At 62.3% G+C, this 459,526-nt stretch carries 408 protein-coding genes, 14 tRNA genes, 3 rRNA genes, 1 other RNA gene and 3 pseudogenes (1 of these 429 running past the window's edge); 156 read left to right on the forward strand and 273 right to left on the reverse strand.

Annotated features, from left to right (window positions below; all coding sequences use genetic code 11):
- A protein-coding gene (locus LDZ28_RS07105) for a DUF2939 domain-containing protein (protein WP_244825243.1) crosses the window boundary here: on the forward strand, positions 1–297 show its 3' portion. It extends 321 nt beyond the left edge of the window; the window shows 297 of its 618 coding nt (coding positions 322–618); its start codon lies off the left edge, out of view; the stop codon is at positions 295–297.
- 159 nt (positions 298–456) lie between these two features.
- Here the strand turns inward: LDZ28_RS07105 and LDZ28_RS07110 are convergent, their stop codons facing one another.
- Positions 457–966 carry a universal stress protein gene (locus LDZ28_RS07110; protein WP_244828039.1) on the reverse strand — a complete coding sequence of 170 codons (510 nt, stop codon included), beginning with the start codon at positions 964–966 and terminating at the stop codon, positions 457–459.
- A gap of 304 nt (positions 967–1,270) precedes the next feature.
- On the opposite strand from LDZ28_RS07110, the gene nodI reads away from it, so the two are divergent.
- Both nodI and LDZ28_RS07120 read left to right on the forward strand, forming a co-directional pair.
- A complete protein-coding gene (gene nodI, locus LDZ28_RS07115) occupies positions 1,271–2,221 on the forward strand; it encodes a nodulation factor ABC transporter ATP-binding protein NodI (RefSeq protein WP_244825245.1) in 951 nt (316 codons plus the stop codon).
- Positions 2,222–2,306: 85 nt separating this feature from the next.
- Positions 2,307–3,083, forward strand: coding sequence for an ABC transporter permease (locus LDZ28_RS07120; protein WP_244828040.1), 777 nt, complete (start codon positions 2,307–2,309; stop codon positions 3,081–3,083).
- A gap of 45 nt (positions 3,084–3,128) precedes the next feature.
- On the opposite strand, the gene gnd is transcribed toward LDZ28_RS07120, so the two are convergent.
- The 3 genes from gnd to LDZ28_RS07135 all read right to left on the reverse strand — a co-directional run bounded on the left by gnd (position 3,129) and on the right by LDZ28_RS07135 (position 7,639).
- Positions 3,129–4,193 (reverse strand): phosphogluconate dehydrogenase (NAD(+)-dependent, decarboxylating), encoded by a 1,065-nt coding sequence (gnd, locus tag LDZ28_RS07125; protein ID WP_244828041.1) that lies wholly within the window; start codon positions 4,191–4,193, stop codon positions 3,129–3,131.
- A complete protein-coding gene (tkt, locus tag LDZ28_RS07130; protein WP_244825247.1) occupies positions 4,115–6,211 on the reverse strand; it encodes a transketolase in 2,097 nt (698 codons plus the stop codon). Before tkt ends, gnd begins: the two co-directional genes overlap by 79 nt.
- A gap of 375 nt (positions 6,212–6,586) precedes the next feature.
- Positions 6,587–7,639: an NADP(H)-dependent aldo-keto reductase gene (locus tag LDZ28_RS07135; RefSeq protein ID WP_244825249.1), complete on the reverse strand. Its 1,053-nt coding sequence runs from the start codon at positions 7,637–7,639 to the stop codon at positions 6,587–6,589.
- 203 nt (positions 7,640–7,842) lie between these two features.
- On the opposite strand from LDZ28_RS07135, the gene LDZ28_RS07140 reads away from it, so the two are divergent.
- From LDZ28_RS07140 to LDZ28_RS07160, 5 genes are all read left to right on the forward strand, one after another.
- A complete protein-coding gene (locus LDZ28_RS07140) occupies positions 7,843–9,279 on the forward strand; it encodes an MFS transporter (protein WP_244825251.1) in 1,437 nt (478 codons plus the stop codon).
- 125 nt (positions 9,280–9,404) lie between these two features.
- Positions 9,405–9,602 (forward strand): hypothetical protein, encoded by a 198-nt coding sequence (locus LDZ28_RS07145; protein WP_244825252.1) that lies wholly within the window; start codon positions 9,405–9,407, stop codon positions 9,600–9,602.
- Between the two features lie 201 nt (positions 9,603–9,803).
- Positions 9,804–10,190: a hypothetical protein gene (locus tag LDZ28_RS07150; RefSeq protein ID WP_244825254.1), complete on the forward strand. Its 387-nt coding sequence runs from the start codon at positions 9,804–9,806 to the stop codon at positions 10,188–10,190.
- 4 nt (positions 10,191–10,194) lie between these two features.
- A complete protein-coding gene (locus tag LDZ28_RS07155; RefSeq protein ID WP_244825256.1) occupies positions 10,195–10,530 on the forward strand; it encodes a hypothetical protein in 336 nt (111 codons plus the stop codon).
- Between the two features lie 70 nt (positions 10,531–10,600).
- Complete coding sequence (locus LDZ28_RS07160; RefSeq protein WP_244825258.1) at positions 10,601–11,074, forward strand: lytic transglycosylase domain-containing protein; 474 nt, start codon at positions 10,601–10,603, stop codon at positions 11,072–11,074.
- A gap of 34 nt (positions 11,075–11,108) precedes the next feature.
- On the opposite strand, the gene LDZ28_RS07165 is transcribed toward LDZ28_RS07160, so the two are convergent.
- The 5 genes from LDZ28_RS07165 to LDZ28_RS07185 form a co-directional block, all read right to left on the reverse strand.
- Positions 11,109–11,468 carry a hypothetical protein gene (locus LDZ28_RS07165; RefSeq protein WP_244825260.1) on the reverse strand — a complete coding sequence of 120 codons (360 nt, stop codon included), beginning with the start codon at positions 11,466–11,468 and terminating at the stop codon, positions 11,109–11,111.
- 132 nt (positions 11,469–11,600) lie between these two features.
- Positions 11,601–12,338, reverse strand: coding sequence for an SDR family oxidoreductase (locus tag LDZ28_RS07170; RefSeq protein WP_244825261.1), 738 nt, complete (start codon positions 12,336–12,338; stop codon positions 11,601–11,603).
- A 150-nt stretch (positions 12,339–12,488) separates the two neighbouring features.
- A complete protein-coding gene (locus LDZ28_RS07175) occupies positions 12,489–12,692 on the reverse strand; it encodes a hypothetical protein (protein ID WP_244825263.1) in 204 nt (67 codons plus the stop codon).
- 53 nt (positions 12,693–12,745) lie between these two features.
- A complete protein-coding gene (locus tag LDZ28_RS07180; protein ID WP_244825264.1) occupies positions 12,746–13,138 on the reverse strand; it encodes a DUF5594 family protein in 393 nt (130 codons plus the stop codon).
- Between the two features lie 40 nt (positions 13,139–13,178).
- Positions 13,179–13,481, reverse strand: coding sequence for a hypothetical protein (locus LDZ28_RS07185; protein ID WP_244825265.1), 303 nt, complete (start codon positions 13,479–13,481; stop codon positions 13,179–13,181).
- Between the two features lie 183 nt (positions 13,482–13,664).
- On the opposite strand from LDZ28_RS07185, the gene dusA reads away from it, so the two are divergent.
- The 4 genes from dusA to LDZ28_RS07205 all read left to right on the forward strand — a co-directional run bounded on the left by dusA (position 13,665) and on the right by LDZ28_RS07205 (position 15,786).
- Positions 13,665–14,669 carry a tRNA dihydrouridine(20/20a) synthase DusA gene (dusA, locus tag LDZ28_RS07190; RefSeq protein WP_244825266.1) on the forward strand — a complete coding sequence of 335 codons (1,005 nt, stop codon included), beginning with the start codon at positions 13,665–13,667 and terminating at the stop codon, positions 14,667–14,669.
- Positions 14,670–14,786: 117 nt separating this feature from the next.
- A tRNA-His gene (locus tag LDZ28_RS07195) sits at positions 14,787–14,862 on the forward strand.
- Between the two features lie 144 nt (positions 14,863–15,006).
- The gene (locus LDZ28_RS07200; RefSeq protein ID WP_244825267.1) at positions 15,007–15,246 is read left to right on the forward strand and encodes a hypothetical protein; all 240 of its coding nucleotides are present in this window, start codon (positions 15,007–15,009) and stop codon (positions 15,244–15,246) included.
- A 114-nt stretch (positions 15,247–15,360) separates the two neighbouring features.
- On the forward strand, positions 15,361–15,786 hold the full coding sequence (locus LDZ28_RS07205; RefSeq protein ID WP_244825268.1) for a hypothetical protein: 426 nt from the start codon (positions 15,361–15,363) through the stop codon (positions 15,784–15,786).
- A gap of 23 nt (positions 15,787–15,809) precedes the next feature.
- Here the strand turns inward: LDZ28_RS07205 and LDZ28_RS07210 are convergent, their stop codons facing one another.
- From LDZ28_RS07210 to LDZ28_RS07235, 6 genes are all read right to left on the reverse strand, one after another.
- Positions 15,810–16,922 carry an enoyl-CoA hydratase/isomerase family protein gene (locus LDZ28_RS07210; protein ID WP_244825269.1) on the reverse strand — a complete coding sequence of 371 codons (1,113 nt, stop codon included), beginning with the start codon at positions 16,920–16,922 and terminating at the stop codon, positions 15,810–15,812.
- Between the two features lie 91 nt (positions 16,923–17,013).
- Entirely contained in the window at positions 17,014–17,658 is a 645-nt protein-coding gene (locus tag LDZ28_RS07215; RefSeq protein WP_244825270.1) for a TetR/AcrR family transcriptional regulator, read from the reverse strand.
- Positions 17,659–17,737: 79 nt separating this feature from the next.
- Positions 17,738–17,920 (reverse strand): hypothetical protein, encoded by a 183-nt coding sequence (locus LDZ28_RS07220; RefSeq protein ID WP_244825271.1) that lies wholly within the window; start codon positions 17,918–17,920, stop codon positions 17,738–17,740.
- Positions 17,921–18,094: 174 nt separating this feature from the next.
- Complete coding sequence (locus tag LDZ28_RS07225) at positions 18,095–18,379, reverse strand: DUF1488 domain-containing protein (protein WP_244825272.1); 285 nt, start codon at positions 18,377–18,379, stop codon at positions 18,095–18,097.
- A 175-nt stretch (positions 18,380–18,554) separates the two neighbouring features.
- Positions 18,555–18,908: a hypothetical protein gene (locus tag LDZ28_RS07230; RefSeq protein WP_244825273.1), complete on the reverse strand. Its 354-nt coding sequence runs from the start codon at positions 18,906–18,908 to the stop codon at positions 18,555–18,557.
- Positions 18,908–19,198, reverse strand: coding sequence for a hypothetical protein (locus LDZ28_RS07235; protein ID WP_244825274.1), 291 nt, complete (start codon positions 19,196–19,198; stop codon positions 18,908–18,910). The genes LDZ28_RS07230 and LDZ28_RS07235 overlap by 1 nt, the downstream gene beginning before the upstream one ends.
- Before the next feature lie 272 nt (positions 19,199–19,470).
- Between LDZ28_RS07235 and LDZ28_RS07240 the strand changes: the two genes are divergently transcribed.
- Positions 19,471–19,821 carry a hypothetical protein gene (locus LDZ28_RS07240; protein ID WP_244825275.1) on the forward strand — a complete coding sequence of 117 codons (351 nt, stop codon included), beginning with the start codon at positions 19,471–19,473 and terminating at the stop codon, positions 19,819–19,821.
- 15 nt (positions 19,822–19,836) lie between these two features.
- Here the strand turns inward: LDZ28_RS07240 and LDZ28_RS07245 are convergent, their stop codons facing one another.
- The 3 genes from LDZ28_RS07245 to LDZ28_RS07255 form a co-directional block, all read right to left on the reverse strand.
- Positions 19,837–20,175, reverse strand: a complete 339-nt coding sequence (locus LDZ28_RS07245) for a multidrug efflux SMR transporter (protein WP_244825276.1) — start codon at positions 20,173–20,175, stop codon at positions 19,837–19,839.
- Positions 20,176–20,220: 45 nt separating this feature from the next.
- Positions 20,221–20,718: a heme-degrading domain-containing protein gene (locus LDZ28_RS07250; protein WP_244825277.1), complete on the reverse strand. Its 498-nt coding sequence runs from the start codon at positions 20,716–20,718 to the stop codon at positions 20,221–20,223.
- A 215-nt stretch (positions 20,719–20,933) separates the two neighbouring features.
- Positions 20,934–21,010 (reverse strand) — tRNA-Met (locus tag LDZ28_RS07255).
- A 201-nt stretch (positions 21,011–21,211) separates the two neighbouring features.
- Here LDZ28_RS07255 and LDZ28_RS07260 point away from each other — a divergent pair.
- The 3 genes from LDZ28_RS07260 (at position 21,212) to LDZ28_RS07270 (ending at position 22,475) form a co-directional block, all read left to right on the forward strand.
- A complete protein-coding gene (locus LDZ28_RS07260; RefSeq protein WP_244825278.1) occupies positions 21,212–21,583 on the forward strand; it encodes a DUF2946 domain-containing protein in 372 nt (123 codons plus the stop codon).
- A gap of 81 nt (positions 21,584–21,664) precedes the next feature.
- Positions 21,665–22,027, forward strand: a complete 363-nt coding sequence (gene copC / locus LDZ28_RS07265) for a copper homeostasis periplasmic binding protein CopC (protein ID WP_244825279.1) — start codon at positions 21,665–21,667, stop codon at positions 22,025–22,027.
- 7 nt (positions 22,028–22,034) lie between these two features.
- A complete protein-coding gene (locus LDZ28_RS07270; protein ID WP_244825280.1) occupies positions 22,035–22,475 on the forward strand; it encodes a copper chaperone PCu(A)C in 441 nt (146 codons plus the stop codon).
- 73 nt (positions 22,476–22,548) lie between these two features.
- Here LDZ28_RS07270 and LDZ28_RS07275 read toward each other — a convergent pair whose 3' ends face one another.
- Positions 22,549–25,101 carry a penicillin-binding protein 1A gene (locus tag LDZ28_RS07275; RefSeq protein WP_244825281.1) on the reverse strand — a complete coding sequence of 851 codons (2,553 nt, stop codon included), beginning with the start codon at positions 25,099–25,101 and terminating at the stop codon, positions 22,549–22,551.
- A 553-nt stretch (positions 25,102–25,654) separates the two neighbouring features.
- On the opposite strand from LDZ28_RS07275, the gene LDZ28_RS32835 reads away from it, so the two are divergent.
- The 3 genes from LDZ28_RS32835 (at position 25,655) to LDZ28_RS07290 (ending at position 28,301) form a co-directional block, all read left to right on the forward strand.
- Positions 25,655–26,044, forward strand: coding sequence for a hypothetical protein (locus LDZ28_RS32835; RefSeq protein WP_250509063.1), 390 nt, complete (start codon positions 25,655–25,657; stop codon positions 26,042–26,044).
- A gap of 207 nt (positions 26,045–26,251) precedes the next feature.
- Positions 26,252–26,932 carry a PspA/IM30 family protein gene (locus LDZ28_RS07285; RefSeq protein ID WP_244825282.1) on the forward strand — a complete coding sequence of 227 codons (681 nt, stop codon included), beginning with the start codon at positions 26,252–26,254 and terminating at the stop codon, positions 26,930–26,932.
- A 139-nt stretch (positions 26,933–27,071) separates the two neighbouring features.
- Complete coding sequence (locus tag LDZ28_RS07290; RefSeq protein ID WP_244825283.1) at positions 27,072–28,301, forward strand: lipopolysaccharide assembly protein LapB; 1,230 nt, start codon at positions 27,072–27,074, stop codon at positions 28,299–28,301.
- 506 nt (positions 28,302–28,807) lie between these two features.
- Here the strand turns inward: LDZ28_RS07290 and glgX are convergent.
- The gene (gene glgX / locus LDZ28_RS07295) at positions 28,808–31,018 is read right to left on the reverse strand and encodes a glycogen debranching protein GlgX (RefSeq protein WP_244825284.1); all 2,211 of its coding nucleotides are present in this window, start codon (positions 31,016–31,018) and stop codon (positions 28,808–28,810) included.
- 221 nt (positions 31,019–31,239) lie between these two features.
- Here glgX and LDZ28_RS07300 point away from each other — a divergent pair, with 221 nt between their 5' ends.
- The 4 genes from LDZ28_RS07300 (at position 31,240) to LDZ28_RS07315 (ending at position 34,438) form a co-directional block, all read left to right on the forward strand.
- The gene (locus LDZ28_RS07300; protein ID WP_244825285.1) at positions 31,240–32,628 is read left to right on the forward strand and encodes a DUF2252 domain-containing protein; all 1,389 of its coding nucleotides are present in this window, start codon (positions 31,240–31,242) and stop codon (positions 32,626–32,628) included.
- Between the two features lie 172 nt (positions 32,629–32,800).
- The gene (mscL, locus tag LDZ28_RS07305) at positions 32,801–33,244 is read left to right on the forward strand and encodes a large conductance mechanosensitive channel protein MscL (RefSeq protein ID WP_244825286.1); all 444 of its coding nucleotides are present in this window, start codon (positions 32,801–32,803) and stop codon (positions 33,242–33,244) included.
- 318 nt (positions 33,245–33,562) lie between these two features.
- Complete coding sequence (locus tag LDZ28_RS07310) at positions 33,563–34,054, forward strand: hypothetical protein (protein WP_244825287.1); 492 nt, start codon at positions 33,563–33,565, stop codon at positions 34,052–34,054.
- 174 nt (positions 34,055–34,228) lie between these two features.
- Positions 34,229–34,438 (forward strand): dodecin, encoded by a 210-nt coding sequence (locus LDZ28_RS07315; protein ID WP_244825288.1) that lies wholly within the window; start codon positions 34,229–34,231, stop codon positions 34,436–34,438.
- A gap of 73 nt (positions 34,439–34,511) precedes the next feature.
- On the opposite strand, the gene LDZ28_RS07320 is transcribed toward LDZ28_RS07315, so the two are convergent.
- The 4 genes from LDZ28_RS07320 to LDZ28_RS07335 all read right to left on the reverse strand — a co-directional run bounded on the left by LDZ28_RS07320 (position 34,512) and on the right by LDZ28_RS07335 (position 39,377).
- On the reverse strand, positions 34,512–35,597 hold the full coding sequence (locus tag LDZ28_RS07320) for a BMP family ABC transporter substrate-binding protein (RefSeq protein WP_244825289.1): 1,086 nt from the start codon (positions 35,595–35,597) through the stop codon (positions 34,512–34,514).
- Between the two features lie 156 nt (positions 35,598–35,753).
- Positions 35,754–36,683, reverse strand: coding sequence for an ABC transporter permease (locus LDZ28_RS07325; protein WP_244825290.1), 930 nt, complete (start codon positions 36,681–36,683; stop codon positions 35,754–35,756).
- A gap of 13 nt (positions 36,684–36,696) precedes the next feature.
- On the reverse strand, positions 36,697–37,803 hold the full coding sequence (locus LDZ28_RS07330; RefSeq protein ID WP_244825291.1) for an ABC transporter permease: 1,107 nt from the start codon (positions 37,801–37,803) through the stop codon (positions 36,697–36,699).
- Positions 37,804–37,805: 2 nt separating this feature from the next.
- Positions 37,806–39,377: an ABC transporter ATP-binding protein gene (locus LDZ28_RS07335; RefSeq protein WP_244825292.1), complete on the reverse strand. Its 1,572-nt coding sequence runs from the start codon at positions 39,375–39,377 to the stop codon at positions 37,806–37,808.
- A gap of 280 nt (positions 39,378–39,657) precedes the next feature.
- On the opposite strand from LDZ28_RS07335, the gene LDZ28_RS07340 reads away from it, so the two are divergent.
- Positions 39,658–40,590 carry a LysR substrate-binding domain-containing protein gene (locus tag LDZ28_RS07340; RefSeq protein ID WP_244825293.1) on the forward strand — a complete coding sequence of 311 codons (933 nt, stop codon included), beginning with the start codon at positions 39,658–39,660 and terminating at the stop codon, positions 40,588–40,590.
- A gap of 80 nt (positions 40,591–40,670) precedes the next feature.
- Here the strand turns inward: LDZ28_RS07340 and LDZ28_RS07345 are convergent, their stop codons facing one another.
- Entirely contained in the window at positions 40,671–42,038 is a 1,368-nt protein-coding gene (locus LDZ28_RS07345) for an 8-oxoguanine deaminase (RefSeq protein ID WP_244825294.1), read from the reverse strand.
- Positions 42,039–42,524: 486 nt separating this feature from the next.
- On the opposite strand from LDZ28_RS07345, the gene uraH reads away from it, so the two are divergent.
- The 3 genes from uraH (at position 42,525) to LDZ28_RS07360 (ending at position 45,236) form a co-directional block, all read left to right on the forward strand.
- On the forward strand, positions 42,525–42,878 hold the full coding sequence (uraH, locus tag LDZ28_RS07350) for a hydroxyisourate hydrolase (protein WP_244825295.1): 354 nt from the start codon (positions 42,525–42,527) through the stop codon (positions 42,876–42,878).
- A 119-nt stretch (positions 42,879–42,997) separates the two neighbouring features.
- The gene (locus tag LDZ28_RS07355; protein ID WP_244825296.1) at positions 42,998–44,191 is read left to right on the forward strand and encodes a urate hydroxylase PuuD; all 1,194 of its coding nucleotides are present in this window, start codon (positions 42,998–43,000) and stop codon (positions 44,189–44,191) included.
- 283 nt (positions 44,192–44,474) lie between these two features.
- Entirely contained in the window at positions 44,475–45,236 is a 762-nt protein-coding gene (locus tag LDZ28_RS07360) for an SDR family oxidoreductase (protein ID WP_244825297.1), read from the forward strand.
- Between the two features lie 90 nt (positions 45,237–45,326).
- On the opposite strand, the gene ltaE is transcribed toward LDZ28_RS07360, so the two are convergent.
- From ltaE to LDZ28_RS07500, 28 genes are all read right to left on the reverse strand, one after another.
- Positions 45,327–46,334: a low-specificity L-threonine aldolase gene (gene ltaE / locus LDZ28_RS07365; protein ID WP_244825298.1), complete on the reverse strand. Its 1,008-nt coding sequence runs from the start codon at positions 46,332–46,334 to the stop codon at positions 45,327–45,329.
- A gap of 126 nt (positions 46,335–46,460) precedes the next feature.
- Positions 46,461–46,961, reverse strand: a complete 501-nt coding sequence (locus LDZ28_RS07370; RefSeq protein WP_244828042.1) for an ureidoglycolate lyase — start codon at positions 46,959–46,961, stop codon at positions 46,461–46,463.
- A complete protein-coding gene (gene alc, locus LDZ28_RS07375) occupies positions 46,961–47,971 on the reverse strand; it encodes an allantoicase (protein WP_244825299.1) in 1,011 nt (336 codons plus the stop codon). Before alc ends, LDZ28_RS07370 begins: the two co-directional genes overlap by 1 nt.
- Positions 47,972–48,005: 34 nt before the next feature.
- Complete coding sequence (gene uraD / locus LDZ28_RS07380; protein WP_244825300.1) at positions 48,006–48,527, reverse strand: 2-oxo-4-hydroxy-4-carboxy-5-ureidoimidazoline decarboxylase; 522 nt, start codon at positions 48,525–48,527, stop codon at positions 48,006–48,008.
- Positions 48,524–49,471: an allantoinase PuuE gene (gene puuE / locus LDZ28_RS07385; RefSeq protein WP_244825301.1), complete on the reverse strand. Its 948-nt coding sequence runs from the start codon at positions 49,469–49,471 to the stop codon at positions 48,524–48,526. Before puuE ends, uraD begins: the two co-directional genes overlap by 4 nt.
- A 146-nt stretch (positions 49,472–49,617) precedes the next feature.
- Positions 49,618–50,352, reverse strand: a complete 735-nt coding sequence (locus LDZ28_RS07390) for an aspartate/glutamate racemase family protein (RefSeq protein WP_244825302.1) — start codon at positions 50,350–50,352, stop codon at positions 49,618–49,620.
- A gap of 457 nt (positions 50,353–50,809) precedes the next feature.
- Positions 50,810–52,306, reverse strand: coding sequence for an NCS1 family nucleobase:cation symporter-1 (locus LDZ28_RS07395; protein WP_244825303.1), 1,497 nt, complete (start codon positions 52,304–52,306; stop codon positions 50,810–50,812).
- Positions 52,307–52,598: 292 nt separating this feature from the next.
- The gene (locus LDZ28_RS07400) at positions 52,599–53,360 is read right to left on the reverse strand and encodes a GntR family transcriptional regulator (RefSeq protein WP_244825304.1); all 762 of its coding nucleotides are present in this window, start codon (positions 53,358–53,360) and stop codon (positions 52,599–52,601) included.
- Between the two features lie 294 nt (positions 53,361–53,654).
- The gene (gene ldcA, locus LDZ28_RS07405) at positions 53,655–54,578 is read right to left on the reverse strand and encodes a muramoyltetrapeptide carboxypeptidase (protein ID WP_370652018.1); all 924 of its coding nucleotides are present in this window, start codon (positions 54,576–54,578) and stop codon (positions 53,655–53,657) included.
- Positions 54,579–54,583: 5 nt separating this feature from the next.
- Complete coding sequence (gene tadA / locus LDZ28_RS07410) at positions 54,584–55,189, reverse strand: tRNA adenosine(34) deaminase TadA (protein ID WP_370652134.1); 606 nt, start codon at positions 55,187–55,189, stop codon at positions 54,584–54,586.
- Positions 55,186–55,572, reverse strand: a complete 387-nt coding sequence (locus LDZ28_RS07415; RefSeq protein ID WP_244825306.1) for a DnaJ family domain-containing protein — start codon at positions 55,570–55,572, stop codon at positions 55,186–55,188. The genes tadA and LDZ28_RS07415 overlap by 4 nt, the downstream gene beginning before the upstream one ends.
- Before the next feature lie 207 nt (positions 55,573–55,779).
- On the reverse strand, positions 55,780–56,538 hold the full coding sequence (locus LDZ28_RS07420) for an ABC transporter ATP-binding protein (RefSeq protein ID WP_244825307.1): 759 nt from the start codon (positions 56,536–56,538) through the stop codon (positions 55,780–55,782).
- Positions 56,535–57,401, reverse strand: coding sequence for an ABC transporter ATP-binding protein (locus tag LDZ28_RS07425; RefSeq protein ID WP_370652019.1), 867 nt, complete (start codon positions 57,399–57,401; stop codon positions 56,535–56,537). The genes LDZ28_RS07420 and LDZ28_RS07425 overlap by 4 nt, the downstream gene beginning before the upstream one ends.
- A gap of 1 nt (position 57,402) precedes the next feature.
- Positions 57,403–58,314, reverse strand: coding sequence for a nickel transporter permease (nikC, locus tag LDZ28_RS07430; RefSeq protein ID WP_244828044.1), 912 nt, complete (start codon positions 58,312–58,314; stop codon positions 57,403–57,405).
- Positions 58,315–58,359: 45 nt separating this feature from the next.
- On the reverse strand, positions 58,360–59,430 hold the full coding sequence (locus tag LDZ28_RS07435) for an ABC transporter permease (RefSeq protein ID WP_244825309.1): 1,071 nt from the start codon (positions 59,428–59,430) through the stop codon (positions 58,360–58,362).
- A gap of 19 nt (positions 59,431–59,449) precedes the next feature.
- On the reverse strand, positions 59,450–61,051 hold the full coding sequence (locus LDZ28_RS07440) for an ABC transporter substrate-binding protein (RefSeq protein ID WP_244825310.1): 1,602 nt from the start codon (positions 61,049–61,051) through the stop codon (positions 59,450–59,452).
- A gap of 29 nt (positions 61,052–61,080) precedes the next feature.
- Positions 61,081–61,644 (reverse strand): D-alanyl-D-alanine dipeptidase, encoded by a 564-nt coding sequence (gene ddpX, locus LDZ28_RS07445; RefSeq protein ID WP_244825311.1) that lies wholly within the window; start codon positions 61,642–61,644, stop codon positions 61,081–61,083.
- A 145-nt stretch (positions 61,645–61,789) separates the two neighbouring features.
- A complete protein-coding gene (locus LDZ28_RS07450) occupies positions 61,790–62,983 on the reverse strand; it encodes a cystathionine beta-lyase (protein ID WP_244825312.1) in 1,194 nt (397 codons plus the stop codon).
- Between the two features lie 121 nt (positions 62,984–63,104).
- Entirely contained in the window at positions 63,105–63,740 is a 636-nt protein-coding gene (locus LDZ28_RS07455; protein ID WP_370652020.1) for a hypothetical protein, read from the reverse strand.
- Positions 63,741–63,769: 29 nt separating this feature from the next.
- A complete protein-coding gene (bktB, locus tag LDZ28_RS07460; RefSeq protein WP_244825313.1) occupies positions 63,770–64,954 on the reverse strand; it encodes a beta-ketothiolase BktB in 1,185 nt (394 codons plus the stop codon).
- A gap of 30 nt (positions 64,955–64,984) precedes the next feature.
- Positions 64,985–65,899 (reverse strand): sugar kinase, encoded by a 915-nt coding sequence (locus LDZ28_RS07465; RefSeq protein ID WP_244825314.1) that lies wholly within the window; start codon positions 65,897–65,899, stop codon positions 64,985–64,987.
- Positions 65,900–65,914: 15 nt separating this feature from the next.
- Positions 65,915–67,303, reverse strand: a complete 1,389-nt coding sequence (rimO, locus tag LDZ28_RS07470) for a 30S ribosomal protein S12 methylthiotransferase RimO (RefSeq protein WP_370652021.1) — start codon at positions 67,301–67,303, stop codon at positions 65,915–65,917.
- Between the two features lie 355 nt (positions 67,304–67,658).
- Positions 67,659–68,234, reverse strand: coding sequence for a polyhydroxyalkanoate synthesis repressor PhaR (gene phaR / locus LDZ28_RS07475; RefSeq protein ID WP_244825315.1), 576 nt, complete (start codon positions 68,232–68,234; stop codon positions 67,659–67,661).
- A gap of 170 nt (positions 68,235–68,404) precedes the next feature.
- Positions 68,405–69,145, reverse strand: a complete 741-nt coding sequence (locus LDZ28_RS07480; RefSeq protein ID WP_244825316.1) for a 3-ketoacyl-ACP reductase — start codon at positions 69,143–69,145, stop codon at positions 68,405–68,407.
- An 82-nt stretch (positions 69,146–69,227) separates the two neighbouring features.
- Positions 69,228–70,409 carry an acetyl-CoA C-acetyltransferase gene (locus LDZ28_RS07485; RefSeq protein WP_244825317.1) on the reverse strand — a complete coding sequence of 394 codons (1,182 nt, stop codon included), beginning with the start codon at positions 70,407–70,409 and terminating at the stop codon, positions 69,228–69,230.
- Between the two features lie 55 nt (positions 70,410–70,464).
- Positions 70,465–72,543 carry a class I poly(R)-hydroxyalkanoic acid synthase gene (phaC, locus tag LDZ28_RS07490; RefSeq protein WP_244825318.1) on the reverse strand — a complete coding sequence of 693 codons (2,079 nt, stop codon included), beginning with the start codon at positions 72,541–72,543 and terminating at the stop codon, positions 70,465–70,467.
- A gap of 319 nt (positions 72,544–72,862) precedes the next feature.
- Positions 72,863–73,696 carry a peptidoglycan editing factor PgeF gene (pgeF, locus tag LDZ28_RS07495; RefSeq protein ID WP_244825319.1) on the reverse strand — a complete coding sequence of 278 codons (834 nt, stop codon included), beginning with the start codon at positions 73,694–73,696 and terminating at the stop codon, positions 72,863–72,865.
- On the reverse strand, positions 73,693–74,925 hold the full coding sequence (locus LDZ28_RS07500; protein WP_244825320.1) for an RluA family pseudouridine synthase: 1,233 nt from the start codon (positions 74,923–74,925) through the stop codon (positions 73,693–73,695). The genes pgeF and LDZ28_RS07500 overlap by 4 nt, the downstream gene beginning before the upstream one ends.
- 292 nt (positions 74,926–75,217) lie before the next feature.
- Here LDZ28_RS07500 and LDZ28_RS07505 point away from each other — a divergent pair, with 292 nt between their 5' ends.
- A complete protein-coding gene (locus LDZ28_RS07505) occupies positions 75,218–76,021 on the forward strand; it encodes an outer membrane protein assembly factor BamD (RefSeq protein ID WP_244828049.1) in 804 nt (267 codons plus the stop codon).
- Positions 76,022–76,117: 96 nt separating this feature from the next.
- Here LDZ28_RS07505 and LDZ28_RS07510 read toward each other — a convergent pair whose 3' ends face one another.
- The 3 genes from LDZ28_RS07510 to LDZ28_RS07520 form a co-directional block, all read right to left on the reverse strand.
- Positions 76,118–78,346 (reverse strand): ATP-dependent DNA helicase, encoded by a 2,229-nt coding sequence (locus LDZ28_RS07510; RefSeq protein ID WP_244825321.1) that lies wholly within the window; start codon positions 78,344–78,346, stop codon positions 76,118–76,120.
- Positions 78,347–78,429: 83 nt separating this feature from the next.
- Positions 78,430–78,651, reverse strand: a complete 222-nt coding sequence (locus tag LDZ28_RS07515) for a DUF465 domain-containing protein (RefSeq protein WP_244825322.1) — start codon at positions 78,649–78,651, stop codon at positions 78,430–78,432.
- A gap of 44 nt (positions 78,652–78,695) precedes the next feature.
- Positions 78,696–79,556, reverse strand: a complete 861-nt coding sequence (locus tag LDZ28_RS07520; protein WP_244825323.1) for a colicin transporter — start codon at positions 79,554–79,556, stop codon at positions 78,696–78,698.
- Between the two features lie 265 nt (positions 79,557–79,821).
- Here LDZ28_RS07520 and LDZ28_RS07525 point away from each other — a divergent pair, with 265 nt between their 5' ends.
- Positions 79,822–82,170 (forward strand): Tex family protein, encoded by a 2,349-nt coding sequence (locus tag LDZ28_RS07525; protein WP_244825324.1) that lies wholly within the window; start codon positions 79,822–79,824, stop codon positions 82,168–82,170.
- A 71-nt stretch (positions 82,171–82,241) separates the two neighbouring features.
- On the opposite strand, the gene LDZ28_RS07530 is transcribed toward LDZ28_RS07525, so the two are convergent.
- The 17 genes from LDZ28_RS07530 to ndk form a co-directional block, all read right to left on the reverse strand.
- Complete coding sequence (locus tag LDZ28_RS07530; RefSeq protein WP_244825325.1) at positions 82,242–84,134, reverse strand: potassium transporter Kup; 1,893 nt, start codon at positions 84,132–84,134, stop codon at positions 82,242–82,244.
- Positions 84,135–84,413: 279 nt separating this feature from the next.
- A complete protein-coding gene (locus tag LDZ28_RS07535) occupies positions 84,414–84,974 on the reverse strand; it encodes a phosphoribosyltransferase (RefSeq protein ID WP_244825326.1) in 561 nt (186 codons plus the stop codon).
- A gap of 104 nt (positions 84,975–85,078) precedes the next feature.
- Complete coding sequence (locus LDZ28_RS07540) at positions 85,079–86,425, reverse strand: adenylosuccinate synthase (protein ID WP_244825327.1); 1,347 nt, start codon at positions 86,423–86,425, stop codon at positions 85,079–85,081.
- Positions 86,426–86,555: 130 nt separating this feature from the next.
- On the reverse strand, positions 86,556–87,707 hold the full coding sequence (locus LDZ28_RS07545; RefSeq protein WP_244825328.1) for an ATP phosphoribosyltransferase regulatory subunit: 1,152 nt from the start codon (positions 87,705–87,707) through the stop codon (positions 86,556–86,558).
- A gap of 97 nt (positions 87,708–87,804) precedes the next feature.
- Positions 87,805–87,990 (reverse strand): DUF2065 domain-containing protein, encoded by a 186-nt coding sequence (locus tag LDZ28_RS07550; protein ID WP_244825329.1) that lies wholly within the window; start codon positions 87,988–87,990, stop codon positions 87,805–87,807.
- Between the two features lie 54 nt (positions 87,991–88,044).
- Positions 88,045–88,950 (reverse strand): protease modulator HflC, encoded by a 906-nt coding sequence (hflC, locus tag LDZ28_RS07555; RefSeq protein WP_244825330.1) that lies wholly within the window; start codon positions 88,948–88,950, stop codon positions 88,045–88,047.
- 13 nt (positions 88,951–88,963) lie between these two features.
- Entirely contained in the window at positions 88,964–90,373 is a 1,410-nt protein-coding gene (hflK, locus tag LDZ28_RS07560) for an FtsH protease activity modulator HflK (RefSeq protein ID WP_244825331.1), read from the reverse strand.
- Between the two features lie 83 nt (positions 90,374–90,456).
- Positions 90,457–91,722 carry a GTPase HflX gene (hflX, locus tag LDZ28_RS07565; protein ID WP_244825332.1) on the reverse strand — a complete coding sequence of 422 codons (1,266 nt, stop codon included), beginning with the start codon at positions 91,720–91,722 and terminating at the stop codon, positions 90,457–90,459.
- A gap of 83 nt (positions 91,723–91,805) precedes the next feature.
- A complete protein-coding gene (hfq, locus tag LDZ28_RS07570; RefSeq protein WP_006999489.1) occupies positions 91,806–92,042 on the reverse strand; it encodes an RNA chaperone Hfq in 237 nt (78 codons plus the stop codon).
- A 149-nt stretch (positions 92,043–92,191) separates the two neighbouring features.
- Positions 92,192–93,532: a ribosome biogenesis GTPase Der gene (gene der / locus LDZ28_RS07575; RefSeq protein ID WP_244825333.1), complete on the reverse strand. Its 1,341-nt coding sequence runs from the start codon at positions 93,530–93,532 to the stop codon at positions 92,192–92,194.
- A 410-nt stretch (positions 93,533–93,942) separates the two neighbouring features.
- Positions 93,943–95,088, reverse strand: a complete 1,146-nt coding sequence (bamB, locus tag LDZ28_RS07580; protein ID WP_244825334.1) for an outer membrane protein assembly factor BamB — start codon at positions 95,086–95,088, stop codon at positions 93,943–93,945.
- Between the two features lie 128 nt (positions 95,089–95,216).
- Complete coding sequence (locus LDZ28_RS07585; protein ID WP_244825335.1) at positions 95,217–95,846, reverse strand: tetratricopeptide repeat protein; 630 nt, start codon at positions 95,844–95,846, stop codon at positions 95,217–95,219.
- Between the two features lie 111 nt (positions 95,847–95,957).
- Positions 95,958–97,298, reverse strand: a complete 1,341-nt coding sequence (hisS, locus tag LDZ28_RS07590; RefSeq protein WP_244825336.1) for a histidine--tRNA ligase — start codon at positions 97,296–97,298, stop codon at positions 95,958–95,960.
- A gap of 6 nt (positions 97,299–97,304) precedes the next feature.
- Entirely contained in the window at positions 97,305–98,633 is a 1,329-nt protein-coding gene (gene ispG / locus LDZ28_RS07595) for a flavodoxin-dependent (E)-4-hydroxy-3-methylbut-2-enyl-diphosphate synthase (RefSeq protein WP_244825337.1), read from the reverse strand.
- A gap of 150 nt (positions 98,634–98,783) precedes the next feature.
- Positions 98,784–99,872, reverse strand: coding sequence for a helix-turn-helix domain-containing protein (locus LDZ28_RS07600; RefSeq protein ID WP_244825338.1), 1,089 nt, complete (start codon positions 99,870–99,872; stop codon positions 98,784–98,786).
- A 188-nt stretch (positions 99,873–100,060) separates the two neighbouring features.
- Positions 100,061–101,203 (reverse strand): 23S rRNA (adenine(2503)-C(2))-methyltransferase RlmN, encoded by a 1,143-nt coding sequence (gene rlmN, locus LDZ28_RS07605; protein WP_244825339.1) that lies wholly within the window; start codon positions 101,201–101,203, stop codon positions 100,061–100,063.
- Positions 101,204–101,366: 163 nt separating this feature from the next.
- Positions 101,367–101,792, reverse strand: a complete 426-nt coding sequence (ndk, locus tag LDZ28_RS07610) for a nucleoside-diphosphate kinase (RefSeq protein WP_244825340.1) — start codon at positions 101,790–101,792, stop codon at positions 101,367–101,369.
- Positions 101,793–102,148: 356 nt separating this feature from the next.
- On the opposite strand from ndk, the gene LDZ28_RS07615 reads away from it, so the two are divergent.
- The gene (locus LDZ28_RS07615; protein ID WP_244825341.1) at positions 102,149–102,847 is read left to right on the forward strand and encodes a Bax inhibitor-1/YccA family protein; all 699 of its coding nucleotides are present in this window, start codon (positions 102,149–102,151) and stop codon (positions 102,845–102,847) included.
- 71 nt (positions 102,848–102,918) lie between these two features.
- Here the strand turns inward: LDZ28_RS07615 and rlmD are convergent, their stop codons facing one another.
- The 6 genes from rlmD to surE (LDZ28_RS07645) all read right to left on the reverse strand — a co-directional run bounded on the left by rlmD (position 102,919) and on the right by surE (LDZ28_RS07645) (position 109,133).
- Positions 102,919–104,337, reverse strand: coding sequence for a 23S rRNA (uracil(1939)-C(5))-methyltransferase RlmD (rlmD, locus tag LDZ28_RS07620; protein ID WP_244825342.1), 1,419 nt, complete (start codon positions 104,335–104,337; stop codon positions 102,919–102,921).
- A gap of 65 nt (positions 104,338–104,402) precedes the next feature.
- A complete protein-coding gene (locus LDZ28_RS07625) occupies positions 104,403–105,179 on the reverse strand; it encodes a 3'-5' exonuclease (RefSeq protein ID WP_244825343.1) in 777 nt (258 codons plus the stop codon).
- A 45-nt stretch (positions 105,180–105,224) separates the two neighbouring features.
- Entirely contained in the window at positions 105,225–106,322 is a 1,098-nt protein-coding gene (gene rpoS / locus LDZ28_RS07630; RefSeq protein WP_244825344.1) for an RNA polymerase sigma factor RpoS, read from the reverse strand.
- Positions 106,323–106,333: 11 nt separating this feature from the next.
- Positions 106,334–107,275 (reverse strand): peptidoglycan DD-metalloendopeptidase family protein, encoded by a 942-nt coding sequence (locus LDZ28_RS07635; RefSeq protein ID WP_244825345.1) that lies wholly within the window; start codon positions 107,273–107,275, stop codon positions 106,334–106,336.
- A gap of 5 nt (positions 107,276–107,280) precedes the next feature.
- Positions 107,281–108,378 carry a protein-L-isoaspartate(D-aspartate) O-methyltransferase gene (locus tag LDZ28_RS07640; RefSeq protein ID WP_244825346.1) on the reverse strand — a complete coding sequence of 366 codons (1,098 nt, stop codon included), beginning with the start codon at positions 108,376–108,378 and terminating at the stop codon, positions 107,281–107,283.
- A complete protein-coding gene (gene surE / locus LDZ28_RS07645) occupies positions 108,375–109,133 on the reverse strand; it encodes a 5'/3'-nucleotidase SurE (protein ID WP_244825347.1) in 759 nt (252 codons plus the stop codon). The genes LDZ28_RS07640 and surE (LDZ28_RS07645) overlap by 4 nt, the downstream gene beginning before the upstream one ends.
- Before the next feature lie 103 nt (positions 109,134–109,236).
- On the opposite strand from surE (LDZ28_RS07645), the gene LDZ28_RS07650 reads away from it, so the two are divergent.
- The gene (locus LDZ28_RS07650) at positions 109,237–110,211 is read left to right on the forward strand and encodes an NADPH:quinone oxidoreductase family protein (RefSeq protein WP_244825348.1); all 975 of its coding nucleotides are present in this window, start codon (positions 109,237–109,239) and stop codon (positions 110,209–110,211) included.
- 130 nt (positions 110,212–110,341) lie between these two features.
- Here the strand turns inward: LDZ28_RS07650 and LDZ28_RS07655 are convergent, their stop codons facing one another.
- The 6 genes from LDZ28_RS07655 to ffs form a co-directional block, all read right to left on the reverse strand.
- Positions 110,342–111,547 (reverse strand): CaiB/BaiF CoA-transferase family protein, encoded by a 1,206-nt coding sequence (locus tag LDZ28_RS07655; RefSeq protein WP_244825349.1) that lies wholly within the window; start codon positions 111,545–111,547, stop codon positions 110,342–110,344.
- Between the two features lie 21 nt (positions 111,548–111,568).
- Entirely contained in the window at positions 111,569–111,793 is a 225-nt protein-coding gene (locus LDZ28_RS07660) for a DUF1653 domain-containing protein (protein ID WP_045450705.1), read from the reverse strand.
- A 22-nt stretch (positions 111,794–111,815) separates the two neighbouring features.
- A complete protein-coding gene (gene recR, locus LDZ28_RS07665) occupies positions 111,816–112,412 on the reverse strand; it encodes a recombination mediator RecR (protein ID WP_244825350.1) in 597 nt (198 codons plus the stop codon).
- Between the two features lie 59 nt (positions 112,413–112,471).
- A complete protein-coding gene (locus tag LDZ28_RS07670; RefSeq protein WP_244825351.1) occupies positions 112,472–112,798 on the reverse strand; it encodes a YbaB/EbfC family nucleoid-associated protein in 327 nt (108 codons plus the stop codon).
- A 118-nt stretch (positions 112,799–112,916) separates the two neighbouring features.
- Positions 112,917–116,054 carry a DNA polymerase III subunit gamma/tau gene (dnaX, locus tag LDZ28_RS07675; RefSeq protein WP_244825352.1) on the reverse strand — a complete coding sequence of 1,046 codons (3,138 nt, stop codon included), beginning with the start codon at positions 116,052–116,054 and terminating at the stop codon, positions 112,917–112,919.
- A gap of 185 nt (positions 116,055–116,239) precedes the next feature.
- Positions 116,240–116,338: signal recognition particle sRNA small type (ffs, locus tag LDZ28_RS07680), an RNA gene on the reverse strand.
- Between the two features lie 346 nt (positions 116,339–116,684).
- Between ffs and trxA the strand changes: the two genes are divergently transcribed.
- The 10 genes from trxA to LDZ28_RS07730 all read left to right on the forward strand — a co-directional run bounded on the left by trxA (position 116,685) and on the right by LDZ28_RS07730 (position 133,171).
- Entirely contained in the window at positions 116,685–117,011 is a 327-nt protein-coding gene (gene trxA, locus LDZ28_RS07685) for a thioredoxin TrxA (RefSeq protein ID WP_008349330.1), read from the forward strand.
- A 240-nt stretch (positions 117,012–117,251) separates the two neighbouring features.
- Positions 117,252–118,517, forward strand: coding sequence for a transcription termination factor Rho (gene rho / locus LDZ28_RS07690; RefSeq protein WP_244825353.1), 1,266 nt, complete (start codon positions 117,252–117,254; stop codon positions 118,515–118,517).
- A gap of 211 nt (positions 118,518–118,728) precedes the next feature.
- Positions 118,729–119,553 carry a zinc-dependent peptidase gene (locus LDZ28_RS07695; RefSeq protein ID WP_244825354.1) on the forward strand — a complete coding sequence of 275 codons (825 nt, stop codon included), beginning with the start codon at positions 118,729–118,731 and terminating at the stop codon, positions 119,551–119,553.
- Positions 119,554–119,687: 134 nt separating this feature from the next.
- Positions 119,688–119,942, forward strand: coding sequence for a type B 50S ribosomal protein L31 (locus LDZ28_RS07700; RefSeq protein ID WP_016345518.1), 255 nt, complete (start codon positions 119,688–119,690; stop codon positions 119,940–119,942).
- A gap of 256 nt (positions 119,943–120,198) precedes the next feature.
- A complete protein-coding gene (locus tag LDZ28_RS07705) occupies positions 120,199–121,962 on the forward strand; it encodes a glycosyltransferase family 39 protein (protein ID WP_244825355.1) in 1,764 nt (587 codons plus the stop codon).
- A gap of 39 nt (positions 121,963–122,001) precedes the next feature.
- Positions 122,002–123,360, forward strand: coding sequence for an MATE family efflux transporter (locus tag LDZ28_RS07710; protein WP_244828051.1), 1,359 nt, complete (start codon positions 122,002–122,004; stop codon positions 123,358–123,360).
- A 95-nt stretch (positions 123,361–123,455) separates the two neighbouring features.
- Complete coding sequence (locus tag LDZ28_RS07715; RefSeq protein ID WP_244825356.1) at positions 123,456–129,485, forward strand: Ig-like domain-containing alpha-2-macroglobulin family protein; 6,030 nt, start codon at positions 123,456–123,458, stop codon at positions 129,483–129,485.
- Between the two features lie 4 nt (positions 129,486–129,489).
- Entirely contained in the window at positions 129,490–131,712 is a 2,223-nt protein-coding gene (pbpC, locus tag LDZ28_RS07720; RefSeq protein WP_244825357.1) for a penicillin-binding protein 1C, read from the forward strand.
- Between the two features lie 228 nt (positions 131,713–131,940).
- Positions 131,941–132,549: a helix-hairpin-helix domain-containing protein gene (locus LDZ28_RS07725; RefSeq protein ID WP_244825358.1), complete on the forward strand. Its 609-nt coding sequence runs from the start codon at positions 131,941–131,943 to the stop codon at positions 132,547–132,549.
- A 163-nt stretch (positions 132,550–132,712) separates the two neighbouring features.
- On the forward strand, positions 132,713–133,171 hold the full coding sequence (locus LDZ28_RS07730; protein WP_244825359.1) for a YidB family protein: 459 nt from the start codon (positions 132,713–132,715) through the stop codon (positions 133,169–133,171).
- A 178-nt stretch (positions 133,172–133,349) separates the two neighbouring features.
- Here the strand turns inward: LDZ28_RS07730 and clpB are convergent, their stop codons facing one another.
- Positions 133,350–135,947, reverse strand: coding sequence for an ATP-dependent chaperone ClpB (gene clpB / locus LDZ28_RS07735; RefSeq protein ID WP_244825360.1), 2,598 nt, complete (start codon positions 135,945–135,947; stop codon positions 133,350–133,352).
- Positions 135,948–136,135: 188 nt separating this feature from the next.
- Complete coding sequence (locus tag LDZ28_RS07740) at positions 136,136–136,621, reverse strand: Rrf2 family transcriptional regulator (protein ID WP_244825361.1); 486 nt, start codon at positions 136,619–136,621, stop codon at positions 136,136–136,138.
- A gap of 312 nt (positions 136,622–136,933) precedes the next feature.
- Between LDZ28_RS07740 and LDZ28_RS07745 the strand changes: the two genes are divergently transcribed.
- Positions 136,934–137,476: a group III truncated hemoglobin gene (locus tag LDZ28_RS07745; protein ID WP_244825362.1), complete on the forward strand. Its 543-nt coding sequence runs from the start codon at positions 136,934–136,936 to the stop codon at positions 137,474–137,476.
- Between the two features lie 177 nt (positions 137,477–137,653).
- Here the strand turns inward: LDZ28_RS07745 and moaE are convergent, their stop codons facing one another.
- The 3 genes from moaE to glp are packed head-to-tail and all read right to left on the reverse strand — an operon-like array spanning position 137,654 to position 139,651.
- Positions 137,654–138,118: a molybdopterin synthase catalytic subunit MoaE gene (moaE, locus tag LDZ28_RS07750; RefSeq protein ID WP_244825363.1), complete on the reverse strand. Its 465-nt coding sequence runs from the start codon at positions 138,116–138,118 to the stop codon at positions 137,654–137,656.
- A 1-nt stretch (position 138,119) separates the two neighbouring features.
- A complete protein-coding gene (gene moaD, locus LDZ28_RS07755; RefSeq protein ID WP_244825364.1) occupies positions 138,120–138,377 on the reverse strand; it encodes a molybdopterin converting factor subunit 1 in 258 nt (85 codons plus the stop codon).
- An 11-nt stretch (positions 138,378–138,388) separates the two neighbouring features.
- Positions 138,389–139,651 (reverse strand): gephyrin-like molybdotransferase Glp, encoded by a 1,263-nt coding sequence (gene glp, locus LDZ28_RS07760; protein WP_244825365.1) that lies wholly within the window; start codon positions 139,649–139,651, stop codon positions 138,389–138,391.
- Between the two features lie 430 nt (positions 139,652–140,081).
- On the opposite strand from glp, the gene LDZ28_RS07765 reads away from it, so the two are divergent.
- From LDZ28_RS07765 to LDZ28_RS07790, 6 genes are all read left to right on the forward strand, one after another.
- On the forward strand, positions 140,082–140,627 hold the full coding sequence (locus tag LDZ28_RS07765) for an NUDIX hydrolase (RefSeq protein WP_244825366.1): 546 nt from the start codon (positions 140,082–140,084) through the stop codon (positions 140,625–140,627).
- Between the two features lie 27 nt (positions 140,628–140,654).
- Positions 140,655–141,386: a leucyl/phenylalanyl-tRNA--protein transferase gene (aat, locus tag LDZ28_RS07770; protein WP_244825367.1), complete on the forward strand. Its 732-nt coding sequence runs from the start codon at positions 140,655–140,657 to the stop codon at positions 141,384–141,386.
- Between the two features lie 102 nt (positions 141,387–141,488).
- Positions 141,489–142,307: an arginyltransferase gene (locus LDZ28_RS07775; protein WP_244825368.1), complete on the forward strand. Its 819-nt coding sequence runs from the start codon at positions 141,489–141,491 to the stop codon at positions 142,305–142,307.
- A 188-nt stretch (positions 142,308–142,495) separates the two neighbouring features.
- A complete protein-coding gene (locus LDZ28_RS07780; protein WP_244825369.1) occupies positions 142,496–143,518 on the forward strand; it encodes a quinone-dependent dihydroorotate dehydrogenase in 1,023 nt (340 codons plus the stop codon).
- Between the two features lie 111 nt (positions 143,519–143,629).
- Entirely contained in the window at positions 143,630–144,421 is a 792-nt protein-coding gene (locus LDZ28_RS07785; RefSeq protein WP_244825370.1) for a transporter substrate-binding domain-containing protein, read from the forward strand.
- Between the two features lie 161 nt (positions 144,422–144,582).
- On the forward strand, positions 144,583–145,242 hold the full coding sequence (locus LDZ28_RS07790; protein ID WP_244825371.1) for an amino acid ABC transporter permease: 660 nt from the start codon (positions 144,583–144,585) through the stop codon (positions 145,240–145,242).
- A 19-nt stretch (positions 145,243–145,261) separates the two neighbouring features.
- Here LDZ28_RS07790 and LDZ28_RS07795 read toward each other — a convergent pair whose 3' ends face one another.
- The 4 genes from LDZ28_RS07795 to LDZ28_RS07810 form a co-directional block, all read right to left on the reverse strand.
- A complete protein-coding gene (locus tag LDZ28_RS07795) occupies positions 145,262–146,275 on the reverse strand; it encodes a Gfo/Idh/MocA family protein (RefSeq protein WP_244825372.1) in 1,014 nt (337 codons plus the stop codon).
- Positions 146,276–146,387: 112 nt separating this feature from the next.
- Positions 146,388–147,146 (reverse strand): FadR/GntR family transcriptional regulator, encoded by a 759-nt coding sequence (locus LDZ28_RS07800; protein WP_244825373.1) that lies wholly within the window; start codon positions 147,144–147,146, stop codon positions 146,388–146,390.
- A 492-nt stretch (positions 147,147–147,638) separates the two neighbouring features.
- Entirely contained in the window at positions 147,639–148,790 is a 1,152-nt protein-coding gene (locus tag LDZ28_RS07805) for a glycosyltransferase family 4 protein (RefSeq protein ID WP_244825374.1), read from the reverse strand.
- A gap of 123 nt (positions 148,791–148,913) precedes the next feature.
- On the reverse strand, positions 148,914–149,438 hold the full coding sequence (locus LDZ28_RS07810) for a GNAT family N-acetyltransferase (protein ID WP_244825375.1): 525 nt from the start codon (positions 149,436–149,438) through the stop codon (positions 148,914–148,916).
- A 422-nt stretch (positions 149,439–149,860) separates the two neighbouring features.
- On the opposite strand from LDZ28_RS07810, the gene LDZ28_RS07815 reads away from it, so the two are divergent.
- From LDZ28_RS07815 to LDZ28_RS07825, 3 genes are all read left to right on the forward strand, one after another.
- On the forward strand, positions 149,861–150,901 hold the full coding sequence (locus tag LDZ28_RS07815) for a DUF1839 family protein (protein ID WP_244825376.1): 1,041 nt from the start codon (positions 149,861–149,863) through the stop codon (positions 150,899–150,901).
- A 975-nt stretch (positions 150,902–151,876) separates the two neighbouring features.
- Positions 151,877–152,623, forward strand: a complete 747-nt coding sequence (locus tag LDZ28_RS07820) for a Crp/Fnr family transcriptional regulator (RefSeq protein WP_244825377.1) — start codon at positions 151,877–151,879, stop codon at positions 152,621–152,623.
- Between the two features lie 29 nt (positions 152,624–152,652).
- Positions 152,653–154,053 carry an undecaprenyl-phosphate glucose phosphotransferase gene (locus LDZ28_RS07825; RefSeq protein ID WP_244828053.1) on the forward strand — a complete coding sequence of 467 codons (1,401 nt, stop codon included), beginning with the start codon at positions 152,653–152,655 and terminating at the stop codon, positions 154,051–154,053.
- Positions 154,054–154,127: 74 nt separating this feature from the next.
- On the opposite strand, the gene rpiA is transcribed toward LDZ28_RS07825, so the two are convergent.
- The 5 genes from rpiA to rnr all read right to left on the reverse strand — a co-directional run bounded on the left by rpiA (position 154,128) and on the right by rnr (position 159,411).
- On the reverse strand, positions 154,128–154,820 hold the full coding sequence (gene rpiA / locus LDZ28_RS07830) for a ribose-5-phosphate isomerase RpiA (RefSeq protein WP_244825378.1): 693 nt from the start codon (positions 154,818–154,820) through the stop codon (positions 154,128–154,130).
- Positions 154,821–154,876: 56 nt separating this feature from the next.
- Positions 154,877–155,272 carry a SirB2 family protein gene (locus tag LDZ28_RS07835; RefSeq protein ID WP_244825379.1) on the reverse strand — a complete coding sequence of 132 codons (396 nt, stop codon included), beginning with the start codon at positions 155,270–155,272 and terminating at the stop codon, positions 154,877–154,879.
- A gap of 1 nt (position 155,273) precedes the next feature.
- Complete coding sequence (locus LDZ28_RS07840) at positions 155,274–156,098, reverse strand: N-acetylmuramoyl-L-alanine amidase (RefSeq protein WP_244828055.1); 825 nt, start codon at positions 156,096–156,098, stop codon at positions 155,274–155,276.
- Positions 156,099–156,105: 7 nt separating this feature from the next.
- The gene (gene rlmB, locus LDZ28_RS07845; protein ID WP_244825380.1) at positions 156,106–156,849 is read right to left on the reverse strand and encodes a 23S rRNA (guanosine(2251)-2'-O)-methyltransferase RlmB; all 744 of its coding nucleotides are present in this window, start codon (positions 156,847–156,849) and stop codon (positions 156,106–156,108) included.
- 99 nt (positions 156,850–156,948) lie between these two features.
- A complete protein-coding gene (gene rnr, locus LDZ28_RS07850; protein ID WP_244825381.1) occupies positions 156,949–159,411 on the reverse strand; it encodes a ribonuclease R in 2,463 nt (820 codons plus the stop codon).
- Between the two features lie 255 nt (positions 159,412–159,666).
- On the opposite strand from rnr, the gene LDZ28_RS07855 reads away from it, so the two are divergent.
- The 12 genes from LDZ28_RS07855 to LDZ28_RS07910 all read left to right on the forward strand — a co-directional run bounded on the left by LDZ28_RS07855 (position 159,667) and on the right by LDZ28_RS07910 (position 172,495).
- Positions 159,667–159,753: transfer RNA gene (locus LDZ28_RS07855), tRNA-Leu, on the forward strand.
- A gap of 137 nt (positions 159,754–159,890) precedes the next feature.
- Positions 159,891–159,977, forward strand: a tRNA-Leu gene (locus LDZ28_RS07860).
- 310 nt (positions 159,978–160,287) lie between these two features.
- Complete coding sequence (locus tag LDZ28_RS07865; protein ID WP_244825382.1) at positions 160,288–161,508, forward strand: MFS transporter; 1,221 nt, start codon at positions 160,288–160,290, stop codon at positions 161,506–161,508.
- Positions 161,509–161,609: 101 nt separating this feature from the next.
- The gene (locus LDZ28_RS07870; RefSeq protein WP_244825383.1) at positions 161,610–164,114 is read left to right on the forward strand and encodes an acyl-CoA dehydrogenase; all 2,505 of its coding nucleotides are present in this window, start codon (positions 161,610–161,612) and stop codon (positions 164,112–164,114) included.
- A 41-nt stretch (positions 164,115–164,155) separates the two neighbouring features.
- A complete protein-coding gene (locus LDZ28_RS07875) occupies positions 164,156–165,583 on the forward strand; it encodes a 3-oxoacyl-ACP reductase (RefSeq protein WP_244825384.1) in 1,428 nt (475 codons plus the stop codon).
- Between the two features lie 3 nt (positions 165,584–165,586).
- The gene (locus tag LDZ28_RS07880; RefSeq protein ID WP_244825385.1) at positions 165,587–166,483 is read left to right on the forward strand and encodes a MaoC/PaaZ C-terminal domain-containing protein; all 897 of its coding nucleotides are present in this window, start codon (positions 165,587–165,589) and stop codon (positions 166,481–166,483) included.
- Positions 166,480–167,787: an acetyl-CoA C-acetyltransferase gene (locus tag LDZ28_RS07885; protein WP_244825386.1), complete on the forward strand. Its 1,308-nt coding sequence runs from the start codon at positions 166,480–166,482 to the stop codon at positions 167,785–167,787. The genes LDZ28_RS07880 and LDZ28_RS07885 overlap by 4 nt, the downstream gene beginning before the upstream one ends.
- 133 nt (positions 167,788–167,920) lie before the next feature.
- Complete coding sequence (locus tag LDZ28_RS07890; RefSeq protein ID WP_244825387.1) at positions 167,921–169,666, forward strand: AMP-binding protein; 1,746 nt, start codon at positions 167,921–167,923, stop codon at positions 169,664–169,666.
- Between the two features lie 25 nt (positions 169,667–169,691).
- A complete protein-coding gene (locus LDZ28_RS07895; RefSeq protein WP_244825388.1) occupies positions 169,692–170,600 on the forward strand; it encodes a DUF1571 domain-containing protein in 909 nt (302 codons plus the stop codon).
- Between the two features lie 191 nt (positions 170,601–170,791).
- The gene (locus tag LDZ28_RS07900) at positions 170,792–171,037 is read left to right on the forward strand and encodes a hypothetical protein (protein WP_244825389.1); all 246 of its coding nucleotides are present in this window, start codon (positions 170,792–170,794) and stop codon (positions 171,035–171,037) included.
- 108 nt (positions 171,038–171,145) lie between these two features.
- Positions 171,146–171,934, forward strand: coding sequence for a 5'/3'-nucleotidase SurE (surE, locus tag LDZ28_RS07905; RefSeq protein WP_244825390.1), 789 nt, complete (start codon positions 171,146–171,148; stop codon positions 171,932–171,934).
- A gap of 111 nt (positions 171,935–172,045) precedes the next feature.
- The gene (locus tag LDZ28_RS07910; RefSeq protein ID WP_244825391.1) at positions 172,046–172,495 is read left to right on the forward strand and encodes a DUF2147 domain-containing protein; all 450 of its coding nucleotides are present in this window, start codon (positions 172,046–172,048) and stop codon (positions 172,493–172,495) included.
- A 101-nt stretch (positions 172,496–172,596) separates the two neighbouring features.
- Here the strand turns inward: LDZ28_RS07910 and LDZ28_RS07915 are convergent, their stop codons facing one another.
- The 6 genes from LDZ28_RS07915 to typA form a co-directional block, all read right to left on the reverse strand.
- Complete coding sequence (locus LDZ28_RS07915) at positions 172,597–172,968, reverse strand: transposase (protein ID WP_244825392.1); 372 nt, start codon at positions 172,966–172,968, stop codon at positions 172,597–172,599.
- A gap of 137 nt (positions 172,969–173,105) precedes the next feature.
- On the reverse strand, positions 173,106–174,203 hold the full coding sequence (zapE, locus tag LDZ28_RS07920) for a cell division protein ZapE (RefSeq protein ID WP_244825393.1): 1,098 nt from the start codon (positions 174,201–174,203) through the stop codon (positions 173,106–173,108).
- A gap of 124 nt (positions 174,204–174,327) precedes the next feature.
- On the reverse strand, positions 174,328–175,758 hold the full coding sequence (lpdA, locus tag LDZ28_RS07925; RefSeq protein WP_244825394.1) for a dihydrolipoyl dehydrogenase: 1,431 nt from the start codon (positions 175,756–175,758) through the stop codon (positions 174,328–174,330).
- Between the two features lie 93 nt (positions 175,759–175,851).
- A complete protein-coding gene (gene odhB / locus LDZ28_RS07930; RefSeq protein WP_244825395.1) occupies positions 175,852–177,177 on the reverse strand; it encodes a 2-oxoglutarate dehydrogenase complex dihydrolipoyllysine-residue succinyltransferase in 1,326 nt (441 codons plus the stop codon).
- Positions 177,178–177,307: 130 nt separating this feature from the next.
- Entirely contained in the window at positions 177,308–180,169 is a 2,862-nt protein-coding gene (locus tag LDZ28_RS07935; protein WP_244825396.1) for a 2-oxoglutarate dehydrogenase E1 component, read from the reverse strand.
- A 342-nt stretch (positions 180,170–180,511) separates the two neighbouring features.
- Complete coding sequence (gene typA, locus LDZ28_RS07940) at positions 180,512–182,338, reverse strand: translational GTPase TypA (protein WP_244825397.1); 1,827 nt, start codon at positions 182,336–182,338, stop codon at positions 180,512–180,514.
- A gap of 535 nt (positions 182,339–182,873) precedes the next feature.
- Between typA and LDZ28_RS07945 the strand changes: the two genes are divergently transcribed.
- From LDZ28_RS07945 to LDZ28_RS07960, 4 genes are all read left to right on the forward strand, one after another.
- Positions 182,874–183,389, forward strand: coding sequence for a MarR family winged helix-turn-helix transcriptional regulator (locus LDZ28_RS07945; protein WP_244825398.1), 516 nt, complete (start codon positions 182,874–182,876; stop codon positions 183,387–183,389).
- A gap of 75 nt (positions 183,390–183,464) precedes the next feature.
- Complete coding sequence (locus tag LDZ28_RS07950) at positions 183,465–184,994, forward strand: efflux transporter outer membrane subunit (RefSeq protein ID WP_244825399.1); 1,530 nt, start codon at positions 183,465–183,467, stop codon at positions 184,992–184,994.
- A gap of 64 nt (positions 184,995–185,058) precedes the next feature.
- The gene (locus LDZ28_RS07955; protein WP_244825400.1) at positions 185,059–186,321 is read left to right on the forward strand and encodes an HlyD family efflux transporter periplasmic adaptor subunit; all 1,263 of its coding nucleotides are present in this window, start codon (positions 185,059–185,061) and stop codon (positions 186,319–186,321) included.
- Positions 186,322–186,340: 19 nt separating this feature from the next.
- Positions 186,341–187,900 (forward strand): DHA2 family efflux MFS transporter permease subunit, encoded by a 1,560-nt coding sequence (locus LDZ28_RS07960; RefSeq protein ID WP_244825401.1) that lies wholly within the window; start codon positions 186,341–186,343, stop codon positions 187,898–187,900.
- 98 nt (positions 187,901–187,998) lie between these two features.
- On the opposite strand, the gene truB is transcribed toward LDZ28_RS07960, so the two are convergent.
- The 5 genes from truB to rimP all read right to left on the reverse strand — a co-directional run bounded on the left by truB (position 187,999) and on the right by rimP (position 194,443).
- Positions 187,999–188,940, reverse strand: a complete 942-nt coding sequence (gene truB / locus LDZ28_RS07965; RefSeq protein WP_244825402.1) for a tRNA pseudouridine(55) synthase TruB — start codon at positions 188,938–188,940, stop codon at positions 187,999–188,001.
- Positions 188,941–188,943: 3 nt separating this feature from the next.
- Positions 188,944–189,321, reverse strand: coding sequence for a 30S ribosome-binding factor RbfA (gene rbfA, locus LDZ28_RS07970; protein ID WP_244825403.1), 378 nt, complete (start codon positions 189,319–189,321; stop codon positions 188,944–188,946).
- A 107-nt stretch (positions 189,322–189,428) separates the two neighbouring features.
- Positions 189,429–192,419: a translation initiation factor IF-2 gene (gene infB / locus LDZ28_RS07975; protein ID WP_244825404.1), complete on the reverse strand. Its 2,991-nt coding sequence runs from the start codon at positions 192,417–192,419 to the stop codon at positions 189,429–189,431.
- 93 nt (positions 192,420–192,512) lie between these two features.
- A complete protein-coding gene (nusA, locus tag LDZ28_RS07980) occupies positions 192,513–193,988 on the reverse strand; it encodes a transcription termination factor NusA (protein WP_244825405.1) in 1,476 nt (491 codons plus the stop codon).
- Positions 193,985–194,443, reverse strand: coding sequence for a ribosome maturation factor RimP (gene rimP, locus LDZ28_RS07985; RefSeq protein WP_244828058.1), 459 nt, complete (start codon positions 194,441–194,443; stop codon positions 193,985–193,987). The genes nusA and rimP overlap by 4 nt, the downstream gene beginning before the upstream one ends.
- A 48-nt stretch (positions 194,444–194,491) precedes the next feature.
- Here rimP and LDZ28_RS07990 point away from each other — a divergent pair, with 48 nt between their 5' ends.
- Entirely contained in the window at positions 194,492–194,782 is a 291-nt protein-coding gene (locus tag LDZ28_RS07990; RefSeq protein WP_244825406.1) for a hypothetical protein, read from the forward strand.
- 17 nt (positions 194,783–194,799) lie between these two features.
- Here LDZ28_RS07990 and LDZ28_RS07995 read toward each other — a convergent pair whose 3' ends face one another.
- From LDZ28_RS07995 to LDZ28_RS08010, 4 genes are all read right to left on the reverse strand, one after another.
- Complete coding sequence (locus LDZ28_RS07995) at positions 194,800–196,701, reverse strand: pseudouridine synthase (protein ID WP_244825407.1); 1,902 nt, start codon at positions 196,699–196,701, stop codon at positions 194,800–194,802.
- A 129-nt stretch (positions 196,702–196,830) separates the two neighbouring features.
- The gene (scpB, locus tag LDZ28_RS08000) at positions 196,831–197,814 is read right to left on the reverse strand and encodes an SMC-Scp complex subunit ScpB (RefSeq protein ID WP_244825408.1); all 984 of its coding nucleotides are present in this window, start codon (positions 197,812–197,814) and stop codon (positions 196,831–196,833) included.
- Positions 197,815–198,186: 372 nt separating this feature from the next.
- Positions 198,187–199,425: a pyridoxal phosphate-dependent aminotransferase gene (locus LDZ28_RS08005; protein WP_244825409.1), complete on the reverse strand. Its 1,239-nt coding sequence runs from the start codon at positions 199,423–199,425 to the stop codon at positions 198,187–198,189.
- Between the two features lie 66 nt (positions 199,426–199,491).
- Positions 199,492–200,394 carry a LysR family transcriptional regulator gene (locus LDZ28_RS08010; protein ID WP_244828060.1) on the reverse strand — a complete coding sequence of 301 codons (903 nt, stop codon included), beginning with the start codon at positions 200,392–200,394 and terminating at the stop codon, positions 199,492–199,494.
- Between the two features lie 423 nt (positions 200,395–200,817).
- Here LDZ28_RS08010 and LDZ28_RS08015 point away from each other — a divergent pair, with 423 nt between their 5' ends.
- Entirely contained in the window at positions 200,818–201,219 is a 402-nt protein-coding gene (locus tag LDZ28_RS08015; protein WP_050454634.1) for a transposase, read from the forward strand.
- Between the two features lie 306 nt (positions 201,220–201,525).
- Complete coding sequence (locus tag LDZ28_RS08020; protein ID WP_244825410.1) at positions 201,526–201,780, forward strand: hypothetical protein; 255 nt, start codon at positions 201,526–201,528, stop codon at positions 201,778–201,780.
- Between the two features lie 183 nt (positions 201,781–201,963).
- Here the strand turns inward: LDZ28_RS08020 and LDZ28_RS08025 are convergent, their stop codons facing one another.
- A complete protein-coding gene (locus LDZ28_RS08025) occupies positions 201,964–202,275 on the reverse strand; it encodes a hypothetical protein (protein ID WP_244825411.1) in 312 nt (103 codons plus the stop codon).
- A gap of 408 nt (positions 202,276–202,683) precedes the next feature.
- Between LDZ28_RS08025 and LDZ28_RS08030 the strand changes: the two genes are divergently transcribed.
- Together LDZ28_RS08030 and LDZ28_RS08035 are read left to right on the forward strand one after the other, a co-directional pair.
- On the forward strand, positions 202,684–203,271 hold the full coding sequence (locus LDZ28_RS08030; protein WP_244825412.1) for a YdcF family protein: 588 nt from the start codon (positions 202,684–202,686) through the stop codon (positions 203,269–203,271).
- A gap of 295 nt (positions 203,272–203,566) precedes the next feature.
- Positions 203,567–203,815 carry a hypothetical protein gene (locus tag LDZ28_RS08035; RefSeq protein WP_244825413.1) on the forward strand — a complete coding sequence of 83 codons (249 nt, stop codon included), beginning with the start codon at positions 203,567–203,569 and terminating at the stop codon, positions 203,813–203,815.
- A 72-nt stretch (positions 203,816–203,887) separates the two neighbouring features.
- Here the strand turns inward: LDZ28_RS08035 and LDZ28_RS08040 are convergent, their stop codons facing one another.
- Positions 203,888–204,292 (reverse strand): gamma-glutamylcyclotransferase, encoded by a 405-nt coding sequence (locus LDZ28_RS08040; RefSeq protein WP_244825414.1) that lies wholly within the window; start codon positions 204,290–204,292, stop codon positions 203,888–203,890.
- A gap of 103 nt (positions 204,293–204,395) precedes the next feature.
- Here LDZ28_RS08040 and LDZ28_RS08045 point away from each other — a divergent pair, with 103 nt between their 5' ends.
- Positions 204,396–205,238 (forward strand): helix-turn-helix domain-containing protein, encoded by an 843-nt coding sequence (locus LDZ28_RS08045; RefSeq protein ID WP_244825415.1) that lies wholly within the window; start codon positions 204,396–204,398, stop codon positions 205,236–205,238.
- On the opposite strand, the gene LDZ28_RS08050 is transcribed toward LDZ28_RS08045, so the two are convergent.
- The 7 genes from LDZ28_RS08050 to gltX all read right to left on the reverse strand — a co-directional run bounded on the left by LDZ28_RS08050 (position 205,235) and on the right by gltX (position 208,161).
- A complete protein-coding gene (locus tag LDZ28_RS08050) occupies positions 205,235–205,717 on the reverse strand; it encodes a GNAT family N-acetyltransferase (protein WP_244825416.1) in 483 nt (160 codons plus the stop codon). The genes LDZ28_RS08045 and LDZ28_RS08050 overlap by 4 nt on opposite strands.
- Positions 205,718–205,866: 149 nt before the next feature.
- Positions 205,867–205,943, reverse strand: a tRNA-Asp gene (locus LDZ28_RS08055).
- Positions 205,944–205,989: 46 nt separating this feature from the next.
- A tRNA-Glu gene (locus LDZ28_RS08060) sits at positions 205,990–206,065 on the reverse strand.
- Between the two features lie 86 nt (positions 206,066–206,151).
- Positions 206,152–206,228, reverse strand: a tRNA-Asp gene (locus LDZ28_RS08065).
- 47 nt (positions 206,229–206,275) lie between these two features.
- Positions 206,276–206,351: transfer RNA gene (locus tag LDZ28_RS08070), tRNA-Glu, on the reverse strand.
- Between the two features lie 176 nt (positions 206,352–206,527).
- Positions 206,528–206,603: transfer RNA gene (locus LDZ28_RS08075), tRNA-Ala, on the reverse strand.
- A gap of 148 nt (positions 206,604–206,751) precedes the next feature.
- Positions 206,752–208,161 carry a glutamate--tRNA ligase gene (gene gltX / locus LDZ28_RS08080; protein WP_244825417.1) on the reverse strand — a complete coding sequence of 470 codons (1,410 nt, stop codon included), beginning with the start codon at positions 208,159–208,161 and terminating at the stop codon, positions 206,752–206,754.
- Positions 208,162–208,432: 271 nt separating this feature from the next.
- Between gltX and LDZ28_RS08085 the strand changes: the two are divergent.
- Positions 208,433–209,390, forward strand: a pseudogene (locus LDZ28_RS08085) (patatin-like phospholipase family protein).
- 247 nt (positions 209,391–209,637) lie between these two features.
- Here the strand turns inward: LDZ28_RS08085 and LDZ28_RS08090 are convergent.
- The 14 genes and pseudogenes from LDZ28_RS08090 to LDZ28_RS08155 all read right to left on the reverse strand — a co-directional run bounded on the left by LDZ28_RS08090 (position 209,638) and on the right by LDZ28_RS08155 (position 222,351).
- Positions 209,638–210,894, reverse strand: a complete 1,257-nt coding sequence (locus LDZ28_RS08090) for a cytochrome c (RefSeq protein WP_244825418.1) — start codon at positions 210,892–210,894, stop codon at positions 209,638–209,640.
- On the reverse strand, positions 210,891–211,511 hold the full coding sequence (locus tag LDZ28_RS08095; protein WP_370652135.1) for a (2Fe-2S)-binding protein: 621 nt from the start codon (positions 211,509–211,511) through the stop codon (positions 210,891–210,893). The genes LDZ28_RS08090 and LDZ28_RS08095 overlap by 4 nt, the downstream gene beginning before the upstream one ends.
- Positions 211,460–213,562 (reverse strand): annotated as a pseudogene (locus LDZ28_RS08100) (xanthine dehydrogenase family protein molybdopterin-binding subunit); the annotation flags it as partial. The gene LDZ28_RS08095 and the pseudogene LDZ28_RS08100, both read right to left, overlap by 52 nt.
- An 81-nt stretch (positions 213,563–213,643) precedes the next feature.
- Positions 213,644–213,841 carry a Fe-S cluster assembly protein IscX gene (gene iscX / locus LDZ28_RS08105; protein WP_244825420.1) on the reverse strand — a complete coding sequence of 66 codons (198 nt, stop codon included), beginning with the start codon at positions 213,839–213,841 and terminating at the stop codon, positions 213,644–213,646.
- 13 nt (positions 213,842–213,854) lie between these two features.
- A complete protein-coding gene (fdx, locus tag LDZ28_RS08110) occupies positions 213,855–214,196 on the reverse strand; it encodes an ISC system 2Fe-2S type ferredoxin (RefSeq protein WP_244825421.1) in 342 nt (113 codons plus the stop codon).
- A gap of 32 nt (positions 214,197–214,228) precedes the next feature.
- Positions 214,229–216,094, reverse strand: a complete 1,866-nt coding sequence (gene hscA, locus LDZ28_RS08115) for a Fe-S protein assembly chaperone HscA (RefSeq protein ID WP_244825422.1) — start codon at positions 216,092–216,094, stop codon at positions 214,229–214,231.
- A 45-nt stretch (positions 216,095–216,139) separates the two neighbouring features.
- On the reverse strand, positions 216,140–216,670 hold the full coding sequence (hscB, locus tag LDZ28_RS08120) for a Fe-S protein assembly co-chaperone HscB (RefSeq protein WP_244825423.1): 531 nt from the start codon (positions 216,668–216,670) through the stop codon (positions 216,140–216,142).
- 114 nt (positions 216,671–216,784) lie between these two features.
- Positions 216,785–217,108: an iron-sulfur cluster assembly protein IscA gene (iscA, locus tag LDZ28_RS08125; protein WP_244825424.1), complete on the reverse strand. Its 324-nt coding sequence runs from the start codon at positions 217,106–217,108 to the stop codon at positions 216,785–216,787.
- 106 nt (positions 217,109–217,214) lie between these two features.
- On the reverse strand, positions 217,215–217,643 hold the full coding sequence (gene iscU / locus LDZ28_RS08130) for a Fe-S cluster assembly scaffold IscU (RefSeq protein WP_244825425.1): 429 nt from the start codon (positions 217,641–217,643) through the stop codon (positions 217,215–217,217).
- A gap of 93 nt (positions 217,644–217,736) precedes the next feature.
- Positions 217,737–218,960, reverse strand: a complete 1,224-nt coding sequence (locus LDZ28_RS08135; protein ID WP_244825426.1) for an IscS subfamily cysteine desulfurase — start codon at positions 218,958–218,960, stop codon at positions 217,737–217,739.
- A gap of 78 nt (positions 218,961–219,038) precedes the next feature.
- The gene (gene iscR, locus LDZ28_RS08140; RefSeq protein WP_244825427.1) at positions 219,039–219,566 is read right to left on the reverse strand and encodes a Fe-S cluster assembly transcriptional regulator IscR; all 528 of its coding nucleotides are present in this window, start codon (positions 219,564–219,566) and stop codon (positions 219,039–219,041) included.
- 139 nt (positions 219,567–219,705) lie between these two features.
- Positions 219,706–220,188 (reverse strand): low molecular weight protein-tyrosine-phosphatase, encoded by a 483-nt coding sequence (locus LDZ28_RS08145; RefSeq protein ID WP_244825428.1) that lies wholly within the window; start codon positions 220,186–220,188, stop codon positions 219,706–219,708.
- Between the two features lie 125 nt (positions 220,189–220,313).
- A complete protein-coding gene (locus tag LDZ28_RS08150) occupies positions 220,314–221,519 on the reverse strand; it encodes a patatin-like phospholipase family protein (protein ID WP_244825429.1) in 1,206 nt (401 codons plus the stop codon).
- Between the two features lie 37 nt (positions 221,520–221,556).
- Positions 221,557–222,351: a 3-hydroxybutyrate dehydrogenase gene (locus LDZ28_RS08155; RefSeq protein ID WP_244825430.1), complete on the reverse strand. Its 795-nt coding sequence runs from the start codon at positions 222,349–222,351 to the stop codon at positions 221,557–221,559.
- 279 nt (positions 222,352–222,630) lie between these two features.
- Here LDZ28_RS08155 and LDZ28_RS08160 point away from each other — a divergent pair, with 279 nt between their 5' ends.
- Positions 222,631–223,476, forward strand: a complete 846-nt coding sequence (locus tag LDZ28_RS08160; protein ID WP_244825431.1) for a 23S rRNA (adenine(2030)-N(6))-methyltransferase RlmJ — start codon at positions 222,631–222,633, stop codon at positions 223,474–223,476.
- Positions 223,477–223,487: 11 nt separating this feature from the next.
- Here LDZ28_RS08160 and LDZ28_RS08165 read toward each other — a convergent pair whose 3' ends face one another.
- Positions 223,488–223,859, reverse strand: coding sequence for a hypothetical protein (locus LDZ28_RS08165; protein ID WP_244825432.1), 372 nt, complete (start codon positions 223,857–223,859; stop codon positions 223,488–223,490).
- 100 nt (positions 223,860–223,959) lie between these two features.
- Here LDZ28_RS08165 and LDZ28_RS08170 point away from each other — a divergent pair, with 100 nt between their 5' ends.
- Positions 223,960–224,358 (forward strand): DUF305 domain-containing protein, encoded by a 399-nt coding sequence (locus LDZ28_RS08170; RefSeq protein ID WP_244825433.1) that lies wholly within the window; start codon positions 223,960–223,962, stop codon positions 224,356–224,358.
- A gap of 89 nt (positions 224,359–224,447) precedes the next feature.
- Here the strand turns inward: LDZ28_RS08170 and LDZ28_RS08175 are convergent, their stop codons facing one another.
- Both LDZ28_RS08175 and cueR read right to left on the reverse strand, forming a co-directional pair.
- A complete protein-coding gene (locus LDZ28_RS08175) occupies positions 224,448–224,594 on the reverse strand; it encodes a DUF3563 family protein (protein WP_244825434.1) in 147 nt (48 codons plus the stop codon).
- Positions 224,595–224,767: 173 nt separating this feature from the next.
- Positions 224,768–225,205, reverse strand: a complete 438-nt coding sequence (cueR, locus tag LDZ28_RS08180) for a Cu(I)-responsive transcriptional regulator (protein WP_244825435.1) — start codon at positions 225,203–225,205, stop codon at positions 224,768–224,770.
- A 101-nt stretch (positions 225,206–225,306) separates the two neighbouring features.
- Between cueR and LDZ28_RS08185 the strand changes: the two genes are divergently transcribed.
- Positions 225,307–225,513 carry a heavy-metal-associated domain-containing protein gene (locus tag LDZ28_RS08185; RefSeq protein WP_244825436.1) on the forward strand — a complete coding sequence of 69 codons (207 nt, stop codon included), beginning with the start codon at positions 225,307–225,309 and terminating at the stop codon, positions 225,511–225,513.
- Positions 225,510–226,445, forward strand: coding sequence for an SDR family oxidoreductase (locus LDZ28_RS08190; protein WP_244825438.1), 936 nt, complete (start codon positions 225,510–225,512; stop codon positions 226,443–226,445). Before LDZ28_RS08185 ends, LDZ28_RS08190 begins: the two co-directional genes overlap by 4 nt.
- On the opposite strand, the gene LDZ28_RS08195 is transcribed toward LDZ28_RS08190, so the two are convergent.
- The 8 genes from LDZ28_RS08195 to LDZ28_RS08230 form a co-directional block, all read right to left on the reverse strand.
- A complete protein-coding gene (locus LDZ28_RS08195; protein WP_244825440.1) occupies positions 226,439–229,912 on the reverse strand; it encodes an error-prone DNA polymerase in 3,474 nt (1,157 codons plus the stop codon). The two genes, LDZ28_RS08190 and LDZ28_RS08195, sit on opposite strands and share 7 nt — an antisense overlap.
- 7 nt (positions 229,913–229,919) lie before the next feature.
- Positions 229,920–231,572, reverse strand: coding sequence for a DNA polymerase Y family protein (locus tag LDZ28_RS08200; RefSeq protein WP_244825442.1), 1,653 nt, complete (start codon positions 231,570–231,572; stop codon positions 229,920–229,922).
- Positions 231,457–232,320, reverse strand: coding sequence for a translesion DNA synthesis-associated protein ImuA (gene imuA, locus LDZ28_RS08205; RefSeq protein WP_244825443.1), 864 nt, complete (start codon positions 232,318–232,320; stop codon positions 231,457–231,459). Before imuA ends, LDZ28_RS08200 begins: the two co-directional genes overlap by 116 nt.
- Before the next feature lie 283 nt (positions 232,321–232,603).
- Positions 232,604–232,717, reverse strand: a 5S ribosomal RNA gene (gene rrf / locus LDZ28_RS08210).
- A 117-nt stretch (positions 232,718–232,834) separates the two neighbouring features.
- A 23S ribosomal RNA gene (locus LDZ28_RS08215) occupies positions 232,835–235,715 on the reverse strand.
- Between the two features lie 304 nt (positions 235,716–236,019).
- Positions 236,020–236,095: transfer RNA gene (locus LDZ28_RS08220), tRNA-Ala, on the reverse strand.
- A 56-nt stretch (positions 236,096–236,151) separates the two neighbouring features.
- A tRNA-Ile gene (locus tag LDZ28_RS08225) sits at positions 236,152–236,228 on the reverse strand.
- A gap of 64 nt (positions 236,229–236,292) precedes the next feature.
- Positions 236,293–237,825: ribosomal RNA gene (locus LDZ28_RS08230) — 16S ribosomal RNA — on the reverse strand.
- The 16S, 23S and 5S rRNA genes sit together here with 2 tRNA genes alongside, the layout of an rRNA operon.
- Before the next feature lie 646 nt (positions 237,826–238,471).
- Between LDZ28_RS08230 and LDZ28_RS08235 the strand changes: the two genes are divergently transcribed.
- The 4 genes from LDZ28_RS08235 (at position 238,472) to LDZ28_RS08250 (ending at position 242,131) form a co-directional block, all read left to right on the forward strand.
- A complete protein-coding gene (locus LDZ28_RS08235) occupies positions 238,472–239,686 on the forward strand; it encodes a DUF2863 family protein (RefSeq protein WP_244825444.1) in 1,215 nt (404 codons plus the stop codon).
- A gap of 194 nt (positions 239,687–239,880) precedes the next feature.
- Positions 239,881–240,693: a response regulator transcription factor gene (locus tag LDZ28_RS08240; protein ID WP_244825445.1), complete on the forward strand. Its 813-nt coding sequence runs from the start codon at positions 239,881–239,883 to the stop codon at positions 240,691–240,693.
- Positions 240,694–240,761: 68 nt separating this feature from the next.
- The gene (locus LDZ28_RS08245) at positions 240,762–241,436 is read left to right on the forward strand and encodes an energy-coupling factor ABC transporter permease (RefSeq protein WP_244825446.1); all 675 of its coding nucleotides are present in this window, start codon (positions 240,762–240,764) and stop codon (positions 241,434–241,436) included.
- A gap of 116 nt (positions 241,437–241,552) precedes the next feature.
- Positions 241,553–242,131 (forward strand): BspC domain-containing protein, encoded by a 579-nt coding sequence (locus tag LDZ28_RS08250; RefSeq protein ID WP_244825447.1) that lies wholly within the window; start codon positions 241,553–241,555, stop codon positions 242,129–242,131.
- Between the two features lie 90 nt (positions 242,132–242,221).
- On the opposite strand, the gene LDZ28_RS08255 is transcribed toward LDZ28_RS08250, so the two are convergent.
- A complete protein-coding gene (locus LDZ28_RS08255) occupies positions 242,222–243,382 on the reverse strand; it encodes a M14-type cytosolic carboxypeptidase (RefSeq protein WP_244825448.1) in 1,161 nt (386 codons plus the stop codon).
- Positions 243,383–243,406: 24 nt separating this feature from the next.
- Complete coding sequence (gene yaaA, locus LDZ28_RS08260) at positions 243,407–244,186, reverse strand: peroxide stress protein YaaA (protein ID WP_244825449.1); 780 nt, start codon at positions 244,184–244,186, stop codon at positions 243,407–243,409.
- Positions 244,187–244,242: 56 nt separating this feature from the next.
- On the opposite strand from yaaA, the gene LDZ28_RS08265 reads away from it, so the two are divergent.
- From LDZ28_RS08265 to LDZ28_RS08295, 7 genes are read left to right on the forward strand one after another with little or no spacing between them, the layout of a single operon-like run.
- Positions 244,243–244,773: a putative toxin-antitoxin system toxin component, PIN family gene (locus tag LDZ28_RS08265; RefSeq protein ID WP_244825451.1), complete on the forward strand. Its 531-nt coding sequence runs from the start codon at positions 244,243–244,245 to the stop codon at positions 244,771–244,773.
- Positions 244,774–244,808: 35 nt separating this feature from the next.
- Positions 244,809–245,990, forward strand: a complete 1,182-nt coding sequence (locus tag LDZ28_RS08270) for a pyridoxal phosphate-dependent aminotransferase (RefSeq protein WP_244825453.1) — start codon at positions 244,809–244,811, stop codon at positions 245,988–245,990.
- 44 nt (positions 245,991–246,034) lie between these two features.
- Positions 246,035–247,567 carry a 3-hydroxyacyl-CoA dehydrogenase gene (locus tag LDZ28_RS08275; RefSeq protein ID WP_244825454.1) on the forward strand — a complete coding sequence of 511 codons (1,533 nt, stop codon included), beginning with the start codon at positions 246,035–246,037 and terminating at the stop codon, positions 247,565–247,567.
- Complete coding sequence (locus LDZ28_RS08280; RefSeq protein WP_244825456.1) at positions 247,564–248,352, forward strand: oxepin-CoA hydrolase, alternative type; 789 nt, start codon at positions 247,564–247,566, stop codon at positions 248,350–248,352. The genes LDZ28_RS08275 and LDZ28_RS08280 overlap by 4 nt, the downstream gene beginning before the upstream one ends.
- Position 248,353: 1 nt before the next feature.
- Positions 248,354–249,079 (forward strand): histidine phosphatase family protein, encoded by a 726-nt coding sequence (locus tag LDZ28_RS08285; RefSeq protein ID WP_244825458.1) that lies wholly within the window; start codon positions 248,354–248,356, stop codon positions 249,077–249,079.
- 42 nt (positions 249,080–249,121) lie between these two features.
- Positions 249,122–250,204, forward strand: a complete 1,083-nt coding sequence (locus tag LDZ28_RS08290; RefSeq protein ID WP_244825460.1) for a phosphotransferase — start codon at positions 249,122–249,124, stop codon at positions 250,202–250,204.
- Between the two features lie 23 nt (positions 250,205–250,227).
- Positions 250,228–251,454, forward strand: coding sequence for an acyl-CoA dehydrogenase family protein (locus LDZ28_RS08295; protein WP_244825462.1), 1,227 nt, complete (start codon positions 250,228–250,230; stop codon positions 251,452–251,454).
- A gap of 27 nt (positions 251,455–251,481) precedes the next feature.
- Here LDZ28_RS08295 and LDZ28_RS08300 read toward each other — a convergent pair whose 3' ends face one another.
- The 27 genes from LDZ28_RS08300 to LDZ28_RS08430 all read right to left on the reverse strand — a co-directional run bounded on the left by LDZ28_RS08300 (position 251,482) and on the right by LDZ28_RS08430 (position 278,385).
- Positions 251,482–251,943, reverse strand: a complete 462-nt coding sequence (locus tag LDZ28_RS08300) for a MaoC family dehydratase (protein ID WP_244825464.1) — start codon at positions 251,941–251,943, stop codon at positions 251,482–251,484.
- Positions 251,944–253,059 (reverse strand): acyl-CoA dehydrogenase family protein, encoded by a 1,116-nt coding sequence (locus LDZ28_RS08305; protein WP_244825466.1) that lies wholly within the window; start codon positions 253,057–253,059, stop codon positions 251,944–251,946. It lies immediately after the preceding gene.
- A gap of 9 nt (positions 253,060–253,068) precedes the next feature.
- On the reverse strand, positions 253,069–254,265 hold the full coding sequence (locus LDZ28_RS08310) for an acyl-CoA dehydrogenase family protein (RefSeq protein WP_244825467.1): 1,197 nt from the start codon (positions 254,263–254,265) through the stop codon (positions 253,069–253,071).
- Positions 254,266–254,309: 44 nt separating this feature from the next.
- The gene (locus tag LDZ28_RS08315; protein WP_244825468.1) at positions 254,310–254,750 is read right to left on the reverse strand and encodes a DUF1178 family protein; all 441 of its coding nucleotides are present in this window, start codon (positions 254,748–254,750) and stop codon (positions 254,310–254,312) included.
- Between the two features lie 238 nt (positions 254,751–254,988).
- Positions 254,989–255,597 (reverse strand): NUDIX domain-containing protein, encoded by a 609-nt coding sequence (locus LDZ28_RS08320; RefSeq protein WP_244825469.1) that lies wholly within the window; start codon positions 255,595–255,597, stop codon positions 254,989–254,991.
- A gap of 48 nt (positions 255,598–255,645) precedes the next feature.
- The gene (locus LDZ28_RS08325; protein WP_244825470.1) at positions 255,646–255,963 is read right to left on the reverse strand and encodes a DUF2818 family protein; all 318 of its coding nucleotides are present in this window, start codon (positions 255,961–255,963) and stop codon (positions 255,646–255,648) included.
- Entirely contained in the window at positions 255,963–257,435 is a 1,473-nt protein-coding gene (gene nuoN, locus LDZ28_RS08330) for an NADH-quinone oxidoreductase subunit NuoN (RefSeq protein ID WP_244825471.1), read from the reverse strand. Before nuoN ends, LDZ28_RS08325 begins: the two co-directional genes overlap by 1 nt.
- 25 nt (positions 257,436–257,460) lie before the next feature.
- Entirely contained in the window at positions 257,461–258,951 is a 1,491-nt protein-coding gene (locus tag LDZ28_RS08335) for an NADH-quinone oxidoreductase subunit M (RefSeq protein WP_244825472.1), read from the reverse strand.
- Between the two features lie 13 nt (positions 258,952–258,964).
- Positions 258,965–261,052, reverse strand: coding sequence for an NADH-quinone oxidoreductase subunit L (nuoL, locus tag LDZ28_RS08340; protein WP_244825474.1), 2,088 nt, complete (start codon positions 261,050–261,052; stop codon positions 258,965–258,967).
- A gap of 17 nt (positions 261,053–261,069) precedes the next feature.
- The gene (nuoK, locus tag LDZ28_RS08345) at positions 261,070–261,375 is read right to left on the reverse strand and encodes an NADH-quinone oxidoreductase subunit NuoK (RefSeq protein WP_031360677.1); all 306 of its coding nucleotides are present in this window, start codon (positions 261,373–261,375) and stop codon (positions 261,070–261,072) included.
- 20 nt (positions 261,376–261,395) lie between these two features.
- On the reverse strand, positions 261,396–262,073 hold the full coding sequence (locus LDZ28_RS08350; protein ID WP_244825476.1) for an NADH-quinone oxidoreductase subunit J: 678 nt from the start codon (positions 262,071–262,073) through the stop codon (positions 261,396–261,398).
- Positions 262,074–262,306: 233 nt separating this feature from the next.
- Positions 262,307–262,795: an NADH-quinone oxidoreductase subunit NuoI gene (gene nuoI, locus LDZ28_RS08355; RefSeq protein WP_244825478.1), complete on the reverse strand. Its 489-nt coding sequence runs from the start codon at positions 262,793–262,795 to the stop codon at positions 262,307–262,309.
- A gap of 33 nt (positions 262,796–262,828) precedes the next feature.
- Positions 262,829–263,893 (reverse strand): NADH-quinone oxidoreductase subunit NuoH, encoded by a 1,065-nt coding sequence (gene nuoH, locus LDZ28_RS08360; protein ID WP_244825480.1) that lies wholly within the window; start codon positions 263,891–263,893, stop codon positions 262,829–262,831.
- Positions 263,894–266,230, reverse strand: coding sequence for an NADH-quinone oxidoreductase subunit NuoG (gene nuoG, locus LDZ28_RS08365; RefSeq protein WP_244825481.1), 2,337 nt, complete (start codon positions 266,228–266,230; stop codon positions 263,894–263,896).
- Between the two features lie 49 nt (positions 266,231–266,279).
- On the reverse strand, positions 266,280–267,602 hold the full coding sequence (gene nuoF, locus LDZ28_RS08370) for an NADH-quinone oxidoreductase subunit NuoF (protein ID WP_244825483.1): 1,323 nt from the start codon (positions 267,600–267,602) through the stop codon (positions 266,280–266,282).
- Positions 267,599–268,084 (reverse strand): NADH-quinone oxidoreductase subunit NuoE, encoded by a 486-nt coding sequence (gene nuoE, locus LDZ28_RS08375; protein WP_244825485.1) that lies wholly within the window; start codon positions 268,082–268,084, stop codon positions 267,599–267,601. Before nuoE ends, nuoF begins: the two co-directional genes overlap by 4 nt.
- A gap of 144 nt (positions 268,085–268,228) precedes the next feature.
- Positions 268,229–269,482, reverse strand: a complete 1,254-nt coding sequence (locus LDZ28_RS08380) for an NADH-quinone oxidoreductase subunit D (RefSeq protein WP_244825486.1) — start codon at positions 269,480–269,482, stop codon at positions 268,229–268,231.
- A 9-nt stretch (positions 269,483–269,491) separates the two neighbouring features.
- Positions 269,492–270,091, reverse strand: coding sequence for an NADH-quinone oxidoreductase subunit C (locus tag LDZ28_RS08385; protein WP_244825489.1), 600 nt, complete (start codon positions 270,089–270,091; stop codon positions 269,492–269,494).
- Positions 270,092–270,111: 20 nt separating this feature from the next.
- Positions 270,112–270,591 carry an NADH-quinone oxidoreductase subunit B family protein gene (locus LDZ28_RS08390; protein ID WP_006052903.1) on the reverse strand — a complete coding sequence of 160 codons (480 nt, stop codon included), beginning with the start codon at positions 270,589–270,591 and terminating at the stop codon, positions 270,112–270,114.
- 61 nt (positions 270,592–270,652) lie between these two features.
- Entirely contained in the window at positions 270,653–271,012 is a 360-nt protein-coding gene (locus LDZ28_RS08395; protein ID WP_244825491.1) for an NADH-quinone oxidoreductase subunit A, read from the reverse strand.
- A 209-nt stretch (positions 271,013–271,221) separates the two neighbouring features.
- Positions 271,222–271,306 (reverse strand) — tRNA-Leu (locus tag LDZ28_RS08400).
- Between the two features lie 160 nt (positions 271,307–271,466).
- Entirely contained in the window at positions 271,467–271,862 is a 396-nt protein-coding gene (gene secG, locus LDZ28_RS08405; RefSeq protein WP_244825493.1) for a preprotein translocase subunit SecG, read from the reverse strand.
- 81 nt (positions 271,863–271,943) lie between these two features.
- A complete protein-coding gene (gene tpiA / locus LDZ28_RS08410; protein WP_244825494.1) occupies positions 271,944–272,717 on the reverse strand; it encodes a triose-phosphate isomerase in 774 nt (257 codons plus the stop codon).
- A gap of 253 nt (positions 272,718–272,970) precedes the next feature.
- On the reverse strand, positions 272,971–273,987 hold the full coding sequence (locus LDZ28_RS08415; protein WP_244825496.1) for an NAD(P)H-quinone oxidoreductase: 1,017 nt from the start codon (positions 273,985–273,987) through the stop codon (positions 272,971–272,973).
- A 194-nt stretch (positions 273,988–274,181) separates the two neighbouring features.
- Positions 274,182–276,320, reverse strand: a complete 2,139-nt coding sequence (pnp, locus tag LDZ28_RS08420) for a polyribonucleotide nucleotidyltransferase (RefSeq protein WP_244825498.1) — start codon at positions 276,318–276,320, stop codon at positions 274,182–274,184.
- A 388-nt stretch (positions 276,321–276,708) separates the two neighbouring features.
- A complete protein-coding gene (gene rpsO, locus LDZ28_RS08425) occupies positions 276,709–276,978 on the reverse strand; it encodes a 30S ribosomal protein S15 (protein ID WP_244825500.1) in 270 nt (89 codons plus the stop codon).
- A gap of 174 nt (positions 276,979–277,152) precedes the next feature.
- On the reverse strand, positions 277,153–278,385 hold the full coding sequence (locus LDZ28_RS08430; RefSeq protein WP_244828062.1) for a branched-chain amino acid ABC transporter substrate-binding protein: 1,233 nt from the start codon (positions 278,383–278,385) through the stop codon (positions 277,153–277,155).
- 328 nt (positions 278,386–278,713) lie between these two features.
- Between LDZ28_RS08430 and LDZ28_RS08435 the strand changes: the two genes are divergently transcribed.
- Positions 278,714–279,229 (forward strand): hypothetical protein, encoded by a 516-nt coding sequence (locus tag LDZ28_RS08435; RefSeq protein WP_244825501.1) that lies wholly within the window; start codon positions 278,714–278,716, stop codon positions 279,227–279,229.
- Between the two features lie 67 nt (positions 279,230–279,296).
- On the opposite strand, the gene LDZ28_RS08440 is transcribed toward LDZ28_RS08435, so the two are convergent.
- The 6 genes from LDZ28_RS08440 to LDZ28_RS08465 form a co-directional block, all read right to left on the reverse strand.
- Positions 279,297–280,841 carry a 2-isopropylmalate synthase gene (locus LDZ28_RS08440; protein WP_244825503.1) on the reverse strand — a complete coding sequence of 515 codons (1,545 nt, stop codon included), beginning with the start codon at positions 280,839–280,841 and terminating at the stop codon, positions 279,297–279,299.
- Positions 280,842–281,227: 386 nt separating this feature from the next.
- Entirely contained in the window at positions 281,228–281,902 is a 675-nt protein-coding gene (locus tag LDZ28_RS08445) for a C40 family peptidase (RefSeq protein ID WP_244828064.1), read from the reverse strand.
- A gap of 147 nt (positions 281,903–282,049) precedes the next feature.
- On the reverse strand, positions 282,050–283,648 hold the full coding sequence (locus tag LDZ28_RS08450) for an ABC transporter ATP-binding protein (protein ID WP_244825505.1): 1,599 nt from the start codon (positions 283,646–283,648) through the stop codon (positions 282,050–282,052).
- A gap of 8 nt (positions 283,649–283,656) precedes the next feature.
- Entirely contained in the window at positions 283,657–284,769 is a 1,113-nt protein-coding gene (locus tag LDZ28_RS08455) for an ABC transporter permease (protein ID WP_244825507.1), read from the reverse strand.
- Positions 284,769–285,806, reverse strand: a complete 1,038-nt coding sequence (locus tag LDZ28_RS08460; protein ID WP_244825509.1) for a microcin C ABC transporter permease YejB — start codon at positions 285,804–285,806, stop codon at positions 284,769–284,771. The genes LDZ28_RS08455 and LDZ28_RS08460 overlap by 1 nt, the downstream gene beginning before the upstream one ends.
- Before the next feature lie 14 nt (positions 285,807–285,820).
- Positions 285,821–287,644 carry an extracellular solute-binding protein gene (locus LDZ28_RS08465; protein WP_244828065.1) on the reverse strand — a complete coding sequence of 608 codons (1,824 nt, stop codon included), beginning with the start codon at positions 287,642–287,644 and terminating at the stop codon, positions 285,821–285,823.
- Between the two features lie 236 nt (positions 287,645–287,880).
- On the opposite strand from LDZ28_RS08465, the gene fabI reads away from it, so the two are divergent.
- Positions 287,881–288,672 (forward strand): enoyl-ACP reductase FabI, encoded by a 792-nt coding sequence (gene fabI / locus LDZ28_RS08470; RefSeq protein ID WP_244825511.1) that lies wholly within the window; start codon positions 287,881–287,883, stop codon positions 288,670–288,672.
- A gap of 244 nt (positions 288,673–288,916) precedes the next feature.
- On the opposite strand, the gene LDZ28_RS08475 is transcribed toward fabI, so the two are convergent.
- From LDZ28_RS08475 to LDZ28_RS08485, 3 genes are all read right to left on the reverse strand, one after another.
- Positions 288,917–289,312 (reverse strand): hypothetical protein, encoded by a 396-nt coding sequence (locus LDZ28_RS08475; protein ID WP_244825513.1) that lies wholly within the window; start codon positions 289,310–289,312, stop codon positions 288,917–288,919.
- Between the two features lie 200 nt (positions 289,313–289,512).
- Positions 289,513–289,863: a hypothetical protein gene (locus tag LDZ28_RS08480; RefSeq protein ID WP_370652022.1), complete on the reverse strand. Its 351-nt coding sequence runs from the start codon at positions 289,861–289,863 to the stop codon at positions 289,513–289,515.
- 200 nt (positions 289,864–290,063) lie between these two features.
- Positions 290,064–291,380 (reverse strand): MFS transporter, encoded by a 1,317-nt coding sequence (locus tag LDZ28_RS08485; protein WP_244825515.1) that lies wholly within the window; start codon positions 291,378–291,380, stop codon positions 290,064–290,066.
- 156 nt (positions 291,381–291,536) lie between these two features.
- Here LDZ28_RS08485 and LDZ28_RS08490 point away from each other — a divergent pair, with 156 nt between their 5' ends.
- The 9 genes from LDZ28_RS08490 to LDZ28_RS08530 all read left to right on the forward strand — a co-directional run bounded on the left by LDZ28_RS08490 (position 291,537) and on the right by LDZ28_RS08530 (position 299,818).
- Positions 291,537–292,331, forward strand: coding sequence for a GntR family transcriptional regulator (locus LDZ28_RS08490; RefSeq protein ID WP_244825517.1), 795 nt, complete (start codon positions 291,537–291,539; stop codon positions 292,329–292,331).
- A complete protein-coding gene (mdcA, locus tag LDZ28_RS08495; RefSeq protein ID WP_244825518.1) occupies positions 292,328–294,022 on the forward strand; it encodes a malonate decarboxylase subunit alpha in 1,695 nt (564 codons plus the stop codon). The genes LDZ28_RS08490 and mdcA overlap by 4 nt, the downstream gene beginning before the upstream one ends.
- Before the next feature lie 200 nt (positions 294,023–294,222).
- A complete protein-coding gene (locus tag LDZ28_RS08500; protein WP_244828067.1) occupies positions 294,223–295,098 on the forward strand; it encodes a triphosphoribosyl-dephospho-CoA synthase in 876 nt (291 codons plus the stop codon).
- A gap of 31 nt (positions 295,099–295,129) precedes the next feature.
- Positions 295,130–295,429, forward strand: coding sequence for a malonate decarboxylase subunit delta (locus tag LDZ28_RS08505; RefSeq protein ID WP_244828068.1), 300 nt, complete (start codon positions 295,130–295,132; stop codon positions 295,427–295,429).
- Complete coding sequence (locus LDZ28_RS08510) at positions 295,426–296,271, forward strand: biotin-independent malonate decarboxylase subunit beta (protein ID WP_244825520.1); 846 nt, start codon at positions 295,426–295,428, stop codon at positions 296,269–296,271. Before LDZ28_RS08505 ends, LDZ28_RS08510 begins: the two co-directional genes overlap by 4 nt.
- Positions 296,268–297,089, forward strand: coding sequence for a biotin-independent malonate decarboxylase subunit gamma (mdcE, locus tag LDZ28_RS08515; RefSeq protein ID WP_244825522.1), 822 nt, complete (start codon positions 296,268–296,270; stop codon positions 297,087–297,089). Before LDZ28_RS08510 ends, mdcE begins: the two co-directional genes overlap by 4 nt.
- Before the next feature lie 200 nt (positions 297,090–297,289).
- Positions 297,290–297,967 (forward strand): malonate decarboxylase holo-ACP synthase, encoded by a 678-nt coding sequence (locus LDZ28_RS08520; RefSeq protein WP_244825523.1) that lies wholly within the window; start codon positions 297,290–297,292, stop codon positions 297,965–297,967.
- Positions 297,964–298,899 carry a malonate decarboxylase subunit epsilon gene (gene mdcH / locus LDZ28_RS08525; RefSeq protein WP_244825524.1) on the forward strand — a complete coding sequence of 312 codons (936 nt, stop codon included), beginning with the start codon at positions 297,964–297,966 and terminating at the stop codon, positions 298,897–298,899. Before LDZ28_RS08520 ends, mdcH begins: the two co-directional genes overlap by 4 nt.
- Before the next feature lie 160 nt (positions 298,900–299,059).
- A complete protein-coding gene (locus LDZ28_RS08530; protein WP_244825525.1) occupies positions 299,060–299,818 on the forward strand; it encodes a M48 family metallopeptidase in 759 nt (252 codons plus the stop codon).
- A 63-nt stretch (positions 299,819–299,881) separates the two neighbouring features.
- Here the strand turns inward: LDZ28_RS08530 and LDZ28_RS08535 are convergent, their stop codons facing one another.
- Positions 299,882–300,382, reverse strand: a complete 501-nt coding sequence (locus LDZ28_RS08535; RefSeq protein ID WP_244825526.1) for a porin family protein — start codon at positions 300,380–300,382, stop codon at positions 299,882–299,884.
- A 1,005-nt stretch (positions 300,383–301,387) separates the two neighbouring features.
- Between LDZ28_RS08535 and LDZ28_RS08540 the strand changes: the two genes are divergently transcribed.
- The gene (locus tag LDZ28_RS08540; RefSeq protein WP_244825527.1) at positions 301,388–302,590 is read left to right on the forward strand and encodes a glycosyltransferase family 4 protein; all 1,203 of its coding nucleotides are present in this window, start codon (positions 301,388–301,390) and stop codon (positions 302,588–302,590) included.
- Between the two features lie 6 nt (positions 302,591–302,596).
- Here the strand turns inward: LDZ28_RS08540 and LDZ28_RS08545 are convergent, their stop codons facing one another.
- The 18 genes from LDZ28_RS08545 to cysS form a co-directional block, all read right to left on the reverse strand.
- Positions 302,597–303,670: an EpsG family protein gene (locus LDZ28_RS08545; protein ID WP_244825528.1), complete on the reverse strand. Its 1,074-nt coding sequence runs from the start codon at positions 303,668–303,670 to the stop codon at positions 302,597–302,599.
- Between the two features lie 78 nt (positions 303,671–303,748).
- Positions 303,749–304,438, reverse strand: coding sequence for a right-handed parallel beta-helix repeat-containing protein (locus LDZ28_RS08550; protein WP_244825529.1), 690 nt, complete (start codon positions 304,436–304,438; stop codon positions 303,749–303,751).
- A 338-nt stretch (positions 304,439–304,776) separates the two neighbouring features.
- On the reverse strand, positions 304,777–305,916 hold the full coding sequence (locus tag LDZ28_RS08555; protein WP_244825530.1) for a glycosyltransferase family 4 protein: 1,140 nt from the start codon (positions 305,914–305,916) through the stop codon (positions 304,777–304,779).
- A 3-nt stretch (positions 305,917–305,919) separates the two neighbouring features.
- Positions 305,920–306,819, reverse strand: a complete 900-nt coding sequence (locus LDZ28_RS08560; RefSeq protein WP_244825531.1) for a glycosyltransferase family A protein — start codon at positions 306,817–306,819, stop codon at positions 305,920–305,922.
- An 81-nt stretch (positions 306,820–306,900) separates the two neighbouring features.
- Complete coding sequence (gene murJ, locus LDZ28_RS08565) at positions 306,901–308,271, reverse strand: murein biosynthesis integral membrane protein MurJ (protein ID WP_244825532.1); 1,371 nt, start codon at positions 308,269–308,271, stop codon at positions 306,901–306,903.
- Positions 308,268–309,443 carry a glycosyltransferase gene (locus tag LDZ28_RS08570; protein ID WP_244825533.1) on the reverse strand — a complete coding sequence of 392 codons (1,176 nt, stop codon included), beginning with the start codon at positions 309,441–309,443 and terminating at the stop codon, positions 308,268–308,270. Before LDZ28_RS08570 ends, murJ begins: the two co-directional genes overlap by 4 nt.
- Positions 309,440–310,516, reverse strand: coding sequence for an SDR family oxidoreductase (locus tag LDZ28_RS08575; protein ID WP_244825535.1), 1,077 nt, complete (start codon positions 310,514–310,516; stop codon positions 309,440–309,442). The genes LDZ28_RS08570 and LDZ28_RS08575 overlap by 4 nt, the downstream gene beginning before the upstream one ends.
- 11 nt (positions 310,517–310,527) lie before the next feature.
- Positions 310,528–311,796, reverse strand: a complete 1,269-nt coding sequence (gene tviB / locus LDZ28_RS08580; RefSeq protein ID WP_244825536.1) for a Vi polysaccharide biosynthesis UDP-N-acetylglucosamine C-6 dehydrogenase TviB — start codon at positions 311,794–311,796, stop codon at positions 310,528–310,530.
- 90 nt (positions 311,797–311,886) lie between these two features.
- The gene (locus LDZ28_RS08585; protein ID WP_244825538.1) at positions 311,887–314,124 is read right to left on the reverse strand and encodes a polysaccharide biosynthesis tyrosine autokinase; all 2,238 of its coding nucleotides are present in this window, start codon (positions 314,122–314,124) and stop codon (positions 311,887–311,889) included.
- Positions 314,121–314,567: a low molecular weight protein-tyrosine-phosphatase gene (locus LDZ28_RS08590; protein WP_244825540.1), complete on the reverse strand. Its 447-nt coding sequence runs from the start codon at positions 314,565–314,567 to the stop codon at positions 314,121–314,123. Before LDZ28_RS08590 ends, LDZ28_RS08585 begins: the two co-directional genes overlap by 4 nt.
- A 49-nt stretch (positions 314,568–314,616) precedes the next feature.
- Positions 314,617–315,723 carry a polysaccharide biosynthesis/export family protein gene (locus LDZ28_RS08595; protein WP_244825542.1) on the reverse strand — a complete coding sequence of 369 codons (1,107 nt, stop codon included), beginning with the start codon at positions 315,721–315,723 and terminating at the stop codon, positions 314,617–314,619.
- A gap of 162 nt (positions 315,724–315,885) precedes the next feature.
- Complete coding sequence (locus tag LDZ28_RS08600; protein ID WP_244828069.1) at positions 315,886–317,016, reverse strand: glycosyltransferase; 1,131 nt, start codon at positions 317,014–317,016, stop codon at positions 315,886–315,888.
- A gap of 979 nt (positions 317,017–317,995) precedes the next feature.
- Positions 317,996–318,088: transfer RNA gene (locus LDZ28_RS08605), tRNA-Ser, on the reverse strand.
- 198 nt (positions 318,089–318,286) lie between these two features.
- A complete protein-coding gene (locus LDZ28_RS08610) occupies positions 318,287–319,537 on the reverse strand; it encodes an aspartate kinase (RefSeq protein WP_244825543.1) in 1,251 nt (416 codons plus the stop codon).
- A gap of 446 nt (positions 319,538–319,983) precedes the next feature.
- Positions 319,984–321,408 carry a tRNA lysidine(34) synthetase TilS gene (gene tilS / locus LDZ28_RS08615; RefSeq protein WP_244825545.1) on the reverse strand — a complete coding sequence of 475 codons (1,425 nt, stop codon included), beginning with the start codon at positions 321,406–321,408 and terminating at the stop codon, positions 319,984–319,986.
- Between the two features lie 12 nt (positions 321,409–321,420).
- The gene (locus LDZ28_RS08620; protein ID WP_244825547.1) at positions 321,421–322,392 is read right to left on the reverse strand and encodes an acetyl-CoA carboxylase carboxyltransferase subunit alpha; all 972 of its coding nucleotides are present in this window, start codon (positions 322,390–322,392) and stop codon (positions 321,421–321,423) included.
- 118 nt (positions 322,393–322,510) lie between these two features.
- On the reverse strand, positions 322,511–323,575 hold the full coding sequence (locus LDZ28_RS08625) for a DNA-3-methyladenine glycosylase (protein WP_244825549.1): 1,065 nt from the start codon (positions 323,573–323,575) through the stop codon (positions 322,511–322,513).
- 47 nt (positions 323,576–323,622) lie between these two features.
- On the reverse strand, positions 323,623–325,020 hold the full coding sequence (gene cysS, locus LDZ28_RS08630) for a cysteine--tRNA ligase (protein WP_244825551.1): 1,398 nt from the start codon (positions 325,018–325,020) through the stop codon (positions 323,623–323,625).
- A gap of 595 nt (positions 325,021–325,615) precedes the next feature.
- Here cysS and LDZ28_RS08635 point away from each other — a divergent pair.
- The 4 genes from LDZ28_RS08635 (at position 325,616) to LDZ28_RS08650 (ending at position 328,474) form a co-directional block, all read left to right on the forward strand.
- Entirely contained in the window at positions 325,616–326,365 is a 750-nt protein-coding gene (locus tag LDZ28_RS08635) for a M48 family metallopeptidase (protein WP_250465167.1), read from the forward strand.
- Positions 326,366–326,501: 136 nt separating this feature from the next.
- The gene (locus LDZ28_RS08640) at positions 326,502–327,089 is read left to right on the forward strand and encodes a peptidylprolyl isomerase (protein WP_244825554.1); all 588 of its coding nucleotides are present in this window, start codon (positions 326,502–326,504) and stop codon (positions 327,087–327,089) included.
- Positions 327,090–327,161: 72 nt separating this feature from the next.
- Positions 327,162–327,653: a peptidylprolyl isomerase gene (locus LDZ28_RS08645; protein WP_244825556.1), complete on the forward strand. Its 492-nt coding sequence runs from the start codon at positions 327,162–327,164 to the stop codon at positions 327,651–327,653.
- Positions 327,654–327,664: 11 nt separating this feature from the next.
- Positions 327,665–328,474: a UDP-2,3-diacylglucosamine diphosphatase gene (locus tag LDZ28_RS08650; protein ID WP_244825558.1), complete on the forward strand. Its 810-nt coding sequence runs from the start codon at positions 327,665–327,667 to the stop codon at positions 328,472–328,474.
- Between the two features lie 100 nt (positions 328,475–328,574).
- Here the strand turns inward: LDZ28_RS08650 and cysE are convergent, their stop codons facing one another.
- Both cysE and LDZ28_RS08660 read right to left on the reverse strand, forming a co-directional pair.
- On the reverse strand, positions 328,575–329,360 hold the full coding sequence (cysE, locus tag LDZ28_RS08655) for a serine O-acetyltransferase (RefSeq protein WP_244825559.1): 786 nt from the start codon (positions 329,358–329,360) through the stop codon (positions 328,575–328,577).
- A 142-nt stretch (positions 329,361–329,502) separates the two neighbouring features.
- Positions 329,503–330,279, reverse strand: a complete 777-nt coding sequence (locus LDZ28_RS08660; protein ID WP_370652023.1) for an RNA methyltransferase — start codon at positions 330,277–330,279, stop codon at positions 329,503–329,505.
- Positions 330,280–330,597: 318 nt separating this feature from the next.
- On the opposite strand from LDZ28_RS08660, the gene LDZ28_RS08665 reads away from it, so the two are divergent.
- From LDZ28_RS08665 to LDZ28_RS08685, 5 genes are all read left to right on the forward strand, one after another.
- Positions 330,598–331,401 (forward strand): inositol monophosphatase family protein, encoded by an 804-nt coding sequence (locus LDZ28_RS08665; protein WP_244825561.1) that lies wholly within the window; start codon positions 330,598–330,600, stop codon positions 331,399–331,401.
- 226 nt (positions 331,402–331,627) lie between these two features.
- The gene (gene lplT, locus LDZ28_RS08670; RefSeq protein WP_244825563.1) at positions 331,628–332,926 is read left to right on the forward strand and encodes a lysophospholipid transporter LplT; all 1,299 of its coding nucleotides are present in this window, start codon (positions 331,628–331,630) and stop codon (positions 332,924–332,926) included.
- 177 nt (positions 332,927–333,103) lie between these two features.
- Positions 333,104–333,472, forward strand: a complete 369-nt coding sequence (locus LDZ28_RS08675; protein WP_244825565.1) for a YqjD family protein — start codon at positions 333,104–333,106, stop codon at positions 333,470–333,472.
- A 213-nt stretch (positions 333,473–333,685) separates the two neighbouring features.
- On the forward strand, positions 333,686–336,388 hold the full coding sequence (gene mutS / locus LDZ28_RS08680) for a DNA mismatch repair protein MutS (protein WP_244825566.1): 2,703 nt from the start codon (positions 333,686–333,688) through the stop codon (positions 336,386–336,388).
- Entirely contained in the window at positions 336,375–337,709 is a 1,335-nt protein-coding gene (locus LDZ28_RS08685) for a hypothetical protein (protein ID WP_244825569.1), read from the forward strand. The genes mutS and LDZ28_RS08685 overlap by 14 nt, the downstream gene beginning before the upstream one ends.
- A gap of 48 nt (positions 337,710–337,757) precedes the next feature.
- Here LDZ28_RS08685 and LDZ28_RS08690 read toward each other — a convergent pair whose 3' ends face one another.
- Positions 337,758–338,303 carry a peptidylprolyl isomerase gene (locus tag LDZ28_RS08690; RefSeq protein ID WP_244825571.1) on the reverse strand — a complete coding sequence of 182 codons (546 nt, stop codon included), beginning with the start codon at positions 338,301–338,303 and terminating at the stop codon, positions 337,758–337,760.
- Positions 338,304–338,336: 33 nt separating this feature from the next.
- On the opposite strand from LDZ28_RS08690, the gene LDZ28_RS08695 reads away from it, so the two are divergent.
- Together LDZ28_RS08695 and LDZ28_RS08700 are read left to right on the forward strand one after the other, a co-directional pair.
- Entirely contained in the window at positions 338,337–339,584 is a 1,248-nt protein-coding gene (locus tag LDZ28_RS08695) for a cupin domain-containing protein (protein ID WP_244825573.1), read from the forward strand.
- A 269-nt stretch (positions 339,585–339,853) separates the two neighbouring features.
- Entirely contained in the window at positions 339,854–340,108 is a 255-nt protein-coding gene (locus LDZ28_RS08700; protein ID WP_244825575.1) for a hypothetical protein, read from the forward strand.
- 112 nt (positions 340,109–340,220) lie between these two features.
- Here the strand turns inward: LDZ28_RS08700 and LDZ28_RS08705 are convergent, their stop codons facing one another.
- From LDZ28_RS08705 to LDZ28_RS08750, 10 genes are all read right to left on the reverse strand, one after another.
- Positions 340,221–340,994 (reverse strand): MBL fold metallo-hydrolase, encoded by a 774-nt coding sequence (locus LDZ28_RS08705; protein WP_244825577.1) that lies wholly within the window; start codon positions 340,992–340,994, stop codon positions 340,221–340,223.
- 27 nt (positions 340,995–341,021) lie between these two features.
- Positions 341,022–342,164 (reverse strand): outer membrane protein assembly factor BamC, encoded by a 1,143-nt coding sequence (gene bamC / locus LDZ28_RS08710; RefSeq protein WP_244825578.1) that lies wholly within the window; start codon positions 342,162–342,164, stop codon positions 341,022–341,024.
- Between the two features lie 172 nt (positions 342,165–342,336).
- On the reverse strand, positions 342,337–343,242 hold the full coding sequence (gene dapA, locus LDZ28_RS08715) for a 4-hydroxy-tetrahydrodipicolinate synthase (protein WP_244825579.1): 906 nt from the start codon (positions 343,240–343,242) through the stop codon (positions 342,337–342,339).
- Between the two features lie 63 nt (positions 343,243–343,305).
- Positions 343,306–343,902 carry a bifunctional 2-polyprenyl-6-hydroxyphenol methylase/3-demethylubiquinol 3-O-methyltransferase UbiG gene (locus LDZ28_RS08720; protein WP_244825580.1) on the reverse strand — a complete coding sequence of 199 codons (597 nt, stop codon included), beginning with the start codon at positions 343,900–343,902 and terminating at the stop codon, positions 343,306–343,308.
- Positions 343,902–345,104, reverse strand: coding sequence for a tryptophan--tRNA ligase (locus LDZ28_RS08725; protein ID WP_244825581.1), 1,203 nt, complete (start codon positions 345,102–345,104; stop codon positions 343,902–343,904). The genes LDZ28_RS08720 and LDZ28_RS08725 overlap by 1 nt, the downstream gene beginning before the upstream one ends.
- 4 nt (positions 345,105–345,108) lie before the next feature.
- Positions 345,109–345,774 carry a site-2 protease family protein gene (locus LDZ28_RS08730; protein WP_244825582.1) on the reverse strand — a complete coding sequence of 222 codons (666 nt, stop codon included), beginning with the start codon at positions 345,772–345,774 and terminating at the stop codon, positions 345,109–345,111.
- Positions 345,775–345,879: 105 nt separating this feature from the next.
- Positions 345,880–346,509 (reverse strand): L-threonylcarbamoyladenylate synthase, encoded by a 630-nt coding sequence (locus LDZ28_RS08735; protein WP_244825584.1) that lies wholly within the window; start codon positions 346,507–346,509, stop codon positions 345,880–345,882.
- Positions 346,510–346,616: 107 nt separating this feature from the next.
- Positions 346,617–347,459 (reverse strand): 3',5'-nucleoside bisphosphate phosphatase, encoded by an 843-nt coding sequence (locus LDZ28_RS08740; protein WP_244825586.1) that lies wholly within the window; start codon positions 347,457–347,459, stop codon positions 346,617–346,619.
- Positions 347,460–347,535: 76 nt separating this feature from the next.
- Positions 347,536–348,420, reverse strand: coding sequence for an alpha/beta fold hydrolase (locus tag LDZ28_RS08745; RefSeq protein WP_244825588.1), 885 nt, complete (start codon positions 348,418–348,420; stop codon positions 347,536–347,538).
- Between the two features lie 35 nt (positions 348,421–348,455).
- The gene (locus LDZ28_RS08750) at positions 348,456–349,301 is read right to left on the reverse strand and encodes a ferritin-like domain-containing protein (protein ID WP_244825590.1); all 846 of its coding nucleotides are present in this window, start codon (positions 349,299–349,301) and stop codon (positions 348,456–348,458) included.
- Between the two features lie 244 nt (positions 349,302–349,545).
- Here LDZ28_RS08750 and LDZ28_RS08755 point away from each other — a divergent pair, with 244 nt between their 5' ends.
- The 3 genes from LDZ28_RS08755 (at position 349,546) to LDZ28_RS08765 (ending at position 351,582) form a co-directional block, all read left to right on the forward strand.
- Positions 349,546–350,070, forward strand: a complete 525-nt coding sequence (locus tag LDZ28_RS08755) for a gamma carbonic anhydrase family protein (protein WP_244825592.1) — start codon at positions 349,546–349,548, stop codon at positions 350,068–350,070.
- A gap of 57 nt (positions 350,071–350,127) precedes the next feature.
- On the forward strand, positions 350,128–351,081 hold the full coding sequence (gene hslO, locus LDZ28_RS08760; protein WP_244825594.1) for an Hsp33 family molecular chaperone HslO: 954 nt from the start codon (positions 350,128–350,130) through the stop codon (positions 351,079–351,081).
- A 144-nt stretch (positions 351,082–351,225) separates the two neighbouring features.
- Positions 351,226–351,582, forward strand: a complete 357-nt coding sequence (locus LDZ28_RS08765; RefSeq protein ID WP_244825596.1) for a hypothetical protein — start codon at positions 351,226–351,228, stop codon at positions 351,580–351,582.
- Between the two features lie 97 nt (positions 351,583–351,679).
- Here LDZ28_RS08765 and ftsB read toward each other — a convergent pair whose 3' ends face one another.
- The 8 genes from ftsB to LDZ28_RS08805 form a co-directional block, all read right to left on the reverse strand.
- Entirely contained in the window at positions 351,680–352,144 is a 465-nt protein-coding gene (ftsB, locus tag LDZ28_RS08770) for a cell division protein FtsB (RefSeq protein ID WP_244825598.1), read from the reverse strand.
- Between the two features lie 108 nt (positions 352,145–352,252).
- Positions 352,253–353,536 carry a phosphopyruvate hydratase gene (gene eno / locus LDZ28_RS08775; protein ID WP_244825600.1) on the reverse strand — a complete coding sequence of 428 codons (1,284 nt, stop codon included), beginning with the start codon at positions 353,534–353,536 and terminating at the stop codon, positions 352,253–352,255.
- A gap of 367 nt (positions 353,537–353,903) precedes the next feature.
- On the reverse strand, positions 353,904–354,758 hold the full coding sequence (gene kdsA / locus LDZ28_RS08780) for a 3-deoxy-8-phosphooctulonate synthase (protein WP_244825602.1): 855 nt from the start codon (positions 354,756–354,758) through the stop codon (positions 353,904–353,906).
- Entirely contained in the window at positions 354,755–356,449 is a 1,695-nt protein-coding gene (locus LDZ28_RS08785) for a CTP synthase (protein ID WP_244825604.1), read from the reverse strand. The genes kdsA and LDZ28_RS08785 overlap by 4 nt, the downstream gene beginning before the upstream one ends.
- Before the next feature lie 219 nt (positions 356,450–356,668).
- Positions 356,669–359,308, reverse strand: coding sequence for a ComEC/Rec2 family competence protein (locus LDZ28_RS08790; protein ID WP_244825606.1), 2,640 nt, complete (start codon positions 359,306–359,308; stop codon positions 356,669–356,671).
- Between the two features lie 86 nt (positions 359,309–359,394).
- Entirely contained in the window at positions 359,395–360,183 is a 789-nt protein-coding gene (locus tag LDZ28_RS08795; protein ID WP_244825607.1) for a TatD family hydrolase, read from the reverse strand.
- A gap of 23 nt (positions 360,184–360,206) precedes the next feature.
- Complete coding sequence (gene lolD, locus LDZ28_RS08800) at positions 360,207–360,917, reverse strand: lipoprotein-releasing ABC transporter ATP-binding protein LolD (RefSeq protein ID WP_244825608.1); 711 nt, start codon at positions 360,915–360,917, stop codon at positions 360,207–360,209.
- Positions 360,910–362,163, reverse strand: a complete 1,254-nt coding sequence (locus tag LDZ28_RS08805) for a lipoprotein-releasing ABC transporter permease subunit (RefSeq protein ID WP_244825609.1) — start codon at positions 362,161–362,163, stop codon at positions 360,910–360,912. The genes lolD and LDZ28_RS08805 overlap by 8 nt, the downstream gene beginning before the upstream one ends.
- Before the next feature lie 248 nt (positions 362,164–362,411).
- Between LDZ28_RS08805 and LDZ28_RS08810 the strand changes: the two genes are divergently transcribed.
- From LDZ28_RS08810 to lysS, 4 genes are all read left to right on the forward strand, one after another.
- A complete protein-coding gene (locus LDZ28_RS08810) occupies positions 362,412–363,500 on the forward strand; it encodes a regulator (protein ID WP_244825610.1) in 1,089 nt (362 codons plus the stop codon).
- Between the two features lie 12 nt (positions 363,501–363,512).
- Positions 363,513–365,216 carry a single-stranded-DNA-specific exonuclease RecJ gene (gene recJ, locus LDZ28_RS08815; RefSeq protein WP_244825611.1) on the forward strand — a complete coding sequence of 568 codons (1,704 nt, stop codon included), beginning with the start codon at positions 363,513–363,515 and terminating at the stop codon, positions 365,214–365,216.
- 85 nt (positions 365,217–365,301) lie between these two features.
- A protein-coding gene (prfB, locus tag LDZ28_RS08820) for a peptide chain release factor 2 (protein WP_244825612.1) occupies positions 365,302–366,406 on the forward strand; the annotation gives its coding sequence in 2 pieces (ribosomal slippage) (positions 365,302–365,382 and positions 365,384–366,406; 1,104 coding nt in all).
- An 89-nt stretch (positions 366,407–366,495) separates the two neighbouring features.
- Positions 366,496–368,022: a lysine--tRNA ligase gene (lysS, locus tag LDZ28_RS08825; RefSeq protein WP_244825614.1), complete on the forward strand. Its 1,527-nt coding sequence runs from the start codon at positions 366,496–366,498 to the stop codon at positions 368,020–368,022.
- Between the two features lie 52 nt (positions 368,023–368,074).
- Here lysS and LDZ28_RS08830 read toward each other — a convergent pair whose 3' ends face one another.
- From LDZ28_RS08830 to LDZ28_RS08840, 3 genes are all read right to left on the reverse strand, one after another.
- Positions 368,075–369,667 carry an aspartate:alanine exchanger family transporter gene (locus LDZ28_RS08830; protein ID WP_244825616.1) on the reverse strand — a complete coding sequence of 531 codons (1,593 nt, stop codon included), beginning with the start codon at positions 369,665–369,667 and terminating at the stop codon, positions 368,075–368,077.
- A 67-nt stretch (positions 369,668–369,734) separates the two neighbouring features.
- Complete coding sequence (locus LDZ28_RS08835) at positions 369,735–370,913, reverse strand: acetate/propionate family kinase (protein WP_244825618.1); 1,179 nt, start codon at positions 370,911–370,913, stop codon at positions 369,735–369,737.
- Between the two features lie 8 nt (positions 370,914–370,921).
- Positions 370,922–371,860: a phosphate acetyltransferase gene (locus LDZ28_RS08840; protein WP_244825620.1), complete on the reverse strand. Its 939-nt coding sequence runs from the start codon at positions 371,858–371,860 to the stop codon at positions 370,922–370,924.
- A 795-nt stretch (positions 371,861–372,655) separates the two neighbouring features.
- On the opposite strand from LDZ28_RS08840, the gene LDZ28_RS08845 reads away from it, so the two are divergent.
- The gene (locus LDZ28_RS08845) at positions 372,656–373,405 is read left to right on the forward strand and encodes a glycine zipper 2TM domain-containing protein (protein WP_244825622.1); all 750 of its coding nucleotides are present in this window, start codon (positions 372,656–372,658) and stop codon (positions 373,403–373,405) included.
- A 146-nt stretch (positions 373,406–373,551) separates the two neighbouring features.
- On the opposite strand, the gene pssA is transcribed toward LDZ28_RS08845, so the two are convergent.
- From pssA to LDZ28_RS08870, 5 genes are all read right to left on the reverse strand, one after another.
- On the reverse strand, positions 373,552–374,418 hold the full coding sequence (gene pssA, locus LDZ28_RS08850) for a CDP-diacylglycerol--serine O-phosphatidyltransferase (RefSeq protein ID WP_244825623.1): 867 nt from the start codon (positions 374,416–374,418) through the stop codon (positions 373,552–373,554).
- Positions 374,419–374,432: 14 nt separating this feature from the next.
- Positions 374,433–375,077, reverse strand: coding sequence for a phosphatidylserine decarboxylase (locus LDZ28_RS08855; protein ID WP_244825625.1), 645 nt, complete (start codon positions 375,075–375,077; stop codon positions 374,433–374,435).
- Positions 375,078–375,290: 213 nt separating this feature from the next.
- The gene (ilvC, locus tag LDZ28_RS08860; protein ID WP_244825627.1) at positions 375,291–376,307 is read right to left on the reverse strand and encodes a ketol-acid reductoisomerase; all 1,017 of its coding nucleotides are present in this window, start codon (positions 376,305–376,307) and stop codon (positions 375,291–375,293) included.
- Between the two features lie 61 nt (positions 376,308–376,368).
- The gene (ilvN, locus tag LDZ28_RS08865) at positions 376,369–376,860 is read right to left on the reverse strand and encodes an acetolactate synthase small subunit (protein ID WP_035939651.1); all 492 of its coding nucleotides are present in this window, start codon (positions 376,858–376,860) and stop codon (positions 376,369–376,371) included.
- Positions 376,861–376,967: 107 nt separating this feature from the next.
- Complete coding sequence (locus tag LDZ28_RS08870) at positions 376,968–378,731, reverse strand: acetolactate synthase 3 catalytic subunit (protein ID WP_244825629.1); 1,764 nt, start codon at positions 378,729–378,731, stop codon at positions 376,968–376,970.
- Between the two features lie 388 nt (positions 378,732–379,119).
- Here LDZ28_RS08870 and LDZ28_RS08875 point away from each other — a divergent pair, with 388 nt between their 5' ends.
- The 10 genes from LDZ28_RS08875 to LDZ28_RS08920 all read left to right on the forward strand — a co-directional run bounded on the left by LDZ28_RS08875 (position 379,120) and on the right by LDZ28_RS08920 (position 386,324).
- Positions 379,120–379,683: an RNA polymerase sigma factor gene (locus LDZ28_RS08875; RefSeq protein WP_244825631.1), complete on the forward strand. Its 564-nt coding sequence runs from the start codon at positions 379,120–379,122 to the stop codon at positions 379,681–379,683.
- Positions 379,680–380,138, forward strand: coding sequence for a DUF3619 family protein (locus tag LDZ28_RS08880; protein ID WP_244825633.1), 459 nt, complete (start codon positions 379,680–379,682; stop codon positions 380,136–380,138). Before LDZ28_RS08875 ends, LDZ28_RS08880 begins: the two co-directional genes overlap by 4 nt.
- Before the next feature lie 52 nt (positions 380,139–380,190).
- On the forward strand, positions 380,191–380,958 hold the full coding sequence (locus tag LDZ28_RS08885) for a DUF3106 domain-containing protein (protein ID WP_244825634.1): 768 nt from the start codon (positions 380,191–380,193) through the stop codon (positions 380,956–380,958).
- Entirely contained in the window at positions 380,955–381,479 is a 525-nt protein-coding gene (locus tag LDZ28_RS08890; RefSeq protein ID WP_244825635.1) for an RDD family protein, read from the forward strand. Before LDZ28_RS08885 ends, LDZ28_RS08890 begins: the two co-directional genes overlap by 4 nt.
- Before the next feature lie 79 nt (positions 381,480–381,558).
- A complete protein-coding gene (locus LDZ28_RS08895; RefSeq protein ID WP_244825636.1) occupies positions 381,559–382,485 on the forward strand; it encodes a UDP-2,3-diacylglucosamine diphosphatase in 927 nt (308 codons plus the stop codon).
- 28 nt (positions 382,486–382,513) lie between these two features.
- Complete coding sequence (locus LDZ28_RS08900; RefSeq protein WP_244825637.1) at positions 382,514–383,545, forward strand: glycosyltransferase family 1 protein; 1,032 nt, start codon at positions 382,514–382,516, stop codon at positions 383,543–383,545.
- Positions 383,542–384,084, forward strand: coding sequence for a diacylglycerol kinase (locus LDZ28_RS08905; RefSeq protein ID WP_244825638.1), 543 nt, complete (start codon positions 383,542–383,544; stop codon positions 384,082–384,084). Before LDZ28_RS08900 ends, LDZ28_RS08905 begins: the two co-directional genes overlap by 4 nt.
- 146 nt (positions 384,085–384,230) lie before the next feature.
- Positions 384,231–384,971 (forward strand): TetR/AcrR family transcriptional regulator, encoded by a 741-nt coding sequence (locus tag LDZ28_RS08910; protein ID WP_244825640.1) that lies wholly within the window; start codon positions 384,231–384,233, stop codon positions 384,969–384,971.
- Positions 384,971–385,555, forward strand: coding sequence for a TIGR00730 family Rossman fold protein (locus LDZ28_RS08915; RefSeq protein WP_244825642.1), 585 nt, complete (start codon positions 384,971–384,973; stop codon positions 385,553–385,555). The genes LDZ28_RS08910 and LDZ28_RS08915 overlap by 1 nt, the downstream gene beginning before the upstream one ends.
- Before the next feature lie 22 nt (positions 385,556–385,577).
- Positions 385,578–386,324, forward strand: a complete 747-nt coding sequence (locus LDZ28_RS08920) for an SDR family oxidoreductase (RefSeq protein WP_244825644.1) — start codon at positions 385,578–385,580, stop codon at positions 386,322–386,324.
- 421 nt (positions 386,325–386,745) lie between these two features.
- On the opposite strand, the gene LDZ28_RS08925 is transcribed toward LDZ28_RS08920, so the two are convergent.
- The 6 genes from LDZ28_RS08925 to sugE form a co-directional block, all read right to left on the reverse strand.
- Complete coding sequence (locus tag LDZ28_RS08925; RefSeq protein WP_244825645.1) at positions 386,746–387,345, reverse strand: DUF924 family protein; 600 nt, start codon at positions 387,343–387,345, stop codon at positions 386,746–386,748.
- Positions 387,342–388,073 carry an alanyl-tRNA editing protein gene (locus tag LDZ28_RS08930; RefSeq protein WP_244825647.1) on the reverse strand — a complete coding sequence of 244 codons (732 nt, stop codon included), beginning with the start codon at positions 388,071–388,073 and terminating at the stop codon, positions 387,342–387,344. The genes LDZ28_RS08925 and LDZ28_RS08930 overlap by 4 nt, the downstream gene beginning before the upstream one ends.
- A gap of 96 nt (positions 388,074–388,169) precedes the next feature.
- Positions 388,170–388,592: a group II truncated hemoglobin gene (locus LDZ28_RS08935; protein WP_244825648.1), complete on the reverse strand. Its 423-nt coding sequence runs from the start codon at positions 388,590–388,592 to the stop codon at positions 388,170–388,172.
- 21 nt (positions 388,593–388,613) lie between these two features.
- Entirely contained in the window at positions 388,614–391,103 is a 2,490-nt protein-coding gene (locus tag LDZ28_RS08940) for an ABC transporter permease (protein WP_244828072.1), read from the reverse strand.
- Positions 391,104–391,213: 110 nt separating this feature from the next.
- Positions 391,214–391,852 carry a DUF4126 domain-containing protein gene (locus LDZ28_RS08945; RefSeq protein ID WP_244825650.1) on the reverse strand — a complete coding sequence of 213 codons (639 nt, stop codon included), beginning with the start codon at positions 391,850–391,852 and terminating at the stop codon, positions 391,214–391,216.
- A gap of 324 nt (positions 391,853–392,176) precedes the next feature.
- Positions 392,177–392,497 (reverse strand): quaternary ammonium compound efflux SMR transporter SugE, encoded by a 321-nt coding sequence (gene sugE, locus LDZ28_RS08950; RefSeq protein WP_244825652.1) that lies wholly within the window; start codon positions 392,495–392,497, stop codon positions 392,177–392,179.
- A gap of 222 nt (positions 392,498–392,719) precedes the next feature.
- Between sugE and LDZ28_RS08955 the strand changes: the two are divergent.
- Together LDZ28_RS08955 and cydB are read left to right on the forward strand one after the other, a co-directional pair.
- A pseudogene (locus LDZ28_RS08955) lies at positions 392,720–394,180 on the forward strand (cytochrome ubiquinol oxidase subunit I).
- Between the two features lie 20 nt (positions 394,181–394,200).
- Entirely contained in the window at positions 394,201–395,208 is a 1,008-nt protein-coding gene (gene cydB, locus LDZ28_RS08960) for a cytochrome d ubiquinol oxidase subunit II (RefSeq protein ID WP_244825654.1), read from the forward strand.
- A 14-nt stretch (positions 395,209–395,222) separates the two neighbouring features.
- Here the strand turns inward: cydB and LDZ28_RS08965 are convergent, their stop codons facing one another.
- Genes LDZ28_RS08965 through LDZ28_RS08975 form a run of 3 tightly spaced genes read right to left on the reverse strand, consistent with a single transcriptional unit; the run spans position 395,223 to position 397,655 of the window.
- Positions 395,223–395,687, reverse strand: coding sequence for a hypothetical protein (locus LDZ28_RS08965; protein ID WP_244825655.1), 465 nt, complete (start codon positions 395,685–395,687; stop codon positions 395,223–395,225).
- 47 nt (positions 395,688–395,734) lie between these two features.
- Positions 395,735–396,307 (reverse strand): peroxiredoxin, encoded by a 573-nt coding sequence (locus tag LDZ28_RS08970; protein ID WP_244825656.1) that lies wholly within the window; start codon positions 396,305–396,307, stop codon positions 395,735–395,737.
- A 52-nt stretch (positions 396,308–396,359) separates the two neighbouring features.
- Positions 396,360–397,655: an EAL and HDOD domain-containing protein gene (locus LDZ28_RS08975; protein ID WP_244825657.1), complete on the reverse strand. Its 1,296-nt coding sequence runs from the start codon at positions 397,653–397,655 to the stop codon at positions 396,360–396,362.
- Positions 397,656–398,097: 442 nt separating this feature from the next.
- Between LDZ28_RS08975 and LDZ28_RS08980 the strand changes: the two genes are divergently transcribed.
- Positions 398,098–400,041 carry a bifunctional diguanylate cyclase/phosphodiesterase gene (locus LDZ28_RS08980; RefSeq protein WP_305038153.1) on the forward strand — a complete coding sequence of 648 codons (1,944 nt, stop codon included), beginning with the start codon at positions 398,098–398,100 and terminating at the stop codon, positions 400,039–400,041.
- A gap of 103 nt (positions 400,042–400,144) precedes the next feature.
- Positions 400,145–401,614, forward strand: coding sequence for an HDOD domain-containing protein (locus LDZ28_RS08985; RefSeq protein WP_244825658.1), 1,470 nt, complete (start codon positions 400,145–400,147; stop codon positions 401,612–401,614).
- Positions 401,615–401,624: 10 nt separating this feature from the next.
- On the opposite strand, the gene LDZ28_RS08990 is transcribed toward LDZ28_RS08985, so the two are convergent.
- Together LDZ28_RS08990 and LDZ28_RS08995 are read right to left on the reverse strand one after the other, a co-directional pair.
- Positions 401,625–402,068, reverse strand: coding sequence for a hypothetical protein (locus tag LDZ28_RS08990; RefSeq protein ID WP_244825659.1), 444 nt, complete (start codon positions 402,066–402,068; stop codon positions 401,625–401,627).
- A gap of 277 nt (positions 402,069–402,345) precedes the next feature.
- On the reverse strand, positions 402,346–404,010 hold the full coding sequence (locus LDZ28_RS08995) for a methyl-accepting chemotaxis protein (protein ID WP_244825660.1): 1,665 nt from the start codon (positions 404,008–404,010) through the stop codon (positions 402,346–402,348).
- Between the two features lie 288 nt (positions 404,011–404,298).
- Between LDZ28_RS08995 and LDZ28_RS09000 the strand changes: the two genes are divergently transcribed.
- Complete coding sequence (locus tag LDZ28_RS09000) at positions 404,299–405,570, forward strand: MFS transporter (RefSeq protein ID WP_244825662.1); 1,272 nt, start codon at positions 404,299–404,301, stop codon at positions 405,568–405,570.
- Positions 405,571–405,715: 145 nt separating this feature from the next.
- Here the strand turns inward: LDZ28_RS09000 and LDZ28_RS09005 are convergent, their stop codons facing one another.
- The 5 genes from LDZ28_RS09005 to LDZ28_RS09025 form a co-directional block, all read right to left on the reverse strand.
- Positions 405,716–407,608, reverse strand: coding sequence for a propionate--CoA ligase (locus tag LDZ28_RS09005; protein WP_244825664.1), 1,893 nt, complete (start codon positions 407,606–407,608; stop codon positions 405,716–405,718).
- 208 nt (positions 407,609–407,816) lie between these two features.
- Positions 407,817–408,308 carry a hypothetical protein gene (locus tag LDZ28_RS09010; RefSeq protein WP_244825666.1) on the reverse strand — a complete coding sequence of 164 codons (492 nt, stop codon included), beginning with the start codon at positions 408,306–408,308 and terminating at the stop codon, positions 407,817–407,819.
- Positions 408,305–408,592: a hypothetical protein gene (locus LDZ28_RS09015; RefSeq protein WP_244825668.1), complete on the reverse strand. Its 288-nt coding sequence runs from the start codon at positions 408,590–408,592 to the stop codon at positions 408,305–408,307. Before LDZ28_RS09015 ends, LDZ28_RS09010 begins: the two co-directional genes overlap by 4 nt.
- Positions 408,593–408,845: 253 nt before the next feature.
- Positions 408,846–409,598 (reverse strand): 5'-methylthioadenosine/adenosylhomocysteine nucleosidase, encoded by a 753-nt coding sequence (locus tag LDZ28_RS09020; RefSeq protein WP_244825669.1) that lies wholly within the window; start codon positions 409,596–409,598, stop codon positions 408,846–408,848.
- The gene (locus LDZ28_RS09025) at positions 409,595–411,958 is read right to left on the reverse strand and encodes a UvrD-helicase domain-containing protein (RefSeq protein WP_244825671.1); all 2,364 of its coding nucleotides are present in this window, start codon (positions 411,956–411,958) and stop codon (positions 409,595–409,597) included. The genes LDZ28_RS09020 and LDZ28_RS09025 overlap by 4 nt, the downstream gene beginning before the upstream one ends.
- A gap of 198 nt (positions 411,959–412,156) precedes the next feature.
- Between LDZ28_RS09025 and LDZ28_RS09030 the strand changes: the two genes are divergently transcribed.
- The gene (locus LDZ28_RS09030; protein WP_244825673.1) at positions 412,157–415,024 is read left to right on the forward strand and encodes a valine--tRNA ligase; all 2,868 of its coding nucleotides are present in this window, start codon (positions 412,157–412,159) and stop codon (positions 415,022–415,024) included.
- A 100-nt stretch (positions 415,025–415,124) separates the two neighbouring features.
- Positions 415,125–416,006, forward strand: coding sequence for a UTP--glucose-1-phosphate uridylyltransferase GalU (gene galU / locus LDZ28_RS09035; RefSeq protein WP_244825674.1), 882 nt, complete (start codon positions 415,125–415,127; stop codon positions 416,004–416,006).
- Positions 416,007–416,083: 77 nt separating this feature from the next.
- On the opposite strand, the gene LDZ28_RS09040 is transcribed toward galU, so the two are convergent.
- The 4 genes from LDZ28_RS09040 to LDZ28_RS09055 form a co-directional block, all read right to left on the reverse strand.
- On the reverse strand, positions 416,084–416,311 hold the full coding sequence (locus LDZ28_RS09040; protein ID WP_062601442.1) for a sulfurtransferase TusA family protein: 228 nt from the start codon (positions 416,309–416,311) through the stop codon (positions 416,084–416,086).
- 66 nt (positions 416,312–416,377) lie between these two features.
- A complete protein-coding gene (locus tag LDZ28_RS09045; RefSeq protein WP_244825675.1) occupies positions 416,378–417,394 on the reverse strand; it encodes a Gfo/Idh/MocA family oxidoreductase in 1,017 nt (338 codons plus the stop codon).
- Positions 417,391–418,395 carry an inositol 2-dehydrogenase gene (gene iolG, locus LDZ28_RS09050; protein WP_244825676.1) on the reverse strand — a complete coding sequence of 335 codons (1,005 nt, stop codon included), beginning with the start codon at positions 418,393–418,395 and terminating at the stop codon, positions 417,391–417,393. Before iolG ends, LDZ28_RS09045 begins: the two co-directional genes overlap by 4 nt.
- Positions 418,385–419,266: a MurR/RpiR family transcriptional regulator gene (locus LDZ28_RS09055; RefSeq protein ID WP_244825677.1), complete on the reverse strand. Its 882-nt coding sequence runs from the start codon at positions 419,264–419,266 to the stop codon at positions 418,385–418,387. The genes iolG and LDZ28_RS09055 overlap by 11 nt, the downstream gene beginning before the upstream one ends.
- Positions 419,267–419,495: 229 nt before the next feature.
- Between LDZ28_RS09055 and LDZ28_RS09060 the strand changes: the two genes are divergently transcribed.
- From LDZ28_RS09060 to iolB, 7 genes are all read left to right on the forward strand, one after another.
- A complete protein-coding gene (locus LDZ28_RS09060; protein WP_244825678.1) occupies positions 419,496–420,548 on the forward strand; it encodes a sugar ABC transporter substrate-binding protein in 1,053 nt (350 codons plus the stop codon).
- A 125-nt stretch (positions 420,549–420,673) separates the two neighbouring features.
- Positions 420,674–421,840, forward strand: coding sequence for an ABC transporter permease (locus tag LDZ28_RS09065; protein WP_244825679.1), 1,167 nt, complete (start codon positions 420,674–420,676; stop codon positions 421,838–421,840).
- Between the two features lie 10 nt (positions 421,841–421,850).
- Positions 421,851–422,639, forward strand: coding sequence for an ATP-binding cassette domain-containing protein (locus LDZ28_RS09070; protein WP_244825680.1), 789 nt, complete (start codon positions 421,851–421,853; stop codon positions 422,637–422,639).
- Positions 422,640–422,658: 19 nt separating this feature from the next.
- On the forward strand, positions 422,659–424,647 hold the full coding sequence (iolC, locus tag LDZ28_RS09075) for a 5-dehydro-2-deoxygluconokinase (protein WP_244825681.1): 1,989 nt from the start codon (positions 422,659–422,661) through the stop codon (positions 424,645–424,647).
- Positions 424,644–426,512, forward strand: coding sequence for a 3D-(3,5/4)-trihydroxycyclohexane-1,2-dione acylhydrolase (decyclizing) (iolD, locus tag LDZ28_RS09080; RefSeq protein ID WP_244825682.1), 1,869 nt, complete (start codon positions 424,644–424,646; stop codon positions 426,510–426,512). The genes iolC and iolD overlap by 4 nt, the downstream gene beginning before the upstream one ends.
- Positions 426,513–426,522: 10 nt before the next feature.
- The gene (iolE, locus tag LDZ28_RS09085; protein ID WP_244825683.1) at positions 426,523–427,425 is read left to right on the forward strand and encodes a myo-inosose-2 dehydratase; all 903 of its coding nucleotides are present in this window, start codon (positions 426,523–426,525) and stop codon (positions 427,423–427,425) included.
- Positions 427,422–428,228, forward strand: coding sequence for a 5-deoxy-glucuronate isomerase (gene iolB, locus LDZ28_RS09090; protein WP_244825684.1), 807 nt, complete (start codon positions 427,422–427,424; stop codon positions 428,226–428,228). The genes iolE and iolB overlap by 4 nt, the downstream gene beginning before the upstream one ends.
- A 1-nt stretch (position 428,229) precedes the next feature.
- Here the strand turns inward: iolB and LDZ28_RS09095 are convergent, their stop codons facing one another.
- The 8 genes from LDZ28_RS09095 to alaS all read right to left on the reverse strand — a co-directional run bounded on the left by LDZ28_RS09095 (position 428,230) and on the right by alaS (position 436,690).
- Entirely contained in the window at positions 428,230–428,928 is a 699-nt protein-coding gene (locus tag LDZ28_RS09095) for an ABC transporter ATP-binding protein (RefSeq protein WP_244825686.1), read from the reverse strand.
- A complete protein-coding gene (locus tag LDZ28_RS09100; RefSeq protein ID WP_244825688.1) occupies positions 428,925–429,662 on the reverse strand; it encodes an ABC transporter ATP-binding protein in 738 nt (245 codons plus the stop codon). Before LDZ28_RS09100 ends, LDZ28_RS09095 begins: the two co-directional genes overlap by 4 nt.
- 76 nt (positions 429,663–429,738) lie before the next feature.
- The gene (locus tag LDZ28_RS09105) at positions 429,739–430,866 is read right to left on the reverse strand and encodes a branched-chain amino acid ABC transporter permease (RefSeq protein ID WP_244825690.1); all 1,128 of its coding nucleotides are present in this window, start codon (positions 430,864–430,866) and stop codon (positions 429,739–429,741) included.
- Entirely contained in the window at positions 430,859–431,740 is an 882-nt protein-coding gene (locus LDZ28_RS09110; RefSeq protein WP_244828076.1) for a branched-chain amino acid ABC transporter permease, read from the reverse strand. Before LDZ28_RS09110 ends, LDZ28_RS09105 begins: the two co-directional genes overlap by 8 nt.
- 70 nt (positions 431,741–431,810) lie before the next feature.
- Positions 431,811–432,248: a thioesterase family protein gene (locus tag LDZ28_RS09115; RefSeq protein ID WP_244825692.1), complete on the reverse strand. Its 438-nt coding sequence runs from the start codon at positions 432,246–432,248 to the stop codon at positions 431,811–431,813.
- A 17-nt stretch (positions 432,249–432,265) separates the two neighbouring features.
- Entirely contained in the window at positions 432,266–433,303 is a 1,038-nt protein-coding gene (locus LDZ28_RS09120; RefSeq protein WP_244828077.1) for a low specificity L-threonine aldolase, read from the reverse strand.
- A gap of 401 nt (positions 433,304–433,704) precedes the next feature.
- On the reverse strand, positions 433,705–433,941 hold the full coding sequence (locus tag LDZ28_RS09125; protein ID WP_244825693.1) for a hypothetical protein: 237 nt from the start codon (positions 433,939–433,941) through the stop codon (positions 433,705–433,707).
- A gap of 124 nt (positions 433,942–434,065) precedes the next feature.
- Positions 434,066–436,690: an alanine--tRNA ligase gene (gene alaS, locus LDZ28_RS09130; protein WP_244825695.1), complete on the reverse strand. Its 2,625-nt coding sequence runs from the start codon at positions 436,688–436,690 to the stop codon at positions 434,066–434,068.
- A gap of 251 nt (positions 436,691–436,941) precedes the next feature.
- Between alaS and LDZ28_RS09135 the strand changes: the two genes are divergently transcribed.
- Positions 436,942–438,162: a CaiB/BaiF CoA-transferase family protein gene (locus LDZ28_RS09135; RefSeq protein WP_244825696.1), complete on the forward strand. Its 1,221-nt coding sequence runs from the start codon at positions 436,942–436,944 to the stop codon at positions 438,160–438,162.
- A gap of 16 nt (positions 438,163–438,178) precedes the next feature.
- On the opposite strand, the gene LDZ28_RS09140 is transcribed toward LDZ28_RS09135, so the two are convergent.
- Entirely contained in the window at positions 438,179–438,379 is a 201-nt protein-coding gene (locus LDZ28_RS09140) for an ornithine carbamoyltransferase (RefSeq protein WP_244825697.1), read from the reverse strand.
- Positions 438,380–438,752: 373 nt separating this feature from the next.
- Between LDZ28_RS09140 and LDZ28_RS09145 the strand changes: the two genes are divergently transcribed.
- Together LDZ28_RS09145 and LDZ28_RS09150 are read left to right on the forward strand one after the other, a co-directional pair.
- Positions 438,753–440,462 carry a glutamine--tRNA ligase/YqeY domain fusion protein gene (locus tag LDZ28_RS09145; protein ID WP_244825698.1) on the forward strand — a complete coding sequence of 570 codons (1,710 nt, stop codon included), beginning with the start codon at positions 438,753–438,755 and terminating at the stop codon, positions 440,460–440,462.
- A 123-nt stretch (positions 440,463–440,585) separates the two neighbouring features.
- Entirely contained in the window at positions 440,586–441,569 is a 984-nt protein-coding gene (locus LDZ28_RS09150; protein ID WP_244825699.1) for a transporter substrate-binding domain-containing protein, read from the forward strand.
- 2 nt (positions 441,570–441,571) lie between these two features.
- On the opposite strand, the gene LDZ28_RS09155 is transcribed toward LDZ28_RS09150, so the two are convergent.
- The 3 genes from LDZ28_RS09155 to LDZ28_RS09165 form a co-directional block, all read right to left on the reverse strand.
- The gene (locus LDZ28_RS09155; RefSeq protein WP_244825700.1) at positions 441,572–442,021 is read right to left on the reverse strand and encodes an NUDIX hydrolase; all 450 of its coding nucleotides are present in this window, start codon (positions 442,019–442,021) and stop codon (positions 441,572–441,574) included.
- 36 nt (positions 442,022–442,057) lie between these two features.
- Positions 442,058–442,456 carry an RT0821/Lpp0805 family surface protein gene (locus tag LDZ28_RS09160; protein WP_244825701.1) on the reverse strand — a complete coding sequence of 133 codons (399 nt, stop codon included), beginning with the start codon at positions 442,454–442,456 and terminating at the stop codon, positions 442,058–442,060.
- A 153-nt stretch (positions 442,457–442,609) separates the two neighbouring features.
- Positions 442,610–443,953 (reverse strand): cytochrome-c peroxidase, encoded by a 1,344-nt coding sequence (locus LDZ28_RS09165; RefSeq protein WP_244825702.1) that lies wholly within the window; start codon positions 443,951–443,953, stop codon positions 442,610–442,612.
- Between the two features lie 243 nt (positions 443,954–444,196).
- On the opposite strand from LDZ28_RS09165, the gene LDZ28_RS09170 reads away from it, so the two are divergent.
- Positions 444,197–445,759 carry an acid phosphatase gene (locus LDZ28_RS09170; RefSeq protein ID WP_244825704.1) on the forward strand — a complete coding sequence of 521 codons (1,563 nt, stop codon included), beginning with the start codon at positions 444,197–444,199 and terminating at the stop codon, positions 445,757–445,759.
- 47 nt (positions 445,760–445,806) lie between these two features.
- Here the strand turns inward: LDZ28_RS09170 and LDZ28_RS09175 are convergent, their stop codons facing one another.
- Positions 445,807–446,493, reverse strand: coding sequence for a GntR family transcriptional regulator (locus tag LDZ28_RS09175; protein WP_244825706.1), 687 nt, complete (start codon positions 446,491–446,493; stop codon positions 445,807–445,809).
- Positions 446,494–446,623: 130 nt separating this feature from the next.
- Here LDZ28_RS09175 and LDZ28_RS09180 point away from each other — a divergent pair, with 130 nt between their 5' ends.
- Together LDZ28_RS09180 and LDZ28_RS09185 are read left to right on the forward strand one after the other, a co-directional pair.
- Positions 446,624–447,814 (forward strand): amidohydrolase family protein, encoded by a 1,191-nt coding sequence (locus LDZ28_RS09180; RefSeq protein WP_244825707.1) that lies wholly within the window; start codon positions 446,624–446,626, stop codon positions 447,812–447,814.
- Positions 447,811–449,115 (forward strand): cyanate transporter, encoded by a 1,305-nt coding sequence (locus LDZ28_RS09185; protein WP_244825709.1) that lies wholly within the window; start codon positions 447,811–447,813, stop codon positions 449,113–449,115. The genes LDZ28_RS09180 and LDZ28_RS09185 overlap by 4 nt, the downstream gene beginning before the upstream one ends.
- Here LDZ28_RS09185 and LDZ28_RS09190 read toward each other — a convergent pair.
- Positions 449,015–449,470 (reverse strand): hypothetical protein, encoded by a 456-nt coding sequence (locus LDZ28_RS09190; protein ID WP_244825711.1) that lies wholly within the window; start codon positions 449,468–449,470, stop codon positions 449,015–449,017. The two genes, LDZ28_RS09185 and LDZ28_RS09190, sit on opposite strands and share 101 nt — an antisense overlap.
- Before the next feature lie 368 nt (positions 449,471–449,838).
- On the opposite strand from LDZ28_RS09190, the gene LDZ28_RS09195 reads away from it, so the two are divergent.
- Both LDZ28_RS09195 and LDZ28_RS09200 read left to right on the forward strand, forming a co-directional pair.
- Positions 449,839–450,261, forward strand: a complete 423-nt coding sequence (locus LDZ28_RS09195; RefSeq protein ID WP_244828079.1) for a CopG family transcriptional regulator — start codon at positions 449,839–449,841, stop codon at positions 450,259–450,261.
- A 38-nt stretch (positions 450,262–450,299) separates the two neighbouring features.
- Positions 450,300–451,343: a PHB depolymerase family esterase gene (locus LDZ28_RS09200; RefSeq protein ID WP_244828081.1), complete on the forward strand. Its 1,044-nt coding sequence runs from the start codon at positions 450,300–450,302 to the stop codon at positions 451,341–451,343.
- 128 nt (positions 451,344–451,471) lie between these two features.
- On the opposite strand, the gene rpoD is transcribed toward LDZ28_RS09200, so the two are convergent.
- The 3 genes from rpoD to LDZ28_RS09215 all read right to left on the reverse strand — a co-directional run bounded on the left by rpoD (position 451,472) and on the right by LDZ28_RS09215 (position 454,180).
- A complete protein-coding gene (gene rpoD, locus LDZ28_RS09205; protein WP_244825713.1) occupies positions 451,472–453,460 on the reverse strand; it encodes an RNA polymerase sigma factor RpoD in 1,989 nt (662 codons plus the stop codon).
- A gap of 103 nt (positions 453,461–453,563) precedes the next feature.
- Positions 453,564–453,779: a hypothetical protein gene (locus tag LDZ28_RS09210; RefSeq protein WP_244825715.1), complete on the reverse strand. Its 216-nt coding sequence runs from the start codon at positions 453,777–453,779 to the stop codon at positions 453,564–453,566.
- A 119-nt stretch (positions 453,780–453,898) separates the two neighbouring features.
- The gene (locus LDZ28_RS09215; protein WP_244825717.1) at positions 453,899–454,180 is read right to left on the reverse strand and encodes a hypothetical protein; all 282 of its coding nucleotides are present in this window, start codon (positions 454,178–454,180) and stop codon (positions 453,899–453,901) included.
- A 347-nt stretch (positions 454,181–454,527) separates the two neighbouring features.
- Between LDZ28_RS09215 and LDZ28_RS09220 the strand changes: the two genes are divergently transcribed.
- Together LDZ28_RS09220 and LDZ28_RS09225 are read left to right on the forward strand one after the other, a co-directional pair.
- Complete coding sequence (locus LDZ28_RS09220; RefSeq protein ID WP_244825719.1) at positions 454,528–454,779, forward strand: hypothetical protein; 252 nt, start codon at positions 454,528–454,530, stop codon at positions 454,777–454,779.
- Positions 454,780–455,050: 271 nt separating this feature from the next.
- Positions 455,051–456,073 carry a serine protease gene (locus LDZ28_RS09225; RefSeq protein ID WP_244825721.1) on the forward strand — a complete coding sequence of 341 codons (1,023 nt, stop codon included), beginning with the start codon at positions 455,051–455,053 and terminating at the stop codon, positions 456,071–456,073.
- 154 nt (positions 456,074–456,227) lie between these two features.
- Here the strand turns inward: LDZ28_RS09225 and LDZ28_RS09230 are convergent.
- A tRNA-Arg gene (locus LDZ28_RS09230) sits at positions 456,228–456,304 on the reverse strand.
- A 109-nt stretch (positions 456,305–456,413) separates the two neighbouring features.
- Entirely contained in the window at positions 456,414–457,244 is an 831-nt protein-coding gene (locus LDZ28_RS09235) for an undecaprenyl-diphosphate phosphatase (RefSeq protein ID WP_244825722.1), read from the reverse strand.
- A gap of 565 nt (positions 457,245–457,809) precedes the next feature.
- On the opposite strand from LDZ28_RS09235, the gene LDZ28_RS09240 reads away from it, so the two are divergent.
- Together LDZ28_RS09240 and LDZ28_RS09245 are read left to right on the forward strand one after the other, a co-directional pair.
- The gene (locus LDZ28_RS09240; RefSeq protein WP_244825724.1) at positions 457,810–458,712 is read left to right on the forward strand and encodes an aldose epimerase; all 903 of its coding nucleotides are present in this window, start codon (positions 457,810–457,812) and stop codon (positions 458,710–458,712) included.
- A 113-nt stretch (positions 458,713–458,825) separates the two neighbouring features.
- Positions 458,826–459,512: a peptidoglycan DD-metalloendopeptidase family protein gene (locus tag LDZ28_RS09245; RefSeq protein WP_244825726.1), complete on the forward strand. Its 687-nt coding sequence runs from the start codon at positions 458,826–458,828 to the stop codon at positions 459,510–459,512.
- Positions 459,513–459,526 lie beyond the last annotated feature (14 nt).

The following is a 459,526-nucleotide window of genomic DNA, read 5'->3' on the forward strand; positions in this document are numbered from 1 at the left end:
GCGATTTTGAATGGCATTCCGCCGCGGGGAGATCCAGGCGAGCATCCACCCGCCGTCGTGCCACCGGTTCGAGACGGTCAGGTGGCGGCGAGTTCACCGCCTTCGGAAGCGGCATCGAGCATGGTTGCGACTCAAGAACCGCCGCGACAACCACCGCAGACCACGGCCGGATATCGCAGCTTCGATACGTTCGTGGTGACCTACCAGCACGGTGCCGGCGATGCGCGGTACTCCGCGATCTTTCATCGGTACGGGTTGATAACGTGGAAGCTGATCGCGGTTGATTTGAACGGGTGAGTTCGTTGTTGGACAACCATTAAAGTGCCGGTAAGCGCTTCATGGCATTTTTTGCGGCGTTAAGCGTGCGCGGCCGTCACGCAAGGAGACGGCAGCTGGCGCTGATAGCGCAAAAGAGCACTGGCCGACGCAGGCCAGCCTCATCGCGCACACCTATCCTCAAACACTTACTTCGGCCCGGTTCGGCTTCGCCGCATAAGCCGCCTCATCTTCCGCTTCGGCCGACTCACCTGACTGACAAACCGCAACCAATATGCTGCATGACACGCGATCGAGCAGCGGTGTGTTGCCCGCGCCCATCCACCAGCGCGCGAGACCGCTGCGGCATCGATGGCCGACCACGACCAGATCGACCTTAAGACTTTCCGCCAGCGTGGCGATTTCATCGATCGGATGCCCGAATGCGAAATGGCCCTGCGCCTGCAAGCCGCGTTCGCGCAGCCACTCCACGCCTTCTTGCAGGATATCGCGTGCGGCATCCTCGAACCGTCCGCATGCCATGTCGGTCAGAAGACCGGCGCTTTGCGCAATGCTCGAACGCATATCCACCACCGCCAGCACGTGCGTCTCCGCGTTCAAGGCAAGCGCGAGATTTGCGCCCTGACGCAACGCCTTGCGGCCCTCTCTGGAGCCGTCGTAGCACAACAGGATTTTTCGATAGCCTGACATCATGATCTCCCTGCCGCGTAGCCGATGGTGTCGGCAAATCGAGTGCGGCGCATCTTCATCATGGTAGGTCGCCTCATGCGTGGCAACGATGGAAAACGCTTACACGGCAACAAGCGCTAGCGCACACCGTGCCAGAGGCGTGCGAGCCTTGCCGGACAAGCTTGCGGCGCCATTTGCCAAAACAACAGGAAGAAGCGATGCACGCTTCGATCACAGGAACGATGCATGCGCTTGCATGCAAAGCGCCGCGCTGGTGCATTGGATTACACTAGCCGGCTGAGTTTTCTCCTCGCAGGACCGCCGCATGACCGACATAAATCACCGAACTGGCGCGAACTCGAACGCGGCGCCAGCGATCGAATTCAGCGAAGTCAGAAAACATTACGGCGAGCGAAGTGTCGTCGATGGCTTGTCGTTCGACGTTCAGCCTGGCGAGTGCTTCGGCCTGCTCGGCCCGAACGGCGCGGGCAAGACGACGACGCTCAAGATGCTGCTCGGCATTTCATCGCCCGACAGCGGCACGATCCGTCTCGTCGGCGAACCCGTGCCAGCGCGCGCACGCTTCGCGCGGCAACGCGTGGGCGTCGTGCCGCAATTCGACAACCTCGATCCCGACTTCACCGTGCGCGAAAACCTGCTCGTCTTCGGCCGCTATTTCGGCTTGGCCGGTGCGCGCATGGAAGCCATCGTGCCTTCGTTGCTCGAATTCGCGCGCCTCGAAAGCAAGGCCCAAGCGCGCGTCGGCGAACTGTCGGGCGGCATGCGGCGGCGGTTGACGCTGGCGCGCGCCCTCGTCAACGATCCCGACGTGCTCGTGATGGACGAACCCACCACCGGTCTCGATCCGCAAGCGCGCCATCTGATCTGGGAACGCCTGCGCTCGTTGCTTTCGCGCGGTAAAACCATTCTGCTCACGACGCACTTCATGGAAGAGGCCGAACGCCTGTGCGACCGGCTTTGCGTGATCGAGGAAGGCCGCAAGCTCGCGGAAGGAAGGCCGCGCGAGTTGATCGAATCGGTGATCGGTTCGGACGTCATCGAAATCTACGGACCCGATCCGCAGGCGCTGGCCGCCGAACTGGAACCGTTGGCCGCGCGCACGGAGATCAGCGGCGAAACGCTTTTCTGCTATGTCGACGACCCGCAGCCCGTGCATGCGCGCGTGAAGGGCCGGACGGACGTGCGCTATCTGCATCGTCCGGCGAATCTCGAAGATGTTTTTCTGCGCCTGACCGGGCGCGAGATGGTGGACTAATCAAGCGATGGACACTTTCGATCGATCAGGCGCAAGCATCGAGAAAACACGCGTGCGAGCCAAACACGCCGATACGCTCTCGCCCATGAGCAACGCGCTTCCCGCCAACGCGAGCAACTGGATGTCGGTATGGCGGCGCAATTATCTGGTGTGGAAGAAGCTCGCCATTGCATCGATGATCGGCAATCTCGCCGATCCGATGATCTATCTCTTCGGGCTAGGCCTCGGTCTCGGCTTGATGGTCGGACATGTCGACGGCGTGTCGTATATCGCGTTTCTGGCGGCGGGCACGGTGGCGTCGAGCGTGATGATGTCCGCGAGTTTCGAGGCCATGTATTCCGGTTTCTCGCGCATGCACGTGCAGCGTACGTGGGAAGCGATCATGCATACGCCGCTGACGCTCGGCGATATCGTTCTCGGCGAAGTGATCTGGTCCGCGAGCAAATCGGTCTTGTCGGGCGTGGCAATCATGCTGGTGGCGGGCGCGCTCGGCTATGCGAGTTTTCCGTCGATGCTGCTCGCGCTGCCCATCATCGTGCTCACGGGACTCGCATTCGCGAGCACGGCGATGATCGTCACAGCCATTGCGCCGAGCTACGACTTCTTCATGTTCTATCAGACGCTCGCGCTCACGCCAATGCTCTTGCTCTCCGGCGTGTTTTTTCCGGTCGCGCAATTGCCTGCTTTTGCGCAGCATGTGACGCAGGCGCTGCCGCTTTATCACGCGGTCGAGTTGATCCGCGCCGCCATGCTCGGCCGGCCCGTGCACGGACTCGCGTTGCATCTCGCGGTACTCGCGGCGTATTCGGTCGTGCCGTTCTCCCTGTGCGCGTGGCTGTTTCGCCGCCGCATGATGAAATAAAGGGCGATGAATCATCGCCCTTTATTCCGACAAACGACCACGGATTTACTTCACGCCGAACTCTTTGTGGCCGCCGAAGCCGAAGCGCATTGCCGATAGCATGCGCTCGGGGAAGGCTTCGGCATCGCGCGACCGGAAGCGCGTATAAAGCGCCGCTGACAACACTTGCGCCGGCACCGCTTCCTCGATGGCCGCTTCGATCGTCCAGCGCCCTTCGCCGCTATCGGCCACTTCGGTCGAGTAGCGTTCGAGCGAACCATCGCCCGCAAGCGCGCCCGCGGTCAGATCGAGCAGCCACGACGACACCACGCTGCCACGCCGCCAGACTTCCGCGACATCGGCCAGATCGAGCGTGTAGCGCTCGTTTTCCGGCAACTCGGTCGATTCCTTGTGCTTCAAAATATGGAAGCCCTCGGCATACGCCTGCATCAATCCGTACTCGATGCCGTTGTGCACCATCTTCACGAAATGTCCCGAACCAACCGGTCCGCAATGCATGTAGCCGTTCTCGACACGCGCATCGCGTCCGTCGCGGCCGGGCGTCAAGGGAATGTCGCCGCGTCCCGGCGCAAGCGTCGCGAGAATCGGATCGATACGGTTCACCACCGCGTCATCGCCGCCGATCATCATGCAGTAGCCGCGCTCCAAGCCCCAGATGCCGCCTGACGTGCCGACATCGACGTAATGCAGGCCCTGCGCTTTTAGCTCGGCGGCGCGGCGGATATCGTCCTTGTAGAAGCTGTTGCCGCCGTCGATGATCACGTCGTCCGGGCTCAGAATCTGCCGGAGATCGTTAAGCGTGTCCTCCGTGATCTTGCCGGCGGGCAGCATGAGCCAGACGACGCGCGGCGTGGCAAGTTTTGCGACCAGATCGCCGAGATCCTTCGCGCCGGTCGCGCCTTCGCTCGCGAGTGCGTCGGTTGCTTGCGGACTGTGGTCGTAGACGACGCATTGATGCCCGTCGCGCATCAGGCGGCGTCCGATGTTGCCGCCCATGCGCCCCAGTCCCACGATGCCAATCTGCATGTCCGTTACTCCTTGCCGTTGTGTTTGACGCGTTCGATCTGCTTTTTCGCTTCTTCGTAGACGCGTTCCGGCGTGAAGCCGAATTTGGCCTGAAGCGCCTTCAACGGTGCGGACGCACCGAACGTATGCATGGCGAGCACGGTGCCGAGCCGGCCGACGTAGCGGTCCCAGCCGAGCGTGCCGGCCTGTTCGACCGCAACGCGAGCATTCACCGCATTCGGCAACACCGATTCCTTGTAGGCTTCGTCCTGTTTCTCGAAGAGGTCCCACGAAGGCATCGATACGACGCGCGCCGCGATGCCTTCGGCCTTCAGCTTCTCGTAGACGCCCACGCACAGCGCGACTTCGCTGCCGGTGGCAAGCAACAGCACTTCGGGCGTCTTGCCGCCTTCGGTGTCGGCAAGCACGTAAGCGCCGCGCCGCACGCCTTCAGCCGACGCGTATTTCTTGCGATCGAAGGTCGGCAGCGGTTGACGCGTCAGCACGATGCACGACGGCTCCTTGTGATACGACAGCGCGACGCGCCATGCTTCGCCGACTTCGTTGGCATCGGCGGGACGCAGCGTGGTGAGGCCCGGCACGCCGCGCAACGAAGCGAGTTGCTCGATCGGCTGGTGCGTCGGTCCGTCCTCGCCCACGCCGATGGAATCGTGCGTGAACACGTAGACCACCGGCAGTTCCATGATCGCGGAGAGGCGGATCGGCGGCTTCATGTAGTCGCTGAAAATCAGGAACGTCGACGCATACGGCCGCATGTTGGACAGCGCGAGTCCATTGGCAACCGAGCCCATGCCGTGCTCGCGAATGCCGAAGTGCAGATTGCGGCCGTCGTAGCTCGTTGCCTCGAAACTGCCCGCGCCGTCGAACTTCAGATTCGTTTTCGTCGATGGCGACAAGTCCGCCGCGCCGCCGATCAGCCAGGGAATGGACTGCGCGATGGCGTTCAGCACCTTGCCCGACGACTCGCGCGTGGCGATTCCCTTTTCGTCCGGCTCGAAGGTCGGAATGCTCTTTTCCCAGCCTTCCGGCAGCTTCGCTTCGAGCATCAGCGTGAGTTGCTTCGCGAGGTCCGGATAGTCCTTGCCGTAGGAATCGAACTGCTTCTTCCAGGCTTCGTGCGCCGCCTTGCCACGCGCACCCATGCCATCGGCGAAATGTTGCACTACGCCGTCGGGCACGAGGAACTGCGCGTCTTCCGGCCAGCCGTACGCGCGCTTCGCAGCCTTGATCTCATCGGCGCCGAGCGGTTCGCCGTGCGCGGCCGCCGTGTCCTGCTTGTTCGGCGCGCCCCAGCCGATGATGCTCTTCACCACGATCAGGGTCGGCTTGTCGGTGGTCGCCTTCGCCTTGTTGATGGCCGCTTCGAGCGCGGCGGCGTCGTTGGCGTCGTCGACGTGCAGCGTGTTCCAGTTGTAGCCGTGAAAGCGCGCTTCGACGTCGTCGCTATACGCAAGGTCGGTGTGTCCTTCGATCGTGATGCGGTTGCTGTCGTAGATCCAGATGAGATTCGACAGCTTTAGGTGCCCCGCGATCGATGCCGCTTCGTGCGAGATTCCTTCCATCATGTCGCCGTCGCCGCAAAGCGCGTAGACACGGTAATCGAAGAGCGGCGAATCGCTTTTGTTGAAGTGCGCTTCTTTCCAGCGCGCGGCCATCGCCATGCCGACGCTGTTGCCGAGACCCTGACCGAGCGGACCTGTCGTGGTTTCGACACCGGTCGTCATGCGGTATTCCGGGTGGCCCGGCGTCTTGCTGTCGAGCTGACGAAAATTCTTGATATCGTCGATCGAGATGGCCGGCTTGCCGGTTGGCTTGCCGAACTCGTCGACTTCCTTCACGCCGGACAGATGCAGCAGCGAATAGAGCAGCATCGACGCGTGCCCGACCGACAGCACGAAGCGGTCGCGATTCGGCCAGAGCGGCGCGTCGGGATCGTAGCGAAGATGGTTTTGCCACAGATGGAACGCGACTGGCGCGAGCGCCATCGGCGTGCCGGGGTGACCCGAATTGGCTTTTTGCACGGCGTCCATCGACAGCGTGCGGATGGTATTGATCGTGAGCGTGTCAAGATCGGCGGAAGACTTCGGCGTTGCTTGAGACATGAGCGACGACTCCTTTGCTAAGGGCGCGCTGTGGCTGAGGGCGCCGCAGCGGGCAACCAGGACCATCGAGCAAGTGTAGTGCCTTACAGCCGGCACTGCATCGCAAGTGACACGTGGGGCGCGCCGTCGCCCTTATCTGGCGGTGATTCCGGGGCGCGGACAAGCGGCGGCGTTACGGCAGGATACGGACGCAATGCATCCTTGAAGCTTTGCAAAAGTAAGGCAAGGGCTAAGTAAGCGAAGCGCGCATCGCCGATATTGCGTGCGCGCGAACGGTCAATCGTGACACATCCGCGCGCAGGCCATCAGGTTTCGCGCCAAGGCCTTGTTCGCAAACGGTTTAAGGCGCGGCAAAGGCGTGACTGGAAGGACGATTCAAGGCGCCGGGTTCGGCTGACGTTCATGAAGCGCTTCGATCTCGGCGATGATTTCCTCGGAAAGTTCGACGTTCACGCTGTCGATGTTTTCCTTCAGCTGTGCCATCGACGTCGCACCGATAAGCGTGCTCGTCGTGAACGGACGGCTGTTGACGAACGCTAGCGACAACTGCGCGGGCGTCAAACCGTGGCGCTTCGCCAGTTCGACATAGGAAGTGATGGCAGCGATTGCCTGCGGCTTGCTGTAGCGCTGAAAGCGCTCGAATAGCGTGATGCGCGCGCCGGCCGGGCGCGCACCGCCTTCGTATTTGCCCGAGAGCCAGCCGAAGGCCATCGGCGAATAAGCAAGCAGGCCCACGCCTTCCTTGTGCGTGAATTCGGAGAGCCCGAGTTCGTACACGCGGTTCACGAGACTGTACGGATTCTGAATGCTGACGACGCGCGGCAAGCCCGCCTTTTCCGACGCGCGCAAGAATTGCGCGACGCCCCACGGCGTTTCGTTGGACAGCCCGATATGACGAATCTTGCCGGCCTTGACGAGTTCGCCGAGCGCGGCGAGCGTTTCCTCGATCGGCACCGTGTATTCATCGTCGATATACGGATAGTTCGGGCGGCCGAAGGTCATCGTGCTGCGGTCGGGCCAATGCAGCTGATACAAATCGATGTAATCCGTTTGCAGGCCCGCGAGGCTGCTGTCGACGGCTTCGACGATATTCTTGCGGTCGAACTGGTTGCCCGCGCCGCGGATGTGCCGCGGATTGTGCGGCTGGCGCGCGGGCCCGGCGATCTTGGTGGCAAGCACGATATCGGCGCGCTTGCCGCCGTTCCTCGCGAGCCACGTACCGATGTACTCCTCAGTGCGGCCTTGCGTTTCAGGGCGCGGCGGGACCGGATACATTTCGGCGGCATCGATCAGATTCACGCCTTGAGCGAGCGCGTAGTCGATCTGTTCATGCGCCTCGCTCTCGGTGTTCTGCTCGCCCCAGGTCATGGTGCCAAGCCCGATCAGACTCACGTCGACACCCGAATCTCCCAGCTTCCGATACTTCATTGCGTTCCCTCTTGTTGCCATTGTGTTGGCGTTGCGTTGGCGTCCTGTCGGCCTTTCGTCGGCGATGCAGTCGAACGGCGGGCCGCAACCGCAAAAATTACCATAGCCGTGCGAGATCTGCTGTCGTGGCTAAAATAGCGGGCCGCGTCACGGCTTTGCAGCGCATCCGAACCTACCCATTTTGCACAAGGAAGTCTCAGCCGATGCTCTCTCCCGCTGCTCAAACTGACAACGAACGCGCGCAGCGAGGCTCATCGCTCATCATCACGCTGGTCGCGGCCACGTTTTTCATGGAGAACCTCGACGGCACGATCATCGCGACCGCGCTGCCGCAGATGGCGCATTCGTTCAACGTGCATCCGGCCGAGATGAGTCTCGGCATCACCGCGTATCTGCTGACGCTCGCGGTGTTCATCCCGATTTCCGGCTGGGCCGCCGACCGCTTCGGTTTGCGCACGGTGTTCGGCAGCGCGATCGCCGTTTTCACGGCCGCTTCCGTGCTGTGCGCAACGACTTCGACCCTGCCCGCGTTCGCAGCGGCGCGCGTCTTGCAGGGCATCGGCGGCGCGATGATGGTGCCGGTCGGGCGCCTGGCCGTGCTGCGCGCCACGCCGAAGAACGACCTCATGCGCGCCATCGCCATCATCACCTGGCCGGGGCTCGTCGCGCCGGTGATCGGACCGCCGCTCGGCGGCTTCATCACCACGTATTCGTCGTGGCGCTGGATCTTCTATCTCAATGTGCCGCTCGGCATCATCGGTTTCTTGCTCACGTTGCGCTTCATCGACAACGTGCGCGCGGATGCGAAGCGCCGCTTCGACCTCGTCGGCTTCGCGCTGTGCGGAATCGCCTGCACGACGCTGCTCTATGCGATGGAGCTGATCGGCCGCAACGAGACGTCGTGGCGCTACGCCGGCGTGCTCGTGATCGTCGGCGTGGTGGCGAGCGTCGCGTCGTGGTGGCATTTGCGGCGCGCGGCGCATCCGGTCGTCGATCTGTCGGCGCTCAAGGTAAGGACCTTTGCCGTGGCGATGGGCGGCGGGTCGCTGTTTCGCATCGCCATCAGCGCGGCGCCGTTTTTACTACCGCTGATGTTTCAGGTCGGCTTCGGGCTGAACGCCTTCGAATCCGGCCTGCTCACGCTCGCGGTGTTCGCGGGCAATCTTTCGATGAAGCTCATCACCACGCCCGTGATGCGGCGCTTCGGCTTCCGGCCAGTGCTGATCGTCAACGGCGTGATCGCCGCGCTTTCGCTTGCCGTGATGAGCTTGCTCACGGCATCGACGCCGACGTTCGTGATCGTCGCCTTGCTGTTCGCGAGCGGCTTGTCGCGCTCCTTGCAGTTCACGGCGCTCAATACGCTGAGTTTCGCGGATGTGCCGAAATCGCAGATGAGCGCGGCATCGGCGTTATCGAGCACGCTCTTTCAGATGACAATGGGCGTGGGCGTCGCGGTCGGCGCCATTGCCCTGCGCTTTGCCGAATGGCTGCATGGGCACGACGCGCAGTCCATCGCGACGGAAGATTTCAGCGTGGCATTTTTGATCGTCGGGCTGGTGGGATTGATCGGCGTGGTGGATCTGTTCAGCCTCAAGCGCGATGCGGGAGCGCTCGTGTCGGGGCATAAGGGGAAGGTTTGACGGATTCGTCCTGTGTTGGGATTCGGAGCGACGCCGTCGAGATCAAGGCTGCGTTTTTTGCGGTGATCTCCTGAGCGACCTTTGCCTGGCCTCAAGTTTCGCTCCGACGCGCCGTAATCCGCGTTATGAACACGCACAGTCTCGACTCCATCGCCGCTCTCAGCGAAGCCGTAGCCGTCATCCGTCACGCGCGCGGGCTGAAGAATCCGAACGACCTGCCCACCGGCACGCCTGAATGGAAAGCCGCGAGCGATGCCTTCGCCGACGACTTCGTGCGCGCACTCGACGGCGAACCGAGCGTGCGCGCCTGGTGGTGTTTCTGATCTTCCGATCGTCGATGCAAGCCGGCGCGTTGGACGCTGTTTCCCGCGCGAATCCGGCAATTCCTACGAGCCTCTTTTCCGAAATCCCGGCTTCCCGAGTCAAGTCTTCCTAAATCGCTCAACGTTTGCGCCTGGCTATCAAGACCACCGGCCCCTACGCCGAAAACTTGCATATCACCATGATCCTTTCGGGAGCCGCCTGTGAAGTGGGCCGTTTCTTTTCTATCTATCGTCGTTGTCAGTTCCTTGACCGGCTGCGCGCCGCTGCCGGCCGCCAATCCGGTCGCGCAGACCGATAAGCCGCCGGTCGCCACGGGCATTATCAGTTTCGAGATTCCCGCCGATGCCCTCGGCGCCCGCGATGCGCAGCTCAGCGCAATCCTCACCAAAGCCGGCTCGCTTGCAGCCGCGCAGAAGCAGCCGACCACCATTCTCGTCACCGCGCTCGCGCAGGATTTGCCCTATATCAATCAGGCGATCTGGAAAGGCGTGCCGGCGAAACGCACCGTCCGGCTGAGCCTCGAGAACCGCACCGCCGGCGCGCGCGAGCCGTACAGCGTGTCGATCAAACCAACGCAAGGAGGCTGACATCATGCGACGCACTCTCTTGGTCATCGGCGGCTTGCTGGTTTTTGCGACCGCATCCGCCGGTCCGCTCGATGTCAGCGCGCCCGGCGTGCAAACCTTGGCCGCGCTCATGCCCGGCTCGCCACGCGTGTATCCGCCGCTGCCGACGCTCGCCATGCTGCCGCCTTCGACCGGCGACGACGAACTTCCCGCCAAGCCATCCGCGAAAAAAAGCAGGAAGGCGCGCCCGGTCGCGGATTGCCGATGCGACGGTCCCGAACCGCGTCTCGTGGTATCGGGCGAATCGCGCAGTTATATGAAACACATCGAACAGCGGCTGGACGCCGCGTTGATCCGCTGAACGCCAGCAGGGGCGGACAACAAACGCCTATCGACCGCTTCGTATAAGACCAACACGGGAGCCACGATTCATGTTTCCACCAGCGATAGCCGCCACGCGGCTTGCCCTCGCCGCCTGCGCGGCGCTCGGATTGTCGCTTGCATCCGGCGCTGTGCACGCCGATGACTGTTTCGAATTGGCGGGCGCGTATCAGGGCGTCAATCCGCTCGTGCTGCGCGCGGTTGCCTGGCGCGAGTCGAAAGGTGACGCCAGCGCGATCAACCGCAACGCCAACGGTTCCATCGATGTCGGCCAGTTGCAGATCAATTCGATTCATTTTCCCGACCTGGCGCGCCAGGGCATTCCGCACCGCGCGCTCGCCGATCCGTGCGTGAACGTGTTCGTCGCGGCGTGGCTGCTCAAGCAAAAGATGGTCAAGTACGGCAACACGTGGCGCGCGATTGGCGCTTATCACTCGGAATCGCCGAAACATCGCGATGCCTATGCACGAAGCATCCAGAGCATTCTCGTGAGCTGGGGCGAATTGCAGCCGGCGATGCCCTGAGGCTTCGGCATCGACGATTCAGCGCCTTAGCGCCTTAGCGTTTGAGCCAGTCGAGCCAGCCAAGCGCGATCGCCGCGTTGACGATCACACCAGCCGTGGCCGCGATTGCCGCGATCATCGTCCAAAAGGCCGAACGGCGCGATGCCTGCGCGGATTCGCGGGCGAGTTGCGCGGCGTCGTTGGCCGAATTGACGGATGCGAACATCGCGCGAAACTGCTCGTCCTGATGCGCGACCTCCTTGCCGTGCAACCACGCGCGTTTGGATGCGGCTTCGGGGTCGCTCGTGGCGGCTTCGTCGAGATCGGCGCGGACGGACGCTTCGCCCGCGGCGTCGTAGCGGCGAAAGCGTGCTTCGCGGGTGCTGCCGTGGTCTTCTTCGGGTGGATGGCTCATGTGACGCTGATTTTGATCGTGGCTTCGAGAACAGTCGATTCTGCCAGCAGTCCGAGGCGCGTCGTGTCCCGGTTCGCAGGCAGCACGACATGACCGCGCAACCACGCGCGGCCGTCGATCACCGCACCGGCTTCAAAGCTGACTCATCCCGCCATCGATCACTAGTTCAGAGCCCACGATGAACCCCGCCTCCGCCGACGCCAGCAGCAGCACCGTCGCCGCCACTTCGCTCGACTTGCCGAAGCGCCCGAGCGGAATCTGGCTTTGCAGTTGCGCGGCGGCTTCATCGGCGAGGCCGAGCTTGTCGTGCAAAGGCGTCGCGATGGGACCGGGGCTCACCACGTTCACACGCACGCCGCGCGGCAGCAATTCCGCCGAGAGCGTCTTCGCAAGCGAGATGAGCGCTGCCTTGCTCGCGGCATAGATCGACGAAGCGGGCATGCCGATATGCGCGTTGATTGAACCGTTCAGCACGATGGATGCGCCTTCGTTCAGTAGCGGCACGAGCGCCTGAATCTGAAAATACGGACCCTTCACGTTGATCGCGAAGGTTTCGTCCCACGCTTTCTCGTCGATATCGACGAACGGAGCGAACGTGGCGACGCCTGCATTGACGAACACGGCGTCGAGCCTGATGTGCGCGTCGCCGAGATGCCGCGCGAGTTCCTGCGCGGCGGCGATGGTGCCCGTGACGTTGCGTATGGCGACGGCGTTAGCGCCGAGCGTCTCGCGCGCCTTGGCGAGAGAGACTTCATCGCGACCCGTGATGACGACGCGCGCGCCTTCCGCGGCGAATGCCTGCGCCGCCGCCAGACCAATGCCGCTGTTGCCGCCCGTAACCAGAACTGTCTTGCCTTCGAAGCGATTCATGACGTTCTCCTTTGAACGTTGATCAGTGTGAAGGCAGTATGGCGGGCTTTGCGAGCAATGCCGTACGGGTAAATCGAGGAAAATGTGCGGAATTGTCGAACGAGTTTAGCGGCGCACGGCTGCGAACCGTGCGTATTGCCAATCCTAGCCTCAGCGATCGTTGCTCATGCCTTTTAGCTGATCGTTGCCGGCGTCGCGCGCGGCATCGGCGGTAGCGAAATTTTCTTCCGATACGAGCGCGCGTCTCACTTCGCGCGCTTCGAAATCGACTAGCACGAGTACCCAGACGAATCCGCCCGCTTGCTCGGCCGTCTGCACGAACGCGCGGACGTTGCCTTCTTTTGACGATGTCATCCTGACCTCCTCCTTGGTGGAACCACGACACGCGCGGTGACGACGAACGTCGCTTAGGCTTCAAAATCCAGACCGCCAAGCAGCACGGAAGTCTCGGCCTGCGAGCGCGTGACCATATCGACATCGCGTGCGCCTTGCCAGGCCGCGAACTTGATGTCGAGTGCGTCCAGATAGCGCATAAAGCGCGCCTCCCCGTGCGGATGCATGAGACGCTCGATCTCCTCGTCGTCCCACGTGAGAAAGATGTTGAGCGGCAACGGATAACCACGCGCGCGCTCGTCGTCCGCATGCGGTGGGGTTTGAGCGCCGAGGTGCAATTTGGCAGGCTGGTGCGGATATTCGCCGGGAACGATATCGACGCGCACGCCGTGAAGCAGCGCCGCCACTCGCTCGGCGATACGCGGCATGAATTCGCTTTCGAAGCGAAGCGCCTGCTCCAGGTTCAACGCCCTTTCTCCGTGTGCTTTCAATGCGTGCGGCGCGCCGTCAGACTGGCGGCAAATCCTCGAGCGATTTTTCGATCTGCCCGTCTTGCACGCGCGCCTCGATGCCGATATGGCCGTTCGCGTAGGGCAGCGAGCTGACTTTCGGACCGAGAAACGTGCGACCGCCGAGGGTAAAGAGCGTGCGGACTTCCTTGCCGCTCTTGATGGCGTCCACGACCTCCTGCACTTCCACGATGGTGGTGGGCGCGGCCCAGTCGTTGGTCGCGGAATCGAAGCTGCCCCAGCGCACGTTGGTCACGCGATCGTTGACCCAGCGCACGCCGTCTATCGCCAAGGTAGTCATGGCTGCCTCCGTTGCCGTGTTCGGAATGGTGGTTTGATGATGCTAGCACGGGGGAGGTGTGGGGGTTGGCTGGTTCGAGTGTCTGTCGAGACGTGCCTTTCGACAGAGCGCTTCGCCGCACTGCGGTAAAATCACACCTTCGCCTTAAACCGATGCAGACCGCGCCACGGTCAGTCGCTCCACATGTCCGCCGTTCAAAAAATCAGCCCCCGCCGCGTGTCCGTCGCTCCGATGATGGACTGGACCGACAGGCATTGCCGCTCGTTGCATCGGCTCGTGTCGCGGCACGCTTACCTCTACACAGAGATGGTGACCACGGGCGCCCTGCTTTACGGCGATGTCGCGCGTCACCTTGCGTTCACGCCCGCCGAAGCGCCGGTTGCGTTGCAGCTCGGAGGCAGCGAGCCGGCCGATCTGGCAAAGAGCGCGAAGCTCGGCGAGCAGTGGGGCTATGACGAAATCAATCTGAATTGCGGCTGCCCGTCCGAGCGCGTGCAGCGCGGCGCGTTCGGTGCATGTCTGATGAAAGAGCCGCAACTGGTGGCGGACGGCGTGAAAGCCATGCGCGATGCCGTGTCGATTCCCGTGACGGTCAAGCACCGTATCGGCGTCGATTCCGTCGAGGACTACGCGTTCGTGCGCGATTTTGTCGGCACCGTCGCCGATGCGGGTTGCGAAGTGTTCATCGTACATGCGCGCAACGCGATCCTGAAAGGCCTGAGCCCGAAGGAGAACCGCGAGATTCCGCCGCTCAAATACGAATATGCGTATCAACTGAAGCGGGATTTTCCGCATCTGGAGATTTCGATCAACGGCGGCATCAAGACGCTCGACGAGGTCGAGGAACATCTGAAACACGTCGATGGCGTCATGTTGGGCCGTGAGGCTTATCACAACCCGTATGTGCTCGCGGGCGTCGATACACGCTTTTATGGCGCGACGACGGCGATTCCTTCACGCAAGGAAATCGAAGCCGGACTCATTGGCTATGCACGCGACGAACTTGCGCGCGGCACGTATCTCGGCGCGGTGACGCGTCACGCGCTTGGGCTGTATCGCGGCACTGCCGGTGCGCGTGGATGGCGGCGCGTGCTTTCCGATAGCCGGCGGCTGGCAACCGGCGATCTTGCGATTTTCGACGAAGCGCGTGCTCATTTGCGCGAAGGTGTGGAAGCTATCGAATCTTGAAGCCGTCTCGCGAACGAAGATGCGTGAAAGGGCTAGGCAAGCGCAATTTTAGTTCGTATAATCTCGCTTCTTGATTGCTGAGCAACTTCCAGCAAGATGGAATCAGGTAGTTCAGTGGTGGCTGTAGCTCAGTTGGTAGAGTCCAGGATTGTGATTCCTGTCGTCGTGGGTTCGAGTCCCATCAGCCACCCCACGGAATTAGAGCAAAAAGCCCGGTCAATTGACCGGGCTTTTTGCTTTTCCGAAAGACGAAATCTTCCGCGAATTTTCAGCCGACGCGCCTGTCTCATCAAAAACCGCGGCGCTCCCGCCGCGGCTTCGCTCGTGGAGACTCGACATGAAAAAAACGACCCTCGCGCTTCTCCTCATCTGCTCGGCCGTAGTGGCGCAAGCCCAAACCGCGCGCCCCGACGATAATGCCTCGATGGTCAAGCCGCCGAGCGCACCCGGCTCGCCTTCCGCCGAGACCACGCGCCCGAACAATCCCGACAACATGCCGGTGAAGCGCCCCAACCCGCCGCCCAACAGCGACCGCATGCTGCATCACAGTCCGGCGAGCGACGCCATCGCAAAGTAAGCGCGTCCGCGTCGTATCTGCTTAGGCATCGCTTCGACACCGGCTCGCGCGCCCCTATAATGGCGCGTCACGACAACCAACGAGAGCCGCGGTTCGCCGCAAGCGGTCCTGCCAATGCATAAAGTCATTCTGCCGTTCGTTTCTGGTTTCCTTGCCGCACTCTTCTTTCGGGAATCGACGCTCGCGCTGCTGCATGCAGCAGGTCTCATCGATCAAGCCGGCTTTTCCATCACCCCTTTTCTGCCGCTCGGCATTCCAACTTTCATCGCGAATGCGTTATGGAGCGCGGTGTTCGGCGTGCTGCTCTCGTGGCTCTTGCGCGTCGCGCCGGAGAACCGCGCGCCGTGGATTGGCTCGCTCGTATTCGGCGGGATCGTGCTGACCGCGGTCGGCGCATTCGTGATCGATCCCGCGCGCGGCATCTGGCCAAGCGGCAACATGCTGCCGCGACTCGCGCCCAACTTCATCGCCAACGCAATCTGGGGCTGGGGCGCGCTCGTCTTCATGCGCGCTTTCTCGGCCGGCAACGAGTCGCGTTGATCGCGCGTTCTCGCTAAGAACGCTCAGTCCTTGAGCAAACGCAGCGGATGCGTCGCCGGCGTCCAGGCACTCTCGAACATACGTTCGACATCCTTGACGCCCACCTCCTCCGCCCGCGCGATCTTCCAGCTCGGCTGATTGTCCTTGTCGACGATACGCGCGCGAATGCCCTCGATCACATCGCCGCGTTCGAACGTGGTGCGCGTGAGATCGAGGTCGCGGCGCAAGGTCTCCGCCATCGACGAATACCGCGCGCGATCCACCTGCTGCAGCGAGACATCCACCGACAAAGGCGAACGTTCGCGCAGTTCCGCCGCCACGCGCTCGGCCCACTCGCGCGCGGCGCCATCCGTCTCACGCGCGAGCGATGCGAGAATCGCCGCTCCATTGCCCGTGGCGAAATGCTTGTCGATGAGCGTGCGTCCCTCGGCAAGCGCGCTGCGGTCTAGCGTCGGGCTCACCTTGTATTTGGTCGTCTCGTTTTCGACAAAGCGAACAATCGCCACGCCATCGAGAAAGCGCTGATGCCGTAGCGATTCGATCAAGCCCGGCAACGCGCCATCGTCGAGATAAGCGTCGGCCATGCGCGCATAGAGCGCGTCTGCCGCGCCCATGCTCGCGCCCGTCGCGGCCAGATAACGCCCGATCGCGCCAGGCGCGCGCGCGAGAAACCAGCTCACGCCGACATCGGGAAAGAGTCCAATACGCGTCTCGGGCATCGCCATCTTGGTCGACTGCGTGACGATTCGCAGCCCGCCCGTATGATGCGCGCCTTGCGAGATACCCATGCCGCCGCCCATCACGACGCCGTTCATCACCGCGATATACGGCTTCGGGAAGGTGAAGATCGCGTGGTTGAGCTTGTACTCGTCGGTGAAAAACGCGTCGATCGAATCGCGGTCGCCCGCCTGCGCCGACTCGTAAAGAAAGCGGATATCGCCGCCCGCGCAAAACGCCCGCACGTGCGGGCTATACACCACGACGGTGCGGATTGCCTGGTCGTGACGCCAGGCGCGCAAGGCCTCGCTGATCGCGCGCAACATGGGCGCGGACAGCGCATTCAGAGCCTTCGGGCGATCGAGTGCAATGAAGCCGATGCCGTTGGCGGAGTCGATACGGATATCTTCGGTGGTCATCGTGTTGGAGTGTCGGGTCGGTTCGTTCTGTCAGTCAGTTTGGCAGGCCAGATGCCAGCCAGTACTCAACCTGCGGTCAACCTGTTGTTCACTACGCGAGCCACGCGTCGAGCGATAACTCGAGTATCTTGTCCGCAGCCATTGCCCGCGATACGCCGCACAGCGCCAGCGCGACGATGCCATGCAAAGTCGCCCACAACGCCTGAGCGCAATCGGCCGGCAGTGTCTCCGGCGGCAGGCGCTTGAGCCGCCCCGCGGCGCGTAGTTCGACGAAGGCATCGGTCATCGACGAAAGCGCAGCCATGCCGTCATCGGTGCCGTTGGTTCCATCGCCGCGGCGGTCCGCGTCCATGAACATCAGCCGATACGTCTCGGGCTCGGCCAGGCCAAATTCGACATAGACGCGCGCCATTGCTCTAAGACGCGCGGCGGGATCGGCAATGCTCGCTTGCGGCGCAAATGCCGCGCGCAATGTCGCATGTCCTTCTACGCACAAAGCGTGCGCGATGTCCGCGCGGCTCCGAAAATGCAAGTACAAAGCGGCAGGCGAATAGTCGATGGCCTGCGCGAGCCGGCGCATCGAAAGTGCTGCAAAGCCTTCACGCTTCACGATAGCTCGCGATACGTCGAGTATGCGCCCGCGCAAGGCATCCCGCTGCTCTTGCCGCAGCTCACGCGCCTTGCCCGGTGGTGTCGATATGTGTCGCGGCAGATCCATGCGGGATATTGTCGACATCGCCTGTCGGCTAGTCAAACCCGAATTTGCATGACGCGAATGGTCACCGCGGAAGCGGCGCGGCTAGCCAGCAAAACGATCAGACGATCATCTTGCCGCTGTCGCTATCGCGAGGCGCGGCTCGATAAAGCGGCTCGTCGGATTCGCCCAGCAGCACGGAGGCGAAGACGATGCATAGACCCAGAAAAACGACACCGACGGCTGCCCAGATGAGCCATAGTGCGTTCGACTCGATAAGCGAGTGGAAAAAGGAGAGAAACATGACGACCCCGCGCGACTTTTTATAATGGTTGCTCGTTGTGGCTTGCACGATGAAGCGCAGATCCAGAGCAAATGTCGTGCCGCACGAATCGCCATGCGTGCGGCCTGTAGCGAGATAGTACCCGCAAAGCGGAGATACGCAGTCGAATTAACGGAACGCTAGCGTGCGCCGCTTTCAGGCGAGCACGCGTCCTGGCGGAAAATGACCGCTCTTGAGAAGCACGGGCATGCCATTCGTGACTTCCAGATGCTCGCGCGCCACGGCTTCGATGCGCGCACGGCCTGCATCGAAAGCGCTGATCCAGCCGCGGCTGTCGTAAGTCTCGGCGCCGAAATGATCCTCCAGCGCTTCCACCGATATGGCGCACGGTACGCGTCGTCCGTCGACGAGCGCGGCGAATTCGATGGTGAGGTTGGAGTCGCAATAACCGGGCGCGTCCGGAAGGAAACGGATGTCCATGATGTTCTCGTGGCTCAGGCGCGGTTGCTGTCCGAAGAAACCGGCCCCGGAGTGTTACAGCACCGACGCAAAGTCGTTCAGGCATTCCCTGCAGGATTGGTTTCGAGCAAAGGACCGAGGCGCTTATGGTAACTGCGTCGATGCGGCGCGGTCCAGCGGCGCGCAGTGTAGAGCGTCAGGCTGCGAGCACGTCCTCGTTCACATCGACGACGAGCAGCGAGCTCGCCAGCGGATCGGCGTAATTGAAATCGAGCAGGCGGCTCATGTCGCGCACCCGCTCGCATACGCGCTCACGCGCCTCCTCCGACAGATGCGGATAGTCGCGCAGTACCTGCGGCTCGAAACGATAATGCACGCCCCAAGCGATGTTGCCCGGATGATTCGCCACCCCGCTCGTGCGCCAGCTCACGAACAACGCGGGCGTGGCTTCGAGGCCGATCTCCGCGATGTCCGCGCCGCTCGGAAAAAGGTCGATCAGGCAGTTGGCGATGTCATAAAGCACCGCGTGCCGGAGATGAACGGGGCGCATCACGTCATCGGTTTCAACAAGCGGTCGATATACTCGCGCCCCGCCTGTTCGACGTGCGCAAGCGCGGCATCCTCGGTGGCGAAGCGCCGTTCCGGGCCGAGATCGACGAGCGCCTCGAAGCGATGCACATCGTCCGGACCACCACGCGCCAGGCTCACCGAGCCGACATAGATCGGCTTGAGCGCCTGTCCGGCGTTGTCTTCGTTGCGATCGCCATCGTGCGCCTGCACGAGCCGGGCGGACGCGCTGATGTAATACCCTCGGTAAGGACCGGTCACTCTTTCGGCCATCGTGTTGACCTCCTTTTTATGTTGGCGACGAATCACACGTCATGCGGCAATTACAACCGGCGTTTGCATCTATCAGGCGCGCGATCCGGAAAATAGTTCACGCGAAACTGTCTTTACCGCTTAACGCCGTTCGTTCGATGATTCGCAAGCCTCGCGCCCGGTTCGAGCCATCGTGCTTTTTCACGGCGCGTGTAGCGTATGGGACAATGCGTATCCCAAAAAGCCGCTGAAAAAAAGTACCGCGGCGAAGTCATTGCAATCACGAGGAAAAGATGAAGGAATTCGATCGGCGCTCACGCCGGCTCATCGCGCGCGCGGCGGCGCCTGGCATCGCCTTGATCGCGGTTTTTGCCATCGCCGGAACGAGCGGATGTGCTTCGTCCAACGATGCATCGCTCATCAATCTTCCCGATGGCCAGACGGGCTACGCAGTGAACTGCAGCGGCGCCGATGCCGGATCGAGCTGGGCGAGCTGCTATGTGCTCGCGGGCAAGGCATGCGGCGCGACGGGTTACGACATCGTGTCGAAGGACAACGAGGAAGGCGGTCCGAGCGGCGGCGGCTTGAGCAACGTCGTGACGGCAAACGTCAAGAATCGCTCGATGATCGTACGCTGCAAGTAGCGGTGCCGCGCCGCGTCAATGCGCGCTCATCTTCGAAAATACGTTCAGCACGATGACGCCCGCGACGATCAGCCCCATGCCCAACATGGCGGGAATATCGGGCGTCTGCTTGAAGAAGAACGTGGCGACGAGGGTAATCAACACGATGCCCGCGCCCGACCACACGGCATAGACGAGGCCGACCGGCAAGGTCCGCAAGGTCAGCGACAGCAGATAAAACGACAACCCATAGCCGATCACGACGATGGTCGCGGGTAACGCGCGCGTGAAGCCATCGGAGGCGCGTAGCGCGGAGGTCGCGACGACTTCCGCGACGATCGCAATCGCAAGCAACACATAAGCGGTGGAACGCATCGGCTGGTTCGGTCTCCGTTGAGTCTTTGGAATGCGTGACGACGCTCAGACGCGGCCGAGCGACAATGCGGCGAAGTCATGGCCGAGCACCGCGCATAGCGCTTCGACCACCATCTGATGATCTTCGCGCTGAGGCAGCCCCGACACCGTCACGGAGCCGATCACGCCGACATTCGCGACGCGCAGCGGAAAGCCGCCGCCGTGCGCCGAGTAATCGGCGGCATTGAGGCCGTACTTGTCGGCGAGCGTGGTGCCCGCCTGTTGCAGCGAGAGACCGAGCCCGTACGAACTGCGGCGAAAGTGTTCGACAGTCTTCGCCTTGCGTTCTGCCCAGCGCGCGTTGTCGGGCGTGGCGCCATCGAGCGAAGCGAAGAACATGCGCTGACCGAACGTACGCACATCGATGACCACGACCGCGCCGCGCGCCATCGCCATCTCGCGCAGTTGCGTGCCGGTTTGCCAGGCTTCATCGGCATGAAACTGCGGGAACACAAGCGCGCGTTCCTGATGCGCGATGATCTGCAGATCGTGAGGAATATCCATGATGGCGTGTGTCCTTTGAAAAGGTTCGATGTGCGTTAGCGCTCACGAGCTTTAGGGGATTTTGACACGAGGGATACGCAGGCGTTGCGCCGCGTCTGGTCATGAAGTGGAGGTATTGCGACTTGCCTTACTTCCAGTACTGCGCCCATACATGTATGCAACTGCGTGCTGGAAAAGCAAAAGCCCGGCTTTAACCGGGCTTTTGCTTGAATGCTTGGTTGCGGGGGTAGGATTTGAACCTACGACCTTCGGGTTATGAGCCCGACGAGCTGCCAGACTGCTCCACCCCGCGTCCGTCGAAGAAAAGATTATAAGTCATCACTTACTCAAGCGCAATGGTCTTCATGCGTTCTTCTACGTAAGCTCATCTCACGCGGGCAGCAAAACTTCATTGGTTTAGTCGAAAGGCCATCGCGGGGCGCATGGCATAATCGATCGGTCATCGAGCATTGAAAAAAGATTCGGGCACGGCATGCATTACTTGCGTCGCGGCATGATCAGAAAGTTAAGCGGGTTCGCTGCGCTATGCGCGATCCTGCTGCTTTCGTTCGCGCCGCTCGTATCGCAAACGCTGGCTGGCAAGCGCGTCGAAGCGCTTTTCTCGTCCATATGCGCGTCGAGTTCGAATGGCATCGCGCATACGGTCGATACCGCATCGCACGCGAACCATGACGCTCTTTCGCATCTGCAAGCGTGCGGATATTGCGACCTGCTTGCGCATGCGCCTACGCCGCCATCGATGCCGCACGGCTTCGCGGCATCGACTTTGGCCGACGATACTTTCGTCGCCAAGCAAAACAGCACCGCGCCGCATCGCATGCCGCCAGGCGTGGCGCTGCCTCGCGCGCCGCCTGTTCTCGCCTGATACGCGTCCCCCTCTTCCGACATGCCATACCTCGCGTTTGCACGCTTCGCGCGGCAAGCGTGAAAATCACAAGGATGCATCATGAGTACCCTTTCCGCCTTGCGCGGCGCGCTGGCTTGCGCATTCTTCGCATCGGCGTCGTTTGCGTTCGCGCACGCGCTGCCGAAGCTGCAACAGCCTGGCCCTGGCGCGACCGTCAACGCGCCGCACGAAGTATCGATCGACTTCGGCGAAGCGCTCGAACCGACCTTCAGCAAACTGACCGTGACCAATGGTCAGGGCAAGCAGGTCAACACCGAAAAGTCCGTCGTCGATACGAAAGACAAAAAGCACATGAGCGTCGCACTCCACGACTTGCAGCCGGGCGTCTACAAAGTGCAATGGACAGCTGTCGCCGCCGATGGTCATCGCACGCAGGGCAACTATAACTTCACGGTCAAGTGAGAAAGCAATGAAGAAAATCGCTGTATTGTTCGGCGCGCTGACGTGCGCATCTTTCGCGACGCTGACCCATGCCGCGCCGCTCGAAGCGCGCGATTGCTGGGTTCGCGCAATGCCGCCTAACCTGCCATCGTCGGGCTACTTCACGCTGGCCAACAATGGCGACAAAGCCGTCACGCTCACGGGCGTCGATACCCCCGCGTTCGGCATGGCGATGATGCACAAGTCGGATACCAAAAGCGGCACCGCGACGATGGCCCCCGTCGATTCCGTCGATGTCCCCGCGCATGGCACGCTACAGTTCGCACCGAAGGGTTATCACGTGATGCTCGAACAGCCGGGCAAGCCACTCAAGATCGGCTCGACGATTCCGCTCACGTTCAGCTTCGCGGACAAGAGCACGCTCGATGTGAGTTGCGCGGTGAAGTCCGCGGCGACGGTCGGGAACTGAAGCACCGTCACCAATAGAAAACGCGCCGGGTTCGTTCAGAACCACGGCGCGTTTTTTTATCCTGCCTTACCCATCACGGCTTATTGAACATATCCATGATCTGCTTGCGCTCATCGGTGGTGACTTGCGGCGCGGGCGGCGCCTGCATGCCCGCCGGGCCGACGCCGCCCGTGGTGTTGGTATCGCCCGCGGTCGGATTGACGTTGTCCATGCCGATGCTCGCAACGAAGCCCGCACCCGGCGTGCGATCGGCATAGAACAGTTCGCCGTCCACGGTGGTCACGCCGTCGGGCCGCTGCATCTGTTCCTGCGGGATGCCGCGCAGCGCGCGTCCCATGAAGTCGACCCAGATCGGCAACGCAAGCTGCGCGCCGAACTCGCGGCTGCCCAGCGTCTTCGGCTGGTCATAGCCCATCCACGCCACCGCGACGAGCTGATGCTGATAGCCCGCGAACCAGCCGTCCTTGGCGTCGTTGGTCGTACCCGTCTTGCCTTGCAGGTCGCTGCGCTTGAGCACGTTGGTGCCCGAACCCGTGCCCGCCGTCGCCACCGTATGCAACAGGCTATTCATGACGTAAGCGTTGCGCGGTTCGAGCGTTTGCGGCGCGTTCTTGCTGGCCGTGAGCGGATCGGCGCGCGAAATGACGCTGCCGCGCGCATCGGCGACTTCGCCGATCAGATACGGGTTGATGCGATAGCCGCCATTCGCGAACACCGAGTACGCGCCGCTCAACTGCAACGGCGTGACGAGTCCCGCGCCCAGCGCGAGCGGCAGATACGGCGGCGTCTTGTCCTTGTCGAAGCCGAACTTCTGCGTGACGAAGTCCTGCGCGTAGCTCGTGCCGATATACGACAGGATACGAATCGACACCAGGTTCTTCGACTTCTGCAAGCCGGTGCGCATGGACATCGGGCCGTCGGGTTGATCGTCGTCCTTCGGTTCCCAGGCGTCGCCACCGGGCGATGCGGGCGGAAAGTACAGCGGCGCGTCGTTGATGATGGTCGCCGGTCCCAAGCCCTTGTCGAGCGCGGCCGAATAGATGAACGGCTTGAAGCTCGAACCCGGCTGACGCCACGCTTGCGTCACGTGGTTGAACTTGTTCTTGTTGAAGTCGAAGCCGCCGACGAGCGCGCGGATTGCGCCGTCCTGCGGCACCATCGAAACGAGCGCGCCTTCCACTTGCGGCAATTGCGTGATCTGCCACGTGTCCTTCGCGTCCTTCGCCAGCCGGATGATCGAACCCGGCTTGATGGCAAGCGCCTTCGATGCATTGTTGCGCAGCGCGGCCGCGACGAAACGCAGGCCCTCGCCGGAAATGGTGGCCGTATCGCCGCCGACGAATTGCGCGACCACTTGCTTCGCGTTCGCCACGGTCACCACGGCAGCGACGAGTTCGCCGTTGTCCGGATGATCGACGAGCGCATCCTCGATGGCTTCGGCGCGATCGTCCGCGTTGCCAGGCAGAGCGATGCTGCCTTCCGGCCCACGATAACCGTGACGCCGCTCGTAGTCCATGATGCCCTTGCGCACGGCGCGATAGGCCGCGTCCTGATCGGCGGAATCGATGGTCGTCGTGACCGTCAGGCCGCGCGTGTACGCTTCTTCCTTGTACTGCGCGTACATCATCTGCCGCACCATTTCCGCGACGTACTCCGCATGCACACCGTATTCGGTGCCACCCGACTTCGTGCGAAGTTCTTCGGCGACCGCCTGATCGTATTGCTCGCGCGAGATGAAGTGCAGATCGAACATGCGCTTCAGAATGTACTGCTGACGCACCTTCGCGCGCTTCGGATTGACCACCGGGTTATAGGCCGACGGCGCCTTCGGCAAACCGGCGAGCATGGCGGCTTCGGCAAGCGTGATGTCCTTCAGGTCCTTGCCGAAATACACGCGCGCCGCGGCGGAAAAACCATAGGCGCGTTCGCCGAGATAGATCTGATTCATATACAACTCGAGAATCTGGTCTTTCGTCAACGCGCGCTCGATTTTGTAGGCGAGCAGCATCTCGTAGATCTTGCGCGTATAGGTTTTTTCGCTCGACAGAAAGAAGTTGCGCGCGACCTGCATGGTGATCGTACTTGCGCCTTGCGACGCGCCGCCGTGCGTGATGTCGCTTACGCCAGCACGCAGAATGCCGATGAAATCGACGCCACCGTGATCGTAGAAGCGGTAATCCTCGATGGCGAGCACCGCCTTCTTCATCTGGTCGGGAATGTCCTGAAAACGCACGAGGCTGCGGCGCTCTTCGCCGAATTCGCCGATCAGCACGTGATCCGACGTGTAGACCCTGAGCGGCACTTTCGGGCGATAGTCGATCAGCGCATCGAGCGAAGGCAGGTTCGGCTCCATCACGACGAGCGCATAGCCGACGATCAGCCCGCCCACCACCACGCCGATAGCCGCGAGCCCCGCGAACCACAGCGCGACGCGCGCGAGCGGCGAGCGTCGGGAATCGCGCCCGTCGCGGCCGTTCTTTCCATTGCGACCGCCATTGCCGCCATCGCGTCCGTTGCCGCCGTTGCGTCCATTGCCGCCGCCGGCATCGTTGGATGAGTCGTTCCAGCGAGGTTCGCGATTCAGTCGCGATGAATTCGTAGAGTCGGGTCGTTTGATGATAGGCATGACTGGGATCGTTCCGCGCGCTTCGAAGCGCGCGCTCTGTGGCGCCTTGGGTATGTCAGCGCCTGAGCACTTTCAGAAAGACGGGACCAAGCGAATGGGCAGGCCGGCTTCGACCGTGTGGGACGGGTAACCGTGAATAACAGCGCATTTTAAAGAATTCGCAGGCGACACTACAAAACCCGTCGCGATTTTTTGTAAGTAATTGCCGATGTGGCGCCCGAAACCCGGTCTTCGGCGGAAAGGGTCGGGGTTGCACCGGGGTTATCCCCCGAAAGTGTTGAGAGCCTTGTGGACAACCGTATGAGAAAATAGCCAAGTGGTTGATCGCAGAGCAGTTTTGCGAAATGCCCGAGGATCGTCGCCATGCGGTCGCGGCCGCACGCGCGAGCCCGCGAAACCGATATGATTGGTTTTAAGCCACTCAGGTTTCAAGTGGCGCCAGAAGTTGCGGTAAAGAAGTCGTGCCGTTTGATGATAGGGAACGCGGTTCAAGCGCCCACTCGTGCGTACGCGCTTACGCGCTTACAACCGCCCTACTGTTTGCGAGCTGCTCATGACGACCAAGCCTACCGAACGCATCGTTGTTTTCGTGACCCCGGCGCAGAAACTCGCCATCAGCAACACGGCGGATCAGCTCGGCATCAGCGTGAGCGAGCTGATGCGGCGTGCAGTGCTCAACTTCAACGCGACGAGCGAGCAGATCAAGGCAGCGGGTATCGTAGATCGCCTGCGCGCGCCCAAGGCGCCCGATCCACTGACCGTGGCCTTGCGCAGCGTCGCCGCCAAGGCCGCGGCCCGCGAGGCGCGGGAAGCAGCGGCAAGCGCCACCAAGCGCGCGGCCGCGAAGCCTGCGCACCTTCCTGTGCCCGACGAATCCGCAAGTCCCGACGAACCTCTGGACGACGATGCCTCTCTAACCGACGACGGCCGCGCGGACAACTGAAGCACGCGCTGTATTCCGCTTCGTTCGTTTGCACGACGTTACACTCCTTCACCTTGCTTAAGCCCCGATTAAGGCGCGGCATGCTCTAATAAGCGGGGTAAACCCGGTCGTCATCGGCTGGTCAACGACGCTTGCAATCCTGCGCCATGCGCCTCACATTCGAGCCGCGCGGGCTTGCATGCCGCGGTCTTCATCAAGGAGAAATACATGTCGCTTCTGGATTCCATCACGCGCACGGTCAAAGGTCTGCTCAACGACGCAGCCGACACCATGCAGGACCCATCGCGCGATGCGCGGCAGATCGTGCGCGAGCTCGACGACAGCATCGCCAAGGCTGAGAACTCGCTGATCGAAATCGAGGCGCAGGTCGCCACGCAGCAGAGCAAACGCGACGTCGCGGCCGAGAAAGCGAAGAAGTACGAAGACGGCGCGAAGCGCGCGCTGCAAACCGGCGATGAAAGCCTCGCGCGCGAAGCCCTCGCCGCGCAAGCCAACGCCGAAACGGAACGCGATGCCCTCGCCGGCGAATTGCAGACACTCGTGCCTTCCGTGGAGCATTTGAAGCAGCAGATCAACGACATGCGTCAACGTCGCAACGACTTGAACGCGCGCTCGAACATTCTGCAGGCCAAGCAGCAGATCGCGACCGCGAAAGACACGGCCGCGACCGCGCTGGGCGGCATCGGCGGAAAGAATCTGTCCGAAGACTTCCAGAAGCTCGAAGACAAGGTGCAGTTGGCCAACGCGCGCTCGGACGCGCGTCTGAATTCGGCGGATCAGAAGTCGGGCAAGGCGCTCGATGACAAACTCGCGGCGCTCAATCGCGGTCCGTCCGTGGAAGACCGTCTCGAAGCGCTGAAGAAGCAGTTGAATACGCCGGCGCAGTAATATGTTCGTCAGTGCGCGGCGCGGCCCTGGCGGCTCGCGCGCGCGTCGGACGAATCAGCGGGTATCGCGCTTGCATGCATCCGCTTTCCCGATTGCAGCTCAGAAAGGAGACGGGTGCTTATCGCGCCCGGCCTGCAACATGAAAAAGACTCTGTCGGCTCTTGCGCTCTCGCTATCCCTGGCCCTTTGCCTGTCGGTTGCGTCTCCGCTCGCCTTCGCCGTGCCAACCGCGCAGCAAGTCGAGCAGTCGATGACGCAAGGCAACTGGCAAAAGGCCGATTCGCAGTTGAGCGAAGTGCTCGACGCGCATCCGAAGAATGCTCATGCGCATTATCTCTATGCGCAGGTGCTCGATCGCGAAGGCCGCTATAGCGACGCGCTTTTGCATCTTCAACAGGCGCAGTCCATCGATCCCGCGCTTGGCTTCACGACGCCCGCGCGCTTCAACGAAACGCAGGCGCGCATTCAGGCCGATGCGAATCGCGCCAGCATCAGCCCAAACGCCGGTAACGAGACGCGCAGTTCGACCGGCGCGGTCGCGACCAATCCGTTCAATCAGGGCGCACAGGTCGCGCCGCAGAAACATGGACCGTCGATCGGCATGTGGATCGGCTTGATCGTGCTGATCGGTGCGATTGCGCTCGTGCTGCGCTGGGGAATGAAGCGCGCCCGCGTCCGTGACGATGGCCGCGCCGACGACGATCGTCGCACGCAACTCAAGCGCGCGACCGAACTGCTGAACGAAGTGCGTTCGCTCAAGCTCGACGTCCGGCTTTCCACGACGCCTGGGCATGAGGCATTGCTAAAGGAAGTGGAAGGCGCCGAGACGCAATTGCGTGAGATGGTCGAGGCGTTGTCGGATGCCAAAAACCCCGTGCCGCCGTATGCGATTCAGGATTTGGAAAATCAGGTGGCGAGTTTGAAGGCGCGCGCCGAAGGCCGCCCGGACCCGAACGCTGCCCAGGCCGCGGCGCAGGGGCAGTCGGCGTATGCGCAAGAAGCGGAGCGCTTCGGGCGCGGTCAGCAGCAGCCTTACGGGCCGCAGGGGCCTTATCCTCAACAGGGTCCGTATCCGCAGCAAGGGCAACAGCCGCCGGTCGTCATTCAGCAAGGCGGCGGTGCATTCGGCGGCGGCATGGGCGGTTTGTTGACTGGCGTTCTGCTTGGCGAAGCGCTGTCGAACGGACGAGAACGCGTGATCGAGCGTGACGTGCCGGTTGAACGTCGCAACGACAACGGCGGCGGCCTGGACTTCGGTAACGGCGGCGGCGGTGGCGGACTCGACTTCGGCAACGGCTCGAACGATTGGAGCGATGGCGGTGGCGGCGTAGACCTCGGCAGCACGGATGATAGCTGGCGCGATACGTGATTCGCGCGGTTTGAAACTGGCGTTATGAGCCCCGCTTCGTGCGGGGTTTTTTTTGGGGCGCTCGCTTGGCTTTTCGGCCGGAACGTTCAGCATGTGGAGCGTGCGCTAAAGCTCGATATTTCGAGCATTAGCAGCTATGGAGACCGACCCAGTCCGGCACATCGACGAGTGTTGCTGCCATAAGCCCGCGCAAAAGCTCAATACATCAGGGACGCGAAAGGCTCACCCCCCGCCACCCAAAAACCGCAACAACGCCCACAAGAACTTGAAGAACCCAACCACGAATTCCCAAATGCGTTCGAGCTGATCCCACGTTGCAACGCGCACCAACACTTGCAGCATCATGCGCCAGGCGCCGCGCGAAGTCTTTCATGCAACTGCACAGGGAAAAAGAAGCGAAATGGCATGGTTAAAAAAAGAGGCGGCTCGCCGCCGCCTCGTCGTCATCGAGGGAACTGCATGATAACCGCTTGCGTCCGGTCACTACGCAAGGGTCATCTCATTCCTCACGCGGCCGGTTTGTCTTCCGGCGCATCGGGCGGCACGTCATCCGTCAGCGCTTCTTCCAGTCGCTTGAAGATTCGCCGCGTCGCGCCGCGCGCATGCAAGGCCAACAGCAGCAGCGAACGCCCTGTCACCTGATACACGTTGCCCGAGTCGAAATCTTCCAGTTCCTCGCGAATCGGCGCGTTCGTATCGATGAGGCAACTCCACTGATCCGAGCCCGGGATATCAGGCAGCTTGAAATCCACGACATCGTGATATGAATTGACGATCAGCAGCAACGTCGCATCGGATGCCGGCTTGCGAATGCCCGTCGCCTGCGCGCGACCGTCGAGCACCATGCCGAAGCAGCGCATGTTCGGGTCGCCCCATTGCTCGTCCGACAGTTCCTGGCCGTCCGGACTAAGCCACTTAACGTCCGCGACTTCGAGATCCTGGCGATACTCGCCCGTCAGGAAGCGCTGACGCCGCAGCACGGGCAGCGTATGACGCAAGGTCGTCAATTTGCGGACAAACTCGGTAAGCGCGCGACCTTCGTCGTCGATATCCCAGTTCACCCAGCTGATATCGTCGTCCTGACAATACGCGTTGTTGTTACCCTCTTGCGTGCGGCCGAATTCGTCGCCGGCCAGGATCATCGGCGTGCCTTGCGAGAACAGGAGCGTCGCGAGCAAATTGCGCTTCTGGCGCTCGCGCAGCGCGCGAATCTCGGGATCGTCGGTCGGACCTTCCACGCCGCAGTTCCACGACTTGTTGTCCGAATGGCCGTCCTTGTTGTCTTCGCCGTTCGCGTCGTTATGCGTGTCGTTATAGGAGACGAGATCGTTGAGCGTAAAGCCGTCGTGCGCCGTGATGAAGTTCACGCTCGCCCACGGACGGCGTCCGCGCTTGTTGAACTTGTCGCCCGACGCGGTCATGCGCGTGGCGAGTTCTGGCGCTTCGCCTTCGTCGCCCTTCCAGAAACCGCGCACGGTATCGCGATAACGATCGTTCCATTCCGCCCAGCCCGGCGGGAAACCGCCGACCTGATAGCCGCCCGGACCGCAATCCCACGGCTCCGCAATCAGCTTCACGGTCGCGAGGATAGGGTCCTGACGGCAGCTGTCGAGGAACCCGCCGCCTTCGTCGAATCCATAGGTCTCGCGTCCGAGAATGGTGGCGAGGTCGAAGCGGAAGCCATCGACGTTCATTTCCGTCACCCAGTAACGCAGGCTGTCGGTGACCATCTGCAAGACGCGCGGATGCGAAAGATTGAGCGTGTTGCCCGTGCCCGTATCGTTGATGTAGTAACGCGGCTCGTCCGGCATCAGCCGATAGTACGACGCGTTGTCGATACCCCGGAACGACAGCGTCGGCCCGCGTTCGTTGCCTTCGGCGGTGTGGTTGTAAACCACGTCGAGGATCACTTCGAGGCCGGCTTCGTGCAGGCGGTCGACCATCTCCTTGAACTCCGCGATCGCACCCGAACCGCGCGCAAAGAAGCGCGGATCGGCAGCGAAAAAGCCGATGGTGTTGTAGCCCCAGTAGTTCGTGAGTCCCTTGTCGAGCAGGTAGCTGTCGTTGACGAACGCCTGAATCGGCATCAGTTCAACGGACGTTACGCCCAGACTCTTGATGTAATCGACGATTTCCTTCTGGCCGAGCCCTTCGAATGTGCCGCGCATATGCTCGGGAATCGCCGGATGGCGCTTCGTGAAGCCGCGCACGTGGGTCTCGTAAAAGATCGTGTGTTCCCAAGGCACGCGGCCACGTGTCGGATGCGTCCACGAGAACGTCTGATCGACGACCTGGCACTTCTGCATGAAAGGCGCGCTGTCGCGTTCGTCGAAGGTGAGATCGTCGCCTTCCGCGTTGAGCGTGTAGCCGAACACGGCGGGGTCCCACTTTAGTTCGCCAACGTGCGCCTTGGCATACGGGTCGAGCAGCAGCTTGTTCGGATTGAAGCGATGTCCCGCTTCGGGCTCGTACGGTCCGTGCACGCGATAACCATAGACCGCGCCAGGCGCCAGGTCGTTGATGTAGACATGCCAGACTTCGTCGGTATATTCGGGTAATTCGATGCGATGCGTCTCCTGCTCGCCCTTTTCGTCGAAGAGGCACAGCTCGACTTTGGTGGCGTGGGCGGAAAACAGCGCGAAGTTGACGCCTTTTCCGTCCCAGGTCGCGCCGAGCGGAAAGGGAGAGCCCTCGGCAATGCGGAGTTCGTTCGGCATGAGATGATGAGTTCGAATAGAGTGACGCGTAAAGCGTCGGGATGATGTGTCGCGTTGGGCGATTCCAGCGGACATGAGTGAGCACATCGCGTGCCCACGCGCACGCAGGCTCCTCCGGCGTGATGCTTGCTTTAGCGCAAGATTAGATCGACACGCCGACCGAGTGAGTGGGCGTGCCTTGTAAAAACTATCGGCGCGTAAGCGTCTGAAGGAGAATTCGCTTGCCCACGCGCCCGAACTCCTTGGCATCGACATCATCCGATACGCTTGGCACGGCCGAGGAAAGCCGCGCCAAGGGCCGCGCGCTGCGCGACGCCGTGCCGTTCGAAGCCCACGCGGGCTGGCAGCCCGAAGCCAACCGGCCGAACCCCGTCGAGCGCGTGCTCGCCGTCAACGCCGGCCGTCAGGAGCGGCTCATCCCGCTGCGCATGGCGCGCATGGCCGAGTCGCCGTTCGCGTTCCTGCGTGGGTCGGCCACGGTGATGGCCTGGGATCTGGCGAAGTCGCCTTCGATCGGGCACAACGTGATCATCGACGGCGACGCGCACATCAATAACTTCGGACTCTTTCGCACGCCGCGTCAGGACGTGGTGTTCGACCTCAACGATTTCGACGAAACGCTCGTCGGTCCGTGGGAGTGGGACCTGAAGCGCCTCACCGCGAGCATCAACGTGGCGGCGCGCGAAAATGGCGTCGATGCGAGCGGTCGCGAGCGCGCGGTGCGTTCGGCATGCGCGGCGTATCGCACGTCCATGGCTTCGCTCTGGCAGGTGAGCCCCTACGATCTCTGGCAAATGCGTTCATACGCGAGCGCCCTCCACATCGACGCGCCGACCAGGCTCGATGCCAGCGAAAAGGAAACCATCACGAAAACGGTCGAGCGCGCGATGAAACGTTCGCACGCGACCATGCTCGCCAAGGTTGCCGAACCCGCTGGCAAAAGCTGGCGCTTCAAGGTCGATCCGCCGATTCTCACGCGCCTCGACGCCGCTGAGAAGAATCATGTGGTCGATGGCCTGAAGCCGTATTTACAAACCATCGCGGGCGAATGGCGCATCATGCTGGAACGCTACGAAGTCGCCGATGTGGCGCATCGCGTGGTGGGCGTCGGCAGTGTCGGCACACGCGCCTATCTCGTGCTCATGCTCGGCCGGGCGCTCGGCGACCCGCTGTTCATCCAGGTGAAGGAAGGCATCGTGCCGGCCGCCGCACCCTTCGTCGCGCCGCTCGACGAGACGCAGCAGCATCAGGGGCGTCGCGTCGTGCAAGGGCAAAGGCTCATGCAGAGTTCGTCGGATGCGCTGCTTGGCTGGACGACCATCGCCGGGCGCGATTTCTACGTACGCCAGATGAAGCAGATTCGCGGCTCCATTCCGGTCGACTGGCTGCATGGCGCGACCTTCGATTTCTACGCGTGGTGTCTCGGCCTTCTGCTCGCTCGCGCGCACGCCCGCACGGGCGACGCCGCGCTGATCACGGGCTATTGCGGCACCTCCGACAAGTTCGACGCCGCCTATGCAAGCTGGGCCGAACGCTACGGCGCACAGACCGTCGCGGATCACGCGGCATTCTGCGCGGCTATCAGCGTGGGTCACGTGAGCACGACCTGAAAGGCATGTCCCGCGCGCCGCGCGCACGTTCATCGAGCGAATTGACTATCATGCTCGTGTCTGCAGACGAAGCGCGCGCCTTATGGCGTTTCGTCTGCGGATCAATGGCATAGCCCTTGCTGCCGCTTTTAGCTCGCAAAAAACGTCTCACACCAACCGGAGGAAGCCGCGCATGAGCATGATCGACGAATTCAAGAACTTCGCCCTCAAAGGCAACGTGATGGACCTCGCCGTTGGTGTGATCATCGGCGGCGCTTTCTCGACGATAGTCAACTCCGTCGTGAAGGATCTGATCATGCCGGTGGTCGGTCTGGCCACGGGCGGGCTCGACTTCTCGAACCTTTTCATACGTCTGGGGCAGATACCGCCCAGCTATAAAGGCAATCCCGATTCGTATAAAGACTTGCAGACCGCGGGTGTCGCGGTGTTCGGCTACGGTTCGTTCATTACCGTGCTGATCAACTTCATCATCCTTGCGTTCATCATCTTTCTGATGGTCAAGTTCATCAACAATTTGCGCAAGCCCACCGAAGCGCCGCCGCCGCCCGCCGCCACGCCCGAAGACGTGTTGCTGCTGCGCGAGATCCGCGACGAGCTGAAACGGCCGCGCGTCTGATTCGATCACGGCCGCAAGCCCGGTTCGTCGAGCGCGTGAGCGCATTGCATCCGGGCGCACCCACCCGTCAATTGGTGCGCCCCCCCGCTTTTTTCTTTCTTTAGGCTGTTCGACAGGGCAGCAGCGGGACTATTATTGAGATAGATGCTCAGAGGGATGCCAGCGGGCCGCCAAACGGTCATCGGCATGATTCGTGCGCCACGGGTGTGCACCGGTAGCAGAACCCGGCGTGCATTCAAGTTTGCGAATCACCGTGACCGGATCACATCGATGCGCTATAAAAGATCGACGTGCGGCACGCAAGACGGGAGTGGCCGCATGAGGACGCTGCGTTTCTTGCAAATCTTTTTCAGGCGAGTTTTTATGTCCTTCCCGAAAAAGCGTAAACGTGTGAAAGCTGATGGCGACGAGTCTTTCCTCGCCGTGGTGCGGCATTTCAAGCCGTTCGGTCAGCTCGATACGAAAATTGCACGCGCTCGCGCGCAGGACGAGCCTGTGCTCTACGCGCATGTGCTGCCAGGGCTCGATGTCCTGCTATGCAGCGTGCGCGGCGCTCAACCGCCCTATCCCGCCATCGACGAACTGCACAGGCGCTGCGTGGAGTCGATCACGAATGCGCTCGAACAGCCGCTCGACGGTCTGGAGAACGGCGGCTATTGGTACGAAGCGAACGGCTTCGGGTTCCTCGTGTTTGCGAGCCGCGCTCGCACGCAGATCTTGAGCGAATTCGGCGCGACCGTTTCGGCGCGCAGGCGGCGCGGCGCGCGTCGCCAGGATGCGGGCGACGCCGCATCGCGTCCGCTGCGCTGATTCCCCGCCGAATTCCTTCGATGTTTTCCCCCGCGCCTCGCTCTTTCGCGAGGCGCGCGTCTTTCATGCGTCGGCTGTGTGTTGGCGCACGCCTTGCTGCATCGACACCGCGAGTATTTCGCATTGCACCCGTTCGCCCCGAGCGATCGCCATGCTTTTCACAAGGAGAACATCATGACGGAACACGTCTACAAGCAGATCGAACTCACCGGCTCGTCGCAGGAATCGAGCGATGACGCCGTGCGCGTCGCACTGTCGAAGGCATCGAAGACGCTGCGCAACATTCACTGGTTCGAAGTGACGGAAACGCGCGGACATGTCGAAGACGGCAAGATCCAGCACTGGCAGGTAACGATCAAGGTCGGCTTGCGTATCGAAGATTGATTGCTTCAATTAAAAACCGCGCGTCGTGGCAGCACGACGCGCGGTTTTTCGTTTCGCAGCCTGCTCGCGAGGCTTACTTCGGCAGCGAGCCGTCCACGCCTTCCACGTACCAGTTGATACGCTGCATTTCCGGGTCGGTCAGCGTCTTGCCGGCCGGCACCTTTTCCGCGCCCGACTGATCCTTGATCGGACCCGTGAACACATCCCACTTGCCCGAGTGCAGATCGTCACGCTTCGCCGACACGGCTTGCATGGCCTTCGGCGGAATCGCGCTGCTGTTCAGGTCCTCGAGGTCCACGGCCTTCTGCGGCATACCGAGCCACACCGGGTCGTTCTTCCACTTGCCATCGAGCACTTGCTGAATGACCGCGTTGTAGTACACGCCCCAGTGCGCGACCACCGAACCCAAATGCGCGTTCGGGCCGAACTTCTTCATGTTCGAATCCCAGCCGAAGGCGAACACGTGCTTCTCGTTCGCGGTGTTGAGCGTGGCGTTCGAGTCGGTGTTCTGCAAGAGCACGTCCGCGCCCTGACCGATCAGCGTTTCGGCAGCCTGCTTTTCCTTGCCCGGATCGAACCAGCTGTTGATCCAGATGACCTTCGTGTGGACCTTCGGATTCACCGAACGCGCGCCCATCGTGAACGCGTTGATGTTGCGGACCACTTCGGGAATTGGCACCGATGCCACGAAGCCCAACGTATTGCTCTTCGTCACATAACCGGCGGCGACGCCTGCCAAGTACGCGCCTTGATACATCCGCACGTCATATGTGCCGAAGTTTTTGGCCTTCTTGAAGCCCGTGGCCGTGAGGAAAATCGTGTCCGGGAAATCCTTCGCCACCTTCAACTGGAAGTCCTGATAGCCGAAGCTCGTGCCGAAGATGACCTTGTTGCCCTTGTTCGCCAGATCGCGGAACACGCGCTCCGAGTCGGCGGATTCCGGCACGTTTTCCACGCGCGTGATCTTGATCTTGTCGCCGAACTTCGCTTCGGCTTCCTTGCTGCCCGCGTCGTGCGCGAAGGTCCAGCCTGCATCGCCCGGATTGCCGAGATAGACGAACGCGACGCCCGGTGCATCCGCCGCTTGCGCGCTCGCCGTCGCGAGCGTGGCGGACAAAGCGACGGTTGCCGCGATTGCCTTCAGCCATGGTTTATTCATTGTGTTTCTCCTGGTCGATGTTGTTTGATGAGCCACGAAATGGAAAACGACGTGCGCCAGTTTCGTCGGAAAAAAATCGCAACGGAACCGTCTGACGGCGCGCGTGCTGCCTCCCTGCAACAGCGGAGAACCGCGCGCGCGTTGACAAATCCACGTTCAGCTTGCCGCGAAGAACGGCTTGCCAAGCGATGCGGGCGCGTTCAGCTTGATGGTGTTCGGATTGCGCGAGATCAGCACCAGCACGACGATGGTCGCGATATACGGCAGCATCGCGAGAAACTGCGTCGGCACCGGCACGCCGATGGCCTGCGCGTAAAACTGCAAGGCCATCACGGCGCCGAACAAGAGCGCGCCGATCAAAAGACGCCCTGGCCGCCACGTGGCGAACACGACGAGCGCGAGCGCAATCCAGCCGCGTCCGGACGTGAGCTGCTCCTGCCAGACGTGCAAATAGACGATGGAGTAATAGCCGCCCGCGATACCGGCCATCGCGCCGCCGAAGAGCGTCGCGCCGTAGCGCACGCCGACCACGGGAAAGCCCACCGAGTGCGCGACCGAAGGCGATTCGCCGACCGAGCGCAGCACGAGCCCCGCACGCGTCTTGTAGAGAAACCAGCCGATCACGCCGAACATGATGAACGCAAGATAGCCGAGCGGCGTAAGCGAGAAGATAGCCGGGCCGAGCACGGGAATGCTGGCAAGACCCGGAATCGGCATCACGTCGATGCTCGCGCGCACTGCCGCCGACGTGTACGGCTTGCCTACGTAGGCCGAAAAGCCGATGCCGAAGATCGTCAGCGAAAGGCCGGTGGCGACTTGATTCGCAAGCATGGTGATGGTGAGAAAGCCGAACAGAAGCGCCATCGCGATGCCCGCGAAAATCGACGCGACGATGCCGAGCCACGGATTACCCGTGATCGATGTCACCGCGTAGCCGGTGACGGCGCCCATCAGCATCATTCCCTCGACGCCGAGATTGAGCACGCCGGACTTTTCCGCGACGAGTTCGCCCGCGCCCGCGAACATCAGCGGAATGGCCGCGACGACCGCGCTCGAGGCGAGATTGCTGGCTTGATTGATATCCATGTCGTAGGTCTCGTCAGGAAGCGTGATGCGCGATCGCGCGGCGCCGGATGCGGTAATTGACGAACAGGTCGCAACCGAGGAGGCAAAAGAGCAGCAAGCCCTGGAAGACGCCCGCAAGCGCCTGCGGCAGTTGCAGCGAGGTCTGCACCGCTTCGCCGCCGAGGTAGAGCAGCGCCATCAGGAGACTTGCGAGCACGATGCCCACCGGATGCAGCCGTCCCACGAACACGACGATGATCGCCGTGAAGCCGTATCCCGGCGACCAGCCCGCCTGCAATTGCCCGATAGGCCCGGCCACTTCGCCCATGCCCGCGAGCCCGGCGAGGCCGCCCGAGAGCAGGAGCGAGGTCCAGATGGTCTTCTTGTCCGAGAAACCGGCGTAGCGCGCGGCGAGCGGCGCAAGACCGCCCACGTTCATGCGAAAGCCCGCGAAACTCTTGCGCATGAAAACCCACACGAGCGGCACCGCGATGGCCGTGAGAAACACCGACGCGTTGATACGCGTGCCCTTGAGCCACGTCCAGTGCCAGTCGCCGTAGAGACGCGGGAAGAGCGCGTCGTCGCCGAACATCGCCGAGATGGGGAAGTTCATGCCTTCGGGGTCGCGCCACGGGCCGCTCACGAGATAGATCAGCAACTGCGTGGCGACGTAGGTGAGCATGAGGCTCGTCAGAATCTCGTTGGTGTTGAAGCGGCTCTTGAGCAGCGCGGGAATCGCCGCCCAGAGCATGCCGCCCACGACGCCGCCGAGCATCATCAAGGGCAGCGTCCACCAGCCGGAGGTATCGCCGACATGGATGGCGATGCCGCCCGCGACGATGCCGCCGAGAAGCATCTGCCCTTCCGCGCCGATATTCCACACGTTCGCGCGATAACCGACCGCAAGCCCGAGCCCGATCAGGCACAAGGGCGACGCCTTCAGCACGAGCTCCGACCAGCCGTTCACGTTCGAGAGCGGTTCGACGAAGAACGCGTGCATCGCGCGCAGCGGGTCCTGCCCGACGAGACTGAAAATCAGGAAGCCGATGACGAGCGTCGCCACCGCGGCGACCACGGGCACGGCGAGCTGCATGGCGCGCGACGGTGTCGGGCGCGCTTCGAGTCGATAAGGGAAGATCATCTTTACTTGCTCAATGAGTCGAGTTCGGCTGCGGGCGCGCGCTTTCCGTCGAAGAGTCCGGCCATGAACAGGCCGACTTCCTCCGCGTTGGTTTCGCGCGTCTTGCGCACCGGCGACAGTTTGCCGCGCGCGATCACGGCGAGCCGGTCGCAGATGTCGAACAGTTCTTCCAGTTCCTCGGAGATCACCAGAATGGCGACGCCGCGCGCCGCGAGATCGAGCAACTGCTGGCGGATGAAGCCCGCCGCGCCGACATCGACGCCCCAGGTCGGCTGGGCGACGACGAGCACCTTCGGCTCCTGAAGAATCTCGCGGCCGACGATGAACTTCTGCAAATTGCCGCCCGACAGACTTTGCGCGAACGCGCCGCTGCCGCCGCAACGCACGTCGAAGGCCTTGATGCAGCGATCGGCAAAGCTCTTGACCGCGCGCGAGTTGACCCAGCCGCCGCGCACCATGCTCTGCCGATGCGCGGTGAGCAAGCCATTCTCGGCAAGCGACATGGCCGGAACCGCGCCGCGCCCGAGCCGCTCTTCCGGCACGAACGCAAAGCCCAGACGCCGCCGCGCGCCCGCGGACAGCCGCGCGGCTGGTGTGCCGCAGATCGTCACGGCGTCCGTTGCGACATGGGAATCGCGAATCTCGCCCGAGAGCGACGCGAGCAATTCCGCCTGACCGTTCCCCGACACGCCCGCGATCCCGAAAATCTCGCCCGCCTGCACGGCAAAGGAGACGTTTTCGAGCGACGTGCCGAACGGATCGGGACTCGCCACCGAAAGGTTCTTCACCGCGAGCCGGACATCGCCCGGCGTGTGTTGGCGACGCTGATAATCCGGCAGCGAATGGCCGACCATCAATTGCGCGAGCGAGGCATCCGTTTCGTTGCGCGGATCGACATTGCCGGTCACGCGGCCGCCGCGCATCACGGTGGCGTTCTCGCAGAGCGCGCGGATTTCGTCGAGCTTGTGACTGATGTAGAGAATGCTGCACCCTTCCGCCGCGAGTCGTCGCAACACGGTGAAGAGCTTCTTGACCGCTTGCGGCGTCAGCACCGAAGTCGGCTCGTCCATGATGAGCAAGCGCGGGTTCTGCAGAAGACAGCGCACGATCTCCACGCGCTGACGTTCGCCGACGGTGAGACTGTGAACGTGACGTTGCGGATCGACATCGAGCCCGTAGTCCGCCGACACATCGCGAATACGCTTGGACAGCGCTTTCATGTCGAACTTGTCGTCGAGCGCGAGCGCGATGTTCTCGCCAACGGTCAGCGTCTCGAACAGCGAGAAGTGCTGGAACACCATGCCGATGCCGAGCTTGCGCGCCGCCGCCGGACTGCCGATTTCGACGACTTCGCCCTGCCAGCGAATCTCGCCTTCATCCGGACGCACCGCGCCATAGATGATTTTCATCAGCGTGGACTTGCCCGCGCCGTTCTCGCCGAGCACCGCGTGAATCTCGCCTGGCTTCACGATGAGGTTCACGCCGTCGTTGGCCTTGACGGACGGGTACTGCTTGCTGATGCCGGATAGCGCCAGGCGCGGTGGCGTATCCGTAGGGGTAATGGCGTTGCCCATGAGTTCACGGAATGCGCCCGGCCACCGGCAGGCCGAGCTGGAAGAAAAGGACCGCAGACGGGTCTTGTGACACAAAGGTGTCGCATCAAACCATACCGCGGGCAGAATTTACAGAATTCGCGACACGAAGTCGATCTCTCAAAATTCGATGCAATGCGCCGCTCTCCCAGTCTTTGCGGGTAAGCCACACCTTGACGTAATCTCTCCGTCATATTAAAAATGATATGCAACACCCTACGAACGATCAGCCAGAACATATACTGGCTATAGCGGAGATAACATGAGTCAGCAGCGCGAGGCGATCGATACATACTTATTGCGCGTCTTGCACACTTTGCTGATGGAACGCAGCGTCACCCGTGCGGCCGTCAAGCTCAATCAGTCGCAACCTGCCATCAGCGCGGCGCTCCGGCGTCTGCGCGACATCACCGGAGATCCGCTGCTCGTGCGCGGCAAGTCCGGGATGGTGCCCACCGAATACGGTCTACGCTTGCTCGAACCCACGCAGAATGCCTTGCGCGAGATCGAGCGAATCAAGGTGCAGCAGCATAATTTCGACCCTTCCACGTCGGTGCGGTGTTATCGCATCGGCTGTCCCGACTATCTGAACGTTCTGTTCGTGCCGACGGTTGTCGAGCGCTTTCGGCAGGCCGCGCCCAATGCAACGCTCGAATTCCATTCGCTCGGACCCGCGTTCGATTACGAACTCGCGCTGGAAGATGGCAAGCTCGATATCGTCGTCGGCAACTGGCCCGAACCGCCGGAGCAATTGCATCTGTCGAATCTGTTCGTCGACAAGATCGTGTGTCTCGTCAGCAATCAACATCCGTTCGCCAAGCGCGGCGGTCTCACGCTCGATCAATATCTCAACGCGCCGCATCTTGCGCCCACGCCTTATTCGGTCGGGCAGCGCGGGGCGATCGACGTGCATCTGGCGCGCGAGCGGCTCAAGCGTCATGTCGTGGTCACGCTGCCTTACTTCAATCTCGCGCCTTACGTGCTGATCAAGTCGGATCTCGTCTTCACGACTACCCGCCTCTTCGCCGATCATTACGCGAGGTTCCTGCCGCTTGCCGTCGTGCCGGCGCCGCTCGACTTTCCGCCCATGCAGTACTACCAGTTGTGGCACGAGCGCTGTCATTACTCCGATGAGGTTCGGTGGCTACGCGGTCTCGTCGCGGAAGCAACGCGCTCGCTTATCGATCAGCCTTGAAAACGGTTCTTGCGGCGTTCTTGCGGCTCGGAAGGCGCCATCCCGGCGCGTTCCGAACCGCCTTCCCGCGTCTCTAACGCCTATCCGTGGCTCGCCAGTTCACCCGCGAGCCGGTTATGCCGCTCTACCACGGCGCCCAGATCCAGCGTCGTCAGGCGCCCTTCCTTCACTACGATTTTCCCGTCGATCACGCTCGTCGATACCTGCGACGGCGCGCAGAACACGAGCGCCGCCACCGGATCGTGCAGCGCGCCCGCGAACGCCGGCTGCGACAGGTCGAACGATACGAAATCGGCCGCCATGCCCGGCGCCAGCGCGCCGATGTCGTCGCGATTGAGCACCTTCGCGCCGCCGAGCGTGGCGATTTCCAGCGCTTCGCGCGCGGTCATCGCGTCAGGGCCGAAGCCGACGCGTTGCAGCAGCAACGCCTGCCGCACTTCGCCGACCATCTGCGCGCCATCGTTCGATGCCGAGCCATCCACGCCCAAACCCACGGGCACGCCCGCGTCACGCATCGCGCGAATCGGCGCAATGCCCGACGCGAGACGCATGTTCGAGCACGGACAGTGCGCGACGCCCGTTCCCGTGCGCGCAAAGAGCTCGATGCCCGGCTTGTCGAGCTGAACGCAGTGCGCATGCCATACGTCGTGACCGACCCAGCCCAGGTCTTCCGCGTATTCGGCGGGCGTCATGCCGAACTTCTCGCGGCTGTACGCCACGTCGTTCACGTTCTCCGCGAGATGCGTGTGCAACGACACGCCGTATTCGCGCGCGAGCAGCGCCGAATCGCGCATCAACTCGCGGCTCACCGAAAACGGCGAGCAAGGCGCTACGACCACCCGCAGCATCGCGTAGCGGCCTTCATCGTGATACGTCTCGATCAGGCGCTGCGAGTCCTTCAGAATGGCATCTTCCTTTTCGACGACCGAATCCGGCGGCAAACCGCCGTCTTTCTGACCGACGCTCATGCTGCCGCGCGCCGCATGAAAACGCATGCCGATTTCGCGCGCCGCCTCGATGCTGTCGTCGAGCCGGCTGCCATTCGGATAGATATACAGATGATCGCTCGATGTGGTGCAACCCGAGAGCATGAGTTCGGCCATCGCGGTCTGCGTCGACACGCCGATCATCTCGGGCGTGAGATGCGCCCAGATCTTGTACAGATTCGTGAGCCAGCCGAACAGCTCGGCGTTCTGCGCGGCGGGAATGGCGCGCGTCAGGCTCTGATACATGTGGTGATGCGTATTGACGAGGCCGGGAATCACGAGATGACCGCGCATGTCGAGCACGTCGTCGGCGGTTTGCGGCAATTCGCTCGTCGGGCCAACCGCGACGATGCGATTGCCTTCGATATACAAACCGCCATCGGCGATCTCGCGGCGCGTCTCGTCCATCGTGACGAGCATTCGCGCGTTCTTCACCAGCAGACTGCGGGTTTTCGCTTGCATCTGTTTGCCTCCGAAGTTGGAATCGAAAAAGTAACTGGACCGTGTGTAAAGCCCCGGTTACCCAGCTTCGACGCCGTCTTCGGGACGCGGCATGATAAGCGCGCATCGCCACTTTCCGCAGCCAAAAATATCGCGGCAATGGCACAGCCGGCATAGTCGTCTTCAGGCCCGCAATATATTCGCGAATTTTGGCGCGGTTAGCATCGCCCGATAGCCGTGTGGAAGCGCGGCGCGGGCGTCTCGTGAAGAAGAACCAAGCTTACGCGCCGCTGTCATGCGCCGGGCATTATCTTTCCTATCGGGGCCGCACAGCGCGTCTCAAATTTCTACAATGCTGATCACGGCGCGCATCTGAAACGCCGACGGGTATGTAGCCACTGACGTGGAGCCTCGATCCGCCGCCGCCGCACCTCGGACTGGGTCCACGGTGCGGGTTTTTCGGATCGATGCGCGAGCCGGTCATCGCACAACTCAAGGAACATGCGAATGGGCAAGCTCACTACCCACGTCCTCGACACCGCGCACGGACGTCCCGGCGCGAACATCAAAGTCGAGCTCTTCGCGCTCACGAACGACACGCGGCGCGCCATCAAAACCACCCTCACCAACGACGACGGCCGCTGCGACGCCCCGCTGCTCGAAGGCGCCGAACTCGTCACGGGCGAATACGAACTCGTCTTTCATGCAGGCGATTACTTCGCCGCGTTCGGCGTCACGGTGCCCGAACCGCGCTTCGTCGATCGCGTGGTGCTGCGCTTCGGTATCGCGGATGCAGACTCGCACTATCACGTGCCGCTGCTCGTCTCGCCGTGGGCCTACAGCACGTATCGCGGCAGCTGAGCGTGAAGCCGAGCCCCAAGCAAGCGTTCAACAGAACACAACGGAACACACCAGCACATCGCGTTCGTCCCCAGACACGCTGACGATGTGCGCATAACGATTCGGTAGTGGAGGAGTAAATGGAAGGCTTTGTCACCGACTGGCTCAATCTGGCGTTGCGTTGTCTGCACGTCATCGTCGCGATCGCGTGGATCGGCGAGTCGTTTTACTTCGTGGCGCTCGACAACAGTCTCAAACCGCCGCAAGACCCCAACGCCCGCCGACGCGGCGTGTTCGGCGACTTCTGGCACGTGCACGGCGGCGGTTTCTACCACATGCAGAAGTACTCGGTCGCGCCGCAAGACATGCCGGAGAATCTGCATTGGTCGTTCTGGCCGTCCTACACCACGTGGATGTCCGGCTTCGGCTTGTTCTTCGTCTTGTACCTGCTTTCGCCGAGCACGTATCTCATCGACAAGAACGTGCTCGACATGGGACCGGTCGTGGCAGTCTCGGCCGCGCTCGGTTTCTTGATGGCCGGTTGGATCGTCTATGACACGCTGTGCCGCGTCTTCGGCAACAACGATCGGCTGCTCGGTATCTGCGTCGGCATCTATGTGCTGGTTGCCGCGTTCGTCGCGTGTCACGTGTTCGCGGGGCGCGCCGCGTATCTGATCACGGGTGCGATGCTCGCGACGATCATGTCGGCGAACGTGTTCTTCGTCATCATTCCGGGCCAGCGCAAGATGGTCGCCGCGATGCTCAAGGGCGAAACGCCCAACGCCATTTACGGCAAGCGCGGCAAGCAGCGCTCGGTGCACAACACGTATTTCACGTTGCCCGTGGTGTTCGCGATGCTGTCGAATCACTACGCGATGACCTACACGCACAAGTTCAACTGGGTTCTGCTCGTGCTCATCATGCTGGCGGGCGCGTTGATCCGTCAGTTCTTCGTGATGCGTCACCGTGGTCAGGTGCTCTGGTACATGCCGGTCGCGGGTCTCGTGCTGGTGCTCGGCGCGTTCGCGTGGACCATGCCTTCGCCGACGATTCCCGTGGCGCAAGCCGCAGGCGCACCGACGCTCAAGGTCGCCGATATCCAGCCGATCATCCAGCAGCGTTGCGCGACGTGCCACTCCGCGCATCCAACCATGATGGGCAGCGCGCCCGCCGGCGTCCTGCTCGATACATCGGCGGAGATCAAGCAGAACGCGCAGCGCGTGCATCAGCAGGCGGTCACGCTAAAGGCGATGCCGCTTGGCAACGTCACGCAGATGACGGACGCGGAACGGCAGAAGATCGCTGCGTGGTTCGACGGAGGCGCGGTGCAGTAACGCTATCGCCCCGCTCTTCGTTGTCGAGAAATAGCCCGATCGATTCGCTTCGATTGGGCTATTTGTTTTGATGACGACTTGCCGCGGGCGCTTAAACATATCCACTCCCCTCGCGCGACCCAAGAGATGCCTTTCGTCGAAAGAGTTTTTCTAACTCGGACCGGCATTTAATCTGCTTTGCCATAGCTTCGGCGCGTGGTTAATCTTGCGTCTGTTTTCGCGGTCGCGATCGTGCCGCAATCGTCTTTGGTCCGCGTCCACCACCACTTTGAAGGTTCGCTAAATGGCTGACATCACCCAGGCGCCTGTGATTTTGATTACGGGTGGAAGCCGTGGCGTAGGCGCGGCGACTGCGCGTCTCGCTGCCGCGCAAGGCTACGACGTGGCGATCAGCTTCGTGTCGAACGAATCCGCCGCGCTCGCGGTCGCGGCCGATGTCGAAGCGCTTGGCCGCGGAGCGTTGGCCGTGCGCGCCGATAGCGCGGACCCCGAGCAGGTCGCTCGGCTCTTTGCGGCGATCGACCGCGAGTTCGGCCGCATCGATGTGCTGGTCAACAACGCCGCAATGCTCGCGCGCCAGTCGCGCCTGGAAGATCTGGACTTCGAGCGGATGCAGCGCATCTTCGCGGTCAACTCCATCGGCCCTATTCTCTGCGCGCAGCAGGCGGTGAAGCGCATGTCCTACCGGCACAATGGACGCGGCGGCGTGGTGATCAACATCTCGTCGGCTTCGGCCCGGCTCGGCAGCCCGAATGAGTACGTCGACTATGCGGCGTCGAAGGGCGCCATCGAAACCTTCACGACCGGTTTTGCCAAGGAAGTCGCGCGCGATGGCATACGCGTCAACTGCATTCGCCCTGGGCACATTTACACGGACATGCATGCCAGCGGTGGCGAACCAGGACGAGTGGACCGCGTGAAAGACTCGATTCCGATGGGACGCGGCGGTCAGCCCGATGAGGTCGCGCGGGCGATTCTATGGCTGGCAAGCGCCGAGGCTTCGTTCATCACCGGCACGTTTCTCGATGTCACCGGCGGCAAGTGAGCGGTGCTCTTCGTCGCATGCGTGTCGCTCGTCTCACGCGCACCGCGCGGCCGGCGCCTGACCCACTTGCCCCGCCGCGCGATCTCACGCTCAATGCGCAGCGAAGTAATCCTTCACCGCGCCGATGAACGTGTCGATGTCCTCGCGCGACACATCCCGATGCGTCACGAAGCGCGACGCATAGAGCATCTGCGTAAGGATGCCGCGTTCCTTGAGATACGCCTCCAGCGGCGCGCAATGCGCCTCCGGGATGCGTGCGAACACCATGTTCGTGGCATGCGACTGAATGCCGATGCCATCGATCTGCTTCAACCCTTCAGCGAGACGTGCGGCGTTATCGTGATCTTCGGCGAGCGCTTCGACATGATGATCGAGCGCATAAAGACATGCCGCCGCGATCACGCCCGCCTGCCGCATGCCGCCGCCCAGCACCTTGCGCCAGCGATGCGCCACTTCGATCAACGCACGGCTTCCCACCAGCACGGAGCCGACCGGCGCGCCAAGTCCCTTCGAGCAGCAGATGGACACGGAATCGAACGGTGCCGCAAGTTCGCCCACCGGCTTGCCCGATGCCACCGCTGCATTGAAGACGCGCGCGCCATCGAGATGCGTGGCGAGTCCGCGTTCGCGCACGAGCCGGGTCGCGGCCAGCACGTATTCCGCCGGCAGCACTTTCCCGCCGATGGTGTTTTCGAGCGCAAAGAGACGCGAGCGAGCGAAGTGATCGTCGATGGGTTTGATCGCGGCGGTGATCTTTTCGAGCGGCAACGAACCATCGGGCGCGTTCTCGATAGGCTGCGGCTGAATGCTGCCGAGCACGGCCGCGCCACCGCCTTCGTACTTATACGTGTGCGCCATCTGGCCGACGATGTATTCGTCGCCGCGCGCGCAATGCGCCATCAGCGCGGCGAGGTTGCTTTGCGTGCCGCTGGGAAAGAACAGACCCGCTTCCTTGCCGGTGCGCTCGGCGAGCGTGGCCTGAAGCTTGAGGACGGTGGGATCGTCGCCCCAGACGTCGTCGCCGGTTTCGGCGGCGGCCATGGCGGCGAGCATCGGCTGGCTCGGACGGGTGACGGTGTCGCTACGTAGATCGATCATGCGTGGTTCTCGCTTTTCGTGCGTGTCGGTGTCGGGGCGTATATCTTAGTCCCGCCGGGCGCCGCGCGAAAAAAAAGACCGGTCAAGGGCACCGGTCTTCTTGCTCCGACTGAACGCACGAATGCGTTACCGCATGGCCTCAGCGGTCAGCCAGAGCGATTCCTTCAGGTCCTGCTCGTTGAGATTGCGCCCTTCCCCGCCGCGATCGACGACGATGAAATCGCTGACCTTGTCGAGCGCGAGCAGCGGATGATGCCAGACGCCCTTCGCATAGTTCACGCCTTGCCAGCCCTTCGTGACGAACGCGCGAATCTTCGATTCGTCCAGTTCGCCCGCCGGCGCGACCACGACGAGATACGTGCGGTCGTCGAGCGGCAGGAATGCCTGGCTGCCCAGCGGATGCCGCTCCATCATCTTCACTTCGAAAGGCAGCGTGCGCGGCTGCCCGCGAAACAGATTGACGAGCGTGTGGCCGCCTTCATCCGTCACATCGACGCGGCACAGATCGTGAAACCGGATCGTCGTGCCGAGGTTGATCGGAATCTCTTTCGCGCCATCGAGTTCGATGACATCGCCGAAAGGCTCGAACGCAGCGCGCGTCAACGGTTCGATAGCGAGCTTCTTCATCATGCAAGCGTTCCGAAAAGACGCAGACGCGATACGCCGCCGTCCGGGAAAATATTGAAGCGCACGTGCGTCACGGGGCCGAGCGCCGCGAGCTCCGATTCGAAGAAATGCTGCTTGTCCATCGCAAGCTTTTGCTCGCCGAGAAGGACCGGCCAGAACATCGCTTGCGTGACGAGCGAGCTGTCCGTGCCGCCCTTTACGTTGGCTGCCTGCAGCGAGCAGCGATCCGGAAAATTGCCCTTGAAGTGCGCGGTATCCACTTCGACTTTCTTGATGATGCCAGGCTGCGCCAGCGCGACGATACACCAGTCGTTGCCAGGTTCGCGACGGCGGCGCGTTTCCCAGCCGTCGCCCATGTTGACGCCGCGGCCGGGCATCAGCAGCGTGGAAGCGAGCCCGAAATGCTGGTTGTTCGTGCCGACGAGATACGCGCCGTTTTCCATCGCGGCCAGATCGAACAACTGATTGCGATCCGCGTTGCGCCAGTCGAGTTGCGGCTGACCGTAAACACGCAATCGCGCGATGCCGCCATCCGGATAGACATTCACGCGCAAATGCGTGAACGGCTGCTCGACGGCCACATCCAGATAGTGATGGCTATTGCCCTGCAAGGTCGTCGACGGCACGATTTCGGTCCATTGGGTCGACTGATTCGGCGCACCGTCCGTGACATGCGCGCCTTCAATCGATGCCGCCGGCGGGAAGTTGCCCGTGAAGTGGCTCGTATCCAGATCGATGCCCTTGATCACGCCCGGACGCGCGAGCTTGACCACGCACCAGTCGTAGCCGGTCGTGCGCTTGCGGCGCGTTTCCCAGCCGTCCATCCACTTGCCGTGATCGTCGAACTTGCCGGGGATGAACACGGCGGGCTCGGGGTTCAGCATGCGTTCTTTCGGCGCGAAGAAATCGTCGCTCGCCTCCAGTGCCTGCGCGCCCAGACGCGGGTCCGCGAGATTCACATAACGGCGCGTGAATTCGGGCGCGTTGGGATCGAGTGTCGGAATTGCCATTGTCTTCGTCCTTGTCTTTACGGTGAAATGCGGATCAGTGCTGGATCAGGTCGTCGAGCCTGAAACGCGCGATCCGGTAAATCTGATCGAGACTCGCGCGAAGCTCCTCGGCGCGCTCGTGCTGCACACGCTTTTCGAAGTTCGCGATGATGCCGTGGCGGTCGTAACCCCTCACGGCGAGAATGAACGGAAAGCCGAACTTCTGACCGTACTGCTGGTTCAGCGACTGCAGGCGGTCGAACTCGTCCTGCGTGCAGAGATCGAGGCCCGCGCCGCTTTGCTCGCGCGTGGATTCTGCCGTCAGTTCGCCGCGCACCGCCGCCTTGCCCGCGAGTTCCGGGTGAGCGTTGATGAGCGCGAGCTGCTTCTCCTCACCCGCCGTTTCGACGGCTTGCGACATGGTCGCGTGCAGGCTGTCGATGTCAGCGAACGGGCGCTTTGCCGCCGCGATTTCCGCGACCCACGGCGAATGTTCGAAGATGCCTGCGAGCACCGTCACGAAAGTGTCGGCGGGCATGGAGTTGAGTTGGTCGAGTGTGTATTGCATCGCCTTCATGCCGCCGTCCCGTTTGCTTGTTGATGAGGATGATGCTCGCGCCAGTGCTTCGCGATATCGACCCGCCGCGAGACCCACACGCGGTCGTGTTTCTCGATGTGATCGAGAAACTTCTGCAGGCCGCGGAAGCGCCCCGGGCGTCCGAGCAGCCGGCAGTGCATGCCGATGGAAAGCATCTTCGGCGCTTCGTCGCCCTCTTCGTACAGAACGTCGAAGGCATCGCGCAGATACGTGAAAAAGTGTTCGCCCGTATTGAAGCCTTGCGGCGTGGCGAAGCGCATGTCGTTGGTGTCGAGCGTGTACGGCACGATCAGATGCGGCTTCTTCTCGCCGCCCGTGACTTCGACTTCGGTCCAGAACGGGAGGTCGTCGCCGTAATAGTCCGAGTCGTAGAGAAAGCCGCCGTATTCCGCCACCAGCCGATGCGTGTTCGGGCTATCGCGGCCCGTGTACCAGCCGAGCGGACGCACGCCGGTGACACGTTCGATGGCTTCCATGCCGAGGCGCATGTGCTCGGCTTCGCGCTCGGGCGACATGTCCTGATAGTGAATCCAGCGATAGCCGTGGCAGGCGATCTCATGCCCCAGTTCGACGAAAGCCCTGGAAAGCTCCGGATGCCGCTCCATGGCCATGCCGACGCCGAAGATGGTGAGCGGCAACCCGCGCTTTTCGAATTCGCGCAAAATGCGCCACACGCCTGCGCGCGAGCCGTATTCGTAGATCGACTCCATGCTCATGTGACGCGACGGATAAGCTGCCGCGCCCACGATTTCCGACAGAAACTGCTCCGAGCCCGGATCGCCATGCAACACGCAGTTTTCGCCGCCTTCCTCGTAATTGAGCACGAACTGCACGGCGACGCGCGCGCGCCCCGGCCAGTTCGCCTGCACGGGATGGCGGCCGTAGCCGATCAGGTCGCGGGGGTAGTTCGGATCGTGTGACATGGCGAGGGATAGTGTCGATGGGCAAAAAATGCGTCGAATCAACGATTCTGCGGTGTTTCAGTGTAACGAAAAGCCCCGGACGCGCCCATACAGCGGCGCAGATAATCCGGGTCACGGCAGGTGTATGTAGATCGGCGTTTTTGCCATCAGCGCGGGCTGAAATCCGACAACACACCGTCGTAGCGCTTGGCGAGCGGGCGGGCGAAGTCGCCGCGTTTGGCCGTATGGAGCTTGAGCGCGACGAGCGCTTCCGCCCATTTCACGGCCGCCGTCACGCCTTCCACGACCGGTGCACCGATCGCATCCTCGACTTCGCGGCAGAACTCGGCCATGCCCGCGCAGCCGAGAACGATGGCGTCCGAGCCGTCTTCGTCGAGTGCGCGCCGGCATTCTTCGATGATCGTCTGGCGCGCGGCCGAACCGGGCTCGTCGAGTTCGAGCACGGCGACATCGGTGGAGCGCACGTTCTTGCAGAAGCGTGTCATGCCGTATCGCTCCGCAAGATGCCAGGCCATGCCGCAGGTGCGCTGCAACGTCGTCACGACCGAGAAGCCCGGTGCGATCACGCTCGCGGCATGCATGGCGGCTTCCGCGATACCGATCACCGGGCCGTGCGCAAGTTCGCGTGCTGCATACAGCGCGGGGTCGCCGAAGCAGGCGATCACGTAGCCGTCGATACCCTGCCGCTCACCCGCTTCCACTTCGGCGAGAAGTCCGAGCGAGGCGACGGCTTCGTCGTAATAGCCTTCGATGGAAGGCGGGCCCATTGTCGGACTGACCGCGATGATCTCCGTGCCGGGCGCGGCGACTTCGCGGGCGCAGCGGCCCATGGCGTCGGTCATGCGCTGGGTGGTGTTGGGGTTGATCAGTTTGATGCGCATTGCGGTTCTCCTTGCTACTTCTGGCTTGCTGCGGTTCTAAGGCTTTTGCATCTTGCATCTTGCATCTTGCATCTTGCATGCCTTCGGATGGGATGCGGTCTTTTGCATGCCATCCGAAGGCGTATGGTCTTTTGCATGCTTCGATTGCTTCGATTGCTTCGCTCGCGGTTTCGACGCTTTGCATCTCGCGTTTCGCATGCCTTCCGTTAGGGTGCGGTATTTGCATGCCGCCCGCTGGCATCCGGCATTGGTCCTTTAGATGCAGTCGGCCGGCGTACAGTCCTTTGCATGCTTCGCTTGCTGCGCTCGCGGTTCTGAGGCTCTGCGTCTTGCGTCCTGCAGGCCTTCGGATGGCATACGGTCTTTTGCATGCCACCTGCTGGCATCTTGTCTTTTGCATGCAGCCGGCCGACATACACCATTTGCATGCCGGCCGCCCGCCATCGCAACACGCCCCTTAAACCCGCTTCCGATCTGCCAACACGTAATAAAACACCGCCGCCAATCCCGCGCCGATAAACCACGAAAAGTTCGCGGAGCTTTCCAGCGACGGCAGCATCACACAAAGAATCGCGATCACCGCAGCGGGCAACAACGCCATCACCGCGCGGCGATTCACGCCCTTCGTGTACCAGTATCGACCGCTCTCTGAAGTCGTGTAGAGGTCATCGACCACGAGTTTGCCGCGCTTCATCAAATAGAAATCCACGATCAGGACGCCATATAGCGGCCCGATGAAGCTGCCGAGAATATCCAGCGTGTAATGAATCACGGCCGGATTGTTGAACAGGTTCCAGGGCGTGATAAAAATCGATGCCGTCGCGGCCATCATCCCGCCTGCGCGCCAGCTAATCAGACGCGGCGCCACGTTCGAAAAGTCGAACGCCGGCGACACGAAGTTCGCCACGATATTGATGCCGATGGTCGCAATCGTGAACGTCAGCGCGCCGAGAATCACAGCCGTCGGATGATCGATACGGCCGACCGTTTCCACCGGATCGGTGATCAATTGTCCGAACACCGGCAGCGTCGCGGCAGTCGTGACGACGGTCACGAGCGAGAACGCCAGGAAGTTGACCGGCAAGCCCCAGAAATTGCCGCGTTTCACGCTGCGAAAGCTCTTGCAATAGCGCGAGAAGTCGCCGAAGTTCAGCATCGGACCGGAGAAGTAGGAGACCACCAGGGAGATCGCGGTGATCATCACCGGCACCACTTCCATGCCGTGATACTTCACGCCGCCCAGATTCAGCCCGATGTTCTGAATGCCCGCACGCCACACCATGTAGCCCGCAAGAATAAACATCACGACATACACAGCTGGGCCGGCGAAGTCGATGAACTTCTTGATCATCTCCATGCCGCGCCAGAACACGATAGCCTGCAGCACCCACAGCAACATGAAGCCCGCCCAGCCGAGCGCGGACAGCCCGACGAAGCCATACCGATGCACATCCGCGTAAGGCATGAGCGAGGGCACGAATTTCAGCACGACGATAACCAGCGCGCTCGATGCCAGATAAGTTTGGATGCCGTACCACGCCACCGCGATCAGCCCGCGAATGACCGCCGGAATATTCGCGCCGAGCACGCCGAAGGTCGCGCGGCACGCAACCGGATACGGCACGCCCGCGACCTGACTCGGCTTCGCGATGAGATTGCACAACACGTTGACGAGCCCGATGCCGATCAACAACGACACGAGCACTTGCCAGCTCGTGAGGCCGAGCGCGAACAGACTGCCCGCGAAAACATAACCGCCGACGCTATGCACGTCCGACATCCAGAACGCGAAGATGTTGTACGCGCCCCAGGTCTGATTTTTTAGCGGAGCGAGGTCTTCGTTATAGAGCCGGTCGCTATAACCGGCAGGCATACCAGAATGGTCGCCGTCTCCTTGAAACTCGCTTTCGTACGGCGGCAGAGCTGAGCTGCCGGATGCACTGAACTGGCCCATGACGTCTCCTTCGATAGGCTGCTTGCGTGATGAAAAAAGGCAAATGCTCGTGCGTGACTGAGATCAGTCGGATACCTTCGCCGGCCTTCGGATTTCACTCGGGCTCTGACGCGGTACTCTTGGGATTTGCTGGTTCGCCGGGAGCGTGATGACAAAAACGCGCGGGCACTTGCCTTCGCGCCTGCCGCCACGGCGATTTTCATTGCGCGCTCTTCTATTTCACGAGCGGTCATTCAGTGCAGCATGACGCGCGTTGGATGGCGCGCGCATTGCAGACTTAAGGCGTTGCTTGCTACCGGTCGACCGGGTCGACAGCGTCGAGAATCGACGCGCTTTCGGCCGGCCGCGCAAAGACTTCTTTCAGATCGACCGCGCCGCGCGCTGGCCGCTCCAACATTTTCAATTCGACATCGCGCAGATGCTGCGCCATCAGATTCGCGGCTTTCGCGGCATCGCCGGCGTCGAGCGCGGCGAGAATCGCTTCGTGATCTTCGAACGAGCAAGAACTTCTGCCGAGCGATTCATACAGCGCCGAGATTAGCGTCGAGCGTGCAACGAGTCCGGACAGACATTCGCACAGCACGGTGTTGCCGGTGAGTGCGGCAAGCTCCGTGTGAAACTCGCCAGAAAGGCGAATCCATTGCGAAAAGTCCCGGCTCTCGAACGCACGCCGCTCCCGCCCGATATTCATGCTGATCGACTTGAGCCGACGCATGCCGTGCCCCTTGCCGATGCGCTCCACCACCGCCAGTTCGATGATGCGTCGCATCTCGAACACCTCATGCACTTCCTGCAGCGACGGACTCGCGACGAAGGCGCCGCGGTTCGGCTCCAGATCGACCAGTCGCTCGTTCGCCAGTTGCGCGAGCGCCTGACGTACCGTGCCGCGTTTCACTTCGAACACTTCGCATAACTGCGCTTCGGTCAGCTTGGCCCCAGGCGCAAGCCGATGCTCGAGGATCGCGGCGCGAATGTTCTCGGCGATCGACTCGGCATTCGCTCCGCCATTCAAATTCGAAGCGATCGATGCTGCACTTGGTTTGGGTTCGGACATGATGTGCTCGCTTGCATGTTGACCATCTTAGAATCGACATAAAGATTGTCAACAATTTGTTGTAAAAAGCCGCGATGAATCGGGCGTACAGGGACGACCCATTGTTCGCACAGCCTTTTCCCACGGGCCTGAGCGAGGATTCATCGACGTTTTGTCAGCATTGTTTGCACTTTTTTGTCGACAATTGAGCACGGGAAGTGAGCGGATATCAATTCGTGTGAAAAGATAGAAAAGACAGTTAGTTGCGATGTGCGTATAAAAGAAAGGCGCTATGACAAGCGCCCTCGTTCCCCATCAAACCAGATGCGGATAATCGGACATCGTCAACTTGAACCCGCGCTCGTTCGATACGAGATGCGCCGACGCGCCGAACGGCAACGTAAGCAGGTTATCGACGTGTCCGAACTGCAAGCCGGTGACGACGGGGATTCCCGTTACTGCCCTCACCTGATCGATCATCGCGTCGAGTGAATAGCCGTTGTCGTATTCGGACAGGCGTCCGCCCGAGAACTCGCCCATCACGATAGCCTGCTGCCGCCCAAGCACGCCCGACTGATGCAGCTGATAAATCATCCGTTCAATGCGAAACGGATGCTCGTTCACATCCTCGATGAACAGAATGCCGCCCTCGACCGGCGGCAGATACGGCGTGCCGACCAGCGACGCAAGTATGGCCAGATTGCCGCCCCACAACATGCCGCTCACATCGACGGATTGATGCTGCGGTTCATGACTCGTCACGGTCAGCGTGGGATGCGAGATCGCCTGCCAGAAGTGCGTCATCGTGAAGATGCTCAGATGCTCCGCGCCGAAGTCGCCCGCGAACATGGGGCCGCCGAAGGTCTTGACGCCCGCTTGCGCAAAAAGCGCGCATTGGATGGCCGTGAAATCGCTATGGCCGACGAGCGCGACAGGTTGATCGCGCAGCCTGTCGCGCAAGCCGTCGTAATCGAGACCATGAAGAATGCGCGACGCGCCATAGCCGCCGCGCACGGCGAGCACCACGTCCGGCAAACGACGCGACGGATTGGCGAGCCGGTTCAAATCGGCCGCGCGCTCGCTGTCGGTGCCGCCAAAACGCTGGAAACGGCGCCGCGTGGTATCGACGTTTTCAAGCTTGTGCCCTTGAGCTTTCAACCTGCCGATGCCGCGCTCGACAGCCGCCGGATCGTTCGGATAGCCCGAAGGCGCGATCAGATCGATGGTGCGTGATTTCACGTTTGTCAGTTCGTTTTGTTGGTGGAAACGGCGAACTCGCCGCCCTGCCCGGCTTCGCGCGCGTGCCGCAAATCGCGTTCTTCGCGCGCCAGACGCCTTCGTTCCGCAAAGAAGTTCTTGAGCGACCGGCCGCATTCGTCCGCAAGCACGCCGCCTGTCACGCTGGTGTGATGATTGAGCCGCTCGTTGGCGAACACGTCGACCACGCTGCCGCATGCGCCCGTTTTGGGATCGGCCGCACCGAACACCACGCGTGCGATCCGAGCATGCATGATAGCGCCCGCGCACATGAGGCACGGCTCGAGCGTGACATAAAGCTCGCAGCCCGGCAGCCGATAGTTTTCGAGCGATTGCGCCGCCGCGCGCAAAGCGGCCATTTCGGCGTGCGCGGACGGGTCGTGTCCGCCAATGGGATGATTGAAGCCCGTCGCGATGACTTCATCGCCACGAACGATGACCGCGCCCACGGGCACTTCGCCCGCGCGGCGCGCTTCATCGGCGGCTTGTTGCGCGAGCGCCATGAAGCGGCGATCGCGTTCGTCGGAGGAATCGACGGATGCGGTGGAAAAGGAAGCGTCGGAAAGGTCGGGAAGATCGGGCGACAAGATCAGCCCATCTCGCTGCGGCCCTGAGCGCGCTCGGACAGCCGCTCGGCAATGCGTCGCCTGTATTCATGCGGCACGCAACCGCCGCCGCGCAAGGATTCGAGCGCCATGTCGAGCGCGAGCATCTTCACCTGAATACGGCAGCGCGCGGCCGGGTCGGTCACGCGGTCCAGCTCGTCCTGAAGCCCGCGCAATGCGCGCAGTTGTTCGACGGCTGGCGGGACAAAACCCGCGTTCTTGAGAATACGATTGGCGACGCGCACTTCCTCCGGCACGAGGAGATCGTCGTCCAAGGCGAGGGGCGCGCCTGCGCCGGGAAGATCGTTGAATTCGCCGCGCGAGGCGGCTTCGTTGATCCGCTGTTCGACCAAAGCATCTAGCAATTTCATCGGGGGATTCGACCGGCTCTCACTGGTTGGCGGGCGCGGTCTGTCGCGATTTCCGTGGGTTAGCCTGAAGTCGGATGGCAGCCGGAAATACCACGCTTGAAGCGCTGTTCGGCAGATCCCGACAATCCAATTCCTATTCTAACAGCGGCTGGCACGCTGTTTTCATCGCGCGGCCAGAGCGCGATCGGGCTGCATTGTATACCGGCTTTATGCGTGATTTTCGCCACATTCGATGGCGTCGTTTCGACGAATGTGCTTGCGCGTATAGCCTTCGGTCGCCCGCATGAGGCTGCGCGTGTATTCGTGCTTCACGTCGCGCGCGCGGACGGCTTCCACATCGAGTTGCTCGACGATCTCGCCATTTTTCATGACCGCGACGCGCTGACACAGAAATCCGACCACGGCGAGGTTGTGACTCACGAGCATCATCGTGAGCTTGCGCTCCGTGTGCAAGCGACGCAGCAAGTTGAGGATTTCGGCTTGCACGGAGACATCCAGCGCGGACGTCGGTTCATCGAGCAAGAGCATGCGCGGACCCACGATCAACGCGCGCGCAATCGACACGCGCTGCCGCTGCCCGCCCGACAATTGATGCGGATACCGAAATCTGAACGCCGGTCCGAGCCCGACCTCGGCGAGCGCGGCCAAAATGCGCGCGTCTTCATCGCCGATACCGTTGATCGCGAGCGGCTCGCGCAAGGTCTTGTCGACCGTGAAGCGCGGATGCAGCGCCGCGTACGGGTCCTGAAACACCATCTGCGGAAGGCTATCGCTGACTCGCAGGCTTCCGCTCGACAGTGGCACGAGGCCGGCGAGTGCGCGCAGCAAGGTCGACTTTCCGCTGCCCGATTCGCCGACGAGCCCGAACACCTCGCCCTCCTCCACGCGAAAAGTCACGTCGCGCACGGCATCGACGTGACCGGTCTTCGTGCGGAAACGAATGCTCGCGCGGTCGATATCGATCATCGTGCGCTGTCTCCTTCGAACGATTCCGTGAGCCACGCCGGATCGCGCCGCAAGGTCGGCAACTCGGCGGGTGGATCGACGAGCGGCGGATTGGCGGCCAGCAACCCGCGCGTGTACGGATGCTTTGCGTGCGCGAGATCCGCCGCCGCGCATGTCTCGACGATCCGCCCGCCGTACATCACTGCCACGCGGTCGCAAAACGACATCACGAGCGGCAGGTCGTGGCTGATAAAGACGAGTCCCGTGTCATGACGCTCGATCATCTCGTCGAGCACGGCAAGCACTTGCATGGAGACGAGCACGTCGAGCGCGCTGGTGGGTTCGTCGGCGATCAAGAGGCGCGGGCCGGCGAAGACCATCATCGCGATCATCACGCGCTGGCCCATGCCGCCCGACAGCTCTTGCGGATACGCATCCGCCACGCGCTCCGGATCGCGGATATGCACCGCCGACAACGCCTCGACGATACGCGCGCGCATGGCCTTGCGGCCGAGGCGTTCGCCTTGCCGCGCGAAGGTTTCGCGCATTTGTTGCGCGACGGTCATGACCGGGTTCAACGAGAATTTCGGGTCTTGCAGAATCATGCTCATCTGCGTGCCGCATAAACGCCGGCGCTCGTTCGGCTTCATCGCGAGCAAGTCCTGGCCGTCGAAACGCAGGGCTTTCGCGGACCACTTCGCCCCTTGCGGCAAGAGACCGAGCAGCGCGCGGCCGGTAAGCGACTTGCCCGAACCGGATTCCCCGACGATACCCAACCGTTCGCCGCGCTCGACCGACAACGAGACGCCGCGCACGGCGGGCATTGGCACGCCGTCGTGGCTGGCGAAAGAAATATCGAGTCCATCGATCTCGCACAAGGACATGTCAGCCTCCGTGACGCGGATCGAAGACATCGCGCAAACCGTCGCCGAGCAGATTGAACGCCAGGCTCACGGCGAGAATGGCGAGGCCGGGAATAGTTGCGACCCACCACGCATCGAGCAGCACATTGCGGCCAGAGGCAACCATGTAACCCCATTCGGGACTCGGCGGCTGCGCGCCCAGTCCCAGAAATCCGAGCCCCGCGACGGCGAGGATGATGCCCGCCATGTCGAGCGTCGCGCGCACGATCACCGACGACGAACACAGCGGCACGATATAGCGCAACAGAATGCGCGCGGGCGACGCGCCCTGCAGACGCGCCGCGTGGATGAAGTCGGCCTGCGCGAGCCGCAGCGATTCGGCACGCGCGAGCCGCGCATACGGCGGCCACGCCGTGATCGAAATGGCGATGACCGCGTTGAGCACGCCCGGCCCGAGCGCGGCCGCGAACGCGAGCGCGAGCACGATCTTCGGAAACGCGAGCGCGACATCGGTAATGCGCATGAGCACGGTATCGACGAAACCGCCGCAATAACCCGCCACCGTGCCCATGAGCAAACCCACGGGCACGACGAGCACCACGACCAGCATGGCGATACTCAACGTGAGCCGCGAGCCGTGCACGAGCCTCGACAGGATGTCGCGGCCGAGCTGATCGGTGCCGAACCAGTGTGCTGCGTTGGGCGGCGTAAGGCGTTCGGCGAGCACTTGCTGCAACGGGTCGCGCGTAACGACGAGCGGCCCGAAGATCGCCACCACGACGAGCAGCACGAGTATCGCGAGACCGAACATGCTGAGCGGATTCGCCGAGAACGCGCGCCAGCGCCGGTATGCGCGCCCGAGCGCCGCCTGACGCGGCGACGCGGGCGTGTCGGTGAGCAACCACGCGCGCCAGTGCACCCGCGCGGGATTCATCGGCGTGCGCTCGACGGGCGAATGCATCGACAAGCGTCCTCCATGTCAGCGTGCGCGCGGATCGAACACGCGGTAAAGCGCGTCGGTCAGCAAGTTAAGCGCAATGAACGTCGCGCCGATCACGAGCGTGCTGCCGAGCACCGCGTTCATGTCCGCGTTCAAAAGCGCGCCCGTCAGATACGAGCCGATGCCCGGCCACGCGAACACGATTTCTGTCAGCACCGAGCCTTCGAGCAGATAGCTGTACGCCAACGCGATCACCGTCAGCAACGGCACCGCGATATTGCCGAACGCGTGCCGCCAGATCACGCGCCGCTCGGACAAGCCCTTCGCGCGCGCGGTCGTCACGTATTCCTGGCTCAGTTGTTCGAGCATGAACGAGCGCGTCATGCGGCTCAGATAAGCGATGGAATAAAACGCCAGCACGCCCGCCGGCAACGCGATATGCGAGAACGCGTTCCTAAAAACGTCCCACTCGCCCGCGAGGAGCGAATCGATCAGCAGACTGCCGGTGCGCGTATCGACCATGCCGTCGTACATCGGGTCGATGCGGCCCGGACCCGAAACCCAATGAAGGCGCGCATAGAACAGCAACAGACCCATCAGCGCGAGCCAGAATACGGGCACGGAACTGCCCGCGAGCCCGATGAAGCGCGCGATGTGGTCGACCATGCGGTTGTGCTTCACGGCCGCAATCACGCCGAGCGGCACGCCGATGCAAACGCCGATGAAAGTCGAGAGCGTCGCCAGTTCGAGCGTCGCGGGAAACACGCGTTTGATGTCGTCGATGACGGGATTCGCCGTCAAGAGCGACACGCCCAGATTGCCGTGCAGGACATCGCGCGCGTAGATCATGAACTGCTCGATGAGCGGCTTGTCGAGCCCGAGCTGCAAATGCGCCGCCGCATACGCCGCCGCCGATGCGCGGTCGCCGAGAATGGCAAGCACGGGATCGATGGGAATCTTGCGGCCGATGAAGAACGTGATCGCAAGCAGCCCGGTGAATGTTACCGCGAGCATGATGATCCAGCGCACGAGTGCAAGCACGAAGCGCACGCCCCTTCGCCGGCCGCTCGCGGCGCGCATTCGGTCGAAAAACGTGGGCGTGACGGACATTCGCAGGCTGCTTCGCTGGTTATTGCTTTTTGATGTCTTTGTAAGAGACGAGATCGTTGATCGGCCCAACTTCCAGCCCGCTCACGCCCGGCCGCGCCGCCACCTGCGACACCTTCTGGAACATGATGACGAAGGGCGACTTCGCGAGCACTTCGCGCTGCATGGTCTCGTAGCTCTGCGCGCGCTTTTTCGTATCGCTTTCGGCGAGCGCGGCGTTCGTTTCCTTCGTCAGTTGCGCAATGTCCCAGGCGTTGCGCCACGCAAGCATTTTGTAGCTCGACGCATCCGAGTTGTCCGGATTCCACACGAAGCCTTGCGCGTTGCTATGCGGATCGATATAGTCCGCCGACCATTCGCCGATATAGATGTCATGCGCGCGCGCCCGGTAGCGCCCGAGCGTCTGCTTGTTGTCGCTCGGCATGAGTTGAACCTTGATGTTGGCAAGCGCGAGGTTCGCCTGCACCGCCTGCGCAATCTCGCTGTATGGATAGTCGTTGCGCACGTCCATCTTCACGGTGAAGCCGCTCGCAAGACCGGCCTTGGCCAGCAACGCCTTGGCCTTCGCGACATCCTGGTGATACGGATTGTCATTGAGCGCGCCCAGGAATCCCTCGGGCAGGAAGGTTTCGTGCACCTTGTACGTCGTGCGGATGACGTTCTTCTGAATGCCCTGATAGTCGATCAGCCACTTCATCGCCTCCCAGACTTCGGGCTTCGCCAAATTCGGATTCTTGTTGTTGAGGCCGAGATACATGAGCGTTGCCTGCGGCACGGCGTTCACCTTGATCTTGCCGGCCTTGGCAAGCGTGTCGAGGTCGTCGGGGCTCAGATCGCGTGCCACGTCGATGTCGCCGTTCTCGATCATCAGACGCTGGCTCGCCGCTTCGGTCACATGGCGCAGCACGATGCGCTTCATGGCAAGCGGCGCGCGATACCCGTCGAAACGTTGCAATACGATGCTGTCGTTGGCCGTCCACTTCACGAGCTTGTAAGCGCCCGAACCGGCCTCGTTCGTCTTGAGCCATTCGTTGCCGTAGTCGCTGCCCTTCTGATGCGATTCGAGCAGCTTGCGATCCACCACCGACGCCGGCCACGAGCCGAGCACGTTCAACACGAAAGTCGGCGCGTAGCGTTGATCGGTGGTTATGGCGACGGTCGTATCGTCGATCTTCTTCACGTTCTGCAGCGCGTTGGCCTTCGTGAGCCCGATGCCCGCAAGCACGGCGGCCGCACCCTTGTCCAGCAACGCGGTGCGCTGGATGGACCAGGCGACGTCGTCGGCGGAAAGCGGATTTCCTGAGTGGAACTTGAGGCCGGGGCGAATCTTGAACGTGAACGTCAGACCGTCCTGACTGACCGACCACGACTGCGCGACGTCACCGTTGAACTTCGACGGGTCTTTCAGATCGACGCGCACCAGCCGGTCGTACGTGTTCGCGACGTATTCCTCGGGCACGAGTTCGTAGATTTCGCCGGGATCGAGCGAGGTGAACTCGTCGAGCAGCGTTGCCATGACGAACATGTCCTTCGGCGTGGCCGCCTGCGCGAGTGTCAGTGTTCCCGCGCCCGCCAAAACCAGAGCCGTTGCCAGTGCCGCCGCGACTGCCTTGCGCAAGACCATGTGCTTTTCCGTTCGAAGTGAGGTTGGGTTCACATCAGCCGCAACGGGCCGCTTTCTTCGTTGTCGATCAGAGCAAGTTCGCGCGAGCCCGGCAATTCGTAATGCCACCACTCGCTGGGAATATGCGCGAAGCCCGCGCCGTGCATCACGCCGAGCAGCAGCGTGCGGTTGTGCTGTACGTGCCTCGGCAAACCCGCGTGAAAGTGCGCGGACTCGGGGACCATTGCGTCGAAGCCCGTGCCCATGTCGAGCTCGCCGCCGTTTTCATCGACGAGCGTGAGGTCTACTGCCGTGCCGCGGCTGTGATTCGAGCCGCGCTTGAGATCGGCGATGAAGGTCGGGTCGGGCAGAAAGTCCCAGAGCACCTGCTGCGCTTGCGGCGGCCGATAGGCGTCGAAAATCTTGAGCGTCATGCCGAAGCTTTGCGCGATGGCGACCGCGCGGCGCAAGGCCGCCTCGGCGGGTTCGAGCAGCAGACAATGCTGCGCTTTGTAGATGGGTTTGCCGGTGAGATTGCGATCGGTCGCGTAGACGAGATCGATCTCCACCTGATGCGTCCGTGGCGTGATGTGCAGCAAGGAGAATCGAGTCATGTTTCTGGATGCGGGAGCTGCGGTCCGTTTCATTCCGATAGACGAACCTTAACCCGATAGAAAAATCCGCGAAACTGTTTGTTTGGGTGGTTTTGTTTCGGCCGACGGGTTGGGTCAGGCGAGCAAGCGCCACCGGGCGAGCATTTCACCCCAACGCCTTCTCCAACGCCCTTTCCACGTCCGCCCTCAAATCGCTCTCGCTCTCCAGCCCGATATAAAGCCGCACCAGCACGCCCTCATGCGGCCACTTCGACGCCGTGCGCATCGACCGGATGTCGTAGGGCATCGCGAGGCTGTGCGCCCCGCCCCAGCTCCAGCCGATGGAAAAAAGCTCGAGCGCCTCGACGAACGCATCGACTTGCGCCGCGCCATGGCGCGCGTCGAACACGAACGAAAACAAGCCGCCCGCGCCGCCCGAAAAGTCCCGCTTAAAGAACTCGTGGCCAGGACAATCGTCCAGCGCCGGATGCAGCACCGCCGCGACTTCCGGGCGCGTCTTCAGCCATTTTGCCAAAGCAAGCGCGGAACGGTCATGGGCCTCGTAGCGCAGTTGCATCGTCGGCAAGCTGCGCAACACGAGCGATGCGTCGTCGGACGACACACCCACGCCCAGCCGCATGCGCGCGCGCTTGAGCTTCTTATGCAGCTCGAAATCGCGAGCGATGGTCGCGCCCATCAGAATGTCGCTGCCGCCCGACTGATATTTCGTCAGCGCCTGCACCGAGATATCGACGCCATGTTCGAACGGCTTGAACGCGAGCCCCGCCGAATACGTGTTGTCGATCGCCGTCACGATGCCGCGCGCGCGCGCCACGGCAACCATGGCCGGCACGTCCTGAACTTCCATCGTCACCGAGCCGGGCGCTTCGAGCCAGATGAGCTTCGTGTTGTCACGGATGTCATCGGCAATGCCCGCGCCCTTCATCGGATCGTAGTAGGTCACCTCGACGCCGAAGTCGCTCGCGAGCCAATCTGCGTGATCGCGATTCGGTCCATACACGTTGTCCGGCACGAGCACGTGATCGCCCGACTTCACCAACGCGAAGTACACGTTCGAAATGGCCGCGAGCCCGGACGGTTGCAACAGTGCGTGCTCGCCGCCTTCGATCGTCGCAAGCCGCTGCGCAAGCGCGACCGTCGTAGGCGTGCCGTGCAGCCCGTAGCGCCATTTCGAATCGTCGCTCCAGACGAGTTCGCGCATGGTGGCGAGGTCCGGAAACACCACGGTCGAGGCGCGCGTAACCGGCACTGAAAAAGACTCGAAGCCCGGCGTGATGCGGTCATCTGGCTGGACGATGCGGGTTTGCAGGTCGCGTTCGGAGTTGCTTGAATCGGTCATGTCGAAGCAGAGTTGAGTGGTTGATGCGCGGGAGTGTCGCCAACGCTCGGCCGAGGAATATAAGTGGGAAGGTTCGCGATGGGCGTCGTGTCGAGCACTGACGCCCGCTTCGAAACGACCATCACTCACCGATGATCACGTTACTCGTCCCGCCCACCGCATTACGCGGCGGCGCAGGTTCGAGCGAAGGCGCGGGCGGCGCACTGCGCGTGAGCGGCGCACCCTGTACAGCGGGCAGCGTCGCTCCCGCCACCGCTGGACGAAGATCGAATGGCCTGGAATTGGAATCGTCCGGGTCCATGCGCTCGCCCGACACGCTGCCATCCGCCGCGAACTTTCCCACCCAGTTGCCAGTGATATGCGTGCCGTCGTTCGATTCCTCGATCTCCAGCGTATCGCCATCGCGATCGCCAGCAACGAGGATCACCGACGGGCTGCCCTCGAACCGATACTCGCCATGCACGCCCGAGGGATCGTCGGTCTTTGCGCCGAGCCTCATTTCGATTTGCCGGTCGCCGAGTGTGCCGACATAACGCGGAAAGCGCGCGTATTCCGGGTTCGGCGTGAGCGGCTTTTGCGGCGGCAAGGCAAGCGTTTCGATAGCCTGCTGCGCGCCATGCGACTCGCCCTTCGCGCTAGCAGGCGCATTCGCCGCGGCCGTCGACGCATCCGGCGGCATTGGCGAATTACAGCCGGCAAACGCGAATGCGGCGCCTGCGATCGTCGCCCAGTGCAAGCGCTTCATTGTTTCGATCATCCTTCGTTCCTTGACCCAAGCCCCGAGCGTCAGATGCGCTCGAAAATCGCCGCGATACCCTGACCGCCGCCGATGCACATCGTCACGAGCGCATACCGCCCGCCAATGCGCTGCAACTCGTACAGCGCCTTCACGGTGATGAGCGCGCCCGTCGCGCCGATCGGATGCCCAAGCGAAATGCCCGAACCGTTCGGATTGACCTTCGCCGGATCGAGCTTCAGTTCCTGCGTGACCGCGCAGGCTTGCGCGGCGAAGGCTTCGTTCGCTTCGATCACGTCGAGATCGGCGACGCTCAGTCCCGCGCGCTCCAGCGCCTTTTGCGTGGCGGGAACGGGGCCAATGCCCATGATTTTCGGATCGACGCCCGCATGCGCGTAAGCGACGAGGCGCGCGAGCGGCTTCACGCCGCGCTTCTCGGCGACGCCGCGCTCCATCAGCACGACAGCCGCGGCCGCGTCGTTGATGCCCGATGCATTGCCCGCCGTGACCGTGCCGTTTTCCTTCGCGAACACGGGACGCAGCTTCGAAAAATCTTCGGCCGTCGCGTTCATGCGCACGTGCTCGTCGCGATCGAAAACGGCGTCGCCCTTCTTCGATGCCAGCGTGATCGGCAGAATCTGTTCCTTGAAGTAACCGGCTTCGATAGCTCGCGCCGCGCGCCGGTGCGATTCGAGCGCGAGCGCGTCCTGCGCCTCGCGCGTGATGCCGTACTTGTTCGCGACGTTCTCGGCCGTCACGCCCATGTGGATCTTGTCGAACGGGTCGTTCAACGCGCCGAGCATCATGTCGACGACGCGTGCATCGCCCATGCGCTGGCCGAAGCGCGCGGCGGGCATGACGTAAGGCGCGCGGCTCATGCTTTCCGCGCCACCGCCGATGGCGATCTCGGCGTCGCCCAGCAAGATGGATTGCGACGCGGACACGATGGCCTGCAAGCCCGAGCCGCACAGACGGTTTACCGTGAGCGCGGGCGCGTGTTGCGTCACGCCGCCGTCGAGCGCGGCCACGCGAGCGAGATACATGTCACGCGGCTCGGTCTGGATCACGTTGCCGAACACGACATGGCCGACCTCGTCGCCCTGCACGTTTGCACGCGACAACACTTCGCGCACCACGCGCGCGCCGAGATCGGTCGGCGTGAAATCCTTGAGCGCGCCGCCGAAGTCGCCGATTGCCGTGCGTACACCGCTTACCACCACTACTTCTCGCGTCATGTTCTTGTCTCCTGAGTTTGCGTGGGTCTTTTACTCCGCGAGCGCGGACTCCACTGTCTTTCTGGTCGGAATGGGGGCTACCGCGCCGAAGCCTTGCGTCGATAACGCCGCCGCCACGTTGGCATAACGCGCCGCCATAAAAGGATCGTCACCCGCGACGATACGCGCGATGAACGCGCCGCCGAAGCAATCTCCGGCGCCGGTGGCATCGACCGCGTTCACGACGCGGCCCGGCACCACGCGCCGCTCATTGGGTGTCGCGATATACGCGCCTTCACGGCCGAGCTTGAGCGCGACGACTTTCGAGCCGAGCGCGAGCAGGAAGTCGACGATGGCGTCCTTGTCTTCATGGCCCGTGATGACGGTCACGTCGTCCCAGCTCGGCAGGCAGATGTCCGTCATGCGCAGCGCTTCGAGCATCACCGCGCGGGCGCGCGCAAGCGGCCACAGCTTCAGGCGCAGGTTCGTGTCGAAACTCACCTTTGCGCCGTGCGAGCGCGCGTGATCCATGGCGGTAAAAGCGGCATCGCACGCGGATACGCCGATTGCGAGACTGATTCCCGACAGATGCACGACCTTCGCCGCCGCAATCGCGTCGAGCGGCAGATGCGCGCTCGCATAACGGCTCGCCGCCGAACCCGCGCGCAAGTAATCGAAGCGATGCCCGCTCTCGCCGTGCGACACGAAATAAACGCCCGTGGGCGCGGTATCGTCGATACGCACCGTCGATGTATCGACATTCTCCGTGCGCCAGAGATCGAGCAGCAGTTGCCCGAACTGGTCGTTGCCGACGGCGGACACGAAGCCCGTCGACGCGCCTTGCCGCGACGCCGCGATCAGAAAGTTCGAGACATCGCCGCCGAAGCCTTGCAGATAGTTCGGCTGATTTCGCGTCGACTGGTTGAACTCGATCATCGCCTCGCCGAGCGCGAGCACCGAAGGCATGGAATGCGCCATGACTTATACCTCGCCCCAGAGATCGTGGCCGTCCGCGCCGGTGATCTTGACGGAGACGAAGTCGCCGGCCTTGTAGCGCTTCGACGCCTTCGTCGCGGGCGCGATATACACCACGCCGTCGATTTCCGGCGCATCCGCCGCCGTGCGGCCAACGCCGCCGTCCGTGCTCACTTCATCGACGAGCACGCGCAGCGTCTTGCCGACTTTCTTTTTCATGCGCGCGGCCGACAGTTCCTCGGCCAGTTCCATGAAGCGCGCGCGGCGTTCCTCGCGGACTTCGTCGGGCAGCGCGCCATCGAGTTCGTTGGCCGTTGCGCCTTCGACCGGCGAATACGCGAAGCAGCCGACGCGGTCGAGATCCGCCTCGCGGATAAAGTCGAGCAGCGTTTGAAACTGCTCCTCGGTTTCGCCCGGAAAGCCCGCGATAAAGGTGCTGCGGATGGTCAGATCGGGACAAATCTCGCGCCACGTCTTCACGCGTTCGAGCACTTTCTCGGCATTGGCCGGGCGCTTCATGCGCTTCAGGACTTCGGGATGCGCATGCTGGAACGGCACATCGAGATACGGCAGAACGTGGCCGCGCAGCGGGCCTTCGGCCATCATCGGGATGACTTCGTCGACGCTCGGATACGGATACACATAATGCAGACGCACCCACGCGCCGTATTGCGACGCGAGCTCACCGAGCGCGCCGACGAGTTCGGTCATGCGCGTCTTGATAGGCTTGCCGTCCCAGAAGCCGGTGCGGTATTTGACATCGACACCGTACGCGCTCGTGTCCTGCGAGATGACGAGCAGTTCCTTCACGCCGGACTTGAACAGATTTTCGGCTTCGAGCATGACTTCGGCGATGGGGCGCGAAACGAGATCGCCGCGCATCGAAGGAATGATGCAGAACGTGCAGCGATGATTGCAGCCTTCGGAAATCTTGAGATACGCGTAATGACGCGGCGTGAGCTTGATGCCCGCGGGCGGCACGAGATCGGTGAACGGATCGTGCGGCTTGGGCAGATACGAGTGCACGGCGTTCATCACTTCGTTGGTCGCGTGCGGACCGGTGACGGCGAGCACTTTCGGATGCACTTCTTCGATGAGCCCCGTGCCGCTCGCGCTCTTTTTCGCGCCCAGGCAGCCCGTCACGATGACCTTGCCGTTCTCGGCGAGCGCTTCGCCGATGGCGTCGAGGCTTTCCTGCACGGCTTCGTCGATGAAGCCGCAGGTGTTGACCACGACGAGGTCGGCGCCGTCATAGGTGCCGGAGATTTCGTAACCTTCGGCGCGCAATTGGGTCATGATCTGCTCGGAATCGACAAGGGCTTTCGGGCAGCCGAGACTGACCATGCCGATGCGCGGCGCGGGCGTGCTAGTGCTTGATTTCAAAGAAGTATTCACGGGGACATCCGGAGAAAGACGCGCGCGGGCGACAGCGCGTGCCTCGGTCGAGGCGAATCTCGTATTTTAACCGGTTGTGGGGTGGGGGATCACTGACGGCCGGCCGCATACATCTTCACAGACGATTTCTCCCACGCGCGTATTAACTGGACGGGCGAGATTCCTGCCTGCGTCGAGAAGGGCGATTTCCTCAAGCGCGCGTTGCGCTGTCCGGTCAATGACGCACGATGGCGCCAGCACGCAGTCAACCGCGGCGGCTTCATGGCATTCAGCGAAGTCTCGACGGATTTTCAAGCGCATCCGCCGCTCGGCGCGGCGGTGGCTGAGTCGGCCCGTGCGCTCGGGCCATGAGCGCCTATTTCTTCTCGGTCGTCGGCGGCACGACAGGCGTCGGAAACGGAAACGTGTTGAACATCGTTTTCGCCTGGGTCTGCATCTGCTCCTGCATCTGCACGAACATGTTCTTCGACTGCTCGATGTAGCTCGTCATCATGCCCTGCATCATCGGCGCCTGCATGTTCATGAATTGCGACCAGACTTCCGGATTGAGCGCGTTGCCGTCGTAGATGCCCTTGCTCTGTTCGGACAGCTTCTGCTGGATGTCGATGAACGCCTGGATATTCTTCTCCAGATACGTGCCCATCATGCCCTGCATGGCATGGCCGTAGAAGCGGATGATCTGCGAGAGCATCACCGATGAAAACATCGGCAAGCCGCCGCTCTCTTCCTCGAGAATGATCTGCAGGAGAATGCTGCGCGTGAGGTCGTCGCTCGACTTCGCGTCCAGCACTTTGAATTCTTCCTGATCGAGCACGAGCTGCTTCACATCCGACAACGTGATGTAGGTGCTCGTTTCCGTGTCGTAGAGCCGCCGGTTAGGATATTTTTTGATGAGTCGTTCGGCGGATTTCTTTGTAGTAGTGGTGGTCATTTAACGCCTTTAAACGCAGGACTTTACTGCGGTGCCAGCCGCCACGGCTTGCATTGTCGCAATAAAGCGTTGCCGCCAGTTCGCCGCGTCGTTGATCTATCCGGCAAGCAGCAGCGTCCCTCTTCACGCCTTCACGCCTTCGCGCCTTCCGTGAGGGACGCCGCCACCCGTCAGCCCATGTGCAAGCCGCCGTTCAGCGAGAAGTCCGCGCCGGTGGAGAATCCCGATTCATCGGAAGCGAGCCACGCGACGATGGAGCCGATTTCATCCGGCGTGCCGAGCCGGCGCACGGGAATGGTCGCCACGATCTTCTCCAGCACTTCGGGGCGAATAGACTTCACCATCTCCGTGCCGATATAACCCGGCGACACCGTGTTGACCGTCACGCCCTTGGTCGCCACTTCCTGCGCCAGCGCCATCGTGAATCCGTGAATACCGGCCTTCGCGGTGGAGTAGTTCGTCTGGCCGAACTGCCCTTTCTGACCGTTCACCGACGAAATATTGATGATGCGCCCGAAGCCGCGCTCGACCATGCCGTCGATCACCTGCTTCGTCACGTTGAAAAGACTCGTCAGGTTGGTGTCGATGACCGCGGTCCAGTCTTCATGCGTCATCTTCCGGAACACGACATCGCGCGTGATGCCCGCGTTGTTCACCAGCACGTCGACTTCGCCGACTTCCGCCTTGACCTTGTCGAACGCGTTCTTGGAAGACTCCCAGTCGCCCACATTGCCTTCCGACGCGATGAAATCGAAGCCGAGCGTCTTCTGGTCTTCCAGCCATTTCACCCGGCGCGGCGAGTTCGGGCCGCAGCCCGCGACGACCGTGAAGCCATCCTTATGGAGGCGCTGGCAAATGCTCGTGCCAATTCCGCCCATCCCGCCGGTTACATACGCTACGCGCTTTGTCATTCCTCACTCCATTTTCGTTATGCGGAACGGCGTTCGAACGACGCCTTCCGCTTGGCCCTTCCCATGCCTTCGGGTGTTGCGCTCAGTCACGCTCGAGCGCAAGCGCCACGCCCATGCCGCCGCCGATACACAGCGACGCCAGACCCTTCTTCGCGTCGCGCTTCTGCATTTCGTGCAAGAGCGTCACGAGAATGCGGCAGCCCGATGCACCGATCGGATGGCCAATGGCGATCGCGCCGCCGTTCACGTTGATCTTCGACTGATCCCAGCCCATTTGCTTATGCACGGCAAGCGCCTGCGCGGCGAAGGCTTCGTTGATCTCCATCAGGTCGAGGTCGTTCACCGACCAGCCCGCGCGCTCGAGACAACGCTTCGATGCAGGCACGGGACCCATGCCCATGACCTTGGGATCGACGCCCGCATTCGCATAAGCCTTGATGCGCGCAAGCGGCGTGAGACCGAGCGCCTCGGCCTTCTTCGCCGACATCACGACGACCGCGGCCGCGCCGTCGTTGATGCCCGATGCGTTCGCCGCCGTCACCGTGCCTTCCTTCGAAAAAGCGGGCTTGAGCGTGGAAAGCGCTTCGGCCGTCACGCCGTGGCGCACGAATTCGTCGGTGGCAAACCGCAGCGGCTCGCCCTTGCGCTGCGGAATGGACACCGGCACGATCTCGTCGTCGAAGCGCCCTTCCTTCTGCGCCTTCTCGGCCTTGTTCTGCGACAGCGCCGCGAACTTGTCCTGGTCTTCGCGCGAGATGCCGTATTCCTTCGCGACGTTCTCGGCGGTCGTACCCATGTGGTAGTTGTTATAGACGTCCCACAGGCCATCGACGATCATGGAGTCGATCAGCTTGGCGTCGCCCATGCGAAAGCCGTCGCGCGAGCCCGGCAGCACGTGCGGCGCCGCGCTCATGTTTTCCTGACCGCCGGCGATGACGATATCCGCATCGCCCGCGATGATCGCGTTGGCCGCGAGCATCACGGCCTTCAAACCCGAGCCGCAGACCTTGTTGATCGTCATGCCCGGAACCATGTCGGGCAACCCTGCCTTGATGAGCGACTGGCGCGCCGGATTCTGTCCCGAACCCGCGGTCAGCACCTGACCCAGAATGACTTCGCTCACCTGATCCGGCTTCAGCCCCGCACGCTCCAGCACCGCGCGAATCACCGTTGCCCCCAGTTCCGGCGCCGCGATCTTCGCGAGCGAACCACCGAACTTGCCGACCCCTGTACGCGCGGCCGATACGATCACTACGTCAGTCATTTCAGTTTCCTTTGGCATCAAATGAATTCGGTTATGCGTGCGACTTCGCGCCGTGTCAGAAGTCGCGTTCCAGCACGTAGCGTCCGGGCGCGGGCTCGATCACCGGATAAGTCTTCGAGCCTTGCGACGCGCCCGCCTTCACTTCCTCGCCCGCGTTTTGCGCGAGCCATGCGGACCACGTCGGCCACCAGCTTCCCGGATGTTCCGTGGCTGCCTCGAACCACGCGTCGGCGGTTTCGGGCAGGCGCTCCTCATGGCTGTCGAGCATCCAGAAACTGCGCTTGTTCTTCGACGGCGGATTGATCACGCCCGCGATGTGCCCCGACGCGCCGAGCACGAACTTTTGCGGGCCCGTGAGAATGGGCGCGGATGCATACGCGGACTTCCACGGCACGATATGGTCTTCGCGCGAACCGTAGATGAAAGTGGGTAACGAGAGCGTCGACAGATCGATCGCCTCGCCGCACACCGTCAGCGCGCCCGGTTCGCGCAGCTTGTTCTCCAGATACGTGTTGCGCAAATACCAGACGCACATCGGACCGGGCAAGTTGGTCGAGTCGCTGTTCCAGAACAGCAGGTCGAAGGCTTGCGGCGTGCGTCCCTTGAGATAGTTGTCGACGACGTAATTCCACACGAGATCGTTCGGCCGCAGATACGAGAACGTATTGGCGAATTCGATCCCGCGCATGAGCCCGGCGGGCGCGCCGTTCTTGCCGCCGATCGACTGCTCGCGCATCTGCACGTGTGCTTCGTCGACGAAGACGTCGAGCACGCCGGTGTCGGAAAAATCGAGCATCGAGGTGAGCAGGGTCATCGACGCGGCCGGCTCTTCGCCGCGCGCCTTCGCTACCGCGAGCGCCGTCGCCAGAATGGTTCCGCCGATGCAAAAGCCGAGCGTGTTGATCTGCTCCTCGCCCGTGATGTCCTTGATGACGCCGATGGTTTCGAGCACGCCCTGTTCGACGTAATCGTCCCATTCCTTCGCGGCGAGCGATTGATCCGCATTGCGCCACGACAGGATAAAGACTTGCTGCCCTTGTTCGAGCGCATAACGCACGAGCGAGCTTTCAGGCTGAAGATCGAGGATATAAAACTTGTTGATGCAAGGTGGCACGATCAGCAAAGGCCGCGCATAAACCTTCGGCGTGAGCGGCTTGTACTGGATCAGTTGCACGAGTTCGTTCTCGTACACGACCGAGCCTTCCGTCGAACCGATGTTTTTGCCAACCGCGAAGCGCGACTCGTCCGACTGCGAGATCTTGCCGCGCTGCAAGTCGTTGAGCAGATTGAGCATGCCCTGGCGCAAGCTCTCGCCCTTGCTTTCGATGAGCGTCTTCTGCGCTTCGGGATTGAGCGCGAGATAGTTGCTCGGCGAAGCCGCAGCCGCCCATTGCTGCACCGTGAAGCGGATGCGTTCGCGCGTCTTGGGATCGCTCTGCACGGCGTCCGCGAGTTCTTGCAGATAACGCGCGTTCAGCAAATACCACGCGGCCGTGAAGGCATATGCCGGCGTGTTCTGCCACGTGGTGTCGGTGAAGCGGCGGTCCTTGAGCGATGCAGGGTCGATGCTCTGCTCGCCCGCCTGCTTGAGCAAAGCGGCGGCATCGCGCGAATAATTGCTTTGCAGTTGTTGCAGACGCTCGGGCGCGATGGCTGCCGTCGGAATCTTCGGCAACGTAGGCAAGCCCTGCATCGACGCGCCGAAGCCCGGCATGCTGCTCGCGAGCTTGGCGAATTCGGCCAGGCCGTTCATCTTCGCGAAGTCGGGCATTTGCGGCATGACGGTTGGAACCGCGCCGAATGCATTCGGAAATGCACCGGGCAAACCCGCACCGGACAAACCCGGAAACGCGCCCAAGCCGGGAAACGAACCAAACGAACCGAACGCTCCGAGCGGCGGCGCGCTCGCGCTATTCGCAGCGGCTCTGTCATTCGTCTGCGCGTTGGTTTGCGCGTTGGTCTGGGGATTGAATTTCGCCCATTGCGCGGGATCGGCGACCGAGCGCCACGCGTTGAGCCATTGATCGAACGCTTGCTGTACGCCTGTCGGATCAGCGGGAACTTCAGCCGTCGAACTGCTGGCAGTACGGGAGCGGGCGGAGGACGCAGAGGAGGAACTAGATTTGGAAGCCATACCCGCTTTTGACCTGTAAGTCTCGCAAGACTGATTGCTGATGCAGGCATCGCCGGGCTTGTCTCAACCAGCGCGCAAGTGTCGATGCGCACTATGCGCGCCACAAGAGTCACCTAGCTACGCCGTGCCCGATTGAATGAATTCCGGGAACATTCTTGCTCTTAGGACTCAGGCATGTCAATGCTTCACCTGATTTTGCCGCAGTGCGATATTTTTTTAATTATCGTTTTCCCCATGCGAGATATCGCATTCGCATGGGCTTACGCAAGTTCCTGCGACTTAAAGCTGGCAGTTGTCGCTGAATGCAGATGACGAGCAGTTAATCGCCAAGCCAGATCATGGCGGCCATGCGCCCTGTCACGCGATCGCGACGATACGAATAGAAGCGCTCTCGCTCGCTCACCGTGCAGTGCGTACCGCCATGAACGCGCTTCGCTTCCACGCCGATATCGGCTAAACGCAAGCGCGCAAGCGTATGGATATCGGCGAAGTATTTGCCTTGTGCGCCGGTCGGCTTGAACGCTGCCGCGGTGAGGTCGCGTTGGTCCGCATTCGCGATCGACACGAAGGCATCGAGCACGTCCTCGCCCACTTCGAATGCAGCGGGACCAATGGCCGGACCGAGGTAAGCATTGAGGCGCGATGTCGGCACGCCCGCGAGTTGCGCCACCCGCGCGCCCGTCTTCTCGACGATACCGCCCGCAAGACCTCGCCAGCCCGCATGGGCGGCGCCAACCGCGCGGCCTTCATCGTCGCAGAAGAGGACCGGCAAACAGTCCGCCGTCATCACCACGCAGACGACGCCCGGCCGGTCGGTCACGCTCGCATCGGCGCGCGTCGGACCGGCTGCGCGGCGCTCGATGACCGCGTGCGCATCTTCAACCGTCGTGCCGTGAATCTGTTCGAGCCACGCGGCTTGTCCGATGCCCGTCAACGCCAGCGCGCGACGGCGATTTTCAGCGACGGCATCCGGCGCATCGCCGCTCGACAAACCAAGATTGAGACCGCCCGCGCCCGGCGTGCCGCCATCGAAAGGCGCCGCGCTCACGCCGCCCGCGCGAGTCGTCACGAACGCACGCACGCGCGGCGAGACGCGCCATTGCGGCCACACGCAATCATCCGCGCTCAATGTGACGTCAGTGCGATGGGTCATGCTTCGTCGTCCTCGGCATCGGCATCGTGTTCGCCTTCTTCGTCGTCGTATTCGTCGTCCCAGTCTTCGCCGTCGTCCATTTCATAGACTTGCGGGAAGTCGTCGTCTTCGTCGAGTTCGACTTCGTCGTCGCGCCCGAAGCCGAGTTCCGTGGCGAGCCTGGCGAGATCCTCGGGCACGTCCGCGCGCCAGTGCACTTGCTTGCCCGTTGCCGGATGAACCAGACCGAGCCGCCACGCGTGCAGCGCCTGACGCGCGAAGCCGTCGGGCAGCGGCGTCACCGAACGCCGGCCGCGTATGTGACCGTAGACCGGATCGCCCAGAAGCGGATGGCCGCTCGCCGCGCAGTGCACGCGAATCTGGTGCGTGCGGCCGGTTTCGAGATCGCAATGGATCGCGCTCACGGGCTGCCCGTTCCACTGCGTCCGGTCGATGGTGCGAAAGTGCGTGCGCGCCGGTTTCCCCGATGCGCCTTGAACCACGGCCATGCGCGTCCTGTCGCGCGAATCGCGGCCGATGGGCGCGTCGATGGTGCCGTCGTCCGGCATCCTGCCCCACACGAACGCGACATAGCGGCGCTTCACCGTGCGCGCCTGCAACTGCCGCACGAGGTCGGTCTGGGCTTCGAGCGTGCGCGCGACGACCATCAGCCCCGAGGTCTCCTTGTCCAGCCGATGTACGATGCCCGCGCGCGGCAGCCCCGCCGCCGCATCGCCATAACGATGTAGGAGACCGTTGAGCAAGGTGCCGCTCCAGTTCCCCGCGGCGGGATGCACGACCATGCCGGCGGGCTTGTTGATGACGACGAGCGTTTCGTCTTCGTACACGATGTGAAGCGGCACCGGCTCGGGCGTGAACGCGAGTTGCTCGGGCAACAGGTCGGGCACGAGCGCGATGGTCGCGCCAAGCGGCACGGGCTGGCGCACCTTGGCGCTGGCGCCATCGACGAGCACGCGCCCTTCCTCGATCCAGCCTTGCAGACGGCTGCGCGAAAACTCGGGGAAGATCTTGGCCAGCACCTTGTCGAGCCGCTCGCCTGCGAGTTCGTCCGGCACGCGCGCCTCGCGCGGCGCTTCCTCGTTGCGATGCCGCGCTTCCTTGCCGCGATGCGGCGTGCCGGCATCGGGCGCATGCGCGTCCGAATCGGTAGAAGCTGCGTCGTCGGGCTTGGCGCTTCGGCTATAATCTTTGAGTTGGTCTTTGGTACGGCGTGTACTTGAGCGGGTCATTTGAACGGGATATCGGGTTGTACCCGGTGAGTCAGTCTTCATCTCGGGCTGCAGTTCGGGACATTGCGCAAGACGTTCTTTACAGCGCGCGACACTGCCGGGCAAACTTCAATGCAGGCAATGCAAGGAAGCCGCGCCAGACCGTTGCGGACCGGGAAACCGGGCGGAATTCGAGGGATTTCCAAACGGAAAATCCCGAGCGAAAACCGCACCGGACACACAGCTAGACATAGCGAGATTCAGCCAGGAACAGCAAGCACTAATGCGAGCCTTCAACACCATTCATCAATCGATGCAGCAATCGATCAAGTATCTGGCGCTGGGCGCGAGCGTCGCCATTGTCACGGCCTGCCACGGCTTGCCGGAGAAGACCGACGAAACGGCTACGTGGAACAACAACAAATTATATACGGAGGCCCAGGACGCGCTTTCAGGCCGCGACTGGGGCAAGTGCTCCAAGTATTTCGAAGCGCTCGAAGGCCGCGATCCGTTCGGTCACTTCGCGCAGCAGGCGCAGATCAACGTGGCTTACTGCAACTGGAAAGACGGCGAGACCGCATCGGCGGATCAGGCGATCGACCGGTTCATCAAGCTGCACCCGGATCATCCGGACATCTCGTATGCCTACTACCTGAAAGGCATGATTCACTTCAACGACGACCTCGGACTCTTCGGCCGCTTCTCCGGCCAGGACATGAGCGAGCGCGACCCGAAGTCGCTGCGCGAGTCGTATGACGCGTTCAAGGTCGTGGTCGATAAATATCCGCAAAGCAAGTATGCGCCCGACGCCGCGCAACGCATGCGCTATATCGTGAACGCGCTCGCTTCGCACGAAGTCCACGCGGCGGATTACTACTATCGTCGCGGCGCGTATGTCGCGTCCATCAACCGGGCGCAGCTCGCCATTCGCGAATACAAGAACGCGCCGGCCACCGAAGAAGCGCTGCATCTCATGATGCTCTCATACGAGAAGCTCGATCAGCCGCAACTCGCCGACGACACCAAGCGCGTGCTTGCCGCCACGTTCCCCGACAGCCCGTATGTCACGGGCAAGCGTCGCGCGAGCGCGGAAAAGGCGTGGTATCAGATCTGGTAAGCAGAACGCGAGATCGTTCGGCTGGTCAGGCAAAAATGGGCGCTTCGGCGCCCATTTTGTTTGTCGATCAACCGCTCTCGCACCCTGCTGCAAGTCTTATTCGGCAAGCTCCGCCGACGCGTCCGCCGCTTCGCTGAAAAACGCCCGCGCGACTTCCAGTTCACGCGTGCGCTTGAACGGCGGCAGGCTTTGCCAGATGCGTCGGCCGTATGGTTTATCGACGAGCCGCGTGTCACAGATCATGAGCACGCCGCGATCCGTCTCCGCGCGAATCAGCCGCCCCGCGCCCTGCTTGAGCGTGATGACGGCCTGCGGCAACTGATGCACGGCGAACGGGCTCAAGCCTTTCTTCGTGAGCGCGTCGAGGCGCGCGGCAAGCACGGGATCGTCGGGCGGCGCGAACGGTAGTTTGTCGATGACCACGAGCGAAAGCGCATCGCCACGCACGTCGACACCTTCCCAGAAGCTCTGGCTGCCGACGAGAATCGCATTGCCATACGCGCGGAAGCGGTCGAGCAACTCGGTACGGCTCGCGTCGCCCTGCACGAGCAACGGATTGTCCCAGCCGCGCCGCTCGATCACGTCGCGCAGACGCTGGGAGATGCGATCGACCGCGCGCAGCGTCGTGCACAGCATGAACACGCCGCCACCCGATGCCTCGATTACCGGCAACGCGGCGTCGAAGACGGCGTCGGTGAACTGCGGCGAGGACGGCTGCGGCAGATTGCGCGGCACGTACAAAAGGCCCTGCGACGGGTAATCGAAGGGACTCGGCAAGGTCATCGAACGGCGCGCGTTCAAACCCATTTGCGCCGCGTAATGCGTGAAATCGCCACGCACCGAAAGCGTCGCGGAGGTGAAGATCCAGGCACGCGGCACGCCCGCGCGCTGCTTCGCGAAGATCGGCGCGACCGACAGCGGCGTCTCGTGCAGTTGCACCGTGTGCGAGAACACTTCGATCCAGCGCACCATCTCGTTGGGCTCGTCGCGCGCGGCTTCGGCGGCGGTATCCGCGTCTTCGACCACTGCACGTTCGAGCGCGGTCGGCGGCTTGGTCCAGCCCGACAAAAGCCCTTGCAATTCGCGCGCGCGCCGCACCAGCGCCTGCAGCGACTCCGCGCGCTCGCCGTGTGCGCCGAGCGCGGCCGTGAGTGCATCGAGATGGGTTTGTAGCGTGTCGAGCGCTTCGAAAAGCGGATGTCCATCGGCGAGCTGGCCGAGCGAGAGGCGAATGGAATCTTCCCGGAATGCGAGCCGCAGGTCGCGCGCCGCGCGTTCGAGCGCCGCGCCGAGCTTGGTCCAGTCGGCGGCGTCGCGAGCGTGGGACAAACCTTCGGCCACCGCATCGCGGGCGAGTTCGAGCAGTTGCGTGGTCGAAAGCGTCTCGCCGAAAAAGAGCGTCGCCGTCTCGGGCAACTGATGCGCCTCGTCGAAGATGATGGTGTTCGCCATCGGCAAGAGTTCGGCCATGCCGGTGTCGCGCAGCATTACATCGGCGAAGAACAGGTGATGGTTCACCACCACGATGTCCGCCTGTTGCGCTTCGCGGCGCGCCTGCATCACGAAGCAATCCTTGTAATGCGGGCAATCTTGTCCGAGGCAATTGTCGCGCGTGGACGTGACCATCGGCCAGACGGGCGAGTTCTCGGGGACACTCGCAAGTTCGGCCTTGTCGCCCGTGCGCGTGATCTTGGCGAAGCGCACGATCTCCTGAAGATGCGACGTGTCCTGACGCGTCGGCAGCCGCCCGTTGTCGGCGGTGCGTTCGAGATAGTAGTGGCAAAGATAGTTGGCGCGGCCCTTCAGCATCGCGACGGTGACCGGCACGGCGAGCGCGTCGCGCACGGTCGGGATATCGCGCTGAAAGAGCTGATCCTGCAAGTGTTTGGTCCCGGTCGAAACGATGACCTTGCCGCCCCACAACATGGCCGGAACGAGATAAGCGTAGGTCTTGCCCGTGCCCGTTCCCGCCTCGACGATCAGCGTGTTCTCGCCGCCGTCGACGGCGCTCGTCGCAGTGGCGATACCCACGTCGTCGGCGGATGCCTCGTCTATCGCATGCGGCTTGTCCGATGGCCCGAGCTTGCGCGCCGGGCGGCGCTGCAATTCGAACATCGCGGGTTCGGGCATGGCGCGGCCGGACGCTTCCATCGCGGCGGCGACGGAGCGCGCCATGTCGATCTGCGACGCGCGCGGCCGATAGCCGTCGATCGCGCGCGCGAGAAGGCCTTCGGCGGAGAAGATGGCGTCGAGTTCCGTGCGGCGCTTGTCCGTGAGTTCGAGCGCAGCGCTTGCGCTGTCGCGGGGTTGTGCGGGTAAGTTCAAGGCGGGGCTAGATCCTGCGGTTGCGGTCACGGCGCATGGCGGCGCTTTGCTGCCTCAAGCGCCTCGACCCGCGTCGATGCGCTTCAATGCGCGTCGCCGTCGAGCTGCAGTTGCAGCAGAAGTATGGTGTCTTTCACCTTGAGCTTGCGCTTTTTCAAGCGCCTGAGCTCGAGGTCGTCGATACCGCCCATCTTGTCGATGAGCGTGGACAAGCCGTGATGCTCTTCCTGCAATTGCGTGATGCGATCGCGGAGCACGGTGGCATCCACGGCGGGTTGTCGGGGTGCGTTCAAGCGCTGCTGCATGCTCGCCTCCTTTCATCCTCATCGCCCGGGCGGTGCCTTGGGCGTCACTTACCTGGTTGCTGCTGTTGTTGCTGTTGCTGCTGTTGCGCCTGCTGGGCTTGCTGTGCCTTTTCCTGCTGCTTGCGCGCGGCTTCTTTCTGACGCGCCTCGACTTCCGCGCGATGCTGCGCGGCATCGCGTTGTTTCTGTTCGTAACGGTCCGCCTTCTGCTCGCGGTCCTGCGCGTCCTGCACGCCGCGTGCGCGCGCTTCCTCGAGTTGCCGCTGATAGTCCGCCTGCTTGCGGTCGTACGCGGCCTGATTGGCCGCGCGCTGCGGCGCCTCGGCCTGACGTTGCGCGGCGGACAGCGCGTTCTGACGCTGCTTTTCCTCGTAGGACTGCTGGCTCGACTTTTCGCTGGCGGCGCGTTGCGGCGCTTCCGCATCGTATTGTGCCTGCTTGAGCGCGGTCTGTTCGTCGCGCTGCTTCGTGCGCTCGGCGCGTTGTTCGTCGTCGAGAGCGAGCTGCTGCTGGCGAATCTGCTTGCGCTCTTCACGCATGGCCGTGCGCGCGTTGTCGAGACAGTGGTTCACGAAGAACTTGCCGTAGCAGTCGTGTTCCTTGACGCCGTATGCGTAGTCGTTCTGCGCGGTGCGTTTGTCGAGCGCCTTTTGCCGGCGCGCGTTGTCGGCCTTGAGCGCGTCTTCGGCGCTCGGTTCGGCACTGACCATGGCGGATGAGGCATCGCCGAGCGGCGTGGCGCGCACCGACGTGGTGGGGTCGATGCCCTTGGGCGTCTGCGCAATGGCATTCGGCGCGAGAACGAGCGTGCACAGAAACGCGCACGCGGCGCAGATGGACGCGAGCGGGGAAAGGCGAAGTTTGGGCAAATGAATGGACGGCAACGTGATAAAGACCCGATGCATTAAGCGATGCAACGACAGACGCAATGCAGCCTGCGCGATGCCGAAATTCTATCACCGTGAACCGGAGCCCTTCTCCATTTATGGCAAAATCCCCCGCTCAAGCAACCCGGCCGCAACCGGCAGCACGCCCGCTTTGCGAGGCGCAAGAAGTAGTCAGCGCGCACCAAGCGGGACACAGGGCGTAAAGCGCGCAACGCGTCGCACGAGATGCGCGCCCTGCGTCTTGCCATTGCACAAGGCCAGCAGAGAGCAGACAGCGCAGACCATGACGCAAACCGTAGCACTCAAGATCGTACAGCGCATTGCCACCGAGCTTACCGTGCAGCCGCGCCAGGTGGCCGCCGCCGTGCAGCTTCTGGATGAAGGCTCGACTGTCCCGTTCATCGCCCGGTATCGCAAGGAAGTGACCGGCAATCTCGACGACACGCAACTGCGCACGCTCGAAGAACGCCTCCTGTATTTGCGCGAACTCGAAGACCGGCGCGCCACGATTCTTTCTAGCATCGACGAGCAAGGCAAGCTCACCGACGAACTGCGTACATCGATCGAAGGCGCGGACAGCAAGCAGGTGCTGGAAGACCTGTATCTGCCGTATAAGCCGAAGCGCCGCACGCGCGCGCAGATTGCTCGCGAAGCCGGCCTGGAACCGCTTGCACAGGCGCTCCTCGCCGACCCGACGCTCGATCCGCAGAGCGAAGCCGCGAAGTTCGTCGATACCGAAAAAGGCGTCGCCGATACCAAGGCCGCGCTCGACGGCGCACGCGATATCCTGTCCGAGCAGTTCGGCGAAACGGCCGAGATTCTCGGTAAGCTGCGCGAGCACCTGTTCAACCAGGGGCTTGTCATGTCGACCGTGGTCGAGGGCAAGCAAGGCGAGGAAGGCGAAAAATTCCGCGACTACTACGACTACAGCGAAACCATCCGCACGGTGCCATCGCATCGCGCGCTCGCGCTGTTCCGTGGCCGTAACGCGGGCGTCCTGAGCGTGAAACTCGGGCTCGGCGAGGAACTCGACGCACAAACGCCGCATCCGGGCGAAGTGATGATCGCGCAGCACGTGGGCATCGCCAATCGCGGCCGCGCGGGCGACAAATGGCTCGCCGACGTGTGCCGCTGGTGCTGGCGCGTCAAGGTGCAGCCGCATATCGAAAACGAACTGCTCACCAAGTTGCGCGAGGAAGCCGAGCACGAAGCCATTCGCGTGTTCGCGCGCAATCTGAAGGACTTGCTGCTCGCCGCGCCCGCCGGCCCGAAAGCCGTGATTGGCCTCGATCCGGGTCTGCGCACCGGCGTGAAAGTCGCCGTCGTCGATCGCACGGGCAAGGTGCTGGCCACCGACACCATCTATCCGCACGAGCCGCGCCGCGATTGGGACGGTTCGCTCGCGAAGCTCGCGCGCATTGCCAAGGCGACGCAGGCAGAGCTCATTTCCATCGGCAATGGCACGGCATCGCGCGAAACCGACAAGCTCGCGAGCGAGCTCATCGCGAAGCATCCCGAACTCAAGCTGCAGAAGATCGTCGTGTCCGAAGCGGGCGCGTCGGTGTATTCGGCTTCCGAACTCGCGGCGAAGGAATTTCCGGACCTCGATGTTTCACTGCGCGGCGCGGTTTCCATCGCGCGCCGTCTGCAGGACCCGCTCGCGGAACTCGTCAAGATCGACCCGAAAGCGATCGGCGTCGGCCAGTACCAGCACGACGTGAATCAGCGCGAACTCGCACGCTCGCTCGATGCGGTCGTCGAAGATTGCGTGAACGCCGTCGGCGTCGATGCCAACACGGCTTCGGTCGCGCTGCTTGCGCGCGTATCCGGTTTGAACGCGACGCTTGCACGCAATATCGTCGATTATCGCGATGCCAACGGGCCGTTTGCGTCGCGCGAGAACTTGAAGAAGGTGCCGCGTCTCGGCGACAAGACGTTCGAGCAAGCCGCGGGTTTTCTGCGCATCAACAACGGCGAGAATCCGCTGGATCGCTCGTCGGTGCACCCGGAAGCGTATCCGGTCGTCGAGCGCATTCTCGCGAAAATAAAAAAGCATGTCGGCGATGTGCTCGGCAAGCGTGAAGCGCTCACCGGCCTCTCGCCCACCGAATTCGTCGATGACCGCTTCGGTCTGCCGACCGTGCGCGACATCCTCGCCGAATTGGAAAAGCCGGGCCGCGATCCGCGTCCGGAGTTCAAGACGGCGACGTTCCGCGAAGGCATCGAGAAGATCGCGGATCTCGAACCCGGCATGGTGCTCGAAGGCGTGGTGACGAACGTCGCGGCGTTCGGCGCGTTTGTCGATATCGGCGTGCATCAGGACGGACTCGTGCACGTTTCCGCGCTGTCGACGAAGTTCATCAAGGACCCGCATGAAGTCGTGAAGGCAGGCCAGGTCGTCAAGGTGAAGGTGCTCGAAACGGATGTGAAGCGGCAGCGCATCTCGCTGACCATGCGTCTCGACGATGACTTCGCGCCGGCAGCGGCAGGCAGCGGCGCGCCTTCGCAACCGCGTGCAGGCCAGCAGGACCGGCGCGCGGGCGGCGGGCGCGATGCGCGTTCGAACAATCAGCGCCGCGAGCCGGAACCGGGTGGCGCAATGGCCGCTGCTTTCGCCAAGCTCAAACGCTGACAGCCGGCACGCTTCAAACAAAAACCCACGCTTTGCGGCGTGGGTTTTTTGTTTCCGGGAGCAAGCGCTCGTCAGATTTCGATCTTCGTGCCCAGCTCCACGACGCGATTGGCCGGAATGCTGAAGAAGTCCGTCGGCTTCGCGGCGTTCTGATGCATCCACGCGAACACGCGCTCGCGCCACACCGACATGCCCGGCAACTCGGTCGGCACCACGGTTTCACGCGCCATGAAGAACGACGTGTCCATGAGTTCGAACGTCATTGCGTGCGTGCGCGTGATCTGTTCGAGCACGGCTTTCACGTCCGGCGTTTCATTGAAGCCATACGCGGCCTTCACGAGAAAGAGCCCGCCGCCAACGTCCTTCACTTCCATGCGATGCGCGCCATCCACGTACGGAATATCGCGCGTGATGAAGTTCAGGAAAATGGTGCGCTCGTGCAGCACCTTGTTGTGCTTCAGGTTGTGCAGAAGACTCACGGGCACGAGCGAATCGCTGCCTGTCAGGTAGATCGCCGTACCCGACACGCGATGCGGCGGATGCGCGAGCAGCCCTTGCAGGAACGGCATGAGCGGAATACCGTCGGCGGCCGTGCGATCCTTCACGATCATGCGGCCTTTGTACCAGGTCATCAGCAGGAAGAAGAGTATTCCGCCGATGCACAGCGGCAGCCAGCCGCCCTGTCCGATCTTCAACAGACTCGCGCCGAAGAAGCCGATGTCGATCGTGAGCAGCACCGCGATCAACGCGCCGACGAGCCAGCGGTTCCAGCCCCAGAGATTGACCATCACCACCGAGAGCAGGATGGTCGTGACGAGCATGGTCGCGGTCACGGCCAGTCCATAAGCCGCCGCCAGATTCTCCGAACTCTTGAAGCCCACCACGATGCACAGAATGATGAAGAGCAGCATCCAGTTGACGAGCGGAATATAGATCTGCCCGATCGCCAGTTCCGACGTATGCAGGATCTTCATGCGCGGCACGTAACCGAGCTGAATAGCCTGACTCGTCAGCGAATACGCGCCCGAAATCACTGCCTGCGATGCAATCACCGTGGCGACGGTGGAAAGGATCACGAGCGGGAGCAAGGCCCAGTCTGGCGCCAGCAAGAAGAACGGACTCTCGATGGCCGACGGCGTATGCATGAGCAACGCGCCCTGCCCGAAGTAATTCAGCAGAAGCGACGGCATGACGAGCGCGTACCAGCCGCAGCGAATGGGCTTCGCGCCGAAGTGGCCCATATCGGCATAGAGCGCTTCCGCGCCGGTCAGCACCAGCACGACGGAGCCGAGCACGATATACGCCTGCAACACGTGCGAGGCCATGAAGGAGATTGCATAGTACGGGTTGAGTGCGACCAGCACGCCCGGTGCGAGCACGATGTGATAAGCGCCCAGCACGGCGAGCGTGATGAACCACACCAGCATGATCGGGCCGAACAGCTTGCCGACCACTGCCGTGCCATGGCGCTGAATCCAGAACAGCAGGACCAGGATGACCATGGTGATCGGCAGCACGTAAGGCGACAGCTTCGGTGCGGCGAGTTCCAGCCCTTCCACCGCCGAGATGACCGACATGGCGGGCGTGATGACCGCATCGCCATAGAACATGCAGGCGCCGAAGATGCCTAGCATCAGCAGCACGCCCGACATGCGGCCCGGCTCCTTCACGCTGCGCAGCGCGAGCGTCATCATGGCGAACACGCCGCCTTCGCCGTTATTGTCGGCGCGCATGACGAAGAGCACGTACTTGACCGCGACCACCATGACGATGGCCCAGAAGAGCAAGGAGATGACGCCGAGAATGGACGCCTCGGAAAGCGCGATGCCGTGCGACGGGCTGAAGGCTTCCTTCAGGGAATAGAGCGGACTCGTACCGATGTCGCCAAAGACGACGCCAATGGCGGCGAGCGCAAGAGATGGCAAAGGCTGTTTATGCTCTTGCGCGTGAGTCATGTTAGTCATAAAAGCGAGATGTCCGTCCAGGGCGGAAAGAAACGAACGCCATTCTATCTAACGTCGCGTGCAAAAACGCTGCCTCTCGTATTGCCCGATTGCCCGGCAACACGCGTGTGTGAGTTTAGCATCGCGTTTCGTGCGCGTCGGCTGAACGATTCAGGGCGCTTGGCTGCATCTGTGAAATTAGGTGACCCAAAGCAAAAACGCCGTTGCGCCCGGCATGAAGCGGTACGAACGGCGTCTTGCCCGTTATCGGGCAGCAAGAACGAGGCGACGAAGTGGTGCTCACTCGCGGCTGTTCTGCAGGCCCCGCTTGATCCAGGCGCCGAGATTGTGCGGCCGTACCGTGTCCCACTCCTCGAACGGTTGATGAATCCACGGATTGGTTTCGAGAAACTGCACGTGGTAGTCGGGCGTAACCTTCGAGCACGCCTTGTACCAGAGCACGGCCGAGCGCACCGCCGTAATGGCCGGATAGCGCTCCTTCAGATGCTCCTGCACGCGCGCGAGCGTAACGCCTGAGTCGACCAGATCGTCCACCAGCAAGACGTTGCCGGACAACTCGCCGCGCGTCATGGTGATGTACTGCGCGATGTCGAGATCGCCCTGCTCCGTGCCCGCGGCTTCGCGATACGAACTCGTTGCGAGAATGGCGAGCGGCAAGTCGTAAATGCGCGAAAGTTGGTCGCCGACGCGCAGCCCGCCGCGCGCCAGACACAGGATCTTGTCGAACTTCCAGCCTGAGTCGTGTACTTTGAGCGCGAGGACTTCGATCAACCGGTGATATTCATCCCAGTTGACCCAGAGATTTTTGTCGTCGTTGCGCGGGTCCGTCATCGCGATCATGGTAAGACTCTTTCAAATACGTACTACGGGTTATATATGAAATGTGGCCGCAAGGTAGCGGCCACATTCTTTACAGCGTCCGGCTCAGGTTGAAACGCTCGCGCTCAGACCTTGAACGGATGACGCAACAGGATGGTTTCATCGCGGTCCGGTCCGGTCGACACCATGTCGATGGGCACGCCGGCAACTTCCTGCACGCGCACGAGATAAGCACGCGCGTTCTCGGGCAGACTGTCCCATTGCGTGATGCCGATGGTGCTTTCCTTCCAGCCGCCGAAGGTCTCGTAGACCGGTTCGCAACGCGCCACTTCCGAGGCGCCGCGCGGCAGGATATCGACCTCTTTGCCGTCGAGTTTATAGCCTACGCACAGCTTCACTTCCTCGAGACCGTCGAGCACGTCGAGCTTGGTGATGCACAGCCCCGAAATACCGTTGATCTGAATGGAGCGGCGCAGCGCGGCGGCGTCGAGCCAGCCCGTGCGGCGCGGACGACCCGTGACCGAGCCGAATTCCTTGCCGACGGTCGCCAGGTTCAAGCCCACCTGGTCCTGACGTTGCGCGTTGTCGGCATCGTACAGTTCGCTCGGAAACGGGCCCGAACCGACGCGCGTGCAATACGCCTTGGTGATGCCGAGAATGTAGTTGAGCCGTTGCGGACCGATACCCGCGCCCGAAGTCGCCGCACCCGCGACGCAGTTGCTCGACGTGACGAACGGGTAAGTGCCGTGATCGACATCGAGCAGCGTGCCTTGCGCACCTTCGAACAACAGATTGCGGCCAGCGTGGTTTTCGTCGTACAGACGGCGCGAGACGTCCGTAACCATGGGTTCGAGACGCGGCGCGTAACCGAGCATGGTGTCGAGCGTTTGCTGGTAGTCCACTTCGGCCGCGCCCAGATACTTGCTCAGCACGAAGTTGTGGAAGTCCAGCACTTCGCGCAGACGTTCGGAAAACACCGGCACGTCGAAGAGGTCCTGCACGCGCAGCCCGCGACGGCCGACCTTGTCTTCGTATGCCGGACCGATACCACGCCCCGTGGTGCCGATCTTGCCCGCGCCGCGACGCGCTTCGCGCGCCTGATCGATCGCGACGTGATACGGAAGAATGAGCGTGGCGGCTTCGGAAATGAACAAGCGTTTCTGAACGTCGATGCCCGCGGCTTCGAGCTCGTCGATTTCCTTGAACAAAGCTTCCGGAGACAACACGACGCCATTGCCGACATAGCAGGCCGTGCCCGCGCGCATGATGCCCGAAGGGATGAGGCGCAGAATGGTTTTCTTGCCGCCGATGATGAGCGTGTGGCCGGCGTTATGACCGCCCTGGAAGCGCACGACGCCCTGGGCGTGGTCCGTCAGCCAGTCGACGATCTTGCCCTTGCCCTCATCACCCCACTGGGTGCCCACCACGACGACGTTGCGCCCCGGGTTCACATTCACTGCACTGGCAGACATGTTGATTCGTTAGCTGGTTAAAAACGTATTTTACCTATGTTCGCCACAGGTTCCGAATTTTTCGGGATACGTCGGGGTTAGGAAATCGGCATCCATTTGTATGACGCGCGGCTCACTTCATGCGCCGCGCTTAGGCGCGCGCTTCGACGATCCATTGGCCGTCGCGCTCGATAAGTACGCGGTCGAAGGCGAATTCGTCGAGATCGTGTTCGTGACCCGGCAGCGCCTGAATGACCACTTCGCCGGCATCGCGCAATGCGGCGACGGCGGCACGCAGCGTGTCTTCGTGCTTCCACGGTGCGAGGATCGCGCTGCCGCGGGCATCGACGGGAGAAATACGCGCGACTTCACGCAGGTCCAGCGAAAAGCCCGTTGCCGGGCGCGCACGTCCGTAGGCGAGCCCGACATCGTCGTAGCGGCCGCCATGCGCAACCGCGTTGGGCACGCCGTCGACATAGGCGGAGAACATCACGCCGCTGTGATACGCGTAGCCGCGCAAATCGGCGAGATCGATCATGAGTTCGGCCCCGTCGACCTGGCTTGCGAGAAACGCGAGATCGTCGAGCGCACGCGCGATGACCGGCAGATTCGGCAGACGGCCGCGCGCGGTTTCGAGCACCGAGGCGTCGCCGTAGAGCGTAGGCAGCGCGCGCAACGCTTCGCGCGGCACCTGGCCGAGATGCGCCGTGAGTTCGTTGATAAGCGGCACATCCTTGCTCGCGAGCGCCTCATAGAGCGCTTCGCCAAGCGATGCAGCCGCCGGTTCCAGTTCCAGCAACGCGGCGAGCACGCCCGCGTGGCACAGATCCAGACGCACTTTCGTGAGACCCGCGAGATGCAGCGAATCGAGCATCAGTTGCTGGATTTCGAGGTCCGCTTCGAGCCCCGCGTGGCCGTAGATTTCCGCGCCGATCTGAATCTGCTCGCGCGTCGCGTGCAGGCCGCGCGGACGCGTGTGCAGCACGTTGCCCGCATAGCACAGACGCGTCACGCCATGCCGGTTCAGGAGATGCGCGTCGATGCGCGAGACCTGCGGCGTGATGTCCGCGCGCAAGCCGAGCGTGCGCCCGGACATCTGATCGACGAGTTTGAAGGTGCGCAGGTTCAGATCGCTGCCGCCGCTCGTCAGAAGCGATTCGAGATATTCGAGCATCGGCGGCATCACGAGCTCGTAACCGTATGAACGGAAACGATCGAGCAGACGGCGTCGCAACTCTTCGATCTTGCGGGCTTCCGACGGCAAGACGTCGGCGATATTCTCGGGAAGTAACCAGGTGGACATCGATACGTTTCCTACGGGGCGCGCGGCGCGGCGTGACGCGGCGCGCTTTGACGAACGGATTTAAACAAGATAGGCCAATTGGCGCATCACGGTGTGCTCACGTTGCGATGAGCAGCAGGATGAGCCCGAGCACCATCGCGATCAGTCCGCCAATGCGGATGTGATGCGTCGGGCGCTCCGCGATGCGGCGAAAGGTATCGCGCCACGCGGTCGGAAAAACGAAGGGAAACATTCCTTCGATGATCAGCATCAACGCAAGTGCGAGCAGTAACGTCTCGGCCATGTTCCAAGGGAGAAAGGCGAAAGCGCGAACGGATCGCGCTTTCGCGGGGCACGATCAGCGCTTGGCCGTGGCAGCCGCGGAAGAAACATCCGCGCTGCCGCCGTTCGGGCCGCGCATGAAGCGGAAGAAATCGCTGCTCGGGTCGACCACCATCACGTCGCCCGGCTTGAAGGTCTTCTTATACGCTTCGAGGCTCTGATAGAACTGGTAGAACTGCGGATCGCGTCCGTAGGCGTCCGCCGCTATGGCTGCCGCCTTGCTGTCTCCTTCGCCCTTGATGGACTGTGCCTGACTGTATGCATCGGCGAGAATCGCCTGTTGTTCGCGCTGGGCGTCCGCCTTGATCTTGTCGGCGTCCGCCGTGCCCTTCGCGCGCTCGATGGCGGCGGCCTGCTGACGCGCCGCGATCATGCGTTTGTAGACGGAGTCGGCTACCACGGACGGAAAGTCGATACGCGTCATCTGTAAATCCACGAGCTGCACGCCGAAGGCCGCCGCCGCGTCTTCCACCGACTTCTGCGCTTCGCTTGCGAGCGTTTGCTGGCTGCCGAGCGCGTCCGTGAGCGAACGCTTCGCGAACGCACTGGCGAGCGACGTGCGCGCGAGCCCGACGATGCGCTCCTGCGCGGTCTGCGTGTTCTTCTCGTTGCTCTCGAACAGTTTGAGCGGATCGGCCACGCGATACTTGATGACGGTATTCACCAGCACGTCGTTCTTGTCCGACGTGGCGAAGCGGTCCGCGCCCGCTTCGTCGATGGTGAGCGTGCGGGTATCGACGAGCGTGAGCGTCTGGAACGGCGCGGGCAGCTTGAAATGCAGGCCCGGGCCGTCGAGTTTCGGTTCGCCGTCACCGTGGGAAGCCACGACGGCAGCATGCCGTTCGTCGACCGTGAAGATCATCGATGAACCGATGAACAGCACGATCACGACAGCGACCACAAGCGCAATGATTCGATTCATGTTCTCGCGCTCCTTATTGCAGGTCGTCTTGACGATTGCGCGAGCGGAAAGCATCGCGGGAGCGCAACGGGTCGCTTGCACTGCTTGCGGCACTGGCCGCGCTGGCCGCACTGGCTGCAGTCGTCGCGCTGGCCGCGCCGTTGGCCGGCGCGCTCAACACGGCCGGCGACGACGCCACGCCCGGCGCACGCGCCTGTGCGCCATCGCCAGCGGGCGCGCTTGCGGCTGCGGCGGCACTGGCGGCATCGGCTTCTTTCACCTGCTGACGATTCGCCTCGACGAGCTTGTCCAGCGGCAGATACACCACGTTATTGCCTGCCTTGCTGTCCACGAAGACCTTCGTGGTACGCGAATAGATTTGCTGCATCGTGTCCAGGTACATGCGTTGACGAACGACCGCGGGCGCTTTCGAGTATTGCTCGTAGACCTGCTTGAAGCGCTCGGCGTCGCCCTGTGCTTCGGTTACCTGGCGATTGCCGTAGGCCGTGGCTTCGTCGACGAGACGCGCCGCGTCGGCTTTCGCACGCGGCAGCAGCTGATCGGCATAGGCTTGCGCGGTGTCGCGAGCGCGCTCGTTGTCCTGACGCACGCGCGAAGCTTCCTCGAATGCCGCCTGCACTTGCGTCGGCACCTGCACGCTTTGCACGGTCACGCCCGTCACCTGCAAACCGGTGCGGTAGAGATCGAGCGAGCGCTGGATAGATTCAGTTAGACGCGCGCGCAACGCCTCGCGATCCTTGTAGAGCATGTCGTCCGTGCTGATGGACCCGGCGATCTCGCGGACTGCCGCCTGCGACGCCTGCGTGACGCTCTGGTCGGGATCGAGATTGCGGAACAGGAAGTCGGTCGGCGACTTGATCTGATATTGCACGGCGAAGCGCACGTCGACGATATCGGCGTCGTTCGTCAGAACCGAGGCATCGCGCACGTTGCCTTGCGCGAGCGCGGTGCCGCGACCCACTTCGACCGAGCGGACCTGCGAGATGTCGACGATATCGTGCGACTGAAACGGATACGGCAGGCGCCAGTGAATGCCTTGCGCCACCGTTTGCCGATATTTGCCGAACTGCGATACCACGCCGACGTGACCGTCCTGTACGACGAACACGCCGCTGCCGAGATAGATGGCGATCAGCACGCCAATGACGATGCCAAGCCCGATGCGCGTGCCGCGGCCGTTCTCGCGCGGTGCGCCGCCGTTGGGCTTGCGTCCGAACAGACCGGCGATGCGACGGTTGAAGTCGCGCCACATCTCGTCGAGATCGGGCGGGCCTTCGTCCTTGCCGTTCGGGCGCTTGCCGTCTTGCGGACGCTTCGAGTCGTTCTTCACGCCGTTGCCTTCGCCCCGCCCCCAGCGCGGATCGTTGATCGAAAAGGCGGCATGCATGCGCTGCCTGTTAGTCCGCTCGTTGTAGTCGTTCACTCGGTGATTCACCATTAGACAGCCGGGGGTAGACATCCAGACAGATAAGCCCGGGCGATGCAATCCGGAGTTCCGCGAGCCGATCAGTGACCGTGCTCGGAAACCTTGTGGTCACGTTGTTCGGTCAGCCGGTGGTCTTCCGGCTGCGCGTTCGTGTCGTGTGTTTCGTTTGACCCGGACAGCGGGGATTGCGTTGCATCGGACTCGAGTTGCGGCGCTTCGATTTCAGCGAGCACGCTCGGTAAGGCCTCTTCGCTTTCGTCCGTTTCCGCAGCAGCGATTTCGGCGATGGCAGCGCGCAGCGCATCGAGCCCCTGGCCCGAGCGTGCACTCAAAAAGACGCGCGAAATATTACCATACTCGTCCCTTTCAACCGCTTCGCCACGGGCCGCCAGCTCAGGCACCGCGTCGATCTTGTTGAAGACGAGAACCTGCCGGATGGAATCCGCGCCGATGCCGCGCAATACCTCGTTCACCTGATCGATCTGATCGAGGCGCACGGCGCTCGATGCATCGACCACATGCAGCAGCAAGTCTGCGTGGATGGTTTCCTCGAGCGTGGCGCGAAAGGCCGCGACGAGCTGGTGAGGCAATTCGCGGATGAACCCGACCGTGTCCGATACCACCACGTGCCCCGCTTCCTCGCCGAGATAGACGCGACGCGAGGTTGTGTCGAGCGTGGCGAAAAGCTGGTCGGCGGCGTACGCCTGCGCCTTCGTGAGCGCATTGAACAGCGTGGACTTGCCGGCGTTGGTATAGCCGACGAGGGAGACCGACATCGTGCGATTACGCGTGCGCTGACGACGCTGCGTACCATGCTGACGGCGCAACTTCTCGAGCCGGGTCTTGAGCGCCTTGATACGCTCACCGATCAGCCGGCGGTCCGTTTCGAGCTGCGTTTCGCCCGGACCGCGCAGGCCAATACCGCCCTTTTGCCGTTCCAGGTGAGTCCACGCGCGAATGAGCCGTGTCGACAGATACTGCAGCTGTGCGAGTTCGACCTGCAATTTGCCTTCGTGGCTGCGGGCGCGCTGCGCAAAGATGTCGAGGATGAGGCTCGTGCGGTCCACCACGCGGCGGTCGAGCGCGAGTTCGAGATTGCGCTGCTGCGCGGGCGCGAGTGCGTGATTGAAGATGACGAGTTCGACGTCGTTCGCTTCGCAAGAAAGGCGCAGTTCTTCAACCTTGCCGCTGCCAATGAACATCTTGGCGTCCGGAGCCGAACGGCGGCCGGTTAGCGTGACGGCGGGATGGGCGCCTGCACTTTGTGCGAGCAGGCTGAGTTCTTCCAGACTGGCTTCGAAATCGATCTTGCCGAAGTCGATGCCGACGAGCGCTGCATTGATCAAATTGATATTTTTCGGTTTTTGAAGCGACCGGCGAATTGTTTGATGTTCGCTTTTTTTTAAAACAGCGCCGGTCGCGACGAGGTTTAGGACGATTCAGCGTCCGGGTGGAAATTCACCGGACGGGCCGGCACGACGGTGGAAATGGCGTGCTTGTAGACCATCTGTGTGACCGTATTTCGGAGCAACACGACATACTGGTCGAACGATTCGATGTTTCCTTGAAGCTTGATGCCGTTGACCAAATAGATCGACACCGGCACGTGCTCTTTACGCAGCGCGTTCAAAAACGGGTCTTGTAACAATTGCCCTTTGTTGCTCATAGCAAACTCCGTGTTTTTTTGCAGGTTGGATGTATTGTCGGCGAAGAAAAAGAGATCCGCCGACAATCGCTACACTATAGCTGATTTTCGTTTCCGCACCAGCCTGGCCAAATGGCCGACCGGCCTGAAACGCTTGACTCACGCGGCTTTCAGCCTTTGTCCGCGTATGGGTTATGGCTCGACCGGAACTCTATGCGCAGTGGCGTCCCGACCAATCCGAAAGTTTCTCGGAAGCGCCCTTCCAGATAGCGTTTATAAGTCTCGGTAATGGCGTCGAGCGCATTGCCGTGCACCACGATGATCGGCGGATTTTGTCCACCCTGGTGTGCATAACGCAGCTTCGGACGAACCGGACCGCGACGGCGCGGCTGCTGAAACTCCACCGCGTCGATGAGCGCGCGCGTGAGCTTCGGTGTCGGCAACTTGGCCATGGCGGCGGCGTAGGCTTCATCGACAGACTTCATCAATGGGCTGATGCCGCTCTTCTCCAGCGCCGAGACGTAGTGAAATTTAGCAAAGTCCAAAAACTTGAGCTTGCGGGTGAGATCCGCCTTCGTGCGTTCGCGCACATGCGAATCCAGACCGTCCCACTTGTTCACGCCGACCACGAGCGCGCGGCCCTGTTCGACCACGAAGCCCGCGATGTGCGCGTCCTGATCCGAGATGTCTTGCTGGGCGTCGAGCAAAAGGATCACGACGTTGGCATCGGAAATTGACTGCAAGGTCTTCACCACCGAAAACTTCTCGATGGCCTCGAACACCTTGCCGCGACGACGCAAGCCCGCCGTGTCGATAAGCGTGTATTTGCGGCCTTGTCGCTCGAAATCAATATAGATCGAATCGCGCGTGGTGCCGGGCATGTCGAACGCGATCACGCGCTCCTCGCCGAGCAATGCGTTCACGAGCGTCGACTTGCCAACGTTCGGACGTCCGACGATGGCAATCTTCACGCCGTGCTGCGCCTTCTCTTCTTCGCTCTCCTCGGGCTGACCGGCATATGCGATGTCGAGCGCGTCGTTGATCATCTCGGTAACGCCGTCGCCGTGCGCAGCCGAGATCGCGCGCGGATCGCCGAGACCGAGTTCGTAGAAGTCGGACGCGACGGCCGAATACTTCATGCCCTCGGCCTTGTTCACGACGAGAAAAAGCGGTCGGCCGGTCTTGCGCAGATAGTCGGCAATCGCCTTGTCTTGCGGCGCGAGCCCGTTGCGTCCATCGACGATGAACACGACGATGTCTGCCTCTTCCACCGCCTGACGTGTCTGCCGGGCCATTGCGTGCAGGATGCCGTCTTTCGCGACCGGCTCGAAGCCGCCCGTATCCACGACGAGATACGGCCGCTCGCCGCCCACGCGGCCTTCGCCGTAATGGCGGTCGCGGGTGAGGCCGGGCAGATCGGCGACGAGTGCATCGCGCGAACGCGTCAGCCGGTTGAATAAGGTGGATTTCCCCACATTGGGGCGCCCGACGAGGGCAATCACGGGTTTCATCAGATGTTGTTCAAGGTTGAACGCAAGACGGCACACGAGGCGTGCGAACGAGACCTCTCGTTCCGCTCATGCCGCGCCACGGCTGCGCTTGTCGAAAATTAGCATGGATTCGGCTTGCGGCACGCGCGACGCGTCACGGCGTCAGTGTGTCAAGCCTGCGGCGCTGGGACGCCGCTGCGCCTCGTCAGAGGCAGTTTTGGCGCGCCGCCTTCGCGCGACGCGCTTTGATTCTTGCAGCCCACCGCGCGTTTTGCGTTCCGCTGGCAGGCTCCCGGGAGTGCGCGCGATTGCCGCGCCTCCTGCTTTCTCTTGCGGCCCGGTTCTGGCCGGACCTGCCGCGCGATCGGCTTCGAGCGCGCAATACCGCTCAATACCGCTCAATACCGCTCAATCAGACGATCACGCGCGTGTTAGTTGCTGGGACGGAAGCCGTAGATGCCGCCGTCGTGCGTCAGGACCACGAGCGTGTTGCCGGCGAGCACGGGCGGCGCGGTGATCGCGCTGCCGTCGGTCTTGGCGCGGCCGACGAGTTCGCCGTTATCCGCGCTCAGGAAGTGGACGTAACCTTCGAAGTCGCCAACAACGACCGCGCGACCGAGAATATACGGCACGCTGACCTGGCGGTTCTTCAGCTTGTCCGTCTTCCAGAGCTGCGAGCCGTCCGAGGTGCGGAATGCATTTACGACCGACCAGTCGTCGCCTGCTGCGACCAAGTCCGAATCCTGCGCAAGACCGCTGTCGGACGAGAAGCTCTTTTCCCAGTCCGGACGGCCGGAATTTGCATTGAAGCAGCCGATGCGGCCCTGGAACGTCACCGCGCAGCTCTGCGCGCCGACGAGTCCCGGCGCGCCGGTTACGTCGTTGATGCGCTCGACTTCGGTCACGCCCTTCGGATATGAAACCGGCGTTTGCCAGAAGGCATCGCCCGTTTGCAGGTTGATTGCCGCGAACGTGCCGCCCGGGAACCCAGCAAGCACGGCCTGATTGCCGGCGAAGGTCATGCCCGCCGCGACGCGCAGATTCAGCGGCACCGCGCGCAATTGGAAGACCCACTTTTGTTCGCCGGTCTGCGCGTTGAAGGCCACGACCTTGCCGTCGATGGTACGCACGATCACGAGGTCGTTGCCGACGAGCGGCGGAGAGATCAGTTCGCCCGGCGCGACCGCCGTCCACAACTGCTTGCCGTCCGGTCCGAGCACGTAGACCGAGCCCTTCAGACCGCCGACCGCCGTCAGATTGCCGTCGCTGCCGACGCCCGCCGACAGATCGTCCTTGAGCTTGATGCGCCAGACATCCTGACCCGTTTTCGCGTCGATCTTCACGACCGAGCCGTTCTCGCCCGCGGCAAAAATTGCGTCGCCCACGGCAACCGGCGCGAACAGATAGCGGCCTGCCTTGCCGACGCTCGCCTTCCACGCCTGGGAGACGTTGAGCACCGGCTTGAACTCGACGAGCGGTGTCGGCACGCGGCGTTCATCCTTGGTGGATGAGCAAGCCGCGAGCAAGGCGGTCATCGCGCAGGCAAACGGCACGGCGTAGCGTTTCAAAAAAGTCATCGGTGGACGCAACATGAATTATCGGATTCGGTTGATCGGCGCCCGGCCGCGCCTTCGCCTTCAAGGCGTTGCGCGGCCGGGCGGCCTGATTGTTATATGGCTCGGTCGATTGCGGCGGCGCGCGCTCTTCAGCCGCCGAGCGCGTCGAGCTTGAACTGGACCAGTTGCCGCGCGGAGGTATCGTTCGCGGGCAGCGCACCGAGCGCCAGCTTGTAGGATGCGCGGGCGTCGTCGCGCTTGCCTTGCGCCGCAAGCAGATCGCCGCGACGGTCCGCGATCACACCCTTGTAGGCGTCGAGCGGCGCATCCGCGAGCAGCTTCAGACCCGCGTCGTAATTTTTCTCGTCGAGCAGCACCAGCGCGAGACGCAACTTCGCGACTTGCTTGTACTCGTCGTCCTTCGCGTGATCGATGGCCCATTGCAGTTGCGCTTTCGTGCCGGCGGTATCGCCCGCCGTGTAAAGCGACTTGGCCGCGGTGAGCGCGCTCATCTGAGCGTAGGCCGTGCTGCCGAACTTGTCTTCCATGTCCGTCGCAATACGGCTCACCATTTTCTGATCATTGCCGGTAACGGCCTGCTGAAGCTGGTCGTACAGCACGGAAGCCTCGGCCGCCTGATGACGCTGCCAGTAATTCCAGCCGTTGTATCCGGCTGCGATTAAAAGCGCCACGAGGATGATCCACGTCGTGGAATTACCCCACTTGGCCCACCAGGCTTTCAAACTTTCCAGTGATTCTTCTTCGTCGTGATAGCTCATCGTCCAGCTATTCCTTCCTGCGTTTCATTGCACTTCGAGTGCCGTGCGCGATGCCGGACAGTTCACTCATCCAGCGCGATGCCCACGGCCATTGCCCGCGTGTCGGGCCGCCTAGTCTTCGGCGGATGCCACCATCGCATTGATTAGGTATTCGGTCAAGTCTTCCGCCGGAACGTTGACCTGCTCGTTCTTTTGCGCGTCCGACGTTTCGGCGCCCGTGCGGCGCAGCGGCTTTACGCCGATCGTGCCCTGCGCGAGTTCGTCTTCGCCCAGCACGACGGCAAAAGCCGCGCCGCTCGCATCGGCTTTCTTCATCTGTGACTTGAAGCTGGCAGGCGCGCCGTCCGGGCTGCAATGCAGGATCACGTCGAGGCCCGTGTCGCGCAGACGCTCTGCCACGATGAACGCCTGCTCGGCGGCAGCTTCTCCCTGATGCACTACGTAGACGTCCGTACCTTCCGCTTCCGGCACGAGATTCTCTTCCTTCAGCAACTCGAGGATACGCTCGACGCCCATCGCCCAGCCGCACGCGGCCGTGGGCTTGCCGCCAAGTTGCTCGATGAGCGGGTCGTACCGGCCGCCGCCCGCCACCGTGCCTTGCGCGCCGAGCTTGTCGGTCACCCACTCGAACACGGTGAGGTTGTAATAGTCGAGACCGCGCACGAGACGCGGATTGATCTTGAACGGAATGTTGTTGGCCTTCAGCAGCCTTTGCACGCCCTCGAAATGCTTGCGCGATTCTTCGCCCAGGAAGTCGGTGAGCTTCGGCGCGTTCTGCGCGATTTCCTGCAGCGCGGGATTCTTCGTGTCGAGCACGCGCAGCGGGTTGGTGTAGAGACGGCGTTTGGCTTCTTCGTCGAGCGCGTCGACGTGCTGCTCCAGATACGCGATCAGTTCCTTGCGGTGCGCCGCGCGCTCGTCAGGCTGGCCGAGTGAATTCAGTTCCAGGCGAATGCCGGTCAACCCAAGGTCGTCCCACAGGCGCTGACACATCATGATGATTTCGGCGTCCGTGTCCGGTCCCGCGAAACCGAGTGCTTCCACGCCGACCTGATGGAACTGGCGATACCGCCCGCGCTGCGGACGTTCGTGACGGAACATCGGGCCGATGTACCACAGGCGCTTCGGGCCGTCGTACAGCAAGTTGTGTTCGATGCTCGCGCGCACCACCGCCGCCGTGTTTTCGGGCCGCATGGTGAGATGTTCGCCGTTGAGCGAATCGGTGAAGCTGTACATCTCTTTTTCGACGATATCCGTCACTTCGCCGATCCCGCGCGTGAACAACTGCGTATGCTCGATGATCGGCGTGCGAATGTTCTGATAGCCGTATGCGCGCAGCATCGACTTCACCGTGGATTCGAAGAAGTCCCACAACGCGGCATCCTGCGGGAGGATGTCGTTCATGCCCTTGACGCCGGTCAGCTTGCCGAGCCGTTTCTTCTGTTCAGTCATCTGTCTTTAAAGTGTTGCCGCGGACGTTTCTTCGCGCTTGCCGGTTTCTTGCCCGTAGGTGCGCTCGACGTAGTCGCTGACGATTTGCTGGAATTCCTCCGCGATACGCTCGCCACGCAAGGTCTTCACCTTCACGCCGTCGATAAACACGGGCGCGGCGGGATTTTCGCCCGAGCCCGGCAAACTAATGCCGATGTTCGCGTGTTTCGATTCGCCCGGCCCGTTGACGATGCAGCCCATCACCGCGACGTGCATCTTCTCGACGCCGGGAAACTGGTCGCGCCACACGGGCATGGAGTTGCGCAAATAGCTTTGGATCTGCGACGCGAGTTCCTGGAACAGCGTGCTGGTCGTGCGCCCGCAGCCGGGACATGCAATGACCATTGGCGTAAAGGAACGCAGGCCCATGGTCTGGAGGATTTCCTGGCCAACGACCACTTCGCCCGTGCGCGCGCCGCCTGGCTCGGGCGTCAGCGAAATACGGATGGTGTCGCCGATGCCTTCCTGCAGCAGCAACGACAGCGCCGCCGTCGAAGCGACGATACCCTTCGAGCCCATGCCCGCCTCGGTCAGGCCGAGATGCAGCGCGAAGCTGCAACGTTTAGCGAGTTCGCGATAAACGGCGACCAGATCCTGCACGCCGCTCACCTTGCACGACAGGATGATCTTGTCGCGACCGAGGCCGAGTTCGACCGCGCGTTCCGCCGAGCCGACCGCCGACTGGATCAGCGCTTCATACATCACGCTTTGCAGTTCCCACGGCGCCGAGCGCGCGGCGTTTTCGTCCATCATGCGCGCGAGCAGGTCCTGGTCGAGACTGCCCCAGTTCACGCCGATGCGCACCGGTTTGTCGTACTTGATCGCGGCTTCGATCATCTGCGCGAATTGCGTGTCGCGCTTTGCGCCCTGTCCGACGTTGCCGGGATTGATGCGGTACTTCGACAGCGCTTCGGCGCATGCCGGATGATCGCGCAACAGCAGATGCCCGTTGTAATGGAAGTCGCCGACGAGCGGCACGGACACGCCCATGCGGTCGAGCTGATCGCGGATGTGCGGAACTTCCGCCGCCGCTTCCGGCGTATTCACCGTGATGCGCACGAGTTCGGAACCCGCCTGCGCCAGTTCCTTGATCTGGATGGCGGTTCCGATGGCGTCGGCGGTGTCGGTGTTGGTCATCGACTGCACGCGCACCGGTGAGTCGCCGCCGATGGTGACGAGCTGACCGCCCCAGCGCACGTCCACCGCATGCGATGCACGACGCTTCGACGAGCCGCCGAACACCGGTTCGGTCGAACAGATCTTGCTGCTAATCAGGGATTGAGCTTCGGATTGCATCGAAAAACCCTTTGGCCACCAGGCGCCGCGTGCAAGCGGCGCGACGGTGCGAATATGGAACCTTGAACGGGCATCACGGCAAAAGCCGGAATGCCCATGACTTGCACGCGCGCTGAACCTCCGACTCCGACACCGCTACGCGCCGCCCGTTCAGGGCAGCGTGAAGCGCGCGACGTTGCCGCGTGCGGAAACGTATTTCTTGGCGTCGACCGGCTGATCGTCAAACGAGATGGAATCGACGCTCTTCGCGTTGCCGACGGTCACCTTGAACGGCGCTTCGCCCTGCACGCGTTGCGTGCTTCCCGCGTGGACGAGACCGGAGAAAACCTCCTTGCCGTCCTTGCCGCGCACGCTGAACCAGCTATCTTCCTTCACTTTCAATTCGACTGCGCTCGCGCCCGTGCCGGCGACGACCGGCGCGGATGCGGCGGCGCCAGCGGCCGGCGCCTGCTTGGCTGCGGCCGACGCGCTTGCGCCCTGCAACGCCGCAATGGTCGACGACGAGGCCGGCAACGCGTTCGTGCCGAGCGGACGTGGCATCGGCTGTTCGCCGGGCGCGGCGGCCACTTCGGGCAGCGAGGCGGCTTCGCCGGTGTTCGCCGCGGCGGCTTCATCAGGCGTGGAAACGACGGATGCGGACACCGTGTCGCCCGGCGCGGCCGTGCCAGCGCCCGTGCTCGACTTGAGGCGCGCGAGCCACGCCGACGAATCGCCGCCGGTATGCCACATCACGAGCGCGGCCAGCACCACGACGACCGCCGCGATGCCCCAGAGCCACGAGCGTTTCTTGCCCGACGAACCACCGAGTGGCACCGACACGCGCTGTCGCGGCAGACCCGCACCCGCCGAAGCCGGCACCTTCAGATTTTGCCCGACCGCCGCGCCCTCGCGACGAAACGCCTGCGTGAAAGGCGCGGGATCGGTACCAAGAACCTTGGCGTAGCTACGCACGATACCCGCTGCGAACGTGCGATCGGGCAATTGACTGATGTCGCCCGCTTCCAGCGCGAGCAGCTTGTTCGGCGAGACCTTGAGACGCGCTGAAATGTCGTCGATCGACCATGACTTCGCGTGACGAAGCTGCGCGAGCCGCGCGCCGACGGCGGCAATCGAATCCAGAGGCCCCGTCTGGCTCGCGTTCGATGCCGCCCCGCCAGTGCCCGCCTGACTGTCATGCTCATTGACAGGAAGACCCCCGGTATGACTGCCAAAAGGCGTCGGGTGCTGCGGCTCACTCATCCCAATTTCCTCGCATCGATTCTTTTATATTGCGCGGCTAAGCCGGCGGATTGCATCAAAACGTGAACGATACAGCCCCGGCAATGTTGCAGACCGCTTTATAACAAAATGTTCGGCTTTGCGCGCCGGCCTGGCGCGACTTCCGTCTTTTCGGACTTTGTTTTTCTTCGCTGTACGGCGGCAATGCGTCAGACCGCGCGCACCTCGATCACCTTGCCTGGCGCGCGACCCATGCGTTCCACGAGGCGCGTGCGATCCTTCACCTCGCCCGCAAGCTGCCCGCAGGCTGCGTCGATGTCGTCGCCGCGCGTCTTGCGCACGGTGGTGACGATGCCCGCGTCCATCAAAACCTGCGCGAAGCGCTTGATCTGCTCGTTCTTCGAGCGAGTCAGACCTGATTCCGGGAACGGATTGAACGGAATGAGGTTGAATTTGCACGGCACGTCGCGCGTGACGGCCAGCAGTTCGCGCGCATGGGCTTCGGTGTCGTTGACGCCGTCGAGCATGCAGTATTCGAACGTGATGAAATCGCGCGGCGCTACCTTCAGATAGCGCTGGCACGCGGCCATCAATTCACGCAGCGGATACTTCTTGTTGAGCGGCACCAGCATGTCGCGCAGCGGGTCGTTCGGCGCGTGTAGCGACACGGCGAGCGCCACTGGCAGATCCGCGGCGAGGCGGTCCATCATGGGCACGACGCCGGAAGTGGATAGCGTCACGCGACGGCGCGACAGGCCATAGGCGTTGTCGTCGAGCATCAGACGCATGGCGGGCACGACGGCGTCGTAATTCAGCATGGGCTCGCCCATGCCCATCATCACGACATTGGTGATGACGCGCTCGCCCTTTCCCGGGCCGCCGACTTCGCGCCCGAGCGACTTGCGCAGCGCGAATTCGGCCATGCGCATCTGCCCGATGATCTCGCCAGTGGTCAGATTGCGGGAGAATCCCTGCTTGCCTGTGGAACAAAACCGGCAGTTCACCGCGCAGCCGGCCTGCGAGGACACGCACAACGTGCCGCGCGTTTCCTCGGGAATGAACACGGTTTCGACAGCGTTACCGTTGCCTACGTCGATCAGCCACTTGCGCGTGCCGTCGGTGGAAACGTGATCGCGAGAGATTTCGGGCATCGCCAAACTGGCGCGACCCTTGAGTTTTTCGCGCAGCGATTTCGCGAGGTCCGTCATGCCGTCGAAGTCGTCGACGCCATATTGGTGGATCCAGCGCTGCAATTGCTTGGCGCGAAACGGCTTCTCGCCCAGGCTGCCGCAATAAGCGACGAGCCCGGCGGCGTCGAGATCGAGAAGATTGACGGTGCTGCTGTTCGTCATGTCGAGTCCTGCCATTTCAGATTGCGAAGCTCGGGAGCTTTTGCCCGAGACCGTTCGCGCCAATTCCTGCATGTTCCAGCTTTTCAAGCGATGCCGGCGCGACAGCCGCATGATCCGGCGCACTGCCTCGAGGCGCGGACCGACGCGGCAACCAACGCGCGACTTAACGCGAGTAGACGTTCACTTGCGGGAAGAAGAACGCGATTTCTTGCGCTGCCGTTTCCGGAGCGTCGGAACCGTGCACTGCATTTGCATCGATGCTGTCCGCGAAATCAGCGCGGATCGTGCCCTTGTCTGCCTTCTTCGGATCGGTCGCGCCCATCAGGTCGCGGTTCTTGATGATCGCGCCTTCGCCTTCCAGCACTTGAATCTGCACCGGACCGGAGATCATGAATTCCACGAGGTCCTTGAAGAACGGGCGTGCAGCGTGCACTGCGTAGAACTTTTCCGCGTCCGCGCGCGACAGATGCACCATGCGCGAAGCAATGATCTTGAGTCCAGCACTCTCGAAACGGCTGTAGATTTGGCCGATAACATTCTTTGCCACTGCGTCCGGCTTGATAATCGACAGGGTGCGCTCGATTGCCATGAAAAACTCCAAAAAATTAACGGTTTACGGATTAAAAGGAATCGACAATTGTAGCATGAAGCAGGGTATGATTGCGATTGAAACCTTACGGCGCCGTAAGGGTCGAACCGTCATACGCCAGCGTGCCTTGAGCGTGTATCGCGCCGAGAAACGTCGGCGCCATTGATTTCGGACCGTGCGGCAGTCATATTGGAGTCGAGCCGCGCTTTGCAAGCGCCTCGCGACATCAGGCACTGCACGAAACCGGAATGGCGCGGGCAACGGCCTCATAATCGCTTAAGTATTCCTACCGTATCATTCGTGTATGACGGATGTAGCGCGGGGCGACGACAGACAATTTGAAGCAAGGAGAAACCATGAACGAATCACCCTACAGTTTTGGACGCAACGGCAGCGTCACTTCGGTCGAGGTGCGCAACCGCGTGCTACGCAACACTTACTGGCTGCTGGCGCTTTCCATGGTGCCGACGGTGCTCGGCGCGTGGGTCGGCGTCGCGACGGGCTTTTCCCTCTTCGCGGCCACCAGCCCGGCAATGAGCTTCATTGCGTTCATGGCGATTGCGTTTGGCTTCATGTTCGCCATCGAGAAAACGAAGAACAGCAGCATGGGCGTGATCGTCCTGCTCGGCTTCACGTTCTTCATGGGCCTGATGCTCTCGCGTCTTTTGAGCTTCATCCTCGGTTTCTCGAACGGGCCGCAGCTCATCATGATGGCCTTTGGCGGCACGGGCGTGATTTTCGCGGCCATGGCGACCATCGCCACGGTCAGCAAGCGTGACTTCTCGGGCCTCGGCAAGTGGCTGTTCATGGGCGTGATGGTCATTCTGCTGGCTGCAGTCGCGAACATTTTCCTGCAACTGCCGGCGCTCATGCTGACGATCTCCGTGCTCGCCATCGTCATCTTCTCGGCTTACATGCTGTTCGACGTGCAGCGCGTCGTGAATGGCGGCGAGACGAACTACATCAGCGCGACGCTCGCCATCTACCTCGATCTATACAACGTCTTCACGAACTTGCTGGCACTGCTCGGCATCTTCGGCGGCAACCGGAACTGATCGAACCGGTGCTTCAAACGAAAAACCGGCCTTCGGGCCGGTTTTTTTGCGCCTTCTTAAATAAAAGCGCTTCAGTCGCGTTCGAACAATGCAATGGATTCGACGTGCGACGTATGCGGGAACATGTTGACGACGCCCGCTCCCTTCATCCGATACCCCGCCTCGTGGACGAGCAGGCCGGCGTCGCGCGCGAGCGTCGCCGGGTTGCACGACACATAAACGATGCGCTTCGGCAGCGAACCCTCGCCGCTTTGAGCGATGTCCGCAAGCGCCTTCGCCACTGCGAGCGCGCCCTCGCGCGGCGGATCGATCAGATATTTGTCGAAGTGCCCGAGCGCGCGCAGATCGTCGGCAGTCACTTCGAACAAATTGCGGCAGGCAAACGACGTATGGCCGTCCACGCCATTGGCCTGCGCGTTTTCCAGCGCGCGCGTGGTCAACGCTTCGCTTCCTTCGATACCCACCACTTCGCGCGACACGCGCGCAAGCGGCAGCGTAAAGTTGCCGATGCCGCAAAACAGATCGAGCACGCGATCGTTCGGTTCCGGCGCGAGCAGGCTCAACGCGCGCGCCACGAGCACGCGGTTGATCTGATGGTTCACCTGCGTGAAATCAGTCGGCTTGAATGGCATGCGGATGTGAAACTCCGGCAGCGTATAAGCCAGTTCGCTCTCGAGCGGATAAAACGGATAAACCGTGTCGGGACCTTTCGGCTGCAGCCAGAATTGCACGCCGGCGTGTTCGTCGGCAAAGGCGCGCAAAAGCGCTTCGTCGGCGTCGTTGAGCGGTTCGAGAATGCGCAACACCAGCGCCGTCACGTCCGCGCCAACCGCAAGCTCGATCTGCGGCATGCGGTCACGAATCGACAAACCGGCTACCAGATGCCGCAGTGGCACGAGCATGGCGGAAACGTGCGGCGGCAGCACCTCGCAGCTCGTCATGTCGGCGACATAGCTGCTCTTGCGTTCATGAAAGCCGACGAGCACGCCGCCCTTCTTCTCTACGTGCCGCACCGTCAGGCGCGCGCGATAGCGATAACCCCACGACGGTCCGTGAATCGGCCGGAACATGGTTTCCGCGCGCAGTTTCGACAAATGCTGAAGATTGTCCTCGAGCACGCGCTGCTTCACGGCAATCTGCGCGCGCACGTCGAGATGCTGCATGGAACAACCGCCGCACGTGCCGAAGAACTGACACTTCGGCTTCGTGCGGATGACCGCTTCGCGCAACACGTTCACCACTTGCGCCTGCTCGAAACTCGGCTTCTTGCGATAGCTCGAATAGCTCACTCGTTCGCCGGGCAGCGCGCCTTCGACGAAGATCACCTTGCCCGGCTCGCCGTTCTCGTTGACCGTGCGGCCGACGCCGCGCGCGTCCATGTCGAGTGACTCGATTTCGATTTCGGGCGCGACGAATGACGGATCGGGCGTAACGGTTTTGGCCGGCGCGGCGCGGCGGCGATGCGAATTTTTTCGAGCGGCTTCAGACACCTGCGTACTTCCTGACTGACGTGTTGGCAAAGGCGAGATTGTAGACGAACGTCACGGCCTCGCACTCACCGGCCGAATGCGGCGAGATACTCGGCCCAATGCGGCGACGCTTCCAGCGCGAGCGCGTTCTTCACGAAGTTGATCTCGTCCGCGTACTCGTCGGGCGTGAGTCCGCCACGCATCATCTGAAAGCGGCAATACATGAGGTAAGTGTTGACGACATCCGTTTCGCAATAGTTGCGGATCTCGTCGATCTGACCATCGCAATAGGCGTCCCACACCTTGCCGCCGTCCATGCCCAGCTTGCCTGGGAAGCCGCACAGTTTGGCGAGTGCATCGAGCGGCGCGTTGGCGCGCGCCTGATACATCGCGAGCACGTCCATCAGGTCGAGATGCCGCATGTGATAGCGGCTGATGTAGTTGTTGAACCTGAACTCGCGATCGTCCTGGCCCAAGTCCCAGTAACGCGGCGCCGCGATGCCATGCACGAGCGCACGATAATGGAGCACGGGCAGATCGAAACCGCCGCCGTTCCACGAAACGAGTTGCGGCGTGTATTTCTCGATCACGCGATAAAACGACTGGATCAGCGATGCCTCGCCATCCGTCTTCGTGCCGAGCGAGCGCACGCGAAAACCGCTGTCGTCGCGAAAGACGCAGGAGATCGCGGCAATGCGTTGCAGATGATGCGGCAAGAAGTCGTTGCCTACGCGCTCGCGGCGCGCGGCGAACGCGCGTTCGGCGACTTCGCGCGCGGACAGATCGTCGGGTAAGTCTTCGAGACGGCGAATGCCGTCGACATCGGGAATGGTCTCGATGTCGAATACGAGAATCGGTGTCATTGAATTCTGGAAACGCGGCGCTCTTTCGAACGCCGCTTTGGAGCGTTAAAGCACGGCGTCCTTGCGCACGCCGTTCGAGGCGAAGAAGCGTTTGAGCCGCACGAGCGCCTCTTGCTGGATTTGCCGTACGCGTTCGCGCGTGAGGCCCATTTCATCGGCCAGTTCTTCGAGCGTGGCGGGTTCGATATGGTTCAGCCCGAAACGCCGTTCGATCACATGCCGATGTTTGTCCGACAGACGCGAAAGCCAGAGCCGCGTGAGCGTTTCCAGTTCGCGGTGCTGAACTTCGGCATCCGGCGACTGGCTTTGATCGTCCGAAAGGAGATCGAGCAGGCTGCTGCCAGGGTCGAGGTCGAGCGGGGCATCGAGCGAAGCCGTGTGTTCGTTGAGCGCGAGGATATCGGTGACTTCCTCCGGCGTCTTGCCGGTGAGATACGCAATATCCTCGATGCTCGCGTCGCGGCGCTCGGGTGCGACGGGATCGGTGGAATTCGCCGAGTTCTTTTCCAGATGACGCTTCGCGCGCAACACTTGATTCAGTTCGCGAATCACATGCACCGGAAGGCGCACCGTGCGCGCCTGATTCATGATTGCGCGCTCGATGCTCTGGCGAATCCACCACGTGGCATAGGTCGAAAAACGAAAGCCGCGCGTGGGATCGAATTTCTCGATTGCGTGCATGAGACCGAGGTTGCCTTCCTCGATCAGATCGAGCAACGGCACGCCGCGATTGAGATAACCCTTAGCGATACTCACCACCAGCCGCAAATTGCGCTCGATCATGACCTGGCGCGCCTCGAACTCGCCCGCCTTGGCAAGACGCGAATAACGCTGCTCTTCCTCGACGGTGAGCAGCGGCTTCACGCTGATGCGATTGAGGTAATGCTGAATGGTGTCGGCCGTCAGTTCGGCCTGCAAAAGAGAGCGAAAGTCGTCGGGTTCGGGCGCGGAATCGTTTGCGCCTTCTCCCGACTCGTCGCCACCCTTTTTACGGTTTTCGCCTTCTTCGTCGGAATCGATATCGACGTCGATGTTTTCGGCATCGTCGTCTCGGGTCGAAGCACCGTCTTCCACCGACACTTGCAACGGTCGGCTGATGGTCTCAGTCTCGGCTTGCGGCTCGCGGCGCTTCGTTTTTTGCATGATGGCTCGCTTTATTGCGGCGGCAAATACTTCAGTGGGTCAACAGGTTTTCCCTGCCGGCGAACTTCGAAATGCAACATCACACGGTCTGAATCGCTGTTACCCATTTCGGCGATTTTTTGACCTTTGGTCACCGCGTCTCCTTCTTTTACCATCAAAGCGCGGTTGTGTGCGTACGCAGTGAGAAAAGTCGCGTCGTGCTTGATGATGATGAGATTCCCGTAGCCGCGCAAGCCATTTCCGGAGTAGACGACCCTGCCATCCGCCGATGCATTGACTGCATCTCCCGGTGCACCGCCAATGTTCAAACCTTTGTTCTTCGCGTCGTCGAATGTGCCGAGAATCGGACCACGCGCCGGCCAGATGAAAGCCGGTTGAGCCGTTGCCGCGCTGTCCACGCCCGGCGCCGGCGTGGTGCCCGCGAGCGCACCCGATGCAGCGCCCGGCGCCGCGCCCATGCCCGACGACGGACCGTAGTACGGCGGCTGCGTCGTTGCACCCGACTGCGGCGTGCCATAGACCCCCGCGCCGCCGTTAAGCGGTTGCGTAGCCACCGCGCCACCCGCGATCGGTGCGGTCGACACGCCCGGCGTCGCCGCTGCCAGATTCGCACCCGGAGGCGCCACGCGCACCAGTTGACCGACTTCGATCTGGTTCGGGTTCGTCAGGTTATTCCACGTTGCGATGTCGTGATAATTCTGACCGTTTTCCAATGCGATCCGATATAGGGTGTCGCCCGGTTTCACGCGAATATAGCCAGGCGGCGGCGGCTGGTTGGCAAGCGCGGCGGCATCCGTGGCGATAGGCGCGCCCGTTCTGTCGACCACCGGCGCTGAATCCATCCGCGACGCACAGGCCGCCAGCATGGACAGCGCAAGGACGCACACACCGCGCTGCGCCGCCGTTAGGCGAACGTCCGCACGCGTTTCTCGCAAAGCACGCAAGATACTCATCGGTTTCAAATCACTCCGGATTTTAAAGGTACAAAAAAAACGCGATCGAGCTGCGACTCCCGCCATTGCGTGGCCGACACGCGCGTGACGAGCGTGAGCACCTGCGACTGCGCGGCCTGCGAGCCCACCGGCGCGACGAGCCTGCCGCCTATCGCCAGTTGTTCGAGCAAGGCCTGCGGCACGTCGAGTCCCGCGCACGCGATCACGATGGCATCGAACGGCGCCGCGGCAGCCAGTCCGAGCCGCCCGTCGCCGTAATGCAGCCGGATGTTCGGCACACGCAGCGGCCGAAGATTGAGCTTGGCGCGTTCGGACAACGGCCGCACGCGCTCGATCGAATAAACCTCGGTCGCGACCTGCGACAGCACCGCTGCCTGATAGCCGCAACCGGTGCCGATTTCCAGCACCTTGTCCAACGTGCGCCCGGCCGCGACCAGTTCGATCATGCGCGCGACGACCGACGGCTTCGAGATGGTCTGATGGTGACCGATCGGCAGCGCGGCATCTTCGTAAGCCTGCGCGGCGAGGCCGGGGTCGACGAACATATGGCGCGGCACGACCGACATGGCGTTCAGCACGCGCGGGTCGGTCACGCCGTTCGTGCGCAGGCGTTCGACCATGCGCTCACGCACCCGTTCCGAGGTGAGCGTCTGTGTGCTGGCGAATGCCACGTTGGGCGCGCCCTTTTTCGTGGCCGTCGATGCCGCGTTCAGATCGCGTCCGGCGGGACGCTGCGCGGTGCGCAATGCACTCGTTCGGGGATGCGGCGCCTGGGCCGGACTGCGATTCGCGCCCGGAACCGGTTTCGCGGTTCCACTTGCCAGTTTGGTAGCGGCCTTGGCGACGGAATTGACGACAGGCTGGGCTACCGAGCGCACCGGAAAAACCGTGGTCGCGGACTTGGCGGATGCCGCCGCACTCGCCGGATTCTTGAGCGCTGAAGCCGCGCCGCGCACACTGCCCGGCTTCGCGGCAGCGGCTTTCGTGGTCGATACCGCCACTGACTTGGCGCGCGCGTCCTGCGTGCGGCCGGCCGGCTTGCGCGGCTCGCGCACGAGGTCCGCGAGCGCCAGCGGGAAGCGCTTGGCGCGCTCGTCGCTCATGAGCGACGGCTCCCGGCTTGCGCCCATTCGCGGGTCTCGGCCATGAGTTTCGTGTGAGTCAGGTCGAGCTGCAGCGGCGTGATCGAAACGAAGCCGTTCGCGACTGCGTGAAAGTCGGTGCCTTCGCTGGCGTCGAGCGCGTCGCCCGACGGGCCGATCCAGTAGATCGGGTTGCCGCGCGGGTCGGTTTGGCGAATCACCGGCTGCGACGGATGCCGCTTGCCCAGACGCGTGACCTTCCACTCGCGCAGTTGGTCGTACGGCAGGCTCGGAATATTGACGTTCAGAAGCGGATGACCCGGCATGGGGTGATCCAGAAAATGCGCGACGATTTCGGCGGCCACGCGCGCCGCATCTTCGAGATGCAGCCAGTCACGCCCGACGAGCGAAAACGCGATCGCCGGAATGCCGAACATGAAGCCTTCGGTGGCGGCCGCGACCGTGCCGGAATAGAGCGTGTCCTCGCCGACATTCTGGCCGTTGTTGATCCCTGACACGACGAGATCGGGCCGCGCTTCGAGCATGCCGGTGAGCGCGATATGCACCGAGTCGGTTGGCGTGCCGTTCACGAAGTTGAAACCGTTAGCCGACTGATGCACGCTCAATGGCCGCGACAACGTGAGCGAGTTGGACGAGCCGCTGCAGTTCTGCTCCGGCGCCATCACCGTTACTTCGCCGAGCGGCTGCAAGGCGTCGTGCAGCACGTTGATGCCGCGCGCCAGGTAGCCGTCGTCGTTGCTGAGTAGGATTCGCATCCGGCGATTGTAACCGAGGAAACATGACGCGCCCACGCTTTGCGGGGTCGCGCACAGACAGCCGTCTGCCCTACACTTGGCGCCAGCCCATCAAGGAGGACACATGCGCGCCGTTCGATGCAACCAACACGGATTACCCGATACGCTCACCGTCGAAACGCTGCCGGATTTGCATCCCGAAGCCGGGGAAATCGTCATCGATGTGAAGGCCGCGAGCGTGAATTTTCCCGATGTACTGATCATCCAGAACAAGTACCAGTTCAAACCGCCGCTGCCATTTACGCCGGGTGCGGAACTCGCGGGAATCGTGCGTGAGGTGGGTGCGGGCGTAACGCGCGTGAAACCTGGCATGCGCGTCGCGGCTTACACCGCGCAAGGGGCATTCGCGCAACAGGCGCGTGCTCGGGAAACGGATTGCGTCGTGCTGCCCGACGACGTCGACCTCGCGCTCGCCGCAGCCTTCACGCTTGCCTACGGCACGTCCTATCACGCGCTCGTGGATCGCGGCGCGCTCAAGTCGGGCGAGACGCTCCTCGTGCTCGGCGCGGCGGGCGGCGTCGGCGTCGCGGCCATTCAGATCGGCAAGATTCTCGGCGCGCGCGTGATCGCGGCGGCATCGAGCGCGGAAAAGCTCGCGTTCTGTCGCGAGCAAGGCGCGGATGAAATCATCGACTATCGAAACGAAGACTTGCGCGAGCGCGTCAAGGCGCTCACCCATGGCCAAGGTCCCGATGTCATATTCGATCCGGTGGGCGGCGCCTATGCCGAACCGGCGTTTCGCAGCATCGGCTGGCGCGGGCGTTATCTCGTGGTCGGCTTCGCCAACGGCGAGATCCCGAAGCTGCCTCTCAACCTCGCGTTGTTGAAGGGCGCGAGCATCGTCGGCGTGTTCTGGGGCGATCACATGCGCCGCGAACACGCGATCGCCGATACCGAATTTGCCACCATGGTCGACTGGATCAAGGCCGGCAAGTTGCTGCCGGTGGTGACCAAACGCTATCCGCTCGATGCAACCGCGCAAGCCCTCGATGACATGATGAACCGGCGCGTGACGGGGAAGATCGTGATCGAGCCTTGAGGCGCTTCGAAGGTTGGTCGTGGGCCACGGTGCATGCGCGACGCCCTGCCCCATGCGCAAGCCGGCACCGGTGTCGCGGCCATCTTCGGGCCGCCGCGAGAGTTCGCGTTTTTTACGCGTAACGACTTCCTCAGATCACGTTCGCCGCACGCAACCGCGCGATGTCGTCCTCGGCATACCCAAGCGACCGAAGCACTTCATCCGTATGTTCGCCGAGTTGCGGCCCGAGCCAGCGCGTCTCGCCAGGCGTCTCGGACAGCTTCGGCGTCACGTTCGGCAGCGTGATCTCACGGCCGTCCTGCCACGGAAAACGCTGCAGCATTTGACGCGCGATGTACTGCGGATCGGTGAACATGTCGGCCACGCTGTAGATACGGCCGGCGGGCACATCGGCGGCGTTGAGGACGGCGAGCGCCTCGTCGATACTGCGCGTCGACAACCACGCGGCGATGGCATCGTCGATTTCCTGCGTGCGCGGCACGCGGCCATCGTTCGAAGCGAGCGCGGGATCGTCGGCGAGATCGGCGCGGTCGATTGCCGTCATCAACCGCTTGAAAATGGGATCGCTATTGCCGCCAATGACGATGCTGCCGTCGCGGCACGGATAGGTATTCGACGGCACGATGCCCGGCAGCGACGCGCCGGTGCGCTCGCGCACCATGCCATAGACGCCGTACTCGGGCACCACGCTTTCCATCATGTTGAAGACGGCTTCGTAGAGCGCGACATCGACCACCTGCCCTTTGCCGCCATTCACCTGTCGATGATGCAGCGCCATCAGCGCGCCGATCACGCCGTGCAGCGCGGCAATGGAGTCGCCAATGGAAATGCCGATGCGCGGCGGCGGTAACTCGGGATAGCCCGTGATATGACGCAAGCCGCCCATCGATTCGGCGATCGCGCCAAAGCCCGGTCTGTCGCGATACGGCCCGGTCTGGCCGTATCCCGAGAGCCGCACCATCACGAGACCGGGGTTTTCGGCAGAAAGCACCTCATAGCCGAGCCCAAGTTTTTCGAGCAAGCCCGGCCGAAAATTTTCGACGACGATATCCGCTTCTTTCGCCAGCCGCCGCACGATCTCCTTGCCCTCTTCGGCCTTCAGATTGATCGTCACGGACTTCTTGTTGCGCGCCTGTACCGCCCACCAGAGCGACGTTCCGCCCACTTCGGGATACAGCTTGCGCCACTTGCGCAGCGGATCGCCGCCCTTCGGATCTTCGATCTTGATGACATCCGCGCCGAATTCGCCCATGAAGCGCGCCGCGAACGGTCCCGCGATGAGCGTGCCGAGTTCCAGCACCTTGACGCCGGCAAGCGGGCCCGTCGATGCGGTCATGTCGTTCGTCTCCGCCAATTTTTAAAGTGGGATGTCGAGTGGCTTGAAGCGCGGCGTGCCGTCGGCGAGCGTCTCGTTGAACATCGCGGCGGGCCGGACCCATAAACCGCGATCATGCGGCCAGAGATGCTCGTAGACGATCATGGCTTCCTCGGTTTCCGAGTGCCGCGCGACGCCGATCACGCGATACAGCCCGCCCTTGTAATGACGATGCGTCGCGAGCGCGAGTGCTTCGGTTTCTGTCATCGATGCAGTCCTTGATCTTTTCTCACACCGAGCGGCGGTCGAGCATCGCGCGGGCGATGGTGCCGGCATCGACGTATTCGAGTTCGCCGCCCACCGGTACGCCGCGCGCGAGCCGCGTGACCTTCAGCCCTTTAGACTTGAGCGTCTGTGCCAGATAGTGCGCGGTCGCCTCACCTTCATTCGTGAAGTTGGTGGCAAGCACCACTTCATTCACGGTGCCGTCGAGCGCGCGGTTGATGAGCCGCTCGAAGTGGATTTCCTTCGGCCCGATGCCGTCGAGCGGACTCAGCCGGCCCATCAACACGAAGTAGAGCCCGCGATACGTGAGCGTCTGCTCCAGCATGATCTGATCGGCCGGCGTCTCGACGACGCATAGGAGCGCGGAATCGCGTTCTTCGTCGCTGCATACTTCGCAGATGTCGGCTTCTGTGAAGGTATTGCACTTCTCGCAGTGCTTCAGATGCCCGGTCGCGAACAACAGCGCGTTGCCGAGTTTGTCGGCGCCCGCGCGGTCGTGCTGCATCAGGTGATACGCCATGCGCTGCGCCGACTTCGGGCCGACGCCGGGCAGCGCACGCAGCGCTTCGACGAGCGCCGACAAGGCGGATGGTTGTTTCATGTGTCCTCATGGGCGGGCCGAAAGCGCGGCAAACGCCGCGTGCGCCTTCGGCCACGCGCTTAAAACGGCAGCTTGAAGCCGGGCGGCATGGGCATGCCGGCCGTCATGCCGCCCATCTTTTCCTGCGTGGTGGCTTCGGCCTTGCGCACGGCGTCGTTGAACGCGGCGGCAACCAGGTCTTCGAGCATGTCCTTGTCGTCGGCGAGCAGGCTCGGGTCGATCTGCACGCGGCGCACGTCGTTCTTGCAGGTCATCGTCACCTTGACGAGACCGGCGCCGGACTGGCCCTCGACCTCGATCAGCGCGAGCTGATCCTGCATCTTCTTCATGTTTTCCTGCATTTGCTGAGCTTGCTTCATCAGCCCGGCGAGTTGGTTCTTCATCATGATTCGGCTCCTTGAAACGGATAGTGCGTATGACGGGCAGACGCTCAGGCGAAAATGCCCGTGCGCCCGGTTGATTCGTTCGCGGCGCGGCTTCTGACGGCGCGCCTCGCGGGATGGCTTATCTTACAGAAGACGCGCCCGAAGGATTCGCGCCCGTTGCGGCAACCGGCTTGATCGATCCCTGCACGATGCTCGCGCCGAAATCGCGAATGAGCGATTGCACGAACGGGTCTTGCCTGATTTCCTGCTCGGCTTGCTGCTGGCGTTTCGCGCGTTCGGCGGCGTCGAGCGCGGCGGCGGTGCGGCGTGCGGGCGCAACCGACACATTGACCTCGAGCGCGCGGCCGAGTTTCTCCGTGAGCGCGGTCTTGAGCTTGGCGACTTGCGCGGCGTCCGCGTATTGCGGCACGGGAACGACGAGCGTGAGCGAACTGGCGTCGCAGGCGGTCAGTTCGCTGTTGAACGCGAGCTGGTATGCGATGCCCTTGAGCGGCAGATCGACCGCGAGCGTCGCCCATTCTCCCGCGATGCCGATAGGGTCGAGCGGCACGGCGGGCGGCAGCGGCGTGGCGTCGATCTTCGGCGCGGGCTTCGCTGCGGGCGCGGGTTCGTTGCCGAAGCGCATGTCGTCCGGTGCGCTATCGAACGCGGGCATGTAGCCGTCGTCGGGAGCGGCGGAGAAGTATTCATCCTCCGATCCGGGCGGCGGGTAGTCGTCGGGCGGCATGTCTTCCCAAGGAGGGATGACCTTGGGGCTTGCTTTCGCGTTGGCGTCATTGCCGGCGCGAGCGGTATTGTCGACGCTGGCGTTCGTGTTGGTGTTGGCGCTACCGTTGCCCTTGCTGTCGACGCGAACGTTGCCGCCCACGCCGGCGCTGCGCCCGCGAACGCCATTGTCGAAGCCGACGTTGCTCCCGCCAATGGCTACAGCACCCGCGTTGTCTGCCGCGGGCGTCGCCTGTACGTCAGAGCCCGCGCTGGCGCGCGGCGCGGCGCGGCGCGGCGTCGGCACGGGAACCGAGGGCTTCGGCACGGCAAGTTTCGTTGCAGCAGGAGCGCCCGCTGGCGCGGCCGCCGCGCCTCTTCCACCACGATCCGATGAAAGTCGCATGCCCGCACTACGCAATACTTCGAGCGCGTCCCTCGCGCCACCTGCGGCGCTGCGCGGCGCGACTGATCCGGCAGACGGCGACACGGTTTCGGACGCGCCATTATTAGAAGCCTCGTCTACAGCTTGCCGAGCCGCGGCAGAAAGCGGCGCCGATGCGACTGGCACTTCGTCAAACACAACGTCTCGTGCATTCCCGACAGCAGACGGCGTATTGGCCTGAACGATCTCTCCTGTGCCTTGAGCGAGCGGCGATTCGGCGGCCTCAGCTACAGAAGGCGAATCGGCAGAGTCGGCCTTCCGCACATCTGAAGATGCGGCGCTCGGCGTGGCCGAATCGAAGTCTTTCCGCGCCACTGGTGCATCGCTTGAAGATGCGATGGTGTTCAGAGGCGCGGCCGAATCGGCAGCGGCCGCGGCATCCCGCGCGCCTAAAGGCGTGGCGCTATCTGCAACAGGAGCGGGATTGGCAGCGGCCGTCTGCGCGCCTGAAGATGCGGCGCTGTCCGACACTAAAGCTGAATGACCGACGTCCGCTCTCGATGCGCTTGACAAGCCAGCCGTGTTTGCAAGCGCAGTCGAATCGCCAGAGGTCGCGTTCTTCGCGCCCGAAGGAGCGGCACTTCCTCCAGCGTCCGGCAAGTCCGCGGAACCGGCGTAAGCCGCACGCGATGCCGCATCCGCCATCGCCGATTCTCGTGCATCGGACGCTCCGACTGGCTTCGCGACTGATTCAGCCGATTCGACGCTGCGTTTCGCTTCAGCGCCCGCAAGCTCGTCGGATGCGTCACGTGGCCCGACCTTCGCCGAGCTCGCAGACCGTGCGCCGTGCTTATCCAATGTCGAAACAGCCGCTTCACCCCACTCAGCCAACTTCTCAAAAGAACGGTCGCTAATCTGGTGCCGCGCGCCCGCTCGATCCGCCAAAACTCCATCGCGAGCCACCGGTGCCGGCGCCACGGCCCGCTCCGCCATAGCTCCCGCGAGCGCCGCATTGCGCGCGCCCTTCACGCTTTGCGGCGCGCTCACCACGAGCCCGCCACCGCCACCTCCGCCCGGCCCGCCAGCGGGTTCGAACGCGAGCATGCGCAGAAGCGTCATGGTGAAGCCCGCGTATTCATCCGGCGCGAGGCCCAGCTCGCTGCGCCCGACGGTCGCGATCTGATAGAACAACTGAACCTGTTCGGCCGACAAGCCCTCGGCGAATCGACGAATATCTCCCGCCTCCGGCCACTCGTCCAGCACCGATGCCGGCGCGAACTGCGCCCACGCAATCCGATGCAGCAAGCTCGCCAGATCCTGCAACGCGGTCGAGAACGATAGACTGCGCAAAGCCATTTCATCGGCGATGGCGAGCACGCCAGCGCCATCGCTTGCGGCGAGGGCATCGAGCAGGCGGATCAGATAGCTTTGATCCAGCGCGCCGAGCATGCCGCGCACGGCTTCCTCGGTCACCTGATTGGCTGAATAGGCGATAGCCTGATCGGTCAGCGAAAGCGCGTCGCGCATGCTGCCGTCCGCCGCGCGCGACAACAACCGCAGCGCCTGCACTTCGAACGCAATGCTCTCTTGCTGGAGGATGTTCTCCAGATGCGACACGATATGTCCCGCGGGCATCTGCTTCAGATTGAACTGGAGGCAGCGCGACAGCACGGTGACCGGAATCTTCTGCGGATCGGTCGTGGCGAGAATGAACTTCACATGGGGAGGCGGCTCTTCCAACGTCTTCAACATGGCGTTGAACGCGTGGTTCGTGAGCATGTGCACTTCGTCGATCATGTAGACCTTGAAGCGCGCGTCGACCGGTGCATAGACCGCGCGCTCGAGCAGCGCCGCCATTTCGTCGACACCGCGATTGCTCGCCGCATCCATTTCGACGTAATCGACGAAACGGCCTTCGTCGATTTCCCGGCAAGCGCGGCACACGCCGCACGGCTTCGAGGTCACGCCGGTTTCACAGTTGAGCGCTTTTGCAAAGATGCGCGAAAGCGTGGTCTTGCCGACGCCGCGCGTACCCGTGAAAAGATACGCGTGATGCAGGCGGCCACCGTCGAGCGCGTGCGTGAGCGCACGAACGACGTGCTCCTGGCCGACGAGCGACTCGAACGATTTCGGCCGCCATTTGCGTGCGAGAACTTGATAGGTCATGCGCGAAATTGTATCAGCAACGACTAGCGGCAAACGCCGCCGAAAGCGGCTGTCCGGCGCATCCGGAGCACGCGTGAAGATGCGGATTCAAGTCGCGTAGATGCGAGCGAATCGACTAAAAACTAGAGGAGAGTGAAGCAGAAAACCGCGGAGATTGAAGCCGGAAAAACGCAAATAAAGCGGAAGGTGACGAGCCCGACCCTCGGCACTGGTGGAAAGCGGCTGTGGCTGCTTCGTTCCCGACCTGACCAGGTTGACCGCGCCACCATGCGAGGAGGCCCGTCACGTCGAATCATATCACGCCGATAGCCGCGCCCGATAGACCTCGCGAGCACGTCGCCGACTGCATGCGGCTCCGCTTGCATTTGCCCGAATGCGCCTCCAATTGAGCGATGAAGGGCTGCGCGACGGCGCCTATCGGCATCGGCGACAGATAGCAAATTAAGCTAAGATGAGCGTTGAATCACGTGCGGCGCATGCTTCATCGTCCATGCGGCTAGTCCGCAAGGCTCGTCAGACGTGGTAAGCCGGCTTCGTCTCGCCCAAGCGGCGACGAAAATCTTTTACTGTTTTGGTGTATCGTGGCGAGCATTCAAACGCGGGCCTCGAATCAATAGAGGTATTCAGACAATGAGCGAATCAATCAAGCACATCAGCGACGCATCTTTCGAACAAGACGTCGTCAAGTCGGACAAACCTGTTCTGCTCGATTTCTGGGCCGAGTGGTGCGGTCCGTGCAAGATGATTGCCCCGATCCTCGATGAAGTCGCAAAGGATTACGGCGATCGCTTGCAAATCGCGAAGATCAACGTCGACGAGCATCAATCGACTCCGGTGAAGTTCGGCGTGCGCGGTATTCCCACGCTGATCCTGTTCAAGAACGGCGCAGTGGCCGCGCAGAAGGTCGGCGCGCTGTCGAAGTCGCAGTTGACCGCGTTCCTGGACAGCAACCTGTAATAGCTCGACCGGTTCGGAGCCAGCATCGTCGGCCTTTGAACCGCGCTTGAACCACGGCGCCGATGTTGTCCACCGACAACATCGGCGCCAAAGCCCCGCCCCCGGCCAACCTAAGGCCCGCGTCGCGTGTGCTATGCTAGAATTACAAGAGTTCAAGAAGTACTAAGTCCTAGAGCGGTTCCGCTCACCTCTTCTCCCAAATCTTTCTGTCGTACCTCTTCTCCCTGGCGGGAAATCCGTATGCATTTATCCGAGCTCAAGTCTCAGCACGTGTCTGCACTGATCGAGATGGCCAATGGCCTCGAGATCGAAAATGCGAACCGCCTGCGCAAGCAGGAACTCATGTTCGCCATACTTAAAAAGCGCGCCAAGGGTGGCGACACGATTTTCGGCGACGGCACGCTCGAAGTGCTGCCCGACGGCTTCGGCTTCTTGCGTTCACCCGAGACTTCGTATCTCGCGAGTACGGACGACATCTATATCAGCCCGTCGCAGATTCGCCGCTTCAATCTGCACACCGGCGACACCATCGAAGGCGAAGTGCGCACGCCGAAAGACGGCGAGCGCTATTTCGCGCTGGTGAAGGTCGACAAAGTCAACGGGCAGCCGCCCGAGGCCTCGAAACATAAGATCATGTTCGAGAACCTCACGCCGCTGCATCCGAATAAGCCGTTGCCGCTCGAGCGCGAAATGCGCGGCGAGGAAAACGTCACCGGCCGGATCATCGACATGATCTCGCCTATCGGCAAGGGCCAGCGCGGTCTGCTCGTGGCGTCGCCGAAGTCGGGCAAGACGGTGATGCTTCAGCACATCGCGCATGCCATCAAGTCGAACCACCCGGATATCGTGCTGTTCGTGCTGCTCATCGACGAGCGTCCGGAAGAAGTCACGGAAATGCAGCGTTCGGTCAAGGGCGAAGTGATCGCTTCCACCTTCGACGAACCTGCCGCGCGCCACGTCCAAGTCGCGGAAATGGTGATCGAAAAGGCCAAGCGCCTGGTCGAAATGAAGCACGATGTCGTGATTCTGCTCGACTCCATCACGCGTCTCGCGCGCGCCTACAACACGGTCGTGCCGGCCTCGGGCAAGGTGCTGACGGGCGGTGTCGACGCCAACGCGCTGCAGCGTCCGAAGCGCTTCTTCGGCGCCGCGCGCAATATCGAGGAAGGCGGGTCGCTCACGATCATCGGCACCGCGCTGATCGAAACCGGCAGCCGCATGGACGACGTGATCTACGAAGAGTTCAAGGGCACCGGCAACATGGAAGTGCACCTGGAACGGCGTCTCGCGGAAAAGCGCGTGTATCCGTCGATCAATCTGAACAAGTCGGGCACGCGCCGCGAGGAACTGCTGATCAAGCCGGACCTGCTGCAAAAGGTTTGGGTGCTGCGCAAGTTCATTCACGACATGGACGAAGTCGAAGCCATGGAATTCCTGCTCGACAAGATCCGTCAGACGAAGAGCAATTCCGAGTTCTTCGACTTGATGCGGCGTGGTGGCAGCTGATTTGCCATTCGCTTCTGCGTCGAGAAAAAACCGCCCGCCTTCGGTCAGGCGGTTTTTTTATGTCGTCACTGTCGGCTGATGTCGATTCGCGTTTGCCGGCCACTCTATCCGCGTGGCGACAGCTCCAGCCGATCCCGCAAGCAGCGCATTCTGCCCACGATCGTCCCCCATCCGTACAATCCGGTCTATCGCGCTTCCAACGCCTCAATCGATGACCAATCCCTTCACCCGCTGGTTCGGCGCGCAACGCCGCGAGCGCACGCTGCGCAAATACGCGATCGACGAAAGCCTGTGGCGGCGCACCCTCGATGCCTATCCGTGCTTCGGCCACCTGAATCCGGCCGACCTCGAACGTCTGCGCGAGACCGCGAGTCTCTTCATCGCGCAAAAGGAATTTTCGACCGCGCACGATCTCGAACTGACCGACGCCATGATCGTCTCCATCGCCGCGCAAGCCTGTCTGCCCGTCCTCAACCTCAGTCTCGACCTTTATCGCGGCTGGGTCGGCGTGATTGTCTATCCGGGCGAGTTCGTCATCAAAAAGACGGTGGAAGATCAGGACGGCGTCGTGCACGAAGTGGAACACGATGCCAGCGGCGAAGCATGGGAAGGCGGCCCGGTCGTGCTCTCGTGGGAAGATGCCCAGATGGCCGATGGCGCCGACGCCTACAACGTGGTGATCCACGAATTCGCCCACAAGATCGACATGGTGAACGGCGAGGCCGATGGTCATCCGCCGCTCTATCGACGCTGGCACGCGCCGCTCGACTCGACCGCATGGGCCGATGTCTTCGATAACGCCTATGACCAATTCTGCGCCCGCGTCGACGCGGTGCCGCAGCGCCGTTTCGGCCGCTTCGAGCGCGAATCGCTGATCGATCCCTACGCGACGGATCATCCATCCGAGTTTTTCGCGGTCTGCAGCGAGGCGCTGTTCGTTACGCCGAAACCCTTCGAAGCGGAGTATCCCGAGATGTATCGCCTGCTTGCGCGCTATTACCGGCAGGACCCGGCGGGCGTCGGCGCCCTCTTCTAAAGCTTTCCAAAAAGATGTCAAGGGTCTGATTTTCTGGCATAATCGCCGTTTTTCGACCCTAGGCAAGTGACTCGCACGAGCGCCTTGAACTCAAGACGCAACGGGTTGGCTACCGCCAGATACCAGGAAAGACCATGAAAGAAGGCATTCACCCGAATTATCGCGAAGTGCTGTTCGTCGACATGTCGAACGACTTCCGTTTCGTGACCCGCTCGACCATCCAGACGCGCGAAACCGCCGAATTCAACGGCAAGTCGTACCCGCTCGCGAAGATCGAAGTGTCGTCGGAATCGCATCCGTTCTACACCGGTCAGCAAAAGATCATGGACACGGCAGGCCGCGTCGAGAAGTTCAACAACAAGTTCGCTCGCTTCTCCACCAAGAAGTAAGACGGACCACCGCTTCAGCAAAAAGGGCAGCTCTGGCTGCCCTTTTTTGTCTCTGCCGTTTCCATGATGCTGCACGGCAAAACGGTAAGGGTTGTTGCACGGCGTTACCGCGAGCCCGTCGACACCGACGCACTCCGAGGCGCGCGTCTACAATGCCGGATGCTCTGGCCCCCGCCGCGCTTGGACGCATCTGGCAACCTACCCGCACGCACCAACGCACGGCGCACTGCCCGTTTCTCTCGATAAGCCCTCACGCATGCGATCTGTCGTTCGTCTGACCGCCTCCGCCACCAGCGCCCTGCCGCGCTGGCTGCTGCTCGCCATCTGTATCGTCTACGCGTCGTTCGGGCTGTTCGGCCGCGACCCGTGGAAGAACGAGGACGCGGCGGGCTTCGGCGTGATGTGGACGATGGCCAACGGCGACGCGCGCGACTGGCTGCTGCCCAATCTCGTCGGCAAGGCGCTCACGGGCGACGGCCCGCTGATGTACTGGCTCGGGGCATCGTCGATCCGGATCCTGAGTCCGTGGGTCGATGCCAGCAACGCCTCGCGCGTGGTCACGGGCCTGCTCTTCACCATCGCGTGCGCGTTCGTCTGGTACACGGCCTATCTGCTTGGCCGGCGCGACGAAGCCCAGCCATTCAAATACGCGTTCGGCGGCGAACCCGAGCCGCGCGACTACGGCCGCACGCTCGCCGACGGCGCCTTGCTGATTCTCCTTGCCTGCTTCGGGCTCGCCGAGCGCGGTCACGAAACCACGCCGCAGCTCGCGCAGTTCGCCGGCACCGCGATGCTCATCTACGGCCTCGTTCGCAGCATCGACAAGCCGATTCACGGTGCGCTCGTGTGGGGCGCGGCAATCGGCGTGGTCGGCTTGTCGAGCTCGCCCGTGCTGGTGTTCGCGCTTTTGCTATGCACGCTTGCAATGACCATCATCGTGCGTCAGGTGCGCGCCGCGCCGCTGCTGATCTACGGCCTGCCCGTCGCCGTCGTGCTGATCGCCGTGTGGGTGCTGCCGACGCTGCATTTCTTCCCCGACGACGGCGAATGGTGGCTGCGTCAATGGTGGCGCAACAGCTTCGACACGTTCTCCGGGCCGCCGTCGCTCGTGTTCGGCTACGCGATGAAGAACCTGCCGCTCTTCACCTGGCCCGCCTGGCCGCTTGCAATCTGGGCCTTCGTGAGCTGGGGCGGCATGCGCCGCTCGCCGCACGTCGCCGTGCCCTTATCCGTGATCGGACCGCTGCTCGTGCTCGTCGTGCTGCAGGCGCGCGAAACCAATCGCCTCTTCTTGCTGCTGCTGCCGCCGCTGTCCGTGCTCGCGACTTTCGCGCTGCCGACCTTGAAACGCGGCGCGATCAACGCGATCGACTGGTTCGCCATGCTCAGTTTCACGATCATCGGCACGCTCGTCTGGCTCGTGTGGACGGCCGGCATGTTCGGCTTTCCCGCGCCCATGGCCCGCAATCTCGCGCGCCTCGCGCCCGGTTTTCATCCCGAATTCAAGCTCATTTCGTTCGTCTGCGCGGTCGCGGTGACGGCGTGCTGGTTCCTGCTCGCGCGTTGGCGGCTTGCACGCCATCCGAAGGTGCTGTGGCGCAGCGTCGTGCTATCGAGCGCGGGCACCACGCTGATGTGGGTCTTGCTCATGACTTTATGGCTGCCGGTCGTCAACTACAGCCGGACGTATCGCGATGTCGCCGAGCAGATCGCCGATCATCTTCCGCCCGACTACAACTGCATCTCGCCCGCGCGTCTCGGCGACGCGCAGATCGCCACCTTCGCGTACTTCGGCGGTATGCACTTCGCGTTCGACGAAGATTGCGACGTGGTGCTGCGTCAGGATCGCGCGGATTACGGCGATCCGCCGTCCATCTCGGCGTTCGAATGGAAGCTCGTCTGGGAAGGCCGGCGCGTGGCCGACCGCGACGAGCGCTTCCGCCTCTACGTGCGCATTGCGCGCCCCACGCCGCCGGTCAAGAAGCCGCTGCGTCCGAAAAGCCTGCGCCGGGTGCAATAACGCATGGGCGCCGCCGTGTCTTCCAAAGCCGCCACGGGCATGCTGAGCGATGTCCGCAAGATCGGCGCGCTTGCCTGGCCCGTGCTGATCGGCCAGCTTGCGGTGATCGCGTTCGGCGTGATCGATACCGCGATGGTCGGCCGCTTCTCCGCCACCGATCTCGCGGCGCTCGGGCTCGGTTCGTCCGTCTATATCTCGGTGTATATCGGCTTGACGGGCATTCTCGTCGCGCTCCAGCCGATTGCCGGGCAACTCTTCGGCGCGGGCCGCGAGGCGGAAATCGGCGAGGAAACGCGGCAGGCGCTGTGGCTCGCTTCGGTACTCATGGTGATCGGCTTCGTGCTGCTCTACTTTCCCGAACCGCTGCTGAGTCTCGCGAAAGCGCCGCCCGCGCTGCATGACCGCACGGTGGACTACTTGCGCATTCTCTCGTTCGGGCTGCCCGCGAGTCTCGTGTTTCGCGTGTATAGCTCGCTGGCGAACGCGGTCGGCAAACCGCGGCTCGTGATGTTTCTGCAAGTCGGCGGGCTCGTGCTCAAGTTTCCGCTCAATACCTGGTTCATCTTCGGCGGTTTCGGCGTGCCTGCGCTCGGCGGTCCCGGCTGCGCGCTTGCGAGCACGCTCATCAACTGGGCGCTCGCCATCGTCGGAATCACGGTGCTGCTGCGCGTGGAATTCTTCCGGCCGTTCGGCATCTTCGCGCGCTTTTGCTGGCCCGTGTGGAAGCGGCAGATGGCGCTGCTGCGTCTCGGCATTCCGATGGGGCTTTCGTATCTCATCGAAGTGACGTCGTACACGTTCATGGCGCTCTTCATCTCGCGCTTCGGCACGACCACGCTCGCGGGACATCAGATCGCGGGCAACCTCGGCGCGGTGCTCTACATGACGCCGCTTGCCATCGGGATCGCGTCGTCGACGCTGGTGTCGCAGGCGCTCGGCGCAAAGCGTCTGGACGACGCGGCCTCGATCTCGCGGCACGGCATCGGCATGGCATGCGTGCTGGCGCTGGTGTACGGCGTGATCCTGCTTGCCGCGCGGCCGCAGATCATCGCCGCCTACACGCCTGACGCCCACGTGATCGCCGCCGCGATGCCGCTCGTCTTCATCATCTTCTTCTATCACCTCTGCGACGCGCTGCAGATCACCACGGCGTTCATCCTGCGGGCCTACAAGGTCACGCTCGTGCCGACCGTCATCTACGCGATCGCGCTGTGGGGCATCGGCCTCGGCGGCGGCTATCTGCTCGGCTTCGATGTCGGCGGCATGGTGCCCGAGTGGCTGCAAGGCGCGCGCGGATTCTGGATAGCCAATACGGTGAGTCTCGGCGTGGCGGGCATCGGCCTCTTTCTGTACTGGCGGCGCGTGAGTACGCGGCATCGCAACTTAGCGACGCGCTGAGAATCGTCGAAATGCGTCAACGCAACCGATTCGTCGCAAGAATGGCGTAGGGCTCCAGTAGAATCGCGCGGACAAGAATTACTCGGAACGAGTGGATGAGCCGCGTCATGAAAAAACAAAAATGGATTCTGGCCGCAACCACCCTCATCGCCGCATTCGGCATGAGCGTCGCGATGTATCGGGCCGATGCCGCGCGCGTCGTGACCGTGTCGCCACAAGGCAAGGTCGCGCAAGTGCGTCAGGTCGTCGTGAAGTTCGACGAAGCCATGATCGCGTTCGGCAGTCCGAGCGCCGCCGCGCCCGGCAAGCTCGCCTGTAGCGGCGCGCCCGCCGCAGCCACCGCCGGCGGCGCGCGCTGGATCGACGAAAAAACCTGGGCCTACGATTTCAACGCGGACTTGCCGCCAGGAGTGCGCTGCGGCATCGACCTCAACAGCGGCCTGAAATCGAGCGCGGGCAACGCGCTGTCCGGTCCCAGCCACTTCGCGTTTCAGACGGGCGGGCCATTCGTTACGCGCCTCGAGCCGAGTTACGGCGATATCGAGGAAGACCAGACCTTCGTGCTGCGGTTGAACGGCCCGGCCACGCAAGCGTCGGTGCTCGATCACGTCTGGTGCGAATCGAGCGCACTAGGCAACCGCATTCCCGTAAGGACGTCCGACGACGCCACGCGCGGCGCGCTTCTCAAACACTTCGGACTCGCTAAGGAAAGCGACCGCGTGCTCACGCTCGCATGCGGGCAAACGTTGCCGTCCGGCTCGAAAATGCAGCTCGTCTACGGCGCGGGCGTCACCGGGCCGAGCGGCATGCCCAACGATGTCGAGAAGCGCTTCGACTACAAGGTGCGCGATCCGTTTTCCGCGAGCTTCACGTGCGAACGGGAGAACGCGAACGCGCCCTGCACGCCGCTGCGCCCGCTCAGGCTCATGTTCACCGCGCCGATCAGCCGCGCCGACGCCCAGAAGTTCGCGTTGCGTGGTCCCAAAGGCACGGTCGCGCCGCACTTCGATGAAGACAGCAAGGACGCGGAAGTCGAAGCAGTAGAATTCGCCGCGCCGCTGCCGGAGCGCACCGATCTCACCATCGAGGCGCCCGCCAATCTCAAGGACGTGAGCGGCCGCACGCTCGCCAACGCCGACTTCTTCCCGCTCAAGACCGCGACCGCGCCCATGCCGCCGCTCGCGAAGTTCTCGTCGGGCACGTTCGGCATCATCGAGCGCTTTGCAGAGCCGGACATGCCCGCCATGTTGCCGGTCACGCTGCGCCATGTGGAAGCCGACCTGCACGTGCAAGGGCTCGACTCGGGCACCTCGCAGATCACCAAGCTCAGACTCGACGCCGACACCGACATCCGCCAATGGATGCGCAACGTCGATTTGTTCGACGGCATCGGCATGTCGCGCTCGTCGATCGAAGCGCGCATGCCCTCGCTTTTGAAGAACGGTATCGCGCCCGTCATCGTGCCGGAATCGGACGGCACCGTGAGCCGCGATCCGACCATCGACATTCGCTCGCTTTCGCTCTTGAGAAAGCGCGCGGGCGTCGAAACGCTCACGCTGCCCGCCGCCGATCCCAAGGCGCTGCGTCCCTTCGAAGTCGTCGGCATTCCGCTCGCGAAGCCGGGCTTTTATGTCGTCGAACTGGCGTCGCCGGCGCTCGGCGCGTCGTTGATGGGTCGGAACAAGTCGATGTTCGTGCGCACGTCGGTGCTCGTCACGAACCTCGGCGTGCACTTCAAGCAAGGGCGCGAGAACAGTCTCGTCTGGGTGACGACGCTCGACAAGGGCAAGCCCGTCGCCAATGCGGATGTACGCGTGACCGACTGCAACGGCGATCAAGTGGCCACCGGCAAGACCGATGCGCAAGGGCTCGCGACCATCGGCAAACCGCTCGCGGCCATCCGCGAATGCAACGAGAACAGCTTGTCGTACGGCGGCTTCTTCGTCTCGGCGCGCGTTACCGATCCGGTCACCGGACCCGACATGGCCTTCGTGACCTCGGACTGGAATCGCGGCATCGAATCGTGGCGCTTCAACGTGCCGACCGACATGAGCACGAGCCGCACGGTACGTGCGCACACCATTTTCGATCGCACTTTGCTGCGCGCAGGCGAAACCGTGTCGATGAAGCACCTGATGCGCGTCGAAACGCTCAAGGGTTTCGGCTTCCCGCCGAAGTATCCGACGCGCGTGACGATTCGTCATATCGGCAGCGGACAGACGTGGCACATGCCGCTCGCGTGGAGCGCCGATCACAGCGCCGACTCGAGCTTTGCCATTCCCGCCGCGGCCAAACTCGGCGAATACAGCGTGACGCTCGATAACGGCGCGGCCAGCGACACCAACGACGCGAGCGACGACGGCGGCGAAGGCAGCAATGTCACGCAGTCGTACGAGACAGGCAGCTTCCGCGTCGAGGAATTCCGTCTGCCGGTGTTCAAGGGCACGGTCTCGGCGGGCGACAGCAAATCGGCCGGTCTGATCGCCGCGCAAGAAGCGCCGGTCGATGTCCACCTCGAATATGTGCAAGGCGGCCCGGCATCGAACCAGCGGGTGCAAGTGTCGGCGCTCGTGCGCGACACGTCGCCGCCCTTCGCTTCAGACTACGATGCATTCAGCTTCTCGCCGTATCGCAAACCCGCGGACGATGGCGCGAGCGCGCCCGCCGAGGACGAGGACAGCGAGCAGCAGACGGAGACCACGACGAAACTCGTCGCCGACAAGCTGCGCGTGACGCTCGATCGCAATGGCGACGGCAAGCTGATCGTGAAGCCGTTGCCCGCCGTCGATTCACCCAAGCGTCTCGCGCTCGAAGCGAGCTTCGCCGACCCGAACGGCGAGATCCAGACCATCAGCGGCAGCGCCACGCTCTGGCCCGCCGCGGTCGCCGTGGGCGTGAAGGCGGCGCATTGGGCGTCGGTCGGCGGTTCGGTGCCGGTGCAAGCGCTTGCGCTCGATCTGCAGGGCAAGCCGCGCGCGGGCGTATCGGTTGAAATCAAGGGCATGGCGCGCGTGATGTCGAGTTCGCGCAAGCGCATGGTCGGCGGCTTCTACGCCTACGACAACCATTCCGAAACGAACGACCTGGGCACGCTTTGCAGCGGCAAGAGCGACGATCACGGCATCGTCTCGTGCGATGCCAAGCTCAAGACCGCCGGCAATATCGATCTGATCGCCGTCGCGAAAGACGGCGATGGCCGCACGGCCAACGCGAGCACGTCGGTCTGGGTCACGCGCGAAGACGAACTCTGGTTCGGCGGCGAGAACACGGACCGTATCGACGTGCTTCCGGAAAAGAACAGCTACGAGCCCGGCGAGACCGCGCGCTTCCAGGTGCGCATGCCCTTCCGCTCGGCCACTGCGCTCGTCGCGGTGGAGCGTGAAGGCATCATCGAAACCCATGTGGTCGAACTGAACGGCAAGGACCCGACCGTCGAACTGAAGGTCGAGCAAGCGTGGGGGCCGAACGTCTACGTGTCGGTGCTCGCGTTGCGCGGACGTATCCATGAAGTGCCGTGGTATTCGTTCTTCACGTGGGGCTGGAAAGCGCCGGTCGAATGGGCGCACGCGTTCTGGTACGAAGGCCGTCAGTATCAGGCGCCGACGCCGCTCGTCGATCTCTCGAAGCCCGCGTTTCGTTACGGGCTGGCATCGATCAAGGTGGGCACGGCATCGCACAAACTGGCGGTGAGCGTCACGCCGGACGCGAAGTCGTACACGGTGCGCGCCAAGGCGCATGTGAAGGTCAAGGTCGCGTTGCCTGACGGCAAGCCCGCGCCCGCAGGCACGCAGATCGCGGTCGCGGCCGTCGATGAAGCCCTGCTCGAACTCATGCCCAACCAAAGCTGGAACGTGCTCGACGCGATGTTGCAGCAGCGCGCCTACGGCGTGGAAACATCGACCGCGCAGATGGAGATCATCGGGCGGCGGCACTTCGGGCGCAAGGCGGTGCCAGCGGGCGGCGGCGGCGGACATAGCGCCACGCGCGAACTCTTCGATACGCTCCTGCTGTGGAATCCGCGCGTTACGCTCGATGCAAACGGAGAAGCATCCGTCGATGTGCCCTTGAACGACGCGCTCACGCGCTTTCGCATCGTCGCCATCGCGGCGGTGGGCGCGGGACGCTTCGGCACGGGCAGCGCATCGATCCAAAGCACGCAGGACTTGCAACTCATCTCCGGGTTGCCGCCGCTCGTTCGTGTGGGCGACGCATTCCATGCGCAGTTCACGCTGCGCAACACGACGCAGCGCACCATGCGCGTCGTCGTCACGCCGCACGCCGGTTCGCTCGCGCTCGACGCACGCACGGTGGAACTCGCGCCGGAATCATCGCGGGAAGTTGCTTGGGACGTGACCACGCCCGACGTGCTCGGCATGAACGCATCGGCGAGTCTCGCCTGGGACGTGAGCGCGGTGGAGCAAGGCAGCGCTTCGGCCACGAAGCCCGCGAGCGATGCCGTCAAGCTCCAGCAGCGCGTCGTCGCGGCCATTCCGGTCACGACGCAGCAAGCGACCATCGCGCAGGTGGACGGCACGTTCAGCGTGCCCGTCGCGCCGCCCGCCGATGCCAGCACGTCGAGCAACGGCGCCGTGCGCGGCGGTATCGCGGTGTCCTTGCAGCCGAAGCTCGCGGACGGCTTGCCCGGCGTGCGACGCTGGTTCGAACGCTATCCGTATAACTGCCTCGAACAGCAGACTTCGCGCGCGCTCGGCCTCATGGACGCAGCGCAATGGCAAGCCGTGCTCACGCGCATGCCGTCGTATCTGGATCGCGACGGTCTCGCGAACTACTTCCCGCCCTACGACGACGAACGTCCGACCGGCAGCCCGACGCTCAGCGCGTACTTGCTCGCGGTATCGGACGAAGCGTCGAAGCTCGACCGCCGTTTTGCAATGCCCGCGGAATTGCGCGATCAGCTCGCCGCCGGTCTCGCGAATTTCGTCGACGGCAAGCTCGAACGCAAGTTCTGGGCGCCGCGCAACGACCTCGACTTCGAAAAGCTCGCCGCCATCGAAGCGCTTTCGCGCTACGGTCTCGCGCAGCCGCGCATGCTCGGTTCGATCACCGTCGCGCCGGATCAATGGCCGACCTCGGCCGTGCTCGACTACTACGCGATACTTTCGCGCGTGGACGGTATAGCCGATCGTGAAGCGAAACGCGCGCAGGCCGAACAGATCATCCGTGCGCGGCTCACGTATCAGGGCACGCGTCTCACGTTCTCGACCGAACGCGACGACGATCTCTGGTGGCTCATGACTGGCAGCGAAACCAACGCCGCGCGCACCGCACTCATCTTCGCAAACGCGCCCGCGTGGAAGGACGAGATGCCGCGACTCGTGGCCGGCCTCCTCGCGCTGCAGAAAAACGGCGCATGGCAGACCACGACCGCCAATCTTTGGGGCTCGCTCGCGGTGGGACGCTTCTCGCAAATTTTCGAAAGCACGCCGGTCACGGGACGCACGAACATTGCGCTGGGCGCGGCGACGCAGAGCGTGGACTGGAGCGCTGCCGCGCCTGCATCGGCGTCGTCGTCGGCGACCCCGATCACTAAGAGTGTCAACACGCGCAGCAGCTTGCTGCCGTGGTCAACCGGCTCGCTCACGTTGACGCAAGACGGCACGGGCAAACCTTGGGCAACCATCGAAAGCCTTGCGGCCGTCGCGTTGAAGGCGCCGTTCGCGGCGGGCTATCGCATCGTGAAGACGGTGACGCCGGTCGATCCCGCCGTGAAGGGCGTGCTCTCGCGCGGCGACATCGTGCGCGTGCATCTCGACATCGACGCGCAAAGCGACATGACCTGGGTCGTCGTCAACGATCCGATTCCCGCTGGCGCGACCATTCTCGGCTCCGGTCTCGGACGCGACTCGGAAGCGGCGACTTCCGGCGAGAAGCCGGATCGCGGTTCGTGGCCTGCCTTCGTGGAACGCGGTTTCGAAGGGTATCGCGCGTATTACGACTATCTGCCGAAGGGCAAGCTGCAAGTCGAATACACGATGCGGCTGAATAACGCCGGTTCGTTCGGCCTGCCGCCGACGCGTGTGGAAGCGCTCTACGCGCCGTCATCGTTCGGCGCATTGCCCAACGCGACGGTCGTCGTGAAGCCGCTCGCCGCCAGCGCGAAGTGACGCCGTGAAGCGCGCCCTGTGCTTTCTGATCGGCTGCGTCGTGGCAACGGCGGCGTGCGCGGCGCCGAGCTTCGACGAGGTGCGCGCGAACTGGCGCAGTTCCGACTGGGTGCTGTTGTCGCGCGATGGCGAACCGCTGCAACGCACGCGTGTCGATACGCACGCGCGGCGCGGCGACTGGGTTGCGCTTGCGGATGTCTCGCCCGCGTTGCGTGAGGCCATCGTGGTTTCGGAAGACAAGCGCTTCTACGACCACGCGGGCGTCGACTGGCGCGGCGCGGCGGCGGCGGCATGGGCGAATCTTTGGAACACCCGCACGCGTGGTGCATCGACGGTGACGATGCAGCTCACCGGACTCATCGACGACGATAACGGCAAGCCGAACGGCCGCCGCAATATCGGCGAAAAGGCGCAGCAGACAGTAGGCGCGCTATGGCTCGAACGGAGCTGGCGCAAGGATCAGATTCTCGAGGCGTATCTGAATCTCGTGCCGTTTCGCGGCGAGATCGTGGGTTTGTCGGCGTTGTCGCAGACGCTTTTCAACAAGGCGCCGTCCGGGCTCGATGAACGCGAGGCCGCACTCGCCGCCGCGCTCGTGCGCGCGCCGAATGCGCGTTATGACAAGGTCGCGTCGCGCGCCTGCGTCATCTTGCGCGACATGCAGGCTTTGCATACGAGCGACAAGACGCACGCGAACGACCCGTGCGTCAACCTGGACAGCTATGTGCAACTGACGCTCACACGCACCGCGTCGGCGCCGGGCTTCGCACAAGGCGACGACGCGCTCGCGCCGCATTTCGCGCGGCGCGTTGCAAGCGAAACGCATCCCAAGGCGGGCGATCGCGTGCGCTCGACGCTCGATGCGCATGTGCAGCGCTTCGCGCGCGACACGCTCGCGCGCACGCTTGCCGAACTCAACGCGCGGGCTCATCCGCGCAATGTGCACGACGCGGCGGCGGTGGTGATCGACAACGCATCCGGCGATGTGCTCGCTTGGGTCGGTTCGGCGGGCGGCTTGTCGAACGCGCCCGAAGTCGATGCGGTGCTCGCCGCGCGGCAGGCCGGCTCGACGCTCAAGCCGTTTTTGTATGCGCAGGCCATCGACGAAAAACGCCTGACCGCGGCCACGCTGCTCGACGACGCGCCGCTCGATCTCGCCACCGGCGGCGGCCTCTATATTCCACAAAACTACGATCACGACTTCAAGGGCTGGGTGAGCGTGCGTACGGCGCTCGGGTCGTCGCTCAACGTACCGGCAGTGCGCGCGCTCGTGCTCGTCACGCCGCATCGCTTTGCAAAGACGCTGGTCGCGCTCGGTCTGCCGCTCACGCAAGCGGGCGATTATTACGGCTTCAGCCTCGCGCTCGGCAGCGCGGATGTCACGCTGGCCACGCTTACCAATGCATATCGCGCGCTGGCCAACGGCGGTGTCGCGCGGCCGTCGTTCGATCTCGCGAGCCACGCTGCCGCGCCTGCGGGAAAGCGCGTGTTCAGCCCGGAGGCGAGTTTCATCGTCACGGACATGCTCGCCGACAACAACGCGCGCACGCGCACCTTCGGTTTCGACAGCGTGCTCGCCACGCGCACTTTCAGCGCGGTCAAGACCGGCACCAGCAAGGACATGCGCGATAACTGGGCCGTCGGTTTCACTTCGCGATACACCGTCGGCGTGTGGGTCGGCAATGCCGATGGCGCGCCTATGTGGGACGTCTCCGGCGTCACCGGCGCGGCGCCCGCGTGGAATGCGCTAGTCGGCTATCTGCATCGGCGAGCCGCCAGCCACGCGCCAACCGCGCCGTCGGGCGTGATCGAAACGCAGGTCGCGTATCAGAACGATATCGAACCGAAGCGCGGGGAATGGTTCGTGCGCGGCACGCAGATGAGCGCTATCGGCATCACGGCGAACGCGGCGGGCTCAAGCGGAGCGAGCGGCAAAGGGGACAGCCAGGCGGCGCGCATCGGAGCGCCGACCAATGGCACCATCTTCGCGCTCGATCCCGACATTCCGCCCGCGCGCCAGCGCGTGTGGTTCGAACGCTCGGGCAATGGCGCGCTCGCCTGGCGTCTCGACGGCAAGCCGTTCGGCCGCGATGCGCGCGTCGCCTGGCTGCCATGGCCGGGACATCACGTCCTCGAACTCGTCAATGCGCGCGGCAACGCGGTCGATTCAATCGCCTTCGAAGTGCGCGGCGCGTTTCTCAAGACTGCTCAAAGGCCGTCGCGGTAAGGCCGAAGCTTGCCTTGCAGCATGCAAAATATTGATGCGTCATCCAATCTGCATTGCGCGACGTTAAAGATTGTGCGCTCGTGTGGTGCGCGCGGCGGGGTCGTGCACAATGCGAGCCGTCATCGTTCGGGACTTGTTTTTGCCCTATGCTTAACGGCAAAGTCGTTATTCTGTCGTAAGCCCGGACGCATCGATTCATCATTCTTTTCCATTGCCTGGAGTGCCGTCATGCTGAAAAAGCTGCTGATGCTGTGCTTTGCGTTGATGCTGTCCGTCGGAACCGCGTTTGCCGCGGTCGATGTCAATACGGCCGATCAAGCCGCGCTCGATTCCGTGAAGGGCTTGGGTCCGGTGAAGTCGAAAGCGATCGTCGACGAGCGCGCGAAGAACGGCCCGTTCAAGGACGCCGACGATCTCGCGACGCGCGTGAAGGGTCTTGGAACGAAGTCCGTGGCCAAGCTCGAGGAGAACGGCCTGACCATCGGCGGATCGTCGCAGCCGCCCACGGGCAAGACCACGAAGCCCGCCGTGAGCAGCACGCAAGGCGCCGCGCCGTCCAACTCGACGGTCAAATCATCGACAGCCGCCACGGCGGCAACCTCGCCCGCGGCCACCACCGCGCAAACGCCAGCCGCCACGCCGCAAGCGCCGGCTACCGCCACACCTGCTTCGGCTACGAAAAAGAGTTCGCGCAAGTCCAAGGCCGCAAGCGCGGCGGCGGCTGCAAGCGCGGCGCCGGCAGCGACGACGACACCCGCCGCGGCAAGCGATGCGAAGCCTTCGAAGCGCAAGAGCAAGAAAGACAAGGCCGCGAGCGCCGCGGCTGCCAGTCAATAAAAGTTAGAAAAGATCGAGGCGAGCAGGCGACGGCCAACCGCATCATGCCGTCGCCCTTCAACCTCAAGTAGTTCGTCTCAAAGCTCGCGTTTCGCTCTTTTCGCACGATGCAAGCGCGTCACGCGAGCCACCCCACCCCGCAACTTCTCGTAGTGAGACTGCCATGAGCCTAATCGATATCCTCGCCTCCACCCTCGGCAACTCGTCGCAACAAGGCGGCCAACCCGGTCAATCCGGCCAGGCTGCGCTGATCACGGCGGCGCTCGAATTCGTCAACAACCAGCCGGGCGGTATCGCGGGGCTGATCCAGCGCTTTCATCAGGCGGGCGCGGGCGACATCGTGTCGTCATGGATCGGCACGGGCGAAAACAAGCCCATCAGCCCGGACACGCTGAACAACGCGCTCGGCTCGGACAACGTCGGTGCGCTCGCGCAGAAAGCCGGCGTGTCGAGCGATCAGTTGTCGGGCATGCTCGCGGCGGTGCTTCCGCATATCGTCGACCGCGCGACGCCGAACGGCGAAGTGCCCGCCAATGGCCAGATGGATCTGTCGAGTGTGCTCGGATCGCTAGGCGGCCTGGCGGGTCTCTTCGGCAAGAACGAAGCGCCGAAACAAGGCTGAGTCTGATTCATCGCGTTTGTGTTGGACCCCGCAAGCGGTCGCCTTGCGGGGTTTTTGTTTTGCGGGCCGCGGCGTTGGCGTCATCGATCGTTCCCGCTGCCGCCAAACAAAAAGGGCGATGGATCACCCATCGCCCTTTAGAAATCGCCGCCGAAAAACAAGCAGCGATCAACCGCCTTTAGTGCACTACGCGGTCGAACACGAACTTCCCGTCCTTGATATCGACCGGAATGACGTCCTTGGGTCCGAACCTGCCAGCCAGAATCAGCTTGGCGACCGGATTCTCGATCTCCTGCTGAATCGCGCGCTTCAACGGCCGCGCGCCGAACACCGGGTCGTAGCCGACCTTGCCGATCTGTTCGAGCGCCGCATCCGACACGTCGAACTGCATGTCAAGCTTGGCCAGGCGGTCGTGCAGACGCTGCAACTGAATCTTCGCGATCGATTCGATATTCGCGCGATCCAGCGAGTGGAACACCACCACGTCGTCGATCCGGTTCAGGAATTCCGGCCGGAAATGCAGCTTCACCTCTTCCCAGACGGCGTCCTTCACCGCTTCGTGCGGTTCGCCGACCATGCTCTGGATGACATGCGAACCGAGGTTCGACGTCATCACGATCACCGTGTTCTTGAAGTCGACGGTGCGGCCTTGTCCATCGGTCATGCGGCCATCGTCGAGCACTTGCAGGAGCACATTGAAGACGTCCGGATGCGCCTTCTCGATTTCATCGAGCAGGATCACGCTATACGGCTTTCTACGCACGGCTTCGGTGAGATAGCCACCTTCTTCATAGCCGACGTATCCTGGCGGCGCACCGATCAGACGCGCGACGCTGTGCTTCTCCATGAACTCGCTCATGTCGATACGAATGAGATGATCCTCCGAATCGAACAGGAACGCGGCCAGCGCCTTGCACAGTTCCGTCTTGCCGACGCCCGTCGGCCCCAGGAACAGGAACGAGCCATACGGACGGTTCGGATCGGACAGACCCGCGCGCGAACGGCGGATCGCGTCGGCCACCGCGCCGATGGCTTCGTCCTGACCGACCACACGCTCGTGCAGCTTGCCCTCGATCTGCAACAGCTTCTCGCGCTCGCCCTGCATCATGCGCGACACCGGAATGCCCGTGGAACGCGACACCACTTCCGCGATTTCCTCGGCGCCCACTTGCGTGCGCAAAAGACGCGGACGCGTCGGGTTGTTCTGCTCCTGCGACTCGGCCTGCGTCACTTGCTTGAGACGCGCTTCGAGTTCGGGCAGCTTGCCGTATTGCAGTTCGGCCACTTTCTCGAGCTTGCCTTCGCGCTGCAAACGCGCGATGTCCGCACGCGCCTTTTCGATCTCTTCCTTGAGCTGCGCGCTGCCCTGCACGGCGGCCTTTTCGGCGGTCCAGATTTCTTCGAGATCCGAATATTCGCGATTGAGCCGGTCGATTTCTTCCTCGATGAGTTGCAGACGCTTTTGCGATGCCTCGTCCTTCTCCTTCTTCACGGCCTCGCGTTCGATCTTCAACTGGATGAGACGGCGGTCGAGCTTGTCCATCTCTTCGGGCTTCGAATCGATTTCCATCTTGATGCGCGACGCCGCTTCGTCGATCAGATCGATCGCCTTGTCCGGCAGAAAACGGTCCGTGATATAGCGATGCGACAACTCCGCCGCCGCGACGATAGCCGGGTCCGTGATCTCCACGCCGTGATGCAACTCGTACTTTTCCTGCAAGCCGCGCAGGATCGCGATGGTCGCTTCCACCGAAGGTTCGTCGACCAGCACTTTCTGGAAACGCCGCTCGAGCGCCGCGTCCTTCTCGATGTATTTGCGATATTCGTCGAGCGTGGTCGCGCCGATGCAATGCAATTCGCCGCGCGAAAGCGCCGGCTTGAGCATGTTGCCCGCGTCCATTGCGCCTTCGGCCTTGCCCGCGCCGACCATCGTATGAATCTCGTCGATGAAGACGATGGTCATGCCTTCGTCCTTGGCGATATCGCTCAGCACGGCCTTCAGCCGCTCCTCGAACTCGCCGCGATACTTCGCGCCCGCGAGCAGCGCCGCCATGTCGAGCGACAGCACGCGCTTGCCCTTGAGCGTTTCGGGCACCTCGCCGTTGACGATACGCTGCGCCAGTCCTTCGACGATAGCCGTCTTGCCGACGCCCGGTTCGCCGATCAGCACCGGATTGTTCTTGGTGCGGCGTTGCAGAATCTGGATCGAGCGGCGAATTTCGTCATCGCGGCCGATCACCGGATCGAGCTTGCCTGCGCGGGCGCGCTCGGTCAGGTCGACGGTGTACTTCTTAAGCGCCTCGCGCTGACTTTCGGCGTCCTGGCTATCGACCTGCGCGCCGCCGCGAACCGCGTTGATCGCGGCTTCGAGCGCCTTGCGCGTAAGACCATGCTGGCGGGCCACGCGGCCCACTTCGCCTTTGTCGTCCGCGACCGCGAGCAGATACATTTCGCTCGCGATGTAGGTGTCGTTGAGTTTCTGTGCTTCTTTATCGGCGTTGTTGAGCAGGCCCGCGAGATCGCGGCTGATCTGCACGTTGCCGTCCGTGCCCTGCACTTGCGGCAAACGATTCATCGCGTCGTTGAGCGCGTTTTGCAGTGCCTGAACCTGCACGCCCGCGTGCGACATGAGCGAGCGCGCGGAACCGTCCTGCTGCGCGATCAGCGCGGCAAGCAAGTGAACCGGCTCGATGTACTGATTGTCGTGACCGACCGCCAGACTTTGCGCGTCTGACAGCGCTTCCTGAAATTTGGTGGTGAGTTTGTCGATTCTCATTATTGAAAGCTCCAATTCGAATACGACCAAAATGAGGCGCTTTTGGCCGGTTTCAAGCCTTGTTTAGCCGCTTGCGCGCACTTTTTCGCCTGATTTCGAGAAAGCCCGCGCGAGCGTCGGCGCATGAGAATGACCTGTCCGTCCGGTTTTCGTTCACCGTCCGGCCGCGTGCAAGACTGAACCGCGCGTCAGGCAGACGAGCTTTGCATGCGCTCGACCGATACCGGAATCACGCTCACGATGCCAAGCAACTGCGAGAGCTCATCCGCCGGACGCGCGAGTCCGCCGACCGTATGCTTGTCGAGTTCCGCAAGGAAGGCATCGCGCGCCGTCGCGAATACGCCGCGCAACAAGCAGGCCGACTGAATCACGCATTGCCGGTGTGCCTTGTCGCGCGAAAAACAACCGACAATGTCGAAGTCGCTTTCCATTGTGCGCACGATCTCGCCGATCGTCAGGTAAGGCGTGCGCTCGCCAAGTCGCAGTCCGCCATGACGCCCTCGCACCGTTTCCACCCAGCCGAGTTCGCCCAATTGCTGGACTATTTTCATCAGATGATTTCTTGAGATGCCATAGGCCTCGGATATCTCGCCGATGGTCGAAAGGCGGGACGGGCGCACGGCAAGGTAAAGCAGGACGCGCAGGGTGTAGTCGGTGTAGTCGGTCAGTCGCATGATGTCACGATGATTTTGTGCGCGGAACACGCGCATCGAGAACAACGGAGCCAGAGGCACGCGGGCAAACGAAGAGCAGACGGCGAAAGCGGCGCGACGCGGGATGCGCGGAAAAACACCGCGAGTGCGCAAGCGACAACGACCTCCGCGCACACACAAGGTCTAAGATCCTGACGCGGCCTGCCACGAAAAATTGAACGACCGGTCGGATTATCGCTGTTCAAGACGCGACATTTTGCGACAAAACAGCGCCTATCGTCAGCATAATGTGCTGACGCTTGCGTGTAAGCATCCGCATAACATTTATTTGCCATGACCCTTCACGAATCATCTGCCCGCCCGGCTCGCTTTGCGGAACCGGACGAAGCCAACATCCGGACGCTCGTGGAGACGTTTTATCGCCGTGTCGATGACGATCCCCTGCTCGGCCCGATCTTTTCGCGCGAACTGACGGGCCGCTGGGACGAGCATCTCGCCAAAATGACGACCTTCTGGTCGAGCCTCGTGTTGGGAACGAAGCAGTATCGCGGGAATGTGCAGGAGGCGCATCGGCCGCTCGAAGGTATCGCGCCCGAGCATTTCGCACGCTGGCTTACGCTCTTTCTCGACACCGTGGACGCGCGTTACGAGCCGGCCGCCGCCGTGCAGTTCATGGAACCAGCACTGCGGATCGCGCACAGTTTGCAATTGAGCAAGTTCGGCTGGGATTACAAGATTCCCGACGCGCAGCAGGAACTTCTCGCGGCGCTCAAACGGCAGCGCACCGGCGGCCGGGAAGAGCCGCGTTTCGCGGAGCGGCCTCCGGGGGAGGCGTTTCCAGCGAGGTTCGTGGGACGTTCGGCGGATACGAAGTGACGCTCGCGGCTTTCTTCCTCGCCGATCACGCTTGTCTTGCCGCCCAAGGTTTTTGGCTTTTACCCGTTTGCGAGCGCTCTTAGCGCGGTTTCGCGCGCCGCTTTCGTCTCGCCAAACACGCGGTAAGCGGTGGACTTATCCGCGATCGTCGCCTTTTCCTATGGCGATCGCCGCGCTTTAGCTTTTCGGCTTTTGCCAGCGAGCCAGCGCCGTATCATCCGATTCGCGCGCATCGACCCAGCGCTCGCCCGCGTCGGTTTTTTCCTTCTTCCAGAACGGCGCCTGCGTTTTCAAGTAGTCCATGACGAAGGCGCACGATTCGAACGCCTCGCCGCGATGCATCGCCGTGGTTGCGACCAGCACGATCTGATCGAGCGGCTTCAGTTTTCCCACGCGATGCACGATCAGCACGTCCGACCCAGGCCAGCGCGCACGCGCCGACTCGGCAATCTCGTGCAGCGATTTCTCCGTCATGCCGGGATAGTGCTCGAGCTCCATCGTCTCGACCGCGCTGCCTTCGTTCAAGTCGCGCACCGTGCCGACGAAGCACGCCACCGCGCCCACTTTCGGATTGCCCGCTCGCAGCGCGGCGACTTCCGCGCCGAGATCGAAATCCGCCTCCTGTACGCGCACGATCGTCATGTCAACCGCCCGTGACCGGCGGGAAAAACGCCACTTCGCAGCCATCCGTGATGCGCTGCGACGGGTCCGTCATGACGTGATTGCAGGCCATGCGCAACGCACGGCCTTCGGCGAGCGTTTCGGCCCACGCGCCGCCGCGCATGCGCAGCCAGGCGCGTACATCGCCGACATTCACGACGGTGTCCGGCACGCTGACCGTCTCGTTCGCGACACCCAGCGCTTCGCGCACGCTCGCAAAAAATCTCAGTTCGATATGCATTTGATGGCCTTCTACCGCATCAACTCTGAAAAGGGAATGAAGCGCACCGTCTCGCCCGCGCGGATGGCGTGATCCGGCGGATTGTCGATGAGGCCGTCGCCCCACACGGTCGAAGTCAGCACGGCGCTGCTTTGATTGGGAAAGAGATCGAGGCCGCCCGCGTCGTTCACGCGCGCGCGCAGGAACTCGTTGCGGCGGTCGCCCTTCTTTTGGCTGAAGTCGGCACGCATCGAGTAGACGCGCGGCGCGACGTCGCTCGCGCCTGCCAGCCGCAGCAGGAACGGCCGCACGAACAGCAAGAAGGTGCAAAAGCTCGACACCGGATTTCCCGGCAGGCCGATGAAATATGCTTCGCCGAGCGCGGCATCCGAACGTCGCACGTTGCCGAACGCGAGCGGCTTGCCGGGCTTCATCGCGATCTGCCACATGGCGATGCGTCCTTCGGCTTCCACCGCCGGTTTCACGTGATCTTCCTCGCCGACCGATACCCCGCCGCACGTCAGAATCAGATCGTGTTCCCCGGCCGCGCGGCGCAGGGTTTCGCGCGTTGCGTCGAGACGATCCGGCACGATCCCGAGGTCGGTCACGTCGCAACCGAGTTTCGCAAGCAGCGAGCGCAGCACGAAGCGATTCGAGTTGTAGATGGCGCCGGGCGCGAGCGGCTCGCCGGGCATGCGCAGTTCGTCGCCGGTGAAGAAGATGGCGACGCGCACGCGCCGCACGACATCGAGCGCGCCGCAACCGACCGATGCCGCGAGACCCAACGCTTGCGGCGTGAGGCGCGTGCCCGCAGGCAGGATCACCGAACCGCCGCGGATGTCCGCGCCTTGTTGCGTGATCCATTCGCCGGCTGCGGGCGCGTGCGCGAACGCGATGCTGCCGTCGTCCGCCGCACGCGCCATTTCCTGCATGACGACGGTATCGGCGCCCGGAGGCACCGTCGCGCCGGTGAAGATGCGCGCGGCCGTGCCTGCCGTGAGCGGCGCGGCGGCGTGGCCGGCCGGAATGCGTTGCGACACCGGCAGCGCGCGCGGCGCGGCCTCGCTCGCGCCGGCGAGATCGGCGGCGCGGACGGCGTAACCGTCCATCGAGCTGGTGTGCATTGGCGGAACGTCTAGCGGCGACGTGACATCGGCGGCGAGAACGCGGCCGAGCGACGCCGCGGCATCGAGCGTATCGATGCGCTCGGTGCCATCGACCCGATGCGCGGCGTCGAGGAGAAGGCCGAGCGCTTGCGCGGTCGCGAGCATCGGGGGACGAGGAGAAGTGGACATGGAGTTCGTACGGAGCGATGCGCCCGTCAATCGTGAATGGGGAGTAGCTGGCAACGTCAGCCAACCATTGTAGCGAGATGGGCGGTGAGGCGAAGCGCTCTGGCGTTCGCGGTCGTTCGTGTCGTTCGTGTCGTTCGTGTCGTTCGCGGTCGTTCGTGTCGTTCGTGTCGTTCGTGTCGTTCGTGTCGTTCGTGTCGTTCGTGTCGTTCGTGTCGTTCGTGTCGTTCGTGTCGTTCGTGTCGTTCGCTTCGTTCGCTTCGTTCGCTTCGTTCGCTTCGTTCGCTTCGTTCGCTTCGTTCACTTCGTTCGCGTCGCCTGCGCGCGCTCCGCCCGACCAACCGATCGCGCCCCCGCTTTCCGCCTCACCCGCCCTTCATGACGACCCCCGAGCCGGTGATACACTCGCACCACACTTCCCACGTCCATTTCCATGAAATTCTGTTCCGTCTGCGGCCACGAGGTCGCCCTTTCGGTCCCGCCTGGCGACAACCGCGAGCGCTTCGTTTGCGGCAGTTGCGGCACCGTTCACTACCAGAATCCGCGCAACGTCGTCGGCACGGTGCCGGTGTGGGACGACAAGGTGCTCTTGTGCCGCCGGGCAATCGAGCCGCGCTACGGCTACTGGACCTTGCCGGCAGGCTTCATGGAAATGGACGAGACCACGAGCGAAGGCGCATCGCGCGAAACACTCGAGGAAGCAGGCGCGCGCGTCGAGATTCAAAGTCTTTTCACGCTGCTCAACGTGCCGCACGTGCATCAGGTGCATCTGTTCTATCTCGCGCGTCTGCTCGATATCGAAATCGACGCCGGCGAGGAAAGTCTCGAAGTGCGTCTTTTCGAGGAAAGCGAGATTCCGTGGGACGAAATCGCCTTTCCGACCGTCGGCCAGACGCTGCGTTTCTTCTTCGCCGACCGCGCCGCGGGCAACTTCACGCTGCACACGGGCGACATCTTCCGCACGCTGCGCGAAGGCTGAGCGCCTCGCGCATCGACTGCTTCGACCATGGTTCCCTGGCTCGCCGACGACGATCCGTTCCCGCCCGTCGAGCGCGCGCTCGGCGCATCGAGCGGCGCGCCGGGTCTGCTCGCCGCGAGCGCGGAGCTTTTGCCCGCGCGTCTCGTCGATGCCTACCGGCGCGGCATCTTTCCGTGGTATTCGGACGGTCAGCCCGTGCTGTGGTGGAGTCCCGATCCACGCATGGTGCTGATTCCGGACGAGTTCAAAGTCTCCGATTCGCTGCGCAAGACGCTCAAACGCGTGTCGCGCGAGCCGCTCTGGGAAGTGCGCGTGGACGACGATTTCGCCGCCGTGATGCACGCGTGCGCCGACACGCCGCGCGACGGTCAGCGCGGCACGTGGATCACTTCCGAAATCGTTGAGGCGTACTCGACGCTGCATCGCGCGGGCAAGGCGCACAGCGTCGAAACGTGGTTCGACGGGCGGCGCGTCGGCGGGCTTTATGGCGTGTCGTTCGGCAAGATGTTCTTCGGCGAATCGATGTTCGCGCACAAGACCGATGCCTCGAAAATCGCCCTCGCCGCGCTCGTCGCGCACTTGCGCCGCCATAAAATTGGGATGATAGACTGTCAGCAGAATACGGCGCATCTGGCGTCGCTGGGCGGCCGCGAGATCGGCCGCCGCGCGTTCGTCACGCATCTGCGTCACGCGGTCGAAGATGCGCCGATTCCCTGGCGTTTCGATAAATCGGTTCTCGCGGAACTGATCGAGCGCTAGACGACGCAAGGACACCGGAACGGAACCAGGCACCGGACAGGCATCAACCAGGCAACCAGAAACCAGCAACGACGAGACGCCCGCGATACGAGAGCCGCCAACGTGACACATCCGAACGAGCTGCCGCTGTCACCGCTTTCCGCGCTGCAATTCTATGCAACAGCGCCCTATCCTTGCAGTTATCTGGAAGGACGCGTGGCACGCTCGCAAGTCGCGACGCCCAGCCATCTCATCAATTCCGACGTCTACACCGAACTCGTCAAAGCCGGCTTCCGGCGTTCGGGCGTGTTCACGTATCGCCCGTATTGCGACGGTTGCCGTGCCTGCGTGCCGGTGCGCGTGCCGGTGGCGCGCTTCGCCCCGAACCGCACGCAACGGCGCGTCTGGAAGCAGCACGGCAATCTCGTCGCGAGCGTCGCGCCGCTGCATTACGACGAAGAGCACTACGCGCTTTATATGCGCTATCAATCGGCGCGGCACGCGGGTGGCGGCATGGATCGCGACAGCCGCGACCAGTACGAACAGTTTTTGCTGCAAAGCAGGATCAACTCGAGGCTCGTCGAATTCCGCGAGCCGGGCAACGCGGACACGCCCGGCGCATTGCGCATGATCAGCATGATCGACATTCTCGGCGACGGGCTTTCGTCCGTGTACACGTTCTTCGAGCCGGGCCTGCCGCACACGAGCTTCGGCACGTTCAACATCCTCTGGCAGATCGAGCAGGCGAAGAGCCTCGACTTGCCGCACGTGTATCTCGGCTACTGGATTCGCGAAAGCGAAAAGATGGCGTACAAGGCCAACTTCCGGCCGCTGGAAGGGCTGATCGATGGCCGCTGGTCACCGCTCGATCCCGCAACGACGCTTTCCGCCGGGACCTTGCCGATGCCGGGCCGCATCCACAACGTGAGTCAGCCGAAGTAGCAAGCGCCTCGCGCGCGGCAACCTTGCGCTTGACGTTCGGAAAGCCCCATCGGCAGGAAACAACCGCTTCCCCGAATCGCCGCACCTCGCCGACAAAAACTCGCGCCGCAACCATCCACTCCGGCGCCCTCTGCAAAGCCGCTAAAATAGCGGGTCTCAAAAAACTCGCCGTCGCAGGCGTTCACTTCGTGTTCAGCTCCCTTTACCCGCTCGCGCGCTCGCATCTGTTCAAGATGGACGCGGAAGACGCTCATCACCTCACCCTGCGCATGCTGGGCGCGGCCGGCCGCACCGGACTCGCCGGCATGCTTGCCAAACGCGGCCCCGACTCGCCGCGCAACGTGATGGGCCTCGCGTTCCGCAATCCCGTCGGTCTCGCGGCGGGACTGGACAAGGACGGCGCGTGCATCGACGGACTGGCGGCGCTCGGCTTCGGCTTCATCGAAGTGGGCACGGTCACGCCGCGCGCGCAGCCGGGCAACCCGCGGCCGCGCATTTTCCGGCTGCCGGAAGCGGGCGCGCTGATCAACCGCATGGGCTTCAACAACGGCGGCGTCGAACAGTTCGTCGCCAACGTGCAGGCGGCGCGCTATCGCGGCATCCTGGGGCTCAATATCGGCAAGAACGCCGATACCCCGATAGAACGCGCCGCCGATGACTATCTGTACTGCCTCGAACGCGTCTATCCGTTCGCGAGCTACGTGACGATCAATATCTCGTCGCCGAACACGAAGAATCTGCGGCAGCTACAGGGCGCGGGCGAACTGGATTCGCTGCTCGGCGCGCTCAAGGACAAGCAGCAGCGTCTGTCCGATCTTCACGGCAAGCTCGTGCCGCTCGCGCTCAAGATCGCGCCCGATCTCGACGACGAGCAGATCAAGTCGATCGCCGGAACCGTCCTCACGCACGGTATCGACGGCGTGATCGCCACCAACACCACGCTCTCGCGCACCGCCGTCAGCGGCATGCGGCACGGCGAGGAAACCGGAGGCCTGTCGGGCCGCCCCGTCTTCGATGCGTCCAACGTGGTGATCCGCAAGCTGCGCGCCGAACTGGGCGCGGATGTGCCGATCATCGGCGTGGGCGGAATTTTCTCGGGCGAGGACGCGCGCGCGAAGCTCGCGGCGGGAGCATCGCTCGTGCAGATTTATACGGGGCTGATCTACAAGGGACCGGCGCTCGTGCGCGAGTGCGTCGAAGCCCTCGCGTAGGAATATGGAAATAAGCAAACGATCTTACGCATCGCTTGCCTTTTATCTATGATGCCGCACCTGCAAAGCACGGCTCGCCGTCGCGATGCCATTCAAGAGGAATAAAACACGATGAAACTGTCCACGCTCAAGAAAGTGCTCGTCGCCGGTCTGATCGGCGCGTCCCTGTCGGCTGCGGCGCATGCCGAAGACCTGCTCGATTCCGTCAAGCAACGCGGCACGCTGCGCGTCGGTCTGGAGGGCACCTTCCCCCCGTTCAACTCGAAGTCGCCGCAAGGCGAGCTGGTCGGTTACGACGTGGATATCGCCAAGGCGGTTGCCGCCAAGCTCGGCGTGAAGCCCGAGTTCGTGACGACGGAGTGGAGCGGCATCATCGCGGGTCTGCAGGCTGGCAAGTTCGACGTGATCGTGAATCAAGTCGGTATCACCGATGCGCGCAAGGCCACGCTCGACTTCTCGCCCGCCTACACGTACTCGAACGCGCAGCTGATCCAGCGCGCGGATGACAAGCGCGAATTCAAGACGCTCGACGAACTGAAGGGCAAGAAGCTCGGCGTCGGTCTCGGCACGAACTACATGGACATGGCGAAGTCGGTGCCGGGTATCGATGTGAAGACGTATCCGGGCGCGCCCGAATATTTGCGCGATCTGGCAGCCGGCCGTCTGGACGCCGCGCTCAACGACCGTCTGATGCTCGCCTATCTGCTGAAGAACTCGCAACTGCCGCTGCGCACGGGCGCGAATCTCGACAAGGGCAGCCCGTCCGGCATTCCGTTCAAGAAGGGCAACCCGAAGTTCGCCAAGGCGATCGACGACGCCATGACCCAGCTCGAACAGGACGGCACGTTCACGAAGATCTCGCAGAAGTGGTTCGGTATCGACGTGACCAAGCCCGCGAAGTAAGCCTCGTTCCCGCGCGCCGAAAGGCGTTGCGGACGTTACGAGCGTAACGCGCGGCTCGAGGGCGGCATCGTCTGACGGTGTCGCCCTTGTCTTTTTCGCGCGCGGTTTATGATGTGCGCTTTGCGCGGCAACCTGCCCGCTCTCCTTCCTGCTTCCCGTTCATGTCCACGACCTCCCTGCTCGTTCAATCGGCCCCGGTGCTGGCGCAAGGCGCGCTACTGACGATCAAGTTCGCGCTCTATTCGATGTTCTTCGGACTCATCGCGGGCGTCGTCCTGGCGTTGATGGGCATAAGCCGCAGCCGCGCGCTCGTCGCCATCGGCCGCTGCTATGTGAGCGTGATGCGCGGCACGCCGCTGCTCGTGCAGATCTTCGTGATCTACTACGGCCTGCCGAGCCTCGGCATTTCGCTCGACCCGACGCCCGCGGGCGTGATCGCGCTGTCGGCGAACGTCGCGGCGTATCTTTCGGAAAGCATGCGCGGCGCGATTCTCGGCATCCCCAACGGGCAATGGCTCGCCGCCTACAGTCTCGGTTTGTCGCGCGCGCAGACGCTGCGTTACGTGGTCGGGCCGCAAGCCTTGCGCATTGCGGTGCCGAGTTTGTCGAACAGTCTCATCAGCCTGATCAAGGATACGTCGCTCGTCTCGGTCATCACCGTGACGGAGTTGCTGCGCAGCGCGCAGGAAGTGATCGCGGCGACGTATCAGCCGTTGCCGCTTTATCTCGCGGCGGCGTTCGTCTATTGGGTGCTCTGCAGCGTGCTGGAATTCGTGCAGCGCAGGTTCGAAAGACGCCTCGCGCTGCCGGGCCGGCATTGAGCTGCACGGGCGGCGAACGCTAATCTGCCTCGAACGGGAAGCGCACGTTCAGATCGCGCCGCGCGGCATCGATGATGGCGATCATGCGCATCGACATGGCGTGCGGCATGATCGGGCTTTCGGTGGCGCCCGCGCGCAGCAGCTCGCAGAAGTGCGCGGTCTCGTAGTTCAGGCCGCCGCCGCTGAAAGGCTCGTCGAGTTCGACGCGGCGTCCGTCCGTATAAACGATGCTCGCGCGCGCCGGGTTCCACCAGTTCTCGTGGATCGTCACCGTGCCTTGAGTGCCGCCGATGAGTGCATCGCCACGACCTTGCAGATCGAGCCCGCAGAATATCTGCGCGATGCCGCGCTCGTGGCGCACGTTGAGGCTCGCGAAGACATCCACGCCCGTTTCGCCCACGCGGCCGATCGTCTGCACGTCGAGCGCCTCGCCGAGCCAGTCGACCGCCAGAAACGCTTCGTAGACGCCGATATCGAGCAACGCGCCGCCGCCCGCTTCGAGTGAGAACGACGGATGATCGAGCGGCACGCCGGCTATCGAACAGCCCGCGCGCACGAGTCCGATCTCGCCGATGGGATCGCGCGCAAGATGCTCGCGCAAGCGGCGATAAAGCGGATAGAACGGCGGCTTCATCGCTTCCATGAAAAGCAGCTTGGACGCGCGCGCGGCGTCGATCATGATCTGCAAGGTGCGCGCGTTCACGGCGGCCGGTTTCTCGCAGAGCACGGCCTTGCCCGCTGCGAAGGCACGCAGCGCGTATTCGGGATGACTGTCCTGCATGGTCGCGATATAGACCGCGTCGATCTCGCCGAACATGGCGTCGAGGTCGTCGAAGGCGCGCGCGCCATGCGGTGCCGCCAGCGCGCGAGCGGGTTCGGCGCGTCGTGACCAGACGCCCGCGAGTGCCGCGCCATCGACATGCCCCAGGCTTTCGGCAAAGCGCCGTGCAATGCGTCCCGCACCCACGATGCCCCAGCGGATCGCGTTCGTCTTTCCCGTGTTCGTCGTCGTGTTCGTTTCGGTATTGCTCAAAGCCGGTCTCCCGCGAGATGTTCATCGTGGGAGGCATTGTGCCTCAAGGAACCGCGCGGCCAAATGCAAAAAGCCGGGACAGGTCCCGGCTTTTCACGCGATACGGACGCCGTTACGCGCCTGCCGGAGCATTCACGCTCGGCGGCTGCGCCGGATACTGCGGGCTCGAGCGCTCGAGCGAGAACGCGCGGCCCACTTCTTCCGCCGCGAGGTCGACGAGTGCGCGCGTCGCGCGCTCGGCTGCATCGGTATCTTTCGATTCGATGGCTTCGACCACGAGCCGCTGCGCCGCAAGCGTCGCTTCGCGCACCGACTCGATGCCGTCGACGATCGGATTCACCGTCACGAGCGCACCGCGCACGATCGCCGTCATCTGGCGAAAGAACTGATTGCCGCTCGCCGCCACGATACGCGTATGCAGCACTTCGTCGGCGGCCTGATATTCCGGCTCGCCAACCTGCAATTGCGAAAGCGCGTCGAAGGCATCGCGAATGCCGGCGATCTCGTCAGGCGTCGCGCGGGCTGCTGCCAGCGCGGCGGCACGGGGCTCGATCAGCATGCGGAATTCGATTACATCGCGCAGAAACGTCTGATCGGGCTTCGCGCGAAAACGCCAGCTCACGACATCTTCGTCGATCAGGCGCCAGTCGCTCATCGGCCGGATGCGCGTGCCGGTTTTCGGCCGCACGTCCAGCATATGCCGCGCGAGCAGCATGGAGAGCGCTTCACGCATGACGGTCCGACTTACGTCGAACTCCTTCGAGAGGATGTCCTGCGGCGGCAATATCGCCCCATATTTCTGCTCGACGATCCCTGAGACGAGTCCGTCCATGACCTTCGCCACCAGCGATCGCTCTTTGTTTTCATCCATCTCGCTTCTCCCCTTTGTCGCCTGTCCGTAGCCATGTGTGTTCGTCGTGAACACGCTGTTTGCTCAGAGGCGCCGAGGCACGGCGACAACCGACTGGTCCGGTCGTCGTGCCTGATACGTTGCGTCTTCGTTGCACCGAAAACCAGTTGGGAATTTCCTGACAGGGTATTCCCTCTGACGGGGTGCAATCGCCACGTCGCCGCCCTTCTTGCTGCATGCCCTGAGTGCTGCACTCGCGCCGCGCGCGCGCCAGCATTCGTCAGGGAAACTGAAGAATGGCGACGTCGCAGCGCGGCGCGAGCGTTTTTTTGCGGTCCGTCCGAAATGCGAACCGGTCATGCAAGCATTTGAGCAAGCATCTCGTATGCGTTCTGTGCGACCGCGAACGCTCGCCCGATTCGATACCCCTTTTGTATGACACTCGCGCGCTTTATGCGGTACGTATGCGCGTTTTCGTCGTGCACCACTTAGTTCATTCGTCGGTCTATTCGCTCATACGGCGCCATCGCGCGCGCGCGTGCGACGCGGGCCGACCGGCATCGCACGCGGCCGTTGCGAAGCGCGTTCCGCGAGCGTTTCCTGATAGATCGTCAGGTATTCGTTGCTTACGCGCTCGACTGAAAGCTGATGCAGATTCTGTCGCGCGCGCGCCGACAGTTGGCCGCGCGCCTGCGAGTCGAGCAGCAGCCAGCGCAGTTTCGCCGCCGCCTCGGCCGAATTGCCATCGGGCACGAGCACGCCCGCCGCGCCGCCATCGAGTAATTCGGGGATACCGCCGATACGCGTGGCAACGATCGCGCACCCTGCCTCGCGCGCCTCGGCGATCACGAGCGGACTCGGGTCCTGAAGCGACAGCAACGCGAAGACATCGGCTTCGGCGAGATACGGACGCGGGTCCGCAACAAAGCCGGTGAAATGCACCGTCGCGCCCAGATCCAGCTCGGCGGCGAGCGTTTCCATTGCGCCGCGATCGGGCCCGTCGCCCACCAGGTACAGATGCGGCTCCGGTATGAATTCCCGGTCGTGCATCGATTGCTCGCGCAACAGCGCGAATGCATGCAGCAAATCGGTAATACCCTTTCTTCGATACATCCCCGCCACGCAAACCACGTTCGGATGCTTCAAACGCAGGGGTTTCGGCGCGGGACGGCACACGAGCCGCGGCGCGCCTATCGCACCATTGCGCACGACCGAAAGCCGCTCGGCCCCGATACCGCGCGCGACGAGATCCTTCGCGACCGCATCGCTCACGGCGACCATGCGATCGCCCGAGCGCACCAGCGACGCGCTCTTCTGCAATTCATGGTGCACGGTCGTGACGAGCGCGAAGCGGCGGCGCATGCTGCCAAAGCGCGAGATCAATGCGCCCGTCATCATGTGCGCGTGCACGATATCGGGATCGAATCGGTCGATAAGGCGATTGAAGCCCGCGATCATCGACGGGACGCGCCAAGGCTGGCGCGACTGTTGCAACGGAATATGCGTGATGCCGTGACGTCGCAAAAGCGGCTCGAATCCGCCGCCGGATGACGCCACGATTACCTCCTGCCCCATGCGCGCCTGCATGCAGGCGAGATCCACCATCATGTTGACGGTGCCGTTGCCAATCGTCTGTGCGTGGTTGGCTAGATGGACTATTCGCATGTGGGTTCGGCACGCGCGACCTTGGTCGGCCCGCGTGTCCTGGATTGCCTTTCGTTTTTACAGCGTGGAATTCGTTGGATCGCGCGCGCCGCCTTTACGGCCAAGCAGCGCGCGCAAAGCTGCTTACAGCAACTCGTAGGTATTGGCGTGCAGTTGCGCCTTGCTGGCGCTCGCCGTTTCGCGCGCCGTCTGACGGCTCTTTCGCGTCAGACCGATGTACGGCATGCCGTGTTCGAGGAACGGACCTTCGGTCTTGCGAAAGCCGAACGCTTCGTAAAAGCCGCGCAGACTCACAGGCGCCGTGAGGCGCACGCCGCGTCCGGGCCAACGTTCCGCGGTCACTTCGAGCACGCGTTCGATGAGCGCATGCGCCGTGCCGTCGCCGCGACGCAGCGGGCTCGTCAAGATCTTGTCGACGACGACTTCCGGGTCTTCGGCGTCGCCTTCGTGAATGCGCGCATAGGCGAGCACGGGCATCGAACGAGTCATGTCTTCGGCTGCGAAGACATGCACGCCGCTTTCATCGCGGCCATCGGGATCGAGGTGCACATGCGACTGTTCGACGACGAACACCGCACTGCGTGCGCGCAGAATCAGATAAAGCTCTCGCGCAGTGAGCTGTTCGAAATCAAGGGCTTTCCAGTTCATCGTTTTATTCTCCATGCTCGGGCCGGATAAAACCGGCGTGGCGACCATCACACGTTACGTCCCGGTGAGCCAACATTCCGTGCGGCGGCGCACCGACGATAGCCCTTGCAGCCCCGTCAAATAAGGCCAACCGCACGCAAGGCGTCTCGGGGAAAAAGACGCCTTCGAACCTAAAACCGCATACACGGGCCGCGATGCACCGTTCGCCGCCCATAAGTGCATGCAACCGTGCACCCGGCGCGATTTCGTGCATTCGCATGCACCGATAGCGCTCGCTTCATGCGGCACCTTCATGGGAAAATCGAGATGCTTACCGCCGTCGACCGCGACTCGGGCGCGCAAAAAAACGAAAGCAAAAATGACTGCATGCCCGACCGCACGGGCGGTATCGGACGCCGTCCTTACTGCTCAGAGGTCAACGCATGAACGCGTTCCACACCGGCGGTGTGACGGGTTCCGACGCAGGCCGTTCGCGCGTCGTGCAACTCGACCCCTTGCGCCTGCGCGCGCGGCGGCATCACGCGCATGCGTTGCATCGTGGCGAGCGCATCTGGCGCGACGGCGCGGGACCCGTCGATCTCTGGATCGAGCTTCTGCATGGCAATGGTCTCGAACCGCGCGCGGCACTCGCGTATAGCGTCGCGCAAGACTTCGAGGACGACCAGTTCACGCTCGGCCGCATGACACCGGAAGACATCGAAAAGCTTTACGGCCTGCAAGTGCAGGAGCTTTCGATCTTCCATTCGCTCGAAGAACGCGCGCTCGTGCAGACGCGCCGCGCAAACACCGTGCTGATCGAAACGGATGCGTTCTTCTTGCCCGACACGCGGTCGGCTTCTTACCATCGCGAGCATGCGAAGACGACTATCGGCATCGATGTGATCGATCCCAATGCGCGGCGTCTCGGCTACTTTCATCACACGGGCTACCATCTGCTCGATGGCGATGACTACAACGGCGTGCTGGGCTTGCCCGCCAGCGACGCAAGCACGTTGGCCGCGACACTTTTCCCGCATGTCGAGTTCGTCAAGCGTGTACGTGAACCGCTTACCGGAACGGCCCTGGCGGAAGCATCGGCCGATCTGTTGTGCGCGCATTTGCTGCGACGTCCTTTGCACAATCCGATCACGCGCTGGCGTGCTGCCTTTCCCGAACATGTCGATGCCATGCTCGCGCGCGGTGACGCTTACACGCAGCTCTACTTCGCAAACGTAATGCGACAGCTCGGCGCGAACTTCGAACTGCTTGCGCACTACCTGCAATGGATGCGCGAGCAAGGCTTCGACATACCCGTGCAAACGCATACCAGCGCCCGCAAGATCGCAAGCGAGACCATGGTCATGCAATGCCGTCTCGCTCGCTCGCTTTCACGACACCATCACGAGCTTTGCGAAGCCTCTTTCGATGTTCTCGAAGATGCGTATTCGCGCGTAGTGCCGCCTCTCGCCGCTATAGTCTGTTGAACATTTCATAGCATGATTCATGAGATGCGCCCTTTGCGGCGCCCTCATTTCGAGCCTTATTTCAAGGGGTTTTCTGCTTGCTCCAATCTCTCGGCGACATGGCACGCCAAGTGTGTTAGTCAAATCTCACGCTGCTTTGCGCTGTGTTCAACGCTTCACGCGACACACAAGCGCTCGAAGTTGTCCTCGATGAAACATTTCTGAATTCTTCCCTCCGCGTAATTCGGCGTTGTCGCAAAGCACCAAACCATCAATTGTCACGCAAACGTTTTACGCTGAATCATCGTGATGAGGTTCGTTGAAGCATGCTGTGCAAGCCTCGTATGGGCCGATGTAAGCCATCACGGCCGACATGAAGATCGTTCACCGTGATGCTTATCGCGTGAGGTTTCCATATCGCGCAAGAGCCGCAACGTTTTGCCCTTGAACGCGAATCACGACCATGCACGGCTTGCATGGCGCAAAGACATACGCAGCAAGGCTTTGCGGATAAGCAAGCGAATCATCCACGAATGCACGTTCGCTTGCCCACGAAGCCGATGGAACACGGATGAATCAATTTTCAAACTCCCTACGAAAGAAGGAAGGTTTGCAACCTGATGTCTCCCCAAGAGCCCTGTCGCGCGGTAATGCGATATGACCAATCCTTCATTCGGGGGGATCGCAACAATGCTACGTATTGGGTCGCATACGTATTCCTAAGACCAGCAATGTTCAAAACTGAAACAAAAATGCTTCGCTGCACTGCATCACAAACGGCGGATTTGCACTGAGGCCCCGCCCACATTGACGCTCGCCGCATTGGCACAGTCCTCGCTAAAAGAGTGTCGCCACCCGATCGACGCAATCAACCAAATCAACTCATGCGCGACACAGGAGCTACGGGGCTGATGTGAAGGACGGAATGTGTTGGATAACGTTCACATCAGTAAATAAAAGAGTGAAGCGCACTGCGCGAGCTACGAGAGAACAACCATGCTGACCCTCCAGTCCGACCTGCACGGCAACCATTTGCTTGGCGCGCTTCCGGCGCACGAATGGCAAGCACTGACTCCGCATCTCGAGCTCGTTCAACTGCGCACCGAACAACTGCTGTGCGATTCCGGCCAGCGCATTCATCACGTCTATTTCCCGACGACGGCCATCATCTCGTTGCTGCATACCATGGAAGATGGCGGTTCCGTCGAAATCGCGGCGGTCGGCCGCGAAGGCATGACGGGCGTGCCGGTGCTCACGGGCGGCGAAACCATGCCGACGCGCGTGCAAGTGCAGTGCCCCGGCTTCGCGTATCGCATGAGCGCGCAAGCGCTGCGCGACCAGTTCGCGCGTTCCGACTTCCTGCGCCGCCTGATGCTTCTCTATATGCAAGCGCTGCTCACGCAAGTCGCGCAGACGGCCGCATGCAACCGCCATCATTCGCTCAATAAGCAACTTTGCCGCTGGCTTCTGATCGAAATCGATCGTACGGCGTCCAACGAACTACAAGTGACGCAACAATTAATTGCCGATATGCTGGGCGTACGCCGTGAAGGCGTGACCGAAGCAGCCGGCAAGCTGCACGATGCGGGCCTCATCCATCACAGCCGCGGCTGTATCAAGGTGGTGGACCGCGAAGGGCTCGAAGCCCGCGCCTGCGAGTGCTACGGCCTCGTGAAGCGTGAATTCGACCGCCTGCTGCCGCGCATGCGCGTGCAGGAAAACGTCTCCGTTCCCAGCGCCTGATAATGCAGATGCAAACTAAAAATCGCGATATGTTCGCCCGCTCGGCACGTTGTCTCGACGTGTTCCTGATCATCGCAGGCGGGGTGATTGCGCACTTCATGCGCTTCTCCTCGCTCGATTTCAGCGATGTCGAAAAGTTGCTGATCGCGTTCAATTGCGTGCTCGCCCTCTTGCTGTTTCCGGCGTTCGGCGTGTACGAAGCCTGGCGCGGCAAGCCGTTGCCGGTGATGCTCGCACGCGTGACGCTCGCCTGGGTCGCGGTGGCGGCGGCGGCGCTTTTGCTGGCGTTCACGCTGCATCGGATGGATCTGGTCTCGCGTCTGTGGTTCGCTTATTCCACGCTGATTTCCGGCGCGTTGATCGTCGTCGCGAAGTGCGCGGTCTATCTGAGCCTTAGAGCCATGCGTGGCCGCGGCTTCAACCAGCGCACCGTGGCTATCGTCGGCGCGCAGGGTTTCGCGCGCACCTTGCTCGCGCACCTCAGCAGCACGCCCGAACAGGGTTTTACGCCGGTCTGCCTGCTCGATACGACCGGCGACGAGGAATTGCACGCGAGCGGCGTAGGCAGCACGCTGGGCGCTTCCATGCGCATGCCGGTGCTCAACGACTTCGACGAACTCGTCGAGAAAGTGCGCCGCGAAGAGATCAACGAAGTGTGGCTCGCGCTGCCGCTTTCGCAAGAGCACACCATCTACCGCTTCGTTCACGCGCTGCGCCATGACTTCGTGAATCTGCGTTTGATTCCAGACACCCGCAGCATCTCGCTCTTCAATCATTCGATGACGGATGTCGCCGGGCTCGCCACCATCAACCTGACGACCTCGCCGGTCAGCACGCTGCAAATGTGGCCGAAGATGCTGTTCGACCGCCTGTTCGCGGCCGCCGCACTCTTGGCGCTGTCGCCGCTCATGATCGGCATATCGATCGCGGTGAAGGCTACCTCGAAGGGACCGGTTTTCTTCACGCAGAACCGCAAGGGCGCTGACGGACGGCCGTTCCGCATCTACAAGTTCCGTTCGATGGCCGTGCACAAGGAAACGAGCGGCCATGTGACCCAGGCAACGCGCAACGACCCGCGTGTGACGAAGATCGGTGCATTCCTGCGCCGCACGAGTCTGGACGAGCTGCCGCAGTTCCTGAACGTACTGTTCGGACATATGTCGGTGGTGGGCCCGCGCCCGCACGCGCTCGAACACGACGACTTGTACAAGGATCTCGTCTACGGTTATATGTTCCGTTACCGCATCAAGCCGGGCATTACGGGTTGGGCGCAGGTGAACGGCTATCGTGGCGCGACCGAAAAAGTCGAGAAGATGCAGAGCCGCGTGAAGTTCGACCTGTTCTATATCCACAACTGGTCGTTCTGGTTCGACATCAAGATCGTCGCGATGACCATGTTCAAGGGCTTTATCGGACGTAACGCGTTCTGATTTTGCCTTTGGATAAATATGGCCCGGACATTCCGGGCCATTTTTGTTTGAGCGCGCCGGCTTGGAGCGGTTTTTTATGCCGCGTAGTCGATACGTTCGACGCCCTTCTCCGTGCCCAGCAAACACACATTCGCGCCGCGCGCCGCGAACAGTCCGACGGTCACGACGCCCGGCCACGCGTTGATCCGCGCTTCGAGCGCGCGCGGGTCGGTGATGGAAAGCCCTTTCACGTCGATGATCTCGTTGCCGTTGTCCGTGATGAAGGGTGAACCGTCCAGCGTCACGCGCACGATCGGCACGCCCCCGAGCGTCACGAGCTTGCGGCCGATAGCCGTGCGCGCCATCGGCACGACTTCGACGGGCAGCGCGAACTTGCCCATCACGTCGACGCGCTTGCTTGCATCGGCGATGCACACGAACACGTCCGACACCGACGCGACGATTTTCTCGCGGGTGAGCGCGCCGCCGCCGCCCTTGATCATCGCGCCGCTGCCGTCGATTTCATCGGCGCCGTCCACGTACACGGGCAAGCTTTCGATTTCGTTGAGATCGAACACCTTGAAGCCATGCGCTTCGAGGCGCGCCGTGGTCGCGAGCGAACTCGATACCGCGCCGCGATAACGCGCTTTCGACTTTGCGAGCGCATCGATGAAGCAATTGGCGGTCGACCCCGTGCCAACGCCGATGATGCAGCCTTCGGGCGCCTGCGCGTCGACATAATCGGCGGCGGCCTGGCCGACCAGTTGCTTGAGTTCGTCCTGAGTCATGATGGTGTTGCTGCTTTCGAGGTGAGAATTCGAGTCCAAGGGAGCATCTTGCTCCGCTAAGCGAACGCGTGCAGGAAACCGAGCGGATCGTGCGTGCGCGCCACCGAAGCGATGAACGCGAAGACGACGATGGCGAGCACGCCGAAGATTGCCCGCGAGGTTTTGGTGCGGCCGCGTTTGAGCGCAAACGTCCCGAGCACGATATAGACGACGAGGCCCGCGATCTTCGCTGCGAGCCATGCGGCATTCGCGTCGAAGCCGATGATGACGACGAGCGCGATGGCCGAGACGAGCAGCACGGTATCGACGATATGCGGGACGATTTTTACCGCGCGCTTTTGCAAGAGACGCGAATCCGCGAGCATCCAGATCCAGCGCAGCAAGAAACCGGCGATGCTCAGTCCCGCGCAGGTCATATGGAGCGCGCGAAGCGGCAGAAAGTAGTCGCTCATGTCAGGGCAAATATTTGTCGATGAGCGCGGACGCGATAGCGTCGCTTTCGGCATCCGCGTCGCCCGCGTAGTCCGACGGGCGAAAGTGCATCTGGAACGCGCCGAAGACGCGGCGCGTTTTTTCGTCGAGGACACCGTCGGTGGCGACATCGTAGCCGTAACGTTTGAGCTTTTCCTGAAGCGCGCGGACATCCGTGGGCGCCTTCGGCGCACGGCCGGCGAGATGCGCGGCGACCGTGGCATCGTCGGGCCATGCGCCGATGCCCGCCTGGTAAAGCGTGTGCCACGGAAAAAGCGGACCGGGATCGATCTTGCGTTGCGGTGCGATATCGCTATGGCCGACGACGCGCGTCGGCGGAATGCGATAGCGCGTGACGATATCGCGCGACAGTTCGATGAGCGCGTCGATCTGCGCGCGCGGATAAGGTTGCCATCCGCGGCCGGACGGCGTGTCAATGGGCCCGAGATTCACGTTCTCGATCCCGATGGACGAAGCGTTGAGTTCCGTCGCGCCTTGCCAGTAACTCAGCCCGGCGTGCCACGCGCGCTGGTCTTCCGGCACGAGTTGATAGACGACCGGCTCGCCTCGTTCGATACGCGGGGCATCGGGGACGACGTAATGCACGCTCACTTGATCGCCGGTCAGGACCGAGAGAGACTTCGCTTCGTCGATCTCGGTGTAGTGCATGACGAGAAAGCGCACGCGGGAGTCGGCGCCTTTTGCGTGGTACTGAGTGTCGGCGAGGTAGGTGCCGCGGTCGATCATGGTGGTGGTGCAGGCGGTGAGCGCACAGGCGCAGATCAGGGCGGTCAGGCGGGACAACATTGGCACGCTACTTCTTCACACTTCTCTGCCGCACGGCCTCGAATAAACAAACCCCGCTCGCCACGGACACATTGAGACTTTCCACGGCGCCGGCCATCGGGATATTCATGATCTCGTCGCACGTCTCGCGCGTGAGACGGCGCATGCCTTCGCCTTCCGCGCCCACCACAATAGCCACCGGGCCGTCCAGCTTCGTTTCAAAGAGACTCGCTGACGCTTCGCCCGCCGTGCCGATCACCCACACGCCCGCATCCTTCAATTCGCGCAGCGCGCGCGCCAGATTCGTCACGGTGATGTACGGCACGCTGTCCGCCGCGCCGCTCGCCACCTTCGCCGCCGTTGCGTTCAGCCCGGCGGAACGGTCGCGCGGCGCGATCACGGCATGCGCGCCCGCCGCATCGGCGACACGCAGACACGCGCCGAGATTATGCGGATCGGTGACGCCATCGAGCACCAGCAGAAGCGGCGTGCCGGTCACGCCATCGAGCAATTCGGCCAGATTCTGCGCGAGCGGCAAGTCTTGCCCGCGCGCCACCACGCCCTGATGCTGAATGGTGCCCGCGAGCCCGAACAAGCGCGATTCCTCGGCTGCGATCAGGCGAACGCCCGCTTCCTTCGCGGTCCGCAGAAAATCCTGCATGCGCCGGTCCTTGCGCGAAGGGTCGTACAAGACCTCTTCGATCGACGATGCATCCGCACGCAAACGCGCGGTCACTGCGTGAAAACCGTATAGAACCTTGAGACGTGACATGACTGATCCAAACCTTCGTGAAATCCATAAAAGCATGACGCGGTCCGAAGCTCGTGGCGTCGGACCGCGCGATTGCCAGCTAGCGCCCTGAAGCGCGTCTTATCGTTTCTTGCGCGCCGGCCTGCCCTGCGCCGATGACTTCGACGCCACGCCACGCTTTCTGGCCGCGCCACCGCGCGTGGCCGACGCCACCGCCGCGCCCTTTTTCGTGCCGCCACGCGTACGCGTGCCGGTGACGTCGTCGTCGAAAGCGCGGATGCGCGGACCGCCCGCATCGCCGCCCGATGCATGCTCGGCGCCCGCATTCGCGGACGGACGCGGCGCCGGCGGCTTCACCGGCGTGTCGCGCACGAGACGGAAGTCGATCTTGCGCGCATCGAGATCGACGCGGCCCACCTGCACGCGCACACGATCCGACATGCGATACCGGATACCCGTGCGTTCGCCGCGCAGTTCGTTCTTGATCTCGTCGTACTGGAAGTAATCCGAGCCCAGTTCGGTGATATGCACGAGCCCTTCGATGAACAGCGAATCGAGTTGCACGAAGATGCCGAACGACGTCACGCCGTTCACCATGCCGCCGTATTCCTCGCCGAGCTTGTCGCGCATGAAATAGCACTTGAGCCAGGCTTCGACATCGCGAGAGGCTTCATCGGCGCGACGTTCGTTCGACGAACAATGCAGCCCGAGTTCTTCCCAAATCGCGACGTTGTTGCGCGAACGGCCGCGCGACTGATCGTCGTTCTTCTGCATCTCGCGCGCGGCTTTCGTGAGGCCGGTGCTAAGCGATGTGTCGTGACCCACTTCGGGCAGATACTTCTTGCCCTGCAAAATGGCGTAAATGGCGCGATGCGTGAGCAAGTCGGGATAGCGGCGAATCGGGCTCGTGAAGTGCGCGTACGCTTCGTAAGCCAACCCGAAGTGACCGATGTTGTCCGGGCTATACACCGCTTGCTGCATGGAGCGCAGCACCATCGACTGGAGCATCTGCGCGTCGGGCCGGTCGCGAATCTGAGCGATCAGCGCAGCGTAATCGCTTGCGTGAGGCTTCGCGCCGCCCGTGAGCGTGAGACCGACGCCACGCAGGAACGTGCGCAGGTTTTCGAGCTTCTCCTCGGTGGGTCCCGCATGCACGCGGTAGAGGCCCGGATGCTTGTTGCGCTTCAAAAAGTCCGCCGCGCAGACGTTGGCCGCCAGCATGCATTCCTCGATCAGCCGATGCGCGTCGTTACGATGACGCGGCACGATCTGCTCGATCTTGCCCTGCGAGTTGACGACGATATACGTCTCGGTGGTGTCGAAATCAATTGCGCCGCGCTTCTGACGCGCGGCGTGCAGCGCCTTGTAGACGCCGTAGAGATCCTGCAATTGCGGCAGGATCTCGGCGCGGCGCGCGGCTTCCGGTCCCTTGGTGTTCGTGAGCACCGCGGCGACTTCGGTGTAGGTGAGACGCGCGGCCGAATGCATCACGCCAGGATAAAACTGATATGCCTTGATTTCGCCGCGCGCGGTGATGACCATGTCGCACACGAGCACGCAACGGTCGACGTCCGGGTTCAGCGAACACAAGCCGTTCGAGAGCTTTTCCGGCAGCATCGGGATCACGCGACGCGGAAAATACACCGACGTGCTGCGGTCGAGCGCGTCGACATCGAGTGCTTCGTTCGGGCGCACGTAATGCGACACGTCCGCAATCGCCACGAGCAGCCGGAAGCCCGAACCGCGGCCCACGGAGATGGGCTCGCAATACACGGCATCGTCGAAGTCGCGGGCGTCTTCGCCGTCGATCGTGACGAGCGGCACATCGCGCAAGTCCACGCGATGGCGTATGTCCACCGGACGCACTTCGTCGGGCAGCTTCGCGGCGGCGGCAAGCGCGGCATCGCTGAATTCGTGCGGCACACCGTACTTGCGCACGGCGATCTCGATCTCCATGCCGGGATCGTCGATATCGCCGATCACCTCGGCCACGCGGCCGAGCGGCTGCGAATGACGGCTCGGGAAATCGGTGAGATCGACGGACACCACTTGCCCGACCTTCGCCTTCTTCGGGTTCTGCGTGATGAGAATGTCGTGACCGATGCGCTTGTCTTCCGGCACGAGAATCAACGCGCCATTCTCGTTGATGAGCCTACCGATGATGCGCTTGTTCGCGCGGTCCGTGACCTCGACGATATGCCCTTCCGGCCGGCCGCGCCGGTCGAAGCCGACGATGCGCGCAAGCACGCGGTCATTGTGCATGACCTTCTGCATTTCGCCGTTGGGAAGGAAGAGATCGTCCTGGCCGTCGTCGCGGATCAGGAAGCCGAAGCCATCGCGATGACCTTGCACGCGGCCTGCAACGAAGTTCGAAGGATGCGTGAGCTGGTAGTGACCGCGCTTGTCGAGGCGGATTTGCCCGTCGCGTTCCATGGCCGCCAGTCGCTTGAAAAATCCTTCGCGCTCCTGGCGCTTGATCGACAATGCCTCGGCGATGTCGTTCGCGGCATGCGGAGTCTCGCTCGTGCGCAGCACGCCGAGAATCTCTTCGCGGCTGGGAATCGGATACGGATATTTGCTCAAGGGCTTGATCGTCTTTCTTCTCGTTTAGATGGACTTTCGCGGAACTTTGCAGCCTTCAATGGCGGGCATCGTTGCGAGTCATTCTAACACCCGTATTCGGGCCCTCATGAGGCTCGCAGGCGCTTGAGCATGCCGCGGCGAGGATCACGCTCGCGCTGCGAATCGTCGAATGGAAATGCTTGACAGACGCAATCCGGTCGATATAATGGCGTTCTTTGCTGCTCACGAAGCACAAAACGCAGTACACGCACCCTTGCCCAGGTGGCGGAATTGGTAGACGCACTAGGTTCAGGTCCTAGCGGTGGCAACACCGTGGAGGTTCGAGTCCTCTCTTGGGCACCAAGATGTTTAAAAAAGCCACCTTCGGGTGGCTTTTTCTTTTTATGCGGAAGTCCTGCTTCCGGCGGCGCCCCATAAAAGCGCAGTTGGTTGACACGGCGACCGTTACCGCTAGAATAGCGGGCTCGCTGTACCCCTTGGCCCAGGTGGCGGAATTGGTAGACGCACTAGGTTCAGGTCCTAGCGGTGGCAACACCGTGGAGGTTCGAGTCCTCTCCTGGGCACCAAGGTCTCTTTCAGCGTTTTTGCAAACAACCCCACGAATCAACGCGTGGGGTTTTTTGTTTCTGCGCCTTTTCTTTTCAAATCCTATTCAACTTTCTTACGTCGTCTATTCGATCTTCTGTTGAATCGAATCGATTCGAATCATTCGCGCTTACGATCACGATTTAATCGCGCTTATTCGTGCCACGCACTTTCTTGACCTCCTGCAGCTAATTAAACACGGGCGTACACTCAGCGTGCCTGCGGCCCTGCCTGTCCGGCCTCGCCGCTCGCCAGGCAAGCCAATCAATTAATCGAACGGAGACCACGGCAATGAGTTGGACGCGCGAACAACGAAACGTAACGATTGCGGCTTACCTGGGCTGGACACTCGACGCATTCGACTTCTTTCTGATGGTCTTCATATTGAAGGACATCGCCGCCGAATTTAATACCGGCATTCCCAAGGTGGCCTTTGCCATTACGCTTACGCTGGCGGCACGTCCGCTTGGCGCGTTGATCTTCGGGCGGCTTGCGGACAAATTCGGCCGCCGTCCGACATTGATGATCAACATCGCGATTTATTCGCTGCTCGAATTGCTCTCGGGTTTATCGCCGAATCTCACGACTTTGCTGATCTTGCGCTTTCTCTTCGGCGTCGCGATGGGTGGCGAATGGGGCGTCGGCTCCGCGCTAACGATGGAAACCGTGCCGCCTTCCTCGCGCGGCTTCGTCTCGGGCTTGCTGCAGGCGGGATATCCGAGCGGCTACTTGCTCGCGTCGATCGTATTCGGCGTGCTTTATCAGTTCGTCGGCTGGCGCGGGATGTTCTTTGTCGGCGTCGCGCCCGCGCTGCTCGTGCTCTATGTGCGCGCGCACGTGCCGGAATCGCCCGCGTGGCGCGCGCTCGAAAAGCGCAAGCGGCCGGGTCTGCTCGCCACGCTCAAGCAGAACTGGAAGCTCTCGCTTTACGCGATCGTCCTGATGACCGCGTTCAACTTTTTCTCGCATGGCACGCAGGATCTGTATCCGACCTTCCTGCGCGAACAGCATCATTTCGACCCGCACACGGTTTCGCTGATTACCATCGTGCTCAATATCGGCGCGATTGTCGGCGGACTCTTTTTCGGGTCGCTTTCCGAGAAGATCGGACGGCGCGTGGCGATTTTTATCGCCGCGCTGATCGCGTTGCCGGTTCTGTATTTATGGGCGTTCTCGACAGGCCCGGTGATGCTCGCTATCGGCGCGTTCCTCATGCAGATTTCCGTGCAGGGCGCGTGGGGCGTGATTCCAGTGCATCTGAACGAGATTTCGCCGGATGAGATTCGCGCGACGTTTCCGGGGCTCGTTTATCAGCTCGGCAACCTGCTGGCGGCCGTCAATGCGACGATGCAGGCATCGATTGCCGAGGCCCACGGCAAGGACTACGGCACGGCAATGGCGATCGTTGCGGGAACCGTCGCTGTCGTGATCGCCGCGTTGATCTTCTTCAGCCGCGAGCGTAGGGGTATCGATATGACGCGCTCGGCGGAGGAAGTGGCGGCGCAAACTTAAGCGAGCCATCGGGCGCCACAAGCTATTTTAGAGGGCGATGCCGACGCATTCGGCACGCCCCGTGCTGCTCCTCCGAACCACCGCCGCTTCGGAGACCCGTGATGCTCGCCCTCTTCGTCATCGCTTTCCTCCTTGTCGCTGGCGCGTTGACCTTCGTGCAAGCGCCTGCCGTCGCCTGGCTCGCGGCGCTCACGATCTGGGTCGCGGCGGGCGCATTCACCGGCATCGTCGGGCCGATAGTCACCGCGCTGCTGGCCATCGTCTTCGTGCTTCCGGCGCTTCTCCTCTCCATCAAGCCGTTGCGCCGCGTGCTCATCAGCCGGCGGGTGCTGGGCGTATTTCAAAAGATCCTGCCGCAGATGTCGGCCACCGAACGCGACGCCATCGAAGCGGGCACGGTCTGGTGGGACGCCGAACTCTTTTCCGGCCGCCCGCACTGGGACTCGCTCCTCGCTCACGGCGCGCCAAGACTCACGCCGGAAGAACAAAGCTTCGTCGACAACGAATGCACCCATCTCTGTGACATCGCCAACGACTGGGACACCACGACGATCTGGCAGGATCTGTCGCCGCAAGCCTGGGCCTTTATCAAGGAGAAGGGCTTTCTCGGCATGATCATTCCGAAGCAGTACGGCGGAAAGGCGTTCTCCGCTTACGCGCACTCGCAAGTCATCATGAAGCTGTCGACGCATTCGTCGGCGGCGGCGGTCTCGGTGATGGTGCCCAACTCGCTCGGACCCGCCGAATTGCTGCTGCATTACGGCACCGAGGAACAGAAGAACTACTACTTGCCACGCCTCGCGCGCGGCGATGAAATCCCCTGCTTCGCGCTGACGAGTCCGTATGCCGGCTCCGACGCCGCTGCGATTCCCGATGTCGGCGTCGTCTGCCGCGCGATGCACGAAGGCCGCGAGACGCTTGGCTTTCGCGTCACCTGGAACAAGCGCTACATCACGCTCGGACCGATCGCCACCGTGCTCGGACTTGCCTTTCGCGCGCTCGATCCCGACCGTCTGCTCGGCGGCAACGAAGCGCCCGGCATCACCTGCGCGCTCATTCCGACGACGCATCCCGGCGTGCATATCGGCAGACGTCACTGGCCGCTCAACGCCGTGTTCCAGAACGGCCCAAACTGGGGAACAGACGTTTTCATCCCGATGGAATGGGTTATCGGCGGACGCGAACAGGTCGGACGCGGCTGGCGCATGCTGATGGAATGTCTCGCGGCGGGCCGCGCAATATCGCTGCCGTCGTCGAATGTCGGCATGGCCAAACTCGCCGTGCGCGGCACCGGCGCCTATGCCGCCGCGCGCCGCCAGTTCCGGACGTCGATCGGACGCTTCGAGGGCATTCAGGAAGCGCTCGGCCGCATGGGCGGCAATCTGTACGTGATGGATGCGGCGCGCCGCCTGTCGGCACAGGCCGTCGATCTCGGCGAAAAGCCCTCGGTGATTTCGGCGATCGCCAAATATCACATCACCGAGCGCGCGCGCAAAGTGATCAACGACGGCATGGACGTGGTCGCGGGCAAGGGCATCTGCATGGGGCCGTCGAATTTTCTCGCGCGCGCGTATCAGCAGATGCCGATCTCGATCACCGTCGAAGGCGCGAACATTTTGACGCGCTGCCTGATCATCTTCGGACAGGGCGCGATTCGCTGTCATCCGTATGTGCTCAAGGAGATGGCGGCCACGCGCGAGCCCGACGCAAAACGCGCACTCACCGACTTCGACGCGGCCTTCTTCGGTCATGCGAGCTTTCTCGCGTCCAACGCGATCCGCAGCCTCGTCTACGCGCTCGGCGGCGGCATGTCGATCCGCAAACCCGCACAGGCCGACGCGCGCCTCGTCCCGTACTATCGCGCCGCGACACGCCTGTCGAGCGCGTTCGCCCTCTTCGCCGATATCTCGATGCTCGCGCTCGGCGGCGAGCTCAAGCGTCGCGAGCGCCTGTCCGCGCGCCTGGGCGACATCCTCGCGCAGCTTTATCTGATCTCCGCGACGCTCAAGCGCTTCGAGGACGACGGCCGCCCGCAAAGCGACCTGCCGCTCGTGCGCTGGGGCGTGGAGGACGCGCTGTATCAGGCGCGGCTCGCCTTCGACGGCTTGCTCGCCAACTATCCGAACCGTGCCGCCGCGGCCTTCTTGCGCGTCTTCGCTTTCCCGTTCGGCCTGCCGCACACGCCCAGCACGGACGCGCTCGGCAACGACGTCGCGCTCCTGATGCAGACGCCCGGCGATGCGCGCAGCCGCCTTGTCGAAGGCTCGCACGTGTCCGCGCTCAAGGACGATCCGATCGCGGTCGGCGAGAAATTGCTCGCGCTCACGCCCGCCGTCGTCGCACTCGAAGCGCGCCTGCGCGACGCCGTGAAATCCGGCAAGACCGCTCCTTTGCCGCAAAGCCCGGACGAGATCGAAGCGTGGGCGCGGCAGGCGACCGCGCTCGGATTGATCGATACGAGCGAGGCGGCTCTGCTCGAAGAATGGGCATCGCTCGCGCGCGAAGCCGTGAAAGTCGATGATTTTTCCGCAGACTTCGGTATCCTCGAAGCATTGCAAAAGCGCAGCGCCGAGATCGAGCAACAAATGCCCGAAACGATCGCCTGATTTCGAAGCACACCACGCTGCCGACGACCGCTCGCCAATCGATGAAAGACCGCTACCTCGACTTCGTCAATTCGCCCTTCGGCACGAGCATCGCCCGCTCGCTCGGGCTGCCGCGCCCCGAAGCGTTGCGCCGCCTGCGCGCAGGCGAAGCCGAGTTCGGCGGTATGGCGGCCATCGGCGCGGGACCGTCGCCGGCACTGTTCGACGACCTCCTCGCGGTGTTGTCCGGCATCGGCATGACGGGCATCGCGCATGACAGCGCGTCCGGATGGCTCGCCGTGGCAAGCCGTCAAGGCGCGATGAGCGGGCGTTTCGAGTCGCGCGCCACCGATTCCAGCCCCGCCAACCGCGTCCAAGCGCTGATCTTCGATGCCACCGGCATTGTCGAAAGCAGCGAGCTGCATGCGCTCTACGCCTTCTTCCACGACGCGCTGCGCTCGCTTGCCAGAAGCGGCCGAATCGTCGTGCTCGGCCGCCCGCCCGGCGCTTTGAGCGATCCGCGTGCGGCGACCGCGCAGCGCGCGCTCGAAGGTCTCACGCGCTCGCTCGGCAAGGAAGCGCGCAACGGCAGCACGGCGAATCTGCTGCGCGTGAGTCCGCAGGCTTCCATCGAAGGCGCGCTGCGCTTCTTTTTGTCGCCGCGTTCGGCGTATGTGTCGGGGCAAGCCGTGCATCTCGAAGGCGCGGCGCCCTCGCCCGCGAACTGGGCCGCGTCGCTCGCCGGAAAGCGCGCGCTCGTGACGGGCGCGGCGCGCGGCATCGGCGCATCGATTGCGGCGGTGCTCGCGGCGCACGGCGCCATCGTCACCGGGCTCGACGTGGCCGCCGCGCGCGACGCGCTCGATCAGACCATGCTCGGCATAGAAGACGCGTCACCTTCTAACGGCGCGCATACCGCGTTCTATGCCGATATCGCATCGCCCGAAGCGCCCGCCGAACTCGCGGCCGCGCTTGCGGCGTCGGGCGGCATCGATATCGTCGTGCATAACGCGGGCATCACGCGCGACAAGACCATCGCGCGCATGAGCGCAGAGATGTGGGACAGCGTGATCGACATCAATCTGCTCGCGCAGGAACGCATGGACGAAGCCCTGCTCGCGCAGAACGTGATCGGCGCGGGCGGGCGCATCGTCGCGGTGTCGTCGATCAGCGGCATTGCGGGCAATCGCGGCCAGACCAATTACGCCACCTCGAAAGCCGGCGTGATCGGGCGCGTGCAGAGCATGGCGCCGATACTGCGTGCACGCGGCATCACCATCAACGCGGTGGCGCCGGGCTTCATCGAAACGCAAATGACCGCGCGCATGCCATTCGGCGTGCGCGAGGCCGGACGAAGGCTCAACTCGATGGGCCAGGGCGGCTTGCCGGTCGATGTCGCCGAAACCGTGGCATGGCTCGCGAGTCCCGGCAGCGCGGGCGTGACCGGCCAGGTGGTGCGCGTCTGCGGCCAGAGCCTCGTCGGAGCCTGACGGATGCACGTCTCCACGATGCCCCGCCCGCGCACCGTCGTCGTCGATACGCTGCCGTCGCCCGCAAAGCTCTATGGCCGCCTGCTGCCGGGCCTGTTCCGGCGCGGCCACGCAACCGATCTGCCCGCGCTGCGCCTGATTCGCCCCGACGTGCGGCTCGACCCCGAACATATCGGCCGCTATGCGCGCGTATGCGGCTTCATCCCCGAGCACGGCGTACCGCTCACGTTCCCGCATGTGCTCGCGTTTCCGCTACATCTGATGATGCTTACCGATCCGTCGTTTCCCTGGTCGGCGCTCGGCGTCGTGCATCTGTCGAACAGCGTGCATCTGCGCCGGCCGCTGCTCGCGGGTCAGGGCTTGCGGATCGAAGTGGAATGCGGACCGCTCGTGCCGCATCCGAAAGGCCAGGCGTTCACGCTGCATACGCGCATCTACCGGCGCGGCGAGGCCGTGTGGGATGGCGACAGCGTCTATCTGAAACGCGGCGTGAAGACCGAAGCCACCGCGCCCGTCGCCGATGCCATCGAGACCAGTACGCCGCTCCTCGTACGCGAAGCGCGCTGGCAGCTTCCCGCGCAACTGGGCCGCGACTACGCGAAGGCTTCCGGCGACTTCAATCCCATTCACCTGCATGCGCTGAGCGCGAAGGCGTTCGGCTTTCAGCGCGCCATCGCGCACGGCATGTGGACGCTTGCGCGCACGCTCGCGGCGCTGCATCCGGTGAAGACGCTCGCATCCGGTCACGCGCACGGCGACTTCAAGCTGCCGCTCTTTCTTCCGGGCGACGCGACGCTGTGGAGCGCGGCGCCCTCGTCCACCGCACGCGCCTTCGAAGTGCGCGATCTCGCCGGCGACCGGCCGCATTTGCGCGGCGAGTTCGAATGGGAGCTGCCATGAGCACGTCTTCGAACCTCGGGCGCAGAGTCGCGATCATCGGCAGCAACCGGATTCCGTTCGCGCGTTCGAATACGGCTTACGCGACGGCATCGAATCAGGACATGCTGGCCTTCGCGCTGCAAGGCCTCGTCGATCGCTACGATCTGCACGGCCTGCGTCTCGGCGAGATCGCGGCGGGCGCGGTCGTCAAGCATTCGCGCGATTTCAATCTCACGCGCGAAGCCGCGCTCTCGACCACGCTGGCGAAGGAAACGCCCGCCTACGATGTTCAGCAGGCCTGCGCCACCGGCCTCGAAACGGTGATTCTGGTCGCCAACAAGATTGCGCTCGGACAGATCGACGTGGGTATTGCAGGCGGCGTGGATACGGCGTCGGACGCGCCCATCGGCGTGAACGAGCGCATGCGCAAGATTCTGCTCGAAGCCAATCGCAGCCGGACGGCGGGCCAGCGCGTGGGCGCGCTCGCGAAGCTGCGGCCCGGCATGTTCTTCAGGCCGACGCTGCCGCGTAACGCCGAGCCGCGCACCGGTCTTTCGATGGGCGAGCATTGCGAACTGATGGCCAAGCGCTGGAAGGTTTCGCGCGAAGCGCAGGACGCGCTCGCGCGGGAAAGTCATCTCAAGCTCGCGGCGGCGTACGAGCGCGGCTTCTTCAACGACCTGATGACGCCGTACAAAGGCCAGACGCGCGACAACACGCTGCGGCCCGAGGTTTCGCTCGATCAGCTCGCGCAACTGAAGCCTGTCTTCGATCGCGATGCGGGCACGCTCACCGCCGGCAACTCGACGCCGCTCACCGATGGCGCGTCGGCCGTGCTGCTCGCATCGGAACAATGGGCCGCCGAACGCGGCTTGCCGGTGCAGGCGTACTTGAGTTTGTCGGCATCGGCGGCAGTCGATTTCTTCGACAAGCGCGAAGGTCTCTTGATGGCGCCCGTCCACGCCGTCCCGCCGCTGCTTTCGCGCGCCGGCCTCGCCTTGCAGGACTTCGACTTTTACGAGATTCACGAAGCCTTCGCCGCGCAGGTGCTATGCACGCTCGCCGCATGGGAAGACCAAGAGTATTGCGAAACCGTGCTCGGACTCGGGCAGGCGCCAGGCGGCATCGACCGCGCGCGTCTGAACGTGAACGGCAGTTCGCTCGCGACCGGGCATCCGTTCGCGGCGACGGGCGGGCGCATCGTCGGCACGCTCGCGAAGATGTTGAGCCATGCGCCCGCTCGCGGCGATGGCCGTCCCACGCGCGGGCTGATCTCGATTTGCGCGGCGGGCGGACAAGGCATCGTCGCGATACTGGAACGCTGAAGCCGCGAGACGCTCGCGGCCCTCAACGCACGTAGCCGACGCAACGCGAGCACGAAGCACGAAGCACACAGCAGAACACAAAGCAGCATGACAAACATAAGGCGCATACAACCCGCGCCAACGGAGACAAACCATGAGTCCGGCACCGGCATCGCCGCGCGGGGCTGTCGAGCCGCATTGCACGGATGGCATTTGGCATGCCTCGTATCCGGCGGGCGTGCCGCGCGATATCGATCCGTCGCGTTACCGTTCGCTCACGCATTTCTTCGATCAAGCCGTCGAGCGCTTTCGCGATCGCGTCGCTTACGTGAGCCTCGGCTCCGAACTCACGTTCGGCGCGCTGCGCGATAAGGCGCTGGCGTTCGCTTCGTATTTGCAAGAACTCGGCGTCAAACCCGGCGATCGCGTCGCGCTCATGATGCCCAATTCGCTGCCCTATCCCGTGACGCTCTTCGGCGCGCTTGCGGCGGGCGCGATCGTCGTCAACGTGAATCCGCTCTATACGGCGCGCGAACTCGCGTATCAGTTGAAGGATTGCGGCGCGCAGACCATCGTCGTCGCGGAGCCTTTCGCGAAAACATTGCAGGACGCGCAGCACGGCACACGCATCCGCCATGTGATCGTGAGCACGCTCGGCGACTTGCTCGGCGACGGCCTCAACCTCAAGGGTCAGGCAATCGACTTTTTTCTGCGTCACGTCAAGAAGAGCGTGCCCGCGTACTCGCTACCCGAGGCGGTCGGCTTGCGGCAGGCACTCGCGCGCGGCGCCAGGCGCAAGTTCGAACCGGTGCGCATCGGGCACGGCGATATCGCCTTCATCCAATATACCGGCGGGACCACGGGCGTGGCGAAGGGCGCGATGCTCACGCACCGCAATGTCATCGCCAACGTGATGCAGGCGCTTGCGTGGGCGCGCGCGAGGCTCGTCGATGGCGCCGAAACGGTGGTCACGCCGCTGCCGCTCTATCACATCTATTCGCTGACGATGAATGCGCTCGTGTTCCTCGGCATCGGCGCGCGCAATGTGCTGATCGCCAATCCACGCGATCTCAGCACGTTCATGCGCGCGCTGCGCCGTGAGAACTTCACCGCGATCAGCGCGCTCAACACGCTCTACAACGCGCTGCTCGACAACGACGAATTCCGCGCGCGCGACTTCTCCGCGCTCAAGCTTGCGATGTCGGGCGGCATGGCCACGCAACGCGGCGTCGCCGAACGCTTCGCGAAGCTCACGGGCCTGTCGATCACCGAGGGTTACGGGCTCACAGAATGCTCGCCGCTCGTGTGCGCGAGTCCCATCGGTGTCGAAGACAACATGGCTTTCGATGGCAGCATCGGCCTGCCCGTGCCTTCCACGCTCGTGCGCATGCGCCGCGAAGACGGCGTATGGGCCGACATCGGCGAACGCGGCGAGCTTTGCGTGTGGGGCCCGCAAGTGATGAAAGGCTACTGGAATCGGCCTATCGAGACCGCGCGGATTATCGGCGCGGACGGCTGGCTCGCCACCGGCGACATCGGCGTAATGGACGCGCGCGGGTTCGTTCGTATCGTCGATCGCAAGAAGGACATGATGATCGTGTCCGGGTTCAACGTGTATCCGAACGAGGTCGAGGACGTGCTCGCGGCGCATCCGAAAGTGCATTCGACAGCGGCTATCGGCGTGCCCGACGCGGTGACGGGCGAACGCGTGAAGGTGTTCGTCGTGCGGCGCGACGCCACGCTCACCGTGGAAGAAGTCCTCGCCTTCGCCCGTTTACATCTGACCGGCTACAAGATGCCGGCGTTCGTGGAGTTTCGGGATTCTCTGCCGCTTTCGACCATCGGCAAGGTTTTGCGACGCGAATTACGCGATGCTGAACGCGCGAAGCTTAAGGAGTAGCATCACTGGTCCAATCGGAGAACTCATGCCGCCAGTGCCGCCAGTGCCGTCAGTGCAATTGCGCCGCATCACGAACTGGCGGCTCGCCTATGCGAGCCTGTGTTTTCTGCTGCTCGCGATGTTCGCGCTGTTCGAATCGCACGCGTACGCACAGGTTGGCGCGGACCGCGTCGCCACGCTCGATGCCGATCAGCAGGTTGCGTGGCTGACCAGCGCGGCGGCGAGCGGCGAGCTTGCGGCGCTCGACGACGAGCAACTCGTCGCACTCTTCCAGTCGCTCGATCCTCACACGCTGCCGCGTTACTTGAGCGCGGGCACGCACCGCTTTGCATCGTGCGAATTCACCATGTGGCGGCGCGAACGCGTGAAGGGAAAATGGCCGAAGCGCGCCGATCACATGCTCGTGCGCGTGACGCGCGAACCGCTGCGCATCTACGCCAAATGGTTGCCCGACGGCGCGCATGCGGGCCAGGAGATCATCTACGACGATTCGACGCGTCCTCGTGAGCTATACGGGCATCTGGGCGGGCTGTTCGGCGTGGTGCCCATGTGGACGAAGATCGACGGCGCCTTTGCGCGCGCGCAGTCGAATCATTCGATCCGCGAACTCAGCATCGACGCCATTACGCAGCGTTTCATCGACGAAGGCCGCCGCTTCATCGAAGCGGGCATCACGCGGCCGGCCAGCGTCGATGTGCGGACCATCGACGGTGTGCGCGTCGTCGCCCTCACCTACGATACGCCGAGCGGCCAGCCCGACTTCTACGCCAAGCGCGAAGTGCTCGGTCTCGATCTGACGCGTCCGCTTTTGCGCAGCATCGAATCGTTCGATAACGACGGCGAGCAGTTCGAAAGCATCGTGCTCGAACGCATCGATCCCAAGCCCTTCGACGACCTGACGTTCGACCCGAAAAATCCCGACTATCGCTTCTGATGGCGGCGCTCTGAAGTGCTCGCTGACTTGACGACACACGCTGTAACGAGCGCGATTTCCCGGCATCGGTTAATTTTAAGTTTCGCCTAAGAATCGGCTTCTAACCTTGCCGGACTTCATCGACATCAACGTCGGCTGCCGGATGTCACCGGCGCCCAGAATCGTCATGTAACAACCAAGGAGTTCGGTCCATGAACCTCCGTTTAGCTTCCGCTTCGGCGCCCGTGCGGGCCATCAAACGGCTGCTCAGCCATCACGAAATCGCCACGCTGCTTTTGCTTTTGCACGCGCCGATCGACGCCATGGCCGCGACGCCGGATGTCGCTTCGTTGCAGGAATATGGCTACGTCGAAATCGTGTCTCCCGAAGCGGGCGCACCGAAAGTCCGGCTGACCGAAGACGGCAATGCCGTATTGCGCGGGTTGGGCGTTCGCTAAAGACGCGCGCTTGGCACGCGCTTGGCACGCGCTTGACACTCATTCGGCGTCGCGATCTCTGTAATAATCGGTTGATCTCATTCACAACCGACCAAGGAGTGATTCGCGATGTCCGCTACTGAACCCATCGTTCAACGTGTGCTGCTGACCAACGACGACGGCATCGACGCCCCCGGCCTTGCCGTGCTCGAAGCCGTCGCCCGCGAAATCGCGCACGAAGTCTGGGTGATCGCACCCGAGCACGATCAGAGCGGCACGTCGCACTCCATCAGTCTTCATTCGCCGTTGCGCGTGTCGCGTCAGGGCGAACGGCGCTTCGGCGTGCAAGGCACACCCGGCGACTGCGTCGTGATGGCCGCGCGCCATCTCATGAAAGACGCGCCGCCCGATCTCGTGCTTTCCGGCATCAATCGCGGTGCAAATCTTGGCGTCGAGACCATGTTTTCCGGCACGGTCGGCGCAGCCATGACAGGCTTGCTGCTCGGCTTGCCGTCCATCGCGTTGAGCCAGACATTTTCAGATCGCGACAACGTGCGCTGGGACACGGCGAGCGCGCTCGCGCCCGGCGTGATCCGTCAGTTGCTCGCCATCTCACACGACGCGCCGACGTGTCTCAACATCAATTTCCCCGATTGCGATGCAGAAGCCGCCGGTCCGCTTACCGTGACGCGGCAAGGCGTCGGGCTCGTGGAAGGTATCGACGTCATCGCGGAAGTCGACCTCCGCGGTCTCGATTACTACTGGCTACGCTTTCAACGCGGCGCACGTGAGAATGCGCCCGACAGCGAGACGGCGAACGTGGCGGCCCGACGCATTGCGGTGACGCCGCTCAATTTCGATCGCACCGACGCCCGCACCTTCGCCACGCTCGAAGCCGGCTTGCGCGGCGCACGGTAGCGCGTTGTTGGCTAGAACGTTTCCTCTCAGACGCAGATACGGCTTTCTCGTATGCTGACGCGACCCGCCGTACCAGCGCGCGGGATGACGATTAGAAAAAGGAGACACCCTATGAAGCGTGCGATCAGCCGCGCATGCGCCGCTGCGCTCTTCGCGTTGTCGGCGGCAAGCGCATTTGCGCAAGCGCCTACGCCCGTTGGCACATGGCAGACTATCGACGATGCCACGGGCAAGCCGAAGGCGATCATTCAGATCGTCGACGACGGCAGCGGCCAGTTGTCGGGACGCGTGGTGCGCGGCATCGGCGAATTCGATCATCCGGAGCGGCGCTGCACGGCCTGCACCGACGAGCGGCGCGATCAACTGGTGAAAGGCATGACCATCATCACCGGTCTCAGGCAGAACGGCGACACCTGGGAAGACGGGCAGATTCTCGACCCTGAAAACGGCAAGCTCTACAAGTGCAAGATGAAGCTCGAGGACGGCGGACAGAAACTCGTGGTGCGCGGGTATATCGGCGTGTCGCTCCTGGGGCGCTCGCAGACATGGTTGCGTCAGTGATCTCGCTCAAATGAAAAAACCGGCCAAGGCCGGTTTTCGTTTTGCATCCTCTTTGCAGACGCTTTGCAGACGCTTTGCAGACGCTTCGCACGTGGCCGATGTCACGCAGCGCGGCGTTCCGCTTCGACGCTTTCTTCCATGAGCGATGGAAGCTCCGCCGGAACGCGCATGCGAGAAGTCATCAACGCGTAAAGGGACTCGCCCGCCGGGCCGAACAACTGCGTCATCACGCGCAGCAGCACGCCCGATTCGTGCCACGCCTTGAAGCGCCGGTGACACGTCTGATACGACGGGTATTTGCGCGGCATGGTGGACCACGACGCGCCGCTATACATGACCCAGAGCACGCCATTTAGCACGGCGCGGGTGTTGGCGAGCGGCCGACCGCGCAATTCGGAACGCGGCCTCAGCTCGGGGAGCAATGGCGCCACCATTTGCCATTCTTCGTCGGACATGTCGCGGTAGGGCTTCACGTTAATTTCTCCAATTTGCTGTACCCGGCAACGATACCGAGCGCACCAAAGCGGGGAAATAAGAGTCCTCCTAATCTTGAAAAAGCCCGACAAGCCTTACGCCAATTGGCTGAACGGCTATTTTTGGTTTCTCGGTATTAGGTCAGTGAGATATCCGATAGACGGCGCGGCGACTCCAGATATTCCTTCGACTGCATTTCCACGATGCGCGATACCGTGCGCGCGAATTCATTGGCCATCGGTCCTTCCACGTACAGGTCTTCGGCGGGCACCGCCGCCGACATCAGCAGCTTGACCTTGTGGTCGTAGAACACGTCGATGAGCCACGTAAAGCGACGCGCTTCCGATGCCATGCGCGGTGACATCTGCGGCACGTCCGACAGAATCACGGCGTGAAAGCGGCTCGCGAGTTCGAGGTAATCGTTCTGCGAACGCGGTCCGCCGCACAAGGTCGCGAAATCGAACCAGACGACGCCGTCCGCGCGACGCAGGGCCTTGAGCTCGCGCTTCTCGATATGCAGCAGCGGACTTTCGTCCGGCACGGCGGCGAGCTTCGCGAAGTCGTCGCGCAAGGCTTTATCCGCGGCTGCGCCGAGCGGCGTGTGATAGGCCTGTACGGTCGAAAGCGTCAGTCTGCGATAGTCGGTGCCGGCATCGACATTCAGGACGTCGAGATGCTTCTTGATGAGCTCGATAGCCGGCAGCAGCCTGTCGCGATGCAGGCCTTCCGGGTACAACGTGTCCGGCTCGTAATTGGACGTCATCACGAACTGCACGCCGTTGGTGAAGAGGCGATCGAGCAGGCGATAAAGAATCATCGCGTCGGCGATATCGGAGACGTGGAACTCGTCGAAGCAGATCAGCCGGTAACGCTTCGCGATGCGCCGCGCGAGTTCGTCGAGCGGATCGGCCTGGCCCTTGAGGTCTTCCAGTTCGCGATGCACCTCGCGCATGAACTCGTGAAAATGCAAACGCGTCTTGCGCTGCACCGGCACGACCGCATAGAAGCTGTCCATCAGAAAGCTCTTGCCGCGCCCGACGCCGCCCCAAAGGTACACGCCGCGCGGCAGCTCCGGATGCACGAGAAACTTCATGATTGCGTTCGAGCGGCGCGACTTATAGGAGATCCATTCGTCGTAACAGCGCTGCAGCCGCGCGACCGCCGCGAGCTGCGCCTCGTCCGATCGATAGCCCCGCGTGCGCAGCTCGTTTTCGTAGTATTCGGTGACGTTCATGATGCGGCTTGTAGCGCTGATGCCGTTGAATGTGACGAAGGCGAACGGTTTGATCCGCTCGCCTTCGTTGCGATGCCGGCCGAGCCGGGCCGAGTCCGGCCGGGTCCTTCCAGACCCGGGGAACTTACATGTTCAGCGCGCGTTTATCGACTGCGAGCGCCGCTTCGCGCATGACTTCGGAAAGCGACGGATGCGGATGGCAAATGCGGCCGATGTCTTCGGCGGCCGCCTTGAACTCCATCGCCACCACGGCTTCCGCGATCAGGTCCGACGCGTCGGCCGCGATGATATGCACGCCGAGAATCTCGTCGGTCTTCGCGTCCGCGATCATCTTGACGAAGCCATCCGCACGGCCGATACCCAATGCGCGGCCATTGGCCATCATCGGGAACTGGCCGGACTTGAACTCGCGCCCTTCCGCCTTGAGCTGCTGCTCGGTCTTGCCGACCCACGCGATTTCCGGTTCCGTGTAGATGACCCACGGAATGCAGTTGTAGTCGATATGCGGCTTCTGACCGTCGATGATCTCCGCCACCGCCACGCCTTCGTCTTCCGCCTTGTGCGCGAGCATCGGGCCGCGCACCACGTCGCCGATTGCGTACACGTTCGGCACGGCGGTCGCGCAGTGTTCGTCCACGTCGATGAAACCGCGCTCGTTGGCCTTCAGGCCGATTGCTTCCAGACCGAGATTGTCCGTGTTCGGCACGCGGCCGATGGACACGATCAGGCGGTCCGCTTCCAGCGTCTTTGCATTACCCGTGCTGTCCGTGTACGCGATGGAAACGCCGCTCTCCGTGGTCTTCACTTCGCCGATCTTCACGCCGAGGTGAATGTCGAGGCCCTGCTTCTTGAATTGCTTCGCGGCTTCACGCGCGAGCGCTTCGTCCGCTGCGCCGAGGAACTGCGGCAGCGCTTCGAGCACGGTCACGTCCGCGCCGAGACGGCGCCACACCGAACCCAGTTCCAGACCGATCACGCCCGCACCGATCACGGCGAGCTTCTTCGGCACGGCGTCGAAGGACAACGCGCCTTCGTTGTCGGCGACGATCTTGTTGTCGACCGGAATATTCGGCAGATGACGCGCCTTCGAACCCGTGGCGATGATCACGTTCTTCGCCGTGACCGTTTCCGTTTCGCCTTCGCCCGACACTTCGATCTGCACGCCGGCCTCGGTCTTGCCGGCGAACTTGCCGTGACCCTTGAGCCACGTGATCTTGTTCTTGCGGAACAGGAACTCGATGCCCTTCGTCATCTTCTCGACGATGCCGTCCTTGCGCGCGAGCATCTTCGAGACATCGAGCTTCACGTCCGACACGCTGATGCCGTGATCGCCCAGATGCTTCGCCGTGTTCTCGAACTCTTCCGACGACGCGAGCAGCGCCTTCGACGGAATGCAGCCCACGTTCAGACACGTACCGCCGAGCTTGAGCGTGCCCGCCGGATTCTTCCACTTCTCGATACACGCAACCGACTTGCCGAGCTGCGCTGCGCGAATGGCCGCGATATAGCCACCGGGGCCCGCGCCGATCACGACGACATCAAATTCCTTGGACATGACTTTCCCTTGATATGACTCCGCTCATGCGGAGACGCCCTTCACGGTGCGCGCGAGCCTATCGCGCGCACCAGGGCAACATGCGTTCTACGCTTACAGGTCGAGCAGCAGACGAGCCGGATCTTCCAGCGCGTCCTTCATGGCGACGAGCGACAGCACGGCCTCGCGGCCGTCGATGATGCGGTGATCGTAAGACAGCGCCAGATAGTTCATCGGGCGGATCACGATCTGGCCGTTTTCCACCACGGCGCGTTCCTTCGTGGCGTGCACGCCGAGAATCGCGGACTGCGGCGGGTTGATGATAGGCGTCGACAGCATGGAGCCGAACACGCCGCCATTCGAGATGGAGAACGTGCCGCCCGTCATTTCGTCGATGGACAGCTTGCCGTCCTTCGCCTTCTGACCGAATTCGGCGATCTTCTTTTCGATGTCGGCGAGGCTCATCTGATCTGCATTACGCAGAATGGGCACGACGAGACCACGCGGCGAACCGACCGCGATACCGATGTCGAAGTAACCGTGATAGACGATATCGTTACCGTCGATCGACGCGTTTACGAGCGGGAACTTCTTCAGGGCGTGCACGGCGGCCTTCACGAAGAACGACATGAAGCCGAGCTTCACGCCATGTTCCTTTTCGAAGCGGTCCTTGTACTTGTTGCGCAGATCCATGACCGGCGCCATGTTGACTTCGTTGAACGTCGTCAGGATGGCGTTGGTCTGCTGCGATTCGAGCAGACGCTCGGCGATACGCGCACGCAGACGCGACATCGGCACGCGTTGTTCCGGGCGATCCTTGAGCCACTGATCCGCCGATGCGGGCGCCTTCACGTCCGGCAGCGACGGCTTCGCGGCGCGTGCGGCAGCCGGAGCCGGTGCGGTGGCGGGTGCCGGAGCAGCAGCCTTGGCGGGCGCGGCAGCGGAGGATGCCGAAGCGCTGAGTGCATCGCCCTTCGTGATGCGGCCGTCGCGGCCGGAGCCTGCAACCTGGTCCGCGGATACGCCCTTCTCGGCCAGAATCTTCGTGGCCGAAGGCGATGCGGCACCGCCCGTGGCTTGCGCCGAACCTTGCGCGGCCGCCGGAGCAGCAGCCGATGCGGCGGCAGGCTCGGCTTCGGGCGCCGGTTTCACTTCCGCGTCGCCAGCGGCGGCGGCCGCCGGTGCTTCACCGGCCTTGGCTTCGGTGTCGATCTTCGCGATAATTTCATCGGCGGCGACGATATCGCCGTCATGCTTGATGACTTGCGCCAGCACGCCGGCGGACGGTGCGGGCACTTCGAGCACGACCTTGTCGGTCTCGATTTCGATGAGGATTTCGTCCTGGGCGACAGCCTCGCCCGGCTTCTTCTTCCACTGCAGCATGGTCGCTTCTGAAACCGACTCCGAAAGCTGGGGAACCTTGACTTCTACGATAGCCATTTCTGTTTTGTCCTGATACGTGTCTGTATGAATGCGAGCGACGCGATGCACGGCGACCTGACGCCGCATTCGATGCGCGTTTCGCGTACGGGACCGGCGAGCCTTGCCCGCGCGGTCCCGTCAAGCCGTGTTACTTCGCGATCACCTGCGCGCCCTTGAGGCGGCCGAACGCGCCTTCCACGAGCGCCTTCTGTTGCTCGTAGTGCTTCGCGTAATAACCGACCGCGGGCGAAGCCGAAGCCGGACGGCCGCTATATGCGAGCTTCATGCCGTCCTTCATGCCTTCACGCAGATGGTGCTCGATGTAGAACCAGGCGCCCTGGTTCTGCGGCTCGTCCTGCACCCAGACCACTTCGGTCGCGTTCTCGTATTTCTTGAGTTCCGCGTCGAACTGCTTGTGCGCGAACGGATAGAGCTGCTCGATACGCACGATGGCGACGTCGTTGCTCTTCGCTTCGCGGCGATGCGCGACGATGTCGTAATACACGCGGCCCGAGCAGACGACCACGCGCTTGACCTTCTTCGCGTCGATGGCTTCGTCCACTTCGCCGATGACCGGCTGGAACGAACCCTTCGCCAGTTCCGACAGGTCCGACACGGCTTCCTTGTGACGCAGAAGCGACTTCGGCGTGGCGATGATCAGCGGCTTTCTGAACAAGCGGATCATCTGGCGGCGCAACAGATGGAAGATTTGCGCCGGCGTGGTGGGCTGCACCACTTGCATGTTGTGATCCGCGCACAACTGCAGGAAACGTTCGATACGTGCCGACGAGTGCTCCGGACCTTGACCTTCGTAGCCGTGCGGCAGCAGCATGGTGAGACCCGAGACGCGGCCCCATTTCACTTCGCCCGACGAGATGAACTGGTCGATCACGACCTGCGCGCCGTTCACGAAGTCGCCGAACTGCGCTTCCCACGCGACGAACGTGTTCGGCTCGGCGGTCGAATAACCGTATTCGAAACCGAGCACGGCTTCTTCGGACAACACGGAGTCGATCACCGAGAACTTGGCCTGACCTTCGGCGATGTTCTGCAGCGGAATGTACGTGCCGTCGTTCCAGCGTTCGCGGTTCTGATCGTGCAGCACCGCGTGACGGTGCGTGAACGTGCCGCGGCCCGAGTCCTGACCCGTCAGACGCACCGCATAACCCGAAGCGACCAGCGACGCGAACGCGAGATGCTCGCCCATGCCCCAGTCGAGCTTGGCTTCGCCACGGCCCATGGCGCGGCGATCGTTGATCACGCGCTCGACGAGCGGATGCACCTTGAAGTTTTCCGGGATCGTGGTGATGCGCTCGGCCAGCCGCTTGAGTTCGGCGAGCGGCACGGCGGTGTCGGCCGCGTCGGTCCACTTGCGATTCAGGAACGGCACCCAGTCGACCGCGTACTTGCTCTTATAGTTCGAGAGCACCGGGTCGATGGTGTGGTGACCTTCGTCCATTGCCGTACGGTACGCCTTGACGTATTCGTCCGCGACTTCGGGCGTGATGACGCCTTGCTGCACGAGCTTTTCGGCATACAGCGCGCGCGTGCCCGGATGCTTGGCAATGGTCTTGTACATCAGCGGCTGCGTGACCGCCGGCGTGTCCTGCTCGTTGTGGCCGAGCTTGCGGAAGCAGACGATATCGACGACCACGTCCTTATGGAACTTCGTGCGGAAGTCGATGGCGAGCTGCGTGGCGAGCACCACGGCTTCGGGATCGTCGCCGTTCACGTGCAGCACCGGCGCTTCGATCATCTTGACGACGTCCGAGCAGTACAGCGTCGAGCGCGAGTCGCGCGGGTCCGAGGTCGTGAAACCGATCTGATTGTTGATGACGATATGCAGCGTGCCGTGCGTGCCGTAGCCGCGCGTCTGCGCGAGATTCAGCGTTTCCATCACGACGCCCTGGCCCGCGAAAGCGGCGTCGCCGTGAATCTGCACCGGCAGCACTTGCAGGCCTTCTTCGTCGCCACGGCGATCCATCCGCGCCTTCGCCGACCCTTCGACCACCGGGTTCACGATTTCCAGATGCGACGGGTTGAACGCGAGCGACAGGTGAACCGGGCCGCCATCGGTCGAGACGTCCGACGAGAAACCCTTGTGATACTTGACGTCGCCAGCCGGCAGGTCATCGACGTGCTTGCCTTCGAATTCGGCGAAGAGGTCGGCGGGCATCTTGCCGAGCGTATTGACCAGCACGTTCAGACGCCCGCGGTGCGCCATGCCGATGACGATTTCCTGCACGCCGTTCGCGCCTGCGTGACGGACGACTTCGTCCATCGACGCGATGAAGCTCTCGCCGCCTTCCAGCGAGAAGCGCTTCTGACCGACGTACTTGGTGTGCAGGAAACGCTCGAGGCCTTCGGCGGCCGTCAGGCGATTCAGGATGTGCTTCTTCTTGTCGTTCGAGAAGTTGGGCGTCGAACGCGTCGACTCGAGCTTCTCTTTCCACCAGCGCTTTTGTTCAGGGTCGCTGATGTACATGTATTCGGCGCCGATCTTGCCGCAATACGTGTCACGCAATGCCTTGACGATCTCGCGCAGGCTCGCGCGCTCGAAACCGAAATACAGGTTCGTGGCGCTGAACGTCTGGTCCATGTCGGCTTCGGTGAAGTCGTAGAACGCAGGTTCGAGTTCAGGAATATGCGGACGCTCGCGGCGCTTGAGCGGATCGAGGTCGGCCAGTTGCGAGCCGAGGAAGCGATATGCGCCGATCAGTGACTGGACGTAGACCTGCTTGCGCGCGGTGGCGAGATCTTCGCCGCCGCCTTCACGAGGAACGAAGGCGTTGGACTTCGCGCGCTGCGCAAAGGATTCGACGATAGGGCCGTGAGCCACGTCGCTCTGAGCCGTGCCGTCGGATGCTGGCACGTTCTGAAGCGCGTCGAAATAGGTGCGCCAGGTCTCGGGGACCGACGCCGGGTTGTCTAGATATTGCTCGTACAGTTCTTCTACGTACGGAGCGTTACCGCCGAACAAATAGGAGTTCGACTGGAATTGCTTCATCATTTTACGCTCACCTTTCTTCGAGTTTCTCGAGGAAGTGCGGGTTAAGAAACCTTCCGCGCCACGGCCTGACCGTTTAGCGGATTGCGCGAATCAAGTCTGCTTGGAAGGACCTAAAAAGCGACAGCTAATCCGATTAGCATAGCACAGAACCAATCGTCATATGACAGGTGGTCGCACCTTGGAGCCTCGGCTTCGCCCTTCTGTAACGCAGATGTGCGGGCATTCGCGCGATAAGCAAGCGATGTTATTGCGCGCGCGTCGGCAGCGCTTTCGGAAGCTTTAGCGATGAGATAAAAAAAGCCGCCGGAAGGCGGCTTTGTCACATGCATGCGAACGAACGCATTAGTCGGTTGCGCCTTCACGGCTCGCGCGACGACGCTCGTGTTCCTTCAGATGACGCTTGCGCAGGCGGATGGACTGCGGCGTCACCTCGACGAGTTCGTCGTCGTCGATGAACTCGACCGCGTATTCCAGCGACAGCTGAACCGGCGGCACGAGACGCACGGCTTCGTCCGTACCCGATGCGCGCACGTTGGTAAGCTGCTTACCCTTGATCGGGTTCACGACCAGGTCGTTGTCGCGGCTATGGATACCGATGATCATGCCTTCGTACAGCGCGTCGCCCGGCGTCACGAACATGCGGCCGCGATCCTGCAGCTTCCACAGTGCATAGGCGACAGCGGCGCCATCGTCTTGCGAGATCAGCACGCCGTTGCGACGTTCGCCGACCGAACCTTCCTTCACCGGCGAGTACGAGTCGAACGTATGGCTCATCAGACCCGTGCCGCGCGTAAGCGTCAGGAATTCGCTCTGGAAACCGATCAGACCGCGCGCCGAAATCTTGTATTCGAGACGCGTACGGCCACGGCCGTCGGACGTCATGTCGAGCATTTCGCCCTTGCGACGGCCGAGTTCTTCCATCACGCCACCCTGATGCTGGTCTTCGATATCGACCGTCAGGTTTTCATACGGCTCGTGCTTCACGCCGTCGATTTCCTGCAGCACCACGCGCGGACGCGACACGGCGAGTTCGTAACCTTCACGGCGCATGTTCTCGACCAGAATGGTCAGATGCAGTTCGCCGCGACCCGACACTTCGAACGTGGTTTCGTCGCCCGTGTCTTTCACGCGCAGCGCCACGTTGTGGTTCAGTTCCTTCGTGAGACGGTCGCGAATCTGGCGGCTCGTCACGAACTTGCCTTCCTTGCCCGCGAGCGGCGACGAGTTCACGAGGAAGTTCATCGTGAGCGTGGGTTCGTCGACGGTGATCATGGGCAGCGCTTCGGGATTTTCCGGCGCGCAGATGGTCACGCCGATACCGATTTCCTCGATACCGTTGATCAGCACGATGTCGCCTGCTTGCGCTTCTTCGACCTGCACGCGCTCGAGGCCGTGGAACGACAGCACCTGATTGATCTTGCGATTGATGATCGCGCCGTCCGGACCCGAACGCACGGCCACTTGCATGCCCGGGCGAATACGGCCGCGCGCCACGCGACCCACGCCGATACGGCCGACATACGAGTTGTAGTCGAGCGAAGTGATCTGCAGTTGCAGGGGACCATCTGGGTCCGACGGGCGCACCGGCACGTGTTCCAGAATGGCTTCGAAGAGCGGACGCATGGTGCCTTCGCGCACTTCGGGGTCGAGACCGGCATAGCCGTTCAGGCCCGACGCGTAGACGATCGGGAAGTCGAGTTGCTCTTCGGTCGCGCCCAGCTTGTCGAACAGATCGAACGTCTGGTTAATTACCCAGTCGATACGCGCGCCCGGACGGTCCACCTTGTTGATGACGACGATGGGCTTAAGCCCGAGCGCGAGCGCCTTCTTGGTCACGAAGCGCGTTTGCGGCATCGGGCCTTCGACGGCGTCGACGAGCAACAGCACGGAATCGACCATGGAGAGCACACGCTCCACTTCACCGCCGAAGTCGGCGTGTCCCGGCGTGTCGACGATATTGATGTGCGTGCCTTCGTATTCGACCGCGCAATTCTTCGCCAGGATCGTGATGCCACGTTCTTTTTCGATGTCGTTCGAGTCCATGACCCGTTCCGCGACCTGTTGGTTTTCCCGGAACGTGCCCGATTGACGGAGCAACTGGTCGACGAGCGTGGTCTTGCCGTGGTCGACGTGGGCGATGATTGCGATATTGCGTAGGGCGCGAGTCATAGAAGGTATCTTGGTTATGCGCCGTCGAAGCAGGCCTGAGTCCATCCAGAACATTCTGGATAAGGAGGCGTCGTGGCTCGGCAGGCCGTCTTTGACGCAATGCTGTTCCGACTGAGCTTGTCCGGCAGCGCGCAAGTTCCTTGTGCGCTGCATTCCGTCCGGCTTATGTCTTTCGGACGTAGTTCTTGTACTTCGCGGGTACTTCGTCTTGTACTTCGCGGGTACTTGGCTCGTTACTTCGCTTGTTACTTCGGACGGCTCGTCAGTCGGCGCAGTTGCATGTGAATCACGGTCCCGGCGCGGTGAGAACCGTAAATTATAGCACGCACGGAAGTCACTTTCTGACAATAGGCCGCGACCCGTAATTGCGATGTTGCGCCGCCGCCGCGTCAGCTATGTGAAAAACGCTCTCGGCTTAGTGCGGCGGGCCGCCCCGGCCGATTATTAAGCGTTCCTGGAAAAGATTCTTGCAGCGACATGTTGCCCTACCTATAATACTGCCTAGTCAATTATTGCGACCGCACAAGAATTTACAATGAGTGAGGCTCCGAAACCCGCTGGCATCGGCGATTACGTCCTGAGCGAAAGCGTGGGCTACCTCATCAGCCGGGTGCGCTCGACCATGTGGAACATGGTGACGCAGCACACCTCCTCCGAGCTCGGCATTACCGGAACGCAGGCGAGCATTATGTTCATGCTGGCGGTGGGCAAATGCGCGACGGCGGCGGATATTGCACGTGAGTACGGTATCGACGCAAGCGCGGTCACGCGTCTGATCGACCGGCTGGAGAAGCGCGGCCTGCTGTCGCGCGTGCGCAGCGAGGCGGACCGGCGCGTGGTTCGACTTGCGCTCACCGAAGACGGCCGCGTGATGGCCGAACAAGTGCCCGCCATCTTCACGAGCGTCCTGGACAATCTTCTTGCAGGCTTCACGCCCGAAGAAGTCGGCTTTCTCAAGAGCATGCTGCGACGCGTACTGGCAAACTCGTGCGACTCCGCCGCAGCCCTCGCGTTGAGCGCAAACGACAAGCCCGCGACGTCATTGCGATGACAAGCAAATCCGCCGCTGCGGCGCAAAAAAATGATTGCAACGTCCATCTTTAATTCTCATCTCAAGAGACGAGCGATGAAACACCTATCCTTGCCGGCGCTCCGAGGCATCGGGCTGCCGGGAAGCGCGAAGACCGCGTTGGCGGCCGCCGCTGCCGCGCTGGCAATCGCCGGATGCGCGAACTATTCGGGCATTTCGAGCGACAAGACGATCGCCACACCCGACAATTACAGCGCCACGCAAAGCGTGCCGGGACAAGGCGGCCAGTGGCCGTCGCTCGACTGGGCAAAGCAGTTCGGCGACCCGCAATTGCCGCAACTCATCGACGAAGCGCTCGCGGACAATCCGAGCATTGCGCAGGCGCAATCGCGAATTGCAAAGGCATCGTCGTATATCGAAACCTCGCGTTCGGCGCTGTCGCCTAAGGTCAACGGTTCGTATTCGTGGACTCGCGAGCTCTACTCCGCCAACGCGCTGTTTCCGCCGCCCTACGGTGGAACGTGGTTCAGCGAGAACAACGTGCTTGCCAGCGCGTCTTGGGATCTCGACCTCTGGGGCAAGAATCGCGCGCGTCTGAATCAAGCGGTCTCGCTGGAAAAGGCGGCCGAGGCCGACATGCAGCAGGCGCGCGTCACGCTCGCGGCGTCGGTGGCGCGCACGTATAACCAGCTTGCGTTGCTTTACGCACTGCGCGATGTCACCCAGCGCGAGATTTCGAATCGCGAGAACGTGGGCCGCATCACCAACGGACGCGTGACCGCCGGTCTCGATACCAACGTGGAACGCCGCACCGCCGAAGGCAACACCGCGACGAGCCAGACCAACCTCAGCGAACTCGACGGCCAAATCGAGTCGGTGCGCTATCAGCTCGCGGCGCTGTTGGGCAAGGGTCCGGATCGCGGCCTGCAGATCGCCAATCCGGTGATCAATTCGAACGTCACCGTCGCGCTGCCCGACAACGTGCCCGCCGACCTCGTCGCGCGCCGTCCGGACATCGTCGCGGCACGCTGGCAGGTCGAGTCGGCGACGCACAACATCAAGGAAGCGAAGGCCGAGTTCTTCCCGGACATCAACCTCGCCGCGGGCTTCGGTTTCGACGCGTTCGGCTGGGGCCGCTTCCTCACTTCGAGCAGCCGTCAGGTCCAGGCCGGTCCGGCCATCCATCTGCCGATCTTCGATGCCGGCGCACTGCGCGCCCAGTTGAAGGGCCGTTATGCCGACTTCGAAGGCGACGTCGCCAACTACAATCAGACGCTCATCAACGCGATGAACGACGTGGCGACCAATATCTCGGCCATCCGCTCGCTCGACCGTCAGATGGGCGACGCCCAAAGCGCGCTCGCGGCGGCGTCGAACGCCTACGAGCTCGCGGTGATCCGCTACAAGGCCGGGCTGTCGCCGCAACTGCAAGTGCTGACGGCCGACCAGAACCGCCTCGCCAACGAGCAGACCGTGACCAATCTGCGCTTGAGGCGCAGCGACCTGCAGATCGCGCTGATCAAATCGCTCGGCGGCGGATTCGACGCGACCGATTCGAATCTCGCGATCGACGGCAGCGGACAGCCCAAGGGCACGCAACAGACGGCAAGCCAACCGGCGCAGTAGAACTGAGCCGCGCCCAAGTACAAGAACACGCATCAAGATAAATACGAAACATTCGGAGCCTTCAATGAGCGACCCTCAACAAAACGCCGCCGCAGCCGCCGCCGCTCCCGCGCCCAAGCAGCGCAACGGCAAACGCCGCGTGCTCATGACGCTGATCGTGCTCGTCGTCATCATCGCCGCCGTGGCTTACGGCCTGTACTACTTCCTCGTCGCGCGCTTTCACGAGTCCACCGACGACGCCTACGTGAACGGCAACGTCGTGCAAATCACGCCGCAAGTGGTCGGCACGGTCATTTCGGTGAATGCGGACGATACCCAGACGGTGAAGGTCGGCGACCCGCTCGTCGCGCTCGATCCCGCCGACTCGAAGGTCGCGCTCGATCAGGCGGAAGCGAATCTCGCGCAGACCGTGCGTCAGGTACGCACCTTCTTCGTCAACAACAACCAGTACGAAGCGCAGATCGCGCTGCGTCGCTCCGACCTCTCGCGTGCCCAGGACGATTTGCGCCGCCGCATGACGGTCGCGCAAACGGGCGCGGTATCGCTGGAAGAAATCTCGCACGCTCGCGACGCCGTGCGCGGCGCGCAGGCGGCGCTCGATTCGGCCCAGCAGGAACTCGCGTCGAACCGTTCGCTGACCTCGAACACGACGATCGCGGATCACCCGAACGTGCTCGCCGCCGCCGCCAAGGTGCGCGACGCGTACATCAACTACGCGCGCAACACGCTGCCCGCGCCGGTGACGGGTTATGTCGCGAAGCGTTCGGTGCAGGTCGGCCAACGCGTGGCGCCGGGCAATCCGCTGATGGCCATCGTGCCGCTCAACGGCGTGTGGGTCGATGCCAACTTCAAGGAAGTGCAGCTCAAGCACATGCGCATTGGCCAGCCGGTCGATCTGACGGCCGACCTGTACGGTTCGAGCGTGGTCTATCACGGCAAGGTCGTCGGCTTCTCGGCCGGCACGGGTTCGGCCTTCTCGCTTTTGCCCGCCCAGAACGCGACCGGTAACTGGATCAAGGTGGTGCAACGGCTGCCGGTGCGTATCGCGCTCGATCCGAAGGAACTGGAGCAGCATCCGTTGCGTATCGGCCTGTCGATGGATGTCGACGTGACCATCAAGGATGAACAAGGCGGCCAGCTCGGCCAGGCGCCGAACACGGTTTATCAGACCAACGTGTTCGACAAGTACGGCGATCAGGCCGATCAGGAAATCGCGCGCATCATCCAGCAGAACGCGGGCAATGGTCCGCAGGCTTCGTCGGGCGCTTCGTCCTCGCGCGGCAACGGCGCGGCGGCGAAGTCCGCCTCGGCCGCCAAGCTGATGTAAGCGGACACGGACCTCATCGATGTCTCAAGCCAACGTCGTTCATCCGCCGCTGACGGGCGGGAAGCTCGTCATCGGGACGATCGCCGTGTCGCTCGCCGTGTTCATGAACGTGCTCGACACGTCGATCGCGAACGTCTCGATTCCGTCGATCTCGGGCGATCTCGGTGTCTCGTCCGATCAGGGCACGTGGGTCATCACGTCGTTCGCGGTCGCCAACGCCATCTCAGTGCCGCTCACCGGCTGGCTCACGCAGCGCATCGGGCAAGTGAAGCTGTTTCTCGGCTCGATCATTCTCTTCGTGATCGCTTCATGGCTGTGCGGACTCGCGCCGACGCTGCCCTTCCTGCTCGCCGCGCGCGTGCTGCAAGGCGCGGTCGCCGGCCCGATGATCCCGCTGTCGCAAACGCTCCTGCTCGCGAGCTACCCGCGCGAGAAAGCGCCCATCGCGTTATCCATGTGGTCGATGACCACGCTCATTGCGCCTGTCGCCGGGCCGATTCTCGGCGGCTGGATCTCGGACAACATCTCATGGCCGTGGATCTTCTACGTGAACATTCCGGTCGGCTTCATTGCGGCCATCGCGACGTTCATGATTTTCCGCGACCGCGATTCGGCCATCCGTAAAGCGCCCATCGATTCGGTCGGGCTCGGCTTGCTCGTAGTCTGGGTCGGCTCGCTGCAGATCATGCTCGACAAGGGAAAGGATCTCGACTGGTTCAATTCGACGACCATCGTCGTGCTCGCGCTGGTCGCGGTGATCGCGTTCGCGTTCTTCATCGTGTGGGAGCTGACGGCGGAGCATCCGGTCGTCGATCTGTCGTTGTTCGCGCTGCGCAACTTCTCGGGCGGGACCATCGCGCTCTCGGTCGGCTATGGGCTCTACTTTGGCAATCTCGTGTTGTTGCCGCTATGGCTGCAAACGGTGATCGGCTACACGGCCACCGACGCCGGGCTCGTGATGGCGCCCGTCGGATTGTTCGCGGTACTGCTCTCGCCGATCACGGGCAAATTCCTGCCGCGCACCGATCCGCGCCGGATTGCAACCGCCGCGTTCCTCGTGTTCGCGCTGTGCTTCTGGATGCGTTCGCGCTACACCACGGGCGTCGATACCTGGTCGCTCACGCTGCCCACGCTGATTCAGGGTATCGCGATGGCGGGCTTCTTCATTCCGCTGGTGTCGATCACGCTGTCGGGTTTGCCGGGGCATCGCATTCCGGCGGCGTCGGGCTTGTCGAACTTCGTGCGGATCATGTGCGGCGGTATCGGCACGTCGATTTTTTCGACGGCCTGGGAGCATCGGTCGATCGTTCATCACGTGCAACTGGTGGAGCAGGCGAATTCGTTCAATCCGAACTTCACCAATTCGATGCAGCAGATGGGCGCAATCGGCTATTCGCACGATCAGACTTACGGTCTATTCAACAGCATGGCGACGCAGCAGGCCGCGCAGCTCGGCGTGAACGACATGTTCTATATCTCGGCGGGGATTTTCGTCGCGCTGATCGCATTGATCTGGATCACGAAGCCCGAACGCTCCGGCGGCGGAGATTCAGCGGCGGCGGCATCGGCGGCGCATTGATCGTTGCGGTTCGTTCAGCGTGGACGTAAAAAAGCCCAGACTTCTCGTCTGGGCTTTTTTTCGTTGCGCAGGTTGCAAGTCTGGCGTCGCTGACTCGCTCAGCCCGCCGTGACGATCAACCGTTCCGGCGCAAGCACGCCCTCGCCCGCTTTCGCCACGCCAAGCAGCCGTCCGCCTTCTTGCGTGTACACGCGCACGCGGCCCGCTTCGAGCATGTCCGTCGATACATCCGACAGCTTGAGGCGCTGGCCATGCAAAAAACGCCGGGTGGCATCGTCGTCCAGACGCACTTCCGGGAACGTCGACAGCAGCGCATCCACCGGCTGAAGCCACGCATCGCGCGCGGTTTCATCAATGTTCGCCAATGCATCGAGCGTCACCGCATGGTCGAGCGTCAACGCGCCCACGCCCGTCCGCCGCAACGCCGTCAGATGCGCGCCGCATCCCAACGTCTCACCGATATCCTCAGCCAGGGTGCGTACATACGTGCCCTTGCTGCAGGTCACGCGAAACGTGACGAGCGGCAACGCACACGCGATCATCTCTAACGCGTGGATGGTGACGTTGCGCCCTTCGCGCTCCACGGTCTGTCCCGCGCGCGCGTATTCGTAGAGCGGCTTGCCGTCACGTTTCAGCGCGGAATACATCGGTGGAATTTGCACGATCTCGCCGAGAAAGCGCGTCATGGCATCTCGCACAGCCGCTTCGTCGCACGTCACCGCGCGCTCGTCGATGGCTTCGCCTTCCGCGTCGCCCGTCGTCGTGCGCATACCGAGGCGCATCGTCGCTTCGTAGGTCTTGTCGGCTTCGAGCAAATCCTGCGAAAACTTGGTTGCTTCACCGAAACAAAGCGGCAGCAAACCCGTCGCGAGGGGATCGAGCGTACCCGTGTGTCCCGCCTTCTTCGCGAGAAAAAGCCGCTTCGCCTTGATGAGCGCGTCGTTGCTAGACAGACCGAGCGGCTTGTCCAGCAGCAACACGCCATCTAGCGCGCGCCGGGCAATCTTCGGGCGCGGCGAGTCCTTCGTTGCACCGCTCATCGCTCAGGCGCCTTCTTCGTCGTCTTTGGCGCGCGAGGCGTTCGCTTCGTCGATCAGACGCGACATCTCCACGGCCTTCTCGATCGTCTGGTCGTAGTGAAAGTGCAGCGTCGGCACCGTATGAATGTGCAGGCGCTTGAACAATTGGTTATGCAGATGCCCGGCCGCGTGGTTCAACGCTTCCTCGGTTTCCTTCGGGTCGCCGGTGAGCGTCGTGAAATAGACCTTCGCGTGCGCGTAATCGGGCGTGAGTTCGACGCTCTGCATCGTCACCATGCCGATGCGCGGATCTTTCACCTCGCGCATCAGCTCGGAGAGATCGCGCTGAATCTGATCGGCGATCTGCACGTTGCGATTCGGGGAAGTACGTTTTTTAGCCATGATGTTTTCCGTATATTCATCGCGCGCCGCACAAAAGAAAAAGGGCGGAGCGAGCCGCGCGGCCCGCTCCGCCCTCTCGCCTTGGCGGCTCGCTGCAAGTTACCGCTTTACAGCGTACGAGCCACTTCGGTCACTTCGAACACTTCCAGCTGGTCGCCTTCGACGATGTCGTTGAAGTTCTTCATCGAGATACCGCACTCGAAGCCCTGACGCACTTCCTTGACGTCGTCCTTGAAACGCTTGAGCGAGTCGAGTTCGCCGGTGTGGATCACGACGTTGTTGCGAATCACGCGCACCGAAGAGGAACGCTTGACCACGCCGTCCGTGACCATACAACCTGCGATAAGGCCGATCTTCGGCACGCGGATGACCTGGCGCACCTCGACCATACCCGTAACCGTTTCGCGCTTCTCCGGCGAGAGCATGCCGGACATTGCCGCCTTCACTTCATCCACAGCGTCATAGATGATGTTGTAGTAGCGAATGTCGATGCCGTTGGATTCCGCCAGCTTGCGGGCTTGCGCATCCGCACGCGTGTTGAAGCCGATGATGACCGCCTTCGAAGCCGTCGCCAGATTGACGTCCGACTCGCTGATCGCGCCGACCGCGCTGTGCACGATCTGCACGCGTACTTCGTTGGTCGAAAGCTTTTGCAGCGATTGCACCAGCGCTTCCTGCGAACCCTGCACGTCGGCCTTGACGATGAGCGGCAGATTCTGCACTTCGCCTTCGCCCATTTGCTCCAGCATGTTCTCGAGCTTCGCGGCCTGTTGCTTGGCGAGCTTGACGTCGCGGAACTTGCCTTGACGGAACAGCGCGATTTCGCGCGCCTTGCGCTCGTCCGGCAGCACGATGACTTCTTCGCCCGCAGCCGGCACTTCCGACAGACCTTGGATTTCCACCGGGATCGACGGACCCGCCGTCTTGGTCGGCTTGCCGGTTTCGTCCAGCATGGCGCGAACGCGACCGTATGCGCTGCCCGCCAGAACCACGTCGCCGCGATTCAACGTGCCCGACTGCACCAGGATGGTTGCGACCGGACCCTTGCCCTTGTCGAGCTTGGCTTCGATCACGAGACCCTTGGCCGGTGCGTCGATCGGTGCCTTCAGCTCCAACACTTCGGCCTGCAACGACACGTTTTCCAGAAGGTCGTCGATACCCTTGCCGGTTTTCGCCGACACTTCGATGAACGGGGAATCGCCGCCGTACTCTTCCGGCACCACGCCTTCCGCGACGAGTTCCTGCTTCACGCGGTCGGAATTGGCTTCCGGCTTGTCGATCTTGTTGATCGCCACGACGATAGGCACGCCACCCGCCTTCGCGTGGGCGATGGCTTCCTTCGTTTGCGGCATCACGCCGTCGTCGGCCGCGACCACCAAAATGACGATGTCGGTTGCCTTCGCACCGCGCGCACGCATGGCCGTGAAGGCCTCGTGACCCGGCGTGTCGAGGAAGGTGATGACGCCACGCGGCGTTTCGACGTGATATGCGCCGATATGCTGCGTGATGCCGCCCGCTTCGCCCGCCGCCACCTTGGCGCGACGGATGTAGTCCAGGAGCGAGGTCTTGCCGTGGTCGACGTGACCCATGACGGTGACGACCGGCGGACGCGGCAGACGCTCTGCCGTTTCTTCCGTGGTTTCGCCTTCGACCAGCAGCGCTTCCGGATCGTCCAGCTTCGCCGCGACCGCGCGATGGCCCAGTTCCTCGACGATGATCATCGCCGTTTCCTGATCCAGCACCTGATTGATCGTGACCATCTGGCCGAGCTTCATCATGATCTTGATGACTTCGGACGCCTTCACCGCCATCTTGTGCGCGAGATCGGCCACCGAGATGGTTTCCGGCACGTGCACTTCACGGATGATCGGCTCGGTCGGCGCCTGGAACGTGGTCTGTTCCTGATGCTTGCCGCGACCTTTCGGGCCACCGCGCCAGCCGCGATCGACGCCGCCGCTCGTGTCGCCGCGCGTCTTGATGCCACGGCGCTTGGACGCGTCGTCCTGCCAGCCGCCCTTGCCGCCGGCCTTCTTCTTGTCGCCCGCGGGTGCGGTCGTGGCGGGTGCCGCCGTGCCGCCCGCTGCCGGCTTCTTCGCCACGGCAGGACGTGCCGCCGTCGCGCCTTCCGGACGCGCCGGCTTGTGCAGCGTGCCCTTCGCTTCCGCAGCCTTGGCTGCTTCGGCCGGCTTGGCGACCACGGGCGCCGGCTCCGGCGCCTTTACCTGCGCCTTGCGCGGCGTGTTCATCATCTCGCGGATGGCGCGTGCTTCGGCTTCCGCTGCCGCGCGACGTTTCGCGATCTGTTCCTGTTCGACACGCGTTTTTTCAGCAGCGGCGCGCGCGGCGTCCTCCGCCTTCTTGGCGGCTTCGCGTTGCGCGGCGCGCTCGCTGGCAGCCTTCTCTTCCGCTGCCTTTTCGGCGGCTTCGCGTTGCGCGGTGTCGTCGACCTTCGGCTCGGGCTTCACTTCAGCCTTTGCATCGACCGTTGGCGGCGTGCGCGCTTCCTGACGCGCAGCCGATGCCGCGCGCGAGATTTCCGCTGCCTGCGCGGCAGCAGCCGCACGGCGCGCCGCTTCGTCTTCCTGACGACGACGCTCGGCTTCAGCCGCTTCCTCACGCTGACGACGCTCGCTTTCCTCGCGTTCGAGCTGAGCCTGACGCTCCTTCAGCTCGCGCTCTTCGCGCTCGAGCTGCTCGGCGGCGCGACGCGCTTCTTCCTCGCGGCGCTGCAATTCGGCTTCGTCGACTTCTTCCTCGACCGGAGCGGGCGCCTCGGCGGCTTGTTCCACGCCGGCCTCGTCGCGCTTCATGAATACACGCTTCTTGCGCACCTCGACCTGAATGGTGCGAGCTTTACCCGTTGCGTCAGATTGCTTGATCTCCGACGTATGCCGGCGGGTCAAAGTGATCTTGCGCTTGTCGGCGTCGGCGGAACCGTGCGACTTGCGCAAATGATCGAGCAGACGCGCCTTGTCCGTCTCGGACAGGTCGTCGTTCGCGCTTGCTTTCTGGACGCCAGCCGCCTGCAACTGCTCGAGCAGGACGCCCGCAGGCATTTTGAGTTCCGCGGCAAATTGGGCTACGTTGTTACTCGCCATTCATTCCTCTTGATGCAAGGACATATCCTTGCGGTTAGATCGGGGTCACGCGGCCAAACCGGCCGCCAAATATCAGTGCGCCATGGTCATTTCTCACTGGAACCAGTGTTCACGTGCTTTCATGATCAACGCCTTAGCGGCATCCTCTTCCACACCGGTCATTTCGACCAGTTCATCCACAGCCAGCTCCGCGAGTTCGTCGCGGGTCTGGATCTGGTGTTCAGCGAGCTTCGCGAGAAGCTCGTTGTCCATTCCTTCGAGACTCTTCAGATCGAGCGCGACGCCTTCGACCTTCTCTTCGTTGGCGATCGCCATGGTCAGCAACGCGTCGCGCGAACGGTTACGCAGTTCGTGCACCGTGTCTTCGTCGAAGGCTTCGATCTCGAGCATTTCGTTGAGCGGCACGTACGCGATCTCTTCGAGGCTCGTAAAGCCTTCGTCGATCAGGATGTCGGCGACTTCCTCGTCCACATCCAGACGCGCCATGAACAGATCGCGCAACTTGCCACGTTCTTCGTTCTGCTTCAGCGCCGATTCGTCCGGCGTCATGATGTTGATCTGCCAGCCGGTGAGCTCGCTGGCGAGTCGAACGTTCTGGCCGCTTCGGCCGATGGCAACCGCGAGTTCGTTTTCGTCTACGACGACGTCCATCGAATGCTTTTCTTCATCCACGACAATCGACTGGACGGCTGCCGGCGCGAGAGCGCCGATCACGAACTGGGCGGGGTCTTCCGACCATAGCACGATGTCCACGTTCTCGCCACCAAGCTCGTTGCGTACGGCCTGCACGCGCGAACCGCGGATGCCGACGCAAGTGCCGATCGGGTCGATACGCTTGTCATAGGCGATCACCCCGATTTTCGCACGCACGCCAGGATCGCGCGCGGCCGCCTTGATCTCCAGCAGGCCTTGCTCGATTTCCGGCACTTCCAGCTCGAACAGTTTCATCAGAAACTCGGGCGCGGTGCGCGAAAGCTCGATTTGCGGGCCGCGCGCCGTGCGGTCGACCTTGGCGATGTACGCGCGCACACGGTCGCCCACCCGCAGGTTTTCCTTCGGAATCAACTGGTCGCGGCGCAGCAGCGCTTCCACGCGACCGGATTCGACGATGAAATTACCCTTGTCCAGACGCTTGACCGAGCCGGTCATGATCTTTTCGCCGCGCTCGAGGAAGTCGTTCAAGATTTGCTCGCGCTCGGCATCGCGCACTTTCTGCAGGATGACTTGCTTCGCTGCCTGGGCGCCGATACGGCCGAATTCGATGGACGGAATCGGTTCTTCGATGAAGTCGTCCACCTGCGCGTCGGGCTGTTGCTCCTTCGCTTCGAACAGCAGAATTTCCTGATCCGGCTCTTGCAGGCCGGCCTCGTCCGGCACCACGCGCCAGCGGCGGAAGGTTTCGTGCTCGCCGCTTTCACGGTCGATCGCCACGCGAATGTCGACGTCTTCCTCGAACAGCTTTTTCGTTGCCGATGCAAGCGCAGCCTCCAGGGCTGCATACACCACGTCCTTGTTGACGTTCTTTTCGCGCGCCAGCGCATCCGCCAGCATCAAAACTTCGCGACTCATTGTTTGCGGCTCCTAAAGTCAACTTTGGGGACGAGACGTGCTTTGTCGAGGTCCGCGAGCGTGAAATCGAGCATCGCGGCGCCGTCCTTCCCTTCCAATTCCAAACCGATCGTGTCGCCGTCGGGGGCATGCAAAATGCCACGGTACGACTTGCGCCCGTCCAACGGCTTTTTCAATGTGATGACGACTTCGCTCCCCGCGAAGCGTTCGAAATCCGCCAGCTTCTTGAGCGGACGGTCGAGACCCGGCGACGAGACTTCGAGCCGGTCGTAATCGATATTCTCGACTTCGAGCACATACTGGAGCTGGCGTGTGACTTTCTCGCAGTCCTCGATGGCGATACCGCCCGGATGGTCGATATATATACGCAGCATGCCGCCTCCCGAACGCTCGAGATCGACAAGCTCGTAGCCTAAGCCCGAGACCGTGGTTTCAATCAGTTCCGTCAGTTGCACAGTCACTCCAAGGTGTTCGCGCGCTCCACGCCGACAACACCTGCGGGCATGCGCCATAAGCGGGCGCGCACCCTTCTTCCCCGAGATGCCGAACCGAAAAGCCAAAAAAAAATGGGCGCAACGCCCATCTTCTTCAACCGAGATCGCACTCAGGGCAGAGAGAAAAACTACGTGCCCAGCGACTTCATGATTTTAGCCATTTTTCGGGATAAACGCAAACGTAGACGGCCCGTTCAGGCTCGTTTCGTGCCGGAAGACAGACTTTTTGGCTTGCATTTGCAAAAAACGGTCGACGCCATGAAGAAGCCTGTCGACCGTTACTTGCGAATCCCGCAATGACGCGGATTCGACGACGGCTAGCGCCCGCGCGTCCGATTTCGCGGACCGCCGCGCGCCGGACCGCCTGGCTTGCCTTGTCCCGCGTTTTGCTGGCCGCCCGGACGATTGCCGCGCGGACCGTTGCCATTCGCGGCTCGCTTGGCCGGACCCGCCGCGCCCGGCGCACCACTTTGAGGACGCGCGCCGCGAGGACCGCCACGGCCGCCCGGTGCGCGATTGCCGTTAGCCTCGCCGCCGCCCGCGCGGTTGCCATTCGGCTCGGCGCCGTTGCGTCGGCCTGTGCCATTGCCGCTCCGGTTGCCCGGGCCGCCGCCGAAACCAGCACCCGCGCCGCCCATGCCGAAGCCGCCCGACATGCCGCCTGCCGCGCCGCGCCGACCGCCGCCGTTGCGTCCCGGCGTTTGCGACTGCGCGATGCGCGCATGCGACATCAGCACCGGCTCACGCGTGATGATGCCCATCGACGTCTGCATCGGATCGGGCTGCACGCGCGGTGCGGAACTACGGCCACCCTTTTCTTCGGTCGGCAGCTTGAGACCCACCGCCGCGAGCAGGCTGCGCACCTGGTTATCTTCGAGCTCTTCCCAGCGGCCACGCTTGAGACCGCGCGGCAACGCGATCGGACCGTGACGCGTGCGGATCAGGCGGCTGACCATCAAGCCCGCGGCTTCGAACATGCGGCGCACTTCGCGATTGCGGCCTTCAGCCAGCGCGACGTGATACCAGTGATTCGTGCCTTCGCCGCCACCATCTTGAATGCGCAGGAAGTTCGCGGGACCGTCGTCGAGTTCGACGCCCTTCAAAAGCTTCTGCTTCATCCCTTCCGACAACTGGCCGACCACGCGCACCGCGTACTCGCGCTCGACGCTATAGCGCGGATGCATGAAGCGGTTCGCCAGATCGCCCGAGGTCGTGAGCAGCAGCAAGCCTTCGGTATTGAAGTCGAGGCGGCCGACCGCGAGCCACTTGGCGGTTTTCATCGACGGCAGCTTGTCGAACACGGACGCTCGGCCTTCCGAGTCGGCGTGACTGACGATTTCGCCTGTCGGCTTGTGATAGAGCAAGACGCGCGGCGGTTTGCTCGCCAGCTTGCGCTTGAGCGGCTTGCCGTTGATACGCACCTGATCGGTCGGCATGATGCGCTGGCCGATATGCGCCGGCTCGCCGTTCACCGATACACGGCCCGCGATGATCAATTCTTCCATGTCGCGCCGCGAACCCATGCCGGCATCTGCAAGAACCTTGTGCAGCTTGGGCGCGTCGTCGTCCGGTTCGAGCACGCGCTTTTGCTGGGGCGCGTTGCGGCCACGGCGGAGCATCGGCGCGCGCACGCCGCTTACGCCGTTGTCGGCATCGAAGGCGGGGGACGTGACGTAGGCGAAAACGTCGTCGACATTGGCGGCTGCGGCGCGTTCGCCCGTTGCCGGTGCGGCTTCGGCACGCTTGCCGCGCGCTTGCTGCGGATTCTTGCGCCGGCCGCCTTCGCGCGGCGCGGCTTGAGGCGCGGCATCGGCGGCGACGGGCGCCTCGATTGCATCGACCGGTTCGCTTGCACCGGCTTCCGCCAATTCACGGCGCGGATTCCTGCGGCCGCCCTTTGCCGCGTTGGCGCGCGGCGCGCGGTTGCCCGCTTCCGTGCGCGGCTTTGCGACCGGTTCCGCGACGACGCCATCCGGCGCTGCCTCGGTCGCGGTGTCGGGTGAACCCGGCGCGCCTTCGGCGCCCTTGGTCTTGGCGACAGCGCGGCGCCGCGCGATCAGACTGCGTGGCCCGCGGCGCAGGCCGCGGCGCGGACGATCGTCGCCTTCGCCATTCTCGTCGCTGCGCGTGCGTTCGCCGGCGTCGGCCGGTTCATGGGCGTCCGCGGCGTGCACGGGGCGCGCGGAATCAGGCGAATCGCTGTCGTGGGAATGTGTCAAAACAACCTCAAATGTCGAATCGCGCGTCTCGTGAGGCGCGTCAAAAATTTCCGCTGATCGGTTCGGCCGGTCGTCTCGAAATGATCATTTTGGCGAGCCGAAGCGGATCAGGGGCCATGCAAAATTGCGTCAGGCGCGGCGCGCCGTAGGTTCTTCGGAGTCGTCGTCATCCGAAGCGAAGTCGTTCAATGCGCGCGTGTCCCGTTCATGGCCGTCTTGCGCGCCATCGGGCGGAGCGGGAACGGCTGAATCGTCGACTTCGTGCGCTTGCGTGCCGTCGGGATGCGCGTGCAGTTCAGGCGCGGCTCTCAGTGGCTGCGCGTGAATTGCGGCGTCCGGACCGGCATCGCGGGAGTCACTCGCGTCGGCGCTTTCGGGTGTTGCTTCAGGCTGTGCCGCGGTTACGTCCGCGGGCTGCACCCGCTCGGTGAGCGCGATGACGGACTCGGACACTTCATTCGGGTTGACTGGCGCACTTGCGGGATGTTCCCCGGCGGCAGTCGATTCATCCGCAATGCTGGCTGTGGGCGGTGTATCGCCGGCAACGCGATCCGGAAAGTCGATCGAATGCTGCGACAACAACGACGCTTCCAGTTGCGCCGACGGATTATCCAGCGCGGGCAATTCATCGAGCGCGGTCAGCCCGAGGTCATCCAGAAACTGCTTCGTCGTGGCGTAGAGCGCCGGACGTCCGGGCACGTCGCGATGGCCGATCACTTCGATCCAGCTCCGATCCTCAAGCTGCTTTACCACTTGCGTGTTGACGGTCACGCCGCGAATCTCTTCGATATCGCCACGCGTTACTGGCTGCCGGTAAGCAATGATCGCAAGCGTTTCAAGCACGGCGCGCGAATACTTCGGCGGCTTTTCCGGATGCAAGCGGTCGAGATAAGTCCGCATCGCCGGCTTGCTTTGAAAGCGCCAGCCCGTTGCGAGCGCGACCAATTCGACGCCGCGGCCCGACCAGTCGGCCTGAAGGCCTTCGAGCAGCGTGCGAAGGGTATCCGCCGATACGTCGTCGGCGAACAGCTTACGCAATTCACTCAGTCGCAGCGGTTCCTGCGCGCAAATCAATGCAGTCTCGAGGACGATCTTCGCCTCTTGAGTATTCATGCAGCTTGGGTCAACCCTAAATGGTCAATGAGTGGTCAATGAACGGCCAATGATTCGATTCAAACCGGACTTGCGTAGGTTCGAACGCCACCGAAACGGTGCGGACGATAAAGCTGGACGCTGAGTTTCAAGACGCGCTCGCCCGATTTTGGTCGGTCATATTGACTGGGAGCACGCACCGGGGAGAGGCGATATCGGGCGTTCGATCGAGCGAAGCGCCGGGCCATCCAGCCGGACGAGGTGGCGCTTTCCTGGATGAAAGCGCGTGACTGAGCGCCATATTACGCAAAAAGAACCGGTGCGTAAAGATGAATACGGGCGAACACGCAATCGGCGCGCTCCTTACTTCGCGCGCCGCCGAGATCCTCGACCTTAGACGCGCGTCGAAAGAAAGACGCGCAAACGCTCGACGCCCTTGTCGAGCCGCGCGGGATCGCACGCGTAGCACCAGCGCACGAAGCCTTCGCCCTCTTCACCGAACGCGCTGCCGGGCGCAAGCCCGAGACCGGCGTCGCGCACCAGCGACTTGCAAAGCTCGAGACTGCGCGACGCGCCGGGCAGCGAGAAGAACAGGTACATCGCACCGTCCGGCGCGCGCACGTCGACGCCGTCGATGGTCTGCAGCGCCTTGACCAGATGATCGCGGCTCGCGTGCAGGTCCGCGACGAGCGATTGCGTGAAACGCTCGCCCTCCTCGACTGCGACGATGCCCGCCTGCTGCACGAACGACGGCGCACACGACGTGTTGTATTCCACGAGCTTGCCGAGGTCGTCCATGAGACGCTCCGGCGCGACGATCCAGCCGAGCCGCCAGCCCGTCATGAGCCAGGCCTTCGAAAACGAATTCACGGCGATCACGCGTTCATCGCGCGATGCGAGGTCGAGGAACGACGGCGCAACCTTGCCGTTTCCGCCGTAATACAGGCGCTCGTAGACTTCATCCGCGACGATCCAGATGCCGTGGCGGCGGCAATGCTCGAGAACGGTGCGCTGCTGATCGCGCGTCATCGTCCAGCCGGTCGGGTTGTTCGGCGAGTTGATCATCAGCATGCGCGTCGACGGCGTGAGCGCGGCGAGCAGCCGGTCGAGATCGAGCGTCCAGCCGTTTTCGCCGTAACCGAGCGAAACCGTTTCGACGCTCGCGCCGAGAATCTTCGGAATCTCGACGAGATTCGGCCACAACGGCGTCACCGCGACCACGCGATCGCCCGCGCCGACGACGAGTTGCGCCGCCAGCATCAGCGCGTTCACGCCGGCGCTCGTCACCGCGACGTGCGCGGCCGACGTATCGCCATGCAAGGCCGTGACGTAGCGCGCGAGCGCCTCGCGCAAAGACGCGACGCCCAGATTATGCGTGTAGAACGTTGCGCCATCGGCGAGTGCGCGACTCGCGGCATCGCGAATGAACGGCGGCGTCACGCGATCCGATTCGCCGAACCAGAACGGCAGCACGTCCGGCACGCCGAAACCGGCATTCGCCACTTCGCGAATTTGCGACGGACGCAACGCCCGCACGGCATCGCGTGCGTTGGGCGCATGAGGCGCACCGCTTTCGCGCGCGCCCGTCAATTCGCTCAGTTCTGCGCTCACCGCGCCTTCCGATTCACTCATTGCACGCCTCGTCGAATAAAGAACGCAGTCTAACGCTCCCGGCACATTTTCGAGACAAACGGCCCGTCAGGTCAGTTGCTCGGCGCGCGGAGGCAGCGCGGCGATCAGCGACCAGACCGACTCCGCCGCCGGAGACAGCGAGCGGTCGCGCCTTCGTACGAGTTCCACGGTGCGCTCGGCGCGCGGTTCCAGCGGCAGCGCGATCAGCGAGGAATCCGCAGGCAAAGGCAGCGCGAGCCAGGGCAACACGCTCACGCCGACACCCGCCTCGACCAGTCCGAACACCGTCGCTGGATGGCCGAGCTCCTGCACCACCTGCGCCTGAACGCCGTGCCGCTGCATGACGGCATCGATGATTGGCCGGCTTCCCGAAGCCTGATCGAGCATCACGAGCCGCTCTCCCGCGAGCGCTTCCCATGGCGCCCCAGACTCGTGCGCGAGCGGGTGATCGCGGCGTGCGACGAGACAAAACGAATCGGTCATCACGGGCTGGCCGTGAAGGGCGTCGTCGGCCAAAGGCCCGATCACGACGCCGAAATCCGCTTCGCCCGACTTGACCTGGCGGAGCACGTCGGATTGGACATCGTCTCGCAGAATCAATGTGACGAGCGGAAATTCTCGCAGACACGACGCAATCACGCGCGGCATCAGCCGGCACGCGACTGTCGGGCTCGCCGCGACGATCACCCGGCCGCGCTTTTGTTGCCCCAATTCGCGCACTTCGTGGAGCGCGGAGTCGAGGTCGGCAATCAGGCGGGACACCGTGCCGACGAGATTGACGCCGACATCCGTCAACTGCACTTCGCGCGTCGTCCGGTCGATGAGCTTCAGCCCGATTTCCCCTTCCAGCTCGCGCACGCATCGGCTGACCGCCGACTGCGTCAGGCCGATTTCATCGCCCGCGCGGCTGAAACTACGCAACCGCGACACCTCGATAAAGACGCGCAACTGGCGCAGCGTCACGTTCAGCGATCCGTTCATTCCCGACGTTCATCAATAAGCCCGTTTCATACAGATTATAGCGGCGGCAACCACGACAATTCCTCCGAACGTACGTTTCGCTGCGGTGCAGCATAATTGCGAAAACGCACGCTGGATGGGCTCTCTGCACAGGATTGGTGATTGTCCCGATTTCTTATCCGGCTCGTTTCGGGTCTGATACGGGCCATGCTGGCGTTGCGTCAGCCTACTGCCATGCGGGTTTCCCGGATTTTGCGACGCGCATGGCACGGTTCTCGCATTTCATTGCGCACAGAGGTCGGGCGACGTGGCATTCAGAAACAATCGTCTGCCGCACCGTTCCGACTCTCTCCTGGTAATTCGTTCATCGGATTCCGACCAGAGTGCGCGGCGCGGGGCAGCGCACCGGGGTTAGCTTCGCTGAGGTGAGATATGGTGCTGTTCGACGATTTGAGAGATAACGAGTGGGCGCTGGTTGAGGCTTTGTTCTGTTCCGAGCCGGCGCGTAGTGAGCGGCGCGGCCGTCCGCGCGTCGAAGCGCGTTCGGTGGTCAACGCCGTGCTGTGGGTGCTCTCGACGGGTGAAGGCTGGTCGAAGCTGCCCGGGCGTTATCCTTCGCCCCCTACTTGCCGCCGCCGTTTCGACGAATGGCAGGCGGACGGCACGCTTGCCGAAATCGTGAAGCGTTTGTCGAGCAATGGCCGCGAGGTCTCGCTGCGCGGACGCATTGGTTCGAGCGCGGCCAAGCCGCCCGCGCCGCCGAGCCGCGATCGCCTGCGCGGTGCATTCTGGACCAACCCGGAATCGTGGCGCGCCCCGGCCAAGATGGCCTGATCTATCTGTTCCGCTCGAAGCAGGCTGATTCCATACATTCCTGTTTCGGCTCAGTTTCGCTTCATTCCCTGCACGCGGGCGTTCGGCCCGCGAGGCATCACCTTCCGCCGATGTTCGCCGCGCACGCCCTTCTTTGCGTGCCGGCCCTTCTCGCAGGTCATTGTATGGCTCGCCAAAAAAACTGGCGAGGCTCAGCTCAAACGGCGGAGAAACAACTCTTTACCATTGCTTACAGCGTGTTGGCTGCGCAAAGCATAGTTTGGTGAGTGGACTAACAGGCCCTGTTCGGGTTTGAGGGGACTCGCCATGAAGGTATCGATACTGCTCGCTTGCGGTGCGCTCGGCGCGCTGACGAGCGCGGCGGCATCTGGGCAAGCGCGGCCGCCGCCGGGGTCGGATTTGCATCTGAACACGAGAGCGGCCATGAGCGCGCCGCAGGATATCGCCCGGACGCGCGATGCGACGCCGCCCGCTCCGCGTGGCGATCTGCGCGGCGATATCGCGAGCAATGTGCGCGCGCGTCCCGATTCCGAAAGGGAGAGCCAGGGACGGCATCATTGACGGATGCGCGTTTGCGTAACAAAGTGCTGGACCATTCCCGTGCGAAACGGGATTTTTTTCGTCCGCGCCGGTGTGAAGCCACGGGAAAGACCGGACGCCCGAGAAGAAGCCCGGCGGACAAGACTGACGACGACGCTCCCTCGGCCTGTCAGCCGATCAGTCTCAGCTCCAAGCACGCGCCGTTTAGGCTCTCGCCTCGACTACGACTTCCTGGCCGCCGAACGAATAAGGTTCGCTGCGTCTCAAGTCCCAGTCGATCGAACGTTCGTCGCGGCAAAGCCGGTTGAATTCGTTTTTCCCGCGCTCGGTCACGACAGCGATATCCACGGGTGCATGAAAACCCGGCGCTGGCGCAACGGTGCGCTGTCTCGTGAGTTCGAGCAGCCCGAGTGCGCGCAGAAGGTCGAAACCTTTGGGACGTTTTGCCCAGGGAACCTGACGATACTGCGCTCGGCGAAGTGCTTCGAGTACGGCTTCGTTAGAATACGTGGTCATCTCGTTCTGTCTTCCTGTGCAGCCATGACGACGCTCGTGACGGTCGCAAGACGGTCCGCGACGTCGACTAAACGCGGCGCGCCGAATTTCGCGTTGCCAAGCATGATCAGCTTGCTGGCGAATGTTTGGCCGCCGCTTGCGTTAGGTGCTGCTTTCTATTACAAGCCCCCGTTGAGAGCGCGCTAATCACGCGCTTTACTGCGACACCCGCCGATGCGTTCCCGAAGTCCGCGATGACGGAACGAATTGTCCTCAAACCAATACGTTACCCCAATCAAATTGGTTCTATTTACTTTATTGCTGCTTTTTTTTGCATTATTTGCGCTTTGGCGACGCCGCCGCGTCCAGATTGCCGTTCTCACCGTCATTTTGGCGTGGGCGTGCGGTAGCGGATGGTTCGCCGGGCCTTTGCTCAATCTGGCGCAACAGGGCTTTGATCAGACGATCACGCCGGACTTCGCACCCAAGACCGACATCGTTCTGATGGGCGGCGGAACGGACAGGGAAGGCACGGGGCTCATCCCGAAAGCCGACTCGATCCCGCGCATTGCGGCGGCGGCGAAGTTGTACCGGGAGTGCCGTGCGTCCGGTGCGTCGTGTCGATTGATCCTGAGCGGCGGCGACCCGCAAAACCACGGTCAGGCCGAAGCGGACAATTACGCGCCTTACGTGCTTGCGCAGGGCGTCGCGCCGGGCGATCTCATCCGCGAAAATCAAAGCCTCAACACTTATCAGAACGCGCGTAATGTCGCCGCCATTCTGGGTGATGCACGTGACAGCGATTTGATCGTCATTACGTCGGCGTATCACATGCGCCGCTCGCTGGCCGCGTTCGATGCATTCGGTTATCGTCCGCAGGCCTACGTTTCAGATGTGCGACACAACTCCGTCACACTTCTGCCGCGCTTACGGAGCTTCGAGAACAGCGAGCTTGCGGCGCACGAACTCGTGGGCATGGCGCGCTTCGAGGTGTATCGCTGGCTGCGTCTTTATTGAAGGCGCTGGCCGAATGCGTGAATCGATTGCGCGAGGTTTAGTCAGGACTAGCTAGCAACGAGCCGCGCCTGTAAGATCGCGCACCGGCTTTTCGAGGGCCGGCCAGGAATCGTGGTTCGACACGTCGTTGCCCGAATCGGGGTCTACGATAAGTACGGTCCGAAGCGCATTGCCGAAGACGTTCGGGTAGCGAAGCACCTCGGTGCGATGCGGGACTGGATTTTGCTCCGAACTATGCGGCAATACCCGAATCGGACAGGCGATTCCCGGATTCAACTGTCACCAGGAGGTTAAAATGAAGAAAGTGTCCGTGGCTGTTCTGTTGTCGTTGAGCGCGATTGCATCGGTGGCCTATGCTCAAAGCGAGCAAGGCGTGACGATGAGCACCGATCCCGCGAAGATCGCGGACGTCGAATCGCGCGCACAAGCTCTGCAATCGTCGCAGCAAGACAGTATGCAAGGCATGCATTCGCAGCCCGTGCATAAGTCGGGTAGTCATCACAAGAAGTCGCACGGCAAGTCGACGACCGGTTCGAGCCAGTAAGTTCGCTTCCGGCCGCACGGCTAGTTCTGTCGCGCTGCGCTCTGGTGCGTGAGCACCTCGGGCGCAGCGTAATCAGCGAACAAGCCAATCGCCGCTTGATATCTTCGGTAGTCCTGCAACTGATTGCGCCGAGACGGGGTACATCAGGCAATCGATGCGCGTTCTCGTGCCATCCAATTCCACTTCGACGTGCATCCGGTGCGAGCGAAACAGTCCTTCCACACCGGGATACACCTCTTCGATTTCATCGAGCACAGGCACAAGCGATTCTTCGATTCGATAGATATCGCCACGAATCGGCGCACCGGTATCGCCATCGAGCACTAGTCCGGGATAAGCGCCGAAATCGAAAAGATGACCGCGCACGTGCGCCGCGCCCAGATACTCCGGTGTCGCCAGATCATGGCGCTCTGCCGCGCGATTGATATCATTGGCTTCGCCCGCGCGCAGGGTGCCGTACACAAAGACGTATTGCATCGGAGAATGCCGCTCCATTCGTGGCGTTGAACGATCCGCGCATTATGCCCCGCGAAAATGCGCTGCCGGCGGGCCGTCCAAGCTTCCGCCCGAAAGGCGATCCATGACTACGTTCGTCGACACGAATCCAGCCAGCGAGAATGTCGAGCACCTCGACATTCCGGTCGAACATTCGCCGACCCGCGATCATCCGATCCGCGTGCGCTCGCGGCCCGTGCCGTATGGCGTGCGGATCGCGCTGCATACACATCCGTGGGCGCAGGTGGCGTACACGTCACGCGGCGTGCTGCGCGTGGCAACCGCCGATTCGACGTGGATGGTGCCGCCTTCCCGCGCGATCTGGGTGCCGCCGAACGTAACGCATGAAGTCGTGATCGTCGAGGACGCGTATCTACGCACCCTTTACGTCGATGCCAGCGTCGTGCCGCCCGGCCTCGGCGCGTGCCGCGTGGTGGAAGTGTCGCCGCTGCTGCGCGAGGTGATCGCCGCACTCGACGAAGACGCGATTTCCCGTCAGCGTGAGCGGCTGCTCGGCACGCTCGCGCTCGATGAAATCATCCGTTCGCAGCCACTTCCGCTTTCCGTGCCGATGCCCAATGACAAGCGCCTGCGCGCGCTCTGCGACGCCGTGCTGAGCGACCCGTCGCATTCGGATCTGGAACGATGGTCGTCGGAAGCCGGGGCGAGCACGCGCACCATCGCGCGGCTCTTCAGGCGCGAGCTCGGCGTGAGCTTTTCGCAATGGCGCCAGCAGGCCGTGCTCGCACGCGCCATTCCGCTTCTGAGCCAGGGACGACCGCTAGCGCAAGTCGCACGGGAATTGGGTTATCAAAGTCAGAGCGCTTTTTCGGCGATGTTTCGCCGCGCTTTCGGGCAAAGTCCTCGCGCGTTTTTTTCGCGTGATGCGGGAACGGGCCACGACGAACGCCCGATGGACGACGCCTAAACGCGGCGCACCATGTGCCGGATCGAACCGAGCAAGGCGAGTCGCGGTCCCGCCGGACGATAGCCCAGACGCACGTAGAGGCGCGCGGCGGGGTTGTCGACGAATACGCGCAACTGGCACTCGGCGAGCCCTCGCGCACGCGCCCAGCGATGCGCCGTGTTCAGCAGGAAGGTGCCCGCGCCGCGCCCGCGAAAGCCCTGCGCGATCTGCACGTCACGAATATGCAGCGAGTCGTCTTCCTCGGTCACGCGCATGACGCCAATAGGCACGCCGTCCGCCTGCAGGATGAAGTTCTCTGACTCGCGCCAGCTCGACAGAAAGAGGTCGCCCCGCCACACGAGATTGTGACGACGATAGTAGCCGACCATGTTGTCGTGCGTGAGCGCTTCGGCGAAAGCGAAATCCGCCATCGACGCCTGGCGCAACTGGAACAGAGAGAGGTCTTCGGTCGGGTCGAGCATCGCACGCGGGACGGGCACGAGGAGGTGCCCTAAACACTATGACAGTGCGCGCCTGCTGGCAATCGACAAATGGATGTTTGCGCAGGATTCGGTGCGCGGGACCTGACGCAAGCGAAAAAACGAGCCCAAAAAAAATCCAGCCCGAAGGCTGGATTTTCTCAACTAGCTGGCGGAGCGGACGGGACTCGAACCCGCGACCCCCGGCGTGACAGGCCGGTATTCTAACCAACTGAACTACCGCTCCAACTCGTTCACCGATTGCAGCGCTTTTACAGCAGCCGCCGATGTTCTGGCGTCCCCTAGGGGATTCGAACCCCTGTACTCACCGTGAAAGGGTGATGTCCTAGGCCTCTAGACGAAGGGGACTTCAACCTACTAAAACTAAACTATCGACACAGCGCAGCGAAAAAAAATCCGGCTTATCAGCCGGAGTCTTCCTGCTTGCAATGCGTTGGCGGAGCGGACGGGACTCGAACCCGCGACCCCCGGCGTGACAGGCCGGTATTCTAACCAACTGAACTACCGCTCCAGCGCTTACTTCCAGGCAGCGCTTCTTACTAGCAGCCGCCGATGTGCTGGCGTCCCCTAGGGGATTCGAACCCCTGTACTCACCGTGAAAGGGTGATGTCCTAGGCCTCTAGACGAAGGGGACAGAAACTTGTGTATCTGTCTTTGTCACTTAATCATTCGCTCTGGGCTTAACAACTTGCCGCAAGCAGCGAAGACCGAAATTCTATACAACCTGATGTTACTTGTGAAGTATTTTTTGCGACTTCCGAAACGCTGGAAACCATACAAACAATACCACCTGCCCTGCAAAACCATTCTTGGTGGAGGTAAGCGGGATCGAACCGCTGACCTCTTGCATGCCATGCAAGCGCTCTCCCAGCTGAGCTATACCCCCTTGCAGAACAGAAACGAGATTCTATAGGCCATTTTTGAAGTTGTAAATACCCTTTGACGCTCGTAGCGAAATTTTTTACCTCTCTTCATGCATTTGCGCGCAATGCATGCATCGCTGGCATTCATCGCGCGCGGCTTTGCGTCTTCAGTCAGCTTGCGGCCAGTTCCAGCCGACGCAAAACGGCTTCGCGGCCGAAGAGCGCGAGTACGGCGTCGAGGGACGGCGTGTGCGTCGTGCCTGCAACCAGCAAGCGAACCGGCATCGCGAGTTGTGGCATCTTGAGCTTGTGCGCGGCAAGCGTAGCCTTCACGGCCGCGGCGATCGCTTCCTTGCTCCACTCCGCTTCGGCGAGCGCCGCGCGCAAATCGGCGATGGCCGGCCGCACTGCATCGGTGACGTGCTGCTTGCGCGCTTCGGGATCGATCGTGGGCTCGCGATAGAACATCACGGCGTTATCGGCGATTTCCTTCACCGTCGATGCGCGGTCCTTCAAAAGCCCGATCGCCAGTTCCAGCGGCGCGCCGTTCTCGATCGCGCTCGCTTCGATACCCGCCTCGCGCAAGAACGGCCGCGTGAGTTCCGCGAGGCGACCGTTGTCCGCTTCCTTGATGTAATGCGCGTTGAGCCAGTTGAGCTTGTCGTGGTCGTATTGCGCCGGCGACTTGCCCAGATGCTCGAGGTCGAACCATTCGACGAACTGTTCGCGCGAGAAGATTTCCGCATCGCCATGCGACCAGCCGAGGCGTGCGAGATAGTTCACGACCGCCTCGGGCAGATACCCGTTGTCGCGATAACCGGTCACGGCCATGGCGCCGTGACGCTTGCTCATCTTCTCGCCCTGCTCGTTCAGCACCGTCGGCAAATGCGCGTAAACCGGCACTTCACCGCCGAGCGCGCGCAGGATGTTGATCTGACGCGGCGTGTTGTTCACGTGATCGTCGCCGCGAATGACGTGCGTGATCTGCATGTCGAGGTCGTCGACGACCACGCAGAAGTTGTAGGTCGGCGTATCGTCGGGACGCGCGATGACGAGATCGTCGAGCTCTTCGTTCGAGATCTCGACCGTGCCCTTCACGGCGTCGTCCCACGCGACCACGCCCGTCAGCGGATTGCGAAAGCGCACCACCGGTTCCACGCCTTCGGGAACCGGCGGCAACTCCTTGCCCGGCTCGGGACGCCACGTGCCGTCGTAACGCGGCTTTTCGCCCGCAGCGCGCTGACGCTCGCGCAGGGCATCGAGCTCCTCGGTCGACATATAGCAGTGATACGCAAGCCCCTTCTCCAGCATCTGCGCGACCACTTCGCGATAACGCTCCATGCGCTGCATCTGATAGAACGGACCTTCGTCGAAATCGAGGCCGAGCCAGGCCATGCCTTCGAGAATCGCGTCAACCGAGGCTTCGGTGGAGCGCTCGACGTCGGTGTCCTCGATGCGCAGCACGAAGGTGCCCTTCATCTTGCGCGCGAACGCCCAGGGATAGAGCGCGGAGCGGATGTTGCCGAGATGGATGAAACCGGTCGGGCTCGGTGCGAAGCGGGTACGGACTTGGGTGGTCATTGCGGTTTTACTCGATGGATGGCGTCTGTCTCGCTCGAAGCCGATGCGCGCTCTACGCGCCTCAAAGCAGACGAGAAGTGTCCAATGACGGCTGATTCGGAAGCGTTCGTGCGGCTGGATCACGCGGCCGGCGCTTCGTCAAAGTGAACCGGAATTATACTCGCGGCCTGCTTTGTGCCGGTCCGTGCGCCTTTGTTTTATGATGTCCGCGCCTTTTTGCCGATACCGGCCAAGGCACGTTCAAAGCAGCAAGGCGCGCCCGGAGTTCAACTTGAAGCCATCGTCATCCCGTCTTTCGCTTTCGCGTCGCGCATTTTCGCTCGCGGCGCTGTCATCCGTCGTGACCGCGTGCACGACCGCCACGGGCGGCAACGCCACGTCGACCACGACCACGAGCACGCCGCCGCCCAAAACGGATACCCAGCGGCAAGCGCCCGTTCGTATCGGGCTTGCACTCGGTGGCGGCGCGGCGCGCGGCTTCGCGCATATCGGCGTGATCAAGGCGCTCGAAGCGCGCAACGTGCCGGTCGATCTCGTGGCGGGCACGAGCGCGGGCTCGGTCATCGCGGCACTGTATGCGTCGGGCATGAACGGCATCGCCATCAACAAGCTCGCGCTCACCATGGACGAAGCCTCGATCAGCGACTGGGCCATGCCCTTTCGCACGCGCGGCATCTTGCAAGGCGTGGCGCTGCAGAACTACCTCAACAAGACGCTCGACAATCGTCCGATCGAGAAGATGGCGAAGCCGCTTGGCATCGTCGCGACCGACCTTCGGAATGGTCAGCCGATCCTCTTTCAGCGCGGCAACACGGGCATCGCGGTGCGCGCGTCGTGCAGCGTGCAGCGTGCCGTCGATCTTCGAGCCGGTGAAGATCGGCGACCACGAATATGTCGATGGCGGGCTGGTGAGTCCCGTACCCGCCGCATTCGCGCACAAGATGGGCGCGGACTTCGTGATCGCCGTGGATATTTCGGCGCGTCCCGAAAGCGGCCTCACGCAAAGCTCGTTCGACGTGCTCATGCAGACCTTCACGATCATGGGACAGACCATCAAGGCTTATGAACTCGACAAGTACGCGGACGCGGTCATCCGGCCGAATCTCAATGCCATGAGCAGCAGCGACTTCAGCCAGCGCAACGCATCGATTTTGGCGGGCGAGGAAGCGGTCGCGAAGATGTGGCCAGCGTTGCAGCGGCAGCTCGTCGAACGCGGCGTGCGCGTTTGAGAAGTATTCTGCCTGGGTAATGCAGCGCGGAGCATGAGCGCGCCGGCGCTCGGATACCACGGCGATTCCTGTGCTCGGGTGCACGGCGAGCGGTTTGAAACCCAACGCGAAGAATCGATCGAGCGACGCACTGTCGCCCAACGATGTCACGGCGACTTGGGTGCTCGAATGCGCGGCAAACCCCAAGCAAAAGAGGCCACGCTCGCCGAGCCGTGGCCTCTTTCGTTCGCGCTACGGAAAACCGCGACTACCTCAGCGACTTCACCTTGTCTGCCGTGATCTCGGCAGGCTGTCCGCCCCACGTTGCGCGAAGATAATTCGCCAGTTCGGCGATCTGCTCGTCGCTATACGTGCCCGCGAATCCAGGCATGTCCTGCATGGCCTCGCCGTGCGGGAACGGCTGCGCCTTTATGCCATCGAGCATCGACACGATCAGGTTGCGCGGATCGGCCAGACGCAAGGTCGAGTTGCCGTCCATCGCTACCGTGACGTGCGGCTTGCCCTCGCCCTCGTGCCCGTGACAACCCGCGCAAGAATCCAGATAGAGCGAGCGTCCCGCAGCGAGCCGCGTGGCGTCACCCGACTGAATGGCGGCGAGCGGCGCGGCTGCCTGCGGCTTGTCGCCGAGCAGATACGTGGCGAGTGCGCGCAGATCGTTGGAATCCAGATGTTGCGTGCTCAGATAGATCACCGGATGCATCTCGCCATACGCCGAGCCTTGCCGCGCGACGCCCGTCGCGAAGAAAGTCTGCAGATCGGCGGCATTCCAGCCACGCGCGGCAAGCGCTTGCGGCGTGATGTCGGGCGCGCCGACACGGCCGAGGGCTTCGCCTTGCAGCGTCTTCGCATCCTGCAACTGGCCGAAGGCACCACGCGGCGTGTGGCACTCGGCGCAATGGCCGAGCGCGTTGGCCAGATAGCGCCCGCGCGTCCAGTCCGCAGATTGTCCCTGCGACGCATCCGGCAAGGTGTCGTTCAAGAACAGCATGTCCCAGAAACGCACGGCGAAGCGCACGTTGTAGGGAAACGAGAGGACCGGCTTGACACTCGGCACGGCTGCCGGCTTCTGCGCCATCAGATACGCGTAAAGGGCGTCACTGTCCTCGCGCGTGATCTGTCGATACGACGTATAAGGCATCGCCGGATACAGCTTGCCATTCGGCGACTTGCCTTCATGCAGCACGGCGTAGAAGTCGTCGGCGCTATAAGAGCCGATGCCGTACTTCGTATCGGGCGTGATGTTGGTGCCGTAGAACGTGCCGAACTGCGATTGCAGCTTCACGCCGCCCGCGAACGGCGCGCCGCCGTTCGCCGTGTGGCATGCGGCGCAATCCGCCGCATGCGCGAGATAGCGTCCACGCGCGATCTGCTCGGGCGAGCTCGTGATGTGAACGGGCGCGTCCCGACGGTCGCCGCACGCGCTCAACGCGAAAGCGGCAAGCGCGAGTGGAATCAGCCGCACGACGCAACGCGACACGAAGCGAGTCACATTCAGTCTCGTCATGCTGCGTCCTTCACCAGGCCGGGCGTCGTGAGCACCAGTTCCTTCACGGCTTCGTAGTAGCGCACGTAACCTGTGCAACGGCAGATGTGGCTGTCGAGCGCCGACATGATGGTCGCTTCGATCTGATCCTTCGCGATGGGATTGCGCTTCAGGTTGTCGAGCAGGACCATCGTCGCGTTGACGAAACCCGGCGTGCAATAGCCGCACTGGAAGCTGAAATGTTCCAGGAACTTCTGCTGCACGGGCGCCAGTTCGACGACTTCGCCCTGCTCGTTGCGCTTCGCGTGTCCCTCGACGGTCCGCACGTTCTTGCCGTCGAAGAAATGCGCGCCGTTGATGCACGAACGCACTTCCTCGCTCGTGCCATCGGCCCGGTCGACGATCACGACGCACGCGTGGCAGATGCCCTGCCCGCAGCCGAGACGCGAGCCGGTCAGGCCGAGATACTCGTGCAGGAAATCGATCATCGGCAAGCCGGATGGCACCTGCATCGGGCCGACCTTATTGCCGTTGATCGTCATGGAGAGCGAGCGCGATTCGACGCCCGCGGCGGATGGGATGGCCGTCATGCGAGCACCTCCTGAATGTTTTGCGGGCTCACCGGCAGATCGGTGAATCGATGTCCGATCGCATGCGCGATCGCGTTGACGATGGCTCCAACCACCGGAATCATCACCACTTCGGCGATGCCTTTAGGCGGATCGGTTTCGGAAAGCGGCGGCAACACTTCGCTGGTTTGCTTCCAGACTGCGACATCGCTTGCGAGCGGCAAGTGATAGCGGTTGAAGTTCCACGTGCCGTTGCCGGGACCGTCTTCGTAAAGCGGCAGATACTCGTGCAGCGCGTGACCGATGCCCATCGCGAGGCCGCCTTGCAACTGCCCGGAGACGAGTTGCGGCGCGATCTGATTGCCGCATTCCATGATCGAATGATGCGAGAGCAGTTCGACCTTGCCGCTGGCCGAGTCGATAGCAAGTTCGACGAGCGTGCCGACCGCGCTGTAATACGTGACCGCGGCGTTGTTGCGCTGCACGGGCGGGATGAACACGCGTTTGCGATCGAGCACGGTATAGCCGTTGGCCGTGGCCTTGCCGCGTTGCTTGCCGTTGGCGGCATCGGCGCTGCCGAAGCGCACCGAGAGTCCGTCGAGCGGTACTTGATCGACGGTGCCCGCGATATCGAACTGCGCCTCGCTCCACTGCCAGCGATTGAAGGTATGCACCGCAGCGCCCGTGACGAGCCCGAGTTCATGCGCCTTCTTCGCGAGCACGTCGAAGGCAAGCGGCTCCATGCCGTCGGCCGCCAGCTTGCCGTCGACCCAGCGCGCATCTTCCACACGCACGACGTACGAGGTCGCCTGACCGCCGCCGATACCCTGCCCCCAGAGCGCGAGCGCGGCGGGCCAGATGCCGTGACGAAACACGACGCGCGCCGCTTCATGCGTGGCGTGCGTGAAGTAGAAGGCGGAATTCGTCGCGCTGGCCGGCGACATATACGCGGGCGACCAGCGCGGATTCGCGCTCAACCGATCCTGCTCGGCTTGCGACATGATGTACGGATCGCCGCTCGTCACGACCGGCAGATCCGTCCAGTCGATGATCGCCATATGCACATCGACGGCGGGCTTGCCGAGCCACTTCGCGACCGCGAGGGCCTGCGAGGTCGACGTGCCGGTGCCGATCTCCGCGCCCGAGTGACTCAACGCGATGCGCCCGTCAGCCGTGAACTCCACTTTCGCGAAGGCGCTTTCCGCGCCCGTACCAAAGTCCTTCTGCGTACACGCGAAGCCGATGCCATAGCGCATTCCCGGATGCGCCGCCTCGAAATCGCTCTTGCGCCGCATGCGTTCGGCCCACAGCGGCAGTTCCTTCGCGCGACGCAACACTTCCTCGGCGCGCAACGCGCCGGCGGGAATGGCGCCTTGCGTGTTCTTCATGCCGGTGCGGAACACGTTCTTCAGGCGAAAATCGATCGGGTCGATATCGAGCTTCTGCGCGATCTCGTCGATCATCATCTCGGTCGCGGCCATGCTTTGCAGCGTGCCGTAACCGCGCGCCGAACCGGCATCGACCGCGTGCGAGGCAATCGCGATCGCGGTCAGATCGCTCTGCGGAATGTAGTAGATCGACTGCGCCGCGGTCGCGCCGACCATCGCGACCGATGGCGAGAAGTTGCAGCGTCCGCCGCCGTTCGCTTCGAAGTCGCCCTTGAAGGCTTGAATGAGGCCGGTGTTCTTGTCGATCGCCATGCGATAGCGCATGTCGAACGCGTGACGCTTGAGCGAGCTCTGGAACTGTTCGAAGCGATCGAAAGCCAGGCGCACGGGACGGCCCTCGCCATACATGGCCGCGACGAGACCGTAGAACGGCACGTTGAAGTGATCCTTCGAACCGTAGCCCACCGTGTAGCACGGATGCAGGAACAGGTTCTTCACCGGAAAATGCGACTTGGCCGCCATCTCCACGGCACTTTCCGCGACTTCGTGCGGACCTTGCGTCGGGACGACCATGTGCAGCGACTGAGTCGCCGCGTCGTACCAGCAATTCGCGTTGTCGGGTTCGAGCGCGGCCGTATCGACCGATTGCGTCTTGTATTCGCGATCCACGACGAGCCAGTCCGCCGGCGGATGATCGAGCTGGTCGGCAATACTTTGCGCGTGGAACATGCCAATATGGTGAAATGCCGCGCGCCCAAAATAAAACGGCGACCTCTTTCGAGAGTCGCCGTCTTTTAGACGATACCAACGCGATCAATAATCCGCGTCTTCGATCCACGCAGCCTGAATGGCTTCGAGAATCTTTTCATTGGAGCTCTGCGGATCGTCGTCGAAACCAACCAGCTCCGTCACCCAGCGATGCAAGTCCGTGAAACGCACATACTGGGGATCGATATCCTGATGCGCATCGGTCAAGGCCATTGCGATCTCTTGAGTATCTGTCCACTTCATGAGCGAGCCTCCGTCAGTGATTTTCTTTGGCGTGGTTAATGGTGTAGCGCGGGATCTCGACCACCAGATCCTCGTCGGCCGGCACCATTGCCTGACATGATAACCGCGATGTCGGTTCGAGGCCCCACGCCTTGTCGAGGAGATCGTCCTCGTCTTCCTCCGACGGTTCGAGCGCGTTGAAGCCCTCGCGGATGATGACGTGGCAGGTCGTGCACGCGCACGACTTCTCGCAGGCGTGCTCGATCTCGATACCGTGTTCCAGCAGATTGTCGCAGATGCTCTTGCCGATATCGGCGTCGATGACCGCGCCGTCCGGGCAAAGCTCCACGTGAGGAAGCACAACGATTTGAGGCATGGACTTAAGTTTTCCGTGAATTTCCGAATGGATCAGACATCGTCGAGCTTGCGGCCGGCGAGTGCGCGGCGAATGCTCTTGTTCATGCGGCGCGCGGCGAATTCGTCGGTTGCAACGGAAAGCGCCTTGGTCGCGTCTTCGATACGTTGCGCCGAATCGCCCTTCGCGATGGTCGCGAGTTCTTCCGCCAGCGTTTCGATCTGCGCGCGTTCGCTCTCGTCGAGCAACTCGGCGTCTGCCGCGAGCGCCGCGTACGTGGCTTCGACCAGCCGTTCTGCATCGACCTGTGCCTCGCGCAGCGCGCGGGCCTGCATGTCGGTCTCGGCGGTCTTGAAACTTTCCTCGAGCATGCGCGCGACGTCGTCATCGGCGAGACCGTAGGACGGCTTCACCACCACCGACGCTTCCACGCCCGAAATCTGCTCGCGCGCGAAAACGGACAGCAAGCCGTCGGCATCGACCTGATACGTCACGCGAATGCGCGCGGCGCCCGCCGCCATCGGCGGAATGCCGCGCAATTCGAAACGCGCGAGCGAGCGGCAGTCGGACACGAGTTCGCGTTCGCCCTGGACCACGTGGATCGCCATTGCCGTCTGGCCGTCCTTGAACGTGGTGAAGTCTTGCGCGCGCGCGGTCGGGATCGTCGAGTTGCGCGGAATGATCTTTTCGGTGAGACCGCCCATGGTTTCGACGCCGAGCGACAGCGGAATCACGTCGAGCAAGAGCCAGTCGTCGCCTTCGCCGCGACGGTTGCCGGCGAGCAGATCGGCCTGAATCGCGGCGCCGAGCGCCACGACCTGATCCGGGTCGAGATTGACGAGCGGCGGCTGGCCGAAATACGTCTGCACCGCGCGGCGGATCACCGGCATGCGCGTCGCGCCGCCGACCAGCACCACGCCCTTGATCTCGGCGGGCGCGACCTTGGCATCGCGCAGCGCCTTTCTCGTGGGTCCGAGCGTACGCGCGACGAGCGCTTCGGTGAGCGTGTCGAACTGCGCTTCGGTCACGGCGACATCGATCACGCGGCCGTCCGAAAGCGTGGCCTGGACGCGCGTTTCATCGGCCGACGAAAGCGCTTCCTTCGCGACTCGCACATGGTCCAGCAAGAGCCGCACGTCTTCGGGCGAAGTGACTTCGACGCCCGCCTGCGCAATCACATGCCGATACAGCACGTGGTCGAAATCGTCGCCGCCGAGCGCGGAATCGCCGCCGGCCGCGAGTACTTCGAAGACACCCTTGGTGAGCTTGAGAATGGACAGATCGAAGGTACCGCCGCCGAGATCGTAGACCGCGTACAGACCTTCCGATGCGTTGTCGAGACCATAAGCGATGGCGGCCGCGGTCGGTTCGTTCAGCAGTCGAAGCACGTTGAGGCCGGCGAGCTTGGCGGCGTCCTTGGTGGCCTGGCGCTGGGCTTCATCGAAATAGGCGGGCACGGTAATGACCGCGCCGACCAGATCTTCGCCGAGCGAATCTTCCGCGCGATAACGCAGCGTGGCGAGAATCTCCGCCGACACCTCGACCGGGCTCTTCACGCCGTCGATCGTACGAATCTGCACCATGCCGGGCGCGTCGATGAAATCGTACGGCGCGTTCTCCGCGCCCTCCACCTCACTCTTGCCTCGACCCATGAAGCGCTTGACGGACACGATCGTATTGCGCGGATCGATGGCCGCTTCTTCCTTCGCGACGCGGCCGATGCGCCGTCCGCCCTTCTCCAGATAGCGCACCACCGACGGCAGCAGCACATGGCCGTCCTCGTCGGGAAGCGCTTCGGGCACGCTGTTGCGCACGGCCGCCACGAGCGAGTTCGTCGTGCCGAGATCGATACCGACCGCCACGCGCCGCTGATGCGGTGCGGGCGCCATGCCGGGTTCTGAGATTTGCAGTAAAGCCATCGTTGATCTTATGGGGTTGTGTGCGGCGCCTGAGGCTCTTGTACGTCAGGCGGTTTCGAGCCGCTCGATCTGCGTGCCGATTTCATGCGCCACGCGCTCGATGAACATCAGTTGCCGCACCGCCTCGCTTGCCGCCTGATCCGACTTGCTGTCGATCAGCGCTTCGAGCTTGGTGAAGCGCACGCGTTCTTCATCGCGCAATTCGTCGAGCAAGGATTCGAGCGCGCCGATATTCTTCGCGCCGGCCGCATCCTCGATATTCTCGCGCCATTCCATTTGCTGCATGAGGAACGCGGGTTCCATCGCCGTATTGTTTTCCGCGCCGACGTCGATACCGCGCAGCGACAGCATGTAGCGCGCGCGCTTCAACGGATCGCGCAGCGTTTGGTAAGCCTCGTTGGCGCGCGTCGCCCATTGCATCGCGATACGGCGTTGCGCGTCGCCCGCCGAGGCGAAGCGGTCCGGATGCACTTGCGCCTGCACGGTGCGATACGCGTCGTCGAGCGCTTGGTGATCGACCGCGAAGACCGGCGGCAGGTCGAAGAGATCGAAGTGACTGTCGTTGAGCGATGCCATTGAGGATTACCGGTTACTCGGAAGATGTCTCGAAGGATGCAGCAAAGTCGAAGCGCGAATGAAAAAGGCGGCACGCGCCGCCTCTTTTGCCGATACCGCCGGCGTCATGCCCGGTTATACGCGGAACGACTCGCCGCAGCCGCACTCGTCCTTCGCGTTCGGGTTGTTGAAGCGAAAGCCTTCGTTCAGCCCTTCACGCGCGAAATCCAGTTCGGTGCCGTCGAGATAGGCGAGGCTTTTCGGATCGATCACGACCTTCACGCCCGCCGACTCGAACACCATGTCTTCCGGTGCGAGTTCATCGACATATTCGAGCTTGTACGCGAGACCCGAACAGCCCGTCGTACGCACGCCCAGGCGCAGGCCGACGCCCTTGCCGCGTCGCGCCAGATACTTATGCACGTGCTGTGCTGCCTTCTCCGTCAACGTGATTGCCATAGTCTTTGCGTCGCGCTCTTTACTTGCTGCGTTACTTCGAAATCCGAGGCGCCGATCTTGCCGGCGCCATTCCAGGGTCGTTGCCTACGCCACCTTCATGCCGCATTCAGGCCGCGTGTTGCTTGGCTTCCGTCTGCTCGGCCTGGGGAGCCGCCACGCCGTGACGTTCCTTGTAGTCGGCGACCGCTGCCTTGATTGCGTCTTCGGCGAGAATCGAGCAGTGGATCTTCACGGGCGGCAGTGCGAGTTCCTCGGCGATCTGCGTGTTCTTGATCGTCAGCGCCTGATCCAGCGTCTTGCCCTTCACCCATTCGGTCACGAGCGAGCTCGACGCGATGGCCGAGCCGCAGCCGTACGTCTTGAACTTCGCGTCTTCGATCACGCCGTCCGCGCCCACGCGGATCTGCAGTTTCATCACGTCGCCGCAAGCCGGTGCGCCGACCATGCCGGTGCCGACCGTGTCGTCGTCCTTCGAGAAGGAGCCGACGTTGCGCGGGTTTTCGTAGTGGTCCAGAACCTTGTCGCTATAAGCCATGATTCGAATTCTCCGGTGATCTATCTCCGCGAGAGGCGGAGCAACATTCTTTCGACCGGCACGCGGCCAGTCGCCAAACCATTCGTGATGCGCTCAGTGCGCCGCCCACTGGATGCTCGAGATATCGATGCCATCCTTGTGCATTTCCCACAGCGGCGACAGGTCGCGCAGCTTTGCAATCTTGTTCTTCAGCAGGTTGATGACGTAATCGACGTCCTGCTCGGTCGTAAAGCGGCCGACCGTGAAGCGGATCGAGCTATGCGCCAGCTCGTCGTTGCGGCCGAGCGCACGCAGCACATACGACGGTTCCAGCGACGCCGACGTGCACGCCGAACCCGACGACACCGCGACATCCTTGACCGCCATGATGAGCGATTCGCCTTCGACGAAATTGAAGCTGATGTTGAGGTTGTGCGGCACGCGGCGTTCCATGTCGCCGTTCACATACACCTCTTCCATGTCTTGCAGGCCCTTGAGCAGACGGTCGCGCAGCATGCGGATACGTTCGTTCTCGGTGGCCATTTCCTCACGCGCGATACGGAAAGCCTCGCCCATGCCGACGATCTGATGCGTTGCGAGCGTGCCCGAACGCATGCCGCGCTCGTGACCGCCGCCGTGCATCTGCGCCTCGATACGCACGCGCGGCTTGCGACGCACGTACAGCGCGCCGATGCCCTTCGGCCCATACGTCTTGTGCGCCGAGAACGACATCAGATCGACCTTCAGCTTCTGCAGATCGATCGCGATCTTGCCGGTGGCTTGCGCTGCATCGACGTGAAAAATGATGCCCTTTTCACGCGTAATCTCGCCGATCGCCTCGATGTCCTGAATCACGCCGATCTCGTTGTTCACGCTCATCACCGATACGAGGATCGTGTCGGGGCGAATGGCGGCCTTGAACTTGTCCAGGTCGATGAGACCGTCGTCCTTGACATCCAGATACGTGACTTCGAAGCCTTCGCGCTCGAGATCGCGCGTGGTGTCGAGCACGGCCTTGTGCTCGGTTTTCACCGTGATGATGTGCTTGCCCTTGCTCTTGTAGAAGTGCGCGGCGCCCTTGATCGCGAGGTTGTCCGACTCCGTCGCGCCCGACGTCCAGATGATTTCGCGCGGATCGGCATTGACGAGCGCCGCGACGTTTTCGCGCGCTTCCTCGACCGCCCGCTCCGCGTCCCAGCCGTACTGATGGCTGCGCGAAGCCGGATTGCCGAACTGCTCGCGAAGATACGGAATCATCTTGTCCACCACGCGCGGATCGACGGGGGTCGTCGCGCTGTAATCCATATAAATGGGCAGGTGGGGAATGTCGTTATTCATCTTTCGCTCCGGGAAAATCGTTCAATACACGTGGCCGGGATGCTCGCACTCGCGCTTCATGAGACGCGCCGCGCGGCTTCAACCAGCCAGGTTGAAAATGGAATTTGGCCCCTTGGGCACCACACGCGCGGCTTCGACGCCTGCCGGTTCGGCGCGGCGGTCGCGCAACACCGACGACGAACCTTCGCGAGCGCGCTGCTGATCGACCAGATCTTTCAGCGAGACGGAATCGAGATACTCGACCATCTTCTGATTGAGCGTCGCCCACAGTTCGTGCGTCATGCAGTGGCCGTCGTGCTGCTTGGTGCCTTCGCACGTGCCCTTGCCGCCGCATTGCGTGGCGTCGATCGGTTCATCGACCGCGATGATGATGTCGGCCACCGTGACATTCTCGGCGCGGCGCGCGAGGTTGTACCCGCCGCCCGGCCCGCGTACGGACTCGACGATCTCGTGGCGACGCAGCTTGCCGAACAACTGTTCGAGATAGGAAAGCGAGATGCGCTGGCGCTGGCTGATGCCTGCCAACGTCACCGGGCCCTGCTCCTGGCGCAATGCCAGGTCGATCATCGCCGTGACGGCGAAACGGCCTTTCGTGGTGAGTCTCATAATTGGGGGCTACCGCTAATACTCGATGATTTCTGTCAAGTATAAATATCCCACAGTTTTAGTCAAGTATCCGGGACCAGATAAGTAGCTGTTTAATTCTATTTCTTGCCGCGCGCAAGGCCGCCGCGTCGTGCCCAATTCAACTGACGAGTTGTGTCCGCAAGGCCGCCAGTAGCCCCTCACAAGCGTCTTCGCATTGATCGAGCACGCGCTCGAAACCGTCGTCATCGCCGAAATAGGGGTCGATGACCACGCGGCTGTCGTCACGCGTCGCGAACTCCATCAACAGGCGAATCTTGTCGCGATGCTCCGGCGGACAGACCGCCGTAAGCGCCGCGACGTTCTTGTCGTCCATCACGATCAACAGGTCGAAGCGCGCGAAGTCTTCGGCCTTGATCTGCCTGCCGCGCAACGGTGAGAGGTCGTAGCCGCGCTTCTTTGCGGCACGTTGAGCGCGCTCGTCGGGCGGATGTCCGATATGCCAGTCGCCCGTTCCCGCCGAGTCGATGATGATCCTGTCCGAAAGCTTCGCCTCCTCGACGAGATCGCGCATCACCGCTTCGGCGCTGGGCGACCGGCAGATGTTGCCGAGACAGACGAAGCAGACGGCGATGGAATTCATCTCAAGCTTGGAGGGACGGTTATCGGCTGCCACCATCGGCAACGCGTGTTCGATAGGCCCGAATTATACAAAGGGTCACAAAAACGCGCGCGCACGAGTCACCCAGCCAAATCCGCCGAGCACGATCAGCTCCCGTCGCGATGAATGTCATGCGTGATGAAGCCGGAGTCGCCGTTCGGCATTTTCAGCCAGTCGCGATGCGCGAGCGTGCGGCGAATGTCGTCGAGCCCGCTACTCCAATGCTCGCGCATGGTCGAAAGGCCGAATTGATAGTCCTTGTAATGCCCTTCGTATTCCTTGTGGCGGTAAATCAGGTGGATCACGTTGTAGCGCTTCGAGCACGCGAGTTCGGCCGCGCGCCGGCACCATTCGTCGTCGTTGCGCAGTTCCTCGGGCACGAGATCCAGCACATGCTGCAATACGTTGCGATACCGCTGTGAGCGCTGCATCTGATCCGTCACGAGACGCGTGCGGCTGGAATATTGAACGTCCTTCACGCGACCCATGACGTCGACGATGCTGTCCGGCACCGGCCCGCGCGCGCTCCAGAGATCGACCTGAAATGCGAGTGTGTCGCGACGCGGCGTGGCCTGCGCAATCTCGTAGAGCGGCGTGTTGGACATGAGGCCGCCGTCCCAGTAGAACTGGCCGTCGACCTCGACTGCCGCAAAGCCCGGCGGCAGCGCGCCCGACGCCATGAAATGCTCGGCGCGCAGCTTGATCTTCGTATTGTCGAAGTAAGCGAAGTTACCGGTTGCCACGTTGACCGCACCGACCGACACGCGCTTTTCGCCCGAGTTGATGCGATCGAAGTCGCACAGGCCTTCCAGCGTGGCCCGAAGCGGCGTCGTGTCGTAATAACTTGCGGTCTGCGGCGAGCCGGCCGCGAGCGGCGAAGGGGGCGGAAAGCGCGGCACGAAAAAGCCCTTTTGCCCTTCCACGATCGCGCCGAACGCCTGCCACGCGGTGAACGCCTTGCGAATCTCGTCGGGCGATTCGAACAGCGCATGCTCGATGAACGCCGGCAATGGAAATCCAAATGCCGGCTGACAAATGGTTTCCCAGAACTGGAGCAGACGCGGCACGCGATCCTTAGGCGCATTGCCCGCGATGATCGCCGTATTCAGCGCGCCGATGGAGATGCCGGCGATCCAGTTCGGCTCGATGCCCGCTTCGTAGAGCCCCTGATAGACGCCCGCCTGATACGCGCCGAGCGCACCGCCGCCCTGCAGCATGAGCGCGATGGTCTCGTAAGGCGGCAAGTCGATGCGCTTGTCGCCTTCGTTCTGAGTCTCCGGTTGCAGCGCTTCGCTGTCGTCGATTTCCGCCATGCCGATGCCTCCGCTTTCTCGCGTGCGTGTCTTTCGCTTATTGCATGAACCAGCCGTGGCTCACCACGAACGATTGCCCCGTGAGCGCCGCTGTCTCGAACTCGGACAGGAACCGCACCATCTGCGCGACGTCTTCCACCGTGGTGAACACGCCGTCGACCGTGCCGCCCAGCATCACGCGCTTCACGACTTCTTCCTCGCTAATGCCGAGTTCCTTCGCTTGTTCGGGAATCTGCTTGTCGACGAGCGGCGTGCGCACGAAGCCCGGACACACCACGTGCGAGCGCACGTTATGTTTTGCGCCTTCCTTTGCCAGGACGCGCGCAAGCCCGAGCAAACCGTGCTTGGCGGTCACATAAGCGGACTTGAGCGGCGACGCTTCATGCGAATGCACCGAGCCCATGTAGATGACGACGCCGCCGCGATCGTCCTTGTACATGTGCTTCAACGCGGCTTTGGTCGTGAGGAAGGCGCCATCGACGTGAATGGCCATCATCTTCTTCCAGTCCGAGTAGGCGTAATTTTCGATGGGATTGACGATCTGAATGCCCGCGTTCGACACGAGGATATCCACCGATTCCAATTCCGCCGCGACCCGGTCGATACCCTGATTGACCGCGTTCTCGTCCGTCACGTCCATCGCGATGCCGATAGCCTTGCCGCCCTTTTCGCGAATCTCGGCGGCGACGGTATCCGCGCCTGACTGATTTAGGTCCGCGATAGCGACTGCCGCGCCCGCCCGTGCAAGCGTGATTGCGATTGCGCGGCCAATGCCGCTCGCCGCGCCCGTGACGACCGCGGTTTTACCATCGAGCTTGCCGTTCTGTGACATGCGAACCTCCTCTCTGACAGTTGAATGACAACATGCGACGCCATTGGCCGCAATCTGGCCGTTCGGCATAGGACGAGTCACGCCGCGCATGAGAACACCTAGACCGTTCGGCCGACTAGTCATGGACGACCGGAAGCGGCTATTGTGCATGAACGGCGTGTCGCACTGCAGCGAATACGAAGCGACGCTCGGCTACAATGAGTGCCCTTCGCGCATGCCGGACGTGCCGCGCCGTTTGCCCTGAACTCGTTTTCTGTTGCCCTCCGCGGGCCTTTCGCCATGCTCAGTTACCGCCACGCCTTCCATGCGGGAAATCACGCCGACGTGCTGAAGCACGCGCTCGTCGTCCGGATGCTTCGCCATCTCGCCCAGAAAGACAAATCGTATTGGTATATCGACACGCATGCGGGCGCCGGCGTCTACTCGCTGACGGAGGGCTTCGCCGCGAAGAATGCCGAGTATGAAAACGGCATCGCACGGCTGTGGGAACGCACGGATTTACCGCCGCTCATCGCCGATTATGTCGATGAAGTCACGGCCCTGAACGCCGATGGTGAATTGCGCTTCTATCCTGGCTCGCCGTATCTCGCGTGGCGGCTCATGCGCGAACAGGACCGCATGCGTTTGTACGAGTTGCACAGCACGGAAATCGACGTGCTGCGTCACAACTTCCGCGATGCAGGCCGCCGCGCGATGATCTACGAAGGCGATGGCTTCGACGGCATCAAGGCCATTCTGCCGCCGCCGCCGCGCCGCGCGCTCGTGCTGATCGACCCGTCATACGAAGACAAGCGCGACTACGCGCGCACGCTTGCTTGTCTTGAGGAATCGCTCAAGCGGTTCGCGACGGGCACTTACGCGGTGTGGTATCCGATCGTCGCGCGACCGGAGTCGCAACGCTTCGCGGAGCAATTGAAGGCCATTCAACCCAATGGCTGGCTGCATGCGGCATTGACCGTGAGGCAGCCGCCCGAAGACGGCTTCGGGCTCTACGGCAGCGGCATGTTTATTTTGAATCCGCCCTATACGCTCGCCGCCGAACTCAAGCAAGTGCTGCCATATCTCGTCGATACGCTCGGCGAAGACAAGAACGCATCGTTCAAGCTGGAGCACCGCGCGGCCTGAACCTGCTCGACTCAGGGATAAGGCGTGCGGGAATTGCCGTGCCGCCTGCCGTTGGATTGCGCAGGCGCAGTCGCTTGCCCCGACGAATAGTCGATGTACGGAGAAACGACGATAGGCGGCTGGTCCTGCTGCGGCGGTCCGGGCAGCGTGGCCATGGGCACCATGCCGGGCCCGCCGAGCGGCCCCGTCTGAAGCACGGTCCCCGGCACGCCGCTGTGGATGCCCGTTTGCGTGTCCAGCACCAGCGGCTCGCCGCCCGGCGTGCCGAACGCCAGTGGCGCAATGACGCAAAGGCATGCGCCGAGTGCCGCGCGAACGCGTCGTGCCGTATTGCTTCGCGTGCTTCGGAAAGCCTTCGTCGCGTCGTGGATATGGCTGCGCATCGCTCGCTCTTTTATGTAGACGAAACCGCTTTACCTTACCCCGGTGGCAAGCTTTAGGCTAGGTGTTTTGCCTCACAACCGGCCCTTCTCAGGAGATACGATGCAATCGACCAGAACGCTGCTTGCCCTTCTCATCTCGCTTTGCAGCGCCTCCGCCATGGCGCAGACGGCCGCGCCCGCTCACGACTCCATGCACGGCATGCATATGTCCGAAGCCACGCCGAACGCGGCGGGATCGTCATCGACAGCGGACTTTCAGGCCGCCGATAAGTCGATGATGTCGGGCATGTCCGACATACGGTACAGCGGCGACGCCGACCGCGATTTCGTCGCGCACATGATCCCGCATCACGAAGGCGCGGTGGAAATGGCGAAGGTCGAGCTGAAGTACGGCAAGGACGCTAAGCTGCGCAAGCTGGCGAAGGACATCGTTGCGGCACAGGAAAAGGAAATCCGCTTCATGAAGCAGTGGCTCGCGGCGCATCCGCAAACGAAGTAAGCGGAACAAGCAGCGCGCCAAAAACGACAAAGCCCCGCGTTGCGGGGCTTTTTGCATGGCCGTGGCGCCTTGTGCGGCGCTACTGCGCCTTAAGCGTTGTAGCCGTTCGATTCGAGCGAGCGGATGCGCATTTCGAGCTGAACGATATCCGCGGATTGCGCCAGATACTCTTCACGGCGACGTTGTTCGGCGGTTTCAAACCAGATGCTGAGTTTTTCGAGCAGGACTGCAAACATGATGTTTCTCCAAGGATTTCGACGATCCCTGGCATTTCGGGTCAGGGATTACCCGCATAAGGGATAACCCGGATTATAGCGCTTGAATCTCAAAAAGTGTAGCTATATGCATGAACACTGTGCATTTCGTCACGCAGTGGTGCGTCTTTTTCGTCTTACTTAACCGACTGATTTCAAGCAGCTTTTTCTACAGCGGCCGTGAGCGAAAGCACACTGTTGGTGCATGACTCCGCAAGCTGATCCAGAATGGGGCAATCAGGACGCTCGTCGCCGTGACAGTGGTTCGCAAGATGAACGAGCGTATCGCGCATGCTCGTCAGTTCATCGATCCGGCGGTCCAGTTCGGCGACGTGCTCCGTTGCAATCGCCTTCACTTCGGCGCTTGCACGCGAGCGGTCTTGCCATAGCGCCAGCAATTTGCGTATGTCTTCCACCAGGAAACCAAGCCGGCGCGCTTGCCGGACGAACCGCAATGCATGAACCTCCTGCGCTCCATACACGCGATAACCCGACGACGTTCGTCCCACCGGATTGAGCAAGCCGACGCTCTCGTAGTAGCGGATCATCTTCGCCGTCACGCCCGAGGCCTTAGCCGCTTCACCTATGTTCATTTCTCGCTCCGCATAAAATCTTGAAATCGACTCTACACCTTCCCATCATGGCAAGGTATACGATGTTGTCATCGATCCAATTTTCAAGCGAGGAAACCGGGATGACCGAGTTCGAAGTTCAGGGCATGAGTTGCCAGCATTGCGTCGCCGCCGTGACGCGCTCGATTCGTGAAATCGATCCGCAAGCGCAAGTGCGCGTCGATCTCGAACGTGGCCGCGTGACAGTCGAGTCATCGCAGACGAATGAGGCGTTGATCGACGCAATCGACGACGCCGGCTACACCGTCAAAGGCGCCGCGTCCGCATGAGCGCCAGCGAACGCTTTACCGTTGCGCTCATCGGCGCGTCGGGTTTGCTGGGGCGCGCGGTCGGCGCCGAGCTGAAAAACGCGGTCGAGGCGCATGACTGGCGCGTCGTGCGCACGACGCATCGGCATGGCGATGCGGGCAGCGTGTCGCTCGATATTCGCGATCACGACGCCGTGCGCGCCTTTCTGCGGCGCGAGAAGCCGAATGCCGTCGTGGTCGCCGCGGCCGAGCGCCGTCCGGATGTGTGCGAGAACGATCCCGCTCTCGCCCGCGCGCTCAACGTCGATGCCTTGCAGACAATCGCGACCGAAGCCCGCGCGCTCGGCGCCTGGGTATTGTCGATCTCGACCGACTACGTGTTCGACGGCACCTCGCCGCCCTACTTTCCCGACGACGCGCCCGCGCCGCTCAACGCCTACGGCCATAGCAAGCTGGATGGCGAGCGCGCGCTACTCGCGTGCGATCCGGCTTCATGCGTGCTGCGGCTGCCGTTGCTCTACGGTCCGGTTGTCGACTGGAGTGAATCGGCGGTGACGAGCCTCACGCCCGCCATCGTCCGATCGGCCGATGCCGCGAACGCGCCCGCGCCAATGGACGCCTGGGCGACCCGCTATCCGACCTACACGCCCGATGTCGCCGTGGTAATCCGCGGCATGCTCGAACAGCACGCGCAAGGCGAGACGATTTCGGGCATCGCGCAATGGTCCGGCGACGAGCCGATGACCAAGTTCGATATCGCCGAGCGCATCGCGCGAGTACTGAAACTCGACGCGAAGCTCGTCGCTCAAACCACGCCCATGGACGCGACACCGCGCCCGCGCGACTGTCATCTCGATTCGGGGCGGCTCGAAGCGCTCGGGATTGGACGGCGCACGCCTTTCGATACCGCGATCGCGCATCTGCTCGCTCGATATCCCGAGAAAGCTCAGTGAAAGTCGCGGCTCGGCGCGGCGAGCCGGCCAAGCAGCGCGCTATGGTCTTCGAGCCGCTGCGCCACCAGATGCCGCACATCGCCTTCTTTTTGCCAGACGCCTTGCACGCCGAGCAGCGACGCGCCCAGCAACACCTTGCGCTGTTTCTCGACGAGCCCCGGCCAGACGATCACGTTGATCGAGCCGGTTTCGTCTTCGAGCGACAGGAAGATCGTGCCGTTCGCCGTGCCCGGCCGCTGCCGCACCGTGACGATGCCGCACGCCCGCACGAAGCGGCCGTTGCGAGTCTCGCCGAGTTCAGCGGCGCTTTTGAAACGCTGGCGCGCGAGCCGCTCGCGCAGCAAGGCGAGCGGATGACGATTGAGCGTGAGCCCGAGACTCGCGTAGTCGTCGACGATCTCGCGGCCTTCCGATGCTTCCGGCAACGCGAGCGGCGCTTCGGTCATCGGCGCATCGCGCAGCAATTCCGGCGCGCGCTGCTGCGCGGTCACCGCCCACCAAGCCTGACGCCGATGTCCCGCGATGCTTTGCAGCGCATTGCCCGCCGCGAGCGCTTCGAGTTCGCGACGCGACAGGGCCGCGCGACGCGTGAGATCGTCGACATCGACGAATGGTGCTTGAGCGCGCGCCGCCATGATCCGCTCGGCCGCCGCTTGTGAAAAACCCTTGATCAGTTGCAGCCCGATGCGCACGCCCGGACCGCCCGCGCCGTACGCCTGGGCACCGAGCCTGACGCGCTTTTTGAGCTTGCGCGCGCCGCGTCGCATGGTCTTGCGAAATACCTGATCCGGGCAAGGTGTGCCGTAGAACTGCTGACGCCGCCGCTGCTTTTCGGCATCCTGCAAGACGCGCACGCCATCGCCAGGCGGCATTTCCAGCACCGATTCCCAGTCGCTCAACGACACATCCGGCGCGAACACCTGCACGCCATGACGCCGCGCGTCCTGCACGAGCTGCGATTGCGAATAAAAGCCGAGCGGCTGGCTATTCAGCAAGCCGGCCAGAAACGCCGCCGGTTCGTAGCGCTTGATCCACGCGCTGACATAGACGAGCAGCGCGAAACTCGCCGAATGACTCTCGGGAAAACCGTATTCGCCGAAACCCTCGATCTGCTTGCACACGCGCGCCGCGAACTCTTCCTCGTAGCCGCGCGCGAGCATCTTCGTCATCAGATCGGCCTGATACTTTTCCAGATGACCGCCGCGTCGCCATGCGGCCATCGCGCGGCGTAGCTGATCGGCCTGTTCCGCGCTATAGCCTGCGGCGACCATCGCGAGCTTCATCACCTGTTCCTGGAAAATCGGCACGCCGAGTGTACGTTCGAGCACCGGCCGCAGTTCTTCCTTCGGATACTCCGCTTCCTCGAGCCCTTGCTTGCGGCGCAGATATGGATGCACCATGCCGCCCTGAATTGGACCGGGCCGCACGATCGCCACTTCGATCACGAGGTCGTAGTACTTGTTGGGCCGAAGACGCGGCAGCATGCTCTGCTGCGCGCGCGATTCGATCTGGAACACGCCGACCGTGTCCGCGCGGCAGCACATCTCGTAGACGGCCTTGTCCTCGCGACGCACATGCGTCATGCCGAAATCCGGCACGCCACGCCGCAGCGCGATGAATTCGAGCGCGCGCCGGATCGCGGAGAGCATGCCGAGCGCGAGCACATCGACCTTCAGCAGCTTGAGCTGATCGATGTCGTCCTTATCCCACTGAATCACGCAGCGATCCTTCATTGCGGCGTTTTCAATCGGCACGAGGCGCGACAAGCGTTCGCGCGCGATCACGAAACCGCCGACGTGCTGCGACAAGTGACGCGGAAAGCCGCGCAACTCGCGCGTAAGCCGGATCAGATGCTTCGTCACGTGCGAGTCTTCGTTGAAACCCGCTTCCTTCAGATAACCGGCCACCGCGGACGGACCATCCCACCACTGCTGCGACTTGCCGATCCGTTCGATGAGCGACGCATCCAATCCCAGCGCCTTGCCGACATCCTTGAGCGCACTCCTCGTGTGATACGTGGTGAGCGACGCCGCGAGCGACGCGCGATGCCGCCCGTACTTCTGATAGATGTACTGGATGACTTCCTCGCGCCGCTGATGTTCGAAGTCGACATCGATATCCGGCGGTTCGTTACGCGCGCGCGAAATGAAGCGCTCGACCAGCATGCTCATCTCGACCGGATTGATCTCCGTGATGTAAAGGCAATAACAGATGATCGAATTGGCCGCCGAGCCGCGCCCCTGACACAGGATCTTCCGGCTGCGCGCGAACGCGACGATGTCGTAGACCGTCAGAAAATACTTCTCGTACTTCAGGTCCGCGACAAGTTCCAACTCCTTTTCGATCTGCCCGATGGTCTCCACGCTCAATCCGTTCGGCCAGCGTTTGAGCGCGCCCGCGATCACGTTTTTGCGCAGATAACTGCCTGGCGTTTCGCCGGGCGGCACGAGTTCCTCGGGATATTCGTAGCGCAATTCATCGAGCTCGAAGGTGCAGCGCTTCGCGACCTTCAAGGTCTCGGCAATCGCTTCTTTCGGATACAACGCGCCGATGCGCAAGCGTGTACGCAGATGCCGCTCCGCGTTCGCTTCGAGCGCGTAACCGCATTCGGCCAGCGGACGATTGAGGCGGATTGCCGTCAACGTGTCCTGCAAGGGCTTGCGCGAACGCGCGTGCATTAGCGCGCCGCTTGCCGCAACGAGAGGCAAACCGCTCGCCTTCGAAATCACGCGGCACGAAGCGAGACGTTCATCGTCGCTGCCGTCCTGCCACAACTCCAGCGCAAGCCACGCGCGGCCAGCGGCGAAACTTCCGAGCCAATGAGCGCGATCGAGCGTATCGGCAAGCGTGGCCGAGCGTTGCGGAACCAGAATCAAGAGACAGTGCGGCAGATGCTTCAGATGCGCGATATCGCCGCGTAAATCGGTGGCATCGAACGAGTCGGACGGAGTGGCGGCGGGATTCGTGAAATCCTCCGGACCGATCCGATACGTTCCCTTCGGCGAACGCGAGCGCGCAAGCGAAATCAGCTCCGACAAATTGCCGTATCCCTCGCGATTGGTCGCCAGCGCAATGAGCGTGCAAAACGGCTCGCCGTTGGCATCGATGAGATGCAATTCACTGCCGATTATCAGCTTCAACGTTGCCTGCTTGGGCGACGGCTCGCCGGCCTTTCGCGCCGCGTCGGCTGCGGCTTGCGCCCGCGTCTCGATTTCCTTGATCGCGCCGTACGCGCGCACGACGCCTGCAAGCGAACATTCGTCCGTGATTGCTAGCGCGGTATAGCCGTGTTCGAGCGCGGCGGCCGCCAGTTCCTGCGGATGCGAAGCGCCGCGCAGGAACGAGAAGTTGCTCAGGCAATGCAGTTCCGCGTAACCGGGCAAGAACGCCGACGCGGACATCGCGCCGGAGAACTTGCCTTTGCCGTCGCCACCGCCCAGGCCGATGAGGTCGCTCAAATCTTCCATGGCGGCGTCATCCGAAAAAACCGTGGAGAAACCAGTCGCCCGTCAGACGCTCGCGATACACCCAGAACATGCGGCCGCGATCGTCGGAGGCGACGTAGTAATCGCGTTGAACGCCGTTGCCGTCCCACCAGCCCGCTTCGATACGCTCGGTCCGGCTGATGAGCTTCAACGCGCGACGATAGAACGGCCGCTCGTTGCGCAACATCAGCTTTTGCGGCGTTTCGAGAATCCACGATGGCCGCGGCTGCGAAGGCACGGCTTGGTCGGGAAGCTCGAACGATTCCGCGCTTTCTTCTTCCGTGTCGTCTGGCGTCGGCGCTTCGACGCCCTCTTTCGCGCGCGACTTTTTTCCGCGCTTGGGCTTGGCCTTACGTTCAGGCTGATACGTTTCGACCGTCACCGCCGCTTCCGGCCGATGATCCTCCCGCTCGCTCAATTGCACGACATTTTCCGCGCCGAGTCGCGCGCTCAGACGCTCCAGCAACTGCGCCATCGAGTCGGCATCGGAACCCGGCATGGGGAAAAGCGTATCGGCGGGCGGCTCGTGCTCGCTGACCTTGTCGGCCAAAAGCTTCATCTCGATCACCGGCGCGATCAAGGTTGCCTGATTCAGCTTTTCGCGCAGCAGCCAGAGAATGTGCTCGGCATCGCGCGTCGGCACAGCCCATGCAATCTTGAGCGTCGATGTCTTGGGTGCGTTGCGCGCCGCCAATTCATGTTCGAGCAAAAGCGAAAACTCGCTGACCGCCGAGTGATGCGCGTTCAGCCAACCGGCGAGTTGCAACACGAGCCGGCGTGCCGCAAACAACAGCGCATCGGCGTTTTCGACGCGCGCCTGCAACTCGAGTTTCGCCTCGAACGATGCCGGCGCGCAAAAAGCTTCGCGCGGATCGGGCGCCTGCCCGTAAGCTTGCGCGAGCCATTGCAGAATGCCCTGCCCGAAACGCCGCGCCACGCCTTTGCGCGGCAAGCGACGCAAGTCGGCGAGCGTCACGCAACCAATCTGCTCGAACGCATTGCCATGCGATGCCGCCGACGGCACGAGAGACACCGGCAAGGCATCGAGCGCGCGCACGAGTGTTGCCTCTTTCACAATACGAACGCGTTTCGCCACTCGTCGCGTGCGCGCGTGCGCAAGGAGCCACGCGCCCCACGCGGTCGGCGCACAGCCCATCCGGGACGTGAAGCCACAATCTTTCACCGTGGAGCGCACCTTTGCAAAGAGGCTGCGCAAGCCGCCGAAAAGCCGCATGCTCGCGCCGACTTCCAGCAACACGGTATTCGCATGTGCGAGCACGACCTTCGGCGTGAACGCGAGCAAGGACAACGCCACTGCTTCGAGCGCGCGCTGCTCTTCGCTGATATCGACGGCAAGCAAAGTGAGCCGCGGCGCGAGCGCGAACGCATGCGAGCGCGTGCTGCCCGGGCGCACGCCGAGGCGGAACGCGACGAGATCGGGCAGCAGAATGCGCGCGTGATCCGCGAGCGCGAAACATGGCTGACCGGAATCGTCCGCGTTCGCAAACGAATTGCCGACGAGCGCTTCACCGGGCATCGAGCCCGTTCCAGGCGAGGTCGAATTCGTCGAGATCGACGGCATCGATGGCGGCCTGACTGCTTCGAGCGATAAAAGCGGCAATGTCACCGCTATCCACAACATGATTGACCTCTCGTGCTCTCCTGGCTTGATCCGCGCGACGAATGTGCTCAGGCAATGCCGGCATTTGCAGCGGCAAACGCAACTGCAGCGGTTTTTCCAGCAACGGACCACGCCGCTTGATGATGTCGATTTCGAGCATGACCACCTGCATCCATTCGCGACGATTCATTGTCTGCGCGTGCGCAGGCAGCACCGGTTTGCAGACGATGCGCAATGGTGCCGCGGAGGATTGCTTCGCGGCATCGAGCGGGCGGAACAGAAACACCAGCGACTGCGATTCCTGAGCGGCCACTTGCAAACGACGCAGCGCATCGGGCCGCGCCTTGGGCAGCCAGATCAGGACCGCGCCGCTGCCATCCTGTTTGAGCGATTGCTCGGCCGCCCATAGCACCTGATCCTCGGGCGCTTTGACCCAGACCAGCTTGCCCGGCGCGATGTTCATCGACCGGAACGCTGCTGGATTGGGCATCCAGGGAGGCGCTACGAAGATGACGGTGCGGCCTCTTTTCGTCACCAACTCACGAAGCGAACGCGCGAGCAGCCTGACCTCGCCGACCCCGCATTCTTCGATAAGCAATTCAGTGACGGCGCCGGCCATCCAGCCGGTATTTGGCAAGACCAAATCGAGCGCCCGATAGCCACTCGAAACGACACCCGCGTCCGACACGCCGACCTGCTCGCCTTGCCAAAGCTGCTGCTGCAGGCGCGATGTCAGCCCGATATCGAGCAGTGAAAGTGCTGCACCCATGAGTCTTCCCTGTCCACCCGAATGCAAGAGCCTGCTCATGCCCAGAGCATTCGGCAACCCTTTTGTACTGTATATTTATACAGTATTTCGAGGCGACGAGGTAAACGGTCGATGTGAGTTTTAGACGGGCTTGAGACGGACGACTGGAGGGGATTTGAATGTTTCCTGGATGGGGATTTGGTGCTTGCGTCGTGATGTAAGCAAGACTTTTTTGCGCGCCAACGCCGCAGAAATGCAAAAACCCCACCTGTTTGGGGGTGGGGTTTTTGTTGCTGCATGAGGAGCCTGACGATTACCTACTTTCACACGGGAGATCCGCACTATCATCGGCGTGGAGTCGTTTCACGGTCCTGTTCGGGATGGGAAGGGGTGGTACCAACTCGCTGTGGTCATCAGGCATGACTTGTTGTCGTGCGCCGGGTGGGCACACAACCAATCCGGGAAGAAGCAGTAAATGTTGGGTGGCGATTGTCGCACACGCATAACTCGCCAGTGGTTCAAACACACTGGTTATAGGATCAAGCCTTACGGGCAATTAGTATCAGTTAGCTCAATGCATTACTGCACTTACACACCTGACCTATCAACGTCCTGGTCTGGAACGACCCTTCAAGGGGCTCGAAGCCCCGGGGATATCTCATCTTAAGGCGAGTTTCCCGCTTAGATGCTTTCAGCGGTTATCTCTTCCGAACATAGCTACCCGGCGATGCCACTGGCGTGACAACCGGTACACCAGAGGTTCGTCCACTCCGGTCCTCTCGTACTAGGAGCAGCCCCCTTCAAATATCCAACGCCCACGGCAGATAGGGACCAAACTGTCTCACGACGTTTTAAACCCAGCTCACGTACCTCTTTAAATGGCGAACAGCCATACCCTTGGGACCGGCTACAGCCCCAGGATGAGATGAGCCGACATCGAGGTGCCAAACACCGCCGTCGATATGAACTCTTGGGCGGTATCAGCCTGTTATCCCCAGAGTACCTTTTATCCGTTGAGCGATGGCCCTTCCATACAGAACCACCGGATCACTATGACCTGCTTTCGCACCTGCTCGACTTGTCGGTCTCGCAGTTAAGCACGCTTATGCCATTGCACTATCAGCACGATTTCCGACCGTACCTAGCGTACCTTCGTACTCCTCCGTTACACTTTGGGAGGAGACCGCCCCAGTCAAACTGCCTACCATGCACTGTCCCCGATCCAGATCATGGACCAAGGTTAGAACCTCAAACAAACCAGGGTGGTATTTCAAGGACGGCTCCACCGAAACTAGCGTTCCGGTTTCATAGCCTCCCACCTATCCTACACAGATCGGTTCAAAGTCCAATGCAAAGCTACAGTAAAGGTTCATGGGGTCTTTCCGTCTAGCCGCGGGGAGATTGCATCATCACAAACACTTCAACTTCGCTGAGTCTCGGGAGGAGACAGTGTGGCCATCGTTACGCCATTCGTGCAGGTCGGAACTTACCCGACAAGGAATTTCGCTACCTTAGGACCGTTATAGTTACGGCCGCCGTTTACCGGGACTTCAATCAAGAGCTTGCACCCCATCATTTAATCTTCCGGCACCGGGCAGGCGTCACACCCTATACGTCCACTTTCGTGTTTGCAGAGTGCTGTGTTTTTATTAAACAGTCGCAGCCACCAGTTTATTGCAACCTCTTCACCCTTCCAGCGCAGGCTGGTTAAGCTACAGAGGCGTACCTTATCCCGAAGTTACGGTACCAATTTGCCGAGTTCCTTCTCCCGAGTTCTCTCAAGCGCCTTAGAATACTCATCTCGCCCACCTGTGTCGGTTTGCGGTACGGTCACTATTAGACTGAAGCTTAGAGGCTTTTCTTGGAACCACTTCCAATTGCTTCGCTTCCGAGGAAGCTCGCGCCACACCCTTGAATTATGTGCCCGGATTTGCCTGAGCACCTTCTCCAATGCAGCGACCGGGACGTCCAACACCCGGACAACCTTCCGCGATCCGTCCCCCCATCGCATCTAACAATGGTGCAGGAATATTGACCTGCTTCCCATCAGCTACGCATTTCTGCCTCGCCTTAGGGGCCGACTCACCCTACGCCGATGAACGTTGCGTAGGAAACCTTGGGCTTACGGCGAGGGGGCTTTTCACCCCCTTTATCGCTACTCATGTCAGCATTCGCACTTCCGATACCTCCAGCACGCTTTTCAACGCACCTTCGCAGGCTTACGGAACGCTCTCCTACCATGCATATAAATATGCATCCGCAGCTTCGGTGACTGGCTTGAGCCCCGTTACATCTTCCGCGCAGGACGACTCGATCAGTGAGCTATTACGCTTTCTTTAAAGGGTGGCTGCTTCTAAGCCAACCTCCTGACTGTTTTTGCCTTCCCACTTCGTTTCCCACTTAGCCAATCTTTGGGACCTTAGCTGGCGGTCTGGGTTGTTTCCCTCTTGACACCGGACGTTAGCACCCGATGTCTGTCTCCCGTGATTGCACTCTTCGGTATTCGGAGTTTGCTATGGCGTAGTAATCCGCAATGGACCCCACAACCATGACAGTGCTCTACCCCCGAAGGTGATACACGAGGCACTACCTAAATAGTTTTCGGAGAGAACCAGCTATTTCCAAGTTTGTTTAGCCTTTCACCCCTATCCACAGCTCATCCCCTAACTTTTCAACGTTAGTGGGTTCGGTCCTCCAGTACGTGTTACCGCACCTTCAACCTGGCCATGGATAGATCACTTGGTTTCGGGTCTACGCCCAGCAACTGATCGCCCTATTCGGACTCGCTTTCGCTACGCCTGCCTTAATCAGTTAAGCTCGCTACTGAACGTAAGTCGCTGACCCATTATACAAAAGGTACGCCGTCACCCCTTGCGAGGCTCCGACTGTTTGTATGCATGCGGTTTCAGGATCTATTTCACTCCCCTCCCGGGGTTCTTTTCGCCTTTCCCTCACGGTACTGGTTCACTATCGGTCGATCACGAGTATTTAGCCTTGGAGGATGGTCCCCCCATCTTCAGACAGGATTTCACGTGTCCCGCCCTACTTGTCGTACCCCTAGTTCTTCCACGCTGTTTTCGCTTACAGGGCTATCACCTGCTATGGCCGCACTTTCCAGAGCGTTCAGCTAACAACACAGATAAAGAGTACAGGCTGATCCCATTTCGCTCGCCACTACTCTGGGAATCTCGGTTGATTTCTTTTCCTGCGGTTACTTAGATGTTTCAGTTCACCGCGTTCGCTTCACTAAGCCTATGGATTCAGCTTAGGATGACCCATTCGGGCCGGGTTTCCCCATTCGGATATCGGTGGATCAAAGCTCGTTTGCCAGCTCCCCACCGCTTTTCGCAGGCTACCGCGTCCTTCATCGCCTGTGATCGCCAAGGCATCCACCACATGCACTTGTTCGCTTGACCCTATAACGAGTGTGTCTGCCAGCATTGCTGCCTTCAAGCCCACCGTCATAGGTTGAGTATTCGCGTTGTGCCGTATTCCAAAGCAATCTTTCGATCACCTTTTCATACTTGATACAATCACAACCCTGATTACCCTACTCACACCCATCTCTAAGTGCTTTCGAATAATCTCTTTACTACTTCTTCCAGATTGTTAAAGAACGACAGCCGATAGCGTGATCAATTCGATCACCTACCCGCGCTGACTGGCTCAATCGCCAATGCGCAACGTTGAACCCCGCGTTCAGCGCTGTGCATTGAGGATTGGTGGAGGATGACGGGATCGAACCGACGACCCCCTGCTTGCAAAGCAGGTGCTCTCCCAGCTGAGCTAATCCCCCCGTGTGTGCCTGACTCAGTCTGCTCGCTTGGTCGTTTTAAGCACCGCTTGCTCGGGTGGTGGGTCTGGTTGGATTCGAACCAACGACCCCCGCCTTATCAAGACGGTGCTCTAACCGACTGAGCTACAGACCCTTAGCCTGTCTTTCTGACAGCCGATAAGCGTGAACACTTGAGTGGGCGAGCGTTTAAGCTCGAGAAAGGAGGTGATCCAGCCGCACCTTCCGATACGGCTACCTTGTTACGACTTCACCCCAGTCATGAATCCTACCGTGGTGACCGTCCTCCTTGCGGTTAGACTAGCCACTTCTGGTAAAACCCACTCCCATGGTGTGACGGGCGGTGTGTACAAGACCCGGGAACGTATTCACCGCGGCATGCTGATCCGCGATTACTAGCGATTCCAGCTTCACGCAGTCGAGTTGCAGACTGCGATCCGGACTACGATCGGTTTTCTGGGATTGGCTCCACCTCGCGGCTTGGCAACCCTCTGTTCCGACCATTGTATGACGTGTGAAGCCCTACCCATAAGGGCCATGAGGACTTGACGTCATCCCCACCTTCCTCCGGTTTGTCACCGGCAGTCTCCCTAGAGTGCTCTTGCGTAGCAACTAAGGACAAGGGTTGCGCTCGTTGCGGGACTTAACCCAACATCTCACGACACGAGCTGACGACAGCCATGCAGCACCTGTGCGACGATTCTCTTTCGAGCACCCCAGGCTCTCACCCGGGTTTCGTCCATGTCAAGGGTAGGTAAGGTTTTTCGCGTTGCATCGAATTAATCCACATCATCCACCGCTTGTGCGGGTCCCCGTCAATTCCTTTGAGTTTTAATCTTGCGACCGTACTCCCCAGGCGGTCAACTTCACGCGTTAGCTACGTTACTAAGGAAATGAATCCCCAACAACTAGTTGACATCGTTTAGGGCGTGGACTACCAGGGTATCTAATCCTGTTTGCTCCCCACGCTTTCGTGCATGAGCGTCAGTATTGGCCCAGGGGGCTGCCTTCGCCATCGGTATTCCTCCACATCTCTACGCATTTCACTGCTACACGTGGAATTCTACCCCCCTCTGCCATACTCTAGCCTGCCAGTCACCAATGCAGTTCCCAGGTTAAGCCCGGGGATTTCACATCGGTCTTAACAGACCGCCTGCGCACGCTTTACGCCCAGTAATTCCGATTAACGCTCGCACCCTACGTATTACCGCGGCTGCTGGCACGTAGTTAGCCGGTGCTTATTCTTCCGGTACCGTCATCCCCACCCGGTATTAACAGGTAGGTTTTCTTTCCGGACAAAAGTGCTTTACAACCCTAAGGCCTTCTTCACACACGCGGCATTGCTGGATCAGGGTTGCCCCCATTGTCCAAAATTCCCCACTGCTGCCTCCCGTAGGAGTCTGGGCCGTGTCTCAGTCCCAGTGTGGCTGGTCGTCCTCTCAGACCAGCTACAGATCGTCGCCTTGGTAGGCCTTTACCCCACCAACTAGCTAATCTGCCATCGGCCGCCCCTATAGCGCGAGGTCCCGAAGGATCCCCCGCTTTCTTCCGTAGATCGTATGCGGTATTAATCCGGCTTTCGCCGGGCTATCCCCCACTACAGGACACGTTCCGATGTATTACTCACCCGTTCGCCACTCGCCACCAGGGTTGCCCCCGTGCTGCCGTTCGACTTGCATGTGTAAGGCATGCCGCCAGCGTTCAATCTGAGCCAGGATCAAACTCTTCAGTTCAATACCTGTTACTGTTTTCGGTTGTTTTACCAACCGGTCGCTCACTCAACGTACTGACGATGATCAATCCGTCTTTCGACAGATAAACCTTCCTCTAATACTGTGTGAGACTTGATAACTTTCGCTAAACGTCCCAACCCCGAAAGGTCAGAACCGCTCGCGCCATCAAGTGCCCACACTTATCGGCTGTTAGTTTTTAAAGAGCACATTCGCCAAGACTGCCTGCCAAGCGCACCAAGCATTTTGCTCAGCACCGCTTCGTCTTGCGTCGCTGCATCTGCAGCAGAGAAACGAGATTATGTACGCCGTTTCAGTTACTGTCAACAAGAATTTGAAGCTTTCTTTTCTTGCCCACCGCGCTTCGGAGCGAATACCACCTTTGCCCGCCTCGCCTACTGAAACCACCTCCCGCTTCCTTCGCGTTCATCGAATCGCGAAGGAACGGAATTCTAGTTGCGCGGCGTGCAATCCGCAAGTAGCCGAAACGAAAAAATTGACGGGCGAAGATCCACCGCCCAAACGATCCACTTCAAAGCCCGTGTTCGACGTTTCGAACGTCACTCTAGCTACCATTCAGATGAGCAGTAACGGCGCCACCTAAGCGACTACAATTAAAGGTTTTCTGCCCCAACTAACTCGTATCCCTATGCGCTCGCGAATTGCAAAACGTATTCCTCCGGACGCTGACAAGCTCGTCAGTCTCTCGCTCGCGCTGTTCGCGTCGGGCAGCCGCGTCGAAGACCGCTTCTGGGAAGCGCGTCTCGATGCCCTTATCGCCAAACTCGTGCGTAACGGCAATCAAACAACGCTCGACGCTGCCTTAGATCATCTCCAGCAGAATCATCCCGATGCCTACGGTGCGCTTGCCGATATGGCCGAGACGCATAGCGAGTCTTTCGCCATCGACATCGACGGCGTCGCGCACGAAGCGCTCCTGATTGCCGCGCCGGTGCTCGCCTGGACGCGCTATTCCATCCCGTCGGGTGCGCTCAAGTCCGAGACGATCGACGCCATGCGTACGCAGCTGCAGGCGCACGTGCTCGCGGCGGGTGCGCGCGTCGCATTCGCGCCGTATCTGTACAGCATCGATCAATTGCCGCGTCATCACGTGGATACGGCTCGGCTAGCCCAGCAATTGACGCAGACCGCCTTGGGCGCGGCGGCAGTCCGGCTCAATCTAGCTGATCTGCCGGAGACCTCGCCAATTCTCGCCGACCCGCGCTTCCTGTTGGCCATCGCGATTGTTCCTGCAGGCGCGGCTTTCTTCCGCTGGCAAGAAGACGAAACGGGCGGTCGTACCGAACGCGGGCAGTGCCTGGAGCAATGGATGGCGCAAGGTGGGCCAAACTTCGCTGCCATCCTGCCGGGTTGTGAGATCGAATGCCTGCTTCCAGACGCCTATTACTCAGCCTGCCGCGATGCAGACGAGCAAGTTCGCCCTCACACGGTGCGCACGGCGGTGCGTTATCTGTTCGATACGCTCGGCACCGCGCCGCAGGAATTGCGCGCAGTCATCGCGGGCTTTGGCGAGCGCCGAATCGACGAGTATCGAGTCGGCTTCACGCGCCGCGGCAGTAACGATGTGATCTACGGTGTCGTATGGCCGTTATACGGCCGCGAGAACGGCGAGCTGGACATGGAAGAGGACATCGTCGAACTGGAAGGCGCGAACGGTCCGGTCGAAGAAATCGTCGAGCTATTGAAAAAAGCTGGAGTGTCCGACGTGCGCCGGCACGCAGGCCGCTTCGAACCCGAATTTTGCGACGACTGTGGCGTGCCGCTTTACGCAGATCCGCTCGGTGAGATCGTACATGCCGAGATGCCTGAAGACGCCGAGCCTGCGCAACCTCACTTTCATTGACTGGCGTCATAAGACTAAGTGCCTAAGGCAATTAAAAAACCCCGCTTTTGCGGGGTTTTTTGTGCAATTCTGCCTATGCCGTTTGGCTAGGGGGAAAAATCGGCCGAAGTTTGTCAATATGGACCCGTGCCGACGCGCTTGTCGGCAGCAAGTCCCGGCGCGCAGGCGTCGGCGTATTGATTCGAGGTATAAGCATGAAAATTACGATCATGGGTGCTGACGGCGAACGTCGTGCAGGCCTTAAAACATTGCTGCGCCGTATCGCGCGTCACGCGCAGTTCAACGAAGTAATCGACTGGCGACAGGCCGGGGTGGCCTTGAGACAAGCCAGATCCAGCCTGATTGTCGTCGACTGGGAGCCTCATCTGCGAGCGGGCGATCTGCAGACGCTGCTCGAAGAGGCACGAGGCATCCCCACCGCCGTAGTGGTCGACCGACCCACGGTCGCTCAGGTTTATATGCTGATGGGCATCGGCGCGATGGGCGTCATTCCACGCACGCTCGATCCCGTTCTCATCGTCAGGGCGCTCGACATGGTGCTTATCGGCGGTCATTACGTGCCGCCCGATGTGATCGATCCGGCGCTGAGTCAGGAGTCGCTCATCATTCGTACGCCGCTCAGCGCGGCCATTCGGCGGCGGCTGCGTCATCTGCCCGCGCTGTCGCCGCGGCAGCAGCAGATCATGCGTTGCGTGCACATGGGCAGCACCAACAAGATGATCGCGAAGACGCTGGGTATCAGCGAAGGCACTGTCAAGATCCACCTTGCGAGCATCTTTCAGCAACTAGGCGCCACGAACCGCGCCGCTGCCGTTGCCATCTATAACGGCGTGCAAACCGCGCATCTCGAGATTCTTCGCAGCAGCGAATGCGAAGCGCCGGAGCGCGCAGTGCCGGGACAAGCGAACGTGGTGCCGTTGCGCCGAATACGCGCGCTGTATCCGTCACTCACGGAAAGCGACGCGTCCTCGCTGCCAATGGCCGCCCAACCCGAGGCGACGTTCTAGCAACAAAGGACGCGTTTGGGTTCGTCGTTTGCACGCACGAATCACGCGCAACGAGTAATATGCAAGGCATGGGGTTCTTTTACACACCGCTCCCGCTTTGGCTTACCGTCGGCGGCTGGATAGTCGCCGCGGGATTGCTCGCGCTCGTACTGTTGCAGCGTCCTTTCAGCAGATTGCAGGACGCCACGCTACAGCACGTGTGGCTTGGCATCATCGTCGCGGTGACGGTGTTGTGGGCGTGCAATGCATGGTTCGACGACGGACCCGTCATCCACTTGCTGGGCGCGACCTTGATGGTCACCTTGTTCGACTGGCGGCTGGCGCTCATCGGCACGGCTGCCACCACCGGTCTCGCGGCCGTCGTGCTCGACGCATCCTGGCTCTCGGTCGCGGTCACCTATATGTTGTTCGGCGCGCTGCCTGTTGCAGTATCAACGTTCCTGCAACGGCTATCCAATGCGTGGCTGCCGCGCAATCTTTTTACGTTCATCATCGGGCACGGCTTCGTGAGTTCCGCGGCAGCGGTTGCCGCGGCATGCGGTGCGACGGTGCTCTTCGAGATGGCGCTCACCGGCGGACCGGTCACCGTGCCCGCTGCATTCATGCGCGGCTCGCTATTACTGGTTGTTGGCGAAGCGCTCTTTACCGGCCTGCTCACCATTTTGATCTCGGTGTATAAGCCAGCCTGGATCACCACTTACGACGTGCGCCGCTATCGCCTTGATCGCGGACCTCGCGTCTGAGGCACACCGCAAGCCGAATTGCACGCGAGCAAAAACGCAATCAAAGTGCGATAAGATGGAACTCCTTCCCCGCACGCGGCATCTTACTTGCCCGTGTCTTCTTAGCACCAGACTTGATGGAAAGTAACCACGCACCGCGCCGGCTTTTGCGGCTCGTCGGCCGGTTGGCGGTATGCGCATCGATTGCATGCGCGGCAGTATCCGCCTTAGCCGACTCGCTCGACGAGCGCAACGAATTGATTCACCACTTCGTCACCGACTTCCACGCCAATCCGCTCGTCGCGGATTGCGCGGCACACGGCAACTTCATCGCCAGCACTTCGGCGGCGTTCGATCACGTAGAGTTTCCGCCTGCTGTCTTCGACCCATCGCGCTCGACCATCGAACCGTGGAACGATTCGTTCGACGAGAAGAAGCAGCGTATCAAGGTGGACAACGTCGTGACAGTCGAGGGCGAAGGCGTCTCGAAGAGCGGTGAGAGCGATGTCACGCCGCTCAAGTTTCGTTGTGGCTACGTAGGCAGTCAAATGCTCGCCTTCGGCTGGAACGATCCGGTTCCGCCACTACGCCCCCGCGCCGAACCGTCGTCCGCACGCGGCACGAAGGGCAAGCATGGCGCGAAAACAAAAGGTGCGTCTGCGGGCAAAAGCAAGAACTCGGGCAAGTCGACAAAGAAGTCGGCCAAGAAGCACTAGCTAGCCAGCCGGGAAGCACGGCAAACAAAAAAGGCGCGGCACCTGAAGGTGTCGCGCCTTTTTGCGTCAATGGAAACGCTGTCGGATAGATCAGGCCGGATACGTCTGCAACTGCCAAAGAATCGCCTGCAACATCGCCGCACCAAGCGCCGAACTCCGCTCGCCGCTCCAGCCCACACGCTCATCCGGCAGATTCGCGTTGTCCTTGAACGGCATCTCCAGCGTCAGCGAGAGACACTTGTACTCGTTGCCGATGTACTTCGACGCGAGCTTGAGCGCATCCGTCTGATACTTGCTCGACTCGTAGCCGTGCACGTCCTGAAAGTCCGGGCTTGCCTGCTTGAAGAACTCGATGAACGCCTTCTGCTCTTCCGCCTGCTTGCCGGTGAAGCCCGGCAGCATCTCCGAGCCCGCGACGAACACGTAAGGAATGGCTTCGTCGCCATGGATGTCGAAGAACATGTCGCAGCCGATATCGCGGATGGCATCACGCACCACGAGCACCTCGGGACTGCGCGCGGCATCCGGCTCCATCCATTCGCGGTTCAGGTTCGCGCCGGCCGCGTTGGTGCGCAAATTGCCGAGCACGCTGCCATCCGGATTCATGTTCGGGACGATATGAAACACCGCGCGCTCCAGTACCGCGCGCGCGGTCGGGTCACCCGCCCAGTCGCCCCAGCCCGCGAGCCGCTTGACGAGACCCTCGACGAACCATTCCGCCATCGTTTCGCCCGGATGCTGGCGCGCGATGATCCACACGTTCTTCTTGGGCTTGGCACTCATGCCATCGGCGAGACCGAGCGAAAGCAAGGACATTGGTCGGCCTTGCACCGTGCTGCCGAGTTCGGTCAACGTGGCGTGCGGCATCTGCTGCACGGCGCCGAGGAATTCCGCGTGACGCTCGTCGCTATACGGCTCGAAATACGCGTAATGGATGCGATCGAAATCGGGCGTATGGTCGATCTTCAACACGCCGCCCACGTACTCCGTCTCCACGCGAAACCAGTTCACGCGATCGTAGCTCGCCACCGCCTGATAGTCGCGCCAGCCTTCCGGAAACGCGCATTGCGCCGCATTCTCGAAGCTCATCACGAGACGCTCGCCGCACGCGCCAGAGACGCGGAAATAGAACCACTGCGCGAAATCGGCGTGAGAATCCGGACGCACGCGCAAACGAATATCGGACGGGTTGGTCGCGTCGACGACTTCGATTGCGCCCGCATCGAAATGACTTGAAATTGAAATGCTCATGATGAATTCCTTGATGCAGACACTTTAATCCGCGACGCGGCGGCGAAAAACATAAGTCGTATCGTTCGATGCCTTCGCGTCGAACGCATACCCGTCACTGTCGAAGTCCTTGAGCCCTTCCGGCTCGTCGATGCGGTTCTTCACCGCATAGCGCGCCATCAAACCGCGCGCGCGTTTCGCATGAAAACTGATGATCTTGTAGCGTCCGCCCTTCCAGTCCTCGAACACGGGCGCGACCACCGGCACGTCGAGAAGCCGCGGCTTCACCGACTTGAAGTATTCCCCCGACGCACAATTCACGAGCACGCGCGCGCCGCGCTGTTTCCTGAATTGCTCGTTGAGCGCGGCCGTGATGCGCTCGCCCCAGAACGCGTAAAGATCCTTGCCGCGTGCGTTCGGAAACTTGGTGCCCATTTCAAGGCGATAAGGCTGCAATAGGTCGAGTGGTCGCAGGAGCCCATAAAGCCCGGACAAAACACGCACATGATTCTGCGCGTAGTCGAGATCGGCCGAAGACAGCGTCTTCGCGGCGAAGCCTTCGTAGACGTCGCCATTGAAGGCGAGCACGGCCTGCTTCGAATTGGTCTCGTCGAAACGCTTCGACCATTCGGCATAACGCTGGAAGTTGAGCGTCGCGAGCTGGTCCGAGATGCCCATCATTCCGCCGATCTGTTGCGGCGAAAGATGACGCAGACCCTTGATGAGTTCGGCGGCGTCATCGACGAACTCGGGCAGCGTGTGCTTGCGGATATGCGGCGGCGTCTCGTAGTCGAGCGATTTGGCAGGCGATAGAACGATTATCATGGAGGCTCGCCGTCAAACGAGCGGCGATCATAGGCATAAACCCCCAATTGTATCGAATGGAAAATTCCGCCGCGCTGCCCGTGCAAGCGCTCACGCCCGCCTCCGCCTTACGCGTGGTGCTCGATTCCAACGTGTGGATCGACATCCTCGTATTCGACGATCCCGCCACGCGCCCGATTCGCGCCGCGCTCGAAGCAGGCACGCTCGAAGCGCTGATCGATCCGCGGTGTCTCACCGAACTCACGCGCGTGCTCGACTATCCGCAGTTCGTGCGCTTGAACGTCGACAAGGAAGCGGCGCTTGCCATCGTCGCGCGGCTTTCGACCTTGATCGCGCCGCGCACGCAGGAAGGCGAACGGCCGCTGCCCAAGTGCCGCGACCGCGACGACCAGAAGTTCCTCGAACTCGCGCAGGCTTCTCGCGCGGACTGGCTCGTCTCGAAGGATCGCGCGGTGCTGAAGCTCGCGAAGCGCATCGCGCGGGATTTTGCGTTTCGTATCGGCGAACCCAAACCTTTCGTCACCGCATTCGAGGCACGATTCGAGGCACCGCAGGCCACGTCCGCGCACATTGCAAGCGCTGTTTAGAATAGCAACCCTACCCGTCAGCACACGTCCACGCCATGAACGCCACGCACGAACTGCCACAGACCCCGCCCGAGCTGTCCTTTCCGTCGCGTCTGCCCAATGTCGGCACGACCATCTTCACGGTGATGAGCGCGCTCGCCGCACAGAAGGGCGCGGTGAATCTCGGTCAGGGTTTCCCCGATTTCAACTGCGACCCGCGCGTCGTGGATGCCGTCGCCAACGCCATGCGCGACGGCCACAACCAATATCCGCCGATGGCGGGCGCCGCGCCCTTGCGTCAGGCCATCGCGCGCAAGATCGACGCGCTCTACGGCCGCGCCTACGACGCCGACCGCGAGATCACCGTGACCGCCGGCGCGACGCAGGCCCTGCTCACGGCGGTGCTGTGCTGCGTGCATCCGGGCGATGAAGTCATCGTCATCGAGCCGACGTACGACAGCTACGTGCCGTCCATCGAGCTCGCGGGCGGCAAGCCCGTGTTCGTCGCGCTCGAAGCGCCCGACTACGCGCTGCCCTTCGACAAGATCGCCGCCGCGATCACGCCGAAGACGCGCCTTCTGATGATCAACACGCCGCACAATCCGACCGGGCGCGTCTGGCGCGCGGCGGACATGAAGAAGCTCGAAGAGATCGTGCGCGATACCAACGTGCTGATCCTCTCCGACGAAGTCTACGAACACATGGTCTACGACGGCGCGCCGCACGAAAGCGTCTCGCGCTATCCGGAACTGGCCAAGCGCAGCTTCGTCGTGTCGAGCTTCGGCAAGACCTTCCATGTGACAGGCTGGAAAGTGGGCTACGTCGCCGCGCCCGCCGCGTTGACCGCCGAATTCCGCAAGGTGCATCAGTTCAACGTGTTCACGGTGAACACACCCATGCAGGTCGGCCTCGCGCATTATCTCGAAGACCCGAAGCCGTATCTCGAACTGCCCGCGTTCTATCAGAAGAAGCGCGACTTTTTCCGCGCGGGTCTCGCCGATACACGCTTCAAGCTCCTGCCTTGCGACGGCACGTATTTTCAGTGCGTCGATTATTCGGCGATCAGCGACATGCCCGAAGCCGACTTCTCGCAATGGCTCACGAGCGAGATCGGCGTCGCGGCCATTCCGGTGTCGGCGTTTTATCACGAGAGTCACGAATCCGGCGTCGTGCGGTTCTGCTTCGCCAAGAAGGAAGAAACGCTGGCGCTCGCCTTGCAAAGGCTCTCGAAACTCTGAGCGGGGCGCGGCGAATTCAATCACGTAGAGGAGACATCCGCATCATGAGTTCGCAGGAATACGCAATCGGAACGCTTGGAATCGTCGGCAGCGGCGCGATGGGTCGCGGTATCGCGCAGATCGCGACGCTCGCCGGACTCACCGTGCGTCTCTTCGATGCCAATCCCGTCGCGCTTGCCGCCGCGCGCGAGTATCTGTCCGAAACGCTATTGAAGCTCGCCGCCAAGGGCAAGATCAGAGAAGCCGATGCGCACGCCGCGCTCGCCAACGTGCACGACGCACAGGACGCGAGCGAACTCGCGGATTGCGACGTCATCGTGGAAGCGATCGTCGAAAATCTCGACATCAAGCGCGAACTGTTCCGTGAACTCGAAGCCGTGGTGAGCGCGCGCTGCATTCTCGCGTCGAACACTTCGTCACTGTCGATCACCGCAATCGCGGCGGGCTGCTCGAAACCGGAACGCGTCGCGGGCTTCCACTTCTTCAATCCCGTGCCGTTGATGCGCGTGGTCGAAGTCATCGACGGGCTACGTGGCGATCCGCGCGCGGGCGATTCACTCATGGAACTCGCGCGCCGCATGGGTCACACGCCGGTGCGCGCGAAGGACATGCCGGGCTTCATCGTGAATCACGCGGGACGCGGCATGAACACCGAAGGCCTGCGCGTGGCGAGCGAAGGCGTGGCGAGTTTCGCGGACATCGACCGCATCATGCGCGAGCAGGCGGGCTTTCGCCTCGGGCCGTTCGAATTGCTCGATCTCACCGCGCTGGATGTCTCGCATCCGGTGATGGAGTCGATCTATCACCAGTTCTATGAAGAGCCGCGCTTCAGGCCTTCGCCGATCACGGGCACGCGGCTCGCGGGCGGGCTGATCGGGCGCAAGACGGGCGAAGGTTTCTATCGATATGCCGATGGCAAACAAATCGCGCCGCCCGAAGCCGAAGCGCCTACCCGCTTGCCCAAGCGCGTGTGGGTGAGTCGGGCGTCGCAAAGCGCTTATGAAGCGGTGCGCGCGCTGCTTCCCGCATCGGTTGAACTCGATACCGACGCAACGCCCGCTTCGGATTCCTTGATCGTGGTCACGCCGCTCGGCTTCGATGCGACCACCGCCGCCGTCGCCGAAAAGCTCGACGCCACGCGCGTCGTCGCCATCGACACACTCTTTCCCTTCGATACCGCCGCGCGCCGCACCATCATGACGACGCCCGCGACCACGCCCGCCATGCGCGACGCGGCGCACGCGCTCTTCGCCGCCGATGGCGTGCCCGTCACCGTGATCCGCGACTCGACCGGTTTTGTCGCGCAACGCGTGGTGGCAACCATCGTGAACATTGGCTGCGATATCGCGCAGCAAGGCATTGCGACGCCGTCCGACATCGATCTCGCCGTCATGCTCGGCCTCGGCTATCCGCGCGGACCGCTCGCACTCGGCGACGCGCTCGGCGCCGCGACCATCCTCACGATCTTGCAGAACATCCACGGCGTGATCGGCGACCCACGCTACCGGCCTTCGCCCTGGCTCGCACGCCGCGCGAGGCTCGGACTTTCGCTTACCCATATCGAGGAGCTCAGATGAGCGCCGAACTGCTGACCTACCGCCCTGCCGGGAGCGACACCACGCTCGTGCTCAAGCTGTCGAATCCGGGCGCGCGCAACGCCCTGCATCCGGATATGTATGCGGCCGGCATCGAGGCGCTCAGCACGGCCGAGCGCGACACGTCGGTGCGCACCATCGTGCTGACGGGCGCGGACAACTTCTTCTGCTCGGGCGGCAACCTGAACAGGCTGCTCGAAAATCGCGCGAAGGATGAATCGGTGCAGGCCGAGAGCATCGACTTGCTGGGCGAATGGATCAGCGCGTTGCGGGCATCGACCAAGCCGATCATCGCGGCCGTGGAGGGTGCCGCGGCCGGCGCGGGATTTTCGCTTGCGCTCGCGTGCGATCTGATCGTCTCCGCCGACGACGCGCGCTTCGTCATGTCGTATGCGCGCGTCGGCCTCACGCCCGATGGCGGCGCTTCGTGGTTCCTCGCGCGCGCCTTGCCGCGCACGCTCGCCAGCGAAGTCCTGCTCGAAGCGAAGCCGATCGGCGCGGCGCGTCTGTATGAAGTGGGCGTGGTCAACCGGCTGACGAAGAAAGGCATTGCGCTCGATGCCGCCATCGCCTGGGCCGACGATCTCGGCAGCGTGTCGCCGAAAGCACTCGCACGCATCAAGTCGCTCATCAACGCGGCGGACGTGCAGCCGCTCGCCGCGCATCTCGACATGGAACGCGACAGTTTCGTCGACGCCCTGCATCACGGTGACGCGCTCGAAGGCATTACCGCGTTCCTCGAAAAGCGTCAGCCGACTTACCGCTGAGATGGCTCAATACCAGTTGCCCAAACGCCGCCGCATCTATCTGATGCGCCATGGCGACGTCACGTATTTCGACGACAGCGGCCGCGCAATCGACCCGGAAAGCGTGCCGCTCAACAAACGCGGCCGCGAGGAAGCAAGCGCGGCTGGACGCGTGTTTGCCGCGCAGAACATTCGCTTTGACCGCGTGATCGTGAGCGGCTTGCCGCGCACGCGCGAAACGGCGCAGCGCGTGCTCGCCGAAACGGATCAGCCAATCGAGCCGGAAGTTTGGCCGGAGTGGCAGGAGATACGCGGCGGGCGGCTCGCGAGTCTCACGACGCAGGATATCGAGCGCGCTTTTCTTTCCGTGTTCGATGGCGTGGTGCCCGAAGAGACGCGCTTTCTGGGCGGCGAAAGCATTGGCGAGCTGCTCGATCGCGCGCTGCCCGCCATGACGAAGCTGCGCCGCGATGCCTCATGGGACACGGTGCTGCTCGTGCTGCACGGCGGCGTGAATCGCGCGTTGCTGTCGCATGCGATCACGGCTGGCGGGCGCGCGTTCTTCGGGCATCTGTCGCAGGCGACGGGCTGCATCAACGCGCTCGATGCCGGCGACAAACCCGGCGACTGGGTCGTGCATGCAATCAATCATTCGCCGCCCTCGCCGCTTCATGCCGACGTGCGTCACACGACGATGGAACTGCTGTACGCGCAGTTTCTGCGCTTCAAGGCCGACGAGATGGACTGAAGCGCGACGTCCTGGCGCACCACAAAAATATGGGAGGAGACGATGCCAGACAACGAAACCGATTTCGCAGCGTTCGAAGGAACGCGTCCGGTGCACGAGAGCCAGCGCTTCGATAGCGACGCGCTCGCCGCGTGGCTTGCCGCGCACGTTGAAGGATTCAGCGGCCCGCTCAAGCTGGAGCAGTTCGCGGGCGGCCAGTCGAACCCGACCTTCAAACTCGTCACGCCCACGCGCGCTTATGTCATGCGCTCGAAGCCCGGGCCGGCCGCGAAGCTCTTGCCATCGGCGCATGCAATCGAGCGTGAATATCGCGTGATGCACGCACTCGCCGCCACGGATGTCCCCGTCGCGCGCATGCTCGCGCTGTGCGAGGACGAGAGCGTGATCGGCCGCGCGTTCTATGTCATGGATTTCGTCGAAGGCCGCGTCTTGTGGGACCCGTCGCTGCCCGGCATGTCGGCCGACGAACGCGCCGCGATCTACGGCGAAACCAATCGCGTGATCGCCGCGCTTCATACCGTCGATGTAGCAGCGGCCGGACTCGCCACCTATGGCAAGCCTGGCAACTACTTCGAGCGGCAAATCGGACGCTGGAGCAAGCAGTACGTCGCGTCGCAAACCGAATCAATCGACGCAATGGACCGCCTGATCGAATGGTTGCCGCGGCATATCCCGCAAGTCGAGGCGCGCGTCAGCATCGTGCATGGCGACTTCCGGCTCGACAACCTGATCTTTCATCCGAACGAGCCGCGCGTGCTTGCCGTGCTCGACTGGGAACTCTCCACGCTCGGCGATCCGCTCGCCGACTTCGCGTATCACTGCATGGCTTGGCATGTCGATCCATCGCAGTTTCGCGGTATCGCGGGACTCGACTGGACCGCGCTCGGCATTCCCGACGAAGCCGCCTACGTCGCACGCTATTGCGAACGCACGGGCTTTGCGATCGAAGGCGACTGGAACTTTTACCTTGCCTACAACATGTTCCGCATCGCCGCGATTCTGCAAGGCATCATGAAGCGTGTGGTCGATGGCACCGCCGCGAGCGCGCAAGCCGCCGATGCGGGCCGGCGCGCGCGGCCGATGGCCGAACTTGCCTGGCACTACGCCCAGAAAGTCGGCCACTGAAGACGGAAAAGAGGAGACGAGCGATGAATTTCGACTACACGGAGAAGGTGCACGCGCTGCGTGAGAAGCTGCTCGCCTTCTTCGACGCGCATATCTATCCGAACGAACACGCCTTCGCCGAGGAGATCGCGGCCAATCGCGCAGCGGGCAACGCATGGGTGCCGACGCGGCTGATCGAAAGCCTCAAGGACCACGCACGTCGCGAAGGACTGTGGAATCTGTTTCTGCCGGCATCGGCGCGTGGCGCGGGTCTCACGAATCTCGAATACGCGCCGCTCTGCGAAATCATGGGTCGCGTACCGTGGGCGCCCGAAGTCTTCAACTGCAATGCGCCCGATACCGGCAACATGGAGACCATCGAACGCTATGGCACCGACGCGCAAAAGGCGCAGTGGCTCGAACCGCTTCTGCGCGGCGAGATTCGTTCGGCGTTTCTGATGACCGAGCCGGAAGTGGCGTCGTCGGACGCGACGAACATCCGTTGCAGCATCACGCGCGATGGCGACGATTACGTCATCGATGGCCACAAGTGGTGGTCATCCGGTGCGGGCGATCCGCGCTGCAAGGTGTATATCGTGATGGGCAAGACCGATCCCGATGCGCCGCGCCACGCGCAACAATCGATGATCCTCGTGCCTGCCGATGCAGCGGGCATCACGGTGCGTCGGCCGCTCAATGTTTTCGGCTACGACGACGCGCCGCACGGCCACATGGAGATTACGCTCGAGCAAGTGCGCGTGCCGGCCGCCAACTTATTGCTCGGCGCCGGACGCGGCTTCGAGATCGCGCAAGGGCGGCTCGGGCCGGGGCGCATTCATCATTGCATGCGGCTCATCGGTCTCGCCGAACGCGCGCTCGAACTGATGACGAAGCGCACGCTGTCGCGCGTGGCGTTCGGCAAGCCGATTGCGCGGCAAGGCGTGACGCAAGAGCGCATCGCCGAGGCGCGCATCATGATCGAACAGGCGCGTCTGCTCACGCTCAAAGCTGCCTACATGATGGACACCGTTGGCAACAAGGGCGCGCGCGGCGAGATCGCGATGATCAAGGTCGTGGCGCCGAACATCGCGTGTCAGGTCATCGACTGGGCGATACAGGCGCACGGCGCGGCCGGCATCTGCGACGACTTTCCGCTCGCTTATGCGTATGCTTCGGCGCGCACGCTGCGGCTCGCGGATGGGCCGGACGAAGTGCATCGCAATGCCATCGCGAAGCTCGAATTCGGGCGGTATTCGGAAGCGCGCGATTGAGCGAGGAAGACGGCCTAGCCGCGCCCTTTAGCTCGCTTGCGAACCCGCGTCGCGCAACCCGAACAGCGCCGCCGAATCCACCGTCAGCACCAGTTCGCCATCCTGGTTATGCGCTTCCCAGCGCGTGGCGACGATACCGCGATCCGGCTTGCTCTTCGACACGCGCTTGTCCAGCACGCGCACCGTAAGCCGCACCGAATCGTCGACGCGCACCGGCTTGATCCAGCGGATATTGTCGAGACCGGGCGAACCCATCGAGGTCGAATCGGCGAGCATGTCGCGCACGAGAATGCCCATCATCGCGGAACAGGTGTTCCAGCCGCTTGCAACGAGACCGCCGAAATGCGACGCCTTGCCCGCTTCCTCCGACAGATGGAACGGCTGCGGATCGTAACGCTTCGCGAACTCGATGATCTCATCGCGCGTGAACGTGTGGGCGGAGAGCGTCACCGCATCACCGACTTCGAAATCTTCATAGGCGTAGGTCATTCAAGCTCCTTCCAGGTCATGAAACGCAGGTTGCGACGCAAAACGCGCGAGGTGGTAGTCCACGTCGCCGAGCGTCGTCTCGATGATCGACAGCCGTTTGAACCAGTGCGCGGCGGGCATCTCGTTGGTCACGCCCATGCCGCCGTGCAACTGCACCGCCTGTTGCCCGACGAAGCGCGCCGCCTGACCGACACGCGCTTTCGCAGCGGAAATGGCCTGCGTGCGCGTGGCCGCGTCGTCGCTGGCGTAACGCGCAGCGGCGAGATACGTGATGGAGCGTGCCTGCTCGGTGTGGATCAGCATGTCCACCATGCGATGCTGCAGCACTTGAAACCGCGCGATGGGCGCGCCGAACTGCTTGCGCTCCTTCGTATAGTCGACGGTCGCGCGATCGAGCGCATCGAGCGCGCCGAGGGCTTCGGCGCAAAGCAAAAGCGTGGCGTAATCGGCGATCTTCGCGAACGTGGCCGCGCCGCCGTTCAAACGCGTGGCTTGCGTGTTCCTGAAGACGAGCGTCGCGGCGCGCTGACCGTCGATCGTGCGGTAGTCGGTGACATCGACGTTGGCGGCATCGCGCGGCACCAGAAAGAGCGCAACTTCATCGCCGAGACGCGCGGGCACGATCCAGTAATCGGCCTGCGCGCCGTGCTGCACGACCGACTTCCTGCCGTCGAGCGTATGGCGTTCGCCTTGCTTGCTCGCCGTAGTGCGAAGATCGAAGAGATCGTAGCGCGCGTGCGGCTCGTTGAACGCCAACGCCATCCTGAGTTCGCCACGTCCGGCGCGCTCGAGCAATTCGCCCTGTTCCGCCGATGCCGCGAGCCGCAACGCTTCGATGCCGACCGCAGTCGCCCAATAAGGCTCGACGACGAGCGCGCGCCCGAGCTCTTGCATCACGACGAGCATATCGACGGGCCCACCATCGAAACCGCCTTGCGCTTCGGGAACGGGCAGCGCCAGCAATCCGAGTTCGGCAAACGCGTTCCAGTGCCGTGCATCGACGCCCGCTTGCGACATGACGATCTTCTGCCGCGCGTCGAACGAATATTCGCGGTCGAGATAGCGGCGCAGTGCATCGCGAAACTGCTGCTGTTCATCGGTGAAATCGAAGTCCATGCGCGCTCCTCAAAGGCCCAGAATCATCTGCGCGATGATGTTCTTTTGAATCTCGTTCGAGCCGCCATAGATCGACGTCTTGCGAAAGTTGAAGTAGTACGCGGCAAGCGGCGCGGCATCGTCGTCGCTGGTCTGGCTCGCGTCGCGCTCGCCTTCGAGGTACGCGGGATCGAAGCCGGCCGCTTGCGGTCCGGCCGCTTCGAACATGAGTTCGGTCAGCGCCTGCTGCACTTCCGTGCCTTTGATCTTCAGCATCGATGCTTCGGGCCCCGGACCTTTTGCATCCGACTTGCTTGCGATCACGCGCTGCACCGTCGCTTCGAGGGCCATCAGTTCTATCTCGAGCGCGGCGACTTTCGCGGCGAACAAGGGATCGTGCAAAAGCGGCTGGCCGCGGCTCGTGCGTTCGAGTGCAAGCCGCTTGAGAAAGCGCAGTTCACGCTTCGATTGCCCCACGCGCGCAATGCCCGTTCGCTCGTGCCCCAGCAAATACTTCGCATACGTCCAGCCGCGATTCTCCTCGCCGACGAGATTGGCGGCCGGCACCTTCACGTCGTCGAAAAAGACTTCGTTGACTTCGTGATCTTCGTCGAGCGTGATGATCGGCCGCACGGTGATGCCCGGCGTTTTCATATCGATCAGAAGGAACGAAATGCCCTCCTGTTTCTTGGCCTCGGGATCGGTACGCACGAGGCAGAACATCATGTCGGCATGTTGCGCGAGCGTGGTCCACGTTTTCTGACCATTGACGATGTAGTGATCGCCCTGTCGCTCGGCGCGCGTGCGCAACGAAGCGAGATCGGAACCGGAGCCGGGCTCGGAATAGCCCTGACACCACCAGTCGGAGCCATCGAGAATGCGCGGCAGATAGCGAGCCTTTTGCGCGTCGCTGCCATATTTCATGAGCACGGGCGCGACCATCGATACGCCGAATGGCAGGACCATCGGTGCGCCCGCGCGCGCGGATTCTTCATCCCAGATATGACGCTGCGTGGCGTTCCAGCCGGGACCGCCGTACTGCTTCGGCCACGCGACCGCCGACCAGCCGCGCTCGCCGAGCAGCTTGTGCCAGTTCACGAAGTCTTCGCGAGTCAGACGCTTGTGATTGAAAACCTTGTCGCGCAATGCGCGCGGCAGGCTGGCTTCGAGCCAGTTACGGATGTCGGCGCGAAAGGCTTCGTCCGCAGGGGAATGATCGAGATTCATACGCTGTGTCTCCTGTGTAGCCGACCACACGAGACACCGCTGATTTACTGCAGCGGCTCTTTCAGTGCGGCCGGAACGGGCAACGGCAATACGTCGATCCCTTCTTCCAGCAAGGCATGCGTTTCTTCGGGCGTCGTCACGCCGCGGATATTGCGCGCGGGCGCTTCATCGTAATGAATGCGCCGTGCTTCCTCGGCAAAACGATCGCCCACGTTCTCGGTCTTCTCGATCAACTCGCGCATGAACTGAAGCGCGCGCGCCTGAACGCCCGCCGCATCCGGCGATGCTTCCGCCGGTACCGCGCGGTCGTTGCGCGCCGTCGAAAGATTCAGACGCGGCGCCGATGGCATGCGGCTCACATCCGTCTCCGAACAGACCGGACACGCAACCAGCTTGCGCGACAGTTGCGATTCGAACTCTTCGGCAGAAGCGAACCAGCCTTCAAACCGATGTTCATGCGAGCACTTTAAATCGAGGACCTTCATGCTGATGGGGACTTCCGGGAAGTTTATCTCAAAACTATCGATTGTGAACGGTCGTTCGTAAAGACTGATCTTTTGATTGCTCGACCGGTGATCGATTTTAGCGGTTCGAGAGTACGGGCGCTTGGCTCACCCATAACGCGAAATGTGGCAGTCTGGCACTGCGCCGAAAATGAACAAGCCCCAAGATCGAATGATCTTGGGGCAAGCGATACGTCTTCAGCGGTTCGACGGATGACGACTACGCCTTCGATTCTCCCAACTCCCACTCTCCCGAGCGCACCTTTTCCAGCCAGAACGCGCCGATGATCGTCTTCACATCGCTGATCGTGCCGTCCTTCACCCACTGCATGAGTTGCGCCGGCTCCGCGATAAACGTCTCGAGAAATTCGCCTTCATCGAGCCGGGCATTGCCAGCGGTGAGACCGCGCGCGAGATAGAGATCGATGAACTCGGTCGAATAGGAGATCACGGGGTGGATACGCGTCAGAAAAATCCACTCGCTCGCGGTATAGCCCGTCTCTTCCAGCAGTTCACGCTTCGCGCATGTCAGCTCGTCTTCGTTGGGATCGAGCTTGCCGGCCGGAAATTCGAGCAGCACTTTTCCTACCGGATACCGATACTGCCGTTCCAGCAAGACGCGACCATCGTCGAATTCCGGCAGGATCATCACCGCGCCCGGATGCTCGACGAATTCGCGCGTGGCGTGCTTGCCGTCGGGCAATTCCACGGTATCGCGCTTGAGCGTCAAAAACTTGCCTTCGTGAAGCGTGACGCTTTCGACCTTCTTCTCGATTAGGCCGTCGTCGTTACCGAAGTTCGCGGTGGAAGAAGCGTTGTGATCTGCCATCTTGAGCCCTATGCCAAATGGCCAAAAGCCGCCGACAGCAACCAGCCGTCAGCGGCGTTTGACAAGATACTGATACGTGAAGCCCGGAAACGCGAACACCACGAAGAGACTGAAGGTAATGGCATAAAACTGCCATTCCTGATCGAAGCGGTTGCCGGCGCGCGCTTCGAGCATGAAGCCGAGCGCGCCGACCGCAAAGTAAAGAATGAGCAACTCGCCGATCCGAATCCAGACGCCCTTCTTCGCCGTCTTGTTCCCATCCGCATGAAGTTTGAGCGGCATGACGGCAAAAAGGCGCTGATTCAGGAACGGCAAGTTGGCGCCGACGAGCGCCAACAGCACGATAAACCATCCCGCTGCCGACATTACAGCGGCAGCGTATGCGTGATCGCTTGCAGGCAAGCCGTCATCAGCGGGCCGGGCACGAGACCGAGCACGAGCACGGCCAGACCGTTGAACGCCAGCAAGGAGCGATTGAGGCTGCCGGCAACGATCGGCGACGCATCTTGCGGCGCGTCGAAATACATCAGCTTCACGATACGCAGGTAGTAGAACGCACCGACCAGCGATGTCAGGACGGCCAGCACGGCGAGCCACGTCAGACCGGCGTTCATTGTCGCTTCGAGCACGGCGAGCTTCGCATAGAAACCGACGGTCGGCGGAATGCCCGCAAGCGAGAACATCATGATCATCATGACGAACGCGAACACCGGGCTGCGCTGATTCAAACCCTTGAAGTCGTCGATCATCTCGGCTTCGAAGTCGCGGCGCGCAAGCAGCATGACCACGCCGAAGGTGCCAAGCGTCGTGACGAGATAGATGATGCTGTAGAACATTGCCGAGCTGTAGGCGCCCGCCGCGCCCGTTACCTTGCCGTCCACCACGCCAGCCAGCAGGCCGAGAAGCACGAAGCCCATGTTGGAGATGGCCGAGTACGCGAGCATCCGCTTGATGTTCTTCTGCACGATACCCGTGACGTTGCCGACGATCAGCGACAGCGCGGCGAGAATCACGAGCATCTCTTGCCAGTCGACCGCGAAAGGCAGCAGACCCATCACCAAGAAGCGCAAGCCCCACGCGAAGGCCGCGACCTTCGGGCCGCCGCCGGTGAGCAAGGTCATTGCGGTCGGTGCGCCTTGATAGACGTCCGGCACCCACATATGGAACGGCACCGCGCCCATCTTGAACGCCACGCCCGCCACGACGAAGATGATGCCGAACAACAGCACCGCGTCGTTGATGCGGCCCGAAGCCACCGCCTTGAAGACTTCACCCAGTTCCAGCGAGCCGGTCGCGCCATAAAGCATGGAAATGCCGTAGAGCAGGAAGCCGGAAGCGAGCGCGCCGAGGACGTAGTACTTCATCGCCGATTCGTTCGCCTGCGGCGAATCCTTGCGAAGCGCGATGACCGCATACAGCGACAGCGACATCAGTTCGAGGCCGAGGTACAGCGTGAGGAAGTTGTTGCCCGAAATCATCACGCACTGGCCGAGCAGCGAAAAGAGGCCAAGCAGGAAGAAGTCGCCGCGAAACAGACCGCGGTCTTCCAGATAGCGCCGCGAATAGATGACCGACACCGCGTAGCCCAGACACACCACCGCTTTCATGGCGCTCGCGAACGGATCGACGACATACATGCGCGTGAAGAAGTAATGCGGCGTCGGGTCGAGTGCCGTGAACGCAAACCACACGCCGACCACGAGGGTCGACACGAGCGCGATCAGATACGTGACACGACGGCTTGGCACGCCGAAGATCGTGTCGTTCAACCAGGCGATGACGACTGCGGCCATCAGGACCGCGTCGGGCAACAGCACACTCATAGGGGCGTTTTGCATGATCTTTTAATTCCTCCGCACGGCGTTACTGATCCAGCGGCAGCTTGGACTGCGCGACGTGGGAGAGCAGGTTTGCCACCGATTCGTGCATGACGTCGGTGAAGGGCTTCGGATGCAGGCCCATGTACAGCGTGAACGCTGCGAGCACCACCAGCATGAACATTTCGCGCTTGTTGATGTCCTTCAGCTTCGCGACATGGTCGTTCGCCACGGCGCCGAAGTACACGCGCTTGTACATCCACAGCGTATAGGCCGCGCCGAGAATCAGCGTGAACGTGGCCAGGAAACCGATCCAGAAGTTGAACTTCACGGCGGCCAGAATCACCATGAACTCGCCGACGAAACCCGAGGTGCCCGGCAGGCCGCAGTTGGCCATGGCGAACAACATGGAGAACGCCGCGAACTTCGGCATGGTATTGACGACACCGCCGTAATCCGCGATCTGGCGCGAGTGGACGCGGTCGTACAGCACGCCGATGGAAAGGAACATCGCGCCCGAGACGAAGCCGTGCGAGATCATCTGGATGATCGCGCCTTCCACGCCAAGCTGGCTGAAGATGAAGAAGCCAAGCGTGACGAAACCCATGTGCGCAATCGACGAATACGCCACCAGCTTCTTCATGTCCGCCTGAACGAGCGCGACGAGACCGATGTAGATCACCGCGATCAGCGACAGCGTGATGACCACGGGCGCGAGAAAGTGGCTCGCGTCCGGCGCGATGGGCAGCGAAAAGCGCAGAAAACCGTACGCGCCGAGCTTCAGCATGATCGCGGCAAGCACGACCGAGCCGCCCGTCGGTGCTTCCACGTGAGCGTCCGGCAGCCAGGTGTGGACGGGCCACATCGGCACCTTGACGGCAAACGCGAGGAAGAACGCTATGAACAGCAGCACCTGCGGCGTCATGCCGATCTTCGCGGCTTGCCACGTGGCGAGGTCGAACGTGTGCGTCTGCGTGTACAGGTACAGCAGCGCGATCAGCATCAGAAGCGAGCCGGCCAGCGTGTACAGGAAGAACTTGAACGCCGCATACACACGGTTCGGACCGCCCCACACGCCGATGATGATGTACATCGGGATGAGCGTGGCTTCGAAGAACACGTAGAACAACAGGCCGTCGGCGGTCGAGAACACGCCGATCATGATGCCCGAGAGAATCAGGAACGCGGCCAGGTACTGCGAGACGCGCTCGGTGATCACTTCCCATGCGGCGATCACCACGATCACCGTGATGAGCGCGGTCAGCACGACAAACCACATCGAGATGCCGTCCACGCCCAGGTGATACGTGATGTTGAAGCGTTCGATCCAGCTCGCCTGCTCGACGAACTGCAACGCGGCCGTCGACGTATCGAAGCCGGTGATGAGGGGGATCGTCACGATCAGCCCGAGCACCGAGCCGATCAATGCGACCCAGCGCGCGGGCGCCGGGTTGTGGTCGTTACCTATAGCCAGGACCAGGACGCCGAATACGATCGGCAGCCAGATCGCGACACTGAGAATCGGAAAAGAGTGCATAGGGTCCCTCGCCTTATTTGCCGCCGAGCGTTACAAACAGGGTCAAGAGCCCCAACATGCCGATAATCATGGCGAACGCGTAGTGATAGATGTAACCGGATTGAAGGAAGCGGATCACACCGGCGAACCAGCCGACGAACCGCGCACTGCCGTTGACGATGCCGTCGATGACGACCACATCGCCCTCTTTCCACAGCCCCCGGCCAATGGCGACCGCGCCCTTGGCGAAGACCACTTCGTTGATCTTGTCGAAGTAGTACTTGTTGTCGAGGAGCGTATAGATCGGGCCGGACGCCTTCTTGATGACAGCGGGCAGATCCGGACGCTTGATATACAGGAACCACGCGACGATCACGCCGAAAGCCGCGATCCACACCGGTCCCGGCGTGATGATGCCGTGCAGCGCCATGGCCATCCAGCCGTGGAACTCCGTGGCCATTTCCTTCAGGCCTTCGTGGTTTTCGGCGATGTAGATCACCTTGTCGAAGATCACGCCGTGCGAGAAGAAGTCGCCGTAGACCATCGGACCGATACCGATCGCGCCGATGATGATCGACGGAATAGCCAGCAGCACGAGCGGCAGCCACACCACCCACGGGGTTTCGTGCGGCACGTGCGCGTGGCCGTGGTCATCATGGCCGTGCCCGTGGTCGTCGTGACCATGGCCGTGCGAATCGTGACCGTGGCCATGTGCTTCAGCTTGACCCATCGGCGAATCGGGATGCTTCGGACCGCGGAAACGCTCCGGACCGTGAAACACCATGAAGTACATGCGGAACGAGTACAGCGACGTGACGAACACGCTTGCGACCACCGCGAAGTACGCAAAGCCGGAGCCCGCCAGGTGCGAGGCCTTGGCCGCTTCGATGATCGAATCTTTCGAGTAGAAGCCGGAGAAGAACGGCGTGCCGATCAGCGCGAGCGAACCGATCAGCGACGTGATCCAGGTGATCGGCATGTACTTGCGCAGACCGCCCATGTTGCGCATGTCCTGGTCGTGGTGCATGCCGATGATGACCGAGCCCGCGCCGAGGAACAGCAACGCCTTGAAGAACGCGTGCGTGGCAAGGTGGAACACGGCGACCGGATAAGCCGACACGCCGAGCGCGACCGTCATGTAGCCGAGCTGCGATAGCGTGGAGTAAGCCACCACGCGTTTGATGTCGTTCTGCACGACGCCGAGAAAGCCCATGAACAACGCGGTGATCGCACCGATGACCGTGACGAACGACAGCGCCGCATCCGAATGCTCGAAGAGCGGCGACATGCGCGTCACCATGAAGATACCGGCCGTCACCATGGTTGCCGCGTGGATCAGCGCGGAGATCGGCGTCGGGCCTTCCATCGAGTCGGGCAGCCACACGTGCAGCGGAAACTGCGCGGACTTACCCATCGCGCCGATGAAGAGGCAAATGCACGATACCGTCAGCAAGCCCCATTGCGTGCCGGGGAAGGTCATGGTCGCGAGCTTGTCGCTTTGCGCGAACACGTCGCCGTAGTTCAACGAGCCACCGAACGCCAGCAACAGGCCGATGCCCAGCAGAAAACCGAAGTCGCCCACGCGGTTCACGATAAACGCCTTCATGTTGGCGTAGATCGCGGTTTCACGCGTGAAGTAGAAGCCGATCAGCAAGTACGACACGAGACCCACGGCTTCCCAGCCGAAGAACAGCTGCAGGAAGTTGTTCGCCATGACGAGCATCAGCATGGAGAACGTGAAGAGCGAGATGTATGAGAAGAACCGCTCGTAACCGACTTCTTCATCCGCCATGTAGCCGATGGTGTAGATGTGCACCATCAGCGAGACGAAGGTCACGATGACCATCATCATCGCGGTGAGCGAGTCGACCAGGAAGCCGACTTCCATCTTGAGCGAACCGACCGTCATCCATTCGTAGACGGTGGCGTTGTAGCTCGCGCCGTTCAGCACGTCGAAGAAGACCATCGCGGACAGCACGAAGGAGATCGCGACGCCGAGAATCGTCACGCTGTGCGCGCCCTTGCGCCCTATCGTCTTTCCCAGCAGCCCCGCGATCAGCGAACCGGCAAGCGGCGCCAGCGGAACCGCAAGCAGGACGTTTTCATTGAGTGTCATGGACATAACAGCCTAGCCTGAAATTAACCTTTGAGCTGATCGAGGTCCTCGACGTTGATCGTGTCGAGGCTGCGGAACAGGGTCACGAGAATCGCGAGACCGATTGCCGCTTCAGCAGCAGCCACGGTCAGCACGAAGAACACGAAGATCTGGCCGTGTATGTCGCCCAGATAATGCGAGAACGCGACGAAATTGGTGTTCACCGCGAGCAGCATCAGCTCGATGGCCATCAAAATGATGATGACGTTACGGCGATTCAGGAAGATGCCGACGATGCTGATCGCAAAGAGGATCGCACCGAGCACGAGGTAATGGGCAAGACTCAACATTTCGATATTCTCCTTCGCGCTCAGCCCTTGTTGTCGACCGTTCCCGCACCGATGTTGCCGGTCACGGGCGGTTCCGTCGCGGCGTCGGGCGCCTCTGTCTCGGACTTCATCTTGACGATACGCACGCGGTCCTGGGCGCGCACCTTGACCTGCTGGCTGACGGTCTGCGTCTTCTTGTCCTTCTTGTCGCGAATGGTGAGCGAGATCGCCGCGATGATTGCGACCAGCAGCACGAGACCGGCGATTTCGAACGCGAAGATGTAGTCCGTGTAGATGATCTTGCCGATGAGCTGCGTGTTCGGCATCACCGCCGCGCCGCTGACAGCCGCGCCAACGACCGGCGTGGTCGTCGCGCCGAAACCGTGCCACAGGATCAGCGCCGTTTCCACCACGATGATCGCGCCCACGATGCTCGCGAGCGGCACGAAGCGTCTGAAGTCGCGTCGCAGTACGTCGATGTTGATGTCGAGCATCATCACGACGAAGAGGAACAGCACCATCACGGCGCCCACGTAGACGAGAACCAGCAGGATCGCGAGGAATTCGGCCTGCAGCAGCATCCAGATCGCGGCCGCGTTGAAGAACGCGAGCACGAGAAAGAGCGCGGATGACACCGGGTTGCGCGAAGTGATCACCTTCAGCGCCGACACGGTCAGGAGCAGCGCGAAGATATAGAACAGTACGGTTGTGAATTCCATGATTACCGGTTCATCGTTAGGCCATCAAGAGGCATGGTGTATCGGCGCTTCGGCTCGCTCTCTCCGTGCGACGGACAAAGCGCGGCCGGGGAAGATCAGCCACGAAGCACGGTCACTAAGCGCGCCGCATTGTGCCAGACAGCAACAACAAAAACGCAACGACATGTCGAGGACGGGAGCGCGCGAACGTGGTTTCTGTTTCTCTCGCGCGGCGCTCCAGGCTCGGCTTCGCATCAACGATAAGGCGCGTCTGCCGCCTTCGATGCGGCGATTTCCGTCTCGTAACGATCGCCCACCGCAAGCAGCATGTCCTTCGTGAAGTACAGGTCGCCGCGCTTCTCGCCGTGATATTCGAGGATGTGCGTCTCGACGATCGAGTCGACCGGGCAGCTTTCTTCGCAGAAGCCGCAGAAGATGCACTTGGTCAGGTCGATGTCGTAACGCGTCGTGCGGCGCGTATTGTCAGCACGCGTTTCCGATTCGATCGTAATGGCGAGCGCCGGGCATACTGCCTCGCACAGCTTGCAGGCAATGCAGCGCTCTTCACCGTTTTCATAGCGGCGCAGTGCATGCAGGCCACGAAAACGCGGAGAAATAGGCGTCTTCTCTTCCGGGAACTGCACCGTGATCTTGCGCTGGAACGTGTAGCGTCCCGTCAGCGCCAGACCCTTGAGCAGTTCGGTCAGGAAGAAGGTCTTAAAAAAGCTCTGTATTGCGTTCATGATATTTGTCCGCTCTTGTCTCTTTGCGCGCCGTTACTTCCAGATGTTGAGCGGCGACATGATCCAGAAGCCGACCACGACGACCCACACCACCGACACCGGCAGGAACACTTTCCAGCCAAGACGCATGATCTGGTCGTAGCGGTAACGCGGGAAAGTCGCGCGCGCCCAGATGAAGACCGACAGCAGGAGGAAGACCTTGAAAACAAACCAGAACACGCCCGGGATGAACGACAGGAAGCCGAACGGTGCGTCCCAGCCGCCGAGGAACAGCGTCGTGGCGATCGCCGAGATCACGATCATGTTGATGTACTCGGCGAGGAAGAACAGCGCGAACGCCATGCCGGAGTAATCGATCATGTGACCGGCGACGATTTCCGATTCGCCTTCCACCACGTCGAACGGATGGCGGTTCGTTTCGGCGATGCCCGAGATGAAGTACACGACGAACATTGGCAGAAGCGGCAGCCAGTTCCACGACAGGAAGTTGACGCCGAAGCCCGCGAAAATGCCGCGTTGCTGCGACGTGACGATATCCGACATGTTCAACGTGCCCGCGACCATCAGCACGACGACCAACGCGAAGCCCATCGAGATTTCGTAGGACACCATCTGCGCCGCCGCGCGCATGGCGCCGAGGAACGCGTACTTCGAGTTCGACGCCCAGCCCGCTAGAATCACGCCGTACACGCCGATGGACGAGATCGCCATGACATACAGCAGACCGGCGTTGATGTCGCCGAGCACGGCCTTGGCCTGGAACGGAATGACCGCCCACACGGCGAACGCCGGGACCACCGTCATGATCGGCGCGATCACGTAGATCCACTTGCTTGCTTGCGTCGGCTGAATGACTTCCTTGAGCAACAGCTTCAGCACGTCCGCAATTGGCTGCAAGAGACCTGCCGGGCCGACGCGGTTCGGGCCGAGACGCACGTGCATCCAGCCGATAAGCTTGCGTTCCCAGAGAATCAGGTACGCGACGCACAGCAGGATCACTACCGCGACCACGACAATGCGCACCAGCGCCCACACCGTTGGCCATGCGACGCCCAGAATCTGCGTGCCGCCCGCGTTGATCGTATCGAACAAGCCCATTTACGCCTTCTCCACTACCAGTTCGCCGAACAGGCCGCCAAGCGCGGCGCCGGCTGACGTGCCCGCCGATACGCGGACCACCGATTCCGCCAGATTCGCATCGCGAACCGCGGGCAGCACCACCGACAGATTGCCTTGCTTGACGCGCACTGCTTCGCCGTCTTTCAGGCCGAGCTGGTCGAAAAGCGCGGTCGGCAGACCCGCCATGTTCGCGTCGCGGGCCGCGGCCGTCAGATGCAGCGACGGGGCGCGGCGCACCAGTGCGTCGGCGTGATAGATCGGCACGTCGGCAAGACGCTGGAAGCCGCCGTTCGCCGTGACATTCGACGCCGCGCGCTTGGCCGCGACCGTCGTCTCGTTCGACAAACGCGCGCTCAACTCACCCGTGCCGAGTGCGGCGATACGCACTTTTTCGGCCGTGTCGTAATCGAAGCCCGACAGACCGAGCAACGTGCCGAGCACCCGCAGAACCTTCCAGCCCGGACGCGTGTCGCCCAGCGCGCGCACGACGCCGTTGAACGACTGAGCCGTGCCTTCCGCGTTGACGAAGGTGCCCGACGTTTCCGTGAATGGCGCGATGGGCAGCAACACGTCCGCGTAGTCGAGTCCGTGCTTGAACGACGACATCACCACGACCATTTCCGCCTGCTTCAATGCGGCGATGGCTTGTGCGGGGTTGGCCGTATCGAATTCCGGTTCTGCATTGAGCAGCACGTAGCCCTTGCGCGGCTGTTCGAACACTTCGCGCGCGTTGAGACCGCCTTCGCCCGGCAGGACGTCGACCAGATGCGCGCCCACTGAATTCGCGCCTTCGGTCAGGAAGCCAAGCGTGGCGCCCGTGCTGTTCGCGATCCATTGCGCCGCCGCGTGAATCTGCGCGAAATCGGGATGCTGAACCGCGAGGTTGCCGAGCAGCACGACGCGCTTGTCGCCCGCCGAGAGCGATGCCGCGACATCTTTCGCCGCCGCCGATACTTCGCGTCCGGCAAACGCTTCCGGCAGTTCCGAGCCACGCGCTTCGGCCACCGCGGCTGCGATGCCCGCGAGCTGGTCGAGCCAAGCCGACGGCGCCGCCACCAGGCGATGCGCGGTCGGGATCAGCGAGTCGTCGTTGCTTGCGTTGAGAAGCGTGAGCATGGCGCCATTCTTCGCCGCCTGACGCAGACGCGCGGCCAGCAACGGATGATCGCGACGCAGGAACGAACCGATGACGAACGCGGTATCGACATTCGACAGATCCGCGATAGGCACGCCGAGCCAGGGTGCGCCGACGCCCACGGGCGCCGAAAAGTCGTTCTGACGCAGACGGAAATCGACGTTGGGCGTACCCACGCCTTCCGCGAATTGCTTCAGCAGGAAAAGTTCTTCGACCGTTGCATGCGGCGTGGCCAGCGCAGCGATGGCGTTCGCGCCGTGGTCCGCCTTGATACCCTTGATGCCCTTCGCCACATATTCGAGCGCGGTCTGCCAGTCGGTTTCGATCCAGTTGCCGCCTTGCTTGAGCATGGGCGTGCTCAGGCGCTCGTCGCCGTTCAGGCCTTCGTAGGAGAAGCGATCCTTGTCTGAAATCCAGCATTCGTTGATGGCTTCGTTTTCCATCGGCAGAACGCGCATGACGCGATTGTTCTTTACCTGGACGACGAGGTTCGCGCCAACGGAATCGTGCGGGCTCACCGACTTGCGGCGCGACAGTTCCCACGTACGCGCGCTATAGCGGAACGGCTTGCTCGTGAGCGCGCCGACCGGGCACAGATCGATCATGTTGCCGGACAGTTCGGAGTCGACCGTCTTGCCGACGAACGAGGTGATTTCCGAATGCTCGCCACGGCCCAGCATGCCGAGCTCCATCACACCGGCCACTTCCTGGCCAAAGCGCACGCAGCGTGTGCAGTGGATGCAGCGCGTCATCTCTTCCATGGAGATGAGCGGGCCGACGTTCTTGTGGAACACCACGCGCTTTTCTTCGCTATAGCGCGATTGCGACTTGCCGTAACCGACGGCCAGATCCTGCAATTGGCATTCGCCGCCCTGATCGCAAATAGGGCAATCCAGCGGGTGGTTGATCAGCAGGAACTCCATCACCGACTGCTGCGCCTTCACGGCCTTGTCGGAGGTGGTACGCACGATCATGCCGTTGGATACGGGCGTGGCGCACGCGGGAACGGCCTTCGGCATCTTTTCGACTTCGACGAGGCACATCCGGCAGTTCGCCGCGATCGACAGCTTCTTGTGATAGCAGAAGTGAGGAATGTACGTATCGACCTTATGCGCAGCCTGGATCACCATGCTGCCTTCAGGAACCTCGACCGTCTTGCCGTCAATTTCTAGTTCAACCATGATGGATAAAGATCCTCAACCTCTGTCGCGCATCTGATTGCGCGTCTGATTACGCGGTAAGCGCTTCGGACGCCGCATGATGCGCGTGCCCGCCGACGAGACAATGCTTGTGCTCGACGTGATATTCGAATTCGTTCCAGAAGTGCTTGAGCATGCCGCGCACGGGCATGGCCGCCGCATCGCCGAGCGCGCAAATCGTGCGGCCCATGATGTTTTCGGCAACCGAGTTCAAGAGATCCAGATCTTCCTTGCGGCCAAGTCCGTGCTCGATACGATGCACCACGCGATACAGCCAGCCCGTGCCTTCGCGGCAAGGCGTGCACTGACCGCACGACTCTTCGTAATAGAAGTACGACAGACGCAGCAGCGAACGCACCATGCAACGCGTTTCGTTCATGACGATGACCGCGCCCGAGCCGAGCATGGAGCCCGCCTTGGCGATGGAATCGTAGTCCATGTCCGTTGCGAGCATCATCTCGCCCGGCACGACCGGCGCCGACGAACCGCCTGGAATGACCGCCTTGATCGACTCGCCGCGTACACCGCCGGCCAGTTCCATCAGCGTGGCGAACGGCGTGCCGAGCGGCACTTCATAGTTGCCAGGACGATTCACGTCACCCGACACCGAGAAGATCTTCGTGCCGCCGTTATTCGGCTTGCCGATCTCGAGGTAATTCTGCGGGCCGATTTCCAGCAGGAACGGCACGGCCGCGAACGTCTCGGTGTTGTTGATGGTGGTCGGCTTGCCGTACACGCCGAAGCTCGCCGGGAACGGCGGCTTGAAGCGCGGCTGGCCCTTCTTGCCTTCCAGCGATTCCAGCAGCGCGGTTTCTTCACCGCAGATATACGCGCCATAGCCATGATGCGCGTACAACTCGAACGAAAAGCCCGTGCCCAGGATGTTCGCGCCGAGATAACCGGCCGCGCGCGCCTCTTCGAGCGCCGCTTCGAACACGCGATAGACCTCGAAGATCTCGCCGTGAATGTAGTTGTAGCCCACGGTGATGCCCATTGCGTACGCGCCGATGGCCATGCCTTCGATCAGCGAATGCGGGTTCCAGCGCAGAATGTCGCGATCCTTGAACGTGCCCGGTTCGCCTTCGTCCGAATTGCAGACGAGATACTTCTGCCCCGGAAACTGACGCGGCATGAAGCTCCACTTGAGGCCGGTCGGAAAACCCGCGCCGCCGCGGCCGCGCAGACCCGACGCCTTGACGTCGGCGATCACTTGCTCGGGCGGAATCTTCTCTTCGAGAATGCGCCGCAACTGCTTGTAGCCGCCGCGCGCAACGTAATCTTCGAGATGCCAGTTCTCGCCGTTGAGGCCAGCGAGGATCAGCGGCTTGATGTGACGATCGTGGAGTGACGTCATTTCGAAAGTTCCTCGATCAACTGGTCGATCTTCTCGTGGCTCAGGAAGCTGCACATGCGGTGATTGTTCACCAGCACGACGGGTGCGTCGCCGCACGCGCCGAAGCATTCGCCTTCTTTCAGCGTGAACTTGCCGTCCGGCGTGGTTTCGCCGAAGTCGATGCCAAGCTTCTGCTTGAGATACTGAGCAGCACTATCCGAGCCACCGTCCGGGCCAAGCTGGCAAGGCAGGTTCGTGCAAAGCGTGATCTTGTGCTTGCCGACCGGCGCGAGGTTATACATGGTGTAGAACGTCGCGACTTCCTGCACGGCGACCGGCGGCATGCTGAGATAGCTCGCCACGAACTGCATGAGTTCCGGCGAGAGCCACCCGTGCTCTTCCTGAGCGACAGCCAGTGCTGCCATCACCGCGGATTGCTTTTGCTCCGCGGGATATTTCGCGACCGCGCGATCGATTTCTTTCAGGCCTTCAGCTGAGATCATTTTCAGACACGACTCTTTCAATTCCTACCGAACGAAAACCTGCCGCGCCCTTCTTGTTGCGGCAGACCTGGCGTCCTGCGGTTTGCTGTTATTGCTGCTGCGCTGTTCGCTTGGGCGTCGAGCGAGAACCAATACGAACGGCTATCAGCGATCGATTTCGCCGAACACGATGTCTTGCGTGCCGATGATCGTCACGGCATCCGCGATCATGTGGCCGCGCGCCATTTCGTCGAGCGACGCGAGATGCGCGTAGCCCGGAGCGCGAATCTTGAGGCGATAAGGCTTGTTCGCGCCGTCCGAAATCAGATAGATGCCGAACTCGCCCTTCGGATGCTCGACGGCGGCATACGTCTCGCCTTCGGGCACGTGGAAGCCTTCGGTGAAGAGCTTGAAGTGGTGAATCAGCTCTTCCATGTTGCTCTTCATGCCGACGCGCGAAGGCGGAGCAACCTTGTAATTATCGACCATCACCGGGCCCGGATTCTTGCGCAGCCAGGCAATGCACTGTTTGGCGATACGCACGGACTGACGCATTTCCTCGACGCGCACCAGATAGCGGTCGTAGCAGTCGCCGTTCACGCCAACCGGAATGTCGAAGTCGAGTTGGTCATAGACTTCGTACGGCTGCTTCTTGCGCAGATCCCATTCGATGCCCGAGCCACGGAGCATTGCACCGGAAAGACCCATCTGCAACGCGCGCTCAGGACTCACCACGCCGATGCCGACAAGCCGCTGCTTCCAGATACGATTGTCGGTAAGCAGCGTTTCGTACTCGTCGACACAGTGCGGGAAGCGATTGAAGAAGTCTTCGATGAAGTCGAGCAGCGAACCTTGACGGTTCTCGTTCATCCGGTCGAGCGCCTTCGCATTGCGAATTTTGGACGCCTTGTATTGCGGCATTGCGTCAGGCAGATCGCGATAAACGCCGCCCGGACGATAGTAAGCCGCGTGCATGCGCGCGCCCGACACCGCCTCGTAGACGTCCATCAGATCTTCGCGCTCGCGAAACGCATAGAGGAACACCGCCATGGCGCCGACGTCGAGCGCGTGCGATCCGATCCACATCAGGTGGTTCAGCACGCGCGTGATTTCGTCGAACAGCACGCGGATGTACTTCGCGCGGATCGGCACGTCGATACCGAGCAGCTTTTCGATAGCGAGCACATAGCCGTGCTCGTTGACCATCATCGACACGTAGTCCAGGCGGTCCATGTACGGAACCGACTGAATGAAGGTCTTGGTTTCCGCCAACTTCTCGGTCGCGCGATGCAAGAGGCCGATGTGTGGATCGGCGCGCTGGATGACTTCGCCGTCGAGTTCCAGCACGAGACGCAGCACACCGTGCGCTGCAGGGTGTTGCGGGCCGAAGTTCAGCGTGTAGTTCTTGATCTCTGCCATGGCGTTCTCTTAATGTTTCAGACCGCCGTAGCGATCTTCGCGAATCACGCGCGGCGTGATCTCGCGCGGTTCGATCGTCACAGGCTGATACACGACGCGCTTCTCTTCCGGGTCGTAGCGCATTTCCACGTAGCCGGAGATCGGGAAGTCCTTGCGGAACGGATGGCCGATGAAGCCATAGTCCGTGAGAATGCGGCGCAGGTCGGGGTGGCCTTCGAACACGATGCCGTACAGGTCGAACGCTTCGCGCTCGTACCAATTTGTCGACGACCAGATGTCGACCACCGACGGCACGATGGGCACTTCGTCGTCCGGTGCGAACACGCGCACGCGCACGCGCCAGTTGTTCGCGATGGACAGAAGATGCAGCACCGCGGCAAAACGCGGGCCGTCGTAGACGCCGTCGCCGAAGGTCGAATAGTCGACGCCGCACAGGTCCATGCACTGCTCGAAGCCGAGCGAGCGATCGTCACGCAGTCGGGTCGCGACTTCGATGTAGTCGGCCGCTTTCACGACCACCGTTACCTGACCCAGCGACTCGGTGACTTGGAGACGGTCGCCAAACGCCGCCTCGAGGTTCGCTTTGAGGGTCTCGAGTTTGCTTGCCATAATTGGGGAGGCTCAGGCCTTTATTGACGCGCGATGGTGTTGGTCCGGCGAATCTTCGCCTGCAACTGGATCACGCCGTAGACCAGCGCTTCGGCAGTCGGAGGACAGCCGGGCACGTAGACGTCGACCGGAACGATACGGTCGCAGCCGCGCACGACGGAATACGAATAGTGATAGTACCCGCCGCCGTTCGCGCACGAACCCATGGAGATGACCCAGCGCGGCTCGGCCATCTGGTCGTACACCTTACGAAGCGCGGGCGCCATCTTGTTGCACAGCGTGCCTGCCACGATCATGACGTCGGACTGACGTGGGCTCGGGCGAAACACCACCCCGAAGCGATCCAGGTCGTAGCGCGCCGCGCCCGCATGCATCATCTCGACCGCACAGCAGGCGAGACCGAACGTCATCGGCCAAAGAGAGCCGGTGCGCGTCCAGTTGATCAGCTTGTCAGCCGTGGTGGTGACAAAGCCTTCCTTCAAGACCCCTTCGATACTCATTTGTTTTCCACTCCAGATGAGCTGCCAGCCATAGCCGCCCATGAATCCGGTGATCTAACTTTCATTCCCAGTCGAGTCCGCCCTTTCTCCAGATGTAGGCGAAGCCAAGCAAAAATTCGAGCAGAAAAATCATCATGGCCATGAAGCCCGGCCACCCGATATCGCGCAGGGCAACACCCCACGGAAACAGGAACGCCGTCTCAAGGTCGAAGATGATGAAAAGAATCGCGACGAGATAGTAACGCACATCGAACTTCATACGCGCGTCTTCGAAGGCTTCGAAGCCGCATTCGTACGGTGCATTCTTTTCGGTGTCGGGTCTGTTGGGACCGAGAACTTTGCCGATGCTGACCAACGCTATACCCAGACCGAGGCCGACTACGATAAACAAGAAGACGGGGTAATAGGGTGCGAGGTTCAAGGCTATCCTCAGATCGGTAGATGTGGTCTGTGACTGTCTGGGTGCTGCTGCCGGCGCAAACGCACGGCGGAGAATTCACTTCGGACCGCTTGGTAACTCTTCGGCACCATGCTTATCACAACGATAAGTCAATGTGAAACCGTAAGGGTACTCCAGAAGTGACAATGCCAGCCGAAGCGATGCATGCGGCTGGCATTTGGATAACTTTTTGGTGCCGACGGCGAGACTCGAACTCGCACAGCTTTCGCCACTACCCCCTCAAGATAGCGTGTCTACCAATTTCACCACGTCGGCACTGTACTGCAATCCGGGAAAACAACTTCTTAATTGCCGCGAATCGCTACAAGACTTGAATTATAACTAGGTCTCACGAATTGTTCAACGCACAAAACACGAATAACGCGAAAATTTGTTCTGGGCGTTTCTTGGACAACCGGCCGAGGAACTCCGCGATTTACTTCGGCACGTCCGAACCCGGCGCGCTCGACGCAGGCGCGGCGGATGCCGGCGCAGTCGCAGCGGCAGGCGCCGAACCCGACTTTGCCGCAGCAGGCGCGGAAGCCGTGGGCGCAGGCATTGCACCGCCAAGAACGCCTGCGGAAACCTGCGGCTTGTAGCTGCCGATGTAGGTCAGCGCCAGCGTCGTCACGAAGAAGACCGCGGCAAGCACGGCGGTCGTGCGTGATAGGAAGTTAGCGGAACCGGTCGCGCCAAACAGACTGCCCGATGCCCCACTTCCAAACGCCGCACCCATGTCCGCACCCTTGCCATGCTGCAACAGCACAAGCCCGATCACGCCAAGCGCCGACAACAACTGGACGACGATAATCAAAGTCTTCAAATACAGCATTTCAACTCACCTGGATCTTGATGTTTCCGTGACACTCATGTGCCGCGATTTGCTTCTTTGTCTGCCTGACGCTTCGGCCGTTTACTGAACCTCGGCCAACGCCGCCTGGCAAATCGCAAGAAAATCTTCCGACTTCAAGGACGCGCCGCCAATCAGCCCGCCGTCGATGTCCTGTTGCCCGAACAATTCCTGCGCGTTCTCGGGCTTCACGCTGCCGCCATACAACAGCGGCACGTTCGCCACCGACGCACCCTTCTCCGCCAGCTTCGCACGCACGAACGCGTGAACATCCTGCGCTTGCTGCGCCGTGGCGCTCTTGCCCGTGCCGATGGCCCACACCGGCTCGTACGCCACCACGATGCTCGCTGCCTGTTCCTCGGTCAACGCGAGCAACACGGCTTCGAGCTGCGTGCCGACGACTTCTTCAGTCGAGCCTGCTTCGCGCTGTTCGAGCGTCTCGCCGACGCACACAATGGGCGTCAGGCCTGCGTCGATTGCACGCAGCGCCTTGGCCGCCACGAGTTCCGGACTTTCGCGATGATACGCGCGCCGCTCGGAATGTCCGACGATCGCGTATGTCACACCGAAATCGGCGGCCATTTCCGCCGCGACTTCTCCGGTGAACGCGCCCTTCTCATGCGCGGACACATCCTGAACGCCCCAGCGCACGACCGAGCCGCTCAAAAGCGCCTGCGATTGCGCGAGGTACGGACATGGAACGCATACGCCCACACCCACGCTCTTCTGCAAGGCCGACGCCCCAACGGCGACCTCGCTCAGCAAAGCCGCGTTCTCTTTGATGCGGCCATGCATCTTCCAGTTGCCCACCACCAGTTTCGCTCGTTGTCTGGACATTGTCTCGTCACTCGACGGCGGTGGAATGACACCGCCATGCGTGGCGGCCTTTGAGGATCACCGGGGCGAACCCGATCGTTCATCAATCGTTCACCCGGAGGTTCAAAGACCACTCTGTTATCGGAATGTTTGAACCCTCTGCGCGTATTTCGAAAAAGCGAACTGCCAACTGCTTGCAAAACAGGCGATTTTACTGTGATACGGCGAAACCGGTCAAACCGCCAGAACCGCAACGCGCAATAATCAAGGGCAATCAGGCGTCCTCGCGCCAGTCGAGCATGATCTTGCCGACATGCGTGCTGCTTTCCATCAACGTGTGTGCGGCCGCGGCTTCGCTTGCCGGGAACACCTGATGAATCACCGGCTTGATACGCCCCGCCTCGATCTCCGGCCAGACTTGCTCTTTCAGCTTAGCGGCAATCTTCGCCTTGAACGCCACCGGACGCGGCCGCAAGGTCGATCCGGTGATGACCAGCCGACGCCGCAGCACGTCATTGAGATTGATCTCCGCTTTTGCGCCGCCAAGCAGCGCGATCACGCAGATACGCCCGCCATCCGCGAGCGACTTCAGTTCGCGCGGCAGGTAATCGCCCGCGACCATGTCGAGAATGACGTCGACTCCACGATCGTTCGTGAGCGAACGCACCACTTCGACGAAATCTTCCGTCTTGTAGTTGATCGCGCGCTCCGCGCCGAGTGCTTCGCAGGCGCGGCACTTTTCGTCGCTGCCGGCCGTGGCGAACACGCGAAAGCCGAGCGCCTTCGCAATCTGTATGGCCGTCACGCCGATACCGCTCGATCCGCCCTGCACGAGCAGCGTCTCCTCGTCGCCGTTTTCGCCCGAACCGAGATGCGCGCGCTCGAAGACATTGCTCCACACGGTGAAGAACGTTTCCGGCAGCGAAGCCGCTTCGATGTCCGTCAATCCAGCCGGAACCGGCAAACATTGTTCGAGCGGCGCAACCGCGTATTCCGCGTAACCGCCGCCCGCGAGCAGCGCGCAGACGCGATCGCCCTTCTTGAGGCCGAACGGATTATGTTTTGGATCGAAGTCGCCATCGACGATCTCGCCCGCCACTTCGAGCCCCGGCAAATCCGACGCGCCCGGCGGCGGCGCATACGCGCCCTTGCGCTGAAATACATCGGGCCGGTTGACGCCCGAAGCGCTCACCTTGATGAGCACTTCGCACTTGCCCGGCTCGGGCTTCGGGCGCTCGCCCAGCTTCAGCACTTCGGGTGCACCAAACTCAGTGATTTCGATGGCCTTCATTGCTTCTCCCAGACAGTCAGTCGTGTGGCAAGCGCGTTGACTTGGCGAACCAGATGGCACTGTGTCGCGCGGGCGACACGCGCTCCACAGTGCCATCGGGTCCGGCGATGCATCGGACAAAGCGTCGCCCGCTGCACCTCATACAAGAAAACGGCCGGCTCGCAGATGCGGCCGGCCGTCGACACATTACCGCATTACTGCTGCGGCTGCGTCGGTTCGGCTTGTTGCGCGGCTTCGTTCAGAAGCGCCTTGGCCGACAGACGCACGCGACCCTTCTCGTCCGTCTGGATGACCTTGACCTTCACGATCTGGCCTTCCTTCAGGTAGTCGTTGATGTCCTTCACACGCTCGTTGACGATTTCCGAGATGTGCAGGAGACCATCCTTGCCCGGCAGGATATTCACGATCGCGCCGAAGTCCAGCAGCTTGAGCACCGGACCTTCGTACACTTGGCCCACTTCCACTTCGGCCGTGATGTTCTCGATACGCTTCTTCGCCTCGGCCATGCCTTCCGAGCTCGTGCTCGCAATGGTCACGACGCCGTCGTCGGAAATGTCGATGGTCGTGCCGGTCTCTTCCGTCAGCGCGCGGATCACCGAACCGCCCTTGCCGATCACGTCGCGAATCTTCTCCGGATTGATCTTGATGGTGATCATGCGCGGCGCGTAGTCCGATAACTCCGTGTTCGTGGTCGGCACCGCGGCGGTCATCTTGCCGAGGATATGCATGCGGCCTTCCTTCGCCTGCGCGAGCGCGACCTGCATGATTTCCTTGGTGATGCCCTGAATCTTGATGTCCATTTGCAGCGCCGTCACGCCTTGCGCGGTGCCGGCCACCTTGAAGTCCATGTCGCCGAGGTGATCTTCGTCGCCGAGGATGTCGGTCAGAACCGCGAACTTGTTGTCTTCGAGGATCAGGCCCATGGCGATGCCGGCCACGTGCGCCTTCATCGGCACGCCGGCGTCCATCAGCGCGAGGCAACCGCCGCAGACCGAAGCCATCGACGAAGAGCCGTTCGATTCCGTGATTTCCGACACGACGCGGATGGAATAGCCGAATTCGTCGGCGTTCGGCAGGCACGCGACCAGCGCGCGCTTGGCGAGACGGCCGTGACCGATTTCACGGCGCTTCGGCGAACCGACGCGGCCCGTTTCGCCCGTCGCGAACGGCGGCATGTTGTAGTGAAGCATGAAGCGCTCGCGGTATTCGCCTTCGAGCGCGTCGATGTTCTGCTCGTCGCCCTTCGTGCCGAGCGTGGCGACGACCAGCGCCTGCGTCTCGCCGCGCGTGAAGAGCGCCGAGCCGTGGGTGCGCGGCAGAACGCCGGTGCGGATTTCGATCGGACGCACGGTGCGCGTGTCGCGACCGTCGATACGCGGTTCGCCGTTCAAAATCTGCGAACGGACGATCTTCGCTTCGATGTCGAACAACACGTTGCCGATGGTCGCCGCATCCGCCGCTGCCGTGCCCGAAGCAGCCGCGTCCGCTGCGAGCTTCGCCGAGGTCGCCGCGAAAACTTCCTTCAGCTTGGCCGAACGCGCTTGCTTGTTGCGCAGTTGATAAGCCGCTTCCAGTTCCGGCTTGGCGATTTCCGTGACGCGCGAGATGAGCGCTTCGTTCTTCGGGGCCGGCTGCCAGTCCCATTCCGGCTTGCCGCCGTCGCGCACCAGTTCATGGATTGCGTCGATGGCGATTTGCATTTGCTCGTGGCCGAACACGACCGCGCCGAGCATGACTTCCTCGGACAACTGCTGCGCTTCCGATTCCACCATCAGCACCGCGCGTTCCGTACCGGCGACCACGAGGTCGAGCGCCGATTCCTTCATTTGCGGACGCGTCGGGTTCAGCACGTATTCGTTGTTGATGTAGGCGACGCGCGCGGCGCCGACCGGGCCGTTGAACGGCAGACCGGACACGGCGAGCGCTGCCGACGCGCCGATCAGCGCGGGAATGTCGGCGGGAACGTCCGGGTTCAGCGACAGGACGTGGATCACGACCTGCACTTCGTTATAGAAGCCTTCCGGGAAGAGCGGGCGCAGCGGACGGTCGATCAGGCGCGAGATGAGCGTCTCGCCTTCGGACGGACGGCCTTCGCGGCGGAAGAAGCCACCCGGAATCTTGCCGGCAGCGTAGGTCTTTTCGAGGTAATCGACGGTCAGCGGGAAGAAATCCTGACCCGGCTTGGCGGTCTTTGCGCCGACGACAGTGGCGAGCACGACGGTATCTTCGACATCGACGATCACCGCGCCGCTTGCCTGACGAGCGATTTCACCCGTTTCCAGGCGGACGTTATGCTGTCCCCACTTGAATTCCTTGACGATCTTATTGAACATTGCGACTCCTTCTACGTTGCGCCACGCCGGATCGGTGGACGTTTGCCCACCGGACGGCGCTGGCTAGGCGGTACCGAGCCGCGCTTGAGAGGTGTGTTATGCCATTCCAGCGCGCCGCGCGCATTGAGTGTTCATACCGCGCTGGAATGACACAAAGCTCCGCCGCGAGGCTGCACCGAGTGTCTGTCCGGATGAAGCATCCGGGGTAAAGCATGTGAACTACTTGCCGATTATCAGCATTCGACGAACCCAATGATGAGAGATCGACCGAGCGCTGACCGGGCAAATGATCAGGCGAGCGGATCGCGCAAAAACAAAATGCCTGTATCAGCGAACTGACACAGGCACTTCGTTAGAACGCTGGCCGCAAAGCCACGTTTGGGCGCAATTACTTACGCAGACCCAGTTTTTCGATCAGCGAGCGGTAACGGTCCGCGTCCTTGCCCTTCAGGTAGTCGAGCAGCTTGCGGCGACGGCTCACCATGCGCAGCAAACCGCGGCGGCTGTGGTGGTCCTTCGTGTGGGCCTTGAAGTGGACGGTCAGTTCGTTGATGCGGCTCGTGAGCAGTGCGACTTGCACTTCGGGGGAGCCAGTGTCGTTGGCGCCGCGCGCGTATTCGGCGACGACGTCGGACTTCTTGATTTCTGCTGCGGACATTTGCTTTTCCTTTAAAACAGACAGGCGGTCACGGAAGAAAGGCCGTGCCGTGGTTTGTTCACGATAGTTTCGCTTCTTCCAAACTCTTGGTTTCAGACTGTTTTCGACAGCCGGATCGAGTCAAAAAAGCGAAGCGCAGAGTATAGCATAGGGCGAAGTCCGAAAGACGGGAGACTAGCGCGCCGGACGCGCCATCTGGCACGTCGACGGCTGGACGGTCTTTTCCGCCGGCACCGCGAGCAGCGTCCGAAAGCCATAGTCCGAGCCTTCGTTATCGAACCGGATGCCCGCCGTGCCCGCCTTGTCCATCTCCATGACATACAGGGGCTGGATCAGTTGATGATCTTCCGCGCGCATGGTCGATGCGTGGAATCCTTCGCCATCGAACTTCATGCCTTCGAGCGCGCGGGCCACGGCGTAAGGGTCCGCGCTCCCGGCGCGCGTCATCGCGGCGGCGAGCATCTCGATCATCAGCGGCATGCGCAGCACGAGGTAATCGTCCGATGCCGCCGGATAGCGCGCGCGGAAATCGCGGTAATACGCGTCCGATAACGCGCCGCCCGCATTCGGATGCCAGTCGGCGACCGCGATCACGCGCTTTACGCCGGCGTCACCCAGCGCGGCCGGTGCGCCGAGACTGTTGCCGTAGAACGTGTAGAACTTCGTGTCGAGCCCCTGCTCGCGCGCCGCCTTGACGAGCAGCGTGAGATCGTTGCCCCAATTTCCGGTGATGACCGCGTCGGCCCCGCTCGCGCGAATCTTCGCGATATACGGCGCGAAATCCTTCACGCGGCCGATCGGATGAAACTCGTCGCCCGCAATCGCGATATCCGGCCTGCGTTCCTTCAGCGCACGCTGCGCTTCGCGGCTGACGTCGTGGCCGAAGCTGTAATCCTGATTCAGCAGATAGACCTTTTTGACCGCGCGATCGTTCTTCAGCGCGTCCGCGAGCGCGTCCATGCGCATGCCGGCGTGGGCATCGAAGCGAAAATGCCAGAAACTACACGCGGCGTTGGTCAGGGCGGGATCGTCGGCGGAGTAGTTGAGGAACACCACGCGATGCTCGGGCTCGCGCCCGTTCTGCTTGTCGATGGCCGTCACCAGCGCGGCCGCCACCGCCGAACTGTTGCCCTGCATGACGAAGCCGATCCTGTCGTCGATCGCCGCGCGCAACTGTACGAGGCTCGCCTCGCTGCTGCCTTTGCCATCGAGCACGACGAGTCGCAGCGGGTGCATGCCGTCGGCGAGCTTCACGCCGCCCTTCGCATTCACGCGCTCCACGCCGAAGCGCAAGTTGCGCTCGACCGCCGCGCCTGCGTTGGCGAAAGGTCCGGACATGCCCTCGATCATCGCGAGCTCGATGGGCGGCAAATCGGCGGCGCTTACGTGCGCCATGAAAGACGACATCGCGCAGGCCAGCGCGGCCCGTTGCAGCCATCGCGCGGCTCGTTTGCTTGCGGATTCGCTCACCGTCAGCCCTTCCAGTCGAAGAAAGGGCGGATCATAGAACGGCTACGGCTCGCGGTGCAAGTGCGGCGATTCCGCGAGCGCCCTCTTCGCGCCGATGAGAGGCATCGCGCTTTTGTCCCGATGGCGTGTCAAAATCGAACGCGAACGATCCAGGCTTTGGCGACGATCGTCAAAACGATGAATGCGACAACGCGCGGCGCGCTGGAATCATCGAGGCGCCAAGAACGTTAACACTGTCGCGACACAAGAATGTGTGGAGGCCTTCATGCTGAACTCTTTCAACCGGCTGCGCGGCACGCTCGCTTGCGTGGGCGCCGCGCTCATGCTCACGGCTTGCGCGCAGCCCTGGCAAAACTTTCAGACGGGCGCGGATTCATCCACGCTCACCGCGCGCTTGGGCCCGCCACGCGAAGTCTACGATTTGCCCAACGGCGGCAAGCGCCTGATGTGGCCGACTCAACCGCTCGGTGAAGTCACGACCGCCGCCGATGTCGATGCTTCCGGCAAGATCGTCAGCGTGCGGCAAGTGCTCGACGAGAACGAGTTCTACAAGGCGCAGATCGGCACATGGACCAAGACGGACGTGCTCGTGAATTTCGGCCGTCCGGTGGAGACGTCGTACTTCCCGCTGATGAAGCGCGAAGTCTGGACGTATCGCTACATGGAGGCGAACGTCTGGTACATGATGTACAACTTCTATTTCGATGAACAAGGCATCGTGCGTCTCACGCAAAAAACGCCAGACCCGCTGCACGATCCCGACCGCCGCAACGCCTTTTGAAGTATTCAAAATGACGAAGGCCTCGCTAATCGCGAGGCCTTTCGTTTCGAGCTACATCAAGCCGCGATCAAAGCTGCGGGTTGAGCTTTTCGACCTTCGAATGCAGCTTGTTCAACGCGGCGATATAAGCCTTCGCCGACGCCGCGATGATGTCCGGGTCCGTGCCCACGCCATTCACGATCCGCCCGCTCTTCGAAAGACGCACCGTGACTTCGCCCTGTGCCTGCGTGCCGGTCGTGATTGCGTTGACCGAATACAGCACCAGTTCCGCGCCGCTATCCACCTTCGATTCGATCGCGTGCAACGTCGCATCGACCGGGCCGTTGCCGCGCGCTTCGCCCGTCACTTCCGCGCCTTCGACCGCGAACACCACTTGTGCTTGCGGTTGCTCGCCGGTCTCCGAGTGCTGCTTCATCGACACGAAGCGGAAGTGTTCCTTCGCCTGCGCTTCCGCCGATTCCTCCGAGACGATCTGCATGATGTCTTCGTCGAAAATCTCGGCCTTGCGGTCGGCGAGTTCCTTGAAGCGCGCGAACGCGGCGTTCACGTCGGCTTCGGATTCGAGTTGCACGCCGAGTTCTTCCAGACGCTGCTTGAACGCGTTACGGCCTGACAACTTGCCGAGCACGATCTTGTTCGCCGCCCAGCCCACGTCTTCCGCGCGCATGATTTCGTACGTGTCGCGCGCCTTCAGGACGCCGTCCTGGTGGATGCCCGACGCGTGTGCAAACGCGTTTGCGCCGACCACTGCCTTGTTCGGCTGCACGACGAAGCCGGTGATCTGCGAAACGAGCTTCGACGTGGGCACGATCTGCGTCGTATCGATACCGACATCGAGCCCGAAGTAGTCCTTGCGCGTCTTGATCGCCATCACGATTTCTTCGAGCGACGTATTGCCCGCGCGTTCGCCGAGTCCGTTCATCGTGCACTCGACCTGACGCGCGCCGCCGATCTGCACGCCCGCCAGCGAATTGGCGACGGCCATGCCGAGGTCATCGTGACAATGCACGGAGAAGACCGCCTTGTCCGAATTCGGGATGCGCTCGCGCAGCGTCTTCACGAGATTGCCGTACAGCTCGGGCACGCCGTAACCGACCGTATCCGCGATATTGATGGTGCGCGCGCCTTCGTCGATCACCGCTTCGAGCACGCGGCAAAGAAAGTCGATGTCCGAGCGGCTGCCGTCTTCCGGCGAAAACTCGACGTCGTCCGTGAACTTGCGCGCGAAACGCACCGCAAGACGCGACTGCTCGTACACCTGTTCCGGCGTCATGCGCAGCTTCTTTTCCATATGCAGCGCGGACGTCGCGATGAACGTATGGATGCGAAACTGGCTCGCGGGTTTCAAGGCGTCGGCGGCGCGCTGGATGTCCTTGTCGTTCGCGCGGGCGAGCGAGCAGACCGTGCTGTCCTTGATCATCGAGGCGATCGTGTGGATGGCGTCGAAGTCTCCGTTCGAGCTGGCCGCGAAGCCCGCCTCGATCACGTCGACCTTCATGCGCTCCAGTTGCCGCGCGATACGGATTTTTTCTTCCTTCGTCATGGACGCGCCGGGGGACTGCTCGCCATCGCGCAAGGTCGTATCGAAGATGATCAACTTGTCTGCTGCCATGTTGGACTCCAGTGGGGAGAATTATCGACTGTTGGAATTATCGCGTTGAAGCGAAAGACAAAAGGGAATTCGGGTGTTCGCGCCACCGCTGGCGTCGAAAACCTTGAACGAGCAGACGGGAGGCGAGAAGAATCAGCGCGGTAGGCGCGCTAGTAGCGATAGTGCGCGTAGCGACGCACTAGCCGAATGAAGCGAGAGGGAGAACGAGAAAAAGTTCATTCGAAAACTATAACGGCTTTTAGGAACGCGTGCAATCGGGCTTTCCGATCGAACCGATTGACTTTTACCTGCCGATAGTCATGCAAAACAGCGCGTAGGAAAACAAAAAGCCTGCATTCCGTTGGGAAGCAGGCTTTCGTAGATTCAGACGGCTTACAACTTACGGCTTAGTAACCGCTGATACTCGCGCTCACGCGCTGACGCAGTTCGCTACCGTCGGTGAACTGCACGTTGTCGATGCGGCGCGCGCCCTGGAAGCGCTGCTCCCAGTAACCGCTTTCCATGTCGTCAACGCGGATCGTGCTGCCGGTGGACGGCGAATGCACGAACTTGTTGTCGCCAATATAGATGCCGACATGCGAAAACGAACGGCGCATGGTGTTGAAGAACACGAGATCGCCTGGCTTGAGATCCGACACGCGGACCTTCTCGCCGACACGGCTCATTTCCTCGGCGCGGCGCGGCAAGGTCATGCCGAGCGTGTCCTGGAAGACGTATCGCACGAAGCCGCTGCAATCGAGGCCGGAATCCGGTGTATTGCCACCCCAGCGATAACGCACGCCAATCATATTGAGTGCGCCGACGACCACATCGCCCGCCTTGCTGGCAACGCCAGAAAGAAACGAGCGTGCGCCGCCAGGAGCGCTGGCGGTGTCCGCCGTGGCGGCCACTGAGGTGATCTGGGAGGAATTTGAAGCGTTGCCGTTGTTGGCAACTTGGCTACTTTGGCTATTACTGCTGACTTCGTCGGCGAACGCGCCGGAAGTTGTTGTCATCAGAAGGCCGATCAACATGCCTGCGGCTGCCCGCGCGCATGTCTGAGTCAATGTCAATGGCTGCATCGGTCGGTAGGTTTTACAATTAAAGACTGAAAAATCAGGGAGATACGAGAAAGTTTGGAAGGATACTAGCCACAAATTATTTAACTGTCAAAAGAAATAGGAAAATACAATTGAGACGAGCACCCAATTGATGAAAAAGAAAGATTTTTAGGATTCGAGCGCTGCCCTCAGTAGCTTTCGTGTGTATTCCTCTGAAGGGTTCGAAAAAATCTTCTCTACTTCTCCCGCTTCCACGACAATTCCGTTTCTCATCACGGCCACGCGATGCGCCATTGCGCCGATCACTTCGAGGTCGTGGCTAATGAAAACATAACCGAGATTGTGCTTCTTCTGAATCTCGGCGAGCAGCGTCAGAACTTGCTGCTGAATCGAAACGTCTAGTGCACTCGTCGGTTCGTCGAGAATCAGAATGCTGGGTTCAAGCACCAATGCTCGCGCAATTGCGATGCGTTGCCGTTGTCCGCCGGAAAACTCGTGCGGATAACGCCTGAGCGCCGTCCGATCCATCCCCACCTCACGCAGCACGGCAATGACCTTGTCGCGCCGCGCCGGCGCCTTCAGTTCCGGCCGATGCAACGCAAGCCCCTCCCCGACGATTCGTTCCACCGTCTGACGAGGCGAAAGCGAGCTGAACGGGTCCTGAAACACCACTTGCAGATTCGACCGCAGCACGGTTTTTTCGCGTCCGCGAAAATCGCCGAGCGCGCGCCCCTGGAACTGCACAGCGCCGTTCGATACGCGCTGCAAGCCGAGCAACGCCATGGCCAGCGTGGATTTGCCCGATCCCGATTCCCCGACGATGCCAAGCGTCTCGCCTTGCCGCACGGAAACGCTCACGTCGTCGACGGCTTTGAAGCGGCCGCGCCTGAACCAGCCGTTGATGCCTGGCAGTTTCGTCGCATAGTCGACCGAGAGGTTTTTGGCGTCGAGCAAGACCGGCGCGATGGGCAGCACGGGCAGGACGTGGCGCTTCGGTTTGCTTTCGAGCAATCGCTGCGTGTACGGGTGCTGCGGCGAGGTGAAAATCTGCTCCACCGGCCCGCTTTCCACCAGAAGACCCTTCTCCATCACCGCGACGCGCTCCGCGAAGCGCCGCACGAGATTCAGATCGTGGGTGATCAGCAGCACGGCCATGCCGCGCTTCTCGGCTTCGTCACGCTGCAGTTCCAGCAGGAGATCGACGATCTGCGCGCGGATGGTCACGTCGAGCGCGGTGGTCGGCTCATCCGCGAGCAGAAGGCGCGGCCGGCACGCGAGCGCCATCGCGATCATCACGCGCTGACGCTGCCCGCCCGACAACTGATGCGGATAGCTGTCCACACGCCGCTCGGGCTCGGTGATGCCGGTACGCGCCAGCAACACGATGGCACGCTGACGCGCCTCGCGCGGCGTCGCGCCGTCGTGCAACTGAATGGTCTCGCCGATCTGGTCGCCGACCGTGTAGAGCGGATTGAGCGCGGTCATCGGCTCCTGGAAGATCATCGCGATGTCGGAGCCGCGCAGGCCGCGCATCGCGTGCTCGCTCTTCGACAGCAACTCCTCGCCATTGAAGCGAATGGAGCCGCTGAGTTCGGCATCGCGCACGAGGCGCAGGATTGCCAGCGCCGTCACGCTCTTGCCCGATCCCGATTCGCCGACGAGCGCCACGCGTTCGCCCGCGCGAATGTCGAGACTCACGCCGTCGACCGCGACGGTATCGCCGAAACGCACGCGCAGGTCGTCGATCGCCAATAACGGTTCGCTCATGCTCGCGCTCACTTCGCGCCTCCGGCCTTCACCGCATCCGCAATCCGCGTGTCGAGCGCGTTGCGCAAGGCGTCGCCCATGAAAGTCAGAAGCAACAGGGTCGCCACCAGCACGCCGAAGGTGGACAGCGAAATCCACCACGCGTCGAGATTGGCCTTGCCTTGCGCGAGCAATTCACCAAGCGACGGCGTCGGCGACGGCACGCCCAAGCCGAGAAAATCGAGACTCGTGAGCGCGAGAATCGCTCCGCTCATGCGAAATGGCAGAAATGTGATGACGGGCGTCAGGCCATTGGGCAGCACGTGCCGCCAGATGATCTGCCAGTTGGACAAACCCATCGCGCGCGCGGCGCGTACGTAGTCTTGCGTGCGGTTGCGCAGAAACTCCGCGCGCACGTAGTCCGACAGCCCGATCCAGCCGAACAGCGACAGCAGGATGACCAGCAAAACGAGGCTCGGCTCGAAGATCGACGCGAAGATGATCAGCAGATAAAGCTCCGGCAACGCGCTCCAGATTTCGATCAGCCGCTGCCCGGCGATGTCGGTCCGGCCGCCGAAGTAGCCCTGCACCGCGCCCGCCACCACGCCGAGCACCGTGCCGATGGCCGTCAGCACGAGCGCGAACAGCACCGATACGCGAAAGCCGTAGACGAGCCGTGCGAACACATCGCGCCCGCGGTCGTCGGTGCCGAGCCAGTTCTCGCGCGACGGCGGCGCGGGATTCGAGCCCTTCGAGAAGTAATTGAGCGTGTCGTAGTAATAGTGATTCGGCGGATAAACCGCGAAATTGCCCGGCGCGCTGAAGCGGTCGCGCACGAACGGGTCGAGATAATCGGCGGGCGTCGGATAGTCGCCGCCGAACGTCGTTTCCGCGTAGGTCTGCACGATCGGAAAATACAAGTGTCCCTGGTAGCGCACGACGAGCGGCTTGTCGTTCGACCAAAGCGGGCCGGCCAGGCTGATCGCGAACGCCACGACGAACACGATCAGACTCCAGTAGCCGAGCTTGTGCTGCCTGAAACGCATCCACACCCGCCGCGAAGGCGATGGCGAAACCGGCTCGCGCAAGGGCTGCGCATCGGCGGCGCCGCGTGAGGATCGTGAAGAAGCGGCTCGGTTCATCAGCGCTCCAGTTGCTCGAATTGAATGCGCGGATCGACCCAGACGTAGCAGAGGTCGGAAATGAGCTTGGTCGCAAGCCCGATCAGCGTGAAGAGATAGAGCGTGCCTAGCACGACGGGATAGTCGCGCCGCACCACGGATTCGTACGAGAGCAGTCCGAGTCCGTCGAGCGAGAACAGCGTTTCGATCAGCAGACTGCCCGTGAAGAATGCGCCGATAAACGCTGCGGGAAAGCCGACGATCAGCGGCAAGAGCGCATTGCGGAACACGTGCTTCCAGAGCACGCGTCTTTCGGAAAGGCCCTTCGCGCGCGCGGTCAGCACGTATTGCTTGCGGATTTCGTCGAGAAACGCGTTCTTGGTCAGCATGGTGACGATGGCGAAGCTGCCGACCACCGACGCCACCACCGGCAAGGTGATGTGCCACAGATAATCGACGATCTTGCCGCCGAGCGAGAGCGTGGCCCAGTTATCCGAAGTGAGATTGCGCAACGGGAAAAGCTGCCAGAACGAGCCGCCGCCGAACAGCACGAGCAGCAGCACGCCGAGCACGAAGCCGGGAATCGCGAAACCGATCAGCACGATGAGACTCGTCGCCACGTCGAAGCGCGAGCCGTTTCTCACCGCCTTCGCTATCCCGAGCGGCACCGATATCAGATAAGTGATGAAAAACGTCCATACGCCGATGCTGATCGACACCGGCAGTTTCGACACGATCAGCGACCAGACGCTCTGATGCCGGAAGTAACTGTCGCCGAGATCGAAGCGCGCGAACTTGCCGAGCATCAGCCAGTAACGCTGCAAAGGCGGCTTGTCGAAGCCGTAGAGCGCCTTGAGTTGCGCGACCTGCTGGGCATCCACGCCAGTATGCGTGCGCAGCCCGAAGCCGCCGCCTTCCGCGTTGCCGCGCCGCAGATCGTGCACCGCCTGCTCGACAGGCCCGCCCGGCACGAACTGAATCACGACGAAGGTCAGCGTGAGCACGCCGATGAGCGTCGGGATCATCAACAGAATGCGTTTGAGTATGTAGCTCCACATGGCGCGCGGTCCTGTTATTTCGACGCGGCGGCTTTCGCCCACCACGCCGACACTACCCACTCTTCCGCCGTGTAGTAGAGCGGCAAGGTCGCGGGGTACTGAAGCGTATTGCGATACGCCACCCGATGCGTCGCCGAATACCAATGCGGCACCACGTAATAGCCATTCATCAGCACGCGATCGAGCGCGTGAGTGGCATCGACGAGTTGTTCGCGCGTCTGTGCGCCCACCACTTTTTGCAGAATCGCGTCGACCGCCTTCGACTTGACGCCGGCGAGATTGTCGGAGCCTTGCTCGTCTGCGGACTTGCTGCCGAAGCGCGAGACTTGCTCCGTGCCGGGAATCTGCACGTCGGGCATGCGCACGCTCGTGACGTCGAAATCGAACGCGTCGAGCCGTTTTTGGATCAGCGCGTAGTCGACGGTGCGAAAGTTCATCGTGATGCCGAGCTTTTGCAGATTGCGCCCGAACGCGGCGGCGACCGGTTCCATGGAGGCGCCGCCGCCCGTATCGTCGAGAATCTCGAACACGAAGGGCTCGCCCTTCGCATTGCGCAGCGCGCCATCGCGATACGTCCAGCCCGCCTCGGCGAGCAATCCGCGCGCCTTGATGAGGTTGGCGCGCAGCGATCCGGGCGGATCGGTGTCGGGCTGACGCGGCATCTCGCCGAACACGGACGCATCGAGGTCCTTTTTGAGCGGATCGAGAATGGCGAGTTCGCCGTCGCTCGGCTTGCCCTTCGCCTGCAAGTCCGTATTGACGAAGAAGCTGTCGATGCGCCTGTACTGATTGAAGAACAGTTGCCGGTTGAGCCACTCGAAGTCGAGCGCGAGATCGAGCGCCTGACGCACGCGCACGTCCTTGAAGAGCGGCCGGCGCGTGTTCATGAAAAAGCCCTGCATGCCGGTGCCGTTATGCTGCGGGAATTCGCGCTTGATGAGTTCGCCGCTGTCGAAGCGCTTGCCGATATCGCGCCGCACCCAGCTTCGCGCAACGTATTCGACGAGCACGTCGTACTCGCCCGCCTTGAAGGCTTCGAGCCGCGCGACCGGGTCCGAATACAGCTTGTAGTGAATCTGCGCGAAATTGAACAAGCCCACGCGCACCGGCAACGCCGCGCCCCAGTAGTTCGGGTTGCGCTTGTACGAGATGGTGCGGCCGTTGTCGTATTGGTCGATCAGATATGCCCCGCTGCCGATCGGCTTCTGAAACGCGAGTTGATCGAACGGAATACGCGTGCCGTCGGGCTTCACTCCCCATTTGCGCGAAAACACGGGGATGCCGCCCGCGAGCAACGGCATCTCGCGCGTCGCGGTCTTGAATTCGAAGCGAATGGTCGATGCATCCACCACGACCGCGCGCGCGATCTGCCCGAAGTACACGGAGAACTGCGGCGCGGCGAGCGGGCTTTTCAGCGTCTCGAACGAGAACTTGACGTCCTCCGCGGTAACGGGATCGCCATTCGAGAAATACGCTTTCGGGTTGATGTGGAACGTGGTGGACAGGCCATCGGGCGCGACGGCGATGTCGTCGGCAAGCAAGCCATAACCGGTCGATACTTCATCGAGACTGCCGGTGGTCAGGCTTTCGAACATCAGCGAGAGCCCCGGCGCGGGATTACCGCGCAAGGTGAACGGATTGAACTTGTCGAAGCTCGTCAGGCGGTTCGGATTGGCGAGTACGAGCGTGCCGTCGCGCGGCGCGTCGGGATTGACGTAATCGAAGTGACTGAAGCCGGCCGGATATTTCGGCTCGCCGTACTGTGCGTAGGCGTGCGCCGCCTCGGCCTGGTTCGCGCCCGAGACGATCGATCCGGCCAGCGCGAGCGCAATGGCCATGCGCCATGCGCGGGTTAGGCGGATCGTCGTGCGAGTCGTCATAAGCTCCTTGGGCGCCGGGTATCGCGCAATCGACGTTCGGGTCGGGCAGGCCATTGCGATGTGAGAGAATTCTACCCAAATCAAAAGCCGTGCGACCGTGGGTCAATTGCGCCGCACGCGCTTGAGGCTCACGCGGCGCGGGCAGATGCGGCTCGTTCGCCACCGTGCGCGACATTGACTTCAAAGGAGCATTCATGGGCTTTCTCGCTGGAAAACGAATTCTGCTGACGGGCTTGCTGTCGAACCGTTCGATTGCCTACGGCATCGCACAGGCCTGCAAGCGCGAAGGCGCGGAGCTGGCGTTCACCTATGTCGGCGAGCGTTTCAAGGATCGCATCACCGAATTCGCAACCGAATTCGAAAGCGATCTGATCTTTCCGTGCGATGTCGCGAACGACGCCGACATCGACGCACTCTTCGCGTCGCTCAAGGAACGCTGGGATTCGCTCGACGGTCTCGTGCATTCCATCGGCTTCGCGCCGCGTGAAGCGATCGCGGGCGACTTCCTCGACGGCATGACGCGCGAAAACTTCCGTATCGCGCACGACATTTCGGCGTACAGCTTTCCGGCGCTCGCCAAGGCCGCCAAGTCGATGCTGTCGGACAGTTCGTCGCTGCTCACATTGAGCTACCTCGGCGCCGAGCGCGCGATTCCCAACTACAACACGATGGGTCTTGCCAAGGCATCGCTCGAAGCAAGCGTGCGCTATCTCGCGGCTTCGATGGGCAACAACGGCGTGCGCGTGAACGGCATCTCGGCCGGCCCCATCAAGACGCTCGCGGCAAGCGGCATCAAGGGCTTCGGCAAGATTCTCGATTTCGTCGAAAACAACGCGCCGCTCAAGCGCAACGTGACGATCGAACAAGTGGGTAACGTGGCGGCGTTCCTGCTGTCGGATCTCGCGGCCGGCGTGAGCGCGGAAATCGTGCACGTCGATGCGGGATTCAATGCGGTGGTCGGCGGCATGGCGGGCGTGACGGAATAACGCCTGCGGCGCTCGATCATGTGCAAAGGGCTGCTCTCTTGCGAGAGCGGCTCTTTTGTTTTGTGCGTCTGGGTTTTTGCGAATGGCGGCGTCGTGACAGCCGCTTACACAGCGCCATGCATGCGGGCGTGATCTTCGTGAACCTCGCCTTCGGGAACGTTGGCTTTGTGAAGAACGCCTTTGACAGCGTCGTCTAAAGGCCCGCTATGTCTGCCGACTCGGCAGCCAGACTGGACCAGCGCGTTCAATGCCTGCCATGCGGACCACCATGCCCGTTGCCATGACCATTGCCGTGTCCGTACCCGTTACCGTGTCCGTGTTGCGGCCCGCGATTGTAGCCATGCCCGTAACCGTGGCCGTGATAACGGTTCCAGTCGTTCCGGTTCCAGTAACGGCGCCCATCCCAATACCGGTTTCCATACCAGCCGATGACCACGGGCGGACGCGCATAAACCGGAGCCGGCTGGTAAATCACAGGCGGCGGAGGCGGCGCGTACACAGGCGCGGGTGCAACGTACACCGGCGCGGGGATGCCGACGTTCACGCCTACGTGTACATCGGCGTGCGCGGTGCCACTTATCGCTGACGCGGTCACGATCAACATGCCGCCCAGCACTCGCCCCATGACATTCACTTTCATCGCGTGGTCCTCGTTTTGTTTTGATTGGCTTGCGACAAAATATAACGGACGCCTTTCAGCGCAATATTTCAGCTTTGTAAGTTCTTCCCATGACGTGACTCTCGTCAGGAGAAACCTTACCTTTTGTTACACGCTGCCGCGCGGCGACAAATAAAAAGCCACCCTTCGACCGGGTGGCTTTCTCTTAGCGCGACGTTCGCTCAATGGTCGTGATGACCGTGATCGTGATGATCGTAGTCGCGGCCGCCGTATCCGTGACCGCCGTGACCGTGATTCCACTCGTCGCGGTTCCAGTAGCGATGGCCATCCCAGTACTGGTCGCCATGCCATCCGATCACGATAGCCGGTTGCGCATAAACCGGCGGAGGCGGCGGCGCATAGACCACGGGCGGAGGCGGAGGCGCATAGACCGGCGCCGGCGCAACGTACACGGGCGCGGGCACGCCGAGATTGATGCCGACGGAAACGCCCGCCATGGCCGCGCCGGACAGCGTCATACCACCGATGACGAACGCTCCTGCGAGCGCGGATGTCCTCAATACCTTGTTCATGTGAAGCCCACCTCGATGGGATGTTTGTTGTGTTGAGTGGACTATATCGAACGAACGCCTTTGCTTGTGTGCCACTTGGTAACGTCCCATTACCAATGCCTACCAGACAAATGATTACGGAGAGTAAGGATCATGCACGCCGAGCGCCAATGAGAAACGGCGGCTCGTGAAAGCCGCCGTCAGGGACCGTGCAACGGGCACTAATTGGGCAGTTCCTGTCCGCGCGTTTCAGGCGCGAGCGGAATCACCGCGAGGCCGATGAGAAACGCAATACCCGTGAGCGCGATCGGCACGCCGAGCGTCTTCATATGCAGCACCATCGCGCCGATGCCGAAGTTTACGATCGCGCCGAAGAAGCGTCCCACCGACGTGCAGAATGCGAACGCCGTCGCTCGGACGCGCGTTTCGAACTGTTCCGGCAGCCACAGGCTGAAGAGCGCAAAGTTGCCACCGAAGAAGCCGAGCACGACGAGCAGCGCAATGAACGGCACGAGCCCGTTCGGCAGATAGAACGCCCAGCCGAACGACAGCGCAATGGAAGCCGCCATGCCGACGAAATACACCGCGAGCGTCTTGCGCCGGCCGATGCGCTCGGCCATCGGCGGCAAGGCGAGACAGCCGATGATCGTGCCGATGGACAGCAAGCCCGTCGCGATCGACGCCATGCGCGCGGCTTCGGGCTTGCTCATGCCGGCCTTCGTCGCAAGCTGAATGACTGCCGACGGTTCATACACCGCGCCGGCCCACAGACCGATGATCGCCACGGTCAGCAGCACCGCCGCGACGATCGTGCGCTTGCGATACTGCGGCGAGAAGATCGTGCGCAACGAACCGTGCTGCTTGACGGCAGGCGCGCTCGTCGCTTCGGCGCGCTGCCACTTGTCGGTTTCCTTCACGCGCAAGAGCACGAGAATCGATACGACGACCGGGAACAGTCCAACCAGAAACATCGCGCGCCAGCCGAATGCCGCGCCGATCGTGTAGTTGAGCGCGGCCGCCAGAAAGAAGCCCGCGTAATAGCCGGTTTGCAGATAACCCGCGCCCATCTTGCGACGATCTTCCGGCCATGCCTCGGCGACGTAGGTTCCGGCAAGCGCCCACTCCCCGCCTATGCCGACGCCCGCAAAGAAGCGATAAATGCCCAACTCCCAAACCGAATGCGATGTTGCGGCCAGCCCCGTGAAAATCGCGAACGTGAAGATGGTCGCGGCGAGCACCTTGGTGCGCCCGAAGCGATCGGCGAGCGGTCCCCAGATGAACGACAGTCCCCATCCGACCAGAAAGAGCGCGAAGAGTATGGAGCCTGCAAGACCGACGTTCGCGGGCGTGGCCGCGTAGCCTGAACGCGGCAGCAGTTCGGTGAGCGCGGGCGCAAGCACGAGCGCGTAGATGAACGAATCCATTCCGTCGAGCGTCCAGCCGGCCCAGGCACCCCAGAAGCCGGTGATCTGCGAGCGGTTGAGCGGGGTTTTGATCGGGCGCGAGGCGCGTAACTCTCGGTCCACCGTGGTTGGCATGGCCATGTCTCCGGAAAAGGATGATCGATACACGCGCGCTCTCGATTCTTGTCAGCCGCTCCCAGCTTAGGGAAAGCACCTTCTGTGAAGTCGCGCATCGTTTTATATATAATATTTGAACATTGACACGCGGCAAGTCCGCACTTACACCTAGCCATGCCGACAGATCTCTCCACTTCCGATGCAGCGCAGCCACTTGCATCGTTTCGTCACGCACAGTTCGAACCGCGCCAGAGCACGTCGCGCTTCATCGCGGATGCGTTGCGCACGGCTATCGTCGAAGGTGCGTTGTTGCCGGGCGAACCGCTGCGCCAGGACGCCATCGCACGGCAGTTTTCGGTGAGCGCGATTCCGGTGCGCGAAGCGTTCCGGCAACTCGAAAGCGAAGGCTGGGTGACCATCGAGCCGAATCGTGGCGCGGCCGTCAGCCTGCAATCGGCCGACGAGGCGCGCGAGATCTACGAGATACGCGCGTCGCTCGAAAGCTTGGCGATCGGCATCGCGCTCGAACATCACACGGCGCAAACGCTCGCTGAATCGCAGCGTCTGCTCGAAGCGGCGGAAAGCGAGCCGGACCCGGCGCTCTACGTCGTGCGCAACGAGCAGTTCCATATGAGCCTTTACGCGCCCGCGGACCGGCCGCGTCTGATGGAGCTGATCGGCCAGATGCATCGGCGCGGCGAACGTTATTTGCGGCTGAAGCTCGGCTTGCCGATTCACAAGGATTCGTCGGATGCGGAGCATCGCGCGATTCTTGCCGCGCTCGTCGCCCGCGATATCGAACAGGCGCAAACGCTCGTCGCGCGTCATCTGCTTGCGACAGGCGATTTGATCCACCGCTTTCTCGCCGATGCGCAAGCGCTTGCCGCGGCGAGCCATGTCAAGAAGAAGCGCCGCCCGCGCGCCGCGCCCGCAACGGCTTCTGCAACCTCTTTGAAGGAGGATCGATGAACTCGTCCCCGACGCCTGCCACGTCGCCCGCGCGCGACACGAGCCCGCAAACCCGGCAGTGGAACACGCGCGCGCAGGAAAAAGCGCGCCGCCTCAAGCTGATCGAACCGTGGCTCGACGGCTCGGTGCTCGCGACCGACCGTATCGTCGATGCCTTGCACGCGCTGATCGTCACGGGCGACCGCGTGGCGCTCGAAGGCAACAACCAGAAACAGGCCGACTTCCTCTCGCGCGCCTTCGCCAGACTCGATCCCGAACGCGTGCACGACGTTCATCTGCTGATTTCGAGCATCAGCCGCCCGGACCATCTCGCGCTGTTCGAACAGGGCATCGCGCGCAAGGTCGATTTCGCGTTCGCCGGTCCGCAAAGTCTGCGCGTCGCGCAACTGCTCGAAGACGGACAACTCGAGATCGGCGCAATCTATACGTATATCGAACTGTATGCGCGCATGTTCATCGACCTCACGCCGCAGGTGGCGCTCGTGTGCGCGGTGCAGGCAGACCGGCGCGGCAATCTCTACACGGGCGCGAACACCGAAGACACGCCTACCATCGTCGAGGCCACCGCGTTCAGACATGGCATCGTGATCGCGCAGGTCAACGAGATCGTCGATGAACTGCCGCGCGTCGATATCCCCGGTTCGTGGATCGATGTCGTCGTGAAGGCAGACCGCCCGTTCGCCGTCGAGCCGCTCTTCACGCGCGATCCGCGGCATATCGGCGAGTTGCAGATTCTCATGGCGATGATGACCATTCGCGGCATCTACGACCGCTACGGCGTGACGTCGCTGAATCACGGCATCGGTTTCGATACGGCGGCCATCGAACTTCTGCTGCCGACATATGGCGAATCGCTCGGGCTGAAGGGAAAGATCTGCACGCACTGGGCGCTCAATCCGCATCCGACCTTGATCCCCGCGATCGAAAGCGGCTGGGTGCAGAGCGTGCACTGCTTCGGCAGCGAGGTCGGCATGGAGGACTACATCACGGCGCGGCCGGACGTGTTCTTCACCGGCCGCGATGGCAGCCTGCGTTCTAACCGCGTGTTCTGCCAGTTGGCAGGGCAATACGGCGTCGATCTCTTCATCGGTTCGACCCTGCAGATGGACGCCGACGCCAACTCGTCCACCGTCACGCTCGGGCGGCTGGCGGGCTTCGGCGGCGCGCCCAACATGGGCCACGATCCACGCGGCCGCCGTCATTCGAGCGAGGCGTGGCTCAAGCTGCTGAAAAACGACGGCCCGAACCCGGCCATCGCGCGCGGTCACAAGCTCGTCGTGCAGACCGCCGAGACGTACAAGAAAGGCGGCGAGCCGACCATCGTCGATGCATTGGATGCCATCGCCGTCGGTGAAAAAAGCAACATGCCGATCGCGCCCGTCATGATCTACGGCGACGATGTCACGCATGTCGTGACGGAAGAAGGCATCGCGTATCTGCATGCGGCCGAAGGTGTCGATGAGCGCCGCGCCGCGCTTGCCGCCGTGGCGGGCGTCACGCCCATCGGCATGCGCGCGGATGCGAAGAAGACGGCGGAGTTGAGAAGGCGCGGCATCGTCGCGTTGCCGGAAGACCTCGGCGTGCGGCGCGGCGAAGCGAAGCGTTCGCTGCTCGCGGCACGCAGTATCGATGACCTGGTGGCGTGGTCGGGCGGTCTGTATGCGCCGCCTGCGCGCTTCAGAAGCTGGTGAGCGCGATGGGTTCGTGTATGTCTGACCGTGAAGACAAAGCGTCGAGCCTTTGCGTGGTTGCCGACATTCCCGCTGGCGTGTGTTCGTGGAACGCAGAGGCGCGGCTCGATGACGCCACGCATGCGAACCCGTCGAATTCGCGTGCCGTCGCAACGCACGCCAATACCGGAGCCGCTGCCCGCCCGAGCATGGGCCATGCGATGCAAACGGCGCTAGCGTCGCGCGAAGCCACTCGGTTCGCCCACTTGCAGCCGATCGCGCCCGATGCCATCGCGACCCGCGCCGTGGCCGCGCTCATCGACGAAGCGTGTCTCACACCGAAACCCGCATTGGTGGACCGGCGCGGCAGCGGCGCGCATCGCGATTTGTCGCTCGACATCATGTTGCGCTCGGCAAAAGCGTTGCACCCCACGTTTGTCGCCATCGCTCGCGCGTCGGCCGATCTCGACCCGTCGCAGACGTTACGCGAACAGCTTGCACGTATCGGCCGCGAAGGCGAGATTGCGATGATGCGCGCGACCGCCGGCAGCAACGCGCATCGCGGTGCGATCTGGATCGTCGGCTTGCTGTGCGCCGGCGCGGCGATGCATGCGCCCGACGACAGCGCGGCGATCTGCGCAAGCGCGGCACGCATCGCGCGCTTCGAGGATCGTTACGCGCCCGCGTCGGCACAAACGAGTCACGGCGCGCGCGTGTCGGCGCGATACCGTGTGGCGGGCGCGCGCGGCGAAGCGTGCGATGGCTTTCCGCATGCGCTCGAAATTGGGCTGCCCGCGCTCGATGCAGCCCGTCGCCGCAATCTCGATGAAAACGACGCGCGCCTCGAAGCGCTCGTCGCGATCATGGCGTCGCTCGACGATACCTGTCTCCTGCATCGCGGCGGCATGACGGCGCTGCGAGTCGCGCAACACGGCGCGCGTCGTGTGCTCGACGCAGGCGGCGTTGCATCGGCGAGCGGCAAGACAGCGCTTCACGAGCTCGACCGCGAGCTGCTCGCGCTCGATGCATCGCCTGGCGGCGCCGCCGACTTGCTTGCGGCGACGCTCTTTCTCGACAGTCTCAGGCGCTTGCATTGATTCGCAACGCGCGCATCGAAGAGGAACGATGATGGAAAACATCCGATACGAATACCCCGCCACCCGCCCCGTGCCGCGTCGCGCACACGTCGGCGTGGTCGGCTCGGGCGATCTCGAAGTGCTGCTCTCGCCATCGGCGACAGCGAATGCGGAAGTGGTGATCCGCACGAGCGTCGACGGCTACGAGCATGTCTGGAAGAGTGTGCTCGACCGTTTTTTTCAGCGATACGACGGCGCCGCGAAACTCGAACTCAACGACTTCGGCGCGACGCCCGGCGTGGTCATGCTGCGCCTGAATGAAGCCGTCGAAGCCAGCGAGGGCACGCCATGAACGCTCACGACACCTTTCTCGCGCGTCACAGCTTCATCGAGATGACCGCGCGCGAACGCGCCCGCGCCCTGCTCGATGCCGGCACCTTTCGCGAACTGCTCGGCCCCTTCGACCGGCTCGAATCGCCGTGGCTTGCCATGCAGAACGTCGTCTGCCAGTCCGACGACGGCGCGGTGATCGCGCGCGGCATGCTCGATGGCGAACCCGCCGTGATCGCGGCGATCGAACCCGCGTTTCAGGGCGGCAGCATCGGCGAAGTCTCGGGCGCGAAGATCGCGGCCGCGCTCGAAATGGCGCTCGGCGAATTCGAAGCGGGCCGCGCGATCCGTCCCGTCGTACTGTTCGAAACGGGCGGCGTGCGTCTGCAGGAGGCGAACCTCGGGCTTGCGGCCATCGCCGAGATTCAGGCGGCGATCGTCGCGTTGCGGCGGCACGTGCCGGTGGTCGGCGTGATCGGCGGCATGGTCGGCTGCTTCGGCGGCATGTCGCTCGCGGCGGCGCTCTGCACCGAACTCGTGATGACGCGGCAGGCGCGCCTTGGCATGAACGGGCCGGAGGTGATCGAACAGGAAGCGGGCATCGACGAGCTCGATTCGAGCGACCGGCGCCTCATCTGGTCGATGATCGGCGGAGAAGAACGCGCGGCGGTCGGCCTCGTCGATGCGCTCGTCGAAGACGATACCGCGCAAGTACGCGACGCGGTGCTGGCGGCGTTCGCGCGCGGCGTGCCAACGCGACATCGCACCGAGGACGTGGACGGTTTCATCGAGCGTCTGGCGCGCGTGAACCCGGACGCCATCGATCCCGAAACGCTGCGCACGCTCTGGGGAACATCACGATGAACACGACGACTCTCTCGCGCGGCGAACGCTGGATCGACGCGCTGACTTCGCCTGCGTCCGGCGCGCAAGCCGGTCCGATTCGCGCGCGTGGCGGGCTTTTGAACGGCGAGCACGCGCATTTTCTCGCCGTCGTTCCCGATCCCGACAACCGCTTTCCACGCGCTCGCGACAACGTCGTCGGCCTCGAACAGGGATGGCTGCTGGCGCGCGCGGTGCGCGAGGTTATCGACGCGGATCGCGAGCGTGACGTGAAGCGTCCGATCGTCGCCGTCGTCGATGTCAAAAGTCAGGCTTACGGCCGGCGCGAGGAACTGCTCGGCGTGCATCTTGCCTGCGCCGCTGCCGTCGATGCTTATGCGAGCGCGCGTCTTGCGGGTCATCCGGTGATTGCGTTGATCGTCGGGCCGGCCATGTCGGGCGCGTATTTGGCGCACGGTTATCAGGCGAACCGGATCGTCGCGCTCGATTCACCCGGCACCGCCGTGCATGCAATGGGTCGCGAAGCAGCCGCGCGCGTCACGCGGCGCAGCGTGGAAAGTCTGGATGCGCTCGGCGACACCGTCTTGCCGATGTCGTACAAGATGAGCGCTTATGCAAAGCTCGGATTGCTGCATGAACTGATCGAAGGCGTCGATGCGGATGCGCCCTCGGCGGCCGAGATCGAGCGCGTGAAGGCATCGCTTGCGGCGGCCGTGAACGATGCGCGCGGTGCTTTGCGTGATCTGTCGAGCCGGCTTGGTTCTGCCGATGCGAAGCGCACGCGGGCTGCGTCGGTGGAGGTGCGCAAGCAGATGCGTGAGCAGTGGGATGAAGCTTGAGTCAGGGCGGTGCTCCATGCGGCTTGGCGCATCGAGAATGCCTTGTCACGCACCGATGAAGCAGTTGTCACCGACGATAAGCTCCGCTTCGACGCAACATGCAAGAGGCCTTTGTGCGGCCCGTTTGCCGCGCATCGTTCGACACGGTTGCGCGATTCGTGACTGCGCGTGCCCAGCGAGCGTCACCGACGAGAACACTGATGAACGCAAGGCAGTATGAGATACGGCCACATGACCTGCTGAAGATCGACACGCTGTCGTCATCGGCCGGAGGCGGCGCGGACGTCGCGGTCTCGCTTCTCTTCGCGCCCAACGTGCCGTCCTGGGTCGCCACCTCGCTCGCGCACTCACCCTTCGTCGTCGTCCGCCGTGCGCCGCGCCTGGGCGACGCAATTCCCATCGGCGTACGCGGTTCGACGCGCGGCGAGCGCTTCGGCGCGTGGATCGATCCACGATCGATCGCGTCTGTCTTGTCTCCCGAAGCCTTGCTCGAACGCACGCCTGATTCGGACCGCGCAAACTTGCCCGCGTTCGCGCTTCTGCGAGCAATCACGTCTTCGATCCAGGCAACGGGACTCGCCTGGGGCCCCGCCGGCAGCACAGGCTTCGAACTCGCGAGCGGGACACCCACGGTCACACCCGAAAGCGATCTCGACATCGTGATTCGCGCGCCCTCGCCGCTTTCGCGCGATGCAGCCGCCGCGCTTCTCGACACACTGTCGCGAACCGTGCGGGAGATCGGCACGCGCATCGACGTTCAGATCGAAACGCCGGAAGCCGCCTTCTCGCTCGCGGAATTCGCGCGCGCGAATCTACGCGTGATGCTGCGTCACGCCGACGGGCCGCGACTCGTCGCCGATCCGTGGGCAGCCGCATGATCGCGTATCTCTTTCCGGGACAGGGTGCGCAGACGCCAGGCTTGTTGCATCGGCTGGGCGGCGAGCGGCCGCATCCGGTCATCGGACAGACGCTCGCCGAAGCATCCGACATCCTCGGCGAAAACATCCTGCAACTCGATGACGCCACCGCGCTTGAGTCGACCGTCGCGGTGCAAGTCACGTTGCTGGCGGCAGCCGTGGCGGCGGCGCGCGCGCTCGCGGCCGAAGGTATCGAGCCGGAAGCCGTCGCGGGTTTGTCGGTCGGCGCGTATGGCGCGGCGGTGACGAGCGGCGCCGTTGCGTTCGACGATGCCCTGCGCCTCGTTCGCCTGCGCGCGACGCTCATGCAGAACGCGTATCCGCACGGCTACGGCATGCTGGCGGTGCTCGGGCTGAACGAACGAGAGATTGCACGCGTGATCGCCGACGGTCACGCCGATGCCTATATCGGCAATCTGAACGCGCCGCGTCAAATCGTCGTATCCGGCAGCGATGATGCGCTCGAAGCCGTGAGCCGCCTCGCGCTCGAACGCGGCGCGCGCAAGGCCGAACGGTTAGCGGTGAGCGTGCCTTCGCATTGCGTGCTGCTCGAAGACGCGGCCACGCAATTGATCGAAGCTGCCGCGAAAGTCCGCTTCGATGCGCCACGCGTTCCATATGTCGGCAATCGCGGCGCACGCGTGCTGCGTCGCGCCGATGCCGTGCGCGATGACCTCGCGACCAACTTGCGCTATCCGGTGCGCTGGCACGAATCGACCATCGCGCTGTTCGAACTCGGCGCAAATGTCTTCGTCGAAATGCCGCCCGGCCACACGCTGACGCAACTCGCAAGCGACGCCCTGCCCGATGCGCAGGCGCTATCCATGGACGCCGCGTCCACTCATCCGACCGCCGCTCGCGTACGCGCGGCAAACCAGCGCGCCGCAGATTGATCCGCTTTTTCCGCACTTTTCCGACAGCGAATTGTCAACGCCCGTAAGCAAAATCAGAATGTTCCGCTAGCTTTTTGTTCGACGGACATCGACGATGCCGCTCCGTGCGCGAAGCATCGCGTCACGGACGCCCCAAAAACAATTCTAGGAAGACCGAAACATGAAATTCATCCGCTTGGCGCTCGCGGCGCCCGCTCTGTGCGCGCTCATCTCCTGCAGCAGCATGAACGCGCTCAATCCCGACACGTTGTTGCAGTCTGGCCAACTCGCATCGCAAGCCTTCACGCTGAGTGACGCCGATGTGCGCACGCTCTCCGACAAATCGTGCGCGGACCTGGACAAGGAAAACAAGATTGCGCCGGCGTCGAGTCAATACACGCAGCGTCTAAACCGCATCTCGAAGCAACTGGGCGACAACATCAATGGCGTGCCGGTCAACTACAAGGTCTACGTCACGAAGGATGTCAACGCCTGGGCGATGGCCAACGGTTGCGTGCGCGTCTACAGCGGCCTCATGGACGCAATGAACGACGACGAAGTGCGCGGCGTGGTGGGCCATGAAATGGGTCACGTGGCGCTCGGCCACACCAAGAAGGCGATGCAGCTTGCTTATGCGACCTCGGCCGTGCGCTCGGCGGCGGCATCGACGGGCGGCGCGGTGGCGAATCTGTCGGCATCGCAATTGGGCGACTTGTCCGAGAAGTTCGTCCAGGCGCAATTCTCGCAATCGCAAGAAAGCGCCGCCGACGATTACTCGTTCGACATGCAGAAAAAGAAGGGATACAGCCCGGCCGGCCTTGTGACGGCGTTCCAGAAGCTCGCGACGATCGACGGCGGCAAGTCGAGCATGATGGATTCGCACCCGTCGTCGCCTTCGCGCGCGAAGCACATTCAAGATCGGATTGCGTCGGGCAAGTAAGGACGGGGCAAAAAAAAAGCGCGAGCAGCGGTTGCTCGCGCTTTCGATTCCAATTCGTGACGATCAGAAGTAGTAATGCACGCCGACGGTCAGGCTGTCGTTACGACGATGGCCGCCGTCGCAGTGCGCCGTGTCGGCCGTGTATTCGCCAGCGACACTCCATTGCTTCGCGAACTTATACTCGACGCCCGCGCCATAGTGCAAACGCGTGTCCGGCCAGGTGCCAGTGAAGCCCACGCGCGCGTAGGGCATGATGTTGCCGTCGATAGGCATGCCGACTTTTACGTCGATGCCGCCGTCCTTCTTGGTCGTGGAACCAGCGTGAAGATCAGCGAATCCTTCGACGCCGACCACGAACTGGTTGACATCGACGTTATAGCCTGCCGTCAGGCCCGGAAAGAACGTCGTGTGCGTCGATTCCTCGAAATCGTGTCCGGTTGCATCGGAGAAATTCAAGCCGAGCTTCGCGCCGACGAACGGGCCGGAGAATTCGCTAGCGTGCGCGCTAGCCATATAGAGAAGCGAGACGAAAATCGGCGCCGCTACCTTTTTGATACTTACCATGAGTGAGCCAACCGTGAGAAAGGCGTCGCCAGAACACGCAAATTGAATTCAGGCAAGAAAATAATCGAGACAGCGAAGGCTGTGCAATTGACTGCTTCCAAACAATCAACGCGGAAGATTAGTTTCCGACTGTTAACTCGGATAGCGGACTTGTCTTAAAGGTTGGGCTCGGCGGCGTAGGGTGTGACATGCGTCATGTGTTGCCTGGCCGATGACGCCGATGAGACCGGCAAGCCTCATGGGAAAGTGGCGGCGATTGGTGGTAGTACCGGTGGGTTAGTGAACTTGCCGCCTACTTCCCGCGCAGAATGTCCCAAATTGCGATACTTCCCAAAAGCAAAACGACGATCAGCGCCGCCGTTCCAAGCACGTTAAAAATCACATTCACGGTCAACTTCGTCGCCTCCAGACACTGGTTGTCTTTTTGAATGGTTCGAGTAAGTATTCGCTATTTTTGCACGCCAGCCGTTTGAACGATCGAAGATGGGAACTGACTCTCATACATGATCGTGCGTCGCTCGTTCTTTATTGCGTGTGGAAGACCTCGTCCGGGCAGAGAGTTTCTCCTGAACCATCCTGATACTGCAATCTGCCATTCGGTCGGTGTGTGACGCGTGGCACGTCCGAGACATGGCTGGCGTGCTCCGCAAAGTTTCTAAGCTTGGACCCTGAGCACGCCATCTCCACAAAGTTGCATTCCAAAAGACATCGATAGACTCGCTCCGATGATAAGATCGTTAGTCTTCTTTAGCTTTCGAACGCGTCGTTTTCGTCAGAGCCGATTTTCTTCAAGTTGGCTCGCTCGTGTCGTTCATCGTGCGAAACCATCCGCCATTACGCGAACGCGATCACATAGCCCACAACCGTGACTTCAGACTGCATACCCATGCGATCGTCTTGAGGTCCCGTGGTCAAACTCGCAGCGTGCTTGAAGACTCGTAACTTCTCTCATCGTCAACAGTGCGACATCCCCTCGTTAGCTCATCCAATTGGAGCATTACTTAAATGAAAATCACGCTATTGGTGAGTTCCATGGGAAGCGGCGGCGCGGAAAGGGTCGCGGCTACGCTCGTGAATGCCTGGAGTGAGCGCGGTGACGATGTCACGCTAGTCGCTACATATAGCGGTAAGGGTGATTGCTTTTACAAGATTTCCGAGAACGTTCGCTTCATCTATCTGACTGACCGTGCAGGGAGTCAAGGCGGCAAGTTATCAAGCTTCGTTCAGCGGCAGCGGGCTTTGCGCTCGCTCATCCGGGAGAACCGTCCCGACGTTGTGATTTCTTTTTTAACCAATGTCAACGTAGCCGCAATTCTTGCAACATTAGGCTTGGGCATTCCGGTTATCGCTTGCGAACATAACGATCCATCTCGCGACGGACGATCCGCGTTATGGAAACTGCTTACTCGTCTGACTTACCCGCATGCCAGCGCGATAACGGTGCTCACCGAAAATGTCGTCGCGCCGTTCAAGACAATGGTGCCCGGCATGCGACATATTGCTGTCGTTCCAAATCCGCTGCCTGACGAATTATTCCAGCAGTCGGCGCCGTCTATCGAAACCGGCGCGCGCATGCGCCTCGTTTCGCTCGGACGATTGCATCCGCAAAAGAACTATCGCCTTTTGATCGACGCATTCTCGTCCATTGCGAATGCATGCCCGAAATGGGATCTGTGGATCTGGGGTGAAGGTGCCGAACGCGCATCGCTCGAAGCGGAGATCGAAAGGCGAGGTATGACCCAGCGCATCTTTCTTCCGGGTGTCACCGAAAATCCATGGACGGAGATTCTGCGCTCGCAGGCATTCGTCATGTCATCCCGCTTCGAAGGATTCGGCCTCGCCCTCGCCGAGAGTATGGCTTTAGGCGTTCCCGCCATAGCTGTCGATTGTCTCAGTGGTCCGCGCTACATCACGCGCGACGGGCAGGACGCGCTGCTTGTGCCAGTCGCCAATCCGCAAGCGTTAGCCGCTGCAATTCAAAGGATGCTCACCGATGACACGCTGCGTGCCGAACTGAGTCGCAAAGGCGCAAAGTCCGTTCGCGAGCGATATTCAACGAATACGATTCTTCGCGTGTGGGACGAGTTGTTCACGCGCGTTGGCGTGGACAACGACGATGCCGCGGCGCGCCGACCCATCCATGAAAACGACATGACAGATTACGACTCACACGAATCGCAAGGCGCCTACGACTCGACGCGCCGTTGATATCGCCTAATGAAGAAAATAGCTGTAGACATCAGCCTGATAATTCTTGAGGGCATCTGCCGACAGGGCTAGAAGAATCAGCGCAGTCCACCATATCACGAACGCGTTCCTGAATCGAATTTGCGAAATCACGTACGGCAGCAGTAACGCTATGCAATACCACACGCGTCCCTTCCCAAACGGAAACAGCACATACGCAAAGACCAAATAAGCCATGAGCGCAACGTGCATCGTGCATAGCTCCGTCCATACCTTGTCCTTCGCTGTGCCCTTCTCTTTCCATTGCGTATAAAGCACGATGACAGAAGCCGTTGCATAGACGATCAACAGGATGAGCAGCCGGATAGTGAAATCGTCCTGGTAGTCCGCATATTCCTCGACTCGCCTGCCGCCGAAATTATTGAAAAGATAGCCCGCCGCGGCGGCGAGTACGAACGCCGTCAAACTCGAAACGATCAACGCTCGCCATTTTCGATCTCCGCACGCTCGAATGGAGAGCAATAGCAACGCGGGTATCGCGAAGGTCGTATGAACGAAGCTCGCGAGCACCCATCCGAGGACGGGCCGCTGATAGCGCAGCGTGATAAGCATCGCTATGCCGAATGCCAAACCTTGACGGATTTGAAACAGTCCGACCGTAGCCAAGGCTACCGGAACGACCGCCCAAAGAAGCAGCCCTAGTAGCGGTCGCCGGACTTCTAAAAGCGCCGCAATGACAAGTGCGTTCGCCAATACGACGGTCACTCTTACACCAATATCGGGTGTTACGCCGAACGCATTCAATACGATCAACCAGGTACGCCAGCCGAATTCCTCCGTCACCGTGCTGATGACAAAACTGAGCGTTGAAGTGCGTGTCTGATAAAGATTGACGAACCAGTCCCACGTTGTCTGGCTGAAGTACTCCAGGTAATTGTCCTGATCGAGCAGCATCGTACGATCACCTACCGCAACCACCACCAGCAACAGAATCGCTATCAGGATGAATAGCCAGCCGCCAGGAGTAGTCAAGTAGGCTCGCGCCTGAGTTTTGCGACGGGGAACTGGTGGACTCGGCGCTTGAGTCATTCTGACTTTCATCGAAATTCTTTTAGGTCGGATAATGCGCTCGGCGCCGGCTTGCTGCCTTGCGAGGTTGTCGTCGGCGAAGTGCGCCGGTTATCGAATAGTCTTCAAGTTTGTTACTACGATCTGCGGTCCGCGCTTGTCGTAATCGTGGCTTTCGACGGAAAGAAGCTTCGGCTTGATCCAGGTCGCCGATCGATTGACGATTCGTCCTTTCACAATTGAACCTTTGGTATCGAGACCTGAAACGCTAAAGGCGGCGATCTTCGCGGATTCATCGCGCTGACCGCTGATATCGATCTGCACGTCCTTGGGATCGACACCGGCAATCTTCAAGAGATAGACGAGGATGCCGATCTTGCAGTTTCGCGTGACAGGATTGACGATCCTGATGTTCTCCAGCACGTCACGATTCGAATTGGGCTCGATATCCAGACCCGCCGACGGCGCCGTTCCACCGATGTTCTCCCACAGACCGCCTTCAATGAAAACGTTCCTTCCGCTAATGATGGATATTCCCTGTCGACGACAGTTCTTCGCGTGATGGTCGATCACGTGAATATCCTGAGGCGGCATGCTGGTCGGCTGATAACTGTTCGCCAGGTAGATACCGTCGCCCCAGCAACCCACCGTGGTTGCCGATTTGATCGTAATTTTTGAACTACCTGCTATCGAAATGCCCATGCCGTAGCCTTCCGAATGCGTTTTGGGCTGCGCCGAGTTCAACTCACGACTGCCGTCCAGCGTCGCGTTCTCCAGCACAACGTCGCTCACGTCCCACATGCGCAACATTTGATACGAAGGCGTGTCATGCGCAAGCAACTTGATCGAGGCGCCCGGTTCGAAGCGAACGCGCGAGCCGCTTCGCAGACTCAGTCCTTGCGTGTCGATGCGGCACTGTCCGCCAATGAGTAACGTCTTGCCAACTGAGCGATCGATCGCATCCTGAAGACGCGACGTGTCATTGCTCACGCCATCGCTGACGACGCCGAAGACACTCGCATGCACGACGTCGTCGTCATTCGATATCTTAGCCGCTGCCGACCGACACGCAAGCCCATGCGCCAGAGGCATCGACGCTATTACCTTGAGCGCAACTCTTCTGCTTATCATGATCGTTCTCAAGCGTTCTGCGTTGTTCCATACACCGCAACGGTCCGCTCGATCACGATCCTTTCGTCGAACTCTGCGAGCGCGCGAACGCGCGCATTGGCACCGATCGTTTCGCGCAACACCGGGTCGTCATGCAGACGCGCGATTGCATCTGTCAGCGCGACGCTGTCCTTCACCGGAACGCGCAAGCCATCGACGCCATCTTGACTCACGACCTCGCGACAACCCGGCGCGTCCGTCGTCACCAGCGCGATGCCGCATGCTGCGGCTTCGATCATCGCCTTTGGCAATCCTTCTCTATAACTGGGCAACACCATGATGTCGATGTCGCGTAGCAACGCCGGCATGTCACCGACATGACCGAGCCAAGTCAGCGTGCCCTCCTCGACCCAGGCCTCAACCGTTTTTGTCGGGACCGAAGCAGGATTGCCCTCGTCGGGATCGCCGGCAAGCAGGAATTCGAACGAGCGCTGGCTGTTTCGCAGCGCGCGAGCTGCTTCCACGTATTCCGCGATGCCCTTGTCCCAAAGCAGGCGCGCAGCCAGCAAAACGCGAATCGGTCGTGGCGTGCCGCTCGTGTCCTTCGCGCGTTGGGCGAACTTCTGTACGTTCACGCCCGATCCGGGAATGAGGTGGATGCAAGACTTGTCGACGATACCGGCGTTGATGAACATCGCGACATCGTCCGGGTTCTGGAGAATCAGCGATGCGCCGCGGCCATTCAACGTCGCGCGCATCAATATTTTGACCAGCGGCCGTAAGACGCGCGCCTTCAACGAATCGTTCGTAAACACGAAGCCGAGACCCGCCACAGCGTTGACGCGCTGCCTGACGCGCGCGAGACGCGCCGCAAGCGAACCGTACACCGCGCATTTAATGGTGAACCCATGCACGACATCTGGCCGCTCTTTGCGGAACAGGCGGCAAAGGTGCAAGACCAGCAAGAGTTCCCGCAAGGGGTTCAGACTGCGTCGTTGCATCGGCACGGGAAGCCAGCGGAATCCGGCGTCCTCTAACCCCGCGACATAAGGCCCCGGCGGCGACATGAGCAACACCGACCAGCCATTGTCCCGAAGATACTTCGCGAGCGACAAACGAAAATTGAAAAGGTACCAATCCGTATTGGCAAAGAGAACGACTTTTTTCATGACCTACCGACCTAACTCACGTCGAAACTTGAACCGCCAGTACAAATAAAGCGCTGATCCGAATGGCAGATTCAACAGCACCTGCAAGCGATGCCCGGACGCCATCGCGATCTGGTACACAGAACGTCGCGCCAAAAACTCGTAAGCAATGAGCCGCCACGTCATCACGATCCGCGTGCGCATGTTGACCGGCGGCGCGATTGCCCAGCGAATGCCGTGTGCGGACCCGACCGGGCACAGGACCGTCAGCGCCGCGCCGCCTCGCGTCAGACCATCGGACAGATACTCGCAAACATAGAAGCCGATGTTCACGTGCAGCATCCGATACCGCCGCCCGATCATTCCCCATACGGCGGACTCCATCATGAAGCGCTCGCCTTCGACTTCCGGAAAAGGAAACTGCTTCAAGACGTCTGCGCGCCAGACTTCCGCCTTGTCGCCACGCACGCCGCGATTGATGCGCATATCGATGTATGTCGCCAACTCGCGGTCCGGTTCGAAACGGTCACCGATCACGCGTCCATCCGCGCGCAGTCTGAGAAAGCTCATGCCGCATACGTCGGGAATGGTTCGACACGAAGACCAGTTTTCGCGAATCGTCGCGATGGCATCGAGCGTGAGCGTGTCATCGCTATCGACCGTGATGATCAACTCGCCTTTCGCAAGTGCGAAGCCCCGATTCAGCGCGGTATGCTTCCCGCCGTTCGGTTTCTGAATGTAGCGCAGCGGCCAATCGACCTGGTCAGCCCAGCGCTCGCAAAGCGCGCGCGTGTTGTCGACGCTGCCATCATCGACGACTATCCATTCGAAATCTCTGTCGCTTTGTTTTTCGAGGCTGGCGAACAAGCTTGGCAACTGAGCCGCACGGTTATAGCTGGCGGTAATAACAGAGATGAACGTCATCGAGAAAACTTGACAATGCGTGGAATGCGGGTGAGGCGATTCCACGTCGGCGATCGCGTCAGATCAGGCATCGGCGAGAAATCAGGCTGCATGCTCTTGCTCCATGTCCTCTTCCTCGTTCTCGTGGATGGAGAAAAGGTAGAGAACGAACACGACGCCGGCCATGACAGCAGTGCCTACAGGAAGCGCCGCCAAACCGAGCATTGGTGTGAAGGCGAAGTTGGCCGCGACCTTGGCGACGAAGCCTGCGCATGTGATGAACGCGATCGACCGATAGCGCCCTTCGCTGGCTGCCATCTGCATCAACACTAATGTGGCAAATGCTGGCGCTAATTGCAGCGTGAACCAGCGAAGCAAGACCGCGACATGTTCAGTATCGACTGCCGTGAAAGCGCCTCGTTGAAACAGCACACGCACGATCAAAGGCGCGGCGAACGAAGCGACACATGCCGCCACGGCGCCGATTCCGAACATGACGTAGGCCCATTTGATCGCCATGGATCGAGCGCGCTCGCGTTCGCCATTACGGATTGTCTGCGTCAACACGGGCAACGTCGCCCTTCCGATTGCCGATGCACCGAGACCCATCAGCAACGCAATCAGCCGATTGGCATAACCGAGCGTGGCGACCGCTCCAGCGCCATCACGGGTCGCCATGTATTGATCGATAGGCACGATACAAGCAAGGATGGCCTGACTGACGAGCATGACGCCGATCGAATGCGCCATGGCCCGCCACTGCGGCGAACTGAATCCGAAGCGAATGGGAGCGCGGACCTTATCCGCACGCCTTGCGAACATCGACAACAAATAGACTTGCAGCGCAAGTCCGAGCGTAACGGCCATGTAAAGCGGCTTGATCGACGAACCGGTACTGAGGATCACCACGAAAAAGAGCACTGCAGCCGGCACGGCTTCGAGCAACGTGTTGATATGCCGCTCGCGTGCCTGCAAGCGCGCGGCATCGATACACATGAGCAAGGTGAGCGGCACGAGCGGCGACATGCCGACGATAAATTGCATCGCGAGCGATCTCGTATGCTCGGGCAGCGGTCCACCCACATAGGCGATCACCACGGGCGATGCGAAGACGAGCACGTTGGCGATGGCAAGACCGACCAGCCACGCCAAGCCACGCAATTCGCCGATGAAGTTGGCGAGCGTGTCCGTGTCGTCGTTGCGCATGCGCACGAGCACGGGAATCAGCACGGTACTGAGCACCGTGACGAGCATGGAAGGTATCCATGTGGCGAGCGTGAAGGACAACTGGTAGGCATCGACGATACCGCTCACGCCATAGCGATACGCGATCGCCATTTCCTTGAAGGCGCCGGCACTCTTGCCCATGAGCACGAAGAGTGATACCCATGCCGCGCCCTTCGCTATCCTGCGATGATCCGGATGCGCGTTCGCAAGCTTGGCCCGAAGCTTGGAGGCCAGTCCGAAGCTCATGTCCGCTTCTCTCTGCGATGCCGCGGAACGACCTTGCCCCCGCGCGCGGCGACTTCGCGCCAGGTCGACTCATACGCTTGCTGCATCCGCTCGAGACCGAAGTTACTCACGATGCGAGTGCGCGCGCGTTCCCTGCGCGCTTTACCTTCAGTCGTGCGGTTCATTGCAATTGCTGCACCAAGCGCCTTTGAAAGCGCGACTGAATGACCAGGCGGGACGACCCATCCTTCGCTACCGACTATCGTGGCAACGTCGCCTACATCGGTATTCACGCTCAACGTGCCGCAAGCCATCGCCTCGGCGACCACGTTCGGGAACGCTTCGCCAGCGCTCGGCAACACGTGGATATCGAGCGCGTTCATGACGCCTGGGATATCGTCCGACGGTCCGGCCAGAAGCACGCGTTCGCGCAAACCGACAGCATCGAGCGATGCGAGAAGATCGGCGTTCGCGGATGTCATGTCGGCGCCGACGAGCACCAGTTTGAAAGCGACGCCATTATCGGCGAGCATCGCCGCGGCGCGAAACAGGTTCGGATGGTCTTTCTGAGGATTCCAACGCGCGACGCATCCGATAAGCGGCGTATCGTCCGAGACTTGCCAGAGCTGTCGTTGCGCGGCCCTTGCATGAGGATCCGGCGAGAAGCGTTCGATGTCGTAGCCGTTCGGGATCCACGAGAACTTGCTGCCGTCATAGCCGATCTGTTGATGCGCGGCCTGGCCTCGTTTCGAGCAGCACACGATGCGGTCCGGCACGAAGCGCGAGAGCAATCCGCACATCTTCGCGATCCGGACCGTCATGCGTGTGTTTTTGTCGGAGTCGAGATTCGCGTGATGAACTGCCCAGCAAATCGGCTTGAAGCGCGTCAGATAGGCAAGCACGCCGCCGATGAGATCGGCGTGATACATCCAGGTCTGCACGACGTCCGGGCCGAACGCGCGCATGACCGACCAGAGACGAAGCAACGCGCGCGGCGTGATTCGGCCTTTCGAACAATTCAGCGCTTCGACTTCGATGCCTTGTTCGAGCAACTTCGCCGTGTAGTACCCTTCTCCGCGCATACAGACCACGCGATGCTCGATACCGCTCGTGCGCCCGTGCGACACAACCTGGAACAACACGGCCTCTGCGCCACCGCGATCGAGGCTGCTGATGATATGCAGAACCTTCATCGCGATGTATTACCGTTGCTCGCATCGGAAGATTGGACGTGGTCTCGCTGCGTCTTCGTCGACGCGATATACCACGGCACGGCGGTCCGAATGCCTTCGTCGAGCCGCACGCCGTCGGCATATCCAAGCATCGACTTCGCCTTCTCTATACTGGCCTGCGAATGACGTACGTCCCCTGCGCGAAACGCGCGGTATGTCGGCGGCCGATCGTATCGAATGCCGTGTTCTTCAAGCGTGTCACGCAGCAAGCCGAACAACTCGTTCAATGTCGTGCGATCGCCGAGTGCGACGTTGAAGACCTGTCCGCGCACATCATCGCTCGCCGTTGCTGCGAGCAGATTGACCTGTACCGCGTTATCGACGAAGCAGAAGTCGCGGCTCGTCTCGCCGTCGCCATTGATCTGCACGTCTTCGCCGCCCGTCATGGTGGCGATCCAGCGCGGAATGACCGCCGCATACGCGCCGTTCGGGTCCTGGCGTTTGCCAAAGACGTTGAAGTAGCGCAAGCCTGTCGCCTTGAAGCCGTAGCAACGCGCGAAGACTTCTGCATAGAGCTCATTCACATACTTCGTGACGGCGTAAGGCGAAAGCGGACGTCCAATATTCGCTTCCTCTTTGGGAAGCGCCGGATGATCGCCGTATGTCGAGCTGGACGCCGCGTAGGTGAAGCTGGATACGCCTGCATCGCGCGCGGCGACCAGCATGTTGAGGAAGCCACCGATGTTCACCTGATCGGTCGCGACCGGATCGTTCAGCGAACGCGGCACCGAACCCAAGGCGGCCTGATGCAGCACATGCTTTACGCCAGCGACAGCGGTCTCGCAATCTCGCGCATTGCGGATATCGCCTTCTATCAGCGTGAAGCGTGACCATTGCTCCGGCAACACCGAGGTCGCCACTTCATCGAGATTGCGCCGATGACCGGTCGCGAAGTTATCGAGCCCGACGACTTCCTGATTCAGCCTGAGCAGCGTCTCGACGAGATTCGAACCGATGAATCCCGCTGCGCCCGTGACCAGCCATCGCACTGTATTCGCTCGCAACGCTTCGCAGATAACCTGATAGCGATTCATCGTGAGTATCCTTACAGGCGCAGATCCGAACCATCGGCCGGCAAGACATATTTGAGGTCATAAAGAAGGTGCTCCTTCTTGCCGAAATCGCGCATGCCCTTTCCGAGCGTGACGAACTGCTCATGAGCAACCGCGATAACGATCGCGTCATAAGCACCCGCCTCAGGCGACTCGACGAGATCGATGCCGTATTCGTCCTTGACCTCGTGCACAAGCGCCCACGGATCGCAGACATCGACATGCGCCCGATACTCTGCAAGCTCGCTGACGATGTCGATGACACGCGTGTTGCGAATATCCGGGCAGTTTTCCTTGAACGTGAGACCGAGAATGAGCACGCGCGCATCGGCGATAGCAATGCGCTTCTGCGCCAGCGCCTTGACGAGTTGCGCGACGACATACTGCCCCATGTTGTCGTTGAGGCGACGACCCGCGAGGATGATCTCCGGGTGATATCCAATCTCTTCGGCCTTATGCGTCAGATAGTAAGGATCGACGCCGATGCAGTGACCACCGACCAAACCCGGCTTGAACGGCAGGAAGTTCCACTTTGTACCCGCCGCGCGCAGCACGGACTCGGTATCGATATTCATGCGATTGAAGATGATCGCGAGTTCGTTGATCAACGCGATATTCACGTCACGCTGCGTGTTCTCGATGACCTTCGCGGCTTCGGCCACGCGGATGCTCTCGGCCATGTGCGTTCCCGCCGTGATGATCTCGCGATAAACGGCATCGACCTTGCGCGCGGTTTGCGGCGTCGAACCGGACGTCACCTTGCGAATGTCCACTACGCGATGCGTCTTGTCGCCGGGATTGATGCGCTCGGGACTGTAGCCGACGAAGAAGTCGACGTTCATCTTGAGACCAGAGACGCGCTCGAGCACGGGCACGCAGACTTCTTCGGTGGCGCCCGGATAGACCGTCGATTCGAACACGACGATGTCGTTTTTCTTCAGCACCTTGCCGACGGTCTGGCTCGCCGAGATGAGCGCGCCGAGGTCGGGCCGGTTGTACGCGTCGATTGGCGTCGGCACCGTGACGATGAAGAAGTTGCACTTGGCAAGATCCGCCGCATCGGCGCTGAAACTAAGCTGACTTGCGCGGGCGAGTTCCTCGGTACTTACTTCGAGCGTCGAATCGATACCCTGCTTCAGCGCATCGATACGCGTCGTGTTGATATCGAAGCCAACTACGGGACGGCCGCGACCAAACTCGACGGCAAGAGGCAAACCTACATAGCCCAGACCGATGATTGCAATACGGAGATTTTCTAACATTTCGTTTAACCAACCTTCAGTGTTTCTCGATGCTTCGCTTGAAACATCGACGCCGAATTCGTCACGGCGTGCTTTTAGCGAGTGCTGCGATCAGGAGCGGTCCTGGTAGTAACCGTCTCCGGTATAGCGATAGCTTTGGTATCGGCCGCCGTAGCCATAGATCCTTCCGCGCGGCTTGATTGCGTTGAACAGCAAGCCGGTGACTTGCGTGCCGGTCTGCGTCAGACGCTTTATGGATTCGCTGACCTCTCCGCCGCGCGTCACGCCAGAGCGCGTGACGAGGAAGACGCTGCCCGCCGAGCCAACGATGGTTTCCGCGTCGGAAACGACGAGTACTGGCGGCGCGTCGACGATGACGACGTCATAGGCACGGGATGCCGCCGAGATGAAATCGCCCCAGTTTTTATGCGAGAGCACTTCCGCAGGGTTCTGCGGATAATTGCCCGACGAGACGAAATCGAGATTGGGAAGAACGTCCCGATGCACGACAGAATCGACCGACCTGGCTTCGGATATCGCGTCGGACAGCCCGGCATCGCGCCCCAGACCGAAGTACCGGTTGAGATAACCCTTGCGCATGTCCGCGTCGATGAGCAACACGCGGGCGCCGCTCGACGCCAGCACCGTCGCGAAGTTGACGGACACGAACGACTTGCCGATTCCCGGTGTCGGACCCGCGATCAACACGACGTTATTTTTTCCGCCCAATGCGACGAACTTGAACGCGGTCCGAAGACTGCGCAGGCTCTCCACGGCTGGATCGTTCGGATACAGATTCGCGAGCACCAGCGGGCGCGAACCGTCGCTTCGCAGGTTACGGATGAGTTCGGCCTGCTTGTCGCTAACGGGAATCGTGGCGTAGACGCTGAGACCGGTGTGCTCTTCCAGCGAGATCGGATCGGTGACGCCCGTGAACAAGCGGTCCTTCACGAGAGCGAGCAAGGTTCCGAGGAACAGACCGACGATCGCCGCTGCGGCCATGACGATCAGCTTGCGCGGCTTGACCGGGCGCTCGGGAATATCGGCGGTATCGACGATCCGCACATTGCCGATCTTGCCCGCCTTCACCAGACGCAACTGCTCGACGTTGCTGCGCATGGCGACATACAGGTCCGTCGAAACACGCACATCCCGCTGAAGCTTGAGCATGTCCTGCTCGGTCAGCGGCATCTGGCGAATCTGCGCGGCGATGCTATCGATCTGCTTCTGGTTCGTCGCAATTTGTTCGTCGATAGCGAGCAACGACGGATGCATCGGACCGAAACGCGTCGCCAAGTCCTGGCGCTTTTGCTTCATCGCGATGAGGCGTGTCTCCGCGTCGGCCGATTGCTGCAAGCTGACCTTGCCGGCCTCGGACAAGTCCACGATCGTGTGACTGTTTTGATACTCGCTCAACTTCGCTTCAGCGTCTTCGAGTTGCTGCTTCATGACGGGAAGCTGAGCGTCGAGGAACGAGATGGAATGTTCCGCCTGAGCCGCTTTGCGGTCGGCATTCTGCTTGACGTATTGGCGGCCGAGTTCATTCAGCGTGTCGCTCAGAAGCACGGGGTCCGTGCTTTCGAGCGTCGCGGAAATCACGCCCGAGTGCTTGCCCTGCTCGATGATCTGCAACGACTTGATGAGGTCATCGGTCGTGAGTTGGCTGGAACGAGATTTCAGGACGAAGCTGGCGCCCGGTCTTCCGGACAGCTTGGTGACCTTCAGGGTGAGCGCGCCGAAACTCGAGTTGAACTTCTCTTCGGTGCCGATAGAACCCGTCACTGGAGATTCCAGTCCGTAACCGCTCAGGCTGTACCGGTTGTCCTTCAGCACTGTCAGGTCGTAGCTGCGTCCCTGAAGCTTGCGGGGAACGTCGAACGCGGCAAGCTCGATCGATTCGCTGCCCCAATCGAAACCGCCCCAACCGAATACCCCAGGATTCGACAGTCCGTCGTTGTGAGATGCCATCCATTTACCGAACACGGGAAAATAGCTTGGTTTCGCTTCGACATTGAGTTTCAGCGCGTCGACCGTTCCGGACGCGACGAGCCGCGAACCGAGAATCTGGATTTCGCCATCCGCTGACGATTTGACATCGAACATGGCGGAAACATCGCTGAGCAGATTCTTGGCGCTGGCCGCATCGGAAGAATCTTCGACGGCTACCAGAATGCGCGAGCTATAAACCGGCGTCGCGAGAAACGCATACATTGCGCCGACGATCACGAACAGCGCAGCGACGATGGCAATCAGCTTTCTGTGATCCAACAGGGCGTCCAGCAACTCGACGATACTTAGTTGATCGCTGCTCTCGCCATGCAACATAACCGGTAGATTCTCTTGTTTCATAACTTCCAACGCGTTGATTCAATTCGCCCGACCCAGTCCGAAAGTCCTCTTTCGATCAAGTCAAAACAGTCTTCGAAAACATTCCGTTCTTTTCGGTATGGGTCCGGTACTTCAAAGTCACTGAATTGACCTAGCCTGAAGACGCGACCTTTTACAAACGGATATCGCTTTTCCAGATAGCGCTTTTGCTGTTCCTGCATTACGAGGATCAACTCGGCGCGCTTGCAGTCGAAGCCGCTCAACTGAGCGCCACGATGAGACGAGATGTCGATGCCGTGATCCTTCATCACGCCTTGTGCGTATGGATCGGCCGGCTGTCCGGCAAGCGCGCTGATTCCGGCGGACCAGACTTCCAGCGACGGCACTTTCGACTGCAACCAACCCGCTGCCATCGGACTGCGGCAGATATTTCCCTCGCACACGAGGAGAACGGAGTCGATCATCCCGAGACTCCTGTGCGATCGTTCATGCGAGTCGTGCGTGAGGACATGATCAATAGCCCGCGACCTGGCGCCCGATGTTCGCGCCTTGCGCGCTCGGCAAGAGCAGATTGACAATGCGGTTCCAGCGAGCAAGACCGGTGGCGTCCACATAAACGACATCCTTTGGCTGCAGCTCGAAGTGCTCCGCGAGCGCCAGTGCCACCGGCGACGTGCTGTCGAGATGAAAGACCTGCGGCGCGGCCGGGTCTTCGGTCGGACGTACGACATAAACTCCTGCCGCTTCGGCCGTCGAAGGATTCACGCCGGCAGCCGAGGCCAGTGCGTCATTCAAGGTGAGTCGACCGTCGTGCATCGGCAACGTCATCGGGCGCATTACTTCGCCGGTGACGAACACCTGGTTATAGGTCTGCGGCAAGACACGAACGACATCGCGGTCTTTGAGGAAGATCATCGATGCATCGAGTTTCTGTTCCGCGAGTTGCGGCAAGCTAATCTGGAAGGTCCGGCCGTTACGCAAGATCTGAATCCGGCTCGTGTCGCCCACGCCGGCGGTGACGCCATTGGCCTCGCTGAGCGCTTCCGACAGGGACATCGGGACATTCGTGATCGGCTTGATGCCAGGCTGATTGACTTGGCCCTCCACGAACACGCGCTGACTGCGATAGGCGATTACGCTTACCGTCAGTTGCGGATTTCTCAGATAAGGCGTGAGAAGGCGCTTCAACGTCGCTTGTAATTGAGCGACGGTTCCGCCAGAAGCCTTCACTTTTCCAACATATGGAAACTGAATGTCGCCGTTATCCCCGACGACGAAGCCGGGGACCGTCTGTGTGCTGAGACCCGGCCCATTGGGCAGCGTGCCGGCTGTATCGCCGATGCTGTAGGTCAGATTTGGAACGACCAGTTCGGGGTGATCCCATACGATGATGGAAAGCACATCGGCCGGCCCGATGACGTAATGACTGGGATAGCCGATGAGCTGGCGATAATCGCCTTGAGACGTGGCATCGCGCTCAGCCTTTTGCTGCCTGACCAGTTGCGGCGTGATGGTCGCGATGTCGGGTGTTGAGGCTGGGTCGGAAGAGTCGACTGGTGCTTTGGGATCGAGTCGCATGCCGGGGGCAAGCGCGCATGCGCCAAGCAGGGCGGGCAGCATTGCGATAGCGAGAGCCAACTTGAGACGGCCGGAAAATTTCAAATCAACCATTGCTTGCGGGTGTTCAATTCAATTCGGTTCAAACACTGGCTTGACGCTGAATCGGCGTCGGCCTTAGTCCGTGTTCTCAATCAAAATTTCAGGGTTAAAACAGAGACGGTTTTATTGTTCAGCGTGCACGACAATAGGTTGCTCCTTGACAGGCGCTGGCCGAAGCCAAGCCGGCACGTGAAATCTCACGATTGCGGCATACAACCAGATATAGGTGGCAATAAAGAGGAGTGCCGACGCGCCGAGAAGAACTGGAGATTCTGAAAACAAGGTTGCCGGAACGACCGCGCAAAGCGTCAGCGTCCACAAATAAGGAGATGCCCGGGAATTTCTAAGACTCAAGGCGCGTGAATCGCATCGATTCAATTCTCCGCCAAGCACGCGACGATAAACCAGTGTATGCAAATGAACCGCATCAGGCGCACCGGCGGGCAAACCGCGCACGAGTTTTCTTCGGTAGATCGAGAAGACGGTTTCGAAGACTGGGTAGATCGTTACCAGAATTGCGTAAAGCGGCGAAATGCTAGGATTGCGCATGGTGAGCAAGATCAGCAACTCGGCGATTAGAAAACCGATGAAATACGCGCCGCCGTCTCCGAGAAAGACTCGGGAGATCGGAAAATTCCAGGCAAGAAAACCGGTAATCGCACCAATCAGCGTCAACGAGACAATAACAATTGTCGAGTCGCCCACATGAAACGCCACTAGGCCGATCGACGCTAAAATGATGATCGCAACAACCGATGCAAGCCCATTCAAACCGTCGATGATGTTAATCGCGTGCACCACGCCAGATACTGAAAATACTGTCAGAGCAATCGCGATGGGCGAAAAAACAAGCACTGCATCGACATAAGAAAAATTCACCCGTGTAACCACCGCCCTCAGTGCGAAGCAAGCAAGCAGTGCCGCAATCATGGACGCGATCAAACGCGTTCTCGGGCTGATTTTCTTGGTCAGATCCTCCGCGAAACCTGACAGGAACGCGGGCAAGGAACAGCCAAGCAAAATCAGAGCTTCGCTACTGTTACGCGAAGGATTCAGAAAGGCATTCAAGAGTAACGAAGCAGCGACTGCGACGATGACGCCCGCGCCACCGATTCGTGGCACCGCAACCGCATGGACTTTTTGAATCCCATCCAGATCGCGGTCCATTGAGAAGGAACCATGCCAGCGCTCGAAGCGAACAATGAACAGTACCGAAACAAAGGAGACCAGAAGCGCGATCAACACAACCAACATCGAAATCACCACCAAGTCCTCAACCTAAAAATCGAAAGCCTTTCTGCGCAAGATCAAAATAAGCGTGAATATTGGCTTCTTCTTTCCTGCCAAACATGCGAGATAGTCCGCTTGTTTATGCTTTTCATTATCTCCGCTTTCAGGCCCTAAAGGCCTACCAACTTTCAAAGCAATTTATTTCACTCAAACCTTTCAAGGCCATCCGTCATCCCGGTAACGGTGTCGAGTCCGTATCAATGGACGCGTCGCTAGTGCTATTCGGAAATTTCTTAAGGAAGGAACAATATGGCTACGGTCGCGAGACCGCCATTACCAACTTTGGCGGACTGTGATTTAAACGCTCACAACGAACAAGTGTACTAGCAGTTGTAAAAAGTCTGGTAGCGATCGGGTGATAAACCGTGTAATTTCGTCACATTCCTAGGTTTTACTGACATACTTTTAGGCGCTATTACAGACACCTCTTAGTCTCTTGAGGTTTATCAGACAAAAAGCGTAAAGCCGGTGAAACAATCTGTTTTGTATCAAGGTTTCAGAAGCGTGCTAAAAGAAGCAAAATCGCTCAATCGGGATGAGAGGTCTGGCTAGCGCGGTTGAAGTTAGAAGTTTGAGCAGCGGACGCGTCGCGCGTTTTTGTTCGTGCACGGAGGCTGTGGATTCGATAGCGCCGCCGGAGCATACTGCGATCAACGTGCGGATCGACTGGTGCGTGTGCGCGTTTCGATGTTTGACATCGCGATCCCCTCATGCCAGACGCGCGATTGCTCGAATTCAAAACGCAGACAACGCCGCGCCTGAAAAAGAGGGAGACAGTTCCGCGCGAGCACTGCTCGGGCAAGCGACACAGCGAATCGCCATGCATGGCTGCTAGAACTTATCCACGCAAGCCAAGTTGAATCTCACGCGACCGGGCCCGATCACCGCCCAAAAACAAAAAGCCCCGCAAGTTTTTAACCTTGCGGGGCTCTTCTACTACTACTGGCGGAGACGGAGGGATTCGAACCCTCGATCCAGTTTTTAGCCAGATGCTCCCTTAGCAGGGGAGTGCCTTCGACCACTCGGCCACGTCTCCCAAACTGTTCGTCGCACCGGGAGTGCAGCGCAACGAGATCGAGATAATAGCGTGTTCGCCCGCGTCGGTCAAATTCGCATTACGATTTTTTCCAATCGATTACGCATCGGCTCATGGCTTACGCGATCCGCAACAGCGCATGAGCCCTCGAACCCGTCGCAACGCTCAACGCCACATTCAACAAGACTCAAGCAACACTCAAGCGCGATCGAGCTCGAACGCCTTATGCAGCGCGCGCACCGCGAGTTCGGTGTACTTCTCGTCGATCAGTACGGAGATCTTGATTTCGGAGGTCGAGATCATCTGGATGTTGATGCCCTCTTCCGACAACGTGCGGAACATGGTGCTCGCGATACCCACGTGCGAACGCATGCCGACACCCACCACCGACACCTTCGACACCTTCGGGTCGCCCAGCACGGTCTCGGCCTGCACGTGGCCCTTCACCTGGCCATTCAGGATCTCGAGCGCGCGCTGATAGTCGCCGCGGCCCACCGTGAACGTGAAGTCGGTCTTGCCGTTCACGCTCTGGTTCTGAATGATCATGTCGATGTCGATGTTCGCATCGGCGACCGGTCCGAGAATCTGATACGCGACGCCCGGCTTGTCCGGCACGCCCATCACGGCGATGCGCGCTTCGTCGCGCTGAAACGCGATGCCAGAAATCACTGCTTTTTCCATGTTCTCGTCTTCTTCAAAAGTAATCAGGGTGCCCGAGTGCATTTCCTTTTCGAGCGGCATAAGCGGGTCGGTCAGGCTCGAAAGCACACGCGTCTTCACCTGATACTTGCCGGCAAATTCCACCGAACGGATCTGCAGCACCTTCGAGCCCAGGCTCGCCATCTCCAGCATCTCTTCGAAGGTCACGCGGTCGAGCCGGCGCGCTTCTTCGACGACGCGTGGATCGGTCGTATAGACGCCGTCGACATCGGTATAGATCAGGCACTCGTCAGCCTTGAGCGCCGCGGCGATCGCGACCGCCGAGGTGTCCGAGCCGCCGCGCCCGAGCGTGGCAATGTGACCTTCCGGATCGACGCCCTGAAAGCCCGTGATGACCACGACCTTGCCCGCATCGAGATCCTTGAGCACGCGCTCGCCGTCGATTTCGCTGATGCGCGCCTTGGTGAACGCGCTGTCCGTCTTGATCGGCACTTGCCAGCCGGCGTAGCTCACGGCTTCGAGGCCTTCGGCGTGCAGCGCGATGGCGAGCAAGCCCACGCTAACCTGTTCGCCGGTGGAGGCGATCATGTCGAGTTCGCGCGGGTCCGGATTGGGCGTGATGTCTTTCGCGAGGCCGAGCAGGCGGTTGGTTTCGCCGGACATCGCCGAGGGCACGACGACCAGCTTGTGGCCTGCCTTGTGCCATTTGGCGACGCGCTTGGCGACGTTCTTGATGCGCTCGACCGAGCCCATCGAAGTGCCGCCGTATTTGTGTACGATGAGTGCCATTGTCGTTTTGAACTGGAAGGAAAACCGCGCTTCATGCGCTCGTTGCAATGCGCTTTAAGCGTTGTGGCCGATCACTTCGGGGATGATTTGAAGCTGGCGACGCGACGCGTTGGCGCATATGCCGCCGCGTGCTTGGGGTACCGGATTGCAATACCAGGCAGCAGTTGCGTTAGCCAATCGCGCATGAAAGTCGCGCGGTTGGTACGCAGCGAATTCGCGCGATGGCTGGCGATTTAACGTTGAATATCACGTCTTTTGGACGGAGATGACGAGCAAAACGCCAAGCGGACAAACGAGCTACGGTACCGGATCGAAGCCGAAATTACAAGATGAAGCGGCTGGGCGTCTATTTTAACGGGTTTGCGGCGGAGCATCCCGAAAAGAGGTGTGCGCAAGTTGCTGCACTCCCGTACTGGAAACTCGTTGCCGGGCGGACACCGCACCCCTCAGGCGATCAACAAATCCGGCCGCCAGATCAACCGCCGCCACGGCCCCTTCGCGTTTTCGACTTCGCGATTCACGCCGACGAGCGGCACGAACATCAGCAACGCGCCGATGAAGATGAGCGGCACATCGCGCTTCCACGCTGGCACGCCGCGCTCCTGGAAGAGATTCTTGAGCGTGCGGCTAGGTGCATCGGATGCAACGCGCAAACGCTCGCCGCCCGCGCGTGAACGCGCGCTCAACGGCGCGGCGCGCAACACGCTTTCGGCGATGACGTCATCGCCCGGTTCGGCGGCAGGCTCGAACACCAGCGACCCGCGCCACTGCGGCAAACGCCAGACTTCCTCGCCCTGCCAGCGCAGTTCGACCAACGCTCTCGCTTGACTCGGACCGTCGTCGAGATCGGGTGCATCGGCGCTGTCGGCCTTCTCCCAGAACAACGCATTGCGATAAACCCGCAGCGCGTGTCCCACATGATCGATACGAAGCGCGTGCCCGTCGCGCGCGTCGGCGGCTGCGTGCAGTTGACGCAGAATGTCCGCGACACGCGCGGTGGATGCCGCCTGCAAGCCGCGATCTCGCATCCAATAACGAAGCAGATTGGTCGCGCGTTCGTCGTCGAGTGCGAGCAGCGCATCGAGCGCGAGCGCGCCTTCTTCCGCGTGCCGCGCCTTTTCCATGTCGATGCCCGCCAGCTCGTCGAGCAAGCGTTGCGCCGAAGCGGCATGCGACGCCGTGCGCGCGAGCGCATCGCGAAAGCCGGGGAAATGCACGGCGAGCACCGGCAGCACGTCATGCCGCAGCGCGTTGCGCGCATAACGCGTGTCGGCGTTGGATTCGTCCTCGATCCAGCTCAGGTCGCGCTCATGCGCGTATTGCTCGAGTTGCGCGCGCAGCAGCCGCAACAACGGACGCAGACGCAGCACCTCGCTTGCGTGAAGACGCTGCGGCGCCATCGCCGCGAGGCCCGCGACGCCCGCGCCGCGCAGCAATTGCAGCAGCACGGTTTCGGCCTGATCGTCGGCGTGATGCGCGATCAGAAGCGCCGCCGCGCCTTGCTCGTCGCAGAGATCGTCGAGCGCGCGATAACGCGCATCGCGCGCGGCGGCTTCGAGACTTTCGCCGCCCATGCGGACGACATCGACATGACGCGACGCATAACGTACATCGAGCGAGGCAGCCAGCGCCTCGCAATGCGATACCCACGCATCCGCGTTAGGGCTCAGGCCGTGATGGATATGCAGCGCGATCACGCGCGATGCGCCGAAGCAGCGCACGGCGGCATCGAGGAGAACCGTGGAGTCGAGACCGCCGCTGAGCGCGACGGCCAGTAGCGAGTCGGCGGGCAGCGCCGCCTCCGACAAAGCGCCGCGCAACGCCTCGATAACGAGGCGGCCGGCCGGGGTTTCAGTGTCGAAGTTCGCCATGAGGAACGCGGATCACGCGCCCGGCAGCGTTTCCTTGAACTTGCCGTACGCCATCAGCTTGTCGAAGCGGCGCTCGCGCAGATCCTGCACGCTCATGCCCTGGAACTGGCGCAGGGAATCGGCAAGTGCTCGACGCAAAAGCGCCGCCATGCCCTTGGGGTCGCGATGCGCGCCGCCGAGCGGTTCGTTCACGATCTTGTCGATGAGACCCAGCGCCTTCAACCGATGCGCCGTGAGCCCGAGCGCTTCCGCGGCTTCCGGCGCCTTGGCCGCGCTCTTCCATAAGATCGACGCGCAGCCTTCCGGCGAGATGACCGAGTACGTGGAGAATTGCAGCATCATGACGGTGTCGGCCACGGCGATGGCAAGCGCGCCGCCCGAACCGCCCTCGCCGATGATCGTCGTGATGATCGGCGTCTTCAACTCCGCCATGACGTAGAGATTGCGCCCGATGGCTTCCGACTGCCCGCGTTCCTCCGCGCCGATGCCGGGATACGCGCCGGGTGTATCGACGAAAGTGAAGATGGGCAGATTGAACTTCTCGGCGAGACGCATGAGGCGCTCGGCCTTGCGATACCCTTCCGGGCGCGGCATGCCGAAGTTGCGCAACGCGCGCTCCTTGGTGTCGCGGCCCTTTTGATGGCCGATCACCATGCACGGCTGGCCATTGAAACGCGCAAAGCCGCCGACGATGGCGAGATCGTCCGCATAGGAACGATCGCCATGCAGTTCATGGAAGTCCGTGAACAACTCGTTCACGTAGTCGAGCGTGTACGGACGCTGCGGATGCCGCGCGATTTGCGATACCTGCCACGGCGACAGATTCGCGTACAGATCTTTGGTGAGCTGCTGGCTCTTTTTCGACAGCCGCTCGATTTCTTCCGAAATATCGACAGCGGAATCGTCCTGAACGAAGCGGAGTTCTTCGATCTTCGCTTCGAGTTCAGCGATCGGCTGCTCGAAATCCAGAAACGTGGTCTTCATGTGTTCGAGTCCTAGAACATCGGGCAGGGCGTATTTTAACCGCGTCCGTCCCTGATAAATGCGCGCGGGAACTATCGATTATAAATCAACGATAGTTCGCCGATCTTTTAGTCGGTTCTTAATGGTCCGCGGGAATCGGATTGAGACTGCGCCACATGTACCACGTTGCAACCGTGCGCCACGGCTCCCAGTTAGCAGCCACTTCGCGCGCTTCACTGCGCGTGACAGGTTCGCCGCTGAAGTAGTTGACGCTGATCGCCTGAATCAGACCGAGGTCGTCGAGCGGCAAAACGTCCGGGCGCGCCAGGTTGAAGATGAGGAACATCTCCGCCGTCCACCGGCCGATACCGCGAATCTGCGTGAGTTCGGCGATCACGGCTTCGTCGTCCATCGACGCCCAGGTATCCACGTGCAACGCGCCCGATACGAAGTGCTGCGCGAGATCGAGAATGTACTCCGTCTTGCGTTTGGACAAGCCGCACGCCTGAAGCTTCTCCGGGCCGAGCTTGATAAAACGCGCCGGCACGACATCCGGACAAGCGCCCTTCACGCGCTCCCAAATGGCTTGCGCGGCCTTCACCGAGATCTGCTGGCCAGCAACCGAACGCGCGAGCGTCGAGAAGGGATCGCCCAGATTCACGAGATGCATCTGGCCGAACTTTGGAATGAGTTTCTTGAGGATGCGGTCGCGCTTCATCAGGTCGGCGCACGCTTTGTCCCAGTAATCGGGACGCACGACTTCGCGCGTGAGTCCGCCGATCTGCACGGGCACCTCGGCATCTGCCGTGACGACGCGCGACTTGCGCACGACTTCACCGCGCTCCTTGTCGGCGACGAGCGCTTGCGCGTTCGTGGCATCGCCGGCATGCGCGCGTCCGTTCGCCTTGACGGGCGACGCTTCCGCTTCCTCGCTACGCGCTTTTGTCACGCGCGCGGATACGCGGATCGCTTTCGTGTCCGTCTTTGCATCCGCTTTTACGTCCTCACGGCTTACGCCGTTCAGACGCGTGCCGTCGCTACGTTTGAGTGCTGCGCGCTTGACTGCCTTCTGAGCCGAAGCTCTTGCACCATCACTCTTGAGCGTGCTTGTCGTCGCTTGCTCGCCGCGCGTTCGCTTCGTCGCGGGCGATGCATTCCTGACAGACGCGGGTCGCTTGACCGGCGTCTTCCTGGCCGTTGCCATCGTGCCTCCTGCCTGGTGAGTCGATCAGAGGGTATGAAGGGCTGCGTTCACACGCGGCGCCATTCGGTCGACCCACCCGGTTTGTCTTCAAGCGCAATACCGGCTTCGAGCAAGTCGGCCCGAATACGGTCTGCTTCGGCATAGTTCCTTGCCTGCTTCGCGGCAACGCGTTCGGCGATCTTCGCTTCGATCTCTTGCGGCGCGAGGCCTTCGGTCGAAGCCGCGCCGCCTGCTTGTTGCAGGAAAGCGCGCGGCTCACGGCCGAGCAGACCCAGCACGCCGGCGAGACCCTTGAGCTGGCGCGCGAGAGAAGTGTCGCGTGTGCGGTTTACTTCGCTCGCGAGATCGAACAGCACCGAGACCGCCACGGGCGTGTTGAAGTCGTCGTTCATCGCAGACTGGAAACGCTGCGCGTTCGCCTCGTTCCAGTCAAGTTGCCGATTGTCCGGCTCGACATCTTTCAACGCCGTATAGAGGCGAGTCAATGCGTTCTTGGCATCGTCGATATGCACGTCGCTGTAGTTCAGCGGCGACCGATAGTGTGCCCGTGCAATAAAGAAACGCACCACTTCGGCATCAAATTTTTCAAGGACTTCGCGAATGGTGAAGAAGTTGCCAAGCGACTTCGACATCTTCTCGTTGTCGATCTGCACATAGCCGTTGTGCATCCAGTAGTTCACGAACGTCTGCCCGGTCGCGCCTTCACTCTGCGCGATCTCGTTCTCGTGGTGCGGGAACTGCAAGTCCTGGCCGCCGCCATGAATGTCGAACCGGTCGCCAAGCAAGCTGCAGCCCATGGCCGAACATTCGATGTGCCAGCCCGGACGCCCGCGTCCCCACTTCGAGTCCCAGCCCGAGTCCCGCGGCTCGCCGGCCTTTGCCTGCTTCCACAACACGAAGTCGAGCGGATCTTCCTTCGCGTCGTTGGCGGCGACGCGCTCGCCCGCGCGCAAGTCTTCGATGGACTTACCCGACAGCCTGCCGTAGTCAGCGAACTTGCGCACGGCGTAGTTCACGTCGCCGTCTTTCGCGTGATAGGCATAGCCGTTCGCCTGCAATGCATCGATCATGCCGAGCATCTGCGCAATGAAGTCGGTTGCGCGCGGCTCGAGGTCCGGACGCGCGACGCCGAGCGCATCGGCATCTTCGTGCATGGCCGCGATGAAGCGCGTGGTGAGCGCCTTGATGGGCTCGCCGTTGTCCACCGCGCGACGAATGATCTTGTCGTCGATGTCCGTGATGTTGCGCACGTACGTGACTTTATAGCCGAGCGTGCGCAGCCAGCGCTGCACGATGTCGAACACCACCATCACGCGCGCATGGCCGATGTGACAATAGTCATACACCGTCATTCCGCAGACGTACATGCGTACCTCGCCAGCGCGAAGCGGCGTGAAGGATTGCTTGTCACGCGCGAGCGTGTTGTAGATGCGCAGCGAATTCATAGAGAGACAGTGCGTGAACCCGGAACATTCGTGCATGGCATTGCATGCGGCGTGTCGATGCGGGCTTTACGGCCAAGGCGCACTCGCGAAAGCGACACGACGGTCATGCGACCAGAACGAAGACGGCCACGAGTGGCTGAAAAGGAAAGTCCAACAAGAAAGTCCAACGAGTCCGATGCCTCGCAACGCTGCTTCGATACACCGGGCAACACATGCACTTGCAGAGGATAGCTGCAAGCAGCCGGCGCGTGCGCGAAACGTACGGACCTTTTGTTAGAATGGGTCGGAGTATAACACCGGGGCCTGTGCCCATGAAGTGCCCGGCGTGCCGCGCGACGGACTTCGCGCGTGACGCTCGAACCAAGCCCGCGGCCTTTTGCGGCGGGCTTGTCGGCCAAGTTGCCGCATGCTTCGCTGACTTGCTTCGACACCTGGTTGTCCGCTTGCCGGCCGCTTGCCGGCCGCTCATCCATCAAGCCCGGTTATGATCCCTTCGCTGCTTCATTCCTTGAATCGATTCCAAGTGACTCACGCTCGCGCGCGCATGCCTTCGCACCTCTTCTCTCTTTCCCGCAACATCGCGAGGAACACGCTCATGCGTGCCGGCGCGATCGCGGTCATCGGCATGGCGGCTTCGGTCGGCATCTCGACCACGGCGTTCGCGCAGCTCGCGAAATCCACCACCGACGGCACGCCGCAAATCGACTCGACCATCGCCGGACAAGACTGGAACGCCGCGCTCAAGCAACTCGATGCGCGCATCGCCACCAATCCGACCGACGTGCAGGCGAAGTTCAAGCGCGGCACCGTGCTTGCGCGCCTGAACCGCGACGACGACGCCATCGTGGCCTTCACCGAACTCACGCAGGCGTATCCCGAACTGCCCGAGCCGTATAACAACCTCGCCGCGCTCTACGCCAAGAAAGGCCGCTACGAAGAAGCGCGCGCCGCGCTCGAAACGGCGGTCAAGGCGAACCCCGGCTACGCGCTCGCATACGACAATCTCGGCGATCTTTATCTGCGGCTCGCGAGCGAATCGTACAAACGCGCGCAATCGCTCGGCTCGACGAGTCCGCTCACGCGTCAGCGCGTGACGGCCATTCAGAACATCATCACGCCGCCGCCGGTTCGTCGCGGCGTTGCGGCGAATGGAGCCTCGGGCACGCGCGCCACGACGGCGCCGCAATCGCCATCGGGTGAATGGGCGCCCGCGCAAGGCTCGGGCAGCACCGACAGCGGCACCGGCCTGTCGACCATGCCCTCACCCGATTCGTACTCGCCGTACGGCGGCGCAACCGGGCCGTTCCCGACCGCGCCTTACGTCGCGCCGCAGACGCAGCCTTGAGACACGCGACCACGGCGCGGCGTCGGACAAGGCTAATTGGCGCACTCGCGCGTGCAGGCGGTAAGCTGTCGGTCGGCCGCGATTGCGGCTGCTTATCTGCATTCGTTTGCATTCATCACCCGAGGACCGATCCTTCATGAAATTGCTGATGCTGGGGCTTACCAGCGCTGCCCTGATCGCTACCGCGCCCGCCTACGCACAGGCGGCGCAATCCGCCACGGGCGCGCATCCGACCGTGCTGTTCCATACCTCGCAAGGTGACTTCAAGGTCGAGCTGTATCCGGAGAAGGCGCCGAAGACGGTCGCGAACTTCCTGGACTATGTGAAGTCCGGTCAATACTCGGGCACGATCTTTCATCGCGTGATTCCGGGTTTCATGATCCAGGGCGGCGGCTATAGCACGAGTTTCGCCGAGAAGCCCACGCGCGCGCCCATCGCGCTCGAAAGCAAGAACGGCCTGAAGAACACGACGGGCACGCTCGCCATGGCGCGCACCAGCGACCCGAATTCCGCCACGGCGCAGTTCTTCATCAATACGGTCGATAATGCAGGACTCGACTTCCCGAATCCCGACGGCAACGGTTATGCCGTGTTCGGCAAGATCGTCTCGGGCATGGATGTCGTGAAGAAGATCGAAGCGAGCCCGACCACCACGCGCGGCCCAATGCAGGACGTGCCGCAAAAGCCGACCGTGATCGAGTCGGCTACAGTGGTCTCGCAATAAACGCACAACCCGGCAGCGTTCGTTCGGTGAACGCCGCCCATCGTCAATCATCAACATACCGGAGAAATCATCATGGTCGAACTGCATACGAACCACGGCGTCATCAAGATCGAACTGGACGCTGAAAAGGCGCCGAAGTCGGTTGAAAACTTCCTCAACTACGTGAAGAAGGGTCACTACGACAACACCGTGTTCCACCGTGTAATCGACGGCTTCATGATTCAGGGCGGCGGCTTCGAGCCGGGCATGAAGCAAAAGCCGACCGATGCCCCCATCGACAACGAAGCCAACAACGGCCTCACGAACGACAACGGCACGGTTGCCATGGCGCGCACGAACGACCCGCATTCGGCAACCGCGCAGTTCTTCATCAACGTGAAGGACAACGACTTCCTGAACCATTCGTCGCCGACGCCGCAGGGCTGGGGCTACACCGTGTTCGGCCGCGTGGTCGAAGGTCTCGACGTGGTGGAGAAGATCAAGAAGGTCAAGACCGGCTCGAAGGGCTTTCATCAGGACGTGCCGGTGGACGACGTCGTGATCGAAAAGGCCGTGGTGGTCTGAACACGGCACGCATGATCGACACGAAGTCTTTCAGGCAAGAGGTCGCGCAAAAAGCAGCGGGCGCAGCGCACAACGCGCGCCCGCTGTTTTTCATTTCCGACCTGCACTTGAGCGAGGCGATTCCGAAGACGGTCGCCGCGTTCGAGCATTTCATCGAAGTCACGGCGAGCGGCGCGGACTCGGTTTTCATCCTCGGCGACTTGTTCGAATTTTGGGTCGGCGACGATATCCTGGATGACGCCGTCGCCGACGAGCGCGCCCGCTTCGCGCGCCGCATGACGAAGCTTTTGCATACGCTCACCGAGCGCGGCATCGCGTTATATGTCATGCATGGCAATCGCGACTTTCTGCTCGGCAAGCGCTTCATGAAGGAAGCCGGCGCACTTCCGTTGCCCGATCCGTTCACCATGACCGCGTTCGGCACGCGCATCGTCCTCGCGCATGGCGACGCGCTCTGCACCGCCGATCCCGGTTATCAGCGCTTTCGGCGCTTTGCGCGCAATCGGTTCGCACAGCGCGCGTTTCTCGCGTTGCCGCTGAAGACGCGGCTCGGCATCGGGCAGCGCATGCGCACGAACAGCGAGGGCGCGCGCCTGCAGGGCGAATCGCCGAAATACGACGTGACGCGCAAGGCGGTGTCGGAGCTTTTCATCCGCAGCCGCACGCATACGATGATCCACGGACATACGCATCGTCCGGCGATGCATCGGGAAGTGGAAGGCGCGCGCTGGGTGTTGCCGGATTGGGAACTGGATATGGATGAACCGCGCGGCGGGTATCTGCGGATCGACGAGGAAGGGATTCGCGCGCTGCCGTTGTAGTTCTGGTGCATGACTCTTGGGTTCGCCACGCAGCCGTTGCCGTGCGAGCGCGAATTTCGAACTGCACTCACGCTCTCACGCGCCGCAACGGCACAAAAAATTACCGCTGCGCGAGTTCGCTTTCCACCTTCCCTTCCATCGACGCGCACAAGCGCTTCAAGTCCACGAGCCCCGCTCCGCCGGCACCATTGAGCGCTTCCACGCGCGCGCCCAGACGTTCGAGCGCGGCGACGATTTCATCGACACGCTGCGTTTGCGTCGATGCGTGATCGATCAAACCGTGAATGGCCAGCGACACCGGATCGTCCGCGTTCGGCGTGATGCCGTAAGCGCAAAAGCCTTCACGCGCGGTTTCCTTTGGCCGCTGCACCGCCGGCATCACGATGCGCGCCGGATTGCCCACCGCCGTGCCGCCCGCCGGAACCGGCTTCACGACGACCGCGTTCGAACCGATCTTCGCCTCCGCGCCGACCGTAAAGCCGCCGAGCACCTTCGCGCCCGCGCCGACGATCACGCCGCGCCCCAGCGTGGGATGCCGTTTCGCGCCGCGCGTGAGCGACGTACCGCCAAGCGTCACGCCCTGATAGATCGTGCAGTCGTCGCCAATCTCGGCCGTCTCGCCGATCACCACGCCCATGCCGTGATCGATGAACACGCGCCTGCCGAGCGTCGCGCCCGGATGAATCTCGATGCCAGTGAGAAAGCGCGCCATCTGCGAGACGAAACGCGCGAGCCAGCGCCACTGCGCGCGCCAGCAAGCATGCGCGAAACGATGCAGCACGATGGCATGCAGGCCGGGATAGCACGTCACGACTTCAACGGCGCTGCGAGCGGCGGGATCGCGCTCACGGATGGCGGCGATATCTTCGCGAAGTCGTTGGAACATGTCGTGATCTCGATGGGGTCAGGCGCGAAGCCCAAATGACCGCGCGCGCAAAGCTTATATTTTTGGCGATTGTAGAGTCACTCGGACGGACTCTGCACGATTGTCCCCGCTGCAAGCACGGTTGCTTGCAGCCACATCGCGTTCAGGGTTTTTTGACGCGCGCGAGAATATGTTTGGCGATGCCGCGCAGGATATTCACTTCCTCGCGCTCGAGTCCCGAGCGCGCGAAGAGCCGCCGCACGCGCGACATCAGCTTCTTCGGATTGGCGGGATCCAAAAATTCCAGCGCGACGAGCGCTTCTTCGAAATGCGCGTACATGCCTTCGATCTCATCGCTCGATGCACCCGCGACATGCGCGGCCGGCTCGACGAGCGTGAGTTCGGACGCGGGCTCCTGAAACGCGACGCGCAATTCGTAGGCGAGGACCTGCACCGCCTGCGCCAGATTGAGCGAGCTATACGCCGGATTCGCCGGGATATGGGCAAGCGCGCTGCAACGCTCGACATCCGCGTTGGACAAGCCCGTGCGCTCGTTGCCGAACACGAGCGCGATGTCGCCATGCCGCACGAGTTCGTGCGCGCGTTCGGCGAGTGCGCGTGGCGGCATCTGCGGCGGACCGTACTCGCGCATGCGCGCCGTGAGCGCGACGGACCAGCGCACGCCGACGAGCGCATCGGCGAGCGTATCGACGACATGGGCGCTCGCGAGCACGTCGTCGGCGCCGCTTGCCATCGCGATGGCTTCGGGTTCGTTCTTGACGTCGGCCACGCGCGGCGCGACCAGCACGAGGCGCGCGAAGCCCATGGTCTTGAGCGCGCGCGCCGCCGCGCCGACATTGCCAGGATGACTCGGCTCGACGAGGATGAAACGGGTCGACGTGAAGCCGCCCGCGGGCGCGATGAATTGGTTGGTGTCCAAGGATGAATGGTGCTTTGCGTGTTGCTGAATGGTTCGTGCGCGTCGGTATTGCGTCTCGTCGCGCATCAATGGCGTACGGGTACACACAGTCCGCTATGTTAGCGATTGTCGGCGATGTTGGCGGCTTTTTGGTTCGCGCGCGCGGCCAAAAGGCGCGTTTCGGGTAAAATAACGCGCTTGCGTTTCGCCTCTTCAACTTTGCCTGGCGCCGCGCCCCGCTCTTATCCAATTCGTCTTTCGTCGACAAAGTCGTTGTCGCTCATTTAATTCGCCTGCTCGCGGTTCTTGCCCGTGCACGGCGGTCAAAGGATTTCGCTCATGCATCCGATGCTCAATATCGCTGTCAAGGCCGCGCGCCGCGCCGGACAGATCATCAACCGCGCATCGCTGGACCTGGACCGTATCCAGATCAGCAAGAAGCAGCACAACGACTTCGTGACGGAAGTCGACAAGGCGTCCGAAGCCGCCATCATCGAGACGCTGCACACCGCTTATCCCGATCACTCCATTCTTGCCGAAGAATCCGGCAAGGACGATCGCGACTCCGAGTTCCAGTGGATCATCGACCCGCTCGACGGCACCACGAACTTCATCCACGGTTTCCAGTATTACTGCGTGTCGATCGCGCTCGTGCACAAGGGCATCGTGACGCAGTCCGTGATCTACGACCCGACGCGTAACGACCTCTTCACGGCATCGCGCGGCCGTGGCGCGTATCTGAACGAGCGTCGCATTCGCGTGGGCAAGCTGGATCGTCTTTCGGATGCGCTCATCGGCACGGGCTTTCCGTTCCGTGACGGCCAGGGCCTGAACGGCTATATGCGCCTTTTCAGCGAAATGACCTTGTCGTGCGCGGGCCTGCGTCGTCCGGGCGCGGCGGCGCTCGATCTCGCCAATGTCGCGGCGGGCCGTCTCGACGGCTTCTTCGAGCAAGGCATTCATCCGTGGGACGTGGCTGCTGGCAGTCTGCTCGTCACCGAGGCGGGCGGTCTCGTTGGCAACTACACGGGCGAATCGGATTTCCTGTTCCAGAACGAGATCGTCGCGGCCAATCCGAAGGTGTACGCGCAGATGATCAAGGTGCTCGATCCGCATTCGCGCACGCGGTTGACGGGAGAGTAAGGGGCGTTTGGATTGGCGGGCACGCGCGAGCGGCCCGCCTAGCGTTTTCCTCGTTCTTCGATCGCCACGCTGCATCACTTCCTGCATCGAATCCGCCGCTCCGATACAGTGCAATCTTTCGCGCACGCGGCAAGGTTCAAGCGCCACAGCACGCTCCTTGGCTGTCCGTTTCCCCCGAACACACCCCGGCGCGCGCCGCACGACGCGCGCCAACTCTCGTTTTGCCATGAAAAAAGGCTTCTACACAATCATTGCCGCGCAGTTCGTCTCGTCGCTGGCGGACAACGCGCTTTTGATCGCCGCGATCGCCATGCTTGCCGTCGTGCAATCGGCGCCGTGGGTCACGCCGCTGCTTCAGATCCTCTTCACGGTGTCGTACGTGGTGCTCGCGCCTTTCGTCGGTGCATTCGCCGATGCCCTGCAAAAGCGCCACGTGATGTTCATCTCCAATGCGCTCAAAGCCGCGGGCTGCGCGCTGATGATCGCAGGCGTGCATCCGATGATTGCATACGGCGTGGTCGGCCTCGGCGCGGCCGCGTATTCGCCCGCGAAGTACGGCATCCTGACCGAACTGCTGCCGCCGCAAAAGCTCATCGCGGCGAACGCGTGGCTCGAATCGGCGACGGTCGGATCGACCATCCTCGGCACGGTGATCGGCGGCGCGCTCGTGAGCCAAGTCGTGGCGCGCTGGGTCGAGAACGCGCACGTGCCGTTGATGCACACCGCCGCGCACGCCGCGATGTTCACGGTCATGCTGATCTACGCGTCGGCGGCTGCGATCAACGCGTTCATTCCCGATACCGGCGCGCGCTACACGAATCTGCTGAACCAGCCGACGCGCCTCGTCGGCGACTTCTCGCACAGTTTCAAGGTGCTCTGGACCGACAAGCTCGCGCAGATCGCGCTCTGGGTCACGACGCTCCTGTGGGGCGCGGCCGTTACGCTGCAACTGCTCGTGCTCAAGTGGGCCGACGCCAATCTCGGCCTTTCGCTCTCGAAAGCGGCCGTGTTGCAGGGCGTGACGGGCGTGGGCATTGCGCTGGGCGCGGCGGCGGCATCGGCATGGATCGTCTTGCGGCAGTCGCTCAAGGTTCTGCCGGTGGGCGTGCTGATCGGCGCGGTATCGGTGGCCATGGCCTTCTACAACAAGGACATGTTCCCAGCCAACGCAGGCGTGCATATCGGGCCGCTCTTCGCGCCCGCTTATATTCTGATGGCGTATCCGCTGATGATCGCTCTCGGCGGCCTCGCGGGCTTTTTCATCGTGCCGATGAACGCGATTCTTCAGCACCGGGGCGCCACGCTTTTGTCCGCGGGCGCGTCCATCGCCGTGCAGAACTTCAATCAGAACATCGCCGTGCTAGCCATGCTCGGCTCCTACGCGCTGCTCCTCACGATCAAGGTTCCGGTGCAATGGATCATCGTGATATTCGGCGTGTTCGTCGGCGTGATGATGGCGCTCGCCATGCGCCGCCATTCGCAAAACGAACGTGATGTGGATCTCGGCGCGCTCGTCGAGGAATGAAGCTTGCTACCGAGTGTATCCTGGGTTCGTACCAGGCCGCAAAGCCCAGTGGCCTGTGCAATCGGTCGCGGGCAACCGCGAAAGACCTGGTAGACAGTGCACCAGACGCGGCACGCTGCAATGCATGCGGGTTCGCGTCGTGCGACTCTTTTCGGCACGTCAATAAGGAGCAAGGAAATGGGATTGTTCACACGTTCGACGCTCGACAGCAAAATCAATGGCGCAGCCAATGTGGGCCAGCGCGCCGTGCGCGGTGCGAGCGATGCAGTCGATTCGGCCAGCAGCCAGTTGCGCAGTTTGCTCGATGACCTCGAAAGCTCGATCCAGAGCGGCAAGGATATCGACGGCGACAAGTTGCGCCGTGACTTGCAATCGAAGCTCAAGACCGCTCGTTCGCAAATCGACGGCGCGAGTACGGCACTGACAGGCAAGCTCGGCGATGCCGCAGGCTACGCCGACGAATTCGTGCACGACAAGCCGTGGCATACGCTGGGCGCGGTGGCAGGTCTCGCGCTGCTGGTCGGATTTCTGGCCGGACGCGCATAAGGATCAGCGCTTTTAGCGTTGCGTGGTTCTGACGAAGGCGCCGGCGAGTCCGGCGCCTTCGTTCTTTCATCGGCTGCTGGAGCACGTAATCGACCCTAGCCCGTTCGGCCGACTCCTCTCGCACGTTCTCGACAGGTTAAACTCATGCCCTATCAGTTGGCGCGCGGCTGAACGCACGCTGCGCCCGGCGTCTTCGCACTTACCGCACGCAAGATGGGCAATCAAACGGCAACTCCCGAACCTTCTTCCAATGCAGCGGCCGCGCTTCCGGCGGATATCGCGCAGCACACTCCCATGATGCAGCAGTACTTGCGCATCAAGTCGGAGCACCCCGGCACGCTCGTCTTTTATCGTATGGGCGACTTCTACGAGCTCTTTTTCGACGATGCCGAAAAAGCCGCGCGCCTGCTCGACCTCACGCTCACGCAACGCGGCACGTCGAACGGCAATCCAATCCGCATGGCGGGCGTGCCGCATCACGCATGCGAGCAATATCTCGCCAAGTTGGTGAAGCTCGGCGAATCGGTGGCGATCTGCGAGCAGATCGGCGACCCGGCGACGTCGAAAGGACCGGTCGAACGCAAGGTCATGCGCGTGGTCACGCCCGGCACGCTGACCGACGCGGCGCTCCTCGCCGATAAAAGCGACGTCTATCTGCTTGCGCTCTGCCCCATGCATAACCGGCGCGGCGTGGTGGCGAGCGTCGGCCTCGCGTGGCTCAATCTCGCGAGCGGCGCGCTGCGGCTCGCGGAAGTCGCGCCCGAGCAAGTGAGCACGGCGCTCGAACGCATCCGTCCGGCGGAAACGCTTATCGCGGATACCGTCACCGACATGCGCGCTTCCTTCGGCGTGACGAATCTCACGGCGACCACGCGCGTGCCCGCATGGCATTTCGACGTTAGCTCCGGCACCAAGCGTCTCGGCGAACAACTGGATGTAGCGAGCCTCGACGGCTTCGGCGCGCAGACCCTCACCTGCGCGTGCGGCGCGGCGGGTGCGCTGCTCATCTACGCGGCCGCCACGCAAGGCCAGCAGTTGCGCCACGTGCGCAGCCTGAAGGTGGAAGACGAGTCGGAGTACATCGGGCTCGATCCTTCCACGCGCCGCAATCTCGAACTCACCGAGACGTTGCGCGGCACGGAATCGCCCACACTGTTCTCGCTTCTCGATACCTGCTGCACGACCATGGGCAGCCGTCTGTTGCGTCATTGGCTGCATCATCCGCCGCGCGATACGTCGATTGCGCAGGCGCGTCAGCATGCCATCGGCGCATTGCTCGATGCGCCCGCCGCGAGCGGTCTCGACGCGTTGCGAAGCGCGTTGCGCAAGATCTCGGACATCGAACGCATCACGGGGCGTCTTGCGCTGTTGTCGGCGCGTCCGCGCGATCTGTCGAGCCTGCGCGATACCTTCGCCGCCCTGCCCGATCTGCGCGCCTTGGTGGCAGCCGTGCCCGCGCAGACGACGGCGCTCGTGCGCATTGGCGAAGCGCTCGAACCGCCGCGCGAGTGTCTCGATTTGCTCACGGCCGCCATCGCGCCCGAGCCTGCCGCGCTGATCCGGGACGGCGGCGTAATCGCGCGCGGCTACGACACGGAGCTCGACGAGTTGCGCGACATTTCGGAGAACTGCGATCAATTCCTGATCGATCTCGAAACCCGCGAACGCGCGCGTACGGGCATCACCAATTTGCGCGTCGAGTTCAACAAGGTGCATGGCTTCTATATTGAAGTCACGCGCGGACAAACTGACAAGGTGCCCGACGACTACCGGCGCCGGCAGACGCTCAAGAACGCCGAGCGCTACATCACGCCCGAACTCAAGACTTTCGAGGACAAAGCGCTTTCGGCGCAAGAGCGGGCGCTCGCGCGCGAACGCTTGCTTTACGACGCGCTCTTGCAATATATGCTGCCATTCATTGCAGATTGTCAGCGCGTCGCGGCAGCGCTCGCCGAACTGGATCTGCTCGGCGCTTTCGCCGAACGCGCGCATGCGCTCGACTGGGTCGCGCCCGAGTTCGCCGCGGGTGCGGGCATCGATATCGAACAAGGGCGGCATCCCGTGGTCGAGGCGCAGGTCGAGCAATTCATCGCCAACGACTGTTGCCTGTCGCAAGAGCGCAAGCTCTTGCTCATTACCGGTCCGAACATGGGCGGCAAGTCCACCTTCATGCGGCAAACGGCGTTGATCGCGCTCATGGCTCACGTCGGCAGCTACGTGCCGGCGAAGCGCGCACGCTTCGGCGCGCTGGACCGCATCTTTACGCGAATCGGTGCTGCGGACGATCTCGCGGGCGGGCGCTCGACGTTCATGGTGGAGATGACCGAAGCGGCCGCCATTCTCAACGACGCGAGCGCATCCAGCCTCGTGCTGATGGATGAAATCGGGCGCGGCACGTCCACGTTCGATGGCCTCGCGCTGGCATGGGCCATCGCGCGCCATCTGCTGACGCATAACGGCTGCTACACGCTCTTCGCCACGCACTACTTCGAGCTCACGCAACTGCCCACGGAGTTCACGCAGGCGGCCAACGTGCATCTTTCGGCCGTCGAGCACGATCATGGCATCGTGTTCCTGCATTCGGTCAATGAAGGTCCGGCCAATCAGAGTTATGGTCTGCAAGTCGCGCAACTGGCTGGCGTGCCGTCCGCGGTGATCCGCGCGGCGCGCAAGCATCTCGCGCATCTGGAGCAGCAGTCCATCGGCCAGCCGACGCCGCAATACGATCTCTTCGCGAGCCCGGCTTACCAGTATGAAGACGAGCCGGAAGCATCGCCGGTTCAAGCGCCGACCGAGCATCCCGCACTCGACAAGCTGCGTTCACTCGATCCGAACGAGTTGCGTCCGCGCGATGCGCTCGAACTGCTGTTCGAATTGCACGACATGGCGAAGTCCGCGGCGGATGACGCGCGTTGAGCGCCTCTCGGCGGGCGGTCTGATGCGCGCGTTCTGCGCGGCGGCACTGCTTGGTGCCGCGCTCACGCACGCCCACGCTCAAGGCGAAGACAACGGGCCGCTGACCTTCGCCGTCATTGCCGATTCTCTTTCGCGTCCCGCCGACGAAGCGCCCGTGCGGCAAATGCTCGATGCCATCGGCCGCGATCGGAATCTGGCGTTCATCGTCTATGACGGAAATCTGAAGGGACCGGCCGAAGCATGCCGCGACAGCGTGTATCAGTCGCGTCACGATCTTCTCGATGCATCGCGCACGCCGCTCATCATGCTGCTCGGCGAACACGACTGGGCCGATTGCGGCTCGGCGCGCTCAGGCGCATACGATCCGGTCGAACGGCTCGATTTCGTGCGTCAGCAATTTTTTGGCGATGCAGGCTCACTCGGACAGAACCCGCTCACGCTCGCACGCGAAAGCGATGTCGCGCGCTTTCGCTCATTCCGCGAGATCGTGCGTTGGCAAGCGAATGGCGTCGCGTTCATCGGACTCAATGCGCCGAGCCCGAACAATCACTACCTGACGGCCGGCGGGCGCAACGGCGAGTTCGAGGATCGCGCGGTGGCGACCACGTTCTGGCTCGAACATGCGGCGGAATCGGCGCGACGTTCGGGCATGCGCGCGCTCGTCGTGCTCATGCAGGGCGATCCGGATTTCGCACGCTATGAAAAGCGCGATCGTTTTGCATGGCTGCGCTTTTCGCGCACGAACCCGGTACGCGACGGCTTTCTCGAACTGAAGCGCAGCCTCGTGAAAGCGGCGGAGACGTTTCGCGGACCGGTGATCGTCATTCATGGCGGCGACGCCAGCGAGCCGAACGGCTTTCATATCGATCAGCCCTTGCACAACGACAAGGGATTGGTGGTGATGAATCTCACGCGGGTTGCGATCGCGTTGAAGAAACCGCAGACGCAGTGGCTCGAAGTTCAGAGCGATGCTTCTTGGCATCCGCCATTCCGGCTGCGCGTGCGCAACGTGAGCGATGTCCGCAAGCGCGACAGCAGCGATCAGCAAAACGAAGCACCTGCGCAATCGAGCGGTTCGTCTGCACCACTGGGTGCGTCTTCTTATGCGGCGCCCATCGTGCCGCCAACCACGCCGCCCGCCTTGCCGCGCGATGACCTCCCCGCTCCGTTGCCCGCGCCACCTTCCTTACCGCAGCCGCCTGCATCGGACATGCCACCGGTCTTCACGCCGCAATCCATGCCGCCATTGTTTCCATTGCCGGCATCGGGCGTACAGAACGGTGCAGCGCCTCAAGGCTCGAACGAAAGCAATCGATATTAAAAAAGCGCAGCAAGCGCTGCGCTTTTCGGACTGCATCAAACAAGATGATCAGTGCAGCGTGGGGCCCGCGTCTTTCGGCGGCTCTTCGTCATCATCTTCGTCGTCGGCCACTTGAAGGCCGTCCGCGCCATGCGCGTGCTGATGCACGATTTCGTCTTCCGTGGCCGTGCGCACTTCCTGCACCGACAATGCGAAGCGCAGCGCCATGCCTGCGAGCGGATGATTGCCGTCGAGCACGACCTTGTCTTCGGCAACGTCGGTCACCGTATAAATGAGCGAGTCGAGTTCGTCGTCGGCGTCTTCGGGCGTGCCTTCGAACTGCATGCCCACTTCGAGCGGTTCGGGGAAACGGCTGCGTTCCTCGATCTTCACGAGTTCAGGGTCGTACTCGCCGAATGCATCTTGCGGCTCCAGTTGAATGGACGTTTCATAGCCGGGTTCGCGACCATCGAGCGCTTCCTCGATCTTGGGGAACGTGCCATCATAGCCGCCGTGCAGATAGACCATCGGCTCGTCGCTTTCCTCGATCAGATTGCCTTGTGCATCCGATAGCTTGTAAGCGACCAGAACGACAGTGTCTTTCGCAATTTTCATTGGATCCTCCAAGATACAAGCCTCGATTATACGATGCCCAAGCGGCCACCTGAAGCAACACCCATCCCCGATTCCAGCCTGCGTCCCAACATGCACAAGCCTGGCGCACCGTTACCCGACGAGCCTACGCCTCTGTTGGGCAACCGCACGCCGCGACAGTTCATGCGGCGTTACTGGCAGAAGAAGCCGCTCCTGATTCGCCAGGCGTTCCCCGGCATGAAGGCGCCGCTGTCGCGCGACGAACTCTTCGAACTCGCCGATCTCGACGACGTCGAATCGCGCCTCATCACGCATTTTCGCAATACGTGGAACATGGAGCACGGACCGTTCGCATCCGACGAACTGCCGGCCATCAAGAAGCGCGAATGGACGCTGCTCGTGCAAGGCGTGAACCTGCATGACGATCGCGCCGCCGCGTTGATGAACTGCTTTCGCTTCATCCCCGATGCGCGTCTGGACGATCTCATGATCTCCTATGCGACGGATGGCGGCGGCGTCGGCCCGCACTTCGACTCTTACGATGTGTTCCTGCTTCAAGTGCATGGCAAGCGCCGCTGGCGCTTCGGCGCACAGCGCGATCTCTCGCTAAAACCCGACATGCCGTTGAAAGTTTTACAGCACTTCGAGCCTGAGGAAGAATGGGTGCTGGAGCCGGGAGACATGCTGTATCTGCCGCCTCATATCGCGCATGACGGGATCGCCGAGGGCGAGTGCATGACTTGCTCTATCGGCTTTCGCGCGCCTTCCACGCGAGAACTCACGGCGCAGTTCCTCTATCACCTAGCCGAACGCATGGGCGATACACCGGCGAACGCAAAAGCGCAGGCGCGCTATCGCGATCCGCAACAGGAGCCGGTTACGAAACCCGCGCTTTTGCCGCAGCTTCTGCTCGACCGGGTTGGCTCGATCCTTGCGGATATCAAATGGACCGAAAAGGATATCGCAGCGTTTTTAGGCAGTTATTTGAGTGAGCCGAAAGCGAATGTCGTTTTTGATCCGCCGGAGCGTGCGCTTAATCAGCAAAAGTTTGTAGAGCGCGCGAAGAAGGCAGGTTTAACGCTCGACCGTAAGACTATTCTGCTCTATGACAAGACGTCTTATTTTGTTAATGGCGAGGCTGAAGCGTTAACTGCAAGGGCTAAAAAGTGGCTTCCCGAACTGGCCGATGCACGTTGCCTTGAAGGGAAACGCTTTGTAACACTTACAGATGATTCTTCAATGACATCGCTGCTGCACGAATGGTATTGTGCGGGCTGGATTAAGCTGGACTCTTTGATCTGAATTGCTTGACAGCCAATGCGCCGCCAAGTATTTGCGGAACTAATTGTTTTGCTGTCCCGCAATATGAAAATTTGTATGAGAAAGACAACGTATCGGCCCCCGATTTATCGACGGTCGCGTCGAAAGTGCCTATAATTTCCGGCCAAGCCGTAGGATGTCTCACAACAAAAAAATATTGTGGGGCTCCACAGCGGCCCAGGTCGGTGTTGGAGCACACATTACCGGTACTTTGCGCTGTTGCTTACCTTTAACCATAAAAGGACGTGATCATGAAGAAATCCCTCCTCGTAGCATCCCTGTTGGCTGCTGTTGCTCTTGCTGCATGCAACAAGTCTAGCGATTCGGCTGCTCCGAGCGCTGCAAGCGATACGTCGGCTGCTTCGGCACCGGCGGCTGCTGCTTCGGACGCAAACGCTGCAGCATCGAGCGCTTCGGCCGCTGCAAGCGACGCAGCTTCGGCTGCTGGCGCAGCATCGGACGCTGCCGCTTCGTCGGCTGCCCCGGCTTCGGGCGCAAGCCAGTAAGGTTGAGTCCTTACTTAGTGCGGGCTGCTTCATCGCAGCTTGCATGCAAAAAAACCGGCTTTTGGGCCGGTTTTTTTGTGTCTGCGTTTTTCTATGCAAGTTGCTTAGATGATCAAAGCGCGAGCCAATCGAACCCTTCGGTCTGCGTTGCAACGACGACATCCACCGCCGACGCACCCACTACGCCAGCGAGCGCAGCCTGCGCCAGATGCGGCAGATTGTTTTGCTGACTGAGATGCGCGGCAACCAGATGACGCAACTTCGAACGGTCGAGCGCCGCGAGAATCGCAGCGGCGGCGTCATTATTCAGGTGTCCGTGCGTTCCGCCGATGCGCGCCTTCAACGAAGTCGGATAGCGGCTTCCCGCGAGCATGTCGATATCGTGATTGGACTCGAGCACGAGCGCATCGCACCCGCTCAACACGTTCAGGATGTGCGGCGTCGACACACCCACGTCGGTTAGCACGCCGAGACGGCTTGAGCCGTCCGAAAACACGTACTGCAAGGGCTCGCGTGCGTCGTGCGGCACCGTGTAAGGCAAGAGGCTGATATCGCCGATGGCGACGCTCTCATCGCCCCACAACACGTTGAGCTGTACGTTCGCTTCGTCGGCGCCGCATGCGCGCGCCGTGCCCCAACTCATATGCAATGGGATGGACCACTTGCGCGCAAGCGTCAGCGCGCTGCCGATATGATCCGTGTGTTCATGCGTGATGACGATGGCATCGAGCTCGTCCGCGCGGCAGCCGAGCCGCGCGAGCCGGCGCTCGGCTTCCTTCGCGGAGAACCCGCAGTCGAGCAGCACGCGCGTGGTGGTCGTGCCGCTCGTCGCCTCGACGAGCAATGCATTGCCTTCGCTACCGCTGCCGAGGCTCGCAAATCTCACAATGTGTCCATGTCGATGCGCGAATATTCAGTTCAACTGCGCGTGCAGCAAGGACACGATACGCTGCGCATCGGATGAATTGTCCGGCTGGCCGTTGGCGTCGACCACGGCGATCTGCGTAAGCGCATCCGCCTTCGGCTTCACGTTGACGAAGAACTGGCGTGTAGGCATGGGCGTGTTGCTCGAAAACAGCTTGCCGAAGAAACCTTCCTTCTTCAGCTCCGCCATGGAGTCCGAATAATGCACGTAGTAGAGACCCTTCGCGCGGTCGCGATTGTCCACCGTGAAGTTGGTGCGATCGAGCGCGAGGCCCACGCGCAGCCACGCGCGATCGAACGGTTCCGCCAGATCGAGCGTCGAGCCGCCCGCGGCTGAATCGACCGCGACTTTCGCGCCCGCCGGACGCGCCTGCGTCACGAGCTTCTTGCCCTGGTCTTCGGTCAGGCCGAACTTCTGCATGATCTTCACGAGAATCGCGGCTTCGAGCGCCGGATTGCGCGGACGCGTTTCCCAGCGCGACGAAGTCTTGTCCTGACCCGTCAGCACTTCTTCCATTGCGCTATGCGTGACGTTGATGTCGGTCGAGCCGTCCGCCGCGCGATCCACTTGCGTGCGGAACATGTCGCGCGTACCCGACGAATACGCAAAGTCGATCAGCTTGCCGACGCTCTTTCTGAACCAGTCGTCCGGAATGTTCGCGCGATTCTCGGCCCAGTCGGTCGCCATGATGCCGGTCTGCGGCGAGTCGGTCTTGAGCGTAAAGCCGTTCTCCGTCCAGAACTCCTGGAGTTGCGGCCAGACTTGGTCGGGCACACGGCCGTCGACGACGAGCCAGCGGCGGTCGCCATCGCTTTCCACGTGCATGCCGTACGGATCTTGCGCTGTCGGCACGCCGAGCGTGGTGTTGCCGGCCGGCGTGACCGAACGCGCGGCGGTGCCGCCGAGCGTGTTTTCCTTCGGCGGCGCGGCGTAACGCTGGCTGATGTCGGCGGTGGAAAGATCGGACGGCACGGCCAACGCGGGCGCGGTCTCAGCAGCCTTGTAGTTGACGCGGTCCGGCGCGAGCCAGTCGTTGAGCGTATCGCAGCCGGCAAGCGCGAAGACGGCGCTGACGCCGAGTGACAACACGCTCAGGCGTTTGGCTTGAGTAAGAAGAGCGGAACGGTTCATGAGGTCCTTCTTTGCTGCTGATGACGCATTGCCTCGCGTCGTTCCCGCGTTATTCGTGCGGGCCGACGGGGCCAATGAACGGCGGTTGATGACTGATGAAGTGGCTCATTTCGATCACTTGTGGCGGTGCTGGCGTCTCGATGATTTCGATAAGGTCGCCCGCCGCGCCCGATCAGGCGAGCAGCCCGGTTTCGCGCAACGCGTCGCGCACCACGTCGTGGTAGCGCTCGTCGAGCGGCGTGAGAGGCAGACGAATGCCGCCTTCCATGCGGCCGACCGCTTGCAGCGCCCACTTGGCCGGAATCGGATTCGCTTCGCAGAAGAGTTGCTTGTGCAGCGACAGCAAGCCGAGATGGATACGGCGTGCGGTGATGGCGTCGCCTTCGAGCGCGGCGCGGCACAACTGGCTCATGGCCTTCGGCGCGACGTTGGCCGTCACCGAGATGTTGCCGTGGCCGCCGAGCAGCATGAGCGCGATGGCGGTGGGATCGTCGCCGCTATAGATCGAGAAATGCGCCGGCGCGTGCTTGATGAGATGCGCCGCACGATCGATATTGCCGGTGGCTTCCTTCACGCCGATGATGCCCGGCACTTCGGCAAGACGCAGGATGGTCTCGTTGCTCATGTCGGCCACGGTGCGGCCCGGCACGTTGTAGAGGATCACCGGCAGGTCGACGGCTTCCGCAATCGCGCGGAAGTGGCGGTACATGCCCTCTTGCGTCGGCTTGTTGTAATACGGAACGACTTGTAGCGTGGCATCGGCGCCGACCTTTCTGGCCTGCTTCGACAGCTCGATGGCCTCTGCCGTCGAATTGCCGCCCGCGCCCGCGATGATCGGGAAGCGCTTGGCCGTATGCTCGACGGCCGTCTGCACCATCAGCACGTGTTCTTCCACCGACAAGGTGGCGGACTCGCCGCTCGTTCCGACTACGACCAGTCCATTCGAGCCTTCCGCGACGTGCCAGTCGATCAGCTTTCGAAACGCCGGCAAATCGAGACTACCGTCCTCGTGCATCGGTGTGACGATGGCAGGAATGCTGCCGCGGATCTGGATGCCGCCAAGTGTTCCGTTTGTCATGAAACTCTATGAATTTAATCGAAAATTTAGTCGCAAAAAGCGCGATACCGCGATTGTAGCGGATTAGCCGGTCAATTCGTAACGTGGCCAACCCGAGGGTGTGTTACCGGTTGTGTCTTCAATCGCGCCGGCTTTTGCGGGCTCTGGAACGAGTACAGCGCAGATTCGTTGCACGAAGGCTGGATGCGGAGCATCGACGAAACCGTCTTCATACGCGATCACGCGCAGACGGCCGCGCACGGCTTCGAGCAACTCGCCAGGTTCGAGCAGAAACGCAGGATTGGACGGTTTACCGACGGTTTGGTTGCCGGCCGCGAAGGTTTCGTAGATGAGCGCGCCGCCCGGCGCGAGCGCATGAATCAGATGCGTGAAAAGCGGACGATGCAGATAGCGCGTAACGACGACCGCCCCGAACGTCCGGTCGCCAGCCAGCGGCCACGGCGCGCCTTCGAGATCGGCGCACAACGTCGCGATGTCGGGAAGCGCGGACATGGAGGCGAGCGCATCGGCGTCACGGTCGACGGCCAGTACCGCGTGCCCGCGCGCGGCGAGCCAGCGCGCGTGGCGTCCGCTTCCGGATGCGACATCGAGCACCGAAGCGCCGGGCGCAATGAGATGCGCCCAGCGCGTGACCCAACCGCTCGGCGTGCCAGCGTCCATCAGTTGTAGGACAGGCCCATTGCCTCGCGTACGTCGCGCATGGTTTCGACGGCGAACTTGCGTGCCTTGTCGCAACCGTCCGCGACGATGGCGCGCAACAGCGAAGGATCGTCCATGTACTTCTGCGCGCGTTCGAGCATGGGCTGCTGCTCGCGCAAGATGCCTTCGATCACCGGTTGCTTGCAGTCGAGGCAACCGATTCCCGCGCTACGGCAGCCCTTTTGCACCCACTCGTGCGTGGCTTCGTCGGTATAGACCTGATGCAGTTGCCAGACCGGGCACTTGTCCGGATCGCCCGGATCGGTGCGGCGCACGCGAGCCGGATCGGTCGGCATGGTGCGCACTTTCTTCGCGATGGTCTCGGCGTCCTCACGCAAGCCGATGGTGTTGCCATACGACTTCGACATCTTCTGGCCGTCGAGACCCGGCATGCGCGACGCTTCCGTCAACATCACTTGCGGCTCGACGAGAATCAGCTTGCGCGCGCCTTCCAGATAGCCGAACAGGCGCTCGCGATCGCTCATCGATAGGCTCTGCGATTCCTGCAGCATCGCGCGGGCTTGTTCGAGCGCTTCGTCATCGCCTTCCTGTTGATACGCCACGCGCAATTCGTGATACAGCTTCGCGCGCTTGCCGCCCAGCTTCTTCGCGGCTTCGAGCGCCTTCTCCTCGAAATCCGGTTCCTTGCCGTACAGGTAGTTGAAGCGGCGCGCGATCTCGCGCGTCATCTCCACATGCGGCACCTGATCTTCGCCGACCGGCACGAGCGAGGCGCGATACAGCAGAATGTCCGCCGCCATCAGCACCGGATAGCCGAGAAAGCCGTAAGTGGAGAGATCTTTCTCGCGCAGCTTTTCGATCTGTTCCTTGTAGGTCGGCACGCGTTCCAGCCAGCCGAGCGGCGTGCCCATGCCGAGCAGGAGCGACAGTTCCGCATGCTCCGGCACGCGGCTCTGAATGAAGAGCGTGGCCTGCGCCGGGTCGATACCCGACGCGAGCCAGTCGATCAGCACTTCCCAGACGTTTTTCTCGATGACCTCGGGCGTCTCGTAGTGCGTCGTGAGCGCGTGCCAGTCGACCACGGCGAAGAAGCACGGGTATTCGGACTGTAGCCGCACCCAGTTTTTCAGCACGCCGTGATAGTGGCCGAGATGCAGCGAGCCGGTCGGCCGCATGCCGGAGAAGATACGGTCAGGGAACATGGTTTTATGGGAATAGTGAAGCGAAGGGATTCAGTATGGCCGATACCGCCGCGTAACCGACGCCGACGAGCGGACTCAGCCAGTAGCGTGTGAGCACGCCCGTCACGACCAGCGCCATCACGATGAAGAAACCGTAAGGTTCGAGCTTCGAAAACGCGATCGACGCGCGTACCGGCAATAGCGCCATGAGCACGCGGCCGCCATCGAGCGGCGGCAGCGGAAAGAGATTGAGCACGCCGAGCACGAGATTCACGCCGACGCCAGCGGCCGCCATGCGCGTGAAGAACGGTTCGTCGACATTGAAAGCCGCGAGCAGCACCGCGATCACGCCCCACAGGAGCGCCTGCACGAAGTTGCTACCGGGACCCGCCGCTGCGACCCAGAGGCTGCCCCAGCGCGGATTGCGCAGATTGCCGAAGGCCACCGGCACCGGTTTCGCGTAGCCGAACATGAACGCGCCGCTCGTCACGAAATACAGCACGATGGGAATCACGATAGTGCCGATGGGATCGATATGCCGCATCGGGTTCATCGAGACACGGCCGAGCACGTAGGCCGTGTTGTCGCCGAGCAGACGCGCGGCGTAGCCATGCGCGGCCTCGTGCAGGGTGATCGCGAAGATCACCGGGAGCGCGTAGACCGCGATGGTTTGTATCAGGGAAGCATCCATAGGGCGGTATTGTATCAAGCAGGCAGGCGAGAGCAGACGAAGGCGGCGCGATGCCAAGCGCCGCGCCGGCGGTTTGTGGAGGATTTAAGCGCGTGGACGAAAAACTTATGCGGCGAGACCGAACGGTTCCAGACTACCGCGTCCCGCGCGCACGAGCACGGGTTCGCCGCCGGAAAGATCGATGACCGTCGAGGGTTCGGCCGGGCAAGCGCCTGCATCGATCACGAGTTCGATCTGCTTTTCGAGCCGTTCGCGGATCTCCTCTGCGTCGTTGAGCGGTTCCGTGTCGGGCGGCAGGATCAGCGTGGAGCCAAGCAGCGGCTGCCCCAGCGCTTCGAGCAGCGCCAGCGTGATGGCGTGATCCGGCACGCGCAGCCCGATTGTCTTGCGCGACGGATGCGACAGCCTGCGCGGCACTTCCTTGGTCGCCTGCAGCACGAACACATAAGGGCCCGGCGTCACGGACTTGATGAGCCGGTACTGCGTGTTGTCGACCATCGCGAAATTCGACAGCTCCGAGAGATCGCGCACGAGCAGCGACAGCAACTGCTTGTCGTCGATCCCACGAATCCGGCGCAGACGTTCGACCGCCGTCTTGTCGTCGAGATGGCAGGCGAGCGCGTAGCTCGAATCGGTCGGCAGCGCGACGATCCCGCCATCGCGAATGATCTGCACGGCCTGATTGATGAGCCGCGGCTGCGGATTGTCGGGGTGAATCCGAAAAAATTGAGACATACGATGCCTTCTTGTTCGCTCGTGCCCGCAACGCCACGCGAGCGCCCAGGCGTGCCGCGCGTACGGAAAATTCGGATGACGCAGGGAGCACGAGCCGTGCGGACGCCTTACAGCCAACGCTCCCAAACCGGCGTGAGATCGTCCGGCAACGGCGGCAACTGACCGAGATCGACGCGCCCTTCCCCCGCGCCGTGGAAGTCGGAACCGCGCGAGGCTTCGAAGCCGTAACGACGCGCGACATCCGCATATTCGCGATACTGATCCGGCGTGTGGCTGCCGGTGACGACCTCGATGGCGCGGCCGCCGAGCTGGATGAATTCGTCGAAGAGCGCGGCGAATTCGAGCGGGCTGTAATCGTAACGCCCCGGATGCGCGATGATCGGCTCGCCGCCCGCGTTGCGAATCCATTTCACCGTGTCGGCGAGTTTCGCCCAGCAGTGGCCGACGTAACCCGGCTTGCCCTCGCCGAGATAGCGCGCGAACACGTCGGACGTGGTCTTGGCGTAGCCTTCTTCCACCAGGAAGCGCGCGAAATGTACGCGCGAAATCATGTCGGGGTCCTCGGCATGGCGCAGCGCGCCTTCGTGCGCGTTCGGAATACCGACTGCCGCCAACGCTTCGCCGATCGCCACGCCGCGCGCCGCGCGGCCGTTACGCGTGGCTTCGAGCCCGCGCTGCAGTTCCGCGTTTTCCGGATCGACATTCATGCCGACGATGTGAACCGTGCGCCCCGCCCACGTCACCGAAATCTCGACGCCCGGCAAATAGCCCATGCCGAGCGCCTCGGCCGTCTCGCGCGCTTCGCGCTGGCCGCCGAGCTGATCGTGATCGGTGAGCGACCATAATCCGACGCCGCCGGCGTGCGCGCGCGCCGCGACCTGCGCAGGCGCGTACTGGCCGTCGGAGACGGTGGAATGGCAGTGCAAATCGGCGTTGATCGTCGGCTTCATGATTTTTAACATTTTACTGTAACGGCATGACGTGCTGGTGATGCCGTTGCGCCTGGCTGCGCGTCAGCGTGCACATTCACGCGCAGAACGCTTCGATGAGCGCGGCGACTCGCTCGGGTTGATCGTGATGAACCATATGCCCCGCTTCATCGATGATTTCCTCGCGCCAGTCGGCAAACGCCTCGAAGCGCGTCTTGAACTCGGCAATCGGCATTTTTCCGGCGAAACCCGCGAGCGTGGGCGAATCCTTCGCCTCGACGTGCAGCACGGGCGCCTGAACACGCTTCCAGACCGCCGACACCTCATCGAGCCGATACAACGTAGGACCACGCAGCTTGTGTGCCGGGTCGGCGAGCAAATGAAATTGCCCGTCGGCTTCCTGCCGTGACCAGTGCTGCGCAAGAAACCGCGCGCGTGCAGGCGCCAAGCGCGGATTGGTGCGGATCAGCCGATCGGCGACTTCATCGAGCGTCGCATAGCTGCGCAGTTGTGGCGGCGCGCGCAGGTCGTCGAGCCATGTAGCGATACGTCCGGGCGCCTGCGCCGGATGCGCCGCGGGCAGCCCAAAGCCTTCGAGATCGACGACGCGGCGTACCCGCTCCGGCCGCACGCCCGCATAGAGCAGCGCGAAGTTCGCGCCCATGCTGTGGCCGATCAGGTTCACTTTGCCGACGGGATCGAAATGGTCGATGAGCGCTTCGAGGTCCGCGAGATAGTCCGGAAAATAGTAATGGCCGCCGCCCTTCTCGGCCACCGGCCAGTCCGACAGCCCGAAGCCGCGTGCGTCGGGCGCGAGCACTTGCCAGTCGCCCTTGAGCGCATCGACGACGAACTGGAACGATGCCGCGACGTCCATCCAGCCGTGCAGCATGAAAAGCATGGGCGCGTCGGGCGAGCCCCAGCGGCGCACGTGCAGACGCACGCCGCGCGCATCGACGAATTCGGAGCGCGATTCTTTCATGGTCGGTGTCGCATTCGAAAAAGATGATCGTTCGATTATAGCGACGGGTTCTCGTCCAGCCCGGCGAGCGCGCGCAGCTCGGCCTCGTCGAAGCCCGCGTCGCGACGCGCCTCGAAGTTGAACGGGCCACGCAATTTCGGCGCGTGATACTGCTTCGCAAGACGCTCGTAAGTGGGATGCGGATCGAGACTCGCCGCGTCGCAGAGAAAACGGAACCAGTGGTTGCCGATCAGCACATGACCGATCTCATCGCGCAGGATTACATCGAGAATCGCTGCCGACGCTTCGTCGCCCGCCTGCGCGAGACGCTTGCGAATGGGCGGCGAGGCATCGAGACCGCGCGCTTCGAGCGTGCGCGGCACGAGCGCCATGCGCGCCAGCACGTCGGCGCGGGTGCGCTCGGCCATTTCCCACAAGCCGTCGTGAGCGGGAAAATCGCCGTAGACGTGGCCGAATTGCGCCAGACGCGCGGTTAGCAGCGAGAAGTGATGCGCCTCCTCCGCCGCGACCTTCAGCCAGTCGATGTAGAACGCCGTGGGCATCGAAGGAAAGCGCCACACGGCATCGAGCGCCAGATTGATCGCGTTGAATTCGATGTGCGCAAGCGCGTGCAGCAGCACCGCGCGCCCCGCGTCGGATTGCATGCTGCGGCGCTTGAGCGATGACGGCTCGACGAGTTCCGGCGCCTCGGGACGGCCGGGCAAGTGGTCCGGTTCGTCGAGCGCGACTTCCGGGTCGATGCGCGCCGCACGGCACAGCACGCGCTCGTACAGCGTGCGGGCGTCGCGCGCTTTCGTCACCGGATCGCGCTCGCGGAGAATGGCGAGCGCCGCGCGGCGCATGCAGGCATCGTCGGTGAAGGAAGTCGGAACGTTTTGCATGATGCTCGGTTAAGCGAAAGACGCCAGGAAGCGAATGCGGCCGGCGCGAAGGACGTTTCGGCGCAACCGGCTAAAATGGTAATCCCGGCGCACGCACGACACGCCGAAAGCAATAATCCGCGCGGTCAACCAATTGGACAAGGCGCGGAACGACATACGACAAAGGCGCGCATTGTAGCCCTCGCGCGGCCCGACGCGGCAACGAGCGCATCCCACCCTTCGAAGACAACGCCCAGGAGACACAGTGGCCATCTACAAACTCGGCGACGACGCCCCCACCATCCACGAAAGCGTCTTTCTCGCGGATACCGCGACGATCATCGGTCAGGTGACGCTCGAGGAAAATGCCAGCGTGTGGTTCGGCGCGACGCTGCGCGGCGACAACGAACCGATCGTCGTCGGTCACGGCAGCAACGTGCAGGAAGGCGCGGTGCTGCACGCGGACCCGGGCTTTCCTCTGACGATCGAAAACGACGTGACCGTCGGACATCAGGCCATGCTGCACGGCTGCACCGTAAAGGAAGGCTCGCTGATCGGAATTCAGGCGGTGGTCTTGAATGGTGCGGTAATCGGCCGCAACTGTCTGGTTGGCGCGGGCGCCATCGTCACCGAAGGCAAGGTTTTTCCGGACAACACGCTGATTCTCGGCGCACCCGCCAAAGCGGTGCGGGAAATCGGCGAAGCGGATATCGCCCGCATGCGCGGAGCCACGGCGAGCTACGCGGACCGGCGCGAATTCTACAAGGCGCAGCTCGTGCGCATCGGTTGAGCGGCTCATCCGCTTATCGAAGACGGCGCGTCTCGTCTCATCACCCAAGGAAGAGTTGTGAACGACCAGTTGCAAAAATTCATGTTCAATGCGGCGCCCGTGCGCGGCGAGATCGTCTCGCTGCGCAATACGTGGCAAGAAGTGCTCGCGCGCCGTTCGTATCCGCAAGCGGTGCGCAATGTGCTCGGCGAGATGATGGCCGCGTGCGCGCTTCTGTCGGCGAACCTCAAGTTCGACGGCACGCTCATCATGCAGATATATGGCGACGGCCCCGTGAAAATGCTGGTCGTGCAGTGCAATTCGAATCTGTCGCTGCGCGCCACGGCCAAGCTTTCCGATGACGCGAACGAACAGCAGCTCGACGGCGACATGTCGCTTGCCGATTTGCTCAACCGCAATGGCCAGGGGCGCTGCGTCATCACGCTCGACCCGAACGACAAGAGGCCGGGACAGCAGCCGTATCAGGGCATCGTGCCGTTGTCGGGCGAGCACGGGCCGCTTACGTCGATGTCGGAAGTGCTCGAACACTACATGCATCACTCCGAGCAGCTGGACACGCGCATCTGGCTCGCGGCCAACACCGACCGCGCCGTCGGCGTGCTGCTGCAGAAGCTCCCGGGCGATGGCGGGATCGTGCCGCATCCGGGCGAACACGACGCCGATACTTGGCAGCGCGTGTGTCATCTCGGCAGCACGCTTTCCGCCGAGGAATTGCTGAAGGAAGAACCCGAGACGGTGTTCCGGCGACTTTTCTGGCAAGAGAACGTGCAGCACTTCGAGCCTGCGCCCGCGCGCTTCCAGTGCAGCTGCTCGCGCGAAAAGGTCGGCGGCATGCTGAAGATGCTCGGCCGCGAAGAGGTGGACAGCGTCATCAAGGAGCGCGGCAGCGTCGAGGTTCACTGCGAGTTCTGCAATCAACGCTACGAGTTCGACCCGGTGGACGTTGCGCAACTTTTTGTCGCAAAAGAGCTCTCACAAGGGGTGAGCCCGGCGCCCGGTCAGCGGCACTGAGCCTTGCGGCGCCTGGGTTTGCGCGGGATTGGCGAGGGCATCTGCCGATCCGGCGCGGCTTTTGCATCGGTTGATGCATCAAGCTTGCCGCACGGTATGATTTTCACCCCGCAGAACTCAGTACCGGCCCGCTGGAGGTCGCAAATGAAAACCGCAACGCTCAACTGGAAACTTTCGTCGTGCCTCTTGGGCTTGGCGCTCGTCGCTGGCTGCACGATGGACCCGCCCGGCCCTTCGCCAATCTACAGCCGCTTGCCCAACACGCCGCTGCCCCCGCAAGAGACGCTCACGCCCGAGCAGCAGATGGCGCGCTATAACGCCATCGACAAACAGGCGCTGAACGAATCGCAGAAGGCTGCGAGCATAGGCAACGACGCCAAGATGATGTCCAATTACTACACGCCCCCCGTCACGGTCTACGGCGGCTATTCCAGCGGCGGCTGGGGTGGCGGTCCTTACTGGGGCTCGGGTATAGGCATCGGCACCGGCTATTCCTGGTAACGGCGAATCCCGCGCAAACCAGGCGCACATGAAAAATGGCGCGGTCGAAATATCGACTGCGCCATTTTTTATTTTGCCGAGAAAAACGAAAAGCCGCTCAGTTAGCCGCGCCCTGCTTCTTCTTCGCTTCGGCGGCCTTTTCCTTCTGCATTTTCTTGTCCGCGTCGCGCATTTCCTGCTTCGAGCGCGAAACCGGATTCGGCACCACGCGCAACGGCGCCGCCGAGACTTGCCCGCGCGTCGAACCGTTCATGCCGGGCACGTTCGCCGAGTTGACAGGCGCGTTGGAGTTCGGCGCGACGAATTGCACGAACACCTCGCTGTCCTTCACCATGCCCATCTCATAGCGCGCGCGCTCTTCGACAGCCGCGGTGCCGCTTTGCAGATCCTGCACTTCACCCTGAACGCGCTCGTTGCGCAGCTTCAGATTCGTGTTCTTGTCGCTTTGCTGCGCGAGCTGCTGCTGCAATTCATGCACGCGAAGCCAGCCGCCGTGTCCCCACCACAACGGGTATTGGATCAGCGCCAGTAACAAGACCAGAACGACAGTTACGAGCCGCATTCGAGTAGCCGAAATAAGCGCCGCCCGGCAACCTCTATTGACGTCGAGGCCGTGGGCGGCGGGCTGAAAATAAGACTAACGTTCTTATCGACTAAAGCGGCAAAAGCTTTAGCGGAGGTTATAGAACGCCGACTTGCCGGGGTAGCTTGCGATATCGCCGAGGTCTTCCTCGATACGCAGCAACTGGTTGTACTTCGAGATGCGATCGCTGCGCGACAGCGAACCGGTCTTGATCTGGCCGGCGTTCAGACCGACGGCGATATCCGCGATGGTCGAATCTTCCGTCTCGCCCGAACGGTGCGAGATGACCGCCGTGTACGACGCGCGCTTCGCCATTTCGATCGCCGCGAAGGTTTCGGTGAGCGTGCCGATCTGGTTGATCTTGATGAGGATCGAGTTGGCGATACCCTTGTCGATGCCTTCCTTCAGGATGCGCGTGTTGGTGACGAAGAGGTCGTCGCCGACGAGCTGAATCTTCTTGCCGAGGCGATCGGTCAGCGTCTTCCAGCCGTCCCAGTCGCTTTCGTGCATGCCGTCTTCAATGGAGACGATCGGGAACTTGTCGGCGAGCGTCGCCAGATAGTCCGAAAATTCGCCGGACGACAGTTGCAGACCTTCGCCGGCCAACTGGTACTTGCCGTCGTGGTAGAACTCACTTGCCGCGCAATCGAGCGCGAGCAGCACGTCTTCACCGGCGCGATACCCCGCTTTTTCGATAGCCTGCAGGACGGTCGAGAGACACTCGTCGTTGCTGCCGAAGTTCGGCGCAAAGCCGCCTTCGTCGCCCACTGCCGTGCTCATGCCGCGATCGGCCAGAATCTTCTTCAACGCGTGGAACACTTCGGCGCCGCAACGCAGGGCTTCGCGAAAGGTCGGCTGGCTTACCGGCACGATCATGAATTCCTGGATGTCCAGGCTGTTGTTCGCGTGCGCGCCGCCGTTGACGATGTTCATCATCGGCACCGGCAGTTGCATGGCGCCCGAGCCGCCGAAGTAGCGATACAGCGGCAGTCCCGCTTCCTCGGCTGCGGCCTTCGCAACCGCCATGGAAACGGCGAGCATTGCGTTCGCGCCGAGTCGCGACTTGTTTTCGGTGCCGTCGAGTTCGAGCAGCGTCTTGTCGAGGAATGCCTGCTCCGAGGCGTCGAGACCCATGATGGCTTCGGAGATCTCGGTGTTGATGTGTTCGACTGCCTTCAGGACGCCCTTGCCGCCATAGCGGCCGGCTTCGCCGTCGCGTAGTTCGATGGCTTCGCGCGAGCCCGTCGATGCACCCGACGGCACCGCTGCGCGGCCCATCGTGCCCGACTCGAGCAATACGTCGCATTCGACGGTCGGATTGCCTCGCGAATCGAGAATCTCGCGGCCGATGATATCTACGATAGCACTCATGGTTTCCTCAAATTGACGATGAATTCTGTCAGTCACAGCGATGCTTCGCGCGTCCAGGTTCGCGCGCGACGGCTTCGCTTGAGACACCTTCCACGGCCATCAGGTTCATTCCGTGGCGCTTGCCCGCGTGTTACCGCGCGAGCCTGGCGCCAGCGACGATCGAACCGTCTGGCACTGTCGAAATCGATGGTCCGCACATGAAACCGGCTGCATGCGTTTTGCTGCGGCCGCGGCGCGTTTGACAAGCCCTCGTGCCGCCAGGCCTTGCACGCCCATCTCCTCTTATGTTGTCACTCCGCGTGACTATTTTTAAGACACGGACGCCGTGAAGGCGACGCCCGCTTTCCTGCCTGAAGCGATTTGACGATCAGCTGAAGTCGTTTTCGAGAAACGGACCGCTCTTGACCGCGCGATCCAGCGCGACGAGCGTTTCGAGCAACGCTTCCATGCGATGCAGCGGCACCGCGTTCGGGCCGTCCGACTTCGCGCACGCGGGATCGGGATGCGTCTCCATGAAAAGCCCGGACACGCCCACGGCCACCGCCGCGCGCGCCAACACCGGCACGAACTCACGCTGGCCGCCCGAACTCGTGCCTTGCCCGCCCGGCAACTGCACCGAATGAGTTGCGTCGAACACGATAGGCGCGTTGGTCTCGCGCATGATGGCGAGCGAGCGCATATCGGACACGAGGTTGTTATAGCCGAACGACACGCCGCGCTCGCACGCCATGAAGCGGTCTTCCGAAAGACCGGCTTCACGCGCCGCGTCGCGCGCCTTGTCGATCACGTTCTTCATGTCGTGCGGCGCGAGGAACTGGCCTTTCTTGATGTTGACCGGTTTGCCCGAACGCGCGCACGCATGGATGAAGTCGGTCTGACGGCACAGGAACGCGGGCGTCTGCAGCACGTCCACGACCGATGCCACCGCTTCGATCTCGTGCTCGGCGTGCACGTCCGTCAGGACCGGCAAGCCGAGTTGCTTCTTCACTTCGCCGAGAATACGCAAGCCTTCATCCATGCCGAGGCCGCGAAACGACTTGCCCGAGCTGCGGTTCGCCTTGTCGTAGGACGACTTGTAGATGAACGGCACGCCAAGCTTGTCGGTGATTTCCTTGAGACGCCCGGCGACGTCGATAGTCATCTGCTCCGACTCCACCACGCAGGTTCCCGCGATCAGGAAGAACGGCTTGTCGAGTCCCGCTTCGAAGTGACACAGCTTCATGCTTGCGCTCCTGCCGTGGCCGCGGCCTGCGTGGTGCTCGCGCCGCCAGCCGTGAGACTATGCGCGCGCGCCGCTTCGACGAATGCCTTGAAGAGCGGATGCCCGTCGCGCGGCGTGGACGTGAATTCCGGGTGGAACTGGACGCCGACGAACCACGGATGCTGTGCTTGCGGCAACTCCATCATTTCGGGCAGATCCTCGCTCGGCGTACGGGCGCTGATGATAAGTCCGCCGGCTTCGAGCTGGGGCACGAAACGGTTATTGACCTCATAACGGTGACGATGACGTTCGTTCACATCCGTGCCGTAAATACGCTCGGCCATCGTACCGGGCTTGATCGGGCACTTTTGTGAACCGAGACGCATGGTGCCGCCGAGATCCGATTCCTCGCTGCGCTTTTCGACGCGGCCCGCACGGTCGTACCACTCGGTGATGAGCGCGACGACAGGATTGGTCGTGTCGGCATTGAACTCGGTGCTGTTGGCGTCGGCGAGACCGGCGACGTCGCGCGCGAACTCGATGACCGCGAGCTGCATGCCGAGACAGATGCCGAGATAAGGCGTCTTCGACTCGCGCGCATAGCGGATTGCCTTGATCTTGCCTTCCGTGCCGCGACGCCCGAAACCGCCCGGCACCAGCACGGCGTCGAGATGCTTGAGACCGTCCGCGCCTTCGGCTTCGATCTGCTCGGAGTCGATATATTCGATGTTGACCTTGGTCGACGTATGAATGGCGGCGTGACGCAGCGCTTCGATCAGCGACTTGTACGACTCCGTCAGTTCGACGTACTTGCCCACCATGCCGATGGTCACTTCGTTCTTCGGATGCTCGAGTTTTTCGACGAGATCCGACCACATTTTCAGGTTGGCCGGCGGCGGCGAGAGCTTCAACTCGTTGCAGACGATTTCGTCGAGGCCCTGATCGTTCAGCATCTGCGGAATCTTGTAGATGCTGTCGACGTCCCACACCGAGATGACCGCTTCCTCATGCACGTTCGAGAAGAGCGAGATCTTCTGGCGCTCGTCGTCGGGGATCGGGCGGTCGGCGCGGCAGAGAAGCACGTTCGGATAGATACCGATTTCACGCAGCTTCTGCACGCTGTGCTGCGTGGGCTTGGTCTTCAGCTCGCCCGCAGTGGCGATGAACGGAACCAGCGTGAGGTGGATGAAGCACGCGCTGTTGCGGCCCATGCGCAGGCTCATCTGACGCGCGGCTTCGAGGAACGGCAGCGATTCGATGTCACCCACCGTGCCGCCCACTTCGACGATTGCCACGTCAGGCTGCCCGCACGTCGCCGCGGCGGCGCCGCGTTCGACGAAAGCCTGAATCTCGTTGGTGATGTGCGGAATGACCTGCACCGTCTTGCCGAGATACTCGCCGCGACGTTCCTTGCGGATCACCGATTCGTAGATCTGGCCCGTGGTGAAGTTGTTGGCCTTGCGCATCTTCGTGCTGATGAAGCGCTCGTAATGGCCGAGGTCGAGATCGGTCTCGGCGCCGTCTTCGGTCACGAACACTTCCCCGTGCTGGAACGGGCTCATCGTGCCGGGGTCGACGTTGATGTAAGGATCGAGCTTGAGGAGGGTGACTTTCAGACCGCGCGATTCGAGGATCGCGGCGAGGGAGGCGGCGGCAATACCCTTGCCAAGGGAAGAAACTACGCCGCCGGTGACGAATACATATTTGGTCATCGCTAGATGCTCGCGGGAAAAACGGATTATACCGTAAAGGCACGCACCCACCCAGAGGATCGGCGGCGCAAATGCCCTGCATCGGTGCGCGCCTCGGCGATGCTCGCGATGTCTGTCGCGGGCGGTGCGAACGCCCGTTTCAGCACAAACATACGATCATGCGCCGCACCGCGCGATACGTGCATGCGCGCGGACGATGTCCGGCGAACGGCGCCTCGTTCAGCGATTCATCCAGTAGCGCAAGTGAGTGTGCCGGAAGCGTTCGAGCACGATCTCTTGCCCGAAGTCGATCCGCGCCGCGCCGTCTTCATCGCTTCGCGACAGCGCGATCTCGCGCAACTGATAGCGCGCATAAACGGTCGGGTTCGGATGATGAAAACGGTTGAGATAGCCCATCTGAAATATCGCGGCGAGCGGCTTCACGGAGTCGAGAAACGGTTCGGTCGATGACGTGCGGCTGCCGTGATGCGGCGCGATCAGCACGTCCGCGTGCAACGCCGCGCGATCTCGCGCGATGAGCGTGCGTTCGTCGCCTGCCTCGATATCGGCGGTGAAAAGCGCGCTGCGGCCTTCCGCGTTCGTCACCTTCATCACGCAACCTTGATGATTCGGCTTGCCGGTAAGCGGCCCGGCATCCGGCCAGAGCATGCTGAAGTCCACGCCGTCCCACGTCCAGTGCTGACCTGCCGCGCAGCGCAGCCTCTCGGCGCCGCGCGCGCGTGCAAGCGACCACAGCAGGTCGCTTGCGGGCAGCGACGCGAGCAGTTGCTCGACCGCGATGCCTTGCAGCACTGCGGGCGCGCCGCCTGCGTGGTCCGAATCGGAGTGACTGATGACGAGCGTATCGAGCGAGCGGATGCCCGCCGCGAGCAGATACGGCGCGACGATACGTTCGCCCGCGTGCGTCGATTCGGGGCCGGGACCGGCATCGAAAACGAGCGTATGACGACGGGTTTCGACGACGAGCGACGAGCCTTGCCCGATGTCGAGCGCGGTCACGCGAAACTCGCCATACGGCGTCACGTGATTCGCGGATGCGAGAAGCGGCAGCCACGTGAGCGGCGCGGCAAAGCGCAACGGCCAGCCGCGCGGCGCGAGCGCCCACGCGACGCCCACGCATGCGGCGGCGAGCGCAAAGGCGCCGGGTTGCGGCAAGTGCCAGAGCGGTGAATTCGTCGTGGCCGCGAGGCGGGCGAGCGCATCGATCATGATGCTCAACGATGCGTGCGCGAAATGGAGCGCGGGGGCGTCCAACGGCGCGGGAAGGATCAGTCCCGCGAGCGTCGCGGGCGTCACGAGCACGCTGACCCAGGGAATCGCGAACAAGTTGGCCAACGGGCCGATGAGCGGTATCTGCGAGAACCAGTAGATGGTCAGAGGCGCGAGCGCGAGTGTCACGGCGTATTGCACGCGCAGGCTCGACAAGGCGTGACGACGTCCATTCGATGCGGCACGGCGGCAAGTTCCGGTGAGCTTTTGGAAAGCACCGGGGCTTGGGTTGATCACGCGTCGCGCCTGTTCGAGCGGCGTGGTATGTGCCGGGGACGCGATCGGCACGCGAGCGCTGTCGTTACTCTCGTCACGCACGAGCGCGGCGGGCTGGCCGCGCGCCGCTTTCGAGCTCGTCCTTAAATTCGCTTGCTGCCGGCCAGCGTCGGGATCCGGCGGCTCCCGCGCCTCCATCTCCCGCGCGATCGTCTCTGCATCTTCCACCACCCTCACCGCTTGCCGCCCCACCGACGCGATGCCATGCAGAATCGCCGCGACCGCGCCGAACGAAAGCCAAAATCCGGGTGACGTCACGGCCCACGGATCGGCAAGCAGCACGAACGCGAGCGCCCAGCAGAACACCAGCGAAGAAGCCGGCCTTCGTCCGCCGATAAATCCGATGCCGAACACGACCAGCATCCACAGCACGCGTTGCGCGGGCACGTTGAAACCGGCGAGCGCCGCATAGCAGGACGCGAAGATTGCCGCGCCCAAGGCCGCGATTTTCGGCGCGGATACCCACAGCGGCGCCGCCATGCCACGCAGCCGCATGCGCTTCCATGCGACGCCGCACAACAACGCCGCGAGCCCCGCCACGAAGCCGATATGCAGCCCCGAAATCGCAACGAGATGGCTCGTGCCGGTCGCGCGCATGATGGCCCAGTCGCTATCGCTTACCGATGACTGCGCGCCCACCGCCAACGCCACGATGATCCCCCGATGGGGCGCATCCGCGAGCACGGTCTCGATGCGTCCGCGCAAACGCGCACGCATGCGCTCTATCGCGAGCAGCGGCCCGCGCGCATCGACACGCAAACGCCGTGGCGCCCGCACGTTCGACACCGCGCCCGTTGCGCGAATATTGCGTTCGAGCAAAGCGACTTCGCTGTCGCGCAGCCCGAAGTTCGCGTTGCCGTGCGCACGCTTCAAACGCGCGTAAAGCGTCCAGCGCTGACCCGGCACGAGCGTCGGCGGCGCGTTGGCGTGGCCTCGCTCGGCGGGCATCCACAGCAATCTGACGATGCGCGGAAAGTCTCGCAACCCCGCGCCATTCGATTCGACTTCGAACAGAAACCGCACGCCGTCCGTCTGAGCCTCGGGCAGACCGCGCACGAAGCCGGTCAACGCGATATCGCGTTGTTCGTAAGCAACCGGCAGATGCGCCTTCAGTCGCACGTCGGCGCGCAACGCGGCATAGGCGAAACCGAATGCGAACGCGGCCAGGACGAATGCCACACGCCGGCGGGCCCCACTCGCACCGATGCCGCAAAGGCACAGCGAAGCGCAGAACCACGCCAACCACGACGGCAATTGCGCCTGCTGTTGTAACCACCAGACGCCCGCCGCGAAACCGAGCAATATCGCGCGCACCTATCCTCACCCACACGTTCGATCAAAGCGAACGCATCCGCATCGGAAAACCGAGTCATCCGAAGCAATGCGAAACCTGCGAACGATTATGCAGAGGCAAGCGCGAGCCGGGGCAATGCGCGATGCGCGTTAGCCGTTGTGCCGATGGCAAGCGCGTTTTCATCGATGCCGCGCAACTCGGCCAGCACCTTCGCGATACCCGGAACCTGGTCCGGCGAATTGCGCCCCTTGTAGCGCCAGGAAGGCGCGATATCGGGCGAATCGGTTTCGAGAACGATGGCTTCGAGCGGCAAGTCGCTGGCCAGACGGCGGATCTGTCGCGCGCGCTCGAACGTCAGATTGCCGCCGAAACCGAGATGCATGCCTTGCGCGATGAACGCCTCGGCCTGCTGAAAACTGCCGTTGAACGCATGCGCGATTCCGCATCGGACGGCATGCACGCGCAAGCCCTTCAGCACCTTGTCCTGCGACTTGCGTACATGGCAGATCACCGCGAGATCGAACTCGCGCGCGAGCTTGAGTTGCTCGTTGTAGAAGAACTGCTGGCGCGCGTCGTCGAGCGTGGGCACGAAGTAATCCAGCCCGATTTCGCCGATGCCGACGAACAACGGATCGTCGAGACTCGCCTCGATCTTCTTGCGCAGAACGCGCAGATCGTCCTCCCGCGCGCCCGGCGTGAAAAGCGGATGGATGCCGAGCGCGTACGCCCCGCCCGCGATGCCATGCGCCAGATCGCGCACGGTGTCGAAGTTGCCGCGATCCACACCCGGAATCACGATGCGCGACACGCCCGCGCCGAGCGCGGCATCCGCGACGGCGGCGCGGTCCGCGTCGAACTCCGAGGCATCGAGATGGCAGTGCGTATCGATCCACATGGCGTCCTCCGCGGCGCGCGTGATTACACCGGCACGGACGGCTCTTCGTGCAGCACGCCGTCGCGCAGGCGCATGATGCGGTCGCATCGCGCGGCCAGATCGGGGTCGTGCGTGACGATCACGAAGCTCGTCGAAAGCGTCTGCGACAGTTCCAGCATCAGATTGAAGACCGTGTCGGCGGTGCCGCCGTCGAGATTGCCGGTCGGTTCATCGGCGAGCACGCACGCCGGATGCGTGACGAGCGCCCGCGCAATGGCCACGCGCTGGCGCTCGCCGCCCGACAGTTCGCCCGGCCGATGCTTCGCGCGATGCCCGATGCCCACGCGCTCCAGCATAACCATCGCTTCGCGGCGCGCCTCGTCTTCCGGCATGCGGCGAATGCGCAGCGGCATCGCCACGTTATCGAGCGCGGTGAATTCCGGCAGCAGATGATGGAACTGATACACGAAGCCAAGCGCGCGATTGCGCAACTCGTTGCGCTCCTTTTCCTTCAACTGCGTGAACGGCTTGCCGAGCAGCGAAACCTTGCCCGCGCTCGGTTCGTCGAGGCCGCCGAGCACATGCAGCAAGGTGCTCTTGCCCGATCCCGACGCGCCCACGATGGCGAGCTTCTCGCCGCGCCGCACTTCCAGTTGCGCGTTGTCGAGCACCTGCACGTTGAAGCCGCCCTGCACGAAAGTCTTCGAGATGGAAGACGCGTGCAACACGATATCGTTCTGGTTCAAGTCACTCATAGCGCAGCGCCTCCGCCGGACGAACCTTGGAACCGCGCCAGCTCGGATACAGCGTAGCCAGCGACGACAACAGGAACGCGATGACGCCGATCTTCATGACATCGCCCGGGACGAGTTCGGACGGCAGTTCGCTGATGAAATAAACCGAAGGCGGCAGAAACTGCACGTTGAAGAGATGCTCGATCATCGGCACGAGCCACGGAATGCTCCATGCGACGAGACAGCCGAACGTCACGCCGAGCGCCGTACCGATGAAGCCGATCGTCACGCCCTGCACCACGAAGATCTTCATGATCGATCCTGGCTGCGCGCCGAGCGTGCGCAGGATGGCGATATCGGCTTGCTTGTCGGTGACGGTCATCACGAGCGACGAGACAAGATTGAACGCCGCCACCGCGATGATCAGCGTGAGGATGATGAACATCATCCGCTTTTCGATCTGCACGGCGGAGAACCACGTCTTGTTCTGCTGCGTCCAGTCGCGAATATACAAGTCGCCCGAGAGCGTGTGCGCGAGTTGCCGCGCGACTTCGGGCGCGCGCTGCATGTCCTTCAGCCGCAGCCGCACGCCGGTTGGCGCAGGCAGGCGGAATAGCGCCTCGGCATCGCGAATGGAGATGAGCGCGAGCGTCGAATCGTATTCGTAGTGGCCCGACTCGAAGATGCCGACCACCGTGAATTGCTTGAGTCGAGGCATCATGCCGGCCGGCGTGATCGTGCCTTCGGGCGCGACGAGCGTGATCTTGTCGCCGGTCATCACGCCGAGATTGGTCGCGAGATCGCGTCCGAGCACGATGCCGAATTCGCCCGGCCTCAAGTCCGCGAGCGCGCCCGAGCGCATTTCCTTGCCGATGTCCGACACTTCCGGTTCCAGCGATGGCTCCACGCCACGCAGCGCCACGCCGCTCACCGCGCCTTGACGCGTAAGCAGCGCCTGGGCTTCGACATAGGGCGCCGCGCCAAGCACTTCCGGATTGCGGCGCGCTTCCTGCGCGGTCACTTGCCAGTTGGGCATGGAACCGGTCGGCGAGAAGATCTCCACGTGCGCGAGCACGGAGAGCATGCGGTCGCGCACCTCTTTCTGGAAGCCGTTCATGACCGAGAGCACGACGATCAGCGCGGCGACACCGAGCGCGATGCCCGCCATCGACACGAGCGCGATGAAGGAGATGAAGCCGTTGCCTGTGGTGCGTTTGCTGGCGCGCGTGTAGCGCCAGCCTATCTGCCATTCATACGGGAGTTTCAAGCGAATCCTTTCTTCTACGGTTGCTGCATTGCCGTCGTTGCTTGCGGCTTCGGTTTTGCGCTTCTCTCTTGATTACGCACATGCGCGACTAGCGGATGCAGCGCGACGCGAGCGCGAAATTGGCGAAAGTTTGCCATATTAGGACAATTCAAAGGCGCGGCGCAGGTCCGATCGATGTCCGGCGACGAAGAAATCGCTTCTTCCAGCGCGATGGCGAGCACCGATGCCGCGTGCGCCTTTGCCCTACAATGCCGACCATCATGCCCGTTTCCGACCTCCATCTTCTGCTCCCCTTCGCGCTGCCTGCCGCAGCAGACGCCGCCACCGCGCTACACGGGCTGCAAAGCGCGGCGCTCGACAAACTCCTCGCGCGCGCGACGCTGGAAGAACGGGTGATCGGCGAAGACTTTCAGCGCACGCTGCCGCACGAGCGCTGGATTGCGCAACGTTTCGATGCCGCCGCGCCAAACTCCGACGAAGCGCCGCTCGCACCCTACATGCTCCTCGCCGATGGCGGCACGCCCGGCGATGCGCTCTGGGCGTGTATCGAGCCGGTTCATGTGCGTATCGCGCACGACCATCTCGTGCTCATCGATCCGGCCACGCTCGGCGTGCGCACGGAAGAAGCCCGCACGCTCTTCGATACGGCGCGGCCCGTGATCGAAGACCTCGGCATCACGCTGCAAGCGCCCACGCCGTTGCGCTGGTATGTGTCGGGCGGCGCGCTGGGCGCGCTCGCGGGCGCGTCGCCGTTGCGCGCGACGGGACGCAACATCGAAATCTGGTTGCCGCACGAAGCCCGCACGGGCGAACGTTCGCGCGCTTGGATGAAGTTGCAGAACGAAATCCAGATGGCGTGGTTCGAACATCCGGTCAACGAAGAACGCGAGTCGCGCGGCCTGCCTGCGATCAACTCCATCTGGCTGCACGGACAAGGCACGCTGCGTCCGGTCAAGAGCCCGTTCGCCCGCATCATGTCCGACGCCGCCGCCACGCGCGGTCTCGCGCTCGCCTCGAACATCGCGCCCGAAGCGCCAGCCGACTCTTTCGCCGCGCTCGCCAACGGGCGAGAAGCGCAAGAAGGCACGACGCTCGTCGAACTCGATCCGTTCTCGGCGCCGTTCATCGAACAGGACTGGGCGCGCTGGAACGACTCGTTGCAGGCGCTCGAAACCGCGTGGTTCGCGCCCGCGCTCGACGCGCTCGCGAACGGCACGCTCAAGAAACTCGGTATCACGCTCTGCGGCGATACAGGCTCGGTGACGCTCGGCGTCACGCGCTCGGACTTGCGCAAGTTCTGGCGACGCCGGCCGATCGCAGCGCTTTTCATCGAATAGGTCACTGACAGCATGACGCGTATCGTTACCCGCGCCGCCTCCCCCGCCGATGCCGAAGCCCTCGCGCGCCACGGCCTGCACCCCGTCATCGCGAGGCTGTATGCGTCGCGCGGCGTCACATCGCCCGACGAAATCGAAACCGAGTTCAAGCGCCTGCACGCGCCCGTCGGCCTGAAGGGTTGCGATGCCGCCGCCGTCGTTCTCGCCGATGCGCTCGCAGCGAACAAGCGCATGCTCGTCGTCGCCGATTACGACTGCGACGGCGCGACCGCCTGCGCCGTCGCCGTGCGCGGGCTGCGCATGTTCGGCGCGGACATCGATTATCTGGTTCCGAACCGCTTCGAATATGGCTACGGGCTCACGCCGGAGATCGTCGAACTGGCGGCGCGTTCGCCACGCGGCGTACCCGATCTTCTGATCACGGTCGATAACGGCATTGCCAGCGTGGATGGCGTCGCGGCCGCCAATGCGCTCGGCATGGAAGTCGTCGTCACCGACCATCACTTGCCCGGCGACGAGTTGCCCGCCGCGCGCGCGATCGTCAATCCGAATCAGCCGGGCTGCGCGTTTCCGAGCAAATGCATCGCGGGCGTGGGCGTGATGTTCTACGTGCTGCTCGCGCTGCGCGCCGAACTGCGGCGTCGCGACACCTATGGCGATGGCCGCCCCGAACCGCGTCTCGACGGCCTGCTCGATCTGGTCGCGCTCGGCACCGTCGCGGATGTCGTGAAGCTCGACGCCAACAATCGCATTCTCGTCGCGCAGGGTTTGAAGCGGATTCGCTCGGGCCGCATGCAGCCGGGCATCGCCGCGCTTTTCCGGGCCGCGAGCCGCGATGCGCGCACCGCTTCCGGCTTCGATCTGGGCTTCGCGCTCGGACCGCGTCTGAACGCGGCGGGACGGCTGTCGGACATGTCGCTCGGCATCGAATGCCTGACGACCGACGATATCGGCCGCGCGTGGGAACTCGCGCAACAACTCGACGGCATGAACCGCGAGCGCCGCGAGATCGAAGCGGGCATGCAGCAGCAGGCGCTCGCCGAATTGCAGACGCTCGACCCCGGCGAGCGCGCCACGCTCACGCTCTACGACGCGAGCTGGCATCAGGGCGTGATCGGCATCGTCGCGGGGCGGCTGAAGGAGCGGTTTCATCGGCCGTCTTTCACCTTCGCGCACGCCGACGACAGCGGCGTGCTCTGCAAAGGCTCCGGCCGCTCGATTCCGGGCTTTCATCTGCGCGACGCCGTCGATCTCATTTCGAAGCGCGAACCCGGTCTCATCCACAAATTCGGCGGTCACGCAATGGCGGCGGGCCTCACGCTCGCCACCGCCGACATTCCGCGCTTCACGGCCGCGTTCGAGGCCATCGGACGCGAATGGCTGACGGCCGACGCGCTTTCACGCACCATCGAAACCGATGGCGAACTGGAGGACGCGTATTTCACGCCGCAATTCGTCGAATTGATCGACGCAGCCGTGTGGGGACAAGGCTTTCCGGCGCCCACGTTTTCCGGCGAGTTCGAGGTCGCGTCGCAGGCGCTCGTCAAGGACAAGCATCTGAAGCTGCAACTTCTGCGCGGGCGCCAGCGCTTCAACGCGATCTGGTTCAACCATGTCGACCCGCTCCCGGCGCGCGCGACGGTCGCTTACCGGCTCGTCAGCGATTCATGGAACGGCGTGGCGCGCGTGCAGCTGATCGTCGAACACGCGGGCTGAAAACCCGCCGGAACGGCCCGCTCGAAGCGGGAAAACCCGGTCGATCGGCTATAATTGCACCTTTTTACGAAGCCGAAGATCGACAATGGAAGCGGAACGTCTCAACGCGATCGAAAGCCTTCTGGCCGACCTGCGCCGTCGCGCGGGCGAGCTACGGGGGTATCTTTGACTACGACGCCAAGTCAGCGCGTCTAGCCGAAGTCAACAAAGAACTCGAAGACCCGAACGTCTGGAACGACTCGAAGAACGCGCAAGCGCTCGGTCGTGAGAAGAAGCTGCTGGACGGCGTGGTGTCGAAACTCACCGCGCTTGACAACGACCTGCGCGACGCCAGCGATCTCTTCGAGATGGCGCACGAGGAAGGCGACGAAGAAACGCTCGTCGCCTGCGAAACCGACGCGGAAGCACTGCGAGTGCGCGTCGAAGACACGGAATTTCGCCGGATGTTCTCGAACCCGGCCGACCCGAACAATTGCTTCATCGACATCCAAGCGGGCGCGGGCGGCACCGAGGCGTGCGACTGGGCGTCCATGCTGCTGCGCCAGTATCTTCGCTATTGCGAACGCAAGGGCTTCAAGACCGAAGTGCTCGAGGAATCCGAAGGCGACGTCGCCGGCATCAAGAGCGCGACCATCAAGGTGGAAGGCGAATACGCCTACGGCTATCTGCGTACCGAGACGGGCATTCACCGCCTCGTGCGCAAGTCGCCGTTCGACTCGTCGGGCGGGCGGCATACGTCGTTCTCGTCGGTGTTCGTGTATCCGGAAATCGACGATTCGATCGAGATCGAAATCAATCCCGCCGATATCCGCACGGACACGTATCGCGCTTCGGGCGCGGGTGGCCAGCACATCAACAAGACCGACTCCGCGGTGCGTCTCACGCACGCGCCGACCGGCATCGTCGTGCAGTGCCAGAACGACCGCTCGCAGCACCGCAACCGCGCGGAAGCCATGCAGATGCTGAAGGCGCGTCTCTACGAATTCGAGATGCGCAAGCGCCAGGCCGAACAGGACAAGCTCGAATCGAGCAAGACCGATGTGGGCTGGGGCCATCAGATCCGCTCCTATGTGCTCGACCAGAGCCGCGTGAAGGACCTGCGCACCAGCGTGGAAATGAGCAACACGCGCGCCGTGCTCGACGGCGACCTCGACGACTTCATCAGCGCGAGCCTGAAACAGGGCGTTTGAGTTTCGCGGCGCGGATCCCGGCTTTCGGTATCCGCGCTTTCGTTTGCCCCTCGCCGCGCCGCATCCCACCGTATCGAAAGCTACACATCATGACCGAACCGACTCAAGCGGGCGCCGCGCCCGAACTGGAAGAAAACCAGATCATCGGCGAGCGTCGCGACAAATTGCGCGCGCTGCGCGAGCAAGGCGTCGCTTATCCGAACGACTTCCGTCCGACGCATCAGGCCGCCGCGCTGCAAGGCGAATTCGCCAATACCGACAAGGAAGCACTCGAAGCCAATCCCCTGCCCGTGGCGCTTGCCGGCCGCATGATGCTCAAGCGCGTGATGGGCAAGGCCAGCTTCGCGACGGTCCAGGACGGCAGCGGCCAGATCCAGTTCTTCATCACGCCCGCCGACGTCGGCGCCGAGACTTACGACGCCTTCAAGAAGTGGGACCTGGGCGATATCGTCGCCGCGCGCGGCGTCCTGTTTCGCACGAACAAGGGCGAACTGTCGGTGCGCTGCACGGAACTGCGCCTGCTTTCGAAGGCGCTGCGTCCGCTGCCCGACAAGTTTCACGGTCTCGCCGATCAGGAAATGCGCTATCGCCAGCGTTATGTCGATCTGATCGTCACGCCGGAGTCGCGCAAGACCTTCATGGCGCGGACCAAGGCGGTCACGTCCATTCGCAATTTCATGGCGCAGGCGAGCTTCATGGAAGTCGAAACGCCAATGCTGCATCCCATTCCGGGCGGCGCGGCCGCCAAGCCTTTCGTTACGCACCACAACGCGCTCGACATGCAGATGTTCCTGCGCATCGCGCCGGAGCTGTATTTGAAGCGGCTGATCGTCGGCGGCTTCGAGCGTGTGTTCGAGATCAATCGTAATTTCCGGAACGAAGGCGTGTCGCCGCGACACAACCCGGAATTCACGATGATGGAGTTCTACGCCGCATACACGGATTATCACTGGCTCATGGACTTCGTCGAGCAACTGATCCGCCAGGCGGCAATCGACTCGCTCGGCACCGCGAGCATCACGTATCAGGGCCGCGAACTCGATTTTTCGAAGCCGTTTCATCGGCTGACGATCAATCAGGCTATTCAAAAATACGCGCCGCAATACACCGACGCGCAACTCGGCGACGCCGCGTTCCTGCGCACGGAATTAAAAAAGTTCGGCGTGGATACGACGCAACCGGCGTTTTTGAATGCGGGCATTGGCGCATTGCAATTGGCGCTTTTCGAAGAGACGGCCGAATCGCAATTGTGGGAGCCGACATATATCGTCGATTATCCAATCGAAGTGTCGCCGCTCGCGCGTGAGTCGGACAGCGTGGCGGGCATTACGGAGCGCTTCGAGTTGTTCATCACGGGCCGCGAGATCGCCAACGGCTTTTCCGAATTGAACGATCCGGAAGATCAGGCCGCGCGCTTTCAGAAGCAAGTCGATCAGAAAGACGCTGGCGACGAAGAAGCCATGTTTTTCGATGCCGACTATATTCGCGCGCTCGAATACGGCATGCCGCCGACAGGCGGCTGCGGAATCGGCATCGACCGGCTGGTGATGTTGCTGACCGACAGCCCGAGCATCCGCGACGTAATTTTGTTCCCGCATCTGCGTCGCGAGGACTGAGCTGAGTGGCGCTGACAGTGATGTCAGCGCTGTCTTGCAGCATCGCTTCTGATCAATGCCCCATCAACACGGCGGCAATCTGCGCGAACAGAATTTTCAGAATGGTCATCGACGGGAAAATCATGGCATAGCCGATATCCGGTTTATCGGTTGGCGTCACGCGATTGGCAAACGCGAGAATGGCGGGATTTCCCGTAGCGCCGCTGAGAACGCCAATGGTGGTATCGAACGGCAGCTTGAAAATAACCAAGCAGAAAAACGCCGTCACGAGCACTAACGCAATTAGAATCACCGCGCCGTAAAGCAGGAGCGAAACACCCGTCGCTCCTACTTCCGCAAAGAATTTAGGTCCGGAAGCAATCCCGACTTGTGCCAGAAAAATGGTCAACCCGAAGTTCCGCAGAACCAGATTCGCCGACAATGGCACGCTCCAGATAAATGGCCCCGAGCGACGAATCTTCCCAAGATAAAGCGCGGTCAAAAGCAGCGCCGCAAGCCCGAGCGTCAGTTTTCCCACGCCGGGCACGGGAATCGGAATCATGCCGATGAGCAGGCCAATCGCGGCGCCAACGCCAATTGAGATGAAGCTGAGTTCGGCCGTCCCTTTGATCGAGTCGCCGAACAGTTTGCGAACCGCTTTGGCATGCGTCCGATTCACCAGCAACCCGACCCTGTCTCCGGATTCCAGAATCAGATCGACGTGAGGCAACATGTCGGCGTCGCCTCTGCGCACATGAGCAATCGAGCAGACGACGCCATCGGGAAATCGAATGTCCCCAATGCGCTGCCCGGTCATGACCCGGCTCGATACGAACACGCGCAGGTAATCCAGATCTTCCCGATGCCGCGTGATCCTGCCCGGTTGAACCTCGCCGATGAGTGTGGCCGCCTCCTCCAGCGCGGCCGGCTCCAATGCCGTTGCCAGCAGGACATCGCCGGTTTGCAGAACGAAATCCGCGGTCGGCAGCCGGTTGCGATGCGCGCGGCGAACGGCGGCAATGGTCACGCCATCCGGCAACTCCGCATGAAGTTCGACTGCGCTGAGACCGACGAGCGCGGGATTTTGCAGGGCGATCTCCGCCGTCTCGATGTTGCTTTCGGGCGGCGCCTCGATCTTCACTTTGAGCAACGCGCCGAGGGCGTAGATCATCAGTATCGGACCGGCGACGCCGAATGGATAAGTCACGCTGTAGCCCACGGCGGCGCCATCGCTATGCAAGGTTGAGATCACGGCTTGCAACGTCGCCGTACTGGTTCCCGAGCCCGCGAACAAGCCGAGCGTTTCGTCGAGCCTCAGACCGAACGCCGGCACCAGCGAAAGCGACACGAAACCCGCCGCGACGACGCCAAGCGCCGCTGCCGCGTTGGCCCGCAATCCTTCCGCGCTCGTCAATCCCTTGAAGAAATGCGCGCCGTACTGAATGCCGATGCCGTACAGAAACAGCAACAAGCCGAGCGTGCCGAGCAGCGCGGGCGGCAAGGCTTTCGGCGCGAATCCGCCGATTGCCAAGCCGACGAAAAGCACGGCCCCCGATCCGAGCGAGACGCCTTTGAGGCTGATCTCGCCAATCACATAGCCGAGCGCGATCGTGAGGAACAATGTGAAGAGCGGCTGAGCTTCGAGCAGCGTCCTGATTGCGTTCATAACGTCCTCTTGTCGATGTCAGCCGCGCCACGCATCGTCTTTCCGCTGGCAATGCGCCCGCCGACGTTCAACTTCCCAGCAGCCTTAACGCGTGACGGGCAATCATCAATTCTTCGTTCGTCGGGATGACACAGACATCGACTGCGCTCGTCGAATCGTCGATGCGCCGTTCGTGGCGTGCATTGGCCGCGTCGTCGAGCGATACGCCGAGCCATGCCGCCGCGCGCCCCACGCGCTCGCGCACGGGCGCCGCACGTTCGCCGATGCCGCCGGTGAACACGAGCGCATCGAGCCCGCCGAGCGCGGCCGCAAGCGAGCCGAGTTCGCGCGAGATTCGATAGCAAAACAGATCGACCGCTTCGGCGGCAGCGGGGGCATCGCTCGCGAGCAGCGTGCGCATATCGCTGGAAATACCCGACACGCCGAGCAGACCGGAGCGCTTGTAGAGCAGCGTCTCGATGGCATGGGCGTCCATGTGCGCTTCCTGCATCATCCACAGCAGCACGCCAGGATCGATGCTCCCGCAGCGCGTGCCCATGACGAGCCCTTCGACGGCCGTGAAGCCCATCGTATTGGCGACGCTCTTGCCTCGATCGAGCGCCGTCATGCTCGCGCCGTTGCCAAGATGAAGCACCACGCTCTTGCCATTGGCGGCCTTCGCGCTGTATTGCGGCAGAACGCTCGCGATGTACTCGTACGACAGCCCGTGAAACCCGTAGCGCCGCACGCCGCGTTGCGTGATCTCGGGCGGCAGCGCGAAGCGCGTTGCCGCTGCGGGCTGCGTATGGTGGAAGGCCGTATCGAAACATGCGATTTGTGGCACCTGCGGATTGCGCGCTCGTATCGCGCGGATCGCTGCGAGGTTATGCGGCTGATGAAGCGGTGCGAGCGGAACGAGCGCTTCCAGTTGCGCGAGCACGTCCGTATCGACGCGCACCGGCGCTGCAAATCGTTCACCGCCATGCACCACACGATGACCCACGGCAAGCAGTTTCGCGCCGGAAGAGCGTTCACGCAGCCAGTTCAGCAAGAACGTGATCGCATTGTCGTGCCCGAGTTGTTCGCCTTCGGGCCAATGCTTTTCGTCGATGAGTTCGCCGTTCGGCCGCCTGGCCTCGAAGTACGGCTTGCCGTAGATCTCTTCGAGCTTGCCGCCGGCGACAGGATCGAGGCTGCCTTCCATCTCGACGTATGCATGAAACTTGATGCTGGACGACCCCGCGTTGATGACCAGAACGACGTCCATACATCCCTCTAGACGATCGCGGCTGAAGGATTCTCGCGCCGCGCGAGTGCCACGAGCGAGGCCACCGCGCATGATGCGAGCCGCGTCATGATCGAATCCGCACGGCTCGTCAGGATGATCGGCACCTTCGCGCCCAGCACGATGCCCGCTGCATCCGCGCCGGCGAGAAACGACAGGCTTTTTGCCAGCAGGTTTCCGGATTCGAGGTCCGGCACGACGAGCACGTTCGCGCGCCCCGCCACCGGTGATTCGATCCCCTTGATCCTTGCGGCTTCCTCGCTGATTGCGTTGTCGAGCGCGAGCGGGCCGTCGAGAATGCCGCCCGTGATCTGTTGTCGATCGGCCATCTTGCAGAGCGCGGCGGCATCTAGCGTCGAGGGCACCTTCGAATTCACGGTTTCCATCGCGGAAAGAATCGCTACCCGCGTCTCGGCAATGCGCAATGCGTGAGCGAGATCGATGGCGTTCTGCACGATGTCGCGCTTCTGGTCGAGCGTCGGTGAGATGTTGACGGCGGCGTCGGTGATGATCAGGGCGTTTTCGCGGCCGGGAACATCCATCACGAAACAGTGGCTCACGCGCCGCCCGGTGCGCAAGCCGTTACGCGTGACCACCGCGCCCATCAGTTCGTCGGTGTGCAGCGAGCCTTTCATCAGCGCTTCCGCGCGCCCTTCATGCACGAGCTGCACCGCGACTTCCGCCGCCGCGTGGCTGTGCGGAACGTCGACGATGGGTAGATCGCCGAGATCGAGATTGCACTCGCTGGCGACCGCTTCGAGTTTGCTGCGCGAGGCCACGAGAATCGGCGCGACGAGCCCGAGCCGCGCCGCTTCGATGATGGAAGACAGAGAGTCGTGGTCGCATGGATGAGCGACCGCGGTCGGCAGCGGCGGCAAAGTGCTGGCGAAAGCGAGCAGCCGCTCGTATTTTTCGCGTTTGAATTCCATTTCAAGCCCTCGATTGGCGTGAACTGCTGGCGCTTGGCGATGCACGATGAGTCGAGCACCGGCATCGATGCGCGTCGTGTGACTGCTTCGCGCCGCTGCCACGTTCGATCGTGCTGCCGCTTCTCACCGTGCCGGATCGTGGCCACGGAGCGTCTCTCTGTGCGGGTCTCGTAATCGACGGGAGGCATCGATCCTCGCGTCTGCCTTCGCGCGGCTGGGTCAGCATACGCTGCGCGAATTCGCCGGAACACACTCGGTTAGAGAACGGCCGACGCGCATCTCTGAAACGATCAGCATGGCGAATAAACGCGAAACGGCATCGACGATTGGTTATGTCGATGGGGCTTCTTGCGTCGTTATGTTGCGAGCGATTTAGCGTTTTGCCGGGCGGTTACGGCAATGGCATTCCACGCGTTACGCGAAGACTTTCTCTTTGTGTGATGCGCAACGCGGGAACAAGAGACCGTTCAAGAAGTGGCGGCGCCTACGCGCGAGGAGCGCCCCGCTGACGATCAGCTTATTTCCAGCCGTTTTTGCCCGAGGCATCATCTTTTTGTAACTACTGGTAAAGGTCGAGCGGGTCTTGGTCGCGTCAAATCGCCTTCGGATAGGGCAGATCACGTTTGGCATTATTTGTGCTTTCCACTTTGTGCCTAGCGGTCGAGCATTTGTTACAACCGCTTAAGCACAAAATCCGGGTTTCCCCGAGAATCGTATTGCACAGAAGGCATCGGCAGTATGCCGCTTATAGTCAGCGCATCTGCGCTTCCAAAGCCTCGGTACGGAGGTCCAAAAATGGATAACGGGAACAGTAAATTTACGCCGGCCACTTCGCCCTCGACAGGCAATGGTCAACCGCCACAACGGCGTCTGCATCCGCTCATCGCCACGGCGGCGGGCGCGGTGATCGTCGCGAGTCTCGTGGCCACGGCTGCGATGACGGGAATCTTCCCGCGCGCATCGAGCAATTCGGCGGATACGGCGCAGACGCAGGCGGCAGCCGTCGCGCAGCAGCAACCCAGCGCTGCGCAACAAGCCGCACAGCAGCAAGCGGCGCAACAAGCACAACAGCAGGCAGCGCAGCAACAAGCCGCTCAACAGCAAGCCGCGGAACAAGCCGCGCAGCAACGGGCGGCCCAGCAGCAAGCTCAGCAACAGCCGCCTGTTCAGCAACCGTCGTATGCACAACAGCCTCCCGCGCATCCGGCTTATTGCTCGACCTGCGGGACGGTTGAAGCGATCTCCGCCGTTCGTCAGGAAGGACACGGTACCGGCATCGGTGCGGTGGGCGGCGCGGTGGCGGGTGGCGTTGTCGGCAACCAGTTCGGCCGTGGTGGCGGACGTACCGCAATGACGCTCCTGGGCGCGCTTGGCGGCGGTCTGGCAGGCAATTCGGTCGAGAAACACGTTCGCAGCGAGACGGACTATTCGGTGCGCGTGCGGATGGAAAACGGCAAGACGCGCTACTTCACGTATAAGCAGCAACCGCCGTTCGGCGAAGGTCAACGCGTACGTGTGCAGAACGGCACGTTAGTGGCGGGTTGAGCCGTCCGCGAACACCTGCACTAGTCGCGTCGACTCGCGACAATATCCGCGCGCGCTGTTTGTCCTTGGACACTGTCGGTAAGCAAAAAGGCGGCGATCTTTCAAATCGCCGCCTTTGCTTTTTCTCACGATGACAGTGATGCCCCTCAACCATCCCGCTGCGAGCTACGCGCCGGGTTCGGCCGCCCGCGTATCGCCATATAGCCCCACCAGACGTAGCCCGAAAAGCCGTACAGAACGAAGAGGCAAAACAGCATGACCGGCGGATCGGACGACACCAACACGAACGCCACCACGACGAGCAACACGCCCGCGAATGGCACGCGATACCGCACATCCAGCGCCTTGCCGCTGTAGAACGGCGCGTTCGATACCATCGTCACGCCCGCATAGACGGTGAGTGCAAAAGCCACCCACGGCAGCCACACGAGCTTGAGCGGCACGCGGTTATCGGTCGCGAGCCACACGAAGCCCGCGATCAACGCAGCCGCGGCCGGACTCGGCAAGCCCTGGAAATAGCGCTTGTCGACCACGCCCACGTTCGTATTGAAGCGCGCAAGCCGCAACGCCGCGCCGGAGCAATACACGAAGGCCGCGAGCCAGCCCCAACGGCCGAGATCCTTCAAAACCCATTCATACATGACGAGCGCCGGCGCGACCCCGAACGACACCATGTCCGAAAGACTGTCGAACTGCTCGCCGAACGCGCTCTGCGTGTGCGTCATGCGCGCGACGCGTCCGTCCATGCCATCGAGCACCATCGCGACGAAAATAGCGATGGCCGCGATCTCGAAGCGAACGTTCATCGCCTGGACGACAGCGAAGAAGCCGCAAAAGAGCGCCGCCGTGGTGAACGCGTTAGGCAGGAGATAAATGCCGCGTTTGCGCAGGAACTGCTGCCGCTTGGCGCGCCGCGTTTCCACGGCGCCGACGTCCTGCGCGGCCTTGTTGCGCCGGAAGGCACGCGGAGTCGCGCCGTTCATACGGTTACGGCGCGGTTTGAATGCCGCCATCGAAACCCCCGGCGTTATTCCGCGAACTCGGCGAGGATCGTCGACGATGCGGACACTTTCTCGCCAATCGAGACACGCGGACGGCTACCAATCGGCAGATACACGTCGACGCGCGAACCGAAACGAATGAAGCCATAGCGCTGACCGCGCGTGAGCGGCTCGCCCACATGCACGTAGCAGAGAATACGTCGTGCGATGAGGCCCGCGATCTGCACCGACGTCACGGTATGACCGCTCGCCGTCTGCAAGACGATGGCATTGCGCTCGTTCTCCGTCGATGCCTTCTCGACCGCCGCATTCAGATACGCGCCCGGGAAGTACTGAACCTTGCTGATGGCGCCATCGACCGGCGAACGCTGCGAATGCACGTTGAAAACGTTCATGAACACGCTAATCTTGAGCGCCTCACGGCCCGCATACGGATCATGCGCAGTTTCGACCGCGACAATGCGCCCGTCGGCCGGACACAGCACGGCGTTGGCCTGCGCGGGAATGGGACGCGGCGGATCGCGAAAAAACTGGACGACGAAGATCACGATCAGCCAGAAAATCCAGGCGAAGCCGAAGCCGCCGAGCGCCTGCACGAGAATCGCAACGACGGCCGCGATGGCGATGAACGGCCAGCCTTCGCGGGCAATGATCGGATGAGGATAGTTCATGAACGAGTTTGATGTTTTATTAAAACCGTAGGATAGCAAAAGCCGCCCGGAGCACAGGGCATCCGGACGGCTTTAGTTTCAGCAAGAAACGTGCTGCAAACATCGATCTCCACGCATGCGAAGAAAATGGCGCAAGCAGCAGGCCCCTTGGAAACGCGGTCTATCTCCACGCAAACGGAGAAGGGGCAAGTTACGAACCCCTCGAAGCGAGACTTAATTCTTCGACTGATCGACCAGCTTGTTCTTCGCGATCCACGGCATCATGGCGCGCAGCTTCTCGCCGACCTGCTCGATCTGATGCTCGGCCGTCAGACGGCGACGCGATTGCAGCGTCGGCGCGCCAGCGCGGTTTTCGATGATGAAGCTCTTCGCGTATTCGCCGGTCTGGATGTCTTTCAGCACGGCCTTCATCGCCTTCTTCGTCTCTTCCGTGACGATGCGCGGACCCGTCACGTACTCGCCATACTCGGCGTTGTTCGAGATCGAGTAGTTCATGTTGGCGATACCGCCTTCATAGATCAGGTCGACGATCAGCTTCAGCTCGTGCAGGCACTCGAAGTACGCCATTTCCGGCGCGTAGCCCGCTTCCACCAGCGTTTCGAAGCCAGCCTTGATCAGGTCCACCGTGCCGCCGCACAGCACGGCCTGCTCGCCGAACAGGTCGGTTTCGGTTTCTTCGCGGAAGTTCGTTTCGATGATGCCGGCACGTCCGCCGCCGTTGGCCGCCGCATACGACAGCGCCACGTCGCGGGCCGAACCCGACTTGTCTTGTGCCACCGCGATCAGGTGCGGCACGCCGCCGCCTTGCTGGTACGTGTTGCGCACCGTGTGGCCCGGCGCCTTCGGCGCGATCATGATGACGTCCAGATCCGCGCGCGGGATCACCTGGCCGTAATGCACGTTGAAGCCGTGCGCGAACGCCAGCGCCGCGCCTTCCTTGGCATTGGCATGGACTTCGTTCTTGTAGACTTCGGCGATCTGTTCGTCGGGCAGCAGCATCATGACGACATCCGCGCCCTTCACGGCTTCGGCCACTTCCTTGACCTTGAGGCCCGCGTTCTCGGCCTTGCTCCACGAAGCACCGCCTTTACGCAGGCCGACCGTCACGTTCACGCCGCTTTCCTTCAGGTTCAGCGCGTGCGCATGGCCTTGCGAGCCATAACCGATGATGGTGACTTGCTTGCCCTTGATGAGGGAGAGGTCGGCGTCTTTGTCGTAGAAAACTTTCATGGTGGTTCCTTGAGGTCTGTCTCCGCGCAGGCAGAGAAAACTAGTCGAAATGAGTGTAGGTTTAAACCTTCAGAATGCGCTCGCCCCGGCCGATGCCGGAACTGCCCGTGCGAACCGTTTCCAGAATGGCCGTGGCGTCGAGCCCCTGAATGAACGCGTCGAGTTTGTCGGATGCGCCCGTCAGTTCCATCGTGTAGGTCTTTTCGGTCACGTCGATGATGCGGCCACGGAAGATATCCGCCATGCGCTTCATCTCTTCGCGTTCCTTGCCGACCGCTCTTACCTTGATGAGCATCAGCTCGCGCTCGATGTGGGCGCCCTCTGTCAGGTCGACCACTTTCACCACCTCGATCAGGCGGTTCAAGTGCTTCGTGATCTGTTCGATCACGTCGTCCGAGCCAATCGAGACGATGGTCAGCCGCGACAGCGAACTGTCTTCGGTCGGCGCCACCGTCAGCGTTTCAATGTTGTAGCCGCGCGCGGAAAAGAGCCCGACGACACGCGATAACGCGCCCGGTTCGTTTTCCAGCAGTACGGAGATGATGTGTTTCATGTCTTTTCCCGAGGTTTATCCAGTTGGCGTCTGCTTCGAAAAACCCGTGCGCGGCGCTCGTCCTTTGTGAAGACGGGTGCGCCCGGGCCTCGCGAGTCAAAGCCGCGTTATAGATCTTCCGAGCCGAGCAGCATTTCCGTGATGCCCTTGCCTGCTTGCACCATGGGAAATACGTTTTCGGTGGGATCGGTCTGGAAGTCGAGAAATACGGTGCGATCTTTCAGGCGCAGCGCTTCCTTCAGCGCCGGCTCGACGTCCGCGGTCTTTTCGACGCGAATGCCGACATGCCCATACGCTTCGGCGAGCTTCACGAAGTCAGGCAGCGCGTCCATGTAGGAACTGGAATAGCGCTTCTTGTATTCGATCTGCTGCCACTGGCGCACCATGCCGAGATAGCGGTTGTTGAGCGAGATGATCTTGACGGGCGTGTTGTATTGCTTGCACGTCGAGAGCTCCTGAATGCACATCTGGATGGAGCCTTCGCCCGTGATGCAGACCACTTCCTCGTCGGGAAAGGCCATCTTCACGCCCATGGCTGCCGGCAAGCCGAAGCCCATGGTGCCGAGACCGCCCGAGTTGATCCAGCGGCGCGGCTTGTTGAACGGATAGAACTGCGCGGCCCACATCTGATGCTGGCCGACATCCGAACAGACGAAGGCGTTGCCGTCGGTCAATTCATGCAGCTTCTGGACGACATATTGCGGCTTGATGATCTCGCTTTTGCGGTCGTAAGCGAGGCAGTCTTTCGAGCGCCAGCCTTCGATCTGGTCCCACCAAGACTTGAGCGCCTGCGTGTCCGGGCCGTGTTCCGCCGTCTGCAACTGCTCGATCAACTCCTTCAGCACTTCCTTCACGTCGCCGACGATGGGAATGTCCACCTTCACGCGCTTGGAAATGGACGAAGGATCGATGTCGATGTGGATGATCTTGCGCGGCGACGATGCGAAGTGCGCCGGGTCGCCGATCACGCGGTCGTCGAAGCGCGCGCCAATGGCGATCAGCACGTCGCAGTTCTGCATGGCCATGTTGGCTTCGTACGTGCCATGCATGCCGAGCATGCCGAGGAATTTCTTGTCGCTCGCGCGGTAACCGCCCAGACCCATCAGCGTGTTGGTGACCGGATAACCCAGCAAATCGGCGAATTGGTTCAGCTCGCGCGATGCATCCGCGAGAATGATGCCGCCGCCGGTATAGATGTACGGGCGCTTGGCCGAAAGCAGCAGTTGCACCGCCTTGCGGATCTGGCCGGAGTGGCCCTTCGTCACCGGGTTATACGAACGCAGCGACACGCTCTTCAGCGGTTCGTACTTGCACGGCGCCTTCGACACGTCCTTCGGAATGTCGATCAGCACCGGACCGGGGCGACCCGTGCGAGCAATGTAGAACGCTTTCTTGACGGTGGCGGCGAGATCGCGCACGTCCTTCACGAGGAAGTTGTGCTTGACGCAGGGCCGCGTGATGCCGACGGTGTCGCACTCCTGGAACGCGTCGAGGCCGATGGCCGCAGTCGGAACCTGCCCGCTGATGATGACGAGCGGAATGGAATCCATATAGGCCGTGGCAATACCCGTCACCGCATTGGTGACGCCGGGGCCGGAAGTCACGAGGCACACGCCCACGTTGCCGGTCGAGCGCGCATAGGCGTCGGCGGCGTGTACGGCGGCCTGTTCGTGGCGCACGAGAATGTGCTGGATCTGGTCCTGCTTGTACAGCTCGTCGTAGATGTAGAGTACCGAGCCGCCGGGATAGCCCCAAATGAACTCGACCTTCTCGTCAGCGAGCGCGCGCATGAGCACGGTGCCGCCGATGGAGTCAGCTTCGTGAGGGGGAGTCGTATCCGACGTGGAGAATTCCGCGCTGGGCATGTTCATTCATCACCTTTCGAATTTTCGGCAAAAAATTGATCGGGTGCTCTCTGCCGGGCTTGTGGCTCGGGTTCAAGCGGCGCGTCTTGAATTGACTGGCGTGCTTCTTGGGCTCGCCTCAAAGCAGACATTTCACTTTATGATGCGAGTCGGAAAATGTAGCCCGACGCGCGCAACGGGTCAAGAAAAAAGTTTCGGAAATCTCCGATCCGACGCGTTTCGGAAAAAGCTCAGATTTAGCACAACGTTTGACGCTTGGAGCAGCGAGTACGTAAATCGGGCAACAAATCGTCCCAAATCCTCCCGGCGTGGCGAAAATTTGCTAGCATCCGCAGGTTTTCCTAGAACCCACGATCCCTTTCGACGCAAATTCGTTGCGCCGGGCTCCCAACGGATGGCATCAGACAAGGAACTTGCCGATTTCCTGGCGGGCGTCGAACGACGCGCGTTCAAACAGACCGTGTACACCGTCCGCGACGACGACGCGGCGCTGGACATCGTGCAGGACGCCATGATCAAACTGGCGGAAAAATACGGTGACAAGCCGCCTTCCGAGCTTCCGCTGCTTTTCCAGCGTATCCTCCAGAATGCGACGCACGACTATTTCCGTCGCCAGAAGGTGCGGAACACGTGGGTCAGCCTCTTTTCGTCCTTCGGAAACGCGGACGACGACGAGTTCGACCCGCTCGAATCCTTCGAATCGCAAGACGGCGCACTCGGCAGCGAGAGCAGCGAGAACAAACTGGAACGCGAACAGGTACTCAACCTGATCGACGCGGAAATCCAGAAATTGCCGGCACGTCAACGAGAAGCCTTTCTCATGCGTTACTGGGAAGATATGGATGTCGCAGAGACGGCCGCCGCCATGGGCTGCTCCGAGGGCAGCGTCAAAACGCATTGTTCACGCGCCACGCACGCCCTCGCGCACGCCCTGAAAGCCAAAGGGATCACGCTATGAGTTCCGTTCTTGATTCAAAGGAAAACGAGTTCGCGCTGAAGGTAGTTCGCGCGCTGGACGAAAGTACATCGACTATTCCGGCCGCCGCGGTCGATCGGCTCGCCGAGGCGCGCCGGGCTGCTATCGCGCGCAAAAAGCCGGAGAAGGTCGCCATGACCGCGCCCGCGTTCACGCCGGCTTTGGCCGGAGCAGGCGCGAGCCTCTCGGCGGGCGGCGCGGGGCACGACGGCTCCGAGACGCGAGGGCCGAAGGGCCTGTTCGCGCGGCTCGGCGGCTTCGGCCTCGTGTGGCCGGTGTGCGCGCTGGCTATCGGTCTGGCTGGCATCGCTTACTGGGAAGATCAGGAGCGCCGTGCCGAACTCGCCGACATCGACGCGGCCATGCTCTCCGACAGCTTGCCGCTCGACGCCTATCTCGACCACGGCTTCAACGCATATTTGACGCGTAATCACTGACGCGTATTGTCGAATCTTTCAACTGACATCAGACCTGGCGGGGAGTTTTCGGGTGAGTTACAAGCGCGGTCTCGCGATTGTCTTTAGTTGCGCGATTGCGAGTCTGGTCGCATTCGCCGCGACTTATCCGCGCTTTTACCCAGCCACCGCCGCCTTGCTCTCGACCGCCGCCGCGCCCAACGGCGCAAGTTCGGGCGCCGATTCCGGCCTTTCGCTGTCGGCGCTCTCTTCCGGCAGTCCGCTCTCGTGGAATCGTCTCACCGAAGCGCAGCACGTCGCGCTCGCGCCGTTCTCCACGCAATGGGATTCCTTCAGCGAAGAGCGCAAGCAAAAGTGGCTGAAGATCGCATCGCGCTATCACCGCATGTCGCCCGAGGCGCAAAAGCGTCTGCATCAGCGCATGGAGGAATGGACGCGCATGACGCCGGACCAGCGCAAAGTCGCGCGCGAGAACTATCAGGTTTCAAAGTCCGTCGCGCCGGAGAATCGCGAAAAGGCGTGGGATGCTTACCAGAAGCTTTCCGAAGAGCAGAAGAAAAAGCTCGCCGCCACCGAGCGCACGCGCCGTCCCACGGTCGTTAGCGCGCCGCCGACCGGCAAGAGCGAAGTGAAGGACATCAACCGGCTCGTGGCCGCGCGCGAGCAAGGCCACGGCGCGGGACATGCCGAAGGCGGCTCCGGTGCGCCGGCTGCATCGCCTTCTTCCACCTCAACCGCCTCGCCCGCCACGCCCGCGATTCCCAACGCCGCGAGCGTCGTGCCGGCAACGCCGATTCCCGTCTCCCCGCAGCAAGCGCCTTCCATGTACAACGGCTCATGAGCGCGTCCGCTTCCACCACCACGCCTCTCTCGCCGCTTTACGCGCCCACGCTGCGCCGCCGGCTCGCGACGATGGTCTACGAAGGCGTCATTCTGTTCGGCGTGGTGTTCATCTCCGGATATTTGTTCAGCACGCTCACCCAGCAGAAAAACGGCCTTACGCATCACAACTGGCTGATGACGTGGATCGGTCTCGTGCTCGCCGCGTATTTCGTGTGGTTCTGGACGCACGGCGGCCAGACGCTGCCAATGAAAACCTGGCGCCTCAAATTGGTCGACGCCCACGGTGAGCCCGTCACGCCTGGCCGGGCGCTCGCGCGCTATGCGCTCGCGTGGCTGTGGTTCCTGCCGCCGCTCGCGCTGCATCCGCTGCTCGGGCTCGCCGTGCCGCAGACGCTCGCCGTGTTCGCGGCCTGGATCGCGCTGTGGGCGGCCGCCGTCCGGCTCGATCCGGCGCGGCAGTTTCTGCACGATCGCCTGGCTGGCACGCGCATCATCACGGCGCCGGCTCCCTACAAGTAATAAGAACTTCTCGTGACTGTCACGGCTCGGTCACGGCCGCATGGCGCAATGCGCATATCGAAACCCGATACGCGAGCCCATGACCTTCCACTCGACCGTCACGCAGGCAATCGAAGCGTCTTCCGCTTATCGTTTTCGGAGCGCCGACCTGCGCGGCGCGACGCATGAAACCGCCCTGCCGCTGCCGGCGAACCCGGGCGTCGACGACGACAGCGAATCCTCCAGTGCGCCTCAACGCTATCGCGCGATCTGGCTGTCGGACATCCATTTGGGCTCTGGCGGCTGCCAGGCGCCCTATCTGCTCGATTTTCTGCGCCACAACGAGTCGGAGTATCTGTATCTCGTCGGCGACATCATCGATGGCTGGCAACTGAAGAAAGGCTGGTTCTGGCCGCAGGCGCACAACGACGTCATTCAGAAAATCTTGCGCAAGGCGCGCAAGGGCACGCAAGTCGTCTATATCCCCGGCAATCACGACGAAGCCGCGCGCCAGTACTGCGATCTCGCGTTCGGCGACATCCACGTGCGCGGCGAAGCCTTCCATACGACGCTCGCGGGCAAGCGTCTTTGGATCGTGCACGGCGATCTCTTCGACGGCGTGATCCAGCACGCGAAATGGCTCGCCTATCTCGGCGACACCGCCTACACGATGATCCTGCTGCTCAACCGCTGGTTCAATCGCGTGCGCACGAAGCTCGGCTTCGACTACTGGTCGCTCTCGCAGTATCTCAAGCATCAGGTCAAAAACGCGGTCAACTTCATTTCGCAGTTCGAACGGGTCATGACCGACGAAGCTCGCCGCCGCGGCTGCGATGGCGTGGTGTGCGGGCATATCCACAAGGCCGAGATACGCGATATCGACGGCATTCTCTATTGCAACGACGGCGACTGGGTGGAGAGCCTCTCCGCGCTCGTCGAGACCCAAGACGGCGAACTGAAGATCGTCTACTGGACCGTCATGCACTCCCCGGAAGCGCAACCGAACCGCGTGCGCGCCACCGTCTGAACCGCATCCTCACCCGAGCCGAAATCCGATGAAAATCATGATCGTCACCGATGCATGGGAGCCGCAGGTCAATGGCGTCGTGCGCACGCTTACGCAGACGAGCCGCGAACTCACGGGCCTCGGGCATCGCGTGGAATTGCTCACGCCGCTCGAGTTCAGAACCATTCCGTGTCCGACTTATCCCGAGATTCGCCTATCATTGATGCCGGGCCGGCACGTGGCGAAGCGTATCGACGAATTCGCGCCGGACGCGCTGCATATCGCGACCGAAGGCCCGCTCGGCATGTCGGCGCGTGCCTATGCGCTGCGTCACAAACTGCCGTTCACGACCGCTTATCACACGCGTTTTCCCGAGTACGTGAAAGCGCGCTTCGGTATTCCGCTCGCCATGACTTATCGGTTTCTGCACTGGTTTCATCGGCATTCGCAGGCGGTGATGGCGCCTACTCCGGTCGTCAAGCACGACCTGGAACAGTACGGCTTCACCAACGTCGTGCTGTGGACGCGTGGCGTCGATCTGGACATCTTTCATCCGATGGACTCGAAGGTGCTCAACACCGCGCGGCCCATCTTTCTGTACGTCGGGCGCGTGGCCGTGGAAAAGAACGTGGAAGCGTTTCTGAAGCTCGATCTGCCCGGCTCGAAGTGGGTCGCGGGCGAAGGACCGGCGCTCGCGGAACTGAAGTCGCGCTATACGAACGTCAACTATCTCGGCGTGCTCTCGCAGACGGAACTGGCGAAGGTCTACGCGGCCGCCGATGTCTTCGTGTTCCCGAGCCGCACCGATACCTTCGGCCTCGTGCTGCTCGAAGCGATGGCCTGCGGCACACCGGTCGCCGCGTATCCGGTCACCGGTCCAATCGATGTACTAGGTGAACACGGTCCCGGCGCGCTCCATGAAGATCTGCACGAAGCCTGTCTGCAAGCGCTCAAGATCGAACGCGCCGATGCCCGCGCGTGGGCCGAGCGCTTCTCGTGGCGCGCGGCCTCCGAGCAGTTCGCCTCGCATTTGCGCCAGGTCGAACCGCGCGCGCCGAGCACCGACCGGGCGGCCGCATGACGCGAAAGAGGCTCGCCGAGCAACGCGCCGAAGCTCACGCCCGTGCGGCGCCTCGTCCGCTCGAGTCCAAGCGCGATGGCGACGTCGAAGCCAATGAGGAAAACGAACCGCTAGGTCCCGACGATCCGCTCGCGCCGCTGCCCTTCAACCCGTATAAGGGTAATCGCGGCTTCACGCGCGCCTGGCACGCGATGAAGAACTCGCTCAACGGTTTTCGCGTCGCCATTCGCGAGGAAAGCGCGTTTCGTCAGGAACTCACGCTCGCCGCGATTCTTCTGCCATGCAGTCTTTTCGTGCCGGTGGCGCCCGTCGAGCGCGCGGCGCTGATCGCATCCGTGCTGCTCGTGCTGATCGTCGAATTGCTCAATTCGAGCGTGGAAGCGGCTATCGACCGCATCTCGCTCGAACGTCACGAACTCTCGAAGCGCGCGAAGGATTTCGGCAGCGCGGCCGTGATGGTCGCGCTCGGCGTTTGCCTCATTACGTGGGCGTTGATTCTCTGGCCGGTCGTGTCGAATTGGCTCGCTCGTATCCCATAAAAGATGAATGTCACCTGAAACGCAGCACTGTCGCGCCGAACGACCGGTTTATAATCGTCCGACATTCTCAAAAATAGCAACGGAAACCGGTCGCGCGAACGTTTTGGAGTTTCGAGCGCCGCCACCGGAAGCCAAGGTCGGACGACATGGAAGCCAAACCTCCCCGCCGTACCCGCGAACGGATTCTCGAGCTGTCGCTGAAGTTGTTCAACGATATCGGCGAGCCGAACGTCACTACCACGACGATCGCCGAGGAAATGGAAATTAGTCCAGGTAATCTGTACTACCATTTCCGGAACAAAGACGACATCATCAACAGCATCTTCGCGCAATTCGAGCAGCAGATTCAGAAGCGCCTGAAGTTCCCGGACGATCATCGTCCGACCATAGATGAAATGTGGTCGTACTTACAGTACATGGCCGATTTCCTGTGGGCGTATCGCTTTCTCTATCGCGATCTGAACGATCTGCTCGCGCGCAATCGCACGCTCGAAACGCACTTCAAGCAGATCATCACGCACAAGGTGCGCTTTGCCAGCCAGCTATGCGAAGCGCTCGTCGCCGATCAGGAAATGGTCGCGACGCCCGCGGAGATCGAGGTCATCGCGACCAATATGGGCGTGATCTCGACCTACTGGCTTTCGTATCAGTACGTGATGAACCCGCGCAAGTACAACGATCAGGAAGCGATCCGCACGGAGTTGCACCAGGCGAGTCTGCATATCATTTCGATCATGGCGCCGTATCTTCGCGGACGATCGCGCCAGCTCTTCGACGACCTCGTGTCCGGTAAACTGCCGAAGCGCCAGTACGCCGACTTCCTGCCGCCGCGCGAGGAAGCGCCGCCGGGTGCGCCGAAGAACGTAACACCGAAGGATTCCCGATAATGAAGGCTGTTTGTGTCTATTGCGGCTCCGCGAGCGGAGCCCGCCCTGTATATGCCGAAGCGGCCAAGGCGTTCGGCCGCGCGCTCGTCGAGGCCAACCTTTCGCTCGTGTATGGCGGCGGCCGCGTCGGTTTGATGGGCCTGATCGCCGATGAAGTGCTCGCCGCCGGCGGACGCGCAATCGGCGTCATTCCAGAGTTGCTGCTTGCGAAGGAAGTGGGCCATACGGACCTCACGGAACTGATCGTCGTGCCCGACATGCACGAGCGCAAGAAGCGCATGGCCGATCTCGCGGACGCGTTCGTCGCGATGCCCGGTGGTGTCGGCACTTTCGAGGAATTTTTCGAAGTGTTCACGTGGGCGCAGCTTGGTTATCATCAGAAGCCTGTTGGCCTGCTGGACGTGAACGGCTATTACGACCCGCTCATGGCCATGTTGCGCCATACCGTCGACGAAGGCTTCATGCGCGAGCAGTATCTAGAGCTCATACAGATTGCGCGCGAGCCCGGCGAGATGATCACGAAGCTGCAGCACTACACGCCGCGCACGCTCGACAAGTGGAACGAAAAGCGCGACGCGGTTTGATCCATCCCTAACGGTCGACACGATGTCCAAAGTCATCCTGATTACGGGCGCGAGCCGCGGCATCGGCCGCTCGGCAGCGCTGCTCGCGGGCGCGCGCGGCTGGTCGGTCGGCGTGAACTATGCGAATAACGCCAGTGCCGCCGATGAAACCGTCGCCGCGGTGCAAGCCGCTGGCGGCAAGGCGATCGCCATTCAGGGCGACGTGTGCGACGAGGCGGCGATCATCGCGATGTTCGATGCCACCGAGAAGGCGTTCGGCAAGCTCGGTGGCGTGGTGAATAACGCGGGCATCGTCGCGCCCGGCTCCATGCTCGCGGACATGGATATCGAGCGCATGAAACGTATTTTCGATACCAATGTGCTCGGCGCGTTTCTTTGCGCTCGTGAAGCGGCGCGGCGGCTTTCCACTTCGCGTGGTGGCAAGGGCGGGGCGCTCGTGAATGTTTCTTCGGCGGCCGCCAGATTAGGCGGCCCGGGGGAGTATGTCGATTATGCGGCTTCCAAAGGGGCTATCGATACACTCACCATCGGGCTTTCCAAAGAGCTCGGGCGCGAAGGGGTGAGGGTCAATGCCATTCGGCCAGGTCTCATCGAGACCGAGATTCACGCTAGTGGTGGTAAGCCCGATCGGGCTCAGGTGCTGGGTGGGCAGACGCCTATCGGGCGCGCCGGGTCCGCCGATGAAGTCGGCGAGGCTATCGTCTGGCTACTCTCCGATGCCGCTTCTTATGTCACCGGGGCTTTGATCGATGTCGCCGGTGGGCGGTGAGTGCTTTCTTTTTTTCTTTTGCTGCGTTTTGTTCAGTAGCCGCCTCCCCGGCGGAGGGGTAACTTTCTTTGCTGCTGCAAAGAAAGTCACCAAAGAAAGCAGCTTAGGAACCGGCTTCTGAAGCACAACTGGTTCCCCGCTATTTACCACAAACCCTTTGAGCACTTCCCCTTTCTCACGCTCGTAGTCGTTCGCAGCTGATGATTCTCTTCGAGCGCTTGCCCTGCAATGGGCCGTTGTCTGCGAATTTTTTTGTCACCTCTCCGCAGCTGATGACCTTCTTTGCGGCCCGCTGGTGGGAAGCCTTGTCTTTGCGCGGTTCTACTCGAGCACTCACATTGACTACTGGTCTTAATGCTCTTCGGACCTCCTAGCCACGCCTTTCTGACTCGCTGCGCGCAATCATCGGGTTCGCCTCCCTCTAAAAGCCGCCGCGGGTCGTCAGCCACGTTTCTTCGTCCTTCGTCGTCGGCCTGCCCAAAATTCGGTTGCGATGCGGAAAGCGCCCGAATCGTTCGATGACTTCCGCATGCTTCATCGCCGATTCATGGAAGCTCGTCACGCCCTCTTCTTGCTCTAATTTCCCAAACAATTCAACCGCGCGAAGCTGGCTTTCCATCGTCTCGTCATGCTCGAATGGCATATACGCAAACGCACGATGGTATGCATCGGCCAAGCGCAAATCATCGCCGGAATCGACCAGCGCTTTCGCCAACGCCAACGCACGCTCGTCGCCCGCAAACGCGCGCGGCGTATGCCGATAACAATTGCGCGAAAACTGGTCGAGCAGCACGATCAGCGCAAGCGCACCCGAAGGCGTGCGCTCCCATTCACGCAAACCGCCCGACAGCGCTTCTTCGAGCACCGCGCCGAAACGCTCGCTGATCTGCGCATCGAAGGCAGGCTTCTTTTTCCACCACAGCTTGCGTTCCGTCCCGGCCTCAGGCGAGCCGACCGCGCCGAACCAGAATTCGAGTATCGCGCTCGCGCGCGGATCGAGTGCTTCCGCTCGCGCGTTCAAACCAGCTCCAGCACCAGTCGCCGCGTGCGCGCGCTCTTCTTCTCCAGCTTTGCAATCCGCAAGCCGCCGATCTCGCCCGTATTACGCACATGTGTGCCGCCGCATGGCTGCAAATCCACGTTTTCGATGCGCAACAGGCGCACGCGGCCAAGGCCCATCGGCGGCTTTACGCTCATCGTGCGGACGAGTTCAGGGCGCGCGGTCATCTCGTCGTCGGTGATCCATTCGGTATTCACGTCGTGCGCGCCGCCGATCAGTTCCGCCAGACGCGCTTCCACGCGCTCACGTTCGATAGGCTCGACCGTCGCGAAGTCGAGGCGCGCATAGTCTCTCGTGATACTGCATCCATCCACCGGATACGGCAGTACCGCGCACATCAGATGACTCGCCGTATGCAGCCGCATATGCCGATACCGCCGCTCCCAGTCGATCTCCGCGCTCACTCTGTCGCCAACCTTCAAAAGCGAAAGCGCTTCTTCTTGGCCGGGCGCGGGCACATGCACGGCGTCGTCGGGCGTGGCGCCTTCGAACTTCGCCTTGCGCGTGTCGGCGATGACGATCTTCGTGCCGTCGGCAAGCGTCAGCGTGCCCGCATCGCCGGCCTGGCCGCCGCCGAGCGGATAAAACACGGTTTGATCGAGGTGGATGCCCATTTCGTCGATAGCCGTGACGCTCGCCTCGCACTGTGTGCGATAAGCGTCCTCGCGAAAGAGTGCGCGTGTGCTCATGTCTTGTCCTTGCGATATTTCGTGGGGCGGCAAAAAGCCGTTCCGCAGATCATGCCGCACGCGCCGCTGCCTTGGACCGATACAAAAGCGCGCGAATCAGCCGGGCCGGTTGCGCATCCAGTCGGCGGTATCGAAGAAAGAGGTGAGAAGGCGCTCGCGCAAAGGCTCGTCGAGGCCGATGTCCTGCATCGCCCACGCCATGCAGCGCAACCATTGATCGCGCTCGGCCGTTGCAATGGCGAACGGCATATGCCGCGCCCGCAAACGCGGATGGCCGAAGCGGCTGATGTAGTGATCCGGTCCGCCCATCCAGCCGCACAGAAACCAGAAGGTCTTGTCGCGGGAGTTGTCGAGTGTCGGCGGATGCAGCGCGCGCAAGCCCGCGAATTCGGGTTCGAGGTCCATCAGATCGTAAAAGCGATCGACCATCGCGCGCAGACGTTCCTCGCCGCCGATCAGTTCGAACGGCGTGGGCTTTTGGACTTCATCGTCGGAAGGTTGGGAATTGACTTCGCTCATTGCTTTTGGACAACAGAAAACTCAGGCGTCGCGCAGCGATTGCAAGGCCGGACGCGCCAGCACGCGCCGCAGGCTCATCCAGCCGCCGAGCGCCGCGCAAGCAACGCCCGCGACGATGCCAACCGGCACGAGCCACGGGTTGAACTCGATATGAAACTCGAACACGCGCGATGCAAGCACGTAACCGATGCCCTGCGCACCGAGCGCCGCCATCAGGCCGGACAACGCGCCGACCGCGACGAACTCAGCGACCTGCACCGAACGAATCTGCCGATGCGATGCGCCCAAAGCCCGCAATAGCGCCGACTCGCGCATGCGTTCGTCGCGCGTGCCGGCAAGCGCCGCATAAAGCACCAGCACGCCGGCCGCGAGCGTGAAGATGAACAGGAACTGCACCGCGCCGATCACCTGGTCGAGCGTGCGCTGAATCTGCGCGAGGATCGGCGCGGTATCGATGGCGGTCACGTTCGGATAGGCGGCGACGAGGCCGTCGATGGTGCGCGCCTGTTCCGGCGGCAGATGAAAACTCGTGATGAACGTCGCGGGAAGGTCGGCCAGCGTCTCGGGCGGCATCAGCACGAAAAAGTTGACCTTGAACGAATTCCAGTCGACCTTGCGCACGCTCGTCACCGGCGCCTCGACCGGCATGCCGGCGACATCGAAACGCAGCGTGTCGCCCATCTTCACGCGAATAGTTTTCGCGATGCCCTCTTCTATCGACACCGCCGGCTGCGCGTTCTTGCCGAACCACGTGCCCTGCGTCACGCGGTTATCGCCCGGCAATTCAGTGGTGTAAGAAAGATTGAATTCGCGATCGACGAGCCGTTTTGCATCCGGCTTGTCGTAGCTGTCCGGATTTACCGCCTTGCCATTGATGGCGACGAGACGCGCGCGCACCATCGGCGAGAGCGCGGCATCGGGTTGGCCATGCCCATGCAGATACGCGAGCACGCCTTCGCGCTGATCCGGCTGGATGTCGATGAGAAACTCGTTGGGCGCATCCGGCGGCGTGGCGGCGCGCCAGCCCTTGATAAGGTCGTCGCGCGTCATCGCTATCAGCAACAAACACATGAGGCCGATGCCAAGCGCCGTGATCTGCAACGCGCTCGCGCCGCTGCGCCGTTCGAGCGACGCCAGCGCATAACGCCAGCCCACGCCCGCGCGGCTCTTTTCCCGCCGCACGAAGCGCGCCGCCGCCCACAACGCCGCGCGCGCGATCACGCCGAAGATCAGGAGGCCGGCCGCGAATCCGCCCGCGACGATGCCGCCGAGCTTTAACTCGCCCGCCGCGACGATGAGCAACGCCGCGAACAGCACGACGCCGACGCCGTAGGCCGCATAAGCGACGCGCTTTGCATCGCCGAGTTCACGGCGGATCACATGCACAGGCGGCACGCGCGTGAGCGGCAAAAGCGGCGGCAGGGCGAAGCCGAGCAGCAGCACGAGGCCCATCGCGATGCCTTGCAGCGCGGGCCAGACGGAGGGCTGCGGCAAATCGACATCGACGAGCGAGCCCAGCCAGTTCAGCAGCACGAGATGGCCGCCGAAACCGAGCACGACGCCAAGCGCGCTGCCGATCACGCCGATCGCCAGGAATTCGTTCAGAAACAACGCGCGCAGCGTGCGCTGACTGACGCCCAGACAACGCATGGTGGCGCAGCCGTCGAGATGCCGCCGCGCAAAACGATGCGCGGCCATGGCGATGGCTACCGCCGCGAGCATCGCCGTCAGCAGCGAAACGAGCGTGAGAAAGTGGCTCGCGCGATCGATGGTCTGCCGCACTTGCGGCTGCCCGTCCGACAGCGATTCGAGTCCGACGCCGCGCAATTTGCCGCCGTCGGTCTTATCGCGGGCGAATTGCGCGAAGCGCTCGATCTGCGCATCCGGTCCCGCGACCAGCAAGCGGTAAGTCACGCGGCTGCCGTAGCCGAGCAATCCCGTGGCGGCGATTTCATCGGCGCGCATCATGAGGCGCGGCGAGAAGTTGACGAAGGAAAAGCCGCGATCCATCTCGCGCGTGATGATGCCCGCGACCTTGAACGTGCGCGTGCCGACCTTCACCGTGCCGCCGGGCTGCGTTTTCAGCGCATCGAGCAGGGACGCATCGACCCAGACGGTGCCGGGCGCGGGAATGCCGTTGACGGGCGCGTCGGGCTTGCCGGGCGCCGACGCGATACGCAGCGCGCCACGCAGCGGATAACCTTGCGTCACGCCCTTGATCGCCGCGAGCCGCGAGGCGGGCTGCGCCGCGGTCGAGCTGATCATGCTCGGGAAGATCGTGGTCCCGGCGGTTTCGAGGCCGAGCGACCTGGCTTGGTCGGTGAACATCGCATCGACGGGATGATCCGAGCGCACGACGAAGTCCGCCGCGATCATCTGACGGCCGTCGCGCACGAGCCCTTGACGCATGCGGTCGGAGAGAAAACCGACGCTCGACAGCGCCGCCACCGCCAGCACCAGCGCGAGCAGCAGCATGGTGAGCTCGCCCGCGCGCCAGTCGCGCGCGGTCATGCGCCACGCCTGACGCGCGGTCTGCAGAAAATCGAGCCGGACAGGAGGATGCGTGCGGTCGGCTTTGAGCGCGGCCTTGGAGGGAGTGGAGTCGTTGCGCGCCGCGGTGCTCAATCGTGCTTGCTCCGCAGGCTCGTGATCGACGTTTGCGGCGCGCCGCTGCCGGGCAGCATGTGCTTGGCCATGCGCGATATGCCGCCGTGCACGCCGCGCACGAGGCGCGGCAGCGCCCAACCGGCGATGACCAGGAACGCAATCAGCATGACGAGGAACAGCACCGGCACGAAGAGCGCGAGCGTGATGCCGAGCAGCACGCCGATATCTTCCGTCGCGGATGCCGCCCAGTTCGACACCGGTTCGGGCGAGAGATTGATCAGCGCGCGCGTGCCCGCCTTGGCGAAATGCGAGGCGCCGGCAAGCGTTCCGCCCGCCAGCGCCGCGATGGTGAGCATGGCCGGATCGGCATGACCGAGCGTGCCGGCGGCAAGCACGGCGCCCGCCGGAATGCGGATGAACGTGTGAATGGCGTCCCACAGCGAATCGAGCGCGGGAATCTTGTCGGCGAGAAATTCGACGACGGCGAGCACCGCCGCCACGCCGATCACCCACGGCGAACCGAGCACCGCGAGCGAATCAGGAAGATGGATGAGACCGATGCGTTCAAACAGACCCGCGATGAAGACCGTGAGATACAGGCGCAACCCGCTCGCCCATGACAGGCCCGCAGCGAGCGAAAGTGACTCAAGCATTGCCGCCTCCTTGGTGCGCCAGCAACCCGGCCAACCGTGTCCGCCGGTCTGAACGTCGCTTCTTTCCGGCCCGGATGCCGGAAGAAGCCGCCCATATCAACGAGGATATCGAAAAAAGCCTCGTGACGCAGGCGGAAAGATAAAACGGTGCGGCTCGCCGAGTGATGTTATCTGCAATCGGAGATTGCTGAAAATCGGAAATGCCTTCAGACCATTATATCCATGCAAAAGGAAGCGGTGCAGCAAGACATCCGGCGAATGCCGCCCGAAGTGCGCTGCCGCTCGCACGGGCGACCATTGCGGTCGCGCCGGCGCAACAGCGCGTCAATGCCCGGACGAGAGCTTGAGTCCGATGAGCCCCGCGACGATCAGCGCCGCGCTGCCGATACGCGCCGCCGTCAACGCCTCGCCCAGAAATACGATGCCGAAAATAAACGCGCCGACCGCGCCGATTCCCGTCCAAACAGCGTAAGCGGTGCCGAGCGGCACCTGGCGCATGGCCATGGCAAGCAAGACGAAGCTGCCGATGGCCGTCACCAGCGTGAACAACGACGGCCAAAGCCGCGTAAAGCCTTCCGATGACTTGAGCCCGGCGGCCCATGCCACTTCGAGCAAACCGGCGATAAAAAGAAGAATCCAGGACATGAGGTGACTTCCTCGAAGGAACGGGGCCGTCCCCGGTAACAAGAAGCGCGCGCGGTCGTCCACGCGGCGAAAGCAGACCGTAATTATACCGATTTGGTGCAGCAAGGCTTTTCGCTCCTCGTGCCGAGCGATGGAAAACCGTGTATTAATGGAGCGCGCGCCACCAGTGTGCGACCGTGCACCCTTCGCCCCGCCTTTTACAGAAACATAAAAGGAGCGCTCATGGATGTCGATTCGGTCCTGCTTTCACGTTTCCAGTTCGCCTGGGTCGTCGCGTTCCACATACTGCTGCCCGCGTTCACGGTCGGCCTGTCGTGCTTCATCGCGACGCTCGAATTCAACTGGTGGATCACCAAGCGCGATGTCTACCGGCGCCTGTCCGCGTTCTGGCTGAAAATCTTCGCGGTGTCGTTCGGCATGGGCGTGGTGTCGGGCATCGTCATGCCGTTTCAGTTCGGCACCAACTGGAGCCGTTTCTCCGATGCCACCGCCAATGTCGTCGGCCCGCTGATGGGCTACGAAGTGCTGACGGCGTTCTTCCTCGAATCGGCGTTTCTCGGCGTGCTCCTGTTCGGACGCAAGCTCGTGCCGCAATGGGCGCACGTCATGTCCGCGATCTTCGTCGCGGCGGGCACGGTCATCTCGTCGTTCTGAATTCTCGCCGTCAATAGCTGGATGCAGACGCCGCAAGGGCATCGCATGTTGCCGGACGGCCGCTTCGAAGTGGTGAGCTTCTTCGACGTGATCTTCACGCCGTCGTTTCCGTACCGGCTTGGGCATACGGTGAGCGCGTTCCTCGTCACGACGGGCTTCGTCATTCTCGGCGTCGGCGCCATGTATCTGCGGCAAAAACGCGCTGTCGAGGAAAGTCGCGTGATGCTCAAGATGTCGCTGATCTTTCTCATCATCATGGTGCCGATCCAAATGGTGATCGGCGATTCGCACGGTCTGAACACGCTCAAATATCAGCCCGCCAAGCTCGCGGCGATGGAAGGTCTGTGGGAAACCGGCTCGCGCGTGCCCGCGAATCTTTTCTCCATTCCCGACGAAAAGGAAGAGCGCAACCGCTTTGAGATTTCGATTCCCGTGCTCGGCAGCCTTTACCTCACGCACGATCCGAACGGAGTCGTGCGCGGGCTGAAGGACTTTCCGCGCGAAGACCGCCCGCCTGTCGCCGTGGTGTTTTTCGCCTTTCACATCATGGTCGGGATCGCGCTTCTGATGTTCGCGCTCGTGCTGTCGGGCGTCGTGCTGTTCGCGCGCGGTAAGCTGGAACAAAGCACGCGCTGGCTGCGTTGCGCGACGTTCGCCATGCCGCTCGGCTTCATCGCGGTGATTGCGGGCTGGACCACCACCGAAGCGGGCCGTCAGCCGTGGACGGTATATGGCATCCTGCGCACGCGTGATTCCGTCACGCCCTCGCTCACCACCGCCGACGTCGGCCTGTCCTGGGCGCTCTACATGCTGGCTTATCTCGTGATCTTCGGCGCGGGCTTCGTGCTGTTGCGGCGGCTCGTGCGCATCGGCCCGACCGACGCGTCGCGTGACCATGAGAACGAATCGCTCGATACGAAGACGCGCGCGGCGCGGCCGCTGTCGGCGGTATCGGCGGTCACGGCAGGCGGCGACGGCGGCGCGCGCACGGCGAATCGCGACGACGTCGTCCCGCCGCATCGCCCATAACAAGTCAACCGGAGACCGCGATGCTCGATCTCGTGCCTTTGTGGGCCGCCATCCTCGCGCTGGCCGTGTTCATGTACGTGCTGCTCGACGGCTTCGATCTGGGCGTCGGCATGCTGTTCCTGCTGCGCCGCGATCCCGACGAACGCAACTTGATGATCCACTCCGTCGCGCCGGTGTGGGACTTCAACGAAACCTGGCTGATCCTCGGCGGCGGCGGCTTGTTCGCGGTGTTCCCGCTGGCCTTCGCGATCATCGTGCCGGCGGTCTACTTTCCGATTCTCTTCATGCTGCTCGGGCTGATCTTTCGCGGCGTCGCGTTCGAATTCCGCGAGGTCGAGGGCGCGCGCCGATGGCTGTGGGATGGCGCGTTCGGCTACGGCTCGCTCGTCGCGACCTTCGCGCAAGGCACGGTGCTCGGCATGTTCATCCAGGGCTTTCCGATCCACGGCCGGCAGTACGCCGGGACGAGCTGGAACTGGGTGGCGCCGTTTCCGCTGCTCGTCGGCGTCGGGCTGATCTTCGGCTATGCGTTGCAGGGCTCGACCTGGCTCGTGCTCAAGACCGAAGGCGAGTTGCAGGCGTGGGGCCGCAAGATGGCGCGTCATGCGCTGCTCGGCGTGATCGCGTTCATCTTGCTGATCAGCCTGTGGACACCGCTGAAAGATGCGCGCATCGCGGCGCGCTGGTTCGGCTTTCCGCAGAGCTTCGCGTTCACGCCCGTGCCGGTGTTGACCGCGCTCCTTGGGTGGACGTTGTGGTCGAGCTTGCAAAAAGGCCGCGAAGTGCTGCCCTTTCTGTGCTCCGTGGGCCTCTTCTTTCTCGCGTTCACCGGGCTCGTGATCAGCCTGTGGCCGTTCATTGCGCCGCCTTCGGTGACGCTGTGGGACGCATCGGCCGCACCGTTATCGCATCAGTTTCTGCTGATCGGCACGATGTTCCTGCTGCCGGTCATCATCATCTACGTGATCTGGTCTTACTGGGTGTTTCGCGGCAAAGTGCGCGGCGATCTCGGCTATCACACGCAATAGCCGCTTGGTCATGACTAAAGCTTCTGGCGCGTGGCGAGCGTGAGGATGCGCGTCCACTTGCGAGCATCGGCCGGATCGCTGATGGGCAGACGCCATTCGGGATGTTTCGAATCCGCGACGGTGAGGACGACCGCGTTGCCCTGCTCCTCGCGCGCGCCGCGCAGATCGGCAAAGATATAGCTGCCCGTCGCTTCGCCCACGCGCACTTCCAGGAGCCGCTTGCCCGCGGCGAGCCGCAAGCCGCCCCAGTCGCGTTTGAGTTCGTGAGTCCAGTCGCCACCAGCCGAGCGCGGAATGTTCGCCGCGACCTCACGGCGCCGCGCGAGCCAGTAAGCGACGCCCGCCGCGATTGCCGCGGCCGCCACCACCGCCACGCCGACTGCGACAGCAAGCCCGAAGTGCGCGTGCAGCGCGTTGAACGACCAGACGGCGCCATAAATGAGCGCGACGAGAACCGCGAGTGCGACAACGATCGGCATCTGACTTCACACCTTGTTCTTTGAACGACGAATACGGAACGACAAGCTCATTGCGCCTTGTGTTTTGCGTTCCAGTCACGCAAGGCCTGCAAGGTGTTCGCGACATGCTGATCCGGCGAAAGGCTCGTGTATTCGTAGATCACCTTGCCGTCCGGCGCGATCACGTAGGACACGCGATTGGCCATCGAACTCTTCATGGGCAGCGAAGCGTCGTAGGAGCGGATGATCTTCGAATCTTCATCCGCCGCGACCGGGAACTTGCTGCGGCACTCGCTCACGGAAAACTTCTTGAGCGTGTCGATGTTGTCGTGCGACACGCCGATCACGGTGGCGCCCTGCGCCTTGTATTGATCGACCGCCTCGGCGAATTCGTGCGCTTCGATCGTGCAGCCCTTGGTGAACGCCGCCGGATAGAAGTACAGGACGACGGGGCCTTTCTTGAGCGCGTCGGCGAGCGAATACTGATACACATCGCCGCCAAGCGATGCCTGGGCGACGAACGACGGCGCGGCGTCGCCCGGTTTGAGCGTGGCGCTCGCGGCAGTCGAATACACCACGGCCACGCAAGCCGCGGTTGCGGCGGCCAGGCCGACGACGGTCGCCAGAATCTTTTTCTTCATATGCACTCCGCTTGAGGGCAGCAAAAATGTCGCGAGACGAGCGGCAAGCGCCTCAGCCTTGCGCCTCGTCCTGATCCAGCCGGCTCTCGGTGAACCACGCCGCCGCTTCGACCTGCATTTGCGAGAGCGTGGCGGGCGTGAGTTCCGCGAGCGCGGGATCGGCCAGCCGGCTTGCATCGATCGCGGCGGCATCGCCCTGTTCGGCCGCTTTTGCAATGGCCAGCAGCGCACCGAGCGCGCCCTCGCCTTCGAGGATCGCCGAGCGGATCTCCGCCGTGAGGTGAAGCTTATCGACAATTTCTTCCGGCTGCATGCCGAGCACGACATGCACGAGCGAAAAGATGCCCGTCATGAAGGCGGCATCGGCAAAAGGCTCGTCATCCGGGCGCAGCACGCCGGCCGCGAGTTCCATGAAGCGCGCGCGCGTGCCGACGAGTTGGAGGAGCGGGTCCGAGCGCCACGGCAGACCGCTGCCGTCCGCATAGAGCAGCAGTTGGGTCCAGCGCATCAACTGACGTGTGCCTGTCGACGCGATGGCCTCGCGCAACGACGACACGCGCCGTCCGCGCGCATGCGCGCTGGAATTGGCCAGACGCAGCAGTTGCACGACGATGTCCGGATTGCGCTTGAGTTCGGTCTCGAGCTCGCGCAAGGCCGGGTCGCCGCCGAGCACGGCGAGCAACCGCAGCAGCGCACCGCGCGCCGGACTCGCGCGCCTTGCGGAGAGCACTTGCGGCCGCGCGAAGAAATAGCCCTGAAAGAAGTCGAAGCCCAGGCGCTTGGCTTCCTTGAAGTCGTCGAGCGTCTCGACCTTCTCGGCGACCAGCAACTTGCCGCGCGTCTTGAGCGTCGTGGCGAGCTTCGGCAAGTGCGCGCGGTCGGTGGACAGAAGATCGATCTTGACGATATCCACGGATGGCAGCGCGGCAAGGAGCGCGTCGTCCAGACGGATGACATCGTCGAGAGCCAGGCGAAAGCCTGCGTTACGCAACTGGCCGCAGCGCCGGAAGATGGACTCGTCGAACTCGATGCTCTCCAGCAATTCGAGCACGAAGCGCTCGGGCTGCATGATGTGGACGATGTCGTCGAAGAGCAATTCGCGGCTCATGTTGACGTAGCCGGGATGATCGCCCAGCACGGCCGACACGCCGATCTCGCCGACCGTGCGCGCCACCACGTGCGCGGTGGCCTGCACGTCGTCCGCTATGCGGGCGCGATTGTCGGGGCTGTCGCGAAACAGCAATTCGTAGGCAGCCAGCGCGCCGTCGCCGTCGAGAATGGGTTGACGGCCGACATAGACACTGTGTTCGCGCCGGGAGGGCGCGGGCTTTAGCGGGGAATCGGCCATGACGGGAAGCTCGGAAGTGCCCAGCACGCTGCCTCGCAAACGAGGCAGGCCGGCAATCTATGGTGGGTCATGGGATTGAACAACTCAAGCGAATTTTCCGGTCGACGGTCAACGGTCATGCAAGCGGACATCGCCGCCGGCACTGCAGGTGCCATCGAAAGTGCCATCGAAGGTGCAATCGAAGGTGCCATCGCAGGTGGCATGATACGCAAGTTTTGTACGACAAATAACCTCGACGCGTCTGGCCATACAGCGCGGCACCGTCGCTCCAGCTAAAGAAACCGTCCCATGGGCCGATAACTCGCCTGATAGAACGTGTCGCGCGTGTGCCGGCACGTACCCGACGAAAGCGTCCGCAAGACGTTTTCGAGCGCCGCAGTGTCCCCTCGCCGTTGCTTATTCGGCCGCGGAACACCGGCGCCACGCACCACTCGACCACAACATGCAAGCGAATCGGATCACCGCCTCCCGCCGCGCACCGTGGCGCATCGTTCGCGATGCGCTCGGCCGCGCATGGCGAAGCGCCGTGGCGAGCCGCCGCGAAGCCGTGAGCGCCGCGCCCGGCGTCGCCGTGCAAGCGCAGGCACAAGAGCCGGTACAGCCGGAAGCACAAGCGCAAGCACGCGCGCCCGCTTCTTCGAGCGCAGTCGCGGCGCACTGCTTCGACAAGGATCAGTCGGTGCTCATGCTGGCGCTCGGCGCGGTCGATTTCCTCGCGCAACTCGACGATGCCCTGCGCTTCCGACAGGTGTCGGACGCGAGCATCGAGTTCATCGGGTATCACCGTGACTATCTAAGCATGCTGACGCTGCACGACCTCGTGCCGTCCGAGGAAGCCGACGAACTGCACGCGCTCATTGCTCGCGCGCGAGCGAGCGGCAAGCTCGAATCGGCGACGCTCAACGTGGTGAAGTCGTTGACCATTCCGATCTGCGTCGAGCTGCGGCTCATGTCCACCGCCGCGCTCGGCACGCCGGGCTTCGCGCTCGCCGCGTTCGATGTATCGCACTGGCGCGAGCGTGAGGATTCGCTGCAACACGCGCTGCATCACGATGCGCTCACCGGACTCGACAATGCCGCCGCGCTCGATACCGCCATGAGCGCGGCGCAAGCCGAAGCCGAACTCACGCGCACGCAGGCGGCGCTGCTCGTGCTCGATATCGACGATTATCAGCGGATCAACCGCGCGCTCGGTTACGACACCGGCGACGACATGCTGCGCGAGACGGCGCGGCGCATTCAGCACACCGTCGCGCCGGGCGAGCGCGTGGCGCGCATTGCGAGCGACGAGTTCGCCGTGCTGCTGCCCGCCGGCACCACACTCGAAGCCGCCGAAAGCCACGGCAAGCGTCTGCTCAACGCGATTGCGCAGCCGTATCGGCATCGCGGGCAGCATACGCATTTGTCGGCGAGCGTGGGTATTGCGATGTACCCGGATCACGCCGCGCTCGCGGACAAGCCCGTCGAGCGCAACGGCAAGCACGGCGTTCAGGCGAGCCTGTTGCGCATGGCCGATCACGCGCTCGCGCAGGCGAAGGCCGCGGGCGGCAACACGCTCGTGTTCCACGCACCCGACGACGACCCCGCCGACGCCGAACGCCTCAAGCTGGAAGCCGAGCTATACGAAGCGGTGCGCAACGGCGAGTTCTCGCTGTACTTCCAGCCGATCACGAAGATCCGCACGGGCGCGGTGGTCGGCGTGGAAGCGCTGATGCGCTGGAATCATCCGCTGCACGGGCTCGTGCCGCCGACGGTGTTCATTCCGCTCGCGGAGTCCATCGGTCTCATCAACTATCTGGGCAACTGGGTGTTGAAGGCGGCGTGCATGCAGCTCGCGCAGTGGGACGCCATCGGCATCCGGCTAGATTACGTGGCGATCAACGTGTCGCCGCAGCAGTTCCGGGACAAGCGTTTTGCCTCGGCGGTCAAGGAAGCGCTGGCGCTGACGGGCATCGACGCGCGCCGCATCGTGCTCGAAATCACCGAGAGCGTGCTGATGCGCGATCCCGAGGAAGCGACTTGCCTGCTCGAAGCGCTGACTTCGGTGGGCATTCGCTTCGCCGTCGACGACTTCGGCACCGGCTATTCGAGCCTCGCCTATCTGCAGCGGTTTCCCTTATCGAAGCTCAAGATCGACCGGAGCTTTGTCGAGAACCTGATTACGTCGCGCAACAATCGTGCGATCGTGAGCGCCGTGGTCGGGCTCGCGCAATCGCTCGGGCTGGAACTCGTCGCCGAGGGCGTCGAAACCGAGGAGCAGCGCGACCTGCTCGCCGAGATGGGCTGCGACCATATTCAAGGCTGGCTGATCAGCCGCGCGCTGCCGTCCGACGAGCTGGCGTCGTCGTTCCAGTCGCATTCGCTGGTGCTGCACGAGACATTATGAGAGAAGGCGTGTTCGTGTTCTAATCGAACGACACGTCATGAGAAAGAAGGCTGCGAGGGCCGATTGGAATCGATCCTCGCGCAACGAAGGGTTCTTATCACGGATGGCAGTCAAGGCCGAAATTATGGACAAGCTGTGGGCGCGCATGAGCGAGCGCGGGGATTTCCCCATGCTGTCTCAGGCGCTGCGCACGACCGTGTCCGCGATGAGCGATAACGACCTCGACTTCACGTCCCTCGTGCAAGTGGTGCTGTCGGACTTCGGCCTCACGCAGAAGGTGCTGCGTCTCGCCAATTCCGCGATGTACGTGGCCTTCGGCGGCAACATCACCACCGTCACGCGCGCGCTGATGGTGCTCGGCATGGACGCCGTCGGGCATCTCGTGGTCGGGCTCAAACTCGTCGATCACTTTCATCACAGCGCGCCACGCCGTATCGACGCCAAGCTGGAACTCAACCGCACCTTGCTCTCCGGCGCGGTCGCGCGGCAGATCACCGAGCGCACTGATCTGCGTTCGGCGGAAGAAGCCGTGGTCTGCACGCTGATGCGGCAGATCGGCAAGCTGCTCGTCGCGTTCTATCTCGAACACGAGTGGGATCAGTTGCGGCGCAAGGCGGCGGCGGACAACATCAGCGACAGTCACGCGTGCGCCGCGCTGCTCGGCGTGACCTTCGACGAAATCGGCATGGAAGCGGCCGACCGCTGGCGCCTGCCCGAGACGATCCGCGCCGGCATGCAGGCGAGCGACCCCGAAGCGCCGCCCGACGAAAGCGTGCCGAAACACGTGCGCTGGCTGCAGGCCGTCACCAACTATTCGACCGAAGTCGCCGACGCGCTCACCGCGCAGCATGTCGAAGCGAGCGGCCGCGAGTCCTTGCTCGTCGATATCGCCAATCGCTATAGCGACGCGCTCAGCACCGACGCCGCGACGCTCGCCTCGATGAGCCTCGCGCTTTCCAGCGAAGAAGGCGGCGACTCGGTGATGCGTGAAATCAGCGAACTGCAGGCCAATGCGGATGCCATCGCGCGGGCGGGAATATCCGCGGAAGCGCGCATAGGCGCGAGCCTCGAAGACTTGCGCTCGTTGCCATCGAAGAATGCGCTCGCGCCCGTGCTTGCGCTTGCCTCCGAAGCCGTGCTCGCGGGGCTCGGCTTGTCGCGCGCGGTGGTATTCGTGCGCCAGGCCGACAACGAATTCCAAGCGCGGCTGGGACTTGGCGCCGGCGTCGAAGCGATGCTGCCCAAGCTGCACTTTTCCGCCGACTTCAAGCCCGACGTGTTCCATCTGGCGATCACGAATCCGGTGGGCATCTTTATCGAGAACGCGCACGATCCGCGTATCGACGCACGCTTGCCGCGCTGGTACAAGGAGACGCTCGGCGAGGCGCAGGCGTTCGTGCTGCTGCCGGTGAAGTCGGATGCATCGACGGTCGCGCTCGTCTATGGCGACTGGACGCATCCGCAACACGTGCGCAAAATCGCGCCATCGGAAATGAGCGCGCTGAACGAACTCACGCGCGAACTCAGCCGCTTCTTTTCCAGCGCGAACTGGAAAGAAGTCGAGCTGATCTGATTCCTCCTTCCTATTCGCGCTTCAGAATAGCCACGACCTGCTCGCCATATGGGACGAGATAGCCGCCGTTGGCGCGCTGCCAGGCGAGCGCGTCGGCTTCGTTGGCGAACCAGTTGCGCTCATAGTCGTTGAACGCGCCGGCATCGAGCCGGTATCGGTCGATGCGCGCGGCGGGTTCTGTGTCGATATCGTTCTTGCAGGCGTCCCAGCTTGAATAACCGAGTTCTTTGGCGAGCATGGCGAGCACGTGCTTGAGTTGCAGCGCGTCGCGCTTCGCGTGGAGATCGGTGAGACGCGAGGCGCGCGTGATGTCGGCGGATTGCAGCCGTCGCAACACGGGCAGCGCGGCGCTCGAATCGCCATCGCGCGCCTGACGCAAGAGCCGCCGCGCGTGTTCGCGCAGATAGTCGCCATTCGAAGCGGGAGGGGAAATTGGACAGGATGTGGACCACATGACGTTGTTCCTTTGTTTGCGCCGTTCTCGCGTGCGGCTGAAAAGGTTCGACGTTGCGGTTCGTGACTTGGGCGCGTTGACTGCGCTTTGGACTGCAAGGCGTGGCAGGTGTGGATGACTTTCGCGAGAATGGGCGCCCTGCCGGCGCCCGAGTTCGCGGATTTTAGCTTGAGGTTGCGACTTTGAGCAAGCGCGAAGAGTACGCGTACTCAACGATTGCGCTTGCCGTGCAAACCAGGTCGAGGGGCTTCTTCACCGTCACCCGACGCCACGCGAATCAGGCAAGTTGGAACTTCCCGACCAGCGCATTCAACCCCTTCGCCTGATCGTCGAGCGATTGCGCCGCCGCGGCCGCCTCTTCCACCAGCGCCGCGTTCTGCTGCGTGCCCGCATCCATCTGCGCGACGGCGTGGCTGATCAGTTCGATGCCCGTCTTCTGTTCCGCCGATGCCGCCGAAATCTCGCCCATGATGTCGGTCACGCGCCGCACCGCGCGCACGACCTCTTCCATCGTCGCGCCCGCTTCCTGCGCGAACGACGAGCCGTCCGACACGCGCGCCACCGATGTATCGATCAGGCTCTTGATCTCCTTCGCCGCCGCCGACGAACGCTGTGCAAGACTGCGCACCTCGCCCGCCACGACCGCGAAACCGCGCCCTTCCTCGCCCGCGCGCGCCGCTTCGACCGCTGCGTTCAACGCCAGAATGTTGGTCTGAAACGCGATGCCCTCGATCACGCCGATGATGTCGCCAATACTTTTCGCGCTCGCATCGATCCGCTGCATGGTTTCGACCACGCGGCTCACTACCGCGCCGCCCTTCTCCGCAATCGCCGACGCGTTGTTGGCAAGCGTGCTCGCCTGCATCGCGTTATCGGCGTTCTGGCGCACGGTCGACGTGAGTTGCTCCATGCTCGAAGCGGTCTTCTCGAGCGCCACCGCCTGTTCCTCGGTGCGGCGCGACAAGTCGACATTGCCCGTTGAAATCTCGCTCGATGCCGACGCGATAGCCTGCGCGCTCACCGCGATCTCGCCGACCGTCGACGACAGGCCCGCCTGCATCTCCGACAAAGCCGCCAGCATGCTCGCGTCATCGCGACGCGCAAGCGCGATGCGATTGGCCAGATCGCCCGAGGCGATGCGCCGCGCGATATCCATCGCGTAAGCCGGCTCGCCGCCGAGTTGTTTCGCGAGCCGCCGCACGACCCATTCGCTCACGGCGATAGCCAGCCCGAGCAGCGCGAGCGTCAGCACGGAGACCATCACGAACGAGGAATGAAAGATGAACGCGGCGGCATCGATGGTCGCCTTTGCGGCCGCACCGCGCCGCGCGACGAGTTCATCGACCATCTTTTCGAGCTTGCCGGTCTCGACCAGCAGCGAAATGTCCTGCGTCCCCACTTGCCAGTTCATCTGCGAAAGATCGAGCGGCTGCTCCTTCACGAGTTTCACGAAGCCGCGCACGTTGCCACTCCACGCGGCGAGCGCCGTGTCGAAACGCTTTTGCTGCGCGAGTGCGTCCTGGTCCGCGTGATCGACGTATTGCGCGAGTTGTCCCTGTTCCTTGCCGATGGCCGCGAGCGCCTCTTCGATCTGCGCGCCGAGATCGTCGCGCTCTTTGGCGGTCGTCGCGGTGAGCAGCATCTTTTGGGAGCGGCTCGCGCGCAGCAGATAGCCACGCGTTTCTTCCGCCGCGCGGCTCGCGACGACGCCCTGCGTGTAGATGGATTCGGTCGCGCCGTTCAGACGGCTGATCTGCATCAGCGATATCGCGCCGATGGCAAGCGTTCCTGCAAGCACGAGTCCGAAGGCAAGACGCAGCGTCGCCTTGACGCTCAACCCTCGCCTGGCGGAATCGGCCGCGCGTGGATGGTTGCTGGCGGCGTCCGGCAGGAAGGCCGCGTCGCTCGTTGCGCGTACGCCGCGTAGCGAGAACAGTTTCATGGTTGATCCCCGAAGTGTTTGCTGGACGGCCGCGTCTATCGCGCGGCACGTCTGTATCGCTGGTCTACGGCAAACATTCGGCTTTCTTTAATCCGATTGTGTACGGGCGTTCGTCTCTTGCGTGGCCGCCGAGATCACGCCGACGATGTCCGATTCGCGACGAACCTTGGCAGGACAACGACTCGCGGACAGCCTACACTTGTCAGAAATTCAGCTTGCGCATAAATGTCGCAGGCGAATACAAGAATTGGGACAACCGTTTTTTCCACGCGTTTTACGCCATCCACCATGCAAACAAGTATCGATAAAGGCGCGTTTCCGCCTTCGGGCAGCGCGTCGGTCGCCAGTACCGCGAGTGCGGGCGCATCACCGGCCACCACGCCTGCCGTTCAGCGCACCGTGTATTCGGTGCTGGGCGCGGTCAGCTTCGCGCATCTGCTGAACGACATGATCCAGTCGCTGATCCTGGCGATCTATCCCATGTTCAAGAGCGAGTTCTCGCTCTCGTTCGGGCAGATCGGCCTGATTACGCTGACTTATCAGATCACCGCATCGCTTCTGCAGCCACTCGTCGGGCTCTACACCGACAAGCATCCGAAGCCGTGGTCGTTGCCGGTCGGCATGGGTTTCACGCTGTCTGGTCTCTTGCTGATGTCGGTGGCGGGCAACTTCGGCACTTTGCTGATCGCGGCGGCGCTGGTTGGCTGCGGATCGTCGGTGTTTCATCCGGAATCGTCACGCGTTGCGCGCATGGCGTCGGGCGGCAGGCACGGCCTTGCGCAATCGCTCTTTCAGGTGGGCGGCAATGCGGGTTCGTCGCTCGGGCCGTTGCTTGCGGCGCTGATCGTGATTCCGCACGGACAACGCAGCATTGCGTGGTTTTCGGTCGCGGCGCTCGTTGCCATGTTCGTGCTGGCGAATATCGGCCGCTGGTACAAGCGTCATCCCGCGACGAAGAAGGGTCGCGGACAGGCTGCGCATCATTCCTTGCCGCGTCAAAAAGTCATGATGGCGATGAGCGTGCTCGTCCTGCTCGTGTTCTCGAAGTACTTTTACCTGGCGAGCATCACGAGTTACTTCACGTTTTATCTGATCAGCAAGTTCGGCGTGTCGGTGCAGAGCGCGCAGATTCACCTGTTCGTGTTTCTGGCGGCAGTGGCGGCGGGGACGATCATCGGCGGGCCGGTTGGCGACAAGGTCGGGCGCAAGGCGGTGATCTGGGTATCGATTCTCGGTGTCGCGCCGTTTACGCTGCTCATGCCTTACGTGAATCTGTTCTGGACGGGCGTGTTGTCGGTGATCATCGGGCTCGTGCTGGCATCCGCGTTTTCGGCCATCCTGGTCTATGCACAAGAGTTGATTCCCGGCAAGGTCGGGATGGTGGCGGGCCTCTTCTTCGGCTTCGCGTTCGGCATGGGCGGCGTGGGCGCGGCAGTGCTCGGCCATCTCGCGGATGTGACGAGCATCGACTTCGTTTATAAGCTCTGCGCGTTCTTGCCGTTGATCGGCGTGCTGACGGTGATGTTGCCTAAGATGAGCGAGGAGCGGGTGAAGGCTTGAGGTTTAACAGGCCGTGATTCCCTTTAACGGGCGCGTCGATGCTTCGAGAGATCACGCGCCCGGTGTGCTTTAAGTGGCGATGCAGCTTGGTTCGAACCGGTGAAGGTGCAAGCGCCCTTGCGTATTCAAAGCCCGCTGCTCGCGCTCACGATTCCAACGCCGCCTTCACCAACCCCAACGCACTCGGGTCCTCGATAGTCGGCAATTCCCCCGGATCGCGCCCTTCGGCCAGCGCCGCGATCGCTCGGCGCAAGAGCTTGCCCGAACGCGTCTTCGGCAGCATCGACACGAAAAGCACGCGCGCCGGACGCGCAATCGCGCCCAGTTGCGCATCCACCGCGTGACACAGCTCCGCCTCCAGCCCGGCGCGCGCGCCCGGCGCATCGAGACGGCTCGCATCGCGCAGCACGACGAACGCAGCGGCGGCCTGGCCCTTCACGGCATCCGTCACGCCGACGACCGCGACTTCCGCCACCGCCGGATGCGCGGACAACGCCTCCTCGATCTCGCGCGTGCCCAGCCGATGCCCCGCCACGTTGATCACGTCATCGGTGCGGCCGAGAATCGACACGTAGCCGTCCTCGTCCTGCACGCCCCAGTCGAAGGTTGAATAGACCAACTGGTTCGGCACGCTAGTCCAATAGGTGTCGATGAAACGCTGATCGTCGCCCCACACGGTCTGCATGCAGCCCGGCGGCAGCGGATAACCCAACGCGACCACGCCCTTCTCGCCCGGCGCGCAAATCTCGCCGGTCGCCTCGTTGCGCAAGGTGAGGTTGAAGCCCATCGACGGCACGCCCGGCGAGCCGAGCTTCGAGGGCAACGCCTCGATGCCGCGTGGAATCGCGATCATCGGCCAGCCGGTTTCCGTCTGCCAGTAATTGTCGATGACGGGCTTTCTCAGCGCGCTCTGAATCCATTGCGCGGTCGGTTCGTCGAGCGGCTCGCCCGCCAGAAACAGCGTGCGCAGGCTGGACAGATCGGCGTCTTGCATCAGCGCCGGGTCCTGCTTCTTAAGTACGCGGATCGCGGTGGGCGCGGTGAACATCAGATTGATGCGATGCTGCTCCACGAGCCGCCACCAGATGCCGCCGTCCGGACGGACCGGGGTGCCTTCGTACATGACCGTGGTCAGGCCCGCGATCAGCGGCGCATAGATGATGTAGCTGTGCCCAACGACCCAGCCGATGTCGGACGCGGTGAACATGGTGTCGCCCGGCGCGCCCTGAAAGATATGCTCCATCGATGCCGCGAGCGCGACCGCATAACCGCCGACATCGCGCTGCACGCCCTTCGGCCTGCCGGTCGTGCCGGACGTGTACAGCACGTACGAAGGCTCGTTCGATTCGAGCCATTCGCACGGCACGTGAGCATCGAAAAATTTTTCGCGCAAGGGTTCGTAGGAGACGAGATAGCTCGCCTGCAGCCGCTCGGGCGCCAGTTGCCGGTCGATCAAAAGCACTTGCGGCACCTTGAATTCAGCGCGCGAAAGCGCCTCGTCGACGAGCGGCGTGTAGTCGATCACCTTGCCCGCGCGCGCGCCAGCATCGGCGGTGACGATGAGCGCGGGCTCCGCATCGTCGATGCGCGCCGCCAGATTAGGCGCCGCGAAGCCGCCGAACACCACCGAATGCACCGCGCCGAGACGCGCGCACGCGAGCATCGCGAAGAGCGCTTCGGGGATCATCGGCATATAGATGAGCACGCGGTCGCCCTTCTTCACGTGCAGCGAGCGCATGACGGCGGCCATGCGGTTCACTTCCGCGTGCAGTTCGGCGTAGGTATAACGGCGCTCGATGCCCGTTTCCGTCGATACATACACGAGCGCGTTTTGCTGCGCGCGCGAGGCGAGATGGCGATCGACCGCGTTATGACAGAGATTGGTCTTGCCGCCGACGAACCAGCGCGCGAACGGCGGGTTGCTCGCATCGAGCACCTGCGTGAAAGGCGTATGCCAATGGATGCGGCGCGCCTCATCGGCCCAGAACGCCTCGGGTTCCTCGATCGACCGGCGATACGCTTCTCGGTAAGTCGGCATGCGCGTCCTCTTTGAGCGAAGTGCGTGGCTGTGCTTGTCTCTGTGCGTCCGCCAACGCCGCATGCGCCCACGTCGGGCGGCCGCGTTGACATCTCTTCATCACGAAGACAGAGCATAGAGCAGCCCGCAAACCCTTGCTAGACAGGGCGCGCCCTGATCGGTGTCATCGATTCAGGCGCGCTTCGCCTCTCCGAACGCTTCGGACGTTTCAGACCGCGCGACTCTTCGACACCGGCGCTGCCGCTTCGCCCGAATGCTTGAGCAACACGGGCGCGAGTTCGCCGGCCACGCGCATGCTCGATACCACGACCGTACGCACGCCGCTGCCCTCGGTCGAATGACGCAGCGCTTCACGCGTGGTCGCGCGCGCCTCGATACGCGGCTCGATCACGACGATGCCCCGGCAATACGCCGCGAGTTGCACGCGCTGATTGCGCAGCCACGCGGTGCGCAGGCGAATGTCGTCGGCGGTTTCATCGGCGTCGTGCTCGGCGACGATCACGAAGGGCGTGTTGAGCGCAAGCAGGCGGCGCATCTGCGCGCACCATGCAAACGCGTAGCCCGGCTTGACGGCGCGTCGGCGCAGACGCACGAGCGGAAAGCGGCTGGCGTCGAACATGCGGGCATCGAGACCGAGATCGGGAAGCGGGACGGACGATGAAAGCGACTCGCGCTTTGAATGGAGATTGGCGGCATTCACAGCGGTTTTGGACTCCAGTAATTCAGCGCGGCAACCAGGCTCGGCCAGCGCGACTGTCGCGGCACGGCCCGCTTTTTCGGTTTCGTGGCGCGCGGCAACCGGCGCGCGGTTTCTTTCGGTGCTTCCGATGCCTGGCTCCACGCGTGACGCGTGGTTTCAAGCACTTTTGCGGCGTTGGCCGCGACCGCGCATTCGTTGCGCGCCTCGTGAATTTCGCCTGCCTCGGATACGCCGCCCTGCTCGCGCGTCAAGCCGATGGCAGTGGGAATGGAATCGTTGGTCATGTATGTTCGGGCCTCGTTGGTCGGACGAAGGCGGCGTTTTCGCGCCGGCTTCGGCCCCGATGCAAAGCTACGGATAAGCGCTGACGGCAGCGCTGTGTCTCGGATCAGGCCGGGATGGCGGTCGTCGAAGCAGCGGTTCGCGCTTCTTTGCGGCATGCCGATATCCGCGCTTGCGATGCATTGTATTGAGAATCATTCTCAATTACAAGCGGCAAATGGTCTGGCGGCAGAAGGGAAAACCCGAGCGTTGGAGCTAATGCACAGACCGAAGAAACCGCACCAGAATCCCCGACGAATACGCACCCGCGATCGCCACGAGAAACTCCGCGAACGATTCAGGCGCGGCGGCATCGGCGGTATCCGAGATGGTGCGCACGACGGCGCACGGCACCGCGTGTTCGAAACAAACCTGCGCGAGCGCCGCGCCTTCCATTTCGACCGCGAGCGCATCGGGCAAAGCGTCGCGCAGCGCCAGCACGCCTTCGTTGCTCGCGACGAAGCGATCGCCACTCACAATCAACCCGCGATGCACACGCGGCGCATGCACCGCGAAGCGCTCGGCAAGCGAGCTGCCCTCATCGGCGATGAAACTCGCGGCCGCCAGCGCGAGCGCATTGCAAAAGCTGGGATCGGCGGCGAAATGAGAGCGGGCCAGAAGCGGCACTTCATAGCGCGGGAAAAGCGGCGAGGCATCGAGATCGTGCTGCAGGAGCGTATCGCCGATGACGATGTCGCCCACCCGGACATTTGCATGCACGCCGCCCGCGACGCCCGTAAAAACGATCGCATCGACCTTGAACACGTGAATGAGCGCGCTCGCCGTCGCCGCCGCCGCGACCTTGCCGATGCGCGCGAGCGTTGCCACCACGCGCACGCCATGCGCATGGCCGACGTGATACTCGCGCTGACCGAGCGTCACCGTCTCGACTTCGCCCGCCGCATGCATCTGCGCGACGAGATCGCCCAGTTCCTGCGGCAGCGCCGCCATGATGCCGAGCATCGTCATTCGACCGCTTGCAGTTTCGCCACCGCGAGTGCGAGCCATTTCTCGCCGTGCCGCTTGAAGCGAACCTGCGCGCGCGCATCGCCGCCGGAACCTTCGAGCCCGATCACCGTGCCCTCGCCGAACTTCGTGTGGAACACCGCTTGTCCGACCTTGAAGCCGCTTTCCGCCGCGCGCTGCTCGTTGGCGAACGACGGCAACGCCGGTGCGGACGCGGCGGAACCGCCGTAAGCCGAACCGCCGCGCTCCTGGCCTGGGCGCGCGAACCAGTCGCGGCCCCAGCCGGCGTTATCCGCGCGCCCGCCCCAACGCGCGCCCGGCTCGATCTTCGGCGTGAGCCACTTGAGCGAGCCTTCGGGCAATTCGTCGAAAAAGCGCGAGCGAATGTTGTAGCGCGTCTGTCCATGCAGCATCCGGCTCTGCGCGAACGACAAATAAAGCCGCTCTTTCGCCCGCGTGATCGCCACGTAAGCGAGCCGCCGCTCTTCTTCGAGGCCGTCGGTTTCCTGCGCGCTGTTCTCGTGCGGAAAGAGCCCTTCTTCCAGTCCGGTGATGAACACCGCCGTGAATTCCAGCCCTTTCGCCGCGTGCACGGTCATGAGTTGCACGGCATCCTGGCCGGCCTGCGCCTGGTTGTCGCCCGCTTCGAGCGATGCATGCGAGAGAAACCCCGCGAGCGGCGTCATGGTGTCGGGGTTCTGCGCGGGATCGGCAATGCCGGGCGCGTCCAGCACTTCGATCTCGCCGTCCTCGCTCACGATTTCCGGCGCCGCCGTCGCGCCGGGGCGCAGCGGCACGGAACGCGCGGGGGTATCGAGCCCGTAGCCTTCCTCGCTCACGAACGCCGCCGCCGCGTTGACCACTTCCTGCAAGTTCTCCAGACGGTCCTGGCCTTCGCGCTCGGTCTCGTAGAACGCGGCGAGACCGCTCGCGCGCACGACGTATTCGACCGTTTCCGGCAGACTCATCTGCTGCGTTTCGGCGCGCATCTTCGCGACGAGCGTGGCGAATGCGCCGAGGCTCGAACCTGCCTTTCCCGTGACGTAGGGCACGGCGGCGGCCATCGAACAGTTGTAGAGACGCGCGGCGTCGGCGAGTTGCTCGATGGAGCGCGCACCGATGCCGCGCGTCGGGAAATTGACCACGCGCGCAAACGCCGTGTCGTCATTCGGGTTGTCGATCAGACGCAGATACGCGAGCGCATGCTTCACTTCCTGACGCTCGAAGAAGCGCAAGCCGCCATACACGCGATACGCAATGCCCGCGTTCACGAGCGTGTGCTCGATGGTCCGCGACTGCGCATTGCTCCGGTACAGCACCGCGATCTCCCCGCGCGCGAGTCCCGTATTGATGAGCGCCTTGATCTCCTCGACGATCCAGCCCGCTTCCTGCGAGTCCGTCGCGGCTTCGTAGACGCGCACCGGTTCGCCGTGCCCCGCATCCGTGCGCAGGTTCTTGCCGAGCCGCCGCGAGTTGTTGGCGATCAGGAAGTTCGCGGTATCGAGAATATGGCCGTGCGAGCGATAGTTCTGCTCCAGCTTGATGAGATTGCGCACGCGGAACTCGCGCTCGAAGTCGTGCATGTTGCCGACGTTCGCGCCGCGAAACGCGTAGATGGACTGGTCGTCGTCACCGACCGCGAAGATGGCGTTGCTCTCGCCCGCCAGCTGCTTGAGCCACGCGTACTGCAGCTTGTTGGTGTCCTGAAACTCATCGACGAGGATATTGCGAAAGCGCGCTTGATAATGTGCGCGCAGCGGCGCATTGAACGCGAGCAGTTCGTGGCAGCGCAACAGCAGTTCGGGGAAATCCACGACGCCTTCGCGCTGGCATTGCTGATCGTAGGCTTCGTACAGTTCGACGAACTTGCGGTTGAAGGCGTCCGTGGCGTCCACGTCCTTCGGACGCAAGCCCTGCTCTTTCGCGTTGTTGATGAAGTACTGAAGGTTCTTCGCCGGATATTTTTCGTCGTCGACATTGAGCCCTTTCATCAGCCGCTTGATGGCGGAGAGCTGATCGGCGGTGTCGAGAATCTGGAAAGTCTGCGGCAGCCCCGCGTCGCGATAATGCGCGCGCAGCATGCGGTTGCACAGGCCGTGGAAGGTGCCGATCCACATGCCGCGCGTGTCGATGGGCAAGAGCGCCGAGAGCCGCGACATCATTTCGCGCGCGGCCTTGTTCGTGAAGGTCACGGCGAGAATGGTCGGCGGCGACGCGTAGCCCTGCTGGATCAGCCACGCGATTCGCGTGATGAGCACGCGCGTCTTGCCGCTGCCCGCGCCGGCGAGAATCAGCGCGGGCTCGTTGGGCAGCGTCACGGCGGCGAGTTGTTCGGGGTTGAGGTTCGCGAGCAGGTCGGGCATGGGAGCAGGTGGACGGCGAAAAGCGGGCCAAAGTCTCTGGCGGCGGGCCGACCATTATAAGACCGCGCCGATGGCGTCGCCGGCGCCTGGCATCCGCGCTTGGCCGCAGGCCATCCGGAATTCGTCCGATTGACTCGCTCGAACCTTATAATCAGGGATTACCCCGCACTTTTCACGCATTTTTCGGCAGATTTCACGATGAGCGACAACACGCTTGCGAAGAGCTTCGAGCCTCAGAACATCGAGTCCCAATGGGGCCCGGAATGGGAAAAACGCGGCTACTCCGCCCCGACCTTCCAGGAAGGCGCGAAGAATTTCTCCATTCAACTGCCGCCGCCGAATGTCACCGGCACGCTGCACATGGGTCACGCGTTCAACCAGACCATCATGGACGGCCTGACGCGCTATCACCGCATGCTCGGCGAAAACACGCTGTGGGTGCCGGGCACGGACCACGCGGGCATTGCCACGCAGATCGTCGTCGAACGCCAGCTCGACGCCAAGAAAATCTCCCGCCATGACCTCGGCCGCGAGGAATTCCTGAAGCGCGTCTGGGCGTGGAAGCAGGAATCCGGCTCGACCATCACGAATCAGGTACGGCGTCTGGGCGCTTCCATCGACTGGTCGCGCGAATACTTCACGATGGACGACAAGATGTCCGCCGCCGTGCGCGACGTCTTCGTGACCTTGTACAAGCAAGGGCTCATCTATCGCGGCAAGCGGCTCGTGAACTGGGACCCGGTGCTGGGCACGGCCGTGTCCGACCTCGAAGTCGTCAGCGAGGAAGAAAACGGCAGCCTTTGGCATATCAAGTACCCGCTGCCCGACGGCTCCGGCCATCTGACGGTCGCGACCACGCGGCCCGAAACCATGCTCGGCGACGTTGCGGTGATGGTGCATCCCGAAGACGAGCGGTATCGGCATCTGATCGGCAAGACGGTCGTGCTGCCGCTTGGCGACCGCGAGATTCCGGTGATCGCGGACGACTACGTGGACCGCGAGTTCGGCACGGGCGTCGTGAAGGTCACGCCCGCGCACGACTTCAACGACTACGCGGTCGGCCAGCGCCACAAGCTGCCGCAGATCGAAATCCTCACGCTCGACGCGAAGATCAACGACAACGCGCCCGCGAAATATCGCGGCATGGATCGCTTCGACGCGCGCAAGGAAGTGGTGAAGGATCTCGAAGCGCTCGGCCTGCTCGAGTCCGTGAAGCCGCACAAGCTCATGGTGCCGCGCGGCGACCGCACCAACGTGGTCATCGAGCCGATGCTGACCGACCAGTGGTTCGTCGCAATGACCAAGGCCGCGCCGGAAGGCACGTTCAATCCGGGCAAGTCGATCACGGAAACGTCGCTGGACGTGGTTCGCGGCGGGCAGATCAAGTTCGTGCCCGAGAACTGGACCACAACTTACTACCAATGGCTCGAAAACATCCAGGACTGGTGCATCTCGCGCCAGTTGTGGTGGGGCCATCAGATTCCCGCGTGGTATGGCGAAAACGGCGAGATCTTCGTCGCGAAGACGGAATACGAAGCTCGCGCCGAAGCCGACGCCAAGGGCTACAAAGGTGCGCTGCGCCGCGACGAAGACGTGCTCGATACGTGGTTCTCGTCCGCGCTCGTGCCCTTCTCGTCGCTCGGCTGGCCGGACGAAACCAGCGAACTGAACGCGTTCCTGCCCTCCACCGTGCTCGTGACGGGCTTCGACATCATTTTCTTCTGGGTTGCCCGGATGGTGATGATGACCACGCACTTCACCGGCAAGGTGCCGTTCCACACGGTCTACGTGCACGGCCTCGTGCGCGACGCGGAAGGCCAGAAGATGTCGAAGAGCAAGGGCAATACGCTCGATCCCATCGATATCGTGGATGGCATCGAGCTCGAACCGCTCGTCGCCAAGCGCACCGCCGGCCTCATGAATCCGAAGGCCGCCGCGCAGATCGAAAAGAAAACGCGTAAGGAATTTCCGGAAGGCATTCCGGCCTTCGGCACCGACGCGCTGCGCTTCACGATGGCTTCCATGGCCACGCTGGGTCGCAATGTGAATTTTGATCTGGCACGCTGTGAGGGTTATCGCAATTTCTGCAACAAGCTCTGGAACGCCACGCGTTTCGTGTTGATGAATTGCGAAGGCCACGACTGCGGCTTTGCGAACCCCGGCGACTGCAAGCCGGGCGATTGCGGCCCGGGCGGCTACACGGATTATTCGCAGGCGGACCGCTGGATCGTGTCGCTCCTGCAGCGCGTCGAAGCGGAAGTCGAAAAGGGTTTCGCGGACTATCGCTTCGACAACGTTGCGAGCGCAATTTACAAGTTCGTCTGGGACGAATACTGCGACTGGTATCTCGAACTCGCGAAGGTGCAGATCCAGACCGGTACGCCCGAGCAGCAGCGCGCCACGCGCCGCACGCTGTTGCGCGTGCTGGAGACGGTGCTGCGGCTCGCGCATCCGATCATCCCGTTCATCACGGAAGCGCTGTGGCAGAAGGTGGCGCCGCTGACCGACGTTTTGCCCGAAGGCACGAAGGAAGGCGAGTTGTCGATCATGACGCAGGCCTATCCGCGCGCCGAGACGAAGAAGATCGACGAAACGGCGGAACAGTGGGCGTCCGAACTCAAGGCTGTCATCGACGCATGCCGTAATCTGCGCGGCGAAATGAACCTGTCGCCCGCGGTGAAGGTGCCGCTGCTCGCACATGGCGACGCCGCGCGTCTCCATACGTTTGCGCCGTACGTCGCCGCACTGTCGCGTCTTGCCGAAGTGAAGATCATCGACGACGAAGCCGCGCTCGATGCCGAAGCGGAAGGTGCGCCGGTGGCGATCGTCGGCGCGAACAAACTCGTGCTGAAGGTGGAGATCGATGTCGCCGCCGAACGCGAGCGTCTCACGAAGGAAGTAGACCGCCTGACTGTCGAAGCAGGCAAATGTAACGCGAAGCTCGGAAATGAAAGCTTTGTTTCAAAAGCGCCGCCCGCCGTCGTTGAACAGGAGCGAAAAAGGCTGGCAGAATACGAAACCACTATCGAGAAACTTCGGGCGCAAATTTTGCGGCTGCCTGTCTGATTGGGCTGTCGTGAAGTAGCATCGCCGCGTGATCGGGGATGTTCGTCCGTTCGCCCAACTGCTCGACGTTCCAAATGATTAAGAGGATCAGGGTTATCACATGCTAAAAGTTACCAAAGCGGTTTTCCCCGTCGCGGGTCTCGGCACTCGGTTCCTCCCCGCGACCAAGGCGAGCCCGAAAGAAATGCTGCCCGTCGTCGACAAGCCGCTGATTCAATATGCGGTGGAAGAGGCAATGGCCGCCGGCATCACCGAAATGATCTTCGTGACCGGGCGCAGCAAGCGCGCGATCGAAGACCACTTCGACAAGTCTTATGAGATCGAAGCCGAACTGGAAGCGCGCGGCAAGGACAAGCTGCTCGAACTCGTGCGCAGCATCAAGCCGAGCCATGTCGACTGCTTCTACGTGCGTCAGGCCGAAGCGCTCGGTCTCGGCCACGCGGTGTTGTGTGCCGAAAAGCTCGTCGGCGACAACCCGTTCGCCGTGATCCTCGCGGACGACTTGCTGTACGGCAAGCCGCCCGTGATGTCGCAGATGATCGAAGTCTTCGACCACTATCACAGCTCGGTGATCGGCGTCGAGGAAATCCCGGCGGAAGATTCGAAGTCCTACGGCATCATCGACGGCAAGGAGTGGGAAGACAACATCTTCAAGCTCTCGGGTATCGTCGAAAAGCCGGAACCGGCCGTTGCGCCGTCGAACCTCGGCGTGGTCGGCCGCTATGTGCTGAAGCCCCGCATTTTCGATCACATCCGCTCGATCAAGCCCGGCGCGGGCGGCGAACTGCAACTGACGGACGCCATCATGTCGCTCCTGTCGGACGAACAAGTGCTCGCGTACAAGTACCACGGCACGCGCTTCGACTGCGGCAGCAAGCTCGGCTATCTGAAGGCGACGGTGGAATTCGCGCTGCGCCATCCGGAAGTGTCGAAAGACTTCGACGAGTATTTGCGCACGCGCTCGCCGAACCTGGCTAGCTGAGTTGAAGTAAGTCGAATTCGCCCGCGTCGGCAGGCGAAAAAAAAGCCCATCGCGTCATGTGATGGGCTTTTTCCTTTTCAGCGGCGTCGCATCAGAAAGGTGAACACTTTGTCCTGCGTGGTTACTTCGACGATCTCGTTGCCGGTCTGCCTTGCAAACGCCGCGAAATCGCGCTGCGATCCGGGGTCGGTGGCGAGCACCTTCAGAATCTGGCCGCTCGTCATGTCGGCGAGTGCTTTCTTTGCCCGCAGGATCGGCAACGGGCAGTTGAGCCCGCGCGCGTCGACTTCCTTGTGAACTTCCATCGCGATTTGAATTCCGTTAAGCCTTGCGTGTTGCGAAACATCGAAGGCCCGATTCTAACGCAGCGTTCACAAGTCCACCGGGCGCCCGGTCTCATATGCCTGCCGCATGGCGATGCCAATCCTCGTCGCCTCGCGCGCATCGTCGAGCGTGAGGCCGGTCGGCGTGCCATCTCGCACGAGCGCGACGAAGGCTTGCGCTTCGCGTAAAAACGCATCTTCGAAGCGCTCGAAGAAAGTCGGCGTGCAAACGTTTCGCATGCCGTGTGCATCGGCGATCTCGACGCGGTTCGCACGCGGATTGCGCCCAATGGCAAGCGCGCCCGCCGTGCCGATGACTTCTGTCTGCGTGTCGTGGCCATGAGCCATCGTGCGGGAAGCGTATAGCACGGCAAGCCGGCCGTCGTCGAATTCGATCGTGCCCACGCCATTGTCGATATCGCCACATTCGCGCAAGCCTTCGTGGATTGCTATCGTGCCGCTCGCGAACACGCGCTTGGGCTTCGGATTACCGAGCATCCAGCGCGCGAGGTCGATGTCGTGCACGCTGCAATCGAGAAAGAGTCCGCCCGATGTCGGCGCGAAACGCACGAAAAAACCATCCGGATCATTCTTGTCGCAGGTCTGCGAGCGCACCATGAACGGCCGGCCGATCGCGCCTTCGCCAATGCGCTCGAAGGCATCTCGATAACTCGCATCGAAACGGCGCACGAAGCCGATCATTACATGCAGATGCGCATGCCGCGCGTGCTCCTCGATCACGCTGTCGCATTCGGCGAGATCGAGCGACAGCGGCTTCTCGCAGAACACGTGTTTGCCCGCGCGCAACGCGGCGATGATCTGCCGCGCGTGCAGCGAAGTCGGCGTGACGAGCCACACGGCGTCGATGGACGGATCGGTCAGCAAGTCGGCGTAATCGGCATGGAGCGCGATTTCCGGCAGGTTGTCGCGAGCCCATTCGCGCTCTTGCTCAACCGGGCTGCACGCCGCGACGAGCCGCGCGCCCGGCACATGCCACGCGAGGTTTTCCGCGTGTCTGCGGCCGAGCCGCCCCAGCCCGACAATGCCCACCCGCACCGCGCTCATGCCGCGTTCTCCCCGAGCTTCACGATGCGCTTTTCGCGCCACGAAAGCGTCGCGGCCTCGGCGAGTTCGAGCGCCTTGAGGCCGTCGGCAACAGTGGTGCGCACGGGCTTGCCATGGGTCACGGCATCGAAGAAATGCGCGATTTCCGCGGCATACGCCGCGCGATACCGTTCGAGAAAGAACGCCTCGGGCACGTCGCTCGACACGCCCTTGGTCGAATATGCCGTCACTTCGGTCGGACGCACGTTGCCCGCTTGCAGCATGCCGAGACTGCCGAGCACCTCGAAGCGCTGATCGTAGCTGTAGCCCGAGCGCCGCGCCGTGTTGATCTGGCACAGGCGTCCGCGTTTCGTGCGGATGGTGACGGCTGTCGAATCGATATCGCCGGCTTCCGCGATGGCGGGATCGGACAAACAACTGCCCGTGGCGTGCAGCGTGTCGGCTTCGTCGTCGAGCATCCAGCGGAAGATGTCGAAGTCGTGGATCAGCATGTCCTTGAAGATGCCGCCCGAATGCTTGATGTATTCCACGGGCGGCGCGCCCGGATCGCGGCTCGTCACGATCAGCATTTCCGGTTCGCCGATCTCGCCCGCTTCCACGCGCGCCCTCAATGCCGAGAAAGTCGGGTCGAAGCGCCGCTGAAAGCCGATCATGCAGACCACGCCCGCTTTCTGCACGGCATCGGCGCAGGCGCGCGCGCGTTCGAGCGTGAGGTCCACGGGCTTCTCGCAGAACACGTGCTTCTTTTGCGCCGCCGATGCGAGGATCAGGTCCGCATGCGTGTCCGTGCTCGAACAGACGACCGTCGCGCCCACCGAGGCGTCGCCCATGGCGGCATCCACATCGGCGACTTGCGCGCCGTATTGCGCAGCGAGCGCCGACGCGGCCTCGCGGTTCACATCGACGACATACTTGAGGCGCACGCCAGGCTGCCGCGCGAGATTGGCCGCGTGAATCTTGCCAATGCGCCCTGCTCCGAATACCGCCACGTCAATCGTCATAGCCGCCTGTCTCCTTGGATTCTTCTACGTTGAGTTCGAGCCGGTACGCGAGCGCGATGAACAGCGCCTGGCACAAGCAAATGGTGCTCGTGAGCGAGCGGAACGCGAACGCGCTGCCCTCCTTCACGAGCAGACTCGCGCTCGCGTGACGCGCGAGCGGCGAAAGCTGGCTGTCGGTGATCACGAGCGTCTTCGCGCCGTGATGCTGCGCAGCGCGCACGCAATACTGCGTTTCCTTGCCATAAGGCGCGAAGCTGATGGCCACGACCACGTCGCCCTTTCTCACGCTCTTGACCTGTTCGCGGAACATGCCGCCGATGCCGGAGATCAAATGCACGCGCTTTCTCGTGTGCTGCAACGCGTAGACGATATAGCTCGCCACCGCGAACGAGCGCCGCACGCCGATCACATAGATGTTCTCCGCGTGTTCGAGCATTTCCACGGCGGCGTCGAACTGTTCGTCGTCGAGACCGGCTTCGAGTTCGTCGAGCCCCGTGCGGCTCGCCGCGATGAATTCGCGCGCCACGGACACACCGGAGGCATCGCCCGCCTTTTCGTCGATGAGTTTGCGAATGCGCTGCTGATAACTCTGCTGCGAGCCATTGCCGCCCGCGAACGCCTGCCTGAACACGGCCTGCAAGTCCGAGAAGCCCGAAAAACCGAAGCGCTGCGCAAAGCGCACCACGGCCGACGGATGCACGCCGCACGCGGTGGCGATATCGCTCGTACGATCCATCATCACGCTCGACCGATGCTGCTCGATATACGTCGCGACGTTCTTCAACTGACGCGGCAACGTGTCGTAAGCGTCGGTGATGCGCTGCATCAGATCGTCGACGCTCTGCACGTCGGTGCTGGTCTCATCCTGCATGGATAGCTCATGTCGATGGCGCCGCGAAGGCAGACGCCGTGGCAGCGATTATAGGAAGGCTGCAAGGAAAATGGAACGTATTTTCCATTTATGGCATCGGTGCAATTCCTATTGCAGACCGGGAAAACTTGGCCTACTCTTGGTGCTGAGTTCGAAGCGGCCCCAAGCAACGGCCGCATCGGCTCGCGGAAAAGTCAGATCAAACAACAAACCGAGATAGGTGGAGACAATGACCATTCGCAATGGCCGAGCCGCGTTGCGCGCGCTCGCGGCAGCCGCAATCCTGAGCAGCACAGCCTTGTTGACGGCGTCCCCCGCTCACGCGGCGCCCGACGCCAAGTTCGTCCTCATCAGCCACGCGCCCGACTCGGACTCGTGGTGGAACGTCATCAAGAATTCGATCAAGCAGGCCGACGAGGACTTCAACGTCCAGACCGACTATCGCAATCCGCCAAACGGCGACATTGCCGATATGTCGCGTCTCATCGAACAGGCCGCCGCGCGTAATTACGACGGCGTGATCACCACCATCGCGGACTTCGATGTATTGAAGAGCGCGCTCAACAAGGTGACGGCGAAGAAGATTCCGCTCGTCACGATCAACTCGGGCACCGAAGAGCAAAGCGAGCAACTCAAGGCGATCATGCATATCGGCCAGCCGGAATACGTGGCGGGCAAGGCCGCAGGCGAAAAGGCGAAGGCCGCGGGCGTCAAGTCGTTCCTGTGCGTGAACCATATCGCGACCAACACGGTGTCATTCGACCGCTGCCGTGGCTTCGCGGAAGCCATCGGCGTCGACTACAAGGCGTCCACCATCGACTCCGGTCAGGACCCGACGGAGATTCAGTCGAAGGTGTCGGCTTACCTGCGCAATCATCCCGATACGCAGGCTGTACTCACGCTCGGACCCACGCCCGCCTCGGCGACGCTCAAGGCCGTCACGCAAATGGGCCTGCAAAACAAGCTCTATTTCGTGACCTTCGACTTTTCCGATGACATCGCGAAGGGCATCAAGGACGGCACGATCAAGTTCGCAATCGATCAGCAACCGTACTTGCAGGGCTATATCCCCGTGGCCGTGCTCGCTATCGTCAAGAAGGATCACACCACGGACCCGGTGAAGATTCGCCAGATTCTCGAAGCGAATCCGAAGTTCAAGGCGCGTCTCGAAACGTATGGCCTCGCGCCGTCGTATGGACCGAAGAACATTCGTTCGGGTCCGGGCTTCATCACCAAAGAGAATCTCGACAAGGTCGTGAAATACGCCGGTCAATATCGTTGACCGTTCAGGGCGGCCGTCTTTTCAGCGCCGCCCGCTATCACTGCATTTCCGCGGAACGTCGTGCGTCTGCTGCGTCTATTCCCGACGCGGCAGGAGCGCGCGCATCGGTCAGTCAAGGAGCCATCATGGGCGTAGCCGGCAAGCATTACCCTCCACATGCGAATCCACAGCCAGAGTCGGCCGAGACGCAGGAGGCAGCAAAGCCCTCGGACGAACGCGTGCGCCGGCAATCGTGGTTCGGCCATCTGTTGAACCGGCCGGAGTTCGCCGCGATCTCGGGCACCGTGCTCGTGTTCATCGTATTCGGCTTCGCGGCGGGTTCGTCGGGCATGTTCAACCTCGACGGCGTGATGAACTGGTCGCAGGTCGCGGCCTACCTCGGCTTGCTCGCGGTCGGCGCGTGTCTTCTCATGATCGCCGGCGAGTTCGATCTGTCCATCGGCTCGATGATCGGCTTCGCGGGCATGATGGTCGCGCTGCCCTCGGTTTATCTGCACTGGCCGTTCTCGCTGTCGATTCTCTTCGCGTTCGTCGCTTCCATGCTGCTCGGCGCGTTGAACGGCTACCTCGTGATGAAGACGCGGCTGCCTTCGTTCATCGTCACGCTCGCGTTTCTGTTCATCCTGCGCGGCCTCACGCTCGCGCTCTCGATCATGTTCGCGGATCGCACCATCATTTCCGGCGTCGGCGATCTCGCTCAACAAGACTGGCTCGCCGACACGCTCTTTCGCGGCGTCGCGCTGCACGGCCTCTTCGCGTGGCTCGCGCACATGGGGATCGGTCAGTTGCTCGATAACGGCCAGCCGCTCGTGCCGGGCATTCCGAAGGTCATCATCTGGTGGCTCGCGCTCGCCGCCGTCTGCGCCTTCGTGCTCGCCAAGACGCGCTACGGCAACTGGATTCTCGCGGTCGGCGGCGACGCCAACGCGGCCAAGAACGTCGGCGTGCCGGTACGGCGCGTGAAGATTTCGCTGTTCGTGCTCACCGCCTTCTGCTCGTGTCTCTTCGCCGTGCTGCAGGTGTGCGATATCGGCTCGGCAGCGGCCGATCGCGGCCTGCAGAAGGAATTCGAGGCGATCATCGCGGCGGTCATCGGCGGGACGCTTTTGACGGGCGGTTATGGCTCGGTCGTCGGCGCGTGCTTCGGCGCGCTCATCTTCGGCGTCGTGCAGATCGGCATCACTTATACGAACGTGAGTTCCGACTGGTTCCGCGTGTTTCTCGGCGTGATGCTGCTGCTCGCCGTGCTGTTCAATCACTACGTGCGCCGTCGCGTATCGCAAGCTCAGTGAGGCCAACGCCATGAACGACGACAACATTCTCGCGCTGGAAAACGTCAGCAAGTTTTTCGGCAAGGTCATCGCATTGAACGGCGTGACCTTGCGCCTGCGACGCGGCGAAGTGCATTGCCTGCTGGGCGATAACGGCGCGGGCAAGTCCACGCTCATCAAGACGCTGGCGGGCGTGCATACGCCGTCCGCCGGCGACTATCTCGTCGATGGCAAGCCAGTGCGCTTCGAGTCGCCGAAGGAAGCGCTGGATTTGGGCATCGCCACGGTTTATCAGGATCTCGCGCTCGTGCCGCTCTTGTCCGTTGCGCGCAATTTCTTCATGGGCCGCGAGCCGCAGAAGAAACGCTTCGGTCTCTTCAGCGTGATGGATCTCGATCTTGCCGCGGAGACTTCGCAGGCGAAGCTCGCGGAGATGGGCATCAACGTGCGCGATCCGCATCAGCCTATCGGCACCATGTCCGGTGGCGAGAAGCAATGTCTCGCGATTGCGCGCGCCATTCACTTCGGCGCACGTGTGCTGATTCTCGACGAACCGACCGCCGCGCTCGGCGTGAAGCAGAGCTTCAACGTGCTGAAGCTGATTCACAAGGCGCGCGAAAAAGGCATTTCCGTGATCTTCATCACGCACAACGTGCACCACGCTTATCCGATCGGCGACTCCTTTACGCTGCTCAATCGCGGCCGCTCGATGGGCACCTACACCAAGGACACCATCTCGAAGAACGAAGTGCTCGACATGATGGCGGGGGGCGCCGAGATGCAGACGATGATCAACGAACTCGAAGGCGCGACGATCTGAGGATCGAGGACAACAAGCCATGCCAGAACAACACACCTCACGTTTTGCAGCGGACCGTGCGCACGATATCGTGTGCCTCGGCCGCCTCGCGGTCGATCTCTACGCGCAACAGGTCGGCGCGCGGCTCGAAGACGTCGCGACGTTTGCGAAGTATCTCGGCGGGTCGTCGGCGAATATCGCGTTCGGTTGCGCGCGGTTGGGGCTCAAGTCGTCGATGCTCGCGCGCGTCGGCAACGATCACATGGGACGCTTTCTCGTCGAAACGCTCGCGGGCGAAGGCTGCGATGTGAGCCACGTGCGCACGGACTTCGAGCGTCTCACCGCGCTCGTGCTGCTCGGCATAAAAGATCGCGATACCTTTCCGCTCGTGTTCTATCGCGAGAATTGCGCCGACATGGCCGTGGACGAAAACGATTTCGACGAAGCGTATATCGCCTCGTCGAAGGCATTGCTCATCACGGGCACGCACTTCTCCACGGAACAGGTGAATCGCACGAGCCGCCGCGCGCTCGAATACGCGCGCCGAAACAACGTGCGCACGATTCTCGACATCGATTATCGGCCGGTGCTGTGGGGTCTGACAGGCAAGGCCGACGGCGAAACGCGCTTCGTCGCCGATGAAAGCGTCACCGCGCATTTGCTGCACATCCTGCCGCTGATCGATCTCGCGATCGGCACGGAAGAAGAGTTCCGGATTGCGGGCGGCAAGGACGATCTGATCGATGCGCTCGCCACGGTTCGTACCGTTACTCATGCCACGCTCGTCGTGAAGCGCGGGCCGCTCGGCTGCTCGATCATCGAAGGCGCGGTGCCCGCTTCCATCGACGATGCGCCCATTCATGGCGGCGTCGAAGTCGAAGTGCTTAACGTCCTCGGCGCGGGCGATGCGTTCGCGTCCGGCTTCCTCTCGGGCTGGCTGCGCGACGAATCGCTCGAAGCGTGTGCGCGCGCGGCAAATGCGTGCGGCGCGCTCGTCGTTTCGCGTCACGGCTGCGCGCCCGCCATGCCCACGCCCGAGGAACTCGTGTACTTCCTCGCGGCCGCAAAAGAAGACCCGGCACGCATGCGCCGTCCGGATCGCGATGCAAGCCTCGCGCGTCTGCATCGCGTGAGCCCCAGGCGCAAGCAATGGGACGAAGTGCTCGGCTTCGCGTTCGATCATCGCAACCAGTTTTTCGAGCTTGCGCAGCAGACCGGCGCAAACGAAACGCGCATTGCGAAGCTGAAGGGTCTTTTCGTCGATGCCGTCGCGAAGACGGAAGAAGAACGCGGACTGGCCGGCCGTATCGGCGTATTGATCGACGACCGCTACGGACAGGATGCGCTCAATGCCGCGACTGGCCGCGGCTGGTGGATCGGCCGTCCGGTCGAGTTGCCGGGCTCGATGCCGCTCGTGTTCGATCACGGCCGCGACGTCGGCACGACGCTCGTCGAATGGCCGCGCGAGCATATCGCGAAGTGTCTCGTGCACTATCACCCCGATCATCCGCATGACGTGCGCCTCGAACAGGAAGCGCAACTGCGCGCGCTCTACGATGCAACACAGGCGAGTGGCAATGAACTGCTGCTCGAAGTGATCGTGCCGAAGAACGGACCGCCCGTGGAGGACGACACGGCGTATCGCGCATTGAAGCGCCTCTACAACCTCGGCATCTATCCCGAATGGTGGAAGCTCGAACCGATGAGCGCACAGCAATGGCAGGCCGTCGATGCGCTGATTGTCGAGCGCGATCCGTATTGCCGCGGCGTCGTGCTGCTCGGGCTCTCGGCGGCGGTCGATCAGTTGCGCGATGGCTTCAAGGCTGCGGCATCGTCCAAAACGTGCAAGGGCTTCACGGTCGGACGCACCATCTTTCACGAGCCGAGCCGCGCATGGCTCGCGGGCGAAATCGGCGACGACGAGTTGATCGCGCGCGTTCGCCACACGTTCGAAACGCTGATTTCCGCATGGCGCGAGGCGCGCGCGTCGCTGAATGCCGTGCAGCCAAGACAGGAGCAAGCAGCATGAATGAGCACGCTACCATCCGGCTGACCACCGCGCAGGCGCTCGTGCGCTATCTCGCCGCGCTGCGCACGGAAAGCGGCGAGGCGCTCTTCGGCGGCGTCTTCGCAATTTTCGGGCACGGCAATGTCGCGGGCATCGGCGAGGCGTTGTATCGGCATCGCGAGCAATTGCCGACGTATCGCGCGCACAACGAGCAAGCCATGGCGCATAGCGCGATCGCGTTTGCGAAGGCGCATATGCGGCGCCGCATGATGGCGGTCACGACGTCCATCGGGCCGGGCGCCACCAATCTCGTGACGGCGGCCGCGCTCGCGCATGTGAACCGGCTGCCGGTGCTGCTTCTACCGGGCGACATCTTCGTGTCGCGCGCGCCCGATCCGGTTCTGCAACAAGTCGAGGACGCACACGACGGCGGCGTTTCCGCGAACGATGCCTTGAAGGCCGTGTCGCGCTATTTCGATCGCATCGTGCATCCGGCGCAGTTGTTGAGCGCGTTGCCGCGCGCGATCCGCGTGCTTACCGATGCCGCGCTCTGCGGTCCCGTCACGCTCGCGCTGCCGCAGGACGTGCAGGCGATGGCCTACGACTATCCCGCTTCGTTCTTCGAGCCGCGTGTGGTCGAGTTCCATGCGAGCGCGCCGTCACCGCATGAAATCGCGCGCGCCGCAGCGGCCTTGCGCGAGTCGCGCGAACCGCTGATCGTCTCGGGCGGCGGCGTGCTGTACGGCCTCGCCACCGACGCGTTGCGCGCCTTCGCGCACAAGCATGGCGTGCCCGTCGCGGAAACGCAGGCAGGCAAAGGCGCGCTCGCTTGGGACGACGCCCTGAACGCGGGCGGAATCGGCGTGACGGGCGCGGCATCGGCGAATGAACTCGCGCAATCGAGCGATTGCGTGCTCGCGGTCGGCACGCGCTTGCAGGACTTCACCACGGGATCGAACACGCTCTTTGCGCATGCGCGGCTCGTTTCGATCAACGCCAATCCTTTCGATGCCCTGAAGCAAGACGCGCTGAGCGTCGAAGCCGATGCACGCCTCGCACTCGATGCGCTTTCCGAAGCGCTCGGCGACTGGCGCGCGTCGTCGCAGTGGACCACGCGCGCCAAACGTCTCGCCGACGACTGGCGCGAGACTGTCGCGCACGTGACGAACACGCCCGTCGCCGACAACGCCTTGCCGCGCGAAGCGGATGTCATCGGCGCGGTGCAGCGCTCGAAAGCCGATTCGCCGGCTGACGATATCGTCGTGTGCGCGGCGGGCACCTTGCCGGCCGATCTGCAGAAGCTGTGGCGCACGAGCGCGCCGGGCGGCTATCACGTCGAATACGGTTATTCGTGCATGGGCTACGAGATCGCGGGCGGTCTGGGCGCGAAGCTCGCGCGGCCGGAGCGCGAGGTGATCGTGATCGTCGGCGACGGCAGCTATCTCATGATGAACAGCGAGTTGGCGAGCTCCGTCATGCTCGGCGCGAAGCTGATCGTCGTGTTGCTCGACAATCGCGGCTATGGCTGCATCAACCGTTTGCAACAGGCATGCGGCGGCGCGCCCTTCAACAACCTGATCGACGACTGCAAGCAAGGCCCGCTCGGCGCACCGACCATCGATTTCGCGATGCACGCGCGTGCGCTCGGCGCGTTGTCGGAGCATGTGGCGAGCATCGACGACTTGCAGGCCGCGATGCAACGCGCGCGCGCCGCCGAGCGCAGCTACCTCATCTCCATCGACACCGACCCCGCGCGCACGACCGACGAAGGCGGATGGTGGTGGGAAGTGGCGGTGCCCGAGGTATCGGATCGCGATGCGGTCTTGTCGGCGCGCGAGCGTTACGAGCGCGCGTTGAAAGCACGCAGCGAAGGCAACTCTATCTAGGACCGCGCACATGTCTCTGCACGTACGGATCGGAATCAATCCCTTGTCGTGGATGAACGACGATTTGCCATCGCTCGGCGGCGAGACGCCCTTGTCCGTCGCGCTGACCGAAGGCCGGCGGATCGGTTACGAAGGCTTCGAACTCGGCAACAAGTTTCCGCGCGAGCCGCAGGCGCTCAAGACACTGCTGGCGCAATACGATCTCGCGCTGGTGTCGGGCTGGTACTCGGGCAGACTCGCCGAGCGCAGCGCGGAAGAAGAGATCGAAGCCGTGGGTGCCCATCTCGACTTGCTCGCGCAAAACGGCGCGAAGGTGATGGTCTACGGCGAAGTGGCGAATTCCATTCAAGGCGCGCCGCGCCCGCTCTATCAGCGCCCGCGTTTTCTTGCGGATGCGCAGTGGCAACAGTATGCCGAGCGGCTGAATCGTTTCGCGGAATACACGCTGTCACGAGGCGTTCGGGTGGCCTATCATCATCACATGGGCGCGTATGTGGAGACGCCCGCGGACGTCGACCGTCTGATGGCGGAGACCAACGACGCGGTGGGCCTTCTCTTCGATGCGGGCCACATCACTTTCGCCGGCGGCGACGCATTGACCACGCTGCGCAAGCATATTGCGCGCGTGTGCCATGTGCATTGCAAGGACGTGCGCCCGGAGATCGTGAAGCTGGCGCGCAATCGCAACTGGAGTTTTCTCGATGCGGTCATCAACGGCGCCTTCACCGTGCCGGGCGATGGCGCGGTGGATTATCCCGGCATCGTCGCGTGTCTGGCCGAGCACGATTACGACGGCTGGCTCGTCGTGGAAGCGGAGCAGGACCCGGTGATCGCGCGGAGTTACGAGTATGCCGACAAGGGTTATCGCACGTTGCGCACACTTGTCGATGCCACATTCAAGGAGACGGCATGAGCCTGTTAGTGAAGGCATCGCGCGAAGGCCAGACGATCGCGCGTGTGACACCGGAATCCGCTGGCTGGAAGCATGTCGGCTTCGCGGCGTACCGGCTGGAAGAAGGTGAAGTGCTGCATGTCTACGACGCCGGGCGCGAGAGCTGCATCGTCGTGCTGACGGGCACGGTGAGCGTCGAGGCGGGCGACGAGCACTGGCAGTCCATCGGCTCGCGCGACAGTGTGTTCGAAGACGCGGCGCCCTATGCCGTCTACGTACCACCGAAGCTCGCGGCAATCGTGCGGGCGGAGCGCGAAACGGAACTCGGTGTGGCGAGCGCGCCGGCGACGGGCGTGTATCCGCCGCGACTCATCGAGCCCTCGCAAATGAAGCGTTCGACGCGCGGCAAGAACGCGAATACGCGACACGTATGCGATATTCTTCCGCAGACCGAGGCCGCCGAGTCGTTACTCGTGGTCGAAGTGCGTACGCCGAGCGGCCATGCGTCGAGCTATCCGCCGCACAAGCACGATCACGACAACGTGCCTGTCGAAAGTTCGCTGGAGGAGACTTATTACCATCGGCTGAATCCGCCGCAGGGCTTTGCGTTTCAGCGTGTTTATACCGACGAGCGCGATCTCGACGAAACCCTGGCGGTGGAGAACCGCGACGTGGTGATGGTGCCGCGTGGGTATCATCCGGTCGTCGTGCCTTATGGCTACGATAATTATTATCTCAACGTAATGGCGGGCGATAAGCGCACGTGGCACTTTAAAAACGATCCGAAGCATGAATGGATCGTGGAGCGGGATAGCAAGGAGTGAGTTAACCCACCGACAGCCATTCTCGCTGCACATCGGCGCGTGTTTCCAGCTCCCCCAACGCCCCGTCGAACTGAACCGCGCCGTGCCCCATCACCGCGACGCGCGCATCGAGCATGCGCGCGATCGTCAGGCGCTCTTCGATCAGCAGTATGGCCACGCCGCGTTCGCGCAGACCCGCGAGGCACGCCGCCACTTGCGTCAGCACTTGCGGCGCGAGCCCTTCGCCGGGTTCGTCGATGACCACCAACGACGGATCGCCCGCCAGCGTTCTTGCCAGCGCCAGCATTTGCTGTTCGCCGCCCGACAACGCGCCGGCCTTCACTCGCGCGCGCTCCCGCAACACGGGGAAGAGGCGATAAGCATCGTCCACACTGAAGCGCGTGCCCGGACGCTCGCCCAGCACGAGATTGTCGCGCACGCTCAAGCCCGGAAACACATCGCGCGTTTCAGGCACGTAGCCAATTCCCATGCGCGCGATGCGAAACGGCCGCAGCCCGACGAGCGATGCATCGCGAAACCGCATCTCGCCCTCGCAGCGCACGAGGCCCATGATGGACTTCGCGAGCGTCGAGCGCCCCGAACCATTGCGGCCCACGAGCGCGACGATCTCGCCTTCGGCTATCGACAGGTTCACGCCGTGCAGTACCTGTGCCGCGCCATGCCACGCGCGCAGATCGTGGATACGCAACCCGGCGCTCATCGCGATCCCCCCAGATACGCCTCGCGCACCTTGCGATCGTCGCGAATCGCCGCAGGCGTGCCGGTGGCGATCACGCGCCCTTGAACCAGCACGGAGATGCGATCCGCGAGGCCAAACACCGCGTCCATGTCGTGCTCGATGACGACGAGCGTGCGCCCTTGCGTCGTCGCCCGAATCAGCGCCAGCGCGCGCGATGCCTCCGCGCGGTTCATCCCCGCCGTGGGTTCGTCGAGGAGGATGAGCGGTGCATCGGTGGCAAGCGCGATGCCTAGATCGAGCGCGCGCTGTTCCGCATACGTGAGCCGTGCGGCGGGTACGTCGGCGTGAGCGGCCAGGCCGATGGCATCGAGCATGGCGCGGGCGCGGTCTTCGAGCGCGCGCGACGGCAGCCAGCGATCGATCCTGCGCGACGAAGCCGAGCCCAACGCCGCACAACGCAAATTGTCGAGCACGCTCAAGCCGGTGAAGACGCTCGTCGTCTGGAAGCTGCGCGCAAGCACTCGGCTAATGCGTTGCGGCGCGCGACCGGTGATGTCGATACCGATTGCCACGATGCGCCCTTCGTCGGGTTTGGTGCGCCCGGAAATGGTGTCGAAGAGCGTGGACTTGCCTGCGCCGTTCGGGCCGATGAGCGCATGACGTTCGCCGCTTTGCACTTGCAGATCGATACCGCGCAGAACGCGCGTCGGACCGAACCGTTTCGCGATGCCGTGCAGTTCGAGGGCGATGGTCATGGCGTGTACCCTTTGCGACCGGCGGCAAACATCGCCCTGAAGCGCTCGCCGAATTTACGCGGTTCAAGGCCCATGTTCATAGCACGCCCCGCGCCCGTCGATCGATCCACGCGAGCCCAACGCCGAGCGCCAAGCAAGGCAACGCGATCCACCAAACGCCGTGCGGCAACGCGCTTGCATCCGCTTGTCGCGCATAGAGCGTCTCCACCGCGACGACCACGGCCGCACCGAACGCCAGCGTGCTCGACATGGCATACATGGTTGAACGAAGCGGGCGCGTGCGCATGCGCGTGAAGAAGCCAGCGACGCCATCGGGCACCGCGACGATCACCCACACGAAGCACAGTCCGAGATACATCGGCCAGGCAGCGGACACGCTCGCCACCGCCACGCTGAAAAACGTGAGCAGCACCGCCCCGGAAATCGGCCCAAAGAAGCTTCCGGTCCCGCCGATGACCGTCGCGACCAGCACGCTCGTCGATCTCGCAAGCCCGACGCTTTCCGCCGATGCCAGTTCGACATTCACGAGCGACAACACGCCTGCAATGCCCGCGAAGAACGCGGATACGACGAGCATCGTGAAGCGCACGCGCCGTGGCGACGCGCCTATCGCCGCCGCGCGCACGGGATTGTCGCGCACGGCGTTGGCGAGGCGACAAAGCGGCGTGCGAGAGAACGCGAACATCGCGCAAGCCGACACGACACACCAGCACGCGATCAACGCATACGCCTGCCGCAACGGGCCGAATGTCCATCCGAAGAGCGCAGCGCCGCTCGCGCGATCGATCGCCACGCCACCCTCGCCGCCGAACCAGCCCGGCACGAGCCAGACGCTTGCCGCAACCAATTCGCCGATGCCTAGCGTGATCATCGCGAAAGCCGTGCCGCCGCGTTGCGTCGAGATCGCGCCGAAGACGATGGCCGCGAGCACCGCAAAACATCCGCCGATCAATGGCAGCAATGGCAACGGCACGCCAAAGCGATTGAACACATGCGCGGCGGCGAAAGCGCCGAACCCCGCATAAACCGCGTGACCGAAGGAAAGCAAGCCCGTCTGCCCGAGCAGCAAGTTGTACGAGAGCGCGAAGACGATGAGCGTCGCCGTCTGCGCGAGATACGCAAGCAGCCAGGATCGATCGAAGCAAAGCGGCGGTAGCGCAAGCGCCGCGACGAGTGCGAGCCACGGCGCGAGGGACTTAAGCATCGCGCGTCTCTTCACCGAAGAGTCCGCGTGGACGCGCCGCCAGCATCGCGACGAGCAACAGGTACGGCAGCACGGGCGCGAGTTGCGCGACGGTGAGCGCGGCCCAAGCGTCCGGCAAACGCACGCCAAACCAGGCAGCAATGCTCCCTGCCGATGCCGTCGTGCCCACGGCGAATGTCTGCACGCAGCCGATCAAGAGCGACGCGACGAGCGCCCCCGAAAGCGAGCCCAGCCCGCCGATGACCACGACGACGAACACGATGGGACCGACGGCGTCGGCCATCGACGGTTCGAGCACGGCAAGCGGCGCGCCGATCACGCCCCCGAGCGCCGCCAGCGCCGTGCCGGCGGCGAACACCGTCGTGAAGACGCGCGGGACATCGTGGCCGAGCGTTTCGATGGTCGCGGAATGCGTGAGCGCCGCGCGCACCACGAGCCCCGTCTTCGATACGCGCAACACGACATGCAACGCGCCGAGCATGAGGATGGCAAGCAGCATCATGAACACGCGGTAGCGTGGAAACGCGGCGCCGTACCAGGTGAAGAGCGGCCCTTCGAGCACGGAGGGAATCGTCGCGGGCAACGGTCCGAGCCCCCATACGAGCTTCACGCCCTCGCCTATCACGATGGCCGCGCCGAACGTGAGCAGCAACTCGGCGAGCGCGCCGCGCGCATGCACGCGCTTGAGCAGATAGCGCTCGAACAACGCGCCCGCGCAGCCGACGATCAAAGGCGCCACGGCGAGTGCCAGCCAGAATCCGCCGTACGAAGCCAGCGCCTGACCGACATACGCGCCGAGCATATAGAAGCTCGCGTGCGCGAAGTTGAGCACGCCGAGCATCGAGAAGATGAGCGTGAGGCCCGCACAGAGCATGAAGAGCAGCAGCCCGACGCTCACGCCGTTGAGCAGGCTCACGCTGAACCACTGAAGCACGGAACAATCCTCAAGCGTTGACGAGCGGCTTCAAGGCATCGACGAGACGCTCGGGCAAAGGCACCGGCCGGCGCGTCATGCGGTTTACATAGACATGCACGAAATGGCCCTGCGCCGCCGCGCTCTTTGCGCCTTGCGTGAAGATGCCGACCTCGTAGCGCACGCTCGTCGTGCCGAGCTTTTCCACGCGCAAGCCCGCATCGATCAGATCGGGAAACGAAACCGACTCGAAGAAATTGCAGCGCGTTTCCACGACGAGCCCGATCGTCTCGCCGCCCGCGAAGTCGAGCACGCCCGAGCGCAGCAGATACTCGTTCACGACGGTATCGAAGTAGCTGTAGTAGACGACGTTGTTGATATGACCATAGACATCGTTGTCGGACCAGCGCGTGCTGATGGTGAGGAAGTGCGGATAGTCCGCGCGGCGCGTGGGTTGCGGTTTGCTCATCGTCGGCGGCGGCTGCATCAGCGGTTGATCGCTGCGAGTGCGCGGACTTCGTCGGCGAAGCGCTCGACGGTGTCCTCGCGCGTGTCCCATGCGCACATCAGGCGGCAGCCGCCCGACCCGATGAACTGATAGAACTTCCAGCCTTTCGCGCGCAAGGCGGTGGCGACGTGCGGCGGCAATTCCGCGAACACCGCGTTCGATTCCGGCTTGAAGAGCACCTGTACGCCGGGAATATTCGCGAGACGCTCGGCCATCAATTGCGCCATTGAGTTGGCGTGACGCGCGTTGCGCAGCCAGACATCGTTATCGAGCAAGCCGAGCCACGGCGCGGAGATGAAGCGCATTTTCGATGCAAGCTGCCCCGCCTGCTTCAGCCGATAAGCAAAGTCCACGGCAAGCGCCTTGTCGAAAAACACGACCGCTTCGCCGACCGGCAAGCCGTTCTTGGTGCCGCCGAAGCACAGCACGTCGACGCCCGCGCGCCACGTAATCTCCGACGGATGCACGCCGAGCGTGGCGACCGCGTTGGCGAAACGCGCGCCATCCATATGCACGGTCAGATGCCGCCGCTTGGCGATGGCCGCAATCGCGCGCACTTCCTCGACGGTATAGACCGTGCCCACTTCCGTCGATTGCGTGAGCGAGACGACTTTCGGCTTCGGATAGTGGATATCGGCGCGTCGGGTGACGAGTTCCTCGATCGCATCGGGCGTGAGCTTGCCGTTCTCGCCCTTGGCGGTCAGAAGCTTGGAGCCGCCGGAGAAGAATTCGGGGCCGCCGCACTCGTCGGTTTCGATATGCGCGAGTTCGTGGCAAATGACCGAGTGATACGACTGGCACAGCGACGCCAGCGCAAGCGAATTGGCCGCCGTGCCATTGAAGACGAAGAAGACTTCGCAGTCGGTCTGGAACAGATCGCGGATGCGGTCGCACACGCGCGCGGTCCAGGAATCGTCGCCGTAAGCCGGTTCGTGGCCGCTAGTGTTGGCCTTGACGAGCGCATCGAGCGCTTCGGGGCAGATACCCGCGTAGTTGTCGGAGGCGAAGTGCTGGATGGATTCGTTCGGCGCGGTCATGGAATTCGCTGGAAGACTGGTAGAAGGCGCTGCACGAGCTTCGTGACCCGGGACGAGTGAAGATCGCGTGGTCGCCATCGTTGCGTGCCGTGCAAGCAGTCCGCTCATTTTATCCGCATCGCGCCGTGCAAGATTCGAATGCGATTGAGCGATAGATCGTGTGCCGCGCCCGTTCTAACCTCGCGACACTTAGGATACCGACGGGCAGCGTCGAACGATTGCGCTATCGGTGTTGAATTGCGCATTGCCGCTACGAGCATCGACGACGTAGTGCCGTCAGCGCGCCGCTCCAATTCAACATGTCATCTGACGAAAAAGCGCGCCACCGAAGCCGGCGGCGCGCTTTATGGCGTAAACAATAACTTGGGTCGAGGCTGCGCTTACTTCGCTGTCGTGCCGCTGGCGGCGTTGGCTTGCTGCGCGGCCTTGTCCTTCTTGTTCGCTTCGTGATGGCCGATCGCGCAGCCACCCGCCGCGCCCACCACGCCGTGCTTGCCCGCGACGTGCCCCGCCACGCCGCCGACTGCCGCGCCTTCGAGACATCCCTTGGCCTGTGCTGCGCCCGTGGCGGCGATCATTGCGCCAGCCAGTACGATCGATGCAATCTTGTGGTTCATGTTTGTTCTCCCCTTTTGGTTGAAAGTACCGGAGAAGATGCACGAGATGTGCCTGACAGGCTGTAATGAAAAACGGCCCGGTGACTTTCGCCAACCGGACCGTTTGAAGCACTTCCACCGCGCTTTAAAGCTGCTGCTGCACCCAGCCTGTCACGCCTGCGAGTGCGGCCGGCAGCTTGGCCGGTTCCGTGCCGCCCGCCTGCGCCATGTCGGGACGGCCGCCGCCCTTGCCGCCCACTTGCTGCGCGACGAAGTTGACGAGCTCGCCCGCTTTGACCTTCTTCGATGCATCCGCCGTCACGCCCGCGATGAGGCTGACCTTGCCGCCTTCGACGGAAGCCAGCACGATAGCCGCGCTCTTGAGCTTGTCCTTCAGCTTGTCGACGGTTTCGCGCAGCGTCTTCACGTCCGCGCCTTCGAGTTGCGCGGCGAGCACTTGAACGCCCGCGACATCGACGGCTTGCGAAACGAGTTCATCGCCCTGGCTCGATGCGAGCTTCGACTTGAGCGCGCCCAGTTCCTTCTCCAGCGACTTCACGTGCTCCTGAACCTGCGCGATACGCTGCGTGAGTTCGGACGGTTGTGCCTTGAGGGCGCCCGCCGCCGCGTTAATACGCTGATCCAGCTCCTGCACATAGCGCACGGCATTGTCGCCCGTGATGGCTTCGACACGGCGAATGCCCGCCGCCACACCGCCTTCCATCACGATCTTGAAAAGGCCGATGTCGCCCGTGCGCTGCACGTGTGTGCCGCCGCAGAGTTCGCGCGAAAAGCCCAGGTCCAGCACGCGCACCGTGTCGCCGTACTTCTCGCCGAAGAGCGCCATGGCGCCGCCCTTCACCGCTTCGTCGTAAGACATGACGCGCACGACGCCCGGCGCGTTCGCAAGCACTTCCTGATTGACGATCTGCTCGACGCGGCGGATCTCGTCGTCCGTCATCGGCGCGTTGTGTGCGAAGTCGAAGCGCGTCTTGTCGGCGTCGACGAGCGAGCCTTTCTGCTGCACATGACCGCCGAGCACTTCGCGCAACGCCTTGTGCATCAAGTGCGTGGACGAGTGATTGCGTGCGGTGCGCGCGCGGCGGATGGCGTCGATCTGCGCCTTCACCACGTCGCCGACCTTGAGCTTGCCCTGCTCCACCGTGCCGTGGTGGCCAACGACATCGGCCTGAACCTTGAGCGTGTCTGCCACCGCGAAGCGCGCGGAGGCATTCGCGAGCACGCCCTGATCGCCCACCTGACCGCCGGATTCCGCATAGAACGGCGTGTGATCGAGCACGACGACCGCTTGCTGGCCCGCTTGCGCCTCGCTCACCGACGCGCCCTCCACATACAGCGCGATGATTTTCGCGTCGTCGAAGATTTCCTTCTCGTAGCCGTGGAACGTGGTCTTGGCGCCCGAGTATTCGAGGCCGGCCGCGAGCTTGAACTTGCCCGCCGCGCGCGCCTGATCGCGCTGACGCGCCATGGCGTCGTCGAAGGCGGGTTCGTCCACCGTCACGCCGCGTTCGCGGCATACGTCGGCCGTGAGATCGAGCGGGAAACCGTAGGTATCGTGCAGCTTGAACGCGAGTTCGCCGTCCAGTTGCTTCACGCCCTTCTTGTCGAGTTCGGCCAGTTCGCCTTCGAGAATCGACATGCCGTGCTCGATGGTCTCGAAGAAGCGCTCTTCTTCCTGGCGCAGCACATCGGTGACGCGCTGTTGAGCATCGACAAGTTCGGGGTAAGCCGCGCCCATTTCCGCGACGAGGTCCGGCACGAGCTTGTGGAAGAACGAGCCGCGCCGGCCGAGTTTGTAGCCATGACGAATGGCGCGGCGCACGATACGGCGCAGCACGTAACCGCGGCCTTCGTTGCCGGGAATCACGCCATCGACGATCAGGAACGAGCACGCGCGGATATGGTCGGCAATGACCTTCAGCGAGTTGTTTTCCAGATCGGCCGTATGGGTCTCGCGGCCCGCGGCCTTGATGAGCGTCTGGAAGAGGTCGATCTCGTAGTTGCTGTGCACGTGCTGCAGCACGGCGGCGAGACGTTCGAGGCCCATGCCGGTATCGACGCACTGCTTGGGCAGCGGCGTCATGTTGCCTTGCGCGTCGCGGTTGAACTGCATGAACACGAGATTCCAGATCTCGATGAAGCGGTCGCCGTCTTCCTCCGGCGATCCCGGCGGGCCGCCCCAGATTTCCGGACCGTGGTCGTAGAACACTTCGGAGCACGGACCGCACGGGCCGGTGTCGGCCATTTGCCAGAAGTTGTCGGATGCGTAGCGCGCGCCCTTGTTGTCGCCGATGCGGATGATGCGTTCCGCCGGCACGCCGATTTCCTTTTCCCAGATGGCGTACGCTTCGTCGTCTTCCTGATAGACCGTGACGGTGAGCTTTTCCGGCGGCAGCATGTAGACCTTCGTCAACAGCTCCCAGCAGTAGTGGATGGCGTCGCGCTTGAAGTAGTCGCCGAACGAGAAGTTGCCGAGCATCTCGAAGAACGTGTGATGCCGCGCCGTATAGCCGACGTTCTCCAGATCGTTATGCTTGCCGCCCGCGCGCACGCTGCGCTGCGCGGTGGTTGCGCGCGAGTACGGCCGCGCTTCGGCGCCGAGGAACACGTCCTTGAACTGGACCATGCCCGAGTTGGTGAAGAGCAGCGTCGGGTCGTTGCCCGGCACGAGGCTCGACGAACGGACGATCGTATGTCCCTTCGATTCGAAAAACTTCAGGAATTTCTCGCGTATTTCGGCGGCTTTCATGGCGTACGGGGCGTTTTGCGTGTTCTGCTGGTTTTCTGACGAAGCCTTGGTAAAGCCCGTTTGAAGCCCTTCTGATGCGGGTTTCGGCAAGACTTAAGGCTATTCCGAGTAATTTTTGATTATACGGGATTCGCGGTGCCGAACCGGGGCGCGGCAGGCGTCTGCAACGGATAAAGCGCCCTCGCGCGCCCGTCCGTTCTATGCGACAGTCGCGTGGTCAGAAACCAAATCCGAGACGAGAGACACGACGCATGGGAGCACTCAGCCATATCCGCGTACTCGACCTGACCCGCGTGCTCGCGGGACCGTGGTGCGCGCAGACGCTCGCCGACCTGGGCGCGGAGGTCATCAAGATCGAGCGGCCCGAAACCGGCGACGACACCCGTCACTGGGGCCCGCCCTATCTCAAGAAGCCCGACGGCGAAGACACGCGCGAGGCCGCCTACTATCTCGCGGCGAACCGCAACAAGCGCTCGGTAACGGTCGATATCGCAAGTGAAGAAGGTCAGCGGATCGTGCGCGCGCTGGCCGCTCGAAGCGATGTCGTGCTGGAGAACTACAAGGTCGGTCAGTTGAAGAAGTACGGGCTCGACTATGAATCGCTGAAAGAAGTGAAGCCGGATATCGTCTATTGCTCGGTAACAGGCTTCGGGCAGACCGGGCCATATGCGGAGCGCGCGGGCTACGACTTCATCATTCAGGGCATCGGCGGCTTCATGAGCATCACCGGCGAGCGCGACGGACAACCCGGCGGCGGTCCGCAAAAGGCAGGCGTCGCCATCGCCGACCTCATGACCGGCATGTACGCGACAGTGGGCGTGCTGGCGGCGCTCTCGCACCGGGATCGCACGGGCGAAGGGCAATATATCGACATGGCGCTGCTCGACGTGCAGGTCGCCATGCTCGCCAACATGAACACCAACTATCTCGCGAGCGGCAAGCCGCCGGTGCGCTGGGGCAACGCGCATCCGAACATCGTGCCGTACCAGACGTTTCAGACGAGCGATGGCTGGATCATCGTCGCGGTCGGCAACGACGGGCAGTTTCGCAAGTTCGTCGAGGCAGGCGCATGCGCGCATCTCGCCGACGATCCGCGCTTCGCGAAGAACCCGTCACGCGTGCGCAATCGCGACATGCTCGTGCCGCTTCTCGCCGACATGGTCGCCACGCGCGGCAAGCACGAATGGCTCGCCGCGCTGGAAGCGGCGGGCGTGCCGTGCGGCCCGATCAACGATCTCGGCGAAGTGTTCGACGACCCGCAAGTGCTGGCGCGCAGGATGCGTATCGATCTGCCGCATCCGGAAGGCGGCGACGTGAAGCTCGTGGCAAGCCCCATCAAAATGAGCGCGACGCCGCCCGAAGCACGCACGCATCCGCCGATGCTCGGTGAACACACCACGAGCGTGCTTAAGGACGTGCTCGGTTACGACGATGCGCGCATTACGCAGTTGCGAAAGGGCAAGGTGATTTGAGCGCGATACGCCGGTATCAACGCGTTCCCGCGCCGATCAGCCCGCCCGCCGCCGCCCCGGCGATGGTCCCGAGCGGCCCGCCCGTGAGCACGTAGCCGAGCGCCCCGCCCGCGCCCGCGCCGATGGCCGCGTGAGCCTGTTGACGCGACACGCCCGCGCAGGCTGTGAGGCTCGTCACGAGCGCGGCCACCGCCGCGAGCTTGATGATCTTGTTCATGGTCGAATTCCCTGTGTTCTCGTTGTGTTGTCGTTGTGATGTCTTGTAGTCGCACCGCTTGCCGGCTTGCAACCCGACCGGCGAGCCGATCATAAAAGCCCGCGCGCCCCGCCCACAACGCGATTTACCTTCCGTTACCCTCGTTACGGTGACCGAATAAGTGCTTCACAGGTGTAACGCGGGAGCCGGAATATGCAGGCCGATCCGCAGCGCATGGAAAGGCGGCATCGGCGAAACCCGCGAGCGCCTGCCCGCGCGGGTTGCGTAAGGTAGAATCATCCCGATATACCTAGCATTCGAACGCGTTCCGAGCCGCGAGGAACGTTTCCCGAACCGATCACACGCGAGCGCATCCGTTGGCACTTCTTTTCGCATGAACACCGATCGCAACGACGCCCCGGCGCCATCCAATTTCATTCGCAACATCATCGAAGACGACAACCGTTCAGGTAAGTGGTCGCAGCGTGTCGAGACCCGCTTCCCACCCGAGCCGAACGGTTATCTGCATATCGGTCACGCGAAAAGCATCTGCGTGAACTTCGGGCTGGCCGCGGATTACGGCGGCGTATGCCATCTGCGTTTCGACGACACGAACCCCGAGAAGGAAAGCGTCGAGTACGTGGATTCAATCATCGACGCGGTCGAGTGGCTAGGCTTCGAGTGGAACAAGGACGGCCGCGAACACAAGTATTTCGCGAGCGACTACTACGACAAGCTGTACGAATGCGCCGAGCTGCTCATCAAGAAAGGCCAGGCCTACGTCGATAGCCAGACCGCCGAGGAAATGCGCGCCACGCGCGGCTCGGCAACCGAAGCGGGCATCAACTCGCCGTATCGCGACCGCACGCCCGATGAAAACCTCGACCTCTTCCGCCGCATGAAGGCGGGCGAGTTCAAGGAAGGCGAGCACGTGCTGCGCGCGAAGATCGACATGGCGGCGCCGAACTTCAACATGCGCGATCCGGTCATCTACCGCATCCGCTTCGCGCACCACTACCGCACGGGCGACAAGTGGTGCATCTATCCGATGTACGACTACGCGCATTGCGTGTCGGACGCGCTTGAAAACATCACGCACTCGCTGTGCACGCTGGAGTTCGAGGATCACCGGCCACTCTACGACTGGTTCCTGGCGCAACTCGCCGACGACGGCGTGTTCGCGCGTCCGCTGCCGCAGCAGATCGAATTCTCGCGCCTGAATCTGACGTACGCCATCACGAGCAAGCGCAAGCTCCTGCAACTCGTGCAGGAGAATCACGTGGACGGCTGGGACGACCCGCGCATGCCGACCATCGTGGGCGTGCGCCGCCGTGGCTTCACGCCGGAAAGCATCCGCTTGATGGTGGAGCGCGTGGGCGTGACCAAGGTCGATTCGTGGATCGACATGAGCGTGCTCGAAGGCGCGCTGCGCGACGATCTCGACGAGAAAGCCCCGCGCGCAATCGCGGTGCTCGATCCGCTCAAGCTCATCATCGACAATTATCCGGAAGGACAAAGCGAGGAATGCAGCGCGCCCGTGCATCCGCATCATGCTGAACGCGGCACGCGCAAATTCCCGTTCTCGCGCGAATTGTGGATAGAACGCGAAGACTTTCAGGAAACGCCGCAGAAGGGCTACTTCCGCCTTTTCCCCGGCAACAAGGTGCGGCTCAAGTACGGCTTCGTGGTGGAGTGCACGGGCGCGGACAAGGACGAGAACGGCAAGGTGATCGCCGTGCATTGCAACTACTTCCCGGACAGCAAGTCGGGCACGGACGGCGCGAACGCGTACAAGGTCAAGGGCACGATCCACTGGGTCAGCGCCGCGACGGCCTACGCGGCCGAAGTGCGTATCTACGACCGCCTGTTCAAGGAGCCGCAACCGGGCGCGGGTGGCGCGGAGTTCCTGGATGCGTTGAATCCGGATTCGAAGCGCATCGTCAATGCGTTCCTGGAACCCAGCGCGCGCGAAGCCAGCGCCGAAGACCGCTTCCAGTTCGAGCGCCACGGCTATTTCGTCGCGGACCGTCTGGATTCGCAACCGGGCAAGCCGGTGTTCAACCGTATCGTCAGCTTGCGCGATAGCTGGGGCAAGCCTGCCTGAGCGTCGCAGTTTTAGTTGCAGAGTAACGGGCGCCGCACGCAAGAGGCGGCGTCCGGTCCCGCGTCCGCGGTGCGAACAAGACAAACAGAGGGCCAGCAACACGCGCTTCCAGCGAGGACATCCATGAAGCAGTACTCAAGCGCGCCGCGAGCGGGCGCGTTCCGGGTCATTGTCGGAAACGTTTGCATCGCGACGTCCGCCGCGCTGTCTTTCTGCTCTCCGGCATGGGCCGCCACGGCGAAAGAGCTCGCTTCCGCGCAGGCCGCCGTCGATCAGCTTCCGCCTTCGGCCACGCTGCGCAAGATCGCCGAGAACGGCGCGATCGTCCTGGGCGCGCGTGAATCGTCGGTGCCGTTTTCTTATCTGAACAAGCAGCAGCCGGTCGGCTACTCCTACGACATTGCGCTCAAAGTCGTCGATGAAGTGAAGCGCCGGCTCAACATGCCGAATCTCACGGTGAAGAACGTGGTCGTGACCTCGTCGAACCGCATCTCCTACGTGGTGAACAATCAGGTCGATCTGGAATGCGGCAGCACCGCGCATCTGGCCGAGCGCGATCCGCTGGTCGCGTTTTCCAACAGTTTCTTTTTGTACGGCATTCGCATGGTCGTGAAGCGCAAATCGGGCATTCGCGATTACGACGATCTCGCGGGCAAGACCGTCTCCACCACGGCGGGCACGTCGGACGAACGGCTGCTGCGGGAGATGAGCATCGAGCGCAAGCTGAATCTGCGTATCATCAGTGCGCGCGATCATGCCGAGGCATTTCAGGCGCTCAAGAGCGACCGCGCAGTCGCCTTCGTGATGGACGACCCGCTGCTCTACGGCAAGATCGCGCAGGAAGGCGCGGCGCGCCGCGACTACATGGTGACGGGCGAATCGCTTTCCAATGAATCGTACGGCTGCATGATGCGCAAGGGCGATCCCGAGTTCAAACGCATCGTCGACGATGTGATCGCCGGCATGCAGCGCTCGGGCGAAGCGAAGAAGCTCTACGACACCTGGTTCATGCAGCCCATTCCGCCGGACGGCATCAATCTGCAGTTTCCGTTATCGGCGGACATGAAAGCGCTGTTCGCCAATCCGACCGACCATCTTGCCGAATGAATTCAGAGTGTGTCGTGCAGTTCGGCCAATGACAGCGTGGTTTGAAAGAGCTTCGCGAGGCTGCGGCTCGCGAAGCTGTCCACGTCGGCGGGACTGACCCAGCGATAGCCGTCCATCTCGGGAATCATGGTGCCGTCGCTGTAGCGCGGAAAATACGATTCGCACACGCAGTCTTCGAGCTTCACTTCGTCGTCGCTCACGCGCACGGCGAAGAGATGCAAGTCCTTGTCGCGACGATACACAAAGCGTCCGAGGTCTTTGAGACGCGCGGCCGGCAGCACGATGCCCGTTTCCTCGCGCAACTCGCGCAAGGCCGCGTCGATAGGCGCCTCGCCGGGATCGCCCTGTCCTTTCGGCACGTCCCAATGCGTGGTCTCGGTCGCGTGGCACAGGAGCACGTCGCCCTGCGGGTTCAGGATCACCACGCCGCACGATACGGTACGGGCGGTCATCGCGCGACGGCTCCGTTCAACATGCAAACCCGCACGTCATTGCTTCTTGAGTTGCCACTTGCCGCTCGCCTGCTTGCAGGCAGACGGCGTCCAGGTCTGCGTCTGCCCCTTCGCAATGGCCACGATCTCGACCTTGCGGCACTTGAGACCGGCGTCTTCGAAGGTCTCGCGCGGCGTGATGGTGCCGTGGACCGGCACCGTATTACCCGCGTCCTTGTTGTCCCAGTCGAGCGATTCGCCGTCCTTCTTGGTCTCGAGCGCGGTCTGCGCGGCGCGGTTGAGTGCCTGTAAGTCGCGCTGCTTCATGTAGGTGATGGGCGTGTTGTTCAGAAAACCCAGATTGGCCGCAAACGCCGAAGCGCTCGCGGCGACGAGCACGGTGGCCGTCAATGTCCGGATGCAGGCGCGCGCCAGCGGTCGATATTCGATCGGCATAGATTCTCCTCGTTGCAATGCGTTCGATACGGCGCCGTAGACGAGGCGCGTATGACGAGCGGCGGCGAAACCGCGCGCTCGGGCCTTTGAGGGCCGCAACGAGGATAGCATGACACAAGGCGAACGGCCGCCTTGCGGGCTATATCGCGGGCTTTAGTTCGATGCCGCCTTCATGTCCTGGATCGCCGTGCCCTTTTGCGAATTCTTGTCGGTGGCGGGATCGTAGCCGTCGGTGAGCGTGCCGAGGAACGCGACCACGTCCTTGATCTCGGCTTCGTCGAGTGCGGGCTTGTCGCCGCGCTTGCGATCGAACGGCGCCTCGGTATTCACGTTCTCCCAGTACTTGCGCGGCAGATCGTCGAACTTTTGCACCGCGCCCTTCTTCGAGACCGGATAGAACTTCTCCGGGTTCGTATCGCGCTCGACATAGAAGCGCACGACTTCATCGAGCGAATGATAGATGCCGTTGTGGAAGAAGGTCTTGCGCGTCGCCACGTTGCGCAGCGACGGCGTGCGAAAGAGTCCGCAGAACTCGTCGCGGCCCTTCAGATCGGTGCGCTCGGGTCCGCATGCGCCCAGATCGTGAAAGTTCGGATTCTTGTTGATCGGCAATGCGCGATTGCGCGGCACGCCGATGGCGATCAGGCCGAAGTCGCTGAACTGCGGCGGTGTGCCGTCCTTCGCGCGCTGGCTGATATGACACGCCGCGCAATTGCCCTTGCTCTCGTCGTTGAAGAGCCGCAGGCCGTGCATCTCGGCGTCGTTGAGCTTTGCGCGGCCGGCAAGGAATGCATCGAACTTGCTCGTGTAGGGGAAGAACTTCTGCGGCGTCTGCTCGAACGCTTCCAGCGAACTCAGCACGGAGGCGAACAGACGGTCGTCGCTATCGAATACGCTCGCACCGAACGCGCGGCGGACATCGTCCGCATAAGGCGCCGCCCGGACCGCCGCCGCGACCTTGGCGGGCGTGCTGCCCATCTCGAACGACGACAGCAGCGGAATGCGCGCCTGGTCCGCGCCATGGTCCACGCGGCCGTCCCACGTCAGCCCGCCGGTCGGGCCGGCATCGACACTTTCGTCGCCTTCGTCGTCGGAATCGTGGAAGTGCTCGGCGAATTGCGGCACGGACTGCAAGTACTTGAGCGACGGCACCGCCCGAAAGCCTGGCCGATGCATATCGCTGCCGCCCAGCTGCACGGAGAACGCGTTAGGCGGACCGAAAGCATGACTCGGACTATGACAGGACGCACACGCGAGCTTGCCGGAGCCTGACAGCGACGGGTCCATGAAGAGCTTCTCGCCGACCGTCTGCATTGCCTTCACTTGCGCGAAAACCTCCGCGCGCGACTGCCCTTTCGATGGCGCGGCTTGTGCCGGAGCCGTTGCCAGATCGGCTGCGTGGGAATCGCATCCGCTCAACGCGACGGATGAGGCGGCCAGCAACAGGGAACATAAAACGAACGGCAGACGCATCGAAGGCATGGATTGCGGACGCATGAAATTGAAAGATGCCGCAGGGTATGACGCTCATGTGTCTCTCATGTGACACGCGCCGACGCCGTCATATGGAGGGCAACGCATGATGGTTATTTCACCAACCTTACGCATTCGAAAGCGTTATTACATGTTCGCGTAATTGATCGTGGTCACACTTCGCACGCCGGCACTAAAAGGCACTTGAAGGCGTTTGCCGAAGTCGCCTGCATTCGGCGCCGGCTCCCCAACACAAGAGAGACCTCGATGAACAAGAAACTCGTTTGCGCAGTGCCGCTCGCATCGGCGCTGGCAATCGGCTTATACGCATGCGGCGGCGACGACCACCACGACAACGACATCTCGTCGGTGAAAAACGTCGTGGTCATCTACGCGGAAAACCGCAGCTTCGATAACCTCTACGGCAGCTTCCCCGGCGCGAACGGCTTGCAGAGCGTGACGGCGGCAAGCGCGCAGCAGCTCGACCGCGACGGCAGCGTGCTGCCGACCCTGCCGAAGATCTGGACGGGCCTGACGGCAACGGGCGTGACGCCTGCCGTCACCGAGGCGATGACGGCGAATCTGCCGAACGCGCCTTTCGCCATCGACGATCCGGCGGGCTTCAACACGCCGCTCTCGCTCACGACGCGCGACCTGTATCACCGCTTCTATGAAAACCAGATGCAGATCGACGGCGGCAAGAACGACAAGTTCGCCGCATGGGCGGATTCGGGCGGCATGGTGATGGGTCACTACAGCACGCCGCCGCAAAAGCTGCCGCTGTGGAAAGTCGCGCAGCAATACACGCTCGCCGACAACTTCTTCATGGGCGCGTTCGGCGGTTCGTTCCTGAATCACCAGTGGCTGGTTTGCGCGTGTACGCCGGTTTATCCGAACGCCGACAAGAGCGTGGCGAAGGCGTCGATCTCGGCGGTGAACGCGGATGGCGTGTCGCTCACGCTGGCGTCGAACTCGCCGGCTTCGGCGCTCACGGGCATTCCGAAGTTCGTCAACTCGGGCAACCTGACGCCCGACTTCTACGCGATCAACACAATGCAGCCGCCGTATCAGCCGAGCGGCAACACGCCGCCGACGGGTGGCGATCCGACGCTTGCCGACCCGAACGCCGCGACGACGCTGCCGCCGCAGACGCAGCAGCATATCGGCGACCTGCTGAACAACGCGGGCATCAGCTGGGCATGGTATGGCGGTTCGTGGGGCGCGGCGCTGGCGAGCCGTTCGGTGATCGGCGGCTCGGTGAATTCGGTGCCGAACTTCCAGACGCACCATCAGCCGTTCAACTACTTCGCCGATCTCGCGCCGGGTTCGACCAACCGCGCGCAGCATTTGCTCGACGGCGGCACGAACGGAACGGAGTTCATCAAGGCGATCGACGCGGGCACCTTGCCGCAAGTCTCGTTCTACAAGCCGCAGGGCAACCTGAACGAGCACGCGGGTTATACGGACGTGGCCTCGGGCGATCAACACATTGCCGACTTGATCACGCATCTGCAGAACAGTCCGCAGTGGAAGAACATGGTCGTGGTCGTGACGTACGACGAAAACGGCGGCTTCTGGGATCACGTCGCGCCGCCGAAGGGTGACCGCTGGGGTCCGGGCACGCGCATTCCGGCGCTCATCGTCTCGCCGTATGCGAAGAAGGGTTTCGTCGATCACACGCAGTACGACACGACGTCGATCCTGCGCTTCATCACGAAGCGTTTCTCGCTGCCGACGTTGCCGGGTCTGGCTTCGCGCGATGCCGCGTTGAAGGCGAACGGCGCGCCCGCAATGGGCGACCTGACGAACGCGATGAACTTCTCGCAGTGATAAGTCTCCGAGCTTGACCGACGGGCCGCCTCTTGCGGCCCGTTTTTTCATGCGCCCGCGAAAAGCGACGCCAGATCGCTGCTACGCTGGCCGCCCGCCTCGGTCAGCACGCGCGCCTCGAGTTCATCGATATGCTCGCGCATGACGGCAAGCGCGGTGTGCAGATCGCCGGCTTCGAGCGCATCGACGAGACGCCCGTGTTCGTCGGATGCGCAATTCGACACCTTCGACGGATCGAACAACGCTTTATACAGCTCCGTCCTGGCGACGAGCCGCGCGAGAAACGCCTCGACTTCCGGCGTGCCCGCAAGCTGCGCAAGCAGCAGATGGAACTGTCCCGCGAGCCGCACGCATTCTTCCACGACGCCGGCCTTGAGCGCGCGCTGCTCGCTCTTCACATGCGCACGCAACGCACGCTTTTGCGGCGTCTTGAGCGCGCCGCACAGGCTCGCCACGATGCCCGCCTCCACCACTTGGCGCGCGCGATAGACCTCACGAATATCATCGACGGAAGGCGACGGCACGAACGCGCCGCGATTGACTTCGAGCGTGAGCTTGCCTTCCGCGCCAAGCCGCGCGAGCGCCTTGCGAACGGCGCCGCGCGTGCAGTCGAACGCCGCCGCGAGTTCGCGCTCGACGAGTTGCGCGCCCGGCGCGAGCTTGCCCTGCAAGAGCGCGGAAGCGACCGCGCCGTAGACGCGCTCTTCCGGTGAAATGTCCTTTTGCGATGCCATGAATGCGTGCGGTGCCTGTTGTTGATCCGCATTGTAGCGAGTGCCCGGCAAATACGGGTTATCAGCGATGCCGCGATTTTGGTTGACCAATATTTGCTAAGATGGTCAACCAAACAGGAGGCTCTCGGGTATGGAACCGGCAATCTGGATTATCGGCGCACGGCCGTTCGGCGGCGATGCCGTGGACGTCTGCGTGCGCGCACGCACCATCGACTCCATCGCGCCGCATGGCGAAAAGACGCCTGCCGCGAGCGATACGATCGTCGACGGCGCGGGCATGTTGCTGCTGCCTGGCTTCGTCGAAGGCCACACGCATCTCGACAAGACCACGTGGGGCATGCCGTGGTATCGCAATGCGGTGGGGCCGCTTCTTGTCGATCGCATCGAGAACGAGCGGCGCTGGCGCGCCCAAAGCGGTCACGATGCGGCCGAAGCGTCGCGCGCGCTCGCGCTGGCATTTCTGCATCAGGGCACGACGCGCATTCGCACCCACGTCGATATCGATACCGACGCCGGCCTGCGTCATCTGGAAGGCGTCGCCGCCACGCGCGCCGCGCTCGCCGACGTGCTCGACATGCAGATCGTCGCGTTCCCGCAATCCGGCGTGACGACACGCGCGGGCACGCGCGAGCTGCTCGATACCGCATTGCGAAGCGGCGCGGACGTGCTCGGCGCGCTCGACCCGGCAGCCATCGACGGCGATCCCGCTCTCTCGCTCGACATCACCTTCGCGCTCGCCACGAAGCACGACAAGCCGATCGACATTCACCTGCACGAACCCGGCGATCTCGGCGCCTTCACCTTCGATATGCTGCTCGATCGCGTGAAGGCGCTTGGCTTCGAGGGGCGCGTCGTCGTGAGTCACGCGTTTTGTCTGGGCCAGTTGACCGATGCGCGGCGCCACGCGTTGCTCGAACGCATCGCGCGCCTGAATGTGGCGCTGCTCACCACGGCGCCCGCATCCGTGGCCGTTCCGCCGTTTCGCGAGGCGCGCGCGGCGGGCGTGACGCTCTTCGGCGGCAACGACGGCATCCGCGATACATGGACGCCCTTCGGCTCGCCCGACATGCTCGAACGCGCGATGCTCATCGCGATGCGTTTCGACCTGCGCCGCGACGACGATCTCGCCGCGGTCTTCGCATGCGTATCGAGCGAAGCGGCACGCGGTTGCGGCTTCGCGGATTATGGCCTTGCCGCGGGCATGCGCGCGGACCTCGTGCTCGTCGATGCCGAAACGGTCGCGCAGGCCGTCGCCATGCGCCCCGCTCGCCGCTTCGTGATGTCGAACGGCACGATCATTCCCGCGGACTTCACGCGATGAAAGCACGCGCATCGAACCTTGTCTGGCTGGCCGTGATCGTCGCAATCGGTTTGAATCTGCGGCCGCTGCTCACGTCGATCAGTCCGCTGATGAACGTGATCCTGCCCGCCACCGGCTTGTCGTTTCGTGGCGCGTCGCTGCTCACCGGCCTGCCCGTGGTCGCCATGGGCGTCTGCGCATTCGGGGCGAGCGCGCTGACCCGGGCTATCGGCAATGCGCGTGGCGTGGCTATCGGGCTCGTGGCGATTGTCGCGGCGTGCGCGGCGCGTGTTTTCGCGGGCGAAGCGGCGGCGTTGATCGCAAGCGCGGCGGTCGCGGGCACGGGCGTCGCGGTCATTCAGGCGCTTCTGCCCGGTGTCATGAAAACGCGCTTTGCCGCGCGCCTGCCCTTTGCGATGGGCCTCTACTCCGCATCGATCATGGCGGGCGGCGGACTGGGCGCGAGCATCACGCCCAACGTGGCCGCGCTCGCAAGCTGGCAAACAGGTCTCGCTGTCTGGGCGATACCCGCGCTCATCGCGCTCGCGTTGTGGCTGCTTCTGATGCGCGCGGATGCCTTGCCTCGTCCCGTCGTCACACGCGATACGACTTCTAAGCCTTCGCTCTTTTCGAATCGTCGCGCGTGGGCGCTCGGCGTGTTTTTCGGGCTCGTCAACGGCGGCTATACGAGTCTTGTCGCGTGGTTGCCCGCGTACTATCAACAACTCGGTCAGGGCATCCGCGAAAGCGGCACGCTGCTCGCGTTGCTCACGGTGTTTCAGGCGTCGTCCGCGCTGCTCTTGCCGATGGCGGCCGCTCGCTTCGGACGCGCTCGCGACCGGCGCGCGTGGATCGCAGCCGGCCTTGCCGCTCAACTCGCGGGATTCGGCTTGCTGCTGCACGCGCCGCTCGCGTTGCCCGTTCTGGTCGTGGCGTTGCTCGGCGCGGGACTCGGCGGCGTGTTTTCGCTCACGCTCGTATTGACGCTCGATCACGCCGACGACCCCGAACTCGCCGCGCGTCTCGTCGCGTTCGTGCAGGGCGTGGGTTTCGTGATCGCGGCGGCAGCGCCGGTGATTGCCGGCATCGTGCGCGACGCAAGCGGCGGCTTCGCGATGTCGTGGGCCATGCTCGCGGCGAGCCTCATCGCGATGATCGCGCTCAATGCCGTGTTCGGCCCGCTGAGCTATGCGCGCGCGATGCAGCGTCAGCGTGCGGACTTCAACGCACCGCGTGGCACGCGAAGTATTCGTCGAGCAGATCCGTCATCTGCCACACGGGGCACGGGCGGCGGCAATGCCCGTCGTAGCCCGCTTCCTTGAGACGCCCGAGCGGCTCTTCGGGAAGAAAGCTGCTCATCGCGATGATCAGGCGGCCCGCGTCGTCGTCCTGACGGCGCACTTCGCGCACGAGTGCATAGTTGGCGCAGCCGCCGATGCGCGTATCCAAGAAGACCAAATGCGGTCGCCACTCCTCGACGATGCCCTTGAGCGACGTCGCATCGATGGCAAGCTGCGTCGGAAATCCCTTCAGCTCGAACAACGACACGAGCGATATGCCGAGCGCCCGCTCCGCGTACGCGACGAGCACGCGCCGCGCATCCGGCCGCACCCGCAGCTTCTTGCGATTCCAAAGCGAGCACTGAGCTGGACTGGTTTCGTATGCTCGATTATTCACGTCATCCTCTGGCGACACAGGTTTGCCAGCCGCACACGCGGTGCATCCAATGCGCCATGTTGGGGCGCAAATGCATCCTGGGTGTGCAGCGCAAGTGTTGTACGAACCGGTTAATCCAGCCAAGGCCAGCCAATTTCAGCCGGAGCCTTGGCCCGTGGGGCGTTCGTCGGCGCGGTGAAGCAACGTGAGAAAACATAGGGCAGGAAGCGGGCCAGAACGAATGCCGACCCCGCGCGCAAAACCGCTGAAATGTCTGACTAATTCGCGCTAATCGGGTGAAAAAGCACATATCGTTTTTTCTTGACGTGCTCTCGAAACCAGCCTATAAACATCCATATGGATGGTCAACGGATGGAAGAAACGAACTCATGGCGAGGCAAATCTTGGATGCCGCACGTTCCAAAGGCGGCGAAACGGAAAAAATCACGATCAATCTTGGCCCGGTGGATCTCGGCCAAATCGATCTGCTCGTGGAAGAAGGTTTCTATTCGAACCGCACGGATTTGATCCGTACGGCTATCCGCAACCAGCTCTCGGTGCATGCCGTGGTCGTCAAGGAAACGGCGACGCGGCGCGCCCTCGTGCTGGGACTTCAATACTTCTCGAAGCAGGATCTGGAAGCGGTGCGCGCGGCCAATGAAAGGCTCAAGATTCAGGTACTGGGTCTTGCCAGCATTGCCGCCGACGTCTCCCCGGAACTTGCCCTTGCCACCATCGAATCGATACTGGTTCGCGGTGCGCTGCACGCATCGCCGGCTGTGAAAGCGGCGCTTGCAGATCGAATCCGCTGACCTGCCGATGCAGGCCGGAAACGACTACGGAAAACATGATGAAACTGAACGAAGGATTTCTCGACTCCATGAAAGAGGCGTTCGAACGCTTTCGCAATAGCGACAGCAGCGGCGCCGTCGAAGTCGTCAAGCGCGCGATGCGCGGCGCCACGCACGCAACGCAAGCGTCTGACGCATCGGATGCTTTCGTCAAAGCACCGCCGCAACCAGCGCCCGCCTCTGCACCGGACGCCGAAGATCGCGGACACTTCAGCACGCGGCGCTTCACGGGCGCGGCCGGTCAGCGCGACTACAAACTCTATGTGCCGGCCGGTTATCGCGATGAGCCGTTGCCGCTCATCGTCATGCTGCACGGCTGTACGCAAAACGCCGACGACTTCGCGGCCGGCACGCAAATGAACGCGCTTGCCGACGCGCACGACTGCATCGTCGTCTATCCGGTTCAGCCGCAAAGCGCGAATCCGTCGAAGTGCTGGAACTGGTTCAAGTCGTCGGATCAGCAACGCGACGGCGGCGAACCGTCGATCATCGCGGGAATCACGCGTGAAGTCATGGCGAGTCATCGCGTGGACCCGAAACGCGTCTACGTCGCGGGCTTGTCCGCCGGCGGCGCAATGGCGGCGATCATGGCGCAGCGCTATCCGGATCTCTATGCAGCGGCGGGCGTGCACTCCGGCCTTCCCGTGGGTGCCGCGCACGATCTGCCGTCCGCGCTCGCAGCAATGCGCGGCGGTCAGGGCAACGCCGCGAACCAGCGCGCGGGAGGCGGAGCGCAGTGCTCGTTGATCGTCTTTCACGGCGATGCCGACGCCACGGTGAATTACGCCAATGCCCGCAAGCTCGTCGACGACTTCAGCGCAAGCGGTTCCGACCGCGAGATGCACGACGGCATGGCCGGCGCACGCAAATACACGGTCCAGCGCTTGAAGTCGGCAAACGGGCAAATCGCGGAGTTATGGACCATTCACGGCGCGCCGCACGCATGGTCAGGCGGCAGCACGCGCGGAACCTACACCGATCCGGCCGGACCTGACGCTAGCGCCGAGATGCTGCGTTTCTTCCTCGCGCATCCGAGGAGTTGATCGCCGCGCAACGGTTCGGGCGGCGCAGTCCGCGCGGTCCGGATTCGGGTCTTTGCCGCGACGAGAATCATGACGTCGCTGGCGGGGCTTGAACCAATCGCTTTGCCTCGACACATGTCCCTGACGTTTCAGAGGTCGAGAAACGAGCGCAGCTTGTCGGCGCGGCGGGGATGCATCAGCTTACGTATGGCCTGGCTTTCTATCTGGCGAACGCGCTCGCGCGATACACCCAGATGCGAGCCCAGTTCGCCCAGCGTGAATTCGGATACCGTGTCTATTCCAAAGCGCATGCGCAGCACACGCGCCTCGCGTGGCGAAAGCGCGTTGAGCGCGTCGTCGATGGCGGCGCGCATGTCCGCGTGCACGGCGGCATCGAGCGGCGATTGCGCGTTCGTGTCCTCGATCATGTCGCCGAGCGTGGCGTCGGCGTCATCGCTTGCAGGCGTTTCCAGCGAGATGAGATGCAGCGCAATCTTCTGGATACCGCTGATTCTCTCCTTCGGCAACTCCATGCGTTCGGCGAGCACCGCAGGCTGCGCGGGCCGTCCGGTCTGCTGCATGATCTCGCGTGAAATGCGATTGAGCCTGTTGATGGTTTCGACCATGTGCACCGGAACGCGAATGGTGCGCGCCTGATCCGCGAGCGCGCGCGTGACCGACTGCCGAACCCACCACGTCGCATAAGTCGAAAACTTCCAGCCTCGCCGATATTCGAACTTGTCGACGGCTTTCATCAGACCGATATTGCCTTCCTGAATCAAGTCCAGAAAGTGCACGCCCCGGTTCACGTATTTCTTGGCAATCGAAATGACGAGGCGCAGATTGGCCTCGATCATCTCGGCCTTCGCGCGTCTCATGCGCGACTCGGCCGCGAGCATCTGACGGCTGGTTTGCTTGAGCCTTTGCAACGGCATCGCGGCGCTCGCTTCAAGCTCGATCAGCTTGTGCTGCTCGGTCTGGATGGCCGGAAGACTGCGGTAGAGCGACGCGCCGTACTCATGCGAGTTCGCTGCCGCAGCCGTATTGGCGGTCCACTCGAGATCGGTTTCATGACCGGGAAACGACGCCACGAATTGCTCGCGCGGCATGCCGCAATAATCGATCGCAATGCACGATATGCGCCGCTCGACCATGCGAACTTGCGCGACTCGCTGCTGCATGTCGGCACAAAGACGATCCACGGTCCGGTTGGTAAAGCGAATGCGCGCGAGTTCGGTGCGGATGCTCGTATCTGCAAGCGGTCTTTGGATTGCATCGACAGCCATGCGGTCGAAGGATTTTTCGACACGCGCAAAGATGGCCAGGCTGTCGCTCGTGAGCCGACTCAGCCTTTCCTGCTCGGCGCGGTCGGAGTCTTCGAGACTGGTTTCTTCGTCGGCATCGCTCGGTGCGTTGGGCTCACTGGACTCATTGGACTCATTGGGCGCCTGCGCGAACGGCATTGCGTCCACATCGTCCTTGTCGTCGATGCCATCGACGAATTCATCGATCGACAGCGTGCCCGCCTCGACCTGCGCCGCGCTGGCAAGGATCAGCGAGATGGTCGCGGGGCACGCTGCAATTGCCTGGATCATCTCGTGAAGACTGTCTTCGATACGCCGCGCAATCTCGATCTCCGCCGCGCGCGTCAGCAATTGCTTCGCGCCCATTTCGCGCATATACATGCGCACGGGATCGGTCGTGCGGCCGAATTCGGAATCCACCGTCGACAAGGCGACTTCGACATCCTCGTCGGAGTGGTCCTCGAGCATGGCGACGGCGGTCGCGTCGTTCAGAAGCAGGGTTTCGGTGTCGGGCGCCTGTTCGAAAACCGCGACGCCCATGTCGTTGAAGGTTCGAGCAATGGCTTCGCGCGCGGCTTTCTGCGCGAAGTCGCCGGGAAGATGGTCGTTGATCTGCGCATGCGTGACGAAGCCCTGATCCTTGCCCATCTGGATGAGCGCGCGTATTTCACGCTGCCGCGCGTCGTCTTGTGCGGCTTCGGCGTAGGCATCCGCCGAAACGACGGCAAGCGCCGGCTTGCCCTTGCGCACGCGTGAGGCGCGCGCTTTCTGCATCGTCCTGATGGGATTTTCAGGCAGGTCTTTCGTCGCGTCTTGCTGATTGAAACTGGCCATTCTTTCTCCGCTGCAAGCATGCTTGGCGATGTGAGACGTTAGCCAGAGGCACGAAGGCCTGCGCAGACGGAATCACGGGGTTTCGATAGACCCGATGCGGACACTAGCCGAAGCGAGCGTCGAGCCAGTCTTGCGCCCACTTTTTAGCGAAGGCGACTGCATCGTCACGCGAGTCGAAGCCGGCGAGATCGCCGCTCGACAGGACATCGGATTCGCTGCCGTCCGCGTTGGTGGTGATGATTCGCGCATGCGCCATATATTCTCCGTCGGCCCTGCGCGGTGTTGGGTCGATGCGAAAGCGGGCTCGCGTAATCTCCATGGCGTCTCCTGGTTGATTGCCGTGAGGCGCCCTGGCGTCACAGCTCTTAGCTAAAGCACATTCAGGCTTGCGGAAAAATCATGCAGGCGCGACGTCTCTCGATCTGCTTGATCGATCATTCAGTCGAAGAACGTTCTGTCTTGCGGACATTGATCGATCATCTGTTCCGCATAAGCAGTCGATGCGCGGCGCGCGTCACCCGCGCTTTGAAAAGGCTCGTCCATGCTAAGCCTGAAAACACGACTGCGCGCCACGCCAGTCTCGACTTGCGGTTCCTGGATGCGCACGGCGGCGTCGAATCCCTCGTCGTAGTTATGACCATGACCGGAGTCTGCGGGCCTATGCGAGAAAACGAGCGGATAAATTTCAAGGCCGCGATATAGGCGGAATTCAACTGTCATGGGATGACCTCGCGCCGCCGTGGGCGGCATATCAATGATGGAGCGTGGAGCAATATCGGCGCTGTTCGCGATGTCGGCGACGTCTATGCAACTGACCGCAACGACTGACCGCATTGCACGGTCTCCGATAATAGGCCGATCCCGTCAGGGCCCACCGTGAGAGCAACGTATGCGGTTTTCACACAAAGTCGCGACTCAATCGGCCAAGCCCATCCTACGCGCTTTAGTGATTTTGTACAGCGAAAGTTTCAGTACCGGCCTCAATGATCTTATCTGTCTATCATCGCGCGACCTGCATCGCGCACCCCGCCAAAAAGCGCGCGAACTCACCCGACCGAAAGCGCGTCATGTTCCGCATCTTCCGGTGTCGCGGCTTCGAAATACATATGGCGCTGACGTCGTTTGCGAAAGACTTGTATGACGTGAGTTTGCGGATCAAGCACAGCGGCAACTCGAGTGTGCCCGGGCAGTGCGGCAGCGATCACGCGCGGCTCGTCTTGTCTCATCGCCGAAAGCGCGGGACAAGCCGCTATCGACTTTTTGCCCCGGCCAATAGCCGCGAAGCAGCCGCCCGAAATGTCTTGACCCTGCCGAATTGACTGCGTATCGTCGGCTGGACACGTTTCGAATTTATCTTTTGCCGGCGCGCCTTTGCAGCTTTCTACCCTCCCCTTAAATGCGCTTCTCTTTCTCGGCTTGAACGGTCGACAGGATAATTGGGGAGTACTGATGAATATCGACGCGGTATTTCGGCTTGTCCCGAGTTCACATCGCTGATGCGTGGCGCCGATGTTTTCTTCACGCTTGCTTGCAAACGCGCGGCAAGAAACGCAAAGCGCCATTCGATCACATCACGCCGTCCCGACTCTGATGAATACCGACTCCATTGAACTCTATGTAAGCCCGAACGGCGATAAATGGCTGTTGCATACCGGCGCGGACAAAATGCCCGTGGTTCGACATGTGCCGAATGCCGCATCGGGAGGACGCGTATCCGAGTTATCGCTGGATGCGTTTTTGTCTTCGGGTGAAGCCGCGCCGCAGCGTGACGCTTTGCTTGAACTCGTCGGGAGAATGATTCCGCGCGAGCAACCCGATACGCCCGCCACGTTCAAGCCCGCGGCCGAAGCGCTGCTCCTTACTGCGGCCCGGGTCCGCACGTTCGTGCAAGAGCGTCATCTAACGAATGCGAGTGGCTTTTTCTTTGCTCGCGATCAGCGCCTGTTTCTTGTCACGAGCCGTCACGTCGTCACCGATAAACCGAGCCAGCATTTTCCCGATCGTATCGAGATCGAATTGCACACAGACCGCGACAACCTCGGTGCATCGACGTGGTTCAACCTGCCGTTGTATGCACAGAGCGTGAGTCTCTGGCGCGATGGGTCGGACGACGGCGGCGCGATCGACGTCGCCGTGCTGGAAATTCGTCGCGACCGGTTGCCCGTAACGGCGGTGTTCGAGGCGTTCGGGCCGGAGCATCTTCCCTCGCCCGAAGATGTCATGCCAACGGGCGCGTCCGTGCTGATCGTCGGCTTCCCGCTTGGTTTTCACGACTCGCTGCATCATTTGCCGGTGGTGCGCCAAGGCATTATCGCGTCGGCATTCGGCCTGCGCTTTCAGGGCAAGGGATGCTTCATCACGGATGCACGCACGCATCGCGGAACGAGCGGCGCGCCTGTGGTCATGAGCAATCCGTCGATGGCCAACACGAGCACGGGCGCGAGCTTGCCGTGGGTGTTGCTCGGCATTCATTCATCGACCATCGACATGGGAACAAGAGATGTCCACGCCGATGAAAGCCTCGGTCTCAACAGCGCGTGGTACTCGGACATTCTGATGACACTGACGAGCGATCATCCGCGCGTGGCGAAGGAACCAGCCGAAAAGACATGACTCGATTCGGATCGCCAAGTAAGCATTCCGCTCGCAGCGGATGACGAAGTTCACGCTTGGCGAGTGCGACGAACACAGCGAATGGTCGTCGAAAATACGGCGGGACGATTTGCAAAAAGATGCGCCGAATGCGCTTTGGAACAACCGCTGATTCTGGCCCGCCCTACACGACTCGAACGTGTGACCTACGGCTTAGAAGGCCGTTGCTCTATCCAGCTGAGCTAAGGGCGGTTACGAGGAACCACTTGAGACATGGGCGCGTGGCAGGCCAAGCGAGACCGGCCGCACCCAAGAGAGCGAGGATTTTACCTCAATCCGCAAGCGGCGCGGCCAGACTTGATTACAACGGCTGCGGATGCATCATGAACCATCCGAAGAAGAAGATGCCGGCGATCACGCAATACACGCCGAACGATGCCAGCTTGCCGTGACCTTCGAAATAACGCATCAGGAAACGCACGCTCAGATAAGCCGCGATACCCGTCAGCACGCCGCCGAGCAACGCATCGAAAAGCTGACCGGGCGCGTGAAAGAGCTTCGGCAATTCGAGCACGCCGGCCGCGAAGATGATCGGCGTGCCAAGCAGAAACGAAAACTCCGCCGCCGCTTCAGCCGTCAGGCCCGCGCCGACACCCGCGATGATCGTGAGACCGCTGCGCGAGAAGCCGGGAATCAGCGCGCCGATCTGCGCAAGACCCACCAGAAACGCCTGCTTGAACGTGAGCTTTTCGGGCGCGCGTGCTGCACGGGCGCGTTGCAGCTTGTCGCCGAACCACAGCAACACGCCATTGACGATCAACGCCGCCGCCACGATACGCAGATCGTGAAACAGCGCTTCGAGCCGCTTTTCGAGCAACAGCCCGACGATGCCCGTCGGAATGGTGCCGATGATGAGCGCCCACATCATGTGACCGTCGTCATTGCGGCGACCGCCGAGCGAAGCGAACCAGCCGCCGATCAGCGCGACCCAGCGCTTGCGGAAGTACCACAGCAGCGCGAGCGCGGTGCCGAGATGCAAGGCGACGAGAAACGGCAGCAGTTGCGGCGCGTGCTTGTCGATATGCATGCCGATCAAGCCGGGAACGAGCAGCGTATGTCCAAGGCTACTGACCGGAAAGAGTTCGGTCACGCCCTGCAGCACGCTCAGAAAAATAAGAAACCAGAGAGTCACGCGTCGGTCCTTTTCATGAAAGAGGAAGGAAGACGCGCCGCGGAGTGCTTTCCTCGCTCCAAAGCGCAAGGCCGAAGGCGGCGAGACGAAGATCGAAGGGGATGAGGAAATGGTGCGGCGCGCAAGTCGGGACCGATTATGCACAGCCGTAGTTGGACCGCCAAGCGGAAAACGTACAAACGCGTGCGACAGGCGTCACCGATCGATAAACGTCAGCGAAACCGAATCAATCAGTAATTTATAAGAAAGCGATATCGAATCAAGCCGAAAGAACCTCGACGAGCAGCCGGCGCGCTGCTCAGCCCTTCAGCTTATAAAGAAAGATTGCCGTGCTCGCGCCGAAGAGGCCGAACATCGCGACGCCCATTGCCATCGCCAGATCCATGGTGACTCCCTGTCCGTCTGATTTCCAACATTCGGTTGCTATAACAACACATCGTCAGATGAGACGGCAGTCGCAATTTCCCGCAAAGGGTTTCTCCGTAGGACAAAGCAAGGCAGAATCGTCGGGGTTTCAAGGCCCGTTTTCAGCGCGATCATCATTTCACCGGAGCGTCTTCGCACCATGTCATCTCAACCAGACGTGATTTATATCGAGCGCGATGGCGCCGAAATCTCGCTCGCGCCGAGCGCCGGCGGCCGCCTCATGACGTGGCGAGTGAACGGCGAGCCCGTCATCCACTGGCCCGATGCGCCCGACTGGAGCAATCCGCCCAAGATTCGCGGCGGCAATCCGCTGCTGTTTCCGTTTCTCGGCCGGCATTTCGTCGACGGCGAAATCAACAAGTGGCGCGATCAGGACGGCGTCGTCCACACGCTCTCGACACACGGCTTCGCGCGCGACCTGCCGTTCTCCTGTACGCGCGATGCCGACGGTCACGGCCTGCGCATGACGCTCGTCGACAGCGACGCCACGCGCGCAGGCTATCCGTTCGCGTTCCGCTTCGAGGCAGCGTACCGGCTCGTCGATGCCACGACTCTCGAAGTCGAACTCACGACATCGAATCCCGGCGAAGTGGCGCTGCCCTATTACGCCGGACATCACTTCTATTTCCATCTGCCGCACGATCAACGGGCACAAAGCAGCGTGGAGCTGCCGCGCACCGAGCGCCGGCATCAGTTGGCCGGTGGCGCGATCAGCGAGGCGACGCCTGGCTCGCCGCGCTACTCGCTAGGCGACGCAAGCATCATCGACAACTTTCATTGCTTCACGGGTCCTTCCGATCAGCCCGTGCACCTGAACATGCCGGGCCTGAAGCGCACCGTGAGTTTCGAGCTGCATCAGCCCGATTCGGTACCGTGGTTTGCCGTCACGACCTGGACCGAGGCGGATACATCGGACTTCTATTGCGTCGAGCCGTGGATCGGCTTGCCCGATGCCATCCATAACGGTCTTGGCCTGCGCTGGCTCGCGCCGGGCAAAACGGAGACCGCGCTGCTCAGGCTCGTCGTCACGCGCGCCGACTAAACGTTGCAAACGGCTTTCTGTCAGGGGAAACCCGAAACGGTAAAATCCTGCCTTCGATCCGCCGCGCAAAATTTCAAACGCCCGTCGCGCGGCGGCGCCTTACGAGGTCAGGTTTGCATAAAAGAATCCGCCAGTTCGTTTTTACATCGCTCGTCGCGGCGGTCGTGACGCTTTCCGCTTGCGGCTCCGGTCCGGTTGCGCCCGGTTACTATCGCGTCGAGCGCGGCGATACGGTCACGAAGATCGCGCGCGCCAATCGCACCACCGTCGCCAATCTCAAACGCTGGAACAGCTTGTCGAATCCCGATGCAATCGAAGTCGGACAAGTGCTGCGCGTGGCGCCGCCGGAAGGCTCGGCGACGGCTTCATCGAACGTGGCGAGCACGAGCACACCGAAGAGCGCGGACACCGCACCGGCGACGAAGCCGGGACCGGGCATCACGCTCGTCTGGCCCGCACAAGGCGACGTCATCCGCAACTTCAACGGCAGCAACTCGAAGGGCATCGACATTGCCAATTCAGCGGGAACGCCGATCGTGGCCGCGGCGACGGGCAGCGTCGTCTATGCGGGCAACGGCTTGCGCGGCTACGGCAACATGTTGATCGTCAAGCATAACGAGGACTACCTCACCGCCTACGCACACAACAGGACGCTCTTCGTGAAGGAAGGCCAGACCGTGCAACAGGGCCAGAAAATCGCCGAGATGGGCGATACCGACAGCGACCGCACCATGCTGCATTTCGAGGTGCGTTACATGGGCCGCTCGACGGACCCGGCGCGTTACTTGCCGTCGCGTTGAACGCCGACGGACCA

Source organism: Caballeronia sp. TF1N1 (assembly GCF_022878925.1).
Classification (GTDB): Bacteria; Pseudomonadota; Gammaproteobacteria; order Burkholderiales; family Burkholderiaceae; genus Caballeronia.

Excerpts from the sequence above, each read along its gene's own strand:
- hscB (WP_244825423.1), bottom strand. The coding sequence starts at position 216,670 with ATGGCATCGCTCAACGACAGTCACTTCGATCTCTTCGACCTGCCGCCG.
- LDZ28_RS07400 (WP_244825304.1), bottom strand. The coding sequence starts at position 53,360 with ATGTCCGAACCCAAACCAAGTGCAGCATCGATCGCTTCGAATTTGAAT.
- LDZ28_RS08840 (WP_244825620.1), bottom strand. The coding sequence starts at position 371,860 with ATGGAATTCAAACGCGAAAAATACGAGCGGCTGCTCGCTTTCGCCAGC.
- LDZ28_RS08380 (WP_244825486.1), bottom strand. The coding sequence starts at position 269,482 with ATGGCAGAGATCAAGAACTACACGCTGAACTTCGGCCCGCAACACCCT.
- LDZ28_RS09100 (WP_244825688.1), bottom strand. The coding sequence starts at position 429,662 with ATGACCATCGCCCTCGAACTGCACGGCATCGCGAAACGGTTCGGTCCG.
- nikC (WP_244828044.1), bottom strand. The coding sequence starts at position 58,314 with ATGAATCCCGCGCGGGTGCACTGGCGCGCGTGGTTGCTCACCGACACG.
- LDZ28_RS07825 (WP_244828053.1), top strand. The coding sequence starts at position 152,653 with ATGTTCGCCCGCTCGGCACGTTGTCTCGACGTGTTCCTGATCATCGCA.
- LDZ28_RS07345 (WP_244825294.1), bottom strand. The coding sequence starts at position 42,038 with ATGCAAGCGAAAACCCGCAGTCTGCTGGTGAAGAACGCGCGAATGCTC.
- LDZ28_RS08530 (WP_244825525.1), top strand. The coding sequence starts at position 299,060 with ATGAAATTCATCCGCTTGGCGCTCGCGGCGCCCGCTCTGTGCGCGCTC.
- LDZ28_RS08985 (WP_244825658.1), top strand. The coding sequence starts at position 400,145 with ATGGCAGTCAAGGCCGAAATTATGGACAAGCTGTGGGCGCGCATGAGC.
- LDZ28_RS08560 (WP_244825531.1), bottom strand. The coding sequence starts at position 306,819 with ATGACGTTCATCTCTGTTATTACCGCCAGCTATAACCGTGCGGCTCAG.
- LDZ28_RS07275 (WP_244825281.1), bottom strand. The coding sequence starts at position 25,101 with ATGCCTATCATCAAACGACCCGACTCTACGAATTCATCGCGACTGAAT.
- LDZ28_RS08890 (WP_244825635.1), top strand. The coding sequence starts at position 380,955 with ATGAGCGCGTCCGCTTCCACCACCACGCCTCTCTCGCCGCTTTACGCG.
- ndk (WP_244825340.1), bottom strand. The coding sequence starts at position 101,792 with ATGGCAATCGAGCGCACCCTGTCGATTATCAAGCCGGACGCAGTGGCA.
- LDZ28_RS07810 (WP_244825375.1), bottom strand. The coding sequence starts at position 149,438 with ATGAACTGGAAAGCCCTTGATTTCGAACAGCTCACTGCGCGAGAGCTT.
- mdcH (WP_244825524.1), top strand. The coding sequence starts at position 297,964 with ATGATCGCGTATCTCTTTCCGGGACAGGGTGCGCAGACGCCAGGCTTG.
- LDZ28_RS09060 (WP_244825678.1), top strand. The coding sequence starts at position 419,496 with ATGACCATTCGCAATGGCCGAGCCGCGTTGCGCGCGCTCGCGGCAGCC.
- murJ (WP_244825532.1), bottom strand. The coding sequence starts at position 308,271 with ATGAGCTTCGGACTGGCCTCCAAGCTTCGGGCCAAGCTTGCGAACGCG.
- LDZ28_RS09135 (WP_244825696.1), top strand. The coding sequence starts at position 436,942 with ATGGGAGCACTCAGCCATATCCGCGTACTCGACCTGACCCGCGTGCTC.
- LDZ28_RS07815 (WP_244825376.1), top strand. The coding sequence starts at position 149,861 with ATGAACGCGTTCCACACCGGCGGTGTGACGGGTTCCGACGCAGGCCGT.
- moaD (WP_244825364.1), bottom strand. The coding sequence starts at position 138,377 with ATGCATATCGAACTGAGATTTTTTGCGAGCGTGCGCGAAGCGCTGGGT.
- LDZ28_RS08445 (WP_244828064.1), bottom strand. The coding sequence starts at position 281,902 with ATGCAGCCATTGACATTGACTCAGACATGCGCGCGGGCAGCCGCAGGC.
- LDZ28_RS07285 (WP_244825282.1), top strand. The coding sequence starts at position 26,252 with ATGTCGCTTCTGGATTCCATCACGCGCACGGTCAAAGGTCTGCTCAAC.
- LDZ28_RS09160 (WP_244825701.1), bottom strand. The coding sequence starts at position 442,456 with ATGCCGATCGAATATCGACCGCTGGCGCGCGCCTGCATCCGGACATTG.
- LDZ28_RS07330 (WP_244825291.1), bottom strand. The coding sequence starts at position 37,803 with ATGATCTTCCCTTATCGACTCGAAGCGCGCCCGACACCGTCGCGCGCC.
- LDZ28_RS08385 (WP_244825489.1), bottom strand. The coding sequence starts at position 270,091 with ATGGCAAGCAAACTCGAGACCCTCAAAGCGAACCTCGAGGCGGCGTTT.
- eno (WP_244825600.1), bottom strand. The coding sequence starts at position 353,536 with ATGAGTGCTATCGTAGATATCATCGGCCGCGAGATTCTCGATTCGCGA.
- LDZ28_RS09155 (WP_244825700.1), bottom strand. The coding sequence starts at position 442,021 with ATGACCGCCCGTACCGTATCGTGCGGCGTGGTGATCCTGAACCCGCAG.
- LDZ28_RS07935 (WP_244825396.1), bottom strand. The coding sequence starts at position 180,169 with ATGATGAAGCAATTCCAGTCGAACTCCTATTTGTTCGGCGGTAACGCT.
- LDZ28_RS08730 (WP_244825582.1), bottom strand. The coding sequence starts at position 345,774 with ATGGATGCTTCCCTGATACAAACCATCGCGGTCTACGCGCTCCCGGTG.
- LDZ28_RS08555 (WP_244825530.1), bottom strand. The coding sequence starts at position 305,916 with ATGAAAAAAGTCGTTCTCTTTGCCAATACGGATTGGTACCTTTTCAAT.
- LDZ28_RS08045 (WP_244825415.1), top strand. The coding sequence starts at position 204,396 with ATGACTACGTTCGTCGACACGAATCCAGCCAGCGAGAATGTCGAGCAC.
- LDZ28_RS08350 (WP_244825476.1), bottom strand. The coding sequence starts at position 262,073 with ATGGAATTCACAACCGTACTGTTCTATATCTTCGCGCTGCTCCTGACC.
- LDZ28_RS08310 (WP_244825467.1), bottom strand. The coding sequence starts at position 254,265 with ATGAATCTCGATCATTCCCCTGCGGACGAAGCCTTTCGCGCCGACATC.
- LDZ28_RS08185 (WP_244825436.1), top strand. The coding sequence starts at position 225,307 with ATGACCGAGTTCGAAGTTCAGGGCATGAGTTGCCAGCATTGCGTCGCC.
- LDZ28_RS07500 (WP_244825320.1), bottom strand. The coding sequence starts at position 74,925 with ATGACCCGCTCAAGTACACGCCGTACCAAAGACCAACTCAAAGATTAT.
- LDZ28_RS09070 (WP_244825680.1), top strand. The coding sequence starts at position 421,851 with ATGAACGACGACAACATTCTCGCGCTGGAAAACGTCAGCAAGTTTTTC.
- LDZ28_RS08300 (WP_244825464.1), bottom strand. The coding sequence starts at position 251,943 with ATGACCTACGCCTATGAAGATTTCGAAGTCGGTGATGCGGTGACGCTC.
- LDZ28_RS08765 (WP_244825596.1), top strand. The coding sequence starts at position 351,226 with ATGAAAACCGCAACGCTCAACTGGAAACTTTCGTCGTGCCTCTTGGGC.
- LDZ28_RS07520 (WP_244825323.1), bottom strand. The coding sequence starts at position 79,556 with ATGCATCGGGTCTTTATCACGTTGCCGTCCATTCATTTGCCCAAACTT.
- LDZ28_RS07170 (WP_244825261.1), bottom strand. The coding sequence starts at position 12,338 with ATGAATCGCTTCGAAGGCAAGACAGTTCTGGTTACGGGCGGCAACAGC.
- mutS (WP_244825566.1), top strand. The coding sequence starts at position 333,686 with ATGGGCAATCAAACGGCAACTCCCGAACCTTCTTCCAATGCAGCGGCC.
- LDZ28_RS08005 (WP_244825409.1), bottom strand. The coding sequence starts at position 199,425 with ATGAGTGAATCGGAAGGCGCGGTGAGCGCAGAACTGAGCGAATTGACG.
- LDZ28_RS07235 (WP_244825274.1), bottom strand. The coding sequence starts at position 19,198 with ATGGCCGAAAGAGTGACCGGTCCTTACCGAGGGTATTACATCAGCGCG.
- LDZ28_RS08035 (WP_244825413.1), top strand. The coding sequence starts at position 203,567 with ATGAAGAAAGTGTCCGTGGCTGTTCTGTTGTCGTTGAGCGCGATTGCA.
- LDZ28_RS08390 (WP_006052903.1), bottom strand. The coding sequence starts at position 270,591 with ATGAGTATCGAAGGGGTCTTGAAGGAAGGCTTTGTCACCACCACGGCT.
- mscL (WP_244825286.1), top strand. The coding sequence starts at position 32,801 with ATGAGCATGATCGACGAATTCAAGAACTTCGCCCTCAAAGGCAACGTG.
- rpoS (WP_244825344.1), bottom strand. The coding sequence starts at position 106,322 with ATGCAAAAAACGAAGCGCCGCGAGCCGCAAGCCGAGACTGAGACCATC.
- dapA (WP_244825579.1), bottom strand. The coding sequence starts at position 343,242 with ATGACAAACGGAACACTTGGCGGCATCCAGATCCGCGGCAGCATTCCT.
- recR (WP_244825350.1), bottom strand. The coding sequence starts at position 112,412 with ATGAAACAACCATCCGCCTTGTCGGCGCTCGTCGAAGCGCTGCGTGCG.
- LDZ28_RS07635 (WP_244825345.1), bottom strand. The coding sequence starts at position 107,275 with ATGAGTATCTTGCGTGCTTTGCGAGAAACGCGTGCGGACGTTCGCCTA.
- LDZ28_RS07865 (WP_244825382.1), top strand. The coding sequence starts at position 160,288 with ATGAGTTGGACGCGCGAACAACGAAACGTAACGATTGCGGCTTACCTG.
- LDZ28_RS08695 (WP_244825573.1), top strand. The coding sequence starts at position 338,337 with ATGCCCAAGCGGCCACCTGAAGCAACACCCATCCCCGATTCCAGCCTG.
- surE (WP_244825347.1), bottom strand. The coding sequence starts at position 109,133 with ATGCGAATCCTACTCAGCAACGACGACGGCTACCTGGCGCGCGGCATC.
- LDZ28_RS07290 (WP_244825283.1), top strand. The coding sequence starts at position 27,072 with ATGAAAAAGACTCTGTCGGCTCTTGCGCTCTCGCTATCCCTGGCCCTT.
- LDZ28_RS07885 (WP_244825386.1), top strand. The coding sequence starts at position 166,480 with ATGAGCACGTCTTCGAACCTCGGGCGCAGAGTCGCGATCATCGGCAGC.
- LDZ28_RS08880 (WP_244825633.1), top strand. The coding sequence starts at position 379,680 with ATGAGTTCCGTTCTTGATTCAAAGGAAAACGAGTTCGCGCTGAAGGTA.
- LDZ28_RS07535 (WP_244825326.1), bottom strand. The coding sequence starts at position 84,974 with ATGATCGCGATGACGGACCCGCGCAACGACGACAAAAATCTCTGGGTC.
- LDZ28_RS07700 (WP_016345518.1), top strand. The coding sequence starts at position 119,688 with ATGAAAGAAGGCATTCACCCGAATTATCGCGAAGTGCTGTTCGTCGAC.
- LDZ28_RS08870 (WP_244825629.1), bottom strand. The coding sequence starts at position 378,731 with ATGAACATGCCCAGCGCGGAATTCTCCACGTCGGATACGACTCCCCCT.
- nusA (WP_244825405.1), bottom strand. The coding sequence starts at position 193,988 with ATGAGTCGCGAAGTTTTGATGCTGGCGGATGCGCTGGCGCGCGAAAAG.
- LDZ28_RS07545 (WP_244825328.1), bottom strand. The coding sequence starts at position 87,707 with ATGTCCACCTGGTTACTTCCCGAGAATATCGCCGACGTCTTGCCGTCG.
- clpB (WP_244825360.1), bottom strand. The coding sequence starts at position 135,947 with ATGAGAATCGACAAACTCACCACCAAATTTCAGGAAGCGCTGTCAGAC.
- LDZ28_RS08915 (WP_244825642.1), top strand. The coding sequence starts at position 384,971 with ATGAAGGCTGTTTGTGTCTATTGCGGCTCCGCGAGCGGAGCCCGCCCT.
- iolE (WP_244825683.1), top strand. The coding sequence starts at position 426,523 with ATGTCTCTGCACGTACGGATCGGAATCAATCCCTTGTCGTGGATGAAC.
- LDZ28_RS08735 (WP_244825584.1), bottom strand. The coding sequence starts at position 346,509 with ATGTCTCAATTTTTTCGGATTCACCCCGACAATCCGCAGCCGCGGCTC.
- LDZ28_RS08275 (WP_244825454.1), top strand. The coding sequence starts at position 246,035 with ATGAGTTCGCAGGAATACGCAATCGGAACGCTTGGAATCGTCGGCAGC.
- LDZ28_RS08505 (WP_244828068.1), top strand. The coding sequence starts at position 295,130 with ATGGAAAACATCCGATACGAATACCCCGCCACCCGCCCCGTGCCGCGT.
- LDZ28_RS09215 (WP_244825717.1), bottom strand. The coding sequence starts at position 454,180 with ATGACAGTTGAATTCCGCCTATATCGCGGCCTTGAAATTTATCCGCTC.
- LDZ28_RS07880 (WP_244825385.1), top strand. The coding sequence starts at position 165,587 with ATGCACGTCTCCACGATGCCCCGCCCGCGCACCGTCGTCGTCGATACG.
- dusA (WP_244825266.1), top strand. The coding sequence starts at position 13,665 with ATGTCCGCCGTTCAAAAAATCAGCCCCCGCCGCGTGTCCGTCGCTCCG.
- LDZ28_RS08855 (WP_244825625.1), bottom strand. The coding sequence starts at position 375,077 with ATGAACTATCCTCATCCGATCATTGCCCGCGAAGGCTGGCCGTTCATC.
- LDZ28_RS08590 (WP_244825540.1), bottom strand. The coding sequence starts at position 314,567 with ATGATCGACTCCGTTCTCCTCGTGTGCGAGGGAAATATCTGCCGCAGT.
- LDZ28_RS08510 (WP_244825520.1), top strand. The coding sequence starts at position 295,426 with ATGAACGCTCACGACACCTTTCTCGCGCGTCACAGCTTCATCGAGATG.
- LDZ28_RS09150 (WP_244825699.1), top strand. The coding sequence starts at position 440,586 with ATGAAGCAGTACTCAAGCGCGCCGCGAGCGGGCGCGTTCCGGGTCATT.
- ltaE (WP_244825298.1), bottom strand. The coding sequence starts at position 46,334 with ATGATCGATCTACGTAGCGACACCGTCACCCGTCCGAGCCAGCCGATG.
- nodI (WP_244825245.1), top strand. The coding sequence starts at position 1,271 with ATGACCGACATAAATCACCGAACTGGCGCGAACTCGAACGCGGCGCCA.
- LDZ28_RS09015 (WP_244825668.1), bottom strand. The coding sequence starts at position 408,592 with ATGACCAACGATTCCATTCCCACTGCCATCGGCTTGACGCGCGAGCAG.
- LDZ28_RS07485 (WP_244825317.1), bottom strand. The coding sequence starts at position 70,409 with ATGACTGACGTAGTGATCGTATCGGCCGCGCGTACAGGGGTCGGCAAG.
- LDZ28_RS08290 (WP_244825460.1), top strand. The coding sequence starts at position 249,122 with ATGCCAGACAACGAAACCGATTTCGCAGCGTTCGAAGGAACGCGTCCG.
- LDZ28_RS08570 (WP_244825533.1), bottom strand. The coding sequence starts at position 309,443 with ATGAAGGTTCTGCATATCATCAGCAGCCTCGATCGCGGTGGCGCAGAG.
- LDZ28_RS09030 (WP_244825673.1), top strand. The coding sequence starts at position 412,157 with ATGAGCGACAACACGCTTGCGAAGAGCTTCGAGCCTCAGAACATCGAG.
- LDZ28_RS07600 (WP_244825338.1), bottom strand. The coding sequence starts at position 99,872 with ATGAGTGAGCCGCAGCACCCGACGCCTTTTGGCAGTCATACCGGGGGT.
- LDZ28_RS08440 (WP_244825503.1), bottom strand. The coding sequence starts at position 280,841 with ATGGCAGCAGACAAGTTGATCATCTTCGATACGACCTTGCGCGATGGC.
- LDZ28_RS07455 (WP_370652020.1), bottom strand. The coding sequence starts at position 63,740 with ATGATCGAAACAATGAAGCGCTTGCACTGGGCGACGATCGCAGGCGCC.
- LDZ28_RS07540 (WP_244825327.1), bottom strand. The coding sequence starts at position 86,425 with ATGTCTGCCAGTGCAGTGAATGTGAACCCGGGGCGCAACGTCGTCGTG.
- glp (WP_244825365.1), bottom strand. The coding sequence starts at position 139,651 with ATGTCCACTTCTCCTCGTCCCCCGATGCTCGCGACCGCGCAAGCGCTC.
- recJ (WP_244825611.1), top strand. The coding sequence starts at position 363,513 with ATGACGCGTATCGTTACCCGCGCCGCCTCCCCCGCCGATGCCGAAGCC.
- LDZ28_RS07835 (WP_244825379.1), bottom strand. The coding sequence starts at position 155,272 with ATGAGCGACTACTTTCTGCCGCTTCGCGCGCTCCATATGACCTGCGCG.
- LDZ28_RS07955 (WP_244825400.1), top strand. The coding sequence starts at position 185,059 with ATGAGCGACCCTCAACAAAACGCCGCCGCAGCCGCCGCCGCTCCCGCG.
- LDZ28_RS09025 (WP_244825671.1), bottom strand. The coding sequence starts at position 411,958 with ATGCCCGACCTGCTCGCGAACCTCAACCCCGAACAACTCGCCGCCGTG.
- LDZ28_RS07450 (WP_244825312.1), bottom strand. The coding sequence starts at position 62,983 with ATGACCGATTCAAGCAACTCCGAACGCGACCTGCAAACCCGCATCGTC.
- LDZ28_RS08700 (WP_244825575.1), top strand. The coding sequence starts at position 339,854 with ATGAAGAAATCCCTCCTCGTAGCATCCCTGTTGGCTGCTGTTGCTCTT.
- LDZ28_RS08830 (WP_244825616.1), bottom strand. The coding sequence starts at position 369,667 with ATGAACGCAATCAGGACGCTGCTCGAAGCTCAGCCGCTCTTCACATTG.
- LDZ28_RS07820 (WP_244825377.1), top strand. The coding sequence starts at position 151,877 with ATGCTGACCCTCCAGTCCGACCTGCACGGCAACCATTTGCTTGGCGCG.
- ddpX (WP_244825311.1), bottom strand. The coding sequence starts at position 61,644 with ATGACTCGATTCTCCTTGCTGCACATCACGCCACGGACGCATCAGGTG.
- LDZ28_RS08720 (WP_244825580.1), bottom strand. The coding sequence starts at position 343,902 with ATGGACGCTGGCACGCCGAGCGGTTGGGTCACGCGCTGGGCGCATCTC.
- LDZ28_RS07230 (WP_244825273.1), bottom strand. The coding sequence starts at position 18,908 with ATGCGCCCCGTTCATCTCCGGCACGCGGTGCTTTATGACATCGCCAAC.
- lpdA (WP_244825394.1), bottom strand. The coding sequence starts at position 175,758 with ATGTCCAAGGAATTTGATGTCGTCGTGATCGGCGCGGGCCCCGGTGGC.
- LDZ28_RS07695 (WP_244825354.1), top strand. The coding sequence starts at position 118,729 with ATGACCAATCCCTTCACCCGCTGGTTCGGCGCGCAACGCCGCGAGCGC.
- LDZ28_RS07390 (WP_244825302.1), bottom strand. The coding sequence starts at position 50,352 with ATGCGCATCAAACTGATCAACCCCAACACCACCCAGCGCATGACCGAC.
- lysS (WP_244825614.1), top strand. The coding sequence starts at position 366,496 with ATGACCGAACCGACTCAAGCGGGCGCCGCGCCCGAACTGGAAGAAAAC.
- LDZ28_RS08475 (WP_244825513.1), bottom strand. The coding sequence starts at position 289,312 with ATGAAAGTGAATGTCATGGGGCGAGTGCTGGGCGGCATGTTGATCGTG.
- LDZ28_RS09065 (WP_244825679.1), top strand. The coding sequence starts at position 420,674 with ATGGGCGTAGCCGGCAAGCATTACCCTCCACATGCGAATCCACAGCCA.
- LDZ28_RS08295 (WP_244825462.1), top strand. The coding sequence starts at position 250,228 with ATGAATTTCGACTACACGGAGAAGGTGCACGCGCTGCGTGAGAAGCTG.
- nuoI (WP_244825478.1), bottom strand. The coding sequence starts at position 262,795 with ATGAACGCAATACAGAGCTTTTTTAAGACCTTCTTCCTGACCGAACTG.
- LDZ28_RS07210 (WP_244825269.1), bottom strand. The coding sequence starts at position 16,922 with ATGACCACCGAAGATATCCGTATCGACTCCGCCAACGGCATCGGCTTC.
- LDZ28_RS08600 (WP_244828069.1), bottom strand. The coding sequence starts at position 317,016 with ATGTTGGTTGTGTTGATCGCGCTTCTGGTCTCCTTTGTTTCGGTACTG.
- LDZ28_RS08995 (WP_244825660.1), bottom strand. The coding sequence starts at position 404,010 with ATGAAACTGTTCTCGCTACGCGGCGTACGCGCAACGAGCGACGCGGCC.
- LDZ28_RS08500 (WP_244828067.1), top strand. The coding sequence starts at position 294,223 with ATGCAAACGGCGCTAGCGTCGCGCGAAGCCACTCGGTTCGCCCACTTG.
- LDZ28_RS07895 (WP_244825388.1), top strand. The coding sequence starts at position 169,692 with ATGCCGCCAGTGCCGCCAGTGCCGTCAGTGCAATTGCGCCGCATCACG.
- LDZ28_RS07360 (WP_244825297.1), top strand. The coding sequence starts at position 44,475 with ATGGCTGACATCACCCAGGCGCCTGTGATTTTGATTACGGGTGGAAGC.
- LDZ28_RS08550 (WP_244825529.1), bottom strand. The coding sequence starts at position 304,438 with ATGTGGGACGTGAGCGACGTTGTGCTGGAGAACGCGACGCTGGACGGC.
- LDZ28_RS08725 (WP_244825581.1), bottom strand. The coding sequence starts at position 345,104 with ATGTTCCCTGACCGTATCTTCTCCGGCATGCGGCCGACCGGCTCGCTG.
- LDZ28_RS09000 (WP_244825662.1), top strand. The coding sequence starts at position 404,299 with ATGCAAACAAGTATCGATAAAGGCGCGTTTCCGCCTTCGGGCAGCGCG.
- LDZ28_RS08165 (WP_244825432.1), bottom strand. The coding sequence starts at position 223,859 with ATGCGCAGCCATATCCACGACGCGACGAAGGCTTTCCGAAGCACGCGA.
- LDZ28_RS07730 (WP_244825359.1), top strand. The coding sequence starts at position 132,713 with ATGAGCCTAATCGATATCCTCGCCTCCACCCTCGGCAACTCGTCGCAA.
- LDZ28_RS07425 (WP_370652019.1), bottom strand. The coding sequence starts at position 57,401 with ATGTCCTTGTGCGAGATCGATGGACTCGATATTTCTTTCGCCAGCCAC.
- LDZ28_RS07625 (WP_244825343.1), bottom strand. The coding sequence starts at position 105,179 with ATGACACCGATTCTCGTATTCGACATCGAGACCATTCCCGATGTCGAC.
- LDZ28_RS08315 (WP_244825468.1), bottom strand. The coding sequence starts at position 254,750 with ATGAAGGTCCTCGATTTAAAGTGCTCGCATGAACATCGGTTTGAAGGC.
- sugE (WP_244825652.1), bottom strand. The coding sequence starts at position 392,497 with ATGTCCTGGATTCTTCTTTTTATCGCCGGTTTGCTCGAAGTGGCATGG.
- LDZ28_RS08940 (WP_244828072.1), bottom strand. The coding sequence starts at position 391,103 with ATGACCGCGCGCGACTGGCGCGCGGGCGAGCTCACCATGCTGCTGCTC.
- LDZ28_RS09240 (WP_244825724.1), top strand. The coding sequence starts at position 457,810 with ATGTCATCTCAACCAGACGTGATTTATATCGAGCGCGATGGCGCCGAA.
- iolG (WP_244825676.1), bottom strand. The coding sequence starts at position 418,395 with ATGACGATTGACGTGGCGGTATTCGGAGCAGGGCGCATTGGCAAGATT.
- LDZ28_RS07715 (WP_244825356.1), top strand. The coding sequence starts at position 123,456 with ATGAGCCGCGTCATGAAAAAACAAAAATGGATTCTGGCCGCAACCACC.
- LDZ28_RS08845 (WP_244825622.1), top strand. The coding sequence starts at position 372,656 with ATGGATAACGGGAACAGTAAATTTACGCCGGCCACTTCGCCCTCGACA.
- rho (WP_244825353.1), top strand. The coding sequence starts at position 117,252 with ATGCATTTATCCGAGCTCAAGTCTCAGCACGTGTCTGCACTGATCGAG.
- LDZ28_RS07135 (WP_244825249.1), bottom strand. The coding sequence starts at position 7,639 with ATGAAGTATCGGAAGCTGGGAGATTCGGGTGTCGACGTGAGTCTGATC.
- phaC (WP_244825318.1), bottom strand. The coding sequence starts at position 72,543 with ATGGCTTCCAAATCTAGTTCCTCCTCTGCGTCCTCCGCCCGCTCCCGT.
- LDZ28_RS07215 (WP_244825270.1), bottom strand. The coding sequence starts at position 17,658 with ATGTCGACAATATCCCGCATGGATCTGCCGCGACACATATCGACACCA.
- LDZ28_RS08245 (WP_244825446.1), top strand. The coding sequence starts at position 240,762 with ATGGGGTTCTTTTACACACCGCTCCCGCTTTGGCTTACCGTCGGCGGC.
- LDZ28_RS08595 (WP_244825542.1), bottom strand. The coding sequence starts at position 315,723 with ATGCTGCCCGCCCTGCTTGGCGCATGCGCGCTTGCCCCCGGCATGCGA.
- LDZ28_RS08430 (WP_244828062.1), bottom strand. The coding sequence starts at position 278,385 with ATGTCGTCTTTCATGGCGCACGTAAGCGCCGCCGATTTGCCGCCCATC.
- LDZ28_RS08270 (WP_244825453.1), top strand. The coding sequence starts at position 244,809 with ATGAACGCCACGCACGAACTGCCACAGACCCCGCCCGAGCTGTCCTTT.
- LDZ28_RS08685 (WP_244825569.1), top strand. The coding sequence starts at position 336,375 with ATGACGCGCGTTGAGCGCCTCTCGGCGGGCGGTCTGATGCGCGCGTTC.
- LDZ28_RS08160 (WP_244825431.1), top strand. The coding sequence starts at position 222,631 with ATGCTCAGTTACCGCCACGCCTTCCATGCGGGAAATCACGCCGACGTG.
- LDZ28_RS07270 (WP_244825280.1), top strand. The coding sequence starts at position 22,035 with ATGAAGAAAATCGCTGTATTGTTCGGCGCGCTGACGTGCGCATCTTTC.
- LDZ28_RS08020 (WP_244825410.1), top strand. The coding sequence starts at position 201,526 with ATGAAGGTATCGATACTGCTCGCTTGCGGTGCGCTCGGCGCGCTGACG.
- LDZ28_RS09175 (WP_244825706.1), bottom strand. The coding sequence starts at position 446,493 with ATGGCATCGCAAAAGGACATTTCACCGGAAGAGCGCGTCTACGGCGCG.
- LDZ28_RS08930 (WP_244825647.1), bottom strand. The coding sequence starts at position 388,073 with ATGAGCACACGCGCACTCTTTCGCGAGGACGCTTATCGCACACAGTGC.
- LDZ28_RS08835 (WP_244825618.1), bottom strand. The coding sequence starts at position 370,913 with ATGGACGTCGTTCTGGTCATCAACGCGGGGTCGTCCAGCATCAAGTTT.
- ilvN (WP_035939651.1), bottom strand. The coding sequence starts at position 376,860 with ATGAAACACATCATCTCCGTACTGCTGGAAAACGAACCGGGCGCGTTA.
- tpiA (WP_244825494.1), bottom strand. The coding sequence starts at position 272,717 with ATGTCCAGACAACGAGCGAAACTGGTGGTGGGCAACTGGAAGATGCAT.
- bktB (WP_244825313.1), bottom strand. The coding sequence starts at position 64,954 with ATGACGCGAGAAGTAGTGGTGGTAAGCGGTGTACGCACGGCAATCGGC.
- LDZ28_RS07145 (WP_244825252.1), top strand. The coding sequence starts at position 9,405 with ATGAACACGCACAGTCTCGACTCCATCGCCGCTCTCAGCGAAGCCGTA.
- pnp (WP_244825498.1), bottom strand. The coding sequence starts at position 276,320 with ATGTTCAATAAGATCGTCAAGGAATTCAAGTGGGGACAGCATAACGTC.
- LDZ28_RS07660 (WP_045450705.1), bottom strand. The coding sequence starts at position 111,793 with ATGACAGAAACCGAAGCACTCGCGCTCGCGACGCATCGTCATTACAAG.
- LDZ28_RS07240 (WP_244825275.1), top strand. The coding sequence starts at position 19,471 with ATGAAGGAATTCGATCGGCGCTCACGCCGGCTCATCGCGCGCGCGGCG.
- cysS (WP_244825551.1), bottom strand. The coding sequence starts at position 325,020 with ATGAATTCGCTGCGCATCTACAACACGCTCGCGCGTGACAAGCAATCC.
- uraH (WP_244825295.1), top strand. The coding sequence starts at position 42,525 with ATGGGCAAGCTCACTACCCACGTCCTCGACACCGCGCACGGACGTCCC.
- LDZ28_RS08280 (WP_244825456.1), top strand. The coding sequence starts at position 247,564 with ATGAGCGCCGAACTGCTGACCTACCGCCCTGCCGGGAGCGACACCACG.
- nuoN (WP_244825471.1), bottom strand. The coding sequence starts at position 257,435 with ATGCAAAACGCCCCTATGAGTGTGCTGTTGCCCGACGCGGTCCTGATG.
- LDZ28_RS07175 (WP_244825263.1), bottom strand. The coding sequence starts at position 12,692 with ATGACATCGTCAAAAGAAGGCAACGTCCGCGCGTTCGTGCAGACGGCC.
- LDZ28_RS08135 (WP_244825426.1), bottom strand. The coding sequence starts at position 218,960 with ATGAATAACGACATTCCCCACCTGCCCATTTATATGGATTACAGCGCG.
- LDZ28_RS07120 (WP_244828040.1), top strand. The coding sequence starts at position 2,307 with ATGAGCAACGCGCTTCCCGCCAACGCGAGCAACTGGATGTCGGTATGG.
- LDZ28_RS07705 (WP_244825355.1), top strand. The coding sequence starts at position 120,199 with ATGCGATCTGTCGTTCGTCTGACCGCCTCCGCCACCAGCGCCCTGCCG.
- alaS (WP_244825695.1), bottom strand. The coding sequence starts at position 436,690 with ATGAAAGCCGCCGAAATACGCGAGAAATTCCTGAAGTTTTTCGAATCG.
- LDZ28_RS07310 (WP_244825287.1), top strand. The coding sequence starts at position 33,563 with ATGAGGACGCTGCGTTTCTTGCAAATCTTTTTCAGGCGAGTTTTTATG.
- LDZ28_RS08415 (WP_244825496.1), bottom strand. The coding sequence starts at position 273,987 with ATGAAGGCCATCGAAATCACTGAGTTTGGTGCACCCGAAGTGCTGAAG.
- LDZ28_RS08200 (WP_244825442.1), bottom strand. The coding sequence starts at position 231,572 with ATGTTGTGGATAGCGGTGACATTGCCGCTTTTATCGCTCGAAGCAGTC.
- LDZ28_RS08195 (WP_244825440.1), bottom strand. The coding sequence starts at position 229,912 with ATGGAAGATTTGAGCGACCTCATCGGCCTGGGCGGTGGCGACGGCAAA.
- LDZ28_RS08895 (WP_244825636.1), top strand. The coding sequence starts at position 381,559 with ATGACCTTCCACTCGACCGTCACGCAGGCAATCGAAGCGTCTTCCGCT.
- mdcA (WP_244825518.1), top strand. The coding sequence starts at position 292,328 with ATGAACTCGTCCCCGACGCCTGCCACGTCGCCCGCGCGCGACACGAGC.
- LDZ28_RS32835 (WP_250509063.1), top strand. The coding sequence starts at position 25,655 with ATGACGACCAAGCCTACCGAACGCATCGTTGTTTTCGTGACCCCGGCG.
- LDZ28_RS08190 (WP_244825438.1), top strand. The coding sequence starts at position 225,510 with ATGAGCGCCAGCGAACGCTTTACCGTTGCGCTCATCGGCGCGTCGGGT.
- LDZ28_RS08645 (WP_244825556.1), top strand. The coding sequence starts at position 327,162 with ATGGTCGAACTGCATACGAACCACGGCGTCATCAAGATCGAACTGGAC.
- iolC (WP_244825681.1), top strand. The coding sequence starts at position 422,659 with ATGCCAGAACAACACACCTCACGTTTTGCAGCGGACCGTGCGCACGAT.
- galU (WP_244825674.1), top strand. The coding sequence starts at position 415,125 with ATGCTAAAAGTTACCAAAGCGGTTTTCCCCGTCGCGGGTCTCGGCACT.
- LDZ28_RS08145 (WP_244825428.1), bottom strand. The coding sequence starts at position 220,188 with ATGAATTCCATCGCCGTCTGCTTCGTCTGTCTCGGCAACATCTGCCGG.
- LDZ28_RS07205 (WP_244825268.1), top strand. The coding sequence starts at position 15,361 with ATGCATAAAGTCATTCTGCCGTTCGTTTCTGGTTTCCTTGCCGCACTC.
- LDZ28_RS07395 (WP_244825303.1), bottom strand. The coding sequence starts at position 52,306 with ATGGGCCAGTTCAGTGCATCCGGCAGCTCAGCTCTGCCGCCGTACGAA.
- iscR (WP_244825427.1), bottom strand. The coding sequence starts at position 219,566 with ATGAGACTCACCACGAAAGGCCGTTTCGCCGTCACGGCGATGATCGAC.
- LDZ28_RS08785 (WP_244825604.1), bottom strand. The coding sequence starts at position 356,449 with ATGACCAAATATGTATTCGTCACCGGCGGCGTAGTTTCTTCCCTTGGC.
- der (WP_244825333.1), bottom strand. The coding sequence starts at position 93,532 with ATGAAACCCGTGATTGCCCTCGTCGGGCGCCCCAATGTGGGGAAATCC.
- LDZ28_RS07960 (WP_244825401.1), top strand. The coding sequence starts at position 186,341 with ATGTCTCAAGCCAACGTCGTTCATCCGCCGCTGACGGGCGGGAAGCTC.
- ilvC (WP_244825627.1), bottom strand. The coding sequence starts at position 376,307 with ATGAAAGTTTTCTACGACAAAGACGCCGACCTCTCCCTCATCAAGGGC.
- nuoG (WP_244825481.1), bottom strand. The coding sequence starts at position 266,230 with ATGGTTGAACTAGAAATTGACGGCAAGACGGTCGAGGTTCCTGAAGGC.
- zapE (WP_244825393.1), bottom strand. The coding sequence starts at position 174,203 with ATGAACGTCACCGAATACTACGAAAACGAGCTGCGCACGCGGGGCTAT.
- yaaA (WP_244825449.1), bottom strand. The coding sequence starts at position 244,186 with ATGATAATCGTTCTATCGCCTGCCAAATCGCTCGACTACGAGACGCCG.
- LDZ28_RS08750 (WP_244825590.1), bottom strand. The coding sequence starts at position 349,301 with ATGCAAAACGTTCCGACTTCCTTCACCGACGATGCCTGCATGCGCCGC.
- rlmN (WP_244825339.1), bottom strand. The coding sequence starts at position 101,203 with ATGACGAACAGCAGCACCGTCAATCTTCTCGATCTCGACGCCGCCGGG.
- LDZ28_RS07335 (WP_244825292.1), bottom strand. The coding sequence starts at position 39,377 with ATGGGCAACGCCATTACCCCTACGGATACGCCACCGCGCCTGGCGCTA.
- LDZ28_RS08435 (WP_244825501.1), top strand. The coding sequence starts at position 278,714 with ATGCTGAACTCTTTCAACCGGCTGCGCGGCACGCTCGCTTGCGTGGGC.
- LDZ28_RS08620 (WP_244825547.1), bottom strand. The coding sequence starts at position 322,392 with ATGAAGACCACGTTTCTGGATTTCGAGCAGCCGATCGCTGAACTCGAA.
- nuoF (WP_244825483.1), bottom strand. The coding sequence starts at position 267,602 with ATGACGTCACTCCACGATCGTCACATCAAGCCGCTGATCCTCGCTGGC.
- LDZ28_RS08745 (WP_244825588.1), bottom strand. The coding sequence starts at position 348,420 with ATGAAAGAATCGCGCTCCGAATTCGTCGATGCGCGCGGCGTGCGTCTG.
- LDZ28_RS08935 (WP_244825648.1), bottom strand. The coding sequence starts at position 388,592 with ATGAGCGAAGTCAATTCCCAACCTTCCGACGATGAAGTCCAAAAGCCC.
- LDZ28_RS08900 (WP_244825637.1), top strand. The coding sequence starts at position 382,514 with ATGAAAATCATGATCGTCACCGATGCATGGGAGCCGCAGGTCAATGGC.
- moaE (WP_244825363.1), bottom strand. The coding sequence starts at position 138,118 with ATGACGATCGTGCGCGTACAGGAGGCGGATTTCGATCTCGGCGCGGAA.
- odhB (WP_244825395.1), bottom strand. The coding sequence starts at position 177,177 with ATGGCTATCGTAGAAGTCAAGGTTCCCCAGCTTTCGGAGTCGGTTTCA.
- LDZ28_RS07370 (WP_244828042.1), bottom strand. The coding sequence starts at position 46,961 with ATGAAGAAGCTCGCTATCGAACCGTTGACGCGCGCTGCGTTCGAGCCT.
- fabI (WP_244825511.1), top strand. The coding sequence starts at position 287,881 with ATGGGCTTTCTCGCTGGAAAACGAATTCTGCTGACGGGCTTGCTGTCG.
- LDZ28_RS08485 (WP_244825515.1), bottom strand. The coding sequence starts at position 291,380 with ATGCCAACCACGGTGGACCGAGAGTTACGCGCCTCGCGCCCGATCAAA.
- LDZ28_RS08965 (WP_244825655.1), bottom strand. The coding sequence starts at position 395,687 with ATGCCGATCGTTGTCGCACTCGCGGTTCTCGTCGCGCTCATTTATGGC.
- LDZ28_RS08170 (WP_244825433.1), top strand. The coding sequence starts at position 223,960 with ATGCAATCGACCAGAACGCTGCTTGCCCTTCTCATCTCGCTTTGCAGC.
- LDZ28_RS08905 (WP_244825638.1), top strand. The coding sequence starts at position 383,542 with ATGACGCGAAAGAGGCTCGCCGAGCAACGCGCCGAAGCTCACGCCCGT.
- aat (WP_244825367.1), top strand. The coding sequence starts at position 140,655 with ATGGTTCCCTGGCTCGCCGACGACGATCCGTTCCCGCCCGTCGAGCGC.
- LDZ28_RS07870 (WP_244825383.1), top strand. The coding sequence starts at position 161,610 with ATGCTCGCCCTCTTCGTCATCGCTTTCCTCCTTGTCGCTGGCGCGTTG.
- LDZ28_RS08910 (WP_244825640.1), top strand. The coding sequence starts at position 384,231 with ATGGAAGCCAAACCTCCCCGCCGTACCCGCGAACGGATTCTCGAGCTG.
- bamB (WP_244825334.1), bottom strand. The coding sequence starts at position 95,088 with ATGACTTTTTTGAAACGCTACGCCGTGCCGTTTGCCTGCGCGATGACC.
- LDZ28_RS08240 (WP_244825445.1), top strand. The coding sequence starts at position 239,881 with ATGAAAATTACGATCATGGGTGCTGACGGCGAACGTCGTGCAGGCCTT.
- scpB (WP_244825408.1), bottom strand. The coding sequence starts at position 197,814 with ATGAATACTCAAGAGGCGAAGATCGTCCTCGAGACTGCATTGATTTGC.
- LDZ28_RS08155 (WP_244825430.1), bottom strand. The coding sequence starts at position 222,351 with ATGTCACAGAACGGCAAGCTCGATGGTAAAACCGCGGTCGTCACGGGC.
- LDZ28_RS07840 (WP_244828055.1), bottom strand. The coding sequence starts at position 156,098 with ATGTTGTCCCGCCTGACCGCCCTGATCTGCGCCTGTGCGCTCACCGCC.
- infB (WP_244825404.1), bottom strand. The coding sequence starts at position 192,419 with ATGGCGAGTAACAACGTAGCCCAATTTGCCGCGGAACTCAAAATGCCT.
- LDZ28_RS08740 (WP_244825586.1), bottom strand. The coding sequence starts at position 347,459 with ATGAAGCCGACGATCAACGCCGATTTGCACTGCCATTCCACCGTCTCC.
- LDZ28_RS09195 (WP_244828079.1), top strand. The coding sequence starts at position 449,839 with ATGGCGAGGCAAATCTTGGATGCCGCACGTTCCAAAGGCGGCGAAACG.
- LDZ28_RS09020 (WP_244825669.1), bottom strand. The coding sequence starts at position 409,598 with ATGACGATGCTCGGCATCATGGCGGCGCTGCCGCAGGAACTGGGCGAT.
- LDZ28_RS08465 (WP_244828065.1), bottom strand. The coding sequence starts at position 287,644 with ATGGCCATTGCGCTCGCGCTGGCCGGATCGATCGTCTCGGGCGCGAAC.
- LDZ28_RS08585 (WP_244825538.1), bottom strand. The coding sequence starts at position 314,124 with ATGAAACAAGAGAATCTACCGGTTATGTTGCATGGCGAGAGCAGCGAT.
- LDZ28_RS07550 (WP_244825329.1), bottom strand. The coding sequence starts at position 87,990 with ATGGCCGAGACGTTACTGCTCGCACTTGCGTTGATGCTGATCATCGAA.
- glgX (WP_244825284.1), bottom strand. The coding sequence starts at position 31,018 with ATGCCGAACGAACTCCGCATTGCCGAGGGCTCTCCCTTTCCGCTCGGC.
- LDZ28_RS07415 (WP_244825306.1), bottom strand. The coding sequence starts at position 55,572 with ATGAAATTGCTAGATGCTTTGGTCGAACAGCGGATCAACGAAGCCGCC.
- LDZ28_RS09055 (WP_244825677.1), bottom strand. The coding sequence starts at position 419,266 with ATGCAGGATGAGACCAGCACCGACGTGCAGAGCGTCGACGATCTGATG.
- LDZ28_RS08610 (WP_244825543.1), bottom strand. The coding sequence starts at position 319,537 with ATGGCACTCATCGTACACAAATACGGCGGCACTTCGATGGGCTCGGTC.
- hisS (WP_244825336.1), bottom strand. The coding sequence starts at position 97,298 with ATGACTGAACAGAAGAAACGGCTCGGCAAGCTGACCGGCGTCAAGGGC.
- LDZ28_RS08545 (WP_244825528.1), bottom strand. The coding sequence starts at position 303,670 with ATGAAAGTCAGAATGACTCAAGCGCCGAGTCCACCAGTTCCCCGTCGC.
- trxA (WP_008349330.1), top strand. The coding sequence starts at position 116,685 with ATGAGCGAATCAATCAAGCACATCAGCGACGCATCTTTCGAACAAGAC.
- LDZ28_RS07440 (WP_244825310.1), bottom strand. The coding sequence starts at position 61,051 with ATGGTCTTGCGCAAGGCAGTCGCGGCGGCACTGGCAACGGCTCTGGTT.
- LDZ28_RS08325 (WP_244825470.1), bottom strand. The coding sequence starts at position 255,963 with ATGTCGGCAGCGGGATGGTTTATCGTGCTGTTGGCGCTCGTCGGCGCC.
- LDZ28_RS07670 (WP_244825351.1), bottom strand. The coding sequence starts at position 112,798 with ATGATGAAGAACCAACTCGCCGGGCTGATGAAGCAAGCTCAGCAAATG.
- LDZ28_RS07355 (WP_244825296.1), top strand. The coding sequence starts at position 42,998 with ATGGAAGGCTTTGTCACCGACTGGCTCAATCTGGCGTTGCGTTGTCTG.
- LDZ28_RS07160 (WP_244825258.1), top strand. The coding sequence starts at position 10,601 with ATGTTTCCACCAGCGATAGCCGCCACGCGGCTTGCCCTCGCCGCCTGC.
- LDZ28_RS09180 (WP_244825707.1), top strand. The coding sequence starts at position 446,624 with ATGGAACCGGCAATCTGGATTATCGGCGCACGGCCGTTCGGCGGCGAT.
- dnaX (WP_244825352.1), bottom strand. The coding sequence starts at position 116,054 with ATGACCTATCAAGTTCTCGCACGCAAATGGCGGCCGAAATCGTTCGAG.
- LDZ28_RS08040 (WP_244825414.1), bottom strand. The coding sequence starts at position 204,292 with ATGCAATACGTCTTTGTGTACGGCACCCTGCGCGCGGGCGAAGCCAAT.
- nuoE (WP_244825485.1), bottom strand. The coding sequence starts at position 268,084 with ATGATCTCAGCTGAAGGCCTGAAAGAAATCGATCGCGCGGTCGCGAAA.
- LDZ28_RS07165 (WP_244825260.1), bottom strand. The coding sequence starts at position 11,468 with ATGAGCCATCCACCCGAAGAAGACCACGGCAGCACCCGCGAAGCACGC.
- secG (WP_244825493.1), bottom strand. The coding sequence starts at position 271,862 with ATGCTGTATTTGAAGACTTTGATTATCGTCGTCCAGTTGTTGTCGGCG.
- tviB (WP_244825536.1), bottom strand. The coding sequence starts at position 311,796 with ATGTTAGAAAATCTCCGTATTGCAATCATCGGTCTGGGCTATGTAGGT.
- LDZ28_RS08520 (WP_244825523.1), top strand. The coding sequence starts at position 297,290 with ATGAACGCAAGGCAGTATGAGATACGGCCACATGACCTGCTGAAGATC.
- ftsB (WP_244825598.1), bottom strand. The coding sequence starts at position 352,144 with ATGCGGCTCGTAACTGTCGTTCTGGTCTTGTTACTGGCGCTGATCCAA.
- rlmB (WP_244825380.1), bottom strand. The coding sequence starts at position 156,849 with ATGTCACGTCTCAAGGTTCTATACGGTTTTCACGCAGTGACCGCGCGT.
- LDZ28_RS08025 (WP_244825411.1), bottom strand. The coding sequence starts at position 202,275 with ATGACCACGTATTCTAACGAAGCCGTACTCGAAGCACTTCGCCGAGCG.
- LDZ28_RS09125 (WP_244825693.1), bottom strand. The coding sequence starts at position 433,941 with ATGAACCACAAGATTGCATCGATCGTACTGGCTGGCGCAATGATCGCC.
- LDZ28_RS09170 (WP_244825704.1), top strand. The coding sequence starts at position 444,197 with ATGAACAAGAAACTCGTTTGCGCAGTGCCGCTCGCATCGGCGCTGGCA.
- surE (WP_244825390.1), top strand. The coding sequence starts at position 171,146 with ATGTCCGCTACTGAACCCATCGTTCAACGTGTGCTGCTGACCAACGAC.
- iolB (WP_244825684.1), top strand. The coding sequence starts at position 427,422 with ATGAGCCTGTTAGTGAAGGCATCGCGCGAAGGCCAGACGATCGCGCGT.
- truB (WP_244825402.1), bottom strand. The coding sequence starts at position 188,940 with ATGAGCGGTGCAACGAAGGACTCGCCGCGCCCGAAGATTGCCCGGCGC.
- LDZ28_RS09105 (WP_244825690.1), bottom strand. The coding sequence starts at position 430,866 with ATGCTTAAGTCCCTCGCGCCGTGGCTCGCACTCGTCGCGGCGCTTGCG.
- copC (WP_244825279.1), top strand. The coding sequence starts at position 21,665 with ATGAGTACCCTTTCCGCCTTGCGCGGCGCGCTGGCTTGCGCATTCTTC.
- LDZ28_RS08250 (WP_244825447.1), top strand. The coding sequence starts at position 241,553 with ATGGAAAGTAACCACGCACCGCGCCGGCTTTTGCGGCTCGTCGGCCGG.
- lplT (WP_244825563.1), top strand. The coding sequence starts at position 331,628 with ATGAAAAAAGGCTTCTACACAATCATTGCCGCGCAGTTCGTCTCGTCG.
- bamC (WP_244825578.1), bottom strand. The coding sequence starts at position 342,164 with ATGAACCGTTCCGCTCTTCTTACTCAAGCCAAACGCCTGAGCGTGTTG.
- LDZ28_RS07505 (WP_244828049.1), top strand. The coding sequence starts at position 75,218 with ATGCAGCAATCGATCAAGTATCTGGCGCTGGGCGCGAGCGTCGCCATT.
- LDZ28_RS07320 (WP_244825289.1), bottom strand. The coding sequence starts at position 35,597 with ATGAATAAACCATGGCTGAAGGCAATCGCGGCAACCGTCGCTTTGTCC.
- LDZ28_RS07945 (WP_244825398.1), top strand. The coding sequence starts at position 182,874 with ATGAGTGAGGCTCCGAAACCCGCTGGCATCGGCGATTACGTCCTGAGC.
- LDZ28_RS08945 (WP_244825650.1), bottom strand. The coding sequence starts at position 391,852 with ATGCTTGAGTCACTTTCGCTCGCTGCGGGCCTGTCATGGGCGAGCGGG.
- LDZ28_RS07250 (WP_244825277.1), bottom strand. The coding sequence starts at position 20,718 with ATGGATATTCCTCACGATCTGCAGATCATCGCGCATCAGGAACGCGCG.
- LDZ28_RS07110 (WP_244828039.1), bottom strand. The coding sequence starts at position 966 with ATGTCAGGCTATCGAAAAATCCTGTTGTGCTACGACGGCTCCAGAGAG.
- LDZ28_RS07530 (WP_244825325.1), bottom strand. The coding sequence starts at position 84,134 with ATGACTAACATGACTCACGCGCAAGAGCATAAACAGCCTTTGCCATCT.
- gltX (WP_244825417.1), bottom strand. The coding sequence starts at position 208,161 with ATGACCACCCAAGTCCGTACCCGCTTCGCACCGAGCCCGACCGGTTTC.
- LDZ28_RS07420 (WP_244825307.1), bottom strand. The coding sequence starts at position 56,538 with ATGATCGATATCGACCGCGCGAGCATTCGTTTCCGCACGAAGACCGGT.
- LDZ28_RS09145 (WP_244825698.1), top strand. The coding sequence starts at position 438,753 with ATGAACACCGATCGCAACGACGCCCCGGCGCCATCCAATTTCATTCGC.
- iolD (WP_244825682.1), top strand. The coding sequence starts at position 424,644 with ATGAATGAGCACGCTACCATCCGGCTGACCACCGCGCAGGCGCTCGTG.
- LDZ28_RS09095 (WP_244825686.1), bottom strand. The coding sequence starts at position 428,928 with ATGAGCGCCGGGTTGCGTATCCACGATCTGCGCGCGTGGCATGGCGCG.
- alc (WP_244825299.1), bottom strand. The coding sequence starts at position 47,971 with ATGGCAATTCCGACACTCGATCCCAACGCGCCCGAATTCACGCGCCGT.
- LDZ28_RS07950 (WP_244825399.1), top strand. The coding sequence starts at position 183,465 with ATGAAACACCTATCCTTGCCGGCGCTCCGAGGCATCGGGCTGCCGGGA.
- LDZ28_RS08980 (WP_305038153.1), top strand. The coding sequence starts at position 398,098 with ATGCAAGCGAATCGGATCACCGCCTCCCGCCGCGCACCGTGGCGCATC.
- cydB (WP_244825654.1), top strand. The coding sequence starts at position 394,201 with ATGCTCGATCTCGTGCCTTTGTGGGCCGCCATCCTCGCGCTGGCCGTG.
- tilS (WP_244825545.1), bottom strand. The coding sequence starts at position 321,408 with ATGGCGAACTTCGACACTGAAACCCCGGCCGGCCGCCTCGTTATCGAG.
- cueR (WP_244825435.1), bottom strand. The coding sequence starts at position 225,205 with ATGAACATAGGTGAAGCGGCTAAGGCCTCGGGCGTGACGGCGAAGATG.
- nuoK (WP_031360677.1), bottom strand. The coding sequence starts at position 261,375 with ATGTTGAGTCTTGCCCATTACCTCGTGCTCGGTGCGATCCTCTTTGCG.
- LDZ28_RS07585 (WP_244825335.1), bottom strand. The coding sequence starts at position 95,846 with ATGAGCTATCACGACGAAGAAGAATCACTGGAAAGTTTGAAAGCCTGG.
- LDZ28_RS08490 (WP_244825517.1), top strand. The coding sequence starts at position 291,537 with ATGCCGACAGATCTCTCCACTTCCGATGCAGCGCAGCCACTTGCATCG.
- LDZ28_RS08305 (WP_244825466.1), bottom strand. The coding sequence starts at position 253,059 with ATGGACTTCGATTTCACCGATGAACAGCAGCAGTTTCGCGATGCACTG.
- LDZ28_RS09045 (WP_244825675.1), bottom strand. The coding sequence starts at position 417,394 with ATGAGCGCGGTGCGGGTGGGCATTGTCGGGCTGGGGCGGCTCGGCCGC.
- LDZ28_RS08920 (WP_244825644.1), top strand. The coding sequence starts at position 385,578 with ATGTCCAAAGTCATCCTGATTACGGGCGCGAGCCGCGGCATCGGCCGC.
- LDZ28_RS08090 (WP_244825418.1), bottom strand. The coding sequence starts at position 210,894 with ATGACGAGACTGAATGTGACTCGCTTCGTGTCGCGTTGCGTCGTGCGG.
- LDZ28_RS07910 (WP_244825391.1), top strand. The coding sequence starts at position 172,046 with ATGAAGCGTGCGATCAGCCGCGCATGCGCCGCTGCGCTCTTCGCGTTG.
- LDZ28_RS09220 (WP_244825719.1), top strand. The coding sequence starts at position 454,528 with ATGTTCCGCATCTTCCGGTGTCGCGGCTTCGAAATACATATGGCGCTG.
- LDZ28_RS09040 (WP_062601442.1), bottom strand. The coding sequence starts at position 416,311 with ATGGAAGTTCACAAGGAAGTCGACGCGCGCGGGCTCAACTGCCCGTTG.
- LDZ28_RS07260 (WP_244825278.1), top strand. The coding sequence starts at position 21,212 with ATGATCAGAAAGTTAAGCGGGTTCGCTGCGCTATGCGCGATCCTGCTG.
- LDZ28_RS09225 (WP_244825721.1), top strand. The coding sequence starts at position 455,051 with ATGAATACCGACTCCATTGAACTCTATGTAAGCCCGAACGGCGATAAA.
- LDZ28_RS08875 (WP_244825631.1), top strand. The coding sequence starts at position 379,120 with ATGGCATCAGACAAGGAACTTGCCGATTTCCTGGCGGGCGTCGAACGA.
- LDZ28_RS08650 (WP_244825558.1), top strand. The coding sequence starts at position 327,665 with ATGATCGACACGAAGTCTTTCAGGCAAGAGGTCGCGCAAAAAGCAGCG.
- iscX (WP_244825420.1), bottom strand. The coding sequence starts at position 213,841 with ATGAAGTGGACAGATACTCAAGAGATCGCAATGGCCTTGACCGATGCG.
- LDZ28_RS07890 (WP_244825387.1), top strand. The coding sequence starts at position 167,921 with ATGAGTCCGGCACCGGCATCGCCGCGCGGGGCTGTCGAGCCGCATTGC.
- LDZ28_RS08665 (WP_244825561.1), top strand. The coding sequence starts at position 330,598 with ATGCATCCGATGCTCAATATCGCTGTCAAGGCCGCGCGCCGCGCCGGA.
- LDZ28_RS09165 (WP_244825702.1), bottom strand. The coding sequence starts at position 443,953 with ATGCGTCCGCAATCCATGCCTTCGATGCGTCTGCCGTTCGTTTTATGT.
- LDZ28_RS09115 (WP_244825692.1), bottom strand. The coding sequence starts at position 432,248 with ATGAGCAAACCGCAACCCACGCGCCGCGCGGACTATCCGCACTTCCTC.
- LDZ28_RS08970 (WP_244825656.1), bottom strand. The coding sequence starts at position 396,307 with ATGAAGAAAAAGATTCTGGCGACCGTCGTCGGCCTGGCCGCCGCAACC.
- LDZ28_RS07640 (WP_244825346.1), bottom strand. The coding sequence starts at position 108,378 with ATGAGCGACGAGCGCGCCAAGCGCTTCCCGCTGGCGCTCGCGGACCTC.
- LDZ28_RS08575 (WP_244825535.1), bottom strand. The coding sequence starts at position 310,516 with ATGAATCGCTATCAGGTTATCTGCGAAGCGTTGCGAGCGAATACAGTG.
- LDZ28_RS07325 (WP_244825290.1), bottom strand. The coding sequence starts at position 36,683 with ATGGATATCAATCAAGCCAGCAATCTCGCCTCGAGCGCGGTCGTCGCG.
- LDZ28_RS08015 (WP_050454634.1), top strand. The coding sequence starts at position 200,818 with ATGGTGCTGTTCGACGATTTGAGAGATAACGAGTGGGCGCTGGTTGAG.
- LDZ28_RS07465 (WP_244825314.1), bottom strand. The coding sequence starts at position 65,899 with ATGCCTTCGGTGCTCGCGCTCGGCGAGGCGATGATCGAGTTCAACCAG.
- LDZ28_RS08175 (WP_244825434.1), bottom strand. The coding sequence starts at position 224,594 with ATGTTTGCAGTCCTGCTCGAAAAACTCAGCATCTGGTTTGAAACCGCC.
- LDZ28_RS08795 (WP_244825607.1), bottom strand. The coding sequence starts at position 360,183 with ATGTGGATCGATACGCACTGCCATCTCGATGCCTCGGAGTTCGACGCG.
- LDZ28_RS07220 (WP_244825271.1), bottom strand. The coding sequence starts at position 17,920 with ATGTTTCTCTCCTTTTTCCACTCGCTTATCGAGTCGAACGCACTATGG.
- typA (WP_244825397.1), bottom strand. The coding sequence starts at position 182,338 with ATGACTCGCGCCCTACGCAATATCGCAATCATCGCCCACGTCGACCAC.
- lolD (WP_244825608.1), bottom strand. The coding sequence starts at position 360,917 with ATGAGTGACTTGAACCAGAACGATATCGTGTTGCACGCGTCTTCCATC.
- hscA (WP_244825422.1), bottom strand. The coding sequence starts at position 216,094 with ATGGCTTTACTGCAAATCTCAGAACCCGGCATGGCGCCCGCACCGCAT.
- hfq (WP_006999489.1), bottom strand. The coding sequence starts at position 92,042 with ATGAGCAACAAAGGGCAATTGTTACAAGACCCGTTTTTGAACGCGCTG.
- LDZ28_RS08455 (WP_244825507.1), bottom strand. The coding sequence starts at position 284,769 with ATGAACCGAGCCGCTTCTTCACGATCCTCACGCGGCGCCGCCGATGCG.
- pssA (WP_244825623.1), bottom strand. The coding sequence starts at position 374,418 with ATGGCGGCATTCAAACCGCGCCGTAACCGTATGAACGGCGCGACTCCG.
- LDZ28_RS07185 (WP_244825265.1), bottom strand. The coding sequence starts at position 13,481 with ATGACTACCTTGGCGATAGACGGCGTGCGCTGGGTCAACGATCGCGTG.
- LDZ28_RS08320 (WP_244825469.1), bottom strand. The coding sequence starts at position 255,597 with ATGGCAGATCACAACGCTTCTTCCACCGCGAACTTCGGTAACGACGAC.
- LDZ28_RS09200 (WP_244828081.1), top strand. The coding sequence starts at position 450,300 with ATGAAACTGAACGAAGGATTTCTCGACTCCATGAAAGAGGCGTTCGAA.
- LDZ28_RS07480 (WP_244825316.1), bottom strand. The coding sequence starts at position 69,145 with ATGACAAAGCGCGTAGCGTATGTAACCGGCGGGATGGGCGGAATTGGC.
- LDZ28_RS07515 (WP_244825322.1), bottom strand. The coding sequence starts at position 78,651 with ATGCAGCAGCGCTTGAACGCACCCCGACAACCCGCCGTGGATGCCACC.
- iscU (WP_244825425.1), bottom strand. The coding sequence starts at position 217,643 with ATGGCTTATAGCGACAAGGTTCTGGACCACTACGAAAACCCGCGCAAC.
- LDZ28_RS08975 (WP_244825657.1), bottom strand. The coding sequence starts at position 397,655 with ATGGCCGATTCCCCGCTAAAGCCCGCGCCCTCCCGGCGCGAACACAGT.
- LDZ28_RS07140 (WP_244825251.1), top strand. The coding sequence starts at position 7,843 with ATGCTCTCTCCCGCTGCTCAAACTGACAACGAACGCGCGCAGCGAGGC.
- cysE (WP_244825559.1), bottom strand. The coding sequence starts at position 329,360 with ATGTTCCAACGACTTCGCGAAGATATCGCCGCCATCCGTGAGCGCGAT.
- ispG (WP_244825337.1), bottom strand. The coding sequence starts at position 98,633 with ATGCAATCCGAAGCTCAATCCCTGATTAGCAGCAAGATCTGTTCGACC.
- iscA (WP_244825424.1), bottom strand. The coding sequence starts at position 217,108 with ATGGCAATCACGTTGACGGAGAAGGCAGCACAGCACGTGCATAAGTAT.
- LDZ28_RS07315 (WP_244825288.1), top strand. The coding sequence starts at position 34,229 with ATGACGGAACACGTCTACAAGCAGATCGAACTCACCGGCTCGTCGCAG.
- LDZ28_RS08535 (WP_244825526.1), bottom strand. The coding sequence starts at position 300,382 with ATGGTAAGTATCAAAAAGGTAGCGGCGCCGATTTTCGTCTCGCTTCTC.
- LDZ28_RS09140 (WP_244825697.1), bottom strand. The coding sequence starts at position 438,379 with ATGAACAAGATCATCAAGCTCGCGGCGGTGGCCGCGCTCGTGACGAGC.
- LDZ28_RS07710 (WP_244828051.1), top strand. The coding sequence starts at position 122,002 with ATGCTGAGCGATGTCCGCAAGATCGGCGCGCTTGCCTGGCCCGTGCTG.
- pgeF (WP_244825319.1), bottom strand. The coding sequence starts at position 73,696 with ATGACCCATCGCACTGACGTCACATTGAGCGCGGATGATTGCGTGTGG.
- LDZ28_RS07615 (WP_244825341.1), top strand. The coding sequence starts at position 102,149 with ATGAACGAATCACCCTACAGTTTTGGACGCAACGGCAGCGTCACTTCG.
- LDZ28_RS08675 (WP_244825565.1), top strand. The coding sequence starts at position 333,104 with ATGGGATTGTTCACACGTTCGACGCTCGACAGCAAAATCAATGGCGCA.
- LDZ28_RS07740 (WP_244825361.1), bottom strand. The coding sequence starts at position 136,621 with ATGCGACTGACCGACTACACCGACTACACCCTGCGCGTCCTGCTTTAC.
- LDZ28_RS08255 (WP_244825448.1), bottom strand. The coding sequence starts at position 243,382 with ATGAGCATTTCAATTTCAAGTCATTTCGATGCGGGCGCAATCGAAGTC.
- LDZ28_RS08540 (WP_244825527.1), top strand. The coding sequence starts at position 301,388 with ATGAAAATCACGCTATTGGTGAGTTCCATGGGAAGCGGCGGCGCGGAA.
- rpiA (WP_244825378.1), bottom strand. The coding sequence starts at position 154,820 with ATGACTCAGGACGAACTCAAGCAACTGGTCGGCCAGGCCGCCGCCGAT.
- LDZ28_RS08640 (WP_244825554.1), top strand. The coding sequence starts at position 326,502 with ATGAAATTGCTGATGCTGGGGCTTACCAGCGCTGCCCTGATCGCTACC.
- imuA (WP_244825443.1), bottom strand. The coding sequence starts at position 232,320 with ATGGGTGCAGCACTTTCACTGCTCGATATCGGGCTGACATCGCGCCTG.
- LDZ28_RS07900 (WP_244825389.1), top strand. The coding sequence starts at position 170,792 with ATGAACCTCCGTTTAGCTTCCGCTTCGGCGCCCGTGCGGGCCATCAAA.
- uraD (WP_244825300.1), bottom strand. The coding sequence starts at position 48,527 with ATGAAGGCGATGCAATACACACTCGACCAACTCAACTCCATGCCCGCC.
- LDZ28_RS08285 (WP_244825458.1), top strand. The coding sequence starts at position 248,354 with ATGGCTCAATACCAGTTGCCCAAACGCCGCCGCATCTATCTGATGCGC.
- LDZ28_RS08635 (WP_250465167.1), top strand. The coding sequence starts at position 325,616 with ATGCGTGCCGGCGCGATCGCGGTCATCGGCATGGCGGCTTCGGTCGGC.
- LDZ28_RS08235 (WP_244825444.1), top strand. The coding sequence starts at position 238,472 with ATGCGCTCGCGAATTGCAAAACGTATTCCTCCGGACGCTGACAAGCTC.
- LDZ28_RS07225 (WP_244825272.1), bottom strand. The coding sequence starts at position 18,379 with ATGGACATCCGTTTCCTTCCGGACGCGCCCGGTTATTGCGACTCCAAC.
- LDZ28_RS08480 (WP_370652022.1), bottom strand. The coding sequence starts at position 289,863 with ATGAACAAGGTATTGAGGACATCCGCGCTCGCAGGAGCGTTCGTCATC.
- LDZ28_RS07805 (WP_244825374.1), bottom strand. The coding sequence starts at position 148,790 with ATGCGAATAGTCCATCTAGCCAACCACGCACAGACGATTGGCAACGGC.
- LDZ28_RS08335 (WP_244825472.1), bottom strand. The coding sequence starts at position 258,951 with ATGCACTCTTTTCCGATTCTCAGTGTCGCGATCTGGCTGCCGATCGTA.
- rbfA (WP_244825403.1), bottom strand. The coding sequence starts at position 189,321 with ATGGCTAAAAAACGTACTTCCCCGAATCGCAACGTGCAGATCGCCGAT.
- LDZ28_RS07800 (WP_244825373.1), bottom strand. The coding sequence starts at position 147,146 with ATGGATGAAAACAAAGAGCGATCGCTGGTGGCGAAGGTCATGGACGGA.
- LDZ28_RS07200 (WP_244825267.1), top strand. The coding sequence starts at position 15,007 with ATGAAAAAAACGACCCTCGCGCTTCTCCTCATCTGCTCGGCCGTAGTG.
- LDZ28_RS09185 (WP_244825709.1), top strand. The coding sequence starts at position 447,811 with ATGAAAGCACGCGCATCGAACCTTGTCTGGCTGGCCGTGATCGTCGCA.
- LDZ28_RS09110 (WP_244828076.1), bottom strand. The coding sequence starts at position 431,740 with ATGCTCTGTGCGGGCCTCACGCTCATCTTCTCGATGCTCGGCGTGCTC.
- LDZ28_RS07990 (WP_244825406.1), top strand. The coding sequence starts at position 194,492 with ATGCGCCATAAGCGGGCGCGCACCCTTCTTCCCCGAGATGCCGAACCG.
- LDZ28_RS08625 (WP_244825549.1), bottom strand. The coding sequence starts at position 323,575 with ATGGCAACGGCCAGGAAGACGCCGGTCAAGCGACCCGCGTCTGTCAGG.
- LDZ28_RS08450 (WP_244825505.1), bottom strand. The coding sequence starts at position 283,648 with ATGAGCGAACCGTTATTGGCGATCGACGACCTGCGCGTGCGTTTCGGC.
- puuE (WP_244825301.1), bottom strand. The coding sequence starts at position 49,471 with ATGTCACACGATCCGAACTACCCCCGCGACCTGATCGGCTACGGCCGC.
- hflC (WP_244825330.1), bottom strand. The coding sequence starts at position 88,950 with ATGAATCGAATCATTGCGCTTGTGGTCGCTGTCGTGATCGTGCTGTTC.
- LDZ28_RS08990 (WP_244825659.1), bottom strand. The coding sequence starts at position 402,068 with ATGTGGTCCACATCCTGTCCAATTTCCCCTCCCGCTTCGAATGGCGAC.
- LDZ28_RS07725 (WP_244825358.1), top strand. The coding sequence starts at position 131,941 with ATGCTGAAAAAGCTGCTGATGCTGTGCTTTGCGTTGATGCTGTCCGTC.
- LDZ28_RS07655 (WP_244825349.1), bottom strand. The coding sequence starts at position 111,547 with ATGACCGCATCGACGGGCCCGCTTGCCGGCGTCAAGGTGCTGGAACTC.
- LDZ28_RS07765 (WP_244825366.1), top strand. The coding sequence starts at position 140,082 with ATGAAATTCTGTTCCGTCTGCGGCCACGAGGTCGCCCTTTCGGTCCCG.
- LDZ28_RS07155 (WP_244825256.1), top strand. The coding sequence starts at position 10,195 with ATGCGACGCACTCTCTTGGTCATCGGCGGCTTGCTGGTTTTTGCGACC.
- LDZ28_RS08690 (WP_244825571.1), bottom strand. The coding sequence starts at position 338,303 with ATGAAAATTGCGAAAGACACTGTCGTTCTGGTCGCTTACAAGCTATCG.
- LDZ28_RS07435 (WP_244825309.1), bottom strand. The coding sequence starts at position 59,430 with ATGTCCGTCACGCCCACGTTTTTCGACCGAATGCGCGCCGCGAGCGGC.
- LDZ28_RS09210 (WP_244825715.1), bottom strand. The coding sequence starts at position 453,779 with ATGGAGATTACGCGAGCCCGCTTTCGCATCGACCCAACACCGCGCAGG.
- fdx (WP_244825421.1), bottom strand. The coding sequence starts at position 214,196 with ATGCCTCAAATCGTTGTGCTTCCTCACGTGGAGCTTTGCCCGGACGGC.
- nuoL (WP_244825474.1), bottom strand. The coding sequence starts at position 261,052 with ATGTCCATGACACTCAATGAAAACGTCCTGCTTGCGGTTCCGCTGGCG.
- phaR (WP_244825315.1), bottom strand. The coding sequence starts at position 68,234 with ATGACCACCACTACTACAAAGAAATCCGCCGAACGACTCATCAAAAAA.
- LDZ28_RS08810 (WP_244825610.1), top strand. The coding sequence starts at position 362,412 with ATGCCGACCATCATGCCCGTTTCCGACCTCCATCTTCTGCTCCCCTTC.
- LDZ28_RS07875 (WP_244825384.1), top strand. The coding sequence starts at position 164,156 with ATGAAAGACCGCTACCTCGACTTCGTCAATTCGCCCTTCGGCACGAGC.
- LDZ28_RS08460 (WP_244825509.1), bottom strand. The coding sequence starts at position 285,806 with ATGTGGAGCTACATACTCAAACGCATTCTGTTGATGATCCCGACGCTC.
- LDZ28_RS07525 (WP_244825324.1), top strand. The coding sequence starts at position 79,822 with ATGACGCAAACCGTAGCACTCAAGATCGTACAGCGCATTGCCACCGAG.
- LDZ28_RS09005 (WP_244825664.1), bottom strand. The coding sequence starts at position 407,608 with ATGCCGACTTACCGAGAAGCGTATCGCCGGTCGATCGAGGAACCCGAG.
- nuoH (WP_244825480.1), bottom strand. The coding sequence starts at position 263,893 with ATGGGCTTGTTCGATACGATCAACGCGGGCGGCACGCAGATTCTGGGC.
- LDZ28_RS07650 (WP_244825348.1), top strand. The coding sequence starts at position 109,237 with ATGCGCGCCGTTCGATGCAACCAACACGGATTACCCGATACGCTCACC.
- rpoD (WP_244825713.1), bottom strand. The coding sequence starts at position 453,460 with ATGGCCAGTTTCAATCAGCAAGACGCGACGAAAGACCTGCCTGAAAAT.
- LDZ28_RS07785 (WP_244825370.1), top strand. The coding sequence starts at position 143,630 with ATGAAACTGTCCACGCTCAAGAAAGTGCTCGTCGCCGGTCTGATCGGC.
- LDZ28_RS07245 (WP_244825276.1), bottom strand. The coding sequence starts at position 20,175 with ATGCGTTCCACCGCTTATGTGTTGCTTGCGATTGCGATCGTCGCGGAA.
- kdsA (WP_244825602.1), bottom strand. The coding sequence starts at position 354,758 with ATGAAGCTGTGTCACTTCGAAGCGGGACTCGACAAGCCGTTCTTCCTG.
- tkt (WP_244825247.1), bottom strand. The coding sequence starts at position 6,211 with ATGTCTCAAGCAACGCCGAAGTCTTCCGCCGATCTTGACACGCTCACG.
- LDZ28_RS08150 (WP_244825429.1), bottom strand. The coding sequence starts at position 221,519 with ATGGCGGAAATCGACGACAGCGAAGCGCTGCAACCGGAGACTCAGAAC.
- LDZ28_RS07790 (WP_244825371.1), top strand. The coding sequence starts at position 144,583 with ATGTCCACGACCTCCCTGCTCGTTCAATCGGCCCCGGTGCTGGCGCAA.
- mdcE (WP_244825522.1), top strand. The coding sequence starts at position 296,268 with ATGAACACGACGACTCTCTCGCGCGGCGAACGCTGGATCGACGCGCTG.
- LDZ28_RS07340 (WP_244825293.1), top strand. The coding sequence starts at position 39,658 with ATGAGTCAGCAGCGCGAGGCGATCGATACATACTTATTGCGCGTCTTG.
- rpsO (WP_244825500.1), bottom strand. The coding sequence starts at position 276,978 with ATGTCCGCAGCAGAAATCAAGAAGTCCGACGTCGTCGCCGAATACGCG.
- LDZ28_RS08265 (WP_244825451.1), top strand. The coding sequence starts at position 244,243 with ATGGAAAATTCCGCCGCGCTGCCCGTGCAAGCGCTCACGCCCGCCTCC.
- LDZ28_RS07745 (WP_244825362.1), top strand. The coding sequence starts at position 136,934 with ATGACCCTTCACGAATCATCTGCCCGCCCGGCTCGCTTTGCGGAACCG.